The 452324-nt window shown below is 67.2% G+C and carries 444 protein-coding genes, 1 tRNA gene, 2 pseudogenes and 2 riboswitches (2 of these 449 only partly in view); of the genes and pseudogenes, 273 read left to right on the top strand and 174 right to left on the bottom strand.

Annotation, left to right across the window (positions count from 1 at the left end; genetic code table 11):
* The 3 genes in view from AAHH99_RS11765 to AAHH99_RS11755 are tightly spaced (each overlapping or abutting the next) and all read left to right on the top strand, a layout consistent with a single transcriptional unit that may run on beyond the window.
* A protein-coding gene (locus AAHH99_RS11765; RefSeq protein WP_418768772.1) for an NEW3 domain-containing protein crosses the window boundary here: on the top strand, window positions 1-4006 show its 3' portion. The gene continues 170 nt to the left of window position 1, outside the view; the window shows 4006 of its 4176 coding nt (coding positions 171-4176); its start codon lies beyond the left edge, outside the window; the stop codon is at window positions 4004-4006.
* Window positions 4003-4569, top strand: coding sequence for a DUF7158 domain-containing protein (locus AAHH99_RS11760; protein ID WP_418768771.1), 567 nt, complete (start codon window positions 4003-4005; stop codon window positions 4567-4569). The genes AAHH99_RS11765 and AAHH99_RS11760 overlap by 4 nt, the downstream gene beginning before the upstream one ends.
* On the top strand, window positions 4569-5489 hold the full coding sequence (locus AAHH99_RS11755; protein ID WP_418768770.1) for an ROK family protein: 921 nt from the start codon (window positions 4569-4571) through the stop codon (window positions 5487-5489). Before AAHH99_RS11760 ends, AAHH99_RS11755 begins: the two co-directional genes overlap by 1 nt.
* On the opposite strand, the gene AAHH99_RS11750 is transcribed toward AAHH99_RS11755, so the two are convergent.
* Entirely contained in the window at window positions 5490-5852 is a 363-nt protein-coding gene (locus AAHH99_RS11750; RefSeq protein WP_418768769.1) for a winged helix-turn-helix transcriptional regulator, read from the bottom strand.
* A 68-nt stretch (window positions 5853-5920) separates the two neighbouring features.
* Between AAHH99_RS11750 and AAHH99_RS11745 the strand changes: the two genes are divergently transcribed.
* The 8 genes from AAHH99_RS11745 to AAHH99_RS11710 all read left to right on the top strand — a co-directional run bounded on the left by AAHH99_RS11745 (window position 5921) and on the right by AAHH99_RS11710 (window position 21276).
* Complete coding sequence (locus AAHH99_RS11745; protein WP_418768768.1) at window positions 5921-6358, top strand: anthrone oxygenase family protein; 438 nt, start codon at window positions 5921-5923, stop codon at window positions 6356-6358.
* Window positions 6359-6714: 356 nt separating this feature from the next.
* The gene (gene rplJ / locus AAHH99_RS11740; RefSeq protein WP_059101516.1) at window positions 6715-7242 is read left to right on the top strand and encodes a 50S ribosomal protein L10; all 528 of its coding nucleotides are present in this window, start codon (window positions 6715-6717) and stop codon (window positions 7240-7242) included.
* Between the two features lie 99 nt (window positions 7243-7341).
* Window positions 7342-7734 carry a 50S ribosomal protein L7/L12 gene (gene rplL, locus AAHH99_RS11735; protein WP_064345556.1) on the top strand — a complete coding sequence of 131 codons (393 nt, stop codon included), beginning with the start codon at window positions 7342-7344 and terminating at the stop codon, window positions 7732-7734.
* 192 nt (window positions 7735-7926) lie between these two features.
* Window positions 7927-9006 carry an ABC transporter ATP-binding protein gene (locus tag AAHH99_RS11730; protein ID WP_418768767.1) on the top strand — a complete coding sequence of 360 codons (1080 nt, stop codon included), beginning with the start codon at window positions 7927-7929 and terminating at the stop codon, window positions 9004-9006.
* Window positions 9007-9048: 42 nt separating this feature from the next.
* Complete coding sequence (locus AAHH99_RS11725; RefSeq protein ID WP_418768766.1) at window positions 9049-11349, top strand: molybdopterin-containing oxidoreductase family protein; 2301 nt, start codon at window positions 9049-9051, stop codon at window positions 11347-11349.
* Between the two features lie 58 nt (window positions 11350-11407).
* Window positions 11408-13384, top strand: a complete 1977-nt coding sequence (locus tag AAHH99_RS11720) for an alpha/beta hydrolase (RefSeq protein WP_418768765.1) — start codon at window positions 11408-11410, stop codon at window positions 13382-13384.
* Window positions 13385-13783: 399 nt separating this feature from the next.
* Window positions 13784-17269, top strand: coding sequence for a DNA-directed RNA polymerase subunit beta (locus AAHH99_RS11715; RefSeq protein WP_418768764.1), 3486 nt, complete (start codon window positions 13784-13786; stop codon window positions 17267-17269).
* Window positions 17270-17319: 50 nt separating this feature from the next.
* Window positions 17320-21276 carry a DNA-directed RNA polymerase subunit beta' gene (locus AAHH99_RS11710; protein ID WP_418768763.1) on the top strand — a complete coding sequence of 1319 codons (3957 nt, stop codon included), beginning with the start codon at window positions 17320-17322 and terminating at the stop codon, window positions 21274-21276.
* A 340-nt stretch (window positions 21277-21616) separates the two neighbouring features.
* Here the strand turns inward: AAHH99_RS11710 and AAHH99_RS11705 are convergent, their stop codons facing one another.
* On the bottom strand, window positions 21617-22612 hold the full coding sequence (locus tag AAHH99_RS11705; RefSeq protein ID WP_418768762.1) for a YihY/virulence factor BrkB family protein: 996 nt from the start codon (window positions 22610-22612) through the stop codon (window positions 21617-21619).
* Window positions 22613-22681: 69 nt separating this feature from the next.
* On the opposite strand from AAHH99_RS11705, the gene AAHH99_RS11700 reads away from it, so the two are divergent.
* Genes AAHH99_RS11700 through AAHH99_RS11670 form a run of 7 tightly spaced genes read left to right on the top strand, consistent with a single transcriptional unit; the run spans window position 22682 to window position 30137 of the window.
* Window positions 22682-23437 carry a deoxyribonuclease IV gene (locus AAHH99_RS11700; protein ID WP_418768761.1) on the top strand — a complete coding sequence of 252 codons (756 nt, stop codon included), beginning with the start codon at window positions 22682-22684 and terminating at the stop codon, window positions 23435-23437.
* A gap of 55 nt (window positions 23438-23492) precedes the next feature.
* Window positions 23493-24722: a phosphatase PAP2 family protein gene (locus AAHH99_RS11695; RefSeq protein WP_418768760.1), complete on the top strand. Its 1230-nt coding sequence runs from the start codon at window positions 23493-23495 to the stop codon at window positions 24720-24722.
* A 36-nt stretch (window positions 24723-24758) separates the two neighbouring features.
* Window positions 24759-25991 (top strand): cation:proton antiporter, encoded by a 1233-nt coding sequence (locus AAHH99_RS11690; RefSeq protein ID WP_418768759.1) that lies wholly within the window; start codon window positions 24759-24761, stop codon window positions 25989-25991.
* Between the two features lie 54 nt (window positions 25992-26045).
* Window positions 26046-27683 carry an acyl-CoA dehydrogenase family protein gene (locus tag AAHH99_RS11685; RefSeq protein WP_418768758.1) on the top strand — a complete coding sequence of 546 codons (1638 nt, stop codon included), beginning with the start codon at window positions 26046-26048 and terminating at the stop codon, window positions 27681-27683.
* Window positions 27680-28618, top strand: a complete 939-nt coding sequence (locus AAHH99_RS11680) for a crotonase/enoyl-CoA hydratase family protein (protein ID WP_418768757.1) — start codon at window positions 27680-27682, stop codon at window positions 28616-28618. Before AAHH99_RS11685 ends, AAHH99_RS11680 begins: the two co-directional genes overlap by 4 nt.
* Window positions 28618-29376, top strand: a complete 759-nt coding sequence (locus AAHH99_RS11675) for a PaaX family transcriptional regulator C-terminal domain-containing protein (RefSeq protein WP_418768756.1) — start codon at window positions 28618-28620, stop codon at window positions 29374-29376. Before AAHH99_RS11680 ends, AAHH99_RS11675 begins: the two co-directional genes overlap by 1 nt.
* On the top strand, window positions 29373-30137 hold the full coding sequence (locus AAHH99_RS11670; RefSeq protein ID WP_418768755.1) for a crotonase/enoyl-CoA hydratase family protein: 765 nt from the start codon (window positions 29373-29375) through the stop codon (window positions 30135-30137). Before AAHH99_RS11675 ends, AAHH99_RS11670 begins: the two co-directional genes overlap by 4 nt.
* A gap of 103 nt (window positions 30138-30240) precedes the next feature.
* On the opposite strand, the gene AAHH99_RS11665 is transcribed toward AAHH99_RS11670, so the two are convergent.
* Both AAHH99_RS11665 and AAHH99_RS11660 read right to left on the bottom strand, forming a co-directional pair.
* Entirely contained in the window at window positions 30241-30648 is a 408-nt protein-coding gene (locus tag AAHH99_RS11665) for a DUF3060 domain-containing protein (RefSeq protein WP_418769599.1), read from the bottom strand.
* A gap of 2 nt (window positions 30649-30650) precedes the next feature.
* A complete protein-coding gene (locus AAHH99_RS11660) occupies window positions 30651-31085 on the bottom strand; it encodes a DUF3060 domain-containing protein (RefSeq protein ID WP_418768754.1) in 435 nt (144 codons plus the stop codon).
* Between the two features lie 86 nt (window positions 31086-31171).
* On the opposite strand from AAHH99_RS11660, the gene AAHH99_RS11655 reads away from it, so the two are divergent.
* The 8 genes from AAHH99_RS11655 (at window position 31172) to AAHH99_RS11620 (ending at window position 38570) form a co-directional block, all read left to right on the top strand.
* On the top strand, window positions 31172-31702 hold the full coding sequence (locus AAHH99_RS11655) for a DUF3558 domain-containing protein (protein ID WP_418768753.1): 531 nt from the start codon (window positions 31172-31174) through the stop codon (window positions 31700-31702).
* 2 nt (window positions 31703-31704) lie between these two features.
* The gene (locus AAHH99_RS11650) at window positions 31705-32232 is read left to right on the top strand and encodes a DUF3558 family protein (RefSeq protein ID WP_418768752.1); all 528 of its coding nucleotides are present in this window, start codon (window positions 31705-31707) and stop codon (window positions 32230-32232) included.
* 76 nt (window positions 32233-32308) lie between these two features.
* On the top strand, window positions 32309-32896 hold the full coding sequence (locus tag AAHH99_RS11645) for a TetR/AcrR family transcriptional regulator (protein ID WP_418768751.1): 588 nt from the start codon (window positions 32309-32311) through the stop codon (window positions 32894-32896).
* Window positions 32897-33241: 345 nt separating this feature from the next.
* On the top strand, window positions 33242-33616 hold the full coding sequence (gene rpsL / locus AAHH99_RS11640) for a 30S ribosomal protein S12 (RefSeq protein WP_064345572.1): 375 nt from the start codon (window positions 33242-33244) through the stop codon (window positions 33614-33616).
* The gene (rpsG, locus tag AAHH99_RS11635) at window positions 33616-34086 is read left to right on the top strand and encodes a 30S ribosomal protein S7 (RefSeq protein WP_064400139.1); all 471 of its coding nucleotides are present in this window, start codon (window positions 33616-33618) and stop codon (window positions 34084-34086) included. The genes rpsL and rpsG overlap by 1 nt, the downstream gene beginning before the upstream one ends.
* A gap of 96 nt (window positions 34087-34182) precedes the next feature.
* On the top strand, window positions 34183-36288 hold the full coding sequence (gene fusA, locus AAHH99_RS11630; RefSeq protein ID WP_418768750.1) for an elongation factor G: 2106 nt from the start codon (window positions 34183-34185) through the stop codon (window positions 36286-36288).
* 82 nt (window positions 36289-36370) lie between these two features.
* Window positions 36371-37561 carry an elongation factor Tu gene (gene tuf, locus AAHH99_RS11625; RefSeq protein WP_418768749.1) on the top strand — a complete coding sequence of 397 codons (1191 nt, stop codon included), beginning with the start codon at window positions 36371-36373 and terminating at the stop codon, window positions 37559-37561.
* 136 nt (window positions 37562-37697) lie between these two features.
* Window positions 37698-38570 (top strand): cutinase family protein, encoded by an 873-nt coding sequence (locus AAHH99_RS11620; RefSeq protein ID WP_418768748.1) that lies wholly within the window; start codon window positions 37698-37700, stop codon window positions 38568-38570.
* Between the two features lie 518 nt (window positions 38571-39088).
* On the opposite strand, the gene AAHH99_RS11615 is transcribed toward AAHH99_RS11620, so the two are convergent.
* Window positions 39089-39229 carry a hypothetical protein gene (locus AAHH99_RS11615; protein WP_418768747.1) on the bottom strand — a complete coding sequence of 47 codons (141 nt, stop codon included), beginning with the start codon at window positions 39227-39229 and terminating at the stop codon, window positions 39089-39091.
* A 109-nt stretch (window positions 39230-39338) separates the two neighbouring features.
* Between AAHH99_RS11615 and AAHH99_RS11610 the strand changes: the two genes are divergently transcribed.
* Together AAHH99_RS11610 and AAHH99_RS11605 are read left to right on the top strand one after the other, a co-directional pair.
* Window positions 39339-40175, top strand: a complete 837-nt coding sequence (locus tag AAHH99_RS11610; protein ID WP_418768746.1) for an SHOCT domain-containing protein — start codon at window positions 39339-39341, stop codon at window positions 40173-40175.
* A 166-nt stretch (window positions 40176-40341) separates the two neighbouring features.
* Window positions 40342-41193, top strand: a complete 852-nt coding sequence (locus tag AAHH99_RS11605) for a mycofactocin-coupled SDR family oxidoreductase (RefSeq protein WP_418768745.1) — start codon at window positions 40342-40344, stop codon at window positions 41191-41193.
* A gap of 2 nt (window positions 41194-41195) precedes the next feature.
* Here the strand turns inward: AAHH99_RS11605 and rocD are convergent, their stop codons facing one another.
* Complete coding sequence (gene rocD / locus AAHH99_RS11600; RefSeq protein WP_418768744.1) at window positions 41196-42431, bottom strand: ornithine--oxo-acid transaminase; 1236 nt, start codon at window positions 42429-42431, stop codon at window positions 41196-41198.
* Window positions 42404-43255, bottom strand: coding sequence for a dimethylargininase (ddaH, locus tag AAHH99_RS11595; RefSeq protein WP_418768743.1), 852 nt, complete (start codon window positions 43253-43255; stop codon window positions 42404-42406). The genes rocD and ddaH overlap by 28 nt, the downstream gene beginning before the upstream one ends.
* A 113-nt stretch (window positions 43256-43368) precedes the next feature.
* Between ddaH and AAHH99_RS11590 the strand changes: the two genes are divergently transcribed.
* Both AAHH99_RS11590 and AAHH99_RS11585 read left to right on the top strand, forming a co-directional pair.
* Window positions 43369-43815, top strand: coding sequence for an Lrp/AsnC family transcriptional regulator (locus AAHH99_RS11590; protein WP_418769598.1), 447 nt, complete (start codon window positions 43369-43371; stop codon window positions 43813-43815).
* 57 nt (window positions 43816-43872) lie between these two features.
* Entirely contained in the window at window positions 43873-45048 is a 1176-nt protein-coding gene (locus AAHH99_RS11585; RefSeq protein ID WP_418768742.1) for an NAD(P)/FAD-dependent oxidoreductase, read from the top strand.
* A 7-nt stretch (window positions 45049-45055) separates the two neighbouring features.
* Here AAHH99_RS11585 and AAHH99_RS11580 read toward each other — a convergent pair whose 3' ends face one another.
* The 4 genes from AAHH99_RS11580 to mftR all read right to left on the bottom strand — a co-directional run bounded on the left by AAHH99_RS11580 (window position 45056) and on the right by mftR (window position 49309).
* Complete coding sequence (locus AAHH99_RS11580) at window positions 45056-46336, bottom strand: VOC family protein (RefSeq protein WP_418768741.1); 1281 nt, start codon at window positions 46334-46336, stop codon at window positions 45056-45058.
* On the bottom strand, window positions 46333-46857 hold the full coding sequence (locus tag AAHH99_RS11575; RefSeq protein ID WP_418768740.1) for an RNA polymerase sigma factor: 525 nt from the start codon (window positions 46855-46857) through the stop codon (window positions 46333-46335). The genes AAHH99_RS11580 and AAHH99_RS11575 overlap by 4 nt, the downstream gene beginning before the upstream one ends.
* A 135-nt stretch (window positions 46858-46992) precedes the next feature.
* Window positions 46993-48651 carry an NAD-dependent malic enzyme gene (locus AAHH99_RS11570; RefSeq protein WP_418768739.1) on the bottom strand — a complete coding sequence of 553 codons (1659 nt, stop codon included), beginning with the start codon at window positions 48649-48651 and terminating at the stop codon, window positions 46993-46995.
* A 58-nt stretch (window positions 48652-48709) separates the two neighbouring features.
* Complete coding sequence (gene mftR, locus AAHH99_RS11565) at window positions 48710-49309, bottom strand: mycofactocin system transcriptional regulator (protein WP_418768738.1); 600 nt, start codon at window positions 49307-49309, stop codon at window positions 48710-48712.
* A 104-nt stretch (window positions 49310-49413) separates the two neighbouring features.
* Here mftR and mftA point away from each other — a divergent pair, with 104 nt between their 5' ends.
* The 7 genes from mftA (at window position 49414) to mftG (ending at window position 55925) form a co-directional block, all read left to right on the top strand.
* Window positions 49414-49506: a mycofactocin precursor MftA gene (mftA, locus tag AAHH99_RS11560; RefSeq protein ID WP_418768737.1), complete on the top strand. Its 93-nt coding sequence runs from the start codon at window positions 49414-49416 to the stop codon at window positions 49504-49506.
* Window positions 49491-49808: a mycofactocin biosynthesis chaperone MftB gene (mftB, locus tag AAHH99_RS11555; protein WP_418768736.1), complete on the top strand. Its 318-nt coding sequence runs from the start codon at window positions 49491-49493 to the stop codon at window positions 49806-49808. Before mftA ends, mftB begins: the two co-directional genes overlap by 16 nt.
* Complete coding sequence (gene mftC, locus AAHH99_RS11550) at window positions 49805-50980, top strand: mycofactocin radical SAM maturase (RefSeq protein WP_418768735.1); 1176 nt, start codon at window positions 49805-49807, stop codon at window positions 50978-50980. The genes mftB and mftC overlap by 4 nt, the downstream gene beginning before the upstream one ends.
* Before the next feature lie 2 nt (window positions 50981-50982).
* Entirely contained in the window at window positions 50983-52173 is a 1191-nt protein-coding gene (gene mftD / locus AAHH99_RS11545) for a pre-mycofactocin synthase MftD (protein WP_418768734.1), read from the top strand.
* A 130-nt stretch (window positions 52174-52303) separates the two neighbouring features.
* Window positions 52304-53047, top strand: coding sequence for a mycofactocin biosynthesis peptidyl-dipeptidase MftE (gene mftE, locus AAHH99_RS11540; protein WP_418768733.1), 744 nt, complete (start codon window positions 52304-52306; stop codon window positions 53045-53047).
* The gene (mftF, locus tag AAHH99_RS11535; protein ID WP_418768732.1) at window positions 53044-54456 is read left to right on the top strand and encodes a mycofactocin biosynthesis glycosyltransferase MftF; all 1413 of its coding nucleotides are present in this window, start codon (window positions 53044-53046) and stop codon (window positions 54454-54456) included. The genes mftE and mftF overlap by 4 nt, the downstream gene beginning before the upstream one ends.
* A 14-nt stretch (window positions 54457-54470) precedes the next feature.
* The gene (gene mftG, locus AAHH99_RS11530) at window positions 54471-55925 is read left to right on the top strand and encodes a mycofactocin system GMC family oxidoreductase MftG (RefSeq protein ID WP_418768731.1); all 1455 of its coding nucleotides are present in this window, start codon (window positions 54471-54473) and stop codon (window positions 55923-55925) included.
* Here mftG and AAHH99_RS11525 read toward each other — a convergent pair.
* Window positions 55848-57497, bottom strand: coding sequence for an MFS transporter (locus tag AAHH99_RS11525; protein WP_418768730.1), 1650 nt, complete (start codon window positions 57495-57497; stop codon window positions 55848-55850). The two genes, mftG and AAHH99_RS11525, sit on opposite strands and share 78 nt — an antisense overlap.
* Before the next feature lie 90 nt (window positions 57498-57587).
* Here AAHH99_RS11525 and AAHH99_RS11520 point away from each other — a divergent pair, with 90 nt between their 5' ends.
* Window positions 57588-58241 carry a TetR/AcrR family transcriptional regulator gene (locus AAHH99_RS11520; RefSeq protein ID WP_418768729.1) on the top strand — a complete coding sequence of 218 codons (654 nt, stop codon included), beginning with the start codon at window positions 57588-57590 and terminating at the stop codon, window positions 58239-58241.
* Here AAHH99_RS11520 and AAHH99_RS11515 read toward each other — a convergent pair.
* Window positions 58207-59469, bottom strand: coding sequence for a cytochrome P450 (locus AAHH99_RS11515; protein WP_418768728.1), 1263 nt, complete (start codon window positions 59467-59469; stop codon window positions 58207-58209). The genes AAHH99_RS11520 and AAHH99_RS11515 overlap by 35 nt on opposite strands.
* A 102-nt stretch (window positions 59470-59571) precedes the next feature.
* Window positions 59572-60822: a cytochrome P450 gene (locus AAHH99_RS11510; protein WP_418768727.1), complete on the bottom strand. Its 1251-nt coding sequence runs from the start codon at window positions 60820-60822 to the stop codon at window positions 59572-59574.
* 98 nt (window positions 60823-60920) lie between these two features.
* Between AAHH99_RS11510 and AAHH99_RS11505 the strand changes: the two genes are divergently transcribed.
* From AAHH99_RS11505 to rpsQ, 12 genes are all read left to right on the top strand, one after another.
* On the top strand, window positions 60921-62501 hold the full coding sequence (locus AAHH99_RS11505; RefSeq protein ID WP_418768726.1) for a carboxylesterase/lipase family protein: 1581 nt from the start codon (window positions 60921-60923) through the stop codon (window positions 62499-62501).
* A 384-nt stretch (window positions 62502-62885) separates the two neighbouring features.
* Window positions 62886-63191, top strand: coding sequence for a 30S ribosomal protein S10 (gene rpsJ / locus AAHH99_RS11500; RefSeq protein ID WP_003883485.1), 306 nt, complete (start codon window positions 62886-62888; stop codon window positions 63189-63191).
* Between the two features lie 13 nt (window positions 63192-63204).
* Window positions 63205-63879 (top strand): 50S ribosomal protein L3, encoded by a 675-nt coding sequence (rplC, locus tag AAHH99_RS11495; RefSeq protein WP_066810583.1) that lies wholly within the window; start codon window positions 63205-63207, stop codon window positions 63877-63879.
* Window positions 63879-64547, top strand: a complete 669-nt coding sequence (rplD, locus tag AAHH99_RS11490) for a 50S ribosomal protein L4 (protein WP_418768725.1) — start codon at window positions 63879-63881, stop codon at window positions 64545-64547. Before rplC ends, rplD begins: the two co-directional genes overlap by 1 nt.
* The gene (rplW, locus tag AAHH99_RS11485) at window positions 64547-64849 is read left to right on the top strand and encodes a 50S ribosomal protein L23 (RefSeq protein WP_064400118.1); all 303 of its coding nucleotides are present in this window, start codon (window positions 64547-64549) and stop codon (window positions 64847-64849) included. The genes rplD and rplW overlap by 1 nt, the downstream gene beginning before the upstream one ends.
* 38 nt (window positions 64850-64887) lie before the next feature.
* Window positions 64888-65724, top strand: coding sequence for a 50S ribosomal protein L2 (rplB, locus tag AAHH99_RS11480; protein ID WP_064419510.1), 837 nt, complete (start codon window positions 64888-64890; stop codon window positions 65722-65724).
* A gap of 21 nt (window positions 65725-65745) precedes the next feature.
* The gene (gene rpsS, locus AAHH99_RS11475) at window positions 65746-66027 is read left to right on the top strand and encodes a 30S ribosomal protein S19 (protein WP_007167837.1); all 282 of its coding nucleotides are present in this window, start codon (window positions 65746-65748) and stop codon (window positions 66025-66027) included.
* Window positions 66027-66632, top strand: coding sequence for a 50S ribosomal protein L22 (rplV, locus tag AAHH99_RS11470; RefSeq protein WP_418768724.1), 606 nt, complete (start codon window positions 66027-66029; stop codon window positions 66630-66632). The genes rpsS and rplV overlap by 1 nt, the downstream gene beginning before the upstream one ends.
* Window positions 66632-67504 carry a 30S ribosomal protein S3 gene (gene rpsC / locus AAHH99_RS11465; RefSeq protein WP_064400115.1) on the top strand — a complete coding sequence of 291 codons (873 nt, stop codon included), beginning with the start codon at window positions 66632-66634 and terminating at the stop codon, window positions 67502-67504. Before rplV ends, rpsC begins: the two co-directional genes overlap by 1 nt.
* A gap of 3 nt (window positions 67505-67507) precedes the next feature.
* Window positions 67508-67924 (top strand): 50S ribosomal protein L16, encoded by a 417-nt coding sequence (gene rplP / locus AAHH99_RS11460; protein WP_059101353.1) that lies wholly within the window; start codon window positions 67508-67510, stop codon window positions 67922-67924.
* Window positions 67924-68157 (top strand): 50S ribosomal protein L29, encoded by a 234-nt coding sequence (rpmC, locus tag AAHH99_RS11455; protein ID WP_064419507.1) that lies wholly within the window; start codon window positions 67924-67926, stop codon window positions 68155-68157. The genes rplP and rpmC overlap by 1 nt, the downstream gene beginning before the upstream one ends.
* A 2-nt stretch (window positions 68158-68159) precedes the next feature.
* A complete protein-coding gene (gene rpsQ / locus AAHH99_RS11450) occupies window positions 68160-68462 on the top strand; it encodes a 30S ribosomal protein S17 (RefSeq protein ID WP_418768723.1) in 303 nt (100 codons plus the stop codon).
* Window positions 68463-68521: 59 nt separating this feature from the next.
* On the opposite strand, the gene AAHH99_RS11445 is transcribed toward rpsQ, so the two are convergent.
* From AAHH99_RS11445 to AAHH99_RS11435, 3 genes are all read right to left on the bottom strand, one after another.
* Complete coding sequence (locus AAHH99_RS11445) at window positions 68522-70054, bottom strand: sugar transferase (protein WP_418768722.1); 1533 nt, start codon at window positions 70052-70054, stop codon at window positions 68522-68524.
* Between the two features lie 138 nt (window positions 70055-70192).
* Window positions 70193-70909 carry a GAF domain-containing protein gene (locus AAHH99_RS11440; protein ID WP_418768721.1) on the bottom strand — a complete coding sequence of 239 codons (717 nt, stop codon included), beginning with the start codon at window positions 70907-70909 and terminating at the stop codon, window positions 70193-70195.
* Between the two features lie 142 nt (window positions 70910-71051).
* Complete coding sequence (locus AAHH99_RS11435; protein ID WP_418768720.1) at window positions 71052-71741, bottom strand: TetR/AcrR family transcriptional regulator; 690 nt, start codon at window positions 71739-71741, stop codon at window positions 71052-71054.
* 56 nt (window positions 71742-71797) lie between these two features.
* On the opposite strand from AAHH99_RS11435, the gene AAHH99_RS11430 reads away from it, so the two are divergent.
* The 14 genes from AAHH99_RS11430 to AAHH99_RS11365 all read left to right on the top strand — a co-directional run bounded on the left by AAHH99_RS11430 (window position 71798) and on the right by AAHH99_RS11365 (window position 80684).
* Entirely contained in the window at window positions 71798-72481 is a 684-nt protein-coding gene (locus AAHH99_RS11430) for a DUF2306 domain-containing protein (RefSeq protein ID WP_418768719.1), read from the top strand.
* A gap of 42 nt (window positions 72482-72523) precedes the next feature.
* On the top strand, window positions 72524-74875 hold the full coding sequence (locus AAHH99_RS11425) for an arylsulfatase (RefSeq protein WP_418768718.1): 2352 nt from the start codon (window positions 72524-72526) through the stop codon (window positions 74873-74875).
* A 31-nt stretch (window positions 74876-74906) separates the two neighbouring features.
* A complete protein-coding gene (locus tag AAHH99_RS11420) occupies window positions 74907-75599 on the top strand; it encodes a hypothetical protein (RefSeq protein WP_418768717.1) in 693 nt (230 codons plus the stop codon).
* A 304-nt stretch (window positions 75600-75903) separates the two neighbouring features.
* Window positions 75904-76272 carry a 50S ribosomal protein L14 gene (rplN, locus tag AAHH99_RS11415; protein WP_064400107.1) on the top strand — a complete coding sequence of 123 codons (369 nt, stop codon included), beginning with the start codon at window positions 75904-75906 and terminating at the stop codon, window positions 76270-76272.
* Entirely contained in the window at window positions 76273-76593 is a 321-nt protein-coding gene (gene rplX / locus AAHH99_RS11410) for a 50S ribosomal protein L24 (protein ID WP_064345605.1), read from the top strand.
* A 1-nt stretch (window position 76594) separates the two neighbouring features.
* Entirely contained in the window at window positions 76595-77167 is a 573-nt protein-coding gene (rplE, locus tag AAHH99_RS11405) for a 50S ribosomal protein L5 (protein WP_418768716.1), read from the top strand.
* Window positions 77168-77170: 3 nt separating this feature from the next.
* A complete protein-coding gene (locus tag AAHH99_RS11400) occupies window positions 77171-77356 on the top strand; it encodes a type Z 30S ribosomal protein S14 (protein ID WP_059101363.1) in 186 nt (61 codons plus the stop codon).
* Window positions 77357-77527: 171 nt separating this feature from the next.
* Window positions 77528-77926 carry a 30S ribosomal protein S8 gene (gene rpsH / locus AAHH99_RS11395; protein WP_064345607.1) on the top strand — a complete coding sequence of 133 codons (399 nt, stop codon included), beginning with the start codon at window positions 77528-77530 and terminating at the stop codon, window positions 77924-77926.
* Window positions 77927-77947: 21 nt separating this feature from the next.
* Complete coding sequence (rplF, locus tag AAHH99_RS11390) at window positions 77948-78487, top strand: 50S ribosomal protein L6 (RefSeq protein WP_418768715.1); 540 nt, start codon at window positions 77948-77950, stop codon at window positions 78485-78487.
* Window positions 78488-78898: a 50S ribosomal protein L18 gene (rplR, locus tag AAHH99_RS11385; protein WP_418768714.1), complete on the top strand. Its 411-nt coding sequence runs from the start codon at window positions 78488-78490 to the stop codon at window positions 78896-78898.
* Window positions 78899-78932: 34 nt separating this feature from the next.
* The gene (gene rpsE, locus AAHH99_RS11380; RefSeq protein ID WP_418768713.1) at window positions 78933-79595 is read left to right on the top strand and encodes a 30S ribosomal protein S5; all 663 of its coding nucleotides are present in this window, start codon (window positions 78933-78935) and stop codon (window positions 79593-79595) included.
* A complete protein-coding gene (rpmD, locus tag AAHH99_RS11375; RefSeq protein WP_064419498.1) occupies window positions 79596-79784 on the top strand; it encodes a 50S ribosomal protein L30 in 189 nt (62 codons plus the stop codon). It begins immediately after the preceding gene.
* Window positions 79784-80227 carry a 50S ribosomal protein L15 gene (gene rplO / locus AAHH99_RS11370; RefSeq protein WP_064419497.1) on the top strand — a complete coding sequence of 148 codons (444 nt, stop codon included), beginning with the start codon at window positions 79784-79786 and terminating at the stop codon, window positions 80225-80227. The genes rpmD and rplO overlap by 1 nt, the downstream gene beginning before the upstream one ends.
* Before the next feature lie 115 nt (window positions 80228-80342).
* A complete protein-coding gene (locus tag AAHH99_RS11365) occupies window positions 80343-80684 on the top strand; it encodes a DUF732 domain-containing protein (RefSeq protein WP_064419496.1) in 342 nt (113 codons plus the stop codon).
* Window positions 80685-80711: 27 nt separating this feature from the next.
* Here AAHH99_RS11365 and AAHH99_RS11360 read toward each other — a convergent pair whose 3' ends face one another.
* Window positions 80712-81638 (bottom strand): LLM class flavin-dependent oxidoreductase, encoded by a 927-nt coding sequence (locus tag AAHH99_RS11360; RefSeq protein WP_418768712.1) that lies wholly within the window; start codon window positions 81636-81638, stop codon window positions 80712-80714.
* A gap of 61 nt (window positions 81639-81699) precedes the next feature.
* On the opposite strand from AAHH99_RS11360, the gene sppA reads away from it, so the two are divergent.
* Window positions 81700-83496, top strand: coding sequence for a signal peptide peptidase SppA (gene sppA / locus AAHH99_RS11355; RefSeq protein WP_418768711.1), 1797 nt, complete (start codon window positions 81700-81702; stop codon window positions 83494-83496).
* 9 nt (window positions 83497-83505) lie between these two features.
* On the opposite strand, the gene AAHH99_RS11350 is transcribed toward sppA, so the two are convergent.
* From AAHH99_RS11350 to AAHH99_RS11340, 3 genes are read right to left on the bottom strand one after another with little or no spacing between them, the layout of a single operon-like run.
* Window positions 83506-84405, bottom strand: coding sequence for a class I SAM-dependent methyltransferase (locus AAHH99_RS11350; protein WP_418768710.1), 900 nt, complete (start codon window positions 84403-84405; stop codon window positions 83506-83508).
* 9 nt (window positions 84406-84414) lie between these two features.
* Window positions 84415-85317, bottom strand: coding sequence for a class I SAM-dependent methyltransferase (locus AAHH99_RS11345; RefSeq protein ID WP_418768709.1), 903 nt, complete (start codon window positions 85315-85317; stop codon window positions 84415-84417).
* Window positions 85314-86270, bottom strand: coding sequence for a class I SAM-dependent methyltransferase (locus tag AAHH99_RS11340; protein ID WP_418768708.1), 957 nt, complete (start codon window positions 86268-86270; stop codon window positions 85314-85316). The genes AAHH99_RS11345 and AAHH99_RS11340 overlap by 4 nt, the downstream gene beginning before the upstream one ends.
* 263 nt (window positions 86271-86533) lie before the next feature.
* Here AAHH99_RS11340 and secY point away from each other — a divergent pair, with 263 nt between their 5' ends.
* From secY to map, 3 genes are read left to right on the top strand one after another with little or no spacing between them, the layout of a single operon-like run.
* Complete coding sequence (secY, locus tag AAHH99_RS11335) at window positions 86534-87874, top strand: preprotein translocase subunit SecY (RefSeq protein WP_064400094.1); 1341 nt, start codon at window positions 86534-86536, stop codon at window positions 87872-87874.
* The gene (locus AAHH99_RS11330; RefSeq protein WP_418768707.1) at window positions 87871-88419 is read left to right on the top strand and encodes an adenylate kinase; all 549 of its coding nucleotides are present in this window, start codon (window positions 87871-87873) and stop codon (window positions 88417-88419) included. The genes secY and AAHH99_RS11330 overlap by 4 nt, the downstream gene beginning before the upstream one ends.
* A gap of 5 nt (window positions 88420-88424) precedes the next feature.
* A complete protein-coding gene (gene map, locus AAHH99_RS11325; protein ID WP_418768706.1) occupies window positions 88425-89219 on the top strand; it encodes a type I methionyl aminopeptidase in 795 nt (264 codons plus the stop codon).
* 28 nt (window positions 89220-89247) lie between these two features.
* Here the strand turns inward: map and AAHH99_RS11320 are convergent, their stop codons facing one another.
* Window positions 89248-90738, bottom strand: a complete 1491-nt coding sequence (locus AAHH99_RS11320) for a catalase (protein WP_418768705.1) — start codon at window positions 90736-90738, stop codon at window positions 89248-89250.
* A gap of 12 nt (window positions 90739-90750) precedes the next feature.
* Window positions 90751-91182: a Fur family transcriptional regulator gene (locus AAHH99_RS11315; RefSeq protein WP_418768704.1), complete on the bottom strand. Its 432-nt coding sequence runs from the start codon at window positions 91180-91182 to the stop codon at window positions 90751-90753.
* 156 nt (window positions 91183-91338) lie between these two features.
* On the opposite strand from AAHH99_RS11315, the gene AAHH99_RS11310 reads away from it, so the two are divergent.
* From AAHH99_RS11310 to AAHH99_RS11275, 8 genes are all read left to right on the top strand, one after another.
* Window positions 91339-91800, top strand: coding sequence for a MarR family winged helix-turn-helix transcriptional regulator (locus tag AAHH99_RS11310; RefSeq protein WP_418768703.1), 462 nt, complete (start codon window positions 91339-91341; stop codon window positions 91798-91800).
* A gap of 62 nt (window positions 91801-91862) precedes the next feature.
* Entirely contained in the window at window positions 91863-92378 is a 516-nt protein-coding gene (locus AAHH99_RS11305; protein ID WP_418768702.1) for a sigma-70 family RNA polymerase sigma factor, read from the top strand.
* On the top strand, window positions 92375-93100 hold the full coding sequence (locus tag AAHH99_RS11300; RefSeq protein WP_418768701.1) for an anti-sigma factor family protein: 726 nt from the start codon (window positions 92375-92377) through the stop codon (window positions 93098-93100). Before AAHH99_RS11305 ends, AAHH99_RS11300 begins: the two co-directional genes overlap by 4 nt.
* A 71-nt stretch (window positions 93101-93171) precedes the next feature.
* Window positions 93172-94878, top strand: coding sequence for a thiamine pyrophosphate-binding protein (locus AAHH99_RS11295; RefSeq protein WP_418768700.1), 1707 nt, complete (start codon window positions 93172-93174; stop codon window positions 94876-94878).
* The gene (locus tag AAHH99_RS11290) at window positions 94859-95524 is read left to right on the top strand and encodes an SRPBCC family protein (protein ID WP_418768699.1); all 666 of its coding nucleotides are present in this window, start codon (window positions 94859-94861) and stop codon (window positions 95522-95524) included. Before AAHH99_RS11295 ends, AAHH99_RS11290 begins: the two co-directional genes overlap by 20 nt.
* A 7-nt stretch (window positions 95525-95531) precedes the next feature.
* A complete protein-coding gene (locus tag AAHH99_RS11285; RefSeq protein WP_418768698.1) occupies window positions 95532-96542 on the top strand; it encodes a 3-oxoacyl-ACP synthase III family protein in 1011 nt (336 codons plus the stop codon).
* On the top strand, window positions 96542-97576 hold the full coding sequence (locus tag AAHH99_RS11280) for a pyridoxal phosphate-dependent aminotransferase (RefSeq protein ID WP_418768697.1): 1035 nt from the start codon (window positions 96542-96544) through the stop codon (window positions 97574-97576). Before AAHH99_RS11285 ends, AAHH99_RS11280 begins: the two co-directional genes overlap by 1 nt.
* Before the next feature lie 39 nt (window positions 97577-97615).
* Window positions 97616-98128 carry a MarR family winged helix-turn-helix transcriptional regulator gene (locus AAHH99_RS11275; RefSeq protein WP_418768696.1) on the top strand — a complete coding sequence of 171 codons (513 nt, stop codon included), beginning with the start codon at window positions 97616-97618 and terminating at the stop codon, window positions 98126-98128.
* A gap of 16 nt (window positions 98129-98144) precedes the next feature.
* Here AAHH99_RS11275 and AAHH99_RS11270 read toward each other — a convergent pair whose 3' ends face one another.
* A complete protein-coding gene (locus AAHH99_RS11270) occupies window positions 98145-99101 on the bottom strand; it encodes an NmrA/HSCARG family protein (RefSeq protein ID WP_418768695.1) in 957 nt (318 codons plus the stop codon).
* A gap of 91 nt (window positions 99102-99192) precedes the next feature.
* Between AAHH99_RS11270 and AAHH99_RS11265 the strand changes: the two genes are divergently transcribed.
* Window positions 99193-99669 (top strand): MarR family winged helix-turn-helix transcriptional regulator, encoded by a 477-nt coding sequence (locus AAHH99_RS11265; protein ID WP_418768694.1) that lies wholly within the window; start codon window positions 99193-99195, stop codon window positions 99667-99669.
* A 6-nt stretch (window positions 99670-99675) separates the two neighbouring features.
* Here AAHH99_RS11265 and AAHH99_RS11260 read toward each other — a convergent pair whose 3' ends face one another.
* The gene (locus AAHH99_RS11260; protein ID WP_418768693.1) at window positions 99676-100914 is read right to left on the bottom strand and encodes a GAF domain-containing protein; all 1239 of its coding nucleotides are present in this window, start codon (window positions 100912-100914) and stop codon (window positions 99676-99678) included.
* Window positions 100911-101573: a response regulator gene (locus tag AAHH99_RS11255; protein WP_418768692.1), complete on the bottom strand. Its 663-nt coding sequence runs from the start codon at window positions 101571-101573 to the stop codon at window positions 100911-100913. The genes AAHH99_RS11260 and AAHH99_RS11255 overlap by 4 nt, the downstream gene beginning before the upstream one ends.
* 125 nt (window positions 101574-101698) lie before the next feature.
* Between AAHH99_RS11255 and AAHH99_RS11250 the strand changes: the two genes are divergently transcribed.
* On the top strand, window positions 101699-102511 hold the full coding sequence (locus AAHH99_RS11250) for an HAD hydrolase-like protein (RefSeq protein ID WP_418768691.1): 813 nt from the start codon (window positions 101699-101701) through the stop codon (window positions 102509-102511).
* Window positions 102512-102569: 58 nt separating this feature from the next.
* A complete protein-coding gene (locus tag AAHH99_RS11245) occupies window positions 102570-103256 on the top strand; it encodes a nitroreductase family protein (RefSeq protein ID WP_418768690.1) in 687 nt (228 codons plus the stop codon).
* On the opposite strand, the gene mmsB is transcribed toward AAHH99_RS11245, so the two are convergent.
* The 8 genes from mmsB to AAHH99_RS11205 all read right to left on the bottom strand — a co-directional run bounded on the left by mmsB (window position 103257) and on the right by AAHH99_RS11205 (window position 112533).
* Complete coding sequence (mmsB, locus tag AAHH99_RS11240; protein WP_418768689.1) at window positions 103257-104132, bottom strand: 3-hydroxyisobutyrate dehydrogenase; 876 nt, start codon at window positions 104130-104132, stop codon at window positions 103257-103259.
* 11 nt (window positions 104133-104143) lie between these two features.
* A complete protein-coding gene (locus tag AAHH99_RS11235; RefSeq protein WP_418768688.1) occupies window positions 104144-105310 on the bottom strand; it encodes an acyl-CoA dehydrogenase family protein in 1167 nt (388 codons plus the stop codon).
* 20 nt (window positions 105311-105330) lie between these two features.
* Window positions 105331-106851, bottom strand: coding sequence for a CoA-acylating methylmalonate-semialdehyde dehydrogenase (locus AAHH99_RS11230; protein ID WP_418769597.1), 1521 nt, complete (start codon window positions 106849-106851; stop codon window positions 105331-105333).
* Between the two features lie 82 nt (window positions 106852-106933).
* Window positions 106934-107776 (bottom strand): LLM class F420-dependent oxidoreductase, encoded by an 843-nt coding sequence (locus AAHH99_RS11225; RefSeq protein WP_418768687.1) that lies wholly within the window; start codon window positions 107774-107776, stop codon window positions 106934-106936.
* Between the two features lie 24 nt (window positions 107777-107800).
* On the bottom strand, window positions 107801-108646 hold the full coding sequence (locus AAHH99_RS11220) for an LLM class F420-dependent oxidoreductase (RefSeq protein ID WP_418768686.1): 846 nt from the start codon (window positions 108644-108646) through the stop codon (window positions 107801-107803).
* Between the two features lie 38 nt (window positions 108647-108684).
* A complete protein-coding gene (locus AAHH99_RS11215; protein WP_418768685.1) occupies window positions 108685-110178 on the bottom strand; it encodes an ATP-binding protein in 1494 nt (497 codons plus the stop codon).
* Window positions 110178-111845, bottom strand: a complete 1668-nt coding sequence (locus tag AAHH99_RS11210; RefSeq protein WP_418769596.1) for an FAD-dependent oxidoreductase — start codon at window positions 111843-111845, stop codon at window positions 110178-110180. Before AAHH99_RS11210 ends, AAHH99_RS11215 begins: the two co-directional genes overlap by 1 nt.
* Entirely contained in the window at window positions 111817-112533 is a 717-nt protein-coding gene (locus tag AAHH99_RS11205; protein WP_234787816.1) for a hypothetical protein, read from the bottom strand. The genes AAHH99_RS11210 and AAHH99_RS11205 overlap by 29 nt, the downstream gene beginning before the upstream one ends.
* A gap of 377 nt (window positions 112534-112910) precedes the next feature.
* Here AAHH99_RS11205 and AAHH99_RS11200 point away from each other — a divergent pair, with 377 nt between their 5' ends.
* From AAHH99_RS11200 to truA, 9 genes are all read left to right on the top strand, one after another.
* On the top strand, window positions 112911-114113 hold the full coding sequence (locus AAHH99_RS11200; protein WP_418769595.1) for an alpha/beta hydrolase family protein: 1203 nt from the start codon (window positions 112911-112913) through the stop codon (window positions 114111-114113).
* A 216-nt stretch (window positions 114114-114329) separates the two neighbouring features.
* Window positions 114330-114551: a translation initiation factor IF-1 gene (gene infA / locus AAHH99_RS11195; RefSeq protein ID WP_003418601.1), complete on the top strand. Its 222-nt coding sequence runs from the start codon at window positions 114330-114332 to the stop codon at window positions 114549-114551.
* A 36-nt stretch (window positions 114552-114587) separates the two neighbouring features.
* Entirely contained in the window at window positions 114588-114701 is a 114-nt protein-coding gene (gene rpmJ / locus AAHH99_RS11190; protein WP_003879483.1) for a 50S ribosomal protein L36, read from the top strand.
* 162 nt (window positions 114702-114863) lie between these two features.
* Window positions 114864-115238, top strand: coding sequence for a 30S ribosomal protein S13 (gene rpsM, locus AAHH99_RS11185; RefSeq protein ID WP_064345640.1), 375 nt, complete (start codon window positions 114864-114866; stop codon window positions 115236-115238).
* 6 nt (window positions 115239-115244) lie between these two features.
* A complete protein-coding gene (gene rpsK / locus AAHH99_RS11180) occupies window positions 115245-115661 on the top strand; it encodes a 30S ribosomal protein S11 (protein ID WP_064345641.1) in 417 nt (138 codons plus the stop codon).
* Window positions 115662-115682: 21 nt separating this feature from the next.
* Window positions 115683-116288 (top strand): 30S ribosomal protein S4, encoded by a 606-nt coding sequence (gene rpsD / locus AAHH99_RS11175; protein WP_064413278.1) that lies wholly within the window; start codon window positions 115683-115685, stop codon window positions 116286-116288.
* Between the two features lie 75 nt (window positions 116289-116363).
* The gene (locus tag AAHH99_RS11170) at window positions 116364-117416 is read left to right on the top strand and encodes a DNA-directed RNA polymerase subunit alpha (protein ID WP_064399044.1); all 1053 of its coding nucleotides are present in this window, start codon (window positions 116364-116366) and stop codon (window positions 117414-117416) included.
* Between the two features lie 63 nt (window positions 117417-117479).
* Window positions 117480-118079, top strand: a complete 600-nt coding sequence (gene rplQ / locus AAHH99_RS11165; RefSeq protein WP_418768684.1) for a 50S ribosomal protein L17 — start codon at window positions 117480-117482, stop codon at window positions 118077-118079.
* Between the two features lie 7 nt (window positions 118080-118086).
* The gene (gene truA / locus AAHH99_RS11160) at window positions 118087-118956 is read left to right on the top strand and encodes a tRNA pseudouridine(38-40) synthase TruA (protein ID WP_064413280.1); all 870 of its coding nucleotides are present in this window, start codon (window positions 118087-118089) and stop codon (window positions 118954-118956) included.
* On the opposite strand, the gene AAHH99_RS11155 is transcribed toward truA, so the two are convergent.
* From AAHH99_RS11155 to AAHH99_RS11140, 4 genes are all read right to left on the bottom strand, one after another.
* Entirely contained in the window at window positions 118953-119648 is a 696-nt protein-coding gene (locus AAHH99_RS11155) for a cutinase family protein (protein WP_064413281.1), read from the bottom strand. The two genes, truA and AAHH99_RS11155, sit on opposite strands and share 4 nt — an antisense overlap.
* Window positions 119649-119711: 63 nt before the next feature.
* A complete protein-coding gene (locus AAHH99_RS11150; protein WP_418768683.1) occupies window positions 119712-120368 on the bottom strand; it encodes a cutinase family protein in 657 nt (218 codons plus the stop codon).
* Between the two features lie 26 nt (window positions 120369-120394).
* Window positions 120395-121153: a cutinase family protein gene (locus AAHH99_RS11145; RefSeq protein WP_064413387.1), complete on the bottom strand. Its 759-nt coding sequence runs from the start codon at window positions 121151-121153 to the stop codon at window positions 120395-120397.
* Window positions 121154-121186: 33 nt separating this feature from the next.
* Window positions 121187-122203 (bottom strand): EamA family transporter, encoded by a 1017-nt coding sequence (locus tag AAHH99_RS11140; protein ID WP_418768682.1) that lies wholly within the window; start codon window positions 122201-122203, stop codon window positions 121187-121189.
* Between the two features lie 77 nt (window positions 122204-122280).
* Between AAHH99_RS11140 and AAHH99_RS11135 the strand changes: the two genes are divergently transcribed.
* Both AAHH99_RS11135 and eccB read left to right on the top strand, forming a co-directional pair.
* Complete coding sequence (locus AAHH99_RS11135; RefSeq protein WP_418768681.1) at window positions 122281-122847, top strand: CGNR zinc finger domain-containing protein; 567 nt, start codon at window positions 122281-122283, stop codon at window positions 122845-122847.
* 44 nt (window positions 122848-122891) lie between these two features.
* Window positions 122892-124283, top strand: a complete 1392-nt coding sequence (eccB, locus tag AAHH99_RS11130; RefSeq protein ID WP_418768680.1) for a type VII secretion protein EccB — start codon at window positions 122892-122894, stop codon at window positions 124281-124283.
* Here the strand turns inward: eccB and mycP are convergent.
* Together mycP and eccD are read right to left on the bottom strand one after the other, a co-directional pair.
* Window positions 124251-125600 carry a type VII secretion-associated serine protease mycosin gene (gene mycP / locus AAHH99_RS11125; protein ID WP_418768679.1) on the bottom strand — a complete coding sequence of 450 codons (1350 nt, stop codon included), beginning with the start codon at window positions 125598-125600 and terminating at the stop codon, window positions 124251-124253. The genes eccB and mycP overlap by 33 nt on opposite strands.
* Window positions 125597-126943, bottom strand: coding sequence for a type VII secretion integral membrane protein EccD (eccD, locus tag AAHH99_RS11120; protein ID WP_418768678.1), 1347 nt, complete (start codon window positions 126941-126943; stop codon window positions 125597-125599). The genes mycP and eccD overlap by 4 nt, the downstream gene beginning before the upstream one ends.
* Window positions 126944-127060: 117 nt before the next feature.
* On the opposite strand from eccD, the gene eccCa reads away from it, so the two are divergent.
* The 4 genes from eccCa (at window position 127061) to AAHH99_RS11100 (ending at window position 132605) form a co-directional block, all read left to right on the top strand.
* Window positions 127061-130771 carry a type VII secretion protein EccCa gene (gene eccCa / locus AAHH99_RS11115; protein WP_418768677.1) on the top strand — a complete coding sequence of 1237 codons (3711 nt, stop codon included), beginning with the start codon at window positions 127061-127063 and terminating at the stop codon, window positions 130769-130771.
* Entirely contained in the window at window positions 130768-131901 is a 1134-nt protein-coding gene (locus tag AAHH99_RS11110) for a type VII secretion-associated protein (protein WP_418768676.1), read from the top strand. Before eccCa ends, AAHH99_RS11110 begins: the two co-directional genes overlap by 4 nt.
* A gap of 73 nt (window positions 131902-131974) precedes the next feature.
* Entirely contained in the window at window positions 131975-132298 is a 324-nt protein-coding gene (locus tag AAHH99_RS11105; RefSeq protein WP_418768675.1) for a WXG100 family type VII secretion target, read from the top strand.
* A 10-nt stretch (window positions 132299-132308) separates the two neighbouring features.
* The gene (locus AAHH99_RS11100; RefSeq protein WP_418768674.1) at window positions 132309-132605 is read left to right on the top strand and encodes a WXG100 family type VII secretion target; all 297 of its coding nucleotides are present in this window, start codon (window positions 132309-132311) and stop codon (window positions 132603-132605) included.
* Between the two features lie 102 nt (window positions 132606-132707).
* Here AAHH99_RS11100 and AAHH99_RS11095 read toward each other — a convergent pair whose 3' ends face one another.
* Window positions 132708-132899 carry an excalibur calcium-binding domain-containing protein gene (locus tag AAHH99_RS11095; RefSeq protein WP_418768673.1) on the bottom strand — a complete coding sequence of 64 codons (192 nt, stop codon included), beginning with the start codon at window positions 132897-132899 and terminating at the stop codon, window positions 132708-132710.
* A gap of 320 nt (window positions 132900-133219) precedes the next feature.
* Here AAHH99_RS11095 and rplM point away from each other — a divergent pair, with 320 nt between their 5' ends.
* The 8 genes from rplM (at window position 133220) to AAHH99_RS11055 (ending at window position 139771) form a co-directional block, all read left to right on the top strand.
* On the top strand, window positions 133220-133663 hold the full coding sequence (rplM, locus tag AAHH99_RS11090) for a 50S ribosomal protein L13 (RefSeq protein ID WP_418768672.1): 444 nt from the start codon (window positions 133220-133222) through the stop codon (window positions 133661-133663).
* Between the two features lie 26 nt (window positions 133664-133689).
* Window positions 133690-134124 carry a 30S ribosomal protein S9 gene (rpsI, locus tag AAHH99_RS11085; protein ID WP_231984531.1) on the top strand — a complete coding sequence of 145 codons (435 nt, stop codon included), beginning with the start codon at window positions 133690-133692 and terminating at the stop codon, window positions 134122-134124.
* Between the two features lie 234 nt (window positions 134125-134358).
* On the top strand, window positions 134359-134775 hold the full coding sequence (locus AAHH99_RS11080) for a hypothetical protein (RefSeq protein ID WP_418768671.1): 417 nt from the start codon (window positions 134359-134361) through the stop codon (window positions 134773-134775).
* Window positions 134776-135295: 520 nt separating this feature from the next.
* Window positions 135296-135553 (top strand): hypothetical protein, encoded by a 258-nt coding sequence (locus AAHH99_RS11075; protein WP_418768670.1) that lies wholly within the window; start codon window positions 135296-135298, stop codon window positions 135551-135553.
* Between the two features lie 133 nt (window positions 135554-135686).
* Entirely contained in the window at window positions 135687-137024 is a 1338-nt protein-coding gene (gene glmM / locus AAHH99_RS11070) for a phosphoglucosamine mutase (protein WP_418768669.1), read from the top strand.
* A gap of 40 nt (window positions 137025-137064) precedes the next feature.
* Entirely contained in the window at window positions 137065-137370 is a 306-nt protein-coding gene (locus AAHH99_RS11065) for a type VII secretion target (protein WP_418768668.1), read from the top strand.
* Window positions 137342-138790 (top strand): hypothetical protein, encoded by a 1449-nt coding sequence (locus AAHH99_RS11060; protein ID WP_418768667.1) that lies wholly within the window; start codon window positions 137342-137344, stop codon window positions 138788-138790. Before AAHH99_RS11065 ends, AAHH99_RS11060 begins: the two co-directional genes overlap by 29 nt.
* A 414-nt stretch (window positions 138791-139204) precedes the next feature.
* The gene (locus AAHH99_RS11055) at window positions 139205-139771 is read left to right on the top strand and encodes a diacylglycerol-binding protein (protein ID WP_418768666.1); all 567 of its coding nucleotides are present in this window, start codon (window positions 139205-139207) and stop codon (window positions 139769-139771) included.
* On the opposite strand, the gene AAHH99_RS11050 is transcribed toward AAHH99_RS11055, so the two are convergent.
* The 3 genes from AAHH99_RS11050 to AAHH99_RS11040 form a co-directional block, all read right to left on the bottom strand.
* Entirely contained in the window at window positions 139768-141054 is a 1287-nt protein-coding gene (locus tag AAHH99_RS11050) for a DEAD/DEAH box helicase (protein WP_068193571.1), read from the bottom strand. The two genes, AAHH99_RS11055 and AAHH99_RS11050, sit on opposite strands and share 4 nt — an antisense overlap.
* Before the next feature lie 201 nt (window positions 141055-141255).
* On the bottom strand, window positions 141256-142308 hold the full coding sequence (locus AAHH99_RS11045; protein WP_418768665.1) for an LLM class F420-dependent oxidoreductase: 1053 nt from the start codon (window positions 142306-142308) through the stop codon (window positions 141256-141258).
* 37 nt (window positions 142309-142345) lie between these two features.
* Window positions 142346-143191, bottom strand: coding sequence for a dienelactone hydrolase family protein (locus AAHH99_RS11040; protein WP_418768664.1), 846 nt, complete (start codon window positions 143189-143191; stop codon window positions 142346-142348).
* Window positions 143192-143246: 55 nt separating this feature from the next.
* On the opposite strand from AAHH99_RS11040, the gene glmS reads away from it, so the two are divergent.
* The 4 genes from glmS to AAHH99_RS11020 are packed head-to-tail and all read left to right on the top strand — an operon-like array spanning window position 143247 to window position 148875.
* Window positions 143247-145115: a glutamine--fructose-6-phosphate transaminase (isomerizing) gene (gene glmS / locus AAHH99_RS11035; protein ID WP_418769594.1), complete on the top strand. Its 1869-nt coding sequence runs from the start codon at window positions 143247-143249 to the stop codon at window positions 145113-145115.
* Window positions 145115-146008 (top strand): alpha/beta fold hydrolase, encoded by an 894-nt coding sequence (locus tag AAHH99_RS11030; RefSeq protein ID WP_418768663.1) that lies wholly within the window; start codon window positions 145115-145117, stop codon window positions 146006-146008. Before glmS ends, AAHH99_RS11030 begins: the two co-directional genes overlap by 1 nt.
* Before the next feature lie 36 nt (window positions 146009-146044).
* Window positions 146045-147466 (top strand): NAD(P)H-hydrate dehydratase, encoded by a 1422-nt coding sequence (locus AAHH99_RS11025; RefSeq protein WP_418768662.1) that lies wholly within the window; start codon window positions 146045-146047, stop codon window positions 147464-147466.
* Window positions 147467-147492: 26 nt separating this feature from the next.
* Complete coding sequence (locus AAHH99_RS11020; protein WP_418768661.1) at window positions 147493-148875, top strand: glutamate decarboxylase; 1383 nt, start codon at window positions 147493-147495, stop codon at window positions 148873-148875.
* 4 nt (window positions 148876-148879) lie between these two features.
* Here the strand turns inward: AAHH99_RS11020 and AAHH99_RS11015 are convergent, their stop codons facing one another.
* Entirely contained in the window at window positions 148880-149092 is a 213-nt protein-coding gene (locus AAHH99_RS11015; RefSeq protein WP_418768660.1) for a helix-turn-helix domain-containing protein, read from the bottom strand.
* Window positions 149093-149177: 85 nt separating this feature from the next.
* Here AAHH99_RS11015 and AAHH99_RS11010 point away from each other — a divergent pair, with 85 nt between their 5' ends.
* The 11 genes from AAHH99_RS11010 (at window position 149178) to groL (ending at window position 158390) form a co-directional block, all read left to right on the top strand.
* Window positions 149178-149684 carry a hypothetical protein gene (locus AAHH99_RS11010; RefSeq protein WP_418768659.1) on the top strand — a complete coding sequence of 169 codons (507 nt, stop codon included), beginning with the start codon at window positions 149178-149180 and terminating at the stop codon, window positions 149682-149684.
* 312 nt (window positions 149685-149996) lie between these two features.
* Window positions 149997-150926, top strand: a complete 930-nt coding sequence (locus AAHH99_RS11005) for an alpha/beta hydrolase (RefSeq protein ID WP_418768658.1) — start codon at window positions 149997-149999, stop codon at window positions 150924-150926.
* Entirely contained in the window at window positions 150926-151300 is a 375-nt protein-coding gene (locus AAHH99_RS11000; RefSeq protein WP_418768657.1) for a cupin domain-containing protein, read from the top strand. The genes AAHH99_RS11005 and AAHH99_RS11000 overlap by 1 nt, the downstream gene beginning before the upstream one ends.
* 53 nt (window positions 151301-151353) lie before the next feature.
* Window positions 151354-152520, top strand: a complete 1167-nt coding sequence (gene alr, locus AAHH99_RS10995) for an alanine racemase (RefSeq protein WP_418768656.1) — start codon at window positions 151354-151356, stop codon at window positions 152518-152520.
* A complete protein-coding gene (locus tag AAHH99_RS10990) occupies window positions 152520-153641 on the top strand; it encodes an alpha/beta fold hydrolase (RefSeq protein WP_418768655.1) in 1122 nt (373 codons plus the stop codon). The genes alr and AAHH99_RS10990 overlap by 1 nt, the downstream gene beginning before the upstream one ends.
* On the top strand, window positions 153634-154101 hold the full coding sequence (tsaE, locus tag AAHH99_RS10985; RefSeq protein WP_418768654.1) for a tRNA (adenosine(37)-N6)-threonylcarbamoyltransferase complex ATPase subunit type 1 TsaE: 468 nt from the start codon (window positions 153634-153636) through the stop codon (window positions 154099-154101). The genes AAHH99_RS10990 and tsaE overlap by 8 nt, the downstream gene beginning before the upstream one ends.
* Window positions 154080-154715, top strand: a complete 636-nt coding sequence (gene tsaB, locus AAHH99_RS10980) for a tRNA (adenosine(37)-N6)-threonylcarbamoyltransferase complex dimerization subunit type 1 TsaB (protein ID WP_418768653.1) — start codon at window positions 154080-154082, stop codon at window positions 154713-154715. The genes tsaE and tsaB overlap by 22 nt, the downstream gene beginning before the upstream one ends.
* Entirely contained in the window at window positions 154712-155164 is a 453-nt protein-coding gene (rimI, locus tag AAHH99_RS10975; RefSeq protein WP_418768652.1) for a ribosomal protein S18-alanine N-acetyltransferase, read from the top strand. Before tsaB ends, rimI begins: the two co-directional genes overlap by 4 nt.
* Complete coding sequence (gene tsaD, locus AAHH99_RS10970; protein ID WP_418768651.1) at window positions 155161-156186, top strand: tRNA (adenosine(37)-N6)-threonylcarbamoyltransferase complex transferase subunit TsaD; 1026 nt, start codon at window positions 155161-155163, stop codon at window positions 156184-156186. Before rimI ends, tsaD begins: the two co-directional genes overlap by 4 nt.
* 181 nt (window positions 156187-156367) lie before the next feature.
* Window positions 156368-156670, top strand: a complete 303-nt coding sequence (groES, locus tag AAHH99_RS10965; RefSeq protein ID WP_046754122.1) for a co-chaperone GroES — start codon at window positions 156368-156370, stop codon at window positions 156668-156670.
* 94 nt (window positions 156671-156764) lie between these two features.
* On the top strand, window positions 156765-158390 hold the full coding sequence (groL, locus tag AAHH99_RS10960; protein ID WP_418768650.1) for a chaperonin GroEL: 1626 nt from the start codon (window positions 156765-156767) through the stop codon (window positions 158388-158390).
* A gap of 62 nt (window positions 158391-158452) precedes the next feature.
* Here the strand turns inward: groL and AAHH99_RS10955 are convergent, their stop codons facing one another.
* Entirely contained in the window at window positions 158453-158806 is a 354-nt protein-coding gene (locus tag AAHH99_RS10955; RefSeq protein WP_418768649.1) for a DoxX family protein, read from the bottom strand.
* 355 nt (window positions 158807-159161) lie between these two features.
* On the opposite strand from AAHH99_RS10955, the gene AAHH99_RS10950 reads away from it, so the two are divergent.
* Complete coding sequence (locus tag AAHH99_RS10950) at window positions 159162-159530, top strand: hypothetical protein (protein ID WP_418768648.1); 369 nt, start codon at window positions 159162-159164, stop codon at window positions 159528-159530.
* A 13-nt stretch (window positions 159531-159543) separates the two neighbouring features.
* On the opposite strand, the gene AAHH99_RS10945 is transcribed toward AAHH99_RS10950, so the two are convergent.
* Window positions 159544-161166 carry a GMC family oxidoreductase gene (locus AAHH99_RS10945; protein ID WP_418768647.1) on the bottom strand — a complete coding sequence of 541 codons (1623 nt, stop codon included), beginning with the start codon at window positions 161164-161166 and terminating at the stop codon, window positions 159544-159546.
* 289 nt (window positions 161167-161455) lie between these two features.
* Here AAHH99_RS10945 and AAHH99_RS10940 point away from each other — a divergent pair, with 289 nt between their 5' ends.
* Window positions 161456-162511 carry a 3-deoxy-7-phosphoheptulonate synthase gene (locus AAHH99_RS10940; RefSeq protein WP_418768646.1) on the top strand — a complete coding sequence of 352 codons (1056 nt, stop codon included), beginning with the start codon at window positions 161456-161458 and terminating at the stop codon, window positions 162509-162511.
* A gap of 13 nt (window positions 162512-162524) precedes the next feature.
* On the opposite strand, the gene AAHH99_RS10935 is transcribed toward AAHH99_RS10940, so the two are convergent.
* Window positions 162525-162815, bottom strand: coding sequence for a WhiB family transcriptional regulator (locus AAHH99_RS10935; RefSeq protein WP_064419454.1), 291 nt, complete (start codon window positions 162813-162815; stop codon window positions 162525-162527).
* Window positions 162816-163184: 369 nt separating this feature from the next.
* Here AAHH99_RS10935 and AAHH99_RS10930 point away from each other — a divergent pair, with 369 nt between their 5' ends.
* The 3 genes from AAHH99_RS10930 to AAHH99_RS10920 all read left to right on the top strand — a co-directional run bounded on the left by AAHH99_RS10930 (window position 163185) and on the right by AAHH99_RS10920 (window position 165790).
* Window positions 163185-163967 carry a hypothetical protein gene (locus tag AAHH99_RS10930; protein ID WP_418768645.1) on the top strand — a complete coding sequence of 261 codons (783 nt, stop codon included), beginning with the start codon at window positions 163185-163187 and terminating at the stop codon, window positions 163965-163967.
* A gap of 88 nt (window positions 163968-164055) precedes the next feature.
* Window positions 164056-164634 carry a sigma-70 family RNA polymerase sigma factor gene (locus AAHH99_RS10925; protein WP_064394284.1) on the top strand — a complete coding sequence of 193 codons (579 nt, stop codon included), beginning with the start codon at window positions 164056-164058 and terminating at the stop codon, window positions 164632-164634.
* Complete coding sequence (locus tag AAHH99_RS10920) at window positions 164627-165790, top strand: anti-sigma-D factor RsdA (protein ID WP_418768644.1); 1164 nt, start codon at window positions 164627-164629, stop codon at window positions 165788-165790. Before AAHH99_RS10925 ends, AAHH99_RS10920 begins: the two co-directional genes overlap by 8 nt.
* On the opposite strand, the gene AAHH99_RS10915 is transcribed toward AAHH99_RS10920, so the two are convergent.
* Window positions 165791-166195 carry a DUF5319 domain-containing protein gene (locus AAHH99_RS10915; RefSeq protein ID WP_064345682.1) on the bottom strand — a complete coding sequence of 135 codons (405 nt, stop codon included), beginning with the start codon at window positions 166193-166195 and terminating at the stop codon, window positions 165791-165793.
* A gap of 176 nt (window positions 166196-166371) precedes the next feature.
* Here AAHH99_RS10915 and guaB point away from each other — a divergent pair, with 176 nt between their 5' ends.
* The 5 genes from guaB (at window position 166372) to phoU (ending at window position 171850) form a co-directional block, all read left to right on the top strand.
* On the top strand, window positions 166372-167925 hold the full coding sequence (gene guaB / locus AAHH99_RS10910) for an IMP dehydrogenase (RefSeq protein ID WP_418768643.1): 1554 nt from the start codon (window positions 166372-166374) through the stop codon (window positions 167923-167925).
* Between the two features lie 56 nt (window positions 167926-167981).
* Window positions 167982-169109, top strand: coding sequence for a GuaB3 family IMP dehydrogenase-related protein (locus tag AAHH99_RS10905; protein WP_418769593.1), 1128 nt, complete (start codon window positions 167982-167984; stop codon window positions 169107-169109).
* Window positions 169110-169133: 24 nt separating this feature from the next.
* On the top strand, window positions 169134-169340 hold the full coding sequence (locus AAHH99_RS10900; RefSeq protein WP_066849288.1) for a zinc-ribbon domain-containing protein: 207 nt from the start codon (window positions 169134-169136) through the stop codon (window positions 169338-169340).
* Window positions 169341-169382: 42 nt separating this feature from the next.
* Complete coding sequence (locus tag AAHH99_RS10895) at window positions 169383-171119, top strand: GMC oxidoreductase (protein WP_418768642.1); 1737 nt, start codon at window positions 169383-169385, stop codon at window positions 171117-171119.
* 71 nt (window positions 171120-171190) lie between these two features.
* Window positions 171191-171850, top strand: coding sequence for a phosphate signaling complex protein PhoU (gene phoU, locus AAHH99_RS10890; RefSeq protein ID WP_418768641.1), 660 nt, complete (start codon window positions 171191-171193; stop codon window positions 171848-171850).
* Between the two features lie 9 nt (window positions 171851-171859).
* Here phoU and AAHH99_RS10885 read toward each other — a convergent pair whose 3' ends face one another.
* Both AAHH99_RS10885 and AAHH99_RS10880 read right to left on the bottom strand, forming a co-directional pair.
* Window positions 171860-174211: a glycoside hydrolase family 65 protein gene (locus AAHH99_RS10885; RefSeq protein WP_418769592.1), complete on the bottom strand. Its 2352-nt coding sequence runs from the start codon at window positions 174209-174211 to the stop codon at window positions 171860-171862.
* 2 nt (window positions 174212-174213) lie between these two features.
* Window positions 174214-175011 (bottom strand): beta-phosphoglucomutase family hydrolase, encoded by a 798-nt coding sequence (locus AAHH99_RS10880; protein WP_418768640.1) that lies wholly within the window; start codon window positions 175009-175011, stop codon window positions 174214-174216.
* Between the two features lie 115 nt (window positions 175012-175126).
* On the opposite strand from AAHH99_RS10880, the gene AAHH99_RS10875 reads away from it, so the two are divergent.
* Genes AAHH99_RS10875 through guaA form a run of 3 tightly spaced genes read left to right on the top strand, consistent with a single transcriptional unit; the run spans window position 175127 to window position 177448 of the window.
* Entirely contained in the window at window positions 175127-175453 is a 327-nt protein-coding gene (locus AAHH99_RS10875; RefSeq protein ID WP_418768639.1) for a CD225/dispanin family protein, read from the top strand.
* Window positions 175453-175860 (top strand): DUF2752 domain-containing protein, encoded by a 408-nt coding sequence (locus tag AAHH99_RS10870; protein ID WP_418769591.1) that lies wholly within the window; start codon window positions 175453-175455, stop codon window positions 175858-175860. Before AAHH99_RS10875 ends, AAHH99_RS10870 begins: the two co-directional genes overlap by 1 nt.
* A 28-nt stretch (window positions 175861-175888) precedes the next feature.
* The gene (guaA, locus tag AAHH99_RS10865; RefSeq protein WP_418768638.1) at window positions 175889-177448 is read left to right on the top strand and encodes a glutamine-hydrolyzing GMP synthase; all 1560 of its coding nucleotides are present in this window, start codon (window positions 175889-175891) and stop codon (window positions 177446-177448) included.
* Here guaA and AAHH99_RS10860 read toward each other — a convergent pair whose 3' ends face one another.
* Genes AAHH99_RS10860 through AAHH99_RS10840 form a run of 5 tightly spaced genes read right to left on the bottom strand, consistent with a single transcriptional unit; the run spans window position 177449 to window position 182608 of the window.
* Window positions 177449-178327, bottom strand: coding sequence for a MerR family transcriptional regulator (locus tag AAHH99_RS10860; protein WP_418768637.1), 879 nt, complete (start codon window positions 178325-178327; stop codon window positions 177449-177451).
* A 34-nt stretch (window positions 178328-178361) separates the two neighbouring features.
* Complete coding sequence (locus tag AAHH99_RS10855; protein ID WP_418768636.1) at window positions 178362-179876, bottom strand: flavin-containing monooxygenase; 1515 nt, start codon at window positions 179874-179876, stop codon at window positions 178362-178364.
* The gene (locus AAHH99_RS10850; protein WP_418768635.1) at window positions 179860-180780 is read right to left on the bottom strand and encodes a ferritin-like domain-containing protein; all 921 of its coding nucleotides are present in this window, start codon (window positions 180778-180780) and stop codon (window positions 179860-179862) included. The genes AAHH99_RS10855 and AAHH99_RS10850 overlap by 17 nt, the downstream gene beginning before the upstream one ends.
* 9 nt (window positions 180781-180789) lie before the next feature.
* Window positions 180790-181614 (bottom strand): SDR family NAD(P)-dependent oxidoreductase, encoded by an 825-nt coding sequence (locus tag AAHH99_RS10845; RefSeq protein WP_418768634.1) that lies wholly within the window; start codon window positions 181612-181614, stop codon window positions 180790-180792.
* Window positions 181615-181618: 4 nt separating this feature from the next.
* Window positions 181619-182608: an alpha/beta hydrolase gene (locus AAHH99_RS10840; protein ID WP_418768633.1), complete on the bottom strand. Its 990-nt coding sequence runs from the start codon at window positions 182606-182608 to the stop codon at window positions 181619-181621.
* A gap of 176 nt (window positions 182609-182784) precedes the next feature.
* Here AAHH99_RS10840 and AAHH99_RS10835 point away from each other — a divergent pair, with 176 nt between their 5' ends.
* From AAHH99_RS10835 to AAHH99_RS10825, 3 genes are read left to right on the top strand one after another with little or no spacing between them, the layout of a single operon-like run.
* The gene (locus AAHH99_RS10835) at window positions 182785-183468 is read left to right on the top strand and encodes a hypothetical protein (RefSeq protein WP_418768632.1); all 684 of its coding nucleotides are present in this window, start codon (window positions 182785-182787) and stop codon (window positions 183466-183468) included.
* 54 nt (window positions 183469-183522) lie between these two features.
* Entirely contained in the window at window positions 183523-185088 is a 1566-nt protein-coding gene (locus AAHH99_RS10830) for a DNA polymerase Y family protein (protein ID WP_418768631.1), read from the top strand.
* Between the two features lie 29 nt (window positions 185089-185117).
* Window positions 185118-185345 carry a DUF6480 family protein gene (locus tag AAHH99_RS10825; protein ID WP_064394324.1) on the top strand — a complete coding sequence of 76 codons (228 nt, stop codon included), beginning with the start codon at window positions 185118-185120 and terminating at the stop codon, window positions 185343-185345.
* Here the strand turns inward: AAHH99_RS10825 and AAHH99_RS10820 are convergent.
* Window positions 185342-186382, bottom strand: coding sequence for a nucleoside hydrolase (locus tag AAHH99_RS10820; protein WP_418768630.1), 1041 nt, complete (start codon window positions 186380-186382; stop codon window positions 185342-185344). The two genes, AAHH99_RS10825 and AAHH99_RS10820, sit on opposite strands and share 4 nt — an antisense overlap.
* A gap of 24 nt (window positions 186383-186406) precedes the next feature.
* Complete coding sequence (locus AAHH99_RS10815) at window positions 186407-188401, bottom strand: SDR family oxidoreductase (RefSeq protein WP_418768629.1); 1995 nt, start codon at window positions 188399-188401, stop codon at window positions 186407-186409.
* Window positions 188402-188456: 55 nt separating this feature from the next.
* Here AAHH99_RS10815 and AAHH99_RS10810 point away from each other — a divergent pair, with 55 nt between their 5' ends.
* Both AAHH99_RS10810 and AAHH99_RS10805 read left to right on the top strand, forming a co-directional pair.
* Window positions 188457-189326, top strand: coding sequence for a MaoC/PaaZ C-terminal domain-containing protein (locus tag AAHH99_RS10810; RefSeq protein ID WP_418768628.1), 870 nt, complete (start codon window positions 188457-188459; stop codon window positions 189324-189326).
* Window positions 189327-189383: 57 nt separating this feature from the next.
* Window positions 189384-190268 carry a universal stress protein gene (locus AAHH99_RS10805; RefSeq protein ID WP_418768627.1) on the top strand — a complete coding sequence of 295 codons (885 nt, stop codon included), beginning with the start codon at window positions 189384-189386 and terminating at the stop codon, window positions 190266-190268.
* Here AAHH99_RS10805 and AAHH99_RS10800 read toward each other — a convergent pair.
* Window positions 190265-191749 carry a DUF222 domain-containing protein gene (locus AAHH99_RS10800; protein WP_418768626.1) on the bottom strand — a complete coding sequence of 495 codons (1485 nt, stop codon included), beginning with the start codon at window positions 191747-191749 and terminating at the stop codon, window positions 190265-190267. The two genes, AAHH99_RS10805 and AAHH99_RS10800, sit on opposite strands and share 4 nt — an antisense overlap.
* 256 nt (window positions 191750-192005) lie before the next feature.
* Here AAHH99_RS10800 and AAHH99_RS10795 point away from each other — a divergent pair, with 256 nt between their 5' ends.
* Window positions 192006-195302 carry an error-prone DNA polymerase gene (locus AAHH99_RS10795; RefSeq protein ID WP_418768625.1) on the top strand — a complete coding sequence of 1099 codons (3297 nt, stop codon included), beginning with the start codon at window positions 192006-192008 and terminating at the stop codon, window positions 195300-195302.
* Between the two features lie 17 nt (window positions 195303-195319).
* Window positions 195320-196462, top strand: a complete 1143-nt coding sequence (locus AAHH99_RS10790; RefSeq protein ID WP_418768624.1) for an MFS transporter — start codon at window positions 195320-195322, stop codon at window positions 196460-196462.
* On the opposite strand, the gene AAHH99_RS10785 is transcribed toward AAHH99_RS10790, so the two are convergent.
* Window positions 196459-196875, bottom strand: a complete 417-nt coding sequence (locus AAHH99_RS10785) for a TIGR03667 family PPOX class F420-dependent oxidoreductase (protein WP_418768623.1) — start codon at window positions 196873-196875, stop codon at window positions 196459-196461. The genes AAHH99_RS10790 and AAHH99_RS10785 overlap by 4 nt on opposite strands.
* A gap of 22 nt (window positions 196876-196897) precedes the next feature.
* Here AAHH99_RS10785 and AAHH99_RS10780 point away from each other — a divergent pair, with 22 nt between their 5' ends.
* Window positions 196898-197536, top strand: a complete 639-nt coding sequence (locus tag AAHH99_RS10780; protein WP_418768622.1) for a nitroreductase family protein — start codon at window positions 196898-196900, stop codon at window positions 197534-197536.
* A 14-nt stretch (window positions 197537-197550) separates the two neighbouring features.
* On the opposite strand, the gene AAHH99_RS10775 is transcribed toward AAHH99_RS10780, so the two are convergent.
* Entirely contained in the window at window positions 197551-198015 is a 465-nt protein-coding gene (locus tag AAHH99_RS10775) for a tRNA (cytidine(34)-2'-O)-methyltransferase (protein WP_418768621.1), read from the bottom strand.
* Window positions 198016-198065: 50 nt separating this feature from the next.
* On the opposite strand from AAHH99_RS10775, the gene AAHH99_RS10770 reads away from it, so the two are divergent.
* The 6 genes from AAHH99_RS10770 (at window position 198066) to AAHH99_RS10745 (ending at window position 203441) form a co-directional block, all read left to right on the top strand.
* Window positions 198066-198671 carry a class I SAM-dependent methyltransferase gene (locus tag AAHH99_RS10770; protein WP_418768620.1) on the top strand — a complete coding sequence of 202 codons (606 nt, stop codon included), beginning with the start codon at window positions 198066-198068 and terminating at the stop codon, window positions 198669-198671.
* 262 nt (window positions 198672-198933) lie between these two features.
* On the top strand, window positions 198934-201468 hold the full coding sequence (locus tag AAHH99_RS10765) for an ATP-binding protein (RefSeq protein ID WP_418768619.1): 2535 nt from the start codon (window positions 198934-198936) through the stop codon (window positions 201466-201468).
* The gene (locus tag AAHH99_RS10760) at window positions 201465-201911 is read left to right on the top strand and encodes a roadblock/LC7 domain-containing protein (RefSeq protein ID WP_418768618.1); all 447 of its coding nucleotides are present in this window, start codon (window positions 201465-201467) and stop codon (window positions 201909-201911) included. The genes AAHH99_RS10765 and AAHH99_RS10760 overlap by 4 nt, the downstream gene beginning before the upstream one ends.
* A 7-nt stretch (window positions 201912-201918) precedes the next feature.
* Window positions 201919-202290 (top strand): DUF742 domain-containing protein, encoded by a 372-nt coding sequence (locus tag AAHH99_RS10755; protein WP_418768617.1) that lies wholly within the window; start codon window positions 201919-201921, stop codon window positions 202288-202290.
* Window positions 202271-202873 carry a GTP-binding protein gene (locus tag AAHH99_RS10750; protein ID WP_418768616.1) on the top strand — a complete coding sequence of 201 codons (603 nt, stop codon included), beginning with the start codon at window positions 202271-202273 and terminating at the stop codon, window positions 202871-202873. The genes AAHH99_RS10755 and AAHH99_RS10750 overlap by 20 nt, the downstream gene beginning before the upstream one ends.
* A 4-nt stretch (window positions 202874-202877) precedes the next feature.
* Entirely contained in the window at window positions 202878-203441 is a 564-nt protein-coding gene (locus AAHH99_RS10745; RefSeq protein WP_418768615.1) for a pentapeptide repeat-containing protein, read from the top strand.
* 22 nt (window positions 203442-203463) lie between these two features.
* Here the strand turns inward: AAHH99_RS10745 and AAHH99_RS10740 are convergent, their stop codons facing one another.
* Window positions 203464-206097, bottom strand: coding sequence for an FHA domain-containing protein (locus AAHH99_RS10740; protein ID WP_418768614.1), 2634 nt, complete (start codon window positions 206095-206097; stop codon window positions 203464-203466).
* Between the two features lie 51 nt (window positions 206098-206148).
* Window positions 206149-206544, bottom strand: coding sequence for a nuclear transport factor 2 family protein (locus tag AAHH99_RS10735; protein ID WP_418768613.1), 396 nt, complete (start codon window positions 206542-206544; stop codon window positions 206149-206151).
* Between the two features lie 50 nt (window positions 206545-206594).
* On the opposite strand from AAHH99_RS10735, the gene AAHH99_RS10730 reads away from it, so the two are divergent.
* The gene (locus AAHH99_RS10730; RefSeq protein ID WP_418768612.1) at window positions 206595-207158 is read left to right on the top strand and encodes a TetR/AcrR family transcriptional regulator; all 564 of its coding nucleotides are present in this window, start codon (window positions 206595-206597) and stop codon (window positions 207156-207158) included.
* 68 nt (window positions 207159-207226) lie between these two features.
* A complete protein-coding gene (locus AAHH99_RS10725) occupies window positions 207227-207643 on the top strand; it encodes a hypothetical protein (protein WP_418768611.1) in 417 nt (138 codons plus the stop codon).
* Here the strand turns inward: AAHH99_RS10725 and AAHH99_RS10720 are convergent.
* The gene (locus tag AAHH99_RS10720; RefSeq protein WP_418768610.1) at window positions 207610-208833 is read right to left on the bottom strand and encodes an NADH:flavin oxidoreductase; all 1224 of its coding nucleotides are present in this window, start codon (window positions 208831-208833) and stop codon (window positions 207610-207612) included. The two genes, AAHH99_RS10725 and AAHH99_RS10720, sit on opposite strands and share 34 nt — an antisense overlap.
* Before the next feature lie 28 nt (window positions 208834-208861).
* Between AAHH99_RS10720 and AAHH99_RS10715 the strand changes: the two genes are divergently transcribed.
* Window positions 208862-209719 (top strand): bifunctional methylenetetrahydrofolate dehydrogenase/methenyltetrahydrofolate cyclohydrolase, encoded by an 858-nt coding sequence (locus tag AAHH99_RS10715; protein WP_064394250.1) that lies wholly within the window; start codon window positions 208862-208864, stop codon window positions 209717-209719.
* Between the two features lie 59 nt (window positions 209720-209778).
* A complete protein-coding gene (locus tag AAHH99_RS10710) occupies window positions 209779-210009 on the top strand; it encodes a DUF3017 domain-containing protein (RefSeq protein ID WP_418769590.1) in 231 nt (76 codons plus the stop codon).
* Between the two features lie 101 nt (window positions 210010-210110).
* Here AAHH99_RS10710 and AAHH99_RS10705 read toward each other — a convergent pair whose 3' ends face one another.
* From AAHH99_RS10705 to AAHH99_RS10695, 3 genes are read right to left on the bottom strand one after another with little or no spacing between them, the layout of a single operon-like run.
* Window positions 210111-210842, bottom strand: coding sequence for a class I SAM-dependent methyltransferase (locus tag AAHH99_RS10705; RefSeq protein ID WP_418768609.1), 732 nt, complete (start codon window positions 210840-210842; stop codon window positions 210111-210113).
* Window positions 210843-210860: 18 nt separating this feature from the next.
* On the bottom strand, window positions 210861-211994 hold the full coding sequence (metX, locus tag AAHH99_RS10700; protein ID WP_418768608.1) for a homoserine O-acetyltransferase MetX: 1134 nt from the start codon (window positions 211992-211994) through the stop codon (window positions 210861-210863).
* On the bottom strand, window positions 211994-213343 hold the full coding sequence (locus AAHH99_RS10695) for a bifunctional o-acetylhomoserine/o-acetylserine sulfhydrylase (protein WP_418768607.1): 1350 nt from the start codon (window positions 213341-213343) through the stop codon (window positions 211994-211996). The genes metX and AAHH99_RS10695 overlap by 1 nt, the downstream gene beginning before the upstream one ends.
* A gap of 102 nt (window positions 213344-213445) precedes the next feature.
* Window positions 213446-213568: riboswitch (SAM riboswitch) on the bottom strand.
* Between the two features lie 186 nt (window positions 213569-213754).
* Between AAHH99_RS10695 and AAHH99_RS10690 the strand changes: the two genes are divergently transcribed.
* Entirely contained in the window at window positions 213755-216022 is a 2268-nt protein-coding gene (locus tag AAHH99_RS10690) for an NADP-dependent isocitrate dehydrogenase (protein ID WP_418768606.1), read from the top strand.
* Here AAHH99_RS10690 and AAHH99_RS10685 read toward each other — a convergent pair.
* Window positions 216019-216852, bottom strand: coding sequence for an alpha/beta fold hydrolase (locus AAHH99_RS10685; protein ID WP_418768605.1), 834 nt, complete (start codon window positions 216850-216852; stop codon window positions 216019-216021). The genes AAHH99_RS10690 and AAHH99_RS10685 overlap by 4 nt on opposite strands.
* 69 nt (window positions 216853-216921) lie before the next feature.
* On the opposite strand from AAHH99_RS10685, the gene AAHH99_RS10680 reads away from it, so the two are divergent.
* From AAHH99_RS10680 to yhjD, 3 genes are read left to right on the top strand one after another with little or no spacing between them, the layout of a single operon-like run.
* Complete coding sequence (locus AAHH99_RS10680) at window positions 216922-217737, top strand: exodeoxyribonuclease III (protein WP_418769589.1); 816 nt, start codon at window positions 216922-216924, stop codon at window positions 217735-217737.
* Complete coding sequence (gene trpS / locus AAHH99_RS10675; protein WP_418768604.1) at window positions 217734-218750, top strand: tryptophan--tRNA ligase; 1017 nt, start codon at window positions 217734-217736, stop codon at window positions 218748-218750. Before AAHH99_RS10680 ends, trpS begins: the two co-directional genes overlap by 4 nt.
* 15 nt (window positions 218751-218765) lie before the next feature.
* The gene (yhjD, locus tag AAHH99_RS10670) at window positions 218766-219812 is read left to right on the top strand and encodes an inner membrane protein YhjD (RefSeq protein WP_418768603.1); all 1047 of its coding nucleotides are present in this window, start codon (window positions 218766-218768) and stop codon (window positions 219810-219812) included.
* Here the strand turns inward: yhjD and AAHH99_RS10665 are convergent.
* Window positions 219806-220129, bottom strand: a complete 324-nt coding sequence (locus AAHH99_RS10665) for a DMT family transporter (protein ID WP_418768602.1) — start codon at window positions 220127-220129, stop codon at window positions 219806-219808. The genes yhjD and AAHH99_RS10665 overlap by 7 nt on opposite strands.
* A gap of 14 nt (window positions 220130-220143) precedes the next feature.
* A riboswitch (guanidine-III (ykkC-III) riboswitch) is annotated at window positions 220144-220207 on the bottom strand.
* A gap of 59 nt (window positions 220208-220266) precedes the next feature.
* Between AAHH99_RS10665 and AAHH99_RS10660 the strand changes: the two genes are divergently transcribed.
* Entirely contained in the window at window positions 220267-221187 is a 921-nt protein-coding gene (locus tag AAHH99_RS10660; RefSeq protein ID WP_418769588.1) for an NAD(P)H-dependent flavin oxidoreductase, read from the top strand.
* Here AAHH99_RS10660 and AAHH99_RS10655 read toward each other — a convergent pair.
* From AAHH99_RS10655 to AAHH99_RS10640, 4 genes are all read right to left on the bottom strand, one after another.
* Entirely contained in the window at window positions 221184-222407 is a 1224-nt protein-coding gene (locus tag AAHH99_RS10655; RefSeq protein WP_418768601.1) for a D-alanyl-D-alanine carboxypeptidase family protein, read from the bottom strand. The two genes, AAHH99_RS10660 and AAHH99_RS10655, sit on opposite strands and share 4 nt — an antisense overlap.
* Window positions 222408-222496: 89 nt before the next feature.
* Window positions 222497-223513, bottom strand: coding sequence for an SMP-30/gluconolactonase/LRE family protein (locus AAHH99_RS10650; protein ID WP_418768600.1), 1017 nt, complete (start codon window positions 223511-223513; stop codon window positions 222497-222499).
* Between the two features lie 31 nt (window positions 223514-223544).
* Window positions 223545-224930: an aspartate aminotransferase family protein gene (locus AAHH99_RS10645; RefSeq protein WP_418768599.1), complete on the bottom strand. Its 1386-nt coding sequence runs from the start codon at window positions 224928-224930 to the stop codon at window positions 223545-223547.
* The gene (locus AAHH99_RS10640) at window positions 224927-225448 is read right to left on the bottom strand and encodes an Lrp/AsnC family transcriptional regulator (protein ID WP_418768598.1); all 522 of its coding nucleotides are present in this window, start codon (window positions 225446-225448) and stop codon (window positions 224927-224929) included. Before AAHH99_RS10640 ends, AAHH99_RS10645 begins: the two co-directional genes overlap by 4 nt.
* Before the next feature lie 134 nt (window positions 225449-225582).
* On the opposite strand from AAHH99_RS10640, the gene AAHH99_RS10635 reads away from it, so the two are divergent.
* Complete coding sequence (locus AAHH99_RS10635; RefSeq protein WP_418768597.1) at window positions 225583-227079, top strand: gamma-aminobutyraldehyde dehydrogenase; 1497 nt, start codon at window positions 225583-225585, stop codon at window positions 227077-227079.
* Here AAHH99_RS10635 and AAHH99_RS10630 read toward each other — a convergent pair.
* Window positions 227076-228179 carry a PrsW family intramembrane metalloprotease gene (locus AAHH99_RS10630; RefSeq protein WP_418768596.1) on the bottom strand — a complete coding sequence of 368 codons (1104 nt, stop codon included), beginning with the start codon at window positions 228177-228179 and terminating at the stop codon, window positions 227076-227078. The genes AAHH99_RS10635 and AAHH99_RS10630 overlap by 4 nt on opposite strands.
* Window positions 228176-228697, bottom strand: coding sequence for a hypothetical protein (locus tag AAHH99_RS10625; RefSeq protein ID WP_418768595.1), 522 nt, complete (start codon window positions 228695-228697; stop codon window positions 228176-228178). Before AAHH99_RS10625 ends, AAHH99_RS10630 begins: the two co-directional genes overlap by 4 nt.
* Before the next feature lie 151 nt (window positions 228698-228848).
* Here AAHH99_RS10625 and AAHH99_RS10620 point away from each other — a divergent pair, with 151 nt between their 5' ends.
* Window positions 228849-229757, top strand: a complete 909-nt coding sequence (locus AAHH99_RS10620; protein WP_418768594.1) for a sigma-70 family RNA polymerase sigma factor — start codon at window positions 228849-228851, stop codon at window positions 229755-229757.
* Here the strand turns inward: AAHH99_RS10620 and AAHH99_RS10615 are convergent.
* The 5 genes and pseudogenes from AAHH99_RS10615 to sdhC form a co-directional block, all read right to left on the bottom strand.
* Window positions 229726-230370: pseudogene (locus AAHH99_RS10615) on the bottom strand (carboxymuconolactone decarboxylase family protein); the annotation flags it as partial. The gene AAHH99_RS10620 and the pseudogene AAHH99_RS10615 sit on opposite strands and share 32 nt — an antisense overlap.
* Window positions 230371-230448: 78 nt before the next feature.
* Window positions 230449-231249 (bottom strand): succinate dehydrogenase iron-sulfur subunit, encoded by an 801-nt coding sequence (locus tag AAHH99_RS10610; RefSeq protein ID WP_064425250.1) that lies wholly within the window; start codon window positions 231247-231249, stop codon window positions 230449-230451.
* 3 nt (window positions 231250-231252) lie between these two features.
* Window positions 231253-233007: a succinate dehydrogenase flavoprotein subunit gene (gene sdhA, locus AAHH99_RS10605; RefSeq protein WP_064394229.1), complete on the bottom strand. Its 1755-nt coding sequence runs from the start codon at window positions 233005-233007 to the stop codon at window positions 231253-231255.
* Between the two features lie 13 nt (window positions 233008-233020).
* Window positions 233021-233440: a succinate dehydrogenase hydrophobic membrane anchor subunit gene (locus tag AAHH99_RS10600; RefSeq protein WP_064394320.1), complete on the bottom strand. Its 420-nt coding sequence runs from the start codon at window positions 233438-233440 to the stop codon at window positions 233021-233023.
* Window positions 233441-233508: 68 nt separating this feature from the next.
* A complete protein-coding gene (gene sdhC, locus AAHH99_RS10595; protein WP_064394228.1) occupies window positions 233509-233847 on the bottom strand; it encodes a succinate dehydrogenase, cytochrome b556 subunit in 339 nt (112 codons plus the stop codon).
* A gap of 355 nt (window positions 233848-234202) precedes the next feature.
* Between sdhC and AAHH99_RS10590 the strand changes: the two genes are divergently transcribed.
* Genes AAHH99_RS10590 through AAHH99_RS10580 form a run of 3 tightly spaced genes read left to right on the top strand, consistent with a single transcriptional unit; the run spans window position 234203 to window position 237027 of the window.
* The gene (locus tag AAHH99_RS10590) at window positions 234203-234625 is read left to right on the top strand and encodes a cytidine deaminase (RefSeq protein ID WP_418768593.1); all 423 of its coding nucleotides are present in this window, start codon (window positions 234203-234205) and stop codon (window positions 234623-234625) included.
* Window positions 234625-235929: a thymidine phosphorylase gene (locus AAHH99_RS10585; RefSeq protein ID WP_418769587.1), complete on the top strand. Its 1305-nt coding sequence runs from the start codon at window positions 234625-234627 to the stop codon at window positions 235927-235929. Before AAHH99_RS10590 ends, AAHH99_RS10585 begins: the two co-directional genes overlap by 1 nt.
* Window positions 235930-235941: 12 nt before the next feature.
* Window positions 235942-237027 (top strand): adenosine deaminase, encoded by a 1086-nt coding sequence (locus AAHH99_RS10580; protein WP_418768592.1) that lies wholly within the window; start codon window positions 235942-235944, stop codon window positions 237025-237027.
* An 88-nt stretch (window positions 237028-237115) separates the two neighbouring features.
* Here the strand turns inward: AAHH99_RS10580 and AAHH99_RS10575 are convergent, their stop codons facing one another.
* Window positions 237116-238384, bottom strand: coding sequence for a primosomal protein (locus AAHH99_RS10575; protein WP_418768591.1), 1269 nt, complete (start codon window positions 238382-238384; stop codon window positions 237116-237118).
* Between the two features lie 147 nt (window positions 238385-238531).
* Between AAHH99_RS10575 and AAHH99_RS10570 the strand changes: the two genes are divergently transcribed.
* Window positions 238532-240199, top strand: coding sequence for a dynamin family protein (locus AAHH99_RS10570; RefSeq protein WP_418768590.1), 1668 nt, complete (start codon window positions 238532-238534; stop codon window positions 240197-240199).
* Complete coding sequence (locus AAHH99_RS10565) at window positions 240196-241779, top strand: GTPase (RefSeq protein WP_418768589.1); 1584 nt, start codon at window positions 240196-240198, stop codon at window positions 241777-241779. The genes AAHH99_RS10570 and AAHH99_RS10565 overlap by 4 nt, the downstream gene beginning before the upstream one ends.
* Before the next feature lie 83 nt (window positions 241780-241862).
* Here the strand turns inward: AAHH99_RS10565 and AAHH99_RS10560 are convergent, their stop codons facing one another.
* Window positions 241863-242981, bottom strand: coding sequence for a C40 family peptidase (locus AAHH99_RS10560; RefSeq protein WP_418768588.1), 1119 nt, complete (start codon window positions 242979-242981; stop codon window positions 241863-241865).
* 2 nt (window positions 242982-242983) lie between these two features.
* Window positions 242984-243274, bottom strand: a complete 291-nt coding sequence (locus AAHH99_RS10555; protein ID WP_418768587.1) for a type VII secretion target — start codon at window positions 243272-243274, stop codon at window positions 242984-242986.
* 50 nt (window positions 243275-243324) lie between these two features.
* Between AAHH99_RS10555 and upp the strand changes: the two genes are divergently transcribed.
* Window positions 243325-243948, top strand: a complete 624-nt coding sequence (upp, locus tag AAHH99_RS10550) for a uracil phosphoribosyltransferase (RefSeq protein WP_418768586.1) — start codon at window positions 243325-243327, stop codon at window positions 243946-243948.
* A 10-nt stretch (window positions 243949-243958) separates the two neighbouring features.
* Here upp and AAHH99_RS10545 read toward each other — a convergent pair whose 3' ends face one another.
* Both AAHH99_RS10545 and AAHH99_RS10540 read right to left on the bottom strand, forming a co-directional pair.
* A complete protein-coding gene (locus AAHH99_RS10545; RefSeq protein ID WP_418768585.1) occupies window positions 243959-245587 on the bottom strand; it encodes a phospho-sugar mutase in 1629 nt (542 codons plus the stop codon).
* Window positions 245588-245636: 49 nt separating this feature from the next.
* Window positions 245637-246431, bottom strand: a complete 795-nt coding sequence (locus tag AAHH99_RS10540) for a purine-nucleoside phosphorylase (protein ID WP_066849133.1) — start codon at window positions 246429-246431, stop codon at window positions 245637-245639.
* Window positions 246432-246487: 56 nt separating this feature from the next.
* On the opposite strand from AAHH99_RS10540, the gene AAHH99_RS10535 reads away from it, so the two are divergent.
* The 3 genes from AAHH99_RS10535 to AAHH99_RS10525 all read left to right on the top strand — a co-directional run bounded on the left by AAHH99_RS10535 (window position 246488) and on the right by AAHH99_RS10525 (window position 249886).
* On the top strand, window positions 246488-247669 hold the full coding sequence (locus tag AAHH99_RS10535; protein ID WP_066849127.1) for a M20 family metallopeptidase: 1182 nt from the start codon (window positions 246488-246490) through the stop codon (window positions 247667-247669).
* Window positions 247666-248838, top strand: a complete 1173-nt coding sequence (locus AAHH99_RS10530; RefSeq protein ID WP_418768584.1) for an amidohydrolase — start codon at window positions 247666-247668, stop codon at window positions 248836-248838. Before AAHH99_RS10535 ends, AAHH99_RS10530 begins: the two co-directional genes overlap by 4 nt.
* Window positions 248839-248998: 160 nt before the next feature.
* A complete protein-coding gene (locus AAHH99_RS10525) occupies window positions 248999-249886 on the top strand; it encodes a hypothetical protein (RefSeq protein ID WP_418768583.1) in 888 nt (295 codons plus the stop codon).
* 67 nt (window positions 249887-249953) lie between these two features.
* Here AAHH99_RS10525 and AAHH99_RS10520 read toward each other — a convergent pair whose 3' ends face one another.
* Window positions 249954-250427 (bottom strand): gamma-glutamylcyclotransferase, encoded by a 474-nt coding sequence (locus AAHH99_RS10520; protein WP_064394215.1) that lies wholly within the window; start codon window positions 250425-250427, stop codon window positions 249954-249956.
* A gap of 65 nt (window positions 250428-250492) precedes the next feature.
* Here AAHH99_RS10520 and AAHH99_RS10515 point away from each other — a divergent pair, with 65 nt between their 5' ends.
* Genes AAHH99_RS10515 through AAHH99_RS10505 form a run of 3 tightly spaced genes read left to right on the top strand, consistent with a single transcriptional unit; the run spans window position 250493 to window position 254600 of the window.
* Window positions 250493-251938 carry an NAD(P)H-quinone dehydrogenase gene (locus tag AAHH99_RS10515; protein ID WP_418768582.1) on the top strand — a complete coding sequence of 482 codons (1446 nt, stop codon included), beginning with the start codon at window positions 250493-250495 and terminating at the stop codon, window positions 251936-251938.
* Between the two features lie 54 nt (window positions 251939-251992).
* Window positions 251993-253732 (top strand): glycerol-3-phosphate dehydrogenase/oxidase, encoded by a 1740-nt coding sequence (locus AAHH99_RS10510; protein ID WP_418768581.1) that lies wholly within the window; start codon window positions 251993-251995, stop codon window positions 253730-253732.
* Window positions 253733-253742: 10 nt separating this feature from the next.
* Entirely contained in the window at window positions 253743-254600 is an 858-nt protein-coding gene (locus AAHH99_RS10505) for a pseudouridine synthase (protein ID WP_418768580.1), read from the top strand.
* Window position 254601: 1 nt separating this feature from the next.
* On the opposite strand, the gene AAHH99_RS10500 is transcribed toward AAHH99_RS10505, so the two are convergent.
* Window positions 254602-256515 (bottom strand): glycoside hydrolase family 2 protein, encoded by a 1914-nt coding sequence (locus tag AAHH99_RS10500; RefSeq protein WP_418768579.1) that lies wholly within the window; start codon window positions 256513-256515, stop codon window positions 254602-254604.
* A gap of 635 nt (window positions 256516-257150) precedes the next feature.
* Between AAHH99_RS10500 and AAHH99_RS10495 the strand changes: the two genes are divergently transcribed.
* Both AAHH99_RS10495 and AAHH99_RS10490 read left to right on the top strand, forming a co-directional pair.
* A complete protein-coding gene (locus AAHH99_RS10495) occupies window positions 257151-257480 on the top strand; it encodes an RNA-binding protein (protein WP_418768578.1) in 330 nt (109 codons plus the stop codon).
* Window positions 257481-257509: 29 nt separating this feature from the next.
* Window positions 257510-258280 (top strand): SDR family NAD(P)-dependent oxidoreductase, encoded by a 771-nt coding sequence (locus tag AAHH99_RS10490; RefSeq protein WP_418768577.1) that lies wholly within the window; start codon window positions 257510-257512, stop codon window positions 258278-258280.
* Here the strand turns inward: AAHH99_RS10490 and AAHH99_RS10485 are convergent.
* Both AAHH99_RS10485 and AAHH99_RS10480 read right to left on the bottom strand, forming a co-directional pair.
* On the bottom strand, window positions 258246-259034 hold the full coding sequence (locus AAHH99_RS10485) for an enoyl-CoA hydratase/isomerase family protein (RefSeq protein WP_418768576.1): 789 nt from the start codon (window positions 259032-259034) through the stop codon (window positions 258246-258248). The two genes, AAHH99_RS10490 and AAHH99_RS10485, sit on opposite strands and share 35 nt — an antisense overlap.
* A 26-nt stretch (window positions 259035-259060) precedes the next feature.
* On the bottom strand, window positions 259061-259747 hold the full coding sequence (locus AAHH99_RS10480) for a TetR family transcriptional regulator (RefSeq protein ID WP_066811210.1): 687 nt from the start codon (window positions 259745-259747) through the stop codon (window positions 259061-259063).
* Between the two features lie 69 nt (window positions 259748-259816).
* Between AAHH99_RS10480 and AAHH99_RS10475 the strand changes: the two genes are divergently transcribed.
* Together AAHH99_RS10475 and AAHH99_RS10470 are read left to right on the top strand one after the other, a co-directional pair.
* Complete coding sequence (locus tag AAHH99_RS10475) at window positions 259817-260884, top strand: ferredoxin reductase (RefSeq protein WP_418768575.1); 1068 nt, start codon at window positions 259817-259819, stop codon at window positions 260882-260884.
* Window positions 260885-260903: 19 nt separating this feature from the next.
* On the top strand, window positions 260904-262010 hold the full coding sequence (locus AAHH99_RS10470; protein WP_066849099.1) for a fatty acid desaturase family protein: 1107 nt from the start codon (window positions 260904-260906) through the stop codon (window positions 262008-262010).
* 79 nt (window positions 262011-262089) lie between these two features.
* On the opposite strand, the gene nei2 is transcribed toward AAHH99_RS10470, so the two are convergent.
* From nei2 to AAHH99_RS10455, 3 genes are all read right to left on the bottom strand, one after another.
* Complete coding sequence (nei2, locus tag AAHH99_RS10465) at window positions 262090-262863, bottom strand: endonuclease VIII Nei2 (RefSeq protein ID WP_418768574.1); 774 nt, start codon at window positions 262861-262863, stop codon at window positions 262090-262092.
* A gap of 35 nt (window positions 262864-262898) precedes the next feature.
* Complete coding sequence (locus AAHH99_RS10460; RefSeq protein ID WP_418768573.1) at window positions 262899-267449, bottom strand: ATP-dependent helicase; 4551 nt, start codon at window positions 267447-267449, stop codon at window positions 262899-262901.
* 94 nt (window positions 267450-267543) lie between these two features.
* Window positions 267544-268194, bottom strand: a complete 651-nt coding sequence (locus AAHH99_RS10455; RefSeq protein WP_418768572.1) for a TetR/AcrR family transcriptional regulator — start codon at window positions 268192-268194, stop codon at window positions 267544-267546.
* Window positions 268195-268313: 119 nt separating this feature from the next.
* Between AAHH99_RS10455 and AAHH99_RS10450 the strand changes: the two genes are divergently transcribed.
* Window positions 268314-269153, top strand: coding sequence for an SDR family oxidoreductase (locus tag AAHH99_RS10450; protein ID WP_418768571.1), 840 nt, complete (start codon window positions 268314-268316; stop codon window positions 269151-269153).
* Between the two features lie 75 nt (window positions 269154-269228).
* Here the strand turns inward: AAHH99_RS10450 and AAHH99_RS10445 are convergent, their stop codons facing one another.
* Window positions 269229-269810: a restriction endonuclease gene (locus tag AAHH99_RS10445; protein WP_418768570.1), complete on the bottom strand. Its 582-nt coding sequence runs from the start codon at window positions 269808-269810 to the stop codon at window positions 269229-269231.
* 92 nt (window positions 269811-269902) lie between these two features.
* Here AAHH99_RS10445 and AAHH99_RS10440 point away from each other — a divergent pair, with 92 nt between their 5' ends.
* From AAHH99_RS10440 to usfY, 4 genes are all read left to right on the top strand, one after another.
* Window positions 269903-270583 carry a PAS and ANTAR domain-containing protein gene (locus tag AAHH99_RS10440; protein WP_418768569.1) on the top strand — a complete coding sequence of 227 codons (681 nt, stop codon included), beginning with the start codon at window positions 269903-269905 and terminating at the stop codon, window positions 270581-270583.
* Between the two features lie 85 nt (window positions 270584-270668).
* Window positions 270669-271040, top strand: a complete 372-nt coding sequence (locus tag AAHH99_RS10435) for a hypothetical protein (protein ID WP_418768568.1) — start codon at window positions 270669-270671, stop codon at window positions 271038-271040.
* Window positions 271037-271669: a flavodoxin family protein gene (locus AAHH99_RS10430; protein WP_418768567.1), complete on the top strand. Its 633-nt coding sequence runs from the start codon at window positions 271037-271039 to the stop codon at window positions 271667-271669. Before AAHH99_RS10435 ends, AAHH99_RS10430 begins: the two co-directional genes overlap by 4 nt.
* Window positions 271670-271769: 100 nt before the next feature.
* Window positions 271770-272078 (top strand): protein UsfY, encoded by a 309-nt coding sequence (gene usfY, locus AAHH99_RS10425; protein WP_418768566.1) that lies wholly within the window; start codon window positions 271770-271772, stop codon window positions 272076-272078.
* A gap of 55 nt (window positions 272079-272133) precedes the next feature.
* On the opposite strand, the gene AAHH99_RS10420 is transcribed toward usfY, so the two are convergent.
* Window positions 272134-272370, bottom strand: a complete 237-nt coding sequence (locus tag AAHH99_RS10420; RefSeq protein WP_418768565.1) for a CsbD family protein — start codon at window positions 272368-272370, stop codon at window positions 272134-272136.
* Window positions 272371-272475: 105 nt separating this feature from the next.
* Window positions 272476-272679 (bottom strand): hypothetical protein, encoded by a 204-nt coding sequence (locus tag AAHH99_RS10415; protein WP_418768564.1) that lies wholly within the window; start codon window positions 272677-272679, stop codon window positions 272476-272478.
* 164 nt (window positions 272680-272843) lie between these two features.
* Between AAHH99_RS10415 and AAHH99_RS10410 the strand changes: the two genes are divergently transcribed.
* Both AAHH99_RS10410 and AAHH99_RS10405 read left to right on the top strand, forming a co-directional pair.
* Window positions 272844-273818 carry a glycosyltransferase gene (locus AAHH99_RS10410; RefSeq protein WP_418768563.1) on the top strand — a complete coding sequence of 325 codons (975 nt, stop codon included), beginning with the start codon at window positions 272844-272846 and terminating at the stop codon, window positions 273816-273818.
* A gap of 20 nt (window positions 273819-273838) precedes the next feature.
* Window positions 273839-275065: a glycosyltransferase gene (locus tag AAHH99_RS10405; protein WP_418768562.1), complete on the top strand. Its 1227-nt coding sequence runs from the start codon at window positions 273839-273841 to the stop codon at window positions 275063-275065.
* A gap of 5 nt (window positions 275066-275070) precedes the next feature.
* On the opposite strand, the gene AAHH99_RS10400 is transcribed toward AAHH99_RS10405, so the two are convergent.
* Entirely contained in the window at window positions 275071-275955 is an 885-nt protein-coding gene (locus tag AAHH99_RS10400; protein ID WP_418768561.1) for a glycosyltransferase family 2 protein, read from the bottom strand.
* A 37-nt stretch (window positions 275956-275992) separates the two neighbouring features.
* On the opposite strand from AAHH99_RS10400, the gene AAHH99_RS10395 reads away from it, so the two are divergent.
* The 9 genes from AAHH99_RS10395 to AAHH99_RS10355 are packed head-to-tail and all read left to right on the top strand — an operon-like array spanning window position 275993 to window position 285999.
* Window positions 275993-276961 carry an NAD-dependent epimerase/dehydratase family protein gene (locus AAHH99_RS10395; RefSeq protein ID WP_418769586.1) on the top strand — a complete coding sequence of 323 codons (969 nt, stop codon included), beginning with the start codon at window positions 275993-275995 and terminating at the stop codon, window positions 276959-276961.
* A gap of 8 nt (window positions 276962-276969) precedes the next feature.
* Complete coding sequence (locus tag AAHH99_RS10390) at window positions 276970-278625, top strand: carbamoyltransferase (RefSeq protein WP_418768560.1); 1656 nt, start codon at window positions 276970-276972, stop codon at window positions 278623-278625.
* Window positions 278622-280115 carry an HAD-IIIA family hydrolase gene (locus AAHH99_RS10385; RefSeq protein ID WP_418768559.1) on the top strand — a complete coding sequence of 498 codons (1494 nt, stop codon included), beginning with the start codon at window positions 278622-278624 and terminating at the stop codon, window positions 280113-280115. Before AAHH99_RS10390 ends, AAHH99_RS10385 begins: the two co-directional genes overlap by 4 nt.
* Window positions 280112-281131, top strand: a complete 1020-nt coding sequence (locus tag AAHH99_RS10380) for a glycosyltransferase family 9 protein (RefSeq protein WP_418768558.1) — start codon at window positions 280112-280114, stop codon at window positions 281129-281131. The genes AAHH99_RS10385 and AAHH99_RS10380 overlap by 4 nt, the downstream gene beginning before the upstream one ends.
* On the top strand, window positions 281128-281706 hold the full coding sequence (locus AAHH99_RS10375) for a D-sedoheptulose-7-phosphate isomerase (protein ID WP_418768557.1): 579 nt from the start codon (window positions 281128-281130) through the stop codon (window positions 281704-281706). The genes AAHH99_RS10380 and AAHH99_RS10375 overlap by 4 nt, the downstream gene beginning before the upstream one ends.
* Window positions 281699-283054, top strand: a complete 1356-nt coding sequence (locus tag AAHH99_RS10370) for a PfkB family carbohydrate kinase (protein WP_418768556.1) — start codon at window positions 281699-281701, stop codon at window positions 283052-283054. Before AAHH99_RS10375 ends, AAHH99_RS10370 begins: the two co-directional genes overlap by 8 nt.
* Before the next feature lie 19 nt (window positions 283055-283073).
* Entirely contained in the window at window positions 283074-283760 is a 687-nt protein-coding gene (locus tag AAHH99_RS10365) for an SDR family oxidoreductase (protein ID WP_418768555.1), read from the top strand.
* Window positions 283751-284704 carry a glycosyltransferase family 9 protein gene (locus AAHH99_RS10360; RefSeq protein ID WP_418768554.1) on the top strand — a complete coding sequence of 318 codons (954 nt, stop codon included), beginning with the start codon at window positions 283751-283753 and terminating at the stop codon, window positions 284702-284704. Before AAHH99_RS10365 ends, AAHH99_RS10360 begins: the two co-directional genes overlap by 10 nt.
* Window positions 284701-285999, top strand: coding sequence for a UDP-glucose dehydrogenase family protein (locus tag AAHH99_RS10355; protein WP_418768553.1), 1299 nt, complete (start codon window positions 284701-284703; stop codon window positions 285997-285999). The genes AAHH99_RS10360 and AAHH99_RS10355 overlap by 4 nt, the downstream gene beginning before the upstream one ends.
* On the opposite strand, the gene AAHH99_RS10350 is transcribed toward AAHH99_RS10355, so the two are convergent.
* Window positions 285993-287012 (bottom strand): DNA topoisomerase IB, encoded by a 1020-nt coding sequence (locus AAHH99_RS10350; RefSeq protein ID WP_418768552.1) that lies wholly within the window; start codon window positions 287010-287012, stop codon window positions 285993-285995. The genes AAHH99_RS10355 and AAHH99_RS10350 overlap by 7 nt on opposite strands.
* Window positions 287013-287268: 256 nt before the next feature.
* Between AAHH99_RS10350 and AAHH99_RS10345 the strand changes: the two genes are divergently transcribed.
* Entirely contained in the window at window positions 287269-287700 is a 432-nt protein-coding gene (locus AAHH99_RS10345; protein ID WP_418768551.1) for an ATP-binding protein, read from the top strand.
* Between the two features lie 62 nt (window positions 287701-287762).
* The gene (locus tag AAHH99_RS10340; protein ID WP_276019014.1) at window positions 287763-288485 is read left to right on the top strand and encodes an RNA polymerase sigma factor SigF; all 723 of its coding nucleotides are present in this window, start codon (window positions 287763-287765) and stop codon (window positions 288483-288485) included.
* Here the strand turns inward: AAHH99_RS10340 and AAHH99_RS10335 are convergent.
* A complete protein-coding gene (locus AAHH99_RS10335) occupies window positions 288456-288893 on the bottom strand; it encodes an STAS domain-containing protein (RefSeq protein WP_064394813.1) in 438 nt (145 codons plus the stop codon). The genes AAHH99_RS10340 and AAHH99_RS10335 overlap by 30 nt on opposite strands.
* A gap of 285 nt (window positions 288894-289178) precedes the next feature.
* On the opposite strand from AAHH99_RS10335, the gene AAHH99_RS10330 reads away from it, so the two are divergent.
* Entirely contained in the window at window positions 289179-289715 is a 537-nt protein-coding gene (locus AAHH99_RS10330) for a nucleotidyltransferase family protein (protein ID WP_418768550.1), read from the top strand.
* Window positions 289716-289767: 52 nt separating this feature from the next.
* Here AAHH99_RS10330 and AAHH99_RS10325 read toward each other — a convergent pair whose 3' ends face one another.
* The 7 genes from AAHH99_RS10325 to AAHH99_RS10295 form a co-directional block, all read right to left on the bottom strand.
* Window positions 289768-290097 (bottom strand): hypothetical protein, encoded by a 330-nt coding sequence (locus AAHH99_RS10325; protein WP_418768549.1) that lies wholly within the window; start codon window positions 290095-290097, stop codon window positions 289768-289770.
* 50 nt (window positions 290098-290147) lie between these two features.
* Window positions 290148-291950 (bottom strand): biotin carboxylase N-terminal domain-containing protein, encoded by a 1803-nt coding sequence (locus AAHH99_RS10320; RefSeq protein WP_418768548.1) that lies wholly within the window; start codon window positions 291948-291950, stop codon window positions 290148-290150.
* Window positions 291951-292151: 201 nt separating this feature from the next.
* Complete coding sequence (locus AAHH99_RS10315; protein WP_418768547.1) at window positions 292152-292565, bottom strand: SufE family protein; 414 nt, start codon at window positions 292563-292565, stop codon at window positions 292152-292154.
* On the bottom strand, window positions 292562-293458 hold the full coding sequence (locus AAHH99_RS10310; protein ID WP_064394779.1) for a sulfurtransferase: 897 nt from the start codon (window positions 293456-293458) through the stop codon (window positions 292562-292564). Before AAHH99_RS10310 ends, AAHH99_RS10315 begins: the two co-directional genes overlap by 4 nt.
* A gap of 37 nt (window positions 293459-293495) precedes the next feature.
* On the bottom strand, window positions 293496-294137 hold the full coding sequence (locus AAHH99_RS10305; protein WP_066849051.1) for a Maf family protein: 642 nt from the start codon (window positions 294135-294137) through the stop codon (window positions 293496-293498).
* The gene (locus AAHH99_RS10300; RefSeq protein WP_238382092.1) at window positions 294134-294385 is read right to left on the bottom strand and encodes an acyl-CoA carboxylase epsilon subunit; all 252 of its coding nucleotides are present in this window, start codon (window positions 294383-294385) and stop codon (window positions 294134-294136) included. The genes AAHH99_RS10305 and AAHH99_RS10300 overlap by 4 nt, the downstream gene beginning before the upstream one ends.
* Before the next feature lie 80 nt (window positions 294386-294465).
* Window positions 294466-296106 (bottom strand): acyl-CoA carboxylase subunit beta, encoded by a 1641-nt coding sequence (locus tag AAHH99_RS10295; RefSeq protein ID WP_418768546.1) that lies wholly within the window; start codon window positions 296104-296106, stop codon window positions 294466-294468.
* Window positions 296107-296250: 144 nt separating this feature from the next.
* Here AAHH99_RS10295 and AAHH99_RS10290 point away from each other — a divergent pair, with 144 nt between their 5' ends.
* Both AAHH99_RS10290 and AAHH99_RS10285 read left to right on the top strand, forming a co-directional pair.
* A complete protein-coding gene (locus AAHH99_RS10290) occupies window positions 296251-297057 on the top strand; it encodes a biotin--[acetyl-CoA-carboxylase] ligase (RefSeq protein ID WP_418768545.1) in 807 nt (268 codons plus the stop codon).
* 63 nt (window positions 297058-297120) lie between these two features.
* The gene (locus AAHH99_RS10285; protein ID WP_064428555.1) at window positions 297121-297639 is read left to right on the top strand and encodes a PH domain-containing protein; all 519 of its coding nucleotides are present in this window, start codon (window positions 297121-297123) and stop codon (window positions 297637-297639) included.
* Here the strand turns inward: AAHH99_RS10285 and AAHH99_RS10280 are convergent.
* A complete protein-coding gene (locus tag AAHH99_RS10280; protein ID WP_064428556.1) occupies window positions 297594-298271 on the bottom strand; it encodes a GtrA family protein in 678 nt (225 codons plus the stop codon). The two genes, AAHH99_RS10285 and AAHH99_RS10280, sit on opposite strands and share 46 nt — an antisense overlap.
* A gap of 103 nt (window positions 298272-298374) precedes the next feature.
* Here AAHH99_RS10280 and AAHH99_RS10275 point away from each other — a divergent pair, with 103 nt between their 5' ends.
* Genes AAHH99_RS10275 through AAHH99_RS10265 form a run of 3 tightly spaced genes read left to right on the top strand, consistent with a single transcriptional unit; the run spans window position 298375 to window position 301315 of the window.
* The gene (locus tag AAHH99_RS10275) at window positions 298375-299595 is read left to right on the top strand and encodes a 5-(carboxyamino)imidazole ribonucleotide synthase (RefSeq protein ID WP_318264962.1); all 1221 of its coding nucleotides are present in this window, start codon (window positions 298375-298377) and stop codon (window positions 299593-299595) included.
* Entirely contained in the window at window positions 299588-300100 is a 513-nt protein-coding gene (gene purE, locus AAHH99_RS10270) for a 5-(carboxyamino)imidazole ribonucleotide mutase (protein WP_082694051.1), read from the top strand. The genes AAHH99_RS10275 and purE overlap by 8 nt, the downstream gene beginning before the upstream one ends.
* 51 nt (window positions 300101-300151) lie before the next feature.
* Complete coding sequence (locus tag AAHH99_RS10265) at window positions 300152-301315, top strand: acyl-CoA dehydrogenase (RefSeq protein ID WP_418768544.1); 1164 nt, start codon at window positions 300152-300154, stop codon at window positions 301313-301315.
* Between the two features lie 7 nt (window positions 301316-301322).
* Here AAHH99_RS10265 and AAHH99_RS10260 read toward each other — a convergent pair whose 3' ends face one another.
* The 3 genes from AAHH99_RS10260 to AAHH99_RS10250 all read right to left on the bottom strand — a co-directional run bounded on the left by AAHH99_RS10260 (window position 301323) and on the right by AAHH99_RS10250 (window position 305029).
* A complete protein-coding gene (locus AAHH99_RS10260) occupies window positions 301323-302756 on the bottom strand; it encodes a multicopper oxidase family protein (RefSeq protein WP_418768543.1) in 1434 nt (477 codons plus the stop codon).
* A gap of 66 nt (window positions 302757-302822) precedes the next feature.
* Window positions 302823-303551, bottom strand: a complete 729-nt coding sequence (locus tag AAHH99_RS10255) for a TIGR03089 family protein (RefSeq protein WP_418768542.1) — start codon at window positions 303549-303551, stop codon at window positions 302823-302825.
* 11 nt (window positions 303552-303562) lie between these two features.
* Window positions 303563-305029, bottom strand: a complete 1467-nt coding sequence (locus AAHH99_RS10250; protein ID WP_418768541.1) for an LCP family protein — start codon at window positions 305027-305029, stop codon at window positions 303563-303565.
* Between the two features lie 67 nt (window positions 305030-305096).
* Between AAHH99_RS10250 and rfbD the strand changes: the two genes are divergently transcribed.
* From rfbD to AAHH99_RS10235, 3 genes are read left to right on the top strand one after another with little or no spacing between them, the layout of a single operon-like run.
* Window positions 305097-305987, top strand: coding sequence for a dTDP-4-dehydrorhamnose reductase (gene rfbD / locus AAHH99_RS10245; RefSeq protein WP_418768540.1), 891 nt, complete (start codon window positions 305097-305099; stop codon window positions 305985-305987).
* 18 nt (window positions 305988-306005) lie between these two features.
* Complete coding sequence (locus AAHH99_RS10240) at window positions 306006-306893, top strand: glycosyltransferase family 2 protein (RefSeq protein ID WP_418768539.1); 888 nt, start codon at window positions 306006-306008, stop codon at window positions 306891-306893.
* On the top strand, window positions 306890-307966 hold the full coding sequence (locus AAHH99_RS10235) for a sugar phosphate nucleotidyltransferase (protein WP_418768538.1): 1077 nt from the start codon (window positions 306890-306892) through the stop codon (window positions 307964-307966). The genes AAHH99_RS10240 and AAHH99_RS10235 overlap by 4 nt, the downstream gene beginning before the upstream one ends.
* A 52-nt stretch (window positions 307967-308018) precedes the next feature.
* Here the strand turns inward: AAHH99_RS10235 and AAHH99_RS10230 are convergent, their stop codons facing one another.
* Genes AAHH99_RS10230 through cofD form a run of 3 tightly spaced genes read right to left on the bottom strand, consistent with a single transcriptional unit; the run spans window position 308019 to window position 310902 of the window.
* Window positions 308019-308555, bottom strand: a complete 537-nt coding sequence (locus AAHH99_RS10230; protein WP_418768537.1) for an NUDIX hydrolase — start codon at window positions 308553-308555, stop codon at window positions 308019-308021.
* Complete coding sequence (locus tag AAHH99_RS10225) at window positions 308552-309931, bottom strand: coenzyme F420-0:L-glutamate ligase (RefSeq protein WP_418768536.1); 1380 nt, start codon at window positions 309929-309931, stop codon at window positions 308552-308554. The genes AAHH99_RS10230 and AAHH99_RS10225 overlap by 4 nt, the downstream gene beginning before the upstream one ends.
* On the bottom strand, window positions 309928-310902 hold the full coding sequence (gene cofD / locus AAHH99_RS10220; protein WP_418769585.1) for a 2-phospho-L-lactate transferase: 975 nt from the start codon (window positions 310900-310902) through the stop codon (window positions 309928-309930). The genes AAHH99_RS10225 and cofD overlap by 4 nt, the downstream gene beginning before the upstream one ends.
* A gap of 483 nt (window positions 310903-311385) precedes the next feature.
* Between cofD and AAHH99_RS10215 the strand changes: the two genes are divergently transcribed.
* Window positions 311386-311655 (top strand): WhiB family transcriptional regulator, encoded by a 270-nt coding sequence (locus AAHH99_RS10215; RefSeq protein ID WP_174522824.1) that lies wholly within the window; start codon window positions 311386-311388, stop codon window positions 311653-311655.
* A 9-nt stretch (window positions 311656-311664) separates the two neighbouring features.
* On the opposite strand, the gene AAHH99_RS10210 is transcribed toward AAHH99_RS10215, so the two are convergent.
* On the bottom strand, window positions 311665-312087 hold the full coding sequence (locus tag AAHH99_RS10210; RefSeq protein WP_418769584.1) for a metallopeptidase family protein: 423 nt from the start codon (window positions 312085-312087) through the stop codon (window positions 311665-311667).
* A gap of 157 nt (window positions 312088-312244) precedes the next feature.
* On the opposite strand from AAHH99_RS10210, the gene AAHH99_RS10205 reads away from it, so the two are divergent.
* The 4 genes from AAHH99_RS10205 to manA all read left to right on the top strand — a co-directional run bounded on the left by AAHH99_RS10205 (window position 312245) and on the right by manA (window position 316463).
* Complete coding sequence (locus AAHH99_RS10205; protein WP_418768535.1) at window positions 312245-312664, top strand: DUF3499 domain-containing protein; 420 nt, start codon at window positions 312245-312247, stop codon at window positions 312662-312664.
* 67 nt (window positions 312665-312731) lie between these two features.
* Window positions 312732-314129 (top strand): phosphomannomutase/phosphoglucomutase, encoded by a 1398-nt coding sequence (locus AAHH99_RS10200; protein ID WP_418768534.1) that lies wholly within the window; start codon window positions 312732-312734, stop codon window positions 314127-314129.
* Window positions 314126-315232 carry a TobH protein gene (locus AAHH99_RS10195; RefSeq protein ID WP_418768533.1) on the top strand — a complete coding sequence of 369 codons (1107 nt, stop codon included), beginning with the start codon at window positions 314126-314128 and terminating at the stop codon, window positions 315230-315232. The genes AAHH99_RS10200 and AAHH99_RS10195 overlap by 4 nt, the downstream gene beginning before the upstream one ends.
* Before the next feature lie 4 nt (window positions 315233-315236).
* Window positions 315237-316463 carry a mannose-6-phosphate isomerase, class I gene (gene manA / locus AAHH99_RS10190; protein WP_418768532.1) on the top strand — a complete coding sequence of 409 codons (1227 nt, stop codon included), beginning with the start codon at window positions 315237-315239 and terminating at the stop codon, window positions 316461-316463.
* A gap of 5 nt (window positions 316464-316468) precedes the next feature.
* On the opposite strand, the gene AAHH99_RS10185 is transcribed toward manA, so the two are convergent.
* On the bottom strand, window positions 316469-317431 hold the full coding sequence (locus tag AAHH99_RS10185) for a DUF808 domain-containing protein (protein ID WP_418768531.1): 963 nt from the start codon (window positions 317429-317431) through the stop codon (window positions 316469-316471).
* A gap of 43 nt (window positions 317432-317474) precedes the next feature.
* Window positions 317475-318845 carry an FAD-dependent oxidoreductase gene (locus tag AAHH99_RS10180; RefSeq protein ID WP_418768530.1) on the bottom strand — a complete coding sequence of 457 codons (1371 nt, stop codon included), beginning with the start codon at window positions 318843-318845 and terminating at the stop codon, window positions 317475-317477.
* Between the two features lie 54 nt (window positions 318846-318899).
* On the opposite strand from AAHH99_RS10180, the gene AAHH99_RS10175 reads away from it, so the two are divergent.
* From AAHH99_RS10175 to ahcY, 6 genes are all read left to right on the top strand, one after another.
* Window positions 318900-320366, top strand: coding sequence for an amino acid permease (locus tag AAHH99_RS10175; RefSeq protein ID WP_418768529.1), 1467 nt, complete (start codon window positions 318900-318902; stop codon window positions 320364-320366).
* Between the two features lie 135 nt (window positions 320367-320501).
* A complete protein-coding gene (locus AAHH99_RS10170; protein WP_418768528.1) occupies window positions 320502-321734 on the top strand; it encodes an alkane 1-monooxygenase in 1233 nt (410 codons plus the stop codon).
* Window positions 321731-321892, top strand: coding sequence for a rubredoxin (locus AAHH99_RS10165; protein ID WP_064394753.1), 162 nt, complete (start codon window positions 321731-321733; stop codon window positions 321890-321892). Before AAHH99_RS10170 ends, AAHH99_RS10165 begins: the two co-directional genes overlap by 4 nt.
* A gap of 27 nt (window positions 321893-321919) precedes the next feature.
* Window positions 321920-322099, top strand: a complete 180-nt coding sequence (locus AAHH99_RS10160; RefSeq protein ID WP_064394752.1) for a rubredoxin — start codon at window positions 321920-321922, stop codon at window positions 322097-322099.
* Between the two features lie 17 nt (window positions 322100-322116).
* Window positions 322117-322767, top strand: a complete 651-nt coding sequence (locus AAHH99_RS10155; RefSeq protein ID WP_418768527.1) for a TetR family transcriptional regulator — start codon at window positions 322117-322119, stop codon at window positions 322765-322767.
* Between the two features lie 135 nt (window positions 322768-322902).
* Entirely contained in the window at window positions 322903-324360 is a 1458-nt protein-coding gene (gene ahcY / locus AAHH99_RS10150; RefSeq protein WP_418768526.1) for an adenosylhomocysteinase, read from the top strand.
* Window positions 324361-324440: 80 nt separating this feature from the next.
* Here the strand turns inward: ahcY and AAHH99_RS10145 are convergent, their stop codons facing one another.
* Both AAHH99_RS10145 and AAHH99_RS10140 read right to left on the bottom strand, forming a co-directional pair.
* The gene (locus AAHH99_RS10145; RefSeq protein WP_418768525.1) at window positions 324441-324785 is read right to left on the bottom strand and encodes a heme-binding protein; all 345 of its coding nucleotides are present in this window, start codon (window positions 324783-324785) and stop codon (window positions 324441-324443) included.
* A 111-nt stretch (window positions 324786-324896) separates the two neighbouring features.
* Window positions 324897-325583: a DUF899 domain-containing protein gene (locus AAHH99_RS10140; protein ID WP_418768524.1), complete on the bottom strand. Its 687-nt coding sequence runs from the start codon at window positions 325581-325583 to the stop codon at window positions 324897-324899.
* A 173-nt stretch (window positions 325584-325756) separates the two neighbouring features.
* Between AAHH99_RS10140 and AAHH99_RS10135 the strand changes: the two genes are divergently transcribed.
* Window positions 325757-327034, top strand: a complete 1278-nt coding sequence (locus AAHH99_RS10135; protein WP_418769583.1) for a lipase family protein — start codon at window positions 325757-325759, stop codon at window positions 327032-327034.
* A gap of 15 nt (window positions 327035-327049) precedes the next feature.
* On the opposite strand, the gene AAHH99_RS10130 is transcribed toward AAHH99_RS10135, so the two are convergent.
* On the bottom strand, window positions 327050-327676 hold the full coding sequence (locus AAHH99_RS10130) for a trimeric intracellular cation channel family protein (RefSeq protein WP_418768523.1): 627 nt from the start codon (window positions 327674-327676) through the stop codon (window positions 327050-327052).
* Window positions 327677-327985: 309 nt separating this feature from the next.
* Between AAHH99_RS10130 and AAHH99_RS10125 the strand changes: the two genes are divergently transcribed.
* The 9 genes from AAHH99_RS10125 to secA all read left to right on the top strand — a co-directional run bounded on the left by AAHH99_RS10125 (window position 327986) and on the right by secA (window position 338794).
* The gene (locus AAHH99_RS10125; RefSeq protein WP_418768522.1) at window positions 327986-328633 is read left to right on the top strand and encodes a DUF2254 family protein; all 648 of its coding nucleotides are present in this window, start codon (window positions 327986-327988) and stop codon (window positions 328631-328633) included.
* Complete coding sequence (locus tag AAHH99_RS10120) at window positions 328633-329196, top strand: DUF2254 family protein (RefSeq protein WP_418768521.1); 564 nt, start codon at window positions 328633-328635, stop codon at window positions 329194-329196. Before AAHH99_RS10125 ends, AAHH99_RS10120 begins: the two co-directional genes overlap by 1 nt.
* A gap of 39 nt (window positions 329197-329235) precedes the next feature.
* On the top strand, window positions 329236-329868 hold the full coding sequence (locus AAHH99_RS10115; protein ID WP_418768520.1) for a dTMP kinase: 633 nt from the start codon (window positions 329236-329238) through the stop codon (window positions 329866-329868).
* 79 nt (window positions 329869-329947) lie between these two features.
* The gene (gene mtrA / locus AAHH99_RS10110; RefSeq protein ID WP_064345844.1) at window positions 329948-330634 is read left to right on the top strand and encodes a two-component system response regulator MtrA; all 687 of its coding nucleotides are present in this window, start codon (window positions 329948-329950) and stop codon (window positions 330632-330634) included.
* Window positions 330635-330707: 73 nt separating this feature from the next.
* Window positions 330708-332354, top strand: a complete 1647-nt coding sequence (mtrB, locus tag AAHH99_RS10105) for an MtrAB system histidine kinase MtrB (protein WP_418768519.1) — start codon at window positions 330708-330710, stop codon at window positions 332352-332354.
* The gene (gene lpqB / locus AAHH99_RS10100) at window positions 332351-334108 is read left to right on the top strand and encodes an MtrAB system accessory lipoprotein LpqB (protein ID WP_418768518.1); all 1758 of its coding nucleotides are present in this window, start codon (window positions 332351-332353) and stop codon (window positions 334106-334108) included. Before mtrB ends, lpqB begins: the two co-directional genes overlap by 4 nt.
* Window positions 334109-334239: 131 nt before the next feature.
* Window positions 334240-334869, top strand: a complete 630-nt coding sequence (locus AAHH99_RS10095; RefSeq protein WP_418768517.1) for a ComF family protein — start codon at window positions 334240-334242, stop codon at window positions 334867-334869.
* 326 nt (window positions 334870-335195) lie between these two features.
* Complete coding sequence (gene hpf, locus AAHH99_RS10090; RefSeq protein ID WP_418769582.1) at window positions 335196-335831, top strand: ribosome hibernation-promoting factor, HPF/YfiA family; 636 nt, start codon at window positions 335196-335198, stop codon at window positions 335829-335831.
* 140 nt (window positions 335832-335971) lie between these two features.
* Window positions 335972-338794, top strand: coding sequence for a preprotein translocase subunit SecA (secA, locus tag AAHH99_RS10085; protein WP_418768516.1), 2823 nt, complete (start codon window positions 335972-335974; stop codon window positions 338792-338794).
* Here secA and AAHH99_RS10080 read toward each other — a convergent pair.
* On the bottom strand, window positions 338791-339090 hold the full coding sequence (locus AAHH99_RS10080; protein WP_418768515.1) for an SRPBCC family protein: 300 nt from the start codon (window positions 339088-339090) through the stop codon (window positions 338791-338793). The genes secA and AAHH99_RS10080 overlap by 4 nt on opposite strands.
* Window positions 339091-339279: 189 nt before the next feature.
* Window positions 339280-339801 carry an Rv3235 family protein gene (locus tag AAHH99_RS10075; protein WP_418768514.1) on the bottom strand — a complete coding sequence of 174 codons (522 nt, stop codon included), beginning with the start codon at window positions 339799-339801 and terminating at the stop codon, window positions 339280-339282.
* 200 nt (window positions 339802-340001) lie between these two features.
* On the opposite strand from AAHH99_RS10075, the gene AAHH99_RS10070 reads away from it, so the two are divergent.
* From AAHH99_RS10070 to AAHH99_RS10050, 5 genes are all read left to right on the top strand, one after another.
* Window positions 340002-341411 carry a WS/DGAT/MGAT family O-acyltransferase gene (locus tag AAHH99_RS10070; RefSeq protein ID WP_418768513.1) on the top strand — a complete coding sequence of 470 codons (1410 nt, stop codon included), beginning with the start codon at window positions 340002-340004 and terminating at the stop codon, window positions 341409-341411.
* A 61-nt stretch (window positions 341412-341472) separates the two neighbouring features.
* Window positions 341473-343227, top strand: coding sequence for a BCCT family transporter (locus tag AAHH99_RS10065; RefSeq protein WP_418768512.1), 1755 nt, complete (start codon window positions 341473-341475; stop codon window positions 343225-343227).
* Between the two features lie 6 nt (window positions 343228-343233).
* Window positions 343234-343734 (top strand): DUF6912 family protein, encoded by a 501-nt coding sequence (locus AAHH99_RS10060; protein ID WP_418769581.1) that lies wholly within the window; start codon window positions 343234-343236, stop codon window positions 343732-343734.
* 60 nt (window positions 343735-343794) lie between these two features.
* Window positions 343795-344928 carry a ferredoxin reductase gene (locus tag AAHH99_RS10055; RefSeq protein ID WP_418768511.1) on the top strand — a complete coding sequence of 378 codons (1134 nt, stop codon included), beginning with the start codon at window positions 343795-343797 and terminating at the stop codon, window positions 344926-344928.
* 69 nt (window positions 344929-344997) lie between these two features.
* The gene (locus tag AAHH99_RS10050) at window positions 344998-346236 is read left to right on the top strand and encodes a fatty acid desaturase family protein (protein ID WP_066848939.1); all 1239 of its coding nucleotides are present in this window, start codon (window positions 344998-345000) and stop codon (window positions 346234-346236) included.
* A 241-nt stretch (window positions 346237-346477) separates the two neighbouring features.
* On the opposite strand, the gene rsgA is transcribed toward AAHH99_RS10050, so the two are convergent.
* Window positions 346478-347464 (bottom strand): ribosome small subunit-dependent GTPase A, encoded by a 987-nt coding sequence (rsgA, locus tag AAHH99_RS10045; protein ID WP_418768510.1) that lies wholly within the window; start codon window positions 347462-347464, stop codon window positions 346478-346480.
* The gene (aroA, locus tag AAHH99_RS10040; protein ID WP_418768509.1) at window positions 347461-348780 is read right to left on the bottom strand and encodes a 3-phosphoshikimate 1-carboxyvinyltransferase; all 1320 of its coding nucleotides are present in this window, start codon (window positions 348778-348780) and stop codon (window positions 347461-347463) included. The genes rsgA and aroA overlap by 4 nt, the downstream gene beginning before the upstream one ends.
* A 44-nt stretch (window positions 348781-348824) precedes the next feature.
* Between aroA and AAHH99_RS10035 the strand changes: the two genes are divergently transcribed.
* From AAHH99_RS10035 to AAHH99_RS10005, 7 genes and pseudogenes are all read left to right on the top strand, one after another.
* Window positions 348825-349595 (top strand): SOS response-associated peptidase, encoded by a 771-nt coding sequence (locus tag AAHH99_RS10035; protein ID WP_418768508.1) that lies wholly within the window; start codon window positions 348825-348827, stop codon window positions 349593-349595.
* Window positions 349592-351120, top strand: a pseudogene (locus tag AAHH99_RS10030) (DUF7059 domain-containing protein). The gene AAHH99_RS10035 and the pseudogene AAHH99_RS10030 overlap by 4 nt, the downstream one beginning before the upstream one ends.
* 41 nt (window positions 351121-351161) lie before the next feature.
* Window positions 351162-351755 carry a TetR/AcrR family transcriptional regulator gene (locus AAHH99_RS10025; protein ID WP_418768507.1) on the top strand — a complete coding sequence of 198 codons (594 nt, stop codon included), beginning with the start codon at window positions 351162-351164 and terminating at the stop codon, window positions 351753-351755.
* Complete coding sequence (locus tag AAHH99_RS10020; protein ID WP_418768506.1) at window positions 351752-352579, top strand: enoyl-CoA hydratase/isomerase family protein; 828 nt, start codon at window positions 351752-351754, stop codon at window positions 352577-352579. Before AAHH99_RS10025 ends, AAHH99_RS10020 begins: the two co-directional genes overlap by 4 nt.
* Before the next feature lie 117 nt (window positions 352580-352696).
* Entirely contained in the window at window positions 352697-352906 is a 210-nt protein-coding gene (locus AAHH99_RS10015; RefSeq protein ID WP_418768505.1) for a hypothetical protein, read from the top strand.
* Window positions 352903-353766 (top strand): oxygenase MpaB family protein, encoded by an 864-nt coding sequence (locus tag AAHH99_RS10010; RefSeq protein ID WP_418768504.1) that lies wholly within the window; start codon window positions 352903-352905, stop codon window positions 353764-353766. The genes AAHH99_RS10015 and AAHH99_RS10010 overlap by 4 nt, the downstream gene beginning before the upstream one ends.
* Window positions 353763-354011: a hypothetical protein gene (locus AAHH99_RS10005; protein WP_064394723.1), complete on the top strand. Its 249-nt coding sequence runs from the start codon at window positions 353763-353765 to the stop codon at window positions 354009-354011. The genes AAHH99_RS10010 and AAHH99_RS10005 overlap by 4 nt, the downstream gene beginning before the upstream one ends.
* A 38-nt stretch (window positions 354012-354049) precedes the next feature.
* Here AAHH99_RS10005 and AAHH99_RS10000 read toward each other — a convergent pair whose 3' ends face one another.
* Together AAHH99_RS10000 and AAHH99_RS09995 are read right to left on the bottom strand one after the other, a co-directional pair.
* Window positions 354050-354898 (bottom strand): SDR family oxidoreductase, encoded by an 849-nt coding sequence (locus AAHH99_RS10000; RefSeq protein ID WP_418768503.1) that lies wholly within the window; start codon window positions 354896-354898, stop codon window positions 354050-354052.
* 97 nt (window positions 354899-354995) lie between these two features.
* A complete protein-coding gene (locus AAHH99_RS09995; protein WP_418768502.1) occupies window positions 354996-355484 on the bottom strand; it encodes an aminoacyl-tRNA deacylase in 489 nt (162 codons plus the stop codon).
* 242 nt (window positions 355485-355726) lie between these two features.
* On the opposite strand from AAHH99_RS09995, the gene AAHH99_RS09990 reads away from it, so the two are divergent.
* Entirely contained in the window at window positions 355727-356383 is a 657-nt protein-coding gene (locus tag AAHH99_RS09990; RefSeq protein WP_418768501.1) for a sigma-70 family RNA polymerase sigma factor, read from the top strand.
* A 44-nt stretch (window positions 356384-356427) separates the two neighbouring features.
* Window positions 356428-356685 carry a mycothiol system anti-sigma-R factor gene (gene rsrA / locus AAHH99_RS09985; protein WP_418769580.1) on the top strand — a complete coding sequence of 86 codons (258 nt, stop codon included), beginning with the start codon at window positions 356428-356430 and terminating at the stop codon, window positions 356683-356685.
* A 24-nt stretch (window positions 356686-356709) separates the two neighbouring features.
* Here rsrA and AAHH99_RS09980 read toward each other — a convergent pair whose 3' ends face one another.
* Window positions 356710-356802 (bottom strand): 50S ribosomal protein bL37, encoded by a 93-nt coding sequence (locus AAHH99_RS09980; protein WP_090355725.1) that lies wholly within the window; start codon window positions 356800-356802, stop codon window positions 356710-356712.
* 154 nt (window positions 356803-356956) lie between these two features.
* Here AAHH99_RS09980 and AAHH99_RS09975 point away from each other — a divergent pair, with 154 nt between their 5' ends.
* Window positions 356957-357172 (top strand): biotin/lipoyl-binding carrier protein, encoded by a 216-nt coding sequence (locus AAHH99_RS09975; protein WP_043414713.1) that lies wholly within the window; start codon window positions 356957-356959, stop codon window positions 357170-357172.
* A 40-nt stretch (window positions 357173-357212) separates the two neighbouring features.
* On the top strand, window positions 357213-358700 hold the full coding sequence (locus tag AAHH99_RS09970; RefSeq protein WP_418768500.1) for a sensor histidine kinase: 1488 nt from the start codon (window positions 357213-357215) through the stop codon (window positions 358698-358700).
* Between the two features lie 117 nt (window positions 358701-358817).
* Here AAHH99_RS09970 and whiB1 read toward each other — a convergent pair whose 3' ends face one another.
* Together whiB1 and AAHH99_RS09960 are read right to left on the bottom strand one after the other, a co-directional pair.
* Window positions 358818-359072: a transcriptional regulator WhiB1 gene (gene whiB1 / locus AAHH99_RS09965; protein ID WP_014208822.1), complete on the bottom strand. Its 255-nt coding sequence runs from the start codon at window positions 359070-359072 to the stop codon at window positions 358818-358820.
* 248 nt (window positions 359073-359320) lie between these two features.
* Window positions 359321-360286, bottom strand: a complete 966-nt coding sequence (locus tag AAHH99_RS09960) for a diacylglycerol/lipid kinase family protein (RefSeq protein ID WP_418768499.1) — start codon at window positions 360284-360286, stop codon at window positions 359321-359323.
* 51 nt (window positions 360287-360337) lie between these two features.
* Here AAHH99_RS09960 and AAHH99_RS09955 point away from each other — a divergent pair, with 51 nt between their 5' ends.
* Entirely contained in the window at window positions 360338-360766 is a 429-nt protein-coding gene (locus AAHH99_RS09955) for a hypothetical protein (protein ID WP_418768498.1), read from the top strand.
* On the opposite strand, the gene AAHH99_RS09950 is transcribed toward AAHH99_RS09955, so the two are convergent.
* Genes AAHH99_RS09950 through AAHH99_RS09940 form a run of 3 tightly spaced genes read right to left on the bottom strand, consistent with a single transcriptional unit; the run spans window position 360715 to window position 362944 of the window.
* The gene (locus AAHH99_RS09950) at window positions 360715-361200 is read right to left on the bottom strand and encodes an N-acetyltransferase family protein (RefSeq protein ID WP_418768497.1); all 486 of its coding nucleotides are present in this window, start codon (window positions 361198-361200) and stop codon (window positions 360715-360717) included. The two genes, AAHH99_RS09955 and AAHH99_RS09950, sit on opposite strands and share 52 nt — an antisense overlap.
* Entirely contained in the window at window positions 361197-362291 is a 1095-nt protein-coding gene (locus AAHH99_RS09945; protein ID WP_418768496.1) for an isochorismate synthase, read from the bottom strand. The genes AAHH99_RS09950 and AAHH99_RS09945 overlap by 4 nt, the downstream gene beginning before the upstream one ends.
* Window positions 362288-362944, bottom strand: coding sequence for an acid phosphatase (locus tag AAHH99_RS09940; RefSeq protein WP_418768495.1), 657 nt, complete (start codon window positions 362942-362944; stop codon window positions 362288-362290). Before AAHH99_RS09940 ends, AAHH99_RS09945 begins: the two co-directional genes overlap by 4 nt.
* A gap of 6 nt (window positions 362945-362950) precedes the next feature.
* On the opposite strand from AAHH99_RS09940, the gene AAHH99_RS09935 reads away from it, so the two are divergent.
* A complete protein-coding gene (locus AAHH99_RS09935) occupies window positions 362951-363787 on the top strand; it encodes a ParA family protein (RefSeq protein WP_418768494.1) in 837 nt (278 codons plus the stop codon).
* A gap of 48 nt (window positions 363788-363835) precedes the next feature.
* Here the strand turns inward: AAHH99_RS09935 and AAHH99_RS09930 are convergent, their stop codons facing one another.
* Window positions 363836-365053, bottom strand: a complete 1218-nt coding sequence (locus tag AAHH99_RS09930; RefSeq protein ID WP_418768493.1) for a hypothetical protein — start codon at window positions 365051-365053, stop codon at window positions 363836-363838.
* A gap of 18 nt (window positions 365054-365071) precedes the next feature.
* Window positions 365072-366538 carry a DEAD/DEAH box helicase gene (locus AAHH99_RS09925; RefSeq protein WP_418768492.1) on the bottom strand — a complete coding sequence of 489 codons (1467 nt, stop codon included), beginning with the start codon at window positions 366536-366538 and terminating at the stop codon, window positions 365072-365074.
* A 254-nt stretch (window positions 366539-366792) separates the two neighbouring features.
* On the opposite strand from AAHH99_RS09925, the gene AAHH99_RS09920 reads away from it, so the two are divergent.
* Complete coding sequence (locus AAHH99_RS09920) at window positions 366793-367488, top strand: ferritin-like fold-containing protein (protein WP_068196876.1); 696 nt, start codon at window positions 366793-366795, stop codon at window positions 367486-367488.
* Between the two features lies 1 nt (window position 367489).
* Here AAHH99_RS09920 and AAHH99_RS09915 read toward each other — a convergent pair whose 3' ends face one another.
* Window positions 367490-368236, bottom strand: a complete 747-nt coding sequence (locus AAHH99_RS09915; protein ID WP_418768491.1) for a hypothetical protein — start codon at window positions 368234-368236, stop codon at window positions 367490-367492.
* Between the two features lie 238 nt (window positions 368237-368474).
* On the opposite strand from AAHH99_RS09915, the gene AAHH99_RS09910 reads away from it, so the two are divergent.
* Window positions 368475-368720 (top strand): DUF3107 domain-containing protein, encoded by a 246-nt coding sequence (locus AAHH99_RS09910; protein ID WP_064394334.1) that lies wholly within the window; start codon window positions 368475-368477, stop codon window positions 368718-368720.
* On the opposite strand, the gene AAHH99_RS09905 is transcribed toward AAHH99_RS09910, so the two are convergent.
* The gene (locus AAHH99_RS09905; RefSeq protein ID WP_418768490.1) at window positions 368707-369369 is read right to left on the bottom strand and encodes a TetR/AcrR family transcriptional regulator; all 663 of its coding nucleotides are present in this window, start codon (window positions 369367-369369) and stop codon (window positions 368707-368709) included. The genes AAHH99_RS09910 and AAHH99_RS09905 overlap by 14 nt on opposite strands.
* A 184-nt stretch (window positions 369370-369553) precedes the next feature.
* Here AAHH99_RS09905 and AAHH99_RS09900 point away from each other — a divergent pair, with 184 nt between their 5' ends.
* From AAHH99_RS09900 to AAHH99_RS09890, 3 genes are all read left to right on the top strand, one after another.
* Complete coding sequence (locus AAHH99_RS09900; protein ID WP_418768489.1) at window positions 369554-370582, top strand: DUF3152 domain-containing protein; 1029 nt, start codon at window positions 369554-369556, stop codon at window positions 370580-370582.
* A gap of 191 nt (window positions 370583-370773) precedes the next feature.
* On the top strand, window positions 370774-371952 hold the full coding sequence (gene moeZ / locus AAHH99_RS09895) for an adenylyltransferase/sulfurtransferase MoeZ (RefSeq protein WP_418768488.1): 1179 nt from the start codon (window positions 370774-370776) through the stop codon (window positions 371950-371952).
* A 36-nt stretch (window positions 371953-371988) separates the two neighbouring features.
* Window positions 371989-372843 (top strand): TIGR02569 family protein, encoded by an 855-nt coding sequence (locus AAHH99_RS09890; protein ID WP_418768487.1) that lies wholly within the window; start codon window positions 371989-371991, stop codon window positions 372841-372843.
* A gap of 99 nt (window positions 372844-372942) precedes the next feature.
* On the opposite strand, the gene AAHH99_RS09885 is transcribed toward AAHH99_RS09890, so the two are convergent.
* Both AAHH99_RS09885 and AAHH99_RS09880 read right to left on the bottom strand, forming a co-directional pair.
* Window positions 372943-373239 carry an MGMT family protein gene (locus tag AAHH99_RS09885; RefSeq protein ID WP_068196881.1) on the bottom strand — a complete coding sequence of 99 codons (297 nt, stop codon included), beginning with the start codon at window positions 373237-373239 and terminating at the stop codon, window positions 372943-372945.
* A gap of 2 nt (window positions 373240-373241) precedes the next feature.
* Complete coding sequence (locus AAHH99_RS09880; RefSeq protein ID WP_418768486.1) at window positions 373242-374015, bottom strand: alpha/beta hydrolase; 774 nt, start codon at window positions 374013-374015, stop codon at window positions 373242-373244.
* Window positions 374016-374079: 64 nt separating this feature from the next.
* Between AAHH99_RS09880 and AAHH99_RS09875 the strand changes: the two genes are divergently transcribed.
* A complete protein-coding gene (locus AAHH99_RS09875) occupies window positions 374080-377202 on the top strand; it encodes an ATP-dependent helicase (protein WP_418768485.1) in 3123 nt (1040 codons plus the stop codon).
* On the top strand, window positions 377199-380435 hold the full coding sequence (locus AAHH99_RS09870) for an ATP-dependent helicase (protein WP_418768484.1): 3237 nt from the start codon (window positions 377199-377201) through the stop codon (window positions 380433-380435). Before AAHH99_RS09875 ends, AAHH99_RS09870 begins: the two co-directional genes overlap by 4 nt.
* 5 nt (window positions 380436-380440) lie before the next feature.
* Here AAHH99_RS09870 and AAHH99_RS09865 read toward each other — a convergent pair whose 3' ends face one another.
* A complete protein-coding gene (locus AAHH99_RS09865) occupies window positions 380441-380836 on the bottom strand; it encodes a hypothetical protein (RefSeq protein WP_418768483.1) in 396 nt (131 codons plus the stop codon).
* A gap of 46 nt (window positions 380837-380882) precedes the next feature.
* Here AAHH99_RS09865 and AAHH99_RS09860 point away from each other — a divergent pair, with 46 nt between their 5' ends.
* Both AAHH99_RS09860 and nudC read left to right on the top strand, forming a co-directional pair.
* Window positions 380883-381962, top strand: coding sequence for a potassium channel family protein (locus tag AAHH99_RS09860; RefSeq protein ID WP_418768482.1), 1080 nt, complete (start codon window positions 380883-380885; stop codon window positions 381960-381962).
* Window positions 381959-382891 (top strand): NAD(+) diphosphatase, encoded by a 933-nt coding sequence (nudC, locus tag AAHH99_RS09855; RefSeq protein ID WP_418768481.1) that lies wholly within the window; start codon window positions 381959-381961, stop codon window positions 382889-382891. Before AAHH99_RS09860 ends, nudC begins: the two co-directional genes overlap by 4 nt.
* A gap of 4 nt (window positions 382892-382895) precedes the next feature.
* Here the strand turns inward: nudC and AAHH99_RS09850 are convergent, their stop codons facing one another.
* Window positions 382896-383147 (bottom strand): mycoredoxin, encoded by a 252-nt coding sequence (locus AAHH99_RS09850; RefSeq protein WP_418768480.1) that lies wholly within the window; start codon window positions 383145-383147, stop codon window positions 382896-382898.
* Window positions 383148-383230: 83 nt separating this feature from the next.
* Between AAHH99_RS09850 and AAHH99_RS09845 the strand changes: the two genes are divergently transcribed.
* The 3 genes from AAHH99_RS09845 (at window position 383231) to AAHH99_RS09835 (ending at window position 386130) form a co-directional block, all read left to right on the top strand.
* The gene (locus AAHH99_RS09845) at window positions 383231-385354 is read left to right on the top strand and encodes an ATP-dependent DNA helicase UvrD2 (protein WP_418768479.1); all 2124 of its coding nucleotides are present in this window, start codon (window positions 383231-383233) and stop codon (window positions 385352-385354) included.
* 157 nt (window positions 385355-385511) lie between these two features.
* Entirely contained in the window at window positions 385512-385709 is a 198-nt protein-coding gene (locus tag AAHH99_RS09840; RefSeq protein WP_418768478.1) for a hypothetical protein, read from the top strand.
* 139 nt (window positions 385710-385848) lie between these two features.
* Entirely contained in the window at window positions 385849-386130 is a 282-nt protein-coding gene (locus AAHH99_RS09835) for a WhiB family transcriptional regulator (RefSeq protein ID WP_064417251.1), read from the top strand.
* A gap of 129 nt (window positions 386131-386259) precedes the next feature.
* Here the strand turns inward: AAHH99_RS09835 and AAHH99_RS09830 are convergent, their stop codons facing one another.
* The 3 genes from AAHH99_RS09830 to AAHH99_RS09820 form a co-directional block, all read right to left on the bottom strand.
* Complete coding sequence (locus AAHH99_RS09830) at window positions 386260-387600, bottom strand: ABC1 kinase family protein (protein ID WP_418768477.1); 1341 nt, start codon at window positions 387598-387600, stop codon at window positions 386260-386262.
* A gap of 42 nt (window positions 387601-387642) precedes the next feature.
* Window positions 387643-388473 carry a cyclodehydratase gene (locus AAHH99_RS09825; protein WP_418768476.1) on the bottom strand — a complete coding sequence of 277 codons (831 nt, stop codon included), beginning with the start codon at window positions 388471-388473 and terminating at the stop codon, window positions 387643-387645.
* A gap of 69 nt (window positions 388474-388542) precedes the next feature.
* Entirely contained in the window at window positions 388543-389922 is a 1380-nt protein-coding gene (locus AAHH99_RS09820) for a zinc-dependent metalloprotease (RefSeq protein ID WP_418768475.1), read from the bottom strand.
* A gap of 162 nt (window positions 389923-390084) precedes the next feature.
* Here AAHH99_RS09820 and AAHH99_RS09815 point away from each other — a divergent pair, with 162 nt between their 5' ends.
* From AAHH99_RS09815 to AAHH99_RS09805, 3 genes are all read left to right on the top strand, one after another.
* Window positions 390085-391107 carry a PDZ domain-containing protein gene (locus AAHH99_RS09815; RefSeq protein WP_418768474.1) on the top strand — a complete coding sequence of 341 codons (1023 nt, stop codon included), beginning with the start codon at window positions 390085-390087 and terminating at the stop codon, window positions 391105-391107.
* 77 nt (window positions 391108-391184) lie between these two features.
* On the top strand, window positions 391185-394196 hold the full coding sequence (locus AAHH99_RS09810; RefSeq protein ID WP_418768473.1) for a UPF0182 family protein: 3012 nt from the start codon (window positions 391185-391187) through the stop codon (window positions 394194-394196).
* 204 nt (window positions 394197-394400) lie between these two features.
* A tRNA-Met gene (locus tag AAHH99_RS09805) sits at window positions 394401-394477 on the top strand.
* A 68-nt stretch (window positions 394478-394545) separates the two neighbouring features.
* On the opposite strand, the gene AAHH99_RS09800 is transcribed toward AAHH99_RS09805, so the two are convergent.
* From AAHH99_RS09800 to AAHH99_RS09780, 5 genes are all read right to left on the bottom strand, one after another.
* Window positions 394546-395880, bottom strand: coding sequence for a tyrosine-type recombinase/integrase (locus AAHH99_RS09800; protein WP_418768472.1), 1335 nt, complete (start codon window positions 395878-395880; stop codon window positions 394546-394548).
* Window positions 395877-396068 (bottom strand): helix-turn-helix domain-containing protein, encoded by a 192-nt coding sequence (locus tag AAHH99_RS09795; protein WP_418768471.1) that lies wholly within the window; start codon window positions 396066-396068, stop codon window positions 395877-395879. The genes AAHH99_RS09800 and AAHH99_RS09795 overlap by 4 nt, the downstream gene beginning before the upstream one ends.
* A 7-nt stretch (window positions 396069-396075) precedes the next feature.
* Window positions 396076-396828, bottom strand: a complete 753-nt coding sequence (locus tag AAHH99_RS09790) for a helix-turn-helix domain-containing protein (RefSeq protein ID WP_418769579.1) — start codon at window positions 396826-396828, stop codon at window positions 396076-396078.
* A 622-nt stretch (window positions 396829-397450) separates the two neighbouring features.
* Window positions 397451-397696 (bottom strand): hypothetical protein, encoded by a 246-nt coding sequence (locus tag AAHH99_RS09785; RefSeq protein WP_418768470.1) that lies wholly within the window; start codon window positions 397694-397696, stop codon window positions 397451-397453.
* A gap of 83 nt (window positions 397697-397779) precedes the next feature.
* Entirely contained in the window at window positions 397780-398070 is a 291-nt protein-coding gene (locus AAHH99_RS09780; protein WP_418768469.1) for a hypothetical protein, read from the bottom strand.
* Between the two features lie 77 nt (window positions 398071-398147).
* Between AAHH99_RS09780 and AAHH99_RS09775 the strand changes: the two genes are divergently transcribed.
* Complete coding sequence (locus tag AAHH99_RS09775; protein ID WP_418768468.1) at window positions 398148-398372, top strand: hypothetical protein; 225 nt, start codon at window positions 398148-398150, stop codon at window positions 398370-398372.
* A 167-nt stretch (window positions 398373-398539) separates the two neighbouring features.
* Here AAHH99_RS09775 and AAHH99_RS09770 read toward each other — a convergent pair whose 3' ends face one another.
* Complete coding sequence (locus tag AAHH99_RS09770; protein WP_418768467.1) at window positions 398540-398860, bottom strand: hypothetical protein; 321 nt, start codon at window positions 398858-398860, stop codon at window positions 398540-398542.
* Between the two features lie 487 nt (window positions 398861-399347).
* On the opposite strand from AAHH99_RS09770, the gene AAHH99_RS09765 reads away from it, so the two are divergent.
* Together AAHH99_RS09765 and AAHH99_RS09760 are read left to right on the top strand one after the other, a co-directional pair.
* Window positions 399348-399521: a hypothetical protein gene (locus AAHH99_RS09765; protein WP_418768466.1), complete on the top strand. Its 174-nt coding sequence runs from the start codon at window positions 399348-399350 to the stop codon at window positions 399519-399521.
* 240 nt (window positions 399522-399761) lie between these two features.
* Window positions 399762-400655, top strand: coding sequence for a hypothetical protein (locus tag AAHH99_RS09760; RefSeq protein ID WP_418768465.1), 894 nt, complete (start codon window positions 399762-399764; stop codon window positions 400653-400655).
* Between the two features lie 35 nt (window positions 400656-400690).
* Here AAHH99_RS09760 and AAHH99_RS09755 read toward each other — a convergent pair whose 3' ends face one another.
* On the bottom strand, window positions 400691-401518 hold the full coding sequence (locus AAHH99_RS09755; protein ID WP_418768464.1) for a restriction endonuclease: 828 nt from the start codon (window positions 401516-401518) through the stop codon (window positions 400691-400693).
* Between the two features lie 92 nt (window positions 401519-401610).
* The gene (locus AAHH99_RS09750) at window positions 401611-402111 is read right to left on the bottom strand and encodes a recombinase family protein (protein ID WP_418769578.1); all 501 of its coding nucleotides are present in this window, start codon (window positions 402109-402111) and stop codon (window positions 401611-401613) included.
* A 309-nt stretch (window positions 402112-402420) separates the two neighbouring features.
* Here AAHH99_RS09750 and AAHH99_RS09745 point away from each other — a divergent pair, with 309 nt between their 5' ends.
* Genes AAHH99_RS09745 through AAHH99_RS09735 form a run of 3 tightly spaced genes read left to right on the top strand, consistent with a single transcriptional unit; the run spans window position 402421 to window position 406153 of the window.
* Window positions 402421-402948, top strand: a complete 528-nt coding sequence (locus tag AAHH99_RS09745; protein ID WP_418768463.1) for a hypothetical protein — start codon at window positions 402421-402423, stop codon at window positions 402946-402948.
* Window positions 402948-405395, top strand: a complete 2448-nt coding sequence (locus AAHH99_RS09740) for a hypothetical protein (RefSeq protein ID WP_418768462.1) — start codon at window positions 402948-402950, stop codon at window positions 405393-405395. The genes AAHH99_RS09745 and AAHH99_RS09740 overlap by 1 nt, the downstream gene beginning before the upstream one ends.
* On the top strand, window positions 405392-406153 hold the full coding sequence (locus AAHH99_RS09735; protein WP_418768461.1) for a hypothetical protein: 762 nt from the start codon (window positions 405392-405394) through the stop codon (window positions 406151-406153). The genes AAHH99_RS09740 and AAHH99_RS09735 overlap by 4 nt, the downstream gene beginning before the upstream one ends.
* A 26-nt stretch (window positions 406154-406179) precedes the next feature.
* Here AAHH99_RS09735 and mobF read toward each other — a convergent pair whose 3' ends face one another.
* The 3 genes from mobF to AAHH99_RS09720 form a co-directional block, all read right to left on the bottom strand.
* Window positions 406180-410781, bottom strand: coding sequence for a MobF family relaxase (mobF, locus tag AAHH99_RS09730; RefSeq protein ID WP_418769577.1), 4602 nt, complete (start codon window positions 410779-410781; stop codon window positions 406180-406182).
* A 189-nt stretch (window positions 410782-410970) separates the two neighbouring features.
* Entirely contained in the window at window positions 410971-414093 is a 3123-nt protein-coding gene (locus AAHH99_RS09725; RefSeq protein ID WP_064403589.1) for an RND family transporter, read from the bottom strand.
* A gap of 328 nt (window positions 414094-414421) precedes the next feature.
* Entirely contained in the window at window positions 414422-415057 is a 636-nt protein-coding gene (locus AAHH99_RS09720) for a TetR/AcrR family transcriptional regulator (RefSeq protein ID WP_064403590.1), read from the bottom strand.
* A 104-nt stretch (window positions 415058-415161) separates the two neighbouring features.
* Between AAHH99_RS09720 and AAHH99_RS09715 the strand changes: the two genes are divergently transcribed.
* The gene (locus AAHH99_RS09715; protein ID WP_064403591.1) at window positions 415162-416031 is read left to right on the top strand and encodes a metal-dependent hydrolase; all 870 of its coding nucleotides are present in this window, start codon (window positions 415162-415164) and stop codon (window positions 416029-416031) included.
* Between the two features lie 130 nt (window positions 416032-416161).
* Here the strand turns inward: AAHH99_RS09715 and AAHH99_RS09710 are convergent, their stop codons facing one another.
* The 3 genes from AAHH99_RS09710 to AAHH99_RS09700 form a co-directional block, all read right to left on the bottom strand.
* The gene (locus AAHH99_RS09710) at window positions 416162-417052 is read right to left on the bottom strand and encodes an alpha/beta fold hydrolase (protein ID WP_064403592.1); all 891 of its coding nucleotides are present in this window, start codon (window positions 417050-417052) and stop codon (window positions 416162-416164) included.
* Window positions 417053-417110: 58 nt separating this feature from the next.
* The gene (locus tag AAHH99_RS09705; protein ID WP_174523800.1) at window positions 417111-417551 is read right to left on the bottom strand and encodes a PaaI family thioesterase; all 441 of its coding nucleotides are present in this window, start codon (window positions 417549-417551) and stop codon (window positions 417111-417113) included.
* A 187-nt stretch (window positions 417552-417738) separates the two neighbouring features.
* A complete protein-coding gene (locus AAHH99_RS09700; protein ID WP_418768460.1) occupies window positions 417739-418935 on the bottom strand; it encodes a cytochrome P450 in 1197 nt (398 codons plus the stop codon).
* A 73-nt stretch (window positions 418936-419008) separates the two neighbouring features.
* Between AAHH99_RS09700 and AAHH99_RS09695 the strand changes: the two genes are divergently transcribed.
* Window positions 419009-419605, top strand: coding sequence for a TetR/AcrR family transcriptional regulator (locus AAHH99_RS09695; RefSeq protein ID WP_370500836.1), 597 nt, complete (start codon window positions 419009-419011; stop codon window positions 419603-419605).
* Window positions 419602-420651, top strand: a complete 1050-nt coding sequence (locus AAHH99_RS09690; protein WP_418768459.1) for an LLM class flavin-dependent oxidoreductase — start codon at window positions 419602-419604, stop codon at window positions 420649-420651. The genes AAHH99_RS09695 and AAHH99_RS09690 overlap by 4 nt, the downstream gene beginning before the upstream one ends.
* A 48-nt stretch (window positions 420652-420699) precedes the next feature.
* On the opposite strand, the gene AAHH99_RS09685 is transcribed toward AAHH99_RS09690, so the two are convergent.
* The 3 genes from AAHH99_RS09685 to AAHH99_RS09675 all read right to left on the bottom strand — a co-directional run bounded on the left by AAHH99_RS09685 (window position 420700) and on the right by AAHH99_RS09675 (window position 422426).
* Window positions 420700-421164: a DUF6188 family protein gene (locus tag AAHH99_RS09685; RefSeq protein WP_104864093.1), complete on the bottom strand. Its 465-nt coding sequence runs from the start codon at window positions 421162-421164 to the stop codon at window positions 420700-420702.
* 78 nt (window positions 421165-421242) lie between these two features.
* Complete coding sequence (locus tag AAHH99_RS09680) at window positions 421243-421914, bottom strand: TetR family transcriptional regulator (RefSeq protein WP_418768458.1); 672 nt, start codon at window positions 421912-421914, stop codon at window positions 421243-421245.
* Entirely contained in the window at window positions 421911-422426 is a 516-nt protein-coding gene (locus tag AAHH99_RS09675; RefSeq protein ID WP_418769576.1) for a PaaI family thioesterase, read from the bottom strand. Before AAHH99_RS09675 ends, AAHH99_RS09680 begins: the two co-directional genes overlap by 4 nt.
* Window positions 422427-422526: 100 nt before the next feature.
* Here AAHH99_RS09675 and AAHH99_RS09670 point away from each other — a divergent pair, with 100 nt between their 5' ends.
* The 4 genes from AAHH99_RS09670 (at window position 422527) to AAHH99_RS09655 (ending at window position 426777) form a co-directional block, all read left to right on the top strand.
* Window positions 422527-423219, top strand: coding sequence for a TetR/AcrR family transcriptional regulator (locus AAHH99_RS09670; RefSeq protein WP_418768457.1), 693 nt, complete (start codon window positions 422527-422529; stop codon window positions 423217-423219).
* 387 nt (window positions 423220-423606) lie between these two features.
* On the top strand, window positions 423607-424350 hold the full coding sequence (locus AAHH99_RS09665; protein WP_418768456.1) for an MBL fold metallo-hydrolase: 744 nt from the start codon (window positions 423607-423609) through the stop codon (window positions 424348-424350).
* Between the two features lie 123 nt (window positions 424351-424473).
* Window positions 424474-425994, top strand: a complete 1521-nt coding sequence (gene mbtM / locus AAHH99_RS09660; protein ID WP_418768455.1) for a long-chain-fatty acid--ACP ligase MbtM — start codon at window positions 424474-424476, stop codon at window positions 425992-425994.
* 30 nt (window positions 425995-426024) lie between these two features.
* The gene (locus AAHH99_RS09655) at window positions 426025-426777 is read left to right on the top strand and encodes an alpha/beta hydrolase family protein (RefSeq protein WP_418768454.1); all 753 of its coding nucleotides are present in this window, start codon (window positions 426025-426027) and stop codon (window positions 426775-426777) included.
* Here AAHH99_RS09655 and AAHH99_RS09650 read toward each other — a convergent pair whose 3' ends face one another.
* Window positions 426778-427749 carry an NADPH:quinone oxidoreductase family protein gene (locus AAHH99_RS09650; protein ID WP_418768453.1) on the bottom strand — a complete coding sequence of 324 codons (972 nt, stop codon included), beginning with the start codon at window positions 427747-427749 and terminating at the stop codon, window positions 426778-426780.
* A 145-nt stretch (window positions 427750-427894) separates the two neighbouring features.
* Here AAHH99_RS09650 and AAHH99_RS09645 point away from each other — a divergent pair, with 145 nt between their 5' ends.
* On the top strand, window positions 427895-428863 hold the full coding sequence (locus tag AAHH99_RS09645; RefSeq protein ID WP_418768452.1) for an alpha/beta fold hydrolase: 969 nt from the start codon (window positions 427895-427897) through the stop codon (window positions 428861-428863).
* On the opposite strand, the gene AAHH99_RS09640 is transcribed toward AAHH99_RS09645, so the two are convergent.
* Entirely contained in the window at window positions 428864-430234 is a 1371-nt protein-coding gene (locus AAHH99_RS09640; protein WP_418768451.1) for a flavin monoamine oxidase family protein, read from the bottom strand. It lies immediately after the preceding gene.
* 28 nt (window positions 430235-430262) lie between these two features.
* Between AAHH99_RS09640 and AAHH99_RS09635 the strand changes: the two genes are divergently transcribed.
* Window positions 430263-431243 carry a TIGR03617 family F420-dependent LLM class oxidoreductase gene (locus AAHH99_RS09635; RefSeq protein WP_418769575.1) on the top strand — a complete coding sequence of 327 codons (981 nt, stop codon included), beginning with the start codon at window positions 430263-430265 and terminating at the stop codon, window positions 431241-431243.
* Window positions 431244-431283: 40 nt separating this feature from the next.
* Complete coding sequence (locus tag AAHH99_RS09630; protein WP_418768450.1) at window positions 431284-432780, top strand: flavin-containing monooxygenase; 1497 nt, start codon at window positions 431284-431286, stop codon at window positions 432778-432780.
* Window positions 432781-432789: 9 nt separating this feature from the next.
* Here the strand turns inward: AAHH99_RS09630 and AAHH99_RS09625 are convergent, their stop codons facing one another.
* Window positions 432790-433554 (bottom strand): helix-turn-helix domain-containing protein, encoded by a 765-nt coding sequence (locus tag AAHH99_RS09625; RefSeq protein ID WP_418768449.1) that lies wholly within the window; start codon window positions 433552-433554, stop codon window positions 432790-432792.
* 33 nt (window positions 433555-433587) lie between these two features.
* Here AAHH99_RS09625 and AAHH99_RS09620 point away from each other — a divergent pair, with 33 nt between their 5' ends.
* Window positions 433588-433962: a DUF4345 family protein gene (locus AAHH99_RS09620; protein WP_418768448.1), complete on the top strand. Its 375-nt coding sequence runs from the start codon at window positions 433588-433590 to the stop codon at window positions 433960-433962.
* Window positions 433963-434003: 41 nt separating this feature from the next.
* On the opposite strand, the gene AAHH99_RS09615 is transcribed toward AAHH99_RS09620, so the two are convergent.
* Window positions 434004-435116, bottom strand: a complete 1113-nt coding sequence (locus AAHH99_RS09615; RefSeq protein ID WP_418768447.1) for a hypothetical protein — start codon at window positions 435114-435116, stop codon at window positions 434004-434006.
* Window positions 435116-436249, bottom strand: a complete 1134-nt coding sequence (locus AAHH99_RS09610; protein ID WP_418768446.1) for a phosphotransferase family protein — start codon at window positions 436247-436249, stop codon at window positions 435116-435118. The genes AAHH99_RS09615 and AAHH99_RS09610 overlap by 1 nt, the downstream gene beginning before the upstream one ends.
* A gap of 43 nt (window positions 436250-436292) precedes the next feature.
* Between AAHH99_RS09610 and AAHH99_RS09605 the strand changes: the two genes are divergently transcribed.
* Window positions 436293-436895, top strand: a complete 603-nt coding sequence (locus AAHH99_RS09605) for a TetR/AcrR family transcriptional regulator (RefSeq protein WP_418768445.1) — start codon at window positions 436293-436295, stop codon at window positions 436893-436895.
* A gap of 4 nt (window positions 436896-436899) precedes the next feature.
* The gene (locus AAHH99_RS09600) at window positions 436900-437580 is read left to right on the top strand and encodes a PIG-L deacetylase family protein (protein ID WP_418768444.1); all 681 of its coding nucleotides are present in this window, start codon (window positions 436900-436902) and stop codon (window positions 437578-437580) included.
* Between the two features lie 186 nt (window positions 437581-437766).
* Here AAHH99_RS09600 and AAHH99_RS09595 read toward each other — a convergent pair whose 3' ends face one another.
* Window positions 437767-438540, bottom strand: a complete 774-nt coding sequence (locus tag AAHH99_RS09595; protein WP_418768443.1) for an enoyl-CoA hydratase — start codon at window positions 438538-438540, stop codon at window positions 437767-437769.
* Between the two features lie 76 nt (window positions 438541-438616).
* On the opposite strand from AAHH99_RS09595, the gene AAHH99_RS09590 reads away from it, so the two are divergent.
* Window positions 438617-440071, top strand: coding sequence for an FAD-dependent oxidoreductase (locus tag AAHH99_RS09590; protein ID WP_418768442.1), 1455 nt, complete (start codon window positions 438617-438619; stop codon window positions 440069-440071).
* Complete coding sequence (locus AAHH99_RS09585) at window positions 440068-440673, top strand: TetR/AcrR family transcriptional regulator (protein WP_418768441.1); 606 nt, start codon at window positions 440068-440070, stop codon at window positions 440671-440673. Before AAHH99_RS09590 ends, AAHH99_RS09585 begins: the two co-directional genes overlap by 4 nt.
* Here the strand turns inward: AAHH99_RS09585 and nuoN are convergent.
* The 10 genes in view from nuoN to nuoE are tightly spaced (at most 51 nt apart) and all read right to left on the bottom strand, a layout consistent with a single transcriptional unit that may run on beyond the window.
* Window positions 440670-442244, bottom strand: coding sequence for an NADH-quinone oxidoreductase subunit NuoN (gene nuoN, locus AAHH99_RS09580; protein WP_418768440.1), 1575 nt, complete (start codon window positions 442242-442244; stop codon window positions 440670-440672). The two genes, AAHH99_RS09585 and nuoN, sit on opposite strands and share 4 nt — an antisense overlap.
* Complete coding sequence (locus AAHH99_RS09575; protein ID WP_418769574.1) at window positions 442241-443809, bottom strand: NADH-quinone oxidoreductase subunit M; 1569 nt, start codon at window positions 443807-443809, stop codon at window positions 442241-442243. The genes nuoN and AAHH99_RS09575 overlap by 4 nt, the downstream gene beginning before the upstream one ends.
* Window positions 443803-445683: an NADH-quinone oxidoreductase subunit L gene (gene nuoL / locus AAHH99_RS09570; RefSeq protein ID WP_418768439.1), complete on the bottom strand. Its 1881-nt coding sequence runs from the start codon at window positions 445681-445683 to the stop codon at window positions 443803-443805. The genes AAHH99_RS09575 and nuoL overlap by 7 nt, the downstream gene beginning before the upstream one ends.
* Before the next feature lie 7 nt (window positions 445684-445690).
* Window positions 445691-445990: an NADH-quinone oxidoreductase subunit NuoK gene (nuoK, locus tag AAHH99_RS09565; protein WP_418768438.1), complete on the bottom strand. Its 300-nt coding sequence runs from the start codon at window positions 445988-445990 to the stop codon at window positions 445691-445693.
* Complete coding sequence (locus AAHH99_RS09560) at window positions 445987-446757, bottom strand: NADH-quinone oxidoreductase subunit J (protein ID WP_418768437.1); 771 nt, start codon at window positions 446755-446757, stop codon at window positions 445987-445989. Before AAHH99_RS09560 ends, nuoK begins: the two co-directional genes overlap by 4 nt.
* Window positions 446754-447299 carry an NADH-quinone oxidoreductase subunit NuoI gene (gene nuoI / locus AAHH99_RS09555; RefSeq protein WP_418768436.1) on the bottom strand — a complete coding sequence of 182 codons (546 nt, stop codon included), beginning with the start codon at window positions 447297-447299 and terminating at the stop codon, window positions 446754-446756. The genes AAHH99_RS09560 and nuoI overlap by 4 nt, the downstream gene beginning before the upstream one ends.
* Window positions 447292-448533, bottom strand: coding sequence for an NADH-quinone oxidoreductase subunit NuoH (gene nuoH / locus AAHH99_RS09550; protein WP_418768435.1), 1242 nt, complete (start codon window positions 448531-448533; stop codon window positions 447292-447294). The genes nuoI and nuoH overlap by 8 nt, the downstream gene beginning before the upstream one ends.
* Window positions 448530-450920, bottom strand: coding sequence for an NADH-quinone oxidoreductase subunit G (locus AAHH99_RS09545; RefSeq protein WP_418768434.1), 2391 nt, complete (start codon window positions 450918-450920; stop codon window positions 448530-448532). Before AAHH99_RS09545 ends, nuoH begins: the two co-directional genes overlap by 4 nt.
* Before the next feature lie 51 nt (window positions 450921-450971).
* Window positions 450972-452288: an NADH-quinone oxidoreductase subunit NuoF gene (gene nuoF / locus AAHH99_RS09540; RefSeq protein WP_418768433.1), complete on the bottom strand. Its 1317-nt coding sequence runs from the start codon at window positions 452286-452288 to the stop codon at window positions 450972-450974.
* Window positions 452285-452324, bottom strand: partial view of an NADH-quinone oxidoreductase subunit NuoE gene (nuoE, locus tag AAHH99_RS09535; protein ID WP_418768432.1) — the final stretch only. Its footprint extends 824 nt past the window's final position; 40 of the gene's 864 nt are visible here — the last part of the coding sequence; the start codon falls outside the window, past its right edge — the gene reads right to left on this strand; it ends in the stop codon at window positions 452285-452287. The genes nuoF and nuoE overlap by 4 nt, the downstream gene beginning before the upstream one ends.

Raw genomic sequence — 452324 nt, 5'->3', positions numbered from 1 at the left:
TGTCACGGTCACCGACCCGGTCCCCGGTGAGCAGCGGCCGGCACGGGTCGTCACGGGCGACGGCATCACGCCGTTCGTCTTCACCGTCGCCGAACCCGGCTGGACGATGTACATGATCAGCCACTTTCACTACGACCCGGTGTGGTGGAACACGCAGGCCGCCTACACCAGTGTGTGGAGCGAGGACCCGCCGGGCCGGTGCCGCCAGACCAACGGCTTCGATCTGGTCAGCGCTCATCTCGAAATGGCACGCAGGGAACCGGAATACAAGTTCGTGCTGGCCGAGGTCGACTATCTCAAACCGTTCTGGGACACCCATCCCGAGGATCGCGACGATCTGCGCCGTTTCATCGCCGAGGGCCGCGTCGAGGTCATGGGCGGAACGTACAACGAGCCGAACACCAACCTGACCAGTCCCGAGACGACCATCCGGAACTTCGTGCACGGCATCGGGTTTCAGCGCGAGGTACTCGGAGCCGATCCGACGACGGCCTGGCAGCTCGACGCGTTCGGCCATGACCCGCAGTTTCCGGGGATGGCCGCCGACGCGGGGCTGACGTCGAGTTCGTGGGCCCGCGGCCCGCACCATCAGTGGGGCCCGATGGCCGGCGGCGGCGACCCGCAGCGCATGCAGTTCAGCAGTGAATTCGAGTGGCTCTCCCCGTCCGGTCGCGGGTTACTGACGCATTACATGCCTGCTCACTACGCAGCCGGCTGGTGGATGGATTCGGCGCCCACGCTGGCGGCGGCCGAAGCCGAGACCTACCAACTGTTCACATCGCTGAAGAAGGTGGCGCTGACTCGCAACGTGCTCCTGCCCGTCGGCACCGACTACACGCCACCGAACAAATGGGTCACCGAGATTCACCGAGACTGGAACGTCCGCTACACCTGGCCGCGGTTCATCTGCGCGATACCCAGCGAGTTCTTCGCCGCCCTCCGCGCCGAACTGGCCGAGCGCGGTGTCCAGGCGTCGCCGCAGACCCGGGACATGAACCCGATCTACACCGGAAAAGACGTCTCCTACATCGATACCAAGCAGGCCAACCGCGCGGCCGAGGATGTCGTGCTCGACGCCGAGAAATACGCGGTGTTCGCCGGGCTTCTCGGTGGTGCCACGTACCCGCAGGCGGCCCTGGCAAAGGCGTGGGTGCAATTGGCCTACGGTGCGCACCACGATGCGATCACCGGTTCGGAATCCGACCAGGTGTACGTCGACCTGCTGACGAGCTGGCGAGACGCATGGGAGCTGGGCAGGGCCGCACGTGACCATGCGCTGGCCGTGCTGTCGGGGGCGGTCGATGAACCGGTCGTCGTATGGAATCCCCTCGCGCACAAGCGCACCGACGTCGTCACCGCCCGCATCCCCAAGGCGGTCGAATCCGTCCGGGTCGTCGACTCCGCGGGCGAGGAGATGCCTGCTCACGTCGAGTATGGCGGGCGGACGGTCAGCTGGCTCACCCGCGATGTGCCGTCGCTGGGGTGGCAGTCCTACCGGCTCGAGGCGTCCGACGAATCGGTTGCGGCGTGGGAACCGGTGGGTGGAAACGAGATCGACAACGACCATTACCGGCTTCGGGTCGATCCGTCACGAGGCGGTGCGGTCGAGTCGTTGGTCGAATGTGGTTCGGGCCGGTCCTTGATCGCTCACGGTGAGGTTGGCAACGAGTTGGCGGTCTACGACGAGTACCCGGCGCATCCCGAGGCGGGCGAGGGCCCGTGGCACCTCCTGCCCAAGGGCCCGGTGGTGCGCTCGTCGTCATCGCCTGCCACCGTGCAGGCCTATCGCGGAGCACTCGGAGAGCGGCTGGTGATCGCGGGCGCCGTCGCCGATGTACTGCGCTACACGCAGGTTCTCACGCTGTGGCACGGTGTGGCGCGCGTCGACTGCCGGACCACGATCAACCAATTCACCGGCGCCGACCGGCTGTTGCGGCTGCGCTGGCCGTGCCCGGTACCCGGCGCGATGCCGGTCAGCGAAGTCGGTGACGCGGTGATCGGGCGCGGGTTCGCGCTGCTGCACGAACATGACCGCGAAACGTCGGTCGACGCCGCGACGCATCCGTGGACGCTGGACAACCCGGCATACGGCTGGTTCGGGTTGTCGTCGGCGGTGCGGGTCCGGGTCGGCGAGGGGTGTCGGGCGGTCTCGGTTGCCGAGGTGATCACGCCGACCGAAAACGATTCCGCGGTTGCGCGGCCGCTGATGGTTGCGCTTGCGCGTGGCGGCGTCACCGCGACGTGCAGCGGCTCAGACAGACCGCGCTACGGTGATCTCGCCGTCGACTCGAACCTCCCGGACGTGCGGATCGCACTCGGTGGTCCCTGCGAAAACACCTTCACCGCAGCCGTTCTCGGTGCCGTCGATTCGGCGTACGGCGAGGAGGTGAAGCGACAGCTCGACGCGACCGGCGCCGCCAGGGTATGGGTGCCGGCGGCCGTCCGGCTGGCGGAGGCGTGGGTGCCGGGCGCCGACCTTCGCGATGTGCGGGCGCTGCCGGTGCTGGTTCTCGCGGGCTCGGCTCTGGACGATGTGGTGGCGGGCGTGGTCGACGACTTGGACGATTGGGAGATCCGCGTCGAGCAGGCGGCGCCTGCCGATATGGAAGCGTTCGTGGACCGGACGGTGGCGGTGCTGAACCGCGGTGTGCCGGGTTTTGCCGTCGAATCGGATGGCACACTGAATCTTTCCCTGATGAGGTCGTGTACCGGCTGGCCCTCGGGCACGTGGATCGATCCGCCGCGCCGCACGGCGCCGGACGGGTCCAACTTCCAGTTACAGCACTGGACGCACACGTTCGACTACGCGTTCGTCTCGGGGCACGGCGACTGGCGGCGGGCAGGCGTCTCCGCTCGCAGCGCCGAGTTCTCGAACCCGCTGCTGGCGGTGACGGAGAAGTGGGGAGCGGTGGGCGGCCTGCCGCCGTCGGGTGCGTTGTTGGAGATTCAGCCGGCGGGCTCGGTGCGGCTCGGTGCACTGAAGGCCGCAGGCAACCCGCTGGCAAGCGGTAGCGCGCGACCGGTCCACCCATCTGACGGTGTCGCGATGCGGCTGGTCGAAACCACTGGCAGCACAACCGAAGTCACGGTCACCTCGGGGCTGCGCCGAGTGTCGGCCGCGGTCCGGGTAGATCTGCTCGAGCAACCGCGCGTGCAGGAGGTGACGCCGGACGGGCTGTCGTTGCACGGCTTCGAGGTCGCCACCGTGCTGGCCCGGTTCAATCTGCCGCAGGTTCTGCATGCCGACCGTGCCGCCCTCGCACCGGAGGCGGAGCAGGCCCAGCCGCTCTATGCCAGGTACTGGCTGCACAACCGCGGTCCGGCACCGCTCGGCGGGCTGCCGGCCGTCGCCCACCTACACCCGCAGCATATTGTGGCGTCGGATCTGCCAGTGCAGCTTCGTCTCACCGTGGCCAGCGATTGTTGCGACGAGGTTCTGCACGGTCGGGTGCGGCTGCTGTGTCCGGACGGCTGGACCGCAGAACCCGACGTTCTGCCGTTCATGCTGCCTCCGGGCGAGTACGTCGACACCACCGTGGACGTGACTCCGCCGAAAGCGGTGTCACCGGGGCTGTATCCGATACGTGCCGAACTCGCGTTGACGGGTGCGCACGTCTCGATCCCGCCTTCGTGGCGTCAGGTGGTCGAGGACGTATCTGTCGTCGCGGTCGATGCGCATCCGGACGACACCCTGCTGCGGCTCGTCGCCGGACCTGAGCCGGTCGACGTGGTGGCCGGTGAGACGGCCCGTATAGGGGTCAGCGTCGGTACCGACGCGTGCGCGGACGTTGCGGTCGAAGCGCACCTGATCAGCCCATGGGGCACGTGGGAATGGTTGGGGCCGGCGGTATCCGGTGTCGAGCTGACCGCTCGGGGCATGACCGAGATCAACTTCGACGTCGCCCCGCCGGAATGGGTGGAACCGGGTGAATGGTGGGCGCTGATCCGATTGGCCGCCGCCGGACATCTTGTCTATTCACCCGCGGTGAAGGTGACGGTGCGGTGAGCGACTCGGCATGGGCGGGCGTCGCGGCGACGGTGGACGGTGTTCCGGTGTCACTCGACGAGGTCGACGCACGCGAAGCCTCGCTGCGCGCCTCGCGGATCTCCTCCTCGTTGCCGCGTCCCGGCACCAGCGAAGGTCGACAGCTGCGGCGTTGGCTGACACAGCTGTTGGTTGCCGAGCGTGTCGTGGCGACCGAGGCCGCGGTCCGCGGATTGAACGTCGATGACGCGCTAGCCGAGGCCGAGGTGCTGCCGGACATGACCGTGCGGATGGAGATCGGCAGCGTGGCGGCTTGGGTGCTGGCCGACCCGCTGACCCGCGCCGTGTTCGCCGAGGTGACGGCGGGCATCGACGTCGCCGATGACGAGGTGGCGTCGTACCAGGAGCGAAATCCGTTGCGCTTCAGCAATACAGCAGAGGTCGCCGCGCATCTGCGTGCCGCCGCGCGGCGCCGGGCCTTCCGGCTGTGGCTGGACGTCCGGTATGCGGCGGCCGTCGAACTCGCCCCTGGCTACGAACATCCCGGCGATCCCCGTCAACCCGACAACACTCACCGGCACTGATGGCCGATCTCGCTCTCGCGCTCGACATCGGCGGCACGAAGATCGCCGTGGGTCTCGTCGACGGTGCGGGCACGCTGGTGCACAGAGCCGAATCACCGACGCCGGACGGTGATGCGGAAACGATCTGGGCCGTGGCGGATTCGCTGCTCACCGAGGCGTTGGCCACCGCCGGTGGACGGATCCGCGGCGTCGGGATCGCCTCGGCGGGACCGATCGACTTGTCGGCGGGCACCGTCAGCCCGATCAACGTCAGCTCCTGGCAGCAGTTTCCGATCGTCGAGCGGGTGGCTTCAGCGGTCGGCGCGCCGGTGCGCCTTGCCGGCGACGGTTTGTGCATGGCGATGGGGGAGCACTGGCGCGGTGCGGGCCGGGGCGCCAACTTCCTGCTCGGGATGGTGGTTTCGACCGGTGTCGGCGGTGGACTGGTGCTCGACGGCGCCCCCTACGACGGCCGGACCGGCAACGCGGGCCACGTCGGTCACATCGTCGTCGATCCGGACGGCGCGCCGTGCACGTGTGGCGGGCGCGGCTGCGTCGAAACGATCTCCGGGGGTCCCCGCATGGCGCAGTGGGCACGCGAGCAGGGGTGGGATGCGCCCGCCGATGCCGACGCCAAGGAACTGGCCGACGCCGCCAACGGAGGAGACATCGTGGCGCTGAGCGCATTTCGCCGTGGCGCCGTCACTGTGGGCGCGATGATCGCGTCGGTCGGCGCGGTCTGCGACCTGGATCGGGTCGTGATCGGCGGTGGCGTGGCGAAGGCCGGGGCGCTGCTGTTCGACCCCGTTCGGGAAGCGGTCGCCTCCTACGCCGGGTTGGACTTCATCCGTGGCATCGAGGTGGTGCCCGCCGAACTGGGCAGCGACGCAGGCCTGGTCGGGGCGGCGGCCTTGCTGTGGCAGCAGACGGGAGACGGCTGACTAAGCCGGCTGCGTGCGCTTTCGTGACTGCCGGGAGTGCTTGCGGTCCATGTGCTTTCGGCCCCAGTCGCACAGGCTTTGTAGCACCGGGGCGAGCGTCATGCCGTATTCCGAGATCGAGTAGTGCACGCACGGCGGCACGGTGCGGGCATCGTGGCGGTCGATGATGCCGTCGGCGACCAACTCGTGCAGATGGCGGATGAGCATGCGCTCGGTGATGTCGGGGATGCTGCGCCGCAGTTCCGCGGTGCGCATCGGACCGTCCTGAAGTCGCCACAGGATGGTGCCCTTCCACCGACCGTCGATGACCGTCAGCGCGGTGTCGATCGGGCATTCGTTGACGCCCTTCTTTGAAACCGCCATGACGCCTCCTGAGCTGACAAATTTGGCAGTACCTTGTTTTGTGGCAGCGTAACGGGCACGGTCGAGGTATGGAAGTAATCGTTGGAGTGCTGGCCCTGCTGATCGTCGGACCGTTGGTCGGCGTCGAGCTCGCGGTCGCGGTGTTCCTCAACCCGGTGCTGGGCCGGCTGCCCGATGGTGCGTTCGCGCAGGCCCGCGGGGACAGCGGGCGGGTGCTGGGTATGGCGATGCCGTTCTGGTATGCCGCGGCGCTGGTGGTGCTGATCGTGGCGGCCGTGCTGTTACGGGTGGACTGGCTGTTCATCACCGCGGCGCTGACCATGGTGTTGGCGGTGGTGGCGACCGTGGCGCTGATGGTGCCGATCAACGACCGTATTGGACGGTGGTCCGGTGGCGCCGACGTCGACCGCGGGCTGGCGCACCAGTGGGACCGGCTGCACTGGCGCCGGGTGGGTCTCCTGGTAGTGGTGTTCGGACTGGTGGTTGCCGCGGTCGCCGCGGTTTAGGCGGTTTGTGCACGCTCGCGATGGGGTGAGCGTGCGTATGCGGCTGGAAAATCGCGGCGTGTCGTGGGCAAACGCGCACGGTCGCGGAAATGGGGGAGGTGCGTTTTGGCTGATGAGGGGGCGGTCGGCTATTCTTGTCGGCGTTCCACCGAAGACCGTCGGTCACCGATGAGCGCTCGCGCGAAGAGTACATAGCTCGAGTAATCGGTTGAAGGTCCCGGATCACCCGGGCGGCCCACGCAGGAGGACGAGGCTACAGCTTTGTGCGCCCCGACCTGTCTGCGTCGGGGCGTTCGTCATTTTCCGGCACCGCAACCCTCACTCGGCCCACGGTTCCCATCCACGAGGAGGCATGCATGGCCAAGGCTGACAAGGCCACCGCGGTTGCCGACATCGCCGAGCAGTTCAAGGAGGCTTCGGCGACGCTCGTCACCGAGTACCGCGGGCTGACGGTGGCCAACCTCAAGGACCTGCGCCGTTCGCTCGGTGATTCCGCCACCTACACAGTCGCCAAGAACACGCTGGTCAAGCGTGCCGCGGCGGAGGCGGGCATCGAGGGGCTCGACGAGTTGTTCGTCGGTCCCACCGCGATCGCGTTCGTCAAAGGCGAGGCCGTCGACGCCGCCAAGGCGATCAAGAAGTTCGCCAAGGACAACAAGGCCCTCGTCATCAAGGGCGGCTACATGGACGGCCGCCCGCTGAGCGTGTCGGAGGTCGAGCGCATCGCTGACCTTGAGTCGCGCGAGGTGCTGCTGGCCAAGATGGCCGGCGCGATGAAGGCGAATCTGTCCAAGGCCGCCGGCCTGTTCAACGCTCCGGCGTCGCAGGTCGCCCGGCTGGCCGCCGCTCTGCAAGAGAAGAAGGCCGGCGAAGAAGCCGCTTAACCCACCCCAACCCGCGATTTGTGGAGCCCCGCACCGGCGCTGACCGCCGCCAGGACTCCACAAATCGCAATAAGAAGTAAGAATCAGAAAGGACCACTCATGGCCAAGCTGTCCACCGACGAGCTGCTCGACGCGTTCAAGGAACTGACGCTGCTGGAGCTCTCCGAGTTCGTCAAGAAGTTCGAGGAGACCTTCGAGGTCACCGCGGCTGCCCCGGTCGCCGTCGCGGCTGCCGGACCCGCCGCCGGTGGTGCCCCCGCCGAGGCCGCCGAGGAGCAGTCTGAGTTCGACGTCATCCTCGAGGGCGCCGGCGACAAGAAGATCGGCGTCATCAAGGTCGTGCGCGAGATCGTCTCCGGTCTGGGTCTCAAGGAGGCCAAAGACCTCGTCGACGGCGCTCCCAAGCCGCTGCTCGAGAAGGTCGACAAGGCCGCCGCCGACGACGCCAAGGCCAAGCTCGAGGCCGCGGGCGCGACGGTCACCGTCAAGTAACACCGCGCCGGCTCGCCGGCAGTACCACAACTGTGGGGTCGATCCAGCAAACGGGTCGGCCCCACAGTCGTTTTCTCGGTGGGTCACAATCGACACCAGACTCGTGTTGTGGCCGGAAGCGGTAGGCTACAGTGACTCAAGCCACACGGGGTGAAGCGTGTGGCGTGACGATGATTGGCGGAAGGATCTCGCGTGGGCATTGGCATCCAAATTGAGGGACTGACCAAGTCCTTCGGCCCCCAGCGAATCTGGGAGGACGTCACTTTCGACTTGCCGCCGGGTGAGGTGAGCGTTCTGCTCGGCCCCTCCGGTACGGGCAAGTCCGTGTTCTTGAAGTCGCTCATCGGATTGCTGCGCCCGGAGCGCGGCAGCATCATCGTCGACGGCACCGACGTGATCCAGTGCACCGCCAAGGAGCTCTACGAGATCCGCACGCTGTTCGGCGTGATGTTCCAGGACGGTGCGCTGTTTGGCTCGATGAGCCTCTACGACAACACCGCTTTCCCCTTGCGTGAGCACACCAAGAAGAAGGAAAGCGAGATCCGCCAGATCGTCATGGAGAAGCTCGAGCTGGTCGGTCTGGCCGGCGACGAGAACAAGTTCCCCGGCGAGATCTCCGGTGGTATGCGCAAGCGTGCCGGGCTGGCCCGCTCCCTGGTGCTCGATCCGCAGATCATCCTCTGCGACGAGCCGGACTCGGGTCTGGACCCGGTTCGTACCGCGTACCTCTCCCAGTTGCTGATCGACATCAACGCGCAGATCGACTGCACGATCCTCATCGTGACGCACAACATCAACATCGCCCGCACCGTGCCCGACAACATGGGCATGCTGTTCCGCAAGCACCTGGTGATGTTCGGTCCGCGGGAGGTACTGCTGACCAGTGACGAGCCCGTCGTGCGGCAGTTCCTCAACGGTCGCCGTATTGGCCCGATCGGTATGTCCGAGGAGAAGGACGAGTCGACGATGGCCGAAGAGCAGGCCATGATCGACGCCGGTCACCACGACGGTGGTGTCGAGGAGATCGAGGGTGTGCCGCCGCAGATTCAGGCGACGCCCGGTATGCCGGAGCGCCAGGCCGTCTACCGCAGGCAGGCCCGGGTGCGCGAGATCATGCACACCCTGCCGCCCAAGGCGCAGGAAGCCATCCGTGCCGACCTCGAAGGCTCGAATGCCCACGCGGGCAGCGCCTTCCCGGACGCCACGACGGCCCGGCACAACACCGTCGACGAAGAAGCCCCGACGGGCGCGATCCCGCGCGCACAGCAGTAGGCCGCACGGTGTGAACGTCGATGAGCGCTCGCGCGCCGAGAGATGACGCGCGAACACCATCCGACGTTCTGCCGGATCTGCGAGCCGCTGTGCGGCATGATCGCGACCGTCGAAGACGGCCGGCTGATCGAACTGCGCCCCGACAAGGACCATCCCCTCTCGTCCGGATTCGCCTGCCAGAAGGGCATCGCCTTCACCGAGGTGGTCAACGACCCCGACCGGGTCACCACGCCACTGCGCCGACGCGCTCGCGCTGACGGTCTTCGCGCAAGCGGTCCCCCGCAAGCGGGAGGTTCCCTCACATCCGAAGGCGGCTTCGAGCCCGTCAGCTGGGACGAGGCGATGACCGACATCGCCGCCCGGCTCACCGAGATCCACCGCAGGCACGGGGCGGGCGCGATCGGCTGGTATTTCGGCAACCCGGGTGCGTTCAGCTACTCCTACACGCTGAGCCTGAGCATGCTGATGGGTGGATTCGGCCTCGGTCTGCTCGGCGGCCCCGGCAGGGGCCTGCACGTGTTCACCGCAGGCTCGCAGGACGTGAACAACCGCTTCGTCGCCAGCCAGATGCTCTACGGGTCGCCGCTCGCGCTGCCCGTACCCGATGTGTTGCGCACCGACTTCCTCGTGGTCATCGGCGCCAACCCCGTCGTCTCGCACGGCAGCGTGCTGACCGCGCCGCGGATCCGGGACCGCATGCACGACATCGTCAAGCGCGGTGGCCGCGTGCTGGTCATCGATCCCCGCAGGACCGAGACGGCGGCGCAGTTCGAGTGGCTGGGCATCGTTCCCGACGGCGACGCCTACCTGCTGCTGTCCTTGTTGCATGTGATGTTCGGTGAGAACCTGGCCGACCGCCGACGCCTCGCAGAGCAAGCGGACGGCGCGGATTGGCTCGAGCGGCTGGCCGAACCGTTCAACCCGGAGGTCACCGAGGCGCAGACCGGGATCGACCCCGACACCGTCCGAAAGCTGGCCCGCGACCTGGCCGGGACCGCACGGGCCGCGGTGTACGGCCGTGTCGGCACCAGCATCGGCGAGAACGGGACGCTGACGACGTATCTGCTGGACGCCGTCAACCTGGTGGCCGGCAACCTCGACGTGGCGGGCGGCAGCATGTTCGGCCGGCTGGGCATGCCGGGGGAGCGGTGGCTCAACAAGGCCGGCGGTGCACTGCTGCGCACCGTCTACACCCGCAAACGGTCACGCATCGGCGGGTTTCCCTCAGTCCTCGGTTCCGAACCGGCGGGCGTGATGGCCAAGGAGATCGCCACGCCGGGACGCGGGCAGATCAGGGCCTTGTTCGTCGGTGCGGGCAACCCGGTGCTTTCCGTGCCCAACGGCGACGAACTCGAGAACGCGTTGGAGTCCCTGGAGCTGATGGTCGGAATCGACCTCTACCTCAACGAGACGCTGGCGCACTGCCACTATGTGCTGCCCGCGACGTCGATGTACGAACGCGACGACTTCCCGCTGCCGTTCCAGACGCTGCAACCCACACCGTTCCGGCAAGCCACCGAGGCCGTCGTCGCCCCGGTGGGTCAGGCCCGCGCAGAGTGGGAGGTCATCGACGATCTCACCACCAGGATGTGGCGCTCGACGCCCGGCCTCGCGATGCTCGCCGGTGTACGAAAGATGTTGTCGGCGTTCGGTGTTCGGCTCAGCCCGCGGATGCTCGCCGATGCCGTGATCCGGTTGGCTGAAGGTGGCGACCGGTTGGGCCTGCGGCGCGGCTTGAGCTTCGCCAAACTCACCGGCAACCATCCGCACGGCGCCGTGCTGGCGGATCATCTGCGGGCCGGGATGTTGCGGGACACCGTGGTCTACCGCGGTCGCCGGGTGCGTCTGCGCCACGACGAGATCGCCGCCGAGGTCGACAAGCTGTCGCACCGCCGCGCCGCCGACGGCTATCCGATGCGGCTGATCGGCATGCGCGAGGCGCGGTCGGAGAACTCATGGATGCACAACTCGCCGCTCCTGATGCGCGGTGAACGTTCGCACCGAGCGCTCATGCACGTCGACGACGCGGCCGCCGCCGGCATCGTCGACGGCGACACCGTCCGGATCAGCTCGCCGCACGGCCAGATCGAGGTTCCGGTCACCGCCACCAAGGACATCGTGGCTTCCGTGATTGCGGTCCCGCATGGTTGGGGACACAAGGGCACGGCCGGCTGGCGGGTGGCCAACGACGCCGGCGGCTCGAACGTCAACCTGTTGATGTCCAGCGATCCGGCCGATATCGAGAGTCTGGCCGGGATGGCCCGGTTGACCGGTGTCCCGGTACGTGTCGAGCGGGTCGCCTCGGTGGTCGCGCCATCCCAGCACGCGCAAACTTTCGCATAAGGCCGGTTCGCGGCCAGCAAACCCGTTATCTTTCTCCCGTCATCGAGCGGGAGAGGTCATGGTCGACCGGTTTCTGGTGTGGTTGAGAGCGGGTGTCGTCACCGCAGGACTGTCGGCGGCAATCCTCGCCGGTGCGGGTGCGGCGATCGCCGACGACGGCTCGTCGTCGGATGGCGGTGGGTCCTCGGCTTCGGAGTCGTCGAATTCGGCTGACGGTGCGAAGGATTCGGCCGCCAACGAATCGTCGGCAAGCACCGCCTCTTCCCGGGCCTCGAACGCAACCACCGCGCGCACAACAGGCAGCGCGCCGCGCACCCGCGTCGGCGCGAAGGCGCCCGACGACGCGAAGGGTTCCTACCCCACCGACAAGGCGGACGGTAGCGAGGACAAGAAAAAGTCGACGTCGACGCCGAAAGGCGCCGACACCACAACAGCTGAGGCAAAGGACGCCGAAACCGCCGCCACGGTCACCGACGATGCTCCGGCCCATGACGTTGTGGTGGAGCAGCCGGTGGTCGAGCAGCCCGTGACCGAGCAGCCGGTGGTCGACGATCCCGCGATCGAGGTGCCCACGACCGACGCCGAGGTGATCGAAGAGGTCGCGACGTCCCGCTCGGACCGTGACCACACAGACCAGCGGTCGACGGCCGTGGTCTCGCCGAACGCCGCCACCGTCAACCGGGAAACCACCACCGGCCCCACCGAAGCAGACACGGCCGCCAAGAGGGCCGCCCTCGTCGCCGAAACCGACCACACGGTCGACCCGGCCGCCGCCGAAGAACGGACTGCGGTCGTCCTCGAACAGCCGGCCGCCACCGTCGTCGAGGACACCGGGCAATTCGGCGTCCACGCGGTGGCCTTCGCGTCGGCGCCACCGGCGGTGACCACCGCGACCGCACCCCAGATCCCGCTCATCCTGCGGGTGATCGGCACGATCGTGTTCGACCTCTACGCCGTCGCGACCCGGCTCCTGGGCGGCCCGCCGATCCTGCCGCCCAACAGCACGGTCACCGTGCGCTCCTCGACGCTGCGGATCGACTGCGCGTGCGCCGAAGGCGAAGGGCAGGAGGTGCCCGCCGACTGGTACATCCCGCAGACAGTCGAAGGCGCGCCACCGCCTGATCGGCTGGTCTATCTGCAGCATGGCTTCCTCGCCAGCGCCCCGTGGTACAGCCACACCGCAGCTGCGCTGGCCGAACGCACCAACAGCATCGTGGTCGCACCGTCGATCAGCTCGAACTTCTTCGCTCTCGACGGGTGCTGGCTCGGAGGCGCGCCGATGCACGAGGCGATGGCGGGACTGTTCGACGACGAGAACACCGCGTTGCTCGAGAGCGCGCGCGCCGCCGGCTATTCCGGCCCGATCCCGGATCGCGTCGTGCTGATGGGCCACTCGCTCGGCGGCGGCGCCGTCTCGGGCATGGCCGGCTACATGGTCGACAAGCAAACCGTCGACCGGCTCGCCGGGGTCGTGCTGCTCGACGGCGTCGCGCTCGGCGACCCGGCGCGGATGACGGAGTCGCTGAGGAAAGTTCCGCACGACATCCCGATCTACCAGCTCGCCGCGCCGGTCTACATGTGGAACAACTTCGGCGCCGGCCTCGACGCGACCCTCGCGGCGCGCCCCGGCCAGTTCGTCGGCGTGACGCTGGTCAACGGCTCACACGTCGACGCCATGCGGGGCGGCAATCCACTGATTCAGTTCGCGCAGGAGCTGGTCGCCGGGTTCTCGCGGCCCGAAAACTCCGCGGCCGCGCAGATGCTGATGGTCGGGTGGGTCAACGACATGTTCGACCCGGCCGGGGATAAGGAGGGCGTCTACCTGCAACCCGGTGAGCAGTACAGCTTCGACACCCCGGCGGGCAGGGCCACCGTCGTCGCGCTGCCCAACACGCTGACCAAGCCGTTCCTGCTGAACTTCCTGGAGCCGTTCATGCCGTTGGCCGACGGCTTGTTCTCTCTGGATCCGGTCTGCGCCCGGGAATCGGTCGGCTCGGCCGGCGCCGGACACTGCAACAACGCGGTCGCCGCCTGACGCAAAACTCCACAACAACCCGTGTTATCTCTTGACGGGAAGCCGCCGAGGGGCCAATCTGTTCTGCAGCAATGTATGGACGTATGAGAAGGAACGAGTCGCCAGCCAGCGCCCCGATGCGTGCCATACATGCAGTTGGGTAGTGATGTTTTGCGGATGTTGAGGAATACGCCGTCCTGCGGTACTGTTGGACGTTGCGCTGGCTGCATCCTGCCCACCTAAACCCGCACCTGACACCGATGTCCTAGCCTGAGCCCAGCTCAGTGATCTAGTCGCGTGCCGTGCGTTCGGGAAGTTTGTGGTCGTGAGTGGCCAGCCGAACCGACGCAGATATCGCGACGAAACGGATCCGGTGGTCTACCGGGACGATAGTCGCATGAGGTGCTGGAAGGATGCATCTTGGCAGGGTCCCGCCCAAGCAAGACAGCAGAAGCTACTAAAAACTCCGTCCCCGGAGCACCAAACCGAATTTCTTTTGCAAAGCTCCGTGAGCCCCTCGAGGTTCCCGGGCTTCTTGACGTTCAAACCGAGTCTTTCGAATGGCTGATCGGCTCCGAGGCCTGGCGTGAGAAGGCCAAGGAGCGCGGCGAGGAAAACCCGGTCGGTGGCCTCGAAGAGGTGCTCTCCGAACTGAGCCCGATCGAGGACTTCTCCGGCTCGATGTCGCTGTCCTTCTCCGATCCGCGCTTCGACGAGGTCAAGGCCCCCGTCGACGAGTGCAAAGACAAGGACATGACGTACGCGGCGCCGCTGTTCGTCACCGCGGAGTTCATCAACAACAACACCGGTGAGATCAAGAGCCAGACGGTCTTCATGGGCGACTTCCCGATGATGACCGAGAAGGGCACGTTCATCATCAACGGCACCGAGCGTGTCGTGGTGAGCCAGCTGGTCCGCTCGCCGGGTGTCTACTTCGACGAGAACATCGACAAGTCCACCGAAAAGACGCTGCACAGCGTCAAGGTGATCCCCGGCCGCGGTGCATGGCTGGAGTTCGACGTCGACAAGCGCGACACCGTCGGGGTGCGCATCGACCGCAAGCGCCGTCAGCCGGTCACCGTGCTGCTCAAGGCGCTCGGTTGGACCACCGAGCAGATCACGGAGCGGTTCGGCTTCTCCGAGACCATGATGTCGACGCTGGAGAAGGACAACACCGCCGGAACCGACGAGGCGCTGCTCGACATCTACCGCAAGCTGCGCCCGGGCGAGCCGCCGACCAAGGAGTCCGCGCAGACCCTGCTGGAGAACCTGTTCTTCAAGGAGAAGCGCTACGACCTGGCCCGCGTCGGCCGCTACAAGGTCAACAAGAAGCTGGGCATCACCGAGAACCCGGAACAGACCACAGCGACCACGCTGACCGAAGAGGACGTCGTCGCCACCATCGAGTACCTGGTGCGCCTGCACCAGGGCGACAAGTCGATGACCGTTCCGGGTGGTGTCGAGGTTCCCGTCGAGGTCGATGACATCGACCACTTCGGCAACCGTCGTCTGCGCACCGTCGGTGAGCTGATCCAAAACCAGATCCGGGTCGGCCTGTCGCGTATGGAGCGCGTCGTGCGTGAGCGCATGACCACTCAGGACGTCGAGGCGATCACGCCGCAGACCCTGATCAACATCCGTCCCGTCGTGGCGGCGATCAAGGAGTTCTTCGGCACCAGCCAGCTGTCGCAGTTCATGGACCAGAACAACCCGCTGTCGGGTCTGACCCACAAGCGCCGTCTGTCGGCGCTGGGCCCCGGCGGGCTGTCCCGTGAGCGCGCCGGCCTCGAGGTCCGCGACGTGCACCCCTCGCACTACGGCCGCATGTGCCCGATCGAAACCCCGGAGGGTCCGAACATCGGCCTGATCGGCTCGCTGTCGGTGTATGCGCGGGTCAACCCATTCGGCTTCATCGAGACGCCGTACCGCAAGGTCAAGGACGGTGTCGTTACCGATGACATCGAGTACCTGACCGCCGACGAGGAGGACCGCCACGTCGTGGCGCAGGCCAACTCGCCGATCGATGAGAACGGCCGCTTCGTCGAGGAGCGCGTGCTGGTCCGCCGCAAGGGCGGCGAGGTCGAGCAGATCTCGTCGAGCGAGGTGGACTACATGGACGTCTCGCCGCGCCAGATGGTGTCGGTCGCGACGGCCATGATCCCGTTCCTCGAGCACGACGACGCCAACCGTGCCCTGATGGGTGCCAACATGCAGCGCCAGGCGGTTCCGCTGGTGCGCAGCGAGGCCCCGCTGGTCGGCACCGGTATGGAGCTGCGTGCCGCGATCGACGCCGGCGACGTCGTCGTCGCCGAGAAGGCGGGTGTGATCGAGGAGGTCTCGGCCGACTACGTCACCGTGATGGCCGACGACGGCACCCGGCACACCTACCGGATGCGCAAGTTCGCGCGGTCGAACCACGGCACCTGTGCCAACCAGCGTCCGATCGTGGACGCCGGCCAGCGGGTCGAGGCGGGTCAGGTCATCGCCGACGGGCCGTGCACCGAGAACGGTGAGATGGCGCTGGGCAAGAACCTGCTCGTGGCGATCATGCCGTGGGAGGGGCACAACTACGAGGACGCGATCATCCTGTCCAACCGGCTGGTGGAAGAGGACGTGCTCACCTCGATTCATATCGAGGAGCACGAGATCGACGCCCGCGACACCAAGCTGGGCGCCGAGGAGATCACCCGGGACATCCCGAACGTCTCCGATGAGGTGCTGGCCGACCTCGACGAGCGCGGCATCGTCCGCATCGGCGCCGAGGTCCGCGACGGCGACATCCTGGTCGGCAAGGTCACCCCGAAGGGTGAGACCGAGCTGACCCCGGAGGAGCGGCTGCTCCGTGCGATCTTCGGCGAGAAGGCGCGCGAGGTCCGCGACACGTCACTCAAGGTGCCGCACGGTGAGTCCGGCAAAGTCATCGGCATCCGCGTGTTCTCCCGCGAGGATGACGACGAGCTGCCCGCCGGCGTCAACGAGTTGGTCCGCGTCTACGTCGCGCAGAAGCGCAAGATCTCCGACGGCGACAAGCTGGCCGGACGCCACGGCAACAAGGGCGTCATCGGCAAGATCCTGCCCGTCGAGGACATGCCGTTCCTGCCCGACGGCACCCCCGTGGACATCATCTTGAACACCCACGGTGTGCCGCGTCGTATGAACATCGGTCAGATCCTGGAGACCCACCTCGGGTGGGTGGCCAAGAGCGGCTGGAAGATCAACGGTTCGCCGGACTGGGCGAACGCGTTGCCCAAGGAGCTGCTGGAGTCCGAGCCGGGAAGCATCGTCTCGACACCGGTGTTCGACGGTGCCCGCGAGAACGAGCTGCAGGGTCTGCTGGGCTCCACGCTGCCCAACCGCGACGGCGAGACGCTGGTCGACGAGGACGGCAAGGCGATGCTGTTCGACGGTCGCAGTGGCGAGCCGTTCCCGTATCCGGTGACGGTGGGCTACATGTACATCCTCAAGCTGCACCACTTGGTGGACGACAAGATTCACGCTCGCTCCACCGGGCCGTACTCGATGATCACCCAGCAGCCGCTGGGCGGCAAGGCGCAGTTCGGTGGCCAGCGGTTCGGCGAGATGGAATGTTGGGCCATGCAGGCCTACGGCGCGGCGTACACGCTGCAGGAGCTGTTGACCATCAAGTCCGACGACACCGTCGGCCGGGTCAAGGTGTACGAGGCGATCGTCAAGGGCGAGAACATCCCCGAGCCGGGCATCCCGGAGTCGTTCAAGGTGTTGCTCAAGGAACTGCAGTCGCTGTGCCTCAACGTCGAGGTGCTGTCGAGTGACGGCGCCGCGATCGAGATGCGTGACGGCGACGACGAGGACCTGGAGCGCGCTGCGGCAAACCTGGGAATCAACTTGTCCCGCAACGAATCTGCTTCTGTCGAGGACCTTGCGTAGATCTGTCCTTCTGAGAAATTTTCTAGTCCCGAAAGGGGAAAGGGAGTTACGTGCTAGACGTCAACTTCTTCGATGAGCTCCGAATCGGCCTGGCCACAGCCGACGACATCCGTCAGTGGTCCTTCGGCGAGGTCAAGAAGCCGGAGACCATCAACTACCGCACGCTGAAGCCGGAGAAGGACGGCCTGTTCTGCGAGAAGATCTTCGGACCGACTCGCGACTGGGAGTGCTACTGCGGCAAGTACAAGCGCGTCCGCTTCAAGGGCATCATCTGTGAGCGCTGCGGCGTCGAGGTCACTCGCGCCAAGGTGCGTCGTGAGCGGATGGGCCACATCGAGCTGGCCGCGCCCGTCACGCACATCTGGTACTTCAAGGGTGTGCCTTCGCGGCTGGGCTATCTGCTCGACCTGGCGCCGAAGGATCTCGAAAAGATCATCTATTTCGCCGCCTACGTGATCACCGCCGTCGACGACGAGATGCGCCACAACGAGCTGTCCACGCTGGAAGCCGAAATGGCCGTGGAGCGCAAGGCCGTTGAGGATCAGCGCGATCTCGATCTGGCCGAGCGGTCCCAGAAGCTCGAGGCCGACCTGGCCGAGCTGGAGAAGGAAGGCGCCAAGAGCGACGTGCGCCGCAAGGTTCGCGACGGTGGCGAGCGCGAGATGCGTCAGATCCGCGACCGGGCCCAGCGCGAGCTGGACCGGCTCGAGGAGATCTGGAGCACCTTCACCAAGCTGGCGCCCAAGCAGCTCGTCGTCGACGAGGTGCTCTACCGGGAACTGCAGGACCGCTACGGCGAGTACTTCATCGGCGCGATGGGTGCCGAGGCGATCAAGAAGCTCATCGAGAACTTCGACATCGAGGCCGAGGCCGAGGAACTGCGCGAGGTCATTCGAAGTGGCAAGGGGCAGAAGAAGCTTCGCGCGCTGAAGCGGCTCAAGGTGGTCGCGGCGTTCCAGCAGTCGAGCAACTCGCCGATGGGCATGGTGCTCGATGCCGTTCCGGTGATCCCGCCGGAGCTGCGCCCGATGGTGCAGCTCGACGGTGGCCGGTTCGCGACGTCGGACCTCAACGACCTGTACCGCCGCGTGATCAACCGCAACAACCGGTTGAAGCGACTGATCGATCTCGGCGCGCCGGAGATCATCGTCAACAACGAGAAGCGCATGCTGCAGGAGTCTGTGGACGCGCTGTTCGACAACGGCCGCCGCGGCCGTCCGGTCACCGGACCGGGCAACCGTCCGCTCAAGTCGCTGTCGGATCTGTTGAAGGGCAAGCAGGGTCGGTTCCGCCAGAACCTGCTCGGTAAGCGCGTCGACTACTCCGGCCGTTCGGTCATCGTGGTCGGCCCACAGCTCAAGCTGCACCAGTGCGGTCTGCCCAAGCTGATGGCTCTCGAGTTGTTCAAGCCGTTCGTGATGAAGCGTCTGGTGGATCTCAACCACGCGCAGAACATCAAGAGCGCCAAGCGCATGGTCGAGCGTCAGCGTCCGCAGGTGTGGGACGTCCTCGAAGAGGTCATCGCCGAGCACCCGGTTCTGCTGAACCGCGCACCGACGTTGCACCGCCTCGGTATTCAGGCCTTCGAGCCGCAGCTGGTGGAGGGCAAGGCCATTCAGCTGCACCCGCTGGTCTGTGAGGCGTTCAACGCCGACTTCGACGGTGACCAGATGGCCGTGCACCTTCCGCTGTCGGCGGAGGCGCAGGCCGAGGCACGCATCCTGATGCTGTCGTCGAACAACATCCTGTCCCCGGCGTCCGGTCGGCCGTTGGCCATGCCGCGTCTGGACATGGTGACCGGCCTGTACTACCTGACGACGATGATCGAAGGCGACGCAGGCGAGTACACGCCTGCGGCCAAGGATCAGCCGGAGACCGGTGTGTACAGCTCGCCCGCCGAGGCCATCATGGCGATGGACCGCGGTGCGCTGTCTGTGCGGGCCAAGATCCGCGTGCGGCTGACGCAGCTGCGTCCGTCCGCCGATCTGGAAGCCGAGCTGTTCCCGGAGGGCTGGAAGCCGGGCGACGCCTGGACCGCGGAGACCACGCTGGGCCGGGTGATGTTCAACGAGCTTCTGCCGCACGGCTATCCGTTCGTTAACGAGCAGATGCACAAGAAGGTGCAGGCGCGGATCGTCAACGATCTCGCCGAGCGCTACCCGATGATCGTGGTCGCGCAGACCGTCGACAAGCTCAAGGACGCCGGCTTCTACTGGGCCACTCGTTCGGGTGTCACCGTGTCGATGGCCGATGTGTTGGTGCCACCGCAGAAGCAGGAGATCCTGGACCGCTACGAGAAGGAAGCCGACCAGATCGAGAAGAAGTACCAGCGAGGTGCTCTCAACCACGACGAGCGCAACGACGCACTGGTCAAGATCTGGCAGGACGCCACCGAAGAGGTCGGCGAGGCGCTGCGGGCGCACTACCCGAAGGACAACCCGATCATCACGATCGTCGACTCGGGTGCCACGGGTAACTTCACGCAGACTAGGACCCTGGCCGGCATGAAGGGTCTGGTGACCAACCCGAAGGGTGAGTTCATCCCGCGTCCGATCAAATCCTCGTTCCGCGAGGGCCTGACGGTGCTGGAGTACTTCATCAACACCCACGGCGCCCGAAAGGGTCTGGCGGACACCGCTCTTCGTACGGCCGACTCGGGTTACCTGACCCGTCGTCTGGTCGACGTGTCGCAGGACGTCATCGTTCGCGAGACTGACTGCGAGACCGAGCGCGGCATCAACGTCACGCTGGCCGAGCTGCAGGGCTCCGGAAAAGACGCAGCCTTGGTGCGCGATCAGCACATCGAGACGTCGGCCTACGCGCGGACGCTGGCCACCGACGCCGTCGACAAGGACGGCAACGTGGTCGTCGAGCGCGGTCACGACCTGGGCGACCCGGCGATCGAGGCGCTGCTGGCCGCGGGCATCACCGAGGTGAAGGTCCGCTCCGTGCTGACCTGTGCCACGGGCACCGGCGTGTGCGCGATGTGTTACGGCCGCTCGATGGCGACGGGCAAGCTCGTCGACATCGGCGAGGCCGTCGGCATCGTCGCCGCACAGTCCATCGGCGAGCCCGGCACGCAGCTGACCATGCGCACGTTCCACCAGGGCGGCGTGGGTGAGGACATCACCGGTGGTCTGCCTCGCGTGCAGGAGCTGTTCGAGGCCCGTATCCCGCGGAACAAGGCGCCGATCGCCGACGTCACCGGCCGGGTGCAACTCGAGGAGGGCGAGCGCTTCTACAAGATCACCATCGTTCCCGACGATGGTGGCGAAGAAGTGGTGTACGACAAGCTCTCCCGTCGTCAGCGCCTGAAGGTGTTCAAGCACGACGACGGCACCGAGCGCCTGCTCGCCGACGGCGACCACGTCGAGGTGGGTCAGCAGCTGATGGAAGGTGCTGCCGACCCGCACGAGGTGCTGCGTGTCCAGGGTCCCCGCGAGGTGCAGATCCACCTCGTCAAGGAGGTCCAGGAGGTCTACCGCGCTCAGGGCGTGTCGATCCACGACAAGCACATCGAGGTCATCGTCCGGCAGATGCTGCGTCGCGTCACGATCATCGACTCGGGCGCCACGGAGTTCCTGCCCGGTTCGCTGACCGAGCGCGGCGAGTTCGAGACCGAGAACCGTCGGGTGGTCGCCGAGGGCGGCGAGCCCGCGGCCGGTCGTCCGGTGCTGATGGGTATCACGAAGGCGTCGCTGGCCACCGATTCGTGGCTGTCGGCGGCGTCGTTCCAGGAGACCACCCGCGTGCTCACCGATGCGGCGATCAACTGCCGCAGCGACAAGCTGCAGGGTCTGAAGGAGAACGTGATCATCGGCAAGCTGATCCCGGCCGGTACCGGTATCAACCGCTACCGCAACATCCAGGTGCAGCCGACCGAAGAAGCCCGCGCTGCGGCGTACACGATCCCGTCCTACGAGGATCAGTACTACAGCCCGGACTTCGGCCAGGCCACCGGTGCCGCGGTGCCGTTGGACGATTACGGCTACAGCGACTATCGGTAGGAGCTCACGAAAAGCCTCCGGGTCACGGCCCGGGGGCTTTTTCGTGCCCGGGGTACGCGGGCGTCCGCGGGCCGCGGGGCACGCGGGTGCGCGGCGAACCGCGGGTGCGGGCGCGCGGCGTGCGCGGCGAACCGCGGCGAACGTGGGTTACCCGCACGCGGTATACGTGTTTGGCGTGACACGAGCCCACTCTCGACGGTCATGAACTGATGCTGGCGAACTTCGCGTGGTTCCTCGCCGGGCTGAGCGTATTGATCGTCGGCGCCGCGAACGTGGGTTACCCGCACGCCTAGCGCCGATTCGCGTGACACAACCCCACACTCGGCGGGCTCGGGGAGGCCTAGGCTGCTCGTCGTCGCCGGCGCAGCCGCCACGGATACTTCTCGTGCGGCCACATCTTTTCGATCTCGGCGTTGAACTCCGCGCCGAGCAACACCGCGAAAGCTGTGATGTAGAGCCACAGGACGACGGCGATCGGCACGGCGAGCTGGCTGTACACGGCGTCGTCACGCGCGCTGACCGCCAGGTAGGCCCGCAACCCCGCCGATGCCACCAGCCACAGAACCATCGCCAGCACCGCCCCGGGAATGTCGCGGCGCCAAGGCAATCGCCACGGCACGCCGAGGTTATACAGCGTGACCAGTCCGACCAGGATCAGCAGCGCCACCCCGGGCCAGAACAACAGATCCAGTGCGCGCAACGTGCTGTCGGTCAACGGGTCGGGCGTCACCCACGCCACGAGGTCAGGCCCGAGGACAAGCGGCGGCAGAATCGCCACGGCGCCCAGGAGCCCGCCTGCGGTCAGCCCCACCGCCAGCAGCCGTCGTCGCCAAGCAGTCCTGGGCTCGACACCGTAGGCGATGGTGATCGTCTCCAGGTACCGATTCATCGCCCGCGAACCCGTCCACAAGCTCAGCACAATTCCGATGGAGATCACGCTTCCTCGTGATTGCGTGAGCCCGGCCTCGACCACGCGCCGGTATGACTCGAAGGTTCGCTCGGCAAGAAAGGAGCTGGGCACCTCGAGCAGCAGTCGATGTAGTCGCGCCGTGCCTTCAGGGCCGAGCGCGTCGGCGATGAACCCGAGCGAGCCGAGGACCGCGATCAACAGCGACGGCAACGAGATCAAGGAGAACAGCGCGACCTCGGCGGCCAGTCCCGGTACGCGATCGCGCAACGTGTCGTTGAGGGTGCGGGCGATCAGCCGGCCGGCCTGCCGCGCCGGTCGCGGAGCACGCGACAACATCGAAATCGCGCGTCGTTGCAAGGTCGAACGGGTGGAAGCGACCGTGTCCGACCACGACGAGAACGGAGACGGGTCGCTTCCAGATCCCACGCTGCGAGCCTAGGCGGCGGAGAGATGGTCCCGGCCGGCGATGTCGGTGGCTCTGCCTAGACTGGCGTCGTGCTCATCGGTTCGCACGTCCACGGTGACGATCCCCTGGCCGCGGCGGAAGCTGACGCCGCCGACGTGGTGCAGTTCTTCCTCGGCAACCCGCAGAGCTGGAAGAAACCCAAACCGCGAGACGACGCCGAGACGCTCAAGGCGTCGAACATCCCGCTCTACGTCCACGCGCCGTACCTCATCAACGTCGCGTCGGCCAACAACCGGGTGCGCATCCCGTCGCGCAAGATCCTGCAGGACACCTGCGACGCGGCCTCGGAGATCAACGCGACGGCGGTCATCGTGCACGGTGGTCACGCCGACGACAAAGACTGGGAAGCCGGTTTCGAACGCTGGGTCAAGGCGCTGGATTACCTCGAAACCGATGTGCCCGTCTACCTGGAGAACACCGCGGGCGGCGACCACGCGATGGCCCGCCACTTCGACGTCATCGCCCGGTTGTGGGAGCACATCGGCGACAAGGGCATCGGCTTCTGCCTGGACACCTGCCACGCGTGGGCCGCGGGGGAGAAGCTGATCGACGCCGTCGACCGGATCAAGGCCATCACCGGGCGCATCGACCTGGTGCACTGCAACGACTCGCGCGATGCGGCCGGTTCGGGCGCCGACCGGCACGCCAACTTCGGCACCGGCCAGATCGATCCAGAGTTGCTGGTCGCGGTGGTGCAGGCCGCCGGCGCACCCGTCATCTGCGAAACCGCAGACGAGGGCCGCAAAGACGACATCGCCTTCCTGCGCGAGCACATCACGACCTGATAACCGAACCGCAGTCGAACGCGCGGCAACTGCGGGGTGAACTAGATTCAACTGAGTGTCTGCGGTCGACGAGTCGTCAGTTGCGTCGCAGCGCGCCCCCGAGGCAGCCCGGACGCGGGACCGCCGGCTCAAGTACGTGCGCAGGATCGCAGTCGCGATATGGGCTGCGGTCATCGTCTACCGCACGGTCACCGAGGGTTTCGCCTTTAACCGTGAGCTGGTGCTGCTTTACATCGCCGCCGGTCTGCTGGCTGCGAGCATCGGTCAGGTCCGTCGCATGCTCTATGTCATCCGCGACTGGCTTCCGTTCGCGCTGATCCTGCTCGCCTACGACCTGAGCAGGGGCGCCGCAGACATGGTCGGGCGACCGACGCTGTGGGAGTGGCCCGTCGAGGCCGATCGCTGGCTTTTCTTCGGCACCGTGCCGACCGTGTGGCTTCAGGAGCAGCTCAAACAGGGACAACCACCATGGTGGGAAGTCGTCCTGAGCTGCGTTTATATGTCGTTTTTCATCCTGCCGTACGTGGTGGCCGGGGTGCTGTGGTTGCGTGATCGCGCGGAGTGGAAGACGTTTGTGCGCCTGTTCGTCGGTTTGAACTTCGCGGGCTTGGCCATCTACGCGCTGGTTCCGGCCGCGCCGCCGTGGGCCGCGGCCCGCTGCACCCCTGCCGACGTCGAGGGCGGACCGGCGTACGCGCCCTGCATGTTCCGCTCGGCGCGTGGAGTGCCCGACGGCGGTGTGCTCGGGGCGATGCAATCCAGTCAGGACGGGGCGAACCCGTGGATCGAGCGGATCGTCGGACGCGGCTGGGGCAACCTGAACATGCACACCGCCAGCGCGCTGCTCGATGCCGGCCAGGCCAGTGTCAACCTGGTGGCGGCGATACCGTCCCTGCACGCCGGCATGACGGCAGCGGTCGCGGCCTTCCTGTGGCATCGCGTGCACGGAGCGTGGCGTCCAGTGCTCGCGGCCTATGTGCTCCTGATGGCCTTCACGCTGGTGTACACCGCCGAGCACTACGTCATCGACATCCTCCTCGGCTGGGCGCTGGCCGCCGCGGTCATCGTCATCCTCCACCGTTACGAGAAGTGGCGACGAGCGAGGGCGTCGCGCTCGGCGGACCGATCCACCGAGATGGTTCCGCTCTACGAGCGGCCGGACGACCCCGTCGTGGCGGCCGAGCCGGAGCCCGCGGCTGCGCCGGAGCCCGTTGCGAAACCGGAGCCCGTAATGAAACCAGAGCGGCTCCGCCGAGACGTCGTCGCCGAACTCGACAGCCGCTAACCCATCCGCCGCGGCTAGAGAGGGGAGGCTCAAGCCATGAAAACCGACCTGCTGCTCACCACCGTGGGCATTCTCGGCGTCATCGTCGCCGCGCTGTCGGCGAAGATGCGCCGGCTGCCGGTCTCCGAACCTCTGCTGGGGCTCGCCGCGGGAGCGCTGATCGGCTCGCAGCTGGTCGACGTGTTCCACATGGCGCCACTGACCGCTGAGCATTCGCTGCTTCACGAGGTGAGCCGGGTGCTGCTTGCGGTGTCGGTGATGGCGGTGGCCCTGCGGTATCCGTTCGCCGACGTGAGGCGCTGCTGGCGTCCGGTGACGGTCCTGGTACTGGTGGCGATGCCGGTGATGGCGGTGGTGACCGCCGCGTTGGGCTGGCTCTTTTTGTCTATACCGGTCGCGACGGCGGCGTTGCTCGGTGCTGCGGTATGTCCTACCGACCCGGTGCTGGCCTCGAGCGTGGTGACCGGTGAGGATGCCGAACGAGACATCCCAGCCCGCAACCGCCAGTTGCTGTCACTGGAGTCCGGCGCCAACGACGGATTGGCGTTACCGCTCGTGTTGGCGGCCATTGCGCTGGCGGGTGGGATGGGCGCCGGTGCGGCGGTTCTCGAGTCGCTGTGGCAGGTCTTGGGCGGGGTCGTGATCGGCGCGGCGTTGGGCTGGGCCGGCGGAAAGGCGCTCAAATTGGGCGACGAACACGGTGCCACCGACCCGGCGCCGGCATTGTTCTTCACCGTCGTGTTGGCTCTCGGCATTCTCGGGGTGGGGGGAATTTTGCAGACGGACGGCATTCTCGCGGTCTTCGTCGGTGGGCTCGTCTTCAATGCGGTGGGCACCGGCAGAGAGCGGGCGGCGGAGGTGTCGATCGACGAGGCGGTCAACCGGTTCGCCGTGCTGCCGCTGTTCGTGCTCGTCGGGGCGACGCTACCGTGGCGGTCCTGGCTCGACCTGGGCTGGCGCGCGGTAGCCCTGGCGCTGGCGGTTCTGCTACTGCGACGCATTCCCATCCTGCTGGTGCTGGGCCGTCCACTGCGACTGAAGATCCGGGACTCGCTCTACCTGGGCTGGTTCGGCCCGGTCGGGGTGTCGGCGCTGTTCTATCTCACACTGGAGGCCGACCGCATGGGTGTCGAGGAGACGGTGCTGAGTGCCGGGTCGCTCGTGTTGGTGGTCAGCACGGTCGCGTTCGGGCTGAGCGGGGCGGGCGGGCGCAAACTCTATGCCGGGTCGGCGGAGTCCTCGCCTCGTCAGGACCAGCCCGCGGAGTGACCACCCCTGTTACGACTATTGTGCAGGTGTTCGTAAAAGTGTAATAGTGGTCTCATGCCAGATACGCATGTCGTCACCAACCAGGTCCCCCCGCTGGAGGACTACAACCCGGCGACCTCGCCCGTGCTCATCGAGGCGCTGATCCGCGAGGGCGGCGAATGGGGCCTCGACGAGGTCGCCGAGTTGGGCGTGCTGTCGGGCTCGCGGCAGGCGCAGCGCTGGGGCGAGCTGGCCGACCGCAACCAGCCGATTCTGCGCACTCACGACCGCTACGGCCATCGCGTCGACGAGGTCGAGTACGACCCCGCCTACCACTCGCTGATGACCGTGGCCGTCAAGCACGGCTTGCACGCCGCACCATGGGCCGACGACCGGCCAGGCGTTCACGTCGTGCGCGCCGCCAAGACCTCGGTGTGGACGCCCGAACCCGGTCACATCTGCCCGATCTCGATGACCTACGCCGTGGTGCCTGCGCTGCGCCACAACCCCGAACTGGCGGCGGTGTACGAGCCGCTGCTGGTCAGTCGCGAGTACGACCCCGAGCTGAAGGTGCCCACCACCAAGGCCGGTATCACCGCCGGCATGTCGATGACCGAGAAGCAGGGCGGCTCCGATGTGCGGGCCGGCACCACCGAGGCGACCCCCAACGGCGACGGCAGTTACTTGCTGCGCGGGCACAAATGGTTCACCTCGGCGCCGATGTGCGACATCTTCCTGGTGCTCGCCCAAGCGCCCGGCGGGCTCTCGTGTTTCCTGTTGCCGCGAGTTCTGCCCGACGGCAGCCGCAACCGGATGTTCCTGCAACGGCTCAAAGACAAACTCGGCAACCACGCCAACGCGTCGTCGGAGGTGGAATACGACGGCGCCGTCGCGTGGCTCGTCGGCGAAGAGGGCCGCGGTGTGCCGACCATCATCGAGATGGTCAACCTGACACGTTTGGACTGCACGCTCGGCAGCGCGACCAGCATGCGCAACGGGCTGGCCCGCGCGATCCATCACACCCAGCACCGAAAGGCGTTCGGCGAGTATCTGATTGATCAGCCGCTGATGCGCAATGTGCTGGCCGACCTCGCGGTCGAGGCCGAGGCGGCCACGATCCTGGCCATGCGCATGGCCGGTGCGACCGATGCCGCGGTGCGCGGTGACGCCCGTGAGACCCTGCTTCGGCGCATCGGTCTGGCGGCCGGCAAGTACTGGGTGTGCAAACGCGCCACTCCGCATGCGGCCGAGGCGATGGAGTGCCTGGGCGGCAACGGCTATGTCGAGGAGTCGGGCATGCCGCGGCTATACCGGGAAGCGCCGCTGATGGGCATTTGGGAGGGGTCGGGCAACGTGAGCGCGTTGGACACGTTGCGCGCCATGGCCACTCGCCCGGAGTGCATCGACGTGCTGTTCGACGAACTCGGTCGGACCGCGGGTGCGGATGCGCGACTCGATGCCCACGTTGAGGCCTTGCGGCTGAGCCTGGGGGCCGAGAAAGACGTAGCGACCATCCAGTATCGCGCCCGCAAGGTCGCCGAGGACATCAGCCTTGCGCTGCAGGGTTCGCTGTTGGTGCGCCACGGGCATCCCGCCGTCGCGGAGGCGTTTTTGGCTACCCGGATGGGTGGCGCCTGGGGCGGTGCGTTCGGAACCCTGCCCACCGGGCTGGATCTCGCGCCGATCATCGAACGCGCTTTGGTCAAGGGATGACCCACGCGATCAGGCCGGTCGACTTCGACGACCTCAAGACGATGACCTACGAGGTCACGGACCGGGTTGCCCGCATCACGTTCAACCGGCCGGAGAAGGGCAACGCGATTGTGGCGGACACGCCGCTGGAGTTGTCCGCGCTCGTCGAGCGCGCCGACCTTGACCCGAACGTGCACGTGATTCTGGTTTCCGGTCGGGGCGAGGGGTTCTGCGCCGGATTCGATTTGTCCGCCTACGCCGAGGGATCGTCGCCTGCCGGTGGCGGTAGCGCCTACCGCGACACCGTGCTGTCCGGAAAAACGCAGGCCGTCAACCACCTGCCGGATCAGCCGTGGGATCCGATGATCGACTACCAGATGATGAGCCGGTTCGTCCGGGGCTTCTCCAGCCTGCTGCACTGCGACAAGCCGACGGTGGTCAAGATCCACGGCTACTGTGTGGCCGGGGGCACCGACATCGCACTGCACGCCGACCAGGTGATCGCCGCGTCGGACGCCAAGATCGGCTACCCGCCGACCCGCGTCTGGGGGGTGCCGGCGGCCGGGATGTGGGCGCACCGCCTCGGCGATCAGCGCGCCAAACGCCTTCTGCTGACCGGTGATTCGATTACGGGCGCGCAGGCCGCCGAATGGGGGTTGGCGGTCGAGGCGCCGTCGCCCGAGGAGCTGGACGCGCGCACCGAACGGTTGGTGGAACGGATCGCCCGCGTGCCGATCAACCAGCTGATCATGGTCAAGCTGGCGATGAACTCCGCGCTGTACTCCCAGGGGACGGCCAACAGCGCGATGGTCTCCACCGTCTTCGACGGCATCGCCCGCCATACCCCAGAAGGTCACGCATTCGTCGCGCAGTCACGCGAACACGGGTTCCGGGAAGCGGTCCGACAGCGCGACGAGCCGTTCGGCGACCACGGCCGCAGGGCTTCCGAACTCTGATGACGAAGTCGCTCGCGCGGATGACGGCCCGCTCCGTCGTGCTGAGTGTCCTGTTGGGGGCGCACCCCGCGTGGGCGACCGCGAGCGAATTGGTCAAGCTCACAGCAGATTTCGGTATCAGGGAATCCACGGTGCGGGTCGCGTTGACGCGGATGGTCGGCGCAGGCGACCTGGTTCGTTCCGAGGACGGCTATCGGTTGTCCGACCGCTTGCTGGCACGGCAGCGACGGCAGGACGACGCCATCAACCCTCGGCTGCGGCCGTGGCGCGGTGACTGGACGACGGTGGTGATCACCAGTGTCGGGTCCGACCCTCGCGCCAGGGCTGGTTTGCGAAGCGCCTTGCAGGACGGCCGATTCGCCGAACTGCGCGAGGGCGTGTGGCTGCGACCGGACAACCTGGACACCGCGCTGCCACCCGAGGTGTTGCAGCGGGTGCGGGTGTTGGTTTCCCGCGACGCCGAACCCGCCGAGTTGGTACGTCTGCTGTGGGATCTGCCGGCCTGGGCGCGGGAGGGCCGGTCGTTGCTCGACGAGATCGGCGCGGCGCCTGAGGTTCCCGACCGGTTCGTCGCCGCGGCCGCCATCGTGCGTCACCTGCTCACCGATCCGGTGTTGCCGGAGAAACTGCTGCCCGAGGACTGGCCGGGCGCGTTGCTGCGTCAGGCCTACAACGACTTCGCCGCGGAGTTGTCTGCGCGGCGCGAGAACACTGGATTGTCGCTCACGCGACGTGACCAACTGATGGAGGCGAGATGACGGGCGGAGTGCGGGTCGAGAAGGACGGCGCCGTGACGACGGTGATCATGAATCGACCCGAGGCGCGCAACGCCGTCAACGGTCCGGCCGCCGCCGGGTTGTATGACGCTTTCGACGAGTTCGACAAGGACGACTCGGCCGCCGTCGCGGTGTTGTGGGGCGACAACGGGACCTTTTGTGCCGGAGCCGATTTGAAGGCGTTCGGAACGTCCGATGCCAACCCGGTGCACCGCACTGGACCCGGTCCGATGGGTCCCAGCCGAATGGTGTTGTCCAAACCGGTGATCGCGGCGGTCAGCGGCTACGCCGTTGCCGGCGGTCTGGAGCTGGCGTTGTGGTGTGATATGCGCGTCGTCGAGGAGGACGCGATCATGGGGGTGTTCTGCCGACGTTGGGGTGTCCCGCTGATCGACGGTGGGACCGTGCGGTTACCGCGGTTGATCGGCCACAGCCGTGCTATGGACCTCATCCTCACCGGCCGCGCCGTCGACGCGGCCGAGGCCGTTGCGATGGGTTTGGCCAACCGGGTGGTGCCCACCGGTGAAGCGCGACAGCGGGCGGAGCAACTCGCCGCGGAACTGGCCCAGCTGCCGCAGCAGTGCATGCGCGCCGATCGTCTGTCGGCTCTGAGCCAGTGGGGCCGCTCGGAGCCCGAGGCGATGGACTTCGAGTTCGGCAGCATGTCGCGCGTCGCCGCCGAATCCCTGGAGGGGGCAGCCCGTTTCGCGGCCGGCGCAGGCAGGCACGGCGCCAACGCCTAGCGCAGCCTGCGGACCGTCGACCCGGCGCGAGCGACCGCAAAGTGCCGGAAACCCGCGGCGTGTCTTGTGCAGACACGGTCTCTCGCGCAGAAAAGAGCGGGTTTCAGCCCTTGGTGATCGTGTTGTTGTTGCCGGTGTCGTTGATCTTTGGATCACCGTCTTTGTACGTCACCGTGTTGTTGAGGCCGACGACGCTGATCTCCTTATCGACCCGCTCGAAGCTGACTTTGTTGTCGGCGCCGCCGATGTTCACATTCGCACAGGTGCCCTTCACCGTAAGGGTGTTGTTCGACCCGCCGATATTGAGCGATTTGCCGTCGGCGCAGTCGATGTCGGCGGTCGTGCCGAACGAGCCGTAGTTGATCGTGTTGCCGACCTCGACCTGGGCGCCCGACGTGCCCGCCGTCGCGGTGGGGGTGTTGGTGTCCGAGCTTTCGGATCCGCAGCCTGTGAACATAAACGCCGCGGCGGCCGCACCGACGAGGGGATAGGCGATGGATGTGGCTCGCATGCTCATGCGGGTACCCGGTTGATGCGGTTGGTCATCCCCAGTTCACGTCCGCGGTCCAAGACGATCGGGTTGCCGTTCTTGTACAACACCGTCTGGTCCCACCCGTAGACCGTGATGTCGTTGATCACGTTGTCGGCGACGACGACATTGCCGTTGCCCTGCATCGTCACCGCCCAGCAGGTTCCCAGCGTGGTGATCTGGTTGTTCGCGCCGTTGACGAGCAGCGTGGAGTTGGCGCAGTCGATCGTCTCGACGACACCGATACCGGTGATGGTGGTGTCGGTCCCCTGATGGCGACCGACGACGCTGTTGTCGGCGCACTCCCGCGCCAGCGGGTTGCAGACCACCGGTTCCGCCTGCGCCACGGGCGCGGCGAGGATCAGCGGGAACACCAACGCTGATGCCGTCAGTGATCGAGTCACAGCTGTCCAAATCATGGAGGAAGCGTACGTCGCGACCGGTGCAATCCACAGACGTTCACCCGAGTCGCTATTAACGGTCGCGCTGGGTAGCGTGAGCGGCGATGCGTTGGCGGTTTCCGATTGCTGTCGCGGCGGTCGTGGCGGTGGTGACGGTGGCGGGGTGTGCTGAGACCGTCAGCGGAACCGCGCAGCGAGCCACGCCGGCCGTACCAGATCCCGAACGGAATTACGGATACGTCGACGACCGCTGCGCCTTGCTCGACGACGACACCGTCCAGGAGATCCTGGGCGCCGATAGCGTCGTGCGGCCCTACAGCGGAGCGGTCTGCCAGTACGTGGCGTTCCGCGGCGACGTGACGATCGACGCGACGTTCTCCTGGTTCCAGACCGGAAACCTCGATCGCGAACGCGCGTTGGCCGCCGAGCGCGGCGCGAAGATCACCGAGACCGTCATGGAACGCCATCCGGCGTTCGTCGCGCGCCGCGACATCACGGGCGCGGCCTGCTCGGTCACCGCCGCGGCGGGCAGCGGGGTGCTGAGTTGGTGGGTGCAGTTTCGCGATCAGCGCCCCGGTGATCCGTGCCAGGAAGCACAGGATCTCCTCTCGGCCACCCTGAAGTCGGAGATGTGAGGATGTCCGCCCGCTGGACTCGCCGGCTCGTCGCGCTCGCCGCGTGCGCCGCCGCGCTGACGGCGTGTGGATCGTCCGATGACGCGCCGGCCTCTCCGGTGCCTCCGAAGTCGGACGGCGGATTCCACAGCGTGGACTGCAACGGCATTACCGATGCCGACATCGCGGCGGCCGCCGGGTCGGACGAGTTCACCAAGGCCGTGGTCAGCGACGCGGGCTGCTTCTGGCAGGAGAACACCATGTTCGGCACCGTCGGCGCGGGGATGGGTATCTCGACCTGGTGGTACCGCGGCAGCGATATGGACACCGAGCGGTCGCTGGAACAACAGGCCGGCCGCACCTTGACCGAACTCTCCGTCGACGGCAACAAAGGCTTCAAGGCGTTCGACGGAAATGCGTGCAGCTTCTATGTGGCCAAGGGCGGCGACGTCATCACCTGGTCAATCCAGACGATGAACCCCGCGACGCTGCCCGATCTGTGCTCGATAACCGAACAACTCGCCGAGCTCAGTCAGGAGCGCGTCAACTGACTGTGCGGGAACTAGAGGTGTTAGTTTTCTCCGGGTATCAACTAGGGCAGACCAGACGACAGGGGGCGAAGCGCGCATGGCACAGCCCCCGAGCACGCCGACCAGGAAAGCCCCCCGGCTCAGTCGCGAGACGATCGTCAACGCCGCGCTGACCTTCCTGGATCGCGAAGGCTGGGATGCGCTGACCATCAACGCGCTCGCCACCCAGCTCGGCACCAAGGGCCCGTCGCTCTACAACCACGTCAACAGCCTCGAGGACCTGCGCAGAACAGTGCGGATGCGGGTCGTCGGCGACCTCATCGGCATGCTCACCAACGTCGCAGAGGGCCGCACCCGCGACGATGCGGTGACCGCGATGGCCAGCGCCTACCGCAGCTATGCGCATCACCATCCGGGACGGTATTCGGCCTTCACCAGGATGCCCCTCGGTGGCGACGACCCGGAGTTCACCGAAGCCACCCGGGCGGCCGCCGCGCCCGTTATCGCGGTCCTGAGGTCCTACGGGCTCGAGGGTGAGAACGCGTTCTATGCGGCGTTGGAATTCTGGTCGGCCATGCACGGTTTCGTCCTGCTGGAAATGACCGGGGCGATGGACGGTATCGACACCGACGCGGTGTACAGCGATATGGTGATGCGGTTGGCCTCCGGGATGGAGCGTCGTTAGCCACATACGCCACAGGCCTCCGGGGAAGGTGATCTGACCTGCGGTTAGGGCATAATCGACGGGTTTGGAGCGCTGCCCCTGTCCTGGTATTGTGGACGATCGTGCCTGGCAGATAAGGCGCTTCGCGGGTGCGTGTACGAAAAGGACCTGCTAAGCGTGCCTGCACGCCGGGCCAATTCGCATGTCGCCATGCTCCGAGAATTGAGGCAACGCCTTTCGAGTTGCCTTCGAATTGCTTCGGGCGGGCGCGTGCGACACACCCGGTCGCGGGGTACGTGGCCGGGGCAAAAGCGCAGTACAAAGACTTGACCAGAACTTAAAAGCAGCAACACAGAAAGCCGGTAGATGCCAACCATCCAGCAGCTGGTCCGCAAGGGTCGCCACGACAAGCCCGCAAAGGCGAAGACCGCGGCCCTCAAGGGCAGCCCGCAGCGCCGCGGAGTGTGCACCCGCGTGTACACGACCACCCCGAAGAAGCCGAACTCGGCGCTTCGGAAGGTCGCGCGCGTCAAGCTGACCAGCGCGGTCGAGGTCACCGCCTACATCCCGGGCGAGGGCCACAACCTGCAGGAGCACTCGATGGTGTTGGTGCGCGGCGGCCGTGTGAAGGACCTGCCCGGTGTGCGCTACAAGATCATTCGCGGCTCTCTGGACACCCAGGGCGTGAAGAACCGCAAGCAGGCGCGCAGCCGCTACGGCGCGAAGAAGGAGAAGAGCTGATGCCGCGCAAGGGACCGGCGCCCAAGCGTCCGTTGGTTAACGACCCGGTGTACGGGTCGCAGCTGGTGACTCAGCTGGTCAACAAGGTTCTGATGGACGGGAAGAAATCGTTGGCCGAGCGCATTGTTTATGGTGCGCTCGAACAGGCCCGCGACAAGACCGGCACCGATCCGGTGGTCACCCTCAAGCGCGCTCTGGACAACGTCAAGCCGGCACTCGAGGTTCGCAGCCGTCGCGTCGGCGGCGCCACCTACCAGGTTCCCGTGGAGGTGCGTCCGGATCGCTCGGTCACGCTGGCACTTCGTTGGCTGGTCAGCTTCTCCAAGGCCCGTCGCGAGAAGACGATGATCGAGCGCCTGGCGAACGAGATCCTCGACGCCAGCAATGGTCTGGGTGCCGCCGTCAAACGGCGTGAGGACACCCACAAGATGGCCGAGGCAAACCGCGCGTTCGCGCACTACCGCTGGTGATGTGACGCCCCGGAGTCGCGAGCGACGACATGGCACAGAGCGGTGTTGCCGGGGCGAAATGACAACAGCAACTACCAAGCGAAAGAGAAGACTTCTGTGGCACAGAAGGACGTGCTTACCGACCTGAACAAGGTCCGCAACATCGGCATCATGGCGCACATCGATGCCGGTAAGACCACGACGACCGAACGCATCCTGTACTACACCGGTGTCAACTACAAGATCGGTGAGACGCACGACGGCGCTTCGACCACCGACTGGATGGAGCAGGAGCAGGAGCGCGGTATCACCATCACCTCCGCGGCTGTCACCTGTTTCTGGAATGACAACCAGATCAACATCATCGACACCCCCGGCCACGTCGACTTCACCGTCGAGGTGGAGCGCAGCCTGCGTGTGCTCGACGGCGCCGTCGCGGTGTTCGACGGCAAAGAGGGCGTGGAGCCGCAGTCCGAGCAGGTGTGGCGGCAGGCCGACAAGTACGACGTGCCGCGCATCTGCTTCGTCAACAAAATGGACAAGCTGGGCGCAGACTTCTACTTCACCGTGCGCACCATCCAGGAAAGGCTGGGTGCGACTCCCCTCGTCATTCAGCTGCCGATCGGCGCGGAGAACGACTTCATCGGCGTCGTCGACCTGGTCGAGATGCGCGCCAAGGTGTGGCGCGGCGAGACCGCCCTCGGTGAGAAGTACGAGGTCGAGGACATCCCCGCCGACCTGGCCGAGAAGGCCGAGGAGTACCGCACCAAGCTGCTCGAAGCGGTCGCCGAGACCGACGAGGAGCTGCTGGACAAGTACGTCGGCGGCGAGGAGATCTCGGTCGACGAGATCAAGGCCGCGATCCGCAAGCTGACCGTGAACTCGGAGCTGTACCCGGTGCTGTGCGGCAGCGCGTTCAAGAACAAGGGTGTGCAGCCCATGCTCGACGCGGTCATCGACTATTTGCCGTCGCCGCTGGACGTTGAGTCTGTGCAGGGTCACGTGCCCGGCAAAGAGGACGAGGCCATCAGCCGCAAGCCGTCCACCGACGAGCCGTTCTCGGCGCTCGCGTTCAAGATCGCGGTGCACCCGTTCTTCGGCAAGCTGACCTACGTTCGCGTCTACTCCGGCACCGTCGAGTCCGGTTCGCAGGTCATCAACTCAACCAAGGGCAAGAAGGAGCGGCTGGGCAAGCTGTTCCAGATGCACGCCAACAAGGAGAACCCCGTCGAGCGGGCCTCCGCGGGGCACATCTATGCGGTGATCGGTCTCAAGGACACCACCACCGGTGACACCCTGTCGGACGCCAACGAGCAGATCGTGCTCGAGTCGATGACGTTCCCGGATCCGGTCATCGAGGTGGCCATTGAGCCCAAGACCAAGAGCGACCAGGAGAAGCTGGGCACGGCGATTCAGAAGCTGGCCGAAGAGGACCCGACGTTCAAGGTCCACCTGGACCAGGAGACCGGCCAGACCGTCATCGGCGGTATGGGCGAGCTTCACCTCGACATCCTCGTCGACCGGATGAAGCGCGAGTTCAAGGTCGAGGCCAACGTCGGCAAGCCGCAGGTGGCCTACCGCGAGACCATCAAGCGCAAGGTCGAGAAGGTCGAGTTCACCCACAAGAAGCAGACGGGTGGTTCGGGCCAGTTCGCGAAGGTCATCATCGACCTCGAGCCGTTCACCGGCGAGGACGGGGCGACCTACGAGTTCGAGAACAAGGTCACCGGCGGGCGTATCCCGCGCGAGTACATCCCGTCGGTCGACGCCGGCGCCCAGGACGCGATGCAGTACGGCGTGCTGGCCGGCTACCCGCTGGTCAACCTCAAGGTCACGCTGCTCGACGGCGCCTACCACGAGGTGGACTCGTCGGAAATGGCCTTCAAGGTCGCAGGTTCGCAGGTGCTGAAGAAAGCGGCACAGGCTGCGCAGCCGGTGATCCTCGAGCCGATCATGGCGGTCGAAGTGACCACACCCGAGGACTACATGGGTGAAGTGATCGGTGACCTGAACTCCCGCCGTGGTCAGATCCAGGCCATGGAGGAGCGATCGGGTGCCCGCGTCGTCAAGGCGCTGGTACCGCTGTCGGAGATGTTCGGCTACGTCGGCGACCTTCGGTCGAAGACCCAGGGCCGGGCTAACTACTCCATGGTGTTCGACTCGTACGCCGAAGTTCCGGCGGCCGTGTCGAAGGAGATCATCGCGAAGGCGACCGGGCAGTAACCCCGGTTGGTTCGCGGCGACAAACAACTGCAAAGATCAACACTGCTTTAGACAAGCACTAACAGTCCAGGAGGACCACACAGTGGCGAAGGCGAAGTTCGAGCGGACGAAGCCGCACGTCAACATCGGGACCATCGGTCACGTTGACCACGGCAAGACGACGCTGACCGCAGCAATCACCAAGGTGCTGCACGACAAGTTCCCGGAGTTGAACGAGTCGCGCGCATTCGACCAGATCGACAATGCGCCTGAGGAGCGTCAGCGCGGCATCACGATCAACATCTCCCACGTGGAGTACCAGACCGACAAGCGCCACTACGCGCACGTCGATGCCCCCGGTCACGCTGACTACATCAAGAACATGATCACCGGTGCCGCCCAGATGGACGGCGCGATCCTAGTGGTCGCGGCGACCGACGGCCCGATGCCGCAGACGCGTGAGCACGTGCTGCTCGCCCGTCAGGTCGGCGTACCCTACATCCTGGTCGCGCTGAACAAGGCCGACGCGGTCGACGACGAGGAGCTGCTCGAGCTCGTGGAGCTCGAGGTCCGCGAGTTGCTGGCCGCCCAGGACTTCGACGAGGACGCCCCTGTCATCAAGGTCTCGGCGCTGAAGGCGCTCGAGGGCGACGAGAAGTGGGTCGAGTCGATCGTCGAGCTCATGCAGGCAGTCGACGAGTCGATCCCGGACCCCGTCCGCGAGACCGACAAGCCGTTCCTGATGCCTGTCGAGGACGTCTTCACCATCACCGGCCGCGGCACCGTGGTCACCGGTCGCGTCGAGCGTGGCGTGGTCAACGTGAACGAGGAAGTCGAGATCGTCGGCATCCGCCCGGGCACCACCAAGACCACGGTCACCGGTGTCGAGATGTTCCGCAAGCTGCTCGACCAGGGCCAGGCCGGCGACAACGTCGGTCTGCTGCTGCGCGGCATCAAGCGTGAGGACGTCGAGCGCGGTCAGGTCGTCGTGAAGCCCGGCACCACCACGCCGCACACCGAGTTCGAGGGCCAGGTCTACATCCTGTCCAAGGACGAGGGCGGCCGGCACACGCCGTTCTTCAACAACTACCGTCCGCAGTTCTACTTCCGCACCACGGACGTGACCGGCGTCGTGACGCTGCCGGAGGGCACCGAGATGGTGATGCCCGGCGACAACACCGACATCTCGGTCAAGCTGATCCAGCCCGTCGCCATGGACGAGGGTCTGCGCTTCGCGATTCGCGAGGGCGGCCGTACCGTCGGCGCCGGCCGGGTCACCAAGATCGTCAAATGATGTGAAGCCAGTCGCAAAGCGGCGCTCACCTTTCGGGTGGGCGCCGCTTTCGTCGTATATGGGGAGTAACGCCCGCGGGCGCCGCGACGATGTACTTCGCGTATGCCCTGGTCGGGGTGAAGAAGGGTAAGGGTTCATGTTCGGTCGTCTCACCGCGCTCGTCAGCGCCGCCGCGATCGCGGGCGCCGCATTCGCAGGGCTTTCCGCGGCTTCGGCTCAGGCCGCACCCGGCTGCCCCGATGTGCACTGGTTCGGCGCCGCGGGGTCGGGACAGCGCGACGGCGACCTGAGCTCGAATGCCGGAATGGGCGATGACATCTACCAGTCCTACCTCGACGTGCAGCAGCTGGTGACCGCCGACAGGCGGACGATGACGGCCGAGGCCGTCGCATACCCCGCGATCGCGGTGCCCGATGACGACGGCGGCGTCGGAGAGTGGCTCGGCTTCATGGGCAGCGTCGACACCGGCGCAGCCGCTCTCGAGTCGCAGTACACGGCGTTCATCCAGCGTTGCCCGGAGTCAAAGGTGGTGCTCGCCGGCTATTCGCAGGGCGCGATGGTGGTGCACCGCAATCTGCACGCCGCCGGGACGAACCCGAACGTGGTGGCCGCGTTGCTGATCGCCGACGGTGACCGCCTGCCCGCCGACCCGACCATCAACATCGGCTCGGTTACCAGCGTCCCCGGCGCAGGCAAGGGAGTCGCGCAGGACTGGCCGATTCTCGCCCACGCACCCAAGCCGCTCCCGCCGGCCATCGGCGCACGCACGATCAGCGTGTGTGAGCTCGGCGACGCGGTCTGCGACTACGACCCCGACGCAGAAGAAGTGTCGAAGGTCGCGACACTCATCCACACCAGCTACACGAAGTCTTCCGGTGGATACCGCTGGACTCAGCCGCTGTATCAACTCATCGGCCCCGGCCCCGTCACACCTGATGCGCCCGAGGCCCTTCCGGTCATCCCGCTGGCCGCGGCGACACCGATGGCTGCGACGGCGCCGAGCGCGTAACCGATCCCCGGGCGGTCCACAGCACGACCGCGCCTGCGGCTATGAGTAGCACCCCGAGCACGGCAAGTATGGCGTCGATTGCACGCGGCGCGGTATTTCATTGTGTTGCAGCATTTCCAGTACGGTCAACGTCACCGCAATGCCGACACCGGCCAGCGATACCAATACTGTCAGCGTGATCCCGGCGGCCTCTCCGGCCCGTTCGGTACGCACCACCGCCTGCGTCGCGACAGTCGTGAACGCATAGACCAGACCGAGCGTCAGACCGCGCTGAGCGCGAGATACTGCGCCCACCCGCGGGATCCGGCGAGTGCGTAGAGGCTCTGGGCGGCGACGGCCGTCGTCGCACATTACCGATGTTTGCGACCGCGCCGGCCATCACCAGAATCGCGAATCTCGCGTTGCGGACCAGCCACAGATCAACCAGCGGCCACCGGACTCTGTTCTCGACGACGACGAACGCGGCCAGCGCAAGCAGTGATCCGGAGAACGCGATCAGCATCGTCACCGAGAGCCCCCTAGCCGGGTGCGCGGTCAAAGGTCAAGGTGAACAATCCGATTCCGGTGCCGATGGGAGCCAGCCCGGCCACGTCGATGCGCCGTGGCGCCGATTCATCGAAAGACTCGGTGATGACACGGGTCCCGATCGCGAGGTCCATCGCGACCGGGCGTCTGATCCCGACGGCATCGCCCGACGATACGGCTCCCAGACGGTCAATTGGCGATAATCTGACACGCAGACCGCCGACGATGGGAGCGTGACAGGCGATGTTGTGGCGTTACATCAAAGTCCAGGCCTTCGTGCTGCTGTGCGGGATCGTCGGGCCGATCTTCCTGGTGATCTACTTCGCCACGGGCGGCGACCCGATGCTGAAGTGGATGTTCTGGACAGGGCTGCTGATCACCGCCGCCGATGTGCTGATCGCGCTGGCGATCACCGCGGGGGGAGCCCGATCGGCCGCCAGAACCGCCGAACTCGAACAGACGGGAGTGCTGGCGCTTGCCCAAGTCACCGGCATCCACGAAACCGGAACGCGGATCAACGAACAACCGTTGGTGAAGCTGGACCTGCAGATTTCGGGTCCCGGTATCGTGCCGTTCGCCAGCCAGGATCGGGTGATCGCCTCTATTTCGAGGCTGCCGATGATCACCAACCGGAAGCTCGTCGCGCTGGTCGACCCGATGACGAGCGAGTATCAGATCGATTGGGAGCGAAGCGGCTTGGTCAGCGGGATGATGCCCGCCACCTTCACCATCGCCGAGGACAACAGGACATACGACCTGACCGGTCAAGCCGAACCGCTGATGGAGATCCTGCAAATCCTCAAGGCCAACAACATCGGTCTCAACAACATGGTCGACCTGCGATCGAATCCCGCTGCGCGCCAACAGGTTCAGGAGGTGGTCCGTCGGGCTGCCGCTCACCAGACGCGGGCCGCCGCAGCGCCGCCGCCTCCCTCCGCACCGTCAGCGGCGGCCTCCATCGCGCCCCCTCAACCGTCGACCGCGCAGCGCCTGCAGGAACTCGAGACGCTGCGCGCGATGGGGTCGATCTCCGAGGACGAGTACTCGGCGAAGCGCCAGCAGATAATCGCTGACCTCTAGCCTCGACCCGAAGTCACGCGGGCTTCTAGAACACGTTTCAGTTCGGCTGTTAGCCTGTCGGAGGGCTCTCACCTCCGGCGAGCGACCGCGAATGTCCGCGCCGGGGCGGCGTGTCGTGTACAGACACGGTCGCTCGCGGTGAGGCAGGTTCCCGGAAGGAGCAGCGGTGACGGCGATCAACCGACCACTGGAAGGCCGAGTGGCCTTCATCACCGGGGCCGCACGCGGCCAGGGCCGGGCGCACGCGGTCCGACTGGCCAGCGAGGGCGCCGACATCATCGCGGTCGACATCTGCGCCCCGATATCGGAGACCATCACCTACCCGATGGGAACATCCGAAGAACTCGCCGAGACGGTGCGCGCGGTTGAAGCGACGGGCCGCAAAGTGCTCGCTCGCGAGGTCGACATCCGGGACCTGGCCGCGCTGCAGCAGGTGGTGGCCGACGGCGTCGAGCAGTTCGGCCGGCTCGACATCCTGGTCGCCAATGCGGGTGTGCTCAGCTGGGGCCGCATCTGGGAGATGTCGGAAGAGCAGTGGGACACCGTCATCGACGTCAATCTGAACGGGACGTGGCGCACCATCCGGGCGGCGCTGCCCGCGATGATCGCGGCGGGCAACGGCGGATCGGTCATCATCGTCAGTTCGTCGGCCGGGCTGAAGGCGACACCGGGCAACGCGCATTACGCGGCGTCCAAGCACGGTCTGACCGCGCTCACCAACTCGTTGGCGATCGAGGCCGGCGAGTTCGGAATCCGGGTGAACTCGATCCATCCGTACTCCATCGAGACGCCGATGGTCGAGAAGGACGCGATGATGGCGATCTTCGCCAAGCATCCGAGCTATCTGCACAGCTTCGCGCCGATGCCGTACAACCCGCTCGACGAGGAGAACAAGGGTCTGCAGGGCTTCATGGAACCCGAGGAAGTGGCCGACGTCGTCGCGTGGCTCGCCGGTGACGGATCGAAGACGCTCTCCGGCAGTCAGATCGCCGTCGACCGCGGCGCCATGAAGCACTGAAGCTAGCCAGCCAGGACGGCGGCGAACTGGTCGACGGCCCAGTCGATCTCGTCGTCGGTGATCACCAGTGGAGGGGCGAACCGCAGGGTCGAACCATGGGTGTCCTTGACGAGGACGCCGCGGCGCGCCAAGCGCACGCTGACATCTTTGGCCGTACCCGAGCCCCGATCGACGTCGACGCCGGCCCACAGACCCCTGCCGCGGACCGCGGTGACACCATGGCCGATCAACTGCCGCAACCTCTGGTGCATGTGCGCGCCGAGTGCGGCTGAGCGGCACTGGAACTCGCCACGCTGCAACATCGCCACCACCGTCGAGCCGAGCGCGGCGGCCAGCGGATTTCCCCCGAAAGTGGAGCCGTGCTCGCCGGGATGCAGTACACCGAGGATGCCGGAGTCGGCCACCACCGCCGACAACGGCATCACGCCTCCGCCGAGCGCCTTTCCGAGCAGGTAGACATCGGGAACCACGCCCCAGTGCTCGCAGGCGAAGGTCGTTCCGGTGCGGGCCAGCCCGGACTGGATCTCGTCGGCGATCAACAGCACGTTGCGCTGTGAGCACAGCGACCGCAGGCGCGGCAGGAAGTCGTCGGGCGGAACGATGATTCCCGCCTCACCCTGGATCGGTTCGATCAGCACAGCGACGGTGTTGTCGTCGATCGCATCGGCGAAGGCGTCGGCGTCACCGAACGGCACGGCGCGGAATCCGGGGGTGTACGGGCCGAAGCCGCGACGGGCCGTCTCGTCGTCGGAGAAGCTGACGATGGTGGTGGTCCGCCCATGGAAGTTGTTGTGCGCCACCACGATATTCGCCGCGTTGGCGGGGACGCCCTTGACGTCGGTGCCCCATTTGCGGGCCACCTTGATTCCGCTCTCGACCGCTTCGGCACCGCTGTTCATCGGCAGCACCATGTTCTTGCCGCAGAGCTCGGCCAGGGCCGCACAGAAGGGTGCGAGTCGGTCGGAGTGGAACGCGCGGCTGACCAACGTCACGGTGTCCAGTTGCGCGTGTGCGACCGCGGTGATCTCCGGATTGCAGTGGCCGAAGTTGACCGCCGAGTATGCGGCCAGGCAGTCCAGGTAGCGGCGGCCCTGCACATCGGTGATCCACGCGCCCTCGGCACTGGCCGCCACGACCGGGAGCGGCGCGTAGTTGTGCGCCACACAGTGGTCGTCGATCGCGATCGCGGCGCCCGTCGATTCCAGCGTGGTCACGAATGCACCTCCAACGTGCAGCATTTGATCGATCCGCCGCCCTTGAGCAGTTCGGAGAGGTCGACGCCGACGGGGTTGAACCCGGCGTCGCGCAGTTGGGCGGCGAAGCCGGTCGCCGCGGCCGGCAGCACGACGTTGCGCCCGTCGGACACCACGTTGAGGCCGAAGGCGTAGGCGTCGGAACTGGCCACCTCGATCGCGTCGGGGAACAGCGTTCGCAGGCTTACCCGCGAGGCGTTGCTGAACGCGGGCGGGTAGTACGCCACCGTGGTGTCGTCGAGCACCGCGAGGGCGGTATCGAGGTGGTAGAAACGGGGATCGACCAACTCGAAGCTGTACGTGGGTCGCCCCAGCCACTGCGCGATCTCGCCGTGCGCACGGCGATCCGTCCGAAACCCGTAACCAGCCAACAGGATCGAACCGGCGACCAGAAGGTCGCCCTGGCCTTCGTTGGTGTGGCGTGTCCATACGGGTTCGTATCCATGGCGGACCATCCAATCTCCGTACGCGACCGCCTCGCCCGCGCGCTGCGGGTAGGCGAAATTCGCGACCACCGCTGTAGCACCGACCACCAGGCCGCCGTTGGCGGCGTACACCATGTCAGGCAGTCCGGATACCGGCTCGACGAGGTCGACGATGTGCCCGAGTGCTTGATACGTGCGCCTCAACGTCTCCCACTGGATGAGGGCCAGCGCGGTGTCGACGGGCGTCTCGATGTCCATCCACGGGTTGATCGAGTACTCGACGGCGAAGTGTGCCGGCGGGGTCATGACGTAGTGGCGCGCACGGGCTTCACGACGGCGGTGGCGGCCCGCCTCGGAGGCCGTAGCGACACTGAAAGACGTCATGGATCAACGGTAGAGAGGGTCTCTGCTGCAATCTATTGCTGTTTGTTGCGTGTCCAGCAGCAATTTGTTGTGTACAGTGGCGTCAAGCGGTGATTCATTGTGCGGAGGTGACCGTGGACCGCCTCGACGCGACCGACGAACAGATCCTCGCGGCGCTGACCGATGACGCGCGCGCGACCTACGCCGAGATCGGGGAGCGGGTCAATCTGTCCGCGCCCGCGGTGAAACGCCGGGTCGACCGCATGCTCGACAACGGCGTCATCCGCGGCTTCACGACCGTTGTCGACCGGGCCGCGCTGGGCTGGACCACCGAGGCGTACGTGCAGGTGTTCCGTCACGGAACCATTGCCCCAGAACAATTGCGGGCGGCGTGGATCGACATCCCCGAAGTCATCAGCGCGGCCACCGTCACCGGCACCGCCGACGCGATCCTGCACGTCGTGGCGCGCGACATGCGCCACCTCGAGGAGGCGTTGGAGCGCATCCGTTCGGCCGCCCACGTCGAGCGCAGTGAGAGCGTCGTCGTGCTGACCAACGTCATCGACCGCGATCGCGGCTGAGCACCATTGCCCGGGGTGGCGGACAAAAGGCCGTAGGGATCGTGTAAGAAACTGCCCATGACCACATCAGCGGGCATCGTCATCGTCGGCGGCGGACTCGCGGCCGCCCGCACCGCCGAACAGTTGCGCCGGTCGGAATACAGCGGTCCGGTCACGATCGTCAGCGACGAGGACCATCTGCCATACGATCGGCCCCCGCTGTCGAAGGAGGTGCTGCGCTCCGAGACCGACGACGTCAGCCTCAAGCCCGCGGAGTTCTACGAGGAGAACGACATCACCGTGCTGCTGGGCAACGGCGCGCGGTCTGTCGACACGGCCGCCCAGACGTTGACGCTCGCCGACGGCGCCGAGTTGCCCTACGCCGAACTCATCATCGCTACGGGACTGGTGCCCAAGCGTATTCCGTCCTTCCCCGACCTCGCGGGAATCCACGTGCTGCGCAACTACGACGAGAGTGTGGCCCTTCGGCAGGAGGCCGGTTCGGCTCGTCGCGCCGTCGTCGTCGGAGCCGGGTTCATCGGCTGCGAGGTGGCGGCGAGCCTACGCAAGCTCGGCGTCGAGGTCGCGTTGGTGGAGCCACAACCGGCGCCCCTGGCGTCGGTGCTCGGCGAGCAGATCGGTGAGCTGGTGGCCCGGGTGCACCGCGCCGAGGGTGTCGACGTCCGCTGCGGCGTCGGTGTTTCGGAAGTGCTTGGCTCGGATCGCGTCGAGACGGTGGTGCTCAGCGACGGCACCGAACTCGAGGCGGATCTGGTGGTCGTCGGCATCGGATCACGCCCGTCGACCGACTGGCTCGAAGGCAGCGGCCTCAAGCTCGACAACGGGGTGGTCTGCGACGCCCACGGCCGCGCCAGCGCGCCGCACGTCTGGGCCATCGGCGATGTCGCGTCATGGCGACACAACCTCGGTCACCAAGTGCGCGTTGAACATTGGAGCAACGTCGCCGACCAAGCCCGCGTCCTGGTGCCGACGATGCTGGGGCAGGAACCGCCGACCGCCGTCTCGGTGCCGTACTTCTGGAGCGACCAGTACGACGTCAAGATCCAATGCCTCGGCGAACCGGAGGCCGAAGACGTCGTTCACGTCGTCGAGGACGACGGTCGCAAGTTCCTCGCCTACTACGAACGTGATGGCGTGGTGGCCGGAGTCGTCGGCGGCGGCATGCCGGGCAAGGTGATGAAGGTGCGCGCCAAGATCGCGGCGCGCGCACCCATCGCCGACCTCATCGGCTGACCGACCCCTAAAGCTCGCCGAGGTAGAAGCGGGTGCCCTGGTCGTCGGTGCACAGCGCGGACTTCCCGTAGGACTGCTGCGACGGCTCGTCGATGACGGTCCCGCCCGCCTCCCGCACGCGCGCCACCGCGGCATCGATGTCGTCGACCGTCCACATCGGCACGGTCACCGCATCGGCGTTGCCGCCTGCGACGCCGGACATCGGATGCGTCTCGCGAACCCCCCAACCGTCGTCGACGTGCCCGGGCTCGAAACTCCAGAACAAGAACCTGCTGTAGAACTCCTTGAACGCGCCGGAGTCGGGAACCTGATAGGTGATGTATGAAAGTTCCCCCGGCCCTGTGCCGTTGAGGGCTGGACGCGGCGTGCCCGGAGCCGGCCGGAAGACCGCGAACGCCATCCCGGCGGGGTCGGTGGCGTCGACGACGGTACCGAAGTCGAACTCCTGAGTTCGGCCCACGGTGCCGCCGCCGTTGATGATCGACTGCCGTGCACCGTCGAGATCGACGACCGCATAGCAGCAGAGCATGCCCTGCGGTTTCGCGGCACTGAAGATGCCGATGCGCTGGTCGGTGTTGGTCACCTGGTGCGCCGCGGGGTCATAGGTCCAGCCGAGCACATGACCGTAGAAGACGGCCGCCCGTTCGGCGTCGGGCACCCACACCGACACGTACCCGACGTCGCCGTGCCGGATCGGCGTGACCGCGCCGGTCACGGGGCCGCTCAGGTTCCAGCTGTGCCCGAAGGGATCGATGATCACCGCACTTCGCGAGCCGTGCGCTTCTCGCGTCTCCTGCCTCACGGTGGCGCCACGGTCGCGGGCCCGGCTCAATGCGCGGTCGGTGTCGGCGACCTCCACCATCAGCATCACCGAGACAGCCTGTGGCTCAGGGGCTTTCATGCCGATCTCGGGATACTCGTCGGCGAGGTAGAACATGCCGCCCGCGAGAGCCAGTTCGGCGTGACCGATCCGACCGTCGTCCATCACGATCGGCTCCCCGACCAGCGTGGCCCCCAGCGCATCGACGTACCAGTCGATCGCCCGCCGCGCATCAGGCACCGCGAGGTAGGGCAGCGCGGCTGACCGGGGGACCGTCGGCGCGACGGTCGGCTCGGACAGTTCGGCGATGGCGGTATCGGTTCCACTCATGACGACCTCCTCGGTTCGATTCGGTAGAGAAAGCGCCGACTCCAGTCGGGCGCGCAGCGCGGCGGTGAAAGCCGGGTCGGGGGCGACCGGAAGTTCGTCGCCGCGCAGCACGGCCAGTGGATCGTGGCTGTTGTTCACGACTGCCTCCCTTCCGGTTCCGGGTAGTGAGCGCGAAACGCCTTGCGGGCCCGCACCAGCAGCGCCTCTGTCGCATGCACCGTGCGGCCGATGAGCTCGGCGCACTCGGGCACCGAGCAGTCGTCCATGTAGCGCAGTGCCAGAACCGTGCGGTGCTGCTCGGGCAGCTTGGCCAGCACGCTTTCGGCGACGATGCGGTCGAGTTCGGCGTCCCAGTCGTCGGGCGGCTCGACGGGTTCGGGCAGATCGGCGACCGGCGTGGTGAACCGGTCGTGGCGGCGCCGGTAGTGGTCGGCCAACTTGTGGCGCGCCACCCCGAGCAACCACGGCACGGTCATCGGTGGTGGAGCGGTTTTTCTCGCGGCATCCATGGCCGCCAGAAAGGTTTCCGACGTCAGGTCTTCGGCGGTTCCACGGTCACCACAGCGTCGGACGAAGTATCCGTACACCACCGGTAAGGATTCGTCGTACAGCGCGAGCAGCTCCCGTGGAGCGTCGGTGCCATTCGGTTCGGCGCTCACACCCTTATCGTCGCCGTTGCGCGCCGAACTCCGACGGTTCCGCCGGAACTTTTTTTGCGAACGCTCCCTGTTGTACAGATTCGGGGTGCGCAGACCGTACAAGGGTGAGCGCTCGCGGGAGAGCGGTGGAAGCGGTCAGTCCCGGTATTCGGGAGTCCATCGCACATCGGTGATCCGCTGCGCCAGCTCGTCGGGGTTGCGGGTGGGTGCGACGCCGTCGGCGACGGCTTGTGTCGCGACGGCCTGGGCAATGCGTAGTGCTACATCGGGGATGTCCGACCACGCGGGCAGCAACGGTGCCCCGACATCGACGAGGGCGGGGGACGCGTCGCCGAGCGCCGCGGCCGCAGCTCGCATCATCTCGTCGGTCACCCGTGTCGCCTGCGCCGCGGTGACGGCCAGGCCCATCGCGGGGAAGATGTAGGCGTTGTTGCATTGGGCGATCGGCCGCTCCACCCCGTCGCGTTCCAGCGGCGCGAACGGCGAACCTGTCGCCACCAACGCGCGTCCGCCGGTCCAGGTGTCGAGTTCGGCGGGGTGGGCCTCGGCCCGGCTGGTCGGGTTCGACAGCGGGAAGATGATCGGGCGATCGACCTTGGCGGCCATCTCGCGCACGATGTTCTCGGTGAATGCCCCTGTCGCGGTGGACAATCCGAGTAGCACGCCGGCATCGACGTGATGGATGACGTCGGCAAGCTGAGCCGGCCCGGACCAGCTCCAGCTCGCCAACCGCACGGCCGGCTGCGCGAACGCCCGCTGACCGGGGGACAGGTCGGTGCGGTCGTCGGTGAGCAGACCGTTGATGTCGACCACCCAGATCTGTGCCGACGCCTGCTGAGCAGACAAGCCCTCGCTGACCATCTGACGGTGCACCATCTCGAGCACCCCGATGCCTGCCGAGCCGGCGCCCAGCATCACCACCTGCTGCTGTGACAGCGGGCGCCCCACCACTTTGGCCGCACCGTGCAGCGCGCCCAACGTGACCGCGGCGGTGCCTTGGATGTCGTCGTTGAAGGTGAGCAGCTTGTCGCGGTAGCGCTGAAGGATCGGCAGCGCGTGCGCGGTCGCGAAATCCTCCCACTGCAGAAGGACGTCGGGCAGCTCGTCGCGTACCGTGGTGACGAAATCGTCGATGAACGAGTAATACTCGTCGTCACCGATGCGGCGGTGCCGCCAGCCGAGGTATTGCGGGTCCTCGAGCAGCTCTACGTTGTCGGTACCGACGTCGAGCAGCACAGGCAGCGTTCGGGCCGGGTCGATGCCGCCGATGAGCGTGTACAGCGAGAGCTTGCCGATGGGAATACCCATACCGCCGATGCCCTGATCGCCCAGGCCCAGGATGCGCTGCCCGTCGGTGACGACGATGACGTCGACCTCCCGTCGCGGGCGGTTGCGCAGCATCTCGCGCAGGAACTCGCGGTCGGGGTAGGAGACGAACAACCCGCGCGGGCGCCGGTAGATCTCGCTGAAGCGCTGACATGCCTCGCCGACGGTCGGTGTGTAGACGATCGGCATGGTTTCGGCGATATGGTCGCGCAGTACGCGGTAGAAGAGTGTCTCGTTGCGGTCCTGCAGGTTTCGAAGATAGATGTGCCTGTCCAGCGGCTCGCGGCGCCTGCTGAACTCGCGCCATGAATGTTCGGTCTGCTGCTCGAGGCTCTTCTCGGCCGAAGGAAGCAGCCCCAGCAGACCGAATTGGCGGCGGTCTGCGTGGCTGAAAGCCGTGCCCTTGGTCCACAGGGAGTCGTAGAGCAGATCGTGGCCCGTCTTCTGCTGGGCACTGTGCTCGACCATCGGCGTCCTTTCCGCGACCGCCCCAAGCTATCGCGGTGGCCGTGTGCACCGAGGTGATTCAGCGATCGAGCGCCCACAGCCCGTCAGCGACGGTGTCGAACGCCGCACCGAGCGCCTGAGCCAGCGGGACCGTCTCGTCGGCCAGCCAGTGTTCGTACGCGGAGAGCGCGACGCCGAGCATCGTCCACGCCACCGTCTGCGGTATCAGGTCGCCTGCGGTGGCGTCGAGGCGTTTGGCGACGAACTCGGCGACCACGCCGCGCCAGCCGGCGTACATGGTCATCGAGTAGGCCTGAAGGGCGGCGGTCTCCAGGATCACCCGCATGCGCATCCGGTGGCGCGCCGTCTCGGCGGCATCGAAGTTGTTGAACGCCAGCAATGCGGTGCGCAGTGCCTCGCCGATGGGCACCTCAGGATCGAGATCTGCCAACAGGTTTCGCATGTGGGCCAGATGAGCGTCGAAATCGCCCCAGGGCAGGGCATTCTTGGACGGGTAGTAGCGGAACAGCGTGCGCCGCGCGATTCCCGCGCCTTCGGCGATGTCGTCCACGCTGACGTCGTCGAACCCTTTCTGGGCAAAAAGGTCGATGGCCACGTTGCTGATGTGGTCCCACGTCGTCGAGCGCCGGCGGCCCACCCGGTGCTGGTCCGGACCCATAGGGGGTCCCCTTTCCATTTAGGCACTCGATGCCATATTATTGCGACCTCGATCACAGTTGTCGAGAACCGGTGATATTGAAAGGCGCAGCCATGGAGGGCCAGATGGAACCGAAGCAGCAGGTGGAGAACGACGAGCTGGTTAACGAGACGCTCGTCGAAGAGGTGTCGATCGACGGGATGTGCGGGGTCTACTGATAGTGACCTCGTCGTCGGCGGTGCCCGAGGAAGGCGTCGCGTTCGACCCGGCGCTCGGCTGGCGGCTGCACCACCAGGTGGCGGTGCGGCCGGAGCCGTTCGGGGCGCTGCTCTACCACTTCGGGACGCGCAAGCTGTCGTTTCTGAAGAACCGGACCATCGTCGACGTCGTCAACACCTTGTCCGACCATCCCGACGTCCGATCCGCCTGCCGTGCCGTCGGTATCGACGACGCGCAGCAGGCGCCATACCTGCAGGCACTCGGCGTGCTTGCTCGATCGAAAATGCTGGTGCCGCAATGACATCGACCGAAGCCGTACGTGTGCCGAAGCTGGTCGAGCAGTTCGAGCACGGACTCGACGCCCCGATCTGCCTGACCTGGGAACTGACCTACGCCTGCAACCTCGCGTGCGTGCACTGCCTGTCGTCGTCGGGTAAGCGCGACCCGCGCGAGCTGACCACTGCGCAGTGCAAGGACATCATCGACGAGCTCGAGCGCATGCAGGTCTTCTACGTCAACATCGGTGGCGGCGAGCCGACCGTGCGTTCGGACTTCTGGGAGCTGGTCGACTACGCCACCGCCCACCACGTCGGTGTGAAGTTCTCCACCAACGGTGTGCGCATCACGCCAGAGGTCGCGGCTCGGCTGGCGGCCAGCGACTACGTCGACGTGCAGATCTCCCTTGACGGCGCGACCGCGGAGATCAACGACGCCGTCCGCGGGGCGGGCTCGTTCGCGATGGCGACCCGGGCCCTGCAGAACCTGGCCGACGCCGGTTTCAAGGACGCCAAGATCTCGGTGGTGGTGACCCGCCACAATGTCGACCAGCTCGACGACTTTGCCGCTCTTGCAGCGCAATACGGCGCCACACTGCGGATCACACGGCTGCGGCCGTCGGGTCGGGGCGCCGATGTCTGGGACGACTTGCACCCCACCGCCGACCAGCAGGTTCAGCTCTACAACTGGCTGGTCGCCAAGGGTGACCGGGTGCTCACCGGCGACTCGTTCTTTCACCTTGCCGGGTTGGGTGAACCCGGTGCGCTTGCCGGGCTGAACCTGTGCGGGGCCGGCCGCGTCGTCTGCCTGATCGATCCCGTCGGTGACGTCTACGCGTGCCCGTTCGCCATTCACGACCGGTTCCACGCCGGAAACATCTTGACCGACGGTGGTTTTCAGAATGTCTGGCAGAACGCGCCGCTCTTCCGTGAGCTGCGCGAACCGCAGTCGGCCGGCGCGTGCGGCAGTTGCGGGCACTACGACAGCTGCCGCGGCGGGTGCATGGCCGCCAAGTTCTTCACCGGGCTGCCGATGGACGGTCCGGACCCCGAGTGCGTGGAGGGCTACGGCGCTCCCGCCCTGGCTCAAGAACGGGTCAAGCCGAAGTCCAGCGTCGACCACTCGCGATCGGGTCCGGTGATGCTGAAGCTGCTCACGACGCCTCCCAAGAGGCTCTGCAACGAAAGTCCGGTGTGATCATGGCCGACACCTGGTTCGAAACGGTCGCCGCCGCTCAGGAGCGTGCCAGGCGCCGACTCCCCAAGCCGGTCTACTCGGCACTCGTCGCCGCCAGCGAGAAAGGCGTGACGGTCTCCGACAACGTCGAGGCGTTCGCCGAGTTGGGCTTCGCGCCGCACGTCGTCGGCGCGACGGAGAAGCGCGATCTCGCGACCACCGTGATGGGACAAGAGATTTCGCTGCCGGTGCTGATCTCCCCGACGGGCGTGCAGGCGGTGCACCCGGACGGCGAGGTCGCGGTCGCACGTGCGGCCGCTGCGCGCGGCACCGCGATGGGCCTGTCCTCGTTCGCCAGCAAGCCGATCGAAGAGGTGATCGCGGCCAACCCCAAGCTCTTCTTCCAGGTGTACTGGCTCGGCGGGCGGGATGCGATCGCGGCGCGGGTCGAGCGCGCGCGGCAGGCGGGTGCGGTCGGTCTGATCGTCACCACGGACTGGAGCTTCTCGCACGGCCGAGACTGGGGCAGCCCAAAGATCCCCGAGCAGATGGACCTGCGCACCACCGTGCGCATGCTCCCGACGGGGCTGACCAAACCGCGTTGGATGTGGCAGTGGGGTAAGACCCTGCGGCCGCCGAACCTGCGGGTTCCCAATCAGGCCGCGCGAGGCGAGGAGGGACCGCCGTTCTTCGCCGCGTACGGCGAGTGGATGGGCACCCCGCCGCCGACCTGGGAGGACATCGCCTGGCTGCGCGAGCTGTGGGGCGGTCCTTTCATGCTCAAGGGCGTGATGCGCGTCGACGACGCGAAACGTGCTGTGGACGCCGGTGTTTCAGCGATCTCGGTGTCCAATCACGGCGGTAACAACCTGGACGGGACGCCGGCCTCGATTCGTGCCCTGCCACCGATCGTCGAGGCGGTCGGTGACGACATCGAGGTGGTGCTCGACGGAGGCATCCGGCGAGGCAGCGACGTCGTCAAGGCGGTCGCGCTCGGTGCCCGCGCGGTCATGATCGGGCGGGCGTACCTGTGGGGTCTGGCCGCCAACGGGCAGGCCGGTGTCGAGAACGTGCTCGACGTCCTGCGGGGAGGCATCGATTCTGCATTGATGGGTCTGGGTCGCGCGTCGGTACATGATCTTGGGCCCGACGACGTCCTGATCCCTCCCGGGTTCGTCCGGGAGCTCGGCGTGCCCGGAGGTTCGGCCACCTGACGGTCGCCCAGCGTTCGGAACGTGCTGGTACAGGCGGGGCGCAGGGGACTGGGGGGGCGACGCCGGCGTCGGCGGCGAGAAATTCGGTGAATCAATTGCTGCGCATGCTTCAACAATTGGCGCACGACAGGTGAATTCGGCCTACCATCGGCGGGTGCCATCTGTCAGCTTGCTCGCGAATGCGACGTCGAAGCAGCTGCAGAGCAAGCCGTCGGCCCTCCTCGTGCCCGTCGGATCCACCGAGCAGCACGGCCCTCATCTCCCGCTGGACACCGACACGCGCATCGCGACGGCCGTCTCTGGGGCGGTTGCTGACCGGCTCGCCGACACCGACGGCGTGAACTGGTTGGTCGCCCCCGCCATCGGCTACGGCGCGAGCGGTGAGCACGAGGAGTTCAGCGGCACCGTTTCGATCGGAACGTCCGCGCTGAGGCTGTTGCTGGTGGAGTACGGCCGATCGGCATCCCGGTGGGCGTCACGGCTGGTCTTCGTCAACGGTCATGGCGGTAACGTCGAAGCGCTGGCCGCGGCGACCGCTTTGCTGCGCTACGAGGGCCGGGATGCGGGCTGGTGCTCGTGCACGGTAGCGGGTGCCGACGCGCACGCGGGCCATACCGAAACGTCTGTATTGCTACATATTTCGCCCCAGGACGTCCGTATCGACGAGCGGGTGCCCGGCAATATGGCGCCCCTTCGCGAGTTGATCCCCGAACTGCGGCGGGGCGGGGTGGCCGCGGTCAGTGAGGTCGGTGTGCTCGGCGATCCCACGACCGCCACCGTGGAGGAGGGCGCCCGCATTTTTCCCGATATGGTCGAAACATGCCTTCGGCGCATCACGCGCTGGGCGCCCGACCGCAACGGGATGCTGACATGACGGGACCGCGACTGCCCGACGGTTTCGCCGTTCAGGTGGACCGCCGGGTGAAGGTGCTCGGTGACGGGGCCGCCCTGCTCGGCGGTTCCCCGACCCGCCTCCTTCGTTTGGCGCCGGCGGCGCAGACCATGCTCAACGGCGGCAGGCTCGAAGTGCACGACGCGGTCAGCGCCCAGTTGGCCCGGACCCTGCTCGACGCGACGGTCGCGCACCCCCGTCCCGCCAGCGGCCCTTCGCACCGGGACGTGACGGTCGTGATACCGGTGCGCGACAACGCTTCTGGTGTTCGTCGGCTGCTCACCGCCGTGCGCGGTCTGCGGGTGGTCGTCGTCGATGACGGCTCTGAGACACCACTCGAGGCGGCCGACTTCGCCGACGTCCACGCCGGGGTCCAGGTGGTGCGTCACGAGCGCAGCCGCGGACCCGCGGCCGCCCGCAACACCGGTCTGGCCGCGTGCACGACCGACTTCGTGGCTTTCCTGGACAGCGACGTCGTGCCGCGGCGCGGCTGGCTGGAGGCGTTGCTGGGTCACTTCTGTGACCCCGCCGTGGCCCTTGTCGCACCGCGCATCGTCGGCCTCCGCGAACCGGACAATGTGGTCGCCCGCTATGAGGCGGTGCGCTCGTCGCTGGACCTGGGTCTGCGGGAGGCCCCGGTGATGCCCTACGGCACGGTGTCCTATGTACCCAGTGCCGCGATCATCGGCCGCCGGGCGATGCTCGGCGAGGTCGGCGGCTTCGACGAGACGCTGACGTCTGGTGAGGATGTCGATCTGTGCTGGCGACTCATCGAATCCGGTGCGCGTCTGCGCTACGAGCCCATCGCGCTGGTGGCGCACGACCATCGGACCCAACTTCGAGAGTGGTTCTCGCGCAGATCTTTTTACGGCGAAGCCGCCGCGCCGCTGTCGGTCCGTCATCCCGGCAAGACCGCTCCGCTGGTGATCTCGGGTTGGACGCTGGTGGCCTGGATGCTGATGGCGATGGGTTCGTCGATCGGATATCTGGCCTCGATCGTCGTCGCAACCATCACCGGCAGGCGCATCGCCAAGTCCCTGTCGAGTGTGGAGCCCGAACCCAAGGACGTCGCGGTCGTGGCCGCACACGGACTGTGGTCCGCAGCGATGCAACTGGCATCGGCGATCTGCCGGCACTACTGGCCGGTCGCGCTCGTCGCGGCGCTCTTGTCTCGACGATGCCGGCAGGTCGTGCTCGTGGCCGCGGTGGTGGAAGGGGTCGTCGACTGGTTGACCCGGAGCCGGAACACCGAAGACGACACCCAACGGGTCGGCCTGCTCACCTACATCGCCCTGAAACGCCTCGACGACATCGCCTACGGGGCAGGTCTGTGGACGGGTGTTGTCCGTGAGCGTCATCTCGGTGCGCTCAAGCCCCAGATCCGGACCTGAGACGACCCTGCCGCGTGCGAAGTTCTCCAATTGCTTCTCGCGTCCGCAGTGACGTCCTGATCGTCGGTGCCGGCAGCGCCGGATCCGTTCTGGCCGAGAGGCTCTCCGCCGACCCGGCATGCACCGTCGCCGTCGTCGAATCGGGTCCGGGGCCGTCCGACCCTCGGGTCTCGGCGCAGATCAACGACGGATTGCGGCTGCCCATCGGCACTGCTAGTTCAGTGGTGCGGCGGTACCCGACCACCTTGACCGTCGATCCGCTGCGTCATGCGATGCTCATGCGCGGCGAGGTGGTCGGAGGATCGGGCGCCGTCAACGGAGGCTACTTCTGCCGTGGGCTGCCGTCGGACTTCGACGACTGGCGCCTGCCCGGCTGGGCGTGGTCGGATGTGCTCCCGCACTTCCGGGCCATCGAAACCGACCTCGACTTCGACAATGCGATACACGGCTCAGAAGGGCCGATACGAATTCAGCGTGTCGCCGAATTCGATGGTTGCACAGCATCGTTCGTCACGACAGCCACCGAATACGGGCATCCGTGGATAACCGATCTGAACGGTTCGACGGTCGAGGCGCCGGTGGGCGCGGGAGTGGGCGCGGTGCCGCTGAACATCCACCAGGGTGCGCGCATGGGTCCCGGCGGGGCCTTCCTGCAACCGGCTTTGGACCGTGCGAACCTCACCCTGCTCACCAATACCCGGGTGCATCGCATCCGCATCACAGCCGGGCATGCCGTCGGCGTGGAGTGCGCAAGCCAGGACGGTGCCACTTACCTCGAGGCGGACCGGATCGTGCTGTGCGCCGGAGCAATCGGGTCAGCACACGTTCTGATGCTCTCGGGCGTCGGCCCACCTGCAACCCTCGAGCGGATTGGGATCCCGGTGACGGCGAATCTGCCAGTGGGAGCGGTGATGTCGGATCACCCCGAGTGGGTGCTGCCGGTGAACTGGACGGAAACACACGGACTCCCACCTCTCGAGGCGGTGCTCACCACCGACGACGGGCTCGAAATCAGGCCGTACACAGCTGGTTTCGGGGCTATGGTGAGCGGGCGGCGCGACGATCCCGGCGACCACCCCCATATCGGGGTGACGTTGATGCGGCCGAAGTCGCGAGGAGCCGTCACGGTCGTGAGCGCCGACCCCGATGTGCCTCCGGTCATCGAGCACCGCTACGACAGCGAGCCCGACGACGTCGAAAAGCTGCGCGCCGGGATCGCGTTGTCCCGCGAACTCGTCGGGGCAGCCGAGGTCGGGCCGGCCTCATGGTCGACATCGCAGCATCTCTCGGGGACTGCACCGATGGGTGACGATGACGACGACGTCGCGGTGGTGGACCCGAGGTGCAGGGTGCGCGGGGTCGAGGGGCTGTGGGTGGTCGACGGGTCGGTGCTACCGGTGATCCCCAGCCGCGGCCCGCACGCCACCATCGTCATGGTCGGGCACCGAGCGGCCGAGTTCATCGTCTGACCGCGAGACCATCCTCTCGATGAAGCGAAACTGCCTTCCATCGCGGCCAGGTGCCCACAGCGCGATGAACGCCGCAGCCACCGCGCAAAGGCCCCCGAGAGCGATCAGGGAGATGTGCATGGCGTCCATGAACGCCAGCTGCGCGGCCTGTGACAGGTCGGCGCCTTGCGGGCCCAGCCGTGCGGCCACCTCGAGCGCCTCGGCCAGCGAGTTCGACGCGGCTGTGCGGAGCGATTCGGGTAGTCCGCTCAAATGGGGGGCAAGGCTATCGCCGTACTGGGCGGCGAGCACCGAGCCCGCCACCGCGATGCCCAGTGCGGCGCCGATCTCGCGGGTGGAGTCGTTGACCGCCGACGCGACGCCCTGCTTCTCGTCCGGCACCGCACCCATGATCGCCGAAGTCGCTGGCGCCGTGCACAAGCCGATGCCCGTCGACATGACGAGCAGCGGCAGCGCGAGGTCCAGGTAAGGCGAGTCCACTTCGAGTGTTTGCATGTAGAACAGTCCGCCCGCGATCAGTGTCAGGCCGGTGGAAAGGACGATCCGGAGACCCAGTCGTGGCAGATACCACGGCGTTGCAAGGCTGAGGACCAGAAGAGGGGCAACCAGCGGCGCCAATGCGAAAGCCGTCTGTAGCGGGGTGTAGCCGAGCAACAGCTGCATGTATTGCATCGAGACGAAGAAGAACCCGAAGTTAGCGAGGAAGAAGAACGTCACCACGATGGCACCGGTGGTGAAGTCGGCCTTGGCGAACAGCCGAACGTCGAGCAGTGGGTGCGCACTGCGCAGTTCCCACGCCGTGAAGACGGCCGCCATGACAACGCCGGCAGCCATGCATCCGTATACGAGGGGATGTGTCCAGCCGTGGGTGGGCGCCTCGAGCACGCCGTAGACGAACACCGCGACGGCCCCGCCGATCAGTACCGCTCCTGGCCAGTCGAGCGGTGTGGCTTGCTGATCGCGAGACGAGGCCACCGTGCAGGCGAGCCCGAACAGGCCCGCACCGGAGAGCGTGAACGCCCAGAAGATCGACTGCCAAGACCAGAAGTGGAGTAGCACACCGGATCCGAGAAAACCGACCACCGCACTCGAGCCCGCGACGCCCGCCCAGATGCCAACGGCCTTGTTGCGCTCCGCTTTCGGGTATGCGGCCGTCAACAGCGACAGGGTGGCGGGCATGACGAACGCCGCGCCCACGCCGGCCACGGCGCGGGCGATGATCAATGCGAGTGGGCCGTCGAAGATCAACGGCGCGGAAGATGCGAGCGTGAAGATACCGAGACCCGCGAGCAGAGCGCCGCGGCGGCCGTACCGGTCGCCGATCGCGCCGGCGGGCAGCAACAGACACGCCAGCACCAGGGTGTAACCGTCGACGACCCACGTCAGCTGAGCCTGGGTGGCCGTGGTTTCCACTGCGATGTCGGGCAGGGCGGCGTTGAGGGCGACCATCGAGCTGATCACCAGCGCGACGCCCATGCAGGCGACGGTGAGTAGCCAGACGCGCGCACGGGAGGACAGGTCTGCGACGCTCGCGCCGATATCCTGGTCAGACCGGCTGAGGGTGTCGACCATACGTCGCTCTCTTCCGCAGGAGATTTTCGAGACTAACAGTCTCGGTGTGAGACCGATAGTCTTGTTCCCGGCGAGGAAGTGGGTTAAACGATGAGCGGGGCGAGTACCGACCCGAGGCCGGCCCGGTCCCGTGCCCGCCTGCTCGAGGCGGCGACGACGCTGCTGCGGGCAGGCGGCCCGAGTGCGGTCACCATCGACGCGGTCACGAGAACCGCCAACGTCGCGCGCGCCACGCTGTATCGCCACTTCCCGAGCGCCAACGACCTGATGGCGGCGGCGTTCATGAGCCTGCTCAATCCGGCGCCGATGCCGCCGGCCGAGGGCAGCCTGCGCGACCGTTTGATTGCGGTCGTGGTGGGATGGGCGGAGTCGATCGCCGAGGCGTCCGCGATGATCACCGCCATGACATGGATGGCATCCGGTCCCGACGTGGGGACGTACTCCGAAGTGCAGCAGTCGGATTCGGATGCCGTGGGCACCCTGAGGTCACGCATCATCGCGCTGTATTCGGCGCCCTTCGACGCGATCCTCGACGGCGCCCAGGCGGCCGAGGAACTCGACGAGGTGGACCGGATCCAGACAATCGCACTTCTCATCGGCCCGTTGATCCTCGGGAAGCTGTCGACGGTGGCCGACTTCGACTACCGCGCGTGCGCGGAGGCCTCCGTCGACGGATATTTGGCCACCCACGCGAAGAAGCCGAGCGAGATCACCTCAGCGAGTACCGAATCGGGAGATGCTTGAGCCCTCCGACGAACACCGTCGCGGCTAGTTCGGGTTCCCCGGCCAGTTCGATCGAGTCCAGCCTCGGCAGCAGTTCGGTGAACAGGCTGTTCATCTCCATGCGCGCCAACGCGGCACCGAGACAGAAGTGCACGCCGTAGCCGAACGAGAGGTGCTTGTTGGGATCGCGGCCGACGTCGAATTTGAACGGTTCGTCGAAGATCTCTTCGTCGCGGTTCGCGGATGCGTAAGCGAGATAAACGGATTCGCCTTTGGCGATCGGTACGCCACGGACCTCGGTGCCTTCGGCGGCGGTCCGCATGAACTCCTTGACCGGGGTGGTCCAGCGGATCATCTCCTCGACCGCGGTGCCCATCAATTCCGGTTGTGCCTGAAGCCGTGCGAGTTGGTCGGGGTTGTCGATCAGCGCGCGAAGACCGCCGGAGATCGCGTCCTTGGTGGTGTCGTGGCCTGCGGTGGCCACGATGACGTAGTAGGACGCGGTGTCGACCTCGCTCAGCGGCTCGCCGTTGATGGTTCCGTTGGCGATCGCCGATGCGAGATCATTGGTCGGGTTCGCCCGTCGTGAAGCGGTCAATTCGCCGAAGTAGGCGAAGAACTCGACCACCGTCTGCAGTTTCTCCTCGGGGGTGGTGCCGCGCTGATACTCCTCGTCGTCACCGCCGAAGATCTCCTGGGTGAGCTTGAGCATGCGCGGGAAGTCCTCCTCGGGCAGCCCGAGCAGCGACAGGATCACATAGAGCGGGTAGTGCACCGCGATGTCCTCGACGAAGTCGCATTCGGGGCCGATGTCGCGCATCTTGTCGACGTAGCGCTTGGCCAGCTCGTCCACCCGGACCTTCAATTCGCGCATCGCCTTGGGGCGGAACCAATCCGCGCCGATCTTGCGAACATCGCGATGGTGCGGGTCGTCCATGTGGATCAGCGTTCGCAATCCCATGCCCGCTTCCAGCTGCGCCCTGGCCAGGTCGTCGGCTTCGGCGGTCGCAAGCAGTGGCCGCGGCTCGCTCAGCCACAGGTTGTTGTCGCGCTCGATCGCCATGATGTCGGCGTGCTTGGTAATCGCGTAGAACGGCCGGTACGGCGGGTGGTCCACATAAGGCACCGGGTTGTGGGCCCGAAGATGAGCAAAGGCGGCGTGCAGGCGATCGTCGTCGGCATATGCCTTGGGATCGGCGAAGACCTTCGCGGCTTCCTGTGATTTCTGGTCCATCGTCGGCGTGCTCATGAAGCTCCTCGGGAAAGACTTGACGGGTGTCAAGCCCAGTCTATGTGACCGACACCACTTCGCGCCGCGAGGGTGGCTCCCATCACCACGATGGGTTCGACTTCAGCGCAGCGAATACCTGATCGGCAGGTGCTTGAGCCCGCCGACGAAGATCGTCGCGATGAACTCCGGGTCGCCGGCCAACTCGATCGAATCCAGCCGTGGCACCAGCTCGGTGAAGAAGCTGTTGATCTCCATACGCGCCAGAGCGGCGCCGAGACAGAAGTGCACGCCGTAACCGAATGACAGGTGCTTGTTGGGGTCACGGCCGACGTCGAAGCGGAACGGCTCGTCGAAGATGTCCTCGTCGCGGTTGGCCGAAACGTAGGACAGCAGCACTGATTCGCCCTGCTTGATCGGCACACCGCGCACTTCGGTATCGGCCGTGGCGGTGCGCATGAACTCTTTGACCGGAGTGGTCCAGCGGATCATCTCCTCGACCGCGGTGCCCATCAGCTCCGGGTGGGCTTTCAGCCGGGCGAGCTGGTCCTGGTTCTCGATCAGCGCCAGCAGACCGCCCGAGATCGCCGCGCTCGTGGTGTCGTGGCCTGCGCTGGCGACGATGACGTAATAGGACAGGCAGTCGACGTCGTTGAGGTATTCGCCGTCGATCTTGGCGTTGGCGATCGCCGATGCCAGGTCGTCGGTGGGATTGGCCCGGCGTTCAGCGGTCAGCGCGGTGAAGTAGCGGAAGAAGTCGGTGATGACCTCGTGCAGCTCTTGCGCGCTCTTGCCGCGGGTGAACTCGTCATCGTCGCCGCCGAACATCTCCTGCGTGAGCTTGAGCATGCGGCCGAAGTCGGACTCGGGCAGCCCGAGCAGCGACAGGATCACATAGAGAGGAAAGTTCACGGCGACCTCTTGGACGAAGTCGCATTCGGGACCCTTTTCGACCATCTTGTCCACGTAGATCTTGGCCAGCTCGTCGACGCGGGCCTTCAGCGCGCGCATCGCCTTTGGCCGGAACCAGTCCGCCCCGATCTTTCGGATGTCGCGGTGCAGCGGGTCGTCCATATGGATCAGAGTGCGCAGCCCGCCACCGGCGGCGAGGTTGGACTGCGACAGATCGTCCGTGGCGGCCGTGACGAGCATGGGGCGCGGCGCATTGATCCAGAGCTCGTTGTCGCGCTCGATCGCCATGATGTCGGCGTGCTTGGTGACGGCCCAGAACGGCCGATAATCGGGCACGTCGACATAGGACACCGGCGCGTTCTCGCGCAGGTGGGTCAATGCGGCGTGCAGGCCCGCCTCGTTCGTGTAGGCCTTCGGATCGGCCAGCACCCTGGCGGCGTCTGCGATGATCGGCGTGCTCATAGGTCCCTCGCTCAGGGTCATTCTTGACAGCTGTCAAGTACGCACTCTAAGCGATGGCCCGGACCGGGGGATCCGCGCCGCGTCAGTACGCTCGCTAGGTGGCGAGTGGAAGGGGTGGCCAGCCTGTCCGGCGCGCTGCGGTGGCGCTTGTACTGCTGGCCGCCGCGGTCTCCGGTTGCGCCGAGGGCCAGACCGCCGCGGTGAAGGTGCCCGACGACCCTGGGGTCGTGCGCACGGTCGCGGGAGCGGTCCGCGGGACCGTCGCCGACGATCATCGGTACTTCGCTGGAATTCCTTATGCCGCACCGCCTCTCGGTGCGCTGCGCTGGCAGTCGCCCGCACCGGTCGAGTCGTGGACGGGATTCCGGGACGCGACTCGCCCCGGTGCGCGCTGCATCCAGGACACCAGCTCCGACGTCGACCGACGCCCGCCCAGCGAGGATTGTCTGACCCTCAACGTCTGGACGCCGCCGCCGTCGGACGACCCGCGGCCGGTAATGGTGTGGATCCACGGTGGGAGCTTTCTGAACGGCAGCGGCGACATCTACCCCGCGCGGCGGTTGGCCGGTCGCGGCGTCGTCGTCGTCACGATCAACTATCGCCTAGGGGCGCTCGGCTTCCTCGCTCATCCCGCGTTAGGTTCGGGCGACGTCGGCAACTACGGCCTCGCCGACCAGCAAGCCGCGCTGCGATGGGTTCGCGACAACATCGCCGGTTTCGGCGGGGACCCGGACAGGGTCACGATCGCCGGCGAATCGGCGGGCGGGATGGCGGTGTGCGACCACCTCGTGGCCCCCGGATCCCGGGGATTGTTCAGCGCGGCGATCATCCAGAGTGCGCCATGTCAGGCGCAGTACGACCTGCCGGCCGCCCAGGAGGCCAGCACCGCATACGCAGCCGATGTCGGATGCGCCGATCCCCGCGTCGCCGCGGACTGCCTACGGTCTCTGCCCGCCGATCAGTTGGCGGACCCGCTGACGTACGCCCGGTTCGGGACCGAACGCCTGAGCGGTCCGGTGGCGGGCACCGGGGCGCTACCCGAGAAGTCGTTCACCGCGATCACCAGTGGTAAGGCTGCCCGGGTGCCGGTGATGATCGGCACCACGCAAGACGAACACACGCTGTTCGCAGCGCTGCAAGCGTTGCGCGGGCGGACATTCGACGCCGCGAACTACCCCGGACTGCTCGCCGAGGCGTTCGGACCACACGGGTCCGCCGTGGCGGCGCGGTATCCGCCCGAACGCTACGGCGGGAACGTCGCGCTGGCGTATTCGGCGGCGGTGACGGCGGCCGAATACGCCTGCGTGGCCGACCGCATGGCCGACGCCCTTGCCGACCAGCCCGTCTACGCATACGAATTCGGGGACCGCGACGCGCCGGCGCCCGAACCGTTGCTCGAGGCGCCGTTCCCCGTCGGGGCGGCACATTCCTTGGAGCTTCGCTACCTGTTCGACGTCGGCGGCGCACAACCGCTGGACCCCGCCCAACAACGATTGTCCGAGGAGATGGTCGACCACTGGGCGCGGTTCGTTGCGACCGGCTCGCCGGGGCCCGGTTGGCCGGAGCTGACCAGCGGGCCTGCGGGTGAGCGGATGTGGCTGGAACCGGACGGCAGCCGCGTCATCACCGATTTCGAGCAGAAACACCAGTGCGTGTTCTGGGCCGGCCTGGGAAGCTGAACCAGGACCGGACGCGGACTCGACGGCACCGCTGCAGTCACGGGTACGGTGGCCCTGCGGGCCCGGCGCCAGGGCCAGCGGGTATCCCGTGGCCAGGGATTTGGAGCGTGCCGTTTTCTAGGGCATACTGTTCGGGTTGCCTTGAGCCGGGACGGTGCCTGTTCGGACCGCGTGGCCGGGGCATACGACCGGCGCCCAACCGGGCGCATCCGGTGCCAATCTCGATCGCGAAGATTTTCGGAACGGACGAGTGCGCGTGCGGGCGACACACCCGACCGCGGGGGCCGGTGGACCACAGACAGAAGAACAGCGGCGGCATGCAGCGTGACTGCGCCGGTGAGAGCGGCCCGATTCCGGGCCCAGTATGAGTGAGGTAGGAGAAGCGTGGCGGGACAGAAGATCCGCATCAGGCTCAAGGCCTACGACCACGAGGCGATCGACGCCTCGGCGCGCAAGATCGTGGAAACGGTCACCAGAACCGGCGCCAGCGTGGTTGGTCCTGTGCCGCTGCCGACCGAGAAGAACGTGTATTGCGTCATCCGGTCCCCGCACAAGTACAAGGACTCGCGGGAGCACTTCGAGATGCGTACTCACAAGCGGCTGATCGACATCCTCGACCCGACGCCGAAGACCGTTGACGCCTTGATGCGCATCGATCTGCCGGCCAGCGTCGACGTCAACATCCAGTAGGAGAGACCAGAATATGGCTAGCGGTAATAAATCCGCCGCCCCGCGGCGAGGCATTCTGGGCACCAAACTGGGCATGACGCAGGTGTTCGACGAGAACAACCGGGTCGTGCCGGTGACGGTCGTCAAGGCCGGGCCCAATGTGGTGACGCGCATCCGTACGCCGGAGCGCGACGGCTACAGCGCCGTGCAGTTGGCCTACGGCGAGATCAGCCCGCGTAAGGTCAATAAGCCTGTCACGGGCCAGTATTCGACCGCCGGGATCAACCCGCGTCGGCATCTGGCCGAGCTCCGGCTCGATGACGAGTCCGCCGCCGCCGAATACGAGGTGGGCCAGGAGCTGACCGCCGAGATCTTCGCCGACGGCACCTATGTCGACGTGACCGGCACCAGCAAGGGCAAGGGTTTCGCAGGCACGATGAAGCGGCACGGTTTCCGCGGCCAGGGCGCCAGTCACGGCGCACAGGCGGTGCACCGCCGCCCCGGTTCGATCGGTGGCTGCGCCACGCCCGGCCGCGTGTTCAAAGGCACGCGCATGTCGGGCCGCATGGGCAACGACCGCGTGACGACCCTGAACCTGGTGGTGCACAAGGTCGATGCCGAGAACGGCGTGCTGTTGATCAAGGGCGCAATCCCCGGCCGCAACGGCGGGCTCGTGATGGTCCGCAGCGCAATCAAGAGGAGCGAGTAATGGCTCTCAAAGTTGATGTCCACACCCCGGCGGGGGCGAAAGACGGCTCCGTCGAGCTGCCCGCCGAGCTGTTCGACGTCGAGGTGAACATCGCGTTGATGCACCAGGTGGTCACCGCGCAGCTGGCCGCGGCGCGGCAGGGTACGCACTCCACCAAGTCACGCGGTGAAGTCCGCGGCGGCGGCAAGAAGCCGTACCGGCAGAAGGGCACGGGCCGCGCGCGCCAGGGCTCGATCCGGGCGCCGCAGTTCACCGGCGGAGGCATCGTGCACGGCCCCAAGCCGCGCGACTACAGCGAGCGGACCCCGAAGAAGATGATCCGGGCCGCTCTGCGCGGTGCGCTGTCCGACCGGGCGCGCAACGACCGGATCCACGCGGTCACTGAGATCGTCGCGGGACAGACGCCGTCGACCAAGAGCGCCAAGGCGTTCCTGGCCACGCTCGTCGCGGACCGCAAGCTGGAGAAGAACAAGATGCTCGTGGTGATCGGCCGCGCCGACGAGGTCAGCGCCAAGAGCGTGCGCAATCTCCCGGGCGTGCACGTGATTTCGCCCGACCAGCTCAACACGTACGACGTGCTGAACGCTGACGACGTGATCTTCAGCGTGGAGGCGCTCAACGCCTACATCAGCGCCAATCAGACTGCGAAAGAGGAGGTGTCGGCCTGATGGCGACCGTCACTGATCCCCGCGACATCATCCTGTCGCCGGTCATCTCCGAGAAGTCGTACGGGCTGATCGAGGACAACGTCTACACGTTCATCGTGCATCCCGACTCGAACAAGACGCAGATCAAGATCGCGATCGAGAAGATCTTCGGCGTCAAGGTCGACTCGGTGAACACCGCCAACCGGCAGGGCAAGCGCAAGCGCACCCGCACCGGATACGGGAAGCGCAAGAGCACCAAGCGCGCCATCGTCACGCTGGCCGCGGGTAGCAAGCCCATCGACCTGTTCGGAGCACCGGCTTGATTTCGTCAAGCCGGCGACGGAGGAAGACCTAGAGAATCATGGCAATTCGCAAGTACAAGCCGACGACCCCCGGTCGCCGCGGTGCCAGCGTCTCCGACTTCGCTGAGATCACTCGCGACCACCCGGAGAAGTCGCTGGTTCGTCCGCTGCACGGCAAGGGCGGTCGAAACGCGCACGGCCGCATCACCACCCGGCACAAGGGCGGTGGGCACAAGCGCGCCTACCGGGTGATCGACTTCCGTCGCCACGACAAGGACGGCGTCAACGCCAAGGTCGCACACATCGAGTACGACCCCAACCGCACCGCGAACATCGCACTGCTGCACTACTTCGACGGGGAGAAGCGCTACATAATCGCCCCCGAGGGTCTCAAGCAGGGCACCGTCGTCGAGTCGGGTCCCAACGCCGACATCAAACCGGGCAACAACCTGCCGCTGCGCAACATCCCCGCGGGCACGCTGGTGCATGCAGTGGAACTGCGGCCAGGTGGCGGCGCCAAGCTCGCGCGCTCGGCCGGCGCCAGCATCCAGTTGCTGGGCAAGGAAGGCACCTACGCGTCGCTGCGTATGCCCTCGGGTGAGATCCGCCGCGTCGACGTGCGCTGCCGCGCCACCGTCGGCGAGGTGGGCAACGCCGAGCAAGCGAACATCAACTGGGGCAAGGCCGGCCGCATGCGGTGGAAGGGCAAGCGCCCCTCCGTCCGTGGCGTCGTGATGAACCCGGTCGACCACCCCCACGGCGGTGGTGAAGGTAAGACCTCCGGTGGTCGTCACCCGGTGAGCCCGTGGGGCAAGCCCGAAGGCCGCACCCGCAAGCCGAACAAAGCGAGCAACAAGCTCATCGTCCGTCGCCGGCGCACCGGCAAGAAGCGCTGAGAGTAGGCAGGTACAAGGAATATGCCACGCAGCCTGAAGAAGGGTCCGTTCGTCGACGACCATCTGTTGAAGAAGGTCGACGCGCAGAACGAGAAGAACACCAAGCAGGTCATCAAGACCTGGTCGCGTCGGTCGACCATCATCCCCGACTTCATCGGGCACACCTTTGCGGTGCATGACGGCCGCAAGCATGTCCCGGTGTTCGTCACCGAGGCGATGGTCGGGCACAAGCTCGGCGAGTTCGCCCCCACCCGCACCTTCAAGGGTCACATCAAGGATGACCGGAAGGCGAAGAGGCGCTAATGACTACAGCGATTGAATACCCGTCCGCGACGGCGAAGGCGCGCTTCGTGCGCGTATCGCCGACGAAGGCGCGCCGCGTCATCGACCTGGTGCGCGGTAAGTCGGTGTCCGAAGCGCTGGACATCCTGCGGTGGGCTCCGCAGGCGGCCAGCGAGCCGGTCGCCAAGGTCATCGCGAGCGCGGCGGCCAACGCGCAGAACAACGAGGGCCTGGATCCGTCCACTCTCGTGGTCGCGACCGTCTACGCCGACGAGGGGCCGACCGCCAAGCGCATCCGGCCACGCGCGCAGGGCCGTGCGTTCCGGATTCGCAAGCGCACCAGCCACATCACGGTGATCGTGGAAAGCAGAGTGAGCCAGGAGAAGCGTGACGGCGGCCAGTCGGCCAGCGCGGCTCGGGCGCGTCGCGCACAGGGCAGTAAGGCCAAGAGCGCTGAAGCGGCCAAGAAGGCTCCCGCCAACAAGACCGCAGAGCAGGCGCCCGCCAAGAAGGCACCAGCCAAGAAGGCACCAGCCAAGAAGGCCGCACCCAAGAAGTCGGCCGAGGGCACCAAGGCTGAGAAATCGACTGCTGAAGCGTCCGATGCGAAGGAGGGCTCGGAGTAGTGGGCCAGAAAATCAATCCCCACGGCTTCCGGCTCGGTATCACCACCGACTGGAAGTCCCGGTGGTACGCCGATAAGCAGTACAAGGATTACGTCAAGGAAGACGTCGCGATCCGACGGCTGCTGGCCACCGGTCTCGAGCGCGCCGGCATCGCCGACGTGGAGATCGAGCGCACCAGAGATCGCGTGCGCGTGGACATCCACACCGCACGCCCGGGCATCGTGATCGGCCGCCGTGGCACCGAAGCCGACCGTATTCGCGCCGACCTGGAGAAGCTGACCGGCAAGCAGGTGCAGCTGAACATCCTCGAGGTGAAGAATCCCGAGTCGCAGGCGCAGTTGGTGGCCCAGGGCGTTGCCGAGCAGCTGTCCAACCGCGTGGCCTTCCGCCGCGCCATGCGCAAGGCGATCCAGTCCGCGATGCGTCAGCCCAACGTCAAGGGAATTCGCGTGCAGTGCTCGGGTCGCCTCGGTGGCGCCGAGATGAGCCGCTCGGAGTTCTACCGCGAAGGTCGCGTGCCGCTGCACACGTTGCGCGCCGACATCGACTACGGCCTGTACGAGGCCAAGACAACGTTCGGCCGTATCGGCGTGAAGGTCTGGATCTACAAGGGCGACATCGTTGGTGGCAAGCGTGAGCTCGCCGCGGCCGTGCCGGCCGGTGCGGATCGTCCGCGCCGCGAGCGTCCTTCTGGAACCCGGCCGCGTCGCAGCGGCGCATCAGGTACCACCGCGACGAGCACCGAAGCCGGCCGTGCCGCTTCGGGCGGTTCCGAGAGCGGCACGGCTCCGGCCGGCAGCGTCGCAGACAACGCCGCGGCTTCGCAGGCCGCAGCGGCGGCCGAGACGCCGACAGAAAATACGGAGAGCTGAATCATGTTGATTCCCCGCAAGGTCAAGCACCGTAAGCAACACCACCCGAGGCAGCGCGGCATCGCCAGCGGCGGCACGACGGTGAGCTTCGGTGACTACGGTATCCAGGCGCTCGAGCACGCCTACATCACCAACCGGCAGATCGAGTCCGCTCGTATCGCGATCAACCGGCACATCAAGCGTGGCGGCAAGGTGTGGATCAACATCTTCCCGGACCGCCCGCTGACCAAGAAGCCCGCCGAAACCCGCATGGGTTCCGGTAAGGGTTCGCCCGAGTGGTGGGTGGCCAACGTCAAACCGGGCCGCGTGCTCTTCGAGTTGAGCTACCCCGATGAGGCGACCGCCCGGGCCGCGCTGACCCGTGCGATCCACAAGCTGCCCATCAAGGCACGCATCGTTACCCGAGAGGAGCACTTCTGATGGCAGTGGGAGTGACGCCGGGCGAACTGCGCGAGCTGACCGACGACGAATTGAAGGGTCGGCTGCGCGAGTCCAAGGAAGAGTTGTTCAACCTGCGCTTCCAGATGGCGACCGGCCAATTGTCGAACAACCGCCGGCTTCGCACGGTGCGTCAGGAAATCGCGCGCGTGTACACCGTGCTGCGCGAACGTGAGTTGGGTCTGGCCTCCGGACCCGTGGGTGAGGATTCGTAGAAATGGCAGAGAACACTGCAAAAGGGCCCAAGTACACCCCGCGCAAGGACGAGGAGCGTGGCCGCCGCAAGACGGCCATCGGGTACGTGGTTTCGGACAAGATGCAGAAGACCATCGTGGTCGAGCTGGAAGATCGTAAGAGCCACCCGCTCTACGGCAAGATCATCCGCACCACCAAGAAGGTCAAGGCACACGACGAGGACGACAGCGCGGGCATCGGCGACCGGGTGTCGCTGATGGAGACGCGTCCGCTGTCGGCAACCAAGCGCTGGCGGCTCGTCGAGATTCTCGAGAAGGCCAAATAGGCCGAACCGCAAGGAAAACCCCCGAACACCGAATGTGTCGGGGGTTTTCGCTTTTGCGCTCAGTCTTCTGCGGGCCGCAGGACCGCCAGCACGGTCAGAAGCAATATTTTGAAATCCAAAAGCAGCGACCAGTTGTCGATGTAGTAGTTGTCCCATTCGGCGCGGTCGGCAATCGAGGTCTGGCCCCGGAAACCGTGCACCTGGGCCCAACCCGTCATGCCCGCCTTCACCCGGTGGCGCTGGCCGTAGCGACGTACGTGCATCTCGAACAACTCGACGAACTCCGGCCGCTCGGGGCGCGGCCCCACCAGGCTCATCTCTCCGCGAAGCACATTGATCAGTTGGGGCAGTTCGTCCAGCGATGCCTTGCGCATGATGCGGCCGATGCGGGTGCGTCGATCCTCACCCTCGACTCCGCCCGGCGCCGTACCCTTCTCGGGTTCGAAACCAGCAGCGGCCTTCTCGGGTTGGCGCATGGTGCGAAACTTCAGGCACCCGAACACCTTTCCGTCGCGTCCGATCCGCCCTTGACTAAAGAGAATCGGGCCCGGCGAGCTGAACTTCACCGCCATCGCGAGCACGAGCAGCAACGGCGAGATGAGCACAAGTCCGATCAGCGCAGCGACGCGGTCACCGCCATGCTTGACGGCGAATTGCCAGCCTTTCGGATTGACGCGGGTCAGCACCATGAGCGGTACCCCGCCCATGTGCTCGATTCGGGTGCCACTGCCCACTGAGTCCATCAATCGCGGCACCACACGCACACGTAACCCGAGTTCCTGAGCCAATTGCGCGGTCCGCGACAAGTGTTCGTCGGGTAGCGGCGACGGGGCGATGATGAGCTCCTCGGCCCGCGTGGCGCGCGCGGCGCTCTCGAGCTCGTTCGTACCGCCCAGGTAAGGGACGTCGAACATCTCCACATCTGTGGGCCGCGTGTCATCCAATACACCGACCGGACACATGCCGTAGTCCCGGATCTGACGCATACGGGAAATGAGCTGATGGGCGACCGGACCGGAGCCGACGACCAGTGCCGGCCTGCCGACATCGAACCTCCTGCGCAGCCAGCGGTTCACCAACGACCGAGCCAGGCGCACCACGGGAATGAGAATGGCGGCGAACACCCAGATCTTCAGGACGAGCTCGCTCGGGCGGACGTACGGCGTGAGAACCTCTCCGACCGGCAGACGGGGCACCATGAGCACCATCAGCGTCAACGTGGCCAGAGCGGCCACCGCGATCGACGTTGCCACGGGCTCGAACTGGTCCAGGAAGCCCTCATTCAGCTTCTGTCGATAAATCGACCGGGTGGTCATCACGAGCAGCAGCATCGGGACGAAAAGCCACGAGAACAGGGCGATGTTGCGATCCTGCTCCATGTCGCCCGGGATCCACCAATGCGCCAGCGCCACCGCGGCCACAGCCAGGACGGCGTCGATCGCCACGGTGATCATCGAGTACCACGGATCGACACGGAGAACTTCAACCCAGCGGGGTGTCGGATTCGGCGACGGAGCCGGCACGACCTTCAACCGCGGCACCGTCGGACGGCTACTAGGCGCGTGCTCCGAGACATCCGCCTTAAGCTGCATTTATCACTCTCTCGGACGGAACTGGCAACTAGGTTAGATGCACTGTACCGACCCCGATCTCAAAAAGCGCAGTCATGGCAAGCGTTGAAAACGCACGATCCCGTGCCAGCGAACTTCAGGTTTGCTGAAGTTCTGTTATCAAGCGTTTGAAGTGGGAGGGGCGCTGAAAATCCGCTCCGTAGTCAGTTGCGCAAGATCGCTCAGAATCTGGACGTGGCCGGTGCTCCACTGCCTTGGCTTGCTGTCGGACACACACAGCGTGCCGATCGCGTGGCCATTTTGATCGATCAGGGGTATGCCGAGGTAGGCGGCCATCGCACCGCCGCGCACCACAGGGTGGTTCATGAACACCGGGTCGGTCCGTGCGTCTTCGACGACCAAAGCGGCTCCGTCGGCCACGGTGTACTGGCAGATGGATTGGTCGAACGGCATCGCTCGGTCCTCGATCGAGAGCTTCCCCATCCCTGCGGTGCTCTTGTAGAACGTACGGTCGGCATCCACCAGACTCACCGCCGCGAACGGCGTCCCCAGCGCTTCTGCGGCCGCTTGGGTGATGCGGTCGTAGACCGGATCCGGCGGTGAGTCGAGGAGTCCGGTCGAACGCAGTGAGCTCAGTCGGTCGGGGTCGTTTACCACCGTCGACACGTCTGGCATGGCATCGCTGTCCAGCACTCCTGATTCGGACAGGTGCGAGAGCAGTTCCTTCGCCGAGACGTTGGTGCGCATCTGGTCGGCGACCATTTGTGATGCGACCGCACGTGCGACGTAGGTTTCCACATCCGTGCCGGCATTGCGTGCGCATTCTTCGAGCTGGCGGTTGAGCCACTCATCGAAACGCCGAAACGAACGAGTCACAATGCGAAACCGTATACGAATTGGCTGATCTGCACGTGTGGGTCGAAAATCCAGAGACGTGAGCGCAATCTTCGGGAAGTGCCACCGCGCTGCTCGAAATCCGCCGCAAAGCGTGTTTCGGTCGCCGGGGTCGTCGCGCCCGTTAACCGATCCTGGTGGCGATGCCGTCGAGCAGTTGACCCAACCCGGAGCGGAAGTCCGCGGAAGGGTCGTCGTCGCTGGGGTCAAAGACACCCTCTTGCAGCGCCGCGGCGAGTGCCGGGAACTTCTCCGGGTCGAGCAGGCCCCGAAGAAGTGCCGGATAACCCGGCCAATCGGTTCGACCAGCCGAGATGTCGACTGCCGCCGCGCCGCGCACGAAGTGCAGAACCGCCATGACCGCGGCGAACTTCTCGCGCTCGGTGAGCCCGGTGTCGGCGAGGGCGGCCAGCCCCGCGTCCAGCCACGCCACCTGGCCCGGATCGGCCGGCGGCCCGGCGGACACGGCCTGTAGCAACCACGGGTGGCGGTGGTAGACGTTCCACAATCCGTGCGCCCAATTCGTCAGCGCCTCAGCCCAATTGGCCGTCGCACCCGTTGGTGGGCGGCCGACCGCGTCAGCCGACATGAAGATCACCAGCTCGTCCTTGTTGGCGACATGCCGGTACAGCGACATCGTGCCGCACCCCAGACGCCCGGCCAGTCGGGCCATGGACAGGGCGTCCAGACCGTCGGCGTCGGCCAGTTCGACGGCTGCGCGCACAATGCGCTCCCGGCTCAGCCCAGTGGAGCGTGCGGGCTCGCTCGGCTCATGCCAGAGGAGCTTCAGTGCGCGCGGTAGGGATTCGCTCATCGATGGTCAGCCTAAGTCACTGGACATCGAGCGCGTATGCCGTACGCTCGTTGCGTATGTCATACGCATTTCGTCGGACTTCTCATTGGTGGGCGCTTGCACTCGCGGTCGTCGTGGCGTGCTTTCTGGGCTTCTCCGTACCGCCGTATCTGACCGGCGGCACCCGGGTGCCCGCCACGTTCTGGCTGCACTACCCGCTGTTGGTGTTTCATGTCATGTTCGCGAGTGTCGCGATGGTCGCGGCAGTGGTGCAGATCTGGCCTCGGCTTCGTACTCATCACCCCGCACTGCATCGCCGTTGCGGTCGCCTGTACGTCGTCGCTGCACTTCCGGCCGCTGTGTCGGCGATGGTGATCGGCGCGGTCACTCCGTTCGGACCACTTTTGGCTGTCAGCAACGTGACGTTGGGCGCGCTGTGGCTGTGGTTCACCGCGAGGGGCTATGCCGCGGCCCGGAGTCGCCGCACCTCCGACCACCGGCGGAACATGGTGCGCAGCGCGACGCTGGCACTGTCCGTCATCGCCAACCGAATTTGGACGCCTGTCATCTATGTCTCCTTTCAACCGTTGCAGGACAACGTCTTTGGCGGCAATGTCGAACATTTCCAATGGTTCGCCGCCGGAGTCGGTGCATGGCTGGGGTGGACGGTTCCTCTCGGAATTGTTCAGTGGTGGCTGACCAGACGGGCGGTGACGACGTCGTCGTCGAATCGTCAGCTAACCGAGACACCCCACGTGTAATCTCCGGGCCACACTGCGACGCGACACCGGACAAGGCTGGGCATGGGAACCGAATTCAACGGCAAGATCGAACTCGACATCCGCGACTCGGAACCGGACTGGGGCCCGTACGCCGCACCGACCGCACCCGAAGGCGCCCCCAACGTGCTCTACCTCGTATGGGACGACATCGGTATCGCCACATGGGACTGCTTCGGCGGCCTCGTCGAGATGCCCACGATGAGCCGTATCGCCGAACGCGGCGTTCGACTGTCGCAGTTCCACACCACCGCGCTCTGCTCACCGACCAGGGCGTCCCTGTTGACCGGCCGCAATCCGACGACCGTCGGCATGGCCACCATCGAGGAGTTCACCGAAGGCTTCCCCGGCTGCAACGGGCGGATCCCGTTCGACACCGCGCTACTGTCTGAAGTGCTTGCCGAACACGGATACAACACCTATTGCGTCGGCAAGTGGCATCTGACACCGCTCGAAGAGTCGAATCTGGCCTCCACCAAACGACATTGGCCGCTGTCGCGCGGCTTCGAGCGGTTCTACGGGTTCATGGGCGGCGAAACCGACCAGTGGTATCCGGAGCTGGTCTACGACAACCACCCCGTCGCGCCGCCGGCCGCACCGGAGGAGGGTTACCACCTGTCAAAGGACCTGGCGGACAAAACCATCGAGTTCATCCGCGATGCGAAGGTGATCGCACCGGACAAGCCGTGGTTCTCCTACGTCTGCCCAGGAGCCGGGCACGCCCCGCATCACGTCTTCGCCGAGTGGGCCGACCGCTACGCCGGCAAGTTCGACATGGGCTACGAGCGATACCGCGAGATCGTGCTGGAGAACCAGAAGAAGCTCGGCATCGTGCCCTCCGACACCGAACTCTCGCCGATCAATCCGTACGGAGACGTCAAGGGGCCCAACGGTGAACCGTGGCCGACACAGGACACGGTGCGGCCGTGGGATGAGCTCGGCGACGACGAGAAGCGCCTGTTCGCGCGCATGGCCGAAGTGTTCGCCGGATTCCTGTCCTACACCGATGCGCAGATCGGTCGCATCATCGACTATCTGGAGGAGTCGGGTCAGCTCGACGACACGATCATCGTCGTCATCTCCGACAACGGCGCGAGCGGCGAAGGCGGCCCGAACGGCTCGGTGAACGAGGTCAAGTTCTTCAACGGATACATCGACACCGTCGAGGACGGCCTTCGTCTCCTCGACAACCTCGGCGGCCCGGAGACCTACAACCACTATCCGACCGGCTGGGCGATGGCGTTCAACACACCGTACAAACTCTTCAAGCGCTACGCCTCGCACGAAGGCGGGATCGCGGACCCCGCAATCATCTCCTGGCCCAAGGGGATCGCCGCACACGGCGAGGTGCGAGACAGCTACATCAACGTCTGCGACGTCACACCGACGATCTATCAGCTCCTCGGTATCACCCCGCCGGACACGGTCAAAGGAGTGCCCCAGAAGCCGCTGGACGGGGTGAGTTTCGAGGCAGCGCTGCGGGATTCGTCGGCGGAAACCGACAAGCGCACGCAGTTCTACACGATGCTCGGCACACGGGGGATCTGGCACGACGGCTGGTTCGCCAACACCGTGCACGCCGCATCGCCGGCGGGTTGGTCGCACTTCGACAGCGACCGATGGGAGCTGTTCCACATCGAAGCCGACCGCAATCAGTGCCACGACCTGGCCACCGAAAACCCGGAAAAACTCGAAGAACTCAAGGAGTTGTGGTTTGCCGAGGCCGACAAGTACAACGGGTTGCCGCTTGGCGACCTGAACATCTTCGACACCATTTCGCGGTGGCGGCCGGGGGTGGCGGGCCGGCGTGACTCTTACCGGTACTACCCGGGCACCGCCGACGTCGGGATGGGAGCTGCGGTCGAGATACAAGGGCGGTCATTCGCGGCCATGGCCGAGATGGCGATCGACACGTCGGGCGCCGAAGGTGTGATCTTCAAACACGGTGGCGCCCACGGCGGTCACGTGATGTTCGTGCAGGACGGGCGGCTTCACTACGTCTACAACTTCCTGGGCGAAGACGAGCAGCGAATGTCGTCGCCGGATGCAGTGCCCTTGGGGCGGCACTCGTTCGGGGTCGCGTATGTCCGCACCGGAACTGCCGAAGGCAGCCATACCCCGATCGGAGACGCGGCTTTGTATATCGACGACCAGCAGGTCGCGACGTTGCGCGAAATGCGCGTCCACCCGGGCACATTCGGGCTCGCCGGCGCGAGTCTGAGCATCGGCAGAAACGCCGGATCCCCGGTTTCCCGTTCGTACACGCCGCCGTTTGCGTTCACCGGTGGCACGATCGTCGCGGTGAACATCGACGTCTCGGGTAAGCCGTATCTGGACCTGGAGAGGGAGTTCGTGCGCGCCTTCGCGAAGGACTGAATACACCGAGCATGGAGGCGGGACGGAATCCATGAAGTACGCCGTGGGGCAGGCGATCGCGCTGACGTGCCTGCTGACCGCGTGTGTCGACAACAGCGAAGGCGTACCGATCGCAGAAGAGGCCGTGGTCTCCGACACGACGATCGCCGCCACCTCGACGCCGTCGTCGCCCGCATCGCCCGACCCGCAGGTTGATACCGCCCAGCCGGGCATCGTGCCGACGCCGCAAACCTCGGCGGTCGATCGCGCGTGCAGCCTGCCGGAAACGCCGTCCGAGCAGGTGTCGGCCACGGTGCCCGATCCGGCGGCGCCCAAGGTCACGGTGGCTCTACCCACGGGATGGTCCACGGCGGCGGGGCAGGGAGATATCGCGCTGCGGTTGGCCGGACCGGACGGGATGTGGGCGACGGTCACCATCGCCGAGACAACGCTGCCGCCGGCCGAAGCGTTCGAACGCTATGCCGACGACGCCGTGGCGGCGGCCGACATCAGCACGCTGAGCGTGCTGCCGGCCGAGCTGTGCGGCTACAGCGGTCAGAAGCTGCTTGGGTCGTGGGCGGGCTCGCAGGGGCCTGCGGTGCAGTTCGGTGACCGGATCGCCCATATCCCGACGAGCACCGGCGACTACCTGGTGGCCGTGCACGTCGAAGCTCCCGCCCAGACGGCGGGGTTCGACCCGCTCGCATCGCCGCTGCTGGGGGAGTTCGGCATCGCCATTGCCTGAGTGATCACTCATTGAATCGACGCGAAACTCCTGGTTCGGAGCGCTCGGGGGCCCGCGAGCGTGCGAGAAGTGTCGAGAATCCGCGGCGAGCCGTCGGCAAACACGCACACTCGCGCGGCAGGAGGGGTCGTGATCAGCGGCGATTTGGCTTCCTGCAGGTCCTCCCATAGAATCAGGCGGTTGCCTTGGGCAGACCTCGGCCAGTCGCGTGCGGCGGGCCCCGCGTGCCCTTCGGTGACAGCAAGACCGCGTACGTCCAGGTCGGTATCTGGCGTGCATACAAAAACCAGGTCGAGGAGATCGAGTGATTCAGCAGGAATCGCGGCTCAAGGTCGCCGACAACACGGGCGCCAGGGAGATCCTGTGCATCCGCGTGCTCGGTGGCTCGTCGCGGCGCTATGCCGGCATCGGCGATGTCATCGTGGCGACCGTCAAGGAAGCCATTCCCGGCGGCAACGTCAAGCGTGGCGAGATCGTGAAGGCCGTCATCGTGCGCACCGTCAAGGAGCGTCGTCGCGCCGACGGAAGCTACATCAAGTTCGACGAGAACGCCGCCGTCATCATCAAGGCCGACAACGACCCCCGCGGTACCCGCATCTTCGGCCCGGTCGGCCGCGAACTGCGCGAGAAGCGCTTCATGAAGATCGTCTCGCTTGCTCCGGAGGTGTTGTAGATGAAGGTCCACAAGGGCGACACCGTGCTCGTCATCTCGGGCAAGGACAAGGGCGCCAAGGGCAAGGTGCTGGTCGCCTACCCGGCGCGCAACAAGGTCCTCGTCGAGGGCGTCAACCGGATCAAGAAGCACACGGCGGTGTCGAGCAACGAGCGCGGCGCACAGTCCGGCGGCATCGTCACCCAGGAGGCGCCGATCGACGTCTCCAACGTGATGGTCGTCGACTCCGACGGCAAGCCGACCCGCATCACATACCGGGTTGACGAGGAGACCGGCAAGAAGGTCCGCATCGCCAAGACCAACGGCAAGGACATCAACTGACATGACCACCGTCGAAAACACCGCAAAGACCCTGCCGCGCCTCAAGCAGCGCTACCGCGAAGAGATCCGCGACGCGCTGGCCAAGGAGTTCGGCTACGCGAACGTCATGCAGATCCCCGGCGTGGTCAAGGTCGTCGTCAACATGGGCGTCGGCGACGCCGCCCGTGACGCGAAGCTGATCAACGGCGCGGTCAACGATCTCGCACTGATCACCGGCCAGAAGCCGGAGGTGCGCCGGGCGCGTAAGTCCATCGCCCAGTTCAAGCTTCGCGAGGGCATGCCGATCGGCGCTCGCGTCACGCTGCGCGGCGACCGGATGTGGGAATTCCTCGACCGGTTGATCTCGATCGCGCTACCGCGTATCCGCGACTTCCGCGGGCTGTCGCCCAAGCAGTTCGACGGCACCGGCAACTACACCTTCGGACTCACCGAGCAGTCGGTGTTCCACGAGATCGATGTGGACTCCATCGACCGCCCCCGTGGCATGGACATCACCGTCGTCACCTCGGCGACGACCGACGACGAAGGACGAGCGCTGCTGCGGGCGCTGGGCTTTCCGTTCAAGGAGAACTGAGTTATGGCAAAGAAGGCACTGGTCAACAAGGCCAACAAGAAGCCGAAGTTCAAGGTGCGCGCCTACACCCGCTGCCAGCGCTGCGGGCGGCCGCACGCCGTCTTCCGCAAGTTCGGCCTGTGCCGGATCTGCCTGCGCGAGATGGCACACGCTGGCGAACTGCCCGGTGTGCAGAAGAGCAGCTGGTAACGAAGCCCGACGATGAGCGCTTGCGCGAAGAGCGGCAAGCAACGACCAGACCCCAACCAAACAGGTTGCGGTAGGCCCGGATACCGGGAACCACCGCGAGAAAGGTGAGACCGCTGTCATGACCGCGATGACGACGATGCGGAGCGCAGCGACGAAGAGGAGCAGCGCTCGATGACTATGACGGATCCGATCGCAGACTTCTTGACACGTCTGCGCAACGCCAATTCGGCGTACCACGACGAGGTGACACTGCCCCACTCGAAGCTCAAGGCCAACATCGCCGAGATCTTGAAGAAAGAGGGCTACATCGCCGACTACCGCACCGAGGATGCTCGGGTCGGCAAGTCGCTGGTCGTCCAACTGAAGTACGGCCCCAGCCGGGAGCGAAGCATCGCCGGCCTGCGCCGCGTGTCCAAGCCCGGTCTGCGGGTGTACGCGAAATCCACCAATCTGCCGCGGGTTCTCGGCGGCCTCGGCGTGGCGATCATCTCCACGTCATCGGGGCTCCGGACCGACCGCCAGGCAGCCCAAGAGGGCGTGGGCGGCGAAGTCCTCGCGTACGTGTGGTAGGCGAGAGGGAGTAGAGCTCAAATGTCGCGTATTGGAAAGCAGCCGGTCCCGGTCCCCAGCGGCGTCGACGTGTCGATCGACGGGCAGAACGTGTCGGTCAAGGGGCCCAAGGGCACTCTCGAACTGGCGGTGGCCGACCCGATCCGGGTCGCCCGTGACGACGACGGCGCCATCGTGGTGTCGCGGCCCGACGACGAGCGGCGCAGCCGTTCGCTGCACGGTCTGTCGCGCACGCTGGTGGCGAACCTGATCACGGGTGTCACCGAGGGCTACACCACCAAGATGGAGATCTTCGGTGTCGGTTACCGCGTGCAGCTCAAGGGTTCCAACCTCGAGTTCGCGTTGGGCTACAGCCACCCGGTGATCATCACCGCCCCCGAGGGGGTGACGTTCGCGGTGGAGACACCGACGAAGTTCTCGATCTCCGGCATCGACAAGCAGAAGGTCGGCCAGGTCGCGGCGAACATCCGCCGCCTGCGGAAGAGCGATCCCTACAAGGGCAAGGGCATCCGCTACGAGGGCGAGCAGATCCGCCGCAAGGTCGGAAAGACAGGTAAGTAAATGGCTTCGACAACAAATTCGGCAGCGGCGACGCGCAAGCCCGTGGGTCAGAACATCTCTGAGGCGCGGCGGGTGGCGCGGCTGCGTCGGCACGCTCGCCTGCGCAAGAAGATCTCCGGCACGGCAGAGGTGCCGCGCTTGGTGGTCAACCGTTCGTCGCGGCACATCCACGTGCAGCTGGTGAACGACCTCAACGGCACCACGCTGGCCGCGGCGTCCTCGATCGAGGCCGACGTGCGGGCGGTCGACGGTGACAAGAAAGCCCACAGCGTGCGGGTCGGTCAGCTGATCGCCGAGCGCGCGAAGGCCGCAGGGATCGACAAGGTCGTGTTCGACCGCGGTGGGTACACCTACGGCGGACGGATCGCGGCGCTCGCCGATGCGGCGCGCGAAGGCGGGTTGGAATTCTGATGACTGAGCTCAACACAATGGGAAGGACTGCATGATGGCCGAACAGGCAACAGCCGGCGGCCCCCAGGACGGCCGCGGGTCGCGGGGCGACCGCGACGGACGTGGTCGCCGCGACGACCGTGGCGGTCGTGGCCGCGACGGCGGCGACAAGAGCAACTACCTCGAGCGCGTCGTCTCGATCAACCGCGTCTCCAAGGTGGTCAAGGGTGGCCGCCGGTTCAGCTTCACCGCGCTGGTGATCGTCGGCGACGGCAAGGGCATGGTCGGCGTCGGATACGGCAAGGCCAAGGAAGTTCCCGCCGCCATCGCCAAGGGCGTCGAAGAAGCACGCAAGAACTTCTTCCGGGTTCCGCTGATCGGCGGCACCATCACCCACCCCGTGCAGGGCGAAGCCGCCGCCGGTGTGGTGATGCTGCGTCCGGCCAGCCCCGGTACCGGTGTGATCGCAGGCGGCGCGGCTCGCGCGGTGCTGGAATGCGCCGGCGTTCACGACATCCTGGCCAAGTCACTGGGCAGCGACAACGCGATCAACGTGGTGCACGCCACCGTTGCGGCGCTGAAGCTGCTACAGCGTCCCGAAGAGGTTGCCGCCCGACGGGGGCTGCCGATCGAAGATGTGGCGCCTGCGGGCATGATGCGGGCGCGCCGGGAGGCCGAGGCGCTTGCCGCGTCGGCTGCGCGTGAAGGGTCGTCGTAAATGGCAGAGCTGAAGATCACCCAGGTGCGCAGCACCATCGGTGCGCGCTGGAAGCAGCGGGAGAGCCTGCGGTCGTTGGGGCTGCGCAAGATTCGCCAGTCCGTCGTCCGCGAGGACAACGCGCATACGCGCGGCCTGATCAAGACCGTGCATCACCTCGTCAAAGTTGAAGCAGTAGAGGCCTCATAATGACACCTATCAAACTGCACGACCTGAAACCGGCGCCCGGTTCGAAGACGGCCAAGACCCGTGTGGGTCGCGGCGAGGGTTCGAAGGGTAAGACCGCGGGTCGCGGCACTAAGGGCACCAAGGCCCGCAAGAACGTCCCCGCGACGTTCGAGGGCGGTCAGATGCCGATCCACATGCGGCTGCCGAAGCTCAAGGGCTTCCGCAACCGCTTCCGCACCGAGTACGAGGTCGTCAACGTCGGCGACATCAACAAGCTGTTCCCGAAGGGCGGCGACGTCGGTGTCGACGAGCTGGTGGCCGCGGGTGCGGTGCGCAAGAACGCACTGGTCAAGGTGCTCGGCGACGGCAAGCTCACCGTCAAGGTGAACGTCACCGCGCACAAGTTCAGCGGCAGTGCGCGCGAGAAGATCTCCTCGGCGGGCGGTTCGGCGACCGAGCTGTAACCCTGCGTCGACCGGGAGCCCCTGCCGTGGAGGCGGGGGCTTTCGTGTTGGGCGGACGTAACGTCGGGCGCCGTCCGCCGATATGGTGCGTAGGCGTGACACATCAGGAGCAGATATGACCCATCTCCGCCGGCTCACCGCCGTCGCCGGCGCCGCCGGTATTGCGTTGTTCGGTGGCGTGGCGACCGCCCAAGCCCAGGATGACGATGCGAAGTTCGCCGATCACGTCGAGGCACTGCAGATTCCGCTCGGTGAAACCGACCTGCCTGCGTTGGGTCAGGGTATCTGCGACATGCTGACCGCAGGTCTGGACGGCACCGCCAACCCGGTACCTGTCGTGCGCGGTGTGGTCAACCGCCTTACCGGCACCGGCATGGATCGCGGGCAGGCCGCGGGGCTGATGCGCGCGGCGGTCGCCGTCTACTGCCCGCAGCACGGCCGCTTCATGGGCCGCTGAAAGGGCTTCATTCGACTCGACGCGGCGTCACTTCAGCTGCGGAATGACTTCTGCCGCCAGACGTTCCATCTGCTCGCGGTCTTCGGAGACGTTCTCGCCGACGGGGTTGAGCAGTAGCATCTCGGCGCCTGCGTCGACGACCTGGCGCAACCCGCGGACCACGTCGGCGGATGTGCCGGAGACCGGTACTGCGTCGATGCCGGCCATCCCGCCGTAGATGCGGCGCAGGCCGGCCAGTACCCGCTCCCTGGCGCGGAAGGGGTCATCGTCGACGATCAGGTACACGCGCTTGCCGACGGTGAATTCCGCAGCATCCCTTGATTGTCCGGCGAGTTCGCTGCGAACGCTTCTGACGGCTTCGGCGAACGCAGACGTGGTGGACGAACCTGCTCCCAGAAACGCGTCACCGTGGCGTACCGCCCTGACGATGGCGCGAGGAGCGTTGGCGCCGAACCAGATCGGCGGGTGCGGTCGCTGGACGGGTTTGGGTTGGATCGGCAGCCCGTCGACGTCACGAAACCGGCCGTGGAACGTCACCTTGGGTTCGTCGGACCAGGCCGCCTTCATCAACTCGAGCCCTTCGGTGAAGTTGCTGACGAACGTGGCGCGTTCGACGCCGAAGGCCGCGAACTTGCGGGTGCCGCCGCCAGGGGCCACCCCGAGGTCGAGCCGTCCGTGGCTGAGGTGGTCGACCGCCGTCACCGCCGAGGCCAGTTGAAGCGGTTCGTGCAGGGAGGTCACGAGGACGGCCACGCCCAGGCGGATCCGCTCGGTGTGTGCGGCGGCCCATGCGAGCATCTCCAGCGGTGCGAGCAGCGGTGAGGGCCCAATCGTCTGCTCCAGCGTCCACGCGCCGGTGAAGCCCAGTGCTTCAGCCCGGATCAGGTAGTCGCGAGTGGCGACGGCATCGAAACCGCCCGCGACGCGCTGGGGGACGGAGATGTCGAACCGCACGGCACCACGGTAGACGCGCTCGCCGGGCCGAGGCGCTGCGCGGCGTCGGTAGGCTCGCAGCATGTCCGTTTTCCTGCCCGGCATGTCCGGACTCCCCGGTCTCGACGACGTGCGCGCGCTGGCACGGCGCATCGACACCGCCCGCCACAACGGTGTCCCCAACGGATGCGTGCTCGAACTCGACCTGACGTCGGTGCCGAGCGAGACCGCTGGATTCGACCCGCTGGCATTGATCTCCGGGGCGGGCCGTCCGCTGCTGTTGCGGGAAGCCGTCGCGGCGATCCACCGGGCGGCCGAGGACGACCGGGTCGCGGGCCTGGTCGCTCGGGTGCAGCTGCCCGCTGCATCGCCGGGCCAAGTGCAGGAACTGCGTTCGGCCATCGCGGCGTTCAGCGACGTCAAGCCGTCGTTGGCGTGGGCCGAGACCTATCCCGGCACGCTGTCGTACTACCTGGCCTCAGCATTCCGCGAGGTGTGGATGCAGCCTGCGGGCACGGTGGGTCTGGTGGGTTTCGCGACGAACGCACTGTTCCTGCGTGGCGCGCTCGACAAGATCGGAGTCGAGGCGCAGTTCATCGCGCGCGGTGAATACAAGTCTGCGGCAAACCGTTTCACCGAAGACGGCTACACCGAGGCCCATCGCGAAGCCGACGAGCGGTTGATTCAAAGCCAGCACGCCCAGGTGCTGGAGGCGGTCGCACAGTCGCGTCACATCGAGCCCGAAGACGTCGACGCGCTCGCCGACAAGGCGCCGTTGCTGCGCGAAGACGCGCTCGCCGGAAGGTTGATCGACCACATCGGCTTCCGTGACGAAGCCTATGCACGCATGGCCGAACTGGCCGGCGCACCGGACTTCACGGCAGGCGCGGACGCGGACTCCGACGACGCGCCGCCGCGGCTGTTCCTGTCGCGTTATGCGCGTGCGACGGCTGAACGCCCAGCTCTGCCCGTGCCGTCCATCCCCGGACGCAAGAAGGCGACGATCGCCGTGGTGACCCTGCACGGCCCGATCGTGAGTGGTCGCGGCGGCACGCAACCGCTGCCGCTGGGCAGTTCGAGCGCGGGCGGTGACACGATCGCCGCGGCGCTTCGCGAAGCCGCGGCCGCTGAAGACGTTTCGGCGATCGTGTTGCGGGTGGACAGCCCCGGCGGCTCGGTGACCGGATCCGAAACCATTTGGCGCGAAGTGCAACAGAGCCGCGACAAGGGCAAGCCGGTGGTCGCGTCGATGGGTGCGGTCGCCGCGTCGGGCGGCTACTACGTGTCGATGGCCGCCGACGAGATCGTCGCCAACCCCGGCACGATCACCGGGTCGATCGGTGTGCTTGCCGGCAAGCTCGTTGCCCGCGAACTGAAGGGCCGCCTCGGCGTCGGCTCGGGGACGGTACGTACCAACCGCAACGCCGACGCATGGTCGCTCAACGAGCCGTTCACCGACGAGCAGCATGCGCATGTGGAGGCCGAGGCAGACCTGCTCTATACCGATTTCATCGAGCGGGTCGCGGTGGGCCGCAAGATGAGCGTCGAGGATGTCGACGCCGTCGCGCGCGGTCGGGTGTGGACAGGCGCGGACGCGCACGAGCGCGGGTTGGTCGATCACCTCGGTGGCCTGCGCGCCGCGATCACGAGGGCCAAGGTGTTGGCGGGAATGGACGCCGACGCCGAGGTGCGCATCGTCTCGTATCCGGGTTCGTCGCTGCTAGACCGGCTGCGGCCCAAGGCGTCGTCGCAGCCGGCGGCATCGCTACCGGACGCCGTCGTCGGGTTGCTCGGGCGCTCTATGGTGCAGTTGGCCGACCAGACGGAGCGCTCACTCAGTGGCCTCAGCGTGTTGTGGCTCGGTGAGCACCGATTCTGAGCGAACGGGTCAGCGCTTGATCGCCGACAGGTAGCTCAGATCTCTGAAGAAGCCGATCGTGCTGTCCTCGTCGAACGTGAACCCGTTGGCGGCGTACGCATCCGGCATGCTCTGCGTTGTGACGTCCCATCCGCGGGCGGTCAGATAGTCGACGACGTCGTTGCGCTCACCGTGATAGATCAGCTCACCCATCTCGATGTTCTGCCCGTACGCCTGGAATTTCTCGGCGATCTCCCGGGCCCGCTCGTCGGAGAACATGCTGACGTCGGGGATGTGCTCGGTGGCCACCCGGCTACCCGGTGCGCTCAGTTCATCGATCCGGTCGAACAGCAGGTCCTGCGCTTCGGGTGGCAGGTAGATCAGCAGTCCCTCGGCGATCCAGGCCGTCGGTTGGGTCGGGTCGAAGCCGTTGTCCAGCAGCGCTTTCGGCCAGTCATCGCGCAGGTCGATCGCCACCACGCGCCGGTTCGCGGCCGGTTCGGCCCCCAACGCCGAAAGGGTGTCGCTCTTGAACGCGATCACCTCCGGCTGGTCGAGTTCGAACACGGTGGTGCCAGTCGGCCACGGCAGGCGATAGGCGCGGGCGTCGAGCCCGGCGGCCAATATCACCGCCTGACGGACATCACCGGCTGCGGCGTCGGCGAACAGCCGGTCGAAATGGCGGGTGCGCACAGCCATTCCCTCGGCGGCGCGGCGTGTGTTGAAGCGAGGGTCGATGTCGTCCAGCGATATCTCGCCGTCGAGCGCCCGGATGAAGAAATCGAGCCCGACCGCGCGCACCAGAGGCTCGGCGTACGGGTCGTCGATCAGGCCCTCGCGGTGGCTCAGTACCCGTTGTGCGGCGACCATGGTGGCGGTCGAGCCGACGCTGGATGCCAGATCCCAGGTGTCGTTGTCGGTGCGGGCCATTCGTGCTCCTCAGTTGCGGGTTGCGATGATCGCGAGCGAATCACGCATCGGGGCAAGCAGTTCCGTGGCGGGAAATTCTCGGCCGTATTCGGCGAACACCTCGGGACGGCTTTTGGTGAACACCTGCCACCCGTGCTCGGTCAGATAATCGACGACGTGGCTGCGCTCGCCGTCGTAGAAGAGGTGCGAGATGTCGAGGTGGACGCCGTTCTCACCCCACTGCTTGCTGATCGCTTTACTGCGTTCACCGATTGTCGCAGCGGCGTCGGGATGATATTCGGTGGCGAGCCTGCTGCCCGGCGCGCTCAGCGTGCCGATGTCGTCGAACAGCTTGTCCTGCGCTTCGGGCGGCAGGTAGACGAGCAATCCTTCCGCGCTCCACGCTGTCGGTTGTGCCGGGTCGAAACCACTGTCGCGCAACGCTTTCGGCCAATCATCGCGCAGGTCGATACCGACAGTGCGCAGCTGGGCAGAAGGGGCGGCCCCCAGCGAGGACATCGTGGCGGTCTTGAACTCGATCACTTGCGGCTGGTCGATCTCGTAGACGACGGTCCCGTCGGGCCACGGCAGCCGGTAGGACCGCGAGTCCAGACCCGACGCCAGGATCACCGCCTGCCGGTTGCCATCTCCGGTGGAGGTGAGGAAGAAGTCGTCGAAGAACCGTGTGCGCACGGCGATCATCCTGGCCATGAAGTCGGCACCGGCACCGTCGATGTCGTTGCCTTCGATGCCCCCGTCGACCAGGCCCGTGAAGAAGTCGATGCCGACCGCGCGCACCAGCGGCGCGGCGTACGGATCGTCGAAGAGCGGGTCATCTTCGCGGCTGGCGATCGCGCGGGCGGCCGCGACCATCGTGGCCGTGGTCCCGACGCTCGACGCGGGGTCCCAGCTGTCCGAATCCGTTCGGCTCATTTTTCGAGTATGCCGCTGATGTACTGCATCTCACCGAACCTGGCGACGTCGTCGTCCTCGGGCAGCGGCGGCAGACCGTTCTCGGCCAGCAGCTCGCCGACCGTGCGGCGGGTCAGGCGCCAGCCCCGCTCCTCGAGGTAGACCCCGGCCTCGTTGCGCTCGCCGATGTAGACGAGTTCGGAGAAGTCGAGTTCGAAGCCGTGTTCGCGCCACCGTTCCGCCGATTCCTGCATCCGGGCCAGCACCTTCTCCCGATCGGCGGGGTCGCTGCTGGAGGGGCCGCTCTCGACCGCGACCCGGCTGCCTGGGGCGCTCAACTCGGTGATCGTGTCGAGCAGCTTGTCCTGTGCCTCCGGCGGCAGGTATCCGAGCAGGCCCTCGGCGCTCCATGCGGTCGGCATGGCCGGGTCGAAACCCGCGGCCTTCAACGCCGCGGGCCAGTCGAAGCGCAGGTCGATCGCCACCGCCCTGCGCTGTGCGGTGGGCTCGGCGCCGAGCTCGGCCATGGCCTGGCTCTTGAACGCGATGACGTCGGGCTGGTCGACCTCGAAGACCGTCGTCCCGGCCGGCCATGCCAACCGGTAGGCGCGGGCGTCGAGCCCGGAGGCCAGGATCACCGCTTGCCGGACACCACTTCGGGCGGCGTCTGCGAAGAACTCGTCGAAGAACTTCGTCCGCACCGCCATGTTGTCGGTCATCCGGGCCATTCCGACCGTGGCCCCATCGGAGGTGTCACCGTCGAGGTCCTCGAGTTTGAGCTCACCGCTGGCCAGGCGGGTGAAGAAGTCCACACCCACCGCACGCACCAACGGTTCGGCGTACGGATCGGAAATCAGCGCGTCGTCACCCGTGCTCGCGATCGCCCGCGCCGCCGCGACCATCGTCGCGGTCGCACCGACGCTGCTGGCGAGGTCCCAGGTGTCTCCCTCAAAACGTGGACCCGTACGTGCCATCTCAACTCCTGACGCTATTGATTAGTGGATATAACGAGATCGGTTCCACGGTATGTTCCCGGCCTGAGAAGTCGCTGTGAGGCGGGACGATCAGCGGGATGCGGGCCAACGGGGCCCCAACTGTTACTCTCGTAGACTGTTTGACGGGTAACTCTGCAGGCTGCGCGCTTGACGGGGGTCCGCACACGACTTAACCAAGACGCTGGTCGAATCCAGCCCCATCCGCACGCCGCGATCAACAGGCCGGCTGCGCAGGAGGAAGAGTGCTTTCGGCTTTCATCTCTTCACTCAGGACGGTCGACCTGAGGCGAAAGATCCTGTTCACCCTCGGCATCGTGATCCTTTACCGAGTCGGGGCAGCGATCCCGTCTCCGGGGGTGAACTACCCGAACGTGCAGGAGTGCATCGCGGAGGTCACCGGCGGTGAGTCCGGCCAGATCTACTCGCTGATCAACCTGTTCTCCGGCGGCGCGTTGCTGCAGTTGTCGGTGTTCGCCGTCGGTGTGATGCCGTACATCACCGCGAGCATCATCGTGCAGCTGTTGACCGTGGTGATCCCGCGGTTCGAGCAGCTGCGTAAAGAAGGCCAGTCCGGTCAGGCCAAGATGACGCAGTACACGCGCTATCTGGCCATTGCGCTGGCCATCCTGCAGAGCACCAGCATCGTGGCGCTGGCGGCCAACGGCGGCCTGCTCCAGGGCTGCTCGCTGGACATCATCCAGGGCCAGAGCGAGGGTTTGAACATCTTCACGCTCGTGGTGATGGTGCTGGTGATGACCGCGGGCGCGGCGCTGGTGATGTGGATGGGCGAGCTGGTCACCGAGCGCGGCATCGGCAACGGCATGTCGCTGATCATCTTCGCGAGCATCGCCTCGGCGATCCCGGGTGAGGGCCAGACCATCCTCGAGAGTCGCGGCGGCCTGGTGTTCGCGCTGGTCTGCGCGGGTGCGCTGGCGATCATCGTCGGCGTGGTGTTCGTCGAGCAGGGCCAGCGCCGAATCCCTGTGCAGTACGCCAAGCGGATGGTCGGCCGCAAGATGTACGGCGGCACGTCGACGTACCTGCCGTTGAAGGTGAACCAGGCAGGCGTCATCCCGGTGATCTTCGCCTCGTCGCTGATCTACATCCCGCAGCTCATCACCCAGCTCATCCAGAGCGGGAGCTCCAACCCGAACAGCACCAACTGGTGGAACACGTTCGTCGCGAACTACCTGACAGACCCCAGCAGCTTGGCCTACATCGGGGTCTACTTCGCTTTGATCGTGTTCTTCACCTACTTCTACGTCTCCATCACGTTCAACCCCGATGAGCGGGCCGACGAGATGAAGAAGTTCGGCGGCTTCATTCCCGGCATCCGGCCTGGCAAGCCGACGGCGGACTACCTGCGTTACGTGCTGAGCCGGATCACCCTTCCAGGTTCGATCTACCTGGGTCTGATCGCCGTGCTGCCGAACCTGTTCCTCTCCGTTGGGAGCAGCGGGCCCGTGCAGAACCTGCCGTTCGGTGGTGTGGGCGTACTGATCCTCGTCGGGGTCGGATTGGATACCGTCAAACAGATCGAGAGCCAGCTGATGCAGCGCAATTACGAAGGGTTCCTGAAGTGAGAGTCGTTCTGCTCGGACCGCCCGGCGCCGGCAAGGGAACACAGGCCCAGAAGCTCTCCGAGAAGCTCGGTATCCCGCAGATCTCGACCGGCGACCTCTTCCGCAAGAACATCGGCGACGGCACGCCGTTGGGTCTGGACGCCAAGCGCTATCTCGACGCCGGCGACCTGGTGCCATCGGAGCTGACGAACAAGCTGGTCGAGGACCGCATCGAACAGGCGGACGCGGCCGACGGGTTCATCCTCGACGGCTACCCCCGCTCCGTGGAGCAGGCCAAGGCGCTGGACGACATGCTCAAGCGCCACGACACCAAGCTCGACGCGGTGCTGGAGTTCAAGGTTTCCGAAGACGAGTTGTTCAAGCGTCTCAAGGCCCGCGGCCGCGAAGACGACACCGAAGACGTGATCCGCAACCGCATGCAGGTCTATCGCGACGAGACCTACCCGCTGCTCGAGTACTACAGCAGCAACAACCTGCAGCAGGTCGACGCGGTCGGCGCCCTCGACGAGGTTTTCGCGCGCGCGCTGCAGGCGCTCGGTAAGTAGCGGATATGGGCCTGATGGGCCTGCGCGGACGCAAGGTCGTACCGCAGCGCACCCCCGATGAACTCGACGCGATGGCCGTCGCGGGAGCCCTGGTGGCGTCGGCGCTGGCCGCGGTCCGTCAGGCCGCCGCCCCCGGCGTGACCACATTGGCGCTCGACGAGATCGCCGAGTCGGTGATCCGCGACGGCGGAGGCGTGCCCTCCTTCCTCGGCTACCACGGGTATCCGGCGAGCATCTGCTCCTCGGTCAATGACCGTGTAGTGCACGGCATTCCGTCTGCGGAAGAAACCCTGGCGCCCGGGGACCTGGTGTCCATCGACTGCGGGGCGATCGTCGACGGCTGGCACGGCGACTCGGCCATCACGTTCGGTGTCGGGACGCTGATCCCGGTCGACGAGGCGTTGTCGCAGGCCACCAAGGAAGCCATGGAGGCCGGCGCGTCCGCGATGGTGCCCGGCAACCGGCTCACCGATGTCTCACACGCCATCGAGACCGCGGCGCGCGCCGCCGAGAAGCGGTACGGTCGCACGTTCGGCATCGTCGACGGCTACGGCGGCCACGGCATCGGACGGCAGATGCACATGGACCCGTTCCTGCCCAACGAGGGCGCGCCCGGGCGCGGACCCTATCTGGCGGTCGGTTCGGTGCTGGCCATCGAGCCGATGCTGACGCTGGGCACCACCAAGACCGTGATCCTCGAGGACGAGTGGACCGTCGTGACCGCAGACGGATCGCGGGCGGCCCACTGGGAGCACACCGTGGCCGTCACCGAGGACGGGCCGCGGATCCTCACTCAGTAGGCCGCCCGCCCGAATTCACTTGGGGTGGTTAGCCCTCGCCCATACCCTGCACGGGTTCGGGTGCGGCGTCCCCGCGGACCGCCTTCTCGATCCGGGCGCCCAGATCGTCGTCAACGTTGCGCCAGTACTCCAGCGACCTGTCGAGCACCTCGCCGGCCACCCCGTCGAGGCTGCCCGCGATCGTCTCGACCGCCGCGGTGCGTTGCGCGTCGTTCCACACCTTGCGCACCATCGTGCCGGGCTGGCCGAAGTCGTCGTCCTCGGCGTGCAACGCGTAGGCCGAGCGCACCAGTTCGGCGTCTGCCTCCCAGCCGTCCTCGGCCGGGCCGGTGGTGTCCGACCACGGACGTCCGCCGCTGTTCGGCGCGTAAACCGGCGCCGCGCCGGAGTGGTGGTAGGCCATCTGGCCGTCGAACATGTAGGAGTTCATCGGCACCCCGTCGCGCGGCTGGTTCACCGGCAGCTGGTGGAAGTTGGTGCCGATCCGGTTGCGCTGCGCGTCGTTGTAGGCGAACGCGCGGCCGAGGAGCATCTTGTCCGGCGACAGACCGATACCCGGCACCGTGTTACCCGGGGAGAACGCCGCCTGTTCGATCTGGGCGAAGAAGTTCTCCGGGTTGCGGTTGAGCGTGAAGCTGCCGACCGGAATCAGCGGGTAGTCCGAGTGCGGCCACACCTTGGTCAGGTCGAACGGGTTGAACCGGTAATCGGCCGCCTCGGCATACGGCATCACCTGCACCGAGAGCCGCCAGCTTGGGTGCTCTCCCCGCTTGATCGCATCGAAGAGGTCCCGGCGGTGGAAGTCGCTGTCCTCACCGGCCAGGGCGGCGGCCTCGTCGTTGGTGAGGAACTCCATGCCCTGGTCGGTGTGGAAGTGGTACTTCACCCAGAACTTCTCGCCTGCGGCGTTGACCCACATGTAGGTGTGCGAGCCGTAGCCGTTCATGTGGCGCCAGGTCCGTGGCAGGCCGCGCTCACCCATCAGGTAGGTCACCTGGTGGGCGGACTCGGGGTTCAAACTCCAGAAATCCCACTGCATCTGCGAGGACCGCAGGCCGGAGTCGGGCAGCCGCTTCTGGCTGCGGATGAAATGGGGGAACTTCATCGGGTCGCGGACGAAGAAGATCGGCGTGTTGTTGCCGACGAGGTCGTAGTTGCCTTCTGAGGTGTAGAACTTCAGCGAGTATCCGCGCACGTCCCGCCAGGTGTCCGGGCTGCCCTGCTCACCGGCCACCGTCGAAAACCGAATCAGCAGATCGGTTTTCGCGCCCTTCTGGAACAGTGCGGCCTTGGTGAACTGCGAGACGTCCTCGGTGGCGGTGAACACCCCGAAGGCGCCGGAGCCCTTGGCGTGCGGGCTGCGTTCGGGGACACGCTCACGGTTGAAGTGGGCCATCTGCTCCAGGAAATGCACGTCGTGCAGAACGAGTGGTCCGTTCGAGCCGGCGCTGAGAGTGTTGCGGTCGCTGAAAGCCGGTGCGCCGGTGCCGGTGGTGGAGCCGGATTTCGAAGCGGTCATCAGAATCTCCATTCAGGTGGGTTGTGTGCTGCCATTGCAGTCGGGGCATAGGCCCCAGAAAGTCACTTCGGCCTCGTCGATCGCGTAGCCGGTTGCTCCGTCGGCATGTAGGCACGGGGCTCGCCCGGTGGCGCACTCGACGTCGTCGATGGCGCCGCACGATCGACAGACCACGTGGTGATGGTTGTCGCCGGTCTGCAGTTCGAAGCGGGCGCGTGAGCCGGCCGGCTCGACGCGGCGTAACAAGCCCGCGCCGGTGAGGGCGTAGAGCACGTCGTAAACCGCTTGTGTCGACAGCGATCCGATGCGCCGGCGTGCTGCGGCGGCGATCTCTTCGACGTCGGCGTGCGGACGCTTCTGCACCTCGGCGAGCACCGCGAGACGGGGCTTGGTGACACGCAGCCCCGCGGCCCGCAGCTCCTCGTGCCAGCGAGTCACGGACATGCCGCCCTCCGAATACTTGAACCAGTCAAAAATCCAGTGTGCCCCAAACACTTGCATTATGCAAGGCTTGCAAAACGCAATACCTGGTGCTCGGCTGCGCTGAGTGGGACCGGCTGCGTGCGATACTTTCGGCATGCACGCGCGCGGAATACCGATGTGACCAAGACGCCGAAAGAAGAGCTGACGGCGTTCGAGGCCGCGGCCCGGGACCTGGTGGGTCTGGCGCTGCGCAGTGTCGACGAGGTCGACGTCTCGCTGCCGCAGTTCCGGTTGCTGGCCGTGTTGCAGCAGCGCGGCCGGTCGACGTCGACGGAATGCGCCAAGGCGCTCGGCGTGGTCGGGTCCACGGTGACGCGGTTGGCCGACCGGCTACATGCGTCGGGTCACCTGGTGCGCGGTTCGGACCCGTCCAACCGCAGCGTCGTCACCCTGGAACTGACCGCCCAGGGGCGCCGACTGGTACGACAGGTGACCGCTCGCCGTCGCCGCGAACTCGCCCGGGTGCTGGACCACATCGACCCGGCCGAGCGTGCGGCGTGCGCGGCGGTGCTGCGCACCCTGCATGAGCGGTTCGCCGACACCCAAGCCGGCGCCCGGCGCAACTCCGTCCCGCTGTGAGGGCGCAGCGCCGATACTGAACCGGATGACCGCCAACCTCGTGTCTACAGCGGAGGTTGATATTGGACGATCCGGAAGCGACCGTCATGCGGGTGCTCTATGCGGAGCATGCCGCAGCAATCTGGCGCTATGCGGTCCGGCTGACCGGCGATACGGCCCGGGCGGAGGATGTGGTGCAAGAGACGCTATTGCGGGCGTGGCGACACCCCGAGGTGACGGCCGACGCCTCGAGGTCAGCGCGGGCATGGCTGTTCACCGTCGCCCGCAACCTCATCATCGACGAGACGCGCAGTGCACGCTTTCGCAGCGAATCCGGCACCGCCGACATGGAGACGACCGCGGACCGGGCCGGGCCCGACGAGGTGGAGGCTGCGTTGAACCGAATGATGCTCGGCGAAGCCATCGGTGCGCTGTCCGATGAGCATCGCGCGGTCATCAGCCGCGCGTACTACCAGGGCTGGACCACGGCGCAGATCGCAGCCGACCTCCACATCGCCGAGGGCACCGTGAAGTCACGGCTGCACTACGGGGTACGAGCGCTCAAGCTCAAGTTGGAGGAGATGGGGGTGACACGGTGACGGCATTCGAACCCGTCCTCGGCCGGGCGGACGACGATCGGTACGCCACGTGGGACGCCGCCTACGTCCTGGGCTCGCTGACCGAACAGGACCGCCGCGAGTACGAGGCACATCTTGCGACCTGTGAGCGCTGCGCGGCCGCGGTCGCCGAACTGCGCGACATCTCCACTCTGCTGAGCACGGTCGAACCCGCCGAGTTCGACGGCCACGCACCCACGCACCCAGAACCCCCGCCGGAACTGTTGAGCGGGCTGTTGGACAGGGTGCGCGCGCGACGCAGACGGACGCGGTGGATGACCTCGGCCGCCATCGGTCTGGCCGCCGCGGTGCTGGCGGTCGGCATCGCGATCGCGGTCCGTCCGGAGACGTTCGGGTTGCAGACCGGCACACCGCCGCAGGCGTCGGGTCAGCAACTGGAGATGGCCAAGGTTTCCGAGACGCCGATCAACGCGACCATCTCGATGACGGGGTACGGCTGGGGCACTCGAATCGACATGGCATGCACCTACGGCGACTGGGGCCAACGCGATGCGCCGCCCCAGAACCTGGGGATGGTTGTGGTGGGGCACGACGGCAGCCGCAACCAAGTGGCGACGTGGCTGGGGCTGTCGGGCGCGACCGCACTGCCGAGCGCCACCACGCCGATGCAGATGGACGAAATCGCTGCCGTGCAACTGGTTTCACCCGAATCCGGTGAAGTGCTTCTCGAGCGTTCGCTGTGAATGTTCTGAACCGATGAACTCCACCTGCCCGCGCATCGTGTAACTGGCTGAAGTCCGAAAGCAGGTGAGAGATGGGCCACCGAGTCGTCGACCACATCGTCGAGTACCTTGCGGCGATCGGCGTGCGGTTCATCTTCGGTGTCGACGGTGCCAACATCGAAGATCTCTACGACGCGGCGTATTTCCGTTCCGACTTCGACGCCGTACTCGCCAAGCACGAGTTCTCCGCGGCCACCATGGCCGACGGATACAGCCGCGGCGGCTGCGGAATCGGTGTGGTGGCGGCGACGTCGGGTGGCGGCTGCTTGAACACCGTTCCCGCTCTGGGGGAAGCGTTGGCCAGCCGAGTGCCGGTGCTGGCGTTGATCGGACAACCGCCGAGCGCACTCGACGGTCGAGGCGCGTTCCAGGACACCAGCGGGCGCAACGGGGCACTCGATGCGCACGCGCTGTTCTCGGCGGTGTCGGTGCACTGCCGGCGGATACTCATGCCCGCCGACATCGTGACCGCACTTCCCGCAGCGATCGAGGCCGCAGCGGCCCGGCGAGGGCCGTCGGTGCTGTTGCTACCCAAGGACATCCAGCAAGCCGAGGTGCCGGTCAACGGCGGTGCGGTGGTCGGTGGGCGCGCCGGTGTGACACCGGCTGCCCCGCATGCGGTCGCACGTGCGCTTCGGAGAGCCGAGGGTCCCGTCACGATCATCGCGGGTGAACAGGTTGCCCGCGACGACGCGCGTGCCGAACTCGAGGCGCTGCGGGCGTTGCTGCGCGCCCGGGTGGCCACCGTTCCCGACGCGAAGGACGCCGCGGGCACACCGGGGATAGGATCGTCGTCGGCGCTGGGCGTGACCGGGGTGATGGGTCATCCGACCATCGCCTCGGCCGTGGCCGACAGCGGGGTGTGCCTCCTGGTGGGCACCAGGATGACGCTGACGGCGCGGGCCGGCCTCGAGAATGCCCTGGCTTCGGTTCCCGTGTTCTCGATCGGCTCCGCCCCACCGTATCTCGCGTGCACACACGCGCACACCGACGATCTGCGCACCTCGCTGGGGGCGCTCACCGATGCGCTGTCAGGTGCGGGCCGGCCTGCGCGCCTGCGGGTTCCCGACACGGTGACGCGGAACGAGTTGCATCCGCCGCCCCATCACGGAACCGGCGTCCGGTATCGCGACGCGATGGTCTCGCTCGACGCAACGCTGCCCGACGGAGTGGACATCGTGGTCGACGCGGGCAACGTCGGGGCGGCGGCGATTCACCACCTACCGGTGCGGCGCGACGGCCGGTTCCTCGTCGCGCTCGGCATGGGGGGCATGGGATACAGCTTCGGCGCGGGAATCGGAATGGCGCTCGGACGTGGCAGGCGGACGCTGGTGATAGCGGGCGACGGCAGTTTCCTCATGCACGGCATGGAGATTCACACCGCGCGCGAGTACGGGCTGCCGGTGACGTTCCTCCTGTTCGACAACCACGCGCATGCGATGTGCCTCACCCGCGAGCAGCTGTTCTACGGCGATCGCTACAGTTACAACCGGTTCGGACCGAGTCGGTTGGGGGCCGGCCTCGGCGCGATGTTCCCGGGACTGCCCACCGCCGACATCGAGGACATCGCATCGCTGCCCGCCGCGCTCACAGCCGCGCTCGAGGCCGACGGCCCCGCCGTTCTCAGCATCGAATGTTGTGCCGACGAGATCCCGCCGTTCGCGGCGTTCCTCGACCGAATCAACGTCAAACCACCTGCCGCAGAGGAGATCCGCAACCATGTCCCTGCCCGCCCTTGACGACATCACCGCCCATCGCGGCACCGGCGAGCCGCTCGACGGCCTCATTCGCGTCGAGACGTCACCGCGTGAGAAGGCCACCCCGATCATCATGGAGATGATGCGGTCGGTCTATCCGCACGACTACGTCTACGGCGAGTACTGCACCGTCAACGAGTACGTCGACTGTCCACCCGACGAGTTGTTCGAATACCTCTCCGACACAAGGTGTCTGGAGGAATGGACATACAGCCTGCGCGGCTTCACCCCCACCGAGGAACCAGGGTTGTGGGTGGCGTACGACCGGCTGGGCTCGCAGACGCAGATCTTCACCCGCACGGTAGCCAACGAGGCGGCCATGACGGTGGATTACCACTGCGCGTGGGATCAGGGCAGGCACCTGTGGATGATCTACCTGATGCGCGTCGTCGGTGCCCAGGTCGTGTTCGACAAACCCGGTTCGGTGGTGCTGTGGACCAACTGTCATCACCCGTTCTACGACCGCAACCCGTATCCGGAGTCCGCCCCGCCCGAGCGGCCCGTATGGGTGGGCGACTTCTGGGACATGTTCGGTCCCGGCCACCTGCTCGAGTTGCGCAATCTCAAGGCGATCGCCGAGTACCGGCACCACAACGGCCTTCCCGTGACGCCCGATTGGATGAGGTGAGTTCGGTATGACCGTCAGCCTTCTGGACGTGTCGACGTACCTGCCGGGTGAGCCGATCGGCGCCGAATACTATGCGCAGTTCGCCGAATCCGACGATCTGCGGGACAACATGATGTTCCGTGCCCCCAGATTCCGTCACCACGTCGCACCCGACGAGACGGCCGTGGACATGGTCGAGCGTGCGGCGGCCGGCCTGATCGAGCGTCACGGCCAGGACGCCGTCGCCGGGGCGGACGTACTGATCACCCACACCCAGATGCCCGACGTCCCGTTCTACGGTGGCGGCGGTGCCATGGCGCACCGACTCGGCATGAAACCGACGTGGGTGCTCGATCTGCACAACGGCGGCTGTGCGGCGTTCGTATTCGGGCTCCAGGTGGCGCGGCAACTGCTGTCGTCCGGCGCGGGACGCACGGCGCTGGTCGCCGTCGCGCAGAACGCCGCCGGTCAGGTCTTCGACCAACCGCAGGTGCGGCGCAAGGCGCAGGCGTCGGTGCCGGGCGACGGTGCGGCCGTCGGCCTGGTGGCGGTGTCGGAGCAGTCACCGATCCTCGACGTCGAATGTCGTACCTACGGCGAGTTCGCCGGCGATATGACGATCGCGTCCGACCCGCCGCGCAAGTGGTGGCAGCCGGGTCCGGGGGAGGGCTACATCGGTTTCACCGAAAGCAAGATCACCAAAGTGCTGGCGCGAGGCAACCGGCAGGTTCCCGAGGTGTCGTATGCGGTATGCGACCGCATCGGGGTCAAGCCCCCCGATCTGAATCTGCTCGTCACCAACCAGCCGAACCGGGTGTTCCTGCGCAACTGGCGAGAAGCGCTCGAACTGCCGCCCGAGCGTCACGTCGACACCTTCGACGAGTGCGGCAACCTGTTCGCCGCGGGTATTCCGGTCAACCTCGATCGTGCGATCGACAGCGGAAGACTCAAACCGGGGGAGGTCGTGTTGATGGCGGCGTTCGCCCACGCTGGTGATTTCGCCGGGGCGGCTGCGGTGCGGTGGGGCGGCCGCAGCTGATGACCGAACCGATGCACAGGGGAGCGGAGGCGCTCGGCGCGCTACCCACGTCGTTGGACCCGATGGCGCTGTCGCTCAACGAGAATCCCTTCCCGCCACTGCCGTCCGTGCGTTCGGCGCTGAGCGCCTCGATCGAGGCGGCCAACCGGTATCCGGAGTACCTGCCCGAGCGGCTGCGCTCGCTGATCGCCGGACACACGGGCCTGTGCGACGAGCAGGTCGTGGTCGGGGCCGGTGCGACCGGTGTGATCATGCAGGTGCTGCATGCGGTGACGGATCCCGGCGACAGAATCGTCATGGCCTCGCCGACGTTCGACGGGTATCCGATCTTCGCGCAGATGGCGCGGCTGGAATCGGTCACCGTCGCGCTCGACGCGCACGGTCACCACGACCTCGACGCGATGGCGTCGGCCGCTGAGGATGCGAGGGTCGTGGTGGTGTGCCGCCCGCACAACCCGACCGGCACCATCGAGCCCGCCGCCGAACTCGAGCGGTTCATCCGGCGCCTGTCGCCGGAGACCGTGGTCCTCCTCGACGAGGCCTACGCGGAGTTCCTGGCGCCGGAGTGCCGGATCGACGCCGTCGGATTGGTCGCGCGATACCCCAATGTCGTGGTGCTGCGGACGTTTTCGAAAGCCTACGGATTGGCCGGACTCCGCATCGGGTATGGCTTCTGCGCCCCACAGCTGGCCCGCAGGCTGTGGAGCATGCAACTGCCTTTTGGTATCGCGATCACCGCACTCGTCGCGGTTGCGGCGTCGTTCGACGCGGAAGCCGAGCTGTGTCAACGCATCCGGATGATCACCAGCGAGCGTCGACACCTGCGCATGCGGCTGCGGTCCATGGGGGTGTACAGCACCGAGAGCAACGCGAACTTCGTCTACGTGCCGAACTGTGGCCGTGGCTGGGGGCAGATCTTCGAGACGAACGGAGTGCGTGTCCGCCAGTACGCCGACGGTGGCGTGCGCATCACCGTGGGAGACCGCAGATCCACCCGCGCTGTGGTGGCCGCGGTCGCCCAAGCCATGCGCTGAAATCTGCTGACCGCGCCGATCGATGCGGTATGAAGAGGCGTGGCCCCCCAACCGTCGCGGCAGGATGACCATGACCCGATCGCGCTCGCGCGGGCCAACTGGGAGCGCTGCGGGTGGGGCGATGTCGCCGACGGCATGGTCGCCGTGACATCGGTGATGCGGGCCCACCAGATCCTGCTGGCGCGTGTCGAAAGCGCACTTCGGCCCTACGATCTGAGCTTCTCGCGGTTCGAGTTGCTGAGGCTGCTGGCGTTCACCCGCAACGGCGCGCTGCCGATCACCAAGGCCTCCGATCGACTGCAGGTGCACGTCACCAGCGTCACGCACGCGATCCGGCGGCTGGAGGCCGACGGACTGGTCGAGCGGATTCCCCATCCGACCGACGGGCGCACCACGCTGGTTCAGATCACCGACCTCGGCCGCTCGACGGTCGAGGACGCCACGGTGACGTTGAACAACGAGGTCTTCGCCGACATCGGAATGTCGAGCGCCGAGTCGCGGGCCCTGGCCGATTCGATCCAGACGCTGCGCCGCAACTCCGGGGACTTCTAGGTTCGGTCAGTGCTGGTCATGCCGCGTTCTGCCGCGCCACCCAGTCGTGGAAGGACAGCAGATCGGGGTTCAGCGTCCGCACGAACGCCAGATCGCGCGCAGCGGTGAACCGTTCGGAGTCCTCGGCGTAGAACTGGAACATGTTGCCCATCTCGACGGCGCCGGGGAAGTCCATGGCGCGCAGCTCATCCCAAGATTGCGGTCGATAAGTCACCGGTTCCCCGTGCAGCCTAGAGAGTTCGGCGGCGAACTCGTCGCCGGTCAAGTGGTCACCGGCGATGCTCACGGTCTGGCCGATGAACTCCGGACCCCGCTTGAAGATGCCGAATGCGGTGCGGCCGATGTCGCCGACCGCAATCGCCGCCATCGGCCGGTCCGCCATCGGCAGCGTCAGCACCAGTTCGCCGCTTTCGACGCGCACCGGTTGCAGATCCGCGAGGAACCCTTCGTAGAACCCGGCTGTTCGGAGAAACGTCGTGGGCACGCCGTGTTCGGTGAAGAAACCGTCCGCCTCAGCCTTGGCGTCGAAGTGCGGCACCTTGTACCGTCCCTCGACGGTCGGCACCCGTGCGTCGTCGCCGAAGTGGTCCCGGGTGTCCTCCAACGTCGACCAGATGACGTGCGTCACGCCCGCTGACTTCGCCGCGCGCGCAGCGGTTTCGGCTTGGTACAGTTCCGATTCCGCCCGGCTGCGTGCGGCCTCCTCCTGCGCCGTCCGGTCCGCCCAGTAGTTCGTGACGACGAACGCCGCCTCGGCTCCGTCGAATGCGCGCTGCGTGCCTGCGACGTCGTACAGATCGGCTTCGACGACTTCTGCGCCCGCTGCGGCAAGCCGCATGGCCTGCGTGGACTGCCGGTTGCGCGTCACTGCGCGAACCGAGAACTTCCCGCTGGGATCGGCGAGGATCGCTCGGGCCAGTCCGCCGCCCTGTTTGCCGGTCGCTCCCACAACGGTGATCACATGCTGTGTCATGGCCATCTCCTCCTCCTGGGTTGATACATCAACCCAACCGAGGGTAGTAGTTGTAGTTGATATGTCAACCCGAACCGGTAGGATCGTCATCATGGCTGGTAAAGGGCGGCTGACCGAGGAAGAACTGGGCGCCTGGCGCGCATTCGTGACGATGCGGCACAGGCTCGAGCGTCACCTGGTGATGCACCTGCAGCGCGAGTTCGGGCTCTCGGATTCCGACTTCGAGATCTTGGTCAACCTGTCGGAGGCGCCGAAGGGGCGGATGCGAGCGTACGAGCTCGGCAGGGCCACCCACTGGGAGAAGACCCGGCTGTCACACCACCTGAGCCGGATGCAGAAGCGCGGCCTGATCCGCAGGGAGGAGTCGACGGGCCGCTATCCCGACATCGTGCTGACCGACACCGGCCGCGCCGCGATCAACGCGTCCGCACCGGCCAACGCGGCACGGGTGCGGGAACTGTTCATCGACGTGCTCGGCCCGAAGCGCCTTGCCGCATTTCGCGAAGCGTCCGAAGACGTGATCGCCGCCATCGAGGATCACCTGGCGAACGACTGCACCCTCGAGTGATGGGGCCTACTCCAGCACGGTCGGCAGCGGAATCGTCGCCGTCACTGCCGTCCCCGCCCCGGGGCGGGACCGGATGTTGAGCCGACCGCCGACGATCTCGGCGCGCTCGGCCATCGACAGCAGGCCGTAGCCGCCCATGTCGTCGCCCCCCAACGGATGTTCGAAAGTATCGAAACCCACTCCGTCATCGATGATTTCGAGACGTGCGACGTCACCGCTATCGGCGGGGTCGACGGCGAACGTCAGCCGGGCCGACGTAGCCTTGGCGTGTTTGACGACATTCTGCAGGCACTCCTGGGCGATGCGGTACAGCGCGAGCTCGATGTGGTCGGGGAGGCGGCGCTCGGCAAGATCCACCTCGATGCCGATCTGCGGTATCGATCGGGCGAGGCTGGCCAGTCCGCCGGCCAGGCCGAGGTCGTCGAGAACCGGCGGGCGCAACCCGCTGATCGCCGCGCGGGCCTCCTGCAGCGTCAGGTCGACCAACTCGCGTGCCTTGCCGAGCTGTTCGGCGACGATCGCGGGTTCATCGGATCGGGTCGCGGCGTCCAGCCGGTAGGACAAGGTGACCAGTCGCTGCGAAATGCCGTCGTGGATATCGCCTGCGAGCCTTCGCCGTTCGAGTTCCTGAGCCTCGATCACCTGCTCGACGAAGTTCTCGTGGGCGCGCTCACGGGCCACCAGCTGCCGGTGCAGCCGGGCCTGGTGCATGGCCCCTGCGATGAGCCTGCCGATCACCACGAGCAACTCGACATCGCGCTCGGTGAAGTCGCGGCGCTCTACGGTGTGCACGTTCAGCACGCCGACCAGGCCGCCGGGGTCGGTCTCCATCGGCACTGACACCATCGACGTGAAATCGCTGCCCCGCAGCGACTGGAACGGCATGTAGCGCGGATCGGACTCCTTGTCCTGCGTGATCACCACCGGCTCGCGGTGGCTGGCGACCCAACCCGAGATGCCCTGCCCCAGAGGCAGTCTGATCTTGCCGATCTCGGCGTCGAACGGCGGTGTGGCACCGGCCAGCGTGAGGGACCGGTCGCTGTCGTCGAGGACGTGCACGAAGCACACGTCGCTGGCGGTGGCCGCGGTGATCATCCGCGCGGCCGCGGCGGCCAGCGGTTCGACACCCGGCCCCTTCGACGCGGCCTGGATCAGTTCGCGCAGCAGTGCCAGCTCGCGGTCGGCGGCCAGCGCGTACTGGCTCAGCTCCCGCACCGCGTCCGACGGACCCGATTCCGTCGTCACGTGAAGATTCCCTCGCGCAGGGCCGTCGCGACGGCGCCGGTGCGGTCGCTGACACCGAGCTTGCGGTAGATCGAGCTGAGGTGGGTCTTGACCGTCTCGTCGCCGATCACCAGCTTGGCCGCGATCGCCCGGTTGGACAGCCCGTTGACGACGAGCGAGAGGATCTCACTCTCACGCTGGGTCAACCCCTGGCGCGCGCCCGGCCAGAACTCGTCGCGCTGCAGCCGCGCCGCGGTGTCGACGGCCCTGGCCGCCATGCCCGGGTCGATCGCGGTCTCGCCGCGGTGGACGAACTCCAGCTGCCGCACCAGTTCGTCGCTGCTGATGCTCTTGAGCAGATATCCCGACGCCCCGACGCGAAGGGCCTGGAACAGGTACTGCTCGTCGTCGTAGACCGACAGCATGACGATCTTGCGGTCGGCGTTGCGTTCGCGCAGTTCGGCGCACAGATCCAGGCCGCTCGCACCCTGCATCCGCACATCGCACAGCACGATGTCGGGATCGAGATCGTCGATGACCGCGGCCGCGCGTTCGGCGCCGACGGCCTGCCCGACGACCTGCACCCGGTCGGCGAACGCCGCGAGCATGGCCTTGAGGCCCTCGATGACCATTTCGTGGTCATCGACCAGCACAAGACGCACCGGTGGGCTGCTCGGCATGCACCTACCTTAGAGGTGCCATTTCCCAGGTGAAGCATGTCGGCGGGGTGCGGCGGGCCGAAGCGGCACCGACGATCCCCCGATTGGGGGAGGACGTCGCGTGTGATGGGAGCCACGCTCTACATATGCCGACAACGCAGGAGACGACGTGGCGCGCGGGCCGATTCTGGTGGGACTGTTCTCCTCCTGGTGCCGGGCCTGATTCCGGCTGTGCCGTGCGCGGTCTGGTGTTCGACCTCGACGCACTGACCGACATCGAATGTGACGGCCACCGGGTCGCCTACAACGCGGCCTTCGCGACGCACGGCCTGGATTTCCAGTGGTCGGTGCCGCGTTACCGACAGTTGCTCGCGCTCAGCGACGAGCGACAGAGGGTCGCCGCCGAGCTTCGCAAGCGGTGCGTGGCCACCGAGGCCGACGTGCTCACCAAGCTGCTGGCAGACGAGATCTACACCACGAAGACCATGCTGTTCGACGAGTTGATCCTCGAGCGCGATCTCTCTCCGCGCGCCGGGCTGGTCGACTTCGTGATGGACGCCGTCGGCGCCGGCGTGCAGGTGGCCGTCGTGGTGAACGGTCAGCGCGGCTGGGCCGAGCCGCTGGTGCGCCAACTCGCCGGCGAGGGCCTTGTCGAGGTCGTGGTCTCCGCTGAGGACGTCGTCAAGCCGATGCCCGATCCGGAGGCACATCGGCACGCGTTGTGGGAGCTCGGGCTGTCCGCCGACGACGCGTTCGCCGTCACCGGTTCGGCCTCGGGGCTGCGGGCGGCCAACGCCGCCGGGATGCCGACGCTGGTGATCACGGGGGAGGGCACCCCGGACATCCCGGCCGCGGTGGCGGTGCGGCCCGACTACGGTGGCGCCAACCCGCTGCGCCTCGCCGACTGCCAGCGACTGCACGCCAACTGGTCGCGTAGCCGTAAGCAGACGGCTGCGTAGCGGCTGACCGAACTCGAACCGGGCGTGTCCGCGCGCCGTCCGGCGGTAGCGTCGACTCATGACCGACATCCCCGCCACCGAAGAAGCGCTCGCCCGCCTCGACATGCCGCTGGTCGAGGCGATGATGACCCAACGTGCTGTGCGCCGCGTCCTGCCCGACCCCGTCGACGACGCGGTCGTACTGAAGTGCATCGAGTTGGCGCTGCGGGCCCCCACCGGATCGAACGGCCAGAACTGGGAGTTCATCGTGGTCAAGGACCAGGCCGTCAAGGATCAGCTCGGCAAGCGTTATCGCCAGGCGTGGTCGCTCTACGGCGGGATAGGCCGGCGTCTGGCCGCCGGCGACGAATCGATGCAGAAGATTTTGCGGGCCGTGCAGTGGCAGGTCGACCATTTCAGTGAGATCCCCGTCCTCGTCGTACCTTGCCTGCGCGGCGGTTCACGGCTGCCCTACATGCCGTCGCCGTTCGTCGGCGAGTCCTCGTTCTTCGGGTCGATCTACCCCAGCGTGCAAAACCTGTTGCTCGCTGCGCGGGCGATGGGGCTCGGTGCGTCGCTCATCACCCTGCCGCTGTGGAGTGTGACATCGGCCCGGCGAACCCTGCGCCTGCCGCTGACCGTGACACCCATCTGCGTCGTGCCCCTGGGCTGGCCGCGTGGCCGGTACGGGCCGACGACGCGCAAGCCGGTCGGACAGGTGGCCCACCTGGACAAGTACGGCGAGCGCGTCTGGGCCGAACGGTGATCAGTTGCCCCGCAGCGACTCGATCACCGCGCTGAAGTCCTTGTCTGCATGGTCGGCGGCGAACTTCCTGTAGATCTCCGCGGCGTGGCTGCCCAGCGGCGCATTCGAACCCGTCGACTCGACCGCGGCCATGGCCAGGCCGAGATCCTTGTTCATCAACGCGGTCGCGAAACCGGGTTTGAAGTCGTTGTTTGCTGGCGACGTCGGAACCGGGCCCGGGACAGGACAATTGGTGTGCACCGACCAGCAGTTGCCGGTGGCCCCAGTGATCACGTCGAACAGCGACTGCGCCGGCAGGCCCAGCTTCTCGGCGAGCACGAATGCCTCGCCGATCGCGATCTGCTGCACCGCGAGCACCATGTTGTTGCACAGTTTGGCGGCCTGGCCGGTACCGGAGGCGCCGCAGTGAATAATCTTGCCCGCCAACGGCTCCAGCACAGGCCGGGCGCGTGCCACCGCTTCGTCCTCGCCGCCGACCATGAACGCCAGCGTGCCCGCGGTGGCACCCTTCACCCCGCCCGACACCGGGGCGTCGAGTTGCGCGAAGCCACGTTCGAGGGCCTGCTGATGGATGCTGCGCGCGTCGTCGACGGAGATGGTGGAGGTGTCGATGAACAGTGCGTTGTCCTTGGCCGCCGGGAGCACTTCGGCATAGCACGCTTTCACGATGTCGCCGTTGGGCAGCGAGGTGATCACGACCTCGGCCTCGCCGACCGCCTCAGCGCCGTTGTCGAAAACCGACACACCCTTGTCGGCCGCGGCCGATTTCAGCGTGGGCTGGGGGTCGAACCCGTGGACGGTCTGGCCGGCGGCAACCAGGTTCGCCGCCATCGGCCCGCCCATGTTGCCCAGCCCCAAGAACGCGATCGTCGTCATTGATGACCTTCCTACGCGGACGCCCGCACCTTGGCGGCCTGCGACCGCCCGATGACCACCCGCATGATCTCGTTGGTTCCCTCGAGGATCCGGTGTACCCGCAGGTCCCGGACGATCTTCTCCAACCCGTACTCGTTGAGGTAGCCGTAGCCGCCGTGCAACTGCAGCGCCTGGTCGGCGACCGTGTAGCAGGCATCGGTGACGTAGAGCTTGGCCATCGCGCACAGCTCGACCTTGCCGGGGTGGTTCTCGTCCAGCGCAGTCGCCGCTCGCCACAACAGGTTTCGCGAGGTCTCGAGCGCGGTGGCCATCTCGGCCAGGGTGAACCGGATGGTGGGCTCGTCGAGAAGTGGGCCGCCGAACGCTTCGCGGTCTCGGACATAGGCGGCGGCCTTGTCGTAGGCCGCCTGCGCACCGCCGAGTGAGCACGCCGCGATGTTGATCCGGCCGCCGTTGAGCCCGTTCATCGCGATCCCGAAGCCGGTGCCCTCGCCGTCAGCACCGCCCAACATCGCATCAGCGGGTACGCGGACGCCTTCGAAGATCACCTGCGCCGTCGGCTGGGCGTGCCAGCCCATCTTCTCTTCGTCGGCCCCGAAAGTCAGTCCAGCAGCGTCCTTTTCGACGAGGAAGGTCGAGATGCCCCGCGGGCCCTCCCCGCCGGTGCGCGCCATCACCACGTACACGTCCGAGGACCCAGCGCCGGAGATGAACTGCTTGACCCCGTCGAGGACGTAGTGGTCACCGTCCCGAACGGCCCTGGTGCGCAACGCACTCGCATCGGACCCCGCACCGGGCTCGGTCAGGCAGTAGCTGGCGATCGACTCCATCGACGCCAGCCGCGGCACCCAGCTCTTGCGTTGTTCGGGCGTGCCATAGGTGTCGACCATCCACGTGCACATATTGTGGATGGACAGGAACGCCGCCACCGTCGGATCCGCCGTCGCGAGCTGTTCGAAGATCCGCACGCCGTCGAGCCTGCGCAAACCGCTGCCACCGACGTCCTCGTTGCAGTACACCGCCGCCATTCCCAGCTCGGCGGCCTCGCGCAGCACGGCGGTGGGGAAGTGGTGGGTCTTATCCCATTCCAACGCGAACGGCGCGAGCCGCTTCTCGGCGAACGCGGCCGCCGTCTCGGCGATCACGCGCTCGTCGTCGTCGAGCCCGAAATAGTCCATGCTGCTTGTGTTCTCGTGTGCTACTTCATGGTCGGCAGGACGAACTCCGCGCCGTCTTTGATGCCCGACGGCCACCGCTGCGTGACGGTCTTCGTCTTGGTGTAGAACAGGATCGAATGTGGACCGTGCTGATTGAGGTCCCCGAAACCGGACCGCTTCCAACCACCGAAGGTGTGGTAGGCCACCGGAACCGGGATCGGTACGTTGACGCCCACCATGCCGACCTGCACGCGTGACACGAAATCGCGGGCGGCATCGCCGTCGCGGGTGAAGATCGCCACGCCGTTGCCGTACTCGTGCTCTGAGGGCAGCGCCAGCGCTTCCTCGTAGTCCTTCGCGCGCACAATGCACAGCACCGGCCCGAAGATCTCGTCGGTGTAGATCGACATGTCGGTGGTGACGTGGTCGAACAGGGTGGGGCCGATGAACCAGCCGTTTTCCAGGCTGTCGTCGCCGAATTGCAGTTCGTCGCTGGCGCGTTCGCGGCCGTCGACGACGATCTCGGCGCCCGCCTCGACGCCGGCGTCGATGTAGCCGCGCACCCGCTGCAGCGCCGCCTCGGTCACCAGCGGCCCGTAATCGGCCTTCGGGTCCAGGCTGTGGCCCACCCGCAGGTTGTTGATCCGCTCGACGAGCCGGGCGCGCAAGCGATCTGCGGTCTCATCGCCAACAGGAACCGCCACGCTGATCGCCATGCAGCGCTCGCCCGCACTGCCGTAGCCGGCGCCGATCAGCGCGTCGACGGCCTGGTCGAGGTCGGCATCGGGCATCACGATCATGTGGTTCTTCGCGCCGCCGAAGCACTGCGCGCGCTTACCGTTGGCCGTCGCGCCCGCGTAGATGTACTGCGCGATATCGGAGCTGCCGACGAAGCCGACGGCCTGGATCGCCGGGTGTTCGAGGATGGCATCGACGGCTTCCTTGTCACCGTGCACGACCTGGAAGACGCCGGGGGGCAGCCCCGCCTCGAGGAACAGTTCGGCCAGCCGGACCGGCACCGACGGGTCCCGCTCGGACGGCTTGAGGATGAATGCGTTGCCGCACGCCAACGCGGGGCCGGCTTTCCAGAGCGGGATCATCGCCGGGAAGTTGAACGGGGTGATGCCCGCGACGACGCCGAGCGGCTGGCGCAGCGAGTACACGTCGATACCCGGTCCCGCGCCCTCGGTGAACTCACCCTTGAGCAGGTGCGGGATGCCGACGCTGAACTCGATGACCTCGAGGCCGCGCTGGATGTCGCCGAGGGAGTCGGCGTGGGTCTTGCCGTGCTCGAGAGACAGCAGTTGGGCGAGCTCGTCAGCGTTCTGGTTGACCAGCTCGATGAACTTCATCAGCACGCGGGCCCGGCGCTGCGGGTTCCATGCCGCCCACGACTTCTGCGCCTCGGCCGCACCCGTGACCGCCACGTCGACGTCAGCGGTCGACGCCATCACGACCTGCGCTTGCACCTCACCCGTGCTGGGGTTGAAGACGTCGGCGGTGCGGCCCGACTGGCCATTGGTGCGCTTACCGTCGATGAAATGCGGAACCTGGGTGGTCATGAACGTGCCCCTCACTACTAGATAGTTGGATATCCTAGTAATGCGGTGGCGCGCGACGCAAGAGCGCCCGGAGGCGGGTTTGTCAGCCCTTCAAGCCGAGCGGCCCGGCCAATTCGGTCAGCGTGGGGATCAACACGTCCCATCCGCCGAGCACCTGGATCGCGACATGATCGGCGCCGGATTCCAGGTGCTCGTTGAGCCGCGCGGCGATCGCGTCGGGCGTGCCGTGGGCGACGAGCGCGTCGATCAGCCGGTCGCTGCCGGGCTTGGCGACGTCGTCCTCGGTGAAGCCCAAACGCTTCCAGTTGTTCAGGTAGTTCGACAGGTTGAGGTAGAAATCGACTGTCTGCCTACCGATCTCGCGGGATGCCTCGGCATCCCTGGCCAACACGACCTTGTGCTCGGGCGCGATGAACACCGTGGGCCCCAGCAGGTTTCGCGCTTCCCCGGTGTGTTGCGGGGTGGTCAGGTACGGATGCGCCCCGGCACTGCGCTGCGCTGCGAGCTTGAGCACCTTGGGTCCCAGCGCCGCGATCACCCGCCGGCTCGTCGGCACCTTCTTGGCGTCCAGCGCGTCGAGGTACTCGACGAGTACGTCGTACGGTGTGCGGTACTCCTCGGTGTGCTCGGGATGACCGATACCGATGCCCAGCAGGAACCGGCCCGGATACGCATCCTCGACGCGGTGGTACGCGTCGGCGACCTCGTCGGCGGGCGCCGTCCACACGTTGATGATCCCCGTGGCGACCTGAAGGTTCTCGGTGCGCTCGAGAATGGGCTCGACGTACTCGAGGTTGCCGGCAGGCGATCCGCCGATCCACACTGCGCCATAGCCGAGCTTCTCGATCTCCACGGCCTGTTCGGGTTTCGGAACGCCGAACGTCCATACGCCGTAGCGGCCGAAATTGGGCTTGAGCTCAGTCATGCGGGTCCCTTCGGTGGTTTCACGTCACTTCAGGCCGAGCGGACCGGCCAATTGAGCCAACGCGTCCACCAGCTTGTCCGGTCCGGTGAGCACCTGCACGGGCACGTGGTCGGCGCCCGCTTCGAGATGCTCGTTGAGTCGCGCGGCTATGGCGTCGACGGTGCCATACGCCACCACGGCGTCGACAAGCCGGTCGCTGCCCGGCTTGGCGACCTCGTCGTCGGTGAATCCGAGACGCTTCCAGCTATTCAGATAGTTCGTGAGATTGAGGTAGATGTCGAGCGCCTTGCGGCCGACCGCGCGGGCATTGTCCACTTCGGTGGTCGGCACCACCTTGTGTTCGGGAGCGAGGAACGCATCCGGCCCGATGAGCTTGCGCGCCTCGGCGGTGTGTTCTGGCGTCGTCAGATACGGATGCGGCCCGGCAGCGCGTTCGGCGGACAGCTTGAGCACCCGCGGACCCAGCGCGGCGACCACCCGTCGCTCTTTCGGGACCCCGTACTCATCGAGCTTGTCGAGGTAGGCGACGAGCGCGTCATACGGCTTCTGGTATTCGGTATGCGCCTCGGGATGGCCGACGCCGATGCCCAGCACGAAACGTCCGGGGCAGGCCTTCTCGATGCGGTGGAAGGACTCGCTGACGGGCCCGGCTTCGGCGGTCCAGATGTTGACGATGCCGGTGGCGAGCTTGAGTGTGTTCGTCGCCTCGAGAATCGGTTCCACCCAACCCAATTCGGCCGCGGGGGAGCCACCGGCCCAGATCGCCCCGTAGCCGAGGTCTTCGATGGCCCGCAGCTGCTTTGGGCTCAGCTTCTGCCACATGGAGTAATGGCCGAACGCGCCGTACCTGCCGAGATCGGGTTTCGTCATGGTCGCTCCAACTTCTCGGTGTCCAAGGGATATTCCGGCTATCCGGCTACGTCGGGCACTTCCGTCGGGGTCGGCGCCTCGGGGGCCGGCGCAACCAACGGTAGATCGATGATGAACCGGGTATCGCCGGGCGCGGACTTGACCCGGATGTCGCCGTGGTGCTTCTCGACGACGATGCGCCGGGCGAGATCGAGCCCCAGACCGGTGCCCTGGCCGAACGGCTTGGTGGTGAAGAACGGTGTGAAGATACGGTCGATGTTCTTCTCTGCGATGCCTTGGCCGTCGTCGCAGATCTCGACGCGGACCATCTCGTCGTTCTTACGCGATGTGCGGATCGTCAACGTGCCCTCATAGTTCATGGCTTGGATCGCGTTGTCGATGATGTTGGTCCAGACCTCGTTGAGATCGCCTGGGTAGCACATCAATTGAGGCAGTGTGGTGTCCTTCTCCCACACCAGCGCGACCGGTTTGTCCTTACCTACCTTGTCGCCGAAGATGGTCTTGATCGTGCTGTGGATCAGCTCGTGGACGTTGGCGGCCTGATACTCGCTGCGGTCCATCTGGGAGTACTGCTTGGCACCGGCCAACAGCGCCGAGATCCGCTTGCTGGCGTCGGCGATCTCGTTCATCCGTAGTTCGGCGTCGATCGTGTACTTCAACCAGCCCAATGCGCTTTGCAGCGTCGCCGAGCAGTCGACGTCATCGATCGAGGCCTGCACGCGTTCGAGCCAGTCGAGGTCCAGACCCGCCTCTACGAATGTCGGTGCGTAGTCCCAGGCGCTGGCGATGCCGCGGCCCTCCAGCCAGTCGCCGATGTGTTCTTCTCGGTCGGACAACTCGAGCGCGCTGAGTTCCTGCGCCTTGGACTTGGCGACCTGCTCGGCGACTTCGTCCTGGATCCGTACGAGCACCCGCAGCGCTTCCGGGGTGAACTGGCCGTCGGCCAGCATCGCCAGCTTGTAGCGCATCTTGCCGACGCCCTCGCGAAGGTCGGCCACCGCGCGGGCGGCGGCCGCCGCCGGGTTGTTGAGCTGATGGGTCAGGCCGGCGGTGATCGTGCCCAGTGCGAGCAGCTTCTCGCGCTGGCCGAGGATCTGGCTCTGGCGCCGGCCGCCGACGCGGTGCCCCTCGAGCAGGTGCACGGCCATCGGGAACTCCGCCTGCATGAACTTGGCGAACGCCTCGGCGTCGAGCACAAAGAAGCGCGACGGCCTCGTGACGCGGACCGAGGCTTCATAGAGGTGCTCTTCGTCGGGGACGTAGGCCGACCACGCGCCGCAGTACACCCCGCGCTGGGACGTGCGATTGGTTTGGATGTCCACGCCGCCCGAGCGCTTCGACATCACCAGTTCACCGTCGAGCAACACGTAGAAGCAGGTTGCCGGGTCGCCCTCGGTGCACACGGGACCGGGTTGGAACGTGGCGATGTGGCCGTTGTCGCACAGAACCTGTAGTTGCCGGTCGGTGAGCGCCTCGAACAGGAACAGCGACCGCAGTTCGTCGGGTATGCACTGGTTCTCGTTGTCGCCCATCACGCCTCCGCCAGGTATCGGTGCACCAACATCACCGCCATCGACCCTTCGCCGACGGCGGCCGCCACCCTCTTGGCGGATTCCGAACGCACATCTCCTGCAACAAACACACCGGGCACGCTTGTTTCCAGGTGGTGCGGCGGACGGTCCAGCGTCCAGCCGGCCACGTCGCGCAGATCGGGCCCGGCGAGGATGAATCCGTGGTCGTCGCGGGCGATACCCGCCTGTTCCACCCAGTCGGTGCGCGGTTCGGCCCCGATGAAGATGAACATGCGGCCGCACGTGTGTTCCTCGCGCTCACCGGTGTTCAGGTTCTCCAGGCAGATGCGTTCCAGGTGGCCGTTGCCTTCGACCTTGTGCACGGCGGTGTGCGGAAGTTCGCGGATGTTGTCGGTCGCCCTGATCTGCTGAATCAGGTAGTAGGACATCGAGTCCTCGAGGGTGCGGCGACAGACGATGCTCACCTTCTTAGCGGTTCGCGACAGGAACATCGCGGCCTGTCCTGCGGAGTTGGCGCCGCCGATGACGAAGACCTCCTCGTCCTCGCATTCGGCGGCCACCGACGAGGTGGCTCCGTAGTAGACGCCCGCGCCGGTGAGATCGGCGCAGCCCTCGGCGGGCAGCTGCCGGTACTCCACGCCCATCGCCAGGATCACCGCCCGCGTCCCGATCGATCGGCCGTCGGACAGGTGGACGGTGCGGGCGTTGCCGTCGATCTCGAGCGCGCTGACCTCGGCCGTCGTGATGAGCTCGGCTTCGAACTTCTCGGCTTGTCTGCGGGCCCGCTCGGCGAGCTGAGACCCCGAGACGCCGTCGGGAAAGCCGAGGTAGTTCTCGATCCGTGAGCTCTGCCCGGCCTGCCCACCCGTGGCCGTGCGCTCGATGAGGACCGTCTTGAGGCCCTCGGAGGCGCCGTAGACCGCCGCGGCCAGACCCGCGGGGCCGCCGCCGATGACGACCAGATCGTAGAAGTCCTCCGAGGGCGTGATCGACAAGCCGAGCGTCGCGCCGAGTTCGGCGTCGTCCGGCGCGACGAGCGTCTCGCCCTGTTCGGTGACAACCACCGGAAGCGTCAGCCCGTCGAGGCCCGCGGCGTCAAGCAGCTGCCTGCCCTTGGGTTCGTCGGCGCGAAACCACGTGTAGTAGAGCCGATTGCGGGCGAGGAACTCGCGAACCTCCGACGAGCGAGCGTTCCACGGGTGCCCGATGATCTTGGTGTGCGGGATCGCCCGGTCGCCGGTCTCGCGCCAGGCTTCGATCAGCGCGTCGATCACCGGATAGAGCTTCTCCTGCGGCGGGTCCCACGGTTTGAGCAGGTAATGATCGAGGTCGACGACGTTGATCGCGTCGATCGCGGCGTGCGTGTCGGCATACGCGGTCAGCAGTACGCGGCGGGCCATCGGGAAGATGTCCATCGCCTCTTCGAGGAATTCGATCCCGCTCATCTGCGGCATCCGGTAGTCGGCGACGAACACCGCGACGGTCTCACCGCGCAGTTTCAGTTCGTTGAGCGTCTCGAGCGCATCGGGGCCGTTCTCGGCGCGCACGATGCGAAATCCTTCGCCGTAGTGGCGCCGCAGATCGCGGGCGACCGCGCGCGACACCGCCGGATCGTCATCGACGCTCAAAATGACGGGTTTACGGGGCTGGGGCGAGGGGCCGGTCATCGCGTACAAGTATGCGCCCATCGTCCCACCGATACCCGGGTGACGGCCGCGACAGCCGACGGGTCCGCTGGGTCCGCTGCGCTATGCCCCGCATCATCTTCTGCTCCATCACGAAATGCGGTATGTCGAACCAGGAATGGCCCACCGCGCCCCCGCTGCCGCGCACAATCAGGCGGGTCCGTCCCACTTCCGGGCGGAGCACGAAAGACCAGCAGCCCGAGGCTTTTTCGCCCCGCTGCAGGCGCTCGAAGTCGGCTGGCGACACCAGCACGAGATGTGATCGGGGTTTCACGTCCGCCACGATCTGCCGGGCCCCGGGACCGTACCGGCGGGCCAGCCAGATCGTGTCGCCGACCTGCAGCTCCTGCCACTCGGGATGGATGACCGCGGCGTTGTGTACATCCGCCCCGACGGCACGCTCCAGCACCGAATAGCTGTAGAAGCCTCCGCGGTCCTCGCCGATCTGAGCCAGCCAGGGCCACACGTCGTCGCGTGTGGCGGCGATGGACACCGCCCGGGTGGTCCGTGGCGTGTCGGGATCGACCAAATCGTCACCCGGCAGTGTTGCGGTGATCTCGTCTTCACGGGCGCCCCAGGTGTATATCCACGGCTGTACGTGGGCTTTGTAGAGGGCGGCGATACCGACCGCGGCCATCACATCTGCCAGGATTGGTCTTTGCTTACCCATCGTTTGCTCCTAGCGGGTGGTGTGCGCGGCGGGATTGCCACTTCTCATCGGACCACCGGCCGCCGGCGGTGACTAGGGACCGAAGTCACCTCGCAGCAGCAAAACGACGTAGGCCATGTTATCGGGGCCGCCACATTGGCCGTGCAGAGTGGTGGGCGCCACTTTGCGCCAAACAGTCGGTGCCGAAACCGGCTGAGCACCAGCACGATTACCCGCCTCAGGGGCCCTGTGTCGGCCGGATCCGTGCACGCACAGGTGACCAATGGCTCTACGGAGACGGCGGCTGCGTGGCTACTGTCGAAGGTGTGGGAACAGACGACATCGGTGTCGGCGCCGACGGTGGCGCACGGACTCCGCACCGCCCCACCGTGCCGCGGATACAGGCGCCGCTGCGCAGTGCGGTGCAACCGCTGACCAGAACCGGCGGTTACTACGCGCGCTCGTGGCGTGACTACCTCCACGACGGCCGCGATCAGACGCCGACCGTGCGGCCGACGGTCGCGTTGGCCGCCGAGGCGTTCCGCGACGAGGTGGTGCTGCTCGGGTTGCGGGCGCGGCGTCCGCTCAGCGATCCGCGGGCGTTTGAGCGGATCCACGGTGAAGTGGTGGCGGCGCTGGACTTCTACGGAGAGCGTGGAAGCCTCGACGATCCGGCGGCGTTCTTCGCCGCGCCGGGGCCCCCGAGCGACCTGGACGTCTCGCCGGTGCGTCGTCGCAACCGCTCGTATTACCGGCTGCGTTGGACCAGCCGGTACCGGCCGGATGCCGCCGAACCGGGCGCCGACCGCTGGCTGGGCTATGACGCCGACTCCCGCGGCTACGGTCTGCTGCTGCGCCACCCCGAACCGCGGCCCTGGCTGGTGTGTGTCCACGGCACCGAGATGGGGCGCGCGGCGATCGACCTGGCGATTTTCCGCGCCTGGTACCTGCATGAGGAGTTGGGTCTCAACGTCGTGATGCCGGTGCTGCCGATGCACGGTCCGCGAGCCAAGGGGCTGCCGAAGGGTGCGGTGTTCCCCGGTGAGGACGTCCTCGACGACATCCACGCCACCGCCCAGGCGGTGTGGGACGTTCGCAGCCTGGTGGCGTGGATCCGCCGGGAGCAGCCGGAGGCGCCGATCGGCGTGTACGGGCTGTCGTTGGGCGGTTTCATCGCGGCGTTGGTGGCCAGCCTCGACGACGAACTGGAATGCGCGGTGCTGGGCGTGCCGGTCGCAGACCTGGTCGGTCTTCTGGCGCGGCACTCCGGCATGGACAGCGACGATCCGCGGATGGAGACGATCAGGCTGGCCGCCCCGCTGGGCCGGATGATCTCGCCGCTGTCGTTGCCGCCGCAGGTCCCGATGGCTGGGCGCTTCATCTACGCGGGCATCGCCGACCAGGTGGTCCACCCTCGCGAGCAGATCGACCGGCTGTGGGAGCACTGGGGCCGCCCCGATATCCAGTGGTACCGCGGCGGGCACACCGGCTTCTTCAGGTCCCGGCCCGTGCACCGGTTCGTCACGGCCGCGCTGGTGCAATCGGGCCTGGTCCGCGGCTGTGACGCAGAACCGGACCGGCCCGAGACGGCGACCGGTTGACGGAGCCCTCCGTCGCGATTTTGGGTGCGGCCGGTGGGCGAGTAACATGGATCAACGGTGCGGTGATCGCGCCGACTCTTTGCGTGCCCTGTTCAGGAATTTCTGGCTACTGGCTCACGTTCTGTAGTCGGAGCAAACGCTGCGCCGCAAGCAGTATCCGCCGCTCGCGGCGGGAAGGCGCCAACGATTCAGGACACGGAGGATCTCCGAAAAACAATGGCCAAGAAAGACGGTGCCATAGAGGTCGAGGGTCGCGTGGTCGAACCCCTGCCCAATGCGATGTTTCGCATTGAGCTGGAGAACGGACACAAGGTCCTTGCCCACATCAGCGGCAAGATGCGGCAGCACTACATCCGCATCCTGCCCGAGGACCGCGTCGTGGTGGAGCTGTCACCCTACGACCTGTCCCGGGGCCGCATCGTTTACCGGTACAAGTAAAAACAGACACTCCAGAAGAACAGGATCGAACGAGCCGTGAAGGTGAACCCGAGCGTCAAGCCCATTTGCGATAAGTGCAGGGTGATCCGCCGGCATGGGCGGGTCATGGTGATCTGCTCTGATCCACGCCACAAGCAGAGACAAGGCTGAGTCAGGGTTTCCTCCAGCCCTCTGCTGCCGAAACAACTGAATGACGAAACCCCAGTTCCACTGAGCGGATACGCCGCTCGTCACGTCCGGCACGGAGGCCGGACCCCATGTGAGGGAACGGACTGGGACAAGACCTCCGCATAGAAGAAGGAAAACTGCCTGATGGCACGCCTCGTGGGCGTCGACCTCCCGCGCGATAAGCGCATGGAGATCGCCCTGACCTATATCTACGGCGTCGGCCGTACCCGCTCCCAGGAGATCCTGGACGCCACCGGCATCAGCCGGGATCTGCGCACCAAGGACCTGACCGATGATCAGGTGACCCAGCTGCGCGACTACATCGAAGCCAACCTCAAGGTGGAGGGCGATCTGCGCCGCGAGGTGCAGGCCGACATCCGCCGCAAGATCGAGATCGGCTGCTACCAGGGTCTGCGGCACCGCCGTGGGCTTCCGGTGCGCGGCCAGCGGACCAAGACCAACGCGCGCACCCGCAAGGGTCCCAAGCGCACCATCGCCGGCAAGAAGAAGGCCAGGTAATCGACGATGCCACCCGCCAAGAAGACCGCGGCCGGCCCCAAGAAGGGGCAGAAGACCCGTCGCAGGGAAAAGAAGAACGTCCCGCACGGTGCCGCGCACATCAAGAGCACGTTCAACAACACGATCGTGACGATCACCGACCCGCAGGGCAACGTCATCGCCTGGGCGTCGTCGGGGCACGTGGGCTTCAAGGGCTCGCGTAAGTCCACGCCGTTCGCCGCGCAGCTGGCCGCCGAGAACGCCGCCCGCAAGGCGCAGGAACACGGCGTGAAGAAGGTCGACGTGTTCGTCAAGGGCCCGGGCTCGGGCCGCGAGACCGCGATCCGGTCGCTGCAGGCCGCCGGCCTCGAGGTCGGCGCGATCGCCGATGTCACGCCGCAGCCGCACAACGGGTGCCGTCCGCCGAAGCGGCGCCGGGTCTAGTAGGACGAGGAGAAACAGACAATGGCTCGTTACACCGGACCCGCGACCCGCAAGTCACGCCGCCTCGGCGTGGACCTGGTCGGCGGCGATCAGTCGTTCGAGAAGCGCCCCTACCCGCCCGGCCAGCACGGTCGCGCGCGGATCAAGGAGAGCGAATACCGCCTGCAGCTGCAGGAGAAGCAGAAAGCGCGCTTCTCCTACGGCGTGATGGAGAAGCAGTTCCGTCGCTACTACGAGGAGGCCAACAGGCTGCCCGGCAAGACCGGTGACAACCTGCTGCGCATCCTGGAGAGCCGGCTGGACAACGTCATCTACCGCGCAGGCCTGGCCCGCACCCGCCGGATGGCGCGGCAGCTGGTCAGCCACGGCCACTTCCTGGTCAACGGTGTCAAGGTCGACATCCCGAGCTACCGGGTGTCGCAGTACGACATCATCGACGTGAAGGAAAAGTCGCTGAACACCGATCCGTTCGTGATCGCCCGTGAGACCGCGGGCGAGCGGCCGATCCCGTCGTGGCTTCAGGTCGTCGGTGAGCGCCAACGCATCCTGGTGCATCAGCTTCCGGAGCGCGCGCAGATCGACGTACCGCTGTCCGAGCAGCTGATCGTCGAGCTGTACTCGAAGTAAGGCTTCCCGCCGCCCGGATGGCGGCTGGAGTACGCGGCATCAAATAGCGGGTGCCGTGAAGGAGGAAAGAAACACATGCTGATTTCTCAGCGCCCCACACTGTCCGAAGACGTCAAGGCCGAGAACCGCTCCCAGTTCGTCATCGAGCCGCTGGAGCCCGGTTTCGGTTACACCCTTGGCAATTCGCTTCGGCGCACGCTGCTGTCGTCCATCCCGGGCGCGGCGGTCACCAGTATCCGCATCGACGGCGTGCTGCACGAGTTCACCACGGTGCCTGGAGTCAAGGAAGACGTCACCGACATCATCCTGAACCTCAAGGGCCTGGTCGTCTCGTCGGAAGAGGACGAGCCGGTCACCATGTACCTGCGCAAGCAGGGTCCGGGTGAGGTCACCGCGGGGGACATCGTTCCGCCCGCCGGTGTGACGGTGCACAACCCCGAGATGCACATCGCCACCCTCAACGACAAGGGCAAGCTCGAGGTCGAGCTCGTCGTCGAGCGCGGCCGCGGTTACGTCCCCGCCGTTCAGAACAAGGCCTCGGGCGCCGAAATCGGCCGCATCCCGGTCGATTCGATCTACTCGCCGGTGCTCAAGGTCACCTACAAGGTGGAGGCCACCCGTGTCGAGCAGCGCACCGACTTCGACAAGCTGATTCTCGACGTGGAGACCAAGAACTCGATCACGCCGCGTGACGCGCTCGCTTCGGCGGGCAAGACGCTGGTCGAATTGTTCGGTCTGGCACGGGAACTCAACGTCGAGGCCGAGGGCATCGAAATCGGACCGTCGCCGGCCGAAGCCGATCACATCGCCAGCTTCGCGCTGCCGATCGACGATCTGGACCTGACGGTGCGGTCGTACAACTGCCTCAAGCGCGAGGGTGTGCACACGGTGGGCGAATTGGTCGCCCGCACGGAGTCCGACCTGCTGGACATCCGCAACTTCGGTCAGAAGTCCATCGACGAGGTGAAGATCAAGCTGCATCAGCTGGGTCTGTCGCTCAAGGACAGCCCGGCCAGCTTCGATCCGTCCGAGGTCGCCGGCTACGACGTCGCCACCGGCACCTGGAACAGCGATGCGGGCTACGACCTGGACGACAACCAGGACTACGCCGAAACCGAACAGCTCTAAAGAAGCCAGTCCGTCCCGGCCCTACCTGATACGGGGGTCGGCCCCACATAGGAGATAGTCGCAATGCCCAAGCCCACCAAGGGACCTCGTCTCGGCGGCGGGTCCGCCCACCAGAAGGCGCTGCTGGCCAACCTGGCCACGTCGCTCTTCGAGCACGGCCGGATCAAGACGACCGAGCCGAAGGCGCGGGCGTTGCGGCCCTATGCGGAAAAGCTCATCACGCACGCCAAGAAGGGCACGCTGCACAACCGGCGTGAGGTGATGAAGAAGATCCGCGACAAGGACATCGTGCACACGCTGTTCGCCGAGATCGGCCCGTTCTACGCCGACCGCGAGGGCGGCTACACCCGCATCATCAAGGTCGAGAACCGCAAGGGCGACAACGCCCCGATGGCGGTCATCGAGCTGGTGCGGGAGAAGACGGTGACCTCGGAGGCCAACCGTGCAAGGCGTGCCGCCGGTGCGCAGAAGACCGAGCAGCCGGTCGCTGCGGCCGCCGCGCCGCAGGCCGCGGTCGAGCCGGAGGCAGCCGAAGGCCCCAGTGAGGACGAGTCGGTCGAGGAGGCAAAGGCCGAGTCGAGCGAGGTCGAGGCTCCGGCTGACGAGGCCCCGGCTGACGAGGCCCCGGCTGACGAGGCCGACAAGGATGACGACAAGTCCTGAGGACGTCATGAGCGAGCCCGCCATCGAATCCGGTGGCGGGCTCGTTCGTCTCCGGCTCGACATCGCTTACGACGGAACCGAGTTCGCGGGCTGGGCGGTCCAGGCAGGACAGCGCACCGTGGCCGGTGTCCTCGAAGAGGCGCTGTCGACGGTGTTCCGCACCGCGGTGGTGGCGCGGGCGGCGGGTCGCACCGACGCCGGTGTGCACGCCACCGGTCAGGTCGCTCATGTCGACGTGCCCGAAGAGGCTCTGGCGCACGCCTATCCGCGTACGACGCGCCCCGGCGACAGCGAGTTCCTGCCGCTGGTGCGACGGCTCGGCCGGTTCCTGCCCCGAGACGTCCGCGTGCTCGACGTCGAGCGTGCCGCCCCGGGCTTCGACGCCCGATTCTCTGCGCTGCGCCGCCACTATGTCTATCGACTGTCGACGGCGCCATACGGTGTCGAACCGCACGAGGCGCGCTATGTGACCGCCTGGCCCCGCCCGCTCGACGTGGACGCGATGGCCGAGGCGTCACGAAAGCTGCTCGGACTGCACGACTTCGCGGCCTTCTGCCGGCACCGTGAGGGTGCGACCACCATCCGTGACCTTCAGCGCCTGGACTGGTCGCGTGAGGGGACGCGGGTCACCGCCCATGTCAGCGCCGACGCCTTCTGCTGGTCGATGGTCCGCTCGCTGGTCGGCGCGCTGCTGGCCGTCGGTGAACACCGTCGCGAACCCGATTGGTGCGCAAGCTTGTTGGCGGCCGATCGAAGGTCCAGCGAGTTCGCGGCCGCACCGCCGCAGGGGTTGACACTCGTGGGCGTCGACTATCCGCCCGACGATCAGCTCGAAGCACGGACCAAGGTCACCCGCGACCTGCGCGTGGTCGACTAGATCCGTGCGGCGATGAAGTCGGCCGCCTGGTTGACCATCCCCGCATTGACATACGCGCGCGCCGCATGGTCGGGCCAGTTGCCCTCCCAGGTCTTCGGCTCGGCGGGGTTGCAGATCGGGTCGGCGCCGTGGCACAGCTCGATGGTGCGCTCGCCGTACAGCGGGCTGAAGTTGGTGATCGGACCGGCCCATGCGATGCCGTTGCCGAACAGCGCGACGGCGGCGATGTGGCGATCCATCCCGGGAGGCAGTGGCTTGTCGAACCCGAATGCGGCGATGGGTGCGGCCAGCACGACGTCGGTCACCGCGGCGCCCAACGAGTATCCGCCCAGCACCAGTCGGGTGTCGGGGCACCGTGCCGCCATGTCCTGGATCCGTGAGCTCATGTCGTTGGCGCCGATGTCGATCTCGTAATCGGCCGGATAGCTCACGGAGTAGAGGTTGATGTTCTTTCCGCTCTTGCTGCGCAGCGCACTGATGAGCGCGTTGCCGATCACGCCGGCACCTGGCGACTCGGTGCGACCGCGCGCGAAGATGAGCTCCGCCTGTGGGCATGACTGCGCGGCGGCGACGGACAGAAGGCCCGGGGTGGCCTGGGTGACGGGCGCGATCAGCCCTGCTACCGCGAGTACGACCGCCCCGATGAGCAGCGTCCCCCGGCGCCCCAAGCAGCGAACAAGATCGTTTTGCACTCCGCCGATCCTATAGGAACTAATCAACGCCGACGAAGGTAATCGACAGCGGTCGCCGCGACCTCAGACCAGCCGCGCCACGAAATTCGCAGCCTGATTCGCCATTCCGCGTCCGACGTAATCGCTGTGGGCGAACGGATTGCGGCCGCGGGAACAGATCGGGTCCCCGTCGGTGCAGAGGTCGATCGCCCGCCCACCGAAGATCGGCGCCGTGGTGATCGGGTTTCCGAACTTGGTCGCCGGGTTGCCGAAGACGGCCACGGCGGCGACGTTGGGTGCGACGTTCGGAGGCAGGACCGGGCCCAGCGCGCCGATCCGGTTGCCCAGCGGCGGGATGCCGGCGAGCATGTCGACGACGGCCGCGCCCTGAGAGAACCCACCCAGCACGATGCGCGAGTTCGGACACGACTGTGCGGTGTTGGTGACGAAGGCCGCCGCGTCGGCGGCGCCGTCGGCCGCCATCATGAAGTCGTAGGTGGCCGGGTAGGCCACCCCGTAAGCCGACAGGGTGCGGTCCCCGAGTTGCGGGCGCAGGGCCTCGACGAACGCCTGGCCGACGCGGCCGATGCCCGGGGGTTCACCGGTGCCGCGGGCGAACACCACTGTCACATCCGAGCAGCCTTGTGCCGAGGCAACCGTTGGCGCCAGGAGCGAGAAGGTCAGTCCGATGGCCGCGATGACGGCGGTGCCGGCGACCCGACGAAGGCGAGCGAAATCCACGGGACGAGATGATATCCCGCGTGGCGTCAGACCAGGCCAGCGACGAAGTTCGCCGCCTCCTGGACCAGTCCGGCGCTCACGTAGTCGTTGTGCGCGAACGGGTTACGGCCCTTCGAGCAGATCGGGTCGCCGTCCTTGCACAGGTCGATCGCGCGGCCGGCGAACACCGATTTGGTGATCGGGTTGCTGAATTTGGTGGCCGGGTTGCCGAACACCGCCACGGCGGCGACGTTGGGTACCAGGCTGCCCGGCAGCGGGGGAGCCGAGCCGATCGATCCGATCTTGTTGCCGAGTGGCGGCACACCAGCCAGCATGTCGACGACCGCGGCTCCCTGCGAGTACCCGCCGAGCACGATGCGGGTGTTCGGGCATTGCTGCGCCAGCATCGCGATGCGGTTGGTGGCGTCGGTCGCGCCGTCGGCGGCGGCCAGGAAGTCGTACGAGGCGGGATAGTCGACGGCGTACGTGCTGATGGTGCGCCCTCCGGTGAGGCCGCGCAGCGCGTTGACGAACGCGGTGCCCGGCGTACCGAGGCCCGGGGTGTCGTCGGTGCCGCGAGCGAAGATCACCTCGATATCGCTGCACGCGGATGTCGAGGACCCGTATCCGGGGTATCCGGGGGAGGTCGCCGCCGGTCCGGGCGCGGTGCCCGAACCATATCCGGGACTGACGGGTCCGGGGGGTGGGCCGGGCTGGGCCACCGCCAGCGGGGCCACGCCGCCGACGAGTGCGGCGACTGCGGCCGTCGCGGCCGCCAGTCGGGCCGTCTCGCGCAGCAAAGTCACGCGGACATATTCACACACCGAGGGGTCTGGGGGCTAACGCTTCGCTCGCACGGACGACTCCTCGAGCGGGCCGTCCGGCCACGTCGCCTCGGCAACCGCTTCAGAACGGTCGCCTGCGCGGGCCAGCGCGAGACCGGCCAAGACGATGGCGCCGCCGACAGCCTGCGTGGGCGTGATCGCTTCACCCAGCAGAATCCAGGCCGCTAGCACCGCGAACATCACCTCGGACAGGCCGACCAGCGACGCGAAGCGTGGCCGCAGCCGGGCGATGCCCATGATGCCCAGCGTGTAGGCCACCGCGGTGGCGATGACGCCCAGAGCGATGACCGGCACGATCCACGAGGCGGTGTGACCGGCGATGACGGTGTCGGCGGTGGTGAAGGTCAGCGGCATGATTCCGGTCAGGCCCAGGAGCGTGACCGCACCCGAGCCGACGATCAGCCCCGCTGCGGCCAGCGTGACGGGACTGATCCCGTCCCCTTCGGCCGTATAGCCTGCGTGGGCCGACATCAGGAAGTACCCGGCGGCGCAGAGGGCGGCCGCCAGCCCCCAGCCCACGCCGACCAGGTTGATGTGCGCGCCCGAGAACACGTCGAGCACCAGCATGATCCCGGCGATCGCCAGCCCGACACCGGCCAGGGTCAGGGTGGTCGGGCGACGGCGTGTGGTGGCCCAGACCCAGGCGACGACGATGATCGGTGAGGTGTACTCCAGCAGCAGCGCGACGCCGACCGACAGGTGCGCGACGGCGTTGTAGTAGAACAGCTGCGCACCCGCGATCGGGACGACCCCGTAGGCGAGCACCGTCGTCGGGTGGCGCAGCGCTTCGCGAACCCACCCGCGCCTGACGATGGTGGCGAAGACTGCCATCACCAGCGCGCCGCCTGCCAGCCGGGCGACGACCGCGGCGGTCGGGCTCCAGCCCGCCGTCATCAGCGCCTTCGCGAAGGGACCCGAAGAGCCGAACGCGACCGCCGAGCCGACCGCCAGCATCAGGCCGAGCCGGAAGTGGTCGGCAACGGGCCGCGTGCCCGATGCCGTCACGGCCATGGTCGACCTCCGAGGGAATGTAAGGAGTAAAATAAACTACGCTCCTGACATTAGCGACGAGAGGCATCATGAGTCAAATGCTTTTCAGTCATGACACCGAGCTCACCTTGCGGGCCGCGTGTGAGCTCATCAACAGCGATCGCGTCGACGGAGAGCGGCTGGGCGACATGGCGGCGTTGAACACCTACCTCGACAGCTTCGGCTGGACGGGCCGCCGTGACCGCGACGCAGAGGAACTCGCGTCGGTGCATCGGCTTCGCGACCGCCTGGGCAGGATCTGGGCGGTCGCCGACGATGAGGAGAGCACCGTGGCTCAGATCAACGCCTTGCTCCGCGACACGAACGCCTCGCCGTGGCTGACCCGGCATCCGGAGATGCCTGAGTGGCACCTGCACCTCGCGTCGGTGGACGACCCGCTGTGGCAGCGGATGGGCGCGGAGATGGCGATGGCGCTGGCCGACCTGATCCGCATCGGCGAGCTGCGCCGCCTCAAGACGTGCGCGGCGTCGGACTGTGAAGCGGTGCTGGTCGACATGTCCCGCAACCGGTCGGGCAAGTTCTGCGACACCGGCAACTGCGGCAACCGCCAACACGTGGCGGCGTACCGGGAGCGTCGAGCCATGGGCCACCGTCGAAAGCGGTGACGGTCGGGACTCCCCGCAGGCCTTAGGCTTTCGGCGGGGGAGTGATGACGGGGCGATCGACCACCAAACTGCAGACCAACGGACACCGCTTCTTGCTGCGGCGCATGCAGCATGCCCTCGTCCGTGGCGACGTGCAGATGCTCGGCGATCCAATGCGCGCGCAAGCGCTTTCGTTGTCGGTCGGCTCGGTTCTGGCGGTCATCGGGCTCGGGGTGGCCGCCGTCCTGGCGTTTCTCCAGCCCCGAGGCGGACTCGGCGACGCCCCGATCGTGATGGTGCGCGACACCGGCGCCCTCTATGTGCGGATCGACCACAATCTGCACCCGGTCCCGAACCTTGCATCGGCCCGGCTGATCACCGCATCGGCGGCCAAACCTCGGCTCGTCAGCGCGTCGGCCGTCGACCGGGCTTCGAGGGGCGCGTCGCTCGGCATCCCGGGCGCCCCTGACATGATCGGCGCGCCGCTGACGGAAGAAGAGTCGGAATGGCTTGCGTGTGAAAGTGATTCGTCGCTGTTGACAGTCCTGGTGGGGTCTGCCGACGAGAACCGCCCCGCTGCGGACCGCGTCCTGGTGAGCGCGGCGGGGGAAGGCGCGGCGACGACGTATCTGCTCTTTGACGGGCGGCGCGCGAAGGTCGATCTACGCAATCCGGCCGTGGTACGTGCGCTCGAACTCGACGGCGTTGCGCCGCGGCCGGTCACCCGCACCTTGCTCGACACCGTGCCCGAGGTGCCCGAGCTCGCGGCGCCCGCCATCCACGACGCCGGAGCGCCCGCGCCGGCGCCGCTGCAGGGGATGCGGGTCGGCGCCGTGATCCGCGTACCGCATGCCGAGTCGTCGCAGCATTACGTGGTGCTGAGGGCGGGAGTGCAGCGGATCGGCGCGGTGGCGGCCGATCTCATCCGGTTCACCCAGCCGCAGGACGCGCACGAGGTCGTCACAGTCGAACCCGGCGCGATCGGCGCCGTCCCTGTGGTGGACGCGCTACCCGTCGGGCAGTTCCCCGAACGTGCCGGTGCGGCAACCGATCCGGTCGTATGCGTGCGGTGGCAGTGGGCGGCGGCCTCCGAGGCCGTCGTCACGGAAACCCTCGCGGGCGACGCGATACCAGACAGCGCTGAGCTGCGGCCGGCGCAGCTGGCGCACGCCGACGCCGAAGGGCCCCGAATCGACGCCTTCGCGATGAGCGGGGGCCGCAGCGCGTATGTGCGAGCGGCGGGCGTGACTGGTGACGGTGCACGAAGTGGAACGCTTTTCTTGGTGAACGACGCCGGGGTGGTCTTCGGCATCCGGGATCGGGAGACGGCCGAGCGGCTCGGGCTGACCGGCGATCCGCTGCCGGCACCGTGGCCGCTGTTGGCGCGACTGCCGCGCGGGCCGGAGCTGAGCGTCGAGGCCGCGTCAGTCGCGCGCGACGGAGTGGGGACGACGTAATCGCCTCACCGGCAACGTCATCGCGATGACGCCTACGACCGCCAGGCAGATGACGGTTCCGCGGGTGGCGGTACGCGCTGTGTGTCCGTCGGGTGGTTGCTGTCGCGACAGTGACACCACCGTCGGGTCGCCCGGATCTGCGGGGGAGGTGGCGCCGCCGGCGACCGCGGCAAGGATGTCGACTACGCCGTGACCGACGAGTGGATTCCAGCCGCCGGCCGGGTGCCGCGCGGTGTCTTCGATGCGGCGCATGACCTCCCGCGCGGTCAACTGCGGCGAACGTGACCGCAGCAGTGCGACGATGCCGCTGACGACGGGCGCGGCGTAACTGGTTCCCGCGAGCGGCTTCTCACCGGTCGATGTGGGTACCGCGGCGACGAATCCGTCGCCATCGCGATCCAACGACATCACCTGCTCCCCGGGAGCGGCGACGTCGACCCAGGGACCCGCCAAAGTGAACTCCGAAGGCGCACCACTCGGTCCGATCGATCCGGCCGTCAAGACATAGTCGTCGTACCAGGCTGGGCTCACGACCGCTTTGACGTCGTCCCAGTCCGGTCGTCCCGGCCTGGCCGGATTCTGATGCTCACACTGTCCCGGCGCGCCGGCATTGCCCGCGGCGGCCACCACGACGACGTTCTTCACGTCGACTGCATACGCCAATGCGGCGCCCAGGGGTCCATCGTCCAAAGCGGTGTCCGCGGCGACGCAGGCGACGGTCGAGACGTTGATCACGGTGGCACCCATGTCCGCCGCGGTGCGGACCGCGCGAGCGAGGGTGTCGACGTCACCGAAACCGGATGTGCCCCTGGTGTCTTCAGCGCTGAACTTTGTGCTTGACTGGCGGATGGCGATGATCGTGGCCTCGGGCGCGATACCGCTGAACGCGCCGGCGGTGTTCGAATCCGTTGCGGCGCCGATGATGCCGGCGACGATGGTGCCGTGGCCGTCGCAATCGTCGGTGCCGTCGCCGCTGGCCACGTAGTCGCCGCCGGGAACCAGGCGAGGCAGCAGTCGATGGCGCGACACACCGGTGTCGATCACCGCGACCGTCTGACCGGCTCCTCGGGTGAGCGGCCACACCGACCGCAGGTCCAGGTCGTGCAGTTGGCCGCCAGCGTCGCCGCCGGGGGTGACCTTCTGCGCGGTCGTGCACGAACCCGTCTGCTCGGTGGGTTGCGGCGGTGCCGGTGATTGCGGGTGGGGAAGCAGCGAATCGTCGACGCGTGGCGGCGTGATCGCGGCCGCATCGGGGGTGACGGTCAGCGGAGCCGAGGCGAATGCGGCGGCGAGGATGACACGAAGGAGGCGTGTCACGTCAGCGCCAGGTTGCGGACGAGGCCGAAGACGCCGGCGATCCAGCAGCCCAGCGGTATCACCGCCGCCAATGCCGCGTACTCGGCCAGCTCGGCGGCGCGGCGCGCGGCCGGGGCGGGTGTTCGTTGCAGGTGCGGGACCAGAAGTCCGGTGCCTGCGACAGCAGCCAGAGCCCCCAACCAGTGGGCGTGCTGCCGAAAGGCTACGGCGACGATCACGAATGCCGCTGTGAGCGCGACGAAGCCGCTCGCTGCCAACGCGGCGCGACGCGCGGTCCCGATATGAGTACGGGTGCGCAGTAACAGCGCGGCACCGACGACACCGTCGAACACCGCAGCCGGCACGGAGACCTCGCGCGCCTCGATGGAACCGTAGCCAACGGACATGGCGGCGATGGCCGCGGCGGTCGCTGCGCCGGCGACCATCGCGGTCAGCAGGTCGTGAGCGCGCGCCGCCTCGCTCTCCTCAACAAAGTCGGGAAGACGATCCATGTCGTCGTACGGCGGGGCGGGGCCGATGCCGGTGAGCGCAATGGCCAGCCGCGGGGCCAGACTCAGCGTCGCCAGCGCCAATGCCGCGAGCAACGCGCCCGAAGCCGTCCCACCGAGGCGCCATGCGACCGAGGCCGCCGAGGCCGCGGTGCACAGCAGTGACGTGGTGGCGATCGCGGCGAGCGGCACAAGACCGCGACTGGTGAGGCGCAACGAGACCGCCGCGATGGCCAACGCTGCTGACGAGGCAAGCAGCACATGCGCGGCGAGCGGGCCGCCAGGTACCGCGACGGTACCCGTCACCACCGCCATCATCACCGCGATCACGCTTAATGTGGTGCCCAGCAACGGTTCCGAGTGCGTACGCCCACCGATGGCGGCGGCGGTGACCGCGGCACAGGTCAGTGCGGCGCCGATGAGAACCGGAAGTGTGCGGCCAACAGGATCGGTCGACCACAACAGCGCGGTACCGCCGATTCCCGTAGCGACCACGCTGCCAGTGGCGCACAGCATGCGTGGAACAGCGCCGGGTGCGGGTCGCCGCCTGGCTACGGTACGGGTGGCATCGCGGTCGGTGAAGACCGGATCTGGAATGTCATCGGCGGTGAGCCACAGCACCTCTCCGTCGCGGACATGGTTGTCGGGCAACGTGAGTGACTCGTCCAACGACGATCCGTCGATTCGGTGTAGCCGCCACCGCGCACCGGCCTCGCGGTGATCCGGGCGAACCAGCTCGACGATCGACGGGAGCATGTCGCCCAGGCAGGCCCGGCGCGGGAGTGCCAAATCCACAGTCTGGGCCGTATCCGCCCCATCGACGTGAATGCTGACTCGGCAGCCTGGACCAGCCATCGCATCCCCCTACGGTGCCCGTGTGGTCACCGTAACGCCGCCCGCGACGGGGCCTCGACACTTGTTTGGTCGGCTGTGGATGGAACCGAGCGGATCCCCGCCGCGTCCCATCTCTCAATGGAGTCATCCCGGAAAACACTCGGCGTCGTGGTGAAATCGCCACCGGCGCTGCCGAAAGTGACTTCGACCAGTCCCGTCGCGCGCCTGCTCCCGCTGGCCATGCTCGTCGCAGCGGTGGGCATGATGGCCGTGTACTTCACCTCGGGCGCCGGCGCGAACCGCACGCCGATGTTCGCATTCTTTCCGGTGATGATGGTCATGTCGGTGCTCGGCACGATGCTGTACGGAGCCCGCGGCGGGGCGGACCGATCAGCCGAGATCGATGGCAATCGGCGGAGCTATCTGCGCTATCTCGACGGTATCGATGAGGAGGTCGTGGTCACGGCCGTCGAGCAACGCCGCCAACAGTATTCGCGCCACCCGGCGCCCGAGTCGTTGTGGGCGTCGGCGGGCAACCGGCGAACGGCGCGACCGGACCCCGGCGATGACGACTTCTGCTGCGTCCGGGTGGGTGTCGGTGAGCAGACGTTGTGCACGCCGTTGGTGGAGCCGGACCTCGGTGCGGTCGACGATCGGGATCCAGTGACGGTGTCCGCGGTGCACACGCTGATTCGGCAGCGCTCGGTCGTGCCGCGATCGCCGGTCGCGGTCGCGCTCCGGGATCATGGCGTCATCGCGGTGTGCGGCGATGACGAACCCGCGCGCGGGCTGGTGCGTGCGATGGTGTGCCAACTGGCGACACACCACGATCCTCGCCAGGTGGCGATAACGGCGGTCACGGATCAGGAAACGTCACACGAGTGGGATTGGCTCAAATGGTTGCCGCACCATGAGCATTCATCCCGCACCCTTGGCGGTGCTACCGGCAGGCACCTCGTAGTGGTCGCGGAGGGGAGCCGGGCTGGCGCCGAAGCTTCGACCGAGACGGGCGGCGTCACGGTCGTCGCGATCGGAACCGACCCGGTTAATTCCGTGCCGTGTCTGCGTGTTGACGGCGAGCACCTGACTGTCCGCATCGGTGACCGCCGTGAGGGGAATTGCGAGCCGGACTCGCTGACCTTGACGCAGGCCACGGTGTGTGCGCGACAGTTGGCGGCCCACGGGTCCGACGCCGCACCCGCCAGTGGAACACACCGCATGTCGGCGGTCCGTGGCTGGCTCGACCTGATGGGCATCGACCAACCGAACCGGGTGACGCCGGAAAAGGTGTGGACCCAAAGCCGACAGGTTCGGCCGGTACCCATCGGCGTCGCGGACGACGGCACACCGGTTCTGATCGACATCAACGAGGCCGCCCGCAACGGCATCGGCCCGCACGGTCTCTGCGTCGGCGCTACGGGATCCGGAAAATCCGAGCTACTGCGCACACTGGTGCTCGGCATGATCACGACACACCCGCCGGACGTGCTCAACTTCGTCCTCGTCGACTTCAAAGGCGGAGCGACGTTTCTCGGCTTGGAACGGTCTCGACACGTTGCGGCCGTAATCACCAACCTGGCAGGCGAAGCCCACCTCGTGGCCAGGATGAGTGACGCGCTGGCCGGGGAGATCCACCGCAGGCAAGAGTTACTGCGCGCGGCAGGCAATTTCGTCAACACCGCGGACTACGCCAGGGCTCGGTCACGTGACGCTCGCCTGCCGCCGCTGCCCGCGCTGTTCATCGTCGTCGACGAGTTCTCCGAGCTGCTCGCCCAGCACCCCGACTTCGCCGAATTGTTCGTCGCGATCGGCAGGCTGGGCCGGTCGCTGGGCATCCACCTACTGTTGGCCAGTCAACGACTCGACGAGGGCAGACTCCGCGGTCTGGACACCCACTTGTCGTATCGCATCTGCCTCAAGACGTTCTCCGCCGGTGAGTCCCGGGCCGTGCTGGGTGTGCCCGACGCGTACACGCTCCCCGGCAGACCGGGCGCGGCCCTGCTGAAGACAGCCGCCGGGGACTTGATCCGGTTCCAGACGGCGTTCGTCTCCGGACCCTGTCCTCGACCGAACACCGAAGACGGGAGCGACATTGCGGCGCCGATGATCTTCACCGCCAGACCGCCGACGGACCATGACGAGCACGCCGAACATGCGCCGGCCGTCCTCGACGCGGTGTTGGATCGAGTCGCGGACCGAGGAACCGCCGCACACCGGGTGTGGCTGGAGCCGCTCACCGCGCCTCCGACGCTCGACCTGATGATGTCGACAGTGAAAGATCGGCTCAGTGTCCCGATGGGTCTGGTGGACATTCCGTTCGAACAACGCCGCGATCTACTCGTCGCGCAGATGGCCGCGGGGAACGCCGCCATCGTCGGTGCCCCTCAGTCGGGCAAGTCGACGGCCCTGCAGACGCTGATGCTGGCCCTCGCGGAGGCGCACAGCCCCGAAGAGATCTCGTTGTACATAATCGATTTCGGGGGTGGTGCGCTCACGCGCCTCGCGGAGCTGCCGCACGTCGGTGCGGTGTCCGGTCGGGCCGATACGGACCTGTGCCGACGCACGGTCGCCGTCATCGAATCACTGATCCGGTCGAGGGAAAAGCTCTTCCGGACAATGGGAATCGGGTCGATGACCGAGTATCGCGCCCGTCGCGCCGCCCAGGATCCCGCTGCAGCCAACGACCCTCACGGTGACGTCTTCCTCGTCGTCGACGGATGGGCTCACCTGCGTCGCGAGCTCGAACAGTTGGAGACGCCGATCACCGCGATAGCCGGGCAGGGACTCGCATTCGGCGTGCACGTGGTGATCACCGCCTCGCGGTGGCCCGAACTGCGGCCCGCGTTGAAGGATCAGATCGCGACGCGCATAGAGCTGCGACTCGGCGACCCGGCCGAGTCGGAGATGGACCGCCGCCGCGCCCGGTCGCTGACCAATTGCCCTCCGGGGCGGGGTATCACCGCGAATGGCAGTGAGATGGTGATCGCGCTGCCGCGCTTCGACGGTGTGCCCGGTACCGAGGGGCTCGGCGAGGCGGTGGCGGCAACCGTCGAGCGGCACAGACAGCGGTGGCACGGCCGCCGCGCCCCGCGCATCGAGCTGCTTCCGGCGCTCGTGCGACATCCCGAGCTGGTCGCGCGGGGCGTGCAACCGGCCGAGGCGATGGTGCTCGGTCTCGACGAGCACGAGTTATCCCCAGTTACCGTCGATTTCGCCAACCAGATGAACATGCTGGTCCTCGGGGAAAGCGGCTGCGGCAAGACATCTCTGCTGCGCATGGTGTGTCACGAGATCGTCCGGACTCACCGCGTCGACCAGGTGCGCCTCGAGATCGTGGATTTCCGGCGCTCACTGCTCGGGGTCGTGGAAACCGGGCACCTCGCCGGGTACGCCGCATCACCGGTGGCTCTCGCGGCGAGGATTCCCAGGCTCCTCGCGATGCTCGAGGCGCGCATGCCCGGCGAAGACGTGACACAACAGCAGTTGCGTGACCGATCGTGGTGGTTCGGGCCTGAGATCTTCCTCGTGGTCGACGATTACGACCTGGTGGCCGGATCGACGGGCAATCCGCTGACCCCGCTTGCCGACTTCCTGCCGCACGCCGCCGACCTCGGCCTGCATGTCATCGTCGCTCGTCGATCGGGAGGTGCCGCGCGGGCGATGTTCGACCCACTTCTCGCCAGGATGCGGGAGATCGGGTGCCTCGGCGTGATGATGAGCGCAAGTGCGGACGACGGTGTGCTGATGGGCTCGGTACGGCCATCGTCGATGCCGCCTGGGCGCGCCACGCTGATCACGCGCGGCGAAGGTGAATGCCTGATCCAGGTCGGCTGGGTGGAACCGCCATGAGTCACACGGTCATCGAGGTCGGGCCGGCTTCGATACGCGGAGCCAATCCGCTTGACTCCGAACTGGTCTCATCGGCGCTGGATGCCATCGACGACGATCTCGCGCTGGTCGGCGACGATCCCGTGTCCGTGCCCGAGCTCTGGTCCCGGCTGATGGCGACCGCGGTGGGCGGCGCCGGCGACGTCGTCCTCGTCTGCCCGACGTGGTGGCCGAGCACTCGGGTCGATCGCGTACGCGAAGCGACGACTGCGACGAGTGTCGAGGTGATCGGGCGTACCGCGGTGCTCCAGCGGCAGACACGCGCAACCGTCGTCGAGATCGCTGCGGAGTTGGTCGTGGTCACCCGCCTGGGCGCCGGCGCCGTCGCCATCGCCAACGTCGACGACGAACTGGCGAACAGAGTGGTCGCAGCGGTCGGGTTGGCGGGGCCGGTGCTGATCGACGCGCCGGCTGGCCTCGGACCGCTGGCCAACGCGATCGCTGAACGGTTGCGCAGCAACGGTATTGAGGTCCGCTTCGCCGACGAAGACGCCGTTCAGCGGCCACAAATTGGGCCTCCCGCGCCCGATGCCCCCACCGCCGACAGCGATCCGAACCAGCCACGACGAGCGGCGGTGCTGGCCGTCGTTATCGCGTCGACTGTGGCGGTATGCGGCGGGTTCGTCCTGCGTGGTGGCGGTGACCGGGAACCGAACTTCGCGTCAACCCTGTTGGTGGAGGGACGAGTTCAGGTTGCGGTGCCCGCGGCGTGGCCTGTGCAGCACATCACGTCCGGTCCGGGCTCGGCTCGCGCGCAGATCAGCTCGCCGTCAGACGCCGACGTCGCGCTCCACCTCACCCAGTCGGTGGGCCCGCCGCAAGCGAACCTCGCCCAGACCGCGGCCGCGTTGCGAAGTGCCCTGGCCGGTGCGCGCGAAGACGTCTTCGTCGACTTCAACGCAGCCGGTACCCCGGCGGGAAGGGCAGGCGTCACCTACCGGGAACTGCGCCCGGACCATCACGTCGCATGGACCGTTCTCGTCGATGACGGTGTCCGCATCGCCATCGGCTGCCAGAGTGCACCGGGTCGCGAGTCCACGGTCCGCGAGGCCTGCGATCAGGCGATCAGATCCGCCCACGCGATTTCCTGAATCCAGTGGAACCGGACCGACACCCGGTGCGTCGTACCAGTTAGAACCGAAGCGAGCAACGGAGAGGATCCCCATGACGACACCGCAAGGCGGTTCGCTCACGACCGATTTCGACCTGATGGCCGCGGTCGCCGGCCACACCGACGCGCGCAACGAGGAGATCCGCGCGATGCTGCAGTCGTTCATCGGGCGGATGGGCGCCGTGCCACCGTCGGTTTGGGGCGGCGTGGCGGCGGCCCGCTTTCGCGACGTCGTGGACCGATGGAATGCCGAGTCGCTGAAGCTGCATGCCTCGCTACAGAGGATCGCCGAGACCATCCGGCTCAACCAGCAGACCCTTCGGGAAGCCAACGAGAGCCATTCGCACCGCATCGACGCGGTGGCCAACAACCTGTAGAGGAGCCCTGATGGACCACGTGTTGTCGTACAACTTCGACGAGATCGAGTACACCGTCAGGCAGGAGATCCACGCCACCTCTGCCCGGCTGAACGGCGCCCTCGAGGAGCTGCGTGCGCAGATCGCGCCGCTTCAGCAGGTGTGGACGCGCCAGGCGGCCGAGGCGTACCGGCTCGACCAGGCCCGGTGGGAACAAGCGGCAGGCGCGCTCAACGAAATCCTGTTCAACCTCGGCAACGCTGTTCGCGACGGAGCCGACGACGTGGCCGCCACCGACCGCAGCGCCGCAGGAGCGTGGGGCGCCTGACGGAAAGAGACCTGTGCGATCCGACTGGAGGGGAGCCAGGGGGCCGCACGGTAAGCGCCACCGTGGTCGAGGAGAGCGGCCACGGTGGCGCAACATCCTCGACTACTCGCAGGCGATGCCGTCCTTATCGCGGTCCAGGTGCGGGGCGTAGCCGTCCTCGCCCTGCATGATCGGCGTGACGCCGGCGGCGCGCGCGTCCGAGCAGGTGTCGTAGTACGTGTTCGCGGATGCGGTGGCGGCGCCTGCGGCGGTTGCCGCGACGACGAATGCGGCGACGATCAAGCCACGAATCATTTTCACTCCATTGAGATCTTGTATTTCCGGATGCGAGACGGCCGGTTTGCTGCCACCCCCGCGACGACGCTAAGGGCCTGGAAACGAAAATGAATCAGGGGTTTCCCTATGTTTCGTTGTGGCTGTGGTTCCTATCCTCGGGGTTCGGGCCGATGCACCGTTTTGACCTGCGGCGACGCGCCCGGGTAAGCTGCCTCGTTGGCGTGCGGTAAGCACGGGTCCTCGGGTCAACGTCGGTCGCCGAGATCAACCCCACCGGATGCGCCTGACCGGCCCCCGGGCCACCGGGACAGGAAACCCGATAGAGGAGAGGTAGCGCTGTGCCTACGTACACGCCGAAGGCGGGTGACACCACACGTTCGTGGTACGTCATCGACGCCACCGACGTGGTGCTCGGCCGGCTCGCCGTTGCAGCAGCCAATCTGCTGCGCGGCAAGCACAAGCCGACATACACGCCGAATGTCGATGGTGGCGATTTCGTCATCATCATCAACGCCGAGAAGATCGCCATCGCCGGTAACAAGGCGGACCGCACGTTCTTCTACCGCCACTCGGGTTACCCCGGTGGTCTGCGCAGGCGCTCGCTCGGTGAGGAGATGGAAAAGCACGCCGACCGGGTCGTCGAGCGGGCGATCCTCGGCATGATTCCCCACACCAAGCTGGGCCGTCAGGTGAAGAAGAAGCTGCGCGTCTATGTCGGGCCGGAGCATCCGCACACCGCCCAGCAGCCGATTCCGTACGAGATCAAGCAGGTGGCGCAGTGACCGAGACCGTTGACAACACTGATGCCGTGACCGAGGCGGCCGCTGAGGCGACGCCCCGCGAGCCGGTCTTCATCGACCGCCCCATCCAGACCGTCGGCCGTCGCAAAGAGGCTGTTGTCCGGGTTCGCCTGGTTCCGGGAACGGGCCAGTTCAACCTCGACGGCCGCAGCCTCGAGGACTACTTCCCGAACAAGGTCCACCAGCAGCTCATCAAGGCTCCGCTGGTCACCGTCGATCGGCTGGAGAGTTTCGACATCTACGCCCACCTCGACGGTGGCGGCCCCTCCGGTCAGGCCGGCGCGTTGCGTCTGGCGATCGCCCGGGCCCTGATTCTGGTGCAGCCCGAGGATCGGCCGGCCCTGAAGAAGGCCGGCTTCCTGACCCGCGACCCGCGCGCCATCGAGCGCAAGAAGTACGGCCTCAAGAAGGCCCGAAAGGCGCCTCAGTACAGCAAGCGCTGATCGATTCGCAGAAACCGCCGGATGTGCACCGCACACCGGCGGTTTTTGCATTCAAGACGTTGCGGTCTATCTCACAATCGCGGCGTTCGGGTTTCGTTGAGTGGCCAGTCGTAAATCCACCGGGGCTGGAGGCGGCGGCGCTGCACGCGCGGCAGGCCGCAACTGCCACCGGTACGAGCCAGTCACCTCGTTGGGGGATCGGATCGCCGCCTCCTGACCGAGAAGGAGCAATTGATGCAGAACGCGAAGACACTGACCGCGGGCGCCGTGATGGGCGGATCGCTGCTCTTCACCGCCGGCCTGGGTATGGCCATGGCGCAGCCGGACACGGCTCAGGACAACCGCGTTAACGTTTCGATCGGTAACGCCGGTGTACTGCACGACGTCGACGTGACCGCCGCGGCGCAGATCGCCGCCGATGTGTGCCACACCGACGTGAGCTCGGTCAACGCGTTGGCAGAGGCCGCCGACACCGAGGGCGCCGAGAAGACGGTGTGCACGAACAACCTCGGCACCGTCACGATCCAGCAGAATGGCCCCGGTCACTCGGAGAATGCGCCGGGTCAGGCCGAGCAGCAGGAGGCAACGCCGACGTCCGAGGCGCCGACGACCTCGCCGACGGCCCCGACCGCTGAGAACAGCGGCAGCTAAAGACCGCACCCTCACCGCCCGCATCCGACAGGTTGCGGGCGGTGAGTCGTTTCGAGGCCAACGGATGCTTTTGATCGGAAAGAGAATCCCCGGGGTCAGTAACGTCCGCCAGGGTTTGGAAGGACGTACCAACAAAGCGCTGAGCTGGGCGTGGGCCATTAATGAATTTACGTCATAGTTAATTAGCTCGACGCAGTGGTCATCCCGAATCTCATTGGGATTCTTGGGTTTTGGTTTTACTCCTCGTTGATCGAGGAAGTCCTGTCTGCGGAAGTGAGGCGCACCGAGTGTGCGGGTGGGCCATCTGCCGCTGGTAGGGCGAGTGCACGTCAGTCAGCTCGTCGGGGGACCGGACCCGAGCTTCTCGACTGAATAGGAGTAAAGAAATGCACAGCATCATGAAGAAAGTCTCCGCAGGCGCGATGATGGGCGGAGCATTGCTCTTCACCGGCGGGTTGGACTGGCTGGAGCGCAGCCACTGAACCTGCAGGACGGTCTCGTCAACCTCGCGGTGGGCGACGTGACCATCCTCGAGGACGTCAACGTGGGCGTGGCGGCCAACGTCGCTGCCGCGATCTGTGGTCTCGAGGTCGGCCCGGTCAACGCGCTGGCCGAGTCGGTCGACGCCGATGGCGGGACCGAGACGGTCTGTGACGTGACCGGCGGCCCCATCGAGCTGACACAGAACGCCGGCACTCCTGGTCAATCGGGTCAGGCGCCCGGTGGTGGCCCCGCCCAGGCTCCGGGTAACCCGACTCCGGGCGGTCCGGCTCGTTAGAAATCGAGAGCTCACCGCCCGCATCCGACTGGTTGCGGGCGGTGAGTCGCGTCTGGGTACCGATTCGGCGACGGCGCGACTCACGACACGCGCGGTTGGCCCTGAAGCCGCCATTTATGAGAAGTTTGTCGGCATGGCTCGACTGTTCGGCACCGACGGAGTGCGCGGCGTCGCCAACCAGGATCTGACCGCCGAACTGGCTTTGGCTCTCGGTTCGGCGGCGGCGCGACGGTTGGCCACCGCCGGTGGGCACGCCAGGCGGGTGGCCGTCGTCGGCCGCGACCCGCGGGCCAGCGGTGAAATGCTCGAGGCGGCCGTCATTGCTGGACTGACCAGCGAAGGCGTCGACGCGCTGCGCGTCGGGGTACTGCCGACCCCGGCCGTGGCCTATCTGACCAGCGCTTACGATGCGGACTTCGGCGTCATGATCAGCGCCTCGCACAACCCGATGCCCGACAACGGCATCAAGATCTTCGGCCCCGGCGGCCACAAGCTCGACGACGCCACCGAGGACCGGATCGAGGAACTGGTGCACCAGGGGCCAGGGAACCGGCCCACGGGCGCCCGGATCGGTCGGGTGGTGGACGCCGCGGACGCCCTCGACCGGTATCTGAGGCATGTCAGCAAGGCCGTCACGACCAGGCTGGACCAGATCACCGTCGTCGTCGACTGCGCCAACGGTGCCGCCTGGGCCGCCGCACCGCAGGCCTACCGCGCCGCGGGCGCCAACGTCATCACGATCAATGCCGACCCCGACGGGCTGAACATCAACGAGCGCTGCGGCTCGACGCACATGGAGATCCTGCGATCCGCCGTGGTGTCGTATGGAGCCGACCTGGGCCTCGCGCACGACGGCGACGCTGACCGGTGCCTCGCCGTCGACGCGCACGGGCGCGTGATCGACGGCGACGCGATCATGGTCATCCTCGCCCTCGCCATGCAGGAGAGTGGCGAGCTGGCGTCGAACACCTTGGTGACGACGGTGATGAGCAACCTCGGCCTGCACCTGGCGATGCGGGCGGCCGGGGTCGAGGTCCGCACGACGAGCGTGGGGGACCGTTATGTCCTCGAGGAACTGCGCGCCGGGGGATATTCGCTCGGCGGTGAACAGTCGGGCCACATCGTGATGCCGGCGTGGGGCACGACCGGTGACGGCATCGTCACCGGGTTGCGGTTGATGTCGCGGATGGCGCAGACCCGCACCCCGCTTGCCGCGCTCGCCGAGCCGATGCGCACGCTGCCTCAGGTTCTGATCAACGTCGCGGTCGCGGACAAGGCGACCGTCGCCGACGCGCCGTCGGTCCGCACAGCCGTTGCCGAGGTGGAAGCCGAACTCGGCGACACGGGTCGAATCCTGCTGCGCCCGTCTGGAACCGAGCAAGTCGTGCGGGTGATGGTGGAAGCGGCCGACGAAGACACCGCCCGGCAGTTGGCCGTGCGGGTGGCCGAGCAGGTCAGCGCCCAACGCTGAGAGTGGAACCGGTTGCGGTCGCCGCGCGTCCAACCCCTACATGGGAGGAACGGACGCGGCTCGCGTCGATACCGCCACCTTATTGGGCGTCGCACGGCAGTACCAGGGCGCGGCCGAAGCCCTCGACGCCGCCGTGCGAACACATCTGAGCGGCCTGGCATTCGACGGGGCGGGCGCAGGCCGATCATATGCCGCGGGTGGTGACGCGGTGCGGTCGGCGGTCGACGACGTGGTGAATCAGTTGCGGCGATGGTCACGTGCCTCGGCCGAGATCGCCGTCGCGCTTCGTACCTGTATCGACCGGTACGCCGAAGCCGATGCGCGCGCTGCCGACCGGTTGGCCTGACATGGGCGAAACCTTCGACGCCGCAGCGCGATTGGCCGATGGCACACCCGGCGTCGGCGATGTCGCACAGTATGTCCTAGCCTGCCAGAGTCTGGGCTACCGACATCCGGAACTGACGGCGAAACCCGGGCAGGTACACGACTGGTATGCCGCCGAGAACGGTATGGACTTGGGCGCTCTCGAAGCGGACTGTGCCGCACTGCAAGCCGCCGCGAGGGCGGCCGAGGATGCGCTCGCACGCCAAGAGGCTCAGCTGGCCGCCCTGACAAGCGCGTGGCAGGGATTGGGCGCAAACGCCTCTCGGGAGTTCCTGCACCGCCATGCCGAAGCAGCGACGGACGCTACGACGGCCGTCCGCACCGCCGCATCCGCACTGGCCGATCTGCGTTTGCGGCTGTGGCGGGCGGTGGACGACAAAGTGGCGAAGGTGTTGGCCATCGGCGAGGGCGTGCACGCCAGACGCGCGGACTGGTTGGCGGCAGCGCACGCGGTCACCACCGGCACCGGCGATCGGGCGGTCGCCAGCGAGTTGGTGGACCAGGAGGTGAAACCGTTCGTGGACACGGTGATCGGCGGCGAGTGGCTCGCGGCAATGCGGGAGGCCGCCGACGCGATCAACGGTGCTTACGAGGCGGTGACGGCGGAGCTCGCATCCGAGGCGGGTGCGACGTTCGAGATTCCCGGCGACCTCGGACCGGTGTGGACGCCGTCGGCGGCGGGTGTCGGCGAGATCCCGGCGGCGGGTGTCGGCGAAACCGCGGCGCGAAGTGCCCCCGCAACCCCAGCCGCAGTCGTTGCGGCAAACCCGACTCCACCGGCTCCCGTCGTACCGGCCGGATGGGGCGCATCCGTTGCGAGCCCACCAGTTGCGCCGGCGCCACCCGCGCCGCCGGTCCCGACCGAACCTCCGGTCACGCAGCCGGCGGCCGCTACGCCGGTGCCCTCGCTCGGCGGGGGAATGCCCGACTTCGGAGGCGGCCTAACGAGTTTCGGTCAGCAATTGGGGGACATGCTCGGCGGATTGCTGGGCGACGGTGCGCTCAATGCCGCCATCGACGACGGGGAGCTGGACAGCCTGCCAGAATCTGATCTCGGCGAAATCGACGACAGTGAAACGACAGAGACTGACGAGGCGTCAGAGGCGAGCGAGGCTGGCGAGGACAGCGATGGCGACGCGGCCGTGCCCGGCGAGGTCACCGATCCCGCGGCCGCCGAGCCGATGTGTCAACCCGAGCCGCCACCGGATTCCGATACCGCACCTCCCGAAGAGCCGGCCGCGACGGTGCCTCCAGAACCGCCGACCGTGACTGAAGAACCACCGGCGGTGACGCCCGAGCCGTCGGCGGAGCCGGCGAAGCCACCGGACGCCGGCACCCCGTGCGAGATCGCCGCCGATGAACTACCGCAGGTCGGCGAATGAGCGATGGTTACGAAACGAAGCCAGGGTCGGGGCCGTTGACCAGCAGCCGGACGCACTCGGCGGCGATCAACCGACTCCGGTGGTTCGTACCGCAGTGGTCGCACCAGAAATGGACGGCCCCGCTGTCGATCTCGTGACGCACGTCGCCCCTGTGCGTCATGGAGGTGCGCACACAGCGCTCGGACGTGATGGACGTTGGGTAGGTGATGGTTCCCATTGCCGCACCCCCTTCAGGAGTGAAACCCGGATACCCAAGGCTGCACGATGATCACCACATCTGTGGTCACGGTTGGGTAACCAAATTGATGACAATCCGGCGTTGCCGCAACGGAGAGGAGGTCCAGCTACTACTGATAGTTTGCTGGGCTGAGCATCTTCCGGCGCTGCAGCCGAGTGCGCTGTAGCGTCCCTCTGGTGAAGTTGCGGCCGCGGGAGCTTCTGTTCTTCCTCGTCCTGGGCGCGGGGGCGTCGCTCGTCGGCGACCACAGCCATGTCGTCACCGGCACCACCGAGTACTTCACCGATGCGGTGCCGTTCGTGTGGAGCAGCCCGATCTGGTTCCCGGTGCTCGTGGCGCTGGCAACGGTGTCACTGGCCGAACTTCGGCTGCACCTACCGTCGCCGCGAGTCGACGTCACGGCGCGTCAAGGTCTCGCGGGTGTGGCCGCGGTGCTCGGAATCTACGTCACGACCGCACTGATCCACACCGCGCCCGTCGTTCCGGCGACCGCACTGATCGTCACGCTCGCGACCATCACCTGGTGTGCGCTCGGCGACGGTCCGTCGATCGTCGGCGGCTTACTGGCCGCGGTCATCGGCCCGGTGGTCGAGATCGCGATCGCCAAGGCAGACCTGTTCGCGTATCACGATGCCTGTGACGGTCTGTTCGGCGTCGCGCCGTGGCTGGTGCCGCTGTACTTCGCGTTCGGTGTGGTGGTCTCGTTACTGGCCGAGATCGCGGCCAGGAACACGCCGCGCTAGGCGCGTGCCGGACGCCGCGACCGCGTCGGGCGCCGACGCCGTTGCTGGTGGCCCCTGGCCGACGACGGCTGGTGCGGCCGCGTGGGTTCGGGCCTGCTGGCGACGATCGGATCACCGAACGTCCGCTCGCCCGGGGCGATTTCGCTCAGAACCGGATGCGACGAGCCGCTGAAGCGGGTGATCGTCGGCTTCACGCCGGCCTTGCGGGTCAGCTGTCGCACGTCGGACACCTGCTCGTCGAGCATCAACGTCACCACGGTGCCGTCGGCCCCCGCGCGCGCCGTGCGGCCCGACCGATGCAGGTACGCCTTGTGTTCGACGGGCGGGTCGGCGTGCACGACGAGGCTCACGTCGTCGACGTGGATGCCGCGCGCGGCGATGTCGGTCGCGACCATTACGGTTGCCGAGCCGTCGGAGAATGCGGCGAGATTGCGGGTGCGCGCGTTCTGGGACAGGTTGCCGTGCAACTCCACTGCTGACACGCCGCGCGAGTTCAGCTGTCGGGCAAGGTTCTTCGCGCCGTGCTTGGTGCGTGCGAACACAATGGTCCGGCCCGGCGATGCCGCCAGGTCGGCCAACACACCGAGGCGGGCGGCCTTGTCGACGTGCAGCACATGGTGTTCCATCGCGGTCACCGGCGATTGCTCCGAATCGACACTGTGCACAACGGGATCGGTCAGGTACCGCTTCACCAGCACATCGACGCCGCCGTCGAGGGTGGCCGAGAACAGCATGCGCTGCCCGTTGCGAGGCGTCTTGTCCAGCAGGCGTTTCACCGGGGGAAGGAAGCCGAGGTCGGCCATGTGGTCGGCCTCGTCCAGCACGGTGATCTCGACGCCCGACAGGTCGGCATGGCGCGATTTGACGTGATCTTCGAGCCTGCCCGGGCAGGCGATGACAATGTCGACGCCTTGACGCAGCGCCTGGATCTGCGGGTTGGGACCCACACCACCGATGATCGTCACCGAGCGCAGGTTGGTCGCCGCCGCCAACGGTGCCAGCGATGCGCTGATCTGGGCGGCCAGCTCGCGCGTCGGCGCGAGGATGAGGGCACGCGGGCGGCCGGGCACGCGTTTGGCCGGGCTCGCAGTGAGTCTCGTCACCACAGGCAGCAGGAAGGCGTAGGTCTTCCCGGATCCGGTGCGGCCGCGGCCGAGGACATCGCGACCGGCCAGTGAGTCGGGCAGCGTCGCCGCCTGGATCGGGAAGGGTGACTCGACGCCGTCGGCGGCGAGAGTGTCGACGACGGCCTTCGGCAGGCCGAGGTCGGCGAAAGTGGGCACGGTTGTGCCACTAGGGATTTGCACAGACAAGTAGAAACTCCGAAAGTTCAGTGTGGTCGTCCTGCCCGGCGCGGATGATCCGCGGCGCTCGGTGTGACGATCGAACGGGGTCGATTATCGCCTTCGGCGATGCGGCAAAAGGCAGAACAGAAGATGCCGCTGTGCCCACTGTACAGGGGCATCGGCGATCGGCGTAATCGGCTAGGGCAGCAAGCCGTGCAGTTCCTGGACGAATCCGACGATTTCACTGCGGTTGACGGAAAGCGGCTGCAGCAGAAGCGTCGTCGCACCGGCTTCGGCGAATGCGGCCAGTCGCTCCTTGACGAACCCACGTGGTCCGACCAGCGACACGCTGCGCACCAGTTCGTCCGGCACCGCCGCGATCGCCTCGGCCTTCTTGCCGGCGAGGTAGAGGTCCTGGATGGTGTTGGCGACCTCGCCGTACCCGTAGCGGGTGGCCAGGTTGTGGTAGAAGTTGCGGCCGCGCGCACCCATACCGCCGATGTACAACGCCAACTGCGGCTTCACCCAGGACAATCGGTCGTCGACGTCCTCGCCGATGGCCAGGGGAGCGCTGACCATGACGTCGAGCGGGCCCAACGAGGGGTCACGTTTGGCGAACCCGGCGCGCAGCGCCTCACCCCACACGGCGTCGGCCTGTTCGGGGAGGAAGAACACCGGCTGCCATCCCTCCGCGATCTCCGCGGTGAGCTCGACGTTCTTCGGCCCCAGCGCGGCGATCGTGATCGGAATACGATCGCGCACAGGGTGATTGATCAACTGCAACGGCTTGCCCAGGCCGGTGCCACGGGCCCCGGGTCCCTCGCTGGGCAGCGGGATCTGATAATGCTTGCCGTCGAACTGCACACGCTCGCGACGCCACACCTGCCTGCAGATCTCGACCACTTCGCGGGTGCGCCCCAGCGGCGCGTCGAACGGCACGCCGTGAAAGCCCTCCATCACCTGCGGGCCGGACGTACCGATGCCGAGCCGGAAACGGCCGCCGGAGACATAGTCGAGACCCGCGGCCGTCATCCCTAACAACGTCGGCGTGCGGATGTAGATCGGCACCACGCCCGTCCCGAGTTCCATGCGCGTCGTCCTGGCCGCCAGGAAACCGAGCTGGCTGATCGCGTCGTAGGAGTACGCCTCGGCAACCAGGGCGAGATCGACGCCGACCTTCTCGAGCTCGACGACCTGATCGACGGCCTGGAGAAACCCGTCGGTGTAGTTGAGGAAGATCCCGGTGCGCATCATCGAGTTATACACCCAACCGGTTGGTTGGTCACCCTCACGGCTTCAGCAGCGCGACGACCTTGTTTTCCAGGTCCACAGGGTCTTCGGCGAACGGGTCGACGTTCGGGGCCTTCGGAAGGGCGATGTCGGGATCGGCGAAGTCGCGGTAGGTCTTGTCGCCGGTCACGGTGTGCAGCAGGTAGCCGGTGATCAGCGCTCGCACCACCTTCTGGGTGCTGCGGTCGGCTCCTGGCAGGCCGACGGCGCGGGCCAGCCGACGGCCCTCGATCAGGCCGCCCGGCTTGGCCCCGTTGACCGTGCGCAGCGTGGCTTTGTTCCAGGTCCGGGCCAGCTCGACGGCATTGGAGCGCAGTGTCATCGGGTCACCCGGACCGCTGAGCACCAGGCCGGGTACCTGCAGCGTGGCCGCGGGCTCCTCGGCGGGTGGTGAGGTGACTGTGGGGAAAATCGCAACGACGGCTTTCGGCTTGACCGGCATCCCCGCCGCGGTGAACACGGCTGCGGACCCGCCGAACCCGTGCCCGACCACGCCGAGCTTGTTGGGATGCACGCTGATCTCTCCCGGTCCCAGCCGCACCCCGGTGATGATGTCGAGCGTCGTACCCAGGTCATAGGCGAAGTTCAGCGCCGACGGCGCTAATCCTGTCTCGGTCGCCGGCGCCGCCGCGACGATGCCCCAGGACGCCAGATGCTCGAGCGTGCCGGAATAGCGGTCGGCTGCGGCAAGCCAGTCGTGACCGAACGCCACACCGGGCAGGCTGAAGCCGGAATCGGGGGTGAACACGACACCGGGAAGCCCGGCGAACGCCAGGTCACCTCGCAAAACGCGGTGCGGACCGCGGCGGGTCAGGGCCTTGAAGAGCTTCTTCGTGCTGGCCACCAGACGACCGTAGCCGACGGGGTTCTGAGCCGCTCTTGCACTACCCTGAATGGCTATGTGTGGAATCGTCGGCTATGTCGGGCAGCGTCCTGCCTGCGAGATCGTCGTCGACGCACTGCGCCGGATGGAGTACCGAGGCTACGACTCGTCAGGTGTGGCTCTGCTCGACGGGCAGGGCGGGCTCACCGTCCGTCGCCGGGCCGGGCGGCTGGCCAATCTGGAAGCCGCGTTGGCCGACACCGACGCGTCCAGCCTCGGAGGCAACACCGGCCTGGGACACACCCGGTGGGCCACCCACGGCAGGCCCACCGACCGCAACGCCCACCCGCACCGCGACGCCGCGGGCAAGATCGCCGTCGTCCACAACGGGATCATCGAGAACTACGCCGCCTTGCGGGCCGAACTCGAGAAGACCGGGGTGGAGTTCGCCAGCGACACCGACACCGAGGTCGCGGTGCACCTGGTCTCCTGGCAGTTCCACCACGGCCCCACCGCCGGAGATTTCCCGGCGTCCGTGCTCGCGGTGCTGCGGCGCCTCGAAGGGCACTTCACGCTGGTGTTCGCCAACGCCGACGACCCAGGCACGATCGTCGCGGCGCGCCGCTCCACGCCCCTGGTGGTCGGCGTCGGTGACGGCGAAATGTTCGTCGGCTCGGATGTGGCCGCGTTCATCGAGCACACCCGCGACGCGGTGGAGCTCGGGCAGAACCAAGCGGTGGTCGTGACTGCCGACGGGTATCGCATCACCGACTTCGACGGCGTGGACGATGGTGCGAGCGCGCGATCGTTCCATATCGACTGGGACATGTCGGCTGCCGAAAAGGGCGGCTACGAGTACTTCATGCTCAAAGAGATCGCCGAGCAGCCGGCCGCGGTCTCCGACACGCTGTTGGGCCACTTCGTCGACAACCGCATCGTCCTCGACGAGCAGCGGTTGTCCGATCAGGAACTGCGTGAGGTCGACAAGGTCTTCGTTGTGGCATGCGGCACCGCCTACCACTCCGGGCTGCTGGCCAAGTACGCGATCGAGCACTGGACGAGACTGCCCGTCGAGGCCGAGCTCGCCAGCGAATTCCGTTACCGCGACCCGGTTCTGGACAGCCATACCCTGGTGGTGGCGATCTCGCAGTCTGGCGAGACCGCCGACACCCTGGAGGCCGTGCGGCACGCCAAGGAGCAGAAGGCCAAGGTGCTGGCGATCTGCAACACCAACGGCAGCCAGATCCCGCGCGAATGCGATGCGGTGCTCTACACCCGTGCCGGACCCGAGATCGGGGTGGCGTCCACAAAGACTTTCCTCGCCCAGATCGCGGCCAATTACCTTGTCGGACTTGCGCTCGCGCAGGCGCGCGGCACGAAGTACCCCGACGAGGTGGAGCGCGAATACCGCGAGCTGGAGGCTATGCCCGAGCTGGTCGCCCGGGTGCTGGAGATCGTCGAACCGGTCAGGGCGTTGGCCCACCGCTTCGCCCAGTCGCAGACGGTGCTGTTTCTCGGCAGGCACGTCGGTTACCCGGTCGCGCTCGAAGGTGCGCTCAAGCTCAAGGAGCTGGCGTACATGCACGCCGAGGGCTTCGCGGCAGGTGAGCTCAAACACGGTCCGATCGCGCTGATCGAGGACGACCTGCCGGTCATCGTCGTGATGCCGTCACTGAAGAACGCACCGATGCTGCACGCCAAGCTGCTGTCGAACATCCGCGAGATCCAGGCGCGCGGCGCGATCACCATCGTGATCGCCGAAGAGGGCGACGACACGGTCCGCCCCTATGCCGATCACCTGATCGAGATCCCGGCGGTGTCAACGCTTCTCCAGCCGCTGCTGTCGACGATCCCGCTGCAGGTGTTCGCCGCGGGGGTGGCGCAGGCGCGCGGCTATGACGTCGACAAGCCCCGCAACCTGGCCAAGTCCGTCACCGTCGAGTAGTGGCGGGCCGGGTCGGAGACTTCAAGGGCGATCAGGCTCGCCGCCACTTCCTCGAGGTTTACCGGGCCGCGATGGCAGAGCTGCCCGAGGTTGCCGAAACACAGTACGTCGCAACGTCATTCGGGTCCGTGCGCATGTACCGGTTCGCCGGGCCGCCCGATCTGACCCCCGTCGTACTGCTCCCCGGTCGCAATGCTTCGGTCCCCATGTGGCGGGGCAACATCCCGCTCCTGCAACGGCATCGGCCGGTGATCGGGATCGACCTGCTTGGGGAGGCGGGGCTGTCCGTCCAGAAGAAACCGATCACCGGACCCGACGACGAGGCGCAGTGGCTCGACGAGACGCTCGCGGGCGCCGGGCTGGACCGGGCGCATTTGACGGGGGTGTCGATCGGCGGATGGACGGCGGTCAACTACGCCGCCCGCCGCCCCGGTCGAGCCGCCTCACTGGTGCTGCTCGACCCCGTGTTCACGTTCGCGCCGGTCGCATTCAAGGCAGTACTGGCCTCGCCCGCGTTGTTCCTCCCCGGTGTGCCCGATAACCTGCGCAGGCGCGTGCTCCGCTGGATCTCCGGCGGCGCCGACATCGACGGGGCAGCAACCGAAGCGGCACTGATCTCCTCCGGCTCAACCGATTACACCGTCCGCAAGGCGATGCCGAAGATGATCACCGACGAACAGCTGCGCTCATTGGACATACCGGTGCTGGCCCTGATCGGGGGGCGCAGCGTGATGCACGACCCCGACCGGGCGGCGCGGCGGGCGCGACGTATGCTTCCGCGGGACCAGGTCGAAGTGTGGCCCGGTGCCTCGCATGCGATCAACGGCGAGTACGCGGTCGAGATCGCCGAACGGGCAGTCGATTTCTGGGCGGACGCAGACGGTCGAAACTGAGCCTCTCGGCACTGTTTGCCACTAACGTGAGCAGCGATGCGGCACTACTACACCGCGGACCAGATTCGCGAGGCTGAAGCGCCGCTATTGGCGTCCCTGCCCGACGGTGCCCTGATGCGCCGCGCCGCCAACGGTCTCGCCGTCGCGATCGCGCGCGAACTGGTACTACGCACCGGCGGGATCTCCGGGCGGCGCATCTGTGCCGTGGTCGGTTCGGGCGACAACGGCGGCGACGCGCTGTGGGCCGCGACATTCCTCCGCCGGCGCGGTGCCGGTGCTGCCGCCATCTTGCTCAATCCGGACCGCACCCACAGCAAGGCACTCGCGGCGTTCACCGCTGCCGGAGGGCGCGTCGTCGGATCGGTTCCTGCGGGCACCGATCTCGTGATCGACGGTGTGGTGGGAATCGCCGGGTCCGGGCCGCTACGGCCGAACGCCGCCGAGGTGTTCGCCACCGTCGACGAAGCGGGCGTTCCGGTGGTGGCCGTCGACACACCCAGCGGCATCGATGTGCAGACCGGGGTTGCTGCTGGGCCTCATGTGCGGGCCGCGTTGACCGTGACGTTTGGCGGTCTCAAACCCGTTCACGCACTGGGGGAATGTGGCCACGTCGAGCTGATCGACATCGGTCTGCAGTTGCCGGCGTCCGACATGGTGTCGTTCGACGCCGCCGATGTGGCCGCCCGCTGGCCGGTGCCCGGTCCGACCGACGACAAGTACACCCAGGGGGTTACGGGCATCCTCGCCGGCTCGGCCATCTACCCCGGCGCTGCGGTGCTGTGCACCGGCGCGGCTGTCGCGGCAACCTCGGGGATGGTCAGGTACGCCGGATCCGCCGGGCAGCAGGTTCTCTCGCAGTGGCCGGAGGTGATCGCCGCCCCGAACGCCAGCGCGTCGGGGCGGGTGCAGGCCTGGGCCGTGGGGCCCGGCCTGGGTACCGACGACACCGGAGCGGCCGCCCTGTGGTTCGCGTTGGACAGCGGCCTGCCGGTGGTCGTCGACGCCGACGGGCTGACCATCCTGGCCGCCCATCCCGATCTCGTCGACGGTCGCGAGGTGGCGACGGTGCTGACACCGCACGCGGGCGAGTTCGCGCGTCTTGCCGGTTCGCCGCCCGGCGACGATCGCGTGGGTGCCGCCCGCAGGCTGGCCGACCGGCTCGGCGTCACCGTGCTGCTGAAGGGCAATGTGACGGTCATCGCCGAACCCGGCGACCCGGTGTATCTCAACCCGGCGGGTCAATCATGGGCCGCCACAGCCGGTTCCGGTGATGTTTTGACCGGTGTCATCGGTGCGTTGCTCGCCGCGGGTCTGCCCGCAGGCGAGGCGGCGGCCGCGGCGGCGTTCGTCCACGCGCGCGCCGCGAACCTGGCCGCCTCGGATCCGGGGCCGCATCCCGCCCCGACTTCGGCGTCCCGCATCCTCGCGCACATCCGAACCGCCCTAGCCAGTCTGTAAGCCAGCCTGTATCGAGAGGAAACCTCATGTCGCCCAACCGCAGTCACGCACCGCAGGTTGCCCCCGCCTACACCGGACGGCTGGCAATGTCGCCGGTGCCGTCGCTGCGGTTGCCCGACGATGCGATGGATCCCGACGCCGCGTACCGGTTCATCCACGACGAACTGATGCTGGACGGCAGTTCCCGGCTGAACCTGGCCACGTTCGTAACGACATGGATGGACCCACAGGCCGAACGGTTGATGGCCGAGACGTTCGACAAGAACATGATCGACAAGGACGAGTACCCGGCGACCGCCGCGATCGAGCAGCGGTGCGTGTGTATGGTGGCCGATCTGTTCCACGCCGAAGGGCTGCGCGACGACGACCCGTCGAGCGCGATCGGTGTCTCGACCATCGGTTCCAGCGAGGCGGTGATGCTGGCCGGGCTCGCGATGAAGTGGCGGTGGCGAGATCGTGTCGGCGACAAGTGGAAGGGTCGTACACCGAACCTGGTGATGGGCGCAAATGTCCAGGTGGTTTGGGAGAAGTTCTGCCGCTACTTCGACGTCGAGGCGCGATACCTGCCGATGGCCGAGGACCGCTACGTCGTCACACCCGAACAAGTGCTCGAGAACATCGACGAGGACACCATCGGTGTGGTGGCGATACTCGGCACCACCTACACCGGGGAGCTGGAACCCATCGTTGAGATCTGCGCCGCGCTCGACAAACTCGCCGCGGACGGCGGCCTGGACATCCCCGTCCACGTCGATGCCGCCAGCGGGGGCTTTGTGGTGCCGTTCCTCCATCCGGACCTGGAATGGGACTTCCGGCTTCCGCGTGTGGTGTCGATCAACGTCAGCGGCCACAAGTACGGCCTGACCTATCCCGGGATCGGCTTCGTGGTGTGGCGCAGTGCGGAGTACCTGCCCGAGGGCCTGGTCTTTCACGTGAATTATCTCGGCGGCGACATGCCGACCTTCACGCTGAACTTCTCCCGACCCGGCAATCAGGTCGTAGGGCAGTACTACAACTTCCTGCGGCTCGGCCGTGGAGGTTATTTACAAGTGATGCAGAGTCTTTCGCAGACCGCGCGGTGGCTGGGCGACCAGCTGCGCGAAAGCAGACACTTCGAGGTCGTCGCCGACGGATCAGCGATCCCGGTGGTCAGTTTCAAGCTCGCCGGCGATTTCGGTTACACGGAGTTCGACGTTTCCCAGGGTCTGCGTGCGTTCGGCTGGCAGGTGCCCGCCTACACGATGCCGGACGGCGCCACCGACGTCACGATGCTGCGCATCGTGGTGCGGGAGGGGTTCTCGGCGGACCTGGCCCGCGCGCTGCACGACGACATGGTCACCGTGCTCTCCCAACTCGACGAGCTCAAACCGCGGGGCCACTTCAACCAGTTCCAGCCGTTCGCGCACTGAGCGCTCAGGTCCCCGACAGCCGCCACGCGGTCAACGCGACACTGGCCCGCAGCAGGCCCTCGGGCTCGGTGAGGTTGAATCCCATTGCCTTGCCGAGGTGTTCGAGACGGCGTGCCACGCTGCTGTGATGCAGGTGCAGTAGGTCCGCGGCCCGGCGCAGCGAGGCCGCCGCGCAGTACGCGTCCAGAGTTTCCAGATCGTCCGCGTCGCTCGCCAATCGGCTCACCGCGGTGACATCGGGATTGGCTCGCCACGGCGTCGGCGGGTAACTGGGCGAGCAGAGACAGAGCCCCCAGCGCGTCGTGGCGCACGATCGGCCGGCGGGCGGTAGTGAAGCGCAGGGCGGTGCGCGCTTCCTGCCAGCACCGGTCGGGGCTTTCGGCAGCGCCGATGCCCGCGCGGACCTGGGGCGGGAAAGCCGAGTCGTTCACCATGCCCGCCAAGAGAACTCCCACTTCGTCGAGGCGTGCCGCCTTGACCGGACGGTTCGGGCAGACCGCACGGCCGATCAAGTCGAGCGCGAGCGACGAGCGCAGCGCGACGACACGCACCGGATCGCCCGCGGGGAAGCCGAGCAGGCGCAGGGCACGGTTTCGAGCGGCGTCGTCGGTGTCGCAACCGATCACGAGTTCGACGAGCGCCGGATCGGCCATCGTTGTCTGCGCGGGGCCGTAGCGCTCGACGACCGAGGCCACCACGATCGCCAGCCGCTCCAGCGCCAGTTCATCGAGCGGCCTCGGCGGTCCGCTGCGCTCCAGCCAGACCGTGCCGATGTCCTCGTCGTGGAGGACGACCGAGGCGGTCGATGACGCCGCCTCCGGTGGGTCCGGGGCCGGGCTGCCGGCCGGGGACATCCGGACCGCGTGCCCGGTCGCGTGCAAACGGATTCCGGCCGTGCACTCGGCGAGGCCCGCCGCGGCACGTGCCAAGGCGGGCAGATCCACCCGTCTGCGCATCAGTGTGTCGAAGAACTGCACCACTCGCAGCGCGCCCTCCGCGTCCGCATCCAGCCGCGACAGCCGCGCAACCAACGCTTCCATGTCCGCAGAATAGGCGCCGATCGTCGGTGGATCCCGCTCTTTTGTCCGACGCATGTCGGATGACGCGGGCTGGGCGGGAGCATGAGCATTGTGCCCATGGATCCCGAACTCGAAGCGTTCCTGGCGCTGTTCCCGAAAGCAGACTTGACCGATCCGGTCGAAGAGCGAAAAAACTTCGCCGCGCTGGCCGCGGCGATACCGGTGCCCGCGGTCGACGGCCTAGACGTCGAAGACCGAACCGTACCCGCCACACCCGACGTGCCGGTCCGCATCTATCGGCCGCAGGGTGCCCGTGCCGCGATCGTCTGGTGCCACGGCGGCGGCTTCGTGATGGGCGATCTGGACACCGAGCACCCCTGGGCGACGCGCATCGCTGAGGGCGCCGGCGTCACCGTCGTGTCCGTCGGATACCGGCTGGCGCCCGAGAACCCGTTCCCCGCCGCGATCGACGACGCGTACGCCGTCCTGAAGTGGACGGCCGCACACGCCGACGAATTGGGGATCGACGCGGACCGGATCGCAATCGGAGGTCACAGTGCCGGCGCCGGTATCTCGGCGGCGATCGCGCTGCGCGCCCGCGACGAGGCCGGGCCCGCCCCGTGCTTCCAGTTGCTCAATCAACCCGGGCTGGACGATCGGCAGGACACCCCGTCGGCGCGCGCGTTCACCGATACGCCCTGGATGAACCGAGATAAGGTGACGGCCTCCTGGCGGCACTACCTCGGAGGTGTCCCCGCCACCCCCTATGCGGCACCGGCCCGCGCGACCGACCTGTCGAATCTGCCGCCGGCGTACGTGGCCACCGCGGAGTTCTGCCCGAACCGCGACGAAGGGCTCGGGTACGCGATGCGGCTGCTGGCGGCCGGGGTACCCGTGGAACTCCATCAATGGGCGGGGACGTTCCACGGCTCGCAGGCCATCCTGTCCGCCGAGGTGTCCCAGCGGCAGCTCGCCGAGCTCGCCGACGTGTTGCGCCGCGCCACGTCCGCGTACCGGGAGGTGCCCGCGTGATGACGCACCCGATCGACATGTACTCCTCAGCGGTCCGTCTGCTGCCCGACGGGCGGGTACAGGACACGCCCCGCACGTTCGAAGCGGATCGACCCGGATGGTTCGTGATGGCGGAACACGCCGAAACCGACGCCGACGTGCACGCCGATCACTGGGAGGTGCACCCGGAGGCCGAGGAGCTCGTCTTCTGCCTTCGCGGCGCGTTGCGCATAATCATTTGTGCGCGGGACCGCGAGGACGAGTACGAGGTCGCGGTTCGCGGGGGTTCAGCGGTGATCGTGCCGCGAGGTCACTGGCACCGCATCGAGCTGGACGAACCCAGCGACCTGATGGCCTTCACGGTACTCGACGGCACCTACCTGGCGGAGGCGTAGCGCGTCGGGTTGCTGCTTGCCCGTCTGGGACAATCGGCCGTGGTGAAACGACAATGCACACGACCGAGCTGACGACGCCGACCGCGATCGCGGCCCCGCAAGCGGTGGTCGACCTCGACGCGATCGCCCACAACGTGCGGCTGCTGCGCGACCTCGCGGGCGCCGCGCAGGTGATGGTCGTCGTCAAGGCCGACGGATACGGACACGGCGCCACCCAGGTGAGCCGGGTCGCGCTCGCCGCGGGCGCCACCGAGCTGGGGGTGGCGACCGTCGCGGAGGCGCTGGCGCTGCGCGGGGACGGCATCACGGCTCCAGTCCTGGCCTGGCTGCACCCGCCGGGCACCGATTTCGCGCCCGCGCTGGCCGCCGACGTGCAGATCGCGGTGTCGTCGGTGCGCCAGCTCGACGAACTGCTCGATGCCGTCGGACGGACCGGACGCAGTGCCTCGGTAACAGTCAAGGTCGACACCGGGCTGAGCCGCAACGGCGTTGGTCGTGACGACTATCCGGCGATGATCGCGGCGGTCAAGCGGGCGCAGGCCGCCGGAGCGATCAGCGTACGGGGGCTGATGTCTCACCTCGTGCACGGTGACCGGCCCGACGATCCGCTCAACGGCATACAGGCGCAGCGGCTCACCGAGATGCGGACCTACGCGGCCGAACAGGGCGTGCAGTTCGAGATCACCCACCTGAGCAACAGCCCGGCCGCGATGACACGGCCGGATCTGGGCATGGACCTGGTGCGCGTCGGTATCGCGGTGTACGGCCAGACCCCGATACCCGAGCGCGGGGACATGGGCCTGCGTCCGGCGATGACCTTGAAATGCCCTGTCGCGCTGGTTCGCCCGCTGCGCGCGGGCGACGGCGTGTCCTACGGACACACCTGGGTCGCCGATCATGACACCACCGTGGCGCTCTTGCCCGTCGGGTACGCCGACGGGGTGTTCCGCCCGCTGAGCAGCCGCATCGACGTGATGATCAACGGCAGGCGGTGCCGCAATGTCGGCCGAATCTGCATGGACCAGTTCGTCGTGGACCTGGGACCTGAAGGCGGGGCCGCAGTAGGTGACGACGCGATCCTCTTCGGGCCGGGCACCCACGGTGAGCCGACCGCCCAGGAGTGGGCAGACCTGCTCGGCACCATCAACTACGAGGTCGTGACCAGCCCGCGTGGCCGCTTCGTGCGGACCTACACCGGCTCGATGGACAAGACGCATTGATGGACAACGAGATTCCGATTCCAGGTCGCCGTCGCAACTCGAACGGTCGCTGGCTCGCGGGCGCAGCCGGCCTGACCGCGGTCGGCAGCGCGGCGGGAATGTCGGCCGCGCGCTCGCTGCGGCGTCGACTCGACACCGTGGACCACTACAAGGACGAGGATTTCGAACTCCTCGACGCCGACCGCAGCTCCGTCGTCACTACGCCCGACGGCGTGTCGCTGGCGGTCCGCGAGGTCGGCCCGCAAGACGCGCCGCTGACCGTGGTGTTCGCGCACGGATTCTGTCTGCGCATGGGCGCGTTCTACTTTCAGCGCGTCAGGCTCACGGAGCAGTGGGGACCCCAGGTCCGGATGGTGTTCTACGACCAGCGCGGACACGGTCAGTCGGACGAGGCACCGCCTGAGACCTATACGGTGGCCCAACTCGGACAGGATCTGGAGGCCGTGCTGGCGGTCGTCGTCCCGCGCGGCCCTGTGGTGCTGGTCGGGCACTCGATGGGCGGGATGACCGTGCTGTCGCACGCGCGGCAGTTCCCGCACCACTATCCGAAGCGGATCGTCGGCGCCGCGATCATCGCCTCTGCGGCGGAAGGGGTTTCGCGATCGCCGCTCGGTGAGATCCTCAAGAACCCGGCACTGGAGGCGGCCCGATTCGCGGTGCGGTATGCACCCAAGATGGTGCACCGCACCCGCGGCGCCGCGAAGTCGGTGATCGCGCCGATCCTGCGCGCCGCGTCCTACGGCGACGAGAAAATCAGCCCGAGCGTCGTGGCGTTCTCGGAACGGATGATGCACGGCACCCCGATCGCGACGCTCGTCGAATTCCTGCACGCGCTCGAGGTGCACAACGAAATCGACGGCCTGACCACGCTGGCCAAGGTGCCGACCCTGATCGCGTGCGGTGACCGCGACCTGTTGACCCCGATGGAGTACTCCCAAGCCATGGCTGCGGTTCTGCCGAAGGCGCAGGTGGTGATCGTCGGCGGCGCTGGACATCTCGTCCAACTCGAACAACCCGAGGCGATCAACGAGGCACTGGTCCGACTCGTCGAACGGGCGACACCGTCCAAGCTCGTCGCGCTGACGAGGCGGGTGCGCGAGAAGGTCCGCAACAATGGGTGAACGCAGCTCGGGTACGGCCGAACTGTCGACTGCAGAGGACACCGTCGCGCTCGGCGCCGAACTCGGTAGGCAACTGCACGCGGGCGACGTCGTCGTCCTCTCCGGACCGCTCGGTGCAGGAAAGACGGTGCTGGCCAAGGGCATTGCGCAAGCGATGGATGTGGAGGGCCCGGTGATCTCGCCGACCTTCGTGCTGGCACGCGTACATCGGGCGCGCCGATCGGGTGCACCGGCCATGATCCACGTCGACATGTATCGCCTCCTCGACCACCCGTCGGTCGACCTGCTCGCCGAACTCGACTCGCTGGACCTGGACACCGATCTCGACGACGCCGTCGTGGTCGTCGAATGGGGTGAGGGGCTGGCCGAACGGCTCTCCGACAGTCACCTCGACGTGCGGCTCGAGCGTGCCCGCGACACCGAGGTCCGCACCGCGGTGTGGGACTGGAGCAAGGCGTGAACGTACTGGCCATCGACACCGCGACGCCTGCGGTGACGGCGGGCGTGGTCCGCCTCGACGGAGTGCAGGTGCTGGCCGAGCGGGTGACGGTCGACGCTCGGGCGCACGCCGAGCAGCTCACCCCGAATGCGGTGCGGGCGCTGGCAGACGCGGGGCTCGGTGTCGACGAGTTGGACGCGGTGGTGGTCGGGTGCGGCCCGGGACCGTTCACCGGCCTGCGCGTCGGGATGGCGACCGCCGCCGCCTACGGGCACGCACTGGGCATCCCGGTTCACGGTGTCTGCAGCCTGGATGCGATCGGTGTGGACACCGTCGGTGACGTGCTGGTTGTGACGGACGCGCGTCGTCGAGAGGTCTACTGGGCGCGCTACCGCGACGGGGTGCGCACCGACGGACCCGCCGTCTGCGCAGCCGCGGACGTGCCAACCGGCGCCGCGGCGGTCGCCGGGTCGCCCGAGCACGCGGCGCTGTTCGACCTGCCGCGTCAGGCTCCGGTGTATCCGACCGCTTCTGGGTTGGTGCGCGCGGTGGCGGACTGGAACGTCGAACCGGCCCCGCTCGTCCCGCTGTACCTGCGCCGGCCCGACGCCAAACCGTCGGTGGCCAAGCGATGAGCATCGAGTACGGGCCGTTGAAGCCATCCGATGCGGCCAGATGCGCCGAGCTGGAGGCCCAGCTGTTCGACGGCGACGATCCGTGGCCCGAACGGGCCTTCCTCGCCGAACTCGCCGCCAAGCACATCCGCTACGTCGCCGCACGCGATCACGACAAGCTCGTCGGTTACGCCGGCATCGCCCGCCTGGGCCGAAAGAAGCCCTACGAGTACGAGATTCATACCATCGGTGTTGACCCCGCCTACCGGGGCCAGGGGATCGGCAAGCGCATGCTGGCCGAATTGCTCGACCACGCCTCGGGCGGCTGCGTGTTCCTCGAGGTTCGCACCGACAACGAAGCGGCGATCAAGATGTACGAGAGTTTCGGCTTCACCAATGTGGGGCTGCGCAAACGCTATTACCGGGCCAGCGGCGCCGACGCCTATACGATGCGGCGAGACCCGACATGACGATCATCCTGGCCATCGAGAGCTCCTGCGACGAAACCGGTGTCGGCATCGCCGAATTGGGCGCCGACGGTTCGGTGCGGCTGCTCGCCGACGAGGTGGCCTCCAGCGTCGACGAACACGCCCGGTTCGGCGGGGTGGTTCCGGAGATCGCGTCCCGGGCGCACCTCGAGGCGTTGGGTCCGACGATGCGCCGCGCACTGCAGGCAGCCGGGATCACCAGACCCGACGTCGTCGCCGCGACGATCGGACCGGGCCTGGCAGGTGCACTGCTGGTGGGAGTGGCTGCGGCCAAGGCCTATTCGGCGGCATGGCAGGTTCCGTTCTACGCCGTCAACCACCTGGGTGGGCATCTGGCCGCCGACGTCTACGACCACGGCCCGCTGCCGGAGAGCATCGGCCTGCTGGTTTCGGGCGGGCACACCAACCTGCTGCACGTGCGATCACTTGGCGAGCCGATCGTCGAACTCGGCAGCACCGTCGACGACGCGGCGGGAGAGGCCTACGACAAGGTGGCGCGCCTGCTGGGCCTGGGCTATCCCGGCGGCAGAGTGCTAGACGAGCTGGCCCGCGAGGGCGATCGGGACGCGATCGTGTTCCCGAGAGGCATGACCGGCCCGCGCGACGATCCGTACGCGTTCAGCTTCTCCGGGCTCAAGACCGCTGTTGCCCGGTACGTCGAAAGCCACCCGGAAGCGTCGACGGCGGATGTGGCGGCCGGCTTCCAGGAGGCGGTCGCTGACGTGCTCACGCTCAAGGCGGTACGGGCGGCCAAGGCGCTCGATATCTCGACGCTGTTGATCGCGGGCGGCGTGGCGGCGAACTCGCGGTTGCGCGAACTCGCCGAGGAGCGATGCACCGCCAACGGGTTGACGCTGCGCATTCCGCGACCACGCCTGTGCACCGACAACGGCGCGATGATCGCCTCGTTCGCGGCGCACCTGATCGCCGCGGGGGCGCACCCGTCCCCGCTGGATGCCGTCAGCGATCCGGGCCTGCCCGTCGTGCGGGCACAAGTGGCCTGATCTTGTCGATACCCGGCCTTGAGTGCTAGCACTCTCGTGTATAGAGTGCTAGGTGGCACGCGACCAATCCCTGCGCCGGCACCCGCGACGACGGTGCGTGGGCACGGACGCATGCCGAACACCTGGTAACTGAGAGATCCGGAACCCCGGATCGACACCCGAACTAGTGGAGGGCTCCATCGTGGCGAGCGTGAACATCAAGCCACTCGAGGACAAGATCCTCGTTCAGGCCAACGAGGCCGAGACCACGACCGCATCCGGTCTGGTCATTCCCGACACCGCCAAGGAAAAGCCGCAGGAAGGCACCGTCGTCGCAGTTGGCCCCGGCCGCTGGGACGAGGACGGCGAGAAGCGCATCCCGCTGGACGTCTCCGAGGGCGACACCGTCATCTACAGCAAGTACGGCGGCACCGAGATCAAGTACAACGGCGAGGAGTACCTGATCCTCTCGGCACGCGACGTGCTGGCCGTCGTCAACAAGTAAGCACCCGTGTTCCGCCCCGGAAATCCCCGTCCACACGGGTGATTTCCGGGGCGGCATGCGTCTATAGCGAATTGCGACTCAAAGAAGGACACCTATGAGTAAGCAGATTGAGTTCAACGAAACTGCGCGCCGCGCAATGGAAGCCGGAGTGGACAAGCTGGCCGACGCGGTGCGGGTGACCCTTGGGCCGCGCGGCAGGAACGTGGTACTGGCCAAGTCGTGGGGCGGGCCGACCATCACCAACGACGGTGTGACGATCGCCCGTGAGATCGACCTGGAGGACCCGTTCGAAAACCTGGGGGCCCAGCTGCTCAAGTCGGTCGCCACCAAGACCAACGACGTCACCGGCGACGGCACCACCACCGCGACGGTGCTGGCGCAGGCCTTGGTCAAGGGCGGGCTGCGCAACGTCGCCGCCGGCGCCAACCCGATCGCGCTCGGCGCGGGCATCGCCAAGGCTGCCGATGCGGTATCGGACGCCTTGCTGGCCGCGGCCACGCCGGTCTCGGAGAAGAACGCCATCGCCCAGGTCGCGACGGTCTCGTCCCGTGACGAGAAGGTGGGCGAGTTGGTCGGCGAGGCGATGACGAAGGTCGGCGCTGACGGCGTCGTCTCCGTGGAGGAATCCTCCACGCTGGAGACCTACCTGGAGATGACCGACGGCGTCGGCTTCGACAAGGGCTACCTTTCGGCCTACTTCGTCACCGACTTCGACGCCCAGGAGGCGGTGCTCGAGGACGCGCTGGTGCTCCTGCACCGGGAGAAGATCAGCTCGCTGCCCGACCTGCTTCCGCTGCTGGAGAAGGTCGCGGAGGCGGGTAAGCCGCTGCTGATCGTGGCCGAAGATGTTGAAGGCGAACCGCTCTCGACGCTGGTGGTCAACGCCATCCGTAAGACGCTGAAGGCCGTTGCGGTCAAGGCGCCGTTCTTCGGCGACCGCCGCAAGGCGTTCCTCGACGACCTCGCCATCGTCACCGGCGGTGAGGTCGTCAATCCGGACGTCGGCCTGGTGCTGCGCGAGGTGGGTCTCGAGGTGCTGGGCACCGCTCGGCGCGTCGTGGTGGACAAGGACAGCACCACGATCGTCGAAGGTGGCGGCACTAAGGAGGCCATCGAGGCGCGAAAGGCGCAGCTGCGCTCCGAGATCGAGGCCTCCGATTCCGACTGGGATCGCGAGAAGCTCGAGGAGCGGCTGGCCAAGCTGGCCGGCGGCGTTGCCGTCATCCAGGTGGGCGCCGCGACCGAGACCGATCTGAAGAAGCGCAAGGAAGCAGTGGAGGACGCCGTCGCGGCGGCCAAGGCCGCTGTCGAGGAGGGGGTCATCGCCGGTGGCGGTGCGGCACTGCTCCAGACGCGCGGTGCGCTGGAGAAGCTGCGTGACAGCCTGTCCGGCGACGAGCGTCTCGGTGTCGAGTTGTTCGCGCGCGCCCTCGGTTCCCCGCTGTACTGGATCGCCACCAATGCCGGCCTGGATGGCGCGGTCGTGGTGAACAAGGTCGCGGATCTGCCTGCGGGACAAGGCTTCAACGCGGCGACGCTGTCCTTCGGTGATCTGGCGGCCGACGGTGTCGTCGATCCGGTCAAGGTCACGCGTTCGGCGGTGCTGAACGCGGCGTCGGTGGCCCGTATGGTGCTGACCACCGAGACCGCGGTCGTGGACAAGCCCGAGGAACCGGAGGACGACGGCCACGGCCACGGCCATGGTCACCACCATCACTGAGCAGTAATACGAAACACCCCCGCCCTGCTGGGGCGGGGGTGTTCTCGTTTGCGGCGCGGGCATCACATCGCCACAGCGACGAATCCCGTCGCCGTCACGCACAGCGCAAGCATGCCCGTCGCGTTGACGAACAGGTTGCGACCGAGATCCCTCGCCCGAATGTGCATCGTGATCGCCACGACGAAGTAACAGGTGAGGGCAACACACGTCAGGAAAGCCAACGGCGGGACCCAGATACCGATGATCAAGCCTGCCGCCGCGGCCATCTTCAGCGGAGGAAGGATCGACCAGAAGCGTCGCGGAAACCGCACATCCTGCAGGCACTCCCGGATGAAGCCCACCGGTGCCACGCAAAGGGCGCCATCGACAACCTGAACGAGAGCAAGTGCGGCGAGCGGCCACCACGGATCGATCATGGTCGGTGCTCCTTCATTGTCGACGACACGGTTACCTCCTATAGACGAGCGAGTCGTCGGATGTGTGACAGCTGTGGACCGCTCCTGAGGCTCACATGCCTTGACCGGCAAGTCAGCCGATCTTCCTGCTCGACCGAGCGGTGACTTGGTGACGGCTTACATACAGCACCATCGAGACCGGCGACGTCGATAAGCCGGAGGAGCCGCAGGGCGACGGCCAAGGGCACGGCCATCACCACCATCCCTGAGTGGCACCGGGAATGCCTATCCTCGTGGCCGAAGGTAGTTCGTTGCTGCTCCAGAGCAGCGGACGTTGGCCTACGCTGCGAGAACCGACAAGAGGTCGTGAGGCCCAATGCCACTGATGCGTTCGTTCCGAGCGGCGGCCGCAGTGTTTGCCTGCACGGCCACGCTCGCGACCGCATCACCGGCGGCAGCCGAGCCGATGAACCCGATCCCCGGCAATGGGTTCTTCCTCGTCGGACCCGACATCGCTCCGGGCGTCTACAACACGGCCGGGTCGGCGTCGACCTGGGGCGTGTGGATCAACGATGTGCCGACCCAGGACTCGATGTGCGTGTGGTTCACCTACAGCACCCCCGACGCGAACAAGGACAACGTCGTCGCGACGAATATGTCGATCGGCCCGATGAACGCCAACATCAACTCAACGGTGAAGGCGTTCGAGTCGAAGAACTGTCAACCCTGGACCCGGCTGACCTGAGCCGGGCGCGACTCTACGCCGCCTCGAGAATGAGATCGGCTGCCCGCCAAGCCATCGCCATCACCGGACCGTTGAGGTTGCCCGACACCATCGTGGGCATTACCGAACAGTCCATGATGCGCAGGTTGTCGACGCCGCGGACCCGCAGTGAGGTGTCCACGACGTCGTCGTCCGCGGGTCCCATCGCGCACGTTCCGATGGCGTGGTATCCGCAGTAACCCGCATCGAGCCCGGCGTCGATGATCGCTTGATCGGCAACGACTTCCGCGCCCGGCTGGGTTTCGACGACCAGCTGTTCGGAGATCGGCGACTGGCTGAACAATTGGCGCATGGTTCGGAACAGGGCGGCGCCCTTTTCCCGGTCGTGCTGTGAGGTGAGATACCCGGGATCGATGTCCAACGTCGCTTCCGGGTGGGCCGAGGTGATGGTCACCGACCCCTCGCTGTCCGGACGCAAGACGTATCCGATCGCCTGGATTCCGGGTTCCCGCTCGACCGCTGCCGCTTCACCTTGCTCATAGGGCGCCAACGAGAACGGTGCCATCAGAATCTGGGCGTCCGGGCGGTCCAATTCGGGTGACGTCTTGAAGAATCCGATGACGTCGAACGCAGCCCCGGCGAGCGGGCCGCGCTTTGTCGCCAGATACCTTGCGGTGGTTATCGCTTGGCGTGCCCTGGTGCTCAGGTGACGGTTGTAACCGATGTCGCAGTTGAGCCGGAACTGGATGACAAAGCACCGGTGTTCCCGCATTCGGCGACCGACGTTGGGGCTGTCCACCACCGTGTTGATGCCCAAGCCGCGCAGCAACGATCGGTCGCCGACGCCGGACAGCTGGAGCAGCTTCGGTGTGGAGATACTGCCGAGAGACAGGATGACCTCGCGCCGGGCGGTGAAGTCGACGTTCGCGCCACGTGCGGTCGTCGCTGCCACGCCAACTGCCTTGTCGCCCTTGAAGATCACGCGCTCGGCACTGGTGTGAATGGCGACCTCGAGGTTGGGTCGGTCGGCCACCGGGTGCAGGAACGCGTGCGCCGCGCTGACCCGTCGACCGTTCTTGATGGTGCAGGGCGCGGGGCCGATCCGTTCGCGGTCGCTTCCATTGGCATCGTCGGTTGGCGACCAGCCCATACGCTCCCCAGCCGCGATGACATCGGTGCAGAGCCGGGGGAGTGCGGTATCGACCGAGACGCCCAGCGGGCCTTCCGTCCCGCGCATCGGGTCCGGGCCGAGGCTGTGATTCTCAATCGAGCGGAAGACTTCAAGCATCTGGTCCCATGCCCAGGCCGGATTGCCCAGCGCTGCCATCGCGTCGTAGTCGGCAGCGCTGCCCCGGTTGTAGACCATCCCGTTCACCGAACTCGACCCGCCGAGCGTCTTGCCGCGGACCCAGTGCTCGACGAGCTGGGAGGGCCCGGTCGGACGGACGGGGAACTGCCACGTGAGCTTCGGATTGCCGAGAATCTTTCCGACACCCTTCGGGATCCGGATCAGTGGGCTGCGGTCCCTGCCGCCCGCCTCGATGAGGAGGACACTCGTCCGTGGATTCTCCGAGAGGCGGTCGGCCAGGACGCAACCCGCCGAACCTGCGCCGACGATGATGTAGTCGGCGGAAGCGCTCGAGTTCCTCGAAGGCATCACGGTCAGCGTCGGCGCGCCGGAGCGGTGTGTCAAGGGTCTGGCCCCGTCGCTAAGGGCGATTTTGGCAAAGATCGAGACCCGGTATAACCTGGCCGGCGTGAACATCGTGACGCGCGCCGGCTATTGGCGCTTTATCGAGGCTCCGGGCGGAGCCGATAAAGCGCAGCGCTAAGCGACGCATCCACCCGGAGCCCAGGCAGTGACCACCAGGTCGCTGCCTTTCGTCATTCAAGGGCCCTGGGCTTTCACCGGGCGCCCACAATCTCTCCAGAAAGGCACCCGCGAGATGAACCTGGCGCATACCGCCACCCCGCCCGCCACCTCGGACCGGCGGGTCCGCGGTTTCAGCGAGATCCCCAGCCCGCACGAGGTGCTCACCGAGTTCCCGCTGGGGGCCCGGCGCGCCGAGCGAGTGGTGCGCGACCGGGAGGAGATCGCCGACATCGTCGCCGGCCGCGACGACCGGCTGCTGGTCGTCGTGGGACCGTGCTCGGTGCACGACCCGTCAGCGGCACTCGACTACGCCAGCCGGCTGGCCAAGGTGGCCGACAAGCTCAGCGACCGCCTCAAGATCGTGATGCGGGTCTACTTCGAGAAGCCGCGCACCACGATCGGGTGGAAGGGCCTGATCAACGATCCGGGCATGGACGGCACCTTCGACGTGGCGCGCGGTCTGCGTATCGCCCGTCACCTGCTGCTCGACATCGTCGACATCGGCTTACCGGTCGGATGCGAGTTCCTCGAACCGACCAGCCCGCAGTACATCGCCGACGCCGTCGCGTGGGGTGCGATCGGCGCCAGGACCACCGAATCCCAGGTGCACCGCCAATTGGCATCCGGGTTGTCGATGCCCGTCGGATTCAAGAACGGCACCGACGGCAACATCCAGGTCGCCGTCGACGGAGTCAAGGCGGCCGCCGCACCGCATGTCTTCTTCGGCATGGACGATCTCGGACGTGGTGCGTTGGTCAACACCGCGGGTAACGAGGACTGCCACGTCATCCTGCGTGGTGGCACCAACGGGCCGAACTGCGACGCCGAAGCCATCCATACGACCGCGGACAAGCTGACCGCCGCCGGATTGCCCGGTCGCGTCGTAATCGACTGCAGCCACGCCAACTCCGGAAAGGATCACGTCCGCCAGGCCCAGGTCGCCGCGGATATGGCGCAGCTGGTGCGCGACGGCTTACCGGTCAGCGGGGTGATGCTCGAGAGCTTCCTCGTCGCCGGTGCGCAGGCCCCCGAAGCCCGGCCTCTGACCTACGGGCAGTCGGTGACCGACAAGTGTATGGACTGGGCGACAACCGATTCGGTGCTGCACACGCTTGCCGACCGCGGGTAGGCGCACGCCGCGGTCAGGAGGCGCGCCGGATACCGCGCTTCAGCAACAGTTCGCGCTCGGACTCGGACAAGCCGCCCCAGATGCCGTAGGGCTCACCAACGGCGAGGGCATGTGCGCGGCACTGAGCGATCACCGGGCACTTACGGCACATCTCCTTGGCGCGCATCTCGCGTTGCGCGCGGGCGCGGCCGCGTTCCCCGTCGGGATGAAAGAACATGGAGGAATCTTCGCCTCGACAGAGCCCGGCCATCTGCCAGTCCCAAATGTCAGCGTTGGGTCCGGGCAGTTGCTGCGGTTGTGGCATTGGAAACCCCTCTCTGCACATCCATTTCGGAAACGAACGGATGAGTGAGTTCAAAACCGATTCGAGCTCAAGTCGCCGATGACCACTCGTGGAGACAAAGTATGGGCGCTCACGAAATCTCGTCAATAGCTCGCACATGTGCTTATTGACATAAGCGCAGGCCAAGAATTTACTTCACGTTCATCATTGCGACCCATAGACAACGAGAACGGTGCTAAACGGACCGAATGCGGTGGACCGCGGGACCCATTTCTCCAGTTCGCGTCAATTACCCTTTCACGGGCAAACTTCGCTCGCTTACACGGAAGTAACATTGCGAGTACCAATTGTTAACCAGCGAGTCGCCGCAATTGATACGGTCGCGACTCGATGTCCGCAGAGACCGTTCTGGCCGCAGCCGCATTCGGCGACGATCCCGGCCGCTGGCCGCTGCCTGCCGGCGCCACCGCGCGCGAGTTGTGGCTGCGCGCCGTCGCGGCAGGCGGACAGGGCCGCTATGCCAGCGCGCGTGTCGATCTGGCGAAGCTGTTCTGGGCCGCAGCCCCCGAGCGATCGTTGGCCCACAGCACCGAGGCGTCGTTCCTGCGTCAGCTCGGCTGGCACACCCGGGCGCGGCGATGGGACGGTCGGGCGTTGGCGCTTGCCGGATCGGATACCGAAGCGGCTGCCGACGCGTTGATCGGCCTGGCCGCCGACGCGCTGGGAGCCGGCAGGTTCGAGGCATCGGCGCGCGCGCTGGCCCGTGCCGCCGACCTGATGTCTGATCCGGCGCCGCCGAGGCTGCGGGTTCGGCTGGGCTGGGTGTCGGCCGAGTTGGCCATGGCACGTGGCCGCGGCCGGAGCGCGGTGGGTCACGCCGAACGCGCCGTCAACGAGGCCGCTGCCTTCGGCTCGGTACGCCACGAGGTGAAGTCCACGGTCGTGCTCGCCGCCGCTTGGTGCAGCGCGGGTGACCTGGCTGCAGCCCGGTCGGTGGCCGACGCGGCGCTCGATGAAACGCAGCGCTTCGGAATGGTTCCGCTGCAATGGGCGTTGGCCTGCTTGCTGGCCGACATCGGCAGCGCTGCGCATCCGGCACTCGACATGGTGGCGATCCGCGATCGTTGTGCCGATACAGTGCGTCGGCGGGGCGGCGTGTGGTCGGTGCGGTAACCGGGTCCACGCGGAAGTGAAAGTTATTGTTTAGCTGACCGGCCTACCGGATCCGGTCCTGTTCGTAACGTTGGAGAGATCGCCCACGATGACATTTTCGGGAGAACGTCTCGATGCTGTCGTTGCTGAGGCCGTGGCAGGGAACCGAGACGCGCTCCGGGAGGTACTGGAGACCATTCGTCCGATCGTCGTTCGGTACTGCCGGGCGAGGGTAGGGGCGACAGAGCGCAGTGGCCTCTCAGCCGACGACGTTGCGCAGGAGGTTTGCTTGGCCGCCATCACGGCGCTGCCGCGTTACAAGGATCAGGGACGACCGTTCCTGGCCTTCGTGTACGGCATTGCCGCCCACAAGGTTGCTGACGCGCATCGCGCAGCAGCCAGGAATCGATCCGACCCGACCGATGTCGTGCCGGAGCGATACTCGCTGGACGCCGGACCCGAGCAGATGGCGCTCGATGCCGAGGCGTCGGCGCGCATGAAGAAGCTTCTGGCGGTGCTTCCTGAGAAGCAGCGCGAGATCCTGATCCTGCGCATTGTCGTCGGGATGAGCGCCGAGGAGACCGCAGAGGCGGTTGGCAGCACGCCGGGCGCCGTTCGCGTCGCCCAGCACCGTGCGCTGGCGCGACTGAAGTCCGAGATCGTCGCGACGGGGCGTGACTATGCCTGACTTCGGACGCTGGACTTCCAATGGGGGAGATCCCTCGCTCAACGAGATCAACCGCGCCGATCGGTTCCTCGATGCGTTGGCCACTGCGCAGCCGGTGTACTCGACCGATCCCAGTGAGGCGGAACTGGCTCAGCTGCTGGAAGGCTGGCGCGACGAGGTCCGCAACGCACCTCTGACCGCGACGGTCACACCGCGCGACGCGGTGCTGGCGCTCGACCGGGCTGCGGCATCGCGACGGCGCACGCGGACGTCGTTGGCGGTCGTCGGGTCGGCCGCGGCTGCGGTGTTGTGCATCGGCGGCTTCGGCGCGGTGGTCGCAGGGTCCGGACCTGGCGACTCGCTGTACGGCCTGCGCACCATGCTGTTCGGCGAGCAACAGGACACCCGCGACGACGCGGTCGTCCTTGCCGCGCAGACGCAGATGGCCGAGGTGCAGCAGCTGATCGATGACGGTCAGTGGCAAGCCGCCCAAGACAAGCTCGAGACGTTGACGACGACCGTGGCGACGGTGAACGACACTGTGCGCAAAGAAGAGTTGGTCACGCAGTGGCAGGAGCTGACGGTCAAGGTCGAGGCCCAGGACCCGGCGGCGACCCTGCCGCCGAATGCGCCGCCGCCGACCTTCCCCGAGGTCGTGGTGATTCCGAGCGACGGCGCGACCTCGTCGGAGGCTACTGGGCCGTCCGGCACCTCTGCGCCGACGAGCACCTCCGAGACGTCCGCGCCGACGACTCCCTCGACGTCCGAGCCGACGACACCGTCGACCTCGCCGGCGCCATTACCGACACCGTCGACGACGGCTGTGCCGGGCGCTCCGTTACCCACGTCAGCGCCGGGCACCCCGCTGCCCACAGTGAGCGCCACACCGCAGCCGACGTCGGCTCCAAACTCGCCGACGGCGCTGCCCACGCCGACGGCGCAGCCAACACCATCCGCCACACCACGGCCGACACCGACCGCAGACACACCGATACCCAGTCCGAGCACTCGGGTTCAGGTTCCTACGCCGACGTCTCTACCTTCGGTGGTCGAGCAGCAGGAGGATGAGGTGCCGACGGCCGCGCCGACGTCGCAGCAACCGACCGTGCAGGCGCCCGCGCCGAGAACGGCCGCTACGACGGTGACCGTCCCGGATGCGGTCGAGGAGCCGAGCTAGTCAGCGGTAGCCGTCGGACTCCGACGTCGCCTCGTTGAGCGAGGCATCGGCGTAGCCGCGGCAGTAATCCCACGTCACGTAGGCATCGGGTTCGGGATCATAGGCGGGCTCGTGTGGGCGCACCGTGCCGTCGACCAGCAGTTGCAGCAGGTTGGCGCGTAGCATGTCCCAGTCGTGATAGTGGTCCTGCTGGCATTCGTCGCAGCACACGACCAGACCACGGATGCCCCTGTGTGCCAGGAGCGCCTCATAGACCGCCAGATCGGCGAGATCGGCCTCAACCGCCGTCCGCTCCTGTGGGTCCAGCGGCTGGCCCGGCTCGAGCGCGTCGAGGGCAGCCGAAGGGTCACACGGGTCATCGGCGAACGGATCCGGTGGCAAACCCGGAGGCAGGTGGTCACGCACGAGTCCACACTACGCAGCGGGGCGGGGATAACGCTAGCCGTCGCGCCGACGTCGTCGACGATCAATAGTTATGTGCGTCATGGCACGTGAGACCGGGATGCCGGCCCCCAGCCGATAGGATGGTCTCTTAGCTCGACGACAGTGTTCGGCTGCGTTTGTATCTGGAGGCCCCCACCATGTCGATCGCCGAAAGCAGCATCCCCATCGCGGTGCCGGTACCCACCGGCGGGGATGACCCGACGAAAGTCGCCATGCTCGGCCTGACGTTCGACGACGTGCTTCTGCTGCCCGCCGCCTCCGACGTGGTGCCCGCCACCGCCGACACCTCGAGCCAGTTGACGAGAAAGATCCGGCTCAAGGTCCCGCTGGTGAGTTCCGCGATGGACACCGTCACCGAGTCGCGCATGGCGATCGCGATGGCCCGTGCCGGCGGGATGGGCGTGCTGCACCGCAACCTTCCGGTGGCCGAGCAGGCCGGCCAGGTCGAGACGGTCAAACGTTCCGAGGCGGGGATGGTCACCGACCCGGTCACCTGCTCACCTGATAACACGCTGGCCGAGGTCGACGCGATGTGTGCGCGCTTTCGGATCTCCGGGTTGCCCGTCGTCGACGACACCGGCGAGCTGGTCGGCATCATCACCAACCGCGACATGCGCTTCGAGGTGGATCAGTCCAAGCCGGTCTCCGAGGTGATGACCAAGGCCCCGCTTATCACCGCCCGGGAGGGCGTCTCCGCCGAGGCGGCGCTAGGACTGTTGCGGCGCAACAAGATCGAGAAGCTTCCGATCGTCGACGGGCACGGCAAGCTGACCGGGCTCATCACCGTCAAGGACTTCGTCAAGACCGAACAGTTCCCGTTGTCGACCAAGGACAAGGACGGCAGGCTGCTCGTCGGGGCCGCGGTCGGTGTCGGAGACGACGCCTGGACGCGAGCGATGACGCTGGTGGACGCGGGCGTCGACGTGCTGGTGGTCGACACCGCGCACGCGCACAACCGCGGTGTGCTGGACATGGTCAGCCGGGTCAAGGCCGCCGTGGGCGACCGGGTCGAGGTGATCGGCGGCAACGTCGCGACGCGTGCGGCAGCGGCCGCGCTGGTGCAGGCCGGCGCCGACGCCGTGAAGGTCGGGGTCGGGCCGGGCTCGATCTGCACCACCCGCGTGGTCGCAGGTGTCGGAGCACCGCAGATCACCGCGATCTTAGAAGCGGTAGCGGCCTGTCGTCCGTATGGTGTGCCGGTCATTGCCGACGGCGGACTGCAGTACTCCGGCGACATCGCCAAGGCCCTGGCCGCGGGCGCGTCGACCGCGATGCTGGGCTCGCTGCTCGCCGGCACCGCCGAGTCGCCCGGCGAACTGATCTTCGTCAACGGCAAGCAATTCAAGAGCTACCGCGGCATGGGCTCGCTCGGGGCCATGCAGGGCCGCGGCGCGGCCGGGGCGCTGCGCGGGTCCTACTCCAAGGACCGCTACTTCCAGGACGACGTGCTCAGCGAGGACAAGCTCGTGCCCGAGGGGATCGAAGGCCGGGTGCCGTTCCGCGGTCCGCTGGGGACGGTGATCCACCAGCTCACCGGCGGGCTGCGCGCGGCGATGGGGTACACCGGGTCGGCGACGATCGAACAGTTGCAGCAGGCCCAGTTCGTGCGGATCACCGCGGCGGGGCTCAAGGAGAGCCACCCGCACGACATCACCATGACGGTCGAGGCGCCGAACTACTACACCCGCTGACGAGCGCTTGCGCGAGGAACAGAACGTACTGACAGGAGAAACTGGCCATGCGAGACATGGTTGAGCTCGGCATGGGCAGAACCGCCCGCCGCACCTACGAACTCGACGACGTCAACATCGTGCCGTCGCGGCGCACCCGGTCGTCGCAGGACGTATCGACGGCCTGGCAACTGGACGCCTACCGGTTCGAGATCCCGGTGTTGGCCCACCCCACCGATGCGCTGGTGTCGCCGGAATTCGCCATAGAGATCGGTCGGCTCGGCGGGCTCGGCGTGCTCAACGGCGAGGGGCTGATCGGCAGGCACGCGGACGTCGAAGCAAAGATCGCGCAGGTGATCGAGGCGGCCGAGAAGGAACCGGAGCCCGCGGCCGCGATCCGACTGCTGCAGCAGTTCCATGCCGCTCCGCTGGACCCGGATCTGCTCGGTGCGTCCGTGGCGCGCATCCGCGACGCGGGAGTGACGACCGCGGTGCGCGTCAGCCCGCAGAACGCCCGCGCGCTGACGCCGACACTGCTCGCGGCGGGAATCGACCTGTTGGTCATCCAGGGCACGATCATCTCCGCCGAGCGCGTGGCCTCCAACGGAGAACCGCTGAACCTCAAGACCTTCATCTCCGAACTCGATGTGCCCGTCGTCGCGGGCGGCGTCCTCGACCACCGCACCGCGCTGCACCTGATGCGGACCGGCGCGGCCGGCGTCATCGTCGGCTACGGCTCGACCAGCGGCGTGACCACCAGCGACGAGGTGCTCGGGATCAGCGTCCCGATGGCCACCGCGATCGCCGACGCCGCCGCCGCGCGCCGCGAGTACCTCGACGAGACCGGCGGACGCTACGTACACGTCCTGGCCGACGGCGACATGCACACTTCGGGGGATCTGGCGAAAGCCATCGCGTGCGGCGCGGACGCGGTGGTGCTCGGAACGCCGCTGGCCACGTCGGCCGAAGCGCTGGGCGCAGGCTGGTACTGGCCGGCCGCCGCCGCGCATCCGTCGCTGCCACGGGGTGCGTTCCTTCAAGTCGCGATGGGCGAGCGCCCGTCGTTGGAACAGGTGCTTACCGGTCCCTCCGACGATCCGTTCGGCTCGTTGAACCTGGTCGGAGGGCTGCGGCGCTCGATGGCCAAGGCCGGTTACTGCGACCTCAAGGAGTTCCAGAAGGTCGGCCTGACCGTCGGGAGCTGAGTTTTCGCACCTACTCTGGACGAGGTGTTCTTCTTCCTCTTCAGCTACGGCACCAAACAGAAGCACCTCGGTGCCGGGGAGGTTCGGACCTGCCCTCGCTGCCACAACACCACACAGTGGTCGCGGATTCGCGAGTTCAAGCAGTTCTCGCTGTTCTTCATTCCGGTGGCGCGCTGGAACCGTCGCCAGTTCGAGGTGTGCGGCATCTGCGGCACAGCCGTCGCGGTCTGACCGTCGTGGAAAGTTACCCCGCGGTAACGCCATACTGGACGTATGGAACCTGACTACGACGTCCTGGTGATCGGTTCGGGGTTCGGCGGCAGCGTGACGGCGCTGCGGCTGACCGAGAAGGGCTACCGCGTCGGTGTGCTCGAGGCCGGCAGGCGCTTCGAAGACGAGGACTTCGCCAGGACCTCATGGAACCTGCGCAAGTTCCTGTGGGCGCCGCAGTTGGGCATGTACGGCATCCAGCGGATTCACCTGCTGCGCAACGTGATGATCCTGGCAGGCGCGGGTGTCGGAGGCGGCTCGCTGAACTACGCCAACACGCTCTACGTACCGCCGGACCCGTTCTTCAACGACCCGCAGTGGAAGGACATCACCGACTGGCGCGCGGAGCTCATGCCGCACTACGACCAGGCGCAGCGCATGCTCGGGGTCGTCACCAACCCGACGTTCACCGACGCCGACCGCGTGGTCAAGCAGGTCGCCGAGGAGATGGGCGTGGGTGACTCGTTCGTGCCGACGCCTGTGGGCGTCTTCTTCGGCCCGGACGGCGCCAAAGCGCCCGGCGAGACCGTGCCCGACCCGTACTTCGGCGGCGCCGGACCAGCGCGCAAGGGGTGCATCGAGGTCGGCGAATGTATGACCGGCTGTCGCCACAACGCCAAGAACACGCTGGTCAAGAACTACCTGTACCTGGCCGAGAAGTTCGGGACGACGATCCACCCGATGACCACCGTCACCGGCTTCGAGCAGCGCCCGGACGGGCTCTGGAATGTGCACACCGTCCGTACAGGTCGCTGGGTTCGCAAGCAGAAGCGCACCTTCACCGCGTCGCACCTGGTGTTGGCGGCCGGCACCTGGGGCACGCAGCGGTTGCTGTTCAAGATGCGCGACAAGGGCAAGTTGCCGGCCCTGTCCGACAAGCTCGGTGTGCTGACCCGCACCAACTCCGAATCCATCGTCGGCGCCGGACGATTCGAGGTGTCCGACGACCTCGACCTGACGCACGGCGTGGCTATCACCTCGTCGTTCCACCCCACCTCCGACACCCACATCGAGCCGGTGCGCTACGGCAAGGGCTCCAACGCCATGGGTCTGCTGCAGACGCTGATGACCGACGGCGACGGCCCCGAAGGCACCGACACGCCGCGGTGGAAACAGCTGTTCATCAACGCGCGCAGGGATCCTCGCGGCACGCTGCGGCTGCTCAATGTCCGGCGGTGGAGCGAACGCACGTTGATCGCACTGGTCATGCAGCACCTCGACAATTCGATCACCACGTTCACCAAGCGGAACAGACTCGGCATCAGGCGCTATCTGAGCAAACAGGGCCACGGGGCGCCCAATCCGACGTGGATTCCCGTCGGCAATCGGGTCACCCGCCGGATCGCGGAGAAGATCGACGGCGTCGCGGGCGGCACCTGGGGTGAGTTGTTCAACATTCCCCTCACCGCGCACTTCCTCGGCGGTGCCGCCATCGGCGACGACGCGCAGCACGGCGTCATCGATCCGTATCACCGGGTGTACGGCTACCCGACGCTCTCGGTGCACGACGGTGCGTCGATCTCGGCGAACCTCGGTGTCAATCCGTCACTTTCGATCACCGCCCAGGCCGAGCGCGCGGCGTCGCTGTGGCCGAACAAGGGTGAGTCCGACCTGCGGCCGGAGCAGGGGCAGCCGTACCGCCGGTTGGCGCCCGTCGCGCCGCAGAACCCGGTCGTCCCAGCCCACGCACCGGCTGCGCTGCGCTGGTTGCCGATCCAACCCGTCACCTCGGCTGGTTGAGAATCGGCCGATTCGGGTAACTAACTCCCGCTTATCGCGACCACACATCCTGCGAGTGAGGGGAGTCGCCGATGCGGACCGCTTATCAAGAGCAACTGACCGCACTGAGCGCCCAGCTCGGCGAGATGTGCGGGTTGGCGGTCAGTGCGCTCGAACGTGCCACGGAAGCACTGCTCGGCGCGGATCTCTCGCTCGCCGAGCAGGTCATCGCCGACCACGAGCACATCATTGAGCTCAACCGACGGGCCGAGGAGGCGGCGCTGCGGATCCTCGCGCTGCAACAACCTGTCGCGAGTGACCTACGCAGGGTCGTCGGCTCCATCCACGTCGCCGCGGACATCGACCGGATGGGTGCGTTGGCGGCCCACGTGGCGGGCATCTCGCGGCTGCGGCACCCGGATTGCGCGCTACCTGCCGACGTGCGCGCGAGTTTCGCCGAGATGGGTGCGCGCGCGGTCCAACTGGCGAAGACGGCCCAGGAGGTGCTGCTGTCGCGTGATCCTGACAAGGCAGCACGGCTGCGCGACGAGGATGACGCCGTCGACGCCGAGCACCGGCACCTGTTCACGCTGTTGATCGACCACAAGTGGCAGGACGGGGTGTGCTCGGCCGTCGATGTGGCGCTGCTGGGGCGCTACTACGAGCGGTTCGCCGACCACGCCGTCGAGATCGGCAAGCGCGTGGTGTTCGAGGCGACCGGCGGTCTGCCCGGTCACAAGCAGATGGCATAACGAGACCGGCTAGGTCGGGCGCCGGCGCACCGGCTCTCGCCCCGGCGGTTGCTGAGGCGTCGGCAGTAGCGGTCGGCAATGGCGAACCGGAACGGTCGTGGGTTGCCGCGAATCCAGTTGCAGATCCTCGCCGCCGTGGCGGATCAGCAGCTCGCCCTCCGGGCCGTCACGCAGCGTATAGGTGACCTCGTCGTGATCGGCATCTACAGTGAGGCGAAAGTTCCTCCACCGCAACCGAAATCGAAGACGAGAGATCCCGTCGGGCAGTCGGGGGTTGAGCTCGAGTACCCCTTCATCGTCACGGAGTCCGCCGAATCCCGCCACCATCGCGGCCCATGCACCGCCGAGCGACGCCATGTGCAGGCCGTCGCGGGTGTTGTGGTGGAGATCGCGCAGATCGATCATCGCCGCCTCGTAGGCGTAGTCATGGGCGAGTTCGAGATGACCGACGTCGGCGCACATCACCGCCTGTGTACACGCCGACAGCGACGAGTCGCGTGTGGTGCGTCGTTCGTAATAGTCGACGTTGCGGGCCTTTTGTTCGGCGGTGAACGCATGGCCCTGCCAGTGCATCGCCAACACCAGGTCCGCTTGTTTGATCACCTGCGCCGGGTAGAGCCGAACATACGGCTCGTTCATCAGCAGTGGATAGATCGTGTTGGCGTGAAAGTCCCACTCGCGCAGCGTCGTGAAACCGTCACACTGCGGATGCACCCCCAGCTCCTCGTCGAACGGGATGTGGGCGGTGTCGGCGGCGTGGCGCCACACGGCCATCTCTTCGGTGGTGACCCCGGCTGTCTGGGCGGCGTCGACATTGCGCGCGCACGCTTCTGCGGCTGCCCGAAGGTTCGCGACCGCCATCAGGTTGGTGAACACGTTGTCGCGCACGATGGCCGTGTACTCGTCGGGTCCCGTCACCCCATCGACGTGCCACACCCCGTGACGGTCGTGGTGACCTAGCGACGCCCACAGCCGCGCGGTCTCGATGAGCACCGTCAGCCCGCATTCCTCTTCGAGCGAATCGTCCCCCGTGACTATGCGGTAGCGCTCGAACGCCATTGCGATGGCGGCGTTGACGTGGAAGGCCGCGGTGCCCGCCGGCCAGTAAGCCGAGCATTCCTCGCCTCGGATGGTGCGCCACGGGTAGGCGGCGCCGTCGAGGTCCAGCAGCGTCGCCCGTTCCTTGGCCAGCGGGAGAATCGAAGCGCGCCAACGCAATGCGTCGGCAGCCGCCGAGGGTTGGGTGTAGGTCAGCAGCGGCAGGACGAAACCCTCGGTGTCCCAGAAGGCGTGGCCGTCATAACCCGTTCCGGTGAGACCCTTGCCGGGGATCGCACGGCGCTCGGCGCGCGCGCTGGCCTGCAGGACGTGGAAGAGGGCGAACCGTACCGCCTGCTGGCAGTCGGGGTCGCCCTCCACCTCGACGTCCGCACCGTCCCAGAAATCGTCGAGGTAGGCCCGCTGGGCATCGAGCAACCCCCGCCAGCCGGTGTAGCGCGCGCTGCTGAGCGCCGCCGCCGCCTGGTCGCGCAGTGCCGGGCGCGACCGCAGGCTGGACCAGCCGTAGGCGAGGTACTTGACGATGCGGAGACGCTGGCCGGGACGCAGCCCGCAGATGATGGTCGTGTTGGCCCAGTCCTTGCCGGCGCCGGTGTCCACCTCGACACGACCGGGAACCTCGATGTCGTGGTCCATGGCCGCGGCCATCATCAGGTTGCTTCCACGGGTGCGGTGCAGCAGGATCGCGCCGTGTTCGGAGTGCTCGTGCTGCACCGGCTCCAGCGGTCTTTCCAGGACGGCCGATACCCGCGGGTCCTTCGTCGACGGCGGCAACTCCTCGTTGGCTACCAGTTCCGATTGCGCCGTGACACGGACGAATTCGTCCTGCGCCTCGACGATGTACTCGATGGCCGCGACGCTGCGCTGCGTCAGTGAAACGATCCGCGTGGAGGCGATTCTGATCCTCTTACCTGCCGGTGAACACCAGCACGCGGTGCGCCTGAGCGTGCCCGTCCGAAAATCCAGAATGCGTTCGTGGTCGAGCAGATCCCCGTAACGCACGTCGAACGGTTCATCGTCGACCAACAGGCGCATCAACTTGCCGTTGGTGACGTTGACGACTGTCTGCCCATCCTCGGGCCAGCCGTATCCTGCCTCAGCGTACGGAAGGGGGCGAACCTCGTAGAACGAATTGAGATAGGTGCCAGGCAAAGCGTGTGGTTCGCCTTCGTCGAGATTTCCACGCACGCCGATGTGGCCGTTGGACAGCGCGAACAACGACTCCGACTGTGCGAGCATGTCGAGGTCGAGCGATTGCTCGCGGATCTGCCACGGTTCGACGGGGTAGACGTCGTCATGCAGGCTCACGTGAGCAGCTCCGCGAGGTCGGTGACCACGATGTCGGCCCCGTTGTGCCGCAACGCTTCTGCGTGGCCTACCCGATCGACGCCGATAACCAGGCCGAATCCTCCGGCCCGTCCTGCCGCCACCCCGGAGATCGCGTCTTCGTACACAGCGCCCTGTTCGGGTGTCACGCCGAGGAGCTCGGCTGCGCGCAGGAACGAATCGGGCGCGGGTTTTCCTGCGATGTTCTCCTCGCGCAACACGACACCGTCCACCCTGTGCTGGACGAATTCGGCCAGCCCAGTCATGTCGAGCACCTCGCGGGTGTTGGCGCTCGAGGACACCACCGCGATGCCCAGCCCCGCGTTCGCCGTTGCTTGGAGATAGCGGCGCGAACCCTCGAACACCTCGACCCCGTCGGTCCGCAGAATCTGTTGGAACATCTGGTTCTTGGTGTTGCCCAGTGCGTGGACGGTTTCGTTTTGAGGCGGGTCGTCGTGATCGCCGTCGGGTATCTCGATGCCCCGACTCGCCAGAAACGACCGGACGCCGTCCTCGCGCTTTTTGCCGTCGACATAGGTGAGGTAGTCACTTTGCACGTCGAACGGTGTGAACGCCTCGCCGGTGAGCTCCGCTCGTCGACGGAGGAAGTCGTCGAACATCGCCTTCCACGCTTTCTTGTGCACGCTGGCGGTGTCTGTCAGCACGCCATCGAGGTCGAACAGCGCGGCGCGGATCCCAGCGGGTAGACCGAGTCTTTCGGCAGGTTCTCCGGTGTCAGGCACAATCCACCCATTCCCGTTATCGCGCGCAGACATGCCTGCGTGTCGATGAACTTACTGCAGCTTTGAAATTGACGCACTCAGCAAACATTTGCCTTATATTTAGCGAGCTTGTCCGTCCGACAGGGTGCTACTCGAGAAAAGGGACCCCATGACCTATCCGCCTCAGCCTCCGCCGCCACCACCGCCGCAGGGTTATGGTCCGCCTCCCGGTGGTGGTTACCCAGCGCAGCAGCCCGACAGCAACCTCGTGTGGGGAATTCTCGTTACGGTGTTGTGTTGCTTGCCGTTTGGCATCGTATCGATCATCAACGCCGCCAAGGTGTCCGGCCTGTGGGGCCAGGGCCAATATGCGCAGGCGCAGAAGGCGTCCGACGATGCCAAGAAGTGGGCGATCTGGGGCGCGATCGCGGGCGCGGTCGTCATCGTCATCTATCTCATCGTCGGCCTGGCAGGCGGCGGACTGGCTTACATGTGATCCACGTGCGCCCGCTCACCGCGCCGTTGGCGGTCGCCGCCGCCGCGGTGGGCGGGTGCGCGGCGATCTGGTTGGCGGATCCGACCGTGCCCGGCGGGATACTGCCCGTCTGCCCGACCAAGGCACTGCTCGGCATCGACTGCCCCGGGTGCGGGAGCCTGCGGATGATCTACTCGCTGCTGCACCTCGACGTCGCCGGGGCGGTCCGGTTCAACGCACTCGGCGTGCTCGCGGTGGTGTTCCTGCTGTGGGCATACGGGACCTGGGCCTACGGGTCTCTAGCAGGCAGGCGGGTGCGCAGTTGGCAGCACCTGCGGTGGTCGGCTCCGGTGGCGGTGGTGCTGACCGTGGCGTGGTTCGTCATGCGTAACTTGCCGTTTGAGCCGTTCACCGCGCTGCACGTCTGACGTCGGCGCGGCCAACTAGACTGACCGGGTGACATCAGGATCTCCCCGACCCGTACTGGTTGTCGATTTCGGAGCGCAGTATGCGCAGCTGATCGCCCGACGGGTCCGCGAGGCGCGGGTGTATTCCGAGGTGATCCCGCACACCGCCACTGTCGAGGAGATCAAGGCGCGCGACCCTCAAGCCATTGTGCTTTCCGGAGGGCCCGCGAGTGTCTACGAGGACGGCGCCCCGCAGCTGAACGCGGAGCTGTTCGACCTCGATGTGCCGGTGTTCGGAATCTGCTACGGGTTTCAGGCGATGGCGCAGGTGCTCGGCGGTACCGTCGCGCGGACTGGGACCCGTGAATACGGGCGCACGGAGCTGAAAGTCGCTGGGGGAGAGCTGCATTCGGATCTACCGTCTACCCAGCCGGTATGGATGAGCCACGGCGACGCGGTCACCGAGGCGCCCGACGGCTTCGAGGTGGTGGCCGCCAGCAGCGGTGCTCCGGTCGCGGCGTTCGAGCATCGCGGCCGCCGGTTGGCGGGTGTGCAGTACCACCCGGAGGTGATGCATACGCCGCACGGTCAGCAGGTGCTGAGCCGCTTCCTGCATGAGTTCGCGGGGATCGACTCGACATGGACGCCTGCCAACATCGCCGAAGCGCTCGTCGAGCAGGTCCGTGAGCAGATCGGTGAGGGACGAGCGATCTGCGGGCTGTCAGGTGGCGTGGATTCCGCCGTCGCCGCGGCGCTCGTCCAACGCGCCATCGGAGACCGGTTGACCTGTGTGTTCGTCGACCACGGCTTGCTGCGGGCCGGGGAGCGGGCCCAGGTGCAGCGCGACTTCGTCGCCGCCACGCACGCCAACCTGGTCACCGTCGACGTCGCCGACCGGTTCCTCGAGGCGTTGTCCGGCGTGACGAATCCCGAAGGCAAGCGCAAGATCATCGGACGGGAGTTCATCCGGGCGTTCGAAGGGGCGGTGCGGGGGCTTGTCGAGGGCGGCGGCCCAGACGTTGAATTCCTGGTGCAGGGCACGCTGTATCCCGACGTCGTCGAGTCCGGCGGAGGGTCGGGCACCGCGAACATCAAGAGCCACCACAACGTGGGAGGCCTGCCCGACGACCTCAAGTTCAAGCTCGTCGAGCCGTTGCGGTTGCTGTTCAAAGACGAGGTCCGGGCGGTGGGCCGCGAGCTCGGTCTGCCCGAGGAAATCGTTGCGCGTCAGCCTTTTCCGGGGCCGGGGCTGGGTATCCGGATCGTCGGCGAGGTCACTGCCGCACGGCTGGAGACGCTGCGTCGCGCCGATGCGATCGCGCGCGAGGAACTGACCTCCGCCGGGCTCGACAACCAGATCTGGCAGTGCCCCGTCGTCTTGCTCGCCGACATCCGTTCGGTGGGTGTGCAAGGTGATGGCCGGACCTATGGGCATCCGATCGTGCTGCGCCCGGTCTCCAGTGAGGACGCGATGACCGCCGACTGGACGCGCGTGCCGTACGAAGTCCTCGAACGTATCTCGACCCGCATCACCAATGAGGTGGCGGAGGTCAACCGGGTGGTGCTGGACGTGACGAGTAAGCCGCCGGGCACCATCGAGTGGGAGTAGCTAGGCTTCGGCCTCTTTATCGCCGGGTTCTTTTTCGATGATGTCACCGAGGATCTGACCCACCACCGACTCGATCGTGGACTCGATGGAGAACGCCAGGGTCGCCGACACCGCGGAGACGGCCTGGGTGCGGAACCGCACCAGCATGGTGATCAACTCGGCGATCTCGGTGTCCGGGGGCAGCGGGGCACCCGGATTGATCCGGTGCAGCACCTCGTCGACGCCTGCCTGCACCAGAATCCCGCTGATCTGGTCGATGAGCGGGGCGATGCTGACGTGCAGGTCGATCAGTTTGTCGGTCGCCACCCCGAACTGGCGGATGTCGTTGAACGCCTCGAGCAGCTTGGGTCGCACGATCACGGCCTCACCGTCTTCGAGCTTGATCAAGCCGAGATCGACCATGCGGTCGAAGCCCGGGTCGTCGTTCACGAACCGCTTGGCGTCGACGACGCTCATGCGTTCGGGTTTCTCCGTTGCCCAGGTCCCGGCGATCGCGGACTCCAGCCCTAGCAGGTCGCCGACGTCCTTACCCTCTTCCCAGGCCGACAGCATCTCGCGCACGTGCGCGATGTTGTAGCCGCGGTCGAGCAGCGAGGTGATCAGCCGCAGCCGCGTCAGGTGCGTGTCGTTGAACAGCGCGATCCGACCCACCCGCAGCGGCGGGTGCAACAGGCCGCGGTCTCGGTAAACCCGGATGTTGCGGGTGGTGGTACCCGCCAGCCGTGCGAGTTCCTCGGTGCGGTACTCGCCGGACTCGCCGACCCCGTGGGGTTGGACGGCGGCGTGGAAGAGCTGCGACACCGCCGTCTCGACAACGTCACGCGATCCCCGGCGCACCCGTTTGGGTGCCCGCCGGAGCCCGTTGAGAATCGCTGACATCGGCCCCGCCGGCCGCGGCTCCCGCGACGTCATGTCATGCCGATGTCGTCACCGCGCACAGGTGAGCGTCTCGCTTCACCGCGACATAGTCGTCGAGCCGGAAGTCCCGCATCTGTCGAAGATACTGCGTCGCGAAACCCGGGTACATCGACGCGTTGAACCTGTCGGCGGTGAGATACCAGCTAGTGCAGCCCGACATCCAGGTGGTCCTGGTCAGGCGTTTCTGCAGGCGTTCGTTGTAGCGCTGTTGGATTTCGCGGCGTACGTCCAGGTAGCGCAGGTTCTCGTCGAGGATTGTCGTGATCGCTCGCACCGTGTAGTCGAGTTGGCCCTCGACGTACACCAGGAGCGAGTTGTGCCCGGGGCCCGAGTTCGGCCCGGTCATGAAGAACAGGTTCGGATAGCCGTGGGCGTTGACGCTTTTGTACGCCTGCGCTCCACCTACCCATTCATCGCTCAATGAGCGCCCGCCGATTCCGGTGACCGGGTAGGGCGGACCGGTCAGGTGGACGTCGTAGCCGGTGGCAAACACCACGCAGTCGAGGTGGTGCTCCACACCGTCGCTGGTTCGGATGCCGGCCGGGCTCATGGTGGCGATCGGCCAGTCGATGAGCTTGCAGTTGTCGCGTTGCAGTGCGGGGTAATAGTCGCTGGACATCAACATCCGTTTGCAGCCCGGGGTGAAGTCGGGAGTGAGTTGGCGGCGCAGCCACGGGTCCTTGACCTGCAGCCGTAGATGCGCCTTGCCCAGCTGCGCCACCAGCCCGGTGAGCGGGGTATCCCACACCAGGGCGGTGGCGGTGAGCTCGTGGCCCCAGAACAGCGCCTGACGGACGATCTCCTGTGCGACAGGCACTTTCGCGAACAACGCCTTGGCGGCCGCCGGGGTGCCGATGTCAAGTCGAGGCATGACCCAGCCCGGCGTCCGCTGGAACACTTTGACGAACTCGGCCTGCCTCACCAGCTCGGGCACGATCTGCACCGCGCTGGCCCCGGTGCCGATGACGGCCACCCGCTTGCCGTTGAAGTCATAGTCATGATCCCAGCGCGCGCTGTGGATTCGGTGTCCCTGGTAGGTGTCAAGGCCACGGATGTCGGGCCAGCCGTGATCGGGCAGCGGCCCCGAAGCCAGCACCACGCTGCGGGCGTTGAAACGCTTGCCGCCCCTGGTCTTCACGGTCCAGGTGCCCTCGTCTGCGTCGAAATGCAGGCCGTTGACGTCCACTCCGAACCGGATGCGCCGGCGTAGGTCGAAGTCGTCGACCAGCTGCTCGATGTGCCTGCGAATCTCGCTGCCGGGGGAGTAGGACCGCGACCAGTTCGGGTTCTTCACGAACGAAAAGGAGTACAGCAACGACGGGATATCGCAGGCTACACCGGGATAGGTGTTGTCGCGCCAGGTGCCGCCGACGCGGTCGCTGCGCTCCAGGATGATTACGTCGTCGACTCCGGCCTCGGTCAGTTTGATCGCGGCACCGATACCGGTGAAGCCGGCGCCGACGATCAGCGTGTCGTGGGTCTGCACGGAACCCTCATGCCGCGGGATCATGAGTCACTTCTTTGACCCAACTCGGTACCGACGGCAACAGCGGCCGTGGATACCGGTCGGAGAGCCACACCATGGAGTTGGCGAGCAGGTGGTAGGGGTGGCGCGGGTTGGTGACGACGCCGGCGTAGCGCCGCAGGAACAGATAGGTCGGTACGCGTTTGGTGTGCCCGCCACGGTCGCCGAGTTCCTTGAATCGCTTCACGGCTCGGTAGAGCCGCTCGGGTTCCATGCCCATCGCGGTGATCTCATTCCGGATCCTGTTGATCAGCGGAGCGCCCGTGATCGCGCCGATGATGAGACCGGGCGTCGCGTTGTGCCCCACGAAGTCGATGAGCAGGCGCCGGATCGTGGCGTGTCCGATCATGTCCAGCACCTCGAAGTCGACCACGAGGTGGCGGGATTCGTCGTTGTTGATCTTCTCGAACACGTGGTGGCAGACGGGGTCGTGCACCTCGTCCAGTAGGAACTTGAGCAGCGCGCCGTCAAGGGCGACCTCGAGCATGGGGATAACCGTGCCCAGCAGCGACAACGGCATGTCGTCCGCCCAGCGATCCAACCAGTCGATGGCCAGTCGGATGTTGACATTGGGTTCGGGCACTTCGCCGTCCTCTAGCATGCCCCACCGGTTCATCAGCGCCAGTTCGGCATTGGCGTGCCGCTGTTCCTCGGCGTGGAAGTACCGGTAGATCTCGGCGATCGTTGGTGTCGGCGCTTTCTTGGCCAGCGCCGCGAAACCGCGCGCGCCGATGTTCTCGATCCAGCACAGGTCGGCCATGAAGGCCTTCAGTTGCGGCCGCTGCTCATCGGTGATGAGGTCGGCCCCCGGTGCGTCCCAGTCGATGTCGGCCAGGGCCCACTGGCGGTCCTTGACCTTGGCCAGCATCGCATCCATGTCGATCGCCATCGGATCCTCCTAAGTTGTGACACGGTTGGTCAGACCGGCGGCGCGGGTGTACACCGTCGGAGTGAAACGTTTTATGCCCCAGCTGATCCGAGCGTCAGGTTGCGGCATGCAGTAGAGGCCGCCTCGGTCGAGGGTCTCAAGGCAAGTGCGGGCCACCCGCTGCGGGGAGAAGCCGGTCCACCGCATCAAGCGATCGGCCAGCTCGGTGGACTTGGGCGAGATCCTGCCTGCTCCCACGATGTTGGTCTTGACGAATGTCGGGCACAGCGCTGTCACCTGCACACCGGTTCCGGTCAACTCGGCGGCGAGCGTCTCCGTCAACGACAGCACACCCGCCTTGCTCACGTTGTAAGCCGCCATTCCGGGAGCCGCGCCGAAGGCGGCGGCCGATGCGACGTTGATGATTCCGCCAAAGCCGGCGTCCCGCAGGATAGGTGCGAACACATGACAGCCGTGGACGGGTCCCCACAGGTTGATGTTGAGCACCCAGCGCCAGTCCTCGAGGCTGATGTCACCGATCGGCAGACCACCGGCGCCGACCCCTGCGTTGTTGATCACCACCGTTGGAGGGCCGTCGAACCAGGACTGCGCCGTGTCAGCCAGTGCCGCAACGTCGTCGATGGTCGAGACATCACAGCGCGTCGACATGGCTTGCCCGCCATGGGCGATGATGGCGTCGGCCGTGGCGCGGGCAGACACCTCGTCGATATCGCTGCACACCACTCGACCGCCGCGCTTGGCGAGTTCGACGGCGAAGGCAGCGCCGATGCCACTGCCCGCGCCGGTGATGACCGCGGCCGCGTTGCGCGTGCGCTTAGTGCCGAAAAGCGACATGTGGCTATCCCGCCTGGTCGATGTATCCGTGTTGCAACGCATGTGAGATGAACTCGGCGATTCGCCGGACGGCAGAAGTTGCCTCTGGAGTCAGGCGGGGCAGTGCCTGGAAGACGTGCACCTGGTCCGGCCACACCTCTAGCCGGCAGGCACCGCCCGCGGCGCGCAGACCGTCGGCGAGTGCGATGGCGTCGGCCGCCAGCATCTCGGCGCCGCCCGCCTGGATCAGCGTCGGTGGCAGGGTGCGGCCGGAGGCAACGTTCAGTCGTAGCCGAGGGTGAGCCGAGTCGACGTCCGCGCAGTACAAGTCGACAAGCCGCAGAGCGTCACGGGAGCGGATGGCGGGATCGCGCTGAAGGCGCTCCCGAGTACGGGCGAGCGTGAACGTCAGGTCGAGCACGGGCGAGAGCAACACCAGGGCGGCCGGGTGGGTGGTGTCGGGCTGCAACATCAGGTCGACGGCCAGGTGCCCGCCCGCGGAGTCGCCGGCGATGACTGTGCGATCGGGTGCGAAACCCCGGTCGCGGATCAGCCAGTCCCACCCGGTCCGGACATCCTCTGCGGCAGTGGGGAAGCGGTGCCGCGGCGCGAGTCGATAGTCGACGCAGAAGACGGGCATCCCTGTCAGCCGGGACAGCCATGCGGTGAGGCGGCGGTGGGTGCGCGGTGAGCACAGGGCGTATCCGCTGCCGTGGACGAAGTAGACCACGGTGTCGGTGGGCCTGCGGTGCACCCCTGCGCCATAGACCATCTCGCCGACGATGCGGCGGCCTTCGAAGGTCGTGGTGTCGATCGGATCAACCCGGGTGCCGGCCAGTGACGGTCCGAAGGCGTCCATGATTCGGGCCACGATCTGGCGCGAGAGCCACAGCCCCCATGGTTGGTCGGCTGGGAGCACGGCGCTGATCTGGCGGAGGGTCAGGCTGCTGATTGTGGACGCGCCGCAGGAGCGCAGCGAACCGCGCAAAGGCAAGACGGGCTCTTCGTTGAGCACTGCGTAAGTGCAACATCAATTGGTGACATTTGTCAATGTCAACAATTGGTAATGGCCGGATGCCAGGACGTCAACCGACTGAACCCGCTTGACGCTGTCGGTGGGTGGGTGTTTACTCGGCATATCGAACACACGTTCGAAAAACTGGTGAGGCAGACGATGCGGGAGGTGCTGTTGTGACAGCCGCCGCGAGCCTGGATCAGCGTCAGCTTACCCGTGCTGAACAGGTGGAACACCTGCGTCACAAGATGGCGGCGGTATCCAGCAAGGTGGGCGGCAGCCGTCGTGGAACGGCGCCGACGAACGAGCCGCTTCCGGACTCGGAAACTTTGCTGCCGATGCCCGAATCGCTGGACGGGGTGCTTCCGGCACCGTTGCCGCGCGGGACGGTGGCGGTGGTCTCGGGGGCCAGGTCGCTGCCTCTGAGCATGGTCGCGGCGGTGACGGCGGAGGGCGGGCACGCCGCAATCGTCGGCCAACCCGACGTCGGCCTGCTGGCGGCCGTGGAGATGGGCGCCGACCTGAGCCGGATCGCGGTCATCCCCGAACCAGGCGCCGATCCGGTCGAAGTCGCGGCCGTGCTGATGGACGGTATGGATCTGGTGGTGCTCGGCCTGGGCGGGCGGTCGGTGCCGGCCACCCGCGCGCGAGCGGTGGTGGCTCGGGCCCGCCAGAAGGGCTGCACGCTGCTGGTCACCGGTGGCGACTGGCAGGGGGCGTCGGCCCGGTTGGAGGCCTCGGTGTGCGGCTATGAGATCACCGGACAGGGGCGACCGGGCTTCGGCCGCATCAGCCGGGTCCGGCTGGCCACCCGGGCATGGGGGCGGTCGTTCGGTTCCGTCCGCGCGGTAGGCGGATGAGTGGCCCGCTCTTCCCGCGACTCGTCGCGGTCGCGCGTTCTGGCCATCTGGTGTATGGACTGGCCGGCCGTCGCCGCGGCGGCCGCAGCCGACCTGCCGCAGACCGTCCCGATCGCGGTGACGCTGGCCAACCGGGTCATCGCCTGTTCGGCCTCGGCCCGATCGGCGGGAGTGCGACGCGGGCTGCGTCGCCGGGAAGCCCAAGCCCGGTGCCCCGAACTGCATGTGGTCACCGCCGATCCGGCGCGCGATGCCCGCCACTTCGAAAACGTCACGGTCGCGGTGGACGACTTGGTGCCGCGTGCCGAGGTGTTGCGGCCGGGCCTGCTGGTGCTGCCGGTCCGAGGGGCGGCCCGCTACTTCGGCTCCGAACAGGCCGCCGCTGAGCGATTGGTCGACGCGGTGGCCGCCGCCGGCGCCGAATGTCAGGTGGGAGTCGCCGACCAGTTGCCCACTGCGGTCTTCGCCGCGCGGGCGGGGCGGATCGTCGAGCCCGGACAGGATGCGCTCTTCCTGTCGGCGCTGTCGATCCGCCAGTTGGCCACCGAGCCCAGCCTGGCCGCCCCCGGCCGGGAGGACCTGGCGGACCTGCTGTGGCGCATGGGAATTCGCAACATCGGACAGTTCGCCGCGCTGTCCCGCAGCGATGTGGCCTCGCGGTTCGGGGCCGACGCGGTGGCCGCGCACCAGTTCGCCTGTGGTGAGCCCACCCGTGGTCCGTCCGGCCGGGATCCCGATCCCGACCTCGACGCCGTCATGGACTGCGATCCGCCGATCGACCGGGTGGACGCCGCCGCTTTCGCCGGACGGTCGCTGGCTGCCGACCTGCACCGCACCCTGGCCGCATCAGGTGTGGGATGCACCCGGCTGGCCATCCACGCGCGCACCGCCAATGGTGAAGAGCTGGAACGAGTTTGGCGTTGTGCCGAACCGCTGACCGAGGACGCCACCGCCGACCGGGTGCGCTGGCAGCTCGACGGTTGGCTGAACAGGCGCAACCCCAACGACCGGCCCACCGCGCCCATCACGGTGATCCGGTTGCGCCCGGTGGAGGTGGTGTCGGCCGAAGCACTGCAGCTGCCGCTGTGGGGCGGGTTGGGTGAAGAGGATCGACTGCGCGCCCGTCGCGCGCTGGTGCGTGTGCAGGGCCTGCTCGGGCCGGAGGCGGTGCAGGTCCCGGTGCTCAGCGGCGGTCGAGGCCCTGCCGAGCGCATCACGTTAACCCCACTTGGGGATGAGCAGGTGCCGCGGGCCGATCCGCGTCAGCCGTGGCCGGGCCAGCTGCCCGAACCGTCGCCGACCGTGCTGCTCGACGATCCGGTCGAGTTGTTCGACGCCGACGGCCGTCCGGTGCGGGTGACCGCTCGTGGCCTGTTCTCCACCGATCCCGCGCGGTTGGACGCGCCGGGCAAGGCCGTCAAGGCGGGCAGATTGACCTGGTGGGCGGGACCGTGGCCGGTTGACGAACGGTGGTGGGATCCGGAGGGCCGCAAAGCCGGCCGCACCGCCCGTGCGCAGGTGTTGCTCGACGACGGGTCCTTACGCGAGACCCAGCCGGGGCAGGCCTTGCTGCTGTGTTACCGGCAGCGGCGGTGGTACGTCGAAGGGATTTATGAATGACGACCGCGTGAGGGGGTACCCGTGCGTCGATGACCGCCATACCGCCCGACCCAGAACCGTCCAACACACCGGACCTCGAACCCGGTGGTGGAGTGCCGCCGGGGTCGACACCCCCCGACTCCGACCAGATCTCCGGTGTGGGTGCCGTCGAGTCGCGACCGCGGCACCGGTGGACACCGACAGCCGTCGTCAGCGTCATCGCGCTCGCGATCTTTCTGCTGTTGTTCCTGGCCGTCGTGGTGTCGGTGATCCTCTAACCGTTCAGCCGTCGCGCGAACGCGCCGACGCGCGCGATGAACCGGTCGAAGAACGCTCCCGGGTCGACGTCAACGCCGATGAGTGCGTTGGGTTCCCGGCCCCACCGGTTGCTCCAGTCGGCGATGGTCATGCCGCGGGTCAGTGTGCCCGTCAACTCGACGTCGACGGTGGTCGGCCGGTACGTGACGAGGTCCGGGTCCAGCGCCACCGCCGCGGCCAGCGGATCGTGCAGATGTGCCAGATAACCCTCGCCCTGGTCGAAATGGAACTCGAAGTAGAACCGCATCGCGTCCTCCAGCACCGCGATAAGCGGGTTGTCCGACGCCGACCGGGTGCCGCGGTCGTCGGACACGCTCATCGCCACCGACTCCGCTCCGGCCTCCTCCGCCAGCCGGTTCAACAGGGCGGGTGTCATCGCGATGTGCTCGGTCAGGTTCAGGCCCAACAAGATTGGGAGGTGCGCGGATTTCTCGGCTCCCCACGCGGTCGTCCATCCCGTGAACACCTCGGCGGCGGCTTCCGGGTCCACGCTGATGTTCCATTCGGCGACCGGGGTCGTGTTACCGCGGTAGTCGAACGCACCACCCATGATGACCAGCCGGCGCAGCAGCGTGGGAAGGGCGGGTTCGGAGCGAAGCGCCAGCGCGAGATTGGTCAGTGGGCCGACGGCGATCGCGATCAGATCGCCGGGATGGGCGTGAGCGGCGCGCACCCATGCCTCGGCGGCGTCGTACTCGGTGAGCCCGCGCTCGGCGGCGGGCAGCTGCGCGTACCCCATCCCCTCTGGACCGTGGGTGTCCTCTGCGGTACGCAGCGGCGAGCTGACGGGCTGCTCGGACCCTTTCGACACGGGGATCTCCGGCATTCGGCACAGGTCCAGCAGACCGAGGTTGTTGCGACAAACCTGTTGTACCGGAACATTTCCCGCCGTCGATGCGATACCGACGACCTCGGCGTCGTCACTGGCGAACAGGTATGCCAACGCCATCGCGTCGTCAACGCCGGTGTCGACGTCGACGAAGACGGGCTGGCTCACTCCGCCAACGATAGGGATCCGCGGTTACCAGTGCACACCCGGTACCAGGCGCACCGCGGACTTCACCGGCCGCGGAACTCGCACGGGCCGGGCGGGCCGCTTGGGGCGTCGCGCGGTGAGCGAGGCCGACGGGGGTGTCGGTACGCCCCGGGCCGCAGCCGAGTCGGGATACCCGAGATAGAGCTGGTGCAGGATCCGCCGCGACAGCTTCGGCGTGAGGTAGTTGCCGAAGTCGGCGAGCGTGCCCAGTGGTGTATCGATCCGGGCCGGCTTGTCGATCAGCGCACGCACCACCATCGCCGCGGCGTGCTCGGCGCTGATCGCTGGAACGGGATTGAGCCGGCGCGACGGGACGATCATCGGAGTGCGCACCAACGGCATGTGGATGGTGGTGAACGTGATGTGATCGGAAAGCGTCTCGGTCGCGACCACGTCGGCGAACGCGTCGAGGGCAGCCTTCGTCGGGAGGTAGGAGCTGTACTTCGGGTTGCGTGCCTGCACTCCGGCACTGGACACGTTGACCACGTGACCGAAGCGCCTTTCGCGCCAATGCGGGAGCAGCGCAAGGACCATCCGCACCGCGCCGAAGTAGTTGACGGCCATCACCCGCTCGTAGTCGTGCAGGCGGTCGGTGGAGGCGATCACCGAACGGCGGATCGATCGGCCCGCGTTGTTCACCAGATAGTCGACGTGGTCGAACCGGCCGAGGATGTCCTTGACGGTGATCTCCACCGACGTCGAGTCGGTGACGTCACAGGTGAACGCGTGCGCATGCCCGCCGTCGGCGCGGATCTCGGCCACCAGTTCGTCGAGCGCATCGGCGTTGCGCGCCAACGCGAATACGGTCGCGCCACGTTCGGCGATGGCCATGGCCGAAGCCCGGCCGATCCCGCTCGATGCGCCGGTGACGATCACGTGCCTGCCGATCAGCGGACCGCGGGGATCATCGCGGTGCGCACGGTCCGGGTCGAGATGTTCGGCCCAGTAGCGCCACAGCACCGGCGCGTAGTCGATGAATGCGGGAGGCTCGATTCCTGTGCCGCGTAAAGCTCGTGAGGTGCGCTCGGCGGTGAACGTCGGCATCAGGTCAACGACGTCGAGTATCTCGGCGGGCAGGCCGAGTTGGGTGGCCACCATGTTGCGCACCACCTTCACGCGGCCGGTGGCCCTCAGCAGGGGCGTCGCCGTGGAACGGGGCAGCGACATGTGCAGCGGTGGAAGCCCGGCGGTCTTGACCATGGCGCGGTAGATGCCGCGCAGCCCAATCGATTTCGGTGCCGTTAGGTGGAACGTCTCACCGTCGCGGTCGGGCAGGTGCATGAGAGCGACGAGAGCGTCAGCCACATAATCGACCGGCACGAGGTTGGTTCGGCCGGTGTCGGGAAGGGCGATCGGCGCGATCGACGGTAACTTGGCCAATTTCGCGAGCACCGGGAAGAAGTAGTACGGGCCGTCGATCTTGTCCATTTCGCCGGTGTTCGAATCGCCCACTACGACGGCAGGCCGGTACACGCGGTACCGCAAACCGGGGGCCGTGCGGACCAGCTGTTCAGCCTCGAACTTGGTCCGGTGATACGGGGTGGGCAGGTCCTGGCCGACGTCGAAGTCGTCCTCGGTGAACTCGCCGCGGAAGGTGCCTGCGACGGCGATCGACGACACGTGGTGCAGCGTCGCGTCGAGCCGCAACGCCATGCTGGCCACCGCGCGGGTGCCGTCGACGTTGGCGGCACGTTGGTCGGCGTCGGAGGCGGTGATGTCGTAGACGGCGCCACAGTGCACAACGTGATCGGCGGCGCCGATGTCGGTGAGGTCGTCGGGCGTGAGTCCAAGGTGCGGTTCTCCGAGGTCGCCGATCAGGGGTTTCACGCGTTCACCCCAGTTGGCGGCCAGGTGCTCGAATCGCGACAGCGAGCCCCGGCGGACGAGGATCACCACCTCGGCGTCGTCGCTGCGGGCCAACAACCGCGTCACGACCCGTCTACCGATAAACCCGGTACCGCCGGTAACGACATAGCGCATGCGAGCCATCGTGGACCCCCGCGGGCGAGACGTCAATGCGGATATCGTTCGAGGTATGCCTCTCGACCCCAACGCCATCGGCGCCAAGACCGACCCGCGACTGTTCGAATGGACCGACCGCGACACGCTGCTGTACGCGCTGGGCGTCGGCGCGGGCACCGCTGATCTGGCGTTCACCACCGAGAACAGTCACGGCATCGAGCAACAGGTGCTGCCGACCTATGCGGTGATCGCCTGCCTGCCGTTCGCGGCGGTCGGCCTGGTCGGCTCGTTCAACTTCGCGATGCTGCTGCACGGTTCGCAGGGGATCCGGCTGCACGAACCGCTGAAACCGGCGGGCAAGCTCAGCGTCGTGGCCGAGGTCGCCGACATCCAGGACAAGGGTGAGGGCAAGAACGCGATCGTCATGCTCAAGGCGACCGGTACGGATCCCGATACGTCGAAGGTCGTCGCCGAGACCTTCACCACCGCGGTCATCCGCGGTGAGGGCGGCTTCGGCGGCCAACCAGGGCAGCGGCCCGCCGCTCCGGAGATACCCGACCGCGAGCCCGATGCCCGAATTGCTCTGCCCACGCGCGAAGATCAAGCGCTGATCTACCGGCTGTCGGGCGATCGCAACCCGCTGCACAGCGATCCGTGGTTCGCCCGGGAACTGGCCGGCTTCCCGAAGCCGATCCTGCACGGGCTGTGCACCTACGGAGTCGCGGGTCGCGCCCTGGTCGCCGAACTCGGCGGTGGTGACGCGACGAAGGTCAGCGCGATCGACGCCCGGTTCACCTCGCCGGTGTTCCCCGGGGAGACGCTGACCACCTCGATCTGGCGGACCGAGGCTGGTCGCGCGGCGTTCCGCACCGAGGCTGCCGAACCCGACGGTTCGAACTCGCGCCTCGTTCTCGAGGACGGTGCCGCCGAGTTTCGCGACTGACGCGCATTTGGTCGATCCACGGGCGACCGGCGCTCCAGGTTGAAAGGATGATCGACCATGAGGCTCGTCGTTGGATACCTGGCCACTCCCGGCGGTGCGGATGCGCTGGCGCTCGGTGTGCGGTTCGCCCGAACCCTCGGCGCCGACCTCGATCTGTGCATGGTGCTGCCGCCGGACCGGGTGACGCCATCGATCAAGCCGGTCGGCGACTTCGAGAAGCACCTCGTCGCGCAGGCCGAACAGTGGTTGGAGGAGGCTCGCGCATCGGTGCCCGACGACATCGTCGTGCGCAGCCACGTCCGCGTCGACGACTCGCCCGCTGATGCGCTGATCCAGGAAGCGGCGCGCGTCGAGGCCGACATGATCGTCGTCGGCGGATCGGGTGGCCTGGTCGCCAGCTACTCCCTGGGATCGACCGTCAACGGGCTGTTGCACTCTGCTCCGTTACCGGTGGCCGTGGCGCCCCGGGGGACGAGACACTCGCCCGTCGACCGCGCACGCGAAGCGACATGTGCGATCGGCGAGCGAGAAGGCGCAGATGTGTTGCTGGACATCGCTGTTCAATACAGTCGGGTGGCGGGGACGCCGCTGCGTCTGGTATCCCTGGTGGCCCTGGACCCCACGTTTGGGACACTGCGCGGCGACGGTGACGCGGTACGAGAGCATGCTCTCGCTCATGCACGCCACGTCCACGAGTTGGCGAAATCCGAGCTACCGCAAGATTTCCCGGTGACCTCGATGATCGTAGAAGGTCGGACGATCGAGGAGGCTGTGGGCAAGCTGGACTGGCAGGACGGAGACCTGATCATGGTCGGGTCGAGCCGGCTCAGCGCGCCACGGCGTCTGTTCCTCGGCTCGAAGGCGGCCAAGATGCTGCGGGTGCTCGACGTCCCCATGGTGGTGGTGCCGCGCGAACAACTCGGCCCCGACGACTTGCCCTAGAACGGCGGAGGTCTGTTGCGCTCGTCGGCGTACGGCTGGTTGCGTCGACGCTCCGCTTCGATGGCGTCGGCGCGGCTCTGCTCGCGGGGTCGCTTGCGGCGGGGCATCTTCAAGCACCGGACCGCGTCGTCGAGTAGGTCGACGCTGGGGTCGACGACCGCGGGGGCGGTCGGCCGGCACAGCGACGGGAACAGCAGCCTGCTGCCGGGATGGGTCGTGTACTTCTGGCCGCCTGGGGAGAGCCAGTCGACGGTGCCGTCAGGATGCTGTCGGTCCCGCCATCCTAGGAACGTCTTACAGAGGTGATGAGTTCGGCACAGGCATTTGAGGTTTGACGCCTGTGTGGCACCCCGTGGATGGGGGATGGTGTGGTCGATGTCGCACTGGGTGGCCGGCTTGTCGCAGTTCGGGAAACGACAGGTTAGATCGCGGCAGCGGACGAACCATGCCAGTGCCGCCGAGGGAATACGTCGCTTCTCCGGAGCGGCATCACCGGGATGTCTCACGGGTCGACGCCTGGCGACGGCCAGCTTGGCGGCCACGATCGGTGCCGGCACCACTCGGCGGCCCATCACATACCCCGGACCCGTCGCAGCAGGACCGGCCAGCGTGGGATCGTCGGGCTCGACCGCCTCGGCAGGTTTCTCCCCATCCAATTCGACTGGGGTCTCATCTCTGAGCGTGTCCTCGCTCGCCACGACGTGCACCACCACGTTGCTGGCTGTGAGACCCCCAGCGGGGCACTCGTTCGAACCGCACGCACACGGCAACCCTTGGGCGCCGCTGACCGCCGCGGCCAGGGCGTCGCCGCGGCGCTGCTCTTGAGTGCGGGGATCGTTTTCGCACACCGTCGCGGCGAAAGCATCGAGGCGTTGGTCGATCAACTCGCCGTCGTGGGCGTAAACCGTCGCCTCGATGTAGGCAACACCCGTGCCGTTGCCGCTGTCCCTGACATCGACGTAGCGGCTGCGCGAGCTGTTCTCGGCGCGGCGCACCGCGGCGGGATCGAAGCGGTCGATCCAGTAGTCGATCTTGGTGTGCAACTTCATCAACGACAGCGTCGTCCACTCCTCGACGTTCCCGGCGATCGCGGCGTCGACTCCAGCCAGCGCGTCGTCGTCTTGGACCAAACGGGTACGCGACACGATTGCGGCGACCTCGCGGTACGAGATGGCGCCGGTCATGAACACAGCGTTAACGCCGGGGAAGCGGTCACGCAGGGCTACCGCGATCGCCAGCTGGGACGCGGCTAATCCCAGCGACACATGCTGGGTTGGGGCGATCTCGGCGGCGACGGCGGCGTAGTTGTCGAGGATCCATTGGTCGCGCTCGGCCGAGCCGTCGGCGGCGTACATCCGATCCAAGACATCGGCCGCCGCCGAGAGCCGGCGCGCGCAGGCGGCGTTCTCGATGCGCGCCCACGCACCGGCCGCTCCGGCACCGCTAGTGCCGTGGGCCGCTTCGACCAGCTGTTCGAACATACTAGCGAATTTAGCCACTGGGGCAGACGCGGATCGGCCGCCGGCGCACTCCGTCGCCCAACCTGTGGATGAATCTGGTCTTGGGGATAATGTGCGCTCGCAAGACTTGCGCGTAGGTGGATTCGTTGCCTCGCGTAACCGGGCGCGCTGCGCCAACGTCAACCCGATCCGCCAGGCGTACGCGCGGATTTCTGATGAGTCAACGCGGTATCGAACGAAGGGCGCTGTTCGAACACAAGTTCGATACACTGCAAGCATGGGCTGGCATACCGGGCCGCCGAGCTGGGCGGAAATGGAGCGGGTGCTCAACGGCAAACCGCGCCGCGCCGGCGCTTGGCCCATCGACGAGCAGATCGGCGACGGCGGCGACAGCCCGGCCTGGTCCAGCAAGCGGGGGGAGTACCAGCCGCTCGACCTCGAGCGACCCACGTCGACGGTTCCCTACGCCGAACTGCACGCACATTCGGCCTACAGCTTCCTCGACGGCGCCAGCACGCCGGAGGAACTGGTCGAGGAGGCCGCCCGACTGGACCTGCGGGCGATCGCGCTGACCGACCACGACGGCCTCTACGGCGTGGTGCGCTTCGCCGAAGCCGCCAGGGAACTGGAGATGTCGACGGTCTTCGGCGCCGAGCTGTCCCTGGGCGGGGGCAACCGGACCGAAGACCCCGATCCGCCCGGCCCGCACCTGCTGGTGCTCGCGCGCGGCCCCGAAGGCTACCGGCGGTTGTCACGCGAACTCGCCAAGGCACACCTGGCCGGCGGTGAGAAGGGCAAGCTGCACTACGACTACGACGCGCTGACCGAGGCCGCAGGCGGACACTGGCACATCCTCACCGGCTGCCGTAAAGGGCATGTCCGACAAGCGCTTTCAGGAGGCCGTCCGGAGGCTGCCGCGACGGCGCTGGCCGACCTGGTTGACCGCTTCGGCCGCGACCGGGTCAGCGTCGAGCTCACTCACCACGGGCACCCCTGCGACGACGAACGCAACGCCGCCCTCGCCGAGTTGGCGCCCCGGTTCGGCCTGAGCGTGGTCGCCACCACTGCCGCGCATTTCGCCGAACCGTCGCGGGGTCGGTTGGCCATGGCGATGGGGGCGATCCGCGCCCGGCACTCGATGGACGATGCCGCCGGTTACCTTGCCCCGCTGGGCGGTTCGCATCTGCGGTCGGGTGCGGAGATGGCCCGGCTGTTCGCCGACCGGCCAGAGGTGGTGACGGCCGCGGCCGACCTCGGTGAGCAGTGCGCGTTCGGTCTTGCGCTGATCGCACCGCAATTACCGCCGTTCGACGTCCCCGACGGCCACACCGAGGACAGCTGGCTACGTCATCTGGTGATGGAGGGCGCGCACCGGAGATACGGCCCACCGCAGCGGGCGCCGCGCGCGTACGCGCAGATCGACCATGAGTTGAAAGTCATTGAGCAGCTGACTTTTCCCGGGTACTTCCTGGTGGTCCACGACATCACCCGGTTCTGCAAGGAGAACGGCATCCTGGCCCAGGGCAGGGGATCGGCGGCCAATTCCGCGGTCTGCTACGCGCTCGGTGTAACCAACGTGGACCCGGTTGCCAACGAATTGCTGTTCGAACGCTTCCTGTCCCCGGCGCGCGACGGCCCACCCGACATCGACATCGACATCGAATCGGATCTGCGCGAGAAGGCTATTCAGTACGTCTACGACCGCTACGGTCGCGACTACGCCGCGCAGGTCGCCAACGTCATCACCTACCGGGGTCGCAGCGCGGTACGTGATATGGCCCGCGCGCTCGGCTTCTCACAAGGCCAGCAAGACGCCTGGAGCAAACAACTCGGTCAGTGGGGCAACCTCGCCGAGGCGCCGCACACTGAAGACATTCCCGAGCAGGTCATCGACCTGGCCAAGCAGATCTCCAACCTGCCCCGGCACATGGGCATCCATTCCGGCGGCATGGTCATCTGCGATCGGCCGATCGCCGACGTGTGCCCGGTCGAATGGGCCCGAATGGAGAACCGCAGCGTACTACAGTGGGACAAAGACGATTGCGCGGCAATCGGTTTGGTGAAGTTCGACATGCTCGGCCTCGGTATGCTCTCGGCGCTGCACTACTGCATCGACCTGGTGCGCGAGCACAAGGGTATCGACGTCGACCTGGCGAAACTGGACCTGTCCGAGCCCGCCGTGTACGAGATGCTGCAGAAGGCGGACTCCGTCGGGGTGTTCCAGGTGGAGTCGCGGGCCCAGATGGCCACCCTGCCGCGGCTCAAGCCCCGCGTGTTCTATGACCTGGTCGTCGAGGTGGCTCTGATCCGGCCCGGACCCATCCAGGGCGGGTCGGTGCATCCGTACATCAAGCGACGCAACGGGGAAGAACCCGTCACCTACGACCACCCGTCGATGGAGCCGGCGTTGCACAAGACGCTGGGGGTGCCGTTGTTCCAGGAACAGCTCATGCAGCTCGCGGTGGACTGCGCGGGTTTCTCCGCCGCCGAGGCCGACCAACTGCGCCGCGCGATGGGATCCAAGCGGTCGACCGAACGGATGCGCCGACTGCGGAGCAGGTTCTACGACGGTATGCGCCAGCGCCACGGCATCACCGGCGAAATCGCCGACCGCATCTACGAGAAGCTGGAGGCTTTCGCGAATTTCGGTTTCCCCGAGAGTCATTCGTTGAGCTTCGCGTCGCTGGTGTTCTACTCCTCGTGGTTCAAATTGCACCACCCCGCCGCGTTCTGTGCCGCGCTGCTGCGGGCCCAGCCGATGGGCTTCTACTCACCGCAGACCCTGGTGGCCGACGCCCGCCGGCACGGTGTCACGGTGCATGGACCGGACGTCAACGCCAGCCTGGCCCACGCGACCTTGGAAGACACCGGGAACGCGGTCAGATTGGGCCTGGGGGCGGTCCGGCACATCGGCGACGAACTGGCCGAGCAGCTCGTCGAGGAGCGAAAGACCAACGGCGCGTTCACTTCCCTGTTGGACCTGACGCAGCGGGTGCAGCTGTCGGTGCCGCAGACCGAGGCGCTGGCCACCGCCGGAGCCCTGGGCTGCTTCGACATCTCCCGTCGCGAAGGGTTGTGGGCGGCGGGCGCGGCCGCCAGCCAACGACCCGACCGGCTGCCGGGCGTGGGCGCCTCGTCGCGCATTCCCGCACTGCCGGGTATGACCGAACTCGAGCTGGCCGCCTCCGACGTATGGGCGACCGGTGTCTCACCCGACAGTTATCCGACGCAGTTCCTTCGAGAGGATCTCGACGACCTCGGTGTCATCCCGGCGGGAAGCCTGCTCGACGTGCCCGACGGCACCCGCGTGCTGGTGGCCGGGGCGGTGACGCACCGGCAGCGGCCGGCGACCGCGCAAGGGGCGACCTTCCTCAACCTCGAGGACGAGACCGGAATGGTCAACGTCATCTGCTCGCGCGGGGTGTGGGTGCGACACCGCAAGCTTGCGCAAACGGCTCCGGCACTGCTGATCCGGGGTCAGGTGCAGAACGCGACCGGCGCCGTCACCGTCGTCGCCGAGCGGATGGGCAAGCTCACCTTGGCGATCGGCTCCAAGTCTCGCGACTTCCGCTAGCCCGCTACGGTTGAGCGGTGCGGCGACCCGTCTACCTCCTCGTCGGTGCGGGCACCGCACTGATCGCCTGCTGCTACGGCTTCGGGCGGTTCTCCTACGGACTGTTCGGCCCGGTGTTCGGCGAGACCTTCCGCTTGAGCCCCACCATCACCGGCGTGATCGGTGCGGGCAGTTACATCGGCTACTGCGCGGCGATCACCGCCAGCCTGCTGCTGACCGACCGCATCGGCCCGCGCCGGGTCGCGGTCACCGCCGGAGTCGTTGCCACACTGGGGATCTCCATCATCGCGCTGGCTCCCTCGGCGTATGTGCTCGCGGTAGGCGTGCTGGTCGCGGGCTGCAGCACCGGGATCGTCTCGCCGCCTCTGGCCGCAGCGGTCGCCCAACACCTGCCGCCGAACACGGCCGAACGCGCCCAGACCGTCGTCAACGGCGGCACCGGAATCGGTGTGGTGCTGTCGGCGCCGATCGCTCTGCTGTTGCTGAGCCACTGGCGCGCCGCGTGGGTGGTGTATGCCCTGGTGTCGGCGGCGGTGACGGTCTGGGTGTATTACGCCGTACCCGCCTCCTCGCAGCGCGCAGCGAAGCGGATCGAGCCGCTTTGGCGCACAGGCACTTTCGGCTTGCTGCTGGCGTCCTTGCTGACGGGCGTCGGCAGCGTTGCGGTGTGGACCTTCGGCCGCGACCTGATCACCACGGTCGGCGGGGCAGACGCCACGCGCTCGTCGTTGCTGTGGATCGTCATCGGCGCAGCAGGCATCGTCGGCGCGCTCGCGGGTGATGTGGTGCAGCGGATCGGTCTGCAGTGGGCCTGGGTGAGCGCGACCGTCGCGATGGCCTCGGCAACGGCGCTGTTGGCGGCCGCGCCGTGGAACCTCGGCGTCATTATCGCGGGCGCCACACTGTTCGGTGGGGCATACATCGCGTTGACGGGTTTGGCGCTGCTGTGGAGCGCCCGGCTGTATTCCGACAGCACCTCATCCGGGGTCGGCCTGTCGTTCTTCACGCTCGCGGCCGGTCAAGCCCTCGGGGCGCCCGTAGTCGGCGCGCTCATCGACCTGGCCGGTGGACGGGCCGCGTTCTCTGCGATCGCCGCGGTCGGCCTGTGTGCGCTTGCGGTGCGGCCCGCGAAAACAGCGCCGGCGCCTGCAGCGCGCTAACCCCCGGTGGGCGTGGTCCAGACCTTGTCGACGCTGATCCTCAGCCGCGTGTCGTAGGCGGCGAGGAACTCGTCGCTGAAACCGAGGCGGGCCGCGTACTCCCCGTATTTTGCGCGATACCGTTCGTCCTGCAGTGGATTCGCGTCCTCGGCATCGACGGTTGCGGTTCCGCCGACGACGATGATCCCGCCGCCGTTTCCATCGGAGTCCAAGTTCAGGCTGACCCGCTGATGCGCCCTGATATGTCTGACCTTTGCGGCGCCCGGTTCCGTGTAGACGAGCACGTCGGTGCCGTCGAAGTAGAACCACACCAAACGCGGCACGGGCTGTCCCGACTTGGCCACTGTGGTCAGCCAGCCGTGCTTGTCGGACGAGAGTCGATCGACGACCTCCTGGGTGAAATTGACTGCCATACCGCGAATGTAGTCTCGGAAAATGATCCTGAACCTGTCTGTCGACGAAGTCCTAACCACCACGCGTTCGGTGCGCAAGCGGCTCGATCTCGAGAAGCCGGTACCGCGGGAAGTGCTGCTCGAATGTCTGGAGCTCGCCATCCAGGCGCCGACGGGATCGAACGCCCAAGGGTGGCAGTGGATGTTCGTCGAAGATCTGGACAAGAAGAAGGCCCTCGCCGACATCTATCGGCACAACGCGACGCCCTACCTCGACGCGCCCAAACCCACCTACGGTGACGCACGCGATCAGCAACGCCCACGCGTCACCGAATCCGCCAAGTACCTCAACGATCACTTGCACGAAGTGCCGGTCATGCTGATCCCCTGCCTGGAGGGCAGTCCCGAAGTCGCCACCGCGGGAAGCGCCGGGTTCTGGGGTTCACTGCTGCCCGCGGTGTGGAGTTTCATGCTGGCCTTGCGTTCGCGCGGCCTCGGATCGGCGTGGACGACACTGCATCTGGTCGGTAAGGGGGAGAAGCTGGCCGCCGACGTGCTGGGTATCCCGTTCGACCAATACCGTCAGGCCGGGTTGTTCCCGATCGCTTACACCAAGGGCACCGATTTCCGTCCGGCCAAGCGGCTGCCCGTCGAGCAGATCGTCCACTTCGACTCATGGTGAGTACCTGGTGATGCTCAGGTCGCGCCGCTGAATCCGTGCTGGCGCCACGCCTCGTAGACCGCGACGGCGGCTGCGTTCGACAGGTTCAGTGAGCGCCTGCCCGCCAGCATCGGAATCCGCACTTGTGCGGTGATGTGCCGGTCGGCCAGCGTCACGTCGTCGAGGCCGGACGGTTCTGGACCGAACATCAGCACGTCACCAGGCCGGTACTCGATGTCGGTGAACGACATCGTCGCGTGGGCGGTGAAGGCGAAGACCCGCTCCGGCGCCAGCGCCTCCCACGCGGCGGCCAGATCGCGGTGGACGGTCACCGACGCCAAATCGTGGTAGTCCAGGCCGGCCCGCCGCAGCTTCGGCTCGGACAGATCGAACCCCATCGGTTCCACGAGGTGCAGTTCGCATCCCGTCCCTGCCACCATCCGGATCGCGTTACCCGTATTGGGCGCGATGCGCGGTGAGTAGAACATCAATCTGAACAACTGGCACCTCTCGGTGGAGAGCGCTTTCGGGGCGAAGGGATAATGCTCGCATGGTCGCGAAGAGCCTTTGGATGCAGAAGGTGGCGGCCGACCCCGGTCATTCGCAGTGGTACATCGAGCGCTTCCGCGCGATGGCGCGAGCGGGCGACGATCTGGTGGGGGAGGCGCGCCTCGTCGACGCGATGGTTCCCCGCGGAGCGCACATCCTCGACGCCGGCTGCGGACCCGGCCGTCTGGGCGGCTACCTCGCCGCCGCCGGTCATCGCGTCGTCGGCGTCGACGTCGACCCAGCGCTGATCGAGGCGGCCGAACAGGACCATCCGGGCCCACAGTGGCTCGTCGGCGACCTCGCCGAGCTCGACCTGTCCGCACGGGGGATCACCGAGAGATTCGACGTCATCCTGTCGGCGGGCAACGTAATGACCTTCCTGGCGCCGAGCACCCGGGGCGAGGTGCTCACCCGGCTGCGCGCCCATCTCAAGGACGACGGGCGGGCGGTGATCGGCTTCGGCACCGGCCGCGACTACGCGTTCGCCGACTTCTTCGACGACGCCTCGAACGCCGGTCTCGCGCCGGATCTGCTGTTGTCCACGTGGGATATGCGGCCGTTCACCGACGACTCCGACTTCCTCGTCGCGATCCTCCGCCCGGCGTAGGCGGCCGCGCGACAGGGCAGCATCACAATCGGGTCCCGGTATGCGCTCGGAATCCTCACACTGCCTTTCACCTGCGGTTATGAACTCTGTCTGTTCAGTAAGAATGGTGGATTCGGCCGCACATCGCTGGCATACTCGTCCAATTGCCAGGGCCGGAACAGGCCCGCCGGGGTGGGCATATCAGTAGAAAATCAGTGGGAAGTCTCATGAATGACGCGCCATCGCTGACGATGAAGCCGGCCCTGCGAACGGGCATGCGCCGATGAGCGTGTTTACCCAACTCAAGCAGTCCGACGGCGCGCTGATCGACCTCCGGCGTGAACCCGAGCGACCGGTCAAACGGCCGTCGCGGTTTGCCTTGTCCAACTGGCCGGTCCGGTGGAAAGTGCTCGCGATCGTCTTGGTGCCGTTGATCGTGGCCGCCACGTTCGGCGGCTTGCGCATCTACGGCGACGTGACCGCGGAGGCCGATCTACGCCGCGCCGCCGAACGCGCCGAAATGGTGCCCGCGATCGAGCGCTACATGGAGGCGTTGGAAGCGGCGATGCTGGCCACCTCGGCCAACGGTGACATGCAAGCCGCGCTGAGCCGATTCGACAGCAGCCGTCGTGAACTCCAGCTCCGGATGGAGGCCACCGACGTCGCGCCGGACGTCCGCCAGGGCATCACCACCATGATCGACGACGGTCAGGCGCTGATGAACAGGGTCACCTCGAATAGCGTCGGATTGCGCGACAGCATCCAGGCGTACGCGCTGCTACTGCTGCCCGCCGAGGATGCGGTGACCGGCTCGGTCCGCGTCGACGACGAACGCATCCGCGCGGAGACGGTCGGGCTGGCCCGGGCGATCGGGGCGCGCGGCCAGATGACAATGCAGACGCTCGCCCTCACCCGCGGTGCCGAGCTGCCCGAGCCCGAGTTGCGGACCGCGGTGATCGCACTTGCCGGCACCGAGCCGTCGACGCTGTTCGGTATGAACCAGGTACTAGGGGTGGGATCGCCTGAGGCCAAGACCCTGCAGGCCGAGTTCGTCAAGCGGATGGCGCTGATGACGGACCCGACGGTGCCGCTGGTCAACAACCCCGAACTGCTGGGATCGGTGGCCGCAACCGATCAGATCGCCTCCCAGATCATCGAGCGGACCACCGGCGCGGTCACGTCGGCCGTGCGGGATCGAGCCGACGCTCAGCGCACCACTTTGATCCGCGATGCGGTCATCGTCGGTGTGTCGATGCTGCTCGCGCTGATCATCGTGTTCCTGGTGGCGCGCACCCTGGTGCGACCGCTGCGGCGTCTGCGCGACAGCGCGCTCAAGGTCGCCCATGAAGACCTCGGCGCAGAAATCGAGCGGGTGCGTGCCGGTGGTGACGCGTCGCAGATCACCCCGATCCCGGTGCACACGACCGAGGAGGTGGGCCAAGTCGCCCACGCCGTCGACGAACTGCACGAGCAAGCCGTCTTCCTTGCCGCCGAACAGTCGCGGTTGCAGCTGCAGATCGGGGACATGTTCGAGACACTCTCACGGCGCAGCCGCTCACTGGTCGACCAGCAGTTGGCATTGATCGACCGGCTGGAGCGCAACGAGGAGGACCCCGAGCGGCTGGAGAGCCTGTTCCGGCTGGACCATCTGGCCGCCCGGATGCGACGTAACGGCGCGAACCTTCTGGTGCTGTCCGGCGCGAGGGTTCCTCGCGAGCAGGCCGAGCCGGTTCCGGTCTCCGCGGTGATCAACGCCGCGGCCTCCGAGGTTGAGGACTACACCCGGGTCGTCACCGCGACCGTTCCCGACAGTGAGGTCGTCGGCGCGGTCGCCGGTGACCTGGTCCACCTGCTCGCCGAGCTGCTCGACAACGCGCTGCGCTACTCGCCGCCGATCTCGCAGGTGCGGGTGTCGGCCGTGCACACCGCCAACGGCGGACTGGTCATCGAGGTGAGTGACATCGGGCTCGGGATGACCGAGTCGGATCTGCGGGTGGCCAACACCCGCCTGCAGTCGGGCGGACAGGTCGACCCGTACACCGCGCGGCACATGGGGTTGTTCGTCGTAGGTCGCCTCGCCGCGCAGCATGGGCTGGTGGTCCGGTTGCGGTCCACCATCGGTGGCGAGCCGGATTCGGGCACCACCGCGGGTGTGTACGTGCCGAGCGAGTTGTTGAGGCGACCCGGGGAGCCGCACCAGTTCAGCGAGCCCGAGTACGCCACGCCCGCCGACGCCCATGCGGGGATCGCGACGGCGCTGGCGCTCGACGAGCCGAGGCACGCCAACGGCCACTCTGAGGCGCCGATCGCTGCCCTGCCGCAGCGCAACCCCGGCTCCAGCGGTATCGCGGCCACCCCGCTCGAAGAAGTCGAGGAGCCGGAACCGGCCGGCCGGCCGACGGACACCTCGAGCTTCTTCGCGGCGCGGACGCAAGCGGCGGAGACGGCCGATGCCGACGACTCGATCTACCAGAGCATGCTCTCGGAGTGGCTGGTGGACCCGACCGAACTCGCCAACAGCGAGGACCTGAACTGGGAATCGGTCTGGGACCACGGTTGGTCGGCCGCAGCCGCCGCCGACGAGGCCCCGATCACCGAAGTCACCGACGACGGGCTTCCGGTGCGCACCCCGGGTGCCCGCCTCGTGCCGGGCGCCGCGCAGACCGGCCAGGTAGCATCGGCGGCTGAGTTGGGCGCGGAACCGGGAGCCTCGCAACGCGATCCTGACGCCGTTCGCGCCAGCATCAGCAGCCACTTCGGCGGGGTGCACGCCGGCCGCTCGCACGCACGAGAGACCAGAGGAACCGATACCGAATGACGTACTCGCCAGGCCCGAATGTCGCCGCTGGGCCGGCACGTTCGACGCAGCGCGACTCGCTCGATTGGCTGGTCTCCAAATTCGCCCGTGAAGTGTCGGGGGCGACCCACGCGGTGCTGGTATCCGCCGACGGGCTGCTGATGGCGGCCAGCGAGCACATCCCGACCGAGCGGGCCGACCAACTCGCGGCCGTGGCCTCCGGACTGGCGAGCCTGTCCACGGGTGCGGCACAACTCTTCGACGGCGGCCACGTGCTGCAGTCGGTGGTCGAGATGGAGAACGGCTACCTGCTGTTGATGCGCGTCGGCGACGGCTCGAACCTGGCCACCTTGGCGGCACGCAACTGCGACATCGGCCAGATCGGTTACGAGATGGCGGTATTGGTCGAGCGGGTGGGCACGGTCGTCCAGTCGGCGCGACGGCGCGCACCCCAACATTCGTGAGCGGCCGATGGACCAGTGGGAGGGCGACGTCGCGGCCGAGCCGAGCCTGGTCCGGCCGTACATCCTGACCGCGGGCCGTACCGACTCCCGCGTCTCACTGCCGCTGGAGGCGCCGATCGAGACGGTCGACTCGGCCAAGCCGCCACGCTGGCCGGGTAACGACGTGCGCGGGCAGATCGTGGCGATGTGCGTCCACCACCCGTCGGTTACCGAGATCGCTGTGAAGTTATCGTTGCCGCTCGGCGTGGCGCGGGTGCTCATCGGGGATCTCGTGACGCAGGGTTATGTGGCGGTCGGCAGCACCCTGGGCGAGTCGACCGACGTCGACGAAAGACGTGAGTTGATAGGAAGGACACTGCGTGGCCTCAAGGCACTTTGAGGAGCGCCGGGCACCGAAACCATCGGGGCAGCCGGCTTCGTCGAAAATCGTCATCTCGGGTGGCTTCGGCGCCGGGAAGACGACGTTCGTCGGCGCGGTCTCCGAGATCATGCCGCTGCGGACCGAGGCCTTGGTGACCACCGCCTCGGCGGGCGTCGACGCGCTGGAAGCCACGCCCGAGAAGAACACGACGACGGTGGCGATGGACTTCGGTCGCATCACCTTGGCCGATGACCTGGTGTTGTACCTGTTCGGCACGCCCGGTCAGCGCCGGTTCTGGTTCATGTGGGACGACCTCGTCCGCGGCGCGATCGGAGCCATCATCCTGGTCGACGTGCGGCGTCTACAGGACAGCTTCGCCGCGGTCGACTTCTTCGAGGCCCGCAACCTGCCCTTCCTCGTCGCGATCAACCAGTTCGACAGCGCGCCAAGGCATCCCGCCGCCGCGGTACGTCAGGCGTTGGCGCTTGGCGAGCACGTTCCGGTGATCACCGTCGACGCGCGTGAGCGGCAGTCCGCCAAGGCGGCGTTGATTGCGATCACCGAGTACGCTCTGGCGAACCTGACCTCCCTGCCCGGTTGATCGAGTGCGCCCCGACGAAACACTGTGGAGCGACGAGCACTACACCGGCCGTGACTTCCGCGACGACGACCTCAGCAGGCTACGCACCGAACGTGTGGTGTTCGACGAATGTGATTTCCGCGGCGTCGACCTCACCGAATCCGAGCATGTCGGTTCGGCGTTTCGGAACTGCCGGTTCGAGCGAGCGACCCTGCACCACAGCGTATTCCGGCAGTGCAGCATGCTCGGATCGGTATTCACCGGGAGCCGCCTTCGGCCCATGACGCTGGTCGACGTCGACTTGACGCTGGCCGTCCTCGGCGGATGTGACCTGCGGGGATTAGATCTCACCGGATGCCGGTTGCGCGAGGCCGGGCTCGTCGACGCCGATCTGCGCAAGGCGGTGTTGCGCGGCGCGGATCTGAGCGGGGCGCGGGTGCAGAACCTGCGACTCGACGAGGCCGACCTTCGCGGCGCCAGGACCGACCCGTCACTATGGACCACCGCCGCCCTCACCGGCGTGAAGATCGACGTCGATCAAGCCTTGGCGTTCGCCGCAGCGCACGGCCTGAACATCCACGGGGAATGATCGCCACCACGCACGGATATCGCTAAGCGCTGCTCAGCCGAATCCGCCAGCGCACGAACGCCGTGTAGCCGATGGATATCAGCGCCAGCATGCCGATGTCGAACAGCCACGTTCCCGCGCTGTGATCCCAGTGTCGGTCGTTGGGTGTCAACGGACCGGGCACCAACCGGATCAGGTCGATCGTCGAGGCCGAAGCCGCGAAACCCCAACGGGCAGGAGTGAACCAGGACATCTGATCGAGCACGATCCGGTCCGTCACCGGGATCATGCCGCCCGAGAACACCAGCTGGGACATGATCGCCACCACCAGCAGCGGCATGATCTGTTCGTTGGACCTGGCCAACGCCGAGAGCGCCAGGCCCACCATCGCCGCGGCCACCGTCGTCACCGCGATGTCGACGAACAACTCAATGCTGCGGTTGCCGATGAATGCCCCGCTGTCGACGGCGCCGGGACCCCAACCCTTACCGATGATCGCGATCGCCGTCACGATCGCCGACTGGACTACCGCAAACAGGGTGAACACGAACACCTTCGCCAAAAGGTATGCGGTCGTTGACAATCCGACGGCCTGCTCGCGGCGGAAAATCGCCCGCTCACCGATTAGCGCCCGGATGGTCAGCGCGGTGCCCATGAAGATGGCGCCCACATTGAGCATGACCAGGATCTGGCCCGGCTCGTTGGGCGCCGCGCCGCCCTGCATCGCGGGCACCGGCACGCCGAACCCGACGTCACCGGGAACCGACAGCGACAGCACGCCCATGATGAACGGCAGCAGCATCAGGAACGCGAAGTAGCCGCGGTCGGACACCACCAGTCGCACCTGTCGGCGCGCGATCGTCGAGAACTGTCGCCGCACGCTTGTACTCGTCGGGCTGCCCAGATCGGACGGCTCCTCGGTCGGCGGTGGCGGCGGCGGAGGCCCGTGCTGGGAAAGGAAGCGTTCGTTGGCCGCGTTGGGGTCGCTGGCCACCGAACTGAAGATGTCGGCCCAGTTGGTGGTGCCCATCGACGGGCCGATCTGGCTGGGCGGCCCGTAGAACGCGGTCTTTCCGCCGGGCGCCAGCAGCAGGACCTGGTCGCAGACGTCGAGATAGGTCAGCGAGTGCGTGACGACCAGCACGACGCGCCCGGCATCGGCCAGTTGCCGCAGCATCGTCATCACCTGGCGGTCCAGTGCGGGGTCCAGACCCGAGGTCGGCTCGTCGAGGATCAGCAGCGACGGGCCGGTCAACAGTTCGAGCGCAACCGAAGCGCGCTTGCGCTGGCCGCCGGAGAGCTTGTCGACGCGGGTCTCCAGATGGTTGGTCATCTCGAGTTCCTCGAGCACCTGCATGACGACCTGTTCCCGGTCGGCCTTCGTGGTGTCCGGCGGCAGGCGCAGTTCCGCTGCATACATCAGCGCCTGACGCACCGTCAGCTGACCGTGCACGACGTCGTCCTGGGGAACCATCCCGATCCGGGAGCGCAGCGACGCGTATTCGGCGTGCACGTTGTGGCCCTCGAAGGTCACCGCGCCCGTCGTCGGATGGGTGTAGCCGGCGACCAACCGCGCGAACGTCGACTTACCGGCGCCCGACGGGCCGATGATCGCGGTCAGAGTTCCCGGCCGCGCGGCGATCGAGATGTTGTCCAGCAGCGTCTTGTTGTTCTCGATGGTCCATGTGACGCCGTGCACTTCCAGCCCGCCGGTGCGGGTCGCGGCCTCGCTCTCGGTGCGGCGGACCAGTGTGCCGCCGGAGAAGACGAGGTCGATGTTGCCGATGGTGACCGTGTCACCGTCGCCAAGCAGCGCGGACTCCACGCGTGCACCGTTGACGAACGTGCCGTTGATGCTGCGGTTGTCGATGATCTCGGTACCGGCCGCCGTCGGCACCAGCGTGGCGTGGTGGCGCGACGCCAGCACGTCGGGCACGACGATGTCGTTGTCGGTGGCTCGACCGATCTTGACTGCGCCGGGGACGTTGTCCGGCGGCCTGGTTCCCGGGCGCAGGATCTTGAGCATGCTCGTGGCGAGGTTGCCCTCGCTGGAGCGCGGAGCCGCGGTCGGTCCCATCATCGTCGCCGACTCGAGCGCCGGGGACGATATCACCTGACGCACCGGCTGTTGAGGGCTCGTATAGGCCGCGGGCTGCGGCGTGCTGGGGTGCCGGGGCGGGGGAGGCGCACTCGGATAGGTCGGTTGCGGACGCGCCTGACCCGGCGGCGGACCGTATGGCCGTGCGGTGTGCGGAGCCGAGTGCGGACCCGAAACCGGCGGGGGCGGCGGCGCGGTGGGGTAGTTGCCCGTCGGTCGCTGGTTGGCGATCGGCACCGCCACGGTCGGTGTCCGGCCCACCGCGCCCTGATGTCGGCCGATCTCGAAAGTCAGTCGGGGACCGTCGGGATTGCCGATGTTGATCGTCTGACCGTCGTGGATGTCGACCGCGGGAACCCTGCGGTTGTTGACGAACATTCCGTTGAGGCTGCCGTTGTCGATCGCGACCCAGCGGCCCTGATCGAAGCGCAACACCAGATGCGCACGGGAGATCAACGGATGGGCGATGCGAACGTCGGCGCGCAGATCGCGGCCGATGACGACGTCATTGCCCGCCGCGAAGGTTCGGGTCGATCCGTCGTACCGAACGGTCAGCGCGGGCGGGGCGGGTCGGCTCATCGACGCCAACTCTAACGGTGGCACGTCCGACCCGGTGCTCCGACCACGCGGTCACGAGCGAGGAATGTTCCACCTTGCGGTGTCGGTGATCTGATGCAAGGCCGCGATGCGGTCATCGCGCGTGGTGATGACGTGTGCGAACGCCGCGTCGACGTCGGTTCGACCGTCGCGTGCGGGGCCCCAGTACCGGCCGACGACCACGACGCGCTCGTCGTCGACGGCCAGGTACTCGGCCGGGTCGACGTGCATGTCGTACAGCGACGCGATGCGGCCCCAGACTCCGACGATCATGTCGGCCGAGCCGTGGTGTTGTCCGCCGACACCGTGTGGCATGCCGGTACTGACCGTGCCGACGAAATCGTCGGTCAGCAACCGGAAGAGCTCTGGGCCGTCGGCGCCGGCGAGCGCACCGTAGAACCGTCGGGCGACATCGATGGGAGTGGACACGGCAACCTCCTCTGCGTATTAGAGAGCCCTCTCTATTATACGCTGGAGCGGTGCCGCGTCCTGCCCGATTCACCGTCGACGACCTCTTGGACTCCGCAGCCGCGGTGGTCGCTGAACGAGGACCGGCCGCGCTGACGATTTTGGCGGTGGCGCGTGCGGCGGGTGCGCCCAGCGGATCGATGTATCACCGGTTCTCGGGACGGGCGGCGCTCTGTGGCGAACTGTGGATGCGCACCGAGGAGCGCTTCATCGCCGGCTTCGCGGAAGCGCTGAGCGGTCCTGCCGGTACCCGGGCGCGATGTGTCGCTGCAGCCCGTCACACGGTTGGGTGGTGCCGGGACCATCCGGCGGAGGCGGCGGTCCTCCTCGCGGGCGCCGATGCGCTGTGCGCGTCGGGGTGGCCTTCGGAGTTGCACGCCAGGAGGCGTCGACTGCACCGCCGCCTGCGGCGCTTGCTGGCCGGCCTGCACGCCGAGGCGGACCGGGTCAATGCGGCCGTGATCGACATCCCCTACGCCGTGGTGCGCAGGCACCTGCTATCGGGGGCGGCGATTCCGCCGAGCGCGGATGCGATCGTCACCGAATGCGCCGAAGCGCTCATACCGCCCGTTTGACGAAAGTTTGCCGGTCGTCCGGCGAGTCGCGCGCTTATGGCGACGAAACGTGGTCACCATAGGTCATGGTGTCTCGGGCGCCTTTCATGGTCTTCGGCATTGGCGGGCTCTGTGTCGTGGCGGCGTTCCTGGCGCCGACGGTCGATGCGCAAGGCGCCATCGCGATCGACGCCCGCGGGTTCGTCGACTCCGAAGCCCGTTGCGAGGCGCCATGGCAGCCAGCGGCTTTGGGCCGCACCCAGTTCGCGCTCGTCGCGATCTGCGAACGGGGCAGCAGTTATGAGTACCGCGGGGTGCGGATGAGCGACGGTCTGGTGCTGACCGCGCCTGCCGTCGAAAACAGTGACGGCGTCTTCACCGTCGAGAACGAGGGCGCCACATATACGTTCTCGCCGAAGGAACTCGTCGTGACCGCCGGAGACCAGGTGCTGGTGACCGAACCGATGGTGGCCTACGTCGAGCCGCGGCCCGCCGTCGACGGCTGATAGTTGTCCGGCGCCCCGGTCAGCACACAGCGGGTGTGGCTGTAGATCGTCGGCATGCACTTGTTGCAGTGATCGCAGATCGACTGCACCGAGCTGTCGGTCTGGATGCGGTTGATCAGGTCCGGTTCGGCCAGCAGCGCGCGTCCCATCGCCACGAAGTCGAAGCCCTCGGCCATCGCGAGGTCCATCGACTCTCGGTTGGTGATGCCGCCCAACAGGATCAGCGGCATCTTGAGTTCGGCGCGGAACTTCTGGGCGTGGCGCAACAGGAATGCGTCCCGGTAGGGGTACTGGCGCAGGAACTTTTTGCCGGTCATCCGGATGCCCCACCGGATCGGCGGCTTGAACGCATTCGCGAACTCCTTGATCGGCGCGTCGCCGTGGAACAGGTACATCGGGTTGACCAGCGAACTGCCCGCCGTCAGCTCGATGGCGTCCAGGCCGCCGTCCTCCTCGAGCCATTTCGCGGTCTGCAGCGACTCCTCGATCGGAATGCCGCCACGCACACCGTCGGTCATGGTCAGCTTCGCGGTCACCGCGATCGGGGCGCCTTCCTTCTCCACCGCGCTCCGCACCGCCATGACGACGCCGCGGGCGACTTTGGCGCGGTTCTCAAGCGAGCCGCCGAACTCGTCGGTGCGGCGGTTGAGCAGCGGACTGAGGAACGAGCTGGCCAGGTAGTTGTGGCCGAGATGGATCTCGACCGCGTCGAAACCGGATTCGATCGCCAGGCGCGCGGCGTTGGCGTGGGCCTCGGTGACGTCCCGGATGTCCTCACTCGTGGCCTTCTTGGCGAACCGCATCGACAGCGGGTTGAAGAAGCGGATCGGCGCCAGCGCCGTGGCCTTGTTGGTCCGCGCATTCGCCACCGGGCCGGCATGGCCGATCTGCGCGCTGATCGCCGCGCCCTCGGCGTGAATCGCTTCCGTCAGCCGCTTCAGTCCCGGCACCGCCTCGGGGCGCATCCAGATCTGCCAGCCGTCGGTGCGCCCACCGGGTGCGACCGCGCAGTAGGCGACCGTCGTCATCCCGACTCCGCCGGCGGCGGGCAGTCGGTGGAAGTTGATCAGTTCGTCTGTGACGAGCGCGTTCGGCGTCGACGCCTCGAACGTCGCCGCCTTGATGATCCGGTTACGCAGCGTCACCGGGCCGAGCTTGGCCGGGGTGAACACATTGGGCGCAGTGTTCATAGTCTCAGAGCATGCCAGACTGTGACCCGTGGGTGCGATCACACTGGACGGCAAGGCCACGCGCGACGAGATCTTCGTCGACCTCACCGAACGGGTCGCGGCGCTGACCGCGGCGGGACGCACGCCGGGGCTGGGGACGGTGCTCGTCGGCGACGATCCCGGCTCTCAGGCCTACGTGCGCGGTAAGCACTCCGACTGCGCGAAGGTCGGCATCAACTCGATCCGCCGCGACCTGCCCGCCGACATCAGCCAGGCCACGCTCGACGAGACGATCGACGAGCTCAACGCCAACCCCGAGTGCACGGGTTACATCGTGCAGTTGCCGCTGCCGAAGCACCTCAACGAGAACGCCGCCCTGGAGCGCGTCGATCCGGGCAAGGACGCCGACGGTCTGCATCCGACGAACCTCGGCAGGCTGGTTCTCAACGAACCGGCCCCGCTGCCGTGCACCCCGCGCGGGATCGTGCACCTGCTGCGCCGCTATGAGGTGGAGATCGCCGGCGCGCAGGTCGTCGTCATCGGCCGCGGTGTGACGGTCGGTCGCCCGCTCGGACTGCTGCTGACGCGTCGTTCGGAGAACGCGACGGTGACGTTGTGCCACACCGCGACTCGTCATCTTCCGGAGCTGGCCCGAGAGGCCGATATCATCATCGCCGCGGCGGGCATGCCGCACATGGTGACCGCCGAGATGGTGCGACCCGGCGCGGCGGTCGTCGATGTCGGGGTCAGCCGCGACGAGAACGGCAAGCTCGTCGGTGACGTCCACCCCGACGTCTGGGACGTCGCCGGGCACGTCTCGCCCAATCCGGGTGGCGTCGGCCCGCTGACGCGGGCGTTCCTTCTGACGAACGTGGTCGAGCGCGCGGAGGCGCTGGCGGCGACGTGACGCCAAAGGAGTTCGCGCGCAAGGTTTTCGCGGGTCAGTGGCCGTTTTGGTCGGTCGGGCTGATCTTCGCCGCCGCGTTCGTCCTGGTGGTCGCGGGCTATTGGCGACGCGGCGCGCTGGTGATGGCGATCGGGGTCGGTGTGGCGGCCGCGCTGCGGCTGATGCTGAGCGACGAACGGGCGGGGCTGCTGGCGGTGCGCAGCCGGGGCGTCGATTTCGTCACCACCGCGACCGTCAGCGCGACGATGCTCTATATCGCCTGGACCATCGACCCGCTGGGCACCAGCTAGCAATTCAGTCGCCCAGAGACCAACGCTACAGCCGCCGAGACTTACGCTTTGGCGGGTTTTCCTCGACCATTTCCGCCAATACGTCGATCCCGGCGCGGCTGTCAGGCCAGCGTCGCCCCGATGCACACCGTGACGTACGGCAACGCCAGCCCGGTGGAGTTGGCCAGCGCCGGATGGGTCGCCAACAGCTCCCGCACGCGGTCCAGAGTCCTGGTGCGCACCTGCTCCGGTGAGGTTATGCAGTAGCTGCGGGACGCGACGAGGTCGATAAGCGCCTGCGGGGTCAGGTAACTGGTCCACTCGACCTGATGACGTTCGACACCGGTGAACGGCTCGGGCAGCGAAACGGTGTTGCTGAACGGATCGTGTTCGTGACCGATGATCCGGCCGAGGTCTTTCACCCAGCCGAGCCGCTCGTCGCGGGTGTTCCACACCAGGCCCAGTCGGCCGCCGGGGCGCAGCACGCGGGCGACCTCCTTGACCGCGATCTCGGGATCGAACCAGTGCCAGGCCTGGGCCACCAACACGGCGTCCACGCTGTCGTCGGGCAGCGGGATCTCCTCCGCCGTGCCGAGCAGCGCGGGCGTCTCGGGAAGCGAACGACTCAGCAGGTCAAGCATTTCGGGAATCGGATCGACGGCGACGACGTCGAGGCCGCGCTCGACGAGTCGCGTGGTCAACTTGCCCGTGCCCGCCCCGAGGTCGAGCACCGTGGCGGTGTCCGACGGCAGCAGCCAGTCGATCGCCTCGGGGGGATACGACGGCCTACCGCGTTCGTAGGCGGCGGCTTCCGCGCCGAACGACAGCGAACGATCCTGTTCCGGCCGGCTCACCGCGGACTCATTTCGCCGTCATTTTCCTGCCAGCTCCAGCGTCCGGCGGATGAGCTTGTAGACCGCCTCGGTCTCCACCAGGAAGCCGTCATGCCCGTAGATCGACTCGACGACATCGAGTCCGGCACAGCCAGGCAGCAATTCGGCCAGCTCCTCCTGCAGCCGAAGCGGGTAGAGCCGGTCGGAGGTGATGCCGCCGACCACGGCAGGTACAACACAGCCACGCAGCGCGGCCTCGACGCCCCCGCGGCTCCGTCCGACGTCATGACTGGACAGCGCCTCGGTGAGGGCCACATAAGTGCCCGCGTCGAACCGCGACACCAGCTTTCGGCCCTGATGCTCCAGATAGCTCTGCACGGCGTAGCGGCCGCCGACGCCGGGGTTCTCATCGTTCTGCGGATCGTTGGCGAAGCGGGTGTCGAGCTCGAGTTCGCCGCGATAGGTCAGGTGGGCGAACCGGCGGGCGATCTCCATGCCGAGATCGGGCGACAGGCCGGTGCCGTAGTAGTCGCCGTTCTGCCAGTTCGGGTCGGCCTTGATCGCAGCGACCTGCGAGCTCTGCGTGCCGATCTGGTCTGCGGTGGCACGCGCGCCGACGGCCAGTACCAGTCCCGAGCGCACCCTGTCCGGGTGGCCGACCATCCACTCGAGCGCGCGGGCGCCGCCCAACGAGCCGCCCATGACCGCGGCGACCTCGGTGATCCCGAACGCCTCCAGCGCGGCGATGTCGGCGCGGACCTGATCGCGGACGGAGACGACCGGGAAACGCGAACCCCACGCCTTGCCGTCGGGATGCGGTGAGCTCGGGCCGGTGGAGCCGCGGCAGCCGCCGAGCACATTGGTCGCGACCGCGCACCAGCGGTCGGTGTCGATGGGTCCGCCGGGTCCCGCGACGCCGTCCCACCAGCCGGGGGTCGGGTGGTCGGGTCCTGCCGGACCGGTGATGTGCGAGTCGCCGGTCAGCGCGTGCAGCACCACGACGACGTTGTCGCGCTCGGGCGACAGCTCGCCCCAGCGCTGCACGGCGATCGACACGTCGTCGATGACCGCGCCGTTCTCCAGCGTCAGCGGGCCGATGTCGACCACGCCGATCTCGCCTTCCGCGGGCAGATTCAGGAGTGGCACCTCGACTTCCAGGTCGGAGAGGGTCATCAAAACGCCGCCGTGGTGTTCGGATCGGACTTGCCTGCGGAGCGCAGCGGCTTGGCCGCGGCGAAGCCCTGCTCCAGATCGGCCAGGATGTCGTCGATGCCCTCGATGCCGACCGCCAGCCGCACCAGCCCTGGCGTGACGCCGGTGGCCAGCTGTTCCTCCGGCGACAGCTGTGCGTGTGTGGTGGAAGCCGGATGGATCACCAGCGAGCGCACGTCGCCGATGTTGGCGACGTGGCTGTGCAGGGTCAGCGAGTTGACGAAGGCCTTCCCGGCGTCGACCCCGCCCGCCAGTTCGAACGCGAGCACCGCACCGGTCCCCTTGGGCGCCAGCTTCTTTCCGAGCTCGTACCACGGCGACGACGGCAACCCGGCGTAGTTCACCGAGATGACGTCCTCGTGCCCCGCCAGATATTCGGCGACCTTCTGTGCGTTCTCGACGTGCCGCTCGACGCGCAGGCTCAACGTCTCCAGTCCTTGGGACACCAGGAACGCGTTGAACGGCGACGCCGCCGAACCCAGGTCGCGCAGCAGCTGCACGCGTGCCTTCAGCGCGAACGCGGGCGGGCCGAGCTCGGCGAACACGACGCCGTGGTAGCTGGGGTCGGGTTCGGTGAAGCCGGGGAACTTTCCGTTGGTCCAGTCGAACGTGCCGCCGTCGACGATGACACCGGCGATCGCCGTCCCGTGCCCGCCGAGGTACTTGGTTGCCGAGTGCACGACGATGTCGGCGCCGTGGCTCAGCGGTTGGATCAGATACGGCGTGGCGATCGTGTTGTCGACGATCAGCGGCACCCCGGCGTCGTGGGCGACGGACGAGACGCCCGGGATGTCGAGCACATCGATCTTCGGATTGGAGATCGTCTCGGCGAAGAACGCCTTGGTGTTCGGCCGCACCGCAGCGCGCCAGGAGTCGAGGTCGTCGGCGTCTTCGACGAAGCTGACCTCGATGCCCAGCTTCGGCAGCGAGTAGTGGAACAGGTTGTAGGTGCCGCCGTACAGCCGTGGGCTGGACACGATGTGGTCGCCCGTGTCGGCGAGGTTGAGAATCGCGAACGTCGCTGCGGCCTGACCGGAGGCCAGGAACAGTGCGGCGACACCGCCCTCGAGCGCGGCGATGCGCTGCTCGACGGCGTCCTGGGTCGGGTTCATGATCCGCGTGTAGATGTTGCCCGGCTCGGCGAGGCCGAACAGTGCGGCGGCGTGATCGGTGCTGTCGAACGTGTACGACGTGGTCTGGTAGATGGGCAGCGCCCGTGCGTTCGTCGCGCTGTCGGGTGTCTGTCCGGCGTGGACCTGTTTGGTTTCGAACGCCCATCGCGCGGTCGGGTCATCGTGTTCGGTGCTCATAGCTTCTCCTGTTGTGAGGGGCCGAAAAGGGGCATTTCACGCACTCAGCGGTAACTGCGCACGCCGGACCTCCGCTGTCTTCTCTGGGGGCCCGTCACAACGGACCCGCGCTTGCCGGTAACCGCTTGTCAGCGGGTACTCAACCTGGTCATCACCCGGGGCACCCCACCGCGGTTGGAGGGTTGCCGACCAGCAAGCCGGGGCTTGTCGCTGGCACTCATGACCGATGAGAAGCCTATCGCACGTCACCTGCGTCTGCCAGCGAGGGATGCCGACGACTGGCTACCCGCCGGTAACGGATCACAGTCCGTGCCGGCGGACCCCTGGCTCACACAGAGCGTCGGGTACGGCGCAATACTGGTAGTCGACTGACCGAGGCCTGAACCGATTAGCGAGCCGGGAGAACCCCACATGACTGCCGAGCAGCCGACCATCATCTACACGCTGACCGACGAGGCGCCGCTGCTGGCGACCTACGCGTTCCTGCCGATCATTCGCACGTTCACCGAGCCGGCGGGCATCAACGTCGAGACCAGTGACATCTCGGTGGCCGCACGCATTCTCGCGGAGTTCTCCGACCGTCTCACCGACGAGCAGCGGGTGCCCGACAACCTGGCGCGGCTGGGCGAGCTCACCGAGAGTCCCGATACCAACATCATCAAGTTGCCCAACATCAGCGCCTCGGTGCCGCAGCTGTTGGCCGCGATCAAGGAGCTCAAGGCCAAGGGCTACGACCTTCCCGACTACCCCGGCGAGCCGAAGAACGACGAAGAAAAAGAGATCAAGGAACGCTACGCCAAGGTCCTCGGCAGCGCGGTCAACCCGGTTCTGCGGCAGGGTAACTCGGATCGCCGCGCCCCCAAGGCGGTCAAGGAGTACGCGCGTCGGCACCCGCACAGCATGGGCGAGTGGTCGATGGCCTCGCGCACACATGTGGCGACCATGAAGACCGGCGACTTCTACCACGGCGAGAAGTCGATGACGCTGGACAAGGACCGCAAGGTCAAGATGGTGCTCGAGACAGAACGTCCAGATGGGTCGAGCGAGACGATCGTGCTCAAGCCGGAGGTCGCGCTCGACGACGGCGACATCATCGACAGCATGTTCATGAGCCGCAAGGCGCTGTGCGAGTTCTTCGAAGAACAGATCGAGGACGCATACAAGACCGGCGTGATGTTCTCGCTGCACGTCAAGGCGACGATGATGAAGGTGTCGCACCCGATCGTGTTCGGGCACGCGGTGAAGGTGTTCTACAAGGACGCGTTCGCCAAGCACCAGAAGGTGCTCGACGAACTCGGCGTGAACGTCAACAACGGCATGTCCGACCTCTACGACAAGATCCAGGCGCTGCCCGCCTCACAGCGTGAGGAGATCGTCCAGGACATCCACGCCGTGCACGAGCACCGCCCGGAACTGGCGATGGTGGATTCGGCCCGCGGCATCACGAACTTCCACTCGCCGAGCGACGTGATCGTGGACGCGTCGATGCCCGCCATGATCCGGCTCGGCGGCAAGATGTACGGCGCCGACGGGCGGACCAAGGACACCAAGGCGGTCAACCCCGAGTCCACGTTCAGCCGGATCTACCAGGAGATGGTCAACTTCTGTAAGACCCACGGACAGTTCGATCCGACGACCATCGGCACCGTGCCCAACGTGGGGCTGATGGCGCAGAAGGCCGAGGAGTACGGCAGCCACGACAAGACGTTCGAGATCCCCGAGGACGGCGTCGCCAATATCGTCGACGTCGACACCGGCGAAGTGCTGATGACCCAGAACGTCGAGACTGGCGACATCTGGCGCATGCCGGTGGTCAAGGACGCCGCGATCCGCGACTGGGTGAAGCTGGCCGTGACGAGGGCCAGGGCCGCCGACATGACCGCGCTGTTCTGGCTCGACACCGAGCGTCCGCATGAGGTGGAGTTGCGCAAGAAGGTCAAGGAGTACCTCAAGGACCACGACACCGAGGGCCTCCACATCCAGATCATGCCGCAGGTGTGGGCCATGCGGTACACGCTGGAACGGTTGATTCGCGGCCAGGACACCATCGCTGTGACCGGAAACATCCTGCGCGACTACCTGACTGACCTCTTCCCGATTCTGGAGCTGGGCACCAGCGCGAAGATGCTGTCGATCGTGCCGCTGATGGCAGGAGGCGGGATGTACGAGACCGGCGCGGGTGGCTCCGCGCCCAAGCACGTCCACCAGCTGGTCGAGGAGAACCACCTGCGCTGGGATTCGCTCGGCGAGTACCTCGCTCTGGGAGCGTGTTTCGAGGACATCGGGCGCAAGACCGAGAACAAGCGGGCCGTTCTGTTGGGTAAGACGCTGGACTCGGCCATCGGAAAACTGTTGGACAACAACAAGAGCCCGTCACGCAAGACCGGTGAGCTCGACAACAGGGGCAGCCAGTACTACCTGGCGATGTACTGGGCGCAGGAGCTGGCCGAGCAGACCGACGACAAGGAGCTCGCCGACCACTTCGCTGATCTCGCATCCTCGTTGGCCGACAACGAGGATGCGATCGTCAACGAACTCGTCGAGGTGCAGGGCGACTCGGTCGACATCGGCGGGTACTACTACCCGGACCCGGAGAAGACCACCGCGGTGATGCGGCCCAGCAAGACGCTGAACTCGGTGCTGGAGGGCGCGACCAGCGAGCCGGTGACGAAGCTCTAGCCGCCCAGCGCCTCACGCGGCTCGGCGGCGTGGCCGTCGACGAAGGCGACGATCAGGTCGGCGACTTGCTGCGGCGCCTCGAACATCGGGATGTGGCCGACGTCGTCGAGATGTGTGACCTGCGTGCTCGACGGCAGCTGCTGGGTGAAGTGGCGGGTGAACCGCGGATGCGGCAGCACCCGGTCCTTCTCGCAGATCACCAGGTGGGTGGGGCACGCGCTTTCGGCCAGTTCCATCAGCCCCGGCGTCAGCAGCGACTTCACCAGCAGCTGGTAGTAGGCCGGGCAGTGGGTGACGTCGTCGATGATGTCGACGAGGTCGTCGTCGGACAACCGGTCCGGCGTGGCGCTGATCGGGAAGTGCGCCAGCCAGCGCGTGAACGGCAGCTTCAGAACGTGTTGCCGGAACGCCAGCGTGAACACCCACACCGGGAAGCCGGCCAGGAACTTGCCGACGATCTCGAATTTTGCGGGCGTGAACTTGCTCCAACCGCCTGCCGGTGCGATCCCGGTCAGCGTGCGGGCCCGGCCGCGGCGCTCCAACTCGAAGGCCACCCAGCCGCCGAGCGAGTTGCCGACGATGTGCGCGGTGTCCCAGCCCAGCGCGTCCATCCTGCGTTCGACGTCATCGGCCAGCTCGGCGGTGTCCAGGAATCGATGCCCTTTCACCCCGCCGTTGTGCCCGGGCATCGTCGGGGCCAGCACCTCGTAGCGGCCGGTGTCAGCGATGAGCGGGGCGACCTTCTTCCAGACGTTCTGCGACATCATGAACGGGTGTAGAAGGACGATGGGCTCGCCTGAGCCGACGTGGATCGGTGCGCGCTCGGTCATCAGCCCGACAGTAAAGGTGATACCGGCGGTACTGCAAGTGCGTCGGTATGGTCTGCCGCTGTGACCTCGCTGATCGTCAGCACCATCAACGTCAACGGCATCCGCGCCGCGGTCAAAGAGCGCTCGCCGCAGAACCGCGGCCTGCTGCCGTGGCTGGCGTCGACCACCGCCGACGTGATCTGCCTGCAGGAAACCCGCGCCGACGATGACCAGCTGAGCGCCGCCTTGGCGCCCGCCCTGACCGACGGTTGGCGCCTGGCGTCAGCCGAACCGCACATCAAGGGCCGCAGCGGCGTTGCCGTGCTGTCACGCCACCCGATTTCGGCGTCGCGGCTGCTCGAGTCCGACGAGTTCGGCGCGCACGGCCGCTATCTGGAGGTCGACACCGCCGGGATGACGATCGCGAGCGTCTACATCCAGACCGGCGAGGCGGAGACGGACCGCCAGCTCGAGAAGGAACGGTTCATGGCCGAGCTCGCCGCGCGGATGGCGACGCTGACCGATCGCGAGGCCGTCATATGCGGCGACTGGAACATCGCCCACACCGCCAACGACATCAAGAACTGGAAGGGAAACCTCAAGAAGTCCGGGTTCCTGCCGGGCGAGCGACAGTGGCTCACCGACCTGCTCGCCTCGGGTTGGGTGGACGTGGTTCGCGAGTTGCACCCCGACCAGCCGGGTCCGTACGCGTGGTGGTCGTGGCGAGGCCGCGCCTTCGACAACGACGCCGGCTGGCGCATCGACTACCAGTTGGCCACCAAGGCGCTGGCGGAGCGAGCCGTCGCCGCCCGGGTGGAGCGCGCCGAGGCGTACGCGCTGCGCTGGTCGGACCACGCGCCGGTGACGGTCGAATACCGGTCGCGTGAAATGATCGGGCGATCATGAGTAGTTCGTCGAAACCCGTCGTCTTCTCCGGTGTCCAACCGACCTCCGACTCGCTGCACCTGGGCAATGCGCTGGGAGCGATCCAGCAGTGGGTCGGCCTGCAGGACGACCACGACGCGTTCTTCTGCGTGGTGGACCTGCACGCGATCACGATCCCGCAAGACCCCGAGCGGTTGAGGCGGCGCACGCTGGTCACCGCCGCGCAGTACCTCGCGCTGGGCATCGACCCGGGCCGAGCCACGGTCTTCGTGCAGAGCCACGTTCCGGCGCACGCCGAATTGGCTTGGGTGCTCGGTTGTTTCACCGGTTTCGGGCAGGCGTCGCGAATGACGCAGTTCAAGGATAAGTCGCAGAAGGAAGGCAGCGAGGCCACCACCGTCGGGTTATTCACCTATCCGGTGCTGATGGCCGCCGATGTGCTGTTGTACGACACCGAGCTCGTGCCGGTCGGAGAGGACCAACGCCAACACCTGGAGCTGGCACGCGATGTGGCGCAACGGGTGAACTCCCGGTTCCCGGACACCTTCGTCATCCCCGAGCCGATGATCCCGAAGGCGACGGCCAAGATCTACGACCTGCAGGACCCGACGTCGAAGATGAGCAAATCCGCGGGAACCGAGGCAGGTCTGATCGCCCTGCTCGATGAGCCGAAGGCCTCGGCCAAGAAGATCCGCTCCGCCGTCACCGACAGCGAACGCGAGGTGCGTTACGACCTAGACGCCAAACCCGGCGTATCGAATCTTCTGACCATCCAGTCTGCGGTCACCGGCACCGACATCGACAAGCTCGTCGACGGTTACGCGGGACGCGGATACGGCGACCTCAAAGCCGACACCGCGCAGGCCGTCGTCGAGTTCGTGACACCGATCAAGGCCAGGGTCGACGAACTGCTCGCCGAGCCCGCCGAGTTGGAATCGATTCTGGCGACAGGTGCCGAGCGTGCTCGCGACGTGTCTGCGACGACACTGCGGCGGGTATATGACCGGTTGGGGTTTCTGCGGCCGGGGGGCTGACGTGGGGAGGCGGGTATGAAACCTGCGGCCGAGCCGGAAGAGCCCGGCGAAAAGCAGGGGTTCGTCGACCGGCTGCGCGCTCGGTACGAGTGGTTCGACCACGTGATGCGGGCGCAGGAGCGCTATAAGGACAGCAAGGGCGACTTCTACGCGGCAGGCATCACGTACTTCACGATCTTCGCGATGTTCCCGCTGTTGATGGTCGGCTTCGCCGTCGGCGGTTTCATCCTGGTGAGGCAGCCCGAACTGCTCGCCGAGATCCAGGACCGGATCAAGGCGTCGGTGTCCGGTGACGTCGCCACGCAACTGGTCGAGCTGATGGAGTCCGCGATCGAGTCGCGCACCTCGGTCGGGATCATCGGGCTCGCCGCCGCGGCGTGGGCCGGGCTCGGTTGGATGGCCAACCTGCGCGAGGCGCTGAGCCAGATGTGGGGCCTGATGCGACGCGACACCCCCGGTTTCGTGCGCACGAAGCTGTCGGATCTGACGGCCATCGCCGGCTTGTTCCTGGCGATCGCGGCCACCATCGGGTTGACCGTGGTGAGCAGTTCGGGATTGGCCCGCAAGGCCGTTGAATGGGTTGGGCTGGGCGATGTTCCGGGCATGAGCATTCTGCTGCGGGTGGTCTCGCTGGCCATCTCGGTGTTGATCAGCTGGCTGCTGTTCACCTGGATCATCGCGCGGCTGCCCCGCGAGTCGATCAGCTTCAGTTCGGCGATGCGGGCCGGGCTGCTCGCCGCGGTGGCGTTCGAAGTCTTCAAGCAGGTGGCGTCGATCTACCTGCGCTCGGTGGTGACCGGCCCGGCCGGAGCGACGTTCGGCCCGGTGCTCGGCCTGATGGTGTTCGCCTACATCACCGCTCGGCTCATCCTCTTCGCCACGGCGTGGGCGGCCACGTCGATCGACAACATGGAGGCCGCACCGCTCCCGCCACCCGGCCTCGTGCAGATCACCCCCCGGGTTCAGGTGCGCGAGGGTGTCGGCGTCGGTGGCGTGCTGACCGCCGCAGCGGCGGGAGCAGTTGGCGCGTTTGGGATTTCGCGACTGCGACGGCGTCAGTGACCCTGGCTGACCACTTGCAGGCCGACGACGCAGCCGACTATGCCCAGTAGCAGCGCGACCTTGATGGGCGACGCGCTTTCCTGGCCGGTCGCCAGCGAGTAGACGACCGTGAGCGCCGCCCCGACACCCACCCACACCGCGTAACCGGTGCCGACGGGCAGATCACGCAGTGCGATGCCCAACCCGCCCATCGAGATGATCACTGCCACAACGAAAACCACAACCGGTATGGGTCGGGTGAACCCTTCCGACTTGCTCAGGGCGATGGCGAATACCGATTCGAACGCACCCGAAACTATGAGGATGACCCAGGACATCAAGCAACACCTCCGAAACGCCGTCTTGTCGCTGGCCGGGTACGGCGCCGCTCGTCCGGTGTCAACTGCTGACAGGCCCACCGTAGCAAAGCGGTAACGTCGCGTCCGTGCCCCTTGCGACGCCCTGGTCCCGCCGGATGGGACTCGAGGCGCCGATCGTCAGCGCGCCGATGGGCGGCACCGCGGGCGGCGTCCTGGCCGCAGCGGTGTCCCGGGCGGGCGGCCTCGGCATGATCGGGATGGGCAGTTCGGCCACCGCCGCGAAGTTGACGGCCGAACTCCCGCACGTATCGGGGCTGGGGCGTCCCTTCGGGATCGGGCTCGTGCACTGGGTGACGGCGGCCGAGCCGGAATTGTTGGAGGTCGCGCTCGCCGCGAGGCCCGCGCTGCTGGCCGTCAGCTTCGGCGACGACTGGTCCTGGGTGGAGGAGGCTCACGACGTCGGCGTACCGGTCGCCGCGCAAGTGGCCGATGTGACCGGAGCGCGGCGGGCGGTCGATGCCGGTGTCGACGTGATCGTCGCGCGCGGGTCTGAGGGCGGCGGGCACGGCGAGCCGCGCATCGGCACCTTGCCGTTGCTCGCCGAGGTGCTCGACGCGGTGATGGTCCCCGTGCTCGCCGCCGGTGGTATCGGTTCGGGCCGCGGCCTTGCCGCGGTGCTGGCCGCGGGTGCCTCGGGCGCCTGGCTGGGGACCGCGTTCACGACCTGCACCGAAGCGTCGACGTCCGATGCCGCGCGCGAGCAGTTGTTGCGCGCATCGGGCGACGAGACGGTGACGACCCGCGTCTTTGACATTGCTCTCGAGTACCCCTGGCCGGCAACGCTTCCCGAGCGGGTGCTCCGCAACGAGTTCTTCGACGACTTCGACGGTCGCGAGGAGCTCATCGATGCCGACGCCCGCGCCGAAGTCGCCGCCGCCGTGGCCGGCGAGGACTACCGGGTGGCGCCCGTTAACGCCGGGCAGGGCGTCGGCATGGTCAAAGAATCGCGCTCCGCGGCGGAGGTGGTCGAACGGCTCAGCGCCGAGGCGGAACTTTTATTGCGCCGGTGGTGCTAGTGCTGCGGGCGCCGGTTCATCGACCGTGCGCCCATGATCAACGAGAACACGATCACGCTGCCGACCACCCCGACGCCGACCCGCACCGGCATCGCGTCGATGTCCGACATCATCGGGGCCGCGTTGACCGCGGGGTTGGCGCCGTCGCCGTCCGGGTCGGTTCCCAGCAACGACGGGTCGGGCTCGATCAGTGTGCCGACGCTGGTGCCCGGCGCCGTGGCGAAGCCGTAGTCGAGCAGATGCGCGGCTTGCTCCCACGGTGCGATCGGCTGGCGGGTGCCCTTGAGGAGCACCGCGACGAGCCGACGGCCGTCGCGGTCGGCGGCGCCGACGAACGTCTGCCCGGCGTCGTCGGTGTAGCCGGTCTTACCACCCAACGCACCGGGGTAGTTGAGTAGCAGCTTGTTGTCGTTCTCGATCGGGTAGCCGACATCGCCGCGGCCGGGGAAGTCGAATGCGCGGGTCGACACGATGTCGCTGAAGACCGGGTTGCGCCAGGCATACCGGTAGAACAGCGCCATGTCGTAGGCCGAGGTGCTCATGCCCGGACCGTCGAGCCCGGACGGAGTGGCGACCCTGGTGTCGAGGCCGCCCAGCTTGCGGGCCAGGTCGTTGAGCTTGTGCAGCGCGGCGTCCCAGCCGCCCATCTGGCGAGCCAGTGCGAACGCGGCGTCGTTGCCCGAATACATCAGCAGTCCGTGCAGCAGGTCGTTGATCGAGTAGTGGCCGCCCTCGCCGACGCCGACCTTGGTGCCTTCCTGGGCGGCGTCCTCGGCGGTGCCGGGCACGACCTTGTGGAGCGGCAAGTCCTTGATCGCCTGCATGGCGGTCAGCACTTTGACGATGCTGGCGGGCCGGTGTCTGCCGTGGGGATCCTTGGCCGCGATTACGTCACCGGAGTCGAGGTCGGCCACCAGCCATGCCTCGGCGGAGATGTCGTTCGGTAGTGGTGGCGTGCCCGGCGCGGTGATGACGCCGCAGCCGGAGAGCTTCTCGCCGCCCATCGGCGTCGCGGGCACCGGCAGCGGTGCGGGTGGTGCCTGACCGGGTTTGGGGACCTCGGACGCGTCGACCGCGGGTGGTGTCACCTCGCGATACGGGCATGCACTCGCCTCGGGGGCCGCCGGCGGCTGCGCGCTTGCCACGGCCGGTCCCGCGGCCACGAACAAGGCCGTGGCCAGTACGGCGGCGCGTTGCAGCGGAATTCGGAACTTCGCCATCGTGACCGCACATTAAGCCGCGAAAGGGCCGATCGCGGGTAGGCGCGCTGTGACTGGTGTTACTTGAGTTCATTTGTGACCTACGGCGGTCAGAGGGACAGCGCGGCCAGGTCGACGTGCGCGACCGCGGGGAAGCCGATGCTGCCCATCCACAGCCGGCCCTCGGACTCGACCAGACCGGTCACCATGCCGAACCGCGGATGCTCGCAGCGGATACCCGCGACGACGTCACCGGTGTCCGGATCGAACGCCACCGCCCACACCTCGGGCTTGATCTGCGGTTGAAGCTTGTCGGGCAGCTTCCACAACAGCTTGCGCAACGCCGGCCAGCGCGGCGCGAGCCATTCGGCGGCGGTATTGAGCGGCGAGACCATCGCGCACCAGATGCGGCCGTCGGCACCGGTGGACAGGTTGTCGGGATGGCCGGGCAGGTTCTCGCGAAGCGGCGTCACCGACCCTGCGCGCTCGCCGGTGAGCCAGAACTTCGACAGCCCGCGCCCCATCGTCTCGGCGAACACCAACGCCGACCCGTCGGCGGTGGGCGTCACGCCGTTGGCGAAATACAGCCCGGCAACCGCGGTGAGCACGGTGCCGTCGGGGTCGCGCCGGAACAGGCTGCCGCGCGGGCGCGCCTCCATCACCGCACCCTTGAAATGGGCGTAGTCGAACGCGCTCGTCGACTCGGTGAAAAAGATTGTGCCGTCCGGTGATTGGGTGACGTTGGAGCAGAACATCAATCGCCGGTCGTCGACCTCGGCCACGAGCGTCTCCACCGCGCCGCTTGCGGGATCGAGCGACAGCAGGCCGCCGGGACTGGTGCAGACGAGGATGCTGCCGTCGTGGGCGACATGCATGCCCAGTGGCCGGCCTTCGGTGGCGGCGACGACGACCGGGTCCCCACCGCCGGGGGTGATGCGCACGATGCGGCCGTCGTCGACGCCTGCCCAGATGGCGCCGTCGGCGTCGACGACCACGTCCTCGGGTGCGTTGCCCGGGAGCGGGACGACGGTCAGGTCGGCCGACGGCAGATCCGGAAGCGCATCGACGGGCGGGGGCTGCCAGCGGACGGGATCGATCGGCGGCTTCTTGGATGCGGGCGTGCTCACAGCGCCGACGCTACGCCTTCCGACGCCGCACTCAGAGCAGTCGGCCCGCCTCGGAAAGCACCCCGCGCATGATCCGGTAGATCGCGTCGAATTCCTTCTGGCCGCTGATCAGTGGCGGGGCCAACTGCACGACCGGATCGCCGCGGTCGTCGGCGCGGCAGTACAGGCCTGCCTCGAAAAGCGCCGGGGTCAAAAAGCCGCGCAGCAGCCGCTCGGACTCTTCGTCGTTGAAGGTCTCCTTGGTGGCCTTGTCCTTCACCAGTTCGATGCCGTAGAAGTAGCCCTCGCCGCGAACGTCACCGACGATCGGCAGGTCGTACAACTGCTCGAGGGTGGCCCGGAATCTCGGCGCGTTCTCCTTGACGTGGTCGTTGAGGCCCTCGCGCTCGAAGATGTCGAGGTTGGCCAGCGCCACCGCCGACGACACCGGATGCCCGCCGAAGGTGTAGCCGTGCGCGAACGTGGTCTTGCCGTCGTTGAACGGCTCGAACAGCCGGTCGCTGGCGATCATCGCGCCGATCGGCGAATAGCCGGACGTCAAACCCTTTGCGCAGGTGATGATGTCGGGGACATAGCCGAAGTCGTCACAGGCGAACATCGACCCGATCCGGCCGTATGCGCAGATGACCTCGTCGGACACCAGTAGCACGTCATACTCGTCGCAGATCTCCCGGACCCGCTCGAAATAGCCTGGCGGAGGCGGGAAGCAGCCGCCCGCGTTCTGCACCGGTTCGAGGAAGACGGCCGCGACAGTGTCGGGTCCCTCGAATTCGATGGCTTCGGCGATGCGGTCGGCGCAGTACTGCCCGAACGCTTTCTCGTCGTCCTGGTATGGCGCGGGGGCGCGGTAAAAGTTGGTGTTGGGCACCCGAAAGCCGCCCGGTGTCAGCGGCTCGAACGGTGCCTTGAACACCGGCAATCCGGTGATGGCCAACGCCCCCTGCGGTGTGCCGTGGTAGGCGATGGAGCGCGAAACCACCTTGTGCTTACCGGGTTTGCCGGTCAACTTGAAGTAGTTCTTGGCCAGTTTCCACGCCGACTCGACGGCTTCCCCGCCGCCGGTGGTGAAGAACACCCGGTTCAGGTCACCCGGTGCGTAACCGGCGACACGTTCGGCGAGTTCGATCGCGGTCGGCGTGGCGTAGGACCACAGCGGAAAGAACGCCAACTGCTGGGCCTGTTTGGCAGCGGCCTCGGCCAGTTCCTGGCGGCCGTGACCGACCTGAACGACGAAAAGCCCCGACAGCCCATCGATGTAGCTCCTGCCGTTGCTGTCCCAGATCGTGACGCCCTCGCCGCGTGTGATGATCGGCGGCGTGATACCGGCGCCGTGTCGGGCGAAGTGACCCCACAGGTGACGGCTGGCTTTCGCGCCGAGCCCGGCAGAGACATCCTGCGCGGTGTCGGTTGTAGTCATCTAGTGCCCCAATTATATTGCTGCTTAACAAGTTTCAAGTAAACGAGGGTTTCGGTGGATATCACTCCCGGGAGGGCACGGATCTGGGTGTTGAGAAGGTCGAGCAGGTCGTCGTCGTCCTCGCAGACCACCTCCACGATGGCGTCGAAGGATCCGGCGGTGAGCACCACGTAGTCGACCGATTCGATCATGGCCAGCTTCTCGGCGATCTTGGTGGTGTCGCCGGTGCAGCGGATGCCGATCATCGCCTGGCGCGCGAAGCCCAACTGCATCGGATCGGTGACGGCGACGATCTGCATGACGCCGGCGTCGACCATGCGCTGCACCCGCTGGCGGACGGCGGCCTCGGACAGCCCGACGGACTTGCCGATGCCCGCGTACGAGCGGCGGCCGTCCTGCTGCAGCATCTCGATGATCTGCTTGCTCAGATCGTCGAGCTGGAACGCAGCACCGGGACGGGACTGGTTGAGTCGGAACGAAACGGGGCCGAGACCGTGCGTAGCACCCGGGGTAGGCATGCCAGTGATTGTGCACGGAATCCGTCGTCAGAGGCAACCACAGCCATGAATTCGCTCGTTCGAGGCGTGTTTGGCTATGGGAAGGCGTAGGGGATTGCGTGGCTCGTCGGGGTCGGGTCCGTTAGCGTATGGCCATGACTGCGACATCCGTTTCCACCAGTGTGGCGGGCAGCTGGATCGACGGCGCCGCGGTGGCCACCGATGGGGCTGCCTTCCAGGTCGTCAATCCCGCAACCGGTGAGGCGGTGGCCGACTACGCGGTGGCCACCCCGGCCGACGTCGACGCCGCGGTGGCGTCTGCTCGAGGCGCGCTGGCCGAGTGGTCGGGGGCCACGCCGGCGGAGCGCTCGGCGGTGCTGTTCACGCTGGCGCAGCTGGCCGGTGCGAACACCGACGCCCTGGTCGCCGAGGAGGTCAGCCAGACCGGCAAGCCGGTGCGACTGGCCGCCGAGTTCGACGTGCCCGGCAGCGTCGACAACATCGACTTCTTCGCCGGCGCCGCGCGACATCTGGAAGGCAAGGCCAGCGCCGAGTACTCCGGTGACCACACCTCCAGCATCCGCCGCGAAGCCGTGGGTGTGGTCGCGACAATCACACCGTGGAACTATCCGCTGCAGATGGCGGTGTGGAAAGTGTTGCCCGCGTTGGCCGCCGGCTGTTCAGTGGTGATCAAGCCGTGTGAGCTCACGCCGTTGACGACGCTGACGCTGGCGCGGCTGGCCAAGGAGGCGGGTCTGCCCGACGGCGCGCTCAACGTGGTCACCGGGCTGGGTGCCGACGTCGGCACCGCGCTGGCCGGGCACCGCGACGTCGACGTGGTGACGTTCACCGGTTCCACACCGGTCGGCCGCAAGGTGATGGCCGCCGCGGCGGTACACGGCCACCGCGTGCAGCTCGAACTGGGCGGCAAGGCGCCGTTCGTCGTGTTCGACGACGCCGACCTGGACGCGGCGATCCAGGGCGCTGCGGCCGCCGCATTGATCAACACCGGTCAGGACTGCACGGCCGCGGCCCGGGCGATCGTCGCGCGCGAGGTCTATGAGGATTTCGTCGCTGGCGTCGGCGAGGTGTTCTCCAAGGTCGTCGTCGGGGATCCGCACGACCCCGACACCGATCTGGGTCCGCTGATCTCGATGGCGCACCGGGCAAAGGTGGCGGGCATGGTCGAGCGCGCGCCGGGGCAGGGTGGACGGATCGTGTGTGGCGGGTCGGCGCCGGACCGGCCGGGGTCGTTCTATCTGCCGACGGTCATCGCCGACGTGGCCGAGCAGTCGGAGGTGTACCGCGAGGAGATCTTCGGTCCCGTGTTGACCGTGCGGCCGTTCACCGACGACGACGACGCGCTGCGGCAGGCCAACGACACCACCTACGGGCTGGCGGCGTCGGCGTGGACGCGCGACGTGTACCGCGCGCAGCGGGCGTCGCGCGAGATCAACGCCGGCTGTGTGTGGATCAACGACCACATCCCGATCATCAGCGAGATGCCGCACGGCGGGGTCGGGGCTTCCGGTTTCGGCAAGGACATGAGCGACTATTCGCTCGAGGAGTACCTCACCGTCAAACACGTGATGAGCGACATCACCGGCGTGGCCGAAAAGGGGTGGCACCGCACGGTATTTGCCAAGCGCTAACCGTGCTGAGCCACCGGCTCCGCGAACGCCGGATCTGCGCTCGAGGATGCTTGTATCCGGTCGAGCGCGGCACGCTGTTGGGCCTTGACCGCTTTGGCGGCGGCGCGGCCACCGGCCTTTTTCGCCGACTTCTTCAAGGCGCGGCGCCGGCGACGCGTCGGAAGCGAGTCCAGAACGTCGCCGCGGATGCCGGCGAGCTCGCCGCACGCACGGCCAGCTTCGATGCGGGCGATCACCCAGCGCCGCTCGTCACGCAGTAACAGGGCCGCGATGATCAGGAAGAACACCAGGCCGCCGAGTATCTTGAGCGGCATCGCCGCCACCGGACCCGGTGCATTCCAGATGAAGTGCAGCAGCGGGCCGCTCAGCAGCAGGCCGCACGCGGTGGCCAGCCGCCACCCGGTCGACCAGTGCGACCGGCCGCGGAACGTCGGGAGCAACATCAGCACGCCGACCGACGTCAGCGCCGTGTAGGTCCAGTGCGCCGGCACCGCGGTGAAGAACCGCACGAGGAGATTGCCGCCCGCGCCGACCACATCCGAATCGAGGTCCTGCAGTGCGCTGTTGGCGGCGTATGACAGATCCTCCATCAGGTCGAAACCGAAGCCGACGAACATTCCGAGCATCAGCGCGTGCGAAATCCGCTGCAACACATGCCCGCACAGCACGAGCACCACCGCAGCGCACAACGCCTTGGACGCCTCTTCGATGATCGGCGCGGTGAGCGAGGCCTGCCAGTCGGTAAACGTCGCCGGAGTGAGCACCAAACTCCACAATTGGCCGAGCGCATCGTTTCCGATCATCGCCATCGCCACCGCCGTGGTGCCGCCCAGCGCGAACCCCGCCACGAGTGCCTGCGGATAACGCCGACCGCTGCGGAACGGGTCGAACCGGAAAATCAACCACACCATGAATACGATGAACAGCAGCCACAGCCACGCCAGGTCGAGGTTGGCGTCGAGGGTGGCGCGGATGACCGACCAGGAGTCGTCGAGCAAGAGAAGCGTGCCGGCGATCAAGGCCACGACGAACACCCAGAACACCGCGGACTCAGGGCGGTACACCACAGGACGCGGTGCTTGCACGGTATCGCCGGTCACGGCTGGTCCCTTCTGATCGGTGCCACGACGAGGTCCAGTGGTGGCGCGGGCTGGTCGGCGGTGCCGAGGGTCTGGACCCACACGATCACCTCGTCGTCGGCCAGAAATGCGCATTCGCCCAAACGGTCGCCGGCGACGAGTTCACACGCCTCACCGGTCAGGGTGCCGTCGGCGGTGGTGACGGTCTCGCCTGTCATCGCGGCGCTGGAACCGGTGACGCGGTCGGCCCGCATGAGCCGGCGTGCGACAGCATCCACGTCGCGGCCACCCCGGTCGAAGACCTGCACGATGACGAGCTCGTCCCCTGAGCGGTAGCCGACCCCGTTGCCGAACTCGCGGGCGTCCCAGCCGGACGGGCCGACGACGACGACCTGGTTGCCGTCCTCGCTGGCCACCTGCGCCGTCTCGGAGCCCGGCTGCCATGCGTCGTCGTCGACCATCGCGGCCGCGGCCATCGGGATTCCCGGTACCGCAATCAGTCCCGCCGCCAGCAGCAGCGCTGCCCGAACCTGAATCAACCGCGTCCCCCTCCATAAGTCCGGGTATGTCGAGAGTCGAACCTAGCAAGTGGAGTGCGGCGCCGCAGGCGCGCCACGCTGGAAGTATTGGCGCGGAAAATGTTTCGCACCGGCCTGGCCGGGTTGAAGCGGCACGGACTAGGCTGGCTGAATGACCGCCAGCGCGCGGGTCGACGAGTTCGAGGAGCTGCGGCCGCACCTGTTGTCCGTCGCCTACCGGCTCACGGGCACGATGGCCGACGCGGAGGACATCGTGCAAGATGCCTGGTTGCGTTGGAGCGCCGCCCACCACGAGTCGATCAAGGATCTGCGGGCATGGCTCACGACGGTGGTCAGTCGGTTGAGCCTGGACCGACTTCGTTCTGCAGCGCATCGGCGCGAAACCTATGTCGGCCAATGGCTTCCGGAGCCGGTGGTCACCCCGCTGAGCGGCGACGACCCGTTGGCGGCGGTGGTCGCCGGTGAAGACGCCCGGTTCGCGGCGATGGTGGTACTCGAACGGCTCAACCCCGATCAGCGCGTGGCGTTCGTGTTGCACGACGGCTTCTCGGTGCCGTTCGGTGAAGTGGCCGATGTACTCGGTGTCAGCGAGGCCGCAGCGCGGCAGCTGGCCTCCCGGGCGCGGCGTGCCGTCGCCGACGCGCCACCCCCGGTGTCCGACGACACCCACAACGAGGTTGCCGGCGCGCTGATGGCAGCCCTCGCTGCAGGTGACATGGAAGCCGTTGTGCGCCTGCTACATCCCGATGTCACCTTCACCGGGGACTCGAACCGCCGCGCGCCGACCGCGCCGCGCGTCATCCACGGCCCGGAGAAGGTGGCCCGGTTCCTGTTCGGGCTGGCGCGTCGCTATGGACCGGGCTGGCTCGAGACGGGTGTGCCCGCCCTGATCAACGGTCAGTTCGGCAGCTGGACGCCGGGGGTACCTGCCCACGACGGCTATCCGGAGATGACGCCGCGCGTCACCGCGATGACCGTGCGCGACGGCAAGGTCTGCGCGATATGGGATATCGCCAACCCGGACAAGTTCACCGGCTCGCCGCTGAAGGCCCGTCGGTAACCCACGGGACCCGGCACGCATCGCCCGAACCGAAGCCCTGCTCGGTGATGCCCAGCGCCGAGTACATCCGTGCGCGCATGTTCTCCACGCCGATCTGATACGTCAGCTCGATGACACCGTCGTCGCCGAACCGCCGGCGAAGGTCATCGACCTGTTCGTCGGTGATCGTGTGCGGATCACCGCTCATCGCGTCGGCGTAGGCGATCGCGGCGCGCTCGTCGTCGGAGAACAGGGGGGAGGTCGCGTAGTCGTCGATGTGCTTGAGGCGGTCGACGTCGAGGCCGTCGAGGCGTTGCAGCATTGCGCCGAAGTCCACGCACCACGAGCATCCGACCGTGCGCGCGGCCCAGAACACCGCGAGCTCGCGAACACTGGCGGGCAGCTTCTTCGACCCGGACTGCAGCATGCCCTCGTGCACGACGTTGGCGAGCATCAGCCGCGGGTGATGCGCCGCCACGGCGAACGGTTCGGGAACCTCGCCGAACCGGCGCTTGGCGACCCGGTACAGGAGCTTGGTGAGCAGCGAGGCGCGCTGCGGGGGCAGGGGTTCGATACGGGTTTTCTGTGCGTTTTCGGTCATACCCGCTAGACGAGACAGCCCGCCGGTATGTGACAGCACAGTTTTGTCGCCGGGTGGTTTCGGTGTAGTTCGTTGCGGTCAGCGCAACCAACGACACCGAAATCGCCACTACTAGCGCGCGAACATCAGCGCGCGCTTGACCTCCTGGATGGCCTGCGTGACCTGGATGCCGCGCGGGCACGATTCGGTGCAGTTGAACGTCGTTCGGCAGCGCCACACCCCGTCGACCTCGTTGAGTATGTCGAGCCGCTCGGCGGCGGCCTCATCGCGGCTGTCGAAGATGAAGCGGTGCGCGTTGACGATCGCGGCGGGACCGAAGTAGGACCCTTCGCTCCAGTAGATCGGGCAGCTCGTCGTGCAGCACGCGCACAGGATGCACTTGGTGGTGTCGTCGTAGCGGGCCCGGTCGGTCTGGCTCTGAATACGTTCGCGCGTAGGGGGATTGCCGCTGGTGACCAGGTACGGCTTGATCGCGCGGTAGGCGTCGAAGAACGGCTCCATGTCCACGATCAGGTCCTTCTCCACGGGCAGGCCGCGGATCGGCTCGATCGTGATGGTCAACTGCTTCTTCGGATTCTTAGGCAGCATGTCGCGCATCAGCACCTTGCACGCCAGCCGGTTGACCCCATTGATCCGCATAGCATCCGAGCCGCACACACCGTGCGCGCACGACCGCCGGAACGTCAACGTGCCGTCCAGGTACCACTTCACGTAGTGCAGCAGGTTGAGCAGCCGGTCGGTGGGCAGGCAGGGAACGCGGAAACTCTGCCAGCCTCCCGAATCGGCGTAGGCGTCGGGCTCTTCCGGATTGAACCGCGCGATCTTCAGCGTCACCATCACCGAACCCTCGGGCACGGGCGGCAGTTCGGGTTCGGCGGTGGCCGGGCCTTTCACGTCAGGCGCGATCGTCATGGGTCAGTACTTCCGTTCCATCGGCTCATAGCGGGTCTGGACCACGGGCTTGTAGTCCAGCCGGATGTCGGACAGAAGGTCCGTGCCCTCCTTGTAGGCCATGGTGTGGCGCATGTAGTTGGTGTCGTCGCGGTTGGGGTAGTCCTCGCGGGCATGGCCGCCGCGCGACTCCTTGCGGTTCAACGCACCGACCACGGTGACCTCAGCGAGCTCGAGCAGGAAGCCGAGCTCGATCGCCTCGAGCAGATCGCTGTTGTAGCGCTTACCCTTGTCGTGCACCGTGATTCGCGAGTACCGCTCCTTGAGTGCGTGGATGTCGGTCAGCGCCTGCTTCAGCGTCTCCTCGGTGCGGAACACCGCGGCGTTGTTGTCCATCGACTGCTGCAGGGCGCCGCGGATGTCGGCGACGCGCTCGTTGCCGTGCTCGGAGAGGATGTCGCCGACCCAGTCGACCACCATGCCCGCCGGATTCTGCGGAAGCGGGACGTGGTCGTGTCCCAGTGCGTAATTGGCCGCGGCGATGCCGGCGCGACGGCCGAACACATTGATGTCCAGCAGCGAGTTGGTGCCCAGGCGGTTGGCACCGTGGACGGACACGCATGCGCATTCGCCCGCGGCGTAGAGGCCGGGGATGATCGTCGTGTTGTCGCGCAGCACCTGTCCGTTGACGTTGGTCGGGATGCCGCCCATCACGTAGTGGCACGTCGGGTAGACCGGCACCAACTCCTTGACCGGGTCGACGCCCAGGTACGTGCGGGCGAACTCGGTGATGTCGGGCAGCTTGGCCTCGAGCACGTCCTCGCCGAGGTGGCGCACGTCGATGTAGACGTAGTCCTTGTTCGGCCCCGCGCCGCGGCCCTCGAGCACCTCAAGCACCATGGACCTGGCGACGATGTCGCGCGGTGCCAGGTCGACGATCGTCGGCGCGTAGCGCTCCATGAAGCGCTCGCCATCGCCATTGAGCAACCGGCCGCCCTCGCCGCGCACCGCCTCGGAGATCAGGATGCCGAGGCCAGCGAGGCCGGTCGGATGGAACTGGTGAAACTCCATGTCCTCCAAGGGAAGTCCCTTGCGGAAGACGATGCCGAGGCCGTCCCCGGTCAGCGTGTGGGCGTTGGAGGTGGTCTTGTACATCCGCCCCGACCCGCCGGTGGCGAACACGATGGCCTTGGCGTGAAAGACGTGGATGTCACCGGTGGCCAGCTCATAGGCGATGACGCCGGTGGCGACGGGCCCGGACTGCGTCTCGGTGATCGAGATGTCCAGCGCGTAGAACTCGTTGAAGAACTCGACGTCGTGCTTGACGCAGTTTTGATACAGCGTCTGCAGGATCATGTGGCCGGTGCGGTCGGCGGCATAACAGGCCCGGCGCACCGGGGCCTTGCCGTGATCGCGGGTGTGCCCGCCGAAACGGCGCTGGTCGATGCGGCCCTCGGGGGTGCGGTTGAACGGCATCCCCATCTTCTCGAGGTCGAGCACCGCGTCGATGGCTTCCTTGCACATGATCTCGACGGCGTCCTGGTCGGCGAGGTAGTCGCCGCCCTTGACGGTGTCGAAGGTGTGCCACTCCCAGTTGTCCTCTTCGACGTTGGCCAGCGCGGCGCACATCCCGCCCTGGGCGGCGCCGGTGTGGCTGCGCGTCGGGTACAGCTTGGTCAGCACCGCGGTGCGGGCTCGCGGACCCGCCTCCACCGCTGCGCGCATACCGGCCCCGCCCGCACCGACGATGACGACGTCGTAGCGATGTTCCTGAATCATGTGAAGCTCACCCTCATGAGATGTTCGCGTCGAAGGTCACCAGCACGTAGCTGCCCAGCACCAGGGTGAATCCGGTCGCCAGCAGCAATAGCGAGTTCAGCCAGAATTTCGTGGTGTTCTTGCGCGCGTAGTCACCGATGATGGTCCGCAGGCCGTTGGCTCCGTGCAGCTGGGCCAGCCACAGCAGCGCCATGTCCCAGATCTGCCAGAACGGCGACGCCCAGCGTTCGGCGACGTAGTTGAAGTCGATGCGGTAGACCCCGTCCTCCCACATCAGCATCACGAACAGGTGGCCCAGTGCCAGAAAGACCAGCGCGACACCCGAGAACCGCATGAACAGCCATGCGTATTTCTCGAAGTAGGGGATGCCGCGCGGACGCCGAGGTGCCCTCGGGTGGTCCAGGCCGGCCGGCCTGTCGTGCTCCTTCTGCATCACCGGGGCGATGCGGCCCTCGCGGTGGTGCGGCGTCCAGGCTCCCGTGGGCCCGCCGGCTGGCGCGCTCACAGGAACCGCTCCGCCATGTGCATGCCGATGATGCCGAGGGACGGGATGAAGATCGCCAGGAAGACGCCGACCACGATCCACAGCATCACCCGCTGATAGCGCGCGCCGTGCTGCCAGAAGTCGATGAGGATCACTCGGATGCCGTTGAGGGCGTGGTAGAGCACGGCGACGACCAGCCCGATCTCCATCAGCCCGATCAGCGGAGTCTTGTAGGTCTCGATGACCTCGTTATAGGCCTGCGGGCTGACCCGCACCAGCGCCGTGTCGAGCACGTGCACGAACAGGAAGAAGAAGATCGTCGCACCGGTGATGCGGTGCAGGACCCAGGACCACATCCCGGGATCGCCGCGGTAGAGGGTTCGTCTGCGCGACGGTCGCGATCGTGGAGCCGCGGAGGATCCCGGCGGTCCCCCGGAAATCTGAGTACTCATCTGGCCTCCAACGCCTTCGGTGGACGATTGGGCTGCGGAGCTGCACCGGGCGGCAGGTTCCTTCCTGGCGGTCGGTTCCGGTTCGTGCACTTCACCCAAACCTCGGGGCGACTCTAAACCCAGTTGTACTGCTAAACGAACTACGGTTTAGCCGTCGATGTCTTGAAAAACGCCGAAGTTAGGGTTGCCTATTCCGATTCCCGGCCTCGGGCAGGGGACATCGGAATGCATTCAGAACCGGCCTGGCGAGGGTGGGACGATGTCGGAGATCAACTGGAATACGCTGCGCTACAAGGCAACTGAATTGTCTGGGGCAGCTTACGCGCCATATTCGGGGTTGGCGGTCGGCGCAGCCGCCCTGGTCGACGACGGGCGGGTGGTGACTGGTTGCAATGTGGAAAATGTCTCATATGGTCTTGGTCTCTGTGCGGAGTGCGCGGTGGTCTGCGACCTGCATTCGGGCGGTGGTGGGCGCCTGATCGCGCTGTCGTGCGTCGACGCGGCGGGGGATCTGCTCATGCCGTGCGGCCGGTGCCGTCAGGTGCTGCTCGAGCACGGCGGGCCGGGGATGCTGATCGACCATCCGAACGGACCGCGGCCGCTGGCCGAGTTGCTTCCCGACGCGTTCGGACCGCAGGACCTGGCCCGGCGGGATCGGCCGCGGGATGGGGAAACTCCGTGATGCAGTTCACATTTGATGCACCGACGGTGATCCGGACCAAGCGTGACGGGGGGGTGCTCTCGGACGCGGCGATCGACTGGGTGATCGACGCCTATACCCATGGCCGGGTGGTCGACGAGCAGATGTCGGCGTTGCTGATGGCGATTTTACTGCGCGGTATGACGGCGGCCGAGATCGCCCGTTGGACGGCGGCGATGGTCGACTCCGGTGAGCGGATGGACTTCAGCGATCTCCGTCGCGGCGGAAAGCCTCTGGCGTTGGTGGACAAGCACTCCACCGGTGGGGTCGGGGACAAGATCACGATCCCGCTGGTGCCCGTGGTGATGGCGTGCGGCGGTGCGGTGCCGCAGGCCGCCGGACGCGGGCTCGGCCATACCGGCGGCACGCTCGACAAGCTGGAGTCCATTGCCGGGTTCACCGCTGAGATCTCCAAACACCAGATCCGCCAACAGCTTTGCGACTTGGGCGCCGCGATCTTCGCCGCGGGTGAACTGGCCCCCGCCGACCGCAAGATCTATGCGCTGCGCGACATCACGGCGACCACGGAGTCGCTGCCGCTGATCGCGAGTTCGGTGATGAGCAAGAAGATCGCGGAGGGCGCCAACGCGTTGGTGCTCGACACCAAGGTCGGTTCGGGTGCCTTCCTGAAGACGGAGGAGGAGTCGCGGGAGTTGGCCCGCACGATGGTCGAACTGGGCACCGCGCACGGGCTGACCACCCGGGCGGTGCTGACCGACATGTCCACACCGCTGGGCCGCGCCGTCGGCAATGCCGTGGAGGTTGCCGAATCGCTGGAGGTGCTCGCTGGTGGCGGTCCCTCCGACGTGGTCGAGCTCACGGTCACCCTGGCCGCCGAGATGCTCGATGCCGCGGGCCTCGACGGTGTGGACCCGGCCCAGACCCTTGCGGACGGCTCGGCGATGGACCGGTTCCGCCATCTCGTCGCCGCGCAGGGCGGTGATCTGGGCCAGGACCTGCCCGTCGGTCCCCACGCCGAAACCATCAGGGCGCCGCGCGATGGCAGGATGGAGAGCATCGACGCGATGGCGGTGGGTCTGGCGGTGTGGCGGCTCGGAGCGGGCCGCTCCGCTCCTGGTGAGCGGGTCCAGCCGGGCGCGGGGATGTACATCCACCGGCGGGTGGGCGAACCGGTGAGCGCCGGGGAGCCGCTGTTCACGCTCTACACCGAGACCCCCGACCGTTTCGAGGGGGCGATCGCCGAACTGGATGGTGGCTGGGCCGTCGGCGACGCCGCACCGCCGTCGCGTCCGCTGATCATCGACCGAATCACGAGCGGAGCCTGACCGGAGACCGACATGACGACGCTGACGCTGGACTCGATCAGACAAGCGCCCAAGGCGCTGCTGCACGACCACCTGGACGGCGGGTTGCGGCCCGCGACCGTCCTCGAACTGGCGGAGGCGACGGGTTACGACGACCTTCCGGCGACCGATGTCGACGAGCTGGCGACGTTCTTCCGCACAGCCGCGCACAGCGGGTCGCTGGTGCGCTATCTCGAGCCGTTCGCCCACACCGTCGGAGTCATGCAGACACCTGAGGCCCTGCACCGGGTGGCCTACGAATGCGTCGAGGACCTCGCCGCCGACAACGTGGTTTACGCCGAGGTCCGCTTCGCGCCGGAGCTGCACATCGACGGCGGCCTGTCGCTGGACGCCGTCGTCGACGCGGTGATGGCCGGGTTCGCCGACGGTGAGAAGGCCGCCAGCGCCGAAGGGCGGACCATCACCGTGCGCTGCCTGGTGACCGCGATGCGGCACGCGGCGCGCTCGCTCGAGATCGCCGAACTGGCGGTCCGGTTCCGCGACAAGGGCGTAGTCGGTTTCGACATCGCAGGCGCAGAAGCGGGCCATCCGCCCTCACGGCATCTAGACGCGTTCGAGTACATGCGAGGCAACAACGCGCGCTTCACGATTCACGCGGGGGAGGCCTTCGGTCTGCCGTCGATCCACGAGGCGATCGCCTACTGCGGCGCCGACCGCCTCGGCCACGGCGTTCGGATCGTCGACGACATCACCGTCGCACCCGACGGCACCGCGCAACTGGGCCGGCTCGCGGCACTGCTGCGCGACAAGCGGATTCCGTTCGAGATGTGCCCCTCGTCCAACGTGCAGACCGGGGCGGTGGCCAGCATCGCCGAGCATCCGTTCGACCTGTTGGCCCGGCTGCGCTTCCGCGTCACCGTCAACACCGACAACAGGCTGATGAGCGATACGACGATGAGCCAGGAGATGCTGCGCCTGGTCGAGACTTTCGGCTACGGCTGGAGCGATCTGCAGCGGTTCACGATCAACGCGATGAAGTCGGCGTTCGTCTCGTTCGACGAGCGCCTGTCGATCATCGACGACGTCATCAAGCCGCGCTACGCCGTCCTGATCGGCTGAGGAAGTTCCTGCGCGAGCGGCCGTGTTTGCGCGCCGACACGCCGCTTCCGCATGACATTTCGCGGTCGCTCGAGGGCGAGGTGTGCCCCTATTCGGGACGAAGCCGCGACTCGACGAACGCTTCCAGCGCCTCCCACTGTTCGACAGCTTTCGCGTACGGCGGGCTCGGTGCGCGGACGGTGTCGGGTTCCAGGGCGTGCGCGATCAGCCTTCCGAGCGGCTGGTCCGGATCGAGGGTCTGGTCGACGGTCGTGTCTTCCGAGTAGTCGCCGACGTCGCGGAGCAGTTCGACCGCGAGTTCCAATTGGTCGCGATCCAACGCGTCGGGTCCGTCCGCGAGATCGTCGACGATGCCCGTCAACACGTAGACGTTGTCGTCGGTGATCTCGACCTGAAGCGAGCCGTCGGTGGCGGCCGTGCGGATGTCGTCGTAGGTGGCAAGACCCGACAGGTCGTGGTCGTGTTCGTCGGCCAGATAGCGCGCCAGTGCCCGCTCGGAACCGAACACGCTGATGCGCCCATTGCGGCCGAGGAAGACCGGCTGATCGTCGAGGTAGCAGCGCAGCGTGTAGTAGGTACCCGCGCTCGTCATCAACCGGACCGGGTCGATGCCGACCTTGAGCCAGAAGTCCTCGTCGCTGCCCAGCACCTGGCTCTGCGCCTGGGAGGTCAGGGCGTCGGACTCCTCCTCTTCGGCCTCTTCGGTCGTCTCGGTTTCGGAAACTTCTTCGACCAGCTCGTCCTCTTCGGGTTCCGGCGCCGGCTCGGCCAGCTCGGCTTCGGCCTTCTGCGAGGCGGCGGTGTCGACGTCGGGGGTTGTGATCACCTCGTCGAGCGCGTCGACGACGTTGTCCCAGGCCCGGGCGATGACCGCCTCGATCTCGCCCCACCGCTTTCGTCCGCTGCGGCCGGAGAACGCCTCGATCCCGCCGCCGAGTGTGCCCAGCACCGGGTTGCCGTTGAAAAACCTTGTGACGACCGGGAGTTCGCACACCGAGCCGAGCGACGAGACGATCACCAGTGTGCGGTGCAGCTGCCGAACCGCGTCCTCGCTGACCTTCTCGGCGACGAGCTCCGGCACGCCGATGACGTCGTACTGGCGCTCCTCGGCGGGGTCCAGGCGGTGGGCGTTGGCCTCGGTGATCTTGGTCCATGCGGGGTGATCGGCCAGGTCGTTGTCCTTGTCGGTCCTGACGAATGCGACCAGGTCGGCGACCGACTCGAACCCGTACAGATCCTCGTCCTTGCCGAGGAAGGCCTCCCACTCGTCGCCGCCATCACGCCAGCGTGGAGCCCATAACGTGTACAGGTCGCCCTTGGTCAAGCCGAGCCGGATCGCCACGATGTCAGCAGCCATGCGGCACAGGATAGCCACTCGACCCGCAAGCCCCTGCGCGGAGCAGGGCCCCAACGGTAGCGAGCGGCGCGGCCGGTCGGAGGGTTCGTGCGTGCTTGGCGCGCGAAACCAGCCCACCTTCGCGAGCACCTAGGGCAGGCTGGCGTGATGACGGAAGCCACCGACCTGGTCGATGCGGTGGTTGACCTGAGCCAGGTGTTGGGCCGGACAACATTTCCGCTATCTGCGCCCTCGGCGTGGCCGGCCGAGCGTGACCGCCGCGAGCTGGCCGGGCAGCTGGCCGATTATCTGATTCCTCGTTTGCGCAGTATCGACGCCCCGCTGCTGGCGGTCGTCGGTGGCTCCACGGGCGCCGGGAAGTCGACGCTGATCAACTCATTGGTCGGTGTCGATGTGAGCCCGGCCGGTGTGCTGCGGCCGACCACTCGGGGGCCGGTGATCGTGTGCCATCCCTCCGACCTGATGTGGTTCACCGACGACCGGATCCTGCCGCAGTTGCCGCGCTCGTCGGGGCCGGATGGCCTGCGGTTGGCGACGAATACCGGTATCGGCCCCGGGCTCGCGCTGCTCGACGCTCCGGACATCGACAGCGTGGTGAGCACGAACCGGGAGCTCGCGGACACCCTGCTGGCCGCCGCCGACCTGTGGATATTCCTGACGACCGCGGCCCGCTACGCCGACGCGGTGCCCTGGCAGCTGCTGCACACCGCGCGGGATCGGGGGACGGCGATCGCCATCGTGCTCGACCGCTGCCCGCCGGAAGCGGTGAAGGACGTCGGTGCGCACCTGTCGGACATGCTCGCGGCCAATGGGTTGGGAGGCGCGCCGCTGTTCGTTATCGCCGAGCAGTCGTTACGAGGCGGACTGTTGCGGGAGAAGGCGATCGCCCCAATCCGCTCGTGGCTGGCGAGCCTGACCGCGGATGCAGAGCAGCGGGCCGCGGTGGTCCGCTACACCTTGGACGGGGCACTCCGCAGCCTTGCGCCTCGGACATACGCGCTGGCCGAGGCGGCCGATGAGCAGGCCGCGGTGCGCAAGCAGCTGGAGTCGTGTGTGTCTTCGTCCTATGCGGGCGCGCTGTCGCGGGTGGAAGAGGCGATCCGCGATGGCGCGTTGCTGCGGGGCGAGGTGCTGGCTCGCTGGCAGGACGTCGTCGGAACCGGCGAGTTCCTGCGCAAACTGGAGTCGCGCGTCGGCCGGATCCGCGACCGGGTGGTGGCCGCGGTTAGCGGGCGGCCCACCCCCGTCGAGGAACTGGGTTCAGCATTGGAGTCCGGCATCGCGACGGTTGTTCAGGCCGCAGTGGAGGACGCCACCGAGACGGCGTACGGCTGCTGGGCCCGGCACCAGGCCGGAGCAAGCCTGCTGACCGACGCACTGGCCCGTCCCGCTGCCGGGCTGGCCGAGGCCGTGGAGCGGATGGTCCGCGACTGGCAGGAGTTCGTGCTCGAACTTGTGCGTACGGAGGGGGCGTCGAAGCGGACGGGGGCACGACTGGCCTCCTACGGCGTCAACGGTGCGGGACTGGTGGTCATGTTGGCGGTGTTCAGCCAGACGGCCGGGCTGACTGGCGCGGAGATAGCGGTGGCGGGCGGCACGAGTGTGGCTAGCCAGAAGGTCCTCGAGGCGATTTTCGGCGAGCAAGCGGTCCGCGGCTTGGCCCGGCGGGCCCGCGAGGAGCTGCTAATCCGCGTCGACGGGCTGTTGCACCAGGACGCCGCTCGGTACGACGAGGTGCTCGGGGGCGCGTCGGCCATGATCTCCGGTGACCAGTTGCGAGCGGCCGCCGATCGCATGGCGGCGGTCCTGCGGTGACGCTGACCGATCGGCTGGGGGCGTTGTCGGTGATCACCGCGCTGGGCGACGGTCGCATTCCCGACGAGCTGCTGGCCGAACTGCGAAGCCTGGACCAGCGCGCCGGAACTCGGTTACGGCTGTCGGGCGAGAACACCGTGGTTGCGTTGGCCGGCGCGACTGGCAGCGGGAAGTCGTCGTTGTTCAACGCCATCGTCGGCGCGCCTTTGGCCGCGGTCGGGGTACGCCGGCCGACGACGTCGGCGACCCAGGCCGTTGTGTTCGGGCGTTCGGGCGCAACGGAACTGTTGGATTGGTTGGAGATCGGGACTCGGCAGTACAACGACGCGTCGGCGGCCCCGGAGTTGTCCGGCCTGGTGCTGCTCGACCTGCCGGATCACGACTCCACCGAGTTGTCCCATCGGGCCGAGGTGGACCGGCTGGTGCGCCTTGTCGACGCCTTTGTCTGGGTGCTCGATCCGCAGAAATACGCAGACGCGGTGCTACACGACTCCTATCTGCGACCGCTGGCCGCGCACCGAGATGTGATGGCGGTAGTGCTCAACCAGTCCGACCGGCTCTCGTCTTCCGATGTGGACGCGTGTGTGCGCGACCTGGACCGGCTGCTGGCCGACGACGGGTTGGCCGGGGTGCCCGTGCTGGCGACGTCGGCGGTCACACCCGGCGGGGTGGCCCCCCTGCACGACTTCTTGGCCGCCACCGTGGCCAACCATCGAGCCCGGACCGCGCGGGTCAGCGCGGATCTGGATGCGACAGCTGCCCGCCTTGCCCAGCTGATACCGCAGCGGCGGTCCGATCCCGCGCTGCGCGACGGCGGACGACGGCTGCAGAGCGCGCTGGCGGCGGCGGCCGGTGTTCCCACCGTCGTGGCCGCGGTCGGCCGGGCCTATGATCGACGCGGGTTGGCCGCGGTCGGTTGGCCACCGCTGCGCTGGCTGGCCAAAGTCCGGCCAGATCCGTTGCGGCGGTTAGGAATAAGTCAGCTCGACGGGCATGGCGAAGTACTTCGTCGCACGTCGTTACCGTCGGCGTCTGCGGCCTCGCGCGCGGCAGTTGACACCGCCGTCCGCTCGCTGGCCGACGTCGCGTCGACTGGGCTGCCGGCACCGTGGCCTCGTAAAATGTTGGAGGCGACCAAGTCTCGGACGCCGGACGTGCCCGATGCGCTCGACCGAGTCGTCGGCGGAACCAACCTCGGCCTGGACCGTACGCCGCGGTGGTGGGCGTTGGTCGGCGCGCTCCAGTGGGCGTTGCTCGCCGCGGCGGTTGTAGGCGGAGCGTCACTCGGGGTGATCGCCGTGCTGGCCTACCTGCAGATCGATGTCGAGGCCCCGTCACTCGGACCATTCGCCTGGCCCACAGTGCTTCTCGTCGGCGGACTCGCCCTCGGCCTGGCGCTGCGGGTGATCATCCGGCCCTTCGTAGCGTTGGGTGCGGCGCGGCGCCGGCGACGGGCGGCAGCGGAACTGCGGCGGCGGGTGGACGCGGTGGGAGAGGAGCTCATCCTGGCGCCGCTGCGGGCGGAACTGGCCGTGTACGAGCAACTGTCGGCGGCTGTCCACCGGCTCGGCCGTGGCTGAGGCGGGCGTTCCCCACTACGCGGAAACCGTGGTGATGCGGTTGTGGTGGATGATCCAGGTGCACAACTAGGCGGGGGAAGCGCTTAAGCCGTCGGCCGCCAGAATCCCTGGAAGCCCTGTCCGGCGTTCGTCGTCCGGATCGGCGACAACTTCACCGGGTCGCCGGCCTCGATCATCTGGCCGTTGCCGACCACCATCGCCACGTGGCCGTCCCACACCGCGAGGTCACCGGGTCGTAGGTCGCCCGCCGCGACCGGGGCACCGACGTCCTGTTCCTGGGCCAACCGTGGCAGGGACATACCGGCTTCGGAATAGGCCCACTGCGTCAGGCCGCTGCAGTCCAGGCCGACCCCCGGCGTGGTGCCGCCCCAGTCGTACGGCACTCCCAGTTGGGTCAGGGCATATCTGACGGCGCTCGCCGCCGTCGCGTTCGGTGCGGTCGCCGTGCTGCCGTCGGGTAACCGCACCGCGACACCGTCGCCGAAGGTCGCCGCGTCCGGGGTCGGAGCATCGGGACGGGACAACTCGGCGACGTCGCGCACCAGCGAGGCCAGCCCCGGCGGGTTCGCACCGAACCCGCCTGAAGGCAAACCCAGCCCTCCGGCGCCGGTCGGCAGTCCCGCACCACCACCGCCGAATCCCGATGACGGCACCGTCGGGGCGGTGAACCCCGCGGGCGCGGTCTCCGTCGGCCCGGCAGCCGGCCCAGGCGGCGGGGTGGGAAGACCTGCGGCATGCCCGTCCAGCGCGGCGCGCAATTCCTCCACCACCGCCAGGGCCTCTCTCAGTGATCGCTGCGCCTCGGCGACCAGCTCCTCCGTCACACCCGGCGAGTCGAGAAACGGCTCGAGCGCGGCCGCCCGCGCCTCGAAGGTGTCCACGATGTCGCTCAGGCGCTCACGAGCGCGCGCAACCGCGGCGTCGGCCGCCTCAGCCGCCGTGCCGAGCCGCTCGACCCGCTGCGCGAGCTCATCGGTTTGTGCGACGGCCGCGGTGAACACGCTCGCGGCCGCGTCGGCTCCCGCGCCCGCCCAGTGCTGCGCCACGCGGTCCCACGCCTGGCCGACTGACGCCGACGCCTCCCGCAGTGCGTTGTGCCCATCGCGCAGCGCAGCCGTGAGGTCGGCCCCCGAGCCAGAGCCGACCAGCGACTGGACATCACGCAGGGGCGCCGTCAGCCCTGCGACCAACGCAGTGGGCATCGTCAGACGCCGAGGACCCGGGCGCCCGCGCGATCGTCGGCGTCGTCATAGGCGAGCGCCGTCCGGTATGCGGCCTCCCCGCTCGCTGACGCGTGATCGCGCAGCGCGGCCGCCATGCGGGCCTCACACTCGACGGCGTCGGCCAGCGCCGCGAGGAACGGCCGGCCGACGGGACCGAACGCGGCAGCGGATGTGGTGAGGCCGGCCAGCTTCGAGGCGATGGCGCCCAGTTCGTCGGCGTACGCCGCGGTGGTCGCGGCCAGTGCTCGGACCGCGTCGGTGTCAGCGTGCATATGGAGTAGGACGCGGCGCGGCGACCCTCGGTTCCCGCTATGGTCGCCCCATGGATGTGCGCGTGGTCGATCACCCGCTTGCGGCCGCGCGACTGACCACTCTGCGCGACGAGAACACCAACAACGCCGCCTTCCGGGCGGCACTTCGCGATTTGACGTTGATGCTGGTGTACGAGGCCACCCGCGACGCAGCTGTCGAAACCGTGCCGGTACGCACCCCGCTCACGGAGACGACCGGCTGCCGGCTGGCCAATCCGCCGCTGCTCGTGCCGGTCTTACGCGCGGGCCTCGGGATGGTGGACCAGGCGCACGCGCTGATACCCGGGGCGCGCGTCGGCTTCGTCGGCGTCGCACGCAACGAGGAAACGCATCAGCCGACACCGTATTTGGAGTCGCTGCCCGAGGACTTGAGCACGCAGCCGGTGATCGTGCTGGACCCGATGCTTGCGACGGGCGGATCGATGGTGCACACCGTCGAATTGCTGTATTCGCGCGGGGCCGTTGACGTCACGGCGGTCTGCGTCGTCGTGGCCCCCGAAGGCCTTGCCGCACTGGAGAAGGCGGCTCCGGACATCCGGCTGGTCACCGCGACGATCGACGAATGCCTCAACGACATCGCCTACATCGTGCCGGGCCTCGGCGACGCGGGGGACCGCCAGTTCGGTCCGCGTTAGTGCCTGACGGTCACCAACGCTCGGCGACCCCCCGCAGCTCGTCCTGCAGGCCCCGGGCCCGCTGCTGGGCCCCGACCAGATCGTTGACGTCGCTACAGCGAACCTCGATGTAGGACTTCACCTTCGGTTCGGTGCCGGAGGGCCGCACCACGATGCGCACCGCGACGTCGTCGTCGCCGCCGGCGATGACCAATGCGTCGGTGCCCTCGTCGGGCAGCAGGTCGGTGACGGTCACGTCGTATCCGGCGAGGCTGTCGGGTGGTGTCTCCCGCAGACGTTTCATCACCTCGGCGGTCTCGTGGGTGTCCTCGACGAGTCGCGCCACCGCGGTCGTGGTGTGCACACCATGACGCCGGGCCAGGTCGTCGAGCGCATCGAGCAGTGTGTGCCCGCGGTCGCGCAACGCGACGATCAGATCGCAGATCAACACCGCCGCACTGATGCCGTCCTTGTCCCGCACCGCGGACGGATCGACGCAGTGTCCGATCGCCTCTTCATAGGCGTACACCAGCGTGCTGCCGGGCAGGTCGACGTCGGCTCGTGACAGCCACTTGAAGCCGGTGGGTGTCTCGACGTGCTGCGCGCCGTGCTCGCGCGCGATCGCAGAGAGCATGCGCGACGACACCAGGGTGCTCGCCACGACCGTCGTCTCCATCACCGGTCCCGGCTCGATCTGCGAGAGGATGTAATCGCCGAGCAGCCAACCCGTTTCGTCGCCGGAGAGCATCCGCCACCCGTCGGACGTGGGAACGCCGACCGCACATCGGTCGGCGTCGGGGTCCAGTGCTATCGCGACTTCTGCGTCGACTTCGCGGGCCAATCTCAGGACCGCTTCGACCGCCTCGGGTTCTTCGGGGTTGGCCGTGGAGACGGTGGGGAAGTCGGGGTCGGGTGCGAACTGCGCATCGACGACGTGCACGTCGGGCAGCCCGGCGCGGACGAACGCGTCGAGCGCAAGTTCCCCGCCCACACCGTGCAGCGGGGTGAACGCAATGCGGACCGCTCCGTGGGTGTGCCGGACACTCGCGGCGCGTTCGACGTAGCGCTGCACTTCGTCGACGCCGCCCGGGGTGACCTCCTGCCGGGGAATCTCGTCGGCGTGCGGCGCCTCGGCCATGGCCGCCTCGATTTCACGGTCGGTGGGCGAGTTGATCGGGAACCCGCCGCCGAAGAACACCTTGAAGCCGTTGTCGGACGGCGGATTGTGCGAAGCGGTGATCTGGATACCCGCCGCCGCGGGGCGATGGCGCACCGCGAACGCGAGGGTCGGCGTGGGCACGGCGGTGAAGAACAAGGTCACAGGAAAGCCCTGCGCGGCAAGCACTTCGGCGGCCGCCAGCGCGAAGTCGTCGGACCCGTGCCGGGCGTCGCGCCCCACGATCACGTCCTGGCCGGCCAGGCCTCGGTCCTTGAGCACCTTGGCCACCGCCCAGCTGGCACGCAGCACGACGGCGAGGTTCATTCCGCCGGGGCCCCCGCGCAACGGCCCGCGCAGACCGGCGGTGCCGAACGTCAAGGGGTGTGCGAACAGCTGCTCGAGCTCTTCATCAGAACACTCCGAGAGCTCGGCGGCCGTCTTGGGATCCGGGTCATGAGAGATCCACTCCTGCGCAGTACTTGTGGCCGGCGACGCAGTCATGCGGTTAGTGTGCCCAGTTTCACGGCCGCATATTCCGGCGACTTCGACCTCAAAGCCGGGCGATGACCGCCGCCAGCAGGGTGCCCATCCGCGTCGCCGACTGACGGCCGGCCTCTAGCACCTCTTCGTGGTTCAACGGCTGCCCGGTCATGCCCGCCGCGAGGTTCGTGACCAGCGAGACTCCCAGCACCTGCGCGCCGGCTTCGCGGGCCGCGATGGTCTCGTGCACGGTCGACATCCCGACGAGGTCGGCGCCCACGGTGCGCAGCATCCGGATCTCGGCGGGCGTCTCGTACTGCGGCCCCGGCAGGCCGGCGTAGACGCCGTCGACCAGCGTCGGGTCGATCTCCCTGGCGAGCTCGCGCAGGCGCGGGGCGTACGCGTCGACCATGTTGACGAACCGAGCACCCACCAGCGGTGACCGTCCGGTCAGGTTGAGGTGGTCGCTGATCAGCACCGGCTGTCCGACGGTGAAGTCCTCGCGCAGCCCACCCGCGGCGTTGGTCAACACGATCGTGTGCACTCCGGAAGCGCAGGCGGCGCGGACCTGATGCACGACGTGGCGCAGGTCGTGGCCCTCGTAGGGGTGGATGCGGCCCACGAAGACCAGCACTCGGTGATCGGCGATGCGCATCGACAACACCTGGCCGCCGTGTCCCTCGGCCGTCGGTGGCGCGAACCGTGGCAACTCCGCGACCGGCACGACGGCGACCGGATCGCCCAGTGGTTCCACCGCAGGCGCCCAGCCCGAACCGAGCACGACGGCGACGTCGTGGCGGTCGACGCCGGTGCGCTCGGCCAGCGCTTCGGCCGATTCGACGGCCACTGCCTGGGCATCGGTCACAGTGGGCGAGCTTATCTGTCGGACCCGGCGCTCGGCCGCAGTGAGATACTGCCAAGATGCCAGCACCCACCGCGTCGGACGTCGTTGAGGACGCCGTCCGTCGACGCCGTGACGACCTGGTCGAACTTTCGCATTCCATCCACGCCGAGCCCGAACTCGCGTTCGCCGAACACCGCAGCTGCGCCAAGACCCAGACGCTGGTCGCTGAGTACGGATTCGAGGTGACACGGGCGCCCGCGGGGCTCGAGACGGCGTTTCGCGCCGAATACGGCAGCGGGCCGCTCGTCGTGGGCATCTGTGCCGAGTACGACGCGCTGCCCGGTATCGGGCACGCCTGTGGGCACAACATCATTGCGGCCTCAGCCGTCGGCGCCGCCTTGGCCTTGGCGGACGTGGCCGACCGGCTGGGATTGACGGTGGTGCTTCTCGGCACGCCTGCCGAGGAGGCGGGCGGCGGGAAGGTGCTGATGCTGAACGCGGGCACGTTCGACGACGTCGCCGCCTCGGTGATGCTGCACCCCGGTCCGCTCGACATCGCGGCCGCGCGCTCGCTGGCACTGTCGCAGGTTGCGGTCCGGTACGAGGGCAGGGAAGCCCACGCCGCGGTGGCGCCGTACCTCGGCATCAACGCCGCCGATGCGATCACTGTCGCGCAGGTGGCGATCGGGCTGCTGCGCCAGCAGATGGCGCCGGGCCAGATGGCGCACGGCATCGTCACCGACGGCGGCCAGGCCACCAACGTCATCCCGGCGCGCGCCGAGATGCAGTACACGATGCGGGCCAACGACGCGACGTCTCTGCGCGACCTCGAACAGCGGATGGCGGACTGCTTCCTGGCCGGGGCGGTGGCCACCGGTTGCGGCCACGACGTCGCCGAGACCGAACCCAGCTACCACGAACTGACCCCGGACACCTGGCTGGCCGAGACGTTCCGCGCCGAGATGCAGCGGATGGGCCGCGAGCCGGTTTCTCCCGAACTGGAGGCGGCGTTGCCGCTGGGCAGCACCGATATGGGCAACGTCACGCAGATGATGCCCGGAATCCACCCGATCGTGGGCATCGATGCGGGCGGTGCGTCGGTACACCAGCCCGCGTTCACCGAGGCCGCGGCGAGCCCGAGCGCCGACAAGGCGGTCGTCGAGGGTGCGGTGATGCTGGCCCGCACGGTTGTGCGGTTGGCCGAGACGCCCCACGAACGCGACCGGGTGCTGGAACTGCAGGCGAGGCGGGCGTCATGAGCGTTCTGCCCCACGCCGCCGCTCGGTGGCTGTCGGCCCACTTCGACGACCTCGTCGAGTGGCGCCGCCACATCCACATGCATCCGGAGTTGGGGCGCCAGGAGTTCGCCACCACGCAGTTCGTCGCATCGCGGCTGGCCGACGCGGGCCTGAACCCGAAGGTGCTGCCCGGCGGCACCGGCTTGACGTGCGACTTCGGGCCCGAGCACGGGCCGCGGATCGCTTTGCGTGCCGATATGGACGCATTGCCGATGGCCGACCGCACCGGCGCGCCGTACGTGTCGCTGGTGCCGGGCGTCTCGCACGCCTGCGGTCACGATGCGCACACCGCGATCCTGCTCGGCGCGGCGCTGGCGCTGGCGTCGGTGCCTGAGCTTCCGGTCGGGGTGCGGCTGATCTTCCAGGCCGCCGAGGAGCTGATGCCTGGCGGCGCGATCGACGCAATCGCCGCGGGCGCGCTGTCGGGGGTGTCGCGGATTTTCGCGTTGCACTGTGACCCGCGGTTGGCGGTCGGAAAGGTGGCGATGCGACCCGGGCCCATCACGTCGGCCGCCGACCAGCTCGAGGTGACATTGCATTCGCCCGGCGGTCACACCTCGCGACCGCATCTCACCGGCGACCTCGTCTACGGGCTCGGCACGTTGATCACGGGGCTGCCTGGCGTGTTGTCGCGTCGCATCGATCCGCGCAACAGCACCGTGATGGTGTGGGGTGCGGTGAACGCGGGCGTCGCGGCGAACGCGATCCCGCAGACGGGAACGTTGGCCGGCACCATCCGAACCGCAAGCCGAGACACCTGGGAAACGCTCGAAGCGATTGTGCGCGAGATTATTTCGTCGCTGTTGGCGCCGCTGCACATCGAGCACACGGTGCAGTACCGTCGCGGTGTGCCGCCGGTGGTCAACGAGGAGATCTCGACACGCATCCTCACCCACGCGATCGAAGCGATCGGCCCCGACGTGCTGGCCGATACCCGGCAGTCCGGTGGTGGCGAGGACTTCTCGTGGTACCTGGAGGAAGTGCCGGGTGCGATGGCCCGGTTGGGCGTGTGGACGGGTCGAGGACCCCAATTGGATTTGCATCAGCCGACGTTCGACCTCGACGAGAGGGCGCTCGCGGTCGGCGTGCGGGTGCTCGTCAACATCATCGACCACGCCGGCGCGTTCTAGGCCCCCTTTCCCGCGAGCGACCGTGTCTGTACCGCGACACGCCGCAATGAGCGGACAGTAAGCGGTCGCTCGCGGCCGTTGATTGTCCCCAAAGCGCGCTTCATCCACATTCGCGGGCGACGCCCGCGGACGTTGAGCGTTCGTCGTTGACGATCGTCGGGTGAACCCAGAGTTGCTGCGACTCTTCAACACCCAGGCAGGGCTGGCGACCAGCGGCCAGATTCTGCAACACATGACCAGACGCGGCTTCGAGTCGGCACTCGAAACCGGTCCACTGCAACGACTTTGGCCGGGCGTCTACTGCCTAGAGGAACCCGACGACATGCTGCGACTGCGGGGGCTGGACTTGCGCTGCGGACGGCCGGTCGCTGCTTGCCTGCACACGGCCGCGGCGTTGTACGGCTTCGATACCGAGGAGCCGGCCGACCTCCATGTGCTCAGCCCGCCGGGCTCACGGTTGCGGTCGAGCGATGGCTTGGTCGTTCATCGTCGTGAGGGTGCGCCGCTGGGCGTCGTCGGCGGCAGACCGGCAACGACGCCGGCGTGGACCGCCGTGGAAGTCGCCCGCTCACAACGCCGGCCGAGGGCACTGGCCACCTTGGACGCGGCTCTGCGCAGCGGCTTCTGCAATCGGACCGAGTTGTGGCGCGCCGCGGTCGCCCAGGCGGGGCGACGCGGCATCGTCGCCGTGCGGGAGTTGATCGCCCTGGCCGACGCGCGTTCGGAGTCGCCGATGGAGAGCGAAGCGCGCCTCGCGATGATCGACGGTGGCCTGCCGACACCCGAGCTTCAATACGAGGTCGTCGACGGAAACGGCGAGGTGCGTCGTCTGGACTTCGCCTGGCCCGGCGAGTGCGTGGCCGTCGAGTACGACGGCGTCGACTGGCACAGCGACCCGGAGGCCATGCGGCGCGACCGGAGGCGGAGCGCGGCGCTGCTCGATGTCGGTTGGGCGGTCACCGCGATCGTCTTCGACGACGTCCGTCAGCGGCCACAGGAGTTCGTCGACCGCATCGACAGACAGCTTCGGCGCGCTCGCGCGGCGTGAGCGACCGCGAAGTGTCCGCGAGATACGGCGTGTCGCGGGACAAACACGGCCGCTCGCGGCACTGGGATTAAGACCCCGGGCCGATGTTGAGTGCGGGTCGGGTGCGCAGATGATGAACGTACTCGGCTGGCGCGCCGGCGATTTCGGCGGCGTCGGCCATGACGCCGAGATAGCGCGCCGACGGCAAACCACCCTCCCACGCGTCCACCACATACAGCCAGGCCAGCACGGGCTCGAAGTCGGTGTCCGACGAGATGCGATGCACCCGGCAGCGGATCTTCTTGTGGAAACCGAGTTCCGAGCCTTCCCAGCGATCCAGGTTGGACTCGTCGTCCTTGGTCATGTCGTAGAGCACGACGAAGACCTTCGACGTCGGATCCTCGACGACGGTGGCGAGCGCACCCTCCCAGCCGATGTCCGCCCCGCCGAACGTCAGACGCCAGCCGTACAGCCAGCCCGTTCCCGCCATCGGAGAATGAGGTGCGCGCTGCAACATCTGCTCCGGATGCATGTTCGATCCGTAAGCGGCATAGAGCGGCACCAGGAAAGACTAAGGGTTCGCGCGCCGCGCGGGCGATCAACCTCCCGCTTCGTTAGGTTGGGGACGTGGCAACCCGCATCGTGATCATCGGCGGCGGGCCCGCCGGCTATGAGGCCGCACTGGTCGCCGCGGCCCGTGGACCCGAAGTTGCCGAGGTCACCGTCATCGACTCCGACGGCATCGGCGGTGCCTGCGTGCTGTGGGACTGCGTCCCGTCCAAGACGTTCATCGCGTCCACCGGTGTGCGCACCGAACTGCGTCGTGCCCCCGACCTCGGGTATGCGCTGGAGTTCTCCGATGCCGAGATCGCGCTGTCCAAGCTCAACGAGCGGGTCAAGACGCTGGCCGCCGCGCAGTCCGCCGACATCGCTGAACGGCTGCGCAACGACGGCGTCACGCTGATCGCCGGTCGCGGCGAACTGGTCGACGACATGGCGGGGATGGCGACCCACACGGTCAAGGTGACCGAGCACGACGGCACCGTCAGCACGATCAAGGCCGACGTCGTGCTGATCGCCACCGGCGCCAGCCCCCGCGTGCTGCCCGGCGCCGAACCCGACGGCGAACGCATCCTCAACTGGCGCCAGCTCTACGACCTCGACGAGCTGCCCGAGCACCTCGTCGTCGTCGGCTCCGGTGTCACCGGCGCGGAGTTCGTCAACGCCTACACCGAACTCGGGGTCAAGGTGACGGTGGTCGCGAGCCGCGACCAGATCCTGCCGCACGAGGACTCCGACGCCGCCGCGGTGCTTGAGGACGCGCTGAGCGACCGCGGTGTGACGTTGGTCAAGAACGCGCGCGCCCAGTCGGTCACGTGCAACGGCGGAGCTGAATGTCGCCGGCCAGGCGGCTCCGGCGGCGTGCTGGTCACGATGACCGACGGGCGCACCGTGGAGGGCAGCCACGCGTTGATGACGGTCGGGTCGGTGCCCAACACCAGCGGCCTTGGCCTCGAACGGGTCGGCATCGAGCTCGGTGAGGGTGACTATCTGAAGGTCGACCGGGTGTCGCGCACCGGGGTGCCCGGAATTTACGCCGCCGGCGACTGCACGGGCCTGATGCTGCTGGCCTCGGTGGCCGCGATGCAGGGGCGCATCGCGATGTACCACGTGCTGGGCGAGGGGCTCGAACCGATCCGCTTGCGGACGGTAGCCGCGGCGGTGTTCACCCGGCCCGAGATCGCCGCGGTGGGGGTGCCGCAGTCCAGGATCGACGACGGATCGGTGGCCGCGCGAACGATCACGCTGCCGCTCAACACCAACGCCCGCGCCAAGATGTCGAGCCTGCGGCGCGGTTTCGTCAAGATCTTCTGCCGCCCGGCGACCGGAGTGGTGATCGGCGGTGTGGTGGTCGCGCCGATCGCATCGGAGCTGATCATGCCGATCGCGCTGGCGGTGCAGAACGGCAACGACGTCGAGGATCTGGCGCAGACGTTCTCGGTCTACCCCTCGCTGTCGGGGTCGATCACCGAAGCGGGCCGCCGCCTGATGGCGCACGACGATCTGGACTGAGTCCACGTAGCCTGGACGGGCGAGCGTACCCACGAGTAACTAGGAGCCAATCCGGTGAGTGACCCGATCCCGGCCAACGGGCAGACGCTACTGGGTCCCCAGCAGCGGGCCGAGGCCGCCGAGCGGCTCGGCAGCGAGCAGTTCGACGTCGTCGTGATCGGCGGGGGAGTCGTCGGCGCGGGCGCGGCGCTCGATGCGGCCACGCGCGGTCTGAAGGTCGCTCTCGTCGAGGCGCGCGACTTCGCGTCGGGCACATCGAGCCGGTCGTCGAAGATGTTTCACGGCGGACTGCGTTATCTCGAGCAGTTGGAGTTCGGGTTGGTGCGCGAGGCGTTGCACGAACGCGAACTGTCGCTGACGACGCTGGCGCCGCATCTGGTCAAACCGCTGCCGTTTCTGTTCCCGCTGACCAACCGGTGGTGGGAGCGTCCGTACGTCGCCGCGGGCATCTTCCTCTACGACCAGCTGGGCGGCGCGAAATCGGTCCCGGCGCAGAAGCATCTGACGAAGTCCGGAGCGCTGCGGCTCGCGCCGGGACTCAAGCGGTCGTCGTTGATCGGCGGCATCCGGTACTACGACACGGTGGTCGACGACGCACGCCACACAATGACCGTCGCGCGCACGGCCGCGCACTACGGCGCCGTGGTGCGGACCTCGACACAGGTGGTCGCGCTGCTTCGGGAAGGGGACCGCGTCACCGGCGTGGAGGTTCGCGACTCCGAGAACGGCGCCGTGACCGAGGTGCACGGGCACGTCGTCGTGAACGCCACCGGCGTGTGGACCGACGAGATCCAGGCATTGTCCAAGCAGCGCGGGCGATTTCGGGTGCGCGCCTCCAAGGGCGTGCACATCGTGGTGCCGCGCGACCGGATCGTCAGCGAGGTGGCGATCATCCTGCGCACCGAGAAGTCGGTGCTGTTCGTGATCCCGTGGGGTACGCACTGGATCATTGGGACCACCGACACCGACTGGAATCTGGACCTGGCGCACCCCGCGGCCACCAAGGTCGACATCGATTACCTGCTCGAAACCGTCAACACGGTGTTGGCGACGCCGCTGACCCACGACGACATCGACGGCGTTTACGCCGGGCTGCGACCGCTGCTGGCCGGCGAGAGCGAGGAGACCTCGAAGCTGTCGCGTGAGCATGCCGTCGCGGTGCCCGCCCCGGGTCTGGTCGCGATCGCCGGCGGCAAGTACACGACCTATCGGGTGATGGGTGAGGACGCCATCGACGCTGCGGCCGAATACATCCCGGCGCGGGTGGCGCGGTCGATCACCGAGAAGGTCCCCCTGATGGGCGCCGACGGCTACTTCGCGCTGATCAACCAGACCCAGAGCGTCGGAAACCATTACGACCTGCATCCGTACCGGGTGCGCCACCTGCTCGACCGGTACGGCTCGCTGATCGGTGAGGTGTTGCAGATGGCCGAGGGAAATCCCGAGCTGCTGACCCCGATCACCGAGGCGCCCGTCTATCTGAAGGTCGAGGCTTTCTACGCCGCGGCCGCCGAGGGCGCGCTGCATCTGGAGGACATTCTGGCCCGGCGGATGCGGATCTCGATCGAGTATCCGCACCGCGGCGTGGACTGCGCGCGCGAGGTCGCCGAAGTGGTTGCGCCGGTGCTGGGTTGGAGCGACGAGGACATCGACCGCGAGGTCAACACGTATCTGGCGCGGGTGGATGCGGAGATCCGCTCGCAGCAGGAACCCGACGACGAGTGCGCCGATGAGTTACGGGCGGCGGCACCGGAGGCGCGCGCCGAGATCCTCGAACCGGTGCCGCTGAATTGAGGCGCAGGCGTTGAGGCGCCCGGCGCCGTTGCCCGTGCGGGATGGGTTGGGTCCGGCACGGGTGCGGCTGCGTGGCGGTGCGGTGCTGGTCGAGTTGGCGGACCGGTTCGGTGAGGCGGCCGCCGCCAAAGTGCTTGCGGGCGAAGTGGTGACCGCCGACGGCGACGTCGTGACCGCGGGGACCGTACTGCCGCCCGGTGCGTTTGTGTACCTGTACCGCGAACTGCGCGACGAGGTCCCGGTGCCGTTCGACATCCCTGTGCTGTATTGCGACGACGACATCGTGGTGGTCGACAAACCGCACTTCCTCGCGACGATGCCGCGCGGGCGCCACGTCGCACAGACCGCGCTGGTGCGGTTGCGCCGCGAATTGGACCTGCCGGAGTTGTCGCCGGCGCATCGCCTGGACCGGTTGACCGCCGGTGTGCTGCTGTTCACAACGCGTCGCGAGTTGCGCGGCGCGTATCAGACCATGTTCGCGCGCGGTGAGGTGCGCAAGACGTATCTGGCCCGGGCCGCAAAAGATCCGGCGCCGGAGTTTCCACGCGTAGTGCGCAGCCGAATCGTCAAGCGGCGCGGACAGTTACATGCGGTGGAAGAGCCGGGCGAGCCGAACGCCGAGACGCTGGTCGACCACCTCGGCGACGGGCTGTACCGGTTGACGCCACGTACGGGACGAACACATCAGCTTCGGGTGCACATGGCCTCGCTGGGTCTGCCGATCGTCAACGATCCGCTGTATCCGGACGTGACCGACGTCGCGCCGGACGATTTCTCGCGCCCGCTGCAGCTTCTGGCGCAACGCCTCGAGTTCACCGACCCGCTCAGCGGACGTCAATGCGCCTTCGTCAGCACCCGGACCTTGTGACTCAGCGACGCTCGACCGGCTCATCGACCTTTGCCCCCGCGGCGATCACGGTGCGGTTGCGTTCGGCGACCGTCCGCAGCGACATCTTGACCAGCCAGCGGTCGTAGGTCATGAACCCGTTGACCTCGTTCTCGACGTCGGTGGTCTGGGTGTAGATGGCGCCGGACAGGCCACCCTTTCGGACCTCGTCTTCGAGGTCGCGGCTCACCTGGACGTAACGCTCGGTCAACCGTGCTCGGCTGTCGGTCATTTCGTAGGCCTGCGGCCTTCCGGGCCAGCGGTTGCCGTGGGGCACCAACCCGAGGCCGCCGTACTCGCCGTTCACCACCACCCGGTGCTCCAGGGGAATCGGACGGTCGCCGAGCATCGTCCGCTCGTCGCGCGGGGTGGCCGGGTTGTCGTGCAGAACCGGTCGGCCGGGGCCGACGTAGGTGTGGTCGTCGTAGACGTCGCCGGTCCTGCTGTCGGGCCTGGACTTGCAGCAGTTCACTCCGCTGTTGGCGTTCACCATCCGCGTCGGGTCGGCGGCCTTGGCCACGCCCGCGATCCGCGCGGTGTCGAACTCACCCCATCCCTCGTTGAACGGGACCCAGCCGACGATCGAAGTGACGCTTCGCAACTGATCGATCATCTCGACGAGTTCACGTTCGAAGTTGGCCTTCGCCGCAGGCGACGGCTCCGGTGCGGGACCGACCGGAATGTCGAGTGAGACGTCCAGCGACGGCATGTCCTGCCACACCATTAGGCCGAGCTTGTCCGTCCAGTAGTACCAGCGCGCCGGTTCCACCTTCGCATGCTTGCGCACGAAGTTCATGCCGAGCGCCTTGGTGCGTTCGAGGTCGAACTTCAGTGCGTCGTCGGTGGGAGCGGTGAAGATGCCGTCCGGCCAGTAGCCCTGGTCGAGCGGGCCGTGCAGGAACGTGATCTTGTCGTTCAACGAGATTCGCGGCCGGCCCTGCGGGTCCCTGACCGTGCTGATGGTGCGCAGACCGCCGTAGCTGGTGACCTCGTCGACGACTTTGCCTTCGGGCGTGACCAGCCGCACCTGCAGGTCGTAGAGGTAAGGGTCGTCCGGTGTCCACAGGTGTGGGTCCGGAACCTGCACGCGTACCGGCTTGCCCGGTTCCCCGTAGTTGCGGGCCAACGTCGGACCGTCGGGAGCCGACACGATCACCTCGGCGCGTTCGTCGGTCGTCCCCGTGGAGCGGGTTGTGACGGTGAAACCCCTTAAATCCGCTGTGACATCGAGCTTCTCAACGTGGGCGGCGCGCACGGGTTCCATCCACACCGTCTGCCAGATGCCTGACGCGCCGGTGTAGAAGAGACCCTCGGGATCGTTGCGCTGCTTGCCGACGGCGAAGGGTGCGGTTTCGTTGCGGTCCTCTGCGCGCACGACGATCTCCTGGGTGCCCGTCCAGCGCAGCGCGTCGGTGATGTCGGCGCTGAACGCGGTGAACCCGCCCTCGTGGTGGGCGACGCGTTTGTTGTTGACCCACACCGTCGCGGTCTGGTCCACCGCGCCGAAGTGCAGCAGCACCCGCTGCCCGCGCCAGGTGCCGGGCACCTGAAAGTTTTTGCGGTACCACATCTGGTCGTCATGACGCTTGATCCCCGACAGCGCCGACTCCGTGGGGTAGGGGACGAGGATCTTCTCGTCGAACTCTTTGGCCGACGGCGGCGTCGTCACCGCGGTGTCCTGTGATCGGCCGGTGTAGGCCCATACCCCGTTCAGGTTCAGCCAGCGCGCCCGTGTCATCTGCGGACGGGGATACTCCGGAAGGGCGTTGTTGGGTCCGACGAGATGGGTCCACGGCGTCGACAGCGGCGGGCTCTGCCGCTGCCACGCCTCGGCGGCGTTCGCCGGCGCCGCGAAGACCGCGAAAGCCGCCGCCACGGCGAGGGGTAGGGCCGTCATCCGGCTGAGATTCTTGCGCACACGGTGCCGGCTGTTCGACAGCTCGGTGTTCACGGCCACTACTGCTAGTCCCCCTGCTGGAAACCATCGACGGAATGCGGTTCGGGTGCTGCGCACCGGACGCCCGTGGCAAACCTAGTCAGTAGTAAGCCGCGAGGAATCAGGTGTTTCCCTATGCTTCGCATCGGCATGGAAGAACCAACCGGTTCGTGCAGCCATCGCGCACCGATCGTGGAATCGATCAAGCTCGCGTGAGTGCGTGAGAGTTGGTGTGCCACACCATGAATGCAAAGTCGAGACGCTCGTCTAGCCTAGCATCGATCCATCGCCGGTGCCACGGTCGCGCGGCTGTTCGCTGCCTTCGGGCCCAGTGTGTCTCACCGCTGGGCCGAGGCCGGACGGGAAGATATAGCAAATGGTGAATAGGTGAGCTAGATGTACGGCTGTGATCCTGTTCGGAGCCGGATGCGGCCACCATACAGGAAGGAATGGTTCGGGCATCGCAGTAGACATCGAAGACGCCGAGGGGTTCGTTACGGCGACTCGCCGATCGCGCATTCGGCCCCCTGACGCGTGCGTCACTGCCACAATCGGGTCGGGCGACGGCGCTTGGCACGTCGCCGAAGGGAGGAGATGTGCACAAGGTAGTGCTGTGCGCTGCTGCGGCCGTGTTCGCCGGGGGATTGGTGACCGTGACCGCGCCGAGCGCCGAGGCGACGCTCTGCGGTTCGGTCGGCGGCAGGTTCGTCGATGTGACCGGCTGCGCGGACCCGCTTTCCTATCTCAACGAGTTGCCGCCACCGCCTCCTCCGCCGCCACCACCGCCGCCTCCGCCCCCGCCGGGCGACACGCCACCACCGCCCCCACCCCCGCCACCGCCGGTGTACGTCCCGCCACCACCGGCGCCGAACGTGAACGTGTGCGCGAACGTCGGACGACGGATCAGCGTGAGCGGTTGCATCTGAGGCCAGGCCCATCTGCTTGACTGACGGCCGTGGACCGCGCTTCGTTCGACCGTCTCTTCGATATGACCGACCGCACCGTGATCGTCACGGGCGGCACCAGGGGTATCGGCCTCGCGTTGGCCGAGGGCTTCGTCCTCGCCGGTGCCCGCGTCGTGGTGGCCAGCCGCAAACCCGACGCCTGTGAGCGGGCCGCGGAACATCTGCGCGGACTCGGCGGCCGGGCCATCGGTGTGCCCACCCACCTCGGGGATGTCGCCGCGCTCGAGGCGCTGGTGCAGCGCACCGTCGACGAGTACGGCGGTGTCGACGTCGTGGTCAACAACGCCGCCAACGCCTTGGCGCAACCACTGGGTGAGATGACGCCCGATGCGTTGACGAAATCCTTCGAGGTGAACCTGCGCGGACCGGTGTTCCTGGTGCAGGCGGCACTGCCCTATCTGAAGGCGAGCACGAAAGCCAGTGTGATCAACATGGTCTCGGTCGGGGCGTTCAACTTCTCGGCGTTGACCTCGATCTACTCTGCCAACAAGGCCGCGCTGATGTCGTTCACCCGGTCGATGGCCGCGGAGTTCGCGCCCTCGGGCATCCGGGTGAACGCGATCGCTCCCGGACCGGTGGACACCGACATGATGCGCAACAACCCGCAGGAGGTGGTCGACGGGATGGCGCGCAGCACGTTCCTCGGACGTCTCGCGTCACCCGATGAGATGGTCGGAACCGCCTTGCTGTTGGCCTCGGATGCCGGCAGCTACATCACCGGTACGGTCATGATCGTGGACGGCGGCGGAACGCCTCGCTAGCCTCGCGCATCTCACCGCTGGTCGAGGCCAGGATCTGGCTGCGGTTCTCCAGGTGCAGCGCCGCTTCCAGGCTCGACGCGTCGAGATTGGCCCACAGCACCTGCTTGGTGGACTCGAGGCCGAACTTCCCGTAGCCGCACAGCGTCTCGGCGATCGCCATGGCGTCGAAAACGATCGCTTCGTCGGTCGACACCCGCGACACCAAGCCGAGCCGCAGCGCTTCCGGGGCGTCGACAGCGCGCGCGGTGAGGATGAGATCGAACGCCGGGCCGGCGCCGATGATCCTCGGAAGCGTGTAGCTGACCCCGATGTCGCAGCCACCGAGACCCAACTTGATGAACTGGGTGCAGAAGCGCGCCGACTCCGAGGCGATGCGGATGTCGCAGGCCAGCGCGATGCCCATTCCGCCGCCGTATGCGACCCCGTTCACCGCGGCAATCACGGGTTGGCGCAACCGGTGGATGCGTGCGGTCAGGTCGGCTATGCGTTCCTGCCATCGCATGCCCGAGCGCGGGAACTCTGTTCCTTCGCCAGCCTTGTTGGGGTTGGGATCGGTCAGGTCCAGGCCCGAGCAGAACCCCCGTCCGGCGCCGGTGAGGACGACGACGCGGCAGTCGTTGTTGGAATCGATCTGCGCCAGCGTCGCGTGGAGGTCCTCGACGAGTTCGTAGGACAACGCGTTGAGCTTGTCGGGGCGGTTCAGCGTGAGCACGGCGATGTCGGGACGGGGGTAGGCCAGTTCGAGGTGCGGCATGCGCACACGCTAGCCCGCGTCCGGTTTCATACGGTGCTGCGCCATCCCGCGACGCCGACAACGATCATCCGCAACTGTTTGACGGCCACCCGTTTGATCTCGTTGAGCGCGGCCTGGTCGTGGGCATCCTCGATGGCCTCGGCGATCACGATCATCGCGTTGACGAACAGGCTGGCCAGGATGTTGAGATCTTCGCTGCTCCACGTGTTCAGGTTCGGGAAACGGGCCAGGTCGATCGCGAGCTCGGAGGTGATCAGCCGGATCTCGGTGCGGATGGCGTAGCGCAGAACGGTGACGCCGCTGTTCCGTTCGCGGCCGATGAACCGCCAGTGCTCGCGCCGTTCGTTCACTCCGTCGATGAGGATGTCGACGCTCGACTCGATGACCCGCTTCGGGTCGAGCCTGCCCGCGCGGGCGCCGCGCAGCATGTCGCGCAGGCTGCGGAACGACTCGTCGATGAGGACGAGGCCCAGGGCTTCCATCGACTCGAAATGCCGGTAGAACGCCGCAGGCACGATACCCGCTTCGCGGGTGACCTCGCGGAGGCTCAGCGCGGAGAAGCTGCGGTCCTCGAGCAACTTGAGGGCCGCCGCGACGATCGCCTGCCGGGTGGCCTCCTTGCGCTCCTCGCGGGACATGGTCGTGCGCGGGTGCTCGCGCGATCGTGACCGTCCCGACCGGCTCGACCGTGAGCCAGGCGTACGACTGTTCACTGTGTGAAACATACCACAACCTGGGTGAATGGGTTGACGAGGTGCTGCACATGCGGGGACGGTGTACATATGTTCACTCAAACGTTGACGCGTGGTCTCCGGGACAGGGTGCTTGGCTCGCCGCTGGTCGACCTGCTCACCGGCCCCCATGGCGTGGACCGATACACCGAGCTTGTCGCGCCCACGTGGACGCGCTCAGATGCTCGCGCGGAAGTCGTCGCGGTGCGGCGGCAGACCCCGCGCAGCGTCACCCTCACGCTGGAGCCGAATCAGGCGTTCACCGGTTTTCGCGCCGGACAGCACATCAACCTCACGGTTGAGATCGACGGTCGTCGTCGCACCCGGCCCTACTCTCCGGCCAACGCCGAGGGCGCCCCCTATCTCGAGCTCACGGTGGGACGCCATGACGGCGGGCTGGTCTCTGGCTACCTGTGCGATCACGCCCGCCCCGGCATGATCGTGGGATTGGATTCGGTCGGCGGCGACTTCGTGCTCCCCGACGACGCACCGCAACGCATCCTTTTCGTGTCGGGCGGCAGCGGCATCACACCGGTGATGTCGATGGCGCGGACGCTGCGGGCCCGCGGGCACGGCGGCGAGGTCGCATTCATTCACTACGCACGCTCGGCCGAGGACGCGTGCTACCGCGCCGAGCTCGACGCCATGACGGGCGTGCGGGTGCTGCGCGGCTACACGCGGTCGACGGCCGGCTCCGACCTGACCGGTCGCTTCGGCCCCGCGCATCTGGCCGCGGCGATGCCCGACCCCGATGCGGTGTTCGTCTGCGGCCCGCCCGAACTCGCGTCGGCCGTGCGCGAGCACTGCCCGAACGTGCACTCGGAAAGCTTTGTCCCCCCGACGTACACCGTGCCTGCCGAACCCTCGGGCGGCACGATCACGTTCGCCGACAGCGGAGTGGCGGTGACCGACGACGGCCGCCCCCTGCTGGAGCAGGCCGAAAACGCAGGCCTGACCCCCGAAAGCGGATGCCGAATGGGCATCTGCCACAGCTGCACCCGCCGCAAGACGCGCGGCGTGGTGAAGAACCTGGTCACCGGCGCGGTGTCGACCGCGGAGGACGAAGACGTGCAGATCTGCGTCTCGGCCCCTGTCGGCGACGTCGACCTCGCGTTGTAGAAACCGAAAGGAGTTCGACATGACCGTCATCACCGACATCACTTCGAAACCGCACACCCTCGAAAAGACGGTGGCGGGCAAGAAGATCAGTCTGACCGCCGAGCAGGCCGAGGCCTTCGGCCGCGAACTCGACGCGCTCAAGGAACGCGTGATCGCCGACCTCGGCGAGCGCGACGCCACCTACATCCGTCGAATCATCAAGACGCAGCGCGCATTCGAGATCGGCGGGCGGGCCCTGCTGTTCGGCGGAGTGTTCCCGCCGTTCTGGCTGGCGGGCACCGCGCTGCTGGGACTGTCGAAGATCCTCGACAACATGGAGATCGGCCACAACGTCATGCACGGTCAATACGACTGGATGGGCGATCCGAACATCTCCAGCCGGGGCTTCGAGTGGGACACCGCCTGCCCGGGCGAGCAGTGGCGCCACTCGCACAACTACATGCACCACACCTACACCAACATCGTCGGGATGGACCGCGACGTCGGTTACGGCATCCTGCGGATGAGCAAGGACCAGAAGTGGACGCCGTACTTCCTCGGCAACCCCGTCTACGCCTTCCTGCTGATGGTGCTGTTCCAGTACGGCGTCGCGCTGCACGAACTCGAAACCGAGCGCATCCGCGCCGGCGAGATCACGATCGCCGACAAGCGAGAAATCCTCGAGGGCATCTGGCGCAAGACCAAACGCCAGACGCTCAAGGATTACGTGGCGTTCCCGCTGCTGGCCGGGCCGTTCGCGCCGTGGGTGGTCGCGGGGAACCTGACCGCGAACCTGATGCGCAACGTGTGGGCGTACATGATCATCTTCTGCGGCCACTTTCCCGACGACGTGCAGGAGTTCTCCGTCGAGGAGACCAAGGCCGAGACGCGCGGTCAGTGGTATTTCCGGCAGGTGTTGGGCTCGGCGAACCTGACGGGCGGAAAGCTGTTCCACATCCTGAGCGGTAACCTGTCGTTCCAGATCGAGCACCATCTGTTCCCCGACATCCCCGCGCATCGCCTGGCCGAGATCTCCACCGAGGTCAAGGACATCTGCACCCGCTACGGGATCCCGTACAACGCGGGGTCGCTGCCGAGCCAGTTCGCGACGGTGGTGCGCAAGATCGTCCGACTGGCGCTGCCCTAGCGCCTCCGGGCGCCGGCGAGACTGCGGTTTCTGATGGAAATCGGCCGAAACCCGTCATAAACCGCAGTCTCGGCGCGGCTCAGGTCTGACAGACCGGACACCAGTACGAGACGCGATCGCCCGGCTTGCCGGGACGCGCCGAGTCCGACTCGATGGGCGTGCCACACCGTCGGCACGGTCGGCCACGCCGGCCATAGACCCACAGGTCGCGACCGCCGCGGGTGTCGCCGGTCGTGGTCCGGTTAACGCGGGACCTGTTCAGCCGCAGCATGTCTCGGGCCCGCTGCACCATCCGCAGCGGGTCTTTGACCTTGCCGACCGGGGTGGTGGGCAGGTAGCCGGTGACGAAGCAGAGTTCGTTGGCGTAGACGTTGCCGACGCCCGCCATCACGCGCTGGTCCAGCAGCGCCTCGGCCAGCGGCCGTTCCTGGTCCTCGACGAGGTTGGCCCTGGCGACGCGCGGTTCCCAGTCGTCGCCGAGCAGGTCCGGGCCGAGGTGTGCGACGGCTTCCATATCGTGGTCACGCTGCAGGATCTCCAGCACGCCGAGGTCGACACCGGCAGCTCGGGAGTCGCTGGTGTGCAACAGGATCCGGATCTTGTACTCCGGCACCCGCCTGATTTGGCCGCCGACCAGCCAGGCGCCCTCCATCTTCAGATGTGAGTGGATGCTGGCGTCCTCGACGCGGATGAAGAGGTGCTTACCGCGGCTGATCACCTCGTCGACGACGCAGCCCGTCAGGTCGACCGTCGCGAACTTCGGCACCCGCACGTCACAACGGGTGAGCTGCTTGCCTACCAACGCCTCGCGCAGCTTGGTGGCGGTGCGGTAGACCGTGTCGCCTTCGGGCATCCGTCAGCGCCTTCTGTTGGTCGCGCAGGCTCTCATCACCGTAACCGCAGGCCGCGCGGTGTACGGGCGAACCCAGCGCCCAGCAGGGCGTCGTGGACCGCGGCGCGCTCACCTTCTGCACCCGGTTCGAGAACGGGGACCCCGTTGACCTTCTCGACGAGAAATGATCCCACCCGACCGCTGCTGACCAGATCGGCCAGGGCCGCAGCGACGGCGACGTGCGCGTCGGTGTCCTCGGTGAAGCTCAACAGCGAGCGCCCGCCACGTTCGAGGAACCACACCAGTTCGCCGTCGACCATCGCGACCAGTGCACCGGCTTTGCGACCGGGGCGGTGTGAGACGTCGTCATCGGATCGCCGCGTCGGCCACGGGAGTGCGGCGCCGTAGGGGTTGGCCGGATCGGCGGCCGCCAGGACGACCGCGTGGTACTCGCGGTGATCCTGGTCGACGTTGTCCAGATACGTCCGCAAGCGGTCCACCGTGGATGCCACGGCGAACTGGGCGCCGCCGAGTGACTCGACGAAATAGCCCCGCTGGCATCGGCCGGCGTCCTCGAACGCCGTCAGCACCTTATAGAGCATCGCGAAACCGCCGGGCACGCCCTCCGCGCCGACGGCTCCCTTGGTCAAGACCCCGTGCCTGCCGAGCAGCAGTTCGGCCTGGAAGTGCGCGCGCACAGTCGATTCCGGTTCGGGCATCGGCAGCGCCGACCACCGTCCAGCCACCGTGGGGTCGGCGTTGCGGGTTTGGGCGTGCGCGACGCTGTAGCGGCTCAACCGCGGCGCCCGCTGCCGCTGCCGGTGTGCTGGTGCGCTGCGCCGCCCCGACGATCCACGGGCGCCCATCAACTTCGCGCGCACCGGCGCGAACGTGTCGCCGGTGATCCAGCCCGCCCAGACCAGATCCCACACCGCGTTCTTGTGGTCTTCGGTCGGATTGTCCGCGAGCTGACGAAAAAAGAAAGCGCCGCCAGCCTGACCACCTGAGCCGAGCGCGTCGAGGATCGCCCGGTGGGTGTCGGTGAACTCGATCTCGGTGGGGGCGGTCAACGTCAACGGCGCCGACTCGGCGGCATGGAAGGCGATCCACCCGTCGCCACCACCGATCTGGCCGGCTCCCGACCAGGTGACCTCACCGGAGGCCAGCAGTTCGTCGAGCATGGCGGGCTGGTAGTCGCGGACGCGCTGACCGAACACCAGCGGCTCGACGGCCGAAGCCGGAATCGGCACGCCCGCAAGCTGATCGATCACGGCAGCGAGCCCGTCGACGCCGCTGTTGTGCGCCGAGCCAACCGACTGCCACGCGGGCAGGAAGCGTCCGTACGCCGCGGTGCTCACCGGCTCGATCTGCGCGCGCAGCGCCGCCAGCGACCGGCGCCGCAAAATCTTGAGCACGTCGCTGTCGCACCACTGCTCAGCAGCGCCCGGGTCGGCGACCGGCAGATCGGTGAACTCACCGCGAATCAGCTTGCCGTCGATGGCCATCCGGCCCAGCACGTCGGCGGTGACGCGCAACCCCAGGCCGAACCGCGCGGCCGCATCGTGTGTGGTGAACGGCCCTCGGGTGCGGGCGTAGCGGCCGAGCAGCTCACCCAGCGGGTCATCGACCGACTCGGTGAACGCCGTCGGCACCCCGACCGGCACGGCCACACCCACGCCGTCGCGCAACAGGCCGATGTCTTCGATCGCGGCCCACCAAGTCTGGTCGGCGAACGACACGGTCAACGCGCGCTTGGCAGCGCGCAGGCCCTCGAGCCAGCCGCCGATGTCGGAAGTCGTGCAGCGGTCGGCGATCTCGGTTTCGGTCAACGGGCCCAGCAGCCGCAGCAGGTCGGCGATGCCTTCGGCGTCGCGGGCCCGCCGGTCCTCGCTCAGATGCTGCAGTTGTCGCGTCGTACTCGTGATGACCTGAGGGTCGAGCAGCTCGCGCAGCTCGACCCGGCCCAACAGTTCGGCGAGCAGGACACTGTCCAGCGACAGTGCGGCGGCGCGGCGTTCGGCCAGCGGACTGTCGCCCTCGTACATGAAGGCGCCGACATAGCCGAACAGCAGCGAGGCGGCGAACGGCGACGGCGTGGTGGTCTCCACCTCGACGATGCGCAACCGGCGCTGGGCGACCCGGTGCATCAGCTCTGTCAGCGCAGGCACGTCGTAGACGTCCTGCAGGCACTCCCGCACGGCCTCCAACACGATCGGGAAGTCGGGGTACTTGCGCGCGACGTCGAGCAATTGCGCGGCGCGCTGACGCTGATGCCACAGCGGGGATCGCTTGCCCGGATGGCGTCGCGGCAGCAGCAACGCGCGGGCAGCACACTCGCGGAAACGGGACGCGAACAGCGCCGAGCCTCCGACCTCGGCGGTGACGATTGGCTCGATCTCGTCGGCGTCGAAGACGAACAGGTCTGCGCCAGGAGGCGCGTCCTCGGTGTCGGGCAGCCGCACGATGATGCCATCGTCGGACGCGGTGGGCTTCTCCTCGATGCCGTACCGCTCACGCAGCCGTCGCGACACCGCCAGCGCGAGCGGGCCGTGCACCCGCAGTCCGTAGGGCGAGTGCAGGATGACGCGCCAGTCGCCGAGTTCGTCGCGGAACCGTTCGACGACGAATGTGGCGTCCGAAGGGACGACGCCCGTGGCTTGGCGTTGGTCGTCGATCAGCTGCCACAGGTTGTCGGCGGCGAACTGGTCGAAACCCATTGAGCGGCAACGCTGGTCGAATTCGTCCTTACCGAGGCGGGCCAGCTCGCCGGTGTATGCCCCGACCGCAGCGCCCAACTCTGCTGGGCGGCCAACGCCGTCGCCGCGCCAGAACGGGAGTCGCGCCGGCTGACCGGGCGCTGGGATCACCAGGACGCGGTCGTGGGTTATCTCGGTGATCCGCCAACTCGTCGCGCCCAGCGAGATGACGTCACCCGGGCGTGATTCGTACACCATCTCCTCGTCGAGTTCCCCGACGCGGGAGGGCTTTTCGGAATCGGTGGCCAGATAGACCGTGAACAACCCGCGGTCGGGGATCGCGCCGCCGCTGGTGACCGCCAGCCGCTGTGCGCCGGGCCGAGCCGTCAGCGTGCCGGTATCGCGGTCGTACACCAGGCGAGGTCGCAGCTCGGCGAACTCCGTCGACGGGTACTTACCCGACAGCAGGTCCAGCGTCGCCTCGAACGCGCTGCGCGGCAGTGTGGCGAATGGGGCGCTGCGCCGCACCGCGTCGAACCAGCGGTCGGCGTCGAGCGGCTCGAGCGCACATGCGGCGACCGTGTGCTGCGCGAGCACGTCGAGCGGGTTGGTCGGCACCCGCATGGTCTCGATCTCACCGGAGAGCATACGTTTCACCGTCACCGCGCAGCCGATCAGGTCGGTGCGGTGCTTGGGGAACAGCACGCCCTGCGAGATCTCGCCGACCTGGTGGCCGGCGCGGCCGATGCGCTGCAGCCCGCTGGCCACCGAGGGCGGGGCCTCCACCTGGATCACCAGATCGACTGCGCCCATGTCGATCCCGAGTTCCAGGCTCGAGGTCGCGACGACGGCCTTGAGCCGGCCGCTTTTCAGGTCGTCCTCGACGATCGCCCGCTGTTCCTTGCTGACCGAACCATGGTGCGCACGCGCCAGCAGCGTGGGTGCACCTGACGCCTGCCCACTGCCCATGATGTGGGCGGGTGAACCGCCGGCGACGCCGGTGTTGGGTCCCGTCTCGAGCTCCTGGCCGGTGCGTTCGGCGTGGATCTCGTTGAGCCGCGACGTGAGTCGTTCGGCGAGCCGTCGCGAGTTGGCGAACACGATCGACGAGTTGTGCGATTCGACCAGGTCGACGATGCGTTCCTCGACGTCCGGCCAGATGGTGTTGTTCTCGAGGTTCGCCATATCGGGCACCGGCACCTGGACCGACAGGTCGAACGTCTTGGCGGCGGGCGGCGCCACAATCGTCGTGCGGGCCTGACCCGACAGGAACCGCGCCACCTCCTCTGGGGGTCGGACGGTGGCCGACAACCCGATCCGCTGCGCGGCTGTGTCCAGAAGTTGGTCCAGCCGCTCGAGCGACAGCGCGAGGTGGGCGCCGCGTTTGGTGGCCGCCACGGCGTGCACCTCGTCGACGATGACGGTCTGGACGTTCGCCAGGGTGTCGCGCGCCGCCGAGGTCAACATCAAAAACAGCGACTCGGGAGTGGTGATGAGGACGTCGGGCGGTCGGGCGATCAGTTCGCGCCGTTGCGCCGGGGAGGTGTCGCCGGAGCGCACGCCGACGCTGATCTGTGGGGCCGGCACGCCGCGCCGTTCGGCCACCCGGGCGATGCCGGTCAGCGGGGTGCGCAGGTTGCGCTCCACGTCGACGGCCAGCGCCTTGAGCGGCGAGACGTACAGCACTTTGGTGCCGGCTCGCGGTTCGGCGGGAACGGAAGCCAGTTGGTCGATTGCCCATAGGAACGCCGCGAGCGTCTTACCGGACCCGGTCGGCGCGATGACGAGTGTGTTGTCCCCGTCCGCGATCGCCGCCCATGCTTGGGCCTGGGCGGGCGTCGGCTCGGCGAATGTGCCGGTGAACCATTCCCGGGTCAGGTCGCTGAACCGGGCGAGGGGGGATTCGCTCATCGACATCTATCGTGCACCCCACCACCGACAACTCTCCGGCGGTTTGGGTGCACTAGGTATCGCCCAGCGATAGTTAGTGCGCCGAAATCACAGGTCAGCGGTGTTTCGGCGAGACCGCTTCACGGAGGGTAGAAGGGATGCCCGGTACCCGTCCGACGGCGTCGAACAGGGTGTGTGCGCACGCGTCGGCGACCGGACCGGCCTCGATGGACGGGTCCATCAGCCGTTGTCTGCACATCTCGAAGGTGAAGGCCAGCCAGCCGTAGACGGTGACGCGTAGATCGCGCTCCACCTTGGAGTCCAGGTCGTCGCCCACGGCGGCGTGGATGCGGCCGAGGATGCGGTTGGCCTGGCGATCGTTGTCGGTGTCCTCGATGCCGCGCAGCACGGGGTCGGAGCGGCCCGATCCCACGTAGGCGGCCCAAGCACCGTGGGGGTGCTCGTCGTCATAGCGCAGATAGGCGAGCACACCCTCGCGCACCTGGTCGAAAAGGCTCTGCCCGGGCCGCGGCGGCACGTTGGTGGCCTCGAACAACCGCTCGCCCTCCGCGCGGATCACCGCGGCGAAAAACGCTCGCTTGTCCGGGAAGTAGTGGTACATCAGTGCCCGGGACACTCCGGCGCGCTCGGCGATCTCGTCGATGCGGACCTCGTCGTAGGGCCGCTGACCGAACACCTCGGCACCGAGCGTCAGCAGTTCGCTGCGTCGGTCGGCGGGGGAGAGCCGCCGTCGTGACTCGGCCATGCCGCCATCGTAGTGAACACATGTCAAACAGCGGCTCTTCCGACATGCGGCCGGAGTATTCGGACCGCTCCGGGGTAACCCGCGGGGGCGAGACATTCCGCGACCACGAGAGGCCATCGATGAGTTTCCCAGAACAACAGCAGTCCCCGCCCGGCGTGCAGAGCGAGATGACCCCAATCCCTGACTGCGGCGAGACGAGCTACCAGGGGTCCGGTCGGCTGACGGGTAAACGTGCGGTCATCACCGGAGGCGACAGCGGAATCGGCCGCGCGGTCGCGATCGCCTACGCGCGCGAGGGCGCCGACGTGCTGATCGCTTACCTGAACGAGGACGGCGACGCCAAGGAAGTGCAGAAGTACGTCGAGGAGGCCGGGCGCAAATGCGTGTTGATGCCGGGTGATCTCGCCGACCCGGCGCACTGCCGCGCCGTCGTCGACCGCGCCGTCGAGGAATTCGGCGGCATCGATGTGCTCGTCAACAACGCCGCCTACCAGATGACGCACGACACGCTCGACGAGATCAGCGACGAGGAGTGGGATTACACGTTCCGGCTCAACGTCGGAGCGTACTTCTACCTCGTGAAGGCCGCGCTTCCGCACATGGGCGCCGGTGCGTCGATCATCGGCAGTTCATCGGTGAACTCCGACATGCCGAACCCGAAACTGGCGCCGTACGCGGCCACCAAGGCGGCGATCGCTAACTTCTCCGCGAGCCTGGCGGAGATGCTGGGCGAGAAGGGTATTCGTGCGAACAGTGTTGCGCCGGGCCCGATCTGGACACCGTTGATCCCGTCGACGATGCCGCCGGAGAAGGTCAAGCAGTTCGGCGAGAACACGCCGCTGGGCCGTGCGGGTCAGCCGGTCGAGTTGGCGCCGGTCTACGTGATGCTGGCGTCTGACGAGGCGAGCTACGTGACGGGAGCGCGGATCGCGGTGACCGGCGGCAGGCCGATGCTGTAACGGGCCGCGAGCGGTCGGTCGTGCGGTTTCATCCGCGACACGCCGAATTCGCGTATGTAACGGCACGTTCGGGCATCAGGGCGCCGACGGCTCCAGAAGTCGCCGGATCGTCGACCGTAACCGCGGGAGGTCGGCGCCGCCGACCAGCTCACATCCGTGAAGCTCGGCGAGTTTGCGTGCGGCGGCGGTGAATTCGTGGTTCGTGACGACCATCGTCTTGGTGCAGTCCTGCATGGGCGCACCGGCCACCACTTCCTGCACCGCGCTCGCGCCGACGGGGCGCGACTGTCGTTTGCACTGGATGGCAAGGCGATCCGGTCGCTTGCCGACGATGATGTCGACTCCCCAGTCTCCGGTGATCGCGGTCATGATCACCGGCGCTCCGCAGGACCGGGCCACCCGCGCCACATGATCCTCGAACTCCGCACCCGACATCGCGGCGGTGAGGTCCTCGCGTGCGCCGGGAGTGGTGACACCGACGAGCGTGCCTGCGAGGAAGCGCGGAAGCGCGGCGAGCACCAGCGGCGCGACCAGTCCGAGCGCAAGGCTCCACTGCGGGGCGACCCCGAGAAGCCACGCCCCGACGCCCGCCGCCGAGGCCGAAGCCAGGTACAGCTTTACGCTCACGTGACGGATCGTAAGGCGCGACCCCGACATCCCCGCGTCGACCGATCCGGTGCTTGTCCGATAAACGAATGGACGTTCGTGCCGGAATACCCGTGTGCGATCACCGGCGTTAACCTGCGATCATGACTGACGAGCTGCCCGATCCCGACGGGCAGACACCCGTCGAGCAGGCGCTTGCCGGCGGCGACCCGCATCGGGTGGGCTGGTTTCGGTTCTACTTCGCCGACGAACGCTGGGAGTGGTCGCCGCAAGTCGAACGGATGCACGGCTACGAGCCCGGTAAAGCACAGCCGACGACGGAACTTGTGTTGTCACACAAACATCCCGACGACTACCGCCAGGTGGCGGCGACGCTGGATGAGATCCGCCGTACGTCGGGCGCGTTCTCCACCCGCCACCGGATCATCGACACCCACGGCGAGGAGCACCACGTGGTCGTGGTCGGCGACCAACTCTTCGACGACAACGATCAGGTGGTCGGAACCCACGGGTTCTATGTCGACGTCACCCCGTCCACCCTGCAGCGGCGCGACAGGGCCTTAAGTGCGGCGGTCACCGAGATGGCGGAGGCCCGCGGCCCGATCGAGCAGGCCAAAGGGATGCTGATGCTGATCTACCGGATCTCCGCCGATTCGGCGTTCGAGTTGCTCCGGTGGCGTTCGCAGGAGACCGACACCAAGCTGCGAAACTTAGCCGAGCAAATCGCCAAGGATTTCCTCGGGCTCAGTTACGAAGAAGAGTTGCCGCCGCGCTCCACCTACGACAGGTTGCTGCTCACGGCACACAATCGCGTTCGAGATTGAAGTTTACCGGTCGTTGTGACCGGGAACTCTGCGCTGCGTCAAACCTGTTCCGCTGATTCAGCAGCAAATTCGGGAGTTTCTCGTCGTGTACCACGGTCCCACCGAGCTGAGACAAGTCGACACCTACATTCGCGACGCGGCACGGTTCGCTCTCGGGATCGGCGCCGCCGGTGCCATCTTCCTGATCGGCGCGATGGTGTGGGTGAGCACCTGCCAGGGCGCGACGGCCGACAGCCTGGCTTGCGGGGCTCCCCAGCGGACCCTGCTGGCGCTTGCGGCACCCGCTGTTCTGTTCGCCGGCGCGCTGCGGGCGTTCTTCCGCGCCTATCAGAACTGGCGCAGAGGCGATATGTCCTCGGCGTGGCAAGGCGCGGGATGGTTCCTGCTGACGTCGATGCTGCTGGTGCTCACGACGAGCATGCCCGCCCTCACCGGGCTCCCGGTGTTCGGCGCATGAGCACACCCGCGAACGCAGACCGACCGCTGACCGCCGTGGCGTTGGTGTGCAGCCTCAAGCCCACCCCCGCCGAGTCGAGCAGCGCGTTGATGGCCCAGCACATCTGCGAGAACCTGCGTGGTGCGGGTGTCGAGACGGAGGTGCTGCGATGCGTCGACCACGCGATCGCGCCGGGCGTCGAGGCCGACATGGGAGACGGAGACGAATGGCCCCCCATCCGCGAGAAACTGTTGCGCGCCGACATCCTGGTGCTGTCCACCCCGATTTGGTTGGGGCACCCGGCCAGCGTGACGCAGCGTGTGCTGGAACGGCTCGATGCGGAACTGTCCAACACCGACGACGCCGGCCGGCCGATGATGGTCGGCAAGGTCGCCGTGGTCGGGGTCGTCGGCAACGAGGACGGTGCGCACAAAGTGATCGCCGACTGCTTTCAAGGCCTCAACGACATCGGCTATACGATCCCGGCCCAGGGTGGCACCTACTGGACGGGCGAAGCGATGCAGAGCAAGGATTACAAGGAACTCGACGAAGTGCCCGAGCCCGTTGCGTCGACGACTGCCGCACTGGCCCGCAACGCCGCTCATCTCGCCAGGGCCCTCCGGGCCGATTCGTACCCGCCATACGAGTGAAGGCCGGTCTTCGGCCGGTTTCTGCCCCTCTGCGCTCGGGTAGTTCTAGCGTTGTCAATAGCCCATACCCGGGCGGAGGTATGCCGAGAGAGGAGTACCGATGAAAAGCCCGAAGGATCCCGTCGACCACGCGAGGACAACGCGTCCCCACGCCGGGGAGTCGATGAAGGACACCAAGAACATGCCGGGGCTGATCCTCATCGGGCTGGCCCTGGTGCTGTTCGTGTCGGCGCTGGCGGCTCACGGCGCAGGCCACCACGACGTCGGCGTCGGACTGGGCAGCGGGTCGGCTGCGTTGTTCATCATCGGCGGCGGCTGGCTGCTCGTCGAGCACATGCGGGTGCGCAAGATCGAAGATCGTTGGTACGCAGAACATCCCGACGCGCAACGGCAAAAGCCGAGTAGCTGACGCACCGAAGAGAAAAGCCCAGCCGGTTCGGCTGGGCTTTTCTGATGTGGATCGGTTATTGCTCGTTCTCCTGGCGCTTCTCGGCGGCATCGGCGCCTGCGCGCGCGGATTCAGCTTCGGCTTCCTTCTTTGCGGCGTCCTGCTGGGCATCGGCCTTGTCCTGCTGGGCTTTGCCTTCGCGAACCATATCGTCGCGGCCGGTGACGGTGCCAACCGTTTCCTTGGTCTTGCCCTTCACGTCCTCGACGACGCCCTTGATGCCTTCTTCAGGGCCACTGTTCTTCTCGGTCATGTTCACCTTCCGCAGTGCAGTGGATCAGTCCAACCACGAGGAACTTCCTCGCGCAGGTGTCGGGTTCCCGAGGGTCTGAGCGACTAAACGCTCGCCCGGGGTGAGTCACTCCGTCGCCACGTCGTCCTCGGGGTCGATCTCCACCGCCTCCAGCTGCTCCTGCCAGTCGGCGGGCGACGCCTCCAGAGGCGGATTCGGTTGCGGATCAGCGCCCGCTTCCTCGTCGGGAACCGGTTCGCTGGCGGCGCGCTGTTGTTCCACCGCGTCGGCTACGGGAACGTCGTCGGGCAGGCCTTCGCTGTCTGACATGCCGACTGGTGTACCCCCGGCCCACATAGCGAAACGGTGGTCCAAGCCGCATCTCATTCGCGCCGCGAACCGGAATGTCCGGAATACGAATCGGCGCTTATCCGCGATACGAAGAGTCGTGGGGGAACCGTTTTGCTGGTCAGGGGCTCGGGTAGGCGGGCCACATGTCGGTCGTCTCGAGTCCGCGTTCGGTGCTGCTCTGGCACGTACACGGGTCCTGGACGGAGTCCTTCGTCGCGGGCCGTCATCGCTGTGTGTTACCTGTGAATCGCGCGAGGGATGCCGATGGTCGAGGTCTCTGTGGCCGGAATTGGCCACGTACGCACGAGGTTTCGCTGTGTGACCTATATGACGAGCACATCGATCTGGTGGTGTTGCAACGTCCCGAAGAGATCGAGCTGGCGAGCCGATGGTTGGGACGGCGACCCGGTCTGGACGTACCCGCCGTCTACGTGGAGCACAACGCGCCACGACCGTTCGCGGTCGACAGCGTCCATCCGGTTGCCGAACGGAGCGACATCCCGCTCGTGCACGTGACCGACTTCAACCGGCTCATGTGGAACAACGGTGTCGCGCCAACCCGCGTCATCACACACGGGATTGCCGATCCTGGCTTGCTCTACCGGGGTGACGTCTCGGCCGCGGCGACGATGATCAACGAACCCTGCCGCCGCTGGCGCACGGTCGGTGCGGATTTGCTGACGGCGTTCGGGCAAAAGGTGCCGATCGACGTGTGGGGCATCGACACCGACGTTCTCAGCGAATGCATCACGAATCCGCAGGTGCGCGGAAGGGGCGACGTGCCCACCGCGGCGTTACTGCCCGAGGTGGCCCGCCGCCGCGTGTTCCTGCACACCGCCCGATGGACGTCTCTGGGCCTGTCGCTGATCGAGGCGATGTTCATCGGGATGCCGGTGGTGGCCGTCGCATCGACGATGGCACCGCTGGTGGTGCCGCCCGAGGCCGGCGTGGTGAGCGCCGATATGGACACACTTTCGCGCGCTTTGACGTCGTTCGTCACAGACGGCGCCGCCGCCTCGGCGGCGGGTAAGGCGGCGCGCGATTTCGCCATGGCGCAGTTCGGAATCGATCGGTTCCTCGCGCAATGGGACGACCTCATCGACGAGTGCTGTCGATGACAACGAAAAGGAGGGCGCCGATGAAGATCGCAATGGTGTCTGAACACGCCAGCCCGCTCGCCGCGCTCGGCGGGGTCGACGCCGGTGGGCAGAACGTACACGTCGCCGAGGTGTCGGCGGCACTGACCAGACGCGGTCATCAGGTTAGCGTCTACACCAGGAGGGACGACCCGGACCTGCCTGACCGCGTGGTGACACCCGAGGGATACACCGTCGTGCACGTCGCGGCCGGCCCGCCGGAGCCGCTGCCCAAGGACGAGCTCCTCTCGTACATGGGTCCGTTCGCCCAGTTTCTCGACGCCGACTGGGCTGTGGATCGACCGGACGTCGTGCATGCGCACTTCTGGATGTCCGGTATAGCAACGCAACTCGCCGCGCGCCATCTCAATCTGCCTGCGGTCCAGACGTTTCACGCGTTGGGCGTGGTGAAGCGGCGCCACCAGGGTGTGCAGGACACCAGCCCGCCGGAACGGTTGCGCCTGGAGGCGACGGTGGCGCGTTCCGCCGCCTGGGTCGCGGCCACCTGCACCGACGAGGTCTTTGAGCTCACGCGAATGGGCCGCTCCCGCAACCGGATCTCAGTGGTGCCCTGCGGCGTCGACCTCGACCTGTTCAGCCCGGAAGGCCCTGTGGCGCCGCGATCCGGACTGCACCGCATCGTCAGCGTCGGCCGGTTCGTGCCCCGCAAGGGTTTCGACGTCGTCGTGCGCGCATTGCCTCATCTGCCCGAAACTGAACTGGTGATCGTCGGTGGACCCGACGAGTCGCAACTCGGGTCGGATCCCGAGGCGCGTCGATTGATGGATCTGGCAACGCAATTGGGTGTCGCGGACAGAGTGAGGCTGTACGGATCGGTGTCTCGGACCGACATGCCCGCGATTCTTCGATCGGCCAACGTGGTGACGTGCACTCCCTGGTACGAACCGTTCGGCATCGTGCCGCTCGAGGCAATGGCGTGCGGCGTGCCCGTGGTGGCGTCGGCGGTCGGCGGAATGCTCGACACCGTCGTGCACGACGTGACCGGACAGCTGGTCAAGCCCGAGCGGCCCGACGAGGTGGCCAAGGCGGTGAACAGACTGCTTCGCGACGACTTCCTCAGGCAGAGCATGGGCGCCGCCGGACGGGATCGCGCGCGGGCCCGCTACTCGTGGGACCGAGTCGCCGCCGACACTCAGAGAATCTACGACCGGTTGGTGCCGGTGCGCATCCCGCGACCGGAGCCGGCGACGAGCCTGTCGTCCGGATGACCGGCTCAACCCGACTCCAGCAAGGTCACTGCGTCCTCGAGCTCACGGGGGAGCGGTCGCCGCTGGACGACCACCGCAGGAATCCGGGCCACGGCCTGGGCCGCACCCTTGGCATGGTCGCGGTCGCGCAACGCCGCCACGGCCAAGCGGCCGCTTGCACTGAGGCAGTGGCGGATCGGGCGTCGCAGCCATGTGGTGAGGACATCGTTGCGCAGCACTCGTGCGGCTTGGGCCGCGGACGTGGCGCGCACCGGGGACGGTTGGTGAATGGCCAGCAGTTCGGGGTGGTAGCAGAGGTCCCAGCCTGCCGCGGCCATATCGAGCGCGAGCAGTTGCTCCTCCCCGCGGAAGTGCAGGATGGGGCTGAAGCCGCCGGCTTCTTCGAACGCCCGCTTGCGCACCATGGCCGCGCAACTCATGAAGCCCAGGATCGACGGACCCGGCAGGTCCGGCCGCCTGCCGAGCGCGCTGTCGGCGAGCGTTGCGGAGAACGAATCCTCCCGGCGCTGCGGCCAGACGATCGTGCGCGCGGCGAGCAGTCCCACCGAAGGGTGCCGTTCGAATGTCTTTGCACCGATCTCGGGCGCCTCCGGCATCCACCAGGAGTCGTCGTCGCAGAACGCCACGTACGGCGTGCGGCACGCCGCCACCCCGACGTTGCGGCCGACCGCGCCGAGGTTGGTGTCGAGCTCGACGAGTTCAAGGCGGCCGGCCGACCGTGCCGCCATGCCGTTGATGATCGCGGCGGTGTCGTCGGTGGAGGCGTTGTCCACCACGACTATGGGGCACGGCGTGGTGTCGAGCAGCCTGGCCACCACGGTCGACAACTCCGCGGCGCGATTCTGGCTGGCGATCACGAACGAGACGTCGGTGGAAGCTGGGCCCTGCATGACCCAGACGGCTACCCGCGGAATCGGAAGGCAAACGATGCATGACATCAAACGCGTGCTGGTCACCGGCGGTGGAGGGTTTCTCGGAGGACACCTGTGCGAGCGACTGCTCGACAGCGGTGTCGAGGTGACCTGCGTCGACGACCTGTCCACCAGCGCGCCGACCGCCGCCGATCTGTTCGTGGACCGGCCCGGATACCGGTTCGTCGCGCACGACATCAGCGAGCCGCTGCCAGATATGCCGTCGGGAATCGACACCGTTTTCCACCTCGCATCGCCGGCCTCGCCGGTGGACTATCTGCGGCTGCCGATCCACACGCTTCGCACCGGGGCGCTCGGCACCTCACACATGCTCGAGTTCGCGCAGCGGTGCGGTGCACGGCTGGTGCTGGCCTCCACCAGCGAGGTCTACGGCGATCCGTTGGAACATCCGCAGCGCGAATCGTATTGGGGCAACGTCAATCCGATCGGTCCGCGCAGCGTGTACGACGAAGCTAAGCGGTTCGCCGAGGCGTTGACGTTCGCCCATCTGCGGGAGCGGTCGGCCGATATCGCCGTGGCGCGGATCTTCAACACATACGGACCGCGGATGCGGCACGACGACGGCAGGGTCGTGCCGACCTTCTGCCACCAGGCATTGGCGGGTGAGCCGATCACGGTCAACGGGACGGGTACCCAGACCCGGTCGTTGTGTTTCGTCGGTGACACCGTCGCGGCGCTGATCGCCCTGGGCGAATCGGATTGCACCGGACCGGTCAACGTCGGCAATCCCGACGAACTGACGGTGCTGCGCATCGCCGAGCTCATCCGGGACCTGGCCGGAAGCGACTCGCCGATCGAGTTCCGTCCGGCACCGCAGGACGACCCGCAACGTCGGTGTCCCGACATCACGCTGGCACGCGAGCTGCTGGGGTGGCATCCGCGGGTCAGCTACACCGATGGCCTGGCCATGACCGTCGACTGGTTCCGCCAGCAATCGGCAACCGTTGCACTGCAGGGGAGTTGAGGGAAGTCATGCGCATTCTCGGGATCAACGCGGTGTTCCACGATCCGGCTGCCGCGCTAGTGGTGGACGGCCAGATCGTCGCCGCCGCCGAAGAGGAGCGGTTCACCCGCCGCAAGCACGGCAAACAGGCCGTGCCGTTCTCGACGTGGGAGTTGCCGGTGGAATCGGCACGCTGGTGTCTCGAGCAGGCGGGGCTGACACCGTCGGACCTGGACCTGGTCGGATACTCCTACGACCCGCGCCTGATGGACGAATCCACCGACGGGCTCGCAGGCCTGGACCGCGACTGGGAGCACCTGCGCACCCTCTACGCCGACCGGGCGCCCCGCTTCCTACAGTCCGCCCTACCCGGCCTCGACCCGGGCATCGTGCGTCACGTCCGCCACCACGTCGCGCACGCCGCGTCCACCGCGCTGGCCTCCCCCCACCCCGATTGCGCGGTGCTGGTCGTCGACGGCCGCGGCGAGCGGTCCTCGATGCTGGCAGGCAGCTATCGCGACCACAAGCTGGATGTGCTCGCGACACAGTCGCTTCCGCACTCGCTGGGTTTGTTCTACGAAAGCCTCACCGAGCACCTCGGATTCAAGCGCTCAAGCGACGAGTACAAGGTGATGGCGATGGCGTCCTACGGGACGCCACGGTTCGCCGACAGGTTCCGCGAGGCGATCTACGCGTGCGCCGACGGTGGTTTCCGCACCGAACCGGTGGACTGGAACTCGATCACTCCCGCCCGGGCGCCCGGCGCGGGGAAGGGGCATGCGCTGGACCGACCCGAATCCGAGCACGCCGACCTGGCATGCAGCGTCCAGGCGGTCGTCGAGGAAGTGCTGCTCGATCTCGTCGGCTGGCTTCGCGACCGTACCGATCACGAAAGCCTCTGTCTGGCAGGTGGTGTCGCCCTCAACTGCGTGGCCAACTCGAAGATCTTCCGCAGCGGCGGCTTCTCGAACGTGTGGGTGCAACCCGCGGCGGGGGACTCGGGAACCGCGCTGGGCGCGGCACTGGCGCTGGCGGGAGACGCCGGTGAACCGATTGCGTCGATGCCGTCGGCGGCGCTTGGTCGCGGCTTCTCCGACGACGAGATCGCAGCGGTGCTCATCGAAGCCGCGATACCTCACGAGCGGCCGGCGGATCTGGCCGCCGTGATCGGAGACGCGTTGGCTGACAACAAACTCGTCGGCTGGTTCCAGGGTCTCGCCGAGTTCGGGCCACGCGCGCTGGGCCAGCGGTCACTGCTGGCCGACCCCCGGCGCATCGAAAACCTGGAGCGACTCAACACCGTGAAGGGCCGTGAACAGTTCCGGCCCGTCGCCCCGATGGTGCTCGCCGAACGCGCCGCCGAGATCTTCTCCGGCGGACCGATTCCGAGTCCGTACATGCTGTTCGTGCACGAGGTCGCCGCCCAGTGGCGGGACCGAATCCCCGCGGTCACCCACGTCGACGGCACCGCACGCATCCAGACCGTCGACCGCGGCCACCCACTGCTGCACGACACGATCAGCAGGTTCGCCGCCCGCACCGGTGTTCCGGTGATCGTCAACACCAGCTTCAACACCGCCGGGCGACCGATGGTTGACAGCCCGCGCGATGCGCTCGAATGTTTCGGCAGCGCACCGATCGACGTGCTGGCGATCGGTCCGTACATCGTGAGGCGACCCCGATGACGCCGTCGTTCGCGGTCGTGGTGCCGACGGTCGGGCGACCGTCGCTGCACCGCCTGGTCGCAGAACTCGACGGTTCCGCCGGGCCGGCACCCGCTGCGGTGATCGTCGTCGACGACCGCCCGCAGCCTCATCCGCCGCTCGAGGTGAACTCACGGCTTCCGGTCACCGTGCTGCGCAGCGGCGGACGAGGACCGGCGGCCGCGCGCAACACGGGCTGGCGTGCGACCCGGACCGAATGGGTGTGCTTCCTCGACGATGACGTTGTCCCGCAACTCGATTGGTTCACTGCGCTGGCCGAGGACCTGGCCAAGGCCGACGTGGAGTCGGCCGCCGGCTCACAAGCGGTGATCGAGGTGCCGCGGGTGGCCGGCCGCAAGGCCACCGACGACGAACAACGCACCCAGCGACTTGCCGAGGCGAAATGGATCACGGCCGATATGGCGTTCCGGCGCGACGTCCTGGTCGACGTCGGCGGGTTCGACGATCGGTTCCCCCGGGCCTACCGCGAGGACTCCGACATCGCGCTGCGAATCATTCAGGCCGGCAACGCTATTGTCCGCGGATCCCGCCGTTGCACCCATCCGGTCGCGAACGCCACGCTGATGAGCAGCGTGCGCGCCCAGATCGGCAACCGGGACAACGCGTTGCTTCGCCGCAAGTTCGGCAGGCGGTGGCGCTCGGCTATCGGTGAGGGTCGAGGCCGGCTCCCGGCCCACTCGGTGACTACGGCCGCAGCCGTCGTCGCGGCGCTGAGCGTGGTGGCGGGCCGGTGGCGTGTCGTGCGCACCGCCGTCGCCGCGTGGGCGCTGCTGACCGGGGAGTTCGCGATCCGCCGGTTCTGGTCGGGCCCGCGAACCTTCACCGAGGCCGCACGGATGGCGCTCACCAGCGCGCTGATCCCGCCGGTCGCGGTGTGGCACCGGTTGGCCGGGGAGTGGGCATTTCGCACCGCGCGGCGCGACCCGCCGCTGGCGGTGTTGCTCGACCGCGACTACACGATCATCGAGGACGGGCCCTACCTCAACGATCCGGCCGGTGTCCGCCCGCTACCGGGCGTAACCGGCGCATTGGACCGGCTGCGCCGCAACGGGCTACAGCTGGCCATCGTGAGCAACCAGTCCGGCGTGGCCAAGGGGTTGATCACCACTCAACAACTCGAATCCGTCAACGCGGAGGTCGATTCGGCGCTGGGCCCGTTCGACTCGTGGCACCTGTGCGTGCACGACGCCGACGACGAATGCCGCTGCCGTAAACCCGCTCCCGGCATGGTCGTAGACGCCGCCGCCGCGCTGGGCGTCCACCCCTCCCGGTGCGTGATGATCGGCGACACCGGCGGAGACGTTGAGGCCGCGCTGTCCGCGGGCGCCGACGCGATACTCGTGCCCACCGACCGCACGCTGCGCCACGAGATCTGTGAGGCTCTGATCAAGGCGCGCGTCGCGACGAACCTCGACGAAGCGGTGTCCATGGTGCTCAGGGACCGCCGATGAGCCGGGCGGTCGTTGCGCGGTTGGACAGCGCAGGGGACGTGTTGATCACCGGCCCCGCGGTCCGCGCTGTGGCCGAAACACACGACGAGGTCACCTTTCTCGCGGGGCCGCGCGGGCGAGCCGCCGCCGAGCTGCTGCCCGCCGTCGACGACATCATCGAGTGGCAGGCGCCGTGGGTGGACTTCGAGTCACCCGAACTGACCGCGGGACACGTGGAGGCGTTGGTCAAACAGTTGCGCGATATCGCCCCCGAGCGGGTCTACATTTTCACGTCGTTTCATCAGTCCCCGCTGCCGCTGGCGTTGATCTGCCGGATGGCTTCGGTGCCGTGGGTCGGGGCGATCAGCGAGGACTATCCCGGAACGCTGCTCGACCTGCGCCACCATGTTCCCGACGGCATACCCGAACCCGAGCGCGCGCTGTCATTGGCCACGGCGGCCGGTTGTGTGCTGCCCGAGGGTGACGACGGCACGCTGCGGGTGCGGCAACCACCGCCACTGCCGACCGAAATCGCCGAGTCGGTGGACGCCGCACCGTTCGTCGTGTTCCATCCCGGAGCCGCCGTTCCCGCGCGTCGACCGAGCATCCGGCGCAGCATCGGCATGGTCGAGACGCTCCTCGGCGCCGGGTACCGGGTGGTCGTCACCGGCGATCCCGGCGAACGCGGGCTCACCGGGGCGGTAGCGGGGGCGGCGGCCATCGACCTCGGAGGGCGCACAACCCTGGCGACGTTGGCGGCCGTCTACGCCGCGGCGCGGGTGGTGATCGCACCCAACACCGGGCCCGCCCACCTGGCCGCGGCAGTCGGCACACCGGTGGTCTCGTTGTTCGCTCCCGTCGTGCCCGCCTCGCAGTGGAGCCCGTACGGGTCCACCGTCATTCGGCTCGGAGACCAACAGGCCCCCTGTCGGCTCACCCGGGCCCGCGTCTGCCCGGTGCCTGGGCACCCGTGCCTGGACGGCATCACCGACGACGAACTGGTCGACGCGGTCAACCGAATTGGAGGACGGCAATGAATCCGACGATCGAAACCCACTTCTCCGCACTGTCACAGGCGGCCGGCCACCTCACACCGGAGGCGCCCAAGCTGGCCGCGTGGGGGGGACGGCTCGCCGATGTCCTCACCGCTGGCGGCCGGCTACTCGCGTGCGGCAACGGCGGCAGCGCGGCCGAGGCACAACATCTGACCGCTGAACTGGTCGGCCGCTTCCGCGACGAGCGGATGCCCATGTCCGCCATCTCGTTACACGCCGACACCTCGGCGCTCACCGCGATCGGCAACGACTACGGAATCGACGAGATATTCGCCAGAGGTGTGCGCGCACACGGCAGACCGGGCGACGTACTGGTCTCCCTGTCGACCAGCGGCACGAGCCCGAATGTGCTCGCCGCCGTCAAGGCCGCACACGAAACCGGCCTCACCGCATGGGCGTTCACCGGCCCCCAACCCAATCCCCTCGCCGCGATGTGCGACGACGCCGTCTGCGTCGAAGCGCCGACCACCGCGACGGTCCAGGAGGTCCATCTGCTCCTCGTGCATGCGCTGTGCATCGCCGTCGACGAGGTTCTGCTCGGGGGATCCCATGAGTGAGCCATTGGTCGTCATCGGCGATTCCATGCTCGACGTCGACATCGAAGGCACCGCCACCCGACTGAGTCCCGAGGCGCCCGTCCCGGTCGTGGACACCGAACGGATATGGCGACGCCCGGGCGGGGCGGGGCTGGCCGCCGTGCTCGCCGCCCGAACGGGCTGCGATGTGGTGCTGGTGACCGCGGTCGGCGACGACGCCGAAGGCCGCGCGCTGACGGACCTGCTGGCCGATGCCGGCGTGCGGGTCATAGGGTTGCCGATGGCCGGAAACACGGTGTGCAAGACCAGGATCCGTGCGGCCGCGCAGTCGATGCTGCGGCTCGACCACGGTGACGGAGTGGCCGCGGGCGACGAGGTACCCCCCGAGGTGACCGAGATACTCGGGCAGGCCGCCGCGGTCTGTGTCGCCGACTACGGGCGCGGCATCACCGCGCACGGTGAGATCCGCGAACTCGTCGCCTCGGCCGCGCAGCGGGTGCCGACGGTATGGGACCCGCATCCGCGCGGGAGCGAACCTGTCCCGGGCTGCTGGCTGGTCACCCCGAACCAGGACGAGGCGGCGGGCCGCTCGGCGGAGTCGTTGCGCGAACAGTGGGCGGCACGCGCGGTATGCGTGACCCTGGGTTCGAAGGGTGCACTCGTGGCCACCGACACCGGTAACGAGCACCACCCGGTGCGGGATCCGGCCGCACGGGCGGACCACGGCGACACCTGCGGCGCGGGAGACCGGTTCGCGATCGCGGTCACCATGGCACTTGTAGCAGGTAAGGGTGTTCACGACGCCGTCGCCGACGCGGTGGACGTCGCCAGCAGGTTCGTCGCCGCCGGCGGTGCGGTTGGCGTATCGAGCGCCGCGGCCGTCGGTGGAATCCATTCGGCGGCAACGTCGACCGCGCTCACCGGTGACATCGTCGAGGTCCGGGACCGCTTGCGCCGGCGCGCAGGCCGGCTGGTCGCCACCGGCGGCTGCTTCGACCTGCTGCACACCGGTCATGTCCGCCTGCTGCGGCAGGCCCGTGATCTGGGCGACGCGTTGGTGGTGCTGCTGAACTCCGACGCCTCGGTGCGCGCGCTGAAGGGCCCGCGCAGGCCCGTCGTCGCGGATCATGACAGGGCGCGGGTGCTGGGCGCACTGGCGTGTGTCGACGCCGTGGTGACCTTCGACGAACTGTCACCTGAAGCGGCGCTGGAGCAACTGCGGCCCGACATCTGGGTCAAGGGCGGCGACTACACCGAGGCCGACCTTCCCGAGGCCGACGTGGTCCGCCGCCACGGCGGTGAGGTCGTGCTGCTGCCGACCGTCGCCGGCTACTCATCGTCAAATCTGATCGCCGCAGCGCGGTCGTGAACCGAAAGGAAAACTCTCAATGGCTCTGGGTAACATCATCATCACCGGCGGCGCGTCGGGCCTCGGCGCAGCTACGGTGGAAGCCGTTGCGCGCCAGGGCGGTACGCCGCTGGTGATCGACCGCAACGATCCGAAATCGGGTGTGGCCTTCGCGCGGGCCGATCTCGCCGACACCGAAGCGGTGGAGGCGGCGGTACGCGAACTGGCCGATCACGTCGGCGGTCAGGTCCACGGCGTGTTCACCGCCGGAGGCACCGACATGTGCGGCAAGCTCGCCGATGTCGCGGTCAAGGACTGGGAACGCGTCATCCACGTCAACCTGCTGGGCACCGCGGCGATGATCCGCTCGGCGTTGCCGTACCTGAAGAACACCGGCGGCCGGATCGTCACGTGCGCATCGACTTTGGGGATCAAGGCCGTCAGCGACGCGACCGCGTACTGCGCCTCCAAGTTTGGGGTCATCGGATTCTCCCGCGCGTTGGCGGCGGAACTGGCGGGGGAGGTGGGTGTCACGACGTTGATCCCGGGCGGTATGCACACGGCGTTCTTCGACAGCCGCGACGAGCAGTACAAGCCGCCGCCGGACGCCAAGCTCAACCAGCCCGAACACGTTGCCGACACCGTCGTGTTCGTCCTGTCTCAGCCGGCCGGGTGCGAGGTGCGTGAGCTGGTGGTGTGCGCGTCCACGGAGTCTTCGTGGCCGTGACCCCGGAGACCATCCCGGAGACCATCGTGGTGCTGCGCGCGCTGGGCCTCGGCGATCTGCTCACCGGGATTCCGGCGCTGCGTGGGCTGCGGCGGGCGCACCCCGACGCCCACATCGTGCTCGCAGCCCCGGAACGCTACCGCGATCTGGTGATGCTCACCGGTGCGGTCGACGAGCTCGACCCCACACCCGGCCTCGGCCGGCTGCGTCCCCGCAGCGACCCGCCCGCACTCGCGGTCAACCTGCACGGCTCCGGCCCCGATAGCATCGCCGATCTGCTTGCGATACGCCCCCGAACCCTGATCACCCACCGACATCCCGCATATCCCGGGGTCGACGGCCCACCGTGGCGGGCCGAAATGCACGAGGTCGACCGCTGGTGCGTGCTGCTCGAATGGGCCGGAATCACCTGTGATCCGCAGGATCTTGCGATCTCGCGGCCCGACGGCTATCCGAACCGCTCGTCGGCGGTGGTGATCCATCCGGGCGCCGCCTACGCCGCGCGGCGCTGGCCACCGGAGCGTTTCGGACAGGTCGCCGCCGCGCTGCGAAACCGCGGCCACGATGTGGTCATCACAGGCGACGACAGCGAAGTCGACCTTGCCCGGTCGGTGGCCGACGCCGCGGGGCTGCCCCGATCCAGCGTGCTCGCAGGCACTCTCGGACTGCTCGAACTCGTCGCGTTGATCCACGATTGCCGCTTATTGATCTGTGGTGACACCGGAGTAGGACACGTTGCGACCGCGTGCGGCACTCCGTCGGTGCTGCTGTTCGGTCCGACACCGCCGAACCGGTGGGGTCCGCGGGGAACGGGTCCGCACATCGCGGTGTGGGCCGGCGACAAGGGCGATCCGCACGCCGACAGACCGCACCGTGGCCTGCTGCTAATCACAGTCGGTCGCGTGCTCGACGCCACCGAGAGTTTGTTGAAGGACTGTGCATGAACACCATTCGAGTCGGGGTGATCGGCGCGGGCTACGTCGGCCTGACGACCGCGGTGTGTCTGGCCGAACGCGGTCACCACACGGTGTGCGTCGACATCGACGCCGGCCGCGTCGAGCAACTCCGCAGCGGTGTTCCCCTGCTGGACGAGCCCGGGCTGGCCGAGCTGCTTCGTTACGGATTGGACTCCGGGACGCTCGAATTCACCGTCGAATATCCGGATCTGGCCGATTGCGACGTGGTGTTCATCTGCGTGCCGACGCCGAGCAGATCCAACGGATCGGCGGACCTGTCGGCGGTCGACGCGGCGGTCGAGCAGCTCGCCACCGTGTTGCGACCGGGTTCGGTCCTGGTGCTCAAGTCGACGGTTCCGGTCGGCACCACCCGGCGGGCCGAAAAGCGGGTGCGGCACGCCGAGATTCGCGCGGTCTCCAATCCAGAGTTCCTCCGCGAGAGCCACGCCGTCTACGACTTCCGTAACCCGGACCGCATCGTGATCGGCGCCGACGACGACGAAGCCGCCCACTTGGTGTCGCGCGTGTACGGAAACCACGCGCAGGTTTTTCGGATGAGCCCGGAAAGCGCGGAGTTGGCGAAGTACGCCAGCAACGCCTTTCTCGCGGTGAAGATCTCCTACGCCAACTCGCTGGCCTCGCTGTGCGCCCGAATGGGTGCCGAGATCGCCGACGTCACTCGCTGCATGGGCGCCGACGTGCGCATCGGCCCGCACTTCCTGCAACCGGGACCGGGGTGGGGTGGATCGTGCCTGCCAAAGGACACCGCGGCCATGCTGCACACCGGCAGGGTGGCGGGGGTAGACCTGCCCGAGGTCGAATCGGCTCGCTCGACGAACGCCGCGCAGTCCGCGCGAATCGCGTCGACGCTGGGCCGGTCCATGGCCACCCCGCTCGGTCGCGCCCGCATCACCGCGCTGGGCTTGACGTTCAAGGCGGGCACCAGTGACCTGCGCGATTCACCGGCGCTGACCATCTGCGCCGATCTGGGCCGGACCGGGGCGCAGGTCACCGGATACGACCCGAGGCTCCCGGCGATGGATCAGGCGCGGTTGCGGGGGTCGTCGATCATCGCCGTCGACGATCCGTATCTGGCGGCAAAAGACGCCGACGCCATCGTGGTGCTCACCGAGTGGCCGGAGTTCCGCGAACTGGACTGGGCCCTGATCGCCGAGCACGCGCCCGGAGCTGTCGTCGTCGACACCCGCAACCTGCTCGATGCGGCGTTGCTCACCGAGGCCGGGATGACCTATCTGGGCAACGGAACCCCGTCGGGTTACTGACCTTTGGCAACTTTGCGGATGAGTCGGGCCGTGCCGCGGTCGAGCACCTCCTGCCGTTCGGCCAGGGTCTTCATCTTCGCGGCGCGCCGGGCGGCCGAGGCGATGGTGAGCTCGGACTCGTAGGCCTGCACGACTCGCGGGTCGACGTAGGAACCTCGGGCCACAGCGGGTGTGTTGCCGAGTTCCTCGGCGACCTCCTTCATCACCGCGGACTCGACGCGCTTGATCACAGTCTTGTTGACCGGCGGGTCAGCATCGACGAACGCGGCCGCCGCCAGCACGGTGCCGTGCCACGTCCGCAGGTCCTTGACCGTGTACCGATCCCCTACGAGCTCTTTGAACCTCGTGTTCAGGTCCTCGGCGTGGATGTCGATCCAGCTCGAACCGTTGCGGCATACCAGCAGCCGTTCGGTGCGCTCCGGGCGGCGCAACAGCGCGCGGATCGAGCGAACCGCTTCGGGGTCGTCGATCAGCAGCGTGCGCCGCACGCCGCTCTTGGCGGGGAAGTCGAATTCGATGGCGTCGCGCTGCAGGGTCACGTGCTCGCAGAGCAGCGTCGCGATGCCGTAGGAGTTGTTCTCCTCGGCGTACTGCTCAGAGCCCGCCCGGAAGTATCCGAGGTCGGCCAGGTGCAGTGCGAGGGCCAGCACCCGGTCGCGGTGCAGCCCGCGGCGGCGCAGGTCCGCTGCGATGCGCCTGCGCATCTCGGGCAGCGCGGCCGACATCTCCAGGACCCGGTCGAACTTCTCCTCGTTGCGCTCCTCCTGCCACCTCTGGTGGTAGAGGTACTGGCGTCGGCCCGCGGCGTCTGTGCCCACCGCCTGGATGTGCCCATTGGGGTAGGGACAGATCCACACCTTCTTCCAGGCGGGCGGGATGACCAGATCCTTAATGCGCTGCAGGGTCTTCTCGTCGGTGACCGGGGTGCCGTCGGGATGTTCGTAGGAGAACCCGCGACCGCGACGCACCCTCCGCAGGCCGGGGCCGCTGACGACGCTACGGCGAAGTCGCATGTTTGGCCCCTGGATGCCGGGGGGTATTGAACCCCCACCATGGAGAAGTCTTACTTTGTCGCGCCGTCAAAACGCCGCTGCTCACAGTCGTGTTCACCGTTTGCTCGGTCGCGTTCGGGGTGGGGACTTCTCCATGACCGTATAAATACCCGCGCCGGCGTACGGCACACGTCGTCGTTCGCGGGTCACCGGAGTACTCGTGGTTAGGTGGGATCCGGCCTGGGGTAATCTCCCTTCGACATTGCCGGGAGGTCAAATGGCCGACGTCGCCAACAAGAACAATGGGAACGGGCACGGCGCGCGGTCGGTGGAACTCCGGGTCGCCGCCGAGCTCGAGAATCTTGCGGTGCTGCGCACCCTGGTCGCCGCGGTTGCGACCTTCGAGGATCTGGACTTCGATGCCGTCGCCGACCTGCGTCTCGCGGTCGACGAGGCGTGCACCAGGCTGATCCGATCCGCGGTACCCAACTCCGTCCTGCTGCTCGTCATAGACCCGCGCGACGACGCGGTCGTCATCGATGCGTCCACCACGTGTAAGAGTTCCGACATCCTGGCGCCTGGCAGCTTCAGCTGGCACGTGCTGAGTTCACTGACCGACGAAGTGAATACCTTCGAGAATGGGCAGGGACCCGACAACGCCCAGGTGTTCGGGATCTCCATGACGACGAGACGAGCGACGCTGCAGTGACGCCGTCGACGTCACAGGGTTCGTCGTCGCGTTCGAACTCTGAGTACGCGGATGTCGCCGACATGTTCCGCGAGCTGAAGAACGTGCCGGAGGACTCGCCGAAGTTCCAGCGGCAGCGCGACCGCATCGTCGAGCGCTGCCTTCCGTTGGCCGACCACATTGCGCGGCGTTTCGACGGGCGAGGTGAGCCACGCGAGGATCTCGTGCAGGTGGCCCGTGTCGGGCTGGTGAATGCGGTGATCCGCTTCGACGTCGAGGCCGGCTCGGACTTCGTCTCGTTCGCGGTACCCACCATCATGGGCGAGGTCCGACGGCACTTCCGCGACAACAGTTGGTCGGTCAAGGTGCCGCGGCGGCTCAAGGAGCTCCATCTGCGACTCGGCGCCGCCACCGCGGAGTTGTCGCAGCGGCTCGGCCGCGCCCCGACGGCGTCGGAGCTGGCGGCCGAGCTGGGCATGGACCGCGACGAGGTCGTCGAGGGCCTGGTGGCCGGGAGCTCCTACAACACGCTGTCGATCGACAGCGGCGGCAGCGGAACCGAGGATGCCCCCGCGATCGCCGATACACTGGGCGACGTCGACCTGGGTCTTGACCAGATCGAGAACCGGGAAGCGTTGCGGCCCTTGCTCGCTGCGCTGCCCGAACGCGAACGTACCGTGTTGCTGCTGCGCTTCTTCGAGTCACTCACCCAGACGCAAATCGCTGAGCGCGTTGGTATCTCGCAGATGCACGTGTCGCGCCTGCTCGCGAAATCCCTAACTCGACTCCGGGACCAGTTGCAGTAGGGGCTTGGTGCTCTTGCCATCCGCGAGCGCTGTCTCGATGCTGTCGCAGACGGGCAATGCAGCATCAGGATCGCAGATCCGCAACAAGCGGCTGACCGATGCACTCGGCAACAGCGCCCACTCGATCTTCTCGCCTGCGGTGCGCACGTTGAGCGTGTGCAGCGCGGAGAACCCTGCGGTGCCGAAGAATTCGACGCCCGACAGGTCGACGACGATGCGCTCGAGCTCTGTGGCGTGGCGCATCGCGTAGTCGACGAACTCCTGGGAGTTCGCGGCGTCGATCTCACCGTGGGCGCTGACGATCGCGGTGTCCGGCTGCACCCGGCGGGTCACGAAGTGCGCGGTGTGACAGTCGCGAGTCTCGTCGGACTGCGCTTGTACAGCGACTGATAAATCGGGATTAGACATGTGTGACTCCATCAGTGAATGTCTCATTCGTACTGTGGTTCACGTCAAAAATTTGGGCCCTGCGTATTCAAAGCCGTCGCAGCAGAGGCGGGGAGTTCTGCCCTTGCACGTCGATGACGTTCCAGCTCGGCTGTGAACTCAACCTGGACTGAACCCTACGCTGCTAACTGACCATGCACAATCGCTATCAAGACCGCCGCCGTAACCGCTGGTCACAGCGGTTAAAACCCCTGACTTCATGACAAATTTGACGAAACTAGAGTCACATCGGAGAGTGGGTGCGCGATGACGCTGAAGGTCACCGGTGTGCTGCTGGCCGCAGGCGCGGGCACCCGCTACGGGATGCCCAAAGTGCTTGCAGCTCAAGGTGAATGGCTCAGAGCCGCGGTCAACGCCTTGAGGGACGGCGGATGTGGCGATGTGGTGGTGGTGCTGGGTGCGGCGGTGGTCGAGGTTCCCCGGCCTGCGCGCGCTGTGTTCGCCGAGGCCTGGGCGGACGGGTTGTCGGCATCGCTGCGGGCTGGGCTCTCGGCGGTCGAGGCCGATTACGCCGTGCTGCACACCGTCGACACACCCGATGTCGGAGCGGACGTCGTGGGTCGGGTGGTGGACGCGGCGGTGGCGTCGGAGTCGGGTATCGCGCGCGCACGCTACGGGCAATCGCCGGGCCACCCCGTGGTGATCGCGCGCAGGCACTGGGCCGCGCTGCTCGAAGAGGTCCACGGCGACGAGGGCGCGCGCTCGTTTCTGGCAGCGCGCGACGACGTCGTTGCGGTTGATTGTGCCGATCTGGCGACGGGTCGCGACATCGACGTCAGGTGATGTCAGGTCACGCCGGCGAGCCGGCAATCAGGTGACGCCGGCGAGCCGGCAATCAGGTCACCGTGAGGCCCAGCATCGCCGTCGCGAAGCGGCGTACGGAGTGCTCGGCGATCGCGGCCGCATCGGCGTAGCCGTCGCGAAATCGCGTGTGCACCACCGCGGCCTGCGGGTCGATCCTGATCTCGGCCAGCATCTCGCCGGTGGTCGGTTCACACACCGCCCAGGTGTATGTGGTGTCGGACAACCACTGCGCGCGGCAACGAGCGATGTAACCGGGATCGGTCTCACCCATCTCGGCGAGCGCGGGGGCGTCGTCGATCAGCTCGTCATCGCGCGGCGCGCGCAAATACCATGCGCCGGCGTTGATTTCGACGGGCTCCATGGCGATTTCGGTGCGCTAACGCTCGCTGCGCGATCGGTTGCGCACCGAAATCACTTGATCTCGGCGAGGACGGTGCCCTGGGTGATCGCCGCGCCGGGCTCGACCGCCAAGCCGGTGATCGTGCCGTCCTTGTGCGCGGTGACCGGGTTCTCCATCTTCATCGCCTCGAGCACCACGACGAGGTCACCGGCGGAGACCTCCTGGCCCTCCTCGACAGCGACCTTGACCACGGTGCCCTGCATCGGCGCGGTCACGGCGTCGCCGGAGGCCGCCGCTCCGCCGCCACCGCCACGCTTGCGGGCCTTCGGCTTCTTCCGCACGACATTGGAACCGGCGCCGCCCGCACCGCCGCCGCCACCGAGCGCGAGATCGCCGGGCAGCGACACCTCCAGCCGGCGGCCGCCGACCTCGACGACCACGGTCTGCCGCGGGACCGTGTCCTCTTCCTCGATCGGATCGCCGCCGGTGAACGGCTCGATCGTGTTGTCCCACTCGGTTTCGATCCAGCGGGTGTGCACGGCGAAGCCGTTGTCGTCGCCGATGAACGCGGGATCGGACACGACCGCCCGGTGGAACGGGATGACCGTGGCCAGGCCTTCGACGGTGAACTCGTCCAGCGCGCGACGGGACCGCTCGAGGGCCTCTTGGCGGTTGGCGCCGGTGACGATCAGCTTGGCCAGCATCGAGTCGAACTGGCCGCCGATGACCGAACCGCTCTCGACACCGGAATCCAGGCGCACACCGGGGCCGGTAGGCGGCACGAACGTGGTGACCGGGCCGGGGGCGGGCAAGAAGCCGCGTCCGGCGTCCTCGCCGTTGATGCGGAACTCGATGGAATGGCCGCGAGGCGTCGGGTCCTCGGTGATGTCGAGCGGTTCGCCGTTGGCGATGCGGAACTGCTGGCGCACCAGGTCGATGCCCGAGGTCTCCTCGGTCACCGGATGTTCGACCTGCAGGCGGGTGTTCACCTCGAGGAACGAGATCAGCCCGTCCTGGGCGACGAGGTACTCGACGGTGCCTGCGCCGTAGTAGCCGGCCTCCTTGCAGATGCGCTTGGCCGACTCGTGAATCTCCTTGCGCTGAGCGTCGGTCAGGAACGGCGCGGGCGCCTCCTCGACCAGCTTCTGGAAGCGGCGCTGCAGCGAGCAGTCTCGGGTGCCTGCGACGACGACGTTGCCGTGCTGATCGGCGATCACCTGAGCCTCGACGTGGCGGGGCTTATCGAGGTAGCGCTCGACGAAGCACTCACCGCGGCCGAACGCCGCGACGGCCTCGCGGACCGCCGAGTCGTACAGCTCAGGGATCTCTTCGATGGTGCGGGCCACCTTCATGCCGCGGCCGCCTCCGCCGAACGCGGCCTTGATCGCGACCGGGACGCCGTACTCCTTGGCGAACGCGACGACCTCGTCGGCGTCCTTGACCGGATCCGAGGTGCCCGGAACCAGCGGCGCCTGGGCGCGCGCGGCGATGTGGCGGGCGGTCACCTTGTCACCGAGATCGCGGATCGACTGCGGGCTGGGCCCGATCCAGATCAGGCCGGCGTCGAGGACCGCCTGCGCGAAATCAGCGTTCTCGGAGAGGAATCCGTAGCCCGGGTGAATCGCGTTGGCACCGGACTTCTCGGCGGCGTCGAGCAGCTTCTCGAACACCAGGTACGACTCCGCCGAGGTCTGCCCGCCCAGGGCGAAGGCCTCGTCGGCGAGGCGTACGTGAGGAGCGTCGGCGTCGGGTTCGGCGTACACCGCCACGCTCTGCAGCCCGGCGTCCTTAGCGGCCCTGATCACCCGGACCGCGATCTCCCCGCGGTTGGCGACCAGCACCTTGGAGATCTTCGAGCTGGCGTGACTGGGCACTGCGCCTCCTGGTGGCATGTCTAAGAAACGTCTTTAAGAATGTAACGGAGGGAGTTTATGCGGCCCTGCTGAGGTCTCGGCGAGCCGGTCCCTTACCCGCGAGTAATAAACCGGGGCTGCCCCACACATCCGTGAGCGTTCATCCAGGTACGGATTCAGCCCCCCGGAATTCTGCACAGGTGATCGCTCGGCCCAAGCGCGTCAGCGCAGCCGCTTCTTGATGCGGGCCAGCATCGCCGACATCCCGCGCAACCGCAGCGGGCTGATCAGGGCAGCGAGCCCCAGTTCGGAGTAGAAGTCGTCGGGCACGGCCAGGATCTCGTCGGCGGAGAGATCATCGAGCCCCGCGGCCAGGATGGCGGCGAACCCACGCGTCGTCGGCGCTTCGGCGGGCGCGCTGAAGTACAGCCGGACATGCTCGCGATTGTCGGCGTCGACGTGGAGGAACAGCGGTGACTGGCATTCGGGCACCGGTTCCATCGCGGTCTCTTCGAGGTCGGCGGGCAGCGGAGGCAACTCGTTGGCGAACTCCAGGAGCAGTTGCAGCTTGTCCTGACCCTGCACCTCCTTGAAGTCCGTCACCACCTCCGCCAGCGCGGCCGGCATTGCGCTCATGAGGAGCCCGGCACCTCCCCTGGTTCGGGCCCGGCGGTGACCGGCACCCGGACGGCGTTGCCCCATTCGGTCCACGAACCGTCGTAATTGCGGACGCCGGGCAGCCCCAGCAGGTGGGTCAGCACGAACCAGGTGTGGCTCGAACGCTCACCGATGCGGCAGTAGACGATCGTCTCGTCGTCGGGGGTCAAAAAGCCGTACAAATCCTCGAGCTCGGCACGGCTGCGGAACCGGCCACTGTCGTCAGCCGCCTTGGCCCACGGAATCGACCGAGCGGTCGGTATGTGGCCGCCCCGGAGCGCGCCCTCCTCGGGATAGTCGGGCATGTGGGTGCGTTCCCCGGTGTACTCCTGCGGCGAGCGGACGTCGATCAGAGGCGCCTTTCCGAGCGCGTCGAGAACGTCCTCCTTGAACGCGCGGATCGGCGCGTCGTCGCGCTCCACGACGGGGTAGCCGGTGCTGGTCTTGCTCGGCACGTCGAGCGTGGTTTCCCGGCCGTCGGAGATCCACAGGTCGCGGCCCCCGTTGAGGAGCCGGACGTCCGGGTGGCCGAACAGCGTGAACACCCAGAGGGCATATGCCGCCCACCAGTTGCTCTTGTCGCCGTAGATCACCACGGTGTCGTCGCGGGCGATGCCCTTGCGGTTCATCAGGTCGGCGAACTGTTCGCCGGTGATGTAGTCGCGCACGTGCGGGTCGTTCAGGTCGGTGTGCCAGTCGATCTTGACCGCACCCGGTATGTGACCGGTGTCGTAGAGCAGCACGTCCTCGTCGGACTCCACGATGGCCAGTCCCGGCCTGCCCAGGTTGGCCGACAACCAATCGGCGGTGACCAGGCGTTCGGGATGGGCGTATGACTGCAGGGCAGGGTCTGGATCGGCAGGTAGAGGCACGAACCCGAGCCTACCGAGGCAGGCGTGCCCCGTGGGGTCAGGTGACCGGGTTATCGCGCCAGAGGTCGGCCAGCGACAGCCCGGCGCGCTCGAACATGCCGCGGACCAGGGGCAGTCCGATGCCGATCACCGATGACGGGTCGCCGTCCACGCCCTCGATGAACCAGCCGCCCAAACCGTCGAGGGTGAAGCCGCCCGCCACCGCCGTCGGCTCGCCGCTGGCGACGTAGGCCTCGAGATCGGCCCTCGACGGCACCGCGAAGTGCACGGTGGTGGCCTCGGCTTCGGCCAGCCGGCACACAATGCCGTTGTCCTGCAAGCGGATCATGCAGTGACCCGTGTGGAGCCGACCGGAGGAGCCGGCCATCTGCTGCCAGCCGGCGAGTGCGGCCTCGGCAGAGGCGGGTTTGCCCGCCAATGTCCCGTCGCGGAAAAGCATGGAATCGCAGCCGATCACGACGCAGTCGGCACGGACCGCCGGATCGAGTCCGGCGACGACTGCGTCGGCCTTGGCCGTGGCGAGGGCGACCGTCACTTGCGCGGGTGTCGCCGCGGCGTCGAGCCCGGCGACGACGGCGTCCTCGTCGACGCCGGACACCACGATCAGCGGATCGATTCCGGCCTGCCGCAAGACTTTTCGACGGCCGGAGGACGCCGAGGCGAGGACGACGCGCGTCATCGACGGCGCATGTGTGCCCGTTCCACGAGCGTCACCCGCTGCCAGCTGAACGGCGTGTACCGCAGCCGGTCGACGGGATGACCCCAGAGGTTCTCTTCCTGCTCGCGCGGCTCGGACGGCACGCTCGACGCGGCGGCCAGCACCGCGATCAGCGCGGCGAGCTCGTCCTGGCTCGGCTCACCCCTGACGACCTGGATGTGCGCCTCGTGATCCTGCTGGGCGGCGCTCTGCTCGTCGGTCACCGTCACGTCCGCCTCCACGCCGTTCGCCCCGCTCACAGGCGTTGAATCGTTCGCCCCGCTCACAGGCGTTGAATCGTTCGCCCCGCTCACAGGGGGATGTTCCCGTGCTTCTTGGGCGGAATCTGCGTGATCTTGCGTTCCAGCAGCCGTAGCGCGTTCGCGACGTAGCCGCGCGTGTGCGACGGCGGGATCACCGCATCGACGTAGCCGCGTTCGGCCGCGATGTATGGGTTGACCAGGGTGTCCTCGTACTCCTGCTGCAGCTCCAGGCGCAACGCATCGACGTCCTCGCCGTTGCGGGCCGCTTCCTTGAGCTTGCTGCGGTACACGAAGCCGACGGCGCCCGAGGCGCCCATCACCGCGATCTGTGCGGTCGGCCAGGCGACGTTCACGTCGGCGCCCATCTCCTTGGACCCCATGACGCAGTAGGCGCCGCCGTAGGCCTTGCGGGTGATGACGGTGATCTTGGCGACGGTGGCCTCGCCGTAGGCGTAGAGCAGCTTGGCCCCGCGCCGGATGATGCCGTTGTACTCCTGGCCGGTACCCGGCAAGAAGCCCGGCACGTCGACCAGCATCACGATCGGGACGTTGAAGCAGTCGCACGTCCGGATGAACCGCGCGGCCTTCTCCGAGGCGTTGATGTCCAGGCAGCCGGCGAACTGTGTCGGCTGGTTGGCCACGATGCCGACCGGGCGGCCCTCGATGCGGCCGAACCCGACGATGATGTTCTGCGCGTAACCGGCCTGCACCTCGAGGAACTCGTCCTCGTCGAGGATGCGGGTGATGACCTCGTGCATGTCGTAGGGCTGGTTCGGCGAGTCCGGAATCAGCGTGTCCAGCTCGATGTCCTCGTCGGTGAGGTTGTCCTCGATCGGCCCCTCGGGAACCACCTCCGGATAGCGCGGCGGATCGGCGTAGTTGTTGCTGGGCAGGTAGGAGAGCAATTCGCGCACATAGTCGAACGCGTCCTGCTCGCCGGAGGCCACGTAGTGCGCAAGCCCCGACTTCGACATGTGGGTGTGCGCGCCGCCGAGTTCCTCCATCGTCACCTCTTCACCGGTGACGGTCTTGATGACGTCGGGTCCGGTGATGAACATCTGGCTGGTCTGGTCGACCATGATCACGAAGTCGGTCAGGGCGGGGGAGTACACGTGGCCGCCCGCCGCCGCGCCCATGATCAGCGAGATCTGCGGGATCACGCCGGAGGCCAGGATGTTGTTGTGGAAGATGTTGCTGTACAAGCCAAGTGAGACGACGCCCTCTTGGATGCGCGCGCCCGCACCGTCGTTGATGCCGATCAACGGCCTTCCGGTCTTTATCGCCAGTTCCTGGACCTTGACGATCTTCTCGCCGTACACCTCGCCGAGGCTGCCGCCGAAGACCGTCGCGTCCTGGCTGAAGATGCACACCTCGCGGCCGTCGATGGTGCCGTAACCGGTCACCACGCCGTCGCCGAGCGGGCGGTTGGCCTCCATCCCGAAGTTGGTGCTGCGGTGTCGCGCCAGCGCGTCCAGTTCGACGAACGAGCCCTCGTCGAGCAGCGCCAGGATGCGTTCGCGAGCGGTGAGCTTGCCCTTGGCGTGTGTCTTCTCGATCGCTTCCTCGCCGACCGGGTGCAAGGTCTCCTCGGCGCGCCTGCGCAGATCGGCCAGCTTGCCCGCGGTGGTGTGGATGTCGATCTCGTGTTCGCCTGACGGCTCGACCGACGGCTTCTGAACGGAGGTCATGGTGCTCGATGCTAACGAACGACCGGCGCGCGACCGACGGCGCGTCCTTAAGGTCCCCTTAAGGACGCCTCGCGCACCGCGCGCAGAGCCGCCGGTGGTAGTAGTGAGGGCCGAATGCGTCTTGGCGATGGGAGTCCGATTCCGATGACCGCGCACCCGGCTCCGCTCGACGTCGCGGCGCTGCGCGAGCAGGTGTTCGCCGGTTCGCGCGCGTGGCGGCGTATCGACGTGGTGGCCGAGACCGGGTCGACCAACGCCGACCTGATCGCACGCGCCGGGGGCGGCGACGACATCGCCGGCGCGGTGCTGATCGCCGAGAACCAGACCGCGGGCCGTGGCCGCCGGGGTCGCAGCTGGTCGGCGGTGCCGTTCACGCAGATCACGATGTCGGTGGGTCTCGACGCCGCCGGGGTGCCCAGCTCCGCCTGGGGCTGGCTGCCGCTGGCGACCGGCGTGGCCGTCGTGGACGCGGTCGCCGACACCGGCGTCACCGCCGGCCTGAAGTGGCCCAACGACGTACTGGCCGGGGGCGGCAAGCTGGCCGGAATCCTGGCCGAGGTCGCAGGCGGTCAACAGGCCGTCGTGCTCGGCGTCGGGCTCAACGTCTCGCTGCGCGGTGAGGACGTCGGCGTCGAGGGGGCCACCTCGCTGGTGGACCTCGGTGTCCCGGCACCCGACCGGCAACGCCTGGTTGTGCGGCTGCTGCACGAACTGGGCAACCGCGTCGATTCGTGGGCTCAGGCCGCAGGCGCCGACGCCGGCCTTGCCGCCGACTATCGCGCCCGCAGCCTCACGCTGGGTCAGCGGGTCCGCGCGCTGCTGCCCGGCGACCAGCAGGTCGTCGGCGTGGCGCGCGACGTCGACGAGCAGGGTCGGCTGGTCATCGATGCCGACGACCGGTCGGTGACCGTCTCCGCAGGAGACATCGTCCATCTACGGCCCGACCAGTGATTTCGGTGTAATTCGTCGCGCGCATCGCGACTAACGACACCGAAATCGCTTTAAGGTCATCGCATGGGTTACCCCGACAACGTGCTCGCCTCCGACGAGCAGGTGGTCTTGCACCGCCATCCGCATTGGAAGCGGCTGATTGGTCCGGTCCTGGTGTTGCTGCTGGTGACCGCGCTGGCCGCGTTCGGCGCCGGCTACGTCAACACCATGGAGTGGGATCAGACCGCCCGCAACGTCGTGCTGATCGTGATCGGCGCGATCTGGCTGGTGATCATCGGGTGGCTGACGATCTGGCCGTTCCTGAGCTGGTGGACGACGCACTTCGTGATCACCGATCGCCGGGTGATGTTTCGGCACGGGGTGCTGACCCGGTCGGGAATCGACATCCCGCTGGCGCGGATCAACAGTGTCGAGTTCCGGCACGCACTGCTGGACCGCATGCTGCGGACCGGCACGTTGATCATCGAGTCAGCGGCCCAAGACCCGATCGCATTCGACGACATCCCGCGGGTGGAACGGGTCCACTCGCTGCTGTATCACGAGGTCTTCGACACTCTGGGCTCGGAGGAGTCGCCGAGTTGAGCGGCGTGTCCGGCGCGTCGGCCGGGGCGGCGCAGCGGTGTGACGTTGCCCTCGGCGTGCTCGGCGGCGACACCTTCGTGGTGGTCCTCGAGGAGTTCGGCGAGCCCGCCCGCGGTGAGCGACTCCATCGCCCGGTCGGGGTTGCGGCCGAACTCGTCGGGGAACACCCAGCGCCGGAACGCCCAGAACCGGAACGCCATCTGCAGCAGGTTGCCGATGATGTAGGCCGAGATGAAGTCGGCGATGTTCTCAACGGTCAGGCTGACTTCGGGCACCCGCAGCATCAGCACGTAGCTCGAGATCCACAGCGGGGCCATGCTCAACAGCACGCCGACCCCGCTGACGCCGAAGAACAGCAGCGCCTCGTGATGACGCTCGCGGCCGCCGCGGTCGCGGAAGCTCCACTCGCGGTTGAGGATGTAGGACGCGATCACCGCGACGATGCCCGCGATGATCTTCGCCGTGACCGGCTTGGGCTCGAGCACCGTCAGCTTGAGTGTGTAAAAGACCGATGTGTCGATGAGGAACGTCGTCGCGCCGACGATCGCGAACTTGATCAGTTCGTGATGCCGCTCGAAGTACGGCCGTACCGGACGGGGCAGCCGTGCGATCGTCGCATCGGTAAAGGACACAACAGGGCAGTGTACGGAAATACCGCACTCTACGTGTACTCATGCAGGTCGCAGCCGGTGCATCGGAACCGACTCCACGGCGTGGTCATGACACCATGAAGACGTGTCACAGAACCCCAAAGGGCCGCCGGTGGTGGCCATGGTCGGCGGTGGTCAGCTGGCCAGGATGACCCATCAGGCCGCGATCGCGCTCGGCCAGACTCTGCGCGTCCTCGCCGTGGACGCCGGCGACCCGGCCGCGCAGGTGAGCCCGGATGTGGTGTTGGGCACACACACCGATCTCGAGGCGTTGCGCCGTGCCGCCTCCGGCGCCGACGCGCTGACCTTCGACCACGAGCACGTGCCCGCCGAACTGCTGGAGAAGCTGCTGGCCGACGGCGTCAACGTGGCTCCTCCTCCGTCGGCGCTGATCCATGCCCAGGACAAGCTGGTGATGCGCCGCAGGCTCGAGGTGCTCGGCGCGCCGGTGCCGCGGTTCGCGGCGGTCGACGACCTGTCCGACATCGACGCATTCACCGCACGGATCGACGGTCCCGTCGTGGTCAAGACCGTGCGCGGCGGCTACGACGGCCGCGGGGTCACGCTGGCCGGTGACGTTGCCGAGGCGCGTGCGGCCGCGCAGCGCTACCTGGACGGCGGGGCGGAAGTGATGGTGGAGGAGAGGGTCGCGATGCGGCGCGAACTGGCGACCCTGGTGGCGCGTTCGCCGTTCGGGCAGGGCGCGGCGTGGCCGGTGGTGGAAACCGTGCAGCGCGACGGCATCTGCGTCGAGGTGATTGCACCGGCCCCGGGCCTTGATGGCGAGTTGCGCTCAGCGGCTGGGCAGTTGGGTTTGCGGCTGGCCTCTGAACTCGGGGTTGTCGGGGTGCTGGCCGTCGAGTTGTTCGAAACCGTCGACGGCACCCTGCTCGTCAACGAGCTCGCCATGCGCCCGCACAACTCCGGGCACTGGACCATGGACGGTGCGCAGACCAGTCAGTTCGAACAGCACCTACGTGCGGTGCTCGACTATCCACTCGGCGACACCGCACAGATCGTCCCCGTCACGGTGATGGCCAATGTGCTTGGCGCACAACAGCTACCGGCGATGACGATGGACGAGCGGCTGCACCACCTGTTCGCCAGGATGCCCGACGTGAAGGTGCATCTGTACGGCAAGGCCGAGCGGCCCGGCCGAAAGATCGGTCACGTCAACGTCCTCGGCTCGCCCGGCGGTTCTCTTGACGACGACGCGTTCGTGGCCGATGTACGCGAACGCGCTGCCAGGGCGGCACACTGGTTGTCGCACGCGGAATGGACGGACGGATGGGATCCACATGAGTAGTGCTGCTGCGCCGCGGGTCGGCCTGATCATGGGCAGCGACAGCGACTGGTCGGTGATGGAGGACGCCGCCCACGCGCTGGCCGAGTTCGATGTGCCCTTCGAGGTCGGCGTCGTCTCTGCGCACCGCACGCCGGTCCGCATGCTCGAGTACGCCCAGAGCGCCGCGGACCGCGGTATCGAGGTGATCATCGCCGGGGCAGGCGGGGCGGCGCATCTTCCGGGCATGGTGGCGTCGGCGACCCCGCTGCCCGTCATCGGCGTACCGGTGCCGCTGGCCAAGCTCGACGGCTTGGACTCGCTGCTGTCGATCGCGCAGATGCCAGCAGGCGTGCCGGTGGCCACGGTGTCGATCGGCGGCGCCCGCAACGCGGGCTTGCTGGCGGTGCGGATCCTCGGGTCGGCGGACGCGGCGCTGCGCAAGCGGGTCGTACAGTTCCAGGCCGACCTGCACGACACGGTGCTGCAGAAGGATGCGGCGCTGCGAGACCGCCTCCTCGGCGAATAGGGTGCCCGACCCGCGGGAGTAGGGTTACCGACGAGTAGCAAGGAGTTTTTCATGGCCATCGGCAACCCGTCATTCGATCTCTTTCAGCTCTCCGACGAGCACAACGAACTGCGTGCGGTGCTGCGCGACCTCTGCGAGAAGGAGATCGCCCCGCACGCGGCCGACGTCGACGAGAAGGCGCGCTACACCGACGAGGCGCTGGCGGCGCTGACCTCGTCGGGGATGGCCGCCATCCACATCCCCGAGGAGTACGGCGGTCAGGGCGGCGACTCGATCGCGGCGTGCATCGTGATCGAAGAGGTCGCGCGGGTGTGCGCGTCGTCGTCGCTGATCCCGATCTGCAACAAGCTGGGCACCATGGGCCTGTTGCTGCGCGGCAGCGAGGAGCTCAAGAAGCAGGTGCTGCCGTCGATCGCCGCCGGTGAAGCCGTCGCGTCGTACGCGCTGTCCGAACGCGAGGCCGGCAGCGACGCCGCATCGATGCGCACCAGGGCCCGCCGTGAGGGTGACGAGTGGGTTCTCAACGGCGCCAAGTGCTGGATCTCCAACGGCGGCCAGTCGACGTGGTACACGGTGATGGCGGTGACCGATCCGGACAAGAAGGCCAACGGCATCTCAGCGTTCGTCGTGCACAAGGACGATCCCGGCTTCTCCATCGGCGCCAAGGAGAAGAAGATGGGCATCAAGGGATCGCCCACCACCGAGCTGTACTTCGAAGACTGCCGGATCCCCGCCGACCGGATCATCGGCGAGGAGGGCACCGGTTTCAAGACCGCGCTGGCCACCCTGGACCACACTCGGCCGACGATCGGTGCGCAGGCGGTCGGCATCGCGCAGGGCGCGCTCGACGCGTCGATCGCATATGTCAAGGAGCGCAAGCAGTTCGGCAGGCCGATCGCTGACTTCCAGGCGGTGCAGTTCATGCTCGCCGACATGGCGATGAAGATCGAAGCGGCCCGGTTGACGGTGTACTCCGCCGCCGCCAGGGCCGAACGCGGTGAGTCCGAACTCGGGTTCATCTCCTCGGCGTCGAAGTGCTTCGCCTCCGATATCGCGATGGAGGTCACCACCGACGCGGTCCAACTGTTCGGTGGTTACGGCTACACCACCGACTTCCCGGTCGAGCGAATGATGCGCGACGCCAAGATCACCCAGATCTACGAGGGCACTAACCAGATTCAGCGCGTGGTGATGTCCCGCGCACTGCTGAAGTAGTCCCCGCTCAGGGGTATTCGATGAAGGTGGCCATCCCCGCTTCGAGGTGATACGTGTTGTGGCAGTGGGTGATCCACCGCCCAGGGTTGTCGGTGTCGAAGTCGATGTCGACGGTGCGCAGCGGCGCGACGAGCACCGTGTCCTTGCGGGCCCGCGGGCCGTCGGGCCCCATCACCTGGAACGTGTGCCCGTGTAAGTGCATGGGGTGGAACATCTTCGACTCGTTGACATAGCGGATGCGCACGCGCTGGTCACGTGTGACCGCGTATCCGTCGCGGGGCGGGTCGTAGCGCTTTCCGTTGATCGTCCAGGTGTAGCCGTCGACCGGGCCGGCCAACCGCATGTCGATGACCTGCTGGACGGCGCGGTCGGGCAGGTTCACCTCGGGTGTGGCCGCCAGCGTCGCGGTGTCGAGCGGAGGCTGGGTCCGCAGCGTCGCGACGTAGTCGTCGATGTTGCCCGTGCCGGCCCTGTTGTCGACGCGCATGTCGAGCCGCGCGTAGCCGTCCTTGCGGTACGCCGCGGCGATGACCGGCGCCGACGCCTGCAGGGTGACGATCGCATCGGCCCGTTCACCCATCCCGAGGATGACCGAATCGGCCTGCCTGGATTCGACCGGAAAGCCGTCGGTCGCGATCACCCGCAGAGAGTGTCCGGGCACGCCGACCTGGAACGCGGTGTCCGAACCGGCATTGATGACCCGCAGCCGGATGCGTTGTCCGGCACGGTAATCGACGACCTGTGGATCGGCGGTCACGCGTCCGTTGATGACGTAGTAGGGGTAGGTGACGTCGCCGCCGTCGTCGCCGAGCGGGGTGGTCGGGGTGATGCCGGCGTCCGGGATGTTCGGCATCGCCGGCATGCCCGCCTTGTTCAGTTCGGCAAGGACCTGGTCGGGGTTGCGGCCGGTGCCGTCGACCCAATCGTCGAGCACGACGACGAGTTCGTCGTCGTAGTCGGTGCCGTCGGCGGGGTCTTCGATGATCAGCGGGCCGTACAGCCCGCGGTCGAGTTGAGTGCCCTCATGGGAGTGGTACCAGTACGTCCCGGCATCGGGCACGACGAAGTCGTAGGTGAACGACTGGCCCGCGGGCACGGCGGGCTGCGTCAACACGGGCACGCCGTCCATGGCGTTGGGGATGGCCAGACCGTGCCAGTGGATGGTGGTCGGGGCGGGCAGCCTGTTTTCCAGCTGAGCGCGCATCCTGTCGCCTTTGCGGATGCGGATCTCCGGGCCGGGCACCCGGCCGCCGTAGGCCCAGGTGCGGACGGTGACCCCGCCGAGGTCGACGTCCACCTCCGCAGGGGTGAACGTGATGTCGAACCCCGGGCTCGAGCTTCGATCGGCCGACGCCGGTTGGGGCGTCCGCGACGAACAACCGCCCACGACGGCGGCCGCCACGCCCGCCGACAGCACGAAGAATTCGCGCCGGTCGATCACGCTCTCCAGCGTGGCACTGCGGGCGCTTCAGCGTCGACGAAAGCCCGATTTCGCCGAAATGGCTCCTCAGCCCTTGGTGACCTTCTCGGTTGCCCTACGACGGTCGGCCAGTGCGGAATCGGGATTGGCCACCTGCACGAGCGAGGCGCCGACGGCGAAGACGGCCAGCATGTGGTCGACGAGCTCGTCGGCGGTATCCCATCCGGCGCTGGACAGCACCCGGTCGGATGCGGTGAAACCCTGTGTCGCGGCGGATTGGCGGGCCGCGGCGAGCACCTCGTCGACGCCGCGGCCGTTGAGCGCGGGGCCGGGCGTGCGCTCAGGTGAGATTTGGTCGCCGTGTACCCGCACCGCGGTGGCGTAGTCGGTGACACCGACCGGCAGATCGGCCGCGGGCTTGCCGAACGGGTCCAGCGACAGCACCGCGACCTCACCTGTTCCGCTATCCATCCCGACCGCACCATCGGCCTCGGCCAACCGGTCGGCGGTGCACAGCGCGACGTCGGCGGAGTCCACCGAAGCGTCCCCGAGCACCACCTCGGCGCCGATCCACCAGATACCGAAGAACACGGCGGCGCTCTGCCAGTGCGCGGGCAACAGAACCGCGATGCGAGACGACGGGCCTGCGCCCAACTCGTCGCGTAACAGGTTGGCGGTCTTGGCGGCCCAGTTCGCGAGCGTGGCGGTGGACAACTCGATGCGTTCGCCGGTCGCGTCGTCGTAGTAGGTGATGCGGGGGCCCGCGGGGTCGGAGGCCATGAGCGGGTCGAGGATTTCCCCACTGACGGTCGTCACGCTATTCGACGTTAGTTGACGCACTCCGGGTCGTCGGATCCGGCGGTCAGGATCGGCGACGGGGGCGGAGCGGTCTCAGTCGACCCGACGGCCACCGAATCGGTGGTCAGCGTCGGAACGTTGCTACCGTCCAGACCCGAACCCGGACCGGTGTAGTCGTCGGCCAGCACCACCCGCACGTGCCCCGGGGCCACCGACGGGTCCTCGACGATCGCCAACTCGCCCAGGTCCTTCGAGACGGCCTGTGCGCCAAGGTCGTCAGCCTTGTTGGCGCGCACCTGGCTGCTGGCCACCGGGTCACCCTCGTGGTTGCCCGTCGCGCCGGGAGTGAACCCCTTGTTGGTCAGCACCTGCGACACCGCGGCGGCCAGGCCGTTGACCTCGGTGGCATTGACCACCTCGACGGTGGTCTTGTCGGGGGTGTACGCGATCTGCTCGGTCTTTCCTTCGTCCTGCTCGTGCAGCAGGCCTTCGATCCAGCTCTTGACCTCGGAGGGGTCCACGCGCACGACGCTCTGCATCCCGTCGTCGCTCCAGCCGTTCTCCTGCAGCACCGGAATGGTGGCGAACGCGACGTTGCCCGCGGCCAGCTTCTGCAGATGCTCGGCGAATTGCATGACATCCCAACCGTCGGAGAGCACGACGGAGCGCTGCACGGCGTCCTGCAGCCGGTTCAAGGTGGCCGGACTCGACAGAGTCTTACTGGAGATCACCTCGTGCGCAAGGGAAGCCATCACTGCCTGCTGACGCGTCACCCGGTCGAGGTCGCCGCGTGGCAGATCGTGGCGCTGCCGGACGAAGCTCAGCGCCTGCGGACCACTGAGCTTCTGCCAGCCCGCAGGAAAATCGGCTCCCGAAAGAGGTTCGTACACGGGCTCTTTCAAACACACGTTGACGCCGCCGAGGGCGTCGGTGATCAACGCGAAGCCCAGCAACCCGATCTCGGCGTAGTGGTCGACGGTGACGCCGGTGAGGTTGGCCACGGTCTTGATCAGGGCCTCGCGCCCGGCTTCCTTGGCCCGCGGCTCGGCTTCGGTCGGGTCCACGCCCTTCTGCTCGACGAGTTCGGTCATCTTCTCGAGGTGTTCCGAGCCGTACACGCCGTTGATCTTCATCTTGCCGATTCCCGGTGCCTCGACATAGGAGTCGCGGGGGATCGAGATGGCGGTCGCGGATTTTCCGTTGTTGGGGACGCGGATCAGGATGATCGTGTCCGTGTTGGTGGCTTCGTCGTCGCCTGCCCGCAGCGTCGCCAGTTCCTCCTGGGACAGGGGATTGCCGTGCGCGTCGGTGCGGCTGTCCATTCCCACGAGCAGGATGTCGATCGCGCCGTCTTCGCCGCCCTCGCCCAGCGCGATCGACGAGATGTGGTTGATGCCGGATTCGAACGAGCGGATCTTGCCCCACGCGACGCCCGTACCGACCACGATCGCCAAGGCCGCGGACACGGCGATGACACGGAGCATTCGACCGGGCATCAGCCCAGGCTACTGGCGAGACGGGCACGAAGCGGGTAGCGCGCCTCGGCGTGCCAGACTCGTGACCATGACTTCTCGCGAGCCGGGCCGGATCGTCATTCCCGGCGCAGGCGGCATGGTCGGTCGGGTTCTCGCAGCTCAGGCCCGTCAGCAAGGTCGCGAGGTGCTGGCGCTGACGTCGTCGGAGCTCGACATCACCGATGCGGCGGCCGCCCAGCGTGTCATCGAATCCGGTGACGTGGTGATCAACTGCGCCGCGTACACCAACGTGGACGCGGCCGAGACCGAACAGGACCGTGCGCACGCGGTCAACGCCGACGGGCCGGCTCACCTCGCGCGGGCGTGCGCCGCCGTCGGCGCCCGCCTGATCCACATCTCGACCGACTACGTGTTCTCCGGCACAACGCGGCGCCCGTATGAGATCGACGACGAGACCGCGCCGGTGAACGTCTACGGACGCACCAAACTCGCCGGGGAGCGGGCCGTGTTGGCCGCCCTGCCCGGCGCGCACGTCGTGCGCACGTCGTGGGTGTACGAAGGCGGCGACGGTACGGACTTCGTCGTGACCATGCGCCGAAAAGCCGCCGGCGACGACACGGTCGAGGCGGTGGCCGACCAGACCGCATCCCCGACGTACGCCGGTGACCTCGCCGCGGCGCTGCTGGAGGTCGCCGACGGCGCGATCGGCGCACCGGTGTTGCACGCCGCCAACGACGGTGAGGCCAGCCGCTACGACCAGGCGCGCGCGGTCTTGGAGGCCGTCGGCGCCGACCCCGGGCGGGTGCGGCCCGTCGCCGGCGCCGAAAACCCACGGCCCGCGCAGCGCCCGACGTACACGGCGCTGTCGGGCCGGCGGTCCGCCGATGCCGGCCTCACCCCGCTGCGACCGTGGCGCGAGGCGCCCGCGGATGCGCTGTCGCGGTACGGGCGTGGCGGCCCGATACCCTCGACGCCGTGAGTTCGGAACGGGTGTCACATGAGTGACGACTTGGTGGTCGTCACGGTGACATACTCGCCGGGTCCACACCTCAACCGGTTCCTGGCGACGCTGTCGCACGCCACCGACCGGCCGGTGACAGTGGTGATGGCCGACAACGGCTCGACCGACGGCGCACCCGAAGAGGCGCTCGCACGCTATCCCAACGCCCGATTGCTGCCCACCGGCGGCAATCTCGGATACGGCAGCGCGGTGAACCGCGCGGTCGCGGAGTACCTGACGGACTCGGACAACAACGACTTCTTCATCGTGGCCAACCCCGACGTGCAGTGGGGTCCGCGCAGCATCGACATCCTGTTGGAGGCCGCTGCCCGCTGGCCGCATGCGGGTTCGCTCGGCCCGCTGATCCGCGACCCTGACGGTTCGGTGTACCCGTCGGCGCGGCACCAGCCCAGCCTCGTGCGTGGCGGGATGCACGCCGTCGTGGGACCGTTCTGGAAGTCCAACCCGTGGACCGCCGAATACCGCCAGGAGCGCCGGGAGCCCAGCGAACGCGCCGTCGGCTGGCTGTCGGGATCGTGTCTGTTGCTGCGCCGGTCGGCGTTCGAGGAGATCTCGGGCTTCGACGAGCGCTACTTCATGTATATGGAGGACGTCGACCTCGGTGATCGACTGTCGCGCGCGGGCTGGCAGAACGTGTACGTGCCGGCCGCCGAGGTTTTGCACGACAAGGGTCACGCGACCGGCAAGGACCCCGCTCGCAACTTGGCCGCCCATCACACCAGCACCTACACTTTCCTCGCGGATCGGTACCCCAGGTGGTGGCAGGGTCCGCTGCGGTGGACGATCCGGAGCTCGCTCGCCGCGCGTGCGGACCTGGTGGTCCGTAACTCACGACGCAAACGGGCGAAAGGACGGCGCAAGTGAATCCCGCACACGTCGACGCCGTCATCCTCGTCGGTGGCTTGGGCACCCGGCTGCGGCCGCTGACCCTGTCCGCGCCCAAGCCGATGCTGCCGACGGCCGGCTTGCCGTTTCTGACGCACCTGTTGTCGCGCATCGCCGAGGCCGGTATCGAGCACGTCGTGCTGGGCACCTCGTACAAGGCCGCGGTGTTCGAGTCCGAGTTCGGCGATGGGTCCAAGTTCGGCCTGCAGATCGAATACGTCGTCGAGACCGAACCGCTGGGCACCGGCGGCGGCATCGCCAACGTCGCGGGGAAGCTGCGCCACGACACCGCGCTGGTGTTCAACGGCGACGTGTTGTCGGGTGCCGACCTTCGCGCGCTGCTCGACTCGCATGAGGACAACGCCGCCGATGTGACGCTGCACCTGGTACGTGTTGGTGACCCTCGGGCATTCGGTTGCGTGCCAACCGATTCGGACGGCATGGTGACCGCTTTCCTCGAGAAGACCCAGGACCCGCCGACCGATCAGATCAACGCGGGCTGCTATGTGTTCAAGCGCGAGGTGATCGAGCGCATCCCCAAGGGCCGGGCGCTTTCGGTCGAACGCGAGGTGTTCCCGGGTCTGCTCTCCGACGGGCTTCGGGTATGCGGCTACGTCGACTCCACCTACTGGCGCGACATGGGCACACCGGAGGATTTCGTGCGAGGGTCGGCGGATCTGGTGCGCGGTATCGCGCCGTCACCCGCGCTGGGCGGGCACCGCGGTGAAAAGCTGGTGCACGACGGCGCCAGCGTCGCACCCGGGGCGCTTCTGATCGGTGGCGCGGTGGTCGGTCGCGGCGCCGAGATCGCCGGTGGCGCACGGTTGGACGGCGCGGTCATCTTCGACGGCGCGCGGGTGGGCGCCGGCGCGGTGATCGAACGCTCGATCGTCGGGTTCGGCGCCCGCATCGGCCCGCGCGCGCTGATCCGCGACGGCGTGATCGGCGACGGCGCCGACATCGGCGCACGCTGCGAACTGTTGCGCGGTGCACGCGTGTGGCCGGGCGTGACGATCCCCGACGGCGGGATCCGTTTCTCGACCGACGTCTAGCCCGCGATTTCGGTGTCGTTGGTTACGCTGAGCGCAACGGATGACACCGAAATCACCTGGCGAGGGCGGCCGCCGCCAATTGCGTGAGACCGAGATCGCAATCCTCGGGTAGCGCGTCCAGCGGCCACCACCGCAGGTCCAAAGATTCGTCGCTGATGGCGATTTCGGCGTCGACGGGCGCGTGGACGATGAACTGCATGTCGAGGTGACGGGTCGGCACTCCGAGCGAGCACGTGACGGGGTGGACGTGCAGCGCGGCCATGGTCGGGTCGACCGTGAGACCCTCGATGCCGGACTCCTCGGTGGCTTCTCGCAGCGCGGCCGCCACGACGTCGGAATCGGTCGGCTCGCAATGGCCGCCGAGTTGCAGCCATCGCCCGAACCGCGGGTGCAGTGTCAGCAGTGCGTGGGTCCCGGTGTGGTCGAGTACGAGGGCCGACCCGGTGACGTGGCCCGGAATGCATTCTCGCAGGCAACCGTCGGGTCGGGCCGCCAGGAACGCCAACACTGCGTGCCGCAGGGTGTCCTGTGCGGGATCCGGTGCGCGCCAACGGCACAGCATCTCGACCGCCGATGCGTGCAGGCTCACTTGCGCACCAGCAGTCCGTCGGTCGGCACGGGAGGCCGTGGGCCGGACGGCGTCCCGTCCTGCGCGTAGCCGATCGCGATCGCGCCCAACGGTTCCCAGTCGCCGGGCAGGTCGAGCTCCTCACGGACGATGTCGGGGGCGAAGATCGTCGACCCGATCCAGCAGCTGCCGACACCTCGCACCGCCAACGCCACCAGAAGCGCCTGCACCGCCGCGCCGACCGCGACGGTGAACATCGTGTGCTCTGCGGCCGTGCGGCCGGCGTCCGGATAGTCGTGCGCACCGTCGGGCACCAGGAACGGGATGATGACTTCCGGCGCGTCGTAGAGGATCCGGCCGCGCTCGACGCGACGCTCGACGGTGTCGACGGCACGCCCGTCGGCGGTGAGGTCGGCGCGCCATTTGTCTTTCATCCGATCCAGCAGCACCTTCCGTCGGGCGGAATCCTGTAACCACACGAACCGCACCGGTCGGGTGTGATGTGGCGCCGGCGCAGTGAGAGCCTCGGCGACAGCGGATTCCACGAGGTCGGGGTTCACGGGCTCGGCCGTGAACTGCCGCACCGACCGGCGCAGCAGCTGCGCCTGAATCCTGCCGAGCGCGATGGCCTCCTCGGTGCCGAGCCAGAACAGGTCCTCCTCGCTCGCCCGTACCAACCGGCGCGCGGTGGAACCGTCGTCGGACAGCCGCAACCCGCGCACCACCGCGACGGGGATGTCGGTCAGCTTGCCCTTGACCAGATCCGCTGCCGCGGCGATCTCGTCGGCGACCGCGATCTCGGTGACGATCAGTTCGTTGCCGTGCCGGTCGACCGAACCGCCGTACCCGTGCAGCACGGTCACGCCGGCCGCGCCGATCGCCACGTCGGTCTGCCCGTTGCGCCAGGCCCGACCCATTGTGTCGGTGACGACGACGCCGACCGTCACGCCGAGCCGCTCGCGCAGCGCCGACGCCAGTGCCGCGGCGCTGGCGTCCGGATCGGTTGGCAGCAGCGCGAGTTCGGCGGAGTCGACGTTGGAGCCGTCGACACCTGCGGCGGCCTGAACCAGGCCGATAGCGTTCTCGGTGATCAGCGTGCGGCCCTTGCGCGCCAGCACGCGGACCGCCTCGGCGTCGATGAGCCTGCGCCGCAGGACGTCGCGCTCCTCGGGATCGATCGGCGCGTCGACGATGCGGCCCTCGCACTTGGACATCACCTTGCTGGTGACCACGACGATGTCGTCGTCGCGCAGCCACGGCGCGGCCTCGGCGATCGCAGCAGCGAGGTCGTCACCGGGACGGAACTCGGGCAACCCCGCAATGGGCAGCAGCTCCACCGCGTCGGCCGAGCCATGGTCGGCGCTCGGCGGCGCCGTTGAGCCATGGTCGCCGCTCATGGCTTCACGCCTGCCAAATCCATTCCGGCGCGAACCATCTCGGCGGTGACCTCGGGGTCGGTCATGAGCAGTGGCACCGCACGCACGTCGACACCGTCGATTGCCGCGTTGTCTCCCTCGTGCACCAACCACCCGTCGAGGATCCCGACGCCGGAGCGCGCTCCGTAGTGCCTGCCGACGGCTTCGGACGTGCTCGGCACGCCGATCACCGACAGGCATTCATCGGCCATGCCACGCAACGGCTTTCCGCCGATGATCGGGGAGTAGCCGATGACCGGCGCCGGTGTCGAACGCAGCGCGCCGCGGATACCGGGTACGGCGAGGATCGCGCCGATGCTCACCACCGGGTTGGAGGGCGCGATGAGCACGACGTCGGCGGCTTCGATGGCCTCCGCGACGCCGGGTCCGGCGGTGGTCTTCTCGGCGCCGACGAAGGCGAAGCTATGCGTTGGCACCTTCGCCCGGTATCGCACCCACCACTCCTGAAAGTGGATGGCGCGTTTTTCGCCGGCGTACTCGCCGGGTCCGGGATCGGTGATGACGACGTGGGTTTCGCTGCGGTCGTCACTGGCGGGCAGCAGCCTTGCCCCGGGCGCCCATCTCGCGCACAGCGCCTCGGTCACCTGCGAAAGCGGATAGCCCGCGCGCAACATCTGGCTGCGCACGAGATGCGTCGCCAGGTCCCGGTCGCCCAGGCCGAACCAGTCGGGCTGCACGCCGTAGGCCGCGAGTTCCTCCTTGGCATGCCAGGTTTCGTTGCGATGTCCCCAGCCGCGTTCGGGATCGATACCACCGCCGAGGGTGTACATGCAGGTGTCCAGGTCGGGACAGATCCGCACACCGAACATCCAGGCGTCGTCGCCCACATTGACCACTGCAGTCAGTTCGTGCTCAGCAGTATCATCAGTCCCAGCAGTACCTTTAGCGCCGCCAAATTGCCCAAGCCCCAACAGATGTTGCACGCCAAGCAGGAAGCGGGCGCCGCCGACGCCGCCGACCAGTACGGTGACCTTCACATCGACCGAGCGTAGGCCGTTCGACCGAATCCGGTACGGGCAGGAGTGGCGGTCGGGCCGGTGCGCGGGAGTGTGATGGACACGCCGAGGTTACGACTCGCCGTATTTCGATCACGGAATGGTATGAATTCCTGTTCTAGAGCTTGACCAGGGCGACTGACGCGTGTGTAATCACAGCAGTGTCATTTCCCGGTAGGCCATCCGGTTCCGGTGCCGCAGACCGAGATTCGATCACTTGTTCGAATTGGAAGTGTTCCGCATTTCTGCGGGCCACTTATAGGGGATCAACGAGACCAGGTGAGGAGGCGGAAGATGTCTTTTGAGTTCGGCGATTTCGATCGTCTGGTTCGGTTCGACAGCCGAGTCTTCGGCTCAGTAGACAGCGCGCCGCACGCCCATTCGGAACCGGCACCGGTTGAGACGCCGCGGCGTCCCCAGCTGAGTTTGGTGCCCGACCCGATCGATGTGGCGCCGGCACTGACACCGGAGGACGAACTCTGGCAGGAGAAGGCGCTGTGCGCCCAAACCGACCCCGAGGCGTTCTTTCCGGAGAAGGGCGGCTCAACGCGCGAAGCCAAGCGCATCTGCCAGGGTTGCGAGGTGCGCGACGCCTGCCTGGATTACGCGTTGGCACACGACGAGCGCTTCGGGATCTGGGGCGGCCTTTCCGAGCGCGAGCGTCGCCGCCTCAAGCGCGGAATCATCTGAGCCGCGAGGTCAGTCGTCGTCGATCGTCGGGTCGATGACGGAAGGCTCGACGCCCAGATATGTGGCGACCTGAGCCACCAGGATTTCATGCAGCAGCTCCTCGAGCTCGACTGAATCCTTGGCCCGCCGCTCGATTGGCTTGCGAAACAGCACAATTCGCGCGCGTGTGGCGTTCCCCCTGACGTCCACGCCCGCCGGGATCAGCCTGGCCAGCGCGATCGGCCCGTCGGCGATCACTTCCGGCGGCCACTGCACACTGTCGGGATCCTTGGGCGCAATGCGTGGTATCTCGTCGACCGCGACGTCCAGTGTCACCAGCCGGTCCTGCCAGCGCCGCTCGATCGGCTCGTAGGCCTCCAGCACCGCCATGTCGAACCTCTCGGCGCGACTGCGCCAGCCCGGCACCGTCGGGGGAAGTAACGGCCCGCGCATCCCGCGACCCCGGCGCGCGCGCATGTGTCCACGCTTGGCCACCGCTTGGGTGCTCCTTTCGTGCGCGATGAACTGGATCGTAACGGTTCGAGATCGGCCGTCGGCAGGCTGCGCGTGTCCGGCGGCATGCGGAGTGCGGCCACGATAGCCTTCCGCTGTGAACGTTCCCCGTCGCTGCTGCCGGCCCGGGTGTCCGCACTATGCGGTCGCGACGCTGACATTCGTCTACGCCGACTCCACGGCGGTCGTCGGCCCCCTCGCGACGGTGGCCGAACCGCATTCATGGGACCTGTGCGTCGTGCACGCCGGCCGCGTCACCGCGCCCCGCGGGTGGGAACTGGTGCGGCATGCCGGCCCGCTGCCTTCACATCCTGACGAAGACGATCTCGTCGCGCTGGCCGATGCGGTCCGGGAGGGGCGCGACGTCGCTCCCCCGATCAACCGGCTGGCGACGGGATTCTCCGACCCCGTGACCGGTGCACCCGGGGGCTCGCTGATGGCGCCGCCAGCCAGGCGACCCGAGTCCAACGGCCGCCGCCGAGGCCATCTGCGGGTGCTGCCGGACCCCACCGACTAGACGACGTGCACGTCTGGCCGGACCGTTAGGCTGGCGCCAGTAGTAGTCCGTGTCACAAGGAGTCCTAATGTCCCGGCCCGCCGCGGCGGTTCATCGCGTCATCAAGGCTTATGACGTGCGCGGCCTGGTCGGTACGGAACTCGACGAGCCGTTCGTCGCCGACGTGGGCGGCGCCTTCGCCCGCCTCGTCCGAGGCGACGCCTCGCAGGTGGTCGTCGGCTACGACATGCGGGCCAGCTCACCCGCACTGGCGGACGCGTTCGCCGATGGCGTGACCGCCCAGGGCCTCGGCGTGGTGCGGATCGGACTCGCCTCGACCGACCAGCTGTACTTCGCGTCGGGCCTCATGGACTGCCCCGGCGCGATGTTCACCGCCAGCCACAACCCGGCCGCTTACAACGGCATCAAGCTCTGTCGCGCCGGCGCCAAACCGGTGGGCAAGGACACCGGCCTGTCGACCATCGCCGAAGAGGTCATCGTCGGCGTCCCCGGCTACGACGGTGCGCACGGCACGATCAGCGACCGCGACGTGTTGTCCGACTACGGCGAGTTCCTGCGCTCGCTGGTGAGCCTTGCCGACCTGCGACCGCTCAAGGTCGCCGTCGATGCGGGCAACGGGATGGCAGGCCACACCACGCCCGCGGTGCTGGGACCGATCTCGGGTATCACGCTGGAGCCGCTGTACTTCGAACTCGACGGCACGTTCCCCAATCACGAAGCCAATCCGCTGGATCCGGCGAACCTGACTGATCTTCAGGCCTTCGTCCTGCAGACCGGCGCCGATATCGGCCTGGCGTTCGACGGCGACGCCGACCGGTGTTTCGTCGTCGACGAGAAAGGGCATCCGGTCTCGCCGTCAGCGGTGACCGCGTTGGTCGCCGCGCGGGAACTCGGCAGGGAGATCGGCGCCACGGTGATTCACAACCTGATCACCTCACGGGCAGTGCCCGAACTGGTGACGGAGCGCGGCGGTACACCGGTCCGCAGCCGCGTCGGGCACTCCTATATCAAGGCGCTGATGGCCGAGACCGGTGCGATCTTCGGCGGAGAGCATTCGGCGCACTACTACTTCCGCGACTTCTGGGGCGCCGACTCCGGCATGCTGGCCGCCCTGCACGTGTTGGCCGCGCTCGGCGAACAACACCGGCCGCTGTCGGAGATGATGGCCGACTATCAGCGCTACGAGGCTTCCGGCGAGATCAACTTCACCGTCACCGACGCCGAGCGGTGCATCGACGAGGTGCTCAAATCGTTCGGCAACCGGATCCACGCCATCGACCACCTCGACGGTGTGACCGTCGACCTTGGTGAGGGCACCTGGTTCAACCTGCGGATGTCCAACACCGAACCGCTGCTGCGACTCAACGTCGAAGCCCGCACCACCGACGAGGTCGGCCAGATCGTCGGACAGGTCTCCGACACCGTCCGTGGGCGACTCCCGTCCAACTCCGAGGTGGTCACGTGACCACCGGGCCGTTTTCTTCGGCCGTAACCATCGACCTCGACGACGTCGACGCCCTACTCGGTGCCGACCGCGACGGCCTGCTGCGCGCCGCGTCGATGGCAGGCGCCCAGGTTCGCGCCACCGCCGCCGCGCTCGCGGAGGGCGAACTCGATTCGCTGCGCACCGACGGGACACCGCGGACGTTGATCTGGGTGGCCGGTCGCGGCAATGCGGAGACCGCCGGATCGCTGCTCGCTTCCGCATGGGGCGGATCGGTGGCCGCACCTATCGTCGTCGCCTCCGAGGTGCCGCCGTGGATCGGCCCATTGGATGTCTTGGTCGTCGCGGGCGACGACCCCGGCGATCCCGCTCTGGTGAACGCGGCCGCCACCGGAGTGCGTCGCGGGGCGCGCATCGTGGTCGCCGCGCCGTATGAAGGGCCGCTGCGCGACGTCGCGGCCGGGCGGGCTGCGGTGCTGTCGCCAAGGGTGCGGGTGCCCGACGAGTTCGGGTTCGTGCGCTACCTCGCCGCAGGCCTGGCCACGCTTGACGTCGTCGATCCGACCATGCACGTCGATCTCGACGCGATGGCCGACGAACTCGACGCCGAGGCGCTTCGCAACAGCGCGAACCGCGAGCTGTTCACCAATCCGGCCAAGACACTGGCCGAACGGATGACGGACCGCGAAGTGGTGCTGGCCGGCGACAGCGCGGCAACGCTGGCGATGGCCCGGCACTGCGCGGCCACCATGTTGCGCATCGCCCATCGGGTCGTGGCCGCGGCCGGTTTCGCCGATGCGCTCGTGGTGCTGCGGCGCGGCATGGGGGGCACGTCGGCGGCGGACCGGGAGCAGTCGATGTTCCACGACGAACAGATCGACGGTCCGCTTCCCCGGCGGATGCGCACATTCGTGCTCACCACCGATGCCGAGCAGCCAATCGTCGCGGCCAGGGCCGCGGATCTGGACGATGTCGATGTGATCAGCGCCCAGGACGTACCGGAACTGCCGGAGGCAGCAGCGGTGCCGGACGCGTCGACGGCGGGCAGCATGGAACAACAGCTGGCCATGCTCGCCGTCCGCTTGGAGATGACCGCCGTCTACCTGAAACTAGTTCGAGGTTAGCCAAGTGCACTTGCTACGCGGAGCGGTGCGAACCTATGCCTGGGGTTCGCGCACGGACATTGCCGAGTTCACTGGAAAGCCCAGTCCCACAGCACATCCCGAGGCTGAACTGTGGTTCGGCGCTCATCCCGGTGACCCGGCCATGTTGGAGACCGAAGCCGGTGAGCTTTCGCTGCTGGATGCGCTGCGTGACGATCCCGAGGGGCAGTTGGGCGCGGCGGTCTGCGCGCGCTTCGGTGAGGCGCTGCCGTTTCTGGTCAAGGTGCTGGCCGCCGACGAGCCGCTGTCGCTGCAGGCGCATCCCAGCGCCGAGCAGGCGGTCGAGGGCTATGAACGGGAGAACAGGCTCGGCATCCCGGTCTCGGCACCCGACCGCAACTACCGCGATCCCAGCCACAAGCCCGAATTGATCGTCGCCGTGCGGCCATTCGAGGCGCTCGCCGGTTTCCGGCCGGTGGCACGGACCATCGAGTTGATGCGTGCGCTCGAGGTCAGCGATCTCGATCCGTTCGTCAACCTGCTCTCCGGCCAGCCGGACGGCGACGGACTGCGCGCGCTGTTCACGACCTGGATCACCGCGCCGCAACCCGATCTCGATGTCTTGGTCCCTGCGGTGATCGACGGGGCCATCGACTACGTGTGTTCGGGCAGAGACGAATTTGCAGCCGAGGCGAAGACCGTGCTCGAGCTCGGCGAGCGGTATCCCGGTGACGCCGGTGTGCTGGCGTCCCTGCTCCTCAACCGCATCACCCTGAGCCCCGGCGAAGGCATCTATCTGCCTGCGGGCAACCTGCACACCTACCTCAGCGGTGTCGGCGTCGAAGTGATGGCCAACTCCGACAACGTGTTACGTGGCGGGCTGACACCCAAACACGTCGATGTCCCGGAGTTGTTGCGGGTGCTCGACTTCACGCCCGCCGAGGACGTGGTGGTTCGTCCCGAGAAGGTGGAAGACGGCATCGAATGGGTGTACCGCACACCGGCACAGGAGTTTTCGCTGTCGATTCTGGACATCGACACCGAAAGGCTCGGTTATGAGATCGACGCGCCCACGCGGCACGACGGTCCGCAGCTGCTGCTGTGCGCCGAGGGCTCGACGGTGGTGCACGCCAAGGGCGGCACCGTCACGATGAATCGGGGATCTGCGGCGTGGGTGCCCGCCGACGAGGGGCCGATCCGACTGGCGGCCACGGAGCCGACGAAGCTGTTCCGCGCCACGATCGGAATCTAGCGCGCTCAGTGGGCGGTGTCGACGACGTCCTCGACGCCCTTCCGTCGGCCGAACGGCAGCCCATGGGTCACCGCGACGACGATGGCGCCGACCACGAGGCCGATGACTGCCGACGCGGCCGTGTTGACCAGCCACGCCAGCACCCCGCCGATGCCGCCGACGGCATGGTGGACGATTTCCTCGAGGTGGTGCACGAGGCCGTACGGCAGGTGCCAGCCCAACTCGTCGGTTCCCAGCAGCAGGATGTGGCCGCCTACCCACAGCATCGCGACCGTGCCGACCGTTGAAAGTGCCGCAAGGAGTTTGGGCATTCCGGCCACCAGGCCACGGCCGATCTTCTGCGCGAACTTCGAACTGCGTTGAGCGAGTTTGAGACCGATGTCGTCCATCTTCACGATGCCGGCGACGACGCCGTACACCGCGATCGTGATCACGAAGGCCACGACGACGAGGATGATCAACCGCGGCCAGAACGCCTCGTTGGCCACCTCGTTGAGCGCGATCACCATGATCTCGGCCGACAGGATGAAATCGGTGCGGATGGCACCCGTCACCATGTACTTCTCGGCGTCCTCGCCCGCCTCCGCGACGGGCGCGGCGTGGTGGTCGTGGCCTCGTATCCGGCCCCACACCTTCTCGGCGCCCTCGTAGCACAAATACGTCGCGCCGAGCATCAGCAGCGGTGTCAGCAGCCACGGCAGGAACTGGCTGAGCAGCAGCGCGGCGGGCAGGATGAACAGCAGCTTGTTGCGCAGTGAACCGATCGCAATGCGCTTGATGATCGGCAGTTCGCGCTCTGCGGCCAGCCCGTGAACGTACTGCGGCGTCACGGCGGTGTCGTCGACGACGACGCCCGCGGCCTTGGCGGTCGCCCGGCCCGCGGCGGCCCCGATGTCGTCGACCGATGCGGCGGCCATGCGCGCCAGCACCGCGACGTCGTCGAGAAGCCCGAACAGTCCTGCGCTCATCGCGTCCTCGTCATGGCCAAGAAATTACCCGCTCGCGCCCGGTTCACGCCGACTGAGGCACCGCGGCCGCTTGTTTGGCCGTCCGCTTCTCGGCCAGCCACAACCGCAGGTTGTGCCGGATGGTGCGGCCCACCAGCCGCGGCGACGGCACCATGTAGAGGCTGTCGAGCAGGCTGAACCGGCGCAGAAACCACTCGGCGAGAACGGGATCGGTCTCCGCGGCGCCGAGAAACTGGTCGAACAGCCCGCCGACCGGCTTGTACCACCACTTCGACTTGCCGGTCGCATTGTGCAGCGAAAGATCGCCGATGGCCGTCATCACCCAGACCGGCCACGTCGTCTTGGCCGTCGCCTTCGCGAGCCGACCGGCCACGTCCGGATCCCCGGATGCCAGCACGGATCGCAGGTTGCCGGCCTGGATCGCGGTCATGGTCATACCCTGGCCGAATGTCGGGTTGAAGCTGACCACGGCGTCGCCGAACGGGATGATGCCTTCCGGGAAGCGTTCCAGGGTGTCGTAGCGGCGCCACCGACTCGTCGGATACCGGTGAAACGCCATCTCGCCCAGCGGGGTGGCTTGGCGCAGCGCGGACGACACGTGCGGTGGCAGGACCTCGTCGGCCAGGTCGAGGATCTGCTCGACGGTCTGTGGCGGCGGCACCTTGCCCACACCGAAGGCTGTGACGTTCCAGTTGCCGTCCTCGTAGAACAGCATGCCGATGCCGAGCGGTTGTTCTCGTGAAGCACCTGCGACCACGACCTTCTCGGCCAGTAGGCCCTCAGGGACGTGGAACTGGTGGCTGGCGTAGGCGATGCCGACATCGACCGTTTCCTCGACCGGCCGCGCGTAACCCCACTTCTCGAGCCACGCGGGCAGGCGGGTGCCTCGGCCGGCGGCGTCGACCACCAGATCGGCGTCGACGATCTGACCCGAATCGAGCAGCACGCCGGTCACCGTCTCCCGCACCGCGTCGTAGATCGGTTCGACGACGCCGGCGTGTACGAAGTCGACGTTGTCGATGTCCTTCACCCGCTTGCGGATCTGCCATTCGAGTTGCGGCCTGCTGGGCACGTAGGCGGTGAACTCGTCACGCAACCGGTGTGCGGTACCGAGCACATGGCCGGCCGCGCCGAAGTGGATGCAGTCGGGCCGGTTCTCCAGGATCGGCACCCCGTCGGCCACCATGTCCGCGAGCAGGCCGGGGAAGTGGCTTTCGAACTCCTCGGCACCGCGGGCCATCAGCAGATGGACATGGCGGCCTTGCGGCACGGCCGCGCGGTTGGCGGGATCGGCGGGCAGATCGTCGCGTTCGTAGATAGTGATCCGATCGCTGACGTCCGAGAGCACCCTGGCCGCGCACATGCCCGCGAGACTGCCCCCGATGACGGCCACGTGTTTATAACTCCGCCCCATTGGGTGCACGGTACTCGGTAGATTGCCGGAACGGACCCAACAGGAGGACGTGCGATGGCTCGGCGGACGAAGTCGGTGGAGCAGTCGATCGCCGACACCGACGACCCCGACACCCGCTTACGCAAGGACCTGAACTGGTGGGACCTCGCGGTGTTCGGGGTGTCCGTCGTGATCGGCGCGGGCATCTTCACGATCACCGCCTCGACCGCCGGTAATCTCACCGGCCCGGCGATCTCGATCTCGTTCGTGCTGGCCGCGATCGCCTGCGGGCTGGCGGCCCTGTGCTACGCCGAGTTCGCCTCGACTGTGCCGGTGGCGGGCAGCGCCTACACGTTCTCCTATGCGACGTTCGGAGAGTTCGTCGCCTGGATCATCGGATGGGACCTGATCCTCGAGTTCGCGGTCGCGGCCGCCGTGGTCGCCAAGGGGTGGTCCAGCTACCTCGGTGAGGTGTTCGAGTTCGGCGGTGGCACTGCGGATTTCGGCATGCTGCAGCTGGACTGGGGCGCGTTGCTGATCATCGTGTTCGTCACCGCCATCCTGGCCTTGGGCACCAAGCTCTCCGCGGGGGTCAGCCTGGTGATCACGGTGATCAAGGTGGCGGTGGTGCTGCTGGTGGTCGCCGTCGGGGCGTTCTACATCAAGGCCGCGAACTACACGCCGTTCATACCGCCGGCCCAACCGGGCGAGGGCGGGAGCGGCACGGACCAGTCGCTGCTCTCACTGCTCACCGGCGCCGAAGGCAGCAGTTATGGCTGGTACGGCTTGCTCGCCGGGGCCTCGATCGTGTTCTTCGCGTTCATTGGGTTCGACATCGTGGCCACCACCGCCGAGGAGACCAAGAACCCGCAGCGCGACGTCTCACGCGGCATTTTGGCCTCGCTCGGCATCGTGACGGTGCTCTACGTCGCGGTGGCTCTCGTGTTGACCGGCATGGTGCATTACACCGAGCTGCGCGAGGCGGGGGAGCAGGCCAACCTCGCAACGGCGTTCACCGCTAACGGAATCGACTGGGCGGCGAAGGTCATCTCGATCGGCGCGCTCGCGGGCCTGACCACGGTGGTGATCGTGCTGGTGCTCGGCCAGACACGCGTGCTGTTCGCGATGTCCCGCGACGGCTTGCTGCCCCGCCCGCTGGCCAAGACCGGGCGCCACGGCACGCCGGTGCGCATCACGCTGATCGTCGGGGTGCTCGTCGCGATCACCGCGTCCGTGTTCCCGATCGACAAGCTCGAGGAAATGGTAAACATCGGGACGCTGTTCGCGTTCGTGTTGGTGTCCGCGGGTGTGATCGCACTGCGCCGCAGCCGGCCCGATCTGGAACGCGGCTTCCGCGCCCCGGGGGTGCCGTGGCTGCCGATCGCCTCGATCGTGGCGTGCGTGTGGCTGATGCTGAACCTCACCGCGCTGACGTGGATCCGCTTCCTGATCTGGATGGCGATCGGTGTCGTCATCTACTTCCTCTACGGCCGCCGTCACTCGGTGCTCGGCCGCCGCGAAAGCCAGACACTCGCGGCTTAGCCCGCCTCACCTGAGCTAGCGAGACGTCGCGTGCCAAGGCTGCTTTACAAATAGTGCGCTTGTGTCTAGACAGCAGACAAATGGCGCTCTATAGTCAAGTCCAGACGTGATGGCATGCACTTCAGGAGGCTGGCAATGACCACGCAGACGACAGCGGAACCGGACATCGCACAGTGGCGGGACAGGAAGCGCTACCTGTGGCTGATGGGCTTGATCGCGCCGACGGCGCTGTTCGTCATGCTGCCGCTGGTCTGGGCGTTGAACCAGTGGGGTTGGCACACCGCCGCGCAGGTGCCGTTCTGGATCGGGCCGATCCTGCTCTACATCCTGCTGCCTGCACTGGATCTGAAGTTCGGGCCGGACGGGCAGAACCCGCCCGACGAGGTGATGGAGCGGTTGGAGAACGACAAGTACTACCGCTACTGCACCTACGCCTACATCCCGTTCCAGTACGCCAGCGTGATCGTCGGCGCCTATCTGTTCACCGCGTCGGATCTGAGTTGGCTCGGCTTCGACGGGGGACTGGGCTGGCCCGCCAAGATCGGCCTGGCGCTGTCGGTCGGCCTGCTCGGCGGAGTCGGCATCAACACCGCCCACGAGATGGGGCACAAGAAGGACTCGTTGGAACGGTGGCTGGCGAAGATCACGCTGGCGCAGACCTGCTACGGCCACTTCTACATCGAGCACAACCGCGGACACCACGTCCGCGTCGCGACCCCCGAGGACCCCGCATCGGCCCGTTTCGGTGAGACGTTCTGGGAGTTCCTGCCGCGCAGCGTCTTCGGATCACTGAGGTCGGCGTGGGAGCTGGAGGCCAAGCGGCTCGAGCGCAGCGGGCGTAGTACGTGGGATCCAAGAACGTACTGGTCCAACGACGTCCTCAACGCCTGGGCGATGTCGGCCGTCTTCTACGGCGCGCTGATCGCGGTCTTCGGCTGGGCCTTGATTCCCTACATCGTCATCTCGGCGGTGTTCGGCTTCACGCTGCTGGAGACGGTCAACTATCTCGAGCACTACGGGCTGCTGCGCCAGAAACTCGAGTCCGGCCGTTACGAGCGCTGCGCGCCGGCGCACAGCTGGAACTCCGATCACATCGTGACAAACCTGTTCCTGTATCACCTGCAGCGCCACAGCGATCACCACGCCAACCCGACCCGCCGCTACCAGACGCTGCGCAGCATGGAGGGCGCGCCGAACCTGCCGAGCGGTTACGCGTCGATGATCGCGCTGACGTACTTCCCGCCGCTGTGGCGCAAGGTGATGGATCATCGGGTGCTCGACCACTACGACGGCGACATCGCGCGGGTCAACATCCACCCTCGCGTGCGTGACAAGGCGGTGGCCCGGTACGCGGGGACGGTCCAGTGACCGCCTACCGCTGCCCGGGTTGTGACTACGTCTACGACGAAGCCAAAGGCGCACCGCGGGAGGGTTTTTCACCCGGCACACCGTTCAGCGAGATTCCCGACGACTGGTGCTGCCCCGATTGTGCCGTGCGGGAGAAGGTCGACTTCGAACCGGTATGACCCTCAACACGAGAAAAGGAACTAAAGATGGATTACAAACTATTCGTCTGCGTGCAGTGCGGATTCGAGTACGACGAGGAGAAGGGCTGGCCCGAGGACGGGATCGCCCCGGGTACACGCTGGGACGACATTCCCGATGACTGGAGTTGCCCGGACTGCGGCGCGGCCAAGTCCGACTTCGAGATGGTCGAGGTCGCGCGTCCGTGACGACTAGTCTCGCGCGTGTGAACAGCCCGCGCCGGACCGCGCAGCGCATCCCGTATGCCGAAGCGTCGAGGGTGCTGCTGCGCGGTTCCATTCTGGACGGCATGCGCGAACTGCTGCTCACCCGCGATTGGTCTGCGATCACCCTCGCCGACGTCGCCAAGGCGGCAGGCATCAGCAGGCAGACCATCTACAACGAGTTCGGCTCGCGCCAGGGGCTGGCGCAGGCATACGCGATGCGCCTGGCCGACCGGCTCGTCGACCAGATCGACGACGCCATCGCGGGCAACGTCGGCGACGTCTTCGCCGCGTTCAGCCAGGGCTTCCGCGACTTCTTCGCCGAGTCGGCAGCCGACCCGCTGGTGATCTCATTGCTGACCGGCGAGGCCAAGCCCGATCTGCTGCAGCTCATCACCACCGACAGCGGTCCGATCATCATCCACTGCAGTCGGCGGCTGACGCAGACGTTCGTCGACAGCTGGGTGAAGACCAGCGAAGAGGATGCCGGAGTGCTGGCCAGGGCCATCGTCCGGCTCGCGATGAGCTACGTCTCGATGCCGCCGGAAGCAGACCCCAGCGCATCGCCCGCCCGGGGGCACGACGTGGCCCGTGACCTGGCCCGATTGATGACGCCCTTCGCCGAACGCTACGGTGTTATCGATATTCCTTAGCTGTCAGAGCGCCACGGCCGGTTTCACCGCACAAGCGCCTGTCCCGCGAGCCCGCAGGCTTTGGATGTCTACATGGATGTCGCCGTGCGCACATCTGTGCGCTCATAGGCAATGACGAATGAAAAGGGGCTCTACATGACTGAGCTGAAGGCCGACTCCCGCAACGGGATCGACTACAAGGTCGCCGACCTGTCACTGGCCGACTTCGGCCGCAAGGAGATCCGCCTGGCCGAGCACGAGATGCCCGGTTTGATGGCGCTGCGCGAGGAGTACCACGACGTGCAGCCGCTCAAGGGCGCGCGGATCTCGGGCTCGCTGCACATGACCGTGCAGACGGCGGTGCTGATCGAGACGCTGACGGCGCTGGGTGCCGAAGTCCGCTGGGCGTCGTGCAACATCTTCTCCACCCAGGATCATGCCGCAGCGGCCGTCGTCGTCGGCCCGCACGGCACCCCGGAGGAGCCGAAGGGCACCCCGGTGTTCGCGTGGAAGGGCGAGACGCTCGAGGAGTACTGGTGGGCCGCCGAGCAGATGCTCACCTGGGAAGGCGAGCCGGCGAACATGATCCTCGACGACGGCGGCGACGCCACGATGATGGTGCTGCGCGGCGCACAGTACGAGAAGCAGGGTGTGGTCCCGCCCGCCGAGGACGACGATCCGGCGGAGTGGAAGGTCTTCCTCGGGGTGCTGCGCGAGCGCTTCGAGACCGACAAGACGAAGTGGACGAAGATCGCAGAGTCGGTCAAGGGCGTCACCGAGGAGACGACGACCGGCGTGCTGCGCCTCTACCAGTTCGAGGCCGTCGGTGAGCTGCCGTTCCCGGCGATCAACGTCAACGACTCGGTCACCAAGAGCAAGTTCGACAACAAGTACGGCACCCGACACTCGCTGATCGACGGCATCAACCGCGGCACGGACGTGCTGATCGGCGGGAAGAAGGTGCTGATCTGCGGCTACGGCGACGTCGGCAAGGGCTGCGCGGAGTCGCTGGCAGGCCAGGGCGCGCGGGTGTCGGTCACAGAGATCGACCCGATCAACGCGCTGCAGGCGCTGATGGACGGCTTCGACGTGGTCACCGTCGAGCAGGCCATCGGCGAGGCCGACATCGTCATCACCTCGACGGGCAACAAAGACATCATCACCCTCGAGCACATGCGGGCGATGAAGGACCAGGCGATCCTGGGCAACATCGGCCACTTCGACAACGAGATCGACATGGCCGCCCTCGAGCGCTCGGGCGCCAAGAAGCTCAACATCAAGCCGCAGGTCGACCAGTGGATCTTCGACAACGGCAAGTCGATCGTGGTGCTGTCCGAGGGCCGGCTGCTGAACCTGGGTAATGCGACCGGGCACCCGTCGTTCGTGATGAGCAACAGCTTCTCCAACCAGGTCATCGCCCAGATCGAGCTGTGGACCAAGAACGACGAGTACGACAACGCGGTGTACCGGTTGGCCAAGCACCTCGACGAGAAGGTCGCCAAGATCCACGTCGAGGCACTCGGCGGTCAGCTGACCAAGCTCACCAAGGAGCAGGCCGAGTACATCGGAGTCGACGTGGAGGGCCCGTACAAGCCCGAGCATTACCGCTACTGATCTCACCCGAAAGCCCCCGGCACATCCTGTGCCGGGGGCTTTCGTTTCTCGGGGCCCCGGACGGGTTGTGCTGCAGTGGTTCAGGGTGTCGGGTCCAATCCCCCGCAGTGGTTCTTCAGATCCATCAGCGGCTGCCGGATACCCGCCATCTCGGCGTTCTCCTGCGGATGGCTGGCCATGTATCCCTTCACCTGCTCGGCCACCCCCTCACGCGACATGCCTCTGAGGGTGCTCATGAAGCCGTTGAGGTCAGGATGGGTGAATAAGTAGGCCGACGTTGACGCGTCGACCCCGGCGCGGACGCCTTCTAGATCGGCGCTGGTGCAGTTCGCCGGCTCGGCGTTGGCCAACGGGGACAAGCCGAACAGTGCGGCGCCGGCCACGACGGCCAACGAGAGCGGGTACGCCCTACGGGTTCCGAACATCTGACGGGCTCCTTCGGTCAGGGTGTGACTGCCAGTGTGGAACCGGGCGATGGCTGATGCGCTGCCTCCCAAGCAGGTTCACAGGAGGCGTGCAGCAAGCCTCAAGCGGCGCTACGCCGGATACTCGTCGCGCTTGCGCGGCCAGCCGGAGAAATCCTCGCCGCGGCCTTTGGGCGCCCGGTCCAACAGCTGCCAGGTGGCGTTAAGCGCTTCGGTGCCGCGGTCGTAGGTCGAGTAGGTGTGGTAGACGACGCCGTCCTCCAGCGCGAAGCAGCTCAGCGCCATCAGCTCCATGACGTCGAGCATGCTGCCGCTGCCCGACCCGAAGTTGCGGCGCGGCGTCGGGACATGCATGTACCCGAAGAAGTCGGCGTCGAAATCGCTGTCGCCGGACGACACCCACTCGATGTCCCAGCCCATCCGCTGCTTGTACGCGGTCAACGCCGGCAACCGCGAGCGCGACGACAGGATGAACGTGACGTCCCGGTGCGCCAGGTGCGGTGCCGCGCCGACCAGGTTGTCGGTCTCGAACGTGCACCCGGGGCAGCCCTCGGGGGTCTTGGGCCCGTGCATGAAGTGGCGCACGATCAACTGTGATCTGCCGTCGAACAGCTCGGCGAGCGTGCGACGTCCAGCTGTGGTGTCGAACTCGTATTGCTTGTCGACGCGCACCCACGGCAGTGCCTGCCGCTCCTTTGCCAGCTCGTCGGCCCTGCGGGTCAGCTCCTTTTCATTGGCCAGCTGTCGTTCGTACGCCGTTCGCCACTGTTCACGCGTCCCGACCGCATGAGTCGTCATACCCACTGCCTCCTCGTCACCAAAGGGTTCGGCTAAGGAGACCCGCGCCGGCGCCCGAACTCATCGCCCGACCGCCATGGCGCGAGGCTTGAGCCGGAAACAGGCCTCATGAAACGATTTTCGTTGCTAACGTCCGATCGGTGGGTCGCATCGTCGGAATCGCGATTGCCCTCATGGTCGTTTCCTTCGGGACCCCGGTGCCTGCGGCGGCCGACGACCCGACCGTCGACCATCACCACCCCTATTTCAACGAGGACGAATACCAGGCGTTCTACACGCCGCCGGATCCGTTGCCGCCGGGCAAGCCCGGCGATCTGGTTCGCACGGAGCCCTCGCGCCTGGTGCTCGAACCGTCCGGCCAACTCGGCATGATCATGGCCGACGGCACACGAATCATGTACCGCAGCAACGACGCTAGGGGAAACCCGAACGTCGTCACCGGCACGTACTTCGAACCGCACGCGCCGTGGCCGTTCGGCGGGCCGCGCCCGCTGATCGTTTACGGTCCGGGCACCCAGGGCCAGGGCGACCAGTGCGCGCCGTCGCGGCAGTTCAATCAGGGCATTCATTGGTCGCCGTACCTCGACATCGCGTTCAACTACGAGGAGTTGTTCGTCGCGACGATGGTCGCGCGCGGGTTCGCGATCGTCATGACCGACTATGAAGGCCTAGGCACCCCGGGGCTGCACACCTACGCGAACCGGGTGTCGCAGGGCCACGCGATGCTCGACGCCGCCCGCGCCGCCAAGAACCTGCCCGGCACCTCGCTGGCCCGCGACGGCCCGCTGGCGTTCTGGGGTTACTCACAAGGCGGGGGCGCGGCGGCATCGGCCGCGGAGATGGCCGAGAGCTACGCCCCCGAACTCGACGTGGTCGGTTCCTACGCTGGGGCGCCGCCCGCCGACCTGAAGGCGCTGTTCCCGTTCATCGACGGCAGCATGCTGATCGGAGCGGTGGGTTATGCGCTGAACGGGGTGATGACGGCCTACCCCGAACACGAGGCGGCGATCAAGGCGACGCTGACACCGCGCGGCGCCGACATGCTCTTCAAGGTGCAGGACCAGTGCGTCGCAGAGACGCTGACGAAGTTCATGTTCCGGCACCTGCAGCCCTACTTCAATCAGAACATCTTCGAACTCGTCGAGCAGGAGCCGTTCAAGTCGCTGTTCGACGAGCAGAAGCTGGGTCGCACGAAACCCAATGCGCCCGTACTCATCAACGCCAACCGGTACGACCCGCTGGTCCCGTGGGCGCCGGCGATGCAGATGGGTCGCGACTGGTGTGCCCAGGGCGCAGACGTCGAGGCGCGCACCAACGAGCAACCGCCGTTCCTCAATAAGGCGATGGTCAACCACGGCCTGCCCATGCTGGTCGACGGTGAACCCGCCATGCAGTGGATCGCGGACCGATTCAAGGGTGTGCCGACAGCGTCTAACTGCGGGCGGTTCTGACTGGGCCAGTAGGCCTCAACGTTGCCAAGGGGGACGGGGCGCGTGGAGATCGAACCGCACGCCCACGATGCGGATCACGAAGCACACCCCCGCGGCACTCAGCGTCGCCGCGATGCTCTCGACGCCGAGCCCGTGGAGGATCGCCGCGCAGGCCGCGCCGGTCATCGCCGGTATCGCATAGAGCTCGCTGCGGAACACCGTGGGCACCTGCCCGATCGCCACATCGCGGATGGTTCCTCCGCCCACGGCGGTGATGGTGCCGACGATGACCGCTTGAAGGACGCCGAACTCGAGGTTCAGCGCCTTGTAGGCGGCGAGCACCGCGAACACGCTCAGCCCCACGGCATCGGCGATGGTGAGGGGCATCGTGAACCGCTCGAAGGCAGGACTCAGGGCGAACGCGATGACGCCGCCGCCGGCTGCCACGGCCAGATAACGCCAGTCCACGAAGGTCGCAGGCGGAAGTGAATCGAGAAGGATGTCGCGGATGACGCCACCGCCCAGGCCGGTGAGCATGCCGACGGTGACGACGCCGAAGATGTCCAGACGCGTCGCGCGCAGTGAGACGAGCGCGCCGTTGACAGCAAACGCGAACGTGCCGATGAGGTCAAGCACCAGCAGCAGAGGCGTTTCGGTGGACATCGCTTGGTGTATACCCGAGGCCATGCCCGGCTCGCAGGATGCTGTCGGCGCGGTCCTAGTGGGCTGCCACGGGTGCCGGACTGGCAGGAGGCGCTCTACACCGGCAGCCGGAACTCCAGGTAGGCGAAGGCATTCTGTTTACACCGGGAGAACCATGACGACCCTCACGATCCGTCCTTCGGTCGGAGGCGGCGCGACGCCGCCTTGTCGCGTCGCTCTCCAACCACTCGGCCCCTGGGAGCGCAGCAAGGGCGCAGCTGTCCCAGGCAAATGGCATGGCGCACAACGCATCAGGTACACGACGGTATGATGCGTCCCTTCGGCGGACCGTCGGCGCTGCGCTTCGCCACCGCCCGTTACCACTGCCGCGAAAGCCTCTTCGCGCTGCCCGCGCTTGTCCTGGTGATAGGAATCGCGGCCGCGGAACTGGCTGCCTATCTCGACGACGTCGTCGGCGTGGACACTTCGCTGCCGTTGACGCTCGAGATGAACAGCAATGCGGCAACGTGGTTACTGAGCACCGTCGCCGGCGCCACCATCACGACCGCCGGGGTGGTCTTTTCGCTTACGGTGGTCAGCCTGCAGCTGGCCAGCAGCCAGTTCTCCCCCCGGGTGATGCGGTCGTTCATCCGGGACCGGCTCAGCCAGTTGGTGATAGGCCTGCTGGTGGGCACCTTCGTGTTCTGTGTGCTGACCCTTCGCCATATCAGCGGGGACCCGATGTCGAACGCGCCGCGGGTGTCGATGACGGCGGCGGTCGTGCTGGCGGTGGTGACGGTGCTGTTGATCATCGCCTACCTCAATCGGTTGGCCTATGGCCTCCAGGTGGGGGAGGTGGTGCGCACCATCGCCGCGGAGGCCGACACCGTCATCGACGAGCAGGCGCGGCCGACGCGTATGGAGACACCGGCCCCGCACCCGCCGGCACCGGGTACCGGCGAGCACCTGACGGTCTGATGACCCTGTGGCCCAAGCCGGCCGATCCCGACCGCGTCGAGCGCAAGCTGATGTCAACGGTGGAGGTGGCCGACATCCGCACCATGCAGCAGGACGTCGACTTCGGCATTCGCCAACTGGTCGACATCGCCCTGCGTGCGCTCAGCCCCGCCATCAACGACCCGACCACCGCGGCCGACGTGGTGCTGCACCTCGGCAGCATGATGCGCAAACTGCTGACGGCTGACATGCCGCCGCCAGCGGTGCGCGGACCCGACGACACGATCCTCCTTCGCCCGTGGGACCTGTCGCACGAGGAGTACGTCGCGCACGCGTTCGACCAGATCCGCCAGAGCTCGGTGGGCCAGCCGAACGTCGTGGCCACCGTGCTGCGGGTGCTGCGCATGCTCATCGCGCATGCGCACAATGAGGACCGCGAGGAGTACGTGCCCGCGCTGCGCCGCCAGATCGAGCTGTTGATGGACGCGATGGCCACCCGAGCCGACCTTCACACGTCCGACCTCGAACGCCTCCGGGCGATCTCTCGGGAGACGGCCCCCGATCCGGCCGAACACGACGTCTGATGGCGCGGGCGGCGACTGGGCAAAGCTAGTCTCACAGCCGTGCTGATGGTCATCGAAGGGGTCGACGGAGCGGGTAAGCGCACGTTGACCAACGGACTTCGAACCGCGTTCGAAGCCGAGGGCAGGACGGTGACGAGCCTGGCGTTTCCGCGCTACGGCCAGTCGGTGGAGGCCGACGTGGCCGCCGAGGCGCTGCACGGGTCCCACGGTGACCTCGCCGACTCCGTGTACGCGATGGCGGTGCTGTTCGCGCTCGACCGTTCCCGCGCGCGAGCCGAGATCGAACGCCTGCAGGACGCCTACGACGTCGTCATCCTGGACCGCTATGTCGCGTCCAACGCCGCCTACAGCGCCGCGCGCCTTCGCCAGGACGCCGACGGCGAGGTCGTCGAGTGGGTGCGCGTCCTGGAGTACGAGCGCCTCGCGCTTCCGCGGCCGGACGCCCAGGTACTGCTGGCCGTGCCCATAGAACTGGCGGCCCAGCGCGCCGAGCAGCGCGCCAACACCGAGGTGGACCGGGCCAAAGACGCCTACGAGCGCGACGGCGGGCTGCAGCAACGCACCTCCGATGTCTACGCCGCACTGGCCGCATCGCAGTGGTGCGGACGCTGGAAGGTCGCCGGACCCGACGTCGATCCGGTCGCGCTCGCCGCCGAACTGGACGCTCACTAGCCCCGTTCGGCGCCATTCGCCGGTCAAAGCGCGAAACGCGCCGTGTGGTAGCCGGGGTTTATCGCAATTCGGTGACACCATGGTCTCCATGAGGCAAAGGATTCTGGTTGTCGACGATGACCCGTCGCTCGCCGAGATGCTCACCATCGTGCTGCGGGGCGAAGGCTTCGACACCGCCGTCATCGGCGACGGCACCCAAGCGCTGACCGCGGTCCGCGAGCTGCGGCCCGATCTGGTCCTTCTCGACCTGATGCTGCCCGGCATGAACGGCATCGACGTCTGTCGCGTGCTCCGGGCGGACTCCGGCGTGCCGATCGTCATGCTGACCGCCAAGACCGACACCGTGGACGTCGTGCTGGGCCTGGAGTCCGGCGCCGACGACTACGTGATGAAGCCGTTCAAGCCCAAAGAGCTCGTCGCCCGCGTGCGGGCCCGCCTGCGGCGCAACGAGGACGAGCCGGCCGAGATGCTTTCGATCGGCGACGTCGACATCGACGTGCCCGCACACAAGGTCACCCGTCAGGGCGAGCAGATCTCGCTGACCCCGCTGGAGTTCGACCTGTTGGTGGCGTTGGCGCGCAAACCGCGGCAGGTGTTTACTCGTGATGTGCTGCTCGAACAGGTGTGGGGTTATCGACACCCCGCGGACACCCGTTTGGTGAACGTGCATGTCCAACGATTGCGGGCCAAGGTCGAGAAGGACCCGGAGAACCCGCAGGTGGTGCTCACTGTTCGAGGAGTGGGGTACAAGGCCGGACCGCCGTGACATGCACGGCTGTCGGCCGTGGTCGTGACCCCGACCGCTTGACGGTCGCCGTGTTGACCGCTCGGCGGGCGCCGTGATCTTCAGCTCCAGACGGCGCATCCATCGGCGCTCGGCGCCGCTGGTGCGGGGGCTGGGGGCGCTGGGCCGGGCGTTGAGCCTGGCGTGGCGGCGCTCCCTGCAGCTGCGCGTCGTCTCGCTGACGTTGGGATTGTCGCTGGCCGTGATCCTGGTGCTCGGGTTCGTGCTGACCAGCCAGATCACCGATCGCATCCTCGAGGTCAAGGTCCGCGCGGCCACCGAGCAGATCGACCGTGCCCGCACCACGGTCAGCGGAATCGTCGGCGGTGAGGAGACCCGCTCGCTCGACAGCAGCCTGCAGTTGGCGCGCAACACGCTGATCGATCGCAGCGCCGACGCCGAACCGGGCCTGGCGGGAACCTACGACGCGGTTCTGGTGGTGCCCGGCGACGGGCCACGGGCGGCGACCGCGGCAGGCCCGATCCAGCAGGTACCCAACACGCTGCGGGAGTTCGTCAAGGCCGGCCAGGTCAGCTATCAGTACGCAGGAGTGCACACCGACAGCTTTTCCGGGCCGGCGCTGATCGTCGGCAGTCCGACGTCGTCATCGGTGACGAACCTTGAGCTTTACCTGATCTTCCCGCTCAACAACGAGGAGTCCACGATCGCACTGGTGCGCGGGACGATGGCCACCGGCGGCGTGGTGCTGCTCGGCCTGCTCGCCGCGATCGCCTTGCTGGTGGCGCGCCAGATCGTGCTGCCGGTGCGCTCCGCGTCGCGCATCGCCGAGCGGTTCGCCGAAGGCCACCTCACCGAACGCATGTCGGTGCGCGGCGAGGACGACATGGCCCGCCTCGCCGTCTCGTTCAACGACATGGCCGAGAGCCTGCACCGCCAGATCACCCAACTCGAGGAGTTCGGCAACCTACAGCGCCGGTTCACCTCAGACGTCAGCCACGAACTGCGCACCCCGCTGACCACTGTGCGCATGGCCGCCGACCTGATCTACGACCACAGTGAGGACCTCGATCCCGCGCTGCGCCGGTCCACCGAGTTGATGGTCAGCGAGCTCGACCGGTTCGAGACGTTGCTCAACGATCTGTTGGAGATCTCCCGCCACGACGCCGGTGTCGCCGAGCTGTCGGTCGAGTCGCTAGATCTGCGGTCGACGGTGCGAAGCGCGTTGGACAACGTCGGGCACCTGGCCCAGGACGCCGACGTCGAACTCGTCGTTGACATGCCAGGAGAGGAGGTCATCGCCGAGGTCGACCCGCGGCGCGTCGAGCGCATTCTGCGCAACCTCATCGCAAACGCCATCGACCACGCCGAGCACAAACCCGTCCGCATCCGGATGGCCGCCGACGACGACACCGTCGCCGTCACCGTCCGCGACCACGGGGTGGGGCTGCGGCCCGGCGAGGAGAAACTGGTGTTCAGCCGGTTCTGGCGATCGGACCCCTCGCGGGTGCGTCGCTCCGGTGGCACCGGTCTCGGGTTGGCGATCAGCATCGAGGACGCCCGCCTGCACCAGGGCAGGCTGGAGGCCTGGGGCGAGCCGGGTAACGGCGCCTGCTTCCGTCTCACGCTGCCGCTCGTTCGCGGGCACAAGGTGACAACCAGCCCGCTGCCGCTGAAACCCGTTGGGCCCGAGGATGTGCCGCCGCGCAGCCGCGATCGCGAACCCGCGCAGGAGTCCGTGTGAGAATCCTGCTGGCTGTCCTTAGCGTGCTGGCGTTGGTTCTCAGCGGCTGCGCGGGCGTGCCCAGTTCGTCCTCGCCGCAAGCGATCGGAACCGTCGACCGGCCCGCCCCGCCGAGCCTGCCCAAGCCGACTCCTGGCATGGACCCCGACGTGTTGCTGCGTGAATTCCTCAAGGCCACCGCCGATCCCGCCAATCGGCATCTGGCCGCACGCCAGTTCCTCACCGAATCCGCTTCGCAGGCATGGGATGACGCGGGCAGTGCGCTGCTGATCGACAACGTGGTGTTCATCGAGACGCGCGGCCCCGACCGGGTGTCGGTGACCATGCGCGCCGACATCCTCGGGTCGCTGTCGGACATGGGCGTGTTCGAGACGGGGGAGGGTGCGCTGCCCGACCCGGGGCCGATCGAACTGGTCAAGACCGCCGACGGTTGGCGCATCGACAAGCTGCCGAACGGCGTCTTCCTCGACTGGCAACAGTTCCAGGCCACCTACCGGCGCAACACCCTGTATTTCGTCGACCCGACCGGCAGCACCGTCGTGCCCGATCCGCGCTACGTCGCGGTGTCCGATCCCGACCAGTTGGCCACCGAACTGGTGAGCAAGCTGATCGCCGGGCCGCGCCCGGAGATGGCCAAGACCGTCCGCAATCTGCTCGAGCCGCCGCTGAAACTGCGGGGCCCGGTGACGCGGGCCGACGGCGGCAAGATGGGCGTCGGCCGCGGCTACGGCGGGGCCAGGATCGATCTGGACAACCTGTCGACCACCGATCCGCACAGCAGGCAACTGCTTGCGGCGCAACTCATCTGGACGCTGTCCCGTGCCGGGGTGAACGGGCCGTATGTGATCAACGCCGACGGCGCCGCCCTCGACGACCGGTTCGCCGACGGTTGGGAGACCTCCGATGTGGCGGCCACCGACCCCGGCGCGGCCTCGGGAGTGGCTGCCGGCCTACACGCGTTGGTAGGCGGTTCGCTCGTCGCGCTCGACGGCCGACGGGCGCCACGGGTTCCCGGGCAGTTCGGCCAGATGCCGAACCAGACCGCGGCGGCGGTGTCCCGCAGCGGGCAGGAGGTGGCGTCGATCGTCACGGTGCGTGCGGGCGCACCGGATATGGCGTCGTCGATGTGGGTGGGCGCGCTCGGCGGGGCCGCGTCGCAGGTGCTGGACGCGCGAAGCCTTTCGCGGCCGAGCTGGTCGCTCGACAACGCGGTCTGGGTGGTGATCGACGGCAACAACGTCGTGCGCGTCATCCAGGACGCGTCGGGCCAGCCGGCGCGCATACCGGTCGACTCCACGCTGGTGTCGAGCAGGTTTCCCGGCGTGATCACCGAACTGCAGCTGTCGCGCGACGGCACCCGCGCGGCGATGGTGATCGACGGTCGGGTGGTCCTGGCCGGTGTCGAACAGACCCCTGGCGGCGGCTACGCGCTCATCTACCCGCGACGGCTGGGCTACGGCCTGGGCAACACCGTGGTGTCGCTGTCATGGCGCACCGGCGACGACATCGTGGTGAGCCGCACCGATCCTGCGCATCCGGTCTCGTACGTCAACCTCGACGGCGTCAACTCCGACGGGCCGAGCCGCAACCTGCTGATGCCGGTCACCACCGTGGCGGCCAACCCGTCGACGGTGTACGTGGCCGATGCCCGCGGGGTCGTGCAACTGTCCGGTTCGGTGGCCGAGGACGATCCGGCGTGGGCCGAGGTGCGTCCGCTGCTGGTGCCCGGCGCCGAACCCGTGCTGCCGGGCTAGCGCTTCACCGTTCGCCGAGTTCTGCGCCAGGGCTGTGAAATCGGCCGAATGGCAACCACTCTGCAGAAATCGGTGAGCGAGCCGAACCCGTTTGCGGCGAGGGTGTCACCGATCACCGCCACAATGACCGCGTGCTCGATCTCGTTCTCCCGCTGCAGTGCGGCGGCTGCGGCGCACCGTCGACGCGGTGGTGCGCGGCGTGCGCGGCGACCCTGACGGTCAGGGCAGACGATCCGCACCTCGTCTCGCCGCGCGTGGATCCCGGCGTCCCGGTGTACTCCCTGGGCCGTTACGCGGGGCCGCGGCGAGCAGCCGTCATCGCGGTCAAGGAGCATGGCCGAACCGATCTGCTGCGCCCACTCGCCGGCGCGCTGCGGGCCGGCCTGTCCCACCTGCTGACCTGGGGTCTTCTCGATACCCCGCTGACGGTGGTCCCCGCACCGACCCGCCGGTGGTCGGCCCGTCGGCGCGGCGGTGACCCGGTGACCCGGATGGCCCGTACCGCCGCCGCCGACCTGCCGGGGGTGACCGTCGTCCAGGCGCTGCGCGCACGCGCACTCGTGGCGGATTCGGTCGGGCTGTCCACCGCCGATCGGCAGCGCAACATCGGCGGCGGGGTCCGGGTCGTGCGGCCCGTCGCGGACGAAGTGCTCGTCGTCGACGACATCGCCACCACCGGCGCCACCGCCGCCGAGTCGGTTCGCGTGCTGCACACCATTGGGGCGCGCGTGGCGGCCGTGCTGGTTGTGGCAAACGCGTGATCGCGCCGCGAGGCCGGATTCCGGGCCCACATATCAGACCGAGGTGAAGAACTGGAAACAGGTACCCGGATTCACTGGCACTACCGGGTGAACGCGGCTACCGTCGGCTTCAACACCCGTGAATGACTCACGGCCGGCGCTCATATACGAAGCGCCAGCATCGCCGACGCGGTAGGAGGTGAGTAGACGACACCTTGCACCGGCGAGCGGCGAGACATGCAAAGCCCCGTCGGTGCGGATCACGACAACCCGGGCACGCTCACGCGTGCGGACGCCGAAGAAACGAGTTGCCAAGCATGTCAAGCCAATCCCTGGACTCCCGAACGATGGTGATCGAGGACGAAACGCCCGAAACCCGACCGCGCGCCGAAGTCGCGGTCACCGGTCGCAACGTCGAGATCCCCGACCACTTCCGCACGTACGTCGCAGAGAAACTGTCACGCCTGGAACGATTCGACCGCACGATCTATCTGTTCGACGTCGAGCTCGACCACGAGCGGAACCGACGTCAACGCAAGAACTGCCAACACGTGGAGATCACCGCACGCGGCCGCGGCCCGGTAGTCCGCGCCGAAGCCTGTGCCGACAGCTTCTACGGGGCGATGGAATCAGCGGTGGACAAGCTCGCCGAGCGGCTGCGCCGTGCGCGCGACCGCCGCAAGATCCACTACGGCGACAAGACCCCGGTGTCGGTCGCCAAGGCCACTGCGGTCACCGCACCGCCCGAGCCGCTGACCGCGACACCGCCCGAACACGACGGCGCGGCGCTCGACGAGCATGAGCCCGGACGCATCGTGCGGATCAAGGAGCACCCGGCCACCCCGATGACCGTTGACGACGCGCTGTCGCAGATGGAACTGGTCGGCCACGACTTCTTCCTCTTTCATGACAAGGAGAGCGACCTGCCGTCCGTGGTCTACCGCAGGCACGCCTACGACTACGGCTTGATTCGGCTCGCCTGAGAGCCGCGTGGTTCGGTCCGGCTCGCGCGAGCCGGGCCGACCACCATTTCGCCAGGCCTGACGCAGCTGGGCCGGGTTCGGGGCGCATGTCGCCTACCATGGGTTGAGCTCAAGACTTCCAAACCCATAGGGGAACTAGCGTGCTGCAAAAGTTGCTGCGTCTCGGCGAGGGCCGGATGGTCAAACGCCTCAAGGGGGTGGCCGATTACGTCGACTCCCTGGCAGGCGACGTCGAGAAGTTGACCGACGCTGAGCTGCGAGCCAAGACCGACGAGTTCAAAACGCGCGTGGACAAGGGCGAAAGCCTCGACGACCTGCTGCCCGAAGCGTTCGCCGTCGCCCGCGAGGCGGCCTGGCGGGTGCTCGACCAGAAGCCGTTCAAGGTGCAGTTGATGGGCGGCGCGGCGCTGCACTTCGGAAACGTCGCGGAGATGAAGACCGGTGAAGGCAAGACGCTGACCGGCGTGCTCCCGGCCTACCTCAACGCGCTGTCGGGCAAAGGCGTGCACATCGTCACCGTGAACGACTACCTGGCCAGGCGCGACGCCGAGTGGATGGGTCGTGTGCACCGGTTCCTCGGCCTGGAGGTCGACGTGATCCTCGCGCAGATGACCCCCGACCAGCGGCGAACCGCCTACGCCGCCGACATCACCTACGGCACCAACAACGAGTTCGGCTTCGACTACCTGCGCGACAACATGGCGCATTCCCTGGCCGACCTGGTCCAGCGCGGACACAACTTCGCGATCGTCGACGAGGTCGACTCCATCCTCATCGACGAAGCCCGCACGCCGCTGATCATCTCCGGCCCCGCCGACGGCGCGTCGCAGTGGTACACCGAGTTCGCCAGGATCGTGCCGCTGATGGAAAAAGACGTCCACTACGAGGTCGACATCCGCAAGCGAACCGTCGGCGTGCACGAACTCGGCGTCGAGTTCGTCGAGGACCAGTTGGGCATCGACAACCTCTACGAGGCGGCCAACTCGCCGCTGGTCTCCTACCTGAACAACGCGCTCAAGGCCAAGGAGCTGTTCCAGCGCGACAAGGACTACATCGTCCGCGACGGTGACGTGCTCATCGTCGACGAGTTCACCGGCCGCGTGCTGGTCGGCCGTCGCTACAACGAGGGTATGCACCAGGCCATCGAGGCCAAGGAGCGCGTCGAGATCAAGGCCGAGAACCAGACGCTGGCCACGATCACGTTGCAGAACTACTTCCGCCTCTACGACAAGCTCGCCGGCATGACCGGCACCGCGCAGACCGAGGCGGCCGAGCTGCACGAGATCTACAAGCTCGGTGTGGTGCCCATCCCGACCAACAAGCCGATGATCCGCGCCGATCAGTCCGACCTGATCTACAAGACCGAAGAGGCCAAGTACATCGCGGTCGTCGACGACGTCGCCGAGCGTTACGAGAAGGGGCAGCCGGTCCTGATCGGCACCACCAGCGTGGAGCGGTCGGAGTACCTGTCGCGCCAGTTCACCAAGCGCAGGATCCCGCACAACGTGCTCAACGCGAAGTACCACGAGCAGGAGGCCTCGATCATCGCCGAGGCCGGCCGGCTGGGCGCGATCACCGTCGCGACGAACATGGCGGGCCGCGGTACCGACATCGTGCTCGGCGGCAACCCGGACTTCCTCACCGACAAGCGGTTGCGCGAACGCGGCCTGGACCCGGTGGAGACACCGGACGAGTACGAGAAGGCCTGGCACGAGACGCTCTCTGCGGTCAAAGCGGAGTGCGCGCGCGAGGCCGAGGACGTCATCGCCGCGGGCGGCCTGTACGTGCTGGGCACCGAACGCCACGAGTCGCGCCGCATCGACAACCAGCTGCGCGGCCGCTCCGGCCGACAGGGCGACCCCGGCGAATCCCGGTTCTACCTGTCGCTGGGTGACGAGCTGATGCGACGGTTCAACGGCGCCACCCTGGAGGCGTTGCTGACCCGGCTCAACCTGCCGGATGACGTGCCGATCGAGGCGAAGATGGTCACCCGCGCCATCAAGAGCGCGCAGACGCAAGTTGAGCAGCAGAACTTCGAGGTCCGCAAGAACGTCCTCAAGTACGACGAGGTGATGAACAAGCAGCGCGTGGTCATCTACGAGGAGCGCAGGCGCATCCTGGAGGGCGAGAACCTCGCCGAACAGGCCCGCAAGATGCTCGTCGGCGTGATCACCGCCTACGTCGACGGGGCCACCGCCGAGGGTTATTCCGAGGACTGGGATCTCGAACAGCTCTGGACCGCGCTCAAGCAGCTGTACCCCGTGGGCATCGACCACAACGACCTGATCGACTCCGACGCGATCGGTGAGCCCGGCGAGTTGACGCGCGAGGAACTGCTGGAGGCGTTGATCGCCGATGCCGAGCGCGCGTATGCCGAGCGGGAGAAGCAGATCGAGGAGATCGCGGGCGAGGGCGCGATGCGCCAGCTGGAGCGCAATGTGCTGCTCAACGTGCTGGACCGTAAGTGGCGCGAACACCTCTACGAGATGGACTACCTCAAGGAGGGCATCGGCCTGCGCGCGATGGCTCAGCGCGATCCGCTCGTCGAGTACCAGCGCGAGGGCTACGACATGTTCATCGGGATGCTCGAAGGCCTCAAGGAGGAGTCGGTCGGGTTCCTGTTCAACGTCGCGGTCGAACCCGCACCGCAGCCGGCCGTCGCCCCGATCGCAGCACCGTCGGGTCTGAGCGAGTTCGCCGAGGCCGCCGCCGCACAGGCGCAAGGTGGGGTGGCGACCAAGGAACGGCCGACGGGAACGGGCCTGCGCGCCAAGGGAATCGACGATGAGTCGCGTCCGCTGACCTACACCGGGCCGTCGGAGGACGGCTCGGCCGAGGTGCAGCGGTCGGGCAACGGCAGTGGCGCCCCACGGCAGGCGGCGCCCAGCGGCGGCACCCGCAAGCAGCGTCGCGAAGCCGCGCGCCAGCAGGCCCGCGAGCAGAAGGCGATGCGCAGGCGTTAAGAGGGCTCGACGAGCGCGGCGATCCGGCCCAGCGTGGCCCGCATCCCGTCCTCAGCCTGCTTGGGTGTTCCGCCCCTCTTGAGCAGCAGGCGTTGCCGATCCTCGGATACGTCCCAGGTTTCGCGCACCAGCGTGCCATCCGGGGTCGGTTCGAGTTCGTAGCGCCAGATGCGCCCGCCGATCAGCCCGAGGGGACCCATCGTCGTCTTCCATGCGATACGGCGGTCGGGTTCGAACTCGACGACGGTGTTGGTGGTCCGGTACCCAAGGAACAGCGACTCGGGCCTTCCCCGCATCGCCACGCCGAATGTCGCACGGCAGAAAGAGGTTGAGACTTCTCGCCGGATGTGCGAGCGACGGTGCCCGAGCCGTCGAAGGCCGGGTGCCTGCCGGCGTCGGCGAGTAACGCGAAAATCGCGTCCGGGGGCGCCTTGATAACGCGCTGCACGCTGATCGAGTCTCCCTGCACGCGAGCAGGCTAGCGCTCAACCGATCTGCAGCGCGACCACCCGCCAGCGCCGGCCGTCGAACGCGATGCGCGCCGCGATCGCGCGGATGCGCTGTCCGCGACTGTAAGTGCCGAATACCTCCGCGGCCGGACCGTCGTCATTGGTCACGCGCACCCTGACCCGGCGCAGGGTAGCGACGGTGGAGTGCGGGTGGCGGGTCAGCGTGAGCACGGTTTCGATCAGCGCCGGCGCCAACAGCGGGCGCAACTGGGCGACGGGGCGGCGCCGGTCGATCACCTCGAGCACCCGGCGCAACGCCGCATCGGCGAAGGCGACCGCCGCGCGCGGCGGGGCGGGTTCGGCGGGGATCGGCACTTGCGGGCGCCGAGTGCGTACACCAGCGGATGGTCGGCGGCGCAGCGCTTTTGGTGACGATGGTGGACAGGCGCCGACACCGAGGGGCGGCGGTTCACAGTCGATCACCGGCGCCACCAGCGCAGCCGGTCGCTGGTTGTCGGGGCTCCACGCGGGCTCGGCAGGGGTGCGAAAGGATGTCACAAGGCGTTCTCCAGCTACTCGACGAGACAGAACCCGTCTGCTGGAGAGTGGCAGACACCACCATGATCGCACGGCCCGCAGGGGTTCCGAGACAGCGATAAGCACCCGTGATGCGCATCCGCAGGGTTTGCCTATAGCGTGGCGGGGACTTCGGCGCCCGCGGTCGGACCGCGGCAGTACAGGGGAGGGGCGACGTCGCGATGGTCACCCGGTTGTCGACGGCGGACGCATCGTTCTATCGCCTGGAGAACACGTCGACGCCGATGTACGTGGGTTCGCTGTCGATCCTTCGCAAACCCCGCAGCGGTCTGAGCTACGAGACCCTGCTGGCCACCGTCGAACAGCGGCTGCCGCAGATACCCCGCTACCGGCAGAAGGTGCGCGAGGTGACGCTGGGTCTGGCGCGCCCGGTGTGGGTGGACGACCGCGACTTCGACATCACCTACCACATCCGTCGCTCCGCGCTGCCGTCGCCGGGCAGCGACGCCCAGTTGCACGAACTCATCGCGCGGCTTGGGTCCCGGCCGCTGGACAAGTCGCGGCCGCTGTGGGAGATGTACCTGATCGAGGGTCTGGCCAAGAACCGCCTCGCGATTTACACGAAGTCGCACCAGGCGTTGGTGAACGGCATGACGGCCTTGGAGATCGGCCACGTCATCGCCGACCGCACCCAGAAGCCGCCGGAGTTCGGTGAGGACATCTGGATCCCGTTGCGCGAGCCCAGCGATCGGCAGTTGCTGCTCGGTGCACTCGGCGAGTGGATCATGCGGCCCGCCGAGCAGATCGGTGCGGTTCGCTCCGCGGTCGTCGACGTCGCCACCAACGCGGGCCAGTTGGTCGACATGGGCCGCCGAGCCCTCGAGGTGGCCCGAACCGTGGCGCGCGGCACCGCGCCGAGCAGCCCGCTGAACACCACCGTGTCGCGCAACCGAAGGTTCACCGTCGCCTGCGGGCGGCTCGAAGACTTCCGCGCGGTGCGCGCCCGCTACGACTGCGACGTCAACGACGTGGTGCTGGCCGTTGTGGCCGGCGCGTTGCGCAACTGGCTGATGTCGCGCGGTGAACCGGTGACCTCCACCGCGAGGGTGCGGGCGATGGCGCCCATGTCGGTGTATCCGGATGCCGAACTCGACGCGACCGGCCCGGGCCAGGCCATCAGCGAGGTGACGCCGTTCCTCGTCGACCTTCCCGTCGGTGAGGGCAACCCGGTGGTGCGGCTCTCGCAGATCGCCCACGCCACCGAATCGGTGTCCACCGCCGCGAGCCTGGTCGACGCGAGAACCATCGTGACCCTGTCCGGGTTCGCGCCGCCGACCCTGCATGCGATGGGCATCCGGGTGGCGACCACGTTCTCGGCGCGCCAGTTCAACCTGCTGATCACCAACGTGCCGGGCGCACAGCATCAGATGTACATCGCGGGCACCAAACTGTTGGAGACGTACGCGGTGCCGCCGCTGCTGAGCAACCAGGTGCTGGCGCTGGGGGTGACGTCCTACAACGGCATGGTCTACTTCGGCATCAATGCCGACCGCGACGCGATGAGCGACGTCGATGTTTTGCCGAGTCTGCTGCGCGAATCGATGGAAGAACTGCTAGAAGCGGCCCAATGACACCGTCTGTGCGTTTGCGGGATTGACTCTCTCGCCGCCAGCGGGGTCGAATTGGGTCACCATGACGACGAGTGCAGAGAACGAGACGCCAGGAAAAGCCAGGTCCGCCACACAGCGTGCATTCAGATCGCCAACCGATTCCGTCGTGCCCCACCCGGCGCTCGACCGACCGCCACAAGATGATGCGTTCACCCGGTCGCGTGGCGTGGATTGGATCGTTTTCGGAGTCACCGCGGTCATCGCGATCGCCTTTTTGGTGTGGGGCTTCGTCAGCACGGAGTCGTTGGCCTCCGCCTCGGACAGCGCGCTGACGTGGGTGATGGACACCACCGGATGGCTGTTCGTGCTGACGGCATCCGGTTTCGTGGTGTTCATCCTGTGGCTGGCGATCGGTCGCTTCGGCGCCATCCCACTCGGTCGTGACGACGAGGAGCCCGAGTTCCACGGGGTGTCGTGGGTCGCGATGATGTTCAGCGCCGGCATGGGGATCGGGCTGATGTTCTTCGGGGTGGCCGAACCGCTTTCGCATTACGCGACACCGCCACCGGGCACCGGCGAGCCCGGCAACACCGAGGCCGTGCAGACCGCGATGGCCACCACGCTGTTCCACTGGTCGCTGCACCCGTGGGCGATCTACGCGGTGGTCGGCCTGGCGATCGCATACGGCGTCTACCGCAAAGGCCGGCGGCAGCTGATCAGCGCGGCGTTCGAACCGCTGCTGGGCTCGCGCGCCAACGGTCCGTGGGGCAAGGTCATCGACATGCTGGCGATCTTCGCCACGCTGTTCGGCTCGGCCGCCTCACTCGGTTTGGGTGCGCTGCAGATTCGCAGCGGCCTGCAGATCGTCGGCGGTATCGGACAGACCGGCAACACCATCCTCGTCGTCATCATCACGGTGCTCACGATCGCGTTCGTGCTGTCGGCGGTCTCCGGGGTCGCGCGCGGCATCCAGTGGTTGTCCAACATCAACATGGTGCTGGCGATGGTGCTCGCGTTCTTCGTATTCGTCGTCGGGCCAACAATTTTCATCCTCAACCTGCTGCCGACATCGCTGGGCAGCTATATGGCCGACTTCGCGATGATGTCGGCGCGCACCGGCGCCGAGGGCTCCGCCGTCAACGTGTGGCTGCAGTCGTGGACGATCTTCTACTGGGCGTGGTGGGTGTCGTGGACGCCGTTCGTCGGAATGTTCATCGCGCGGATCTCGCGGGGGCGCACCATCCGTCAGTTCGTCACCGGCGTGTTGTTGGTGCCGAGCCTGGTGTCGCTGGTGTGGTTCGCGGTGTTCGGCGGTTCGGCGATCCGCGTGCAGGAGGAGGGCACCGACCTCGCCGGCGAGGGCAGTATCGAGGCCCAGCTGTTCGGCCTGCTCGAGCAGTATCCGATCGCGACGATCGCCAGCGTGCTGGTGATGCTGCTGGTGGCGATCTTCTTCGTCTCCGGCGCGGACGCCGCGTCGGTGGTGATGGGATCGCTGTCCGAACGCGGCACGATCAGACCCGGTCGAGTCACCGTGATCTTCTGGGGTGTCGCCACCGGCGCGGTCGCTGCGGTGATGCTGCTGGTCGGCGGGGAGGACGCGCTGACCGGGTTGCAGTCCATCACCATCATCGCGGCGCTGCCGTTCGTCGTGGTGATGGTCGGCCTGGCCGTTGGGTTGGTCAAGGACCTGCGCCGCGACCCGATGATGGTGCGAAAGAAGTACGCCGAAGAGGCCGTCGACAGCGCGGTCATTCAGGGCGTCACCGAGCACGGGGACGACTTCGTCATCTCGGTGGAGAAGGATCCGGCGAGCGAGAAATCGCCTGACGACTAATCTCGCCTGGTGCGCGTCTACATCCCCGCGACCCTGACCATGCTGCAGCAGCTCGTGGCCGACCGGGTGCTGCACGCCCGCAGCGGTACGGCGTTCGCGGTGACGCCCGCCCTGCGCGAGTCCTACGCCGAGGGCGACGACGAAGAACTCGCCGAGGTCGCGCGCCGGGAAGCCGCGCTGGCATCGCTGCGCCTGCTCGGGACTGAAGGGGTGGGCGACCTGCCGCCGCGTCGCGCGGTGGTGGAGGCCGAGACCGACGGCGTGACGCCGCGCCCCGATCTCGACGATGCGGTGGTGCGGCTGGCCGGTCCGGTCGCCTTTGAGGACGTCATCGCCGCCTATGTCGACAATGCCGAGGCCGAGTCCGCGGTGATGCCCGCGATCGAGGCCGTCGACGACGCAGACCTCGGCGACGAGGATGCCGAGTTCGTCGTCGGTGATGCCCAGGACCATGACCTGGCCTGGTACGCGCCGCAGGAGTTGCCGTTCCTGCTCGAACTGCTCTGAGCCCGCATCGGCCTTGATCTCGGCTGGATACGGCAGCGTAGGTTACGGTACCGTAGGTTCATGGCCAAGAACTCCATCAAGGTGTCGGCCAACGTCGCCGACACGGTGCGGCCGGTGGTCGCCGGGACCAAGAACCCGGGCCTGCACGCGCTGCGGACCATTTTGGGACGGATCACCACGCCGCTGCTGCCCGACGACTACCTCAAACTTGCCAACCCGCTGTGGTCGGCGCGCGAGCTGCGCGGCCGAGTGCTTGGCGTCCGGCGCGAGACCGAGGACTCGGCGACGCTGGTCATCAAACCGGGCTGGGGCTTCTCGTTCGACTATGAGCCCGGCCAGTACATCGGAATCGGCGTGCAGATCGACGGCCGTTGGCGCTGGCGGTCCTATTCGCTTACCTCGGCGCCGTCGCGCACCACTCGAACCATCACCATCACGGTCAAGGCCATGCCCGAAGGGTTCCTGTCGACGCATCTGGTCGACGGGCTCGCGCCCGGCACGATCGTGCGGCTGGCCGCGCCGCAGGGCAACTTCGTCATGCCCGACCCCGCCCCGCCGAAGGTCCTGTTCCTCACCGGCGGCTCCGGTATCACGCCGGTGATGTCGATGCTGCGGACGTTGGCGCGCCGCGATCAGATCACCGATATCGTTCACTTGCATTCTGCGCCAACCGAATCCGATGTCATGTTCGCCGCCGAACTCGGTGAGCTGGCCCGTGCGCACGACTCCTACCGACTGCGGACACGCGCGACGCGCAGCCAGGGCCGGCTGGACCTGTCGCGCCTGGACGACGAGGTGCCCGACTGGCGGGAGCGGCAGACCTGGGCGTGTGGCCCCGAGGGCATGCTCGACGCCGCCCAGCGGTGCTGGTCGAGCGCCGGCCTCGGCGAACGCCTGCACCTCGAGCGTTTCGCGGTGTCGAAGGCCGCCGTGCACGGGCAGGGCGGCACCGTCGAGTTCGCGCGCAGTGGCAAGACGGCCACCGTGGACGCCGCGACGCCGCTGATGGACGCCGGAGAGCAGGTCGGGGTCCAGATGCCGTTCGGCTGCCGGATGGGTATCTGCCAGTCATGTGTGGTGGGTCTGGTCGAAGGCCACGTCCGTGACCTGCGCACCGGTGTCGAGCACGAGCCGGGCAGCAGGGTGCAGACCTGTATCTCCGCGGCATCCGGCGATTGCGTGCTCGATGTCTGAGGTTTACTGGCTGGTAACCTACGGGTACGTAGGTTACGGTAACGTAGGCACGCGAGAGGAGGCTTGACGATGGCAATCACTGACGTTCCCGAATTCGCGCACCTGACTGACGCGGACATCGAGAGTCTGGCTGTAGAACTGGATGCGATCCGGCAGGACATCGAAGACTCCCGCGGTGAGCGCGACGCGCGCTATATCCGTCGCACCATCGCCGGCCAGCGTGCGCTGGAGGTCGCGGGCCGCCTGATGCTGGCGGCAAGCTCGCGCCGCTCGGCATGGTGGGCAGGAACCGTCACGCTGGGCGTGGCCAAGATCATCGAGAACATGGAGATCGGCCACAACGTCATGCACGGGCAGTGGGATTGGATGAACGATCCCGAGATTCACTCCTCGACGTGGGAGTGGGACATGAGTGGCTCGTCCAAGCACTGGCGCTTCACCCACAACTTCATGCATCACAAGTACACCAACATCCTGGGGATGGACGACGACGTGGGCTACGGCCTGTTGCGGGTCACCCGGGACACGAAGTGGAAGCCGTTCAACCTCGGAAACCTGCTGTACAACACGATTCTCGCGCTCGGCTTCGAGTGGGGCGTGGGCCTGCAGCACGTGGAGTTGGGCAAGATCTTCAAGGGCAGGGACAACCGCGACGAAAGTAAGGTCCGGGCACGCGAGTTCGCCGCCAAGGCGGGTGCGCAGTTGGTCAAGGACTACGTCGCCTACCCCGCATTGACCTCGCTGTCGCCCGGTGCGACATACCGGTCGACGCTGACGGCGAACGCGGTCGCGAACGTGATCCGCAACGTCTGGTCGAATGCGGTCATCTTCTGCGGCCACTTCCCCGACGGCGCAGAGAAATTCACCAAGACCGACATGGTCGGTGAGAGCAAGGGCCAGTGGTATCTGCGACAGATGCTGGGCAGCGCCAACTTCGAGGGCGGACCGGTGCTGCGGTTCATGAGCGGCAACCTGTGCCATCAGATCGAGCATCATCTGTACCCGGACCTTCCGAGTAACCGGCTGCACGAAATCTCGGTACGGGTGCAGCAGGTGTGCGACAAGTACGACCTGCCCTACACGACCGGTTCGTTCCTGGTGCAGTACGGCAAGACATGGCGGACCATCGCCAAACTGTCGCTGCCGGACAAGTATCTGCGCGACACGGCCGACAATGCGCCCGAGACCCGCAGCGAGCGGATGTTCGCCGAACTGGAGCCGACCCAACGGCGTGGTCTCAAGTCGTCGATCGCGGCCGTGCGGGCCCGTCGCCGCGAGAAGCGCGCAGCCAAGCTGGCCGCGGCTTAAGCCCCCTTCCTTCCGGTTTGCGCGAGCGTGCGTGCTTGCGCACGACACGCCGTACATTCTCGGCACTTTGCGCACGTTGGCGCCGCGGTGACCGTGCGTCCGGCGCCGAGCCTTTACGCGCCGACAGCACTTCACGCACTCTCGTCGACGACGGGCGTGCGTGAAGTGTCGTAAATCCGCGGCGTGTCGGATGCAGACGCGCACGCTCGCGCAACGGTGGGTAGAGGGTGAGAGGCGCGCGCTACCAGTCCGACTCGTGCAGGGCGGCCAGCAGCCGACGGGCGGCGGCGACACGATCGAGCGCGGGGCCGGTCAACGTGTCGAGCGCGCACTCCGGATCGGCGGGCGGACCCATGTGCCCGCATCCGCGGGGGCAGTCCTTGATCGCCTCGGCCAGATCCGAAAACGCCAGTAGTACATCGTCGGGTTCGATGTGTGCCAGTCCGAACGACCGGATGCCGGGAGTATCGATCACCCACCCGCCGAACTCCAGCGGCAACGCCACCGACTGGGTCGACGTATGTCTGCCCTTCCCGACGTCGGTGACCTCGCCGGTGGCCCGCTCCGCTTGGGGCACAAGACGATTCACAAGGGTCGACTTTCCAACCCCCGAATGCCCGAGCAGGACGGTGACCCGGGCCGCCAGCATCGGGGCCACAGCGTCGAGCGGATCGTCGCGACCCGCCGTTGTGATCGTCAGATTGAGATCGGCGAATTGCGCCGCAAACGGTTCGGGCGGAGCGAGATCCGTCTTCGTCAGGCACAGAATCGGCTCGAGCCCGCCGGCGTAGGCCGCGATCAGCGCGCGCTCGACCAGCCCGGTGCGCGGCGGCGGATCGGCCAGCGCGACGACTATCAGCAGTTGGTCGGCATTGGCGACGACGACCCGCTCCGTCGGGTCAGTGTCATCGGCCGTGCGGCGCAACACCGTTCGCCGTTCACCGCGCCGGACGATGCGGGCGAGCGTGTCGGGCCGGCCGGACACGTCGCCGACGATGCCTACCTCGTCGCCGACCACGATCGGGGTGCGGCCCAGTTCGCGGGCCCGCATCGCGACCACGCGGCGGTCCGGGTCGCCGCCGAGCGCGCATCCCCACCGCCCACGGTCGACGGTCACCACCATCGCTTCCCGCGCGTCAGCGTGATCGGGCCGAATCTTGGTCCGCGGCCGCGAGCCTCGGCCGGGCCGCACCCGGACATCGGACTCGTCGTACTCGCGTCGGCTCAAGCGGGGTCGACCTCGGTCGTCTGCCCGGCGAGCATGTCGGCCCACAACTGCGGGAAACCGGGCAACGTCTTGGCGGTGGTGTCGATGTCCTCCACCGCGACGTCGGCCACCCGAAGCCCCACGATCGCGCCCGCGGTGGCCATCCGGTGGTCGGCATATGACCGCCACAGCCCGCCGTGCAGCGGTCGGGCCGTGATCACCAGCCCGTCCTCGGTCTCCTCGCACTGACCGCCGAGACCGTTGATCTCCGCCGACAGTGCTGCGAGCCGGTCGGTCTCGTGTCCACGCAGGTGGGCGACACCCGACAGCTTCGACACCGAGCCGGGGGAGGCCAATGCCGCCAGCGCAGCGACGGCGGGAGTGAGCTCGCCGACTTCGTGCAGATCGACGTCGATACCGCCGTACACTTCGGCGCCACACACTTCAAGGTAGCTATCGCCGTGTCGCACAACCGAACCCAACTTCTTCAGGATCGAGATGATGGCATCGGCCGGTTGCGTACTGACCCGCGGCCAGCCCGTCAACCGCACGCTGCCCCCGCTGACCACCGCGGCCGCCAGGAACGGCACCGCGTTGGACAGGTCGGGCTCGATGTCCCAATGCCGGGCGGCGACCGGCCCCGGCGACACCCGCCACTGGTTGTCACGGCCGACGTCGACGTCGACTCCGGCGTCGCGCAGCATCGCGACCGTCATCGCCACGTGCGGTGCGGAGGGGACCGAGTCGCCGGTGTGCACGACGGTCAGCCCGTCGCGGAAGCCCGCTCCCGACAGCAGCAGCCCTGAGACGAACTGTGACGAGGCCGAGGCATCGATCTCCACCGTCCCGCCGGGGACCGATCCGGCGCCCCGCACCGCGAACGGAAGGCCGTCGCCGTCGATGTCGACCCCGAGGCCCCGCAACGCGTCGAGGAGGGGTGCGATGGGACGGGCGCGGGCCTGTTCGTCGCCGTCGAACGTGACCGTCGCCGTGCCCAGGGCGGCCACCGGCGGCACGAACCGCAGCACCGTGCCCGCCAGTCCGCAGTCGATGCGCGCGCCATCGCTCGGTGCGATCGCGCCGGTGACGGACAGTTCGTCGGCGCGGCCCTCGACCGTCACACCGAGCGCCCGCAGCGCCCCGATCATCAGGTCGGTGTCGCGGCTGCGCAGCGCACCGCTGATCGTCGAATCGCCGTTCGCCGTGGCCAGCGCCGCCAACACCAACGCCCGGTTCGTCTGGGATTTCGAGCCGGGAACGGTGACGGTGGCGTGCACCGGAGCCGTCGTCGACGGTGCAGGCCAGGCCTGGCGTTCTTGGTCTCCGGGCGCGCTCACCGCTCCATCTTCCCCTGTCGGCTCGCCGTGCCACCATGGGATTCATGTGCGGACGTTTCGCGGTGACCACGGACCCGGCGCTATTGGCTGAAAAGATCAAGGCGATCGACGAGACCACGGCGGCCAGCTCCGGCGGTAAGGATGCTTCGGGGCCAAACTACAACGTCGCGCCGACCACGACCGTCAGCACCGTCGTCAAGCGCCACAGCGAACCCGACGACGACGCCACCCGGCGGCTGCGGTCGATGCGCTGGGGCCTGGTGCCGCCGTGGGTGAAGGCCAAAGAGGACGGCAACCCCGAGACCAAGGGGCCGCTGCTGATCAACGCCCGCTCGGACAAGCTGACCACCTCGCCGGCCTTCCGCAACTCGGCCAAGAACAAGCGCTGCCTGGTGCCGATGGACGGCTGGTACGAATGGCAGGGCGACAAGGGGGCCAAGACGCCCTTCTTCATGTACGCGGGCGACGGTGAGCCGCTGTTCATGGCGGGGCTGTGGTCGACGTGGCGGCCCCGCGAAGAATCGGGCGCACCGCCCTCAAGGCCTCCGCTGCTCAGCTGCACGATCATCACAACCGACGCCGCAGGGCCGCTGGCCGACATCCACGACCGCATGCCGCTGACCATCAGCGAACGCGACTGGGACCGCTGGCTGGACCCCGACGCGCCGGTCGACGAGGGGCTGTTACGCGGCCACGGCGACCTCGACCGCATCGAGATCCGCGAGGTGTCCCGGCTGGTGAACAGCGTCCGCAACAATGGTCCCGAGCTGATCGAGCCCGTCGAACCCTCGGCCGAACCGGGTACCCTGCTTTGACGCAGCCGGATTCGTCCGGGCCGTTGCGCTCCGTCGCCGTCCTCGACGCGCTGGCCGCCGACCTGCGCAGCGCGGGGTACACGACCGACGCGGTGGCCGCTCTGCTCGGCGAGGCCGCCGATGCGGCGGTCGCCAGGGGAGTGTGGTGGCCGGCCATGAGGGCCACCGACCGCGTCCTCGACGCCGGGACAGCACAGCAGCGACGCCTGGCGGTGCTGGTGCGTCTGTTCCTGCTGGGCTCCGCCGAACCCGCCGACCGCGTCGTCCTCGCGCTCGGCCCCGATATCGAGGAACTCGTGACGAACGGCGTGCTGGAGTGGGCGACGGAGGGGACCGTGCGCGCCGCCCTGGACGTCCGGCCCCACAGCGACGGCGCCAACGACTTCTACGTCGTCTCCGACCTGGACGCCTCGATGCGCTCGGGACCGGTGCACCGCGACCACGTCCTCGGCATCGGCGGTGCGTCGGTCTCGCTGGCCCGCGCCGTCGTGCGCAGGCCTGTCGCCCGCGCGCTCGACCTCGGCACAGGCTGCGGAGTGCAGGCGCTGCATCTGAACGGGCACTGCGCGCAGATCGTGGCCACCGACACCAACGAGCGGGCACTCGCGCTCGCGGGGGCCACCGCGCGACTCAACGGCATGTCCTGGGATTTGCGGCGCGGCACCCTGTTTGAGCCGGTCATCGATGAGCGCTTTGATCTCATCGTCTCCAACCCGCCGTTCGTGGTGGGCGCCGGCGACCGCGACTACCTCTACCGCGACTCGGGCCTTGCCGGAGACGCCCTGTGCCGCAATCTGATCGAGCAAATAGGTGCTCATCTGGAGCCGGGAGGCACGGCGCTGGTCATGGTCAACTGGATCGTCCGCCGAGACGACTGGCGCGACCGGGTGCGAAGTTGGTTGGCGGGCACCGGTTTGCACGCGTGGGTGGTGCAGCGCGAGCTCGCCGATCCGGTCAGCTATGTGTCGCTGTGGATGGCCGACGCTGGAGAGGATCCAGAGCAAGCGGCGCGCCGCGGAGGGCAGTGGCTCGACTGGTTCGCCGACGAGGGCATCACCGGCATCGGTATGGGCGTGATCGCGTTGCGCGCACCACGATCCGGTGAGCATCGCCCGCCCGAGCACGTCCTCGAAGAGGTCACCGGCGTAGACGAGGCCGTCACCGGAGACGAGGTCGACGCGTTCTTCGCGCGCCGGGAGTACCTGCACGACACCTCCGACGAGCAGTTGCTCGCGGCGAGGCTGTCGACGGCGCCGGTGTTCCTCGACGATGGTTGCTGCCGGGGCCCGACGGCTGGCAGGTCGTCGGCGCGGCCGTGCGCCGCCCGGGTGGGCCAGGCGCGGTCATCGGCGTCGACGAGATCGGGCGCGCGTTGTTGGCCGGCTGCCGGGGCGAGGTGCCGCTGGGGACGTTGATCGACCTGCTCGCAACCGTTCACGGTGTCGACGCCGAAGCGCTGGCGCGGGCCGCGCTGCCGGTCGTGCGGGAGGCGGTCGGGCGGGGCATCCTCTACCAGGCCCACTGACCCTTGACAGAGGATTCCTCGGTTCAGTTAGAGTAATCCTCGTGTCATCGCGGACGCGTCCCGATGCGCGGAGCCGGTTGCTCGCCGTCGCGCGGCGCCGCTTCGCGTCCGACGGCGCGCTCTCGGCCACCCTCGATGAGGTTCGCCGGGAAGCCGAAGTGAGCGTCGGTGCGCTGTATCACCATTTCCCCGACAAACTTTCACTCGCCACCGCTGTCTTCGCCCAGCTGCTCAGCGAATACCAGGCCGGGTTCGTCACCATGCTGCGCGGACACGACACCGCCGAGGGCGGCATCCGCGGCGGTGTCACCTATCACCTGCGGTGGATCTCGGCGCATCGCGGCGAGGCCGGCCTGCTGCTCGGCCCCCGGCTCGACAGCGCAGAACTGCGCGCACACAACGAGGCCTTCTTCGCGGCCGTCGGAGACTGGTGGCGTCCGCACCACGGCTACGGCGCGCTGCAGCCGATGCGCGCGGGAGTCACGGCAGCGCTGTGGCTGGGCCCCGCCCAGGAGTACAGCCGGTACTGGATCGCCGGGGCGGTCAAGCGGATACCGCCGGGCACCATCGATACCTTCGCAGACGCTGCGTGGAAGGCGTTGCGCGTCAACGACACCGAGGAGAACCCGTCATGACCGATTCGCTGTACCGGACCATGGTGAGCAGCGGCGACGAGGCCGATGCGCCGCTTCGGGTGCGCGTGGAGCATCGCGGCGACAGGGCCGTTGTAACGCTCGACGAGCCACGACGGCTCAACGTGCTGTCCGCCCCGTTGGTGCGCCAACTGCGGCGGGCGCTGACCGACCTGGACGCCGACGCCGACGTGCGTTCGGTCGTGCTCACCGGAGCCGGCCCGGGCTTCAGTGCCGGAGGCGATCTCCGCATGATGGACGCCGCGATCGACCAACTCGACGCACCGGAGGGCGCTGCCGACATCTGGCGCTGGATCCGCCGCGAATTCGGGGGTATCGCGCGGCTGATCGCCGGATCGGACACGATCTTCGTCGCCGCGCTCAACGGTGCCGCGGCAGGTGTCGGGCTGGCCTGGGCGCTGACCTGTGACCTCGTGATCGCCAGCGAACGTGCCGTCGTGGTGCCCGCGTTCGCCAAGCTGGGACTGATTCCCGAGGTCGGCACCAGTTGGGCGTTGACCCGGCGGCTGGGTTACCAGGGCGCGCTGGCCTACTATCTGCGCGGCGAACGCATCGACGCCCGCGAGGCCCAACGGCTCGGCCTGGTGCAGGAGGTCGTCGAACACGACCGCCTGCTCGCGGCCGCCGACGACTGGTGTTCGCGCATCGCCGCTCTCCCGCCGCACGCTGTCGCGATGAGCAAGCCCCTGCTGCGGGCGGCCGCCGACGCCGACTGGTCCGGCGCCCTCACCCTGGAGGAGTTCGCCGAACCGACGTGCTTCACCACCGCGGCGTTCGCCGACCGCGTGCGCTCGATGCTCTCCTGAACCGGCACCGGCACCCCCGTGCCGCGCTCGAGATTTCCCGCATCTGCCTGATCACGTCAGAATCGGCATTAACATAGTGCGGGTAGGTCGGATGAGGGGGCAGGCATGGTCGCTGCGGTGAGGAAGCTCTTGAGCTTCGAGATGACCATCGCCGAGTGGATCGGCACCGGGCTCATCCTCGCCGCACCCTACGTCGTCGTCGGCATCGGCTGGACAGCCCTGCGCCTGGACCGGCTCGACGGCAGCGGACTGGCCTGGTTCGTCCAGCTGGTCGGTTCCGTCGCGTTCTGGCCGGCGCTGGTTTTCTCGGCGGTGTGTGCCGGATGACGAACCGCTACCGCATCTCCGTTCGACGGCGCACCGCCCGATGGGACCCCGACGCCGACGTCACCGCCGCGGAGGCGATGGACTTCTGGGCGTTCGCCGGGGGGGCCGCCAACGTCGTCATGCAACTGTCCTGGCCTGAGGTCGGCTACGGCGTCGCGGAGAGCAAGGTCGACTCGGGGAACCTGCTCAAACACCCGTGGAAGCGGGCGCGTACGACGTTCCAGTACCTCGCGGTCGCGGTGCTGGGGACTTCCGATGACCGCGCGGCGTTCCGGGAGGCGGTCGACAGCGCACACCGGCACGTCAGGTCGACCGCCGAGAGCCCGGTGCGATACAACGCGTTCGACCGCGACCTGCAGATGTGGGTGGCCGCATGTCTTTTCGTCGGGCTGGAGGACACCTATCAGCTGCTGCGCGGTGAGATGACAACGGAACAGGCCGAGCAGTTCTACCGCTCCGCATGGCCGCTGGGCACCACGCTGCAGGTCACCGAAGATCAGTGGCCGCCGACGCGCGTCGAGTTCGACGACTATTGGCGACGCGCGTGCGAGCGGGTGAAGATCGACGACCGGGTCCGCGAACACCTGATGCACATGCTGAACCTGCGCATGATCAACCCATTGCTCGGACTGCCGTTTCGGCCGTTGCTGAAGTTCCTGACGACCGGATTCCTCGCGCCGGTGTTCCGCGAACAGATGGGCCTGCGGTGGAACGGGTTTGGCCAGTTCCTGTTCGAATGGCTCTTCCTCACGGTCGCCTTCGTCAACAGGTTCATGCCGGTGTTCCTTCGCCAGGGCGGTAGCTACGTGCTGCTCGCCGACGTGCGCCGCCGGGTCCGTATGCACAAGGCGCTGGTATGACGGCGTTGCGCCGCCTGCTCAGTCGCCGGGTCAGCGTCGAGGCGATGATCGAAGCAGGCATGTGGCTGTCGATCCCGTACCTGCTGATCGGCCTGGTGTGGGCCTTCTTCGACGCCGAGCAGGTGCAGTTGATCGACACCGCGCTGCGCACGCGGATCCCGGCCGGGTCGGACATCGGCGCGTTCATGGTGACGGCGGTGTTCTGGCCTGCCAATCTGTTCGGCATCGAACTCTGCGTTCCCTGACGCTTGACAGCGACGTCCCCTATGGCTGGGCCGGCTGATCAGGGACCTGCGTATCCCGGCGGATTGGGGGTGTCCACCCACAGGTCGACGCCCAATTCCTCGCCGGGAACGCAGTTGTACACCGACAGGTCGGTCACGCCGGACTCAAGAAGCACGTCCTCGCACAGCAGGGACTGCCCGGTGTACTCGCGGGCGGGCTTGTTGAGGATCACGTAGGCAGAGTCGGCGTAGACGTCGGGCTTACGGGCGCGTCCCATCGCCTCGTCGCCGCCCAACAGGTTCTGCACTGCGGCGGTCGCCACCAGCGTGCGGGGCCACAGCGTGTTCGACGCGATACCGGCGTCGCGCATCTCCTCGGCAATTCCCAACGCGCACAACGTCATCCCGAACTTCGCCATCATGTAGGCTGTCGGCTTGAGCCACTGCGACTCCAGCCGGATCGGCGGCGACAGCGTCAGGATGTGCGGGTTCTCGCGGCCCTTCATGTGCGGGATGCAAGCCTGTGACACCGCGTAGGTTCCGCGGATCTGGATGCCGTTCATCAGGTCGAACCGCTTCAGGGGGACGTCCTCGATCGAACCGAGGTTGATCGCCGAGGCGTTGTTGACGCAGAGGTCGATGCCGCCGAACTGCTCGACGGTCTTGGCGACCGCCGCACTCACCGAGTCACCGTCGCGGACGTCGCCGACGATCGGCAGCGCCTGCCCGCCCGCGTCCTCCAGTTCTTTGGCCGCGGTGTACACCGTGCCGGGCAGCTTCGGATGGGGTTCGGCCGTCTTCGCGATCAGCGCGATGTTGGCGCCGTCGGCCGCGGCGCGCTTGGCGATCGCCAAGCCGATGCCGCGGCTCGCGCCGGAGATGAACATGGTTTTCCCGTTGAGCGACATGACCTCACCCTATCCGCCGCGAAATTGCGTTCCGGCAGGTCCGCACTCGAACTTTCGCTGCTGGAATGCCGTTTCGCGAAAAACAGGCGTCGGACGCTCAGGCGCAGATGTCTGCGGTCACCGCGTCGGTCAGCCGGATCAGGTCCTGCGGGGCCACGGCGACCTCCAAGCCGCGCTTGCCTGCGCTGCACAGCACCCGGTCCCACAACAGCGCCGTCTCGTCGATCACCGTCGGCAGCGGCGTCCGCTGCCCCAGCGGGGAGATACCGCCGATCACATAACCCGTCGACCGCTCGGCGGCCGCGCGTTCGGCCATGGTGGCCCTGGGCACGCCGAGCGCGGCCGCGGCGGCCTTCAGCGAAAGCTTGGCAGGAATCGGCACCACCGCGACGCCGAGACCTGTGGGCAGCGCCAGCACCAGCGTCTTGAAGATCTGTTCGGGCTCCACGCCCTCGGACCCGGCAAGCACCTCCACAGCTTCCTCGCCGAACGACGGCTGGCGCGGATCGTGGCGGTAGCGCAGAACCTCATGCGCAACACCGGTGGCCACCAGCGCGGCGATGGCCGGAGTTGCTGCGCGTGCCATCGCGCCAGCCTAGTGCGACGCTCTTACGTCGGGCTTCGGGGAACAATCGGGGCCGGTGCTGCTGTTATTGACGGTGGCTGCACCGCGGCGGGAGTTCGCGGGCAGAAAACATGTCGGTCTCAACCTCTAGGATGAGCGGAGGGGGTCAGGTGCCAACGCTGGCTATGGACTTTCCAGTGCTCCCGGTCGATCTGCCGGGTTTGTTCGCTGGCACCGCGACAGAAGGGACGGTGTTCCCCACCATGACCGACTCTGACGGGTCAACCCGAGATTCGGCGCAGGAGGCTCCTGAACGGCAGGAGACCGACGCCGAGCTCACCGCGCGCTTCGAGCGTGACGCGATTCCGCTGCTCGACCAGCTGTACGGCGGCGCGCTGCGGATGACGCGCAACCCCGCCGACGCCGAGGACCTGCTGCAGGAAACCATGGTCAAGGCGTACGCCGGCTTCCGGTCGTTCCGCGAGGGCACCAACCTCAAGGCGTGGCTGTACCGCATCCTCACCAACACCTACATCAACAGCTACCGCAAGAAGCAGCGTCAGCCGGCGGAGTACCCCACAGAGGAGATCACCGACTGGCAGCTCGCGGCCAACGCCGAGCATTCCTCGACCGGACTGCGCTCGGCCGAGGTGGAGGCGCTCGAGTCGCTGCCGGACAACGAGATCAAGGAAGCGCTGCAGGCGCTGCCGGAGGACTTTCGGATGGCGGTCTATTACGCCGACGTCGAGGGCTTCCCATATAAGGAGATCGCCGAGATCATGGACACGCCGATAGGCACGGTGATGTCCCGGTTGCACCGGGGCAGGCGCCAGCTCCGCGAGCTGCTGGCCGACGTGGCCCGCGACCGCGGGTTCATTCGGGGACAGCAGGTGGACACGCCCGAGGAGGTCTCGTCGTGAGCTCGTTCTCTGACGAAGAGCGATGGCAGCCCCCCGTCGGTCCTATCGATCCCGAACATCCCGAATGCGCCGCGGTCATTGCCGAGGTGTGGACGCTGCTCGACGGTGAATGCACCCCTGAAACCCGCGACAAGCTGCGACATCATCTCGAGGAGTGCCCTGCATGCCTGCGCCACTACGGCGTGGAAGAGCGGGTCAAGCAGCTCATCGCGAAGAAGTGCGGCGGCGAGACAGCGCCGGAGAGCCTGCGCGAGCGGCTGCGCATCGAGATCAGCCGCACCACCATCATCCGGCGCGGTTAGCGCCGAGGATCACGCCCAGTACAGCTAGCGCACCGACTTCGAACCGGCGTTGGGCCGCTTACCGTGGTTGGCCTTCGTGTGCTTGCGGTCGCGCTTCTTACGGCCACGCTTGGCCATGGTCTACCTCCGAATGCTCTTGGGATTGTTCGGCCCGTGCTCGGCGGGCGCGTTCGGACCATTGTCTCATGGCCCGGCGACAGCGCTGACAAGCCGGTCGTGTGGTTCGATGTAGGCCGAAACGCATACAGCAGCGGAAAGTAATGGGGTGATGATGGCCGAGGACGTTCGCGCTGAGATCGTGGCCAGTGTGCTCGAGGTCGTGGTGAGCGAGGGCGATCAGATCGGCGAGGGGGACACCCTGGTGCTGCTGGAGTCGATGAAGATGGAGATCCCGGTGCTGGCCGAGGTGGCGGGCACCGTCAGCAAGGTCAGCGTTTCGGTTGGCGACGTCATCCAGGCCGGCGACCTCATCGCGGTGATCAGCTGATCACCGCGTCCGTGTGAACCACTGCCGGAAGTAAGCCCCGATGTCCACCCTCGGTGATCTGCTCGCCGAGCACACCATGCTGCCCGGCAATGCGGTCGACCACCTGCATGCGGTGGTCGGTGAATGGCAACTGCTCGCCGACCTGTCCTTCGCCGACTACCTGATGTGGGTGCGCCGCGACGACGGCGCCCTGGTCTGCGTGGCGCAGGTGCGGCCGAACACCGCGCCGACGGTACTGCTGGCCGACGCGGTCAGCACGCTGGCCGACGCCGACGCGATGCCACTCGTGACCACGGCGTTCGCAGCGGGTGAAATCGTCGTGGGCGACGGTGCGGGACAACAGGTTTCACCAGGGCTCAATGTCGAAGCCGTCCCGGTCCGGTACAGGGACGAGGTGGTCGCGGTGCTGACGCATCAGACCGCGTTGGAGTCCAGGAAGGCCAGCCCGCTGGAGTCGGCCTACCTCGACTGCGCAGGCGACCTTCTGCACATGCTCTCGGAGGGCACCTTCCCCAACGTTGGGGACATCGCGATGTCGCGCTCGAGCCCACGCGTCGGTGACGGGTTCATTCGGCTCGACGAGACGGGCGTGGTCACCTTCGCGAGCCCCAACGCGATTTCGGCCTATCACCGGATGGGGCTGGCCGCCGAGCTCGGCGGACACAACCTGGTCACCGTCACACGTCCGCTCATCGGTGACCCGTTCGAGGCGCAGGAACTGGCCAACCATGTGCGCGACTCGCTGGCCGGCGGATCGAGCATGCGCATGGAGGTCGACGCCGGTGGTGCGGCCGTGCTGATGCGTACGCTCCCGCTCGTCGTGCACGGACAACCGGTGGGCGCAGCGGTGCTGATCCGCGACGTGACAGAAGTCAAGCGCCGCGACCGCGCCCTGCTGTCGAAGGACGCCACGATCCGCGAGATCCACCACCGGGTGAAGAACAACCTGCAGACCGTCGCGGCGCTGCTGCGCCTTCAGGCCCGGCGCACCAACAACGACGAAGGCCGCGAGGCGCTGATGGAATCGGTGCGACGGGTGTCCTCGATCGCGTTGGTCCACGATGCGCTGTCGATGTCGGTGGACGAGGAGGTCAACCTCGACGAGGTTGTGGACCGAATCCTGCCGATGATGAACGATGTTGCCGCCGTTGACAGTCCGATCCGCATCCACCGTGTCGGCGATCTCGGTGTGCTCGACGCCGACCGCGCCACCGCGCTGATCATGGTGATCACCGAGCTCGTGCAGAACGCCATCGAGCACGCCTTCGACCCCGGCGTGCGCGAGGGCAGTGTCACCATCCGCGCCGAGCGCTCGGCCAGGTGGCTGGACGTGGTCGTCCACGACGACGGCCGGGGACTACCCGACGGGTTCAGCCTGGAGAAGGCCGACCGGCTCGGATTGCAGATCGTGCGGACGCTCGTATCGGCCGAACTGGACGGGTCGCTGGGCATGCGCGAGGGACAGGACGGCGGAACCGATGTGGTGCTGCGGGTGCCGCTGGGCAGGCAGCGTCGACTCGCGCAGTAGCAAACTTCGCAATTCGCAAATCGGCCTTTCGTCTCGTAAATCGGCCGTTATTGCATTTACAGAAAGATACGGCCCCGACGAATGTCGGGGCCGTATCTTGTTTGGTTCGGGTAGTGCTCAGACTCCGCTGCGAGCCTTGGTGCGAGCATTGCGACGCTTGAGCGCGCGACGCTCGTCCTCGCTCATACCGCCCCAGACACCGGCGTCCTGTCCGGACTCCAACGCCCAGGTCAGGCACTCAGTGGTCACGGGGCAGCGGTTGCAGACGAGCTTCGCGTCAGCGATCTGAGCGAGCGCCGGGCCGCTGTTTCCCACCGGGAAGAACAGTTCCGGATCCTCATCGCGACAGACCGCCTTGTGGCGCCAATCCATTAGATCAAACTCCTCGTCAGATACGTCACCTGTGCGCAGCACGGCGCACGGCATATTCTTCGGCTGTTTAACGCGTGCACATTGAATGTTTCTGCAACGTTGCTTCGATGCTTTCACAGGCTGGACAGATGTCAATACTCGCGAGTTAACAAGTGCGCAATGTCACTAGCCGGGTGGCTTCGCCCGCCGCAGACTCGCCTGTACTAGACTCGATCCAACTGCGCCCGAAACTCTACGCCGCAGCTCGATCACCGCAGGTCAGAGACCTCTACAGGTGCAGGTGCCAACACGCCGAGCGCGTCGGGAACGGCGGTGAACATCATCGAATCGCGTAATCCGACGTAGTCGCCGTCGATCTGGCAAGCGACCGGCGCCTCGCTGGTCACCTGCAGCCACGACAGGTCGTCGTCACGCACGAGATGCTTGGCCTCGATACGGGCTTTCTTGGAAAGCATCCGCCGCACCAGCATCAGGTTTGCCCACACATTCATGCTGGTCGTGGCGAACACACCCAGGCCGGTCTCGAACGTCGTCATCGGGTTGGTCCACACCGGGCGGGCGTTGGCGTACGTCCAGGGGCTGGCGTTGGACACGAACGCGAAGTGCACGCCGCCGACCGGTTCGCGGTCGGGCAGGTGCACGGTCAGCGACGGTTCCTTGCGGGTGCTGGCCAGCATCTCGCGGATGGCGACGCGGATGTAGCGCGAAGCGGTGACGACGCGGCCCTTCGCGCGCTGCGCCTCGACGGCCGCCACCACGTCGCCGTCCACGCCCATCCCCGCGGTGAACACGCCCCAGCGTTCACCGCAGTCCATCAGCCCGATGCGCCGCCACGACTTGCGGCTGCGGTACTCCGACAGCAGATCGATCAGCTGGTTGGTCGCCTCGATCGGGTCCGGGCTGATGCCGAGGGCGCGCGCGAAGACGTTGGCCGACCCGCCCGGCACCACGCCGACTGCAGGCGCTGCGGCACCGGGCCCCCCGACCTCGAGAATGCCGTTGACCACCTCGTTCACCGTGCCGTCGCCGCCGTGCACGATCAAGACGTCGACGCCGTCCCGCGCCGCGTCGCGGGCGATCTCGATGGCATGCCCGCGGTGATCGGTGTGCGCGACGGTCAGCTTCACCCGACTCTCCAGCGCATGGGCCAACAGATCACGGCCGGCCGGAGTCGTCGACGTCGCATTCGGGTTCACGATCAGCACGGCGCGCACGGGGTCTGAGCCTACTGAACCGGTTCTGCGCGCCCCTCTACGCTCGAGGGCGTGATCGTTCCATCTCCGACGACGGTGCGCCAAGCCGCTGTCCTGGTCGCCGTGGAGGGCGCGGTTGCCCTGGTCGCGGCGCTGGTCTATGTGGTGAGCGGATTCGGCAGGGCAGAAGAGTCCGGACTGAACAAGTACGGCACCGCGCTGTGGTTCGCGATCATGGGCGCCGGTGTGCTTGCCGCGGCGTGGGCGTTGTGGACGGGCAGGCGGTGGGGGCGCGGCATCGCCGTGTTCGCCCAGCTGCTGCTCCTACCGGTCGTCTACTACATGGGCGTCGGCTCGCACCAGTGGTGGTACGCGGCGCCCATCGGCGTGGTGGCGGTGGTGACGCTGGCACTGCTGTTCAGTCCCTCGACCCTGGAATGGGTGGGAACTCACGGCGATTCTGCGGCCAGCGCCGACAGTTCGGGCCCCGAGACGCGGTAAGTGATCCAGTCCGTCTGTTGCTTGCCGCCGACGACATCATAGAGCGCGATCGCGTTGACGTTCCAGTCGAGCACCGCCCACGACAGCCGGGTGTAACCGTGCGCGATGCACTCGCGGGCCAGAGTGGCCAGCAACTTGTGGGCCAGCCGGCGCCTGCGGAACTGCGGACGCACGTAGAGGTCTTCGAGGTGGATGCCGGCGACACCGTCCCATGTGGAGAAGTTGCGGAACCACAGCGCCGCCGCGGCGGCCTGGCCGTCGACCTCGGCGATGTGGCCCGCAACGGCGGCCGGTTCGTCGAAAAGCGCTTGGCGCATCTGGTCTTCGGTGACAGTGCACTCGCGCGCGGCGTGTTCGAACTCGGCGAGTTCGTGGACCATCGCGGTCAGTTCGCGCTCGTCGCCGGGGCGCGCCCGGCGGATCAGCTCCGTCATGTTGCGGCGCCCAGCGCGGCGAGGATCGTGGTGAATTTGGTTGTGGTTTCTTCGACTTCGTCGTCGGGATCGGATTCGGCGACGATGCCGCCGCCCGAATACGCCTCGGCCGTACGGCGATCCGCCGACAGCGCAGCGCAGCGGATCGACACCACCCATCGGCCGTCGCCGCGTTGGTCGCACCAGCCCACCGCACCGGCGTAGAAACCGCGGTCACCTTCGAGCTCGGCGATCAGGTCGGCCGCATCGGCGGTGGGCACCCCGCCGACGGCCGGCGTGGGGTGCAGCGCGACGGCCAAATCCAGTGCGGTGATCGATCTTTCGCGAAGTGTGCCGGTGATGCGGGTGGCCAGGTGCCACACCGAGTCGGTCTTGCGAAGCGCGGGTTCGGCGGCCACCTCGAGGTCGGCGCACAGCGGCTCGAGCGCGTCGCGGATCGTGTCGACCACGAACTGGTGCTCGCGAAGGTTCTTCGCCGACGCGGCCAGCGCGGCGCCGTTCGCGTCGTCGGTTTCGGGGTCGGGAGAGCGCGGCGCCGAACCTGCGAACGGTGCGCAGACCACCTGATCGCCGCGGCGGGCCACCAGCAGCTCGGGGCTGGCGCCCACCAGCACGCTCCCGGAGTAGCCACCGCCCGCGGCGGTCAGGTCGGCGAGGTACCCGTTGGCCGCGGGATCGGCGCTGACGAGCCGGTGCAGGACGGTGCGCGCGTCCAGCGGTCCGTCGGCGGCCAGCCGAAGGGTCCGGGCGAGCACGACCTTGTGCAGCCCGCTCGACGGGCTGTTGAGCCGGTCGACGGCGCTGGCGACCCGCGCGCGGTGCTCGTCGGGGTCCGGCAGCGCCTCGGCTATCTGTACGCCGGGCATCTGGCGTAGCGGCCAGTCCGGCAGCGCGTCGAGGAACTGGATGCTCTGCGGGCGGATCAGCGCCGCCGGTTTGGTCATGTCGAAAGGCAACGCCCCCACGATGATCGGGGCGCTGTGCGATGCCAGCGCCGCTCGCGCCTCGGCGACCTTCGGAAACGCGGTGTGTACTCCCTCGGCGACGACGGCGCCGCGCGAGGCCAGGACGAAGGAGGGTTCGCGGGTCACCGTGGTTTACACGGATCCTGATGGCCGGTCAGTCCCTGCGCGATGATCTGGCGCATGGCGTGCTCGAAGCCGAGGACGGCCAGCGACGCGGCCGCCATGGCGAACCGGATCCCGTCGGACACCGGCAGTTCGACCCACCGCGCGATCATCGAGCGGGAGAAGTGCGCGTGGCCCACGAACACGACGTCGCGCGACGTCATGTGGCTCAGCGCCGACTCCAGGGCGCGGTCTGCGCGCTGCGTGACCGTCTCCACGCTCTCGCCGCCGTCGGCGCCGTGCGTCCAGATCAGCCAGTCCGGGACGGTCTCGCGGATCTCGGGTGTCGTGAGCCCCTCGTAGCGGCCGTAGTCCCACTCCCGCAGAAGCGGCGACACCTCGTCGATGCTCAGCCCGGCCAGTTCGGCGGTCTGCACCGCACGCCGCAGTGGGCTGGACAGCACCAGCGGGTTGTCCAGTTCGAGTTCGGCCAGCGCATCGGCGGCCAGCTTGGCGCGTTCCACGCCGGCCGCGGTCAGTTCGAGATCGGTGTGGCTGGTGTGCCGACCGCTTCTCGACCACTCCGTTTCGCCATGACGAAGCAGGATCAGGCGGTGCTCCAAAAGGGCCACGCTCACTGATTCTGCCGCACGGTCGGTCGCGGTGTCCCGAGCCATGCAACGATGGGCACCGTGACGCGAGTACTTGCGGTCGCCAATCAAAAGGGTGGGGTAGCCAAGACGACGACGGTGGCGTCGTTGGGTGCGGCGATTCAGGAGACGGGTAAGCGGGTCCTGCTCGTGGACCTCGACCCGCAGGGGTCCCTGACGTTCTCCCTGGGCCACGACCCGGACAAGCTGGCGGTGTCGATCCACGAAGTGCTGCTCGGCGAGGTCGAACCCGACGCCGCCCTGCTGGAGACACCCGAGGGGATGACACTGCTGCCCGCCAACATCGACCTTGCGGGCGCCGAGGCCATGCTGTTGATGCGCGCCGGGCGCGAGTACGCGCTCAAGAGGGCACTGGCCAAGCTCGGCGTCGGAGCTGGGGCGTCGTCTTCATCGGGCAGGTCCGACTACGACGTCGTGATCATCGACTGTCCGCCGTCGCTCGGCGTGCTCACGCTCAACGGGTTGACCGCCGCCGACGAGGTGATCGTGCCGTTGCAGTGCGAGACGTTGGCGCACCGCGGCGTCGGGCAGTTCCTGCGCACCATCGCCGATGTCCAGGCGATCACGAACGCCGACCTCAAGCTGTTGGGTGCGTTGCCGACCCTGTACGACTCGCGTACGACCCACAGCCGCGACGTGCTGCTCGACGTCGCCGACCGCTACGACCTGCCGGTGCTGGCGCCGCCGATTCCGCGCACCGTCCGGTTCGCCGAAGCCAGCGCCTCGGGCGCGTCGGTGTTGGCCAGCCGCAAAAACAAGGGTGCCGCCGCCTACCGCGAGCTGGCCACCGCGCTGCTCAAGCACTGGAAGAACGGCAAACCGATGCCGACATTCGCCCCCGAGATATAGCGATTTCGGTGCACTACCGATCGCTGCGCGACTGGTAGTGCACCCAAGTCACGACTGGCCGAGCGCCACCAGTTCCGCGCCGCGCTGTTCGACCACCATCGAGCCGGCCACCGCGGGCACCACCGGCGCCGCGCTCGGCGGCCGTGGCAGCGGAATGTGGCGTTCGCCCTGCCCGGTCGTCGGGTCGAACACGTCGTAGCCGTCGGTGACGGGGACCAGCAACCGCCCCGCCATGATCGTCGCCGGCCCCAGCGGCTTGTTCCGGCCCTCGGGCGTGACGGTGTAGCGGTGTTCGAATCCGTTGGCGGAGAACACCATTACGCTGTCACCGGTCCACCACGTGATCAGGTCGCCCGCCCGCGACATCGTGGCCTGCGGCGACGGCGGGCTTGGCACCGGGGTGCTGGCGACCGTCGCGCCCGTCTCGTCGACGATGTTGACCACGGGCTTGGGTGTGGGCACGTAGACCGCGGTCATCGTGTCGGCCACGGCCACCACGCGTGCGCTTGAATCCGGCGCGACACCCGGTTGCTGGACATACCTCAACTCCGGGGTGTCCTCCTCATCGGAGGGCCGCAGCAGCGTCAGGCGCAGATCGGGCTGCCGTGGGCACGCCTCGAGCACCGACACCGCGCTCGAACTCGCTTGTGCGGACACCAGCCGGCACAGCGGCTGCGAGGGGACATCCGGCTTGATGCGCGCGTCCAGGGCGCCGTAGCTCAGCATTCGGACCATGTCGGAACGCCACAACTCAAGCCGGTTCTCACCCGCCGAGAGCACCGCGGTGCCGTCCGACGACAGGGTCACCGAGGGGTCGGCGTAGGACGACCGCGCCGGACCGCGCATGCCGGTCTTGGCGTCGATCGTGCTGACCTGGCCGCAGCCGCGGGTGTCGGGGTAGACCGCGACCGCGTACTGGTAGACGTAGCTGACCCCGCACAGGTCGAGATCACGTTCGTAACTCCACAGCGTGGTCCCGGTCGCGGGGTCGCGGCCCTCGACGGCCCGTCCGTCGCCGGTCACCACCGCGCCGCCGACTACCAACGGCATCGTGGTGGCTCCGCTGTGTGCGCTCCACACCTGCCGCAGCGACTGCGGAACCGCCTTGGCGGGGGTCAGTGCCGGAACCGGGCCGTCGGCGGGCCTGCTGATCGTGGCCCGCGCGTCGCTGGTCCACCACACCAGCCCGGCCGTCACCGCAACCACGACGCCAATCGCCAGCGCCACCATCACATCGGTGCGCGTGCGGCGTTCGGGTTTGACCATCGCGGGGGAGGCGGTGGGTTAGCCGGTGCTGGCCGGAGCCTTGCGGGGTCGGCGCCTGCGCCTGCGCTTGGCAGGAGCCGTGTCGCCGGATCCTTCGCCCGTCTCGCCGGAATCCTGCTCGGACGACGTCGGGGACGCCTCCGGATGACCGGTGACCGACTTGCCGCCGCGGGTGCGGCGACGCGTGCGGTTGCGGTTGCGCGCGGGGCGGTCATCGGACTTCTCGGCCGGGGCGCGCCTGCTGCTCTGCACCTTCACGGGCTCGCCGACGGTGCCGGAGGCATCGGCGGGAATGCCCAGTTCGCTGTAGAGGTGCGGTGAGCTCGAATACGTCTCGGCGGGATCGGGGCAGCCGAGGTTCAGCGCCTTGTCGATCATCGTCCAGCGCGCCAGCTCGTCCCAGTCGACGAGGGTCACCGCGACACCGGTCTTGCCGGCGCGCCCGGTGCGGCCGATGCGGTGCACGTAGGCCTGCTCGTCCTCGGGGATCTGATAGTTGATGACGTGGGTGACGTCGTCGATGTCAATGCCGCGCGCGGCGACGTCGGTGGCGACCAGTACGTCGATCTCGCCGGTGCGGAACGCCTTGAGCGCCTTCTCGCGCGCGCCCTGACCGAGGTCGCCATGCACCGCGCCAACCTTGAAGCCGCGCTCGGCGAGTTCGTCGGAGACCTTCTGGGCGGTGCGCTTGGTGCGGGTGAAGATCATCGTCGCGCCCCGACCCTCAGCCTGCAGGATGCGGGCGACCATCTCCACCTTGTCCAGGGCATGCGCGCGGTAGGCGAACTGCTCGGTGGTGTCGTGGGTGGCCGCCGAGTGCGGGGCCTCGGCGCGGATGTGCGTCGGCTGGTTCATGAAGGTCCGGGCCAGCGTGATGATCGGATCCGGCATCGTCGCCGAGAACAGCATCGACTGCCTGCTGTCGGGGATCTGGCGCAAGATCCGCTCGATGTCAGGCAAAAAGCCCAGGTCGAGCATCTCGTCGGCCTCGTCGAGCACCAGCATGGAAAGTCCGCCCAGCTTCAGGTGCCCTTGCTGGGCAAGGTCGAGCAGGCGGCCCGGTGTGCCGACGACCACGTCGACGCCCTTCTCGAGCGCCTCGATCTGTCCCTCATAGGGCCGACCACCGTAGATCGACGTAACCGACAGCTTGCGGTCGCCGACGGTGAGGTACTTCGCGGCGGCCGCCAGGTCGCCGTACACCTGCAGACACAGTTCGCGGGTGGGTACGACCACCAAGGCCCGTGGGACGCCCGTCAGGGGGCGGTCGGCGTCAGTGGTGATCCGCTGGAGCAGGGGTACGCCGAACGCCAGCGTCTTGCCCATACCTGTGCGGGCCTGGCCGATCAGGTCGTCGCCGGCCAACGCCATCGGCATGGTCAGCTCTTGGATGGCGAATGGATGCTGCTTGCCGTCCTCGGCGAGAGCGCGAACGATTTCGTCGCGAACTCCCAGTTCAGCGAAGGTGGGATTGAGATGCGTCATACGCGAAAACGAGGCCTTTCAATTGTCGTCCTCATGGCTTCCACGCGCGCACGAGTTCGACAAAAGCTGGCCCGTGAAGACCAAGGCCCTGCACTGAGGTAGGCGGACCGACTGCGTGCACGCACATTTCTTTGGGTCGCGGCGGGCTCTGCATATGTCTTGCAGTCGCCTTGAAAATGCCACCGCCCGCACCCATCGTACCTGGCGGCGCTCGCTCGACGAGCCACCCGCTGTCGGCGTTTATTGTTGGGCCCATGAACACGACGCCTCCGGCACCCGGGCAGACCGACTCGGCGACCTCGGATGTGTCGGCCGACCATCCCGGCGTCAACGAGCTTTTCGCGCTGCTGGCCTATGGCGAGGTGGCGGCGTTCTACCGCCTCACCGACGAAGCGCGCATGGCGCCGAACCTTCGGGGGCGCATCAACATGGCGAGCATGGCGGCCGCGGAGATGAACCACTACGAGGTGTTGCGCGACGCGCTCGAGCACCGCGGAGTCGACGTCGTGCCAGCGATGACGAAATACGCGTCCGCCCTTGAGAACTACCACCGGCTGACCACCCCGAGCACCTGGCTCGAGGCACTGGTGAAGACCTACGTCGGTGACGCCCTTGCGGCCGACTTCTACCTCGAGATCGCCCACGCGCTGCCCGACGAGGTCGCCGACGTGGTGCGCGCGGTGCTCTCGGAGACCGGCCACTCCCAGTTCGTCGTCGCTGAGGTGCGCGCGGCGGTGACGGCCAGCGACCGGCAGCGCCATCGGCTCGCGCTGTGGTCGCGGCGGCTCCTCGGTGAGGCCATCACCCAGGCGCAGTTCGTGATGGCCGATCACGACGAGCTCGTCGACCTGGTGCTGGCCAGCGGTGAAGGTCTGACCCAGATGACCGAGTTCTTCGACCGGCTCCAGCGGACACACGCCTCTCGGATGGAGGAGCTGGGCCTCGCCTGACCTACTGGGTGCAGGTGGCGATCATCGAGTTGTTGTTCTGCGCGGCGATGAGCGTGCCCGCAGCGTCGAGGATGCTGCAGTTCAGCTGACCGCCGACGCTGGTCGCGGTGACCGATTTCAGTTCCACGCCCGGGTCGAGGACCACCTGCTTGACCCAGGGCAGGGCGACGTTGACATCGGTGCGCAGCGCGCCCTGGCCGTCGGTGTAGATCACGGTCACCAGATCGAGCAGCTGGCGGTTACCCGTCACCCGGTAGGTCACGGTGCGCGGTGACGGCGGTGTGGGCGGCGGAACCGCGGCCTGTGCCGTCGTGCTCGGTGCGGGCGGTGGGGTCGTCTCGGCGCTCGGGGTGACCGTCGTGACGGTCTCCGGCGGCAGCGAGGGGACGATGGGCGCTGCCGTGCCCGCGCTCGGCGCGGTGGTGGCGGGAGCGCCCGACGGCACCGGCGCGTCCGACGTCGCGGTGGCCGACACCGAACCGCTGTCGCCCCCGCCGAGGATGATGCCGGTGGTGCCGATCGCGATGAACAGGATCACCCCGGCGATGCCGGCGACCCACATCCAGCGTCGGTCGATGCTCTCCTCGTCGTATGACTGCTCGTAGTCGTCGTAGTCCTCGAACTCGGGGGAACCGGGGTACTCGTAGTCGAAGTCTTCAGCGGGCGGTTCCGGGTAATCGGAGTAGCTGGGGATCCGCTCCGTCGGGGCCAGCGAATACGGTGAGTGCGCGGTGTAAGACCTGTTCATGTGGGTTTTCCCGGTGTCGTCTTGAGCGTAGAAGATCTTGCCGCGCCTGATGCTATCGAGGCAGAAGTGACAGATGAGGTTCAGCGGCTGGTGTGTTGGTTACGGTCCGGACTCGGTTCGGTCGCCGTAGGTCTCGGCGCTTCGCCGACCGCGAACTCACCGGCGTGGTGCGGTCGGTCAGCGGGTCGTCCACTAGCCTTGGCTCAAGTTCTTCGTTAAGACGAAAGGGGCCCACGGCGTGGAGGTCAAGATCGGTGTTACGGACAGCCCGCGCGAGCTGAGCTTCAACAGCGCGCAGACACCCAGCGAGGTGGAGCAGTTGTTCACCGAGGCGCTGGCCAAGGATTCGGGTGTGCTGGCCCTGACCGACGAGAAGGGCCGGCGCTTCCTGGTGCAGACGTCCAAGATCGCCTACGTGGAGATCGGCGCTGCCGATGTCCGGCGCGTCGGCTTCGGGGTCGGGATCGGATCTAAGACCGGGTAAGAGGCACGTGTGACAGTCCGCCCCAAGCGAACTGGACCGTGCCCTCGACCGCGTCGTCCTTGGAGATCGGGCGGTCGTTGTTGAGCCAGTAACGCGCGGAGTCGACGCTGATGGCGACCAGGCCGACCGCGATCATCCTGGCCCGGTGCGCCTCGAGCCCGGAGTCGCGGCTGATCAGGTCGAACACCGCGTCGGTGCACGCCTCGGTGGCCACCTTCACCTGCGCGGCGACCTGCGGTTCGTTGACGTAGTCGTTCTCGAAGATCAACCGGTATCCCTGGCCGTCGTGCTCGATGAAGTCGAAGAACGCCTGGACCGCCGCGCGCAACCGCTGCCGGTTGTCGGTGGTCGTGCGCAGCGCCTGACGCACACCGGAGACGAGGTTCTCCACATGCTTGGCCAGCACCGCCAGGTAAAGCTCTAACTTGGACGAGAAGTGTTGGTAGAGAACGGGTTTGCTGACCCCAGCGCGCTCGGCGATCTCATCCATGCCCGCCGCGTGGTAGCCACGGTCGACGAAAACCTCGCTGGCAGCGACCAGCAGCTGCCCTCGACGCTCATCGCGCGGCAGTCTGCCGCCGCGCCGATTCAACACTTCGCCGCCAGACTGCGCGCCTCTCCTCGCGGCGGTGTTGGCGAGATCGCTCATCACATCCTTCATCTGCGTCGACGGGCACCGGTTATCGCAATGACCTTACTACCGTTGATAAAGCATGCAGGTGAGGCGCGGATCACAGCGCTGGAGGCGGTCGATGGCGCGCCGAAAGTATGAGGACGTCGGCCTGTGTCATCCTGTTGCGGTGACCTACGACTCCCGTACGCGAGGAGGACAGATGGGTCCCGAACCCGGCGGGGGTGTCCGCGTGCCCGCGCTGCGCAACGAATGGCGCGAGCCGTTGCGCGCCCAACGCGATCCACTCGCCGAGAGCTCGGGACGGGTGAGGTCCAATCGCGACGAGCACCGCGGCTTTCGCAAGCAGTCGTGGCTCGGTCGCTTCGTCTCCACATACGGCTGGCGGGCCTACGCGTTGCCCGTCCTGATCGTGTTGACCGCGGTCGTCGTCTACCAGACCGTCACCGGCACCGGCGCGCCCGCACCCAAGCAGGCCGAAGGTCCGGTGCAGGGCCCGCCGACCATCGGGGTGGCCAGCACCGCGATCATCGGTGCCCCGCCCAAGGGGTTGACCCAGTTCGACGCGGACCTGCCGACCGGAATCCTGCCCCAAGGCGGCCCGTTCACCGAGGCCGGCGCCAAGACGTGGCACGTCGTGCCCGGGGCGACCTCGCAGGTCGGCCAGGGCACCGCGAAGGTGTTCACCTACACCGTCGAGGTCGAGGACGGCATCGACACCACGACATTCGGCGGCGACGAGGCGTTCGCCCGCATGGTCACCGAGACGCTGGCCAACCCGAAGAGCTGGACCCACAATCCACAGTTCGCCTTCACCCGCATCGACGGGACGTCAGGAATCGAACCGGACTTCCGGGTGTCGCTGAGCACGCCGATGACCGTGCGCGAGGGCTGCGGCTACGACATCCAGCTGGAGGCGTCCTGCTACAACCCGGCCTACCGTGACGGGCAGCCGCGCGTGTTCATCAACGAGGCGCGCTGGGTGCGCGGTGCGGTGCCCTTCCAGGGTGACGTCGGCTCGTATCGGCAGTACCTGATCAACCACGAGGTCGGCCACGCTATCGGTTACCAACGGCACGAGCCGTGCGGGGGCAACGACCAACTCGCGCCGGTCATGATGCAACAAACATTCTCGACCAACAACAACGACGCCGCGCGCTTCGACCCGCAATCGGTCCAACCCGACAATCACACCTGCAAACCCAACCCCTGGCCGTACCCGATCGCCTGACCTCCTTAGTCCTCAGTTCCGCGAGCGTGCGTGTCTGCGCACGACCCACCGCGGATTTTCACCCCTTTGCGCACGTTCACCGGCCGCGAGCGTGCGTGCCTGCGGGAAGCGATCGCCACTCGTTGCTGTTGAATGTCGTAACTGCTGTGATGGTCATAGACGTTGAATCAGGTGGATCAAGGAGAAACACGGTGTCGACACCGTTGCCGCCGCTGGTAGAACCGGCGGCCGAACTCACCCGCGAAGAAGTGGCGCGCTACAGCCGTCACCTCATCATTCCCGACCTCGGCCTGGACGGGCAGAAGCGGCTGAAGAACGCCCGCGTACTGGTCATCGGCGCCGGCGGGCTGGGCTCGCCCACGCTGCTGTACCTGGCCGCTGCAGGCGTCGGCGCCATCGGCATCGTCGAGTTCGACGTCGTCGACGAATCCAACCTGCAACGCCAGATCATCCACGGCCAGTCCGACATCGGCCGGTCGAAGGCCGAGAGCGCGCGTGACTCGATTCTCGACATCAACCCGCTGGTCGACGTCCGGCTGCATCAGTTCCGGCTCGAACCCGAGAACGCCGTCGAGCTGTTCGAGCAATACGACCTGATCCTGGACGGCACCGACAACTTCGCGACGCGCTACCTGGTCAACGACGCCGCCGTGCTGGCCCACAAGCCCTACGTATGGGGGTCGATATACCGGTTCGAGGGCCAGATCTCGGTGTTCTGGGAGGACGCCCCGCACGGGCTGGGACTGAACTACCGGGACCTGTACCCCGAGCCGCCGCCGCCGGGAATGGTGCCCTCGTGCGCGGAGGGCGGGGTGCTTGGCATCCTGTGCGCGTCGGTGGCGTCGGTGATGGGCACCGAGGCCATCAAACTGATCACCGGCATCGGCGAAACGCTGCTGGGCCGCCTGATGGTCTACGACGCACTCGACATGACCTACCGCACGATCAAGATCCGCAAGGACCCGTCGACCCCGAAGATCACCGAGCTGATCGACTACGAGGAGTTCTGCGGCGTGGTGTCCGACGCCGCCACCGAGGCCGCGGCCGACGCGACCATCACTCCTCGCGAACTCAAGGAGCTGCTCGATTCGGGCAAGCCGTTGGCGCTAATCGACGTGCGCGAACAGGTCGAGTGGGACATCAACCGCATTCAGGGCGCGGAGCTGATTCCCAAGGGCGCCTTCGAATCCGGCGAAGCGCTGGCCAAGTTGCCGACCGACCGGACGCCGGTGTTCTACTGCAAGACCGGTGTGCGCTCTGCCGAGGTGTTGGCGATCGCGAAGAACGCCGGGTTCTCCGACGCGATGCATGTGCAAGGCGGCATCGTCGCGTGGGGTAAACAACTCGAACCCGACATGGTGATGTACTAACGGCTGGTTTGCCGAAACTCCGCTTACGCTGAGGTGGTGACTGTCGAACGGCCACCGGATCATGTGCTGGCCGCGTTCGGCCTGACCGGTGTTGAGCCCGTTGCACTCGGGCCCGGCTGGGAGGGTGGCTGGCGCTGTGGCGAAGTGGTGGTGTCGATGGTCGCCGACCACGCCCGCGCCGCATGGTCGGCCAAGGTCCGGGAGACGTTGTTCGTCGACGGGGTGCGCCTGGCGCGTCCCGTGCGTTCGACCGACGGGCGGTATGTGGTCGCCGGGTGGCGCGCGGACACCTTTGTCGCCGGGACGCCGGAACCCCGCCACGACGAGGTGGTCTCAGCCGCGGTGCGACTGCATGAGGCGACGGCCAAACTCGAGCGCCCGAGGTTTCTGACGCAGCCGCCGGTCGCGCCGTGGGCCGACGTCGATGTGTTCATCGCGGCCGACCGCGCCGCCTGGGAGGAACGGCCGCTGCACTCGTTGCCGCCGGGCGCCAAGGTGTCGCCGGGGTCGGCCGACGGGCAACGCTCGATCGAGTTGCTCAGTCAGCTTGCCACCCTGCGCAAGCCCACGAAGAGCCCCAGCCAGCTGGTCCACGGCGACCTCTACGGCACAGTGCTTTTCGCAGGTACCGCCGCACCCGGGATCACCGACGTCATCCCGTACTGGCGGCCGGCGTCGTGGGCCGCCGGTGTCGTCGTGGTCGACGCGCTGTCCTGGGGTGAGGCCGACGACGGGCTTATCGAACGCTGGAGTCCGCTTCCCGAGTGGTCGCAGATGTTGTTGCGCGCGTTGATGTTCCGCATCGCCGTGCACGCCCTCCATCCGCGGTCGACGGCCGCAGCGTTCCCCGGTCTGGCGCGAACGGCGGCTCTGGTCCGCCTGGTGCTCTAAGCGTCGCCGGCCTGGTGCTCTAAGCGTCGCCACGCCGAACGTGGGTTACCCGCACGCGCGCGGCGCTCGGAGCGTGCGTCAGCCCCACACTCGACACCTTCAGAATTCGTGGCGCACGGCGCGCAGGTTCACCCGGCCGTCGTCGGCAAGCACACCCTCGGCGCGCAGTCGTTCGAGCTGTCGAGTGCTCAGATGCGGCGCGGGGCGACCGGATGCGCGAATCACCCGGTGCCACGGCAGGTCCGACGAGTCGGTGCGCATGATCCAGCCGACGATACGGGGGCTGGAAAGCCCGGCAGCATCGGCGATGTCACCGTAGGTCGACACCCGGCCAGGCGGGATCGCGGCCACCAGCGCGCGCACGGCCTCCACCTGTTCGTCGGTGACCGGCGCCATCGCTAGGAGCCGAGCTGCTCGCGGATCAACGCCGCCGTCTCGGCGGCCTTGGCCTGCGCAACCATGTGGTCGCAGTCCCACTCCAGCAACGTGAAGTCCGCGCCGAGGCGCTGCGCCAGAGCCGTGACGACGTCGTCGGTCGCATACGGTGGCCTGGTGCGGGCCGCCCGCACGAGGGTCGTCGGAATACCCGTGGGAGGCAACGTGACCGGGCGGGCGAGCTCGCTCCAGTACGACATCATCGCCGGGATGCTGATCCGCCAGCCGACCCGTCCGGACGGTAGATCGATCAGATGCTCGTCGAGCTCGCGATCCAGCTCGGCCGACTCGACCTCACCCCATGAACCGTTCGCCTTCTCGGTGCGCGCCTCGGCGCGGTCGGTGTAATCGGGGGAGGCGAACATGTCGTCGGCGATCTGGCGCATCCAGTCACCGTCCAGGCCGACCGCCGGGTCCAACAGGACCATCCGCGACACCAGGTCTGGCCGGGCGGCAGCCAAATTCAGCGCCACCGCTCCGCCGAAGGAGTGGCCGACCACCACCGCGGGACTCTCGAGCAGAGCGGCCAGCGCCGCGACGTTCGAGTCGATCGACCACGGTGCCGCCCAGGACGCGCGGCCGTGCCCGATGAGGTCCGGTGCGACGACCGCGTACTCGTGCAGGTGGCGGGTCGCCAGCGTCTGCCATCGCTGACCGTGCCCGGTCAGACCATGGATCGCCAACACCTGTGCGGGCCCGGCCGGTCCGTAGCGGTGAACGTGCAGGAGTTCGGTCACGGCTGTGATGCTGCCAGCCCTCGGGTGACGGCCACTTGTCGGACCCCCGTGGTGTCATGCCAACATGTCCGCACCGCACACCGACCTCACACCGAGCGCGCTCATCGATCCCGGCACGCGCGGCGTCTTCCGTGTGATCGGCGGGCCCGGCACCGGTAAGAGCTCGCTGCTGATCCAGACGGCGGTCGCGCACATCGCCGCCGGCGTCGATCCGGAATCGGTTCTGCTGCTGACCGGTTCGGCACGCCTGGGAGCGCAGGCGCGGGCGCGCATCACCTCGACGCTGTTACAGGCCGGCACCCGCGCGGTCGTGCGCGAACCGCTGGTGCGCACCGTGCACTCGTATGCGTTCGCGATGCTGCGGCTGGCTGCTCAACGCAACGGCGATCCGCCGCCGCGGCTGATCACCAGCGCCGAACAGGACGGGATCATCCGGGAGCTGCTCGCCGGCGACATCGAGGACGGCGACCGCGCGGCGACGGCGTGGCCGCACCATCTGCGTCCGGCGTTGAGCACGGTCGGTTTCGCCAACGAGCTGCGAGACCTGTTGGCGCGCTGCGCCGAACGCGGAGTCGACCCCGTCGAACTGCAACGCATCGGCCGGCGCTCGGGCAGGACGGAATGGCTGGCGGCCGGCCAGTTCGCCCAGGCCTACGAGCAGATCATGCTGTTGCGCTCGGCCGTCGGCATGGCGGCACCGCAGGCCACCATTCCAGCACTGGGAGCGGCCGAACTGGTGGGCGCGGCGCTGGAGGCGTTGGGCACCGACGGCGAACTGCTGGCCGCCGAACGTGGCCGCGTCAAGATCCTCCTCGTCGACGATGCACAGCAGCTCGATCCGCAGGCGGCTCTTTTGGTCCGGGTGCTGGCTCAGGGCGCCGAAACGGCCGTGTTCGCAGGTGATCCCAATCAGGCGGTCTTCGGCTACCGCGGCGCCGACCCGGCACTGCTGCGCGGCGACGAGCCGGCGATCGTGCTGACCGAGTCGCACCGCTGCGCACCCGCGATCGCCGAAGCCATCACCGACGTCGCACGACGACTGCCCGGTGCCGACCAGGGCCGCGTGCTCACCGGGGCGCCCGGCCCCGCAGGCGCACTGGCCGTGCGCATCGCGGCCTCTCCGCACGCGGAGTCGGCGATGATCACCGACGCGCTGCGACGGGCGCACCTCGTCGATGGCCTCCCGTGGTCCCGGATGGCGGTCGTCGTGCGTTCGATGCCCCGCCTTGGTGTGGCATTGGCCCGCACACTGGCCGCGGCCGGAGTCCCCGTGGACGCGCCCTCGCCTGCGACGCCGCTCGGCGACCAACCCGCCGTGCAGGCGCTGCTCACCGTGCTGGCGGCAACGTCGCTGGGACTCGACGCCGAGCAGGCGGTGACGCTGGTGACGGGGCCGATCGGCCGCGTCGATCCGGTTTCGTTGCGCCAGCTTCGGCGCGCGCTGCGACGCATCGACGGCTCGCAACCGCCACGAGATTTCGGCGATCTGCTGGTCGAGGCGTTGGAGCACCGGGTCGACGGATTGCCGGAGAACCTGGGCCGGCCCTTGGATCGCGTGCGCAAGGTGCTGGCGGCGGCCCGGCGCAGCGCCGAGACGGATGCCGATCCGCGCTACACGCTGTGGCAGGCCTGGCAGCGCTGCGGGCTGCAACGACGCTGGCTGGCTGCGAGTGAACGCGGCGGTGTGTCCGGTGCGCAGGCCGACCGGGACCTCGACGCCGTCACCGCGCTCTTCGACGTCGCCGAGCAGTACGTGAACCGCACCGCGGGAGCGACGCTGCGCGGGTTGATCGACCATGTCGCTGGTCTCGGGTCGCCCGCCCGCGACGAGCGCGTGGACACCGAAGCGGTCGCCGTGCTCAGCGCCCACGCCGCGATGGGCGGCGAATGGGAGTTCGTCGTCATCGCCGGTGTGCAGGAAGGCCTGTGGCCCAACACCGTTCCGCGTGGCGGAGTGTTGGCCACCCAGCAGCTCGTCGACCTGCTCGACGGTGTCACCCAGGACGCTGCAAGCGTGTCGACCCGAGCGCCGCTGTTGGCGGAGGAACGCCGGTTGCTCATCGCCGCGATGGGCCGTGCCCGCAGCCGCCTGTTGGTGACGGCGGTCGACAGCGACAGTGGCGACGAGTCGTTGCTCCCGTCGGCGTTCTGCTACGAGTTGGGCATGCGGGCCGACGACCGCGATTCCGACATCACCGAGCCGGTCAGCGCACCGCGCGTGCTCGCCCCCGCGGCGTTGGTCGGCCGACTGCGCGCCGTGGTGTGCGCGTCCGACGACGCGGTCGACGACACCGCAAGGGCTTGCGCGGCAACACTGCTGGCGCGGCTGGCGGCCGCCGGTGTGCCCGGCGCCGACCCGGCGCAGTGGCAGTCGACGACTCCGCTGTCCAGCGAGGATCCATTGTGGAGCGGCGACGGCCACACCGTGACGTTGTCGCCGTCGACGCTGCAGATGCTCACCGACTGCCCATTGCGCTGGCTGCTGGAGCGGCACGGCGGCGCCGACGGTCGCGACGTGCGCTCGGCGGTCGGCTCGCTGGTGCACGCCCTCGTCGCCGATCCGGGGCGCACCGAGAGCCAGATGGTCAACGAGCTCGAGAAGATCTGGCCCAAGCTGCCGTTCGAGTCACGCTGGTTTGCCGACAACGAACTCGACAGGCACCGTGCGATGTTGGCGACGTTTGAGCAGTGGCGTGCGCAGACCCGCGGCCAGCTCACCGAGGCGGGCAGCGAGGTGGGTGTCGACGGTGTCGTGATCGACGGTGGCGACGGTGGACCCGACGTGCGTGTGCGCGGACGTGTCGACCGCCTCGAACGCGACAGCGAGGGCCGGCTCGTCGTGGTCGACCTCAAGACCGGCAAGAGCCCGGTGACCAAGGACGACGCGCAGAACCACGCCCAGCTGGCGATGTATCAACTGGCCATCGCCGAAGGGCTGCTGGGGCGCGGGGACTCACCGGGTGGCGGCCGATTGGTATACCTCGGTAAGACCTGCGCATCGGGGCCCACAGAGCGCACACAGGACGCGCTGACACCGGAGAAGCACGCCGAGTGGCGCGACACCGTGCGCGCGGCAGCGGCCGCCACCCAGGGTCCGGAGTTCGTCGCGCGGATCAACGACGGATGCGGGCATTGCCCCGTCCGGGCCATGTGCCCAGCCCAGGCCGCGACCGGAGGACAGCCATGACCCCGCGATACAGTCCACACGAACTTGCCGCGGCCCTCGGCCTTTTCGCGCCGACCGCGGAGCAGGCCGCCGTGATCGCTGCCCCGCCCGGACCTCTCGTGGTCATCGCCGGCGCAGGCGCGGGCAAAACCGAGACGATGGCCGCGCGGGTGGTGTGGCTGGTCGCCAACGGGTTCGCCCGCCCCGGCGAGGTTCTCGGCCTCACCTTCACCCGCAAGGCCGCCGGACAGCTGCTGCGTCGGGTCCGCACCCGACTGGCCCGGCTCGCAGGCGCCGGCCTCCTCGACGGCGGCGGCGTCGTCACCGACGAACCACCGACCGTCAGCACGTATCACGCCTTCGCCGGCAACCTGTTGCGCGAACACGGCCTGCTGCTGCCGGTCGAGCCCGAGACCCGGCTGCTGAGCGAAACCGAGCTGTGGCAGTTGGCTTTCCGCGTGGTGTGCGAGCACCCCGAACTGCATACCGAGAAGACACCCGCGGCGGTGACGTCGATGGTGCTGCGGCTGGCGGGTCAGCTCGCCGAGCACCTCGTCGACACCGACCAGTTGCGCGACACACACGTCGAGCTCGAGCGGTTGGTGCATACGCTGCCCGCCGGTCCGTACCAACGCGACCGGGGCCCAAGCCAGTGGCTTCTGCGGCTGCTGGCCACCCAAACCGAGCGCACCGAGCTGGTCCCGGTGATCGACGCCCTGCACCAGCGGATGCGGGCCGACAAGGTGATGGACTTCGGCATGCAGATGGCCTCGGCGGCCAGGCTGGCCGAGAACTTCCCGCATGTGGGTGAGCTACTGCGCCAGCGCTACCGGGTGGTGTTGCTCGACGAGTACCAGGACACCGGACATGCACAGCGGGTCGCCTTGTCGTCATTGTTCGGCGGCGGAGCCGACGACGACCTCGCACTGACAGCGGTCGGCGATCCCATCCAGTCGATCTACGGATGGCGCGGTGCATCGGCCACCAACCTGCCGCGCTTCACCACCGACTTCCCCCGTTCGGACGGCACGCCGGCGCCCACCCTGGAGCTGCGCACGAGCTGGCGCAATCCGCCTCGCGCGCTGCATCTGGCCAATGCGGTGTCGGCCCAGGCGCGGCGCCGTTCGGTGGCGGTGCGCTCACTGCTGCCCAGACCGGACGCCCCGCCGGGCACCATTCGGTGCGCCCTGCTGAACGACGTTGCAGCCGAACGGGAGTGGCTGGCCGGCCATATCGCCGACATCTTCGAGCGGTCGCGCGGAGACGGGGTGTCGGCGCCGACGACGGCCGTGCTGGTGCGTCGAAACGCCGATGCCGCGCCGATGGCCGAAGCGCTCACCGCCCGCGGGGTGCCGGTCGAAGTCGTCGGGCTGGCCGGCCTTCTCGGTGTGCCGGAGGTCGCCGACGTGGTGGCGATGTTGCGGATGATGGCCGACCCGACCGCGGGCAGCGCGGCCATGCGGGTCCTCACCGGGCCACGGTGGCGGCTGAGTGGCCGCGACATCACCGCGCTGTGGCGGCGCGCTGTACACCTCGACGACAGAGCCGAAGCCCCCGCCGGGGCCGCCGAACGCATCGCCGCCCAAGCGGCCCCCGACGCCGATACCGCATGCCTCGCCGAAGCGGTCACCGATCCCGGTGTGCCCGCAGAATATTCGCCGACGGGGTACGCACGGATTGTCGCGCTGGGCCGCGAGCTGACCGCTTTACGCGCCCATCTGTCGCACCCGCTTCCTGAGCTCGTCTCCGAGGTGCGCCGCGTGCTCGGCATCGACACCGAGGTACGCGCGCGCCGCCCCGTCACGGCGGGCTGGTCGGGCACCGAACATCTCGACGCGTTCGCCGATGTGGTGGCCGACTTCGCCGACCGTCCCGGCGCCGATGTCAGCAGCCTGCTTGCCTACCTCGACGCCGCCGAGGAGGTGGAGAACGGCCTGGCCCCGGCCACAGGGTCTGTCGCGGCCGACCGGGTGCAGATCATGACCATCCACGCGGCGAAGGGACTCGAATGGCAGGTAGTCGCCGTTCCGCACCTCAGCGGCCGCGTCTTTCCCTCGACCGGAACCGCCCGCACCTGGCTCACCGACGCCGGCGACCTCCCTCCGCTGCTGCGCGGCGACCGGGCCACGCTCTCCGATCACGGCGTCCCGGTGCTCGATACCAGCGACGTCAACGACCGCAAGCGGTTGTCCGACGTGATCGGCGAGCACAAGAGAAGCCTCGAACAGCGCCGCATCGACGAGGAACGCCGATTGCTCTACGTGGCGCTCACCCGCGCCGAGGACACCCTGTTGCTGTCGGGCCACCACTGGGGAGCGTCGGAAAGCAAGGCTCGCGGCCCGTCGGAGTTCCTCTGTGAGCTCAAAGACATCATCGACAAGTCCGCCGACGAGGCCGAGCCCTGCGGTGTCGTCGAACACTGGGCACCAGCCCCACTCGATGGCGAACCGAACCCGCTGCGGGACAAGGTGGTTGAAGCTGTCTGGCCCGCGGATCCTGCAGGTGCGCGCCGCGCCGACGTGGCGCGCGGGGCCACGCTTGTGGCGGAGGCGATGTCGAACGCCCGCGACGACGAACCCATCGACTCCGCAGAAGGGTGGGAGGCCGACGTCGATGCGCTCATCGCCGAACGCACCCGGGTCGTCGAACCGCCGGCGCCTCCGCTTCCTCTACAGGTGTCGGTCAGCACCATGGTGGAGCTCGGCAAGGACCCCGAAGCCGTCTCGCGGCGGCTGCGCCGCAGGCTGCCGACGCGTCCGGATCCACATGCGTTGCTGGGCACAGCATTTCACGACTGGGTGCAACGCTTCTACCACGCCGAGCGGTTGTTCGACCTCGACGACCTGCCGGGTGCGGTCGATCATGACGCCACCGTGGCCGAGGAACTCGCCGAGTTGCAGGCGGCGTTCGCGGTGTCGCCGTGGGCGGCGCGCACTCCGGTCGACGTCGAGGTGCCGTTCGACATGGTCATCGGCGGTCGGGTGGTCCGGGGACGCATCGACGCCGTGTTCACCGACGACGACGGCGGAGCCACCGTGGTGGACTGGAAGACGGGCGAGCCGCCGAGCACCCCGGAAGCCCTGCAGTACAACGCGATTCAGCTCGCGGTGTACCGGGTGGCGTGGGCCGCGCTGCACGGATGTCCCGTCGAGTCGGTGCGGGCGGCGTTCCACTATGTGCGCAGCGGTATCACCGTCACTCCCGAGTCGCTGCCCGACGTCGACGAACTCGCCGGCCTGCTGGAGGCGGCCTAGAAGGCCTAAGACTCGCGGTAGACCTTCACGGCCTGGACGATCATCGGAATCTGCAGCGGCAGGCGCGCGATCGCGACCAACCGCATCGGCAGCGGCTTGTCCCACCACAACCGGACCATGTTGACGTTTCCGGGGAACACCGCGACGAACAGTGCTGCCGCAACCAACGCACCGAAGCGTCGCGTCCTCGGCGCCAGCAGCAGGCCCGCCACCCCGAGCTCTGCGACGCCCGAGGCATACGTGTAGAACCGCGGACTGCCGGGCAGCTCGGCGGGGATGATGTCGTCGAACGGCTTGGGCGCGACGAAGTGCAACGTCCCGATACCCAGCAGGCCGGCCGCCATCCGGTAGGCGCGCGACGGGCTGGCCACTTGCTGCAGTTCGGGCGGGGGAGAGGTCATGATTACATTGTGCTGATGCGGCAGTCCCATGCGGTGACGGACCCTCGTGGCTAGGGGGAGCCTCCGGCGACGTCTCGGGCGGATCAACCAGCCGCTAGCCGAGCAACCCGTTCACTCGCTCGTGGATCGGGTGACGATCCCTCGAGACGTGCCCAGCCCGTGGGTTCGCATCACCAAGCGCATCGTCATCGCGCTGGGCGTGCTCTGTGCGGTGGTGTTGATCGTCTACATCGATCGCGATGGCTATCGGGACACGCAGACCGACGGCCTGTCGTTGCTGGACTGCTTCTATTACGCGACAGTGTCGCTGTCGACGACAGGCTACGGAGACATCACGCCGGTCACCGAAGGCGCGCGCTTCGTCAACATCGTTGTGATCACGCCCCTGCGGGTGGCCTTCCTGATCGTCCTCATCGGTACGACCGTGGAGACGTTGACAACCGAGTCGCGCCAGGCGTTTCGGATTCAACAGTGGAGGAACAAGGTGCGCAACCATACCGTGGTCATCGGATACGGCACCAAGGGTAGGACGGCGGTGGCCGCCATGGTCGGTGACGAGATCGCGCCCGCTGACATCGTCGTGGTCGACGAGAATCCCGTGGCGCTGGAACGCGCCAAGAGCGCAGGGCTGGTGACGGTACGAGGCAGCGCCACCGACTCCGAGGTCCTGCGACTGGCCAGTGCCCAGCACGCGAAGGCCATCATCGTCGCCGCTAACCGTGATGACACCGCCGTTCTTGTCACGCTGACCGCACGCGAGCTCGCCCCGAAGGCCACAATCATCGCCGCGGTGCGGGAAGCCGAGAACCAGCACCTGCTCGAACAGTCCGGCGCCGATTCGACGGTCGTCACCTCAGAGACGGCGGGCCGGCTGTTGGGCATCGCCGTGAAGACGCCCAGCGTCGTGGAGATGATGGAGGATCTGCTGACTCCCGATGCCGGATTCGCGATCGCCGAGCGGGAAGTGACCCCGAAGGAGGCGGGCGGGTCACCGAGGCACCTGTCCGACATCGTGCTCGGGGTCGTTCGTGGCGGGAAGTTGTTGCGCGTCGACGATCCTCAAGTTGATTCGGTGGAGACTGGCGACCGGCTTCTCTTCATCCGCAGCGCAGACTCCGATCGATGAGGCTTAGCGGTTTCTGCCTGCGCAACATACCGCTGCTGTCCCGCGTGGGTGCCGACCGCGCCGACGCCCTGCGCACCGACGTCGACGCCGCACTGGCCGGATGGCCCGACGCGCTGGTGCTGCGCGTCGACCGCCGCAACCAGGTGCTGATCGCCGACGGCAGCGTCGTTCTCGGCGAGGCATCCAAGCTGGGCGATCGACCGCCGGAGAACGCGGTCTTCCTCGGCCGGCTCAACGACGGCAGGCATGTGTGGGGGATCCGCGGTGCGCTCGAGGGGCCGGAGGACCCGCACACCCAAACCGAGGTGCTCGACCTGCGCCGGGCCGGTCAGGTGTTCGACGACGTCAGCGCGCAACTCGTCGCGACCGCGACCGCACTGCTCAACTGGCATGACAGCGCGCGATTCAGCCCCGTCGACGGCTCACCGACCAAATCCGCGAGGGGCGGCTGGGCTCGGATCGACCCCGTCAGCGGTCGCGAGGAGTTTCCCCGTATCGATCCCGCGGTCATCTGCCTGGTGCACGACGGGCACGACCGCGCGGTGCTGGCCCGCCAGGCGGTGTGGCCGGAGCGGCTGTTCTCGATCCTGGCCGGGTTCGTCGAGCCCGGTGAGTCGTTCGAGACCTGCGTGGCCCGCGAGATCTCCGAAGAGATCGGGCTGACGGTCACCGACGTGACCTACCTCGGCAGCCAGCCGTGGCCGTTTCCGCGGTCGCTGATGGTCGGGTTCCACGCCATCGGCGATCCCGAGCAGGAGATGTCGTTCAACGACGGCGAGATCGGCGAGGCCGGCTGGTTCACCCGAGCCGAGATCCGCGAGGCCCTCGACCACGGCGACTGGAGCAGCGACTCGCCGTCACGGCTGTTGCTGCCCGGGTCGATCTCAATCGCGCGGGAGATCATCGAGTCCTGGGCCGCGCTCGACTGATTGCTCAGCCGCCGAGCTTCGCCTTGACCTCGCGCGCGGTCGGGTTCGTCAAGGTCGAACCGTCGGGCAGCTTCAGCGTCGGGACGGTCTGGTTGCCGCCGTTGGCCGACGCGACGAACTCCGCAGCCGCGGGGTCCTTCTCGATGTCGACCTCGGTGAACGCGATGCCCTCGGCCTGAAGCGCCTTCTTCAGACGCACGCAGTAGCCACACCAGGTGGTGGTGTACATGATCACGGGAGTCTGTGCTGCGCTCATAAGGCGTTCAACGTATCCGATGAACCGAACATGCCCGACGCCGTACCGGTCATTTGTCACCGGCCCCTGCCAAGATGGACCGCATGTCGGTAGAGGTCGCTTCGGTGGGTAGCCGTCCGGACACCGTCGACGACCTCGACGACGAGCAGCGCGAGGCGGTGCTCGCCCCGCGCGGTCCGGTGTGCGTGCTCGCCGGCGCAGGCACCGGTAAGACCCGCACGATCACCCGGCGCATCGCCCACCTGGTCGCGGCGGGCCACGTCGCTCCCGGACAGGTTCTCGCGGTCACCTTCACCCAGCGCGCGGCCGGTGAGATGCGGGCCCGGCTGCGTGCGCTCGACGCGGCGTTCGGCGGTGTCGGCACCGGTTCGGTGCAGGCGATGACGTTCCACGCCGCCGCGCGCCGCCAGCTGTCGTACTTCTGGCCCCGCGTCGTCGGCAACACCACGTGGGAGCTTCTCGACACCAAATTCGCGGTGGTGGCCCAAGCCGCCAACCGGGCCCGGCTGTCGACCAGCACCGACGACGTGCGCGACCTCGCCGGTGAGATCGAGTGGGCCAAGGCGTCACTGATCAGTCCCGAGGACTATCCGGACGCGGTCGCCCAGGTCGGCCGCGACATCCCGTTCGACGCGGCGAAGGTGGCCGCCGTCTACACCGGCTACGAGGCGCTCAAGGCCCGCAGCGACGGGACCACGCTGCTCGACTTCGACGACCTGCTGCTGCACACCGCTGCCGCAATCGAGAACGACGCCGCGGTCGGCCAGGAGTTCCGCGACCGCTACCGCTGCTTCGTCGTCGACGAGTATCAGGACGTGACGCCCCTGCAGCAGCGGGTCCTCGACGCCTGGCTCGGCGAACGCGACGACCTCACTGTCGTCGGTGACGCCAACCAGACCATCTACTCCTTCACCGGCGCCACCCCCCGCTACCTCCTCGACTTCTCGCGGCGCTTCCCCGACGCGGCGGTGGTCCGCCTGGAACGCGACTACCGCTCGACCCCGCAGGTGGTGTCGCTGGCCAACCGGGTCATCGCCGGTGCGCGCGGCCGGATGGCGGGCAGCAAGCTGCACCTGGTCGGGCAGCGCGATCCCGGCCCCGCGCCCAGGTTCGCCGAATATCCCGACGAGGTCGCCGAGGCCAAGGCGGTCGCCAAGAACATCAAACGGCTCCTCGAATCCGGCACCGAGCCGGCCGAGATCGCGGTGCTCTACCGCATCAACGCCCAGTCGGAGGTCTACGAGGAGGCGCTCACCGAAGCCGGCGTCCCGTTCCAGGTGCGCGGCGGCGAAGGCTTCTTCAGCCGCCAGGAGATCCGCCAGTCGCTGGTGGCGTTGCAGCGCGCGGCCGAACGCGACCTCGACGGACCCCTACCCGAGGTGGTGCGCGGGGTGCTCGAACCGCTCGGGCTCACCGCCGAGCCGCCGACGGGCACCAAGGCGAGGGAACGGTGGGAAGCGCTGACATCGCTGGCCGAACTCGTCGACGAGGAAGTCGCGCTACGTCCCACCCTCGACCTCCGCGCACTGCTCGTCGAACTGCGCCAGCGCGCCGACGCGCGCCACCCTCCGGTCGTGCAGGGCGTCACGCTGGCCTCACTGCACGCGGCGAAGGGGCTGGAGTGGGACGCGGTGTTCCTGGTCGGCCTCGCCGACGGCACGCTGCCCATCTCCCACGCCCTCGCACACGGTCCCGACAGCGAGGCGGTCGAAGAGGAACGCCGGCTGCTCTACGTCGGAATCACCAGGGCCCGTGTGCATTTGGCGCTCAGTTGGGCGCTCGCCCGGGCTCCCGGCGGGCGACAGAGCCGCAAACCGTCGCGGTTCCTCAACGGCATCGCGCCGCAGTCGTCGAACACCAGCGATACGCCGACCAAGCCCCGACGTGCGCGCGGCGCCACCCCTCGCTGTCGGGTGTGCAACAGCGTGTTGACCGCACCGGCCGCGATCATGTTGCGCCGCTGCGAAACGTGCCCGTCCGACATCGACGAGCAGCTGCTCAGCGACCTCAAAGACTGGCGATTGCGCACCTCCAAGGAGATGAGCGTGCCGGCGTATGTGGTGTTCACCGACAACACGCTGATCGCGATCGCCGAGACGCTGCCCACCGACGACGCCGCACTGGTCGCGATCCCGGGCATCGGGGCACGCAAGCTCGAGCAGTACGGCGCCGATGTGCTCGCCCTCGTCAAGAGCCGGACCCGGTAGGCGGGCGAGGACAGGCCGGCGACACACACGGCCAAACGTCGTAAAGATCGCGCCAAACCCGCTGGTCAAAAAATCAATTGTCAGCCGCCGCTGTTACGCTTAGCCTCAACATCACACCGCTTGGGTGTCTTTTTGTGCGAAAGGAGGGACCGACATCATGGGTAGCAACTACGCGTTCACCGGCGTAGCCGTTGCTGGCATGACGCGGACCCTCCATGTCGCCGCCGCCGCGGCGCATCCCGCGCACGCCGCCGCCGCCGCGCACGCCGCCGGTGCCACCGCTGCCATCACCCCGCAGCGCAAGCGCCGCGCCGCCGCCGCGACTGTGTCGTCCGTCGATCGGGGCACCACCTAGGTAAGCCCACGATTTCGCCCAAAAGGCCACGGACCCGCAGTCGGATCCGTGGCCTTGGTCTTTTGGACACCACGCCAAAGCCCTGGTCCCGGATCCGGCGAGGAAATGATCGAAACCCACGACCAGGGAAGGACTGGACATGTCACTCGGGACATGCCGAGAGAAGACGAAGCTGGCGGTGCCGTGTCACAGGGGCGATCCCGATATGTGGTTCGCCGAGAATCCCGTCGAACTCGAACGCGCCAAGGCGCTGTGCGCAGAGTGCCCGATCAGGCGTGAGTGCCTGGCCGCAGCGCTGGAACGGCAAGAGCCGTGGGGTGTTTGGGGCGGCGAGATCCTCGAACGGGGCACCGTCATCGCGCGCAAGCGCCCGCGTGGCCGGCCCCGCAAGAACACCGTCGGGAACCCGGCAGCCGCGTAACCGTACGGGGGGCGACCTGCGCGCGCTCGATTGTGAATCTGGCGACGCTCAACCCACGAAATGCGTCGTCAGATTCACGATCCGCACCGAGGGGCGGGCGCATCCTACGCGCACGGGGGAGGCGGGGCGTCAGGCCGCTTCGTCGGCGAAGCCCGGAATCAGTTCGGTGGCAAGCCTTCTCGCCGGAACATGCGCATCGAGCTGGCAGGCGATCGCGACGTTGGACGCTATCACCCGCATCGGAATCGCGAGCTTGGCCGGGATGTCCATCTGCCGGGCGGCCTTGATCTGGCCTGCGGCGCGCTCGGGGCGCATGTTGGCGGTCGTGATCCGCTGCAGCCACTTGCGGTTGTAGTGGAAGACCTCCACCTCGAGCGGTTCGACGTACTGGCGCATCATGTCGTCCATCTCGCGCTTGGACACCTGCTCGCCCTTCTGGATGAAGCCGATGTTCTGCATCGTGGTGAGCAGGTTGTCGTAGTCGTCGTTGAGCGCATAGCGCGTCGCCAAACCGATCTCGATCGGAATACCGCCGGGCATCGGGGCCACAGCGCCGAAGTCGATGACACCCATCTTCTCGTCGGGCAACAGCATGAAGTTGCCGGGATGAGTGTCCCCGTGCATCATCTCGAGCCGGCGAGGTGCGTCGTAGGTCAGCTCGAAAAGCCTGGTGCCCATCAGGTCTCGTTGTTCCTGCGTGCCCTCTCGGATGATCACCGACATCGGCACGCCCTCGATCCACTCCTGGATCACGACCTTGGGCGCGCTGGCCACGATGCGGGGGACCACGAAGCGCGGGTGGCCCTCGTAGGCCTTGGCGAACGCGCGCTGATTGTCGGCCTCCAGCCGATAGTCGAGCTCCATCTCGGTGCGCTCGATGAGTTCTTTGACCACACCGTCGACGTCGGCGCCGGGGGCCAATTGCTTGAGCACCCCCACCATGCGCTGCATCGTCTTCAGGTCGGCACGCAGCGCCTCGTCGGCGCCGGGGTACTGGATCTTGACCGCGACGTCGCGGCCGTCCGACCACACTGCCTTGTGCACCTGGCCGATGCTGGCCGAGGCCACGGGCTTGTCGTCGAACGACGCAAACCGCTCCCGCCACTTGGTGCCCAGTTGCGCGTTGAGCACCCGGTGCACCTTGGCGGCGGGCAGCGGCGGGGCTTCCCGCTGCAGCTTGGTCAGCGCCTCGCGGTACGGCTTGCCGTACTGCTCGGGGATCGCGGCCTCCATCACCGACAGCGCCTGACCCACCTTCATCGCGCCGCCCTTGAGCTCACCGAGCACGGTGAATAGCTGCTGAGCGGCCTTGTCCATCAGCTCGGCGTTGACCTCGTCTTTCGACCGTCCGGTCAATCGTTTGCCGAAGCCCAAGGCGGCCCGGCCGGCCATCCCGACGGGCAAGCTCGCCAGCTTGGCGTTGCGCGCGGCCCGGCCCCGCTTGATCTCACTCACCAGACCATCATCCATGACGCGGTTGCCCGCAGCGCAACGACTTGCGAACGGCCGATGTCAACATGCGCAGCGCGGATGCCGCGACCACCGCCGCGCCACCACCGAACCCACATTGACGTCGAACTCCAGCGTGGTGTCCAGCGTCGGCGGCGGTTCCGGGGAGCCCTCGACGTCGACGCCGCCACGCACCGCGGCAAGGACCCGGTCGACCTGGTTGAGCGCCAGCGCCGCGGTGGCCAGCACCGTCGCCCGGTCGGCGCTGCCGACGGTGTGGCGCAGTTGCGCCGCGACGGCGGGCCACGCCGCGTCCCGGTCGCTGCGATGCAGGTCCGCGCAGGCCAAACAGCTCGTCACACCGGGAAGGACCAGCGGCCCGACGAGGCCGACACCGTCGCGCACACGCACCGGCAGGTGGGCGACCCCGACCGCATGCAGTTCGCGCACCATACGCGGATCGGCCACCAGGTAGTCGGTGAGAACCACGAGATCGGTCGGCTCCGACGGCGCACCGGTGTCGGTACGGGTGCTGAGGCTCAGGCGCGCACCCGAACAGCGCAGAGCCGCGGCGAGCAGATCCGACAACGGCCCGCGCCCGTGGATGCGGACCGCGGCCGAACGGCCGGGCCGGCGGTCGGCGGCGGTGACGATACCGGCGTCGATCAACGACGTCAGCAGGTTCTCGACGACCGTGCCGTCGGGGGCGAGCGCCGCAAGGTCGGCCACTCGTGCACCGGACTGCAGGCGACGCAGCATGTCGGCCAGCGTCGCTGTGGGCAGTCCGGCCGGCGGACGGATCACGACGGCGCGCCGCGGATCCCAGCCCACCTGCACGGCACCGTCGGGCCGCATCAGCACCGGCGTCGCGGCGCTCAATGCATAGCGCGTCATCGATCGAGCGTGCCACGTCGGCGGCGGGTCACCCGCAGTTATCCACAGGGGCTACCCGTTACCGACCGGCTACCGGTCGTCGTCGTCCGGTTTCTGGATGTCCTTCTCGAGATCGGCGATCGCCTCCTCGATGGCGCTGTCCATCCCGCTGGTGTCGCCGCCGATCATCCGGTCGATGAACCCGGCCGGTTCGTCGAGATCCTTTGCGCTGGGCAGCAGGTCGGGGTGTTGCCACACTGCGTCGCGGCGGTCGGAGCCGACGGCCTCGGTCAACCGCTCCCACAACGCGGCGGCCTCGCGCATCTTGCGCGGACGCAACTCCAGGCCGACCAGGGTCGCGAATGTCTGCTCGGCGGGCCCGCCGGTGGCGCGGCGCCTGCGCAGCATCTCCGCCAGCGCTGAGGTGCCAGGGATGCGGTCGCCGAGCGCGTCGGAGACGACGGTCTGCACCCAACCCTCGATCAGCGCGAGCAGCGTTTCCAGCCGTTCGAGCGCCGCGGTCTGCTCCGGCGTCGCCTTCGGCTCGAAGATGCCCTGGTTGAGCAGCTGTTCCATCTGGGCCGGGTCGGTCAGCGCGGCAGGGTTCAGGCCGGACGCCAGTTCCTCGATGCCGCTCATGTCGATCTTCATCCCGCGGGCGAACGCCTCGACCGCGTTGAGCAGCTGGCTGGCCAGCCACGGCACGTGGCTGAACAGGCGGTGGTGGGCGGCCTCGCGGGCGGCCAGAAACGTCAGGATCTCGCTACGCGGTTGCTCGAGGCCCTCCGACAGCGACTCGACTGCCTCGGGCATCAGCGCGGCCACGCCCTTGGGCCCCAAGGGCAGCCCGATGTCGGTGGAGGTCAACACTTCTCGCGACAGCTTGCCCAGCGCCTGTCCGAGTTGTGAGCCGAACGCCATGCCGCCCATCTGCGTCATCATCGACAGCAGCGGACCGGCCATGGTCCGCGCCTCCTCAGGAAGCGCCGACACCCACACCGTGGAGATCTGTTCGGCGACCGGGTCGCACAGCCGCTTCCACGTCTCGAGGGTGTTGTCGATCCATTCCGTCGGGGTCCAGGCGACCGATTTGCTGGTCCCCGCGGGAAGCGCTGTCACCCCGTCGAGCCAGGTCTCGGCCAGGTGCACGGCGTCGACGATCGCCGCGGACGTCTTCTCCGGAATTGGAGCGACGAAACCGATCTGGCTCGACGCCAACTGGCGGGCCAGGTCGTAGTTCACGGGTCCGGATTGTTTGCCCCCGGCCATCGCGCCGCCGGCGCCGCTGAACATCTCGCCGAGCTTGCTGAAGATCTGCCCCAGCTGGGACATGTCGAACTCGGATCCGCCTGAAAAGCCCATGCCGAACGGGTCGCCGGGCCCCTCAGATCCGGAGTCGGGATCTTTCTTGCGCTTGTCGCGCTCGGGGTCGTCGTCGCCGGCGGAGAAGCCGAAAGGCACGTCAGCCATGCCCCCAACGGTACTCACCAGGGCGGGGCCTCGTGGGTGGGCGCCTCACGCTGACAGCGAACCCGCCCTGGACCGCCTGTTTCCGCGTTGCAGCGGGCTGCCGGGCCGGCGACGGACGTCGCGGGCACGGTTGCGTGCACCGCAACCTTTAGATTGGGCGGCGTGAACAGGCGGACTTTGACGTTGATCGTCGCGCTCGTGCCGATCCTGGTGTTCGGCGTGCTGGTGTCGGCGGTGACGGTGCCCTTCGTCTCCCTGGGGCCGGGGCCGACGTTCAACACGCTCGGCGAGTTCGACGGTAAGCCGGTCGTCGAGATCGAGGGCGCCGATGTCTATCCGACCTCGGGGCACCTGAACATGACGACGGTGTCGCAGCGCGATCAGCTCAGGCTGGGCGAGGCGATGGCGCTGTGGCTGTCGGGCCGCGAACAACTGGTCCCGCGTGACCTGGTCTACCCGCCGGACAAGACCCGCGAAGAGGTCGACGAGGCCAACACCACCGATTTCCGCAACTCCGAACGCAGCGCCGAGTACGCCGCACTGCATTTTCTGGAGTTCCCGATGGCGGTGACGGTGGAAAACGTCAACGATCCGGGCCCGTCGGCGGGAAAGCTGCGCGACGGTGACGCGATCGACGCCGTCAACGGCACGCCGGTGACCACACTCGAGGAGTTCCAGGCCCTCTTGAAGGACACCAAGCCCGGCGACACCGTGAAACTGGACTACCGCCGCAAGGACGCGCCATCCGGCGTCGCCACCATCACGCTGGGCAAGCACCCCGATCGCGACCAGGGTCTCCTCGGCATCGGCGTGCTCGACGCGCCGTGGGCTCCGTTCTCGATCGACTTCAACCTGGAAAAGATCGGCGGCCCGTCGGCGGGCTTGATGTTCTCGCTGGCGGTGGTCGACAAGCTGACCACCGGGGACCTCAACGGCGGGAAGTTCGTCGCGGGTAGCGGCACCATCAGCGGAGACGGCGAGGTCGGCTCGATCGGCGGCATCACCCACAAGATGCTGAGCGCGCACGAGGAGGGCGCCACCATCTTCCTGGTGCCCGCCGACAACTGCGAAGAAGCCAAGACGGCGCCGCAGGACAGTATGGAACTGGTCAAGGTCGACACCCTGTCGCAAGCCGTCGACGCGTTGAAGACCTTGTCCGCCGGTGGCGAACGCCCCCATTGTTAGGTCACCGGCGAAACGCCGTTGCGTAGAGTTGGGGCCACGTCGAGCACGACGTACAGGAACGGGACTGGAGTCAACGAGTGGGTATGCGGCCCGCGGCACGAATGCCGAAGCTGACACGACGTAGCCGAATTCTCATCGCGCTGGGAGCCGTGATCGTGCTCCTGTTGTTGATCGGCCCGCGGCTGATCGACACGTACGTCGACTGGCTGTGGTTCGGCGAACTCGGCTACCGCTCGGTCTTCACCACGGTGCTGTTCACCCAGATCCTGCTGTTCCTGGTCGTGTCGCTATTGATCGGTTCGATCCTGTTCGCGGGGTTGGCGCTGGCCTACCGGACCCGGCCGGTGTTCGTTCCGACCAACGGCCCCAACGACCCGGTCGCGGCCTACCGCACCGCGGTGATGGCGCGGCTACGCCTCGTCGGCTTCGGGGTCCCCGCGCTCATCGGCTTGTTCGTCGGGCTGTTCGCACTGGGCCAGTGGGAGACCGTCCAGTTGTTCCTGCACGGAAACAACTTCGGGATCACCGACCCGCAGTTCGGCAAGGATCTGGGCTTCTACGCTTTCGACCTGCCGTTCTACCGGATGGTCCTGAACTACCTGTTCGTCGCGACCTTCCTGGCGTTCATCGGAAACCTGTTGGGCCACTACCTGTTCGGCGGTATCAGGCTCTCGGGCCGCGCCGGTGCGTTGAGCCGTGCCGCGCGCATCCAGTTGATCACCCTGGTCGGCATCCTGATGCTGCTCAAGGCGATCGCGTACTGGTTGGACCGCTACGAACTGCTGAGCCACACCCGCGGCGGCAAGCCGTTCACCGGTGCGGGCTATACCGACATCAATGCGGTGCTGCCCGCCAAGCTGATCCTGATGGCGATCGCCGTGATCTGCGCGGCCGCTGTGTTCTCGGCGATCGTGCTGCGCGACCTTCGGATCCCGGCGATCGGCGTGGTGCTGTTGCTGCTCTCGTCGCTGGTGGTCGGCGCGGGCTGGCCGCTGGTCGTCGAGCAGTTCAGCGTCAAACCGAATGCGGCGCAGAAGGAAAGCGAATACATCGGCCGGAGCATCTCGGCGACCAGACAGGCCTACGGGCTCACCGACGACGTGGTGAGCTATCGCGACTATCCGGGTAACGCCCCCGCGACCGCAGCCCAGGTGGCCGCCGACCGCGCCACGACGTCGAACATCCGCGTGCTCGACCCCAACATCGTCAGCCCGGCGTTCACCCAGTTCCAGCAGGGCAAGAACTTCTACTACTTCCCCGACCAGCTGAACATGGATCGGTACCGGGACGAGGACGGCAACCTGCGCGACTATGTGGTCGCCGCGCGCGAACTCAACCCCGACCGGTTGATCGACAACCAGCGCGACTGGATCAACCGCCACTCGGTCTACACCCACGGCAACGGTTTCATCGCCTCGCCGGCCAACACCGTGCGCGGCGTGGCCAACGACCCCAACCAGAACGGCGGCTACCCGGAGTTCCTGGCCAGTGTGGTCGGCGCGAACGGTGAGGTGATCTCACCCGGACCCGCCCCGCTGGCCCAGCCCCGCATCTACTACGGCCCCGTCATCGCCAACACCCCGGCCGACTACGCCATCGTCGGGGAGAACGGTGCGCCGCGGGAGTACGACTACGAGAACAACGTCGAGACCCGCAACTACACGTACACCGGTGAGGGCGGCGTTCCGATCGGAAACTGGCTGACGCGCAGCGTGTTCGCCGCGAAGTTCGCCGAGCGAAACTTCCTGTTCTCCAACGTGATCGGCGAGAACAGCAAGCTGCTGTTCAACCGGGACCCGGCCAAGCGGGTCGAGGCGGTGGCGCCGTGGTTGACCACCGACACCGCCGTCTACCCGGCCATCGTCAACGAGCGCATCGTCTGGATCGTCGACGGCTACACCACGCTGGACAACTACCCGTACTCGGAGTTGACGACCTTGTCTTCGGCCACCGTGGACTCCAACGAGGTGGCGCTGAACCGGTTGCAGCCCGACAAGCAGGTGTCCTACATCCGCAACTCGGTCAAGGCCACCGTCGACGCCTACGACGGCACGGTGTCGCTGTACGCGCAGGACGAGGACGATCCGGTGCTGCAGGCGTGGATGAAGGTGTTCCCGGGCACGGTCAAGCCCAAGAGCGAGATCTCCGATGAACTGCAGGAGCATCTGCGCTATCCGGAAGACCTGTTCAAGGTGCAGCGCGCACTGCTGGCGAAGTACCACGTCGACGACCCGATCACGTTCTTCTCGACGTCGGACTTCTGGGACGTTCCGCTGGACCCCAACCCGACCGCGAGCAGCTATCAGCCGCCGTACTACATCGTGGCCAAAGACCTTGCGGCCAACGACCGTGCGGCATCGTTCCAGCTGACCAGTGCGATGAACCGGTTCCGCCGCGACTTCCTGGCCGCGTTCATGAGTGCCAGTTCCGACCCGGACACATACGGCAAGATCACCGTGTTGACGATCCCGGGACAGGTCAATGGTCCCAAGCTGGCTTTCAACGCGATCAGCACCGATACCGCGGTGTCCCAGGACCTCGGTGTCATCGGCCGCGACAACCAGAACCGCATCCGGTGGGGCAACCTGCTGACGCTGCCGGTGGCCGAGGGTGGATTGTTGTATGTCGCACCGGTATACGCCTCACCCGGGGCCAGCGACGCGGCGTCGTCGTACCCACGCCTGATCCGTGTGGCGATGATGTACAACGACAAGGTCGGCTACGGCCCGACGGTCCGCGACGCGCTCATCGAGTTGTTCGGGCCCGGCGCGGACGCCACGGCCACCGGCCCCGCGCCGATCGCGGGCACCGGCGGAGAGCAGCCCGCGATGCAGCCACCGGCCGACGGTGAGGTTCCGACGGCTCGCCCGCCGGCCAACCAGCAGGGCCGGACGCCGCAACCGCCGGCGGCAGCGGTGCCCCCGGGCGGACCGGTCGAGCTGTCGGGTGCGAAAGCCGCTGCGCTGCAAGAGGTCAACACGGCGCTCGATGGGCTGCGGCAGGCGCAGCAGGGCGGTAACTTCGCCGAGTTCGGCGAGGCGCTGCAACGCCTCGACGATGCGATGGAGAAATACCAGTCCGCGAACTGACCCACTTGCCAAGCCGCGTGGGCCCACGCGAAGCTGGGGACGGCCGTGTTTGCACCGCGACACGCCGACATAGTGCGTACATTTGCGGTCGCTCGCGGGACGCCAACGGCCCATGCAATCGCAGGCGTGACGCGATTCACCGCCATCGGTGACCGCGCGATTTGGAACTGCGCGAGCGCCTTCGGTAACGTTGCGTTCACCCGACGCGGGGTGGAGCAGCTCGGTAGCTCGCTGGGCTCATAACCCAGAGGTCGCAGGTTCGAATCCTGTCCCCGCTACCAGGCAAAACGGCCCCCGGAGGAAACTCCGGGGGCCGTTTTCATAGGGCTTATGAACGGGTTTGTGAACGTTAGCTTGGCTCACCTTCCGACGTGGCCTCCGACCCTTCCTGTATCAGGAAGGCTGCCGCCAGTTCGGCTGCCTCCCGGTCGTCGTTTTTGAGGACGTGTGCGTAGGTCTGCAGAAAGAAGCCGACATCCGCGTGGCCAATTCGCTCGCTGACGATCTTCGGGCTCACGCCGGCCTTCAGGGCTGCCGTTGCATATGAGTGGCGTAGGTCGTGAAACGTGATCCGGGGGAGTCCCGCCGCTGCCGCGAGACGGTCGAAGCGCTGTCGGATTGTGTCCGGATGCGGCGGCCGCCCATCCTCGAATGTGAACACGTAGTTGCCGGGGTGATAGTCGGGACCAAAGAACGCTCGCTCCTTGTCTTGATGCTCCCGCCAGCTGCGTAGCGCCGCGGTGGTCGCGCGATCGATAGCTATGGTCTGATCGGCGTTCCGTGTCTTACCGCCGGATTTGTCCCTTGCGTGGCCGGCCACGACGACTCTGTTGTCGTGAACCGTGATTTCACCGACTTGGAGATTGACGTCTGACCATTTGAGACCGCAAATCTGGCCTCGCCGGATGCCAGTTGTTAGCTCCAGCAGGAAGAGCGCCGCAAATCGATCTTGCTGCACCGTCCGTAGGAATAACTGGATGCTTTCTGGATTCCACACCGTACGGCGCGTGCGTGAACGCTTGGGCGGCCTGATATTGCTGGCAGGGTTGTAAGCCATGTACTTCCAGGCGACGGCATCAGCTAGTGCACGATGGATCATCGCGTGGATGTTTCGCACTGTCTTGGGTGCCAGGCCGGGAGGTTGCTTTTTGGGAGCGATGCCCGCTCTGTACCGGCGAACGGCGGCACGAGCGGCGTGGATCGTTGTGCCGCATGCTTCTGCCACCTCGTGAGGACGCGGGTTGTCGCCGTCCGCGGTACGAGCTTTCCAGTACCTGAACATCTCGGTATTGCGGTCTTGCTTGACGCGCCCTTCGGCGAGTAGGGCCGAATACAGCTTCAGCAGTTGAGGCTCATCGAGACGTTGAAGCTTTGTCGCTCCGATCCGCGGTACGACGTATGCGTTTGCGTAGTCCTTCCAGTTCTGCCAAGTGGTGGCATCCATCGACGCCTCAACTGCTGCAAACCATTCGACGAAGAACTGCGACACAGTCCGTGTCGATCGCCGCAGCACGCGGCCTTGGTCTGCTTCGCGCATCGCATCTCGGCAAGCCTTCCAGGCCTCCTTTTCGGTTGTGAATCCGCCCCTTGAGATCGTTGGATATTCGCCCGTTGCAGGGTCTCTTTCTGGACCCCGGAATCGATATGTCCACGTCTTACCTCGTTGGTAGACGGATCCTTTCATGATGCGACCAGATCTCGTAGCTCGGCAGTGACGACGTAGACACGTCCACCGAGCCTGCGCACTGGCAACTCGCCGGAGGCTGCCAGTCGATACGCTGCTGCGCGGCTGATGCCGAGGATCGCTGCAGCGCGGGGGACCGCAAGCAGGAGTGGTAGCTGGTCAAAAGCATTGTGCTCCAATTGTTTCACCTCCTCTTCAATTGAGTTCGTTGATATCCAGAGAAGCCGGGGGCGACCGTTTTTGAGGGCTGCAGCGGGGACAGAATGCCGCCGCTTCCGTCCCGTCAGGAAGTGTGACGGTGATGGTCCGTGATTGCTCGTCTTCGCATTCGCCGCACCAGGGCGTGCCACGTCGGGCTGCGGTCCTCGGTGGTGCGGGGAGGTCAGCAAGGCGCCGTGCAAGGACTGCGGCGGGGTTTCGGACACCGTCTGGTCTTTGTGACAGGTGGGTCGTGAGACTGTGCGTGGTCCATCCTGAAGCCAGGGCGCGGCTGATCGCTGGTGAGATCCTTGCAGCCTCGCCTCGGCTGAGTCGCCAAGGTTCGGGCATGGATTCCAACAGGCCTGTGGGCGACGGTTCGGATGGTGGTTCATGTGGTGGGTTCAAGGGGTCTCGGTCCTGGACCCCCGGGGGGTCTCGGTGTTGGACGGTCGGGGTCCCGGGATGAGACCCCCTCCGTCCCGCCTGTGGATCGAGGGGTCCCGACTCTGGACCGGGTTCGAGGTGTGGCGCGTCGGGATGATTCAGGAAGTATCGACTGGATCGTTGGGCTCCCGATTCGTGGTATTGAGCGACTCTCGTGATTAGTCCTTCGGCCTCAAGCGCTTTCAAGGCTCTAAGGACTGTGCTTCGGCCGGCAGAGGCCTCAGCCATCAGCGTCCGGACTGATGGGTAGCAAGAGAAGTTCTCGTCCGCCTTGTTTGCGAGCAGAATGAGTACAAGCCTCATTGTCGGCGAGCCGACGCCGATATCAGTCGCCCAGTCAAGTGCTTTCCAACTCATCGGCTAGGAAGCTTTCACGATCGAGTCGTTGGCGGTGCGTTGCTGCCAGCTCCAAGCTGCAGCGACGAAACACGCCGCCCTGGCCAATGTCGGACAATGGCGACGAATCACTGCCGTTTGTAAGTGATCTCGCATGGAGCTGAACGTATGGCGAGAAATGGGACCCAGTCCACCAGCTGAGCGACATTGAGCTGGATTTCGTCGCTTGTCTCCAGCTGTCCGCAGCGGAGAGCGAAATCGGGTAGCGCAGTTCGGCTTCCGTCGTCCGACAGCAGCAGTTTCACGTCGAAGATCCGGCAGACGACAGAGAGTGTGCACGAAGATCGTTTCGAGTGAGTTGTCGACGTACGTTATGACAACACGAGACGGTGGTCAGGTCGTCGCGGGGCGTTGTCTGTTGGCGCATTGCGGTCAACACAAGAGGGCATACGAGACCGCGTGAACGAACAGCAACCCGTCGCCCAGACGAGCGCCTCCACGCCGAACGCGATGGGTGTCTCATTCGACGCTGCCTGCGTGAACAGAGGTTTGTCTCTACACGGTTCCGGCCGATTCAGCTCGGGAGGGCTTAGGGCTCGAAGTGGAAGCGGAAACCTTCGAGCCAGTCCGCGCGCGCATAGGTGTTGAGATCAGTCGGAACCCAGACCTCGGCGTCGTCGGGAGCGTCTGCCTCGTCGCTCGTCACCCGCTTCTTGGCGTCGAGGTAGCCGGCCACGTGTATGTCATCGGCTTGCGAAAGACGCGCTGCAGGTGGCCAGAATCGTCCGGAAATCCTGGTAGGCAGCACGGCGCTCGTCGTCCGTGGCGTACTCATCGCCGTATCGTTCGAGCCATGCTTGTCAGTGCTCGGCGGAGCCGGGCTTCGGTGGCTGCACAGCCGTACTCACTGGGGTCACTTTAGGCCGCGGTACCGACGCCGAACGCGGCATTCGGAGCGGGATAGCGCCGTCCGCCAAGCACGTCGAAGAGCTGGGTGCCGTTCGACGCACGCCCGTTGATCAGCGACTGCAGAAGTCTTTCAAGAGCATGCTCGGTCGTCGGCGCATCCTCCAGGAGCAGATCAAGCAGCTGCTCCGCGGCGGGGGTGTTGAACGGATTGGCTATCAACTGCGCGCAGAGTGCGCGGATCTGAGATACGAAGTCGCGCACCGCACTCACGTCATCTTGGACCGTTCCCAATGTTTTCATACAACCACTATAAGAGCGTGCGTGCATGCATGCAAGCAACATGCGAGTAGTAGCTTGGTGCATGTAGAATTGCGTGCATGCCTGATTCGGCCGGGGAGGTCACTAAGGGTGGCGCGGCCGAATTCAGCAGTGCGCTGCCCTTGCGTAAGCGGGAGCAGAAGGTGCCGTTGAACACCTACGTGCGTCCGGGCACCCAGCAGCGAATTGAGGTGTTGAAGGGCCGAGGGTATGCGGTTACTGACATTGTCGATGCGGCGCTCAACGAGTTCTTGGACCGCGCCGGAGTGCCGCCGTCCGAATAGGGAGCTATAAGCGCTGCAAGCGATTAGCTTTTTCAGCGCTTTTTGCGCGGTGGGTGGTGGCTGTCAAGGCTCGACCGCGTTGCGGCCCTTCGCGGCCAGCAAGAAGACCGGCCGTCCGGTCGACGAACGAGTGCAGAAGCTCGTTAACTCCGGATGAGCGAAGGGAATCAGCCCTCGTCTGACCGCAGAATGCCGAAGCGAGCGCGGATCTCGTCCTCACCGAAAGTGCGGCCAGCTGCGAGGTCGGCTTCCGACTCCAGCAGCGCCTCGCGAAGGTCTTCCACATCGATGGGCCAGTCATCGTCGTCGAGTGCAGCGCTGGCGTCCTGGGCGGCCGGCTCGTGCGCTTCCCACACCGCAGCTTCGGTCGGGGGTAGCGGGTCATCGAAGTCATCCGGGACAACAAGGTCGGGCCGTTGACCGAAACGGCGCGGGGGAGTGGGGGGCAGAGGCAGCTTCGACCCGGTGTCACCGCCCTCGCTCGTCACGCCTCCAGCATAGGGAAGTCAGGACATCCGGCGCGGGAACTGGCTCGCTCAGGCAGAGGTGCGACACGCCCAGGGCTTGCTTCCATTCTGGCGCAACTACCTGCTTGTACAGTGAATGAGGTGCCGTTAGTGCGCCCAAAATCCGGTTAGCACCAGCACATCACCGCCAAACTTCTCCGCCCTGCATACCTCAACGCAGGGTAAAATTGCCGCACAAATGCCAGTAGCACGACTGTGCCCACATCCAGTCCTGCTACCCGCTCATCCTTCTTCCCCGCACCCTGTTGGTGGGTTCACCCATCAACAGGTGCACAAGGCCAATTCCGTAGGTTGTCCAGCCCCTAATCCGTTGCTGGACTGAGCCTTTCATGGCTTCGACCATGAAGGGGCGCGCTTGTTTGCGCGTCGAAGCCGGGTCTTCCCGGCTTTTTTGTGCCCGGCCACCGGTCGGGCACTTTCTGTTGGTACACCTCGCAAGGAGGTCAATGTGGTCATCTCGGACGCGTGGAATCTGGTCTGGATACTGCTTGTACTGGTAATGGTCAACCGGGCGGTGTTCTGTCGGCGCGATGAGCCGTCGGAACGCATCATCGCCATCTTGGACGGGCTGGCCGGGATCGTCGGCGCGGCAGCGGCCGCGCTTCGCGAGTGGCGGCGTTAGCCCTCCTCGAATGAGCGCCCTTCCCGCCGGGAGAAACCTGCCGATGCCGCCATAACCGCACTGCCTGCGCGCACCTGACGGCCCGTCAGCGGCCTCCTCGACGCGTAGCCCCCACGCTGGCTTTCGCCTCGCAGTCGTCGAACCTCGATTCGACGCGCGAGGCTTTTTCATGCCCAATCTCGGATGGGCCGAAGCTATAACCGCTCGGTCCTGACGGGAAACAACGGCACGATCGAGAGCATGACGATCCCTGGCGAACTGCCGATAGAAGCCCGCGGCGCCCTGTTGATCACGACCGACGCAGCGGGGCAAGTGGCGGATTTTGAGCGGGTATGCATTCTGTCGGTTGAGGACTACACGCGATATAGGCAGGCCTATAAGCAAATATCTGGGCTGCTGTTTGGCTCTGTCTATACCTATTTCGCCTCGTCAAAGAGCTTGCTGCGCTCAGCCGTGATGGCTGCCAACCAGGCCGCAGACGCTGGCCTGATTCAGCCCAATTCGGCGCCTGACACGTTCACCACGTGGCTTACCAGCTTGCGGGCCGCTGCGCTGTCGCTGTGTTCGTCGGTGGTCTATCACCAGGATCAAATGCTGCGGCGAATCGAGAAGGCCTACGGGTTAGGCAGCGCCACACATAGCCAGGTAGAGGCCGATTTTCACGGCCTTTATGACGGATATGCCGGCTATCGCTTCCTGTGTCGACTGCGCAACGTGATGGTGCACGAATCGATAGAGGCGGTCACGGTGGCGGTCAAGCAGATCCTGGTTGGCGGCCGGATACAGTCCAGGTTTCACGTGACGATTGACCGGTCCTTCATTGCTCAATCTGAGATGAAGAACGCGGTAAAAGCCGAGATTGTGGGGCTCAGGAGGAATCCGGATCTGCTCGACTTGGCCGACGAGATCACTGAACCGTTAGCGACGGTGAACACAAGCATTGAGGCGCTGCTGTTCGAGAGCATGTCGTCGGCGTATCAGGCAGTAGTTGAGTTCGACGACCTGTTCGGAGGTAGGTCTGGCCTGCGTGCGATCGCCAACTCACCTGATGATGGACCCGGACCCCATGTGCCGGGCTGGATGCCGTGGTCTAAGCAGGTGATCGATCTGGCACGCGAGCGCCTCCAGCCGTGATTCGGGCCCATGAGCGGAGTGGGGTACAGCGGCGGTCACTCCAGCAGGTTGATCAGGTAGCGGCCGTGCTTTTCTGCGGCGTCGATCTTTCGCAGGAGGGCGTCTTCAAGGGCGATGGTTCCTTCGAAAATGATCGCGAGGTCCTGGCCGGTCATGTAGATGACGTTGCGTTTTCCGCTGACGTTGGCGAAGTACTGCAGCACTTCTTCGTCAAAGCCGGCCATGGAGATGAACAGCCCGCGGGTGCTTTCAAGCTTGCCGTCGATCTTCATTTTGAATCCGGCGAGGTCTTCTCTTTCAGGCGGCTGGTTGCGCCAGCGTGCTTCGACGAGATAGGTGAAGCCGCGGAAGTGGAACGAGCCGTCGACCTGCTCATGGGGCTGCCGGGTCGATCCGGTGTACTCCAGCTCGTTGGCCCGGAAGAGGTCTGCGAGGAGCTTTTCGAGCTGGTAACCGCGGGCCTGGCGTTCACCGTTCGTCTTTGGCTTGCTGCTGGCCAGTGTCGAGAACTCGGCGCGAAGTCGACTGAGGGTCTGCTGTTGCTCGGTGATGTGCTGCTGCCGCTTTGCGGCCCGTGTTGCCCGGTCGTTTCTGGCGGCCTGTTCGGTGTCGATGACGACGCCTTCGTGGGCGGCGGTTCGACGTAGCGCGTCGAGGGCCTTGCGGCCGGAGGCGACGTCTTCGACGCCGTTGGCTGGTCTTTGCATACCGCACAGTTCGACGACGATCTGTCGCTGCACCGCCCAACCGTTGGGTCCTAATTCACGCAGCTCGTCAAGAATGCTGCGGGCAATCTTGACCTTTGAGTTCTCCGGGTGGTCATACCGGTTGTAGATCGCCGGTGAAACCCCGGCGTCGAGCATGAGGGACTTCAGATCTCCGCGGTAGTAGAAGGCCGTTCGGCACGCCGCGAGCACCTCGTTTCGGATGGCCGTCGACAACGGCCGCGGTGTGGTCATTGCGCTGGTCCCAGGCATCGGTAGACGCTGGATCGGGAGATGCCCAGCGTGCGGGCGATCTGGGCGCGGGGCGTACCTACTTCGTCGAGTGCCCGGGCCGCAGCGATGGTGTCCCCGCTCAGACCAGGGCGGCCGGGATGGCGGCCGGCGGCCCGGGCAGTGGCCACCCCCGCCGCGGTGCGCTCGGCGGCGATGGCACGTTCAAACTCGGCGACGGCTCCGAAGACGTGGAAGATCAGCCGCCCGCCTGGGGCGGTGGTGTCTACTGATTCGGTGAGCGAGCGCAGCTCGACACCGCGGTCTTGCAGGTCCTCGGCGATGGCGAGCAGGTGGGCCAGGGAGCGGCCGAGGCGGTCAAGTCGCCACACCATGAGGACATCACCGCGGCGGGCGTAGTTCAGGAGGCTGGCTAGCTCGGGGCGATCGTCTCGCATTCCCGACATCTGATCCGTCCAAATCCGTTCTGCGCCAGCATCTCTAAGTGCCGCAAGTTGCAGCTCAGGTGACTAGTGCAAGGTGGAGACTCGGGCGTATCCCAGCAATGCCATCGGTGCGCCTTTCCGGGTGTGTCTTTAACCCTGTCCACGGTAGAGCCGTGGTGGGACAGATTTCTGGGACACACCGGTGGTGGCGTTCGCACCGCCAGGCCAGGATGCCGCTTTTTCGATCATTTTAGACACAGTGGGCGCGGTACATATTGAATTGCTCGGTGTTGTCTATTGGTAACATGAGCTGCGCAAACTCGAAGTTTTTGAATGTGGCTACGGCGGTGGCTCGATGTCAGCCTGTCGCGATACGGTCGACCTATGACAATGGGGGCCCGGCGGCCCCACCGCACTGGGTTGGCCGTCGCTGCAACAGCGCTGGCGCTTGCCGCGGGCGCGGCGGTGACCAGCGGCCTGGCCCTGGTCCGGTCAGTCGAGCCCGCACAGCACACAATCAACGTGGTTGCGCCACCGCCGGCCACATACAGCGGCAGCGAAACTCAAGCCGCGAGGGCTGTCGCATGCGCCGCGTGGGATCGGGCGGCGCGGTCGACGGCGGTGGCGAGCAGGTCCAGCGCCACGGCGTTAGAGCAGAGTTGGCGTAGTCCCGAAAGCGTTGAAGCACTGGCCACAGAGAAGCGGACCGGCATGACTGCGGTCTCGTATCTGCGTTCGCAACTGACTGACGCCACACCAGCTTCGACAGCAGTACCGCTGCACGACTGGATGGGGGCCAGCATCAACATGCTCCATGCGCTAAACATGCGGCACTGGGACGAGGCCGCTCGCGAACAAACACGCGCTAACGACCTGATCGATGTCATCAGATCCGAGTGCGGGTTGCGCTGATGCCGGCCACTGGGGGATCTGCGGGTTCGCATGGGCGGCTGATCGTTACGCCGGACATGGAGCCGCCCGATGCCGCGCACTGGGACGCCCAGGAGCAGACCTATCGAGCAGGTGCGACGGCATGGGATGGCATCTACCAGAAGATCGTCACCGACAACGCGCAGTTTCGCGATGCCGCCGATTCTCAGGGCTTCGACGAGGCGCACCGGGCGGGTGCGGTCTTGGCCGAGGAAGCCAAGACGATCGCCGAATGGCACGACAAGTGCGCCACCAAGTGCGCCGACATCGCCACGGTGCTACGGGACACGCGCGCAAGCCAAGAACAGCTGATCCGTGAGGCTGATCCCAAGATCGCCGCTGCGAAGCTGCCCGGCGAGGCGGAAGCGCTCGTGACCGAGTACCACGGCATTGCGATGTACCGAACCGAAGCGGGCGTGACGGCGGTGATAGCCGCTCACACCTCTTTCAAGAAGAGCAGCGAAAACACAAGAGCCCTCAGCCTTTTGACGAAATGGGGCGAGGTTCCCGCCGCACCTTCTGCGCAGCCCGTCGACCACACATCGCCCGGTATTGAACAGGACGAAAACCCCTACCGCTACACCGAAAAGCCGAAAGCCGGGGCTGACGCACCCGAACCTCCATCCGACGCGCCAACCGATCCGACATCAGGCACACCAAGCACCCAGTCTGGGGCTGGTACCGGGGAAATCAACACGGCCGCAGGCGGCGAAGGCATTGCGGCGACTGGGCCGGTTACTCAGGCAGGGACGCCTGGGGTGGCGGCTGCGCCGCGGCCGGCGGCAGCTTCGCCGCTGGGCGGTAGTGGGGTGCCGTCGATGGGCGGTCTGGGAAGCGGTGGCGGCGGGATGGGTTCTGGTGGCGGGATTCCGAAGATGCCTGGCGGCCTGGGGAGCGGCGGCCTGCCGGGGGCGAATCCGCTGAGTGGCGGTGCAGGGCAGATGCCCGTCGCAGCTGGCGGGTTGCCGAACTCGGGGGCCGCGTCAGGCGCGGCCAGCGGGTCGTCGTTGTCGTCGGCGTTCAACCAGGGAATGGCGACTACGGCGGGGATGGGCGGCGGAATACCGTCTGCACCACCTCCAGCCCCGGCGAGTCCGTCGCCGGCCATGTCGGCGGGTGGTGGGCATGCGGCAGCGCCGGTGTCGGCTGCCCCTGGCGGTGGTGTGTCTCCGGCGGCGGCTCAGCCGGGCATGGTGGCTCCAGCGGCACCGTCCATGCCGACCGGAACCGGTGTGGGTTCTGGTGGCGGAGGTGCGCCGATGATGCTTCCGCCTGGTGCGATGGGACCGCCTGCGGGGGCTGTTCCGCAGCCTGCACCTACGGTGCCGGCGGGCGGGCCCGGAGCGGCGAATGTCCCGGCGACGTCGGCCCCGTCCGCAGCGGGTGCGGCTGGGGGGCCGACGCTGATCCCGGCCAGCGTGGTCGCTGCAGGCCAGACGGCGGCGGCACGCGAGCGCCGCGAGTCCGCGGACGCCGCGGCGGCCAAGGAGTTGGCGTGGAAGCTTCAGCACGCGGCTCAAGAGGTTGAGTATCCGATTGAATGGGCGGTAGGCATCTTCCGCTCACCGAGCGGCACGGAAACCGTCATCACCTCCAATGACGGAGCCAGCTATATCCCCGCGGGGGTGTTCGTTCCTCGCTCCGTGCGGGTGCTGTCCACAGATCCGTTGGTGGACAACCATTTTCGGCAGCTCTGGTTCGGGTGGGGGGATCCGGCGCGTGTCCTCATTGAGTACGCGCAGTTGCGCGCCGAGACGGGGTGGCGTCTGGTCGCGGCCGCGACGACAGGCGTGGTGAACGTGCTGCGCGATGCCGGGGTTGAACACCCGCCCTCCTGCACTCGCCAGACCAACCCGTGGCGACAAGAGGGCGTCGAGATCCCCGCTCCGGTCCTTGACGGCATGCACGAGCACCGCCTGGCGGTGCTGTGGCCTGACGTGTACCCCCGGCTGCTGCGCGTCATGAAGGCCGACCCGATTTTTCAGGACCGAATCGTCGCGGGGGTGAGCGCATCGCTGATCCACTCGGCGACCACTCAGGCTCAGGCGGTCGATGATGGCGTCCCCGACTCGATTCGCCAGGTCTGGATAGCCAGGGGCGGTGACCGCGAACCAACCGTGCAGCAGTGGGCGGAATACGACGCCGAAGCCAAGAGTTTCAACGCCACCACGGCGATCTTCCGGCCGGCGTTCGTCAACGGCTGCACCGCCGATCCCGGCGACACCCTCCAGGAGCGGGCCAGGTACCGGGCGCATTGGCTCGTCGCGCGTACCGCCGAGCACATCGGCGGGTGGTCCAGGCGCCCGCTGCCGCTACCCGATATGTGTTACGCCGCGGCCGCTACCGGCGACGCCCCTCATCTGCGCGACGTGATCGTCAGGGCTCTGGTCAGCGTCGAAGAGGACCTCCAATACGAGGCCCCACGATGACAACACCAGACAGTGCGGACGGCGCAGCGTGGAAAGCCGAGCTGGAACGCTGGCATGCCCACCTAGCCAACACCATCGAACAAGCAAGTCTATGGGCACGGGAGTTTCACGTGCGAACGGAAGGCGGTTTGTGGGGAGACACCTCGTCGCCGACGAGCTATCCGCTGCTGGGATACGCCGACAGCCTGGAACAGATAGGCGCGGCGCTGAAAATGGTGAGCGCAAACGCATCTCTTGACCCTCCAGTGCTGAGCTGGGATCGCACGACGATGAGAGCACCATCCGTGGTGCGTGTGCCTGGTCGCAACCCGGATTGGCGGGCTGCTGATTACGCCGAGTGCGGCGTGTATCTACTGCTCATCCGGCCAAGCTCTTCAACTATGGAAGTTGCGACAGCACAGGAGCATTGGCGTACTGCGCTTCAGTTCGCCGCACCGTCGGAGCTTGAACGCGAGTTGGGGATACCGCAGCTCGCTACGTACGCCTCGCAGGCTCAAGCACTGTTCGACATAGCCCATGACACGGTGCGTGCGGCCTTCCGCGACAGCGTGGCCGCCACCTACGGCCGGATATGGGCCACGATGGCTGACAGTGACGGCGCCGCGCGGACCTTGGTGGCGTGGCTCGAAGCCCTCACTGAGTGGGGCTGTCCCGTCGAGGAATGCGAGGCGGTTCTGCGCGATATCGAGGTCATCGATCCTCAGTCCGTCGCGACGTGCCGCGCCGCTCAAGCAGTTTGGCTTCCAGACCGGACGTAGCCTGACCAACCACAGCGTCAGTCGCGTCAGTCGATGTCCAATTCGTAGCCCTGACCCCTGTCCCGGTCGCGGCCTCGGTCGCGGCGAGGTGGGTTGGTGAGGACACGCCAGCGATCCGCGGCGGCGGCGCGGTGGCGGTCTGCTGCGGCCGCCAGAGAAGAATCTGCGATTTCTGTTGTGGGCCGGGGTTTTTCGCTCCAGGGCAGCCCCATCCCGTCGAGGAGGCGTCGGCCAGGTCCAGGCTCGCCGTTGTCGATGAGCAGTAACCGGCCGTGAGCGTCTGCCAGAGCGCTGGCCACCGTGGCCAGGTGGGCTGGGTCGGCGGCTGCGGCGTCCTCGACGACCACCAGCGCCGCGCGCGGTGGCCGGTGGTCGGTGATCTTTTCGGCGAGCTCGACGAGGCTGTAGCGGTCGGGCTGTGGTGTGGCGGGCAGGCGTAGGTAGCCGCGGCCGGCTTTGGCGGTCGCCACCTGAATCGCTTCGGCCAGCTCGGCGGTGTCGTGCTCAGCTGCGAGGGTGGCCACGACATAGGGCGCGACCAGGGCGACGGCGACAGGATCGGGCTGTGGTGTCGGTAGGGGGAGTGGGTCGGCATTGCGGTGGGCGGCGGCCAGTACCTCGACGAGCGCACGATCGGAAACGTGCATGCTTGCGTGCATGTGTGCCTCTTGGTCGGTTGCGCGCTGGACCGGCTGCGGTTCGGGCACGGCGGCGGTGGGGGACAGTGTGTCGGTGATGCGCCACCAGAGGGCGGCGGCGGGCAGCTCGTCGGGCAGTGGCCCTTGGTGTGCGGCTTGGGTGAGTAGTTGGTGAATGTCGTTGGTGTGGGCGGCTTGTGCGAGGTGGGTGGCCAGGGTGGGCCACCAGGTGTCAGTGCGGATTCGGGGGTCGATCGCGTCGAGCAGCTCGTGCCACTGTGTGGTGTCGGGCCGTTGGTGTGCGATGGCGTCGATGCCGTGGCGCTGTAGCAGGTCTTGCACGGCGCGGGTGGCCACTGGGTATTGGGGTGGGCCGGTGAGCCGGGTGTCGGCTTCGTCGACTGCGGTGGCGGCCCGGAACACGGCGATCTCTGCGGTCAGGGTGGGGTTGGCGTTGGCGGCGATCAGTGGCCGCGCCCAGGGCGGTGCGGTCTCCGCGATCCAGGAGCGGGCATGTTCGCGGATCTGGTCGGCCAGGTCGGTGACCAGGCGTTCGCGGCGGCGCAGGTAGTCACCCCAGTGCGGGCCGGCGGCCAAGGTGGTGGGGATGGTGGGCAGCCAGCGCAGCGGCCCGCAGTCGCCGCCGATGCTGCCGGTGAGGTCGATGCGGTAGTCCAGGACGGCGGCCGGGTCGGCGGCATCGTCGAGGCCGCCGCGGGCGTGCGCGTCGGTGAGCAGCTCGGCCGGATCGGCACCGCCAAGCGCGCGCAGGGTCAGGTGGCGGCGTAGCACGGGCCACGCTGTGCAGGTGGTGAGGTCGGGGTGGAGGGATTCTGCGAGGGCGTCCAAGCGTGTGCGTGCCCCTGCACCGAGCTGGTGTTCAGCGGCGGTACCGAGGGCGTCGGTGAACATGTCGGCCGCGGCGGCCAGGCGGCGGGTGGGGTTGGCGGCCTGGCGGGCGGCGGTGGTGGCCGAGACCTGGCCGCCGTCGCGGGCCACGATCCGCGACAGCACGTCCACGGCGGTGTCGGGGTGGGTGGCCTTGGGGGCCAGGACGCGGTGCGGGTCGGCTTCGGCGGTCGACAGGTAGAGGTGGTTTTCGGCGCGGCCGCGGGTCAATGCGACGTAGAGCAGTTGGCGGGTGAGGTGCTCGGCACCCACCACGTGGCAGGCGTGACCGGCGGTCGAGCCCTGGGCGATGTCGATGGTGGCCGCGTAGCCGAGGGTGACGTGCTCGGTGACGTAGTCGGCCGGCAGGGTGATCTCCTGTCCGGTGCCGCGATGGCGAGCCCGTAGCCCTCCATCGCGAGCGACGTCGAGGATGGTGAAGGTGTATCCGTTGCGGACGTAATCGGTAGCCGACAGGGGCAGCGAGCGGGCGTTTTGGCGGGTGCGGATGACGTCGCCGACGCTGGCGGCCAAACCATCGGAAAGCACGGTCTCGCGGCCCGGCGTCCAGTGCGGGTCTGCCTCAAGCGCCGCGGCCAGGCTTGCGGTGCGGGCCCGGGTGTTGAGGTCGTTGACGATCGGGTTGGTGGGGGCCAGCAGCAGGCTGTCACGGCCGGCGTCCTGGTCGGCCTGCCACGCGGTGAAGGCGGCGTCGGCGGCGGTCTGTTCGGCGCCGATGTGGATGCGCCCGGCGTCGAGGTAGAACCCGATCCCGGCGGGGTCCCCGCCGCGCAGCGCCAGCGACGCGGCGGCCTCGGCGCGGGAGTGAAACCGCACGACCTCCGACAGCGTGAGGGATCCGGTGTCGGTGGCGATGTCGCGCAGCACCCCACCGGCCGAGATGGAGGCGAGCTGAGCGTCATCACCGACCAGCCGCACACTCGCGCCTCTACCGAGGGCGTGGGTGATCATCGCGTCCAGACCGGCTGTGGACGCCTTCCCGGCCTCGTCGACCACGATCAACGTGTCGGGGCCGATCTGGTCGAACCAATCCGGGGTGCCGTAGATCGCGGCGTTGTTCTCATCGGTGCAGTGCACGTACTTGTCGAGGGTGTCGGTGGTCGCGCCCAGGTCTTCGCCGAGCACGATCGCCGCCTGCGCGGTCGGGGCCAATCCGAGGACCTGGCCGCCGGAGCTGCACCAGGCGTGCGCCAGGGCGGCCATGGCGGTGGTTTTGCCCGCCCCGGCCGGAGCCAAAGCGAGTGCGACGCGGCGGCCGCTCAGCGCCATCTGGGCCACCAGGGCGGCCTGGCCTTCGTTGAGGATTTTGCCGCGCGCGGCGGCATCTGCGAGTGCCAAGCGCACGTCGGCGGCGGCTGCGACACGGCCATCTAGTTGGTGCGCCGCGGCGCGGATGCGGGCCTCGGCGGCGAGGATGTCGCGGCTGGTGAACGTCGCGGTTCCGTGGCGGCTGTAGACGCTGGAACCGTCGCGGCGACGCAACGCGACAGGCTCGCCCAACTCGGCATCATCGACGCGCGCGTGCGGCACCGAGAACGCCTCGGAAAGTGCGGTGTCGGTGAGCCGTTCGACAAGCTGCGACACGTGCGCGACACCCGCGTTGCGCACGATCCGCAGCGCTTCAGCGCGCACGTGATGTCGCTGCCAGGTCGCGCGTGATTCGGACACGGTGGCGATCAGTGCGCCAGCCTGCGACGCCACCCATTCGTCGGTGATCTCAGGTGTCGTCGTGTGGGCGCGTTCGGGGGCCAGGACGCCGGCCAGCATGCGGTCTAAACCGTCGTGGCCGAGGACCTCGATGGCTTGGTTGCGCCAGACCTGGCGCTGCTCGGCCAGTGAGCGCGGTTCGTGCTTGGCTTCGCGTGATTCCAGGGTCGCTTGTTGAGCCAACGCGAGGGACTCGATGGTGGTGGGTTCGCGGCCGTGATCGTGCTGAAACTGCTTGGCCAACTCGGCGGTGCGGGCCTTGATCGCGATACCGCGACTCGACCAGCGCGTCATCAATTCCGCTGACATTCCGACGATCTCGCGCACAGGTCGTTTCCCGCGTCCCCGGGACGTCTCGGCGAAGTCCACACCGAGCCGGTCGATGGTGTGCGCTTCCACGCGGGTGTTGTACATCTCCGAGGCCGCCACGATGACCCGGTGCAGCGGTTGACCATCCAGGGCGAGCCAGCGGCGCACCCCATTGTGGTCGAGGTAAGAAACCTTGTTGGAGGTCGCGACATGGGTGTGCAGATCAGGGTCCCCGGCACGCGAATCGCGATGGGTGAACACCGCGGCAATGAGCCCCTCGGTGTCGACTTGAGCGACACCGTTGGTGCCGGTACGGGTGAAGGCGGCGTGGTCTTGCAGCCACTCCAACACGTCGGCCACCGCGGCCTCATGCGCGGCCTCGATCTGCTCGGAAACCTCGGGCGGGGCGATCGCCCACAACGCCGAAATCGACTTCACCGGAGAGAACGTCAAGTCATAGCCGGCCACCGCTGTCGTGCGTGCCCGCGTGGCCCGCGCGATGAACCCGGACAGCTCCCGATCATCGGCTGGGGCGCGGTCGAATTGCTCGGCGAACATCTCCCTGGCGATGCGGGTTCGGATGCCTGCCCGCACATCGTCGTCGATGGTCGCCGTGCCCGGCAGCCCGGCGGCGATGTTGTGCGCGCGGAACGCTTTTCCAACGCGACGGGTGAACTCCGAGGACTCGTCACGCACCGCGTATTGGCGGCCCAATTTCGTCGCCGCGGTCGCGGGTTGCACGCGCAATCGCGGGGACAGATGGTTATAAATCTTGTCGGCGTTGGGGTGCCAGCCGAGCCCAAAAAGCGCCTTCATTTGAGCCTCGGTGACTACCGATCCGTCTTCGACGGCCCATACGTTTTGGCGCACTTCATCGCTGACGTCGCGGGCACCGGTATCGGCCAGCGCGGCCAATCCGCGCCCCATCCAGCGGCCCGGTGACTCACCCTTGGCCGAGTAGTAGTCCTCCAGGCTGGAACGGCCGCGCTGGGTGCTGTCGGCGGCCGCGACCTGACGCACTAGGTACAGGTAACCGTCCCCGGCGGTCAGCTTGTGCATCGACATCATCGCCGGACGCACCGATCGGTCCGCATTCGGCCGAAAGTACGGAGCCAGCCGCAGAAAAAACCACCACCAGCAGCAACATTCCCAACCGCCGTTACCAAACTACTGGCGCAGGGGTCGTATTCATTCGGGGTGAATACGCCCTCACGCTGGTCGGCATGTAGCGCCGGGTATTGCTCTGTTCGCTTCTCACCTCTCCTGGACCAGCACGTGAGGTGCGTCCTTCATGCCTCCTGCGTTGGTCTGACCACGTCGCGGGTTTGTTGCTTTGGTCGGCCACCAGCTGGCTTCGCGTAGGAGTGTGGCGATGGCGGGCACGGTGAGGGTGCGCACGAGGAAGGTGTCGAGCAGCAGCCCGAAGCCGATGATGAGGCCGGCTTGGATCATGATGGCGACTGAGCCGACCATGAGGCCGAACATGCTGGCGGCGAATATCAGGCCAGCGGAGGTGATGACGGCTCCGGTGTTTGCCACGGTGCGCAGGACGCCGACGCGGATGTTGGTTCCGGATTCTTCGCGGAGCCGTGAGACGAGCAGCATGTTGTAGTCGGCGCCGACGGCGACGAGGATGATGAACGCCAGCAGCGGTACGGGCCAGGCGATTTCGTGGCCCAGTCCCCATTGGAAGACCACAACGCCGATGCCGAGCGAGGCGAGGTAATTGAGCACGACGGTGCCTAGTAGGTAGAGCGGTGCTAGGAGCGCTCGCAGCAGTAGGACCAGGATGACGCCGACGATGATTATGGTGGCCATGGCCAGTTGTGCGAAGTCGGCCCATAGGAGTCGTTGGATATCGGAGTTTACGGCGGGGAAGCCGGCGACGGACACGGTGGCGTCGGCGAGTGACGTGTTGGGTCGTGCGGTGTTGGCGGTGTCGGTGATGCGGCTGGCGAGGTCCATGGCTTCAACGCTGTATGGGTCGTGGCTGCTTTCGATCATGAACCGCGCTGTTTTGCCGTCCGGTGAGAGGAATTGTTCGGCGACGTCGGTGAATTGCCGGTTCTCGAATGCGTTGGCGGGCAGGTAGAAACCGCTCGAGGAGTCGGAGTCGGCCGCTGCGCGTGAAGAGTTTTGTAGTTGGGTGGCGATCTGGCTCATGCCGGACAGCATTTCGATGTTGCTGTCGGCGAGGGTGCGGACGCCGGTGGCGAGTGCTTGGGCGCCGGAGGCGAGCTGTCCGATTCCGTCCTGTAGTCGGCGGAGATTGGTGGCCAGGTCGGCCGGGTCACCGAGGGCTCCGAATGCCTTGTCCAGCGAGGCGACTGCGTTCTGGACGTTGGCGAGGGTGCCACCGACGGTGGCGTTGGTGGCGGGATCGTAGCGGTCCCCGAGGTCGGCGATCTGGTTGAAGAATCCGCTGTCGCGCAGAGTGACCAGGATCTGCACCTGGTCGCGGATTTGGGCGCATTGCGGGGTGGTGGCACACCACGGCGAGGTGTTGAGGGCGCCGACGAGTGGGTCGAGTTGGGTGATCGCGTTTTGGGCTTGGTTGGCCAGCGGTCGTAGTCCTGGGCCGGATTGGATGGCTTGGTCGACGGCGGGGGCAGTGGCGGAAAGTTGTTGCAGCAGCGGCCGGAACTGGTTGACCTGAGTTCCTGCGGATTGGGCTTGGGTGAGGATTCCGGCCAGTGGTGTGAGGGCGGTGCGCACGGTGCTGTCGAGTTGGGCGAGGCCGTCGGCGAGCTGGTCGGCGCCGCCGGTGAGTTTGGCGAGGTCGTCTTTGCGGGAGTTGCCCTCGGCGACCGCGCCGGCCATTTTGTCGCCGATCTGGCCGTTCTGCCAGGCCAGTTCTGCTTGGTCGAGGCGCTCTCCGGTGGGGCGGGTGACTCCGGAAACCTTGGTGACGCCGGGGATCTGGGAGACGCGGGAGGCCATCTCGTCGAGATCGGCCAGTCCTTTCCCGGTCCGCATGTCGGTCGGGTTTTCCACGACGAGGAATTCGCTGATGACGACGTCTTTGCGGAAGTGGCGGTCCAGCAGGTGGTAGCCCTGGTTGCTGGCCGTGGTGTCTGGTTGTCCCTTGCGGTCGTCGTAGCTGATTTTGATGGTTGCGGCGGCTGCCGACAGGGCGAGCAGGATGACCAGGCTGACGATCAGTAGTGGCACGGGACGGCGGACCACGGCGACGGCGACGCTGTTCCAGTAGCGGCGGGTGCGATCGGGTTTGGGCTCACCGATGCCGCGTTTGGCGGCTAGCGACAACACCGGTGGCAGCAGGGTGACGGTGGCCAGAAATCCGAACAGCACGGCGATGGCACACGCGGGGCCCAGGGCGGCGAAGACGCTGAGCCGCGCGAAGACCATGGCCAGGAACGCGAGTGCGACGGTGGCGGCGGAGGCGAGGATGACGCGCCCGATGCTGGCGGTGGCGTGGATGATGGCCTGATCGGCGGGTACTTGGGCGCGGCGCTGTTCGTGGTATCGGCTGATCAGGAACACGGTGTAGTCGGTTCCGGCGCCGAGCAGGATCGCCGTCATGAAGGCGACAGTGAACTGGGAGACCGGCATGCCCAACTCGCCGAGGGCGGACAGCACGCCGCGCCCGACTGCCAGGCTCAACCCGATTACCAGCAGCGGTAACAGCGCGGTGAACACCGACCGGTAGACGATCAGCAGGATCAGGGCGATCACGCCCGCGGTAGCGATTGAGATCAGCAGCAGGTCGTGCTCGGCGGAGGCGATCATGTCGCTGAAGGTCGCCGGTGGTCCCGTTACCTGCACAGTCGTGGTCGAGCCGGTGAACACCTCCGCCGCGATGTCGCGCACCGCGTTGACGGATTCGGCGGCCGTGGGGTCTCCGAGGGTGCCGGTGACGCCGACGGGCAGATACCAGGCTTTGCGATCGGCGCTGACCGCCTGGGCTTCGGTAATCGGATCGGCCAGTAGGTCCTGCACCAGAAGGACGTGGTCGCCTTCGGCCTGCAACCGGCTCACGAGTTCGCCGTAGCGCTGCCGTGCAGTCGGAGTCAACCCATTGGGGTCTTCCATGGCGACGAACACCATGGTTTTCGAGCCTTCTTCGCCGAACGCGGCGCTCATGCGGTCAACCGTCTGCAAGGACGGCGCATCGCGAGGAATGAGGTCCACCGACTGTTGGCGCACCACGGTTTCCAGCTGGGGGAACAGCAGCGCGAGGACCACCGCGGCGCCGAGCCATACCCCGATGACCAGGGCTTTGTGCCGGAGGGTGAATCGGGCGAGCGTCGCCAACCGTTCGCTGTACTCGCGGGTGTCGGCGGGGTCGGGTGATCCGTTGGCCCGCCGGTCACGGCGCGTGGCCTGGCTTGGGGAATCTGCAGTGCCGTCGGTCACTGGACCTCCACTGATAGCGAATGGTAGCGATCGATACTGTCGGTATCGCTACGCTACCGCATGTAGTGCAAGTGGTGACGGCGTCGTAGGACGCCAGGCCGCGCAATGCGCGACTGGGGAAGGACAGGCGGCCGCTATCGAGTCCAGCGCCGGCCGCCGGTCACAGCCGGCAGGGAATGGTCGAACACTCAGTTGGCTTCTGAAGCCAGGCCGACGTTGTTCAGTCGACGGCATTGGCCTTGGATGTTGTTCAGGTCTTGCTGTTGCTGGTCTCGGACGTTGACATCGAGCGCACGGACGGCCACATCGCGTAGCGGGGCCGCTAGCTCTAGGTTTGCGCTTCGGTTGTGGCCGACTGGCCCGTGTTCTGCAGCAGCACGTAATTGCCTAGGCTGCCCAGGAAACCTGCGCAGTGCTGAACGAGTTCATCGGTGGTGAACTCCAGTTCTCCGTCGAGTCGGCGGCGCAAGACTTCGAATAGCCCTCCCACGCCCAAGGTCGAAGCCAAATGGGCAACCCCCACGGCGGAGTCGGGGATGTCGAGGTGGAGTCTGGCCTCGCGCAATACGAGGTCGGTGAAACCGGCCATCAGTTCGCTGCGTAGCTCTCGGAGCAGCGGCTCGGTTGCAGATTCCACGAACAGGATCCGACCCAGCCGAGGGTCGTCGTCGATCATGCTGACCAGCCTGTGGATCGGCGCGTACGCCAGCACCTCCGGTGGCTCGCCGGCATCGGGGATCGCGTCGACTATCACCTCCTGGAAGGTGGCATAGAGCTGCTGGTAGACAGCCCGCAGGAGGGCGTCTCGGCCGGAGAAGTGCTGGTAGAAGTAGCGTGACGTGACACCTGATTCAGCGCAGACGGCAGTCACAGTGGCGGCGGCAACACCGCGCGTGCCGATCAACTCGGTTGCGGCCTCGATGAGACGGGTGCGCCGGTTCCGGTGACGCTCCTCGGCGGACATCCCGCTATACACCCGCGCCGAAACCACGTGGATAGCTTGCCATCTAATTCTGACAAGGCTTAGAGTCAGATTGCCAGCGTGCCCTTGACGAACGGGAGAACAACATGAGCGACGATTCGTTCACTCGGCCCACCACGAGGGTCGTCCCGAAGCCCCGCCGTGTTCGATTCGACATGCCTGCTGGGACCAGTCGGCAGCACTTCGTCGATGGCGACTTGGTGATGAGCCACTTTGTGTCCACCTTGTCGGCCACGTTCCCCGAAGGCGAAGACTTCTTCATCCGGTCAGTCCGCGAGTATCGGGACCACATCAGCGACGCTGACCTCAAGGAGGCGGTCAAGGGATTCATTGCACAAGAGGCCACGCACCGACACCAGCATCGGCTGCTCAACGATCGGCTCCAAGCGATGGGCTATCCCACCGAGGGGATCGATCGCCATATCAAGAAGTTGGTTGGCCGACTTGAGAAGCGTTTTTCTCCCAAGATGCGCCTGGCTGTGACGGCCGCCCTCGAGCACTACACAGCGACATTCGCCGAGATCATTCTCACCAGCGACGAAGCTCAAGAATTGATCGGCGACACCGAAGTGCGGCCTATTCTGCTCTGGCACGCACTGGAAGAATGCGAGCACAAGGCCGTCGCTTTCGATGTCTACGAGACGGTCGGTGGAAGCGAACGCACCAGGGTCTGGGGGATGCGGATCGCCAGCCTCCTCTTGTTCAGCGAGTTGGTCATCCAGACCACCCGCTCTCTGGCCGGTGACCGTGCCGCCTACAACCCGGTGCGGTTGCTGCGCAGCCTTCGAGGTTTCCGTCATAACCCGCTATTCAGCCCAGCAGCAATTGAGCGCTTTCGTTCCTACACCCGCGCCGGATTTCATCCCGACGACTGGGACAGCGCAGAAATCCTCGAACGCTGGACCAAGGAACTCTTCGACGCCGATGGTGGCCAACAAATGCGTAGTAACGTCTAGCTCGACCAGAGCCCGTCGCGGTCAAAGTCGGCCTAAGCGAAGAACAATTCATGGGCTTCGCTCCGCGCGCAGTGAAGTCAAGCCCAGTCCTTTCTACTGGCCGCTCGATGGTGCTCGATCACGTCGCGACCTACAGGAAGCTCCGGCCGAGGAACTCGGTGACGGCGGAGCCGAAGGCGTCGTTGTCGTCGCCGGCGATCATGTGTCCGGTGCCGGATACGTCGACGGTCTCGGCGTGGGGAACCAGTTGCTTGAACTCGTCGACGGTGGCTTGGGAGACCACGTCGGACAACAGACCCCTTACGAGAAGTGTTGGGGCGCTGACCCGTCGGGCTCCGTCGATCAGCAGGCGGCTGATTGCGTCGAATTGCTCCGTTCCCGTGGTCGATTCGTCGCGGAGGAAGTCGAAGTTGGAGTGAATGAATGCCGGGTCCCACCGCCAGATCCAGCGGCCGTCGTGACGCTGCCGTAGCACCTTGCGCAGGCCGTCGACGTTGGCCGGGCGCGAGCGATGGGGGTTGTACGCGGCGATCACCTCGGCGGCGTCGGAGAGGGTGCCAAAGCCATCGGGATGTGCGGCCATGAACGTCACCACGCGACGAGCGCCCTGGAATTCAAGCCGCGGGGTGACGTCGACCAGGACGACCGCCGTCCACGACGCCCCGGATGTCAACAGATGCGTGCCGAGCACGGTCATGCCCCCAAGGGATGCACCTACGACGGCAGGGGCGGTATCGGCGCTGAAGTGCTCACGCACGGCGAGGAGATCGGTCGCGAGTCGCTCGATGTCGTACCTGCCGGCTGGGTCCCAGTCGCTGTCGCCGTGACCGCGGGTGTCGTAGGCGACGACTGTGTATCCGCATGCGTGGAGACGACGCGCTGAAGTGCTCCACGCGTGCCGGTTCTGGCCGCCGCCGTGCAGGAGCAGCACGACGGGACGGGCGTCATCGTGGTCGTAGCAGTCGGCGGCCAGGGTGATCCCGTCCTGGGTTCGGACCCGATGCTGCACGGCGGAGGTCATGACACCTTCCTGGCGAGATCGGAGTCCGCCCGAAGCGTGCGACCGGCTACAAGCGCCTTCATTGTGCGTTGCCCGCGGCGTTCACGATCGTGACCGTGCCCTGGGCTACGCAGACGGCTTTGTCGCCGTTGCTAATGTCGATGCGCGCTACTCCACTGCGATTGCCCAGCGACACGATGTCGGTGACGGCGACACACACACCGGTGGACACGGGTCGCAGCAGGTTCAGCTTGAATTCGGTGGTGGCGACCCATGATCCGGCCGGAATGACGGGGTAGAACACGACTCCGAGACAGTGGTCGACCATCGCCGATAGACATCCGCCGTGCAGGGTGCCGAAGGGTGTGAGCAGTTCGGCACGGGTTTCCATCTCTGCCACCAGCCGACCGGCGGCGAGTTCGGTGTGCCGAAAGCTCAGAAACGTCGACAGTCCACCCGCTGTGTTCGCCGATCTGAGCAGCTGGTCGGCGATCTGCTCATCGAAGTGCGCGAATGTCACTGCCACCACCGCATACCCCTGTCTTCTGTCCTGGTCATGGGGCAATCACCGTTCGAGCCCGCGAACCGTTTGAGCATGTCGCCGAATGCGCCGACGTCGCCGTGCGCGGCGGAGTGCTCGACATCGACGGCGACGAACCTGGCCGTCGCGGTGAAGCACGCGACGCGTCGTCGAAGAGTGGCACGAGCTAGGCCGGCGTGGTCCAAGTGATGGGCAGAGATGTGTAGCCGCGGATCGGTCCGGACCGCAGCCGCCGCGCCGATTCAAGATCGACCTCCCAGTCAGGCACCTTGTCCAACAACGCATCCAGAGCGATGCGGGCCTCCATCCGCGCCAGCGCCGCACCCAGACAGAAGTGGATGCCGCGACCGAAGGCGACCTGGTGCTCACTGGTGCGCTCGATGTCGAACACGTCAGGATCGGGGAAGGCACGCTCGTCGCGGTTGGCCGACCCGAACAACAGCAGCACCTTCTCACCTTGACGCATCGTCGTGTCGTGCAGTATGACGTCGCGGGTCAGGGTTCGTGAAAGTCCCTGTGCCGGTGAGTCGTAGCGCAGCAACTCCTCGACTGCCGGCCCCAACAGTGTTCGATCGGCGACCAGGCGTCGGCGGGTCTGCCGATGCTGGGCCAGCACGACCGCGGAGTTCCCCAGCAGATTGGTGGTGGTCTCGTAACCCGCGACGAGCAGCAGCGCGCAGAAGCCGAGGACTTCCTCGTCGGTCAGTCCGATCCCGTCGACTGTGGCGTTGGCCAACGCCGACATCAGGTCCTCGCGGGGGTTTTTGCGGCGGTCGGCGAGGAAGTCGGTGAAGTAGGCGTAGATCGCGGCGGCGGCGGTCAGTGCGTCGGTGGTTTGTCCGTGGTTGACGTCGACCTGGACCAGTTGGCTCGACCACAATCGGAACTGATCACGATCGGTGGCGGGAACGCCCAGCAGATCGGCGATCACCGCAGCGGGCAGGATCGCGGCGAAGTCGGTCACGAAGTCCGCCGACCCGGAGCCCTCGTCGAGGCGCTCGAACAACTCCGCGGCCATCTGTGTGATGGCGCCCTGCAGCCCGGCCACCCGCCGGGGAGTGAACGCCCGGCTGACCAGGGCACGCAACTGGTCGTGGCGGGGAGGGTCCATCACGATCATCATCGGCAGGAACGAGCCGATGAAGTCTGATCCCGGCGGGGTGGGGAAGATGCCGTCCACCGAGGAGTACGTGCCGTGATCCAGTGCTGCGGCCTGGACGTCGGCGTGCCGGCTCAACACCCAGGTATGGGATTCCTCGGCGCGGTACACCGGAGCCGTGTCACGCAATAACCGGTACGTCGGATAGGGGTCGTTGAGGATCGAGGCGTCGAACGGGTCGTAACGAATCTGCACCGAGACCACCAAGACCTCCGACTACCAACGTAACGACGGTTTAGACTTGCAGTCTAAACCGGCCGAACGGGACATGGGGGCAATGCGCAAGATTCCACGTCAGATCTCTGACCGGCTTCCCGCCGCGGCGGACTTGTTCGCCGAGAAGGGGCTCAACGACTCCAAGATCGAAGACGTCGCCGCGGTGACCGGTGTGCCGAAAGCGACGCTGTACTACTACTTCGCCGGCAAAGAGGACATCCTTGCTTTCCTGCTCGAAGACCTCCTCAAGGACATCTCCGAGGCCGTGACCGCGATCGTGCACACCGACGGCACCGGTGCCGAACGCCTCGAACTCGTCATCCGCGCACAACTGCGGGCAATGGCGCAGCGGCCAGCGGTATGCCGTGCACTCATCGGCGAACTGGGACGAGCGGCCCGCATGCCGGCCATCGCCGAGATGATCAATACCGCCTACCAACAACCCGTCGAAATTCTGCTCATCGAAGGGGCCCGCGACGGATCCCTCGTCGCTCAGCCCGATGCACGATCGACGTCCATTGCGCTGTTCGGCGCGGTCACCATCAATGCACTCATGTACCTGGTCACCGAGAACCACCTCGACGAGACGGTGGTCGCCAGCACCCTCAGCGCCGTCATGTTCGACGGCCTGCGCCCGCGCACAGGAGACCAGTCATGAGCACCTACGGCCTGTCGGTTCTCGGCGCGGATTTGAAGTCACTGGCCCAGACCGCCCAGGCCGCCGACGCGGCCGGGTTCGATGCCGTATGGGCCTCGGAGTTCTACTCCCGGTCGGGTTCGATCTCCATGGCCGCGATGGCCAACAGCACACAGAACTGTCGGATCGGTTCCTCCATTCTCTACGGCGTCGGCCGAAGCCCTCTGGTGCTGGCCACCGAGGCGCGTGATCTCGACGAACTCTCCAACCGACGATTGGTACTCGGCATCGGCAACGGCACCAAACGGATGATGAGCGACTGGCACGGCGTGCCCGACACCTCCGCGCCCGCGCTGCGGATGGAAGAACTCGTGATGCTGCTGCGCCGGATCTGGAACCTGCATGAAGGCCCGATCCATCACGAGGGCCGGTTCTACAGAATGAATCTCACCCCGACCGGCGACGTGGGTCCCCCCAGCCGGCCGATCCCGATCGTCACTGCCGGTGTCCGGCCTCGGATGTGCGAGGCGGCCGGGCGGGTGGCCGACGGCCTGGCCGGACATCCCCTGTTCACCACCACCTACGTCGAGGAGATCGTCCGGCCCGCTATCGCCAGGGGTGCCGCGCGCACCGGCCGCGACCCCAATGACGTGGAAATCATTTCCATGGTGATGTGCGCCATCCACGACGACGCCGAGGTCGCCAGGCGCGAGCTGGCGCAGCAGATTGCGTTCTACTCCTCGGTCAAATCCTACGAGACGGTACTTGATGTGAACGGCTTCGCCAGCGAAGGCCGAACCATCCGGGAAGCATTCGCCAAGGGCGATTTCCCGGCGATGTTCGCCGCGGTGTCCGAGGAGATGATCGACACCATGGGCGTCGCAGGGACGGCACACGAGGTCCGTGAACAACTGAGACGCTACGACGGCGTCCTCGACCACATCATGCTGTACTCACCATCGGTTGGCATCGCTGCGGAACGGGTGCAGCAAAACCTCGACAACATCATCGGGGAATGCTCGCCCGCCTCGATGTCGCCAGGGCAGTCCGGTCCACGTTCAACCTGATCCACGCATTGCCGCCCAAGTCGACCCGTCCCCGTGTCCGCGGCCCATTCAGTGCGTCTGCCGCGCCGACCCCGCCGATGATTGCGTGGCGCTGTTGAGAATGTTGGCGTCGTCGGTGTCGGGGAGGTCATGGCGGACCACGCGAACCCGCCCCCGAGGCAGACAGGCCATGTAGCCGTGGCGCATGCCATAGAGCTCCCATGCTGTCTGTTCAGCGTCGGGTTCGACATCGATGCGGTGCCCGCCCGAGAAGCTCAGGTGTAACCCTCCATCGTCGCTGGACCAGGCCTGGGTGCACACCGCTCCGGCCAGGTTCAGCAGTGGACGTTCGTGGGTCGCGATCCTGAGGGGGTCAATACGCACCGCCTCGATGGGGTAGGTGCCGACGGCAGGAAGGGTCAATAGCAGGGGGCAGGAGATGACGATTTCGTTGTAGTCATCGAAATCCAGAACCAGGCCGCCACGCAGCGAGAGGCGTTGTACGACAAGGTTTTCGATCCATTGGGTGTACATGGCAGTCTCTTCTCGAACGCATCGTGGGCCGTATCTCCAAAGAGTACGCTAAGTAGCGCTGCGATACCAATAGTATCGTTACCGGTTCGCGGTGGGCCGAGCAGCGCTGGTCACGACGCGCCTGGTGGCTCGGTCAATGCGCTCGCGGGTGTCGGCGGCTGTCGCGCGGTGGCCGCTGAAGGCCACGAGGTTGGCCAACCAGATGTCGGAGATGACCCCAGCGACGTGCAGATCGGTAGGGGTGGGCTCGCCGCCCCTGAGCGTGCGGGCCAGCAGGATCTGGATCTCATCGGCCGCGCGGTCGAGTTCCGCGGCGGCGCGGGTGTCTGCGACGGCGAAGGCCCGTGTCATGGCTGTCGTCAGCCATGGGTCGCGCTGCCAGCGGTCATGCAGATGTGCGGTGAGGCGTTCGAGCCGTTCCAGCGGTGGGCCCTCACCACTCGCCCAGTCGCCGGCGGAGTCGAGTCGACGGAACTCGCGCGTCAGCGCCGCTACCAGCAAGTGGGTTTTCGCCGGGAAATAGCGGTAAAGCGTGCCGACGGCGATGCCGACCCGCTCGGCAACCGTCCGCATCTGAACCGCCTCGTAACCACCGGCCGCGGCCACGGCCAAAGCTGCATCCAGAATCGTTTCCCGGCGCCGTGCGGAGGCGCGTGAACGCGACGCGTTAGCGGCCCGCTTCTCTGTAGCGACCGAGTTCGCTTCCGAAGGCAGGGTTTTCCCGCGGCTGCGCGCCTGAGGGAAAGTCATGACGGCCCCGGGTCGAGACCGCCGCGGCGCGAGAACTGCTCCAGAAGATCGCCGAAAGCGCTGACATCGCCGTGTGCGGCGAAGTGCTCAGGGCTGACGACAATGAACACTGCACTGGCGGTGAAGCGGGCGATCCCACCCTCACCCGTGCCTGTCGCCGTGACATGCAGCGCCCGCCCTTCACGAGAGACGATGTGGGCAGTAATCCGGTGGGTCTGATGCAGCGGCACCGGCCGCAAATATTCGACCGTCAGGGTGCGGGTCACCGCCGGGGTGCCGGCGATCCACAACGTGAAGCCCAGGACGTCATCACATGCGGCGGCCACTGCCCCGCCATGAGCCAGGCCCGGGGCCCCGATATGCCGCTCGTCGAACGTCACATCGGTGTACACCGCGTCGCCGCTGCGATGCACCACCAGCCGCAGTCCGTGAGGGTTGTCCGGGCCGCAACCCATGCAGGTCGTGGTGTGCGAGGGCAGCCGCTCCGGCGGCAACACGCTTTTGGGCACCATCACCCTCCAATACGATCGGTTTCGCTGCGCTACCGTTAGTACCACACTGCTAGACTGCTGTGACAGCATCGCGTGAAAGATCGACCGCCGAGGTGAATGAGTGAGCGACAGTCAGTCAGTGCCAGTCCCTGACGACGACGTGGACCCTCGGCGCATCCGGTCACGCACCCGGCTGCTGGATGCTGCTGCAACGCTTCTGAGCACCGGTGGGGTGGAAGCAGTCACCATTGATGCGGTCACCAAAGCATCCAAAGTGGCTCGAACCACGCTGTACCGCCACTTCCACAGTTCGTCGCATTTACTCGCAGCCACGTTCGAACGCCTACTTCCACAAGTGACCACTCCGGCACCGACCAGCGGACCCCTCCGTGAGCAGCTGATCGAATTGCTCAGCCGCCAAGCCGCACTCTTCAACGACGCGCCGCTGCATGTCACGACACTCGCGTGGCTCTCATTGGGGCCCACCGGCTCCAATAACGAAGCTGATGACCGCCACACATCGGGGGCGCTACGGGCCCGAGTCGTTGACCAGTACCGTCAACCATTTGACGCCATACTCACCAGCCCAAAAGCACAAGCCGAACTTGACGACTTCGACCGGGAACTGGCGCTCTGCCAACTCGTCGGACCACTCGCCTTCGCCCGAATGACTGGGATTCGCACCATCACTCACAATGACTGCGCGAACATCGTCGATGACTTTCTCGCCGCCCACCGCAAGACCGATAGCGACGCCAAAGAGTCGAAGATCGCAACCAAGCAGACGGGCCGCCCCACGCGTCTAGCTCGGTAGGCACAACGAAATCACAGCATCCAGCCGGCTGGTCTTTCGAGCTTTCTGTCGAGGTCGGACGGCACGAACATTGTGAACGGATTTGTGAACGAAACCGTGCGCAACGGGGCCGACCGCTTCGACACGGCGTGACATACGAGACGCGAAATCGCGATCGACCTGCACGTTAGCGACGCAGGCAGATGTGTAAGACCGCAACCGGCCGGCTCATAACCCAGAGGTCGCAGGTTCGAATCCTGTCCCCGCTACTAGGTGGACGGCCCTCGGAGGACACTCCGGGGGCCGTTCTCATTCGCAATGCCACACCCCAAGCGTCGGCTCGATGCTTGCCGTAGCCGAGCCCAGCACCGCACACTTCTCACGTGGACCCCACCGAAGGATGCCGCGATGGCGCTGGTCGTTGATCCGCTCGACGAAATCGGCGTGATCCGCCTCTCCCGGTGGATCTTCAACTGCTACCTGATCCGTGGCGACCGCGGCGTTGTCGTGGTCGACGCGGGCATGCCCGGCAGCGCCGACGACGTCGCGGGCGTGCTGTCGGTCTACCGCGGCACCGTCAGCGCGGTCGCGGCCACCCACGGTCACAGCGACCACGTCGCCGGGGCGCCGCGACTGGCCGCCGAACACAGCGTGGCGCTACATCTTCCCGAGGTCACTCTCAGCTATCTGGACGGCACGCGGCAGCCCCGCACCCCGACGCTGAGCAAGATCGTCCAGATCTGGCCCACCCTGATCAGCCAGCCGCTGGACCTGACCGGGCTGCGCGGCTTCGCCGACGGTCCCCGCATCGCCGGATACGGCGGAGGTAAGGCGATGGTCGGTGACGCCCTTGGCGGGGCGCAGCCACTGGCCGACGGTCAGCCGCTGCCCGGCGCGACGGGCTGGGAGGTGCTGCACGTGCCAGGCCACACCGACGACTCGATGGCGTTCTGGCATGCCGACAGCCGAACCCTGATCTCCGGCGACGCGGTGCTCAGCGCGGGCGGGCAGGCCTGGTTCACCCCGGAGACCGTCGACACCGCCGCTGCAGCCCGCAGTGAACAGCGCATGCGCGCGCTGCCCGTCGAACACCTGCTGCCCGGCCATGGCCTGCCGGTGCACCGGGCCGACATCTGGGCCGATGCCCGCTGAGGCTGGCCCATGAGCGAAGCGTTACACCCCGTAGGATCACCGCAAATCCCCGTAAGTTAGCTTAGGGGATATTTGCTAGACCGAAAATCGCGAATTGAGCGGGTAAGCACTGCGAGGTTGTCCATGAAATCGTTGGCTGCGACATTTGCCGAGCGGTTGACCAGCTCCGATAACAGCCTCTACGTCTTCGACGACGGCACATGGACGCGCCACCCCTGGCCGGAGGTGCACGCCCGCGCGGAGAACGTCGCCGAGTGGCTGCTCAATGAGGAAGTCGCCGCGCTCGGCCTGGCCAACGAGCCCACCGTCGAACTCATCGCGGCCACCCTCGGCGCGTTCCAGGCCGGCGTGCCGGTGACGATCGCGCCCGGCCCCGTCCGCGGCGCCGACGCCGACAAGTGGGCGCAATCCACGGTGGCTCGGTTCGCGGGCATGGGCGTCAGCCACGTGCTCAGCCGAGGGCGGCAACTGGAACAGCTCGGCCTCGTCGACAGCGGTCCGATCGTCAAGGAACTGGATTCGGTTGCCCCGCTAACCCGATCGACGAACTTCCGGCGTCCCGACCGGGCGGCCGACATCGCGATCCTGCAGGGCACAGCCGGCTCGACCGGCGTGCCGCGCGCGGTGCAGCTCTCGCCGGGCGCGGTGCTCGCGAACCTCGACGGTCTGAACACGCGGGTGGGAGTCGGGCCGGGCGACGTCGGCTGTTCCTGGCTGCCGCTGTACCACGACATGGGCCTGAGCTTCGTGCTCGCCGGCGCGTTGGCCGGTATCGACGTGTGGCAAGCGCCGACCGCGGCCTTCCAGGCGTCGCCGTTTCGGTGGCTGAACTGGCTCACCGAGAGCCGCGCCACGATCACCGCTGCGCCGAACATGGCCTACGGCCTGATCGGGAAGTACTCGCGACGCGTCACCGACGTCGACCTCTCTGACCTGCGGTTCGCGCTCAACGGCGGCGAACCCGTCGACTGTGCGCTCACCGCGCGCTTCGCCGAGGAGATGGCCCGATTCGGATTCGACGCGGGTGCGCTCGCGCCGTCCTACGGCTTGGCCGAATCCACTTGTGCGGTAACCGTTCCCAAACCCGGCAGCGGTCTGCTCGTCGATGATGCCGGTCATGCGCTGCTCGGCGAGCCGATATCCGGCATGTCGGTGCGCCTCGATCAGCGCGAGGACGGCAAGGTCGGCGAGATCTTGATCCGCGGTACCTCGATGATGACGGGCTACCGCGGCGACGCACCGTTGAATCCCGACGACTGGTTCGCCACAGGCGATCTCGGCTACCTCGTCGACGGCAGCCTCGTGGTGTGCGGTCGCGCCAAGGAGCTGATCACCGTGGCCGGCCGCAACATCTTCCCGGCGGAGGTCGAGCGGGTGGCCGCGGGAGCAGCCGGTGTACGCGAAGGCGCCGTGGTGGCGGTCGGCGTGGGGGAGCGCTCGATCCGTCCGGGTGTCGCGATCGTCGCGGAGTTCCGCGGGCCCGACGAGGCGGGGGCGCGCGCCGACCTCATCGAGCGCGTCGCATCCGAATGCGGTGTGGTGCCCAGCGAGGTCGTCTTCGTCCACCCCGGCACGCTGCCGCGGACCTCGTCGGGCAAGCTGCGCAGGCTCGAGGTGAAACGCGACCTGCTGCAGCAGCGGTGAGCCCATCAGCCGCATGACAGGATGACGCGCGTGGGTGAACGCGTCAGCTTCGGAAGCGCCAGTGGACCCGCTCTCGCGGGCGTGATCGACCTCCCCGGCGGTGACGTACGCGGCTGGGGCGTCTTCGCCCACGGGTTCACGCTCGGCAAGGACTCGCCGGCGGCGAGCCGGATCTGCAAGCGGCTCGCCGACGAGGGCATCGGCATGCTGCGGTTCGACAACCTCGGCCTCGGCGATTCGGAAGGCGACTGGAGCGACGGGTCGTTCTCGCACAAGGTCGCCGACACCGCGCGTGCCGTGGAGTTCATGAACGCCGAAGGCCGCGAGGTGCGCCTGCTGGTCGGGCATTCCTTCGGCGGCTCGGCCGTCATCGCCGCCGCCCACGAATGCCCGACGGTGAAGGCGGTTGCCACCATCGCGGCCCCCTACGAGCCCGCCCACGTCGAACGGACCTACGACGCGGTCGTGGAGCGGATCGAGGAAGAGGGGGAGGCGCAGTTCCACATCGGCGGCAAGGCGCTGACGCTGAAGCGGCACTTCGTCGAAGACGTCCGCAATGCCGACCTCCGCGAGCGCATCCACAACCTGCGCCGAGCCCTTCTGGTGATGCATTCGCCCACGGACAACACCGTCGGCATCGCCAACGCCAGCGAGATCTTCCAGTGCGCGCGTCACCCGCGCAGCTTCGTCTCACTCGAAGGCGCCGATCACCTGCTCACCGAGAAGGATCAGGCGGCGCGGGCGGCGAGGATCGTCAGCGCCTGGGCCGACCCTTACCTGTAATCACCGGACGGCGACGACGACCTTGCCCTTCGCCGAGCGATCCTCGAGCGCGGCGATCGCGTCGGCGGCCCGCTCGAACGGGAAAACCTGCGGTTGCGGCGCCGACACCTTGCCCGACGCGAGAAGCGGTTCGAGTTCGGCCCACTGCTCGGCGAGGTAATTGGGATGGGTGAAGGTCCAAGCGCCCCAACCGACTCCGACCGCATCGACGTTGTTGAGCAGCAATCGGTTCACCTTGACGGTGGGGATCTCGCCGCCGGTGAATCCGACCACGAGCAGCCGACCGCCCGGGGCCAGCGAGCGCAGCGAGTCGGTGAACCGATCCCCGCCGACCGGATCGACGACGATGTCCACGCCGCGGCCCTCGGTCAGCCCCTTGACCTCGTCCTTGAATCCGTCGACCGGCACGACGTCGGTCGCACCTGCCGCCGTGGCCACCGCACCCTTCTCCTCGGTGCTCACCACCGCGATCACCCGCGAGGCACCCCATGCCGGCGCCAACCGCAGCGTCGACGTCCCGATGCCGCCTGCGGCCCCGTGCACCAGCACGGTCTCGCCCTCGGCCAGCCGGCCGCGGGTACGCAACGCGTGGTGCATCGTGAGGTCGTTGAAGAGCAGCCCGGCGCCGGCCTCGAAGGAGACGTTGTCGGGGAGCTTGAAGACTCGTTCGGCGGGCAGTGCGACGACCTCGGCCATCGCGCCGCACAGCATCGTCAGCGCCGCGACGCGATCGCCGGCCTTCACGTGTGCGCCGTCCGGCGCGCTGCGCACCACGCCGGCGACCTCACCGCCCGGCGTATAGGGCATCTCCGGCTTGTACTGATAGAGCCCGCGCGACTGCAGCACATCGGGAAACGCGACCCCGGCCGCGTGCACCTCGATGACAACCGCGCCGTCGCCGTCGGGTTCGTCGACCTCGACGAGTTTGGCGGCTTGTGGTCCGTCGAGGCTGGCAATCTGAATCGCGCGCATGCCCGCCATTTAACTCGACTCGACTGCCGGGCCACCGCCGCGGCACCGATAGTCGCCAAAACGCGGCGGGGGGTGCCGCAGGAAGCGCACACTGTTAGATAAGCTCACTTATCCGGCAACGTTGCCGAGTTCGAACGGAGCGCACATGAGCAGTGGTCCCCGCAGCCGGTCGAGGGTTTCGGCCTTCGCCCCCGCTCAGTCCCTCCCGCCCGGACGCGCCGTCGAGGTGCGCTCCAGGGACGGCATCCGCCTGCACGCCGAGGTCTTCGGCCGCGAGGACGGCTATCCGATCGTGCTGGCGCACGGCATCACGTGTGCGCTGCGGGTGTGGGCCCATCAGATCGCCGACCTGTCGCGGGACTACCGCGTGATCGCGTTCGACCACCGCGGTCACGGCCGCAGCGCGGTCCCGGTGCGCCGCGGCGCCTACAGCCTCGACCATCTGGCCGCAGACCTCGACTCCGTGCTGGATGCGACGCTGGCGCCCGGTGAGCGGGCGGTCTTCGCCGGCCATTCGATGGGTGGCATCGCGATCACCTCGTGGGCCGAGCGCTACGCCGAGCGGGTGACCGAACGCGCCGACGGCGTTGCCCTCATCAACACCACCACCGGCGATCTGTTGCGCAACGTCAAGTTGCTGCCCGTGCCCGCGCCGCTGGCCAACGTCCGCGTCCGCACCGCGGGGACCTTTCTGAAGACGTTCGGCGCGACGCCACTGCCGCGCGCCATCTACGGACCGAACCAGCGCTTCGTGTCGATGCTGGCGGTGGGCCGCGACGCCGATCCCGCGATCGCCTCGTTCGTACATGAACTGTTCGCCGCGACCTCGCCGGTCGGTCGAGGCGGCTGGGCCCGCACGCTGGTCGACCATCTCGGACCGCAACACATCGGGCTGAACAACCTGGTCGTGCCGACGTTGGTGATCGGCAGCCGCAAGGACCGGCTGCTGCCGCTGACGTCGTCTCGTCGGATCGCCGAGGCGGCGCCCAATCTGAGCGAGTTCGTGGAGTTGGCCGGCGGGCACTGCGCCATCCTGGAGCGTCCCGACGAGGTGAACATGCACCTGCGAGGCCTGATCGAGTCGGTGGCCGCCGAGCGCCGCGTCAGTTCCTGATCAGGCACTCAGCGCGCGATGCACTTCGTCGGCGGCGCGCCTGCCGGACCGGACGGCGCCGTCCAGGAAACCCGTCCAGGCGTCAGCGGTTTCGGTTCCCGCCCAATAGATCCCGTCGATCGGTTTGCGCAGCCACGGGCCGTATGTCGTCCACGAGCCGGGTGGCACGGCCGCCGTCGGCCCTCCTGGCGCGAAATCCTCTGCACCCCAGCAGTGGTCGAGATAGTCGATCGGGTCCAGTGCGGCGTCGCCGAACAGCCCCGCGAAACCCGAAAGCACCCGCTCCCGGCGCTGCGCCGCCGGTAACGAGTCGAACGAGCGGGAATCGACGAAACCCAGCAGGATGCCGGGTCCACCCCCGCTGCCGGACCCGTCGTCGGACGGGCTGACGTCGAACGTGATGAAAACCGGTCCTTCGTCGGAAAGCGCCTCTCCCGAAAGCCCTTTCGCGCGCCAGAACGGCTTCTCGTACGCGGCGTATGCCTTGCTCAAGTTGCCCTGGGGCCAGTGCTGCGCGAGCTTGCCGTACTCGGCGGGCAGCTCGGGTGAGAACTCGATCGCCTGGCGGTGTTCGGGAGGGATCGCGACGACGACGGCCTTGGTGCGCACCGCACCTCGATCAGATGTCACGGTGAGGGTGCCGTCGCTGTGGCGGTCGATGCCGCGCACGGCGGCGTCGAGCACGACGCGCGAGCCCAACTCCTCGGCCATCCGGATCGCGATCTGCTGGGTGCCGCCGGGGAACCGACTCTGCTGAGCGCCGCCCTCGACGTCGAGCATGCGGTCCAGACCGCCCGCGGCCCTGACATAGCGCACGGCGTGCAGCATCGACACCGCGTCGGGCTCGCAGCCCCAGGTCACCCGAGACATGATCGCCATCAGGTCTCGCGTTCCGGCGCTCGCGTGCACCGACTTCAGCCAGCCGTCCAGCGACAGGGAGTCCAGGGCGTGCGCGTGCGGGGCGGTCCACGGCGCCTCGACGGCCACCCGCCGACAAGCGCGCTCGAAGCGCCACTGGATGCGCGACACGTCGAGCAGTTCGATGATCGACAGCCGGGGGATCGTGCTGCGGTACGAGCGGACCCGGCCCCGCCACCGGATCAAGTTCTTACCGCCGCTAAAGGTCGGCACCGTCTGACAGCCCAGTTCGGCAGCCAGTTCTTCCACGGCGTCCTGCGTGGGTCCGATGAAGGTACCGCCGAGGTCGACGGGCACGCCGGCGATCGTCGCCGTCGACGACCGTCCACCCACCCGGTCGCGGCCCTCGAGGACGACGACGTCGTAACCGAGCCGAACCAACTCGCGCGCCGCCGCCAAACCGGCGAATCCGGCGCCCACCACGACCGCGTCGGCACTGGCTTGGATGGTCACGCGATTAGGCTCTCACGCCGTGAAGATCATGACAGCGTTGTTCGGCCCAACCGATGCGATCGAGCGGGCGCACGCGTTGCGCGACGCGGGCGCCAGCGGCGTGTTCACCTTCGAAGGACCCCACGACGTGTTCGCGCCGCTGACGCTGGCGTCGACGGTGGGCGGTCTGGACCTGATGACCAACGTCGCCATTGCGTTTCCGCGCAACCCCATCCAGCTCGCCCACCAGGCCTACGACCATCAGGTGCTCGCGGAGGGCCGCTTCACGCTGGGCCTCGGAACGCAGGTGCGCACACAGGTCGAGAAGCGATACGGCGCGGCGTTCGACCGCCCGGTCGCCCGCATGAAGGAGATGGTCGCCGCGCTGCGGGCGGTGTTCACCGCCTGGGAGACCGGCGAGCGTCTCGACTTTCACGGCCAATACTTCCGGCACACGCTGATGACCCCGACGTTCAACCCGGGCCCCAACCCGTACGGCCCTCCGCCGATCTATCTCGGCGCGCTCGGCCCCAAGCTGACCCGCGCCACCGCCGCCGTCGCCGACGGCCTGCTGGTCATGCCGTTCGGCTCGAAGCGATTCCTGCACGAGGCGACGATGCCCGAGGTCCGCGCGGGCCTGTCGGAGTCGGGGCGCTCCCTCGACGACTTCGCGCTGGTGCCCGAGATCATCGTGTCGGTCGGTACGCACGATGCCGCCCACGACGCCGCGCGCCGGCTGTTGGCGTTCTACGGCTCCACTCCGGCCTACCGCCCGGTGCTCGACGTGCACGGCTGGGGCGAACTGCAACCCGAGCTCAACGCGCTGTCCAAACAGGGCCGGTGGCAGGAGATGGGCACCCTTATCGACGACGAGGTGCTGCACACCATCGCCGCGTGCGGCACCCCGGCCGAGATCGCCGCCCACATCCGCGACCGCGTCGACGGGGTGTCCGACCGCGTCTGCCTCTACCAACCCGGACCCATCGCGATCGATGCGCTGGCCGAGATCGTCGACGCACTGACAGGTTGACTCCTATGGTGGTACTCAGCGGGACCAAAGGAGGTTGCGGATGAGTGCCAATGGGCGCGAAGAGCGTGTTGACGATTACTCCGATGTGCTGATCATCGGCGCGGGCATCTCAGGGATCGGCGCGGCCTACCGCCTGCAGGAGAAGAACCCGCACACGTCCTACAAGGTGCTGGAGCGGCGGGCACGCATCGGCGGCACCTGGGATCTGCACCGCTATCCGGGCATCCGGTCCGATAGCGACATCTTCACGCTGAGCTACCCGTTCGAGCCCTGGACCCGGCCGGAAAACGTCGCCGACGGGCCCGACATCCGCGACTACCTGGTTCAGACCGCCCGCAAGCACGGCATCGACGAACACATCCGGTTCAACACCCACGCGTTGTCGGCCGACTGGGACTCGTCTACCGACACGTGGACGGTGCACACCGAACAGGACGGGACCCCCAAGACGTACCGGAGTCGCTTCCTGTTCTTCGGCACCGGTTACTACAACTACGACGAGCCCTACCTTCCGGATTTCCCCGGCCTAGACGAGTTCAGCGGAGAGGTCGTACACCCGCAGCATTGGCCGGAGTCGCTGGACTACACCGGCAAGCGCATCGTGGTCATCGGCAGCGGTGCGACGGCGGTGAGCATGATCCCGTCGCTGAGCGAGAAGGCCGGCCACGTGACGATGCTGCAGCGCTCGCCCACCTACATGCTCAGCGGACCGCGGATCAACCCGATCGTGCAGGCGCTGCGCAAGGTGTTGCCCGGCCGGGCCGGTTACTGGGGCGCGCGCATCTACAACACCATCTTCACGGTGTTCATCTACGCGTTCGCCAAGGCGGCGCCCAAGCTCAGCAGGCGGTACATCCGCAACTACGCCAAACGCAATCTGCCCAGGGGCTATCCGGTCGACAAGCACTTCAAGCCGCGTTACGACCCGTGGGACCAACGGTTGTGCGCGATGCTCGACAACGACTTCTACGACGCGATCAACACGGGCCGCCTCGACGTGGTGACCGACCGGATCGACCACATCGACCCATCCGGCGTCGTGCTGCGGTCCGGGCAGCGGATCGACGCCGACGTGCTCATCACCGCGACCGGCATCCAATTGCAGGCGCTGGGCGGGGTTTTGATCAGCATCGACGGCGAGGAGGTCAAACCGCAGGACCGGTTCGTCTACAAGGAGCACATGCTCGAGGACGTGCCCAACCTGGCCTGGTGCGTCGGCTACATCAACGCCTCGTGGACATTGCGCGCCGACCTGACCGCTCGGGCATTCGCAAAACTGATCTCCTACATGGACTCTCACGGCTACACGCACGCATACCCGCATCTCGGGGACAAGCCCATGGCGGAAAAGCCCGCGTGGAACATCAACGCCGGCTACGTACAACGTGCGGGACATGTGCTGCCGAAGTCGGGCACGCACCGGCCGTGGAACGTCCGGCACAACTATGTGCTCGACGCGATCGACCACCGCCTTGACCGGATCGAGGAGTCGATGGTGTTCGGCCGCGCACCGGTGCGGGTGGCGCCGGTCGCCTGAGCGCACAGGCTAGTTCGGCACCCTGACCGCCACACCGGCGGCCAGAAGCGTCGAGGCGGACAGTCCGAACGTCGACTTGAAGCGGTCGGATAAGTGCGACGGGCTGGCGAAACCGGTCCGCATCGCGGCGTCGGTGAGGTTGTTGCCGTCGGCGAGGGCTCGGCCCGCGTCCAGCAATCGCAGCCACAGCCGGTAACGGCGGACGGTCGTGCCCAGCTCGTCGCGGAACAGATGAAGGAACCGCGACTCCGAAAGGCCCACATCCGCAGCCAGCTCGCGCGAGGTGACCGAACCGGCCGGGTGCTCACGAATCCGGTTGGCAGCGCGGGCGATTCGCGGATCGATACGCCGGTCCGCTGCGGGTGCGGCCACACCGAGCCAGTGGGACGCACCGTCGTCGTCGAGCGGCACGAACTGCAGGCGCTCCTCGTCGACGTGTCCGGCGCCGACTTCTCCGTTGCCTTCGCCGACCTTCGCGCGACAACTCTGGGCGCGGTCCGACATGGGCTCGAGGTAGCACGACACCAGGCCGGTGCCGTGGCAGGTCAGTCGGTGCGTGAGCCGCGGCGGGATGAGCACGCTGCGTGCGTCGACGCGCTCGCGGTGTTGGCTCTCGACGGTGAGCGGTCCACCGATACCGACCGCCAGACACCACACCGATCCCGAATGCGGCGCGAGCTTGAGGCTCGGCCCGGCGTACAGCGCCTGGCCGGGCCACAACCACACCCTCGGACAGCAGGTTTGTGGAAGCGCGTCAGCCGCATATGCGGTCATGCTGGCCTCCTGGTCGATTGACGGGAGGCTACCGTGGCAGACGCAATCGTGGCGATGATCGCCGTGTTCTTCGCCGGGATGGGGGTCTATGCGCTCGCCGCACCGGGGGCGCTTGTCCGGCCGTTCGGCACCACGCTCGGCGGCGCCGCGGCGCGGGCGGAGGTGCGCGCGGTCTACGGGGGTTTCGGAGTGGCCATCGCCGGTGTCCTGGCGTATGCGGTGGCCGACGGCGGGGCGTTGCGCGCGGGTGCGGTGTTCACGGTCGGGGCCGCGCTGGCCGGGATGGCGTTCGGTCGTGTGGTGTCGGCGGTCGTCGACCAGCGAACGTCGTTCTACCCGAACTGGTTCTACTTCTCGGTCGAGGCGCTCGCCGCTGCGGCCCTCGTGGTGATCTCGGTGCGCTACTGATCGCGCAGCGACGGTTGGCGCACCGGAACCGCTCAGTCGGCTCAGTCGGCCAGGGTCAACCAGTCCTTGAAGCCCGACGGGTCATGTCGGCCGAGCGCACCGTGTTCGAACAGGCCCCACCCTTCGCTGGTCTTGCCGCCTTCGGTGCACTCGGCGCGGCCGACGTGGTCGATGACGCCGAACATGGCGCGGCCGTTGACCGCCGGATCGGCCATGTCGTAGGTGAGGCGTTCGCTGAACTTGTCGCCCTTCCACACGCCGTGCAGCCAATCCGAGTCACCGCCGTATCCACCGCCGATGTGGATCGGTACCGCCAGCTTCGACTCGACCTCGAACACCACCGGCGATCCATCCGGGGTGGTCGCTTCGATGGTGGCGCCGTAGGGGATTCGGGTGCCCGAGGTGTAGTGGATCTTCACCCGCGGCCAGCCGAGCTGTTCGACGCGACCGTCGTGCCAGATGCGGGTGCAGTCGTTGAGGCTGCGGAAACCGGTCGGATCCTCTTGGATGATCAGGCAGATGCCGAAGTCGTCGAACGCCATCGGCACGTAGAGCCACCACATGCCCTCGAACGGGGGATCGGCGGGGCGGCCGGCGGGCTCGGCCTCCCCGATGGGGCGGATGCCCCACGACCGGTCGCGGCTGCCGATCCACACGTCCGGGTCGACCGTGATCTCCTCGCCGTCGACGGCGATCGTGCCGCTCCAGGACCCGACCTGCGCGAACCGCTGGGCGTCCAACGTGATTCGGGTGCCGGTGCGTAGGATGTGCCGCTGCTCCTGGATGGCGTCGAACAGACCGTTCCAGGTCAGGTCGACGGCGATGCCCTCGGTCTCCTCGAGCACGATCCGCAGCTTGCGCAGCGGTTCGGTGACCTCGACGCGGTAGCCGAGCACGTGCTGATTGAGCCGGTCGGAGTCGATCCCGTCCGACAGGTGCACCGCGGTCTGGGTGTCGCCCCGCCTCACGAGCACGAACGCGTCCTTCACGCCCAGGTTCGGGTAGTACCCGAGACCGGTGATCACGAAGATGTCGCCGGTGCGGTCGTGGGCATTGAAGTAGGACCGGTCGTAGAAGTTGCGGTCGGACGATCCCGGCCACGCGATGGGTTGGGGGATCTGGTGAATCGGGAATTCGTCGGTGGGACCGAGCATCAGGAGTCATCTCCAATGAGTCGTTTCAACAGCGCGCCGTGATAGAACAGCGATTCGACGTCGTCGGGTCGTTCGATCTCGCCGAACCGCACTCGCCGCGCGCTGGTACGCATGAACACACACGCCCAGATCACGCCGGAGTAGACGTAGAACCAGTTCAGGTCGCCGAGTTCGACCCCGGTCAGCGCCGCATAGGTCTTCTTGACGTCCTCCTCGCGCATGAAGTCGGGCAGCCCCGGCAATCCGGCAAGGCCAGCCAGCTCCTGGAAGACGTTGTGCGCGAAGATCATCCACGCCGCATCCATCTCGCGCGGTCCGAGTGTGGCCATCTCCCAGTCGAGGACGGCCACCGGCTGATAGCCGGAGTACAGCACGTTGCCGACGCGCGAGTCGCCCCATACCAGGACAGGGTCGTTCGCTGCGGCGTCGGCGGGCCAGTTGGCTTCCAGCCAGTCGAGGGCCCGTTCGACCAGCGATGAGCGCCCGATCTCGGGGACGGCGAACTGATACCAGTCCTGAAGCCAGTTGAGGTTGCGCCGCAACGCATTCTGGTCGGAACCATCGTTGAGAAATCCGAACACCGTCTCGGGCTCGGGAATCGAATGCAGTTCGGCGATCACGCCGACTGTGGCGTCCTGCAGTTCGCGGCGCTGTTCGGCGGGGGAGTCGGCGAACCAGTTCCCGCCGAACGTGTACGGCATGACATCGGGCGGCACCCGGCCGTCGACGTAGTCCATCAGGAAGAACGGAGTACCGAGCACGTCGCCGCTGTTCTCCAGCCACCGCACCTGCGGCACCGGAACGTCGGTCTTCTCCTGCACCAACCGGATCACGTCGAACTGGTGATCCATCCGGTACGACGAGAACACCGGAACGTCCTCGGTGGTCGGCGCCACCCGCGCCACCCATTTCTGGACCTGCGCTTGCCCGTCGGCGGACCATCGTCCGGTCAGGATGATCGTCTCCGAGGACATCCCATTGGCGTCGACGCCACTTTCCACGGTGATCTCCGGTGCCGCCCCGTCCGGCAGGACGGTCGACAGCCATCGAGACATCACACCGGGCAGGGTGGACAGATCGCGACTGGAATGTTCGAGGCGGCTGACGTCTTCGACAGCCGGTTCGTTGGCCACAGTCTCTTCTTTCGCCGATAATTACGATACGGTGGGTAGCGTTATGAAACCAGACGCGTCATCGGTTGACAAGACCCCGGGCGCCGGGCGGCCCCGGGATCCACGCATTGACGCTGCCATATTGCGCGCGACGGCGGATCTCCTTGCGGAGATCGGATATTCGAATCTGACGATCGCCGCGGTGGCCGAGCGGGCGGGCACCACCAAGACCGCGCTGTACCGCCGGTGGTCGAGCAAGGCCGAGCTGGTGCACGAAGCGGCGTTCCCCGCCGCGCCGACCGCGATCGCCACCCCGCCGGGGGACATCGCCGCCGACATCCGCGCCATGCTCACCGCCACCCGCGATGTATTCGCCTCTGCGGTGGTGCGGGCGGCGTTGCCCGGTCTGATTGCCGACATGGTCGCCGACGACGAACTCAACGTGCGCGTGATGGACCGGTTCACCGGTGTGTTTGCGGCGGTGCGCGACCGGGTGGCCGACGCGGTTCGGCGGGGTGAGGTCTATCCCGACGTCGACCCGGACCGGTTGGTCGAGGTGATCGGCGGGGCGACGCTGCTTCGGATGCTGGTGCGGCCGGGCGAGCCGCTCGGCGACGACTGGGTTGAGCAGACCACCGCCATCGTCGTGCACGGTGTGGTGGCATAGAGGCGTGTTTGACGCGTTCCCCTCCGACTGGCGTTCCGCACTCGTGCTGGTGCCGCACCCCGACGATCCCGAGTACGGGTGTGCCGCGGCGGTGGCGAAATGGACTTCCCAGGGTAGGCGGGTCCATTACGCACTGGCGAGTCGCGGCGAAGCGGGTATCGCGGGGATGGCCCTCGAACAGGCCGGCCCGCTGCGAGAGCACGAACAGATGCGATCGGCAGCGGTCGTCGGCGTGGCCGACGTCCGGTTCTGGGAGTTCGCGGACGGCGAGATCCGCAACAGTCCCGAACTGCGGGCGAGGATCGTCGAGGCGATCAGTGAACTCGAGCCCGATGTGGTGATCAGCATCTACGGGGGCCCCGAGTGGTCGCCCGGCGCACCCAACCAGCGCGATCACATGGAGTTCGCTGCGGCCGTCGTCGAGGCCTACGACAGCCTGCCCCACCCGCCGCGCTGGCTGTTTCAGAACGGGCCGGAGGCAACGCATGTCGAGGTGATCGACGAGGGAGCCTTCGAGCGTGCGGTCACGTCACTTGCCGAGCACAGGGTTTACCTGTCGGTGCTCGACCCGCACACCCCGATCACGGTGCACGCGCGCAAACAGGTGGAGTCGACGACGACCCCGCGACCCGAGTTCGGCGGCAGCCGCACAGTCGAATTCATCCTGCTGCGCCAGCGCCGCTGACCCTCACTCCCGTTGCGCTGTCGCGCCCTCACTCCCGTTGCGCGAGCGTGCATGTTTGCACACGACACGCCGCGAAAACTCGACAGTTTGCGCACGTTCGACGCCCCCGAGCGTGCGAAAACCGTCGCAGAACGCCCGCGCGTCGTCAGCAGACAGGCACATTCGCGGCACAGAAGGTACAGAGGGTCAGCTGTCGATCTGGCGTTTGTTGCGCTCCGAGGTGGCCTGGAAACGGTCGCCGAGGCCGGCGAAATCCCGGTGCTGGGCGAACGCGATCTTCTCCTCGGCGGCCAGCGCGGGATCGATCACCGCGGCCGCGCCCGTCGTGTAGATCTCCTTCAGGCCGAGCATGACTGACGCAGGCACCTCGGCGATCTGCGCAGCCAGTTCGACGGCGCGGTCGACCAGCCGGTCGTGGGCGACGACCTCGGTGACCAGACCGATGCGCTCGGCGCGCGCGGCATCGACGACCTCGCCGGTCATCGACAGCCGCCGGGCCATGGCCAGCCCCACCACCTGGGGGAGTCGGGCGGTCATGCCGCCTCCGGGCAGGATGCCGACCCTGGCGTGCGTGTCGGCGAACACGGCGCGTTCGGAGGCGATCAGGAAATCGCAGCCCAGCGCCATCTCCAGCCCACCGGTGAAGGTCGCTCCGTTGATGGCGCCGACGATCGGAGTGCACATGTTGCCCGTCGCGGCGATGCAACTCTGCGACCGGAACTCCTCGAAATAGCTCAACCCGTCGCGTTGCGCCTCCTTGAGGTCGACGCCGGCGCAGAACGCGGGGTCTTTGCCGGTGAGGACCACGGCGTTGACGGACTCGTCGGCGTCGGCCTCGGTGAGCGCGTTGTGAGTGGCCTTGATCAGTCCACGACTCAAGGCGTTTCGAGCCTCCGGCCGGTTGAGGGTCAGCACCCGTACGGGACCACGGTCGTCGACGAGCACCAGCGGTTCGGTCATGGGAACCGAATCTAGCGCGCGGCATGGTTATCGCCTATCGTATTTACGAAACGGTGCCGTAACGAAAGAGGAGCCGATGGTTTCCGACGTTCTCGTGGTCGGCGCAGGGCCGACGGGTCTGGCGGCCGCGTGTGGTCTGCTGCTGCGGGGTGTCCGTGTCCGGGTGATCGACGCGGCGGCCGCGCCCGCCACGACGTCGCGCGCCAACTTCCTGCACGCCCGCGGCTCCGAGGTGCTCGACCGTCTCGGTGCGCTCGGCGACCTTCCCGAACGGTCGGTGCGGGCGATGAGCATCCTGACCTACCTGGGCGACAAGCCGATCATGCGCATCCGTTTCGGCGACCCCGGTATGGACACCGCCGCTCCGCCGATGGTGATCTCCCAAGCGGCGGTCGAGGCCGCTCTCCGAGACCGGCTCACCGAACTGGGTGGTGAAATCAGTTGGAGTACAGAGCTTACCGATGTCCACCAGCACGGCGGGACCGTCACGGCCGTCCTCGCCGGTGGGAACGACCTCACCGCCGACTGGCTGATCGGCTGCGACGGTGCCGGCAGCGCCACCCGTCGCGCCGCGGGCATCGACTTCCCCGGGGTGCGTCTCACCGAACGCTTCCTGCTCGCCGACCTCCGCATCGACTGGAACCTCGACCGCTCAGGCACGACCGGCTGGCTACACCAGGACGGCATGCTCGGAGCGATGCCGATGCCCGATGGTCTGTGGCGCATCATCGCTTACGATCCGCACTCGGGGCAGAAGAAGCCCACGGACGATGAGATGCTCGCGCGGTTGAAGCGGATCATTCCGGAGCGCACCGGTCGTTCTGCACCGATCGAGCACGCGGAGTGGCTGTCGATGTTCAGCGTGCACCGCCGATTGGCGAGCACGTACCGGCGTGGCCGGGTGCTGATCGCAGGCGACGCGGCGCACACCCATGCGCCGTTCGGCGGACAGGGGATGCTGACGGGCCTCGGGGACGCCGAGAACCTGGCGTGGAAACTGGCGCTCGTCACGGCGGGCGCTGCCGACGAGAGGCTTCTCGACACATACGAGGCTGAACGACGTCCGCTCGCCACCGAGGTGCTGCGCAACACAAGCGCGGTCACGAAAGTCAATGTGGCGCAGAGCAGCGTCGGCCGCTTCATTCGCGACCGTGTCGTGGTCCCGGTGATGAACCTGCCCGCAGTGCAGCGTTGGGTGACCTACCGGACCTCGCAGTTGTGGGTGACGTATCGCCGGGGTCCGTTGGCGGATCGGTCTTGTCGGTTGTCGGGCCTGCGTCCAGGTGACCGCGTGCCCGGGATCTCGGGCGACGAACTACACGGCCGCTGGGGGCTTCTGGGGGCGAACGACGACCTGGCGAGGATCGCGACCGAGCACCTCGGCGAGACCCGGATCGCCGTCATCCATCGGCGCATCGATGGCGATCCGATGCTGGTGCGCCCCGACGGCCACCTCGCCTGGCGCGGACGACAGCCAAAAGCGTTGCGCCGATGGCTGAGTCGTGTGCTGGCAAGAGGCAGCGTGCGATGACGACGCCGCGTCGGGGCCGGCCACGCGCCAAAGACCTCGACACCGCCATCTTGCAGGCGGCGATCGACGTGTTCATCGAACTCGGGATCGGGGGTATGAGCATCGAGCAGGTGGCCAAACGCGCCGGCGTCGGCAAACCCACGATCTACCGCCGGTGGTCGGGAAAGGAGCAACTCGTCGCGGATGCGATCGAGGCGCATGTGAGCACGGACATACAGTGGCCCACCCGCGAGGAGATCACCGCCGGCGATGTTCGTGATCTGTTGCGACATAACATATCCAGAGCCGCTCGCACGGCGACCGATCCTCGCTTTCGCGCATTGATCGCACAGATCTACGGGTCCGCCGTCACGCACCCCGAGCTGATGCGGATGTACTGGGACCGCTACATCCAGCCCCGCCGTGACCTTGCCTTCGCCATGTTCGAGCGCGCGCAGCGCGGCGGCGCGGTCGACGAGGATGCCGACCTCGACGTTCTCGTGGACATGTTGGCCGGCGCGGTGACCTACCGGGTGCTGCAACCGAATCCGCCAACCGAGCGGCAGATGCGACGCTACCTCGAATCCGCCTACCGTCAGGTCGGCCTGCTGTCCCGCGACTAACGCAGGAACTGGTCGGCGTTGTTGGCCAGATCCAGAAGCGGCTGCGGCAGCGCGCCCAACGCGAACGTGACCGCCGCGGTGACCGTCACGATCGTCGTGCTGAGCGCACTCGGCACCACCAGCGTCGGGGCGTTCTCGGGCGGATCGGTGAAGAACATCAACACGATCACCCGCACGTAGAAGTACGCGGCGATCGCGCTTGCGAGGACGCCGACAACCACCAACGGCATCGCTCCGCCCTCGCCGGCGGCCTTGAACACCGCGAACTTCGCCACGAAGCCGCTGGTCAGCGGGATCCCGGCGAACGCGAGGAGGAACAGCGAAAAAACAATCCCCACAATCGGATAGCGACGCCCGAGCCCCGCCCAGCGGGCCATTGGGGTGTCTTCCTCGCCGGCACCGTCGCGAACCAGGCCGACCACGGCGAACGCCCCCACGGTGCTGAAGCCATACGCGAACAGATAGAACAGCGTCGACGACAGCCCTGCCTCGTTCGCGGCGATCACACCGGTGAGGATGAAACCGGTGTGCGACACCGCCGAATACGCCAGCATCCGCTTGACGTCGGACTGGGTCACCGCTGCCACGGTGCCGACGACCATGGTGAGGATGGCGATCGCCCACAGCACCGGACGCCAGTCGTTCTGCAGGCCGGGTACCGCGACGTAGAACACGCGCAGCAGCGCGCCGAATGCGGCGATCTTGGTCGCCGCAGCCATGAACGCCGTGATCGGAGTCGGCGCACCTTGATACACGTCGGGGACCCAGCTGTGGAACGGGACGGCACCGACTTTGAACAGCACGCCGACCAGAACCAGTCCGATCCCGATCAGGGCCAGCGATGTCTTACCCGATCCCGCCGCGACGGCCTCCGAGATACCGACCAGATCCAACGTACCGGCGTATCCGTACAGCATGGCCACGCCGTAGAGGAAGAACGCCGACGAGAATGCACCGAGCAGGAAGTATTTCAGCGCTGCCTCTTGGGACAGCAGGCGACGCTTACGCGCCAGACCGCACAACAGGTACAGCGGTAGCGACAGGATCTCCAGCGCGATGAACATGGTCAGCAGGTCATCGGATGCCGGGAACAGCAGCATGCCGCCGATGGCGAACATCGTCAGCGGGAAGACCTCGGTCTGGATCACGCCGGCCTTGGTGGCCACTTGTTCGGCGACGCTGCCGGGTACGGCCGACGCCTGGGGGGTGAATCCGTCCAGGCCGCGGCGACCACCGTCGGCGACCTCTGAGCCGACCTGTCGCTCGGCGATCAGCAGGACGCCGAGCACGCCGACGAGCAGGATGGTGCCCTGCAGGAACAGCGCCGGGGAGTCGATGACGACCGCTCCCATCACGGCTGACCGCCCGGTGGTGCCGTGCAGATCACGTGCGAGCACCACCACGGCGACCAGGGCGGCCGCCAGCCCACCGAAGCAGAGCACCAGCTGGCTGCCGTACCGGTGCCGCCGCGGGAGCAATGCCTCCACGAGGACTCCCGCGATCGCGACCCCGAAGATGATCAGCATCGGGCAGACCAGACCGTATTCGACGGTCGGCGGGGTGAGGGTCATGGTCTCGGCCCTTCCGCGATTCTGGGTGCGGGGTCAGGTTGGTCGATAGTGGTCAGGGTGTGGTCGACCGCGGGGTTGATGACGTCCAGTGCGGGTTTCGGGTACACCCCCAGCACGATCAGCAGGGCGATCAACGGTGCGACGACGACGAGTTCGCGCGGCACCAGGTCGCGCACCCGCTCGTTGCCCTCGGTGACGGCTCCGGTCATCATCCGCTGGTACATCCACAGGATGTAGATCGCCGACAGCACCAGCGCCGTGGCCGCGAACACCGCAAGCACCGGGTACCGCGTGAATGTGCCGATGAGTACCAGGAATTCGCTGATGAACGGCGCCAGACCGGGCAGCGACAGTGTCGCCAGTCCGGCGACGAGGAACGTGCCCGCCATCACCGGCGCCACCTTCTGCACGCCACCGAACGCCCGGATCAGTCGAGTGCCCCTGCGCGACACCAAGAACCCGGCGATCAGGAACAGAGCGGCCGTCGAAAGCCCGTGGTTGATCATATACAGCGTCGAACCGGACTGGCCCTGGCTGGTCATCACGAAGATGCCCAGGATGATGAACCCGAAGTGGGAGATCGACGTGTAGGCGATCAACCGCATCACGTCGGTCTGGCCGATCGCAAGAATGGCGCCGTAGACGATGCCGATCACCGCCAGCGTGACCACCAGGGGCTGGAAGTACGTTGACGCGTCGGGGAACAACTGCAGGCAGTACCGCAGCATCCCGAAGGTCCCGACCTTGTCCATGACCGCCATCATCAGCACCGCGCTGGCCGGGGTGGCCTCGACGGCCGCATCGGGCAGCCACCGGTGGAACGGCCACAACGGCGCCTTGACCGCGAACGCGAACATGAAGCCACCGAACAGCAGGTTCATCACGGCGGGGTTGACGGCGAACTCGCCGCTGGACACCGCGGTGACGATCTCGCGGAAGTCGAATGTGCCCGCGGCGAACGCGTCGCTCGAGGCGGTCACCACATACAGACCGATCACCGCGGCCAGCATGATCAGACCGCCGAACAAGTTGTACAGCAGGAACTTCACCGCTGCCTTGCTCCGGTTCTCGCCGCCGAAGCCGCCGATCAGGAAGTACATCGGAATCAGCATCGCTTCGAAGAACACGTAGAACAGCAGGATGTCCAGCGACACCAGCGACATCAGGACCATGCCCTCGACGGCCAGCGTCAACGCGAGGTAGGTCTGCACCGACCGTCCGCGCAGGCCGGTCTGGGCGTCGGCGTCGTTCCAGCCCGCGATGATCAGCAGCGGCACCAGGACCGCGGTGAGCACGACGATCGCCAGCGCGATGCCGTCGACACCGAGGATGTAGCCGGTGCCGAATGACGGGATCCACCGGTGGGATTCGACGAACTGGTACTGCTCGCCGCCGGGTTGGAAGCCGACCGCCACAACGGCGGTGATCGCTAGGACCGCGATCGAGACGGCCAACGCGAACCACTTGGCCAGCACCCGCTGGGCGGCGGGCAGCAGGATCGTCAGCGCCGCGCCGACGGTGGGCGTCGCCCACAACACCGTGAGCCAGGGGAAGTTGTTCACCAGAGTTGCACCGCCAGGATCGCCGCGACCACCAGAACCGCACCTGAAAGCATCGAAAGGGCGTAGGAGCGGGCGTAACCCGTCTGTAGGCGCCGCAGACCCGTCGACAGGCGGCTTACCAGCCCCGCCAACCCGGTGGCCGCGCCGTCGATCGCCTCCTCGTCGATCTCGACGAGCCCGCGGGTCAGCAGTTGGCCGGGCCGCATCAGCGCCGCCTCGTTGAACGCATCGCCGTACAGATCGTTTCGCGCCGCAACGGTGAGCGACGAACCGTCCGGGACGTCCGCTGGCACGGGCTTTCTTCCGTACATGCGGTAGGCGATGAGGATGCCGACGGCGACGACGGTCAGGATCACCGTCGTCACCACCCAGACAGGTGCGACGTGGTGTACCTCGTGCGCACCGACGACCGGTTCGAGCCAGTGCTCCAGCGTGCCGCCGATCGCGAACGCCGCCCCTGAGCCCACGGAGCCGATGGCCAGCAGGATCATCGGCCATGTCATCACCGCGGGGGCTTCGTGCGGATGCGTGTTGGGAGCCCAACGCTTCTCGCCGAAGAACGTCATCAACATCACCCTGGTCATGTAGAACGCGGTGATGCCGGCACCCAGGATCGTCACGCCGCCCAGGATCAAACCCTTGACGCCGCCGGCGCCGAGCGCCGCTTCGATGATCCCGTCCTTGGAGAAGAACCCGGCCAGCGGCGGCACCCCGATGATCGCGAGGTAGCCGAGGCCGAATGTGACGAACGTGATCGGCAGCGCTTTACGCAGGCCGCCGTAGCGCCGCATGTTGACCTCGTCGTCCATCGCGTGCATCACCGAACCGGCGCCCAGGAACAGGCCGGCCTTGAAGAAGCCGTGGGTGAGCAGGTGCATGATCGCGAACGCGTAGCCGACGGGCCCGAGTCCCGCGGCCAGCACCATGTAGCCGATCTGCGACATCGTCGACGCCGCAAGCGCTTTCTTGATGTCGTCCTTCGCGCAGCCGATGATCGCGCCGAACAACAGGGTGACGGCGCCGACGATGACGACGCCCAGTTGTGCGGTGGGGGCAAGGTCGAACACCGGTCCGGAGCGCACGATGAGGTACACACCCGCGGTCACCATCGTGGCGGCGTGGATCAACGCCGAAACCGGTGTCGGACCCTCCATCGCGTCGCCCAGCCAAGACTGCAGCGGCACCTGCGCCGACTTACCGCACGCGGCCAGCAGGAGCAGCAGGCCGATCGCGGTCAACACCCCCTCGCCGGCGTTCGGCGCGGCGGCGAAGACGCCCGCATAGGAAATCGACCCGATGTAGGCGAACATCACCATCATCGCGATGGCCAGGCCCATGTCGCCGACGCGGTTGACGACGAAAGCCTTCTTTGCCGCCGTCGCGGCCGACGGTTTGTGCGCCCAGAAACCGATCAGCAGGTAGGACGCCAGACCGACGCCCTCCCAGCCGACGTAGAGGCCGAGGTAGTTGTCGGCGAGCACCAGAAGCAGCATCGCCGACAGGAACAGATTCAGGTACGCGAAAAACCGTCGCCGCCCGGGGTCTTCGGCCATGTAGCCGATCGAGTAGATGTGGATCAACGAGCCGACACCAGTGATCAGCAACACGAAACACATCGACAGCGGGTCGAGTTGCATCCCGAAGTCCACCTGCAGCCCGCCGACCGGAACCCAGGAGAACAACGCCTCGTGGATCGCGCGGTGTTCGGCGTCACGTCCCAGCATGTCGGCGAAGAGCACGGCGCCGACGACGAACGACCCGATGGCCGCGGCGCAGCCCAACAGGTGGCCCCAGGCGTCGGTCCGTCGTCCCCCCAGGAGCAGGATCGCCGCGCCGGCCAGTGGCAGCGCGATGGTCAGCCAGACAGGAATCGTCATCGCGCCTCTAGTTCTTCAGAAGGCTTGCGTCGTCGACCGAAGCCGACCGGCGGGCACGGAAGATGCTCATGATGATCGCCAGCCCGACCACCACCTCGCAGGCGGCGACCACCATGGTGAAGAACGCGACCACTTGGCCGTCGAGGTGGCCGTGCATACGGGAGAACGAAACGAACGCGAGGTTGGCCGCGTTCAACATCAGCTCGACGCACATGAACACCACGATCGCGTTGCGGCGCAACAGCACTCCTGCCGCGCCGATCGTGAACAACAGCGCCGACAGATAGAGATAGTTGTCGGGATTCACTCCCCGCCTCCTCGGCCGTTCGTCACGGTGACGGTCCGCTTCTGCAGGATGGGGCTGACGGACAGGTCCGACCCGGACCCGTCAGGTAGCCGGGCAGCGATGTCGACGGCGTTGTTGCGCGCGAAGACACCGGGATTCGGCAGCGTCGTCGGATAGCCGCCCGGTTTGAACCGTTCCTCGGCGAGTTCGCGCTGGGTCTTGCGGCGCCCGAAGCGTTCCCGGTGTGCCAGCACCATCGCGCCGAGCGCGGCGGTGATCAGCAGCGCACTGGTCAACTCGAACGCCCACAGGTAGCGCACGAAGATCAGCGCCGCCAACCCCTCGACGTTGCCACCCGCATTCGCCTGCGCCAGGCCGGTGAAGCCGCCGACCGAGACGTTGCCGATGCCCGCGATGAGCAGCAGACCGAAACCGATACCGATGACGACACCCGCAACCCGTTGCCCGCGAATCGTTTCCACCAGTGAGTCCGAAGAGTCGACGCCGATGAGCATCAGCACGAACAGGAAGATCATCATGACGGCACCGGTGTAGACCACCACCTGGACCACACCGAGGAACAGCGCACCCTGGGCGATGTAGAACACGGCCAGCACGATCATCGTCATGGCCAGAAACATCGCGGAGTACACCGCTTTCGGTGCGGCGATCACCCCGAGCGCACCGACGACCGCCACGATCCCCAATACCCAGAACAGCACGGCCTCGGTGGTCGTGGTCTGCCCTGGGTTGTCGGCGGCCACGGCCGCGAGCAGGTCGAGCCTCATCGAACGTCCCCGGTGACCTTCTGGGTCTCCTGTTCGACGGGTCCGATATTGCCCAGGTAGTAGTCGTCGTCGGTGGCGCCGGGGGCCATCGGATGCGGCGGCGGCAACATACCGGACCGCAACGGCGCCAACAACTTGTCTTTACCCCAGATCAGGTCGGCGCGGTTGTCGTCGGCCATCTCGTAGTCGTTGGTCATCGTCAACGCCCGAGTGGGGCAGGCCTCGATGCACAGGCCGCAGCCGATGCAGCGCAGATAGTTGATCTGATAGACGCGCCCGTAGCGCTCACCGGGGGAATACCGTTCGTCCTCGGTGTTGTCGTCGCCCTCGACATAGATGGCGTCGGCGGGGCAGGCCCAGGCGCACAGTTCGCAGCCGATGCACTTCTCCAGACCGTCGGGGTACCGGTTCAGTTGGTGCCGGCCGTGATAGCGCTTGGCGACGGGCCCCGGCTTCTCCGGATACTCCTCGGTGATCGGCTTTTTGAACATGGTTCCGAAGGTGACCCCGAAACCCTTCAGCGCGTCGAGGAACTTAGGCATCGGCTGGCTCCTTGGTTGCGGTCTGCGTGCTGTTCGGCAGGGGCGGGGTGGGGAAGATCTCCGGATCCAGCTTCTGCCGCGGGATGGCGCGAACGTTGCGTCGGCGCGCTGACCGCCACAGCGCCACGGCGATCAGCAGCACCGCGATGGCGCCGAGCGAGGCCAGCGTCGTCGTCACCTGACTGAAGCCCTCGTTGCGGAGCGCGCGCGCCGTGGCGACGATCATGATCCACCCCAACGAGAACGGGATGAGTGCTTTCCATCCCAGCCCCATGAACTGGTCGTAGCGCATGCGGGGCAGCGTGGCGCGCAGCCAGAAGAACAGGAACATGAACCCCCACACCTTGGCGACGAACCACAGCAGTGGCCACCAACCGGTATTGGCGCCATCCCACATGTTGATGGGCCACGGGGCGTGCCAGCCGCCCAGGAACATCGTGGTCGCCAGCGCGGAGACGGTGGTCATGTTGACGTACTCGGCGAGCATGAACATCGCGAACTTGATCGACGAGTACTCGGTGTGGAAACCGCCGACCAGTTCACCCTCGGCTTCGGGGAGATCGAAAGGCGCACGGTTCGTTTCGCCCACCATCGACACCATGTAGACCAGGAACGAGGGCAGCAGCAGGAAGATGAACCAGGTGCCGTCCTGGGCGGCGACGATGCCGGAGGTCGACATCGTACCCGCGTAGATGAACACCGCCACGAACGACAGCGCCATCGCGATCTCATACGAAATCACCTGGGCGCTCGAGCGAATCCCGCCCAGCAGCGGATACGTCGACCCCGAGGCCCACCCGGCCAGCACGATCCCGTACACACCGATGGAGGTCGCCGCCAGGATGTACAGGACGGCGACAGGCATGTCCGTCAGCTGTAATGCGGTGCGGTGGCCGAAGATCGAGACCTCGCCGCCCAACGGAATGACGGCGAACGCGATGAAGGCGGGCACTGCGGCGATAACCGGTGCCGCAAGGTAGACGAACCTGTCGACGCCTGTGGGGACCAAGCCCTCCTTGAGCGCGAGCTTGACGCCGTCCACCAGCGACTGCAGAAGTCCCCGGGGGCCCACGCGGTTAGGTCCGAACCGCATCTGCATGCGGCCCAGCAGTTTGCGCTCGATCAGGATCGCCGAGAGCACCGACAGCATCAGGAACGCGAAGATCGCGAGCGCTTTGGCGAGGGTCAGCCACCAAGGGTCATGTCCGAACAGGGTGGGATCGGGATGGATCACGGTTCGGCCCGTCCGATCGACACGACATCCCCGGTGGACACCCCGAGGCTCCGGTGAACCGCCGAACCCGGTGAATTCAGGGGGAGCCAGATCACGCGGTCGTCCATGTCGGTGATGGCCAACGGCAGCGTGATCGTTCCTCGCGGTGTCCTTGCTGTGACCAGATCGCCCTCCGCGGCGCCGATTTCGGCTGCGGTGGCGGCGGAGAGCCGTGCCACCGGAGCACGGGCGGTACCCGCCAGATGCGGTTCGCCGTCTTGAAGTCGGCCTTCGTCGAGCAGCATCCGCCACCCCGCGAGCACGGCTTGCCCCTCGGCCGGCGGCGTCCGCTTCGGCGGAGCAACGTTCGGCGCTTCGGGCCGTCGACCCGCCCACATTCCCAAGCGCGATATCTCGTCCCCGGCGGCCGCTGCGGTCGGCAGATTCAACGCGACACCGATCTCGTCGGCCAGAAAGGTCAACACCCGCAGATCGGGGATGGCGTTCGTCTCCAGTGACGGCTCGAACGGACGGAGTCGGCCCTCCCAGTTCAGGAATGAACCGGCTTTCTCCACTACGGGCGCGATGGGGAAGACGACGTCGGCGACCGCCGTCACCGCACTCTCCCGCAGCTCGAGGCTGACGACGAACGGTGTGGACTCGATCGCGGCCAGTGCCGCTTCGGGATCGGGTAGATCGTCGACCTCGACGCCCCCGACGAGCAGGGCGCCCAGTTCGCCGCTGCGCGCTGCCTCCAGGATCGCGGTGGTGTCGCGACCAGGTTCGGTGGGCAGCTCGCTGACGTGCCATGCCGCCGCGGTCTGCTCGACGGCCGCGCTGTCGGCGATCGGCCTGCCACCGGGCAGCAGGTTCGGTAGTGCGCCGGCCTCAGCCGCGCCTCGTTCGCCTGCCCGTCTCGGCACCCACGACAGCCGAGCGCCGGTCGCTTCTGCCAATCTGCTTGCCGCAGAGAGGGCTCCGGGCGATGTGGCCAGGCGCTCGCCGACCATGATGATCGCGCCTGGCAGCCGTAGCTGCGGGTCGTCGGCCAGCGCGTCGAGGGCGGCTGCCTCGTCGCCCGGGGCCGCGGTGACCAGGCGGCCGCGCAGCTTGGTCAGGGCGCGGCTGGCGAAGGGGGCGACGGAGATGACCTGCAGCCCCTTGTTGCGCGCGGCCTTGCGCAGCCGCAGGAACACGATCGGGGATTCCTCTTCCGGCTCGAAGCCGGCCAGCAGCACCGCCGGCGCATTCTCCAGATCGGTGTAGGTCACCGTCATCGGCTGTCCCGCGACATGGGCGGCCAGGAAGTCGGCCTCCTCGGCGCTGTGCGACCGGGCCCGGAAGTCGATGTCGTTGGTGTTGAGCACGATCCGGGCGAACTTGGAGTAGGCGTAGGCGTCCTCGACGGTCATCCGGCCGCCGACCAGCACACCCGCGCTTCCGGCCGCGGCCGCCAGCCCGGTGCCGGCCACCACGAGAGCCTCCGACCACGAGGCGGGCCGCAACTTGCCGTCCTCGTCGCGGATCATCGGGGTGGTGATGCGGTCGCCCTGGGTGGTGTAGGTGAAGGCCCAGCGACCCTTGTCGCAGTTCCATTCCTCGTTGACCTGGGGTTCGTCACCGGCCAAGCGGCGCATGACCTTTCCGCGCCGATGGTCGGTGCGCTGGGCGCATCCAGATGCGCAGTGCTCGCACACGCTGGGGCTCGACACCAGGTCGAACGGCCGGGCCCGGAAGCGGTAGGCCGCCCCGGTCAGCGCGCCGACGGGGCAGATCTGCACGGTGTTGCCGGAGAAGTAGGACTCGAACGGTTCATCCGTCGCGATGCCGACCTGTTGCAGTGCACCGCGTTCGAGCAGTTCGATGAACGGATCGCCGGCGATCTGCTCGGAGAAGCGGGTGCAGCGCGCGCACAGCACACACCGCTCGCGGTCCAGCAGCACTTGCGAGGAGATGTTGATCGGCTTCGGGAAGGTGCGTTTGACGTCTTCGAAGCGTGTTTCGGCGCGGCCGTTGGACATCGCCTGGTTCTGCAGCGGGCATTCGCCACCCTTGTCGCACACCGGGCAGTCCAGCGGATGGTTGATCAGCAGGAACTCCATGATGCCCTGCTGCGCCTTGTCCGCCTCCGGTGAGGTGTACTGCGTGCGCACCACCATATCCGGGGTGCAGGTCGTCGTGCATGACGCCATCGGTTTACGCTGGCCCTCGACCTCGACCAGGCACTGCCGGCAGGCCCCCACCGGATCGAGCAGTGGATGGTCGCAAAATCGCGGGATTTGGATGCCGATCAGTTCTGCGGCCCGAATCACCAACGTGCCCTTCGGAACACTGACGTCGAAGCCGTCGATGGACAACTGGACCATCTCGACTCCGGTGTCTGCCCCGGTGTCAGCGGTCTGCGTCATTACGCCCCCTTCTCGCCGCGAACGTGCGGCCACTGCAAAGAGTCGCCCCCATCAGACCCCGACCCCTTCCGTCGCCATCAGCGTGGAGGCGTGTGGATCGAACGGGCACCCGCCGTCGAGGTGGGCGATGTATTCGTCGCGGAAGAACTTGATCGACGACATGATGGGCGCTGCCGCACCGTCACCCAAGGCGCAGAACGCCTTTCCGAAGATGTTGTCGGAGATGTCGAGCAGCTTTTCGATGTCGGCCTCGGTGCCCGCGCCCGTCTCCAGACGTTCGTAGATCTGAGCCAGCCAGTAGGTGCCCTCGCGACACGGCGTGCATTTGCCGCACGACTCGTGGGCGTAGAAGTCGGTCCAGCGGCGCACGGCGCGCACCACGCAGGTGGTCTCGTCGAAGATCTGCAGCGCCTTGGTGCCGAGCATGGTGCCGACGCCGGCCATGCCCTCGTAATCCAGTGGTACGTCGAGGTGTTCATCGGTCAGCAGGGGAGTGGAGGAGCCGCCGGGTGTCCAGAACTTCAACTGGTGCCCGGCACGGACTCCGCCCGCATACTCCAGCAGTTCGCGCAGCGTGATGCCCAGCGGCGCCTCGTACTGGCCGGGGTTGGTGACGTGGCCCGACAGCGAATACAGCGTGAAACCCGGTGACTTCTCCGAACCCATCGACCGGAACCAGTCGATGCCGTTGAGCAGAATGGGCGGAACGCTGGCGATCGACTCGACGTTGTTGACCACAGTCGGACAGGCGTACAACCCTGCGACGGCGGGGAACGGTGGTCGCAACCTCGGTTGCCCGCGGCGGCCTTCGAGCGAGTCCAGCAGCGCGGTCTCCTCACCGCAGATGTAGGCGCCGGCTCCGGCGTGCACAATCAGTTCCAGGTCGAATCCCGACCCTTGGATGTCGTCGCCGAGGAAACCGGCCTCGTGCGCTTCGGCGACCGCGGCGTGCAGCCTGCGCAGCACCGGCACCACCTCGCCGCGCAGGTAGATGAAGGCGTGATGCGCCCGGATCGCGTAGGCCGCGATGATCGCGCCCTCGATGAGGAAGTGCGGGGTCGTCAGCATCAGCGGAATGTCTTTGCACGTACCGGGTTCCGACTCGTCGGCGTTGACCACCAGGTAGTGCGGCTTGGCTCCGGCGCCGGTGTCGCTCTGCGGGATGAACGACCACTTCGTGCCGGTGGGAAAGCCCGCGCCGCCGCGACCCCGCAGACCGGACTCCTTCACCAGGTCGATGAGCTCGTCCGGGTCCATCGCCAGGGCCTTCTCCAGGGCGCGATAGCCGCCGTGGCGGCGGTAGGTGTCCATCGACCATGGTTCCGGCTCGTCCCAGAACCGGCTGAACACGGGTGTCAGGTCTGTCATGCGCGTGAATCCGTTGTGTCTGGGTCGGTTTCGACG

Origin of the sequence: Mycobacterium neumannii (assembly GCF_048452905.1) — a bacterium.
Taxonomy (GTDB): domain Bacteria; phylum Actinomycetota; class Actinomycetes; order Mycobacteriales; family Mycobacteriaceae; genus Mycobacterium; species Mycobacterium neumannii_B.
This window is presented reverse-complemented; position numbering and strand designations above follow the sequence as displayed.

What these genes read in the sequence shown, in the direction of transcription:
- AAHH99_RS11755 (WP_418768770.1), top strand. Translation starts at nt 4,569, where the DNA reads ATGGCCGATCTCGCTCTCGCGCTCGACATCGGCGGCACGAAGATCGCC.
- AAHH99_RS11750 (WP_418768769.1), bottom strand. Translation starts at nt 5,852, where the DNA reads ATGGCGGTTTCAAAGAAGGGCGTCAACGAATGCCCGATCGACACCGCG.
- AAHH99_RS11745 (WP_418768768.1), top strand. Translation starts at nt 5,921, where the DNA reads ATGGAAGTAATCGTTGGAGTGCTGGCCCTGCTGATCGTCGGACCGTTG.
- rplJ (WP_059101516.1), top strand. Translation starts at nt 6,715, where the DNA reads ATGGCCAAGGCTGACAAGGCCACCGCGGTTGCCGACATCGCCGAGCAG.
- rplL (WP_064345556.1), top strand. Translation starts at nt 7,342, where the DNA reads ATGGCCAAGCTGTCCACCGACGAGCTGCTCGACGCGTTCAAGGAACTG.
- AAHH99_RS11725 (WP_418768766.1), top strand. Translation starts at nt 9,049, where the DNA reads ATGACGCGCGAACACCATCCGACGTTCTGCCGGATCTGCGAGCCGCTG.
- AAHH99_RS11720 (WP_418768765.1), top strand. Translation starts at nt 11,408, where the DNA reads ATGGTCGACCGGTTTCTGGTGTGGTTGAGAGCGGGTGTCGTCACCGCA.
- AAHH99_RS11690 (WP_418768759.1), top strand. Translation starts at nt 24,759, where the DNA reads ATGAAAACCGACCTGCTGCTCACCACCGTGGGCATTCTCGGCGTCATC.
- AAHH99_RS11685 (WP_418768758.1), top strand. Translation starts at nt 26,046, where the DNA reads ATGCCAGATACGCATGTCGTCACCAACCAGGTCCCCCCGCTGGAGGAC.
- AAHH99_RS11680 (WP_418768757.1), top strand. Translation starts at nt 27,680, where the DNA reads ATGACCCACGCGATCAGGCCGGTCGACTTCGACGACCTCAAGACGATG.
- AAHH99_RS11675 (WP_418768756.1), top strand. Translation starts at nt 28,618, where the DNA reads ATGACGAAGTCGCTCGCGCGGATGACGGCCCGCTCCGTCGTGCTGAGT.
- AAHH99_RS11670 (WP_418768755.1), top strand. Translation starts at nt 29,373, where the DNA reads ATGACGGGCGGAGTGCGGGTCGAGAAGGACGGCGCCGTGACGACGGTG.
- AAHH99_RS11665 (WP_418769599.1), bottom strand. Translation starts at nt 30,648, where the DNA reads ATGCGAGCCACATCCATCGCCTATCCCCTCGTCGGTGCGGCCGCCGCG.
- AAHH99_RS11660 (WP_418768754.1), bottom strand. Translation starts at nt 31,085, where the DNA reads ATGATTTGGACAGCTGTGACTCGATCACTGACGGCATCAGCGTTGGTG.
- AAHH99_RS11655 (WP_418768753.1), top strand. Translation starts at nt 31,172, where the DNA reads ATGCGTTGGCGGTTTCCGATTGCTGTCGCGGCGGTCGTGGCGGTGGTG.
- AAHH99_RS11650 (WP_418768752.1), top strand. Translation starts at nt 31,705, where the DNA reads ATGTCCGCCCGCTGGACTCGCCGGCTCGTCGCGCTCGCCGCGTGCGCC.
- AAHH99_RS11645 (WP_418768751.1), top strand. Translation starts at nt 32,309, where the DNA reads ATGGCACAGCCCCCGAGCACGCCGACCAGGAAAGCCCCCCGGCTCAGT.
- rpsL (WP_064345572.1), top strand. Translation starts at nt 33,242, where the DNA reads ATGCCAACCATCCAGCAGCTGGTCCGCAAGGGTCGCCACGACAAGCCC.
- rpsG (WP_064400139.1), top strand. Translation starts at nt 33,616, where the DNA reads ATGCCGCGCAAGGGACCGGCGCCCAAGCGTCCGTTGGTTAACGACCCG.
- AAHH99_RS11620 (WP_418768748.1), top strand. Translation starts at nt 37,698, where the DNA reads ATGTTCGGTCGTCTCACCGCGCTCGTCAGCGCCGCCGCGATCGCGGGC.
- AAHH99_RS11615 (WP_418768747.1), bottom strand. Translation starts at nt 39,229, where the DNA reads ATGGACCTCGCGATCGGGACCCGTGTCATCACCGAGTCTTTCGATGAA.
- AAHH99_RS11610 (WP_418768746.1), top strand. Translation starts at nt 39,339, where the DNA reads ATGTTGTGGCGTTACATCAAAGTCCAGGCCTTCGTGCTGCTGTGCGGG.
- rocD (WP_418768744.1), bottom strand. Translation starts at nt 42,431, where the DNA reads ATGCTGCACGTTGGAGGTGCATTCGTGACCACGCTGGAATCGACGGGC.
- ddaH (WP_418768743.1), bottom strand. Translation starts at nt 43,255, where the DNA reads ATGACGTCTTTCAGTGTCGCTACGGCCTCCGAGGCGGGCCGCCACCGC.
- AAHH99_RS11585 (WP_418768742.1), top strand. Translation starts at nt 43,873, where the DNA reads ATGACCACATCAGCGGGCATCGTCATCGTCGGCGGCGGACTCGCGGCC.
- AAHH99_RS11570 (WP_418768739.1), bottom strand. Translation starts at nt 48,651, where the DNA reads ATGGTCGAGCACAGTGCCCAGCAGAAGACGGGCCACGATCTGCTCTAC.
- mftR (WP_418768738.1), bottom strand. Translation starts at nt 49,309, where the DNA reads ATGGGTCCGGACCAGCACCGGGTGGGCCGCCGGCGCTCGACGACGTGG.
- mftA (WP_418768737.1), top strand. Translation starts at nt 49,414, where the DNA reads ATGGAACCGAAGCAGCAGGTGGAGAACGACGAGCTGGTTAACGAGACG.
- mftC (WP_418768735.1), top strand. Translation starts at nt 49,805, where the DNA reads ATGACATCGACCGAAGCCGTACGTGTGCCGAAGCTGGTCGAGCAGTTC.
- mftD (WP_418768734.1), top strand. Translation starts at nt 50,983, where the DNA reads ATGGCCGACACCTGGTTCGAAACGGTCGCCGCCGCTCAGGAGCGTGCC.
- mftF (WP_418768732.1), top strand. Translation starts at nt 53,044, where the DNA reads ATGACGGGACCGCGACTGCCCGACGGTTTCGCCGTTCAGGTGGACCGC.
- AAHH99_RS11525 (WP_418768730.1), bottom strand. Translation starts at nt 57,497, where the DNA reads ATGGTCGACACCCTCAGCCGGTCTGACCAGGATATCGGCGCGAGCGTC.
- AAHH99_RS11520 (WP_418768729.1), top strand. Translation starts at nt 57,588, where the DNA reads ATGAGCGGGGCGAGTACCGACCCGAGGCCGGCCCGGTCCCGTGCCCGC.
- AAHH99_RS11515 (WP_418768728.1), bottom strand. Translation starts at nt 59,469, where the DNA reads ATGAGCACGCCGACGATGGACCAGAAATCACAGGAAGCCGCGAAGGTC.
- AAHH99_RS11510 (WP_418768727.1), bottom strand. Translation starts at nt 60,822, where the DNA reads ATGAGCACGCCGATCATCGCAGACGCCGCCAGGGTGCTGGCCGATCCG.
- rplC (WP_066810583.1), top strand. Translation starts at nt 63,205, where the DNA reads ATGGCTAGCGGTAATAAATCCGCCGCCCCGCGGCGAGGCATTCTGGGC.
- rplD (WP_418768725.1), top strand. Translation starts at nt 63,879, where the DNA reads ATGGCTCTCAAAGTTGATGTCCACACCCCGGCGGGGGCGAAAGACGGC.
- rplW (WP_064400118.1), top strand. Translation starts at nt 64,547, where the DNA reads ATGGCGACCGTCACTGATCCCCGCGACATCATCCTGTCGCCGGTCATC.
- rplB (WP_064419510.1), top strand. Translation starts at nt 64,888, where the DNA reads ATGGCAATTCGCAAGTACAAGCCGACGACCCCCGGTCGCCGCGGTGCC.
- rpsS (WP_007167837.1), top strand. Translation starts at nt 65,746, where the DNA reads ATGCCACGCAGCCTGAAGAAGGGTCCGTTCGTCGACGACCATCTGTTG.
- rplV (WP_418768724.1), top strand. Translation starts at nt 66,027, where the DNA reads ATGACTACAGCGATTGAATACCCGTCCGCGACGGCGAAGGCGCGCTTC.
- rplP (WP_059101353.1), top strand. Translation starts at nt 67,508, where the DNA reads ATGTTGATTCCCCGCAAGGTCAAGCACCGTAAGCAACACCACCCGAGG.
- rpmC (WP_064419507.1), top strand. Translation starts at nt 67,924, where the DNA reads ATGGCAGTGGGAGTGACGCCGGGCGAACTGCGCGAGCTGACCGACGAC.
- rpsQ (WP_418768723.1), top strand. Translation starts at nt 68,160, where the DNA reads ATGGCAGAGAACACTGCAAAAGGGCCCAAGTACACCCCGCGCAAGGAC.
- AAHH99_RS11445 (WP_418768722.1), bottom strand. Translation starts at nt 70,054, where the DNA reads ATGCAGCTTAAGGCGGATGTCTCGGAGCACGCGCCTAGTAGCCGTCCG.
- AAHH99_RS11435 (WP_418768720.1), bottom strand. Translation starts at nt 71,741, where the DNA reads ATGAGCGAATCCCTACCGCGCGCACTGAAGCTCCTCTGGCATGAGCCG.
- AAHH99_RS11430 (WP_418768719.1), top strand. Translation starts at nt 71,798, where the DNA reads ATGTCATACGCATTTCGTCGGACTTCTCATTGGTGGGCGCTTGCACTC.
- AAHH99_RS11425 (WP_418768718.1), top strand. Translation starts at nt 72,524, where the DNA reads ATGGGAACCGAATTCAACGGCAAGATCGAACTCGACATCCGCGACTCG.
- AAHH99_RS11420 (WP_418768717.1), top strand. Translation starts at nt 74,907, where the DNA reads ATGAAGTACGCCGTGGGGCAGGCGATCGCGCTGACGTGCCTGCTGACC.
- rplX (WP_064345605.1), top strand. Translation starts at nt 76,273, where the DNA reads ATGAAGGTCCACAAGGGCGACACCGTGCTCGTCATCTCGGGCAAGGAC.
- rplE (WP_418768716.1), top strand. Translation starts at nt 76,595, where the DNA reads ATGACCACCGTCGAAAACACCGCAAAGACCCTGCCGCGCCTCAAGCAG.
- AAHH99_RS11400 (WP_059101363.1), top strand. Translation starts at nt 77,171, where the DNA reads ATGGCAAAGAAGGCACTGGTCAACAAGGCCAACAAGAAGCCGAAGTTC.
- rpsH (WP_064345607.1), top strand. Translation starts at nt 77,528, where the DNA reads ATGACTATGACGGATCCGATCGCAGACTTCTTGACACGTCTGCGCAAC.
- rplF (WP_418768715.1), top strand. Translation starts at nt 77,948, where the DNA reads ATGTCGCGTATTGGAAAGCAGCCGGTCCCGGTCCCCAGCGGCGTCGAC.
- rplR (WP_418768714.1), top strand. Translation starts at nt 78,488, where the DNA reads ATGGCTTCGACAACAAATTCGGCAGCGGCGACGCGCAAGCCCGTGGGT.
- rpsE (WP_418768713.1), top strand. Translation starts at nt 78,933, where the DNA reads ATGGCCGAACAGGCAACAGCCGGCGGCCCCCAGGACGGCCGCGGGTCG.
- rpmD (WP_064419498.1), top strand. Translation starts at nt 79,596, where the DNA reads ATGGCAGAGCTGAAGATCACCCAGGTGCGCAGCACCATCGGTGCGCGC.
- rplO (WP_064419497.1), top strand. Translation starts at nt 79,784, where the DNA reads ATGACACCTATCAAACTGCACGACCTGAAACCGGCGCCCGGTTCGAAG.
- AAHH99_RS11365 (WP_064419496.1), top strand. Translation starts at nt 80,343, where the DNA reads ATGACCCATCTCCGCCGGCTCACCGCCGTCGCCGGCGCCGCCGGTATT.
- sppA (WP_418768711.1), top strand. Translation starts at nt 81,700, where the DNA reads ATGTCCGTTTTCCTGCCCGGCATGTCCGGACTCCCCGGTCTCGACGAC.
- AAHH99_RS11350 (WP_418768710.1), bottom strand. Translation starts at nt 84,405, where the DNA reads ATGGCCCGCACCGACAACGACACCTGGGATCTGGCATCCAGCGTCGGC.
- AAHH99_RS11345 (WP_418768709.1), bottom strand. Translation starts at nt 85,317, where the DNA reads ATGAGCCGAACGGATTCGGACAGCTGGGACCCCGCGTCGAGCGTCGGG.
- AAHH99_RS11340 (WP_418768708.1), bottom strand. Translation starts at nt 86,270, where the DNA reads ATGGCACGTACGGGTCCACGTTTTGAGGGAGACACCTGGGACCTCGCC.
- map (WP_418768706.1), top strand. Translation starts at nt 88,425, where the DNA reads ATGGGCCTGATGGGCCTGCGCGGACGCAAGGTCGTACCGCAGCGCACC.
- AAHH99_RS11320 (WP_418768705.1), bottom strand. Translation starts at nt 90,738, where the DNA reads ATGACCGCTTCGAAATCCGGCTCCACCACCGGCACCGGCGCACCGGCT.
- AAHH99_RS11315 (WP_418768704.1), bottom strand. Translation starts at nt 91,182, where the DNA reads ATGTCCGTGACTCGCTGGCACGAGGAGCTGCGGGCCGCGGGGCTGCGT.
- AAHH99_RS11295 (WP_418768700.1), top strand. Translation starts at nt 93,172, where the DNA reads ATGGGCCACCGAGTCGTCGACCACATCGTCGAGTACCTTGCGGCGATC.
- AAHH99_RS11290 (WP_418768699.1), top strand. Translation starts at nt 94,859, where the DNA reads ATGTCCCTGCCCGCCCTTGACGACATCACCGCCCATCGCGGCACCGGC.
- AAHH99_RS11285 (WP_418768698.1), top strand. Translation starts at nt 95,532, where the DNA reads ATGACCGTCAGCCTTCTGGACGTGTCGACGTACCTGCCGGGTGAGCCG.
- AAHH99_RS11280 (WP_418768697.1), top strand. Translation starts at nt 96,542, where the DNA reads ATGACCGAACCGATGCACAGGGGAGCGGAGGCGCTCGGCGCGCTACCC.
- AAHH99_RS11270 (WP_418768695.1), bottom strand. Translation starts at nt 99,101, where the DNA reads ATGACACAGCATGTGATCACCGTTGTGGGAGCGACCGGCAAACAGGGC.
- AAHH99_RS11265 (WP_418768694.1), top strand. Translation starts at nt 99,193, where the DNA reads ATGGCTGGTAAAGGGCGGCTGACCGAGGAAGAACTGGGCGCCTGGCGC.
- AAHH99_RS11255 (WP_418768692.1), bottom strand. Translation starts at nt 101,573, where the DNA reads ATGCCGAGCAGCCCACCGGTGCGTCTTGTGCTGGTCGATGACCACGAA.
- AAHH99_RS11250 (WP_418768691.1), top strand. Translation starts at nt 101,699, where the DNA reads ATGCCGACAACGCAGGAGACGACGTGGCGCGCGGGCCGATTCTGGTGG.
- AAHH99_RS11245 (WP_418768690.1), top strand. Translation starts at nt 102,570, where the DNA reads ATGACCGACATCCCCGCCACCGAAGAAGCGCTCGCCCGCCTCGACATG.
- mmsB (WP_418768689.1), bottom strand. Translation starts at nt 104,132, where the DNA reads ATGACGACGATCGCGTTCTTGGGGCTGGGCAACATGGGCGGGCCGATG.
- AAHH99_RS11235 (WP_418768688.1), bottom strand. Translation starts at nt 105,310, where the DNA reads ATGGACTATTTCGGGCTCGACGACGACGAGCGCGTGATCGCCGAGACG.
- AAHH99_RS11230 (WP_418769597.1), bottom strand. Translation starts at nt 106,851, where the DNA reads ATGACCACCCAGGTTCCGCATTTCATCGACGGTAAGCGCACCAATGGC.
- AAHH99_RS11225 (WP_418768687.1), bottom strand. Translation starts at nt 107,776, where the DNA reads ATGACTGAGCTCAAGCCCAATTTCGGCCGCTACGGCGTATGGACGTTC.
- AAHH99_RS11220 (WP_418768686.1), bottom strand. Translation starts at nt 108,646, where the DNA reads ATGACGAAACCCGATCTCGGCAGGTACGGCGCGTTCGGCCATTACTCC.
- AAHH99_RS11215 (WP_418768685.1), bottom strand. Translation starts at nt 110,178, where the DNA reads ATGGGCGACAACGAGAACCAGTGCATACCCGACGAACTGCGGTCGCTG.
- AAHH99_RS11210 (WP_418769596.1), bottom strand. Translation starts at nt 111,845, where the DNA reads ATGACCGGCCCCTCGCCCCAGCCCCGTAAACCCGTCATTTTGAGCGTC.
- AAHH99_RS11205 (WP_234787816.1), bottom strand. Translation starts at nt 112,533, where the DNA reads ATGGGTAAGCAAAGACCAATCCTGGCAGATGTGATGGCCGCGGTCGGT.
- infA (WP_003418601.1), top strand. Translation starts at nt 114,330, where the DNA reads ATGGCCAAGAAAGACGGTGCCATAGAGGTCGAGGGTCGCGTGGTCGAA.
- rpsM (WP_064345640.1), top strand. Translation starts at nt 114,864, where the DNA reads ATGGCACGCCTCGTGGGCGTCGACCTCCCGCGCGATAAGCGCATGGAG.
- rpsK (WP_064345641.1), top strand. Translation starts at nt 115,245, where the DNA reads ATGCCACCCGCCAAGAAGACCGCGGCCGGCCCCAAGAAGGGGCAGAAG.
- rpsD (WP_064413278.1), top strand. Translation starts at nt 115,683, where the DNA reads ATGGCTCGTTACACCGGACCCGCGACCCGCAAGTCACGCCGCCTCGGC.
- AAHH99_RS11170 (WP_064399044.1), top strand. Translation starts at nt 116,364, where the DNA reads ATGCTGATTTCTCAGCGCCCCACACTGTCCGAAGACGTCAAGGCCGAG.
- rplQ (WP_418768684.1), top strand. Translation starts at nt 117,480, where the DNA reads ATGCCCAAGCCCACCAAGGGACCTCGTCTCGGCGGCGGGTCCGCCCAC.
- truA (WP_064413280.1), top strand. Translation starts at nt 118,087, where the DNA reads ATGAGCGAGCCCGCCATCGAATCCGGTGGCGGGCTCGTTCGTCTCCGG.
- AAHH99_RS11140 (WP_418768682.1), bottom strand. Translation starts at nt 122,203, where the DNA reads ATGGCCGTGACGGCATCGGGCACGCGGCCCGTTGCCGACCACTTCCGG.
- AAHH99_RS11135 (WP_418768681.1), top strand. Translation starts at nt 122,281, where the DNA reads ATGCTTTTCAGTCATGACACCGAGCTCACCTTGCGGGCCGCGTGTGAG.
- eccB (WP_418768680.1), top strand. Translation starts at nt 122,892, where the DNA reads ATGACGGGGCGATCGACCACCAAACTGCAGACCAACGGACACCGCTTC.
- eccD (WP_418768678.1), bottom strand. Translation starts at nt 126,943, where the DNA reads ATGGCTGGTCCAGGCTGCCGAGTCAGCATTCACGTCGATGGGGCGGAT.
- eccCa (WP_418768677.1), top strand. Translation starts at nt 127,061, where the DNA reads ATGGAGTCATCCCGGAAAACACTCGGCGTCGTGGTGAAATCGCCACCG.
- AAHH99_RS11110 (WP_418768676.1), top strand. Translation starts at nt 130,768, where the DNA reads ATGAGTCACACGGTCATCGAGGTCGGGCCGGCTTCGATACGCGGAGCC.
- AAHH99_RS11105 (WP_418768675.1), top strand. Translation starts at nt 131,975, where the DNA reads ATGACGACACCGCAAGGCGGTTCGCTCACGACCGATTTCGACCTGATG.
- AAHH99_RS11100 (WP_418768674.1), top strand. Translation starts at nt 132,309, where the DNA reads ATGGACCACGTGTTGTCGTACAACTTCGACGAGATCGAGTACACCGTC.
- AAHH99_RS11095 (WP_418768673.1), bottom strand. Translation starts at nt 132,899, where the DNA reads ATGATTCGTGGCTTGATCGTCGCCGCATTCGTCGTCGCGGCAACCGCC.
- AAHH99_RS11080 (WP_418768671.1), top strand. Translation starts at nt 134,359, where the DNA reads ATGCAGAACGCGAAGACACTGACCGCGGGCGCCGTGATGGGCGGATCG.
- glmM (WP_418768669.1), top strand. Translation starts at nt 135,687, where the DNA reads ATGGCTCGACTGTTCGGCACCGACGGAGTGCGCGGCGTCGCCAACCAG.
- AAHH99_RS11065 (WP_418768668.1), top strand. Translation starts at nt 137,065, where the DNA reads ATGGGAGGAACGGACGCGGCTCGCGTCGATACCGCCACCTTATTGGGC.
- AAHH99_RS11060 (WP_418768667.1), top strand. Translation starts at nt 137,342, where the DNA reads ATGCGCGCGCTGCCGACCGGTTGGCCTGACATGGGCGAAACCTTCGAC.
- AAHH99_RS11045 (WP_418768665.1), bottom strand. Translation starts at nt 142,308, where the DNA reads ATGCGCACCGGGATCTTCCTCAACTACACCGACGGGTTTCTCCAGGCC.
- glmS (WP_418769594.1), top strand. Translation starts at nt 143,247, where the DNA reads ATGTGTGGAATCGTCGGCTATGTCGGGCAGCGTCCTGCCTGCGAGATC.
- AAHH99_RS11025 (WP_418768662.1), top strand. Translation starts at nt 146,045, where the DNA reads ATGCGGCACTACTACACCGCGGACCAGATTCGCGAGGCTGAAGCGCCG.
- AAHH99_RS11020 (WP_418768661.1), top strand. Translation starts at nt 147,493, where the DNA reads ATGTCGCCCAACCGCAGTCACGCACCGCAGGTTGCCCCCGCCTACACC.
- AAHH99_RS11005 (WP_418768658.1), top strand. Translation starts at nt 149,997, where the DNA reads ATGAGCATTGTGCCCATGGATCCCGAACTCGAAGCGTTCCTGGCGCTG.
- AAHH99_RS11000 (WP_418768657.1), top strand. Translation starts at nt 150,926, where the DNA reads ATGACGCACCCGATCGACATGTACTCCTCAGCGGTCCGTCTGCTGCCC.
- alr (WP_418768656.1), top strand. Translation starts at nt 151,354, where the DNA reads ATGCACACGACCGAGCTGACGACGCCGACCGCGATCGCGGCCCCGCAA.
- AAHH99_RS10990 (WP_418768655.1), top strand. Translation starts at nt 152,520, where the DNA reads ATGGACAACGAGATTCCGATTCCAGGTCGCCGTCGCAACTCGAACGGT.
- tsaE (WP_418768654.1), top strand. Translation starts at nt 153,634, where the DNA reads ATGGGTGAACGCAGCTCGGGTACGGCCGAACTGTCGACTGCAGAGGAC.
- rimI (WP_418768652.1), top strand. Translation starts at nt 154,712, where the DNA reads ATGAGCATCGAGTACGGGCCGTTGAAGCCATCCGATGCGGCCAGATGC.
- tsaD (WP_418768651.1), top strand. Translation starts at nt 155,161, where the DNA reads ATGACGATCATCCTGGCCATCGAGAGCTCCTGCGACGAAACCGGTGTC.
- groL (WP_418768650.1), top strand. Translation starts at nt 156,765, where the DNA reads ATGAGTAAGCAGATTGAGTTCAACGAAACTGCGCGCCGCGCAATGGAA.
- AAHH99_RS10955 (WP_418768649.1), bottom strand. Translation starts at nt 158,806, where the DNA reads ATGATCGATCCGTGGTGGCCGCTCGCCGCACTTGCTCTCGTTCAGGTT.
- AAHH99_RS10950 (WP_418768648.1), top strand. Translation starts at nt 159,162, where the DNA reads ATGCCACTGATGCGTTCGTTCCGAGCGGCGGCCGCAGTGTTTGCCTGC.
- AAHH99_RS10945 (WP_418768647.1), bottom strand. Translation starts at nt 161,166, where the DNA reads ATGCCTTCGAGGAACTCGAGCGCTTCCGCCGACTACATCATCGTCGGC.
- AAHH99_RS10940 (WP_418768646.1), top strand. Translation starts at nt 161,456, where the DNA reads ATGAACCTGGCGCATACCGCCACCCCGCCCGCCACCTCGGACCGGCGG.
- AAHH99_RS10935 (WP_064419454.1), bottom strand. Translation starts at nt 162,815, where the DNA reads ATGCCACAACCGCAGCAACTGCCCGGACCCAACGCTGACATTTGGGAC.
- AAHH99_RS10930 (WP_418768645.1), top strand. Translation starts at nt 163,185, where the DNA reads ATGTCCGCAGAGACCGTTCTGGCCGCAGCCGCATTCGGCGACGATCCC.
- AAHH99_RS10925 (WP_064394284.1), top strand. Translation starts at nt 164,056, where the DNA reads ATGACATTTTCGGGAGAACGTCTCGATGCTGTCGTTGCTGAGGCCGTG.
- AAHH99_RS10920 (WP_418768644.1), top strand. Translation starts at nt 164,627, where the DNA reads ATGCCTGACTTCGGACGCTGGACTTCCAATGGGGGAGATCCCTCGCTC.
- guaB (WP_418768643.1), top strand. Translation starts at nt 166,372, where the DNA reads ATGTCGATCGCCGAAAGCAGCATCCCCATCGCGGTGCCGGTACCCACC.
- AAHH99_RS10905 (WP_418769593.1), top strand. Translation starts at nt 167,982, where the DNA reads ATGGTTGAGCTCGGCATGGGCAGAACCGCCCGCCGCACCTACGAACTC.
- AAHH99_RS10895 (WP_418768642.1), top strand. Translation starts at nt 169,383, where the DNA reads ATGGAACCTGACTACGACGTCCTGGTGATCGGTTCGGGGTTCGGCGGC.
- phoU (WP_418768641.1), top strand. Translation starts at nt 171,191, where the DNA reads ATGCGGACCGCTTATCAAGAGCAACTGACCGCACTGAGCGCCCAGCTC.
- AAHH99_RS10880 (WP_418768640.1), bottom strand. Translation starts at nt 175,011, where the DNA reads ATGTCTGCGCGCGATAACGGGAATGGGTGGATTGTGCCTGACACCGGA.
- AAHH99_RS10875 (WP_418768639.1), top strand. Translation starts at nt 175,127, where the DNA reads ATGACCTATCCGCCTCAGCCTCCGCCGCCACCACCGCCGCAGGGTTAT.
- AAHH99_RS10860 (WP_418768637.1), bottom strand. Translation starts at nt 178,327, where the DNA reads ATGTCAGCGATTCTCAACGGGCTCCGGCGGGCACCCAAACGGGTGCGC.
- AAHH99_RS10855 (WP_418768636.1), bottom strand. Translation starts at nt 179,876, where the DNA reads ATGATCCCGCGGCATGAGGGTTCCGTGCAGACCCACGACACGCTGATC.
- AAHH99_RS10850 (WP_418768635.1), bottom strand. Translation starts at nt 180,780, where the DNA reads ATGGCGATCGACATGGATGCGATGCTGGCCAAGGTCAAGGACCGCCAG.
- AAHH99_RS10845 (WP_418768634.1), bottom strand. Translation starts at nt 181,614, where the DNA reads ATGTCGCTTTTCGGCACTAAGCGCACGCGCAACGCGGCCGCGGTCATC.
- AAHH99_RS10830 (WP_418768631.1), top strand. Translation starts at nt 183,523, where the DNA reads ATGGACTGGCCGGCCGTCGCCGCGGCGGCCGCAGCCGACCTGCCGCAG.
- AAHH99_RS10825 (WP_064394324.1), top strand. Translation starts at nt 185,118, where the DNA reads ATGACCGCCATACCGCCCGACCCAGAACCGTCCAACACACCGGACCTC.
- AAHH99_RS10815 (WP_418768629.1), bottom strand. Translation starts at nt 188,401, where the DNA reads ATGCGCTATGTCGTTACCGGCGGTACCGGGTTTATCGGTAGACGGGTC.
- AAHH99_RS10810 (WP_418768628.1), top strand. Translation starts at nt 188,457, where the DNA reads ATGCCTCTCGACCCCAACGCCATCGGCGCCAAGACCGACCCGCGACTG.
- AAHH99_RS10805 (WP_418768627.1), top strand. Translation starts at nt 189,384, where the DNA reads ATGAGGCTCGTCGTTGGATACCTGGCCACTCCCGGCGGTGCGGATGCG.
- AAHH99_RS10800 (WP_418768626.1), bottom strand. Translation starts at nt 191,749, where the DNA reads ATGTTCGAACAGCTGGTCGAAGCGGCCCACGGCACTAGCGGTGCCGGA.
- AAHH99_RS10795 (WP_418768625.1), top strand. Translation starts at nt 192,006, where the DNA reads ATGGGCTGGCATACCGGGCCGCCGAGCTGGGCGGAAATGGAGCGGGTG.
- AAHH99_RS10785 (WP_418768623.1), bottom strand. Translation starts at nt 196,875, where the DNA reads ATGGCAGTCAATTTCACCCAGGAGGTCGTCGATCGACTCTCGTCCGAC.
- AAHH99_RS10780 (WP_418768622.1), top strand. Translation starts at nt 196,898, where the DNA reads ATGATCCTGAACCTGTCTGTCGACGAAGTCCTAACCACCACGCGTTCG.
- AAHH99_RS10770 (WP_418768620.1), top strand. Translation starts at nt 198,066, where the DNA reads ATGGTCGCGAAGAGCCTTTGGATGCAGAAGGTGGCGGCCGACCCCGGT.
- AAHH99_RS10765 (WP_418768619.1), top strand. Translation starts at nt 198,934, where the DNA reads ATGAGCGTGTTTACCCAACTCAAGCAGTCCGACGGCGCGCTGATCGAC.
- AAHH99_RS10760 (WP_418768618.1), top strand. Translation starts at nt 201,465, where the DNA reads ATGACGTACTCGCCAGGCCCGAATGTCGCCGCTGGGCCGGCACGTTCG.
- AAHH99_RS10755 (WP_418768617.1), top strand. Translation starts at nt 201,919, where the DNA reads ATGGACCAGTGGGAGGGCGACGTCGCGGCCGAGCCGAGCCTGGTCCGG.
- AAHH99_RS10740 (WP_418768614.1), bottom strand. Translation starts at nt 206,097, where the DNA reads ATGAGCCGACCCGCCCCGCCCGCGCTGACCGTTCGGTACGACGGATCG.
- AAHH99_RS10720 (WP_418768610.1), bottom strand. Translation starts at nt 208,833, where the DNA reads ATGAACACTGCGCCCAATGTGTTCACCCCGGCCAAGCTCGGCCCGGTG.
- metX (WP_418768608.1), bottom strand. Translation starts at nt 211,994, where the DNA reads ATGACCCTCTCCGACCTGGAAGTCGAGGTGCCACTCCTGAATCTGCCC.
- AAHH99_RS10695 (WP_418768607.1), bottom strand. Translation starts at nt 213,343, where the DNA reads ATGAGCACCGAACACGATGACCCGACCGCGCGATGGGCGTTCGAAACC.
- AAHH99_RS10690 (WP_418768606.1), top strand. Translation starts at nt 213,755, where the DNA reads ATGACTGCCGAGCAGCCGACCATCATCTACACGCTGACCGACGAGGCG.
- AAHH99_RS10685 (WP_418768605.1), bottom strand. Translation starts at nt 216,852, where the DNA reads ATGACCGAGCGCGCACCGATCCACGTCGGCTCAGGCGAGCCCATCGTC.
- trpS (WP_418768604.1), top strand. Translation starts at nt 217,734, where the DNA reads ATGAGTAGTTCGTCGAAACCCGTCGTCTTCTCCGGTGTCCAACCGACC.
- yhjD (WP_418768603.1), top strand. Translation starts at nt 218,766, where the DNA reads ATGAAACCTGCGGCCGAGCCGGAAGAGCCCGGCGAAAAGCAGGGGTTC.
- AAHH99_RS10665 (WP_418768602.1), bottom strand. Translation starts at nt 220,129, where the DNA reads ATGTCCTGGGTCATCCTCATAGTTTCGGGTGCGTTCGAATCGGTATTC.
- AAHH99_RS10660 (WP_418769588.1), top strand. Translation starts at nt 220,267, where the DNA reads ATGGGACTCGAGGCGCCGATCGTCAGCGCGCCGATGGGCGGCACCGCG.
- AAHH99_RS10655 (WP_418768601.1), bottom strand. Translation starts at nt 222,407, where the DNA reads ATGGCGAAGTTCCGAATTCCGCTGCAACGCGCCGCCGTACTGGCCACG.
- AAHH99_RS10645 (WP_418768599.1), bottom strand. Translation starts at nt 224,930, where the DNA reads ATGACTACAACCGACACCGCGCAGGATGTCTCTGCCGGGCTCGGCGCG.
- AAHH99_RS10640 (WP_418768598.1), bottom strand. Translation starts at nt 225,448, where the DNA reads ATGCCTACCCCGGGTGCTACGCACGGTCTCGGCCCCGTTTCGTTCCGA.
- AAHH99_RS10635 (WP_418768597.1), top strand. Translation starts at nt 225,583, where the DNA reads ATGACTGCGACATCCGTTTCCACCAGTGTGGCGGGCAGCTGGATCGAC.
- AAHH99_RS10620 (WP_418768594.1), top strand. Translation starts at nt 228,849, where the DNA reads ATGACCGCCAGCGCGCGGGTCGACGAGTTCGAGGAGCTGCGGCCGCAC.
- AAHH99_RS10610 (WP_064425250.1), bottom strand. Translation starts at nt 231,249, where the DNA reads ATGACGATCGCGCCTGACGTGAAAGGCCCGGCCACCGCCGAACCCGAA.
- sdhA (WP_064394229.1), bottom strand. Translation starts at nt 233,007, where the DNA reads ATGATTCAGGAACATCGCTACGACGTCGTCATCGTCGGTGCGGGCGGG.
- AAHH99_RS10600 (WP_064394320.1), bottom strand. Translation starts at nt 233,440, where the DNA reads ATGCAGAAGGAGCACGACAGGCCGGCCGGCCTGGACCACCCGAGGGCA.
- sdhC (WP_064394228.1), bottom strand. Translation starts at nt 233,847, where the DNA reads ATGTGGTCCTGGGTCCTGCACCGCATCACCGGTGCGACGATCTTCTTC.
- AAHH99_RS10590 (WP_418768593.1), top strand. Translation starts at nt 234,203, where the DNA reads ATGTCGGAGATCAACTGGAATACGCTGCGCTACAAGGCAACTGAATTG.
- AAHH99_RS10585 (WP_418769587.1), top strand. Translation starts at nt 234,625, where the DNA reads ATGCAGTTCACATTTGATGCACCGACGGTGATCCGGACCAAGCGTGAC.
- AAHH99_RS10580 (WP_418768592.1), top strand. Translation starts at nt 235,942, where the DNA reads ATGACGACGCTGACGCTGGACTCGATCAGACAAGCGCCCAAGGCGCTG.
- AAHH99_RS10575 (WP_418768591.1), bottom strand. Translation starts at nt 238,384, where the DNA reads ATGGCTGCTGACATCGTGGCGATCCGGCTCGGCTTGACCAAGGGCGAC.
- AAHH99_RS10570 (WP_418768590.1), top strand. Translation starts at nt 238,532, where the DNA reads ATGACGGAAGCCACCGACCTGGTCGATGCGGTGGTTGACCTGAGCCAG.
- AAHH99_RS10560 (WP_418768588.1), bottom strand. Translation starts at nt 242,981, where the DNA reads ATGCCCACTGCGTTGGTCGCAGGGCTGACGGCGCCCCTGCGTGATGTC.
- AAHH99_RS10555 (WP_418768587.1), bottom strand. Translation starts at nt 243,274, where the DNA reads ATGCACGCTGACACCGACGCGGTCCGAGCACTGGCCGCGACCACCGCG.
- upp (WP_418768586.1), top strand. Translation starts at nt 243,325, where the DNA reads ATGGATGTGCGCGTGGTCGATCACCCGCTTGCGGCCGCGCGACTGACC.
- AAHH99_RS10545 (WP_418768585.1), bottom strand. Translation starts at nt 245,587, where the DNA reads ATGACTGCGTCGCCGGCCACAAGTACTGCGCAGGAGTGGATCTCTCAT.
- AAHH99_RS10535 (WP_066849127.1), top strand. Translation starts at nt 246,488, where the DNA reads ATGCCAGCACCCACCGCGTCGGACGTCGTTGAGGACGCCGTCCGTCGA.
- AAHH99_RS10530 (WP_418768584.1), top strand. Translation starts at nt 247,666, where the DNA reads ATGAGCGTTCTGCCCCACGCCGCCGCTCGGTGGCTGTCGGCCCACTTC.
- AAHH99_RS10500 (WP_418768579.1), bottom strand. Translation starts at nt 256,515, where the DNA reads ATGACGGCCCTACCCCTCGCCGTGGCGGCGGCTTTCGCGGTCTTCGCG.
- AAHH99_RS10485 (WP_418768576.1), bottom strand. Translation starts at nt 259,034, where the DNA reads ATGCCGCACCTCGAACTGGCCTACCCCCGTCCCGACATCGCCGTGCTC.
- AAHH99_RS10475 (WP_418768575.1), top strand. Translation starts at nt 259,817, where the DNA reads ATGTTCACTCAAACGTTGACGCGTGGTCTCCGGGACAGGGTGCTTGGC.
- AAHH99_RS10470 (WP_066849099.1), top strand. Translation starts at nt 260,904, where the DNA reads ATGACCGTCATCACCGACATCACTTCGAAACCGCACACCCTCGAAAAG.
- nei2 (WP_418768574.1), bottom strand. Translation starts at nt 262,863, where the DNA reads ATGCCCGAAGGCGACACGGTCTACCGCACCGCCACCAAGCTGCGCGAG.
- AAHH99_RS10460 (WP_418768573.1), bottom strand. Translation starts at nt 267,449, where the DNA reads ATGAGCGAATCCCCCCTCGCCCGGTTCAGCGACCTGACCCGGGAATGG.
- AAHH99_RS10455 (WP_418768572.1), bottom strand. Translation starts at nt 268,194, where the DNA reads ATGGCCGAGTCACGACGGCGGCTCTCCCCCGCCGACCGACGCAGCGAA.
- AAHH99_RS10450 (WP_418768571.1), top strand. Translation starts at nt 268,314, where the DNA reads ATGAGTTTCCCAGAACAACAGCAGTCCCCGCCCGGCGTGCAGAGCGAG.
- AAHH99_RS10445 (WP_418768570.1), bottom strand. Translation starts at nt 269,810, where the DNA reads ATGTCGGGGTCGCGCCTTACGATCCGTCACGTGAGCGTAAAGCTGTAC.
- AAHH99_RS10440 (WP_418768569.1), top strand. Translation starts at nt 269,903, where the DNA reads ATGACTGACGAGCTGCCCGATCCCGACGGGCAGACACCCGTCGAGCAG.
- AAHH99_RS10430 (WP_418768567.1), top strand. Translation starts at nt 271,037, where the DNA reads ATGAGCACACCCGCGAACGCAGACCGACCGCTGACCGCCGTGGCGTTG.
- usfY (WP_418768566.1), top strand. Translation starts at nt 271,770, where the DNA reads ATGAAAAGCCCGAAGGATCCCGTCGACCACGCGAGGACAACGCGTCCC.
- AAHH99_RS10420 (WP_418768565.1), bottom strand. Translation starts at nt 272,370, where the DNA reads ATGACCGAGAAGAACAGTGGCCCTGAAGAAGGCATCAAGGGCGTCGTC.
- AAHH99_RS10415 (WP_418768564.1), bottom strand. Translation starts at nt 272,679, where the DNA reads ATGTCAGACAGCGAAGGCCTGCCCGACGACGTTCCCGTAGCCGACGCG.
- AAHH99_RS10410 (WP_418768563.1), top strand. Translation starts at nt 272,844, where the DNA reads ATGTCGGTCGTCTCGAGTCCGCGTTCGGTGCTGCTCTGGCACGTACAC.
- AAHH99_RS10405 (WP_418768562.1), top strand. Translation starts at nt 273,839, where the DNA reads ATGAAGATCGCAATGGTGTCTGAACACGCCAGCCCGCTCGCCGCGCTC.
- AAHH99_RS10400 (WP_418768561.1), bottom strand. Translation starts at nt 275,955, where the DNA reads ATGCAGGGCCCAGCTTCCACCGACGTCTCGTTCGTGATCGCCAGCCAG.
- AAHH99_RS10395 (WP_418769586.1), top strand. Translation starts at nt 275,993, where the DNA reads ATGCATGACATCAAACGCGTGCTGGTCACCGGCGGTGGAGGGTTTCTC.
- AAHH99_RS10390 (WP_418768560.1), top strand. Translation starts at nt 276,970, where the DNA reads ATGCGCATTCTCGGGATCAACGCGGTGTTCCACGATCCGGCTGCCGCG.
- AAHH99_RS10385 (WP_418768559.1), top strand. Translation starts at nt 278,622, where the DNA reads ATGACGCCGTCGTTCGCGGTCGTGGTGCCGACGGTCGGGCGACCGTCG.
- AAHH99_RS10380 (WP_418768558.1), top strand. Translation starts at nt 280,112, where the DNA reads ATGAGCCGGGCGGTCGTTGCGCGGTTGGACAGCGCAGGGGACGTGTTG.
- AAHH99_RS10375 (WP_418768557.1), top strand. Translation starts at nt 281,128, where the DNA reads ATGAATCCGACGATCGAAACCCACTTCTCCGCACTGTCACAGGCGGCC.
- AAHH99_RS10370 (WP_418768556.1), top strand. Translation starts at nt 281,699, where the DNA reads ATGAGTGAGCCATTGGTCGTCATCGGCGATTCCATGCTCGACGTCGAC.
- AAHH99_RS10365 (WP_418768555.1), top strand. Translation starts at nt 283,074, where the DNA reads ATGGCTCTGGGTAACATCATCATCACCGGCGGCGCGTCGGGCCTCGGC.
- AAHH99_RS10355 (WP_418768553.1), top strand. Translation starts at nt 284,701, where the DNA reads ATGAACACCATTCGAGTCGGGGTGATCGGCGCGGGCTACGTCGGCCTG.
- AAHH99_RS10350 (WP_418768552.1), bottom strand. Translation starts at nt 287,012, where the DNA reads ATGCGACTTCGCCGTAGCGTCGTCAGCGGCCCCGGCCTGCGGAGGGTG.
- AAHH99_RS10345 (WP_418768551.1), top strand. Translation starts at nt 287,269, where the DNA reads ATGGCCGACGTCGCCAACAAGAACAATGGGAACGGGCACGGCGCGCGG.
- AAHH99_RS10340 (WP_276019014.1), top strand. Translation starts at nt 287,763, where the DNA reads ATGTTCCGCGAGCTGAAGAACGTGCCGGAGGACTCGCCGAAGTTCCAG.
- AAHH99_RS10335 (WP_064394813.1), bottom strand. Translation starts at nt 288,893, where the DNA reads ATGTCTAATCCCGATTTATCAGTCGCTGTACAAGCGCAGTCCGACGAG.
- AAHH99_RS10330 (WP_418768550.1), top strand. Translation starts at nt 289,179, where the DNA reads ATGACGCTGAAGGTCACCGGTGTGCTGCTGGCCGCAGGCGCGGGCACC.
- AAHH99_RS10325 (WP_418768549.1), bottom strand. Translation starts at nt 290,097, where the DNA reads ATGGAGCCCGTCGAAATCAACGCCGGCGCATGGTATTTGCGCGCGCCG.
- AAHH99_RS10315 (WP_418768547.1), bottom strand. Translation starts at nt 292,565, where the DNA reads ATGAGCGCAATGCCGGCCGCGCTGGCGGAGGTGGTGACGGACTTCAAG.
- AAHH99_RS10305 (WP_066849051.1), bottom strand. Translation starts at nt 294,137, where the DNA reads ATGACGCGCGTCGTCCTCGCCTCGGCGTCCTCCGGCCGTCGAAAAGTC.
- AAHH99_RS10295 (WP_418768546.1), bottom strand. Translation starts at nt 296,106, where the DNA reads ATGACCTCCGTTCAGAAGCCGTCGGTCGAGCCGTCAGGCGAACACGAG.
- AAHH99_RS10290 (WP_418768545.1), top strand. Translation starts at nt 296,251, where the DNA reads ATGACCGCGCACCCGGCTCCGCTCGACGTCGCGGCGCTGCGCGAGCAG.
- AAHH99_RS10285 (WP_064428555.1), top strand. Translation starts at nt 297,121, where the DNA reads ATGGGTTACCCCGACAACGTGCTCGCCTCCGACGAGCAGGTGGTCTTG.
- purE (WP_082694051.1), top strand. Translation starts at nt 299,588, where the DNA reads ATGAGTAGTGCTGCTGCGCCGCGGGTCGGCCTGATCATGGGCAGCGAC.
- AAHH99_RS10265 (WP_418768544.1), top strand. Translation starts at nt 300,152, where the DNA reads ATGGCCATCGGCAACCCGTCATTCGATCTCTTTCAGCTCTCCGACGAG.
- AAHH99_RS10250 (WP_418768541.1), bottom strand. Translation starts at nt 305,029, where the DNA reads ATGCCCGGTCGAATGCTCCGTGTCATCGCCGTGTCCGCGGCCTTGGCG.
- rfbD (WP_418768540.1), top strand. Translation starts at nt 305,097, where the DNA reads ATGACTTCTCGCGAGCCGGGCCGGATCGTCATTCCCGGCGCAGGCGGC.
- AAHH99_RS10240 (WP_418768539.1), top strand. Translation starts at nt 306,006, where the DNA reads ATGAGTGACGACTTGGTGGTCGTCACGGTGACATACTCGCCGGGTCCA.
- AAHH99_RS10225 (WP_418768536.1), bottom strand. Translation starts at nt 309,931, where the DNA reads ATGAGCGGCGACCATGGCTCAACGGCGCCGCCGAGCGCCGACCATGGC.
- AAHH99_RS10210 (WP_418769584.1), bottom strand. Translation starts at nt 312,087, where the DNA reads ATGCGCGGGCCGTTACTTCCCCCGACGGTGCCGGGCTGGCGCAGTCGC.
- AAHH99_RS10200 (WP_418768534.1), top strand. Translation starts at nt 312,732, where the DNA reads ATGTCCCGGCCCGCCGCGGCGGTTCATCGCGTCATCAAGGCTTATGAC.
- AAHH99_RS10185 (WP_418768531.1), bottom strand. Translation starts at nt 317,431, where the DNA reads ATGAGCGCAGGACTGTTCGGGCTTCTCGACGACGTCGCGGTGCTGGCG.
- AAHH99_RS10180 (WP_418768530.1), bottom strand. Translation starts at nt 318,845, where the DNA reads ATGGGGCGGAGTTATAAACACGTGGCCGTCATCGGGGGCAGTCTCGCG.
- AAHH99_RS10175 (WP_418768529.1), top strand. Translation starts at nt 318,900, where the DNA reads ATGGCTCGGCGGACGAAGTCGGTGGAGCAGTCGATCGCCGACACCGAC.
- AAHH99_RS10170 (WP_418768528.1), top strand. Translation starts at nt 320,502, where the DNA reads ATGACCACGCAGACGACAGCGGAACCGGACATCGCACAGTGGCGGGAC.
- AAHH99_RS10160 (WP_064394752.1), top strand. Translation starts at nt 321,920, where the DNA reads ATGGATTACAAACTATTCGTCTGCGTGCAGTGCGGATTCGAGTACGAC.
- ahcY (WP_418768526.1), top strand. Translation starts at nt 322,903, where the DNA reads ATGACTGAGCTGAAGGCCGACTCCCGCAACGGGATCGACTACAAGGTC.
- AAHH99_RS10145 (WP_418768525.1), bottom strand. Translation starts at nt 324,785, where the DNA reads ATGTTCGGAACCCGTAGGGCGTACCCGCTCTCGTTGGCCGTCGTGGCC.
- AAHH99_RS10140 (WP_418768524.1), bottom strand. Translation starts at nt 325,583, where the DNA reads ATGACGACTCATGCGGTCGGGACGCGTGAACAGTGGCGAACGGCGTAC.
- AAHH99_RS10135 (WP_418769583.1), top strand. Translation starts at nt 325,757, where the DNA reads ATGGTCGTTTCCTTCGGGACCCCGGTGCCTGCGGCGGCCGACGACCCG.
- AAHH99_RS10130 (WP_418768523.1), bottom strand. Translation starts at nt 327,676, where the DNA reads ATGTCCACCGAAACGCCTCTGCTGCTGGTGCTTGACCTCATCGGCACG.
- AAHH99_RS10125 (WP_418768522.1), top strand. Translation starts at nt 327,986, where the DNA reads ATGCGTCCCTTCGGCGGACCGTCGGCGCTGCGCTTCGCCACCGCCCGT.
- AAHH99_RS10120 (WP_418768521.1), top strand. Translation starts at nt 328,633, where the DNA reads ATGACCCTGTGGCCCAAGCCGGCCGATCCCGACCGCGTCGAGCGCAAG.
- mtrA (WP_064345844.1), top strand. Translation starts at nt 329,948, where the DNA reads ATGGTCTCCATGAGGCAAAGGATTCTGGTTGTCGACGATGACCCGTCG.
- hpf (WP_418769582.1), top strand. Translation starts at nt 335,196, where the DNA reads ATGGTGATCGAGGACGAAACGCCCGAAACCCGACCGCGCGCCGAAGTC.
- AAHH99_RS10080 (WP_418768515.1), bottom strand. Translation starts at nt 339,090, where the DNA reads ATGCGGGGAAGGCCCGAGTCGCTGTTCCTTGGGTACCGGACCACCAAC.
- AAHH99_RS10070 (WP_418768513.1), top strand. Translation starts at nt 340,002, where the DNA reads ATGGTCACCCGGTTGTCGACGGCGGACGCATCGTTCTATCGCCTGGAG.
- AAHH99_RS10065 (WP_418768512.1), top strand. Translation starts at nt 341,473, where the DNA reads ATGACGACGAGTGCAGAGAACGAGACGCCAGGAAAAGCCAGGTCCGCC.
- AAHH99_RS10055 (WP_418768511.1), top strand. Translation starts at nt 343,795, where the DNA reads ATGGCCAAGAACTCCATCAAGGTGTCGGCCAACGTCGCCGACACGGTG.
- AAHH99_RS10050 (WP_066848939.1), top strand. Translation starts at nt 344,998, where the DNA reads ATGGCAATCACTGACGTTCCCGAATTCGCGCACCTGACTGACGCGGAC.
- AAHH99_RS10035 (WP_418768508.1), top strand. Translation starts at nt 348,825, where the DNA reads ATGTGCGGACGTTTCGCGGTGACCACGGACCCGGCGCTATTGGCTGAA.
- AAHH99_RS10020 (WP_418768506.1), top strand. Translation starts at nt 351,752, where the DNA reads ATGACCGATTCGCTGTACCGGACCATGGTGAGCAGCGGCGACGAGGCC.
- AAHH99_RS10010 (WP_418768504.1), top strand. Translation starts at nt 352,903, where the DNA reads ATGACGAACCGCTACCGCATCTCCGTTCGACGGCGCACCGCCCGATGG.
- AAHH99_RS10005 (WP_064394723.1), top strand. Translation starts at nt 353,763, where the DNA reads ATGACGGCGTTGCGCCGCCTGCTCAGTCGCCGGGTCAGCGTCGAGGCG.
- AAHH99_RS10000 (WP_418768503.1), bottom strand. Translation starts at nt 354,898, where the DNA reads ATGTCGCTCAACGGGAAAACCATGTTCATCTCCGGCGCGAGCCGCGGC.
- AAHH99_RS09995 (WP_418768502.1), bottom strand. Translation starts at nt 355,484, where the DNA reads ATGGCACGCGCAGCAACTCCGGCCATCGCCGCGCTGGTGGCCACCGGT.
- AAHH99_RS09990 (WP_418768501.1), top strand. Translation starts at nt 355,727, where the DNA reads ATGACCGACTCTGACGGGTCAACCCGAGATTCGGCGCAGGAGGCTCCT.
- AAHH99_RS09980 (WP_090355725.1), bottom strand. Translation starts at nt 356,802, where the DNA reads ATGGCCAAGCGTGGCCGTAAGAAGCGCGACCGCAAGCACACGAAGGCC.
- AAHH99_RS09975 (WP_043414713.1), top strand. Translation starts at nt 356,957, where the DNA reads ATGGCCGAGGACGTTCGCGCTGAGATCGTGGCCAGTGTGCTCGAGGTC.
- AAHH99_RS09970 (WP_418768500.1), top strand. Translation starts at nt 357,213, where the DNA reads ATGTCCACCCTCGGTGATCTGCTCGCCGAGCACACCATGCTGCCCGGC.
- whiB1 (WP_014208822.1), bottom strand. Translation starts at nt 359,072, where the DNA reads ATGGATTGGCGCCACAAGGCGGTCTGTCGCGATGAGGATCCGGAACTG.
- AAHH99_RS09950 (WP_418768497.1), bottom strand. Translation starts at nt 361,200, where the DNA reads ATGACGGAGCTGATCCGCCGGGCGCGCCCCGGCGACGAGCGCGAACTG.
- AAHH99_RS09940 (WP_418768495.1), bottom strand. Translation starts at nt 362,944, where the DNA reads ATGGCTCGGGACACCGCGACCGACCGTGCGGCAGAATCAGTGAGCGTG.
- AAHH99_RS09935 (WP_418768494.1), top strand. Translation starts at nt 362,951, where the DNA reads ATGGGCACCGTGACGCGAGTACTTGCGGTCGCCAATCAAAAGGGTGGG.
- AAHH99_RS09930 (WP_418768493.1), bottom strand. Translation starts at nt 365,053, where the DNA reads ATGGTCAAACCCGAACGCCGCACGCGCACCGATGTGATGGTGGCGCTG.
- AAHH99_RS09925 (WP_418768492.1), bottom strand. Translation starts at nt 366,538, where the DNA reads ATGACGCATCTCAATCCCACCTTCGCTGAACTGGGAGTTCGCGACGAA.
- AAHH99_RS09920 (WP_068196876.1), top strand. Translation starts at nt 366,793, where the DNA reads ATGAACACGACGCCTCCGGCACCCGGGCAGACCGACTCGGCGACCTCG.
- AAHH99_RS09915 (WP_418768491.1), bottom strand. Translation starts at nt 368,236, where the DNA reads ATGAACAGGTCTTACACCGCGCACTCACCGTATTCGCTGGCCCCGACG.
- AAHH99_RS09905 (WP_418768490.1), bottom strand. Translation starts at nt 369,369, where the DNA reads ATGAGCGATCTCGCCAACACCGCCGCGAGGAGAGGCGCGCAGTCTGGC.
- AAHH99_RS09900 (WP_418768489.1), top strand. Translation starts at nt 369,554, where the DNA reads ATGGGTCCCGAACCCGGCGGGGGTGTCCGCGTGCCCGCGCTGCGCAAC.
- AAHH99_RS09885 (WP_068196881.1), bottom strand. Translation starts at nt 373,239, where the DNA reads ATGGCGCCGGTCACCGACGAACAGGTGGAGGCCGTGCGCGCGCTGGTG.
- AAHH99_RS09875 (WP_418768485.1), top strand. Translation starts at nt 374,080, where the DNA reads ATGTCCGCACCGCACACCGACCTCACACCGAGCGCGCTCATCGATCCC.
- AAHH99_RS09870 (WP_418768484.1), top strand. Translation starts at nt 377,199, where the DNA reads ATGACCCCGCGATACAGTCCACACGAACTTGCCGCGGCCCTCGGCCTT.
- AAHH99_RS09865 (WP_418768483.1), bottom strand. Translation starts at nt 380,836, where the DNA reads ATGACCTCTCCCCCGCCCGAACTGCAGCAAGTGGCCAGCCCGTCGCGC.
- nudC (WP_418768481.1), top strand. Translation starts at nt 381,959, where the DNA reads ATGAGGCTTAGCGGTTTCTGCCTGCGCAACATACCGCTGCTGTCCCGC.
- AAHH99_RS09850 (WP_418768480.1), bottom strand. Translation starts at nt 383,147, where the DNA reads ATGAGCGCAGCACAGACTCCCGTGATCATGTACACCACCACCTGGTGT.
- AAHH99_RS09845 (WP_418768479.1), top strand. Translation starts at nt 383,231, where the DNA reads ATGTCGGTAGAGGTCGCTTCGGTGGGTAGCCGTCCGGACACCGTCGAC.
- AAHH99_RS09840 (WP_418768478.1), top strand. Translation starts at nt 385,512, where the DNA reads ATGGGTAGCAACTACGCGTTCACCGGCGTAGCCGTTGCTGGCATGACG.
- AAHH99_RS09835 (WP_064417251.1), top strand. Translation starts at nt 385,849, where the DNA reads ATGTCACTCGGGACATGCCGAGAGAAGACGAAGCTGGCGGTGCCGTGT.
- AAHH99_RS09830 (WP_418768477.1), bottom strand. Translation starts at nt 387,600, where the DNA reads ATGGATGATGGTCTGGTGAGTGAGATCAAGCGGGGCCGGGCCGCGCGC.
- AAHH99_RS09825 (WP_418768476.1), bottom strand. Translation starts at nt 388,473, where the DNA reads ATGACGCGCTATGCATTGAGCGCCGCGACGCCGGTGCTGATGCGGCCC.
- AAHH99_RS09820 (WP_418768475.1), bottom strand. Translation starts at nt 389,922, where the DNA reads ATGGCTGACGTGCCTTTCGGCTTCTCCGCCGGCGACGACGACCCCGAG.
- AAHH99_RS09800 (WP_418768472.1), bottom strand. Translation starts at nt 395,880, where the DNA reads ATGAAAGGATCCGTCTACCAACGAGGTAAGACGTGGACATATCGATTC.
- AAHH99_RS09790 (WP_418769579.1), bottom strand. Translation starts at nt 396,828, where the DNA reads ATGAGGCTTGTACTCATTCTGCTCGCAAACAAGGCGGACGAGAACTTC.
- AAHH99_RS09785 (WP_418768470.1), bottom strand. Translation starts at nt 397,696, where the DNA reads ATGAGTACGCCACGGACGACGAGCGCCGTGCTGCCTACCAGGATTTCC.
- AAHH99_RS09780 (WP_418768469.1), bottom strand. Translation starts at nt 398,070, where the DNA reads ATGAAAACATTGGGAACGGTCCAAGATGACGTGAGTGCGGTGCGCGAC.
- AAHH99_RS09775 (WP_418768468.1), top strand. Translation starts at nt 398,148, where the DNA reads ATGCCTGATTCGGCCGGGGAGGTCACTAAGGGTGGCGCGGCCGAATTC.
- AAHH99_RS09760 (WP_418768465.1), top strand. Translation starts at nt 399,762, where the DNA reads ATGACGATCCCTGGCGAACTGCCGATAGAAGCCCGCGGCGCCCTGTTG.
- AAHH99_RS09755 (WP_418768464.1), bottom strand. Translation starts at nt 401,518, where the DNA reads ATGCTCGACGCCGGGGTTTCACCGGCGATCTACAACCGGTATGACCAC.
- AAHH99_RS09745 (WP_418768463.1), top strand. Translation starts at nt 402,421, where the DNA reads ATGACAATGGGGGCCCGGCGGCCCCACCGCACTGGGTTGGCCGTCGCT.
- AAHH99_RS09740 (WP_418768462.1), top strand. Translation starts at nt 402,948, where the DNA reads ATGCCGGCCACTGGGGGATCTGCGGGTTCGCATGGGCGGCTGATCGTT.
- AAHH99_RS09735 (WP_418768461.1), top strand. Translation starts at nt 405,392, where the DNA reads ATGACAACACCAGACAGTGCGGACGGCGCAGCGTGGAAAGCCGAGCTG.
- mobF (WP_418769577.1), bottom strand. Translation starts at nt 410,781, where the DNA reads ATGTCGATGCACAAGCTGACCGCCGGGGACGGTTACCTGTACCTAGTG.
- AAHH99_RS09720 (WP_064403590.1), bottom strand. Translation starts at nt 415,057, where the DNA reads ATGTCCGCCGAGGAGCGTCACCGGAACCGGCGCACCCGTCTCATCGAG.
- AAHH99_RS09715 (WP_064403591.1), top strand. Translation starts at nt 415,162, where the DNA reads ATGAGCGACGATTCGTTCACTCGGCCCACCACGAGGGTCGTCCCGAAG.
- AAHH99_RS09710 (WP_064403592.1), bottom strand. Translation starts at nt 417,052, where the DNA reads ATGACCTCCGCCGTGCAGCATCGGGTCCGAACCCAGGACGGGATCACC.
- AAHH99_RS09695 (WP_370500836.1), top strand. Translation starts at nt 419,009, where the DNA reads ATGCGCAAGATTCCACGTCAGATCTCTGACCGGCTTCCCGCCGCGGCG.
- AAHH99_RS09690 (WP_418768459.1), top strand. Translation starts at nt 419,602, where the DNA reads ATGAGCACCTACGGCCTGTCGGTTCTCGGCGCGGATTTGAAGTCACTG.
- AAHH99_RS09685 (WP_104864093.1), bottom strand. Translation starts at nt 421,164, where the DNA reads ATGTACACCCAATGGATCGAAAACCTTGTCGTACAACGCCTCTCGCTG.
- AAHH99_RS09680 (WP_418768458.1), bottom strand. Translation starts at nt 421,914, where the DNA reads ATGACTTTCCCTCAGGCGCGCAGCCGCGGGAAAACCCTGCCTTCGGAA.
- AAHH99_RS09675 (WP_418769576.1), bottom strand. Translation starts at nt 422,426, where the DNA reads ATGGTGCCCAAAAGCGTGTTGCCGCCGGAGCGGCTGCCCTCGCACACC.
- AAHH99_RS09665 (WP_418768456.1), top strand. Translation starts at nt 423,607, where the DNA reads ATGGCGCTGGTCGTTGATCCGCTCGACGAAATCGGCGTGATCCGCCTC.
- mbtM (WP_418768455.1), top strand. Translation starts at nt 424,474, where the DNA reads ATGAAATCGTTGGCTGCGACATTTGCCGAGCGGTTGACCAGCTCCGAT.
- AAHH99_RS09650 (WP_418768453.1), bottom strand. Translation starts at nt 427,749, where the DNA reads ATGCGCGCGATTCAGATTGCCAGCCTCGACGGACCACAAGCCGCCAAA.
- AAHH99_RS09645 (WP_418768452.1), top strand. Translation starts at nt 427,895, where the DNA reads ATGAGCAGTGGTCCCCGCAGCCGGTCGAGGGTTTCGGCCTTCGCCCCC.
- AAHH99_RS09635 (WP_418769575.1), top strand. Translation starts at nt 430,263, where the DNA reads ATGACAGCGTTGTTCGGCCCAACCGATGCGATCGAGCGGGCGCACGCG.
- AAHH99_RS09630 (WP_418768450.1), top strand. Translation starts at nt 431,284, where the DNA reads ATGAGTGCCAATGGGCGCGAAGAGCGTGTTGACGATTACTCCGATGTG.
- AAHH99_RS09625 (WP_418768449.1), bottom strand. Translation starts at nt 433,554, where the DNA reads ATGACCGCATATGCGGCTGACGCGCTTCCACAAACCTGCTGTCCGAGG.
- AAHH99_RS09615 (WP_418768447.1), bottom strand. Translation starts at nt 435,116, where the DNA reads ATGCTCGGTCCCACCGACGAATTCCCGATTCACCAGATCCCCCAACCC.
- AAHH99_RS09605 (WP_418768445.1), top strand. Translation starts at nt 436,293, where the DNA reads ATGAAACCAGACGCGTCATCGGTTGACAAGACCCCGGGCGCCGGGCGG.
- AAHH99_RS09595 (WP_418768443.1), bottom strand. Translation starts at nt 438,540, where the DNA reads ATGACCGAACCGCTGGTGCTCGTCGACGACCGTGGTCCCGTACGGGTG.
- AAHH99_RS09590 (WP_418768442.1), top strand. Translation starts at nt 438,617, where the DNA reads ATGGTTTCCGACGTTCTCGTGGTCGGCGCAGGGCCGACGGGTCTGGCG.
- AAHH99_RS09585 (WP_418768441.1), top strand. Translation starts at nt 440,068, where the DNA reads ATGACGACGCCGCGTCGGGGCCGGCCACGCGCCAAAGACCTCGACACC.
- nuoN (WP_418768440.1), bottom strand. Translation starts at nt 442,244, where the DNA reads ATGACCCTCACCCCGCCGACCGTCGAATACGGTCTGGTCTGCCCGATG.
- nuoL (WP_418768439.1), bottom strand. Translation starts at nt 445,683, where the DNA reads ATGACGATTCCTGTCTGGCTGACCATCGCGCTGCCACTGGCCGGCGCG.
- AAHH99_RS09560 (WP_418768437.1), bottom strand. Translation starts at nt 446,757, where the DNA reads ATGAGGCTCGACCTGCTCGCGGCCGTGGCCGCCGACAACCCAGGGCAG.
- nuoI (WP_418768436.1), bottom strand. Translation starts at nt 447,299, where the DNA reads ATGCCTAAGTTCCTCGACGCGCTGAAGGGTTTCGGGGTCACCTTCGGA.
- AAHH99_RS09545 (WP_418768434.1), bottom strand. Translation starts at nt 450,920, where the DNA reads ATGACGCAGACCGCTGACACCGGGGCAGACACCGGAGTCGAGATGGTC.
- nuoF (WP_418768433.1), bottom strand. Translation starts at nt 452,288, where the DNA reads ATGACAGACCTGACACCCGTGTTCAGCCGGTTCTGGGACGAGCCGGAA.